Source organism: Aliarcobacter lanthieri (genome assembly GCF_013201625.1).
GTDB lineage: Bacteria > Campylobacterota > Campylobacteria > Campylobacterales > Arcobacteraceae > Aliarcobacter > Aliarcobacter lanthieri.
This window is the reverse complement of sequence record NZ_CP053839.1, coordinates 115343-576715: the sequence shown is the minus strand read 5'-3', so window position 1 is coordinate 576715 and position 461373 is coordinate 115343. Positions and strand designations below refer to the sequence as shown.

Here is a 461373-nt window from a genome sequence, read left to right as displayed (position 1 = left end):
AATCACAAATTTTTTATACAATACTCTGGAATCTCATACTTAAATTATCTCTTCCCAAATTTATAATTTGAGAAGAAAATGTAAAATATCTAATTAGAATGTATATCTAGCACTTACCCAGAAGTTTCTACCTGCTGGTTTGTTATTATATTCATCATAATAATTAGTCGTTCCAACTTGGTCATGTAATCCATATTTTAAATAATCTTTATCAAATAGATTATTAACTCTTCCTATAAGAGTAAAGTCATTACTAAATTTATATGAAGCACCTAAATTCCAAATTGAGAAATCTTTATAGTAATAATCTTTGTTATTCCCATTAGAATCTTTATATGTGCTTCTATACCTATCAATATCCCCTGATAACTGTAAATATGTATTAAGTTTAGATGTAGCCTGCCAATCTAAAGTTGTGCTATACATATGTTTTGGAGAGTTTGTTAAAGGACTTTTAGTTTCTTTATTTTCAGAATTTAGATATGTATAATTTGCTTTAATAGATAAATTATCTAAAATAAAATATTTACCAGAAACTTCTATACCTTTTATAGTAGCTTTTGCTATGTTTTCTTTCTTACTTAAAGAACCATTAGCAGCTCTTAAAGATTCCCATCTATCTCCCGCTGTTCCTTTAAAATCATTATTTGTTTGAATCTTATCTTTAAAGTTATTTTGGAATAAAGTAATATTAAAATTATGCTTATTTGCATGTTCATAGTAAGCTGCTACTTCATAATTTACAGATTTTTCTGGTTTTAAATCTGGATTTCCAATCATAGGATTTGCTCCTTGAGATCCAAACCCTGTAATTCCATCATAAAGGTCTGTTGCCTTTGGAGCTTTATATCCAGTAGATACACCACCTTTAAAAGTCCAGTTATCTGTTGCTGCATAAGCTAGATATACTCTAGGTGTTGTATAACTTCCAAAATCTTCATGCTTGTTATATCTTGCACCAATTGTTAAAGTTAAAGGATCAATTATATTCCAACTATCTTCAGCATAAAGAGCATATTGATAATATTTTTTAGCTTTACCACCATTATCTCTCTCCATACCAAATACACTATCTTTTAATTCAGAATCTTGGTATTCAGAACCAACAACTAGAAAGTGATTATTTAAAGGTACTTCATATTTTGCATTATATGTAGTATTTTTTGATTCCATTATTCTATCAGGTCTTGGTAGCATAGCAAGAAAAATTGGATCTTGCATAGCAGCAGCTAATTTTGCTTGATTTGCAGTACTATTTACATTGCTTCCACTATATAAATAACCCATATCTTTAAGATATTCTCTTTCATCAAGAGTTGGAGGTAAAGTTCTACCATTATTGTTAGTATCAACATGGTGTATCCCAACTGTACTTTTACCTACATTCCAATTAGCTTCCCAATTTAAAGAATATTGTTCTCTTTCGAATCTTAATTCATCTTTATATCCAGCTCTTTGTTGAAGTAAAGCACTATAAGTGTCATTTGTACCTAAAGGATCTCCTATTGTACCATCTCTTTTTATATAAGGTTTATTATCGTATTTTTGTTTTGCTACATCATAATCAAGCTTAATGGTATGATTTTCATTTGGAGTAAAAGTTAATCCAACTCCAGCCGTCCAATCTTCATGTTTAACATTTCCTTTTCCACTACCAAAACTATCATTCCCTTTACTAATATCATTACCATTTGAATCAAATAACTTTGCATATTCTGGATTTGATTTATCTACATCAAGAAAACTTCCACTTAATCTTAACCCTAATTTATCTTTAATAATTGGTCCCATAATAGAAAAATCTACTTTATCATCATTTCCGTAATCATTCTCTGTTTGTAAAGTTTTAGAATATCCAATGGCTCCTGTCCATTCTTTTGATATCTTTTTTGTAATTATATTAATAACACCACCAATAGCATCTGATCCATATAGTGTACTCATAGGTCCTCTAATAACCTCTATTCTTTCAACCATAGATAAAGGTGGTATACTTGCCCATTGAACACCACCAAAGCTATTAGGATATAAATCCCCATTATTATTTTGTCTTTTACCATCTATTAGTAAAAGAGTATAATCAGCTCCCATACCTCTGATACTCACTTGTCCATTGTTAGTTTTATCATTTGTTTCACCTATATCAACACCTTCAATGTCTTTTACAGCATCTAAGAGGTTATTATATGGTTTCTTTGAAAGATCTTCTTGAGTTATTACAGAAATTGATGCGGGAGCATCTGTAATTTTCTGCTCATATCCTGATGCGGATGTTACAACTTGTATCTCATCAAGTTTTGTAGTTTCGTTAGCATTTAGTAGGTTTATTCCCCCCCCACAACTAACAAAGCAGTAGCAACTGTTCTGGCCATTCGTATGTTCATTCTTCTTCCTTTTTTGTTTTTTCGATTAAAATTTCGTAAAATAGTTTAGGAGAAAACTATTTTGTTATCAATTCATTAATGTTGATACCAACTATTAATAAAAGATAAATGAATCTTAATATTTTTAACTTAAAGAAATATAAAAATAATAACAATTATTAAAAATTTATAAAAAAATCATTTTATATGTTACCTTTTATATATAAATATATCATCCCTAAATATTCATGAAAAGCAAGTTCTACTTTTTTTATATTGTTTGCATTAAAAAATGATGTAGGATAACTTGTACTATATCCTTTATGTTGAGTTGGGCTTGCTATTACATTTAATCCCTCTTTTTCAAAAAGTAACATTGCTCTTTTCATATGACTTGCACTTGTTACTAAAATCAACTTTTCATTTTCTACTATTTTTTTACTCTGTATTGCTTCTTCATATGTATCTTTTGTAGTATCAAGAGTTAGAATATCAGCTTCATCTACACCTAAAGACAGTGCTAGTCTTTTTTGCATTTGTGCATGAGAGTTTATATCATCAATACTATAACCAGAAACTATGAGTTTTACATTATTTTGATCATTTTTAAGATTTTGATAATGTCTTATTCCTTCAACTAACCTATTTATTGCCGTTTCTTTTACTTCAGAAGTTATACTTAAGTTTTCATCACTTTTATGTGCATTTCCTAAAACTAAAATATAATTTACTTTAGGCGTATCTATTAAACTAGGATAAGCATTTTCAAGTGGAGAAATAATAGCATTTGATACTATTTGATTTGATAATAAAGCAAACCATAAAAAACCAAATATTAAAAAAAATTTAGCTTTTTTATATGAATTTCTCAATAAAAAGAAAAATGCTAAAAATAGTAAAAGAATTCCTATTGGGATAGGAAGAATAAATGCAGAGATAATTTTTTTAACTATAAACATATGAAAACCTTACAAAATTGATATAGATTTAAAGTTAACTTTATAACACAAATTAACAAAAAAATTGGCAAAATTATTCAAAATTTAAGATAAAAAAAGCCTTTAAATGCTAAAACTCTATAAAATTATAAAATTGAGAGAATATGAGAAAAGTATATTTAACAGGAGCGGGACCAGGAGATATTGAACTTTTAACTTTAAAAGCCTGTAAAGTTATCAAACAAGCAGATATCATAATATATGATAAATTAGCAAATCCTGATATTTTAAAAATGGCAAAAGATGGTACAGAATTTGTATTTGTTGGTAAAGAATCAGGAAAACATATAATTCCACAAGATGAGATAAATGAAATAATATATCAAAAGAGTTTAGAATATGATGTTGTTGTAAGATTAAAAGGTGGAGATCCTTTTGTATTTGGCAGAGGAGGAGAAGAAGCTCTTTATTTAAAACAAAGAGGTATAGATTTTGAGATAATACCTGGAGTTACTTCTAGTATAAGTGTACCTGCATATGCTGGAATTCCTGTAACACATCGAGGAATCACTTGTTCTTTTAGAGTTGTAACGGGTCATGAAACTCCAGATAAAGGTGTTTGCCAAATAGAATGGGAAAGTTTTAAAACAAATGAAACTATAGTTTTTTTAATGGGGCTTCATAATATTAAACTAATAACTAATAAATTAATAGAAATTGGTAAATCCTGTAATACTCCATGTGCAGTGATATCAAATGGGACAACAAAAAACCAAAAGGTTATAACTGGAACATTAAAAGACATAGTACAAAAATCAAAAAATATGCCTACTCCTGCAATTATAATTGTTGGAGAAGTTGTACGGTTAAAAGAAGAACTAGATTGGTTTAAAATATAAAGTTAATTTTTTTTCCAAGAGTTGATGTAATCTTTTACTTTTTTATCAAAAAATTGCATTCTTTCTTTCCCTTTGGGAAGAGAAGTTCGTAAAGATTTTAACTCTTTTAAAAAATCATCTATATTATCTGGAATAATTTTTAAAAGATATTTTTTGAAATTTTTAGCAAAAGCAGGAGAACTACCACTTGTTGATATAGCAATTGTCAAATCTCCTTTTTTTATATATGAGGGAAATATAAAGTCACAATATTTTTGTAAATCTACACAATTACACAAAATATTGTAATCTCTTGATTCGAAATATATACTTTCTTGTAAATCAAAATCATCAACTGCCACTATAACCATGTCAAAATTTTTTATATCAGTTTTTTCATACTCTTTTTTAAAATAAATTAAATTATTTTCATCTATCAAAGTTTTTATTTCAGATGAATATTCTTTTGCTATTAAAGTAATATTTGAAGAAAAGTTTAGTAGATGTGATAACTTTTCAAAAGCAATATTTCCTCCACCAACAATCAAAATCTTTTTATCATGAAATTTTAAGAAAGCAGGAAAATAAGCCATAATATACTTCTTTAATTTATAATATTTTTGATAGTTTCTATAAATTCATCACTATCATTTACACATTTACAAACTTTATACTCTTTTATACCTAAATTAGTTGCAATATGTCTATATTCAATATCTAATTCAAAATCTGTTTCAGAGTTATCCACTATAAAAGATAGTGGATAGATGATTACATTTTCATCTTTAAAATTTTTTAGCATATCTTCTAAAGATGGTTCAAGCCATTTTAAAGGTCCTACTTTAGACTGATATGCAAGATTTATAGATTTAAAAAATCTATCTTTTTCTTCTAACTTTTGTTTTAAAATCTCTATATGTTCTATCATCTGCTTTTGGTATGGATCTCCATTATCTACTATTTTTTGAGGAAGCCCATGAGCTGAAAATATAAGATTGTACTCTTTTTCATTTATAACATTATTCAAAATCTCATCTACTATACAATTATTAAAGCTTTCATTTTTATAAAAATCATATATTACTCTTATTTTAAAACTATTTTTTTCATACTTTAAAAAATCTTCTAAAGATGATTTTGTAGTTGTTGTAGAGTATTGAGGATATAAAGGAAGAAGTATCACCTCATCTATTCCATCTTTTTTCATCTGTTCTATTACTGTTTTAGCAAAAGGTGGAGTATATCTCATAATTTGGTAGGTTTTAAACCCCTCTATTTTTTCATTGCATTTTTTTACAAGTTGTTCTGTAAGAGGATTTATAGGAGAGCTATCCCCTATTTTTTCATAATTTTTCCAAGCACTATCTAATCTTTTACTAACAATCATTGAAGCTACAACTTTTCTTATTAGAGCACTCTTTATTGTTAAAATATTTTCATCATTAAACATATTTGTTAAGAACATTTTTAATTCATTTTTATTTCTAGCTCCACCCATATTTAGTAAAACTATTGCTTTATTTTTTTGCATCTTCCAACCTTATAATCTTATTACTGCACCATTTTGCCATATCAATATCATGAGTTACAAGCAAAATAGCACAATTATTTAATAGTTTAATTAAAAGTTTCATCACATCATAAGCTATTATATTATCAAGTGCACTAGTTGGTTCATCTACCAAAAGCAAATCTGGTTCTTGTAAAATAGCCCTCAATATAGAGCATCTTTGAAGTTGTCCACCACTTAACTCATAACTTTTTTTATGTAAAAGTTCTAAATTTAAACTTAATTGTGGCAAAACATTATTTAGTTCTTCTTTAAAATCTTTTTTTACAACATCTTTAATTTGTTCATAAATAGTATAAGTAGGATGAAAAGAGTTAAATGGATCTTGAAATATCATTGCTATTTTTGATTTGATTATTGAACCTTTTTGTGGTTTTAAATTTCCTAAAATAAGTTCAAAAAGAGTTGTCTTTCCACTTCCACTTTTTCCAAAAATAGTTACAAGTTCCCCTTTATTCAAAGTTAGGTTAAAATCACTATAAATTGGGCTATCTTTTTTATAATAAAAAGATAGATTTTTAATATCTAAAACTGTATTTTCCAAATGAATATCCCTTCTTTTTAATCTTCACAATAATTATACAATAATAAGTAAAACTTCTAATTGTAATAGCTTGGAATATATAGTTATTAAGCAAATCAACAAGAAAAGATTGATAGAATTCTTTTCCAAAATTTAAAGGAGTTTAAAATGAAAAAAATAGTTCTAGCAACTGTAGCAATGGCTGCTTTCGCTCTTGCAGATGCACCTGCAGCGTATGCAACATGTAAAGCCTGTCACGGGGTAAAAGGTGAGATCAACATTACTACTCAAAGTAAATCTCATGTTCCTGCTAGCCAAACTAAAGCTGAAATTGAAAAAGCTTTACATGGTTATAAAGATGGATCTTATGGTGGTCCTATGAAAGCTTTAATGAAAGGTCAAGTTGCTAAATTAACTGACGCTGATATCAAAGCTTTAGCTGAATATATGGGTAAATAATTTTTATATTATTTTAAATATACTTTAGTTAAGAGAAAGGGGATTTACTCTTTCTCTTTTTTTTGTTCTTTTTTTGCTTCTTTTATAATTTTTTCTTTTTTTATTGCATCATTTAAGTCTTCAACACTATCAAAAAGTAGTCCATTTGTCATCTTTGAAGCATCATCAAATTGTCCTGATTTTGCTCCCCAAATAAAGAGCATTAACATTCCTGCAGATATTATTAATCCTACAATTAACATAAAAAATAGAGTGTCATCAATCATAATTTATTTTAATCCTTTCTTTATTCTTAGTGAATTTAAGATTACAATAAGTGAACTTAAACTCATTGATAGTGCTGCAAAAAGAGGTATCACATAACCTAATATTGCTAATGGGATTGTAACTGCATTATAACATAAAGAAAAAATCAAATTTTGTTTTATATGTTTATATGTCTTTTTAGATATTATGAAAGCATCTTTTAAAGCTTTTAGCTTTGAGTTCAATAATACAATATCAGAAACACTCAAAGAAACATCAGCAGAATTACCCATAGCAATAGAAACATCACTTGTTGCTAATGCTACACTATCATTTACCCCATCTCCTACCATTACAACAGTTTTTCCAGATTCTTTTAGCTCTTTTATATAGTTTGCTTTTGATGTTGGAGTTTGTGAAGAAAGAAATTTATCAATTTTTAAATAATTTGATACTTTTTTAGCTACAAATTGATTATCGCCTGTTAGCATAATAATTTCAATTTGTTCTTTTTTTAGATAATTTATTAATTCTTTTGCATCATCTTTTATATCATCTTCAAGTTCAAAAATGGCAATAACTTCCTTATTTATAGCAAAAATATATAAGCTACTATTTGTTTCAAATTCAAAATCAATTCCAAACTCTTTTAATAGCTCAATATTTCCACCCAAAAGCTCTAGATTTTCAAAAGAAGCAGTTATTCCTTTTGCCTCAATATTTTTTATATTTTCTAAAAATAGTTTTTTATATGTAGTATTTTTTTCTAAATACTTTTTAACACTTTGGCTAATTGGATGATTTGAACTATCTACTAAAGAAAATAATAGACTTAAATTTCTTTCATTTTTATCAATAAATGTTGCATTTACGATACTTAATGCACCTTTAGTTAAAGTTCCAGTTTTATCAAAAACTACAGTTGTAGCATTTGCAATTGTTTCTATAAATTTTGCTTCTTTAAAAAGTAATGATTTTTTAGCCAATTGTGAAATCCCTACTAGACTAGCCATAGGAGTAGCCAATGCTAAAGCACAAGGACAAGCAATAATTATTACAGATACAGCAACCATAAATGAACGTTCAAACTGATTTACATCTGCAAAATAAAACCCTAAATTAAGTCCTAAGAAATACCAAACTAAAAATGTAATAAAAGCAACTGTTAATATTGTAGCACTGAATTTTCTTGAAATCTTATTTGCTAAAGATTGTATTTTTGGTTTTGAATTTAGAGAGTCTTCAAGTAGAGTAACAATAGATGAAAAAGTTGAATTCTTAAAATCTTTTATAACTTCAAAATGCACTAAAGAGTCTAAATTTATAGTTCCACTATATAAGATATCTCCTTCTTTTTTATATACAGGTAAACTTTCACCTGTCAAACTTGACTCATCAAAACTTGCACTTCCAAAGATTATTTTACCATCAACTGGAACTTTGTCTCCAGTTTTCACTTCAATAATATCACCTATTTTTACACTATTTAAAGCAACTACTTTTTTTTCACCTTTTTCTATAATAGTTGCTTCTAAAGGAAGAGTTGATTTTATCTTATCAAGTGTATCAACTGCTGATTTTTTACCTATAACTTCAAGATATTTTCCAACTAAAACAAAGGTAATAATCATAGCAACAGAATCAAAATAACTCTCACCTTTTGTAAAATGAAATAAAACAGCCATAGAATATGTATAAGTTAAAGTTGCTCCAGTAGAAACAGCTAAATCCATAGATACAATCTTATTTTTCAATCCAAAATAAGCACTTTTATAAAATACCCATCCACTGTAAAATAACACTGGAGTTGTTAATATAAACTCTGCAAAGTGTATCATCTCTTTTACTTCATTGCTCATTCCAGTAAAAAAGCCTGTATATTTTGCAACACTTAACATCATAATATTCATAGTGCATACAACAGCAACCATCATTCTTATAAAATAATCTTGTTTTGCCCTATTTGCTTCAATATCAGCTATACTAGAATCATAAGCATAAGCGTTATATCCAATAGAACGAATTTTTAAAATAATTTGTGATAATTTGATAGTATCTTGATTAAAAACAATTTTTGCTTTATTTGTTGTAAAATTTATATTTGCTTCAATTATTCCTTTTGTATCATATAAAACTTTTTCATTCAACCAAACACAAGCAGCACAATGAATTCCTTCTAAGATTAAATCAATTTGTAAAAATCCATCTTTTGTTTGTGTTGTGTAGTTATCTAAAAAGTTTTGAGAGTCAAATTTATCTAAATCAGCATTTGAGACTTCAATAGGAGGAGCTAATTTTTTATTTCCAAGTTTCTCATAAAATGATTCTAATCCATCATTTTTTAAGATATGATAAACATTTTGGCAACCATTACAGCAAAAATTCAAATCATTCTCTTTTATCATTATTTCATCATCGAATGATAAATGACAATGATTACACTCAACTTTTGGCAAAAAACACTCCATTTTTATTAATATTAAACTTCTTATTAAAAATTTTGTGTATTATATCCTAATAATTTTCAAAGAGTGGTTTAATGAATAACGATATATCAAATCTTAAAAATATTACAGTTTTATATGTAGAGGATGAAAAAGATTTAAGAGAGATAACATCTTCAATTTTACAATCCTTTACAAAAAAACAATTTATTGCATCAAATGGACAAGAAGGTTACAACATTTTTTTAGAAAATGAATTAGAAATAGATTTAATTATAACTGATATAAATATGCCTATTTTAAATGGTCTTGATATGGTAAAGAAAATCAAAGAGATAAATAAAAAAGTTCCTATTATAGTTACAACTGCATTTTCAAATAAAGAGTATTTACTTGATGCAATTGATATTGGTGTAGATAAATATGTTTTAAAACCAGTTGATATTTCAAAATTGTTACAAGCAATGGCTCAATCACTAAATTATCATGAATTAAAAGATTTATATACAGATGCTTTAACAAATCTTTCAAATAAAAATAGATTAAGAAAAGATTTAAAAGAATCAAATTCTGAGTTAATGGCGATGTTGGATATTGATGATTTTATAGCTATAAATGATCTATTTGGAGAAGATATAGGAGACAAAATTCTAAAGGAATTTGCTCATAAAATGAGAACTTTTTTTAATCTTGATGAAAATTTATTATATAGAATTGAATCTGATAAATTTGCAGTTGTACCCAAAAATGCTATAGAAGTTGAAAAGTTTTTTAGTATTTGTAAAGAATTTTTAGAAAAAATAGAAAGTGAAATATTCTTAATAGATGATAATGAAATTGATGTAAATATAACAATTGGGATTGCAAAAGGGGAAGGTCCAAAGGCATATAAATATACAAAAAGAATTATAAGTTATGCTAGAAAAAAATGTCAAAAAATAATGCTGTATGATGATTCATATAATATTCATAAATCTTTTGAAGAAAATATCAAATGGATTAAACAGTTAAAACAAGGGTTTAAAGACGATTTATTAAAAGCATATTTTCAACCTATAGTAGATACTCAAACTAAAGAAATTGTAAAATATGAAGCACTAATAAGGTATATATCACCTGAAGGTATTGAATTTGGTCCTTATAGTTTTTTACATATTGCAAAAAAAACAAAAATGTATTCTAATATTATTAAAGTTGTTTTAAATGACTCTTTAAAACTATTTAAAGAAAAAAACAAAAGAGTATCAGTTAATATTTCTTATGATGATATTTTAAATGAGAAGACTACAAAATATATTTATAGTTTTTTAGAATCAAATAAAGACTTTGGTCCAAGCTTGGAATTTGAGATACTTGAATCAGAAGAGATTTTAGATTTTAATATTGTTTCAAAGTTTATTGAAAAAGTATCTTTTTATGGCTGTAAAGTTGGAATTGATGATTTTGGAGCAGGATACTCAAATTTTCATCTTCTTTCAACATTAAATATAAGTTTTATAAAAATTGATGGTTCTTTAATAAAAAATATTCATCAACAAAAAGATTTTGAAATTATTGTAAAAACAATTTCAAATATTGCAAAAGAGTTCAACATAAAAACTGTAGCAGAATTTGTTGCAAATGAAGATATATATAACAAAATAAAAGAATTAAATATAGATTTATCTCAAGGCTATTATTTTAATCAGCCTTTAAGTTATGAGCAAATTGACTAATTAAGCCAATTTGCTACTATTTCTTCTTTTTCAAAAAGCTTTGCTTTAGCTCTTGCAATACTTGCAATAGATAATATATCTTTTGTAGCTTTATGAAAGTTTTCATTTACTATTAAGTAATCATAATCTGTAAATGATTCTATTTCTATTTTAGCAGTTCTTAATCTCTTTTCAATCATTTCTACAGAATCCGTATCTCTACTTATTAATCTTTGCTCAAGTATTTTTAAAGTTGGTGTTGTAATAAAAACAGAAGTTATTAAAGAGTTTAATTTTTCTCTTAGTATTTTATGCCCTTGCACATCAATATCAAATATTACTAATTTACCTTCATTTAAAGCTTCAACTATTGGTTTTAACTTAGTTCCATAGTAGTTGCCATGTACTTCTGCCCATTCTAAGAAATTTCCTGCTTCGATATCTCTTTCAAATTCTTCTTTACTTACAAAAAAGTAATCAATTCCATCTTCTTCAACTTCTTCTCTTCTTTGTCTTGTTGTTGTTGAAATAGAGAAAAAATAATTTGGTATATTTTTATAAATTTCTCTAAGAAGTGTTGATTTTCCACAACCACTTGGTCCTGAAATTATTAAAATCGCACCTTTAACTTCATTTATCATTTTTACTCCTTTAAAGATATTTTTATATCAACAGTTTCGCCATGGCTTAATTTATCTATTAAATCTTGATTTAATTTTGTTAAAAGTGGTTTTATATCATCTATTTTAAATTTACTTAAAACTAAATGATATTGTTTATCTTCATTTAACTCAAACTCATACTCTTTAACTTCATCTAATGCTTCATCAATTATTTGTGAAATATCTTTCCAATCTTCTTCTTTTATACCATTTGTATTTTCATCTTTTAAAATAGTATTTATTTTAGATAATTCACTATTATCTAAAACTCCACCTCTTTGTAGTGCACTCAAACTTACTATACTTTCATCATCTTCTTCTATAGAATCTTCTTCAAAATCAAATTCTATATTATCATCCAAATCTTCATTAATAAAATCTACAATTGGATTTACGATATCTTCTTCATCTTCATGGATAAAATGTGATAAATTTATACCATCCTTTTGTTCTTCTTTTATTATTTCTATTTGTTCTTTTAATAAACTTTCAAGTTTTGTTGGAAGAAATGGACGTGGGATCAAAAAATCTCTTGGCTTATCAAAAGATAATTCTTCTGCACTTATTGCACCAATTTTTTGTGCAAATCTTTTTATTTTTATAAATTTACTATCTAAAAAAGGTTGATCAATGATTATCAAATCATATTTTGATGAAACACTATTTGTATTTTGAATAGTAAGTTCAATTTTCAATCTTTTACATACAAGTGCAAAAATATGCTCTATTATAGCTGTATTACAAATCAAAAGTAATTTCACTTTATAATCTCCCTCAAACTTAACTCTTCAAGTTTAAATACTCTATCACATCTAAAAGCTAGTTCATGTTCATGTGTAACCAAAATAAGCCCTGCATCATAATTTTTTATATATTCAAATAAAGAGTTTATTACAATATTTGCTGTATCTTTATCTAGATTTCCCGTTGGCTCATCTGCAAATATAATCTTTGGTTTTTTCATTAAAACTCTAGCAATTGATAATCTTTGTTGTTGTCCACCACTTAGTTCTCCAACACCTTGATTTATTGTATGTTCAATCTTTAAATTTTTTAATAAATCCATATCTAAACTATTTTTACTTAAAAGTGTTGCTATCTCAAGATTTTCAGCTGCACTAAATCCTCTAAATAAATAGTGTGCTTGAAAGATAATTCCAAACTCATCTCTTCTTATTTTTAGTAAATCATTTTGTTTTAATTTATAAATATCTTTACTTTGAAAAACAACATTTCCAGCAGTTGGCTTTAAAAGTGAAGATAGGATATTTAAAAGTGTTGATTTTCCACTTCCACTTGTCCCAATAATTGCAATAGATTCTTTTTTTTGTAAGTTTAAATTTATATTTTTGAAAAGCTCATAATCAAAATTATGTGATATATTTTTAGCTTCAAGCAAAGTTGATGCAAGGAGTGTATCCTTTTTGAAATTTTCACTCATTGCATACCCTTTTTATATTTTCATAGTCAAAAGAACTATGTTATTTTCCCATTTGTTTTGCAACTTCAGCTGCGAAATCTTCTTCTTTTTTCTCGATTCCTTCACCAAGTTCAAATCTTACATAACCAGTAATCTCTATAGAAGAATCAACTTCTGCAATTGCTTGTTCAACTGTTTGTTTATCATTCATTACATAAGCTTGAGATAAAAGTGCATATCTTGTATCTAATTGAGTATTATCTGTGATAAATCTTTCAATTTGTCCAGGGATAATATTTGCCCAAATTTTTTCTGGTTTTCCAGCTGCTCTTAACTCTTCTTCAAATCTAGCTTTTGCTGCTGCAATAGCTTCATCTGTTAATTGAGATTTAGAAACAAATTCTGGAATTTTTTTCAATGGTTTTTTTAATCTTACTAACTCATCATTTTCAGCTTCAATTTCAGCTCTAATAGCTTTATTTTCACTTTCAACGAACTCAGGATCTAAATCTTTATATGAAATAACTGTTGGTTTCATAGCACTTGCATGCATTGCAATATTTCTTAATAATGCAGCAGCTTTATCTTTTACACCATCAGCACATTTTGCAGATAAGATAACTCCAGTTCTTCCAGTTACGTGAACATATCCATTTACAACTTCTCCTTCTAAAGAAGTTAATTTTCTAGCAACTAAGTTTTCACCAATTGTAGCAATTTTTTCTGCTAAGAATGTTGGAAAATCTTGTCCATTGATAGATGAAGAATTTAAAGTTTCAGCATCATTAATATTATTATTTAAAGCATGAGATGTAATCTCTTTTGTTAAATTAATAAAATTTTCATTTTTAGCAACAAAGTCTGTTTGAGAGTTTAACTCTAAAATAACAGCTTTTGTATTATCAGAATTTATTTCAATAGCAACTAAACCTTCAGCAGCAACATTTCCAGCTTTTTTAGCAGCTTTTCCAAGTCCAGCTTCTCTTAAAGCTTGAACAGCTTTATCTAAATCTCCACCAGTCTCATTTAAAGCATTTTTGCAGTCCATCATCCCTGCACCAGTAAGCTCTCTTAATTCTTTAATTAATTGTGGTGTTGCTCCTGCCATTATGCTTCCTCACCTTCAAAAGCCACTTCTTCACCTTCAGCAACTGCTTCAGCTATAAGTTCATCTTTTTCTTCTTGAGAAATTGGTTCTACAAATTCTTCACCATTTGCATCAGCAAGTGCTGCTTTACCTTCATTCATAGCTGCTGCCATTTCATTGCAGAATAAATGAATAGATCTAATAGCATCATCATTACCTGGAATTGGTAAATCAACAACATCAGGATCGCAGTTTGTATCAAGTGGAGCTACAACAGTAATTCCTAATCTTCTAGCCTCAGCTATAGCAATTTTTTCTTTAACAGCATCAAGAACGAACATCATATCTGGTAATTTATTCATTTCTTTAATTCCACCAAGATATAATTCTAATTTTTCTTCTTTTCTAGTAAGCATTAAAGCTTCTTTTTTAGTTAAAAGAGCTAATTGCCCCTCTTCTCTCATTTTTTTAATAATTTCTAATTTTCTAATTGATTTTTTGATTGTTCCAAAGTTTGTTAGCATTCCACCTAACCATCTGTGGTTTACATAAGGCATACCACAACTTTCAGCAGCTTTTTTGATAGTTTCACTAGCTTGTTTTTTAGTACCAACAAAAATCATTGTTTGACCTTCAGCAGCTCTATCTCTAACAACATTGTATGTATATCTGAAATATCTTAATGTTTTTTGTAAATCTATAATATAGATATTTTTTCTAACACCGAAAATGAATTTTTTCATTTTTGGATTCCATCTTCTTGTTTGGTGTCCGAAGTGTACACCACACTCTAATAGGTCTTTCATAGTAACCATGAGTAATTCTCCTTGAATTAATTTGTTTTGTTTTTTTTATACAGGGTTTAGCCTCTGTGTCCCTTAATGCTTTTGCACAACCCGTACAAGGATTGACACATGTGAGGTTCTAATACAAAATTAGAACTGAGATTATATCTAAAGAAAATTAAGATTTGTTTAATTAATTATTGAGAATTAAGTATAGATAAAATATATAAAATTAAAAATTTTATATATTTTTTAATATTTTTAATATTTCTTCTTTATCAGAAAAATGATTTTTTTTATCTCCAATAATTTGTGTTGATTCATCACCTTTCCCAAGAACTAAAACAACACTGTTAGAGTTAGTCATTTCAATAGCTTTACTCAAAGCTTCAACACGATTTTCTTCCACTAAAACATTTGATTTATCATCTATTCCAGCCAAGATATCTTCAATTATAGCTTTTGGTTCTTCAAATCGTGGATTATCACTAGTTACAATAATATATTTTGAGTATTTTTGTGCAACTTGCCCCATAAGTGGTCGTTTTGCACTATCTCTATTTCCACCAGCACCAAATACACAAATTATCTCTTTATTAGGAAAACTTTTTAAAACTTCTTCCATTCCATCAGGAGTATGTGCAAAATCTACAATCACAAGTGGTTTTAAAGATACAACTTCAACTCTTCCACTAACACTTCCAAAGTTTTTTAATATTTTACAAATATCTTCTAAATTTCTATTAGTTAAGATGTGTACCGCACTAATTGAAGCTATAAGATTATATATATTAAAAATTCCCATCATTTTTGAAAAAAATGCATAATTCTTATTTTTGTATAAAAACTCAACTTTCATACCATCTTCAAATTTATATTTATTAACTTTATAATCAGAACTGTTTTCCAAAGAGTATGTAAATGCATTTATAGGATTATATTTTACAACTTTATCATCTATATTTACAAGTTTTTTGCTTTCATCACTTAAAAAAAGATTTTTTATTCTTATATACTCTTCTATAGTTTTATGATAATCAAGATGGTCCCTTGTGATATTTGTATGTATTTTTAAAGCAAAATCTAGTCCTTGAACTCTTTTTTGTTCTATTGCATGAGAACTTACTTCCATAATAAAAAATTCACAATCATTTTGAATGGCTTTCTGAATATTTGCAAAATTTCCAAGTTGTACTGGTGTTGTCAAAGAGTATTCTTCAACTTGAATTTCATTGATAAAAAATCCTCTTGTACCTTGTAAAGCTACTTTATATCCCAAGCTCAATAAAATATTATATATAGTTGTAGCTGTTGTTGTTTTCCCATTTGTCCCTGTTATTCCTATAACTTTTATTGAACTCATATCCATATAATTTTTTAATTCTTCTGCTAAAATAGTTTTAAATCCACCATTAATAGCAATATCTTTATATTGAGTATTTTGTTTTGATATCACAAAAATAGAATCTTTTTCAAGTTCTGCTGTATTGTCTGTAAAAAGTTTATCGTTTATGATTAGTTTCATTTTTCTTCTCTTCTAGTTTTTCATATAGCTTTAAAATCTCTTTATCATACGTAAAATATTCATTAAAACCTTCTAAATAATTATATGCCGTACTACTAAAACCATTATCTATAAGCTTTGTAATAAAATCATAAAAATCTTCTTTTGTTTCAATTGCAACTTTTGTTGAAAACATAATATCTTCAAAAGCAATTTTAAATGAACCTCTTTCTTCTACTAAATTTTTAAAATCTTCATATTTTATTGCTTCAAGTGAATCAACTGCTGAATTATTAAAATCTTTTAATAAGTTCATCATTTTCTCAATATCACCATCATAAGCATTTATCATATCTTCTACATATTTTATTGCTTCATCTAAATTATTGACTTTCATAATTGAAAAATAATCAAATAAAGCAATAGCTTTATTTTCATCTTCTAAAGCTATATCACAAAATATAGGATAAAGTTTATACTCTTTATTTTCTGGGAAATGTGAAGTTAATAAAGAGTACAAAAATAAAGCTTCGTCAAACCTTCTTTGAATAAACAAAGAGTTTGCATCATCTAATAATCTACTCTCATTTACCATTTTTTAATCCTCTAAATAATTTTCTTGTCCTATTGGGACATTTATTATTTTTAAATCTGGATGTATTGCACTTTTTAACTCTTTTTCAACAACATATTTTAAGGTACTTCCACTTGCATTACAGCCAACGCAAGCACCTTTAAGTTGAATATATACTTTTGCATTTTTTATAGCTAATAATTCTATTGCTCCACCATCAGATGCCAACATTGGAGATATTTTTTTCTCAACTATATTTTTTACAGGTTCTTTTAAATCTTCATCTGTAAATGGAAACATATTAATCTCCTTTTTTTTTCTTCTTATTTACTAAATATATACCAATAGCTGTTAGAACTAAAATAACAGCTATTGTTTGAAATATAAAGTTTACTGTAACTTCTTCTTGAAACATCTTATTCCTATTTTAATACTTCTTCACATCTTTGGCAAAGAGTTTCTTCAGCACTTGCTGTAAATTTCCAACATCTAGGACATTTATGCGCTGTTGCTTTAAAAATTTTAAACTCACTATCTTCTATTTTAAAGCTTCCTAAAATTTCAGTTACTTCTTTGTTAGATAATTTACTAACTAAGAACCAATCACTTGCTTCAACTTCATCTAAAGCTATAAACTCTTTAGAATTTGTAGATATCTCTAATTCTAAAGTAGATTTTATAACTTTTTCTTTACTTAAAGCATCTTTTATTTCTGAAAATTTCTCTTTTGCTTCTAAAAAGAATTCTTCATTTATATTTGAATCGACTTCTGGTAATTCAAACTTTTTAAAATCAAAGATATCTTTAGAATCCTCTTTTATAATTGCTGGTGCATACTCTAAAAGTTCATCCATAGTGTAAGTTAAAATACAAGCCATAGTTGAGATAAGTTTTTTAGCAATTAACGCCATAGCACTTTGACTTGCAGTTCTATGGATATCATTCTTATCATCACAATATAATCTATCTTTACAAACATCAAGATATATTCCAGATAAATCTACTACTAAAAAATTATTTAATTTATTTAAACCTTTTGAGAACTCATATGTATTAAAAGATACTTCAATCTCATCAAAAACTTTTTTAGCTTTATTTAAAATCCACTTATCTAAAATTCCCATTTCTGAAATATCAACAATTTTTTCTAAACCATCTATATTTGCTAATAAAAATCTAGCTGTATTTCTTATCTTTCTATAAAGTTCACCATTTTGCTTTAAGATATTATCAGAAATTTTTAAATCACTTTGATAATCACTCATTGCAACCCAAAGTCTTAAAATTTCACTTCCATATTCTTTTAAAACTTTATCAGGAGCAACAACATTTCCTTTAGATTTACTCATTTTCTCACCTTTTTCATCAACAGTAAAACCATGAGTTAAAATTGATTTATAAGGTGCTACTTCACTTGAAGCTAAAGTTGTTAAAAGTGAAGATTGAAACCAACCTCTATGTTGGTCACTTCCTTCAAGATACATATCAGCAGGAAAAGTTCCAGCATCATAGTTTCGACTTCTTAAAACTGCATTTTGTGTACTTCCACTATCAAACCAAACATCTAAAATATCCAAAGTTTTTTCTAAATCTTCAGGATTTAATCCACTTCCTGGATATAAAAGTTCTGAAATTTCTAAATCATACCAAGCATCACAACCTTTTTGCTCAAAAATCATAGCTGTATAATTTAGTACTTTCTCATCAAATATAATTTCATCTGTTTTTTTATTTCTAAAAAATGCTATTGGAACTCCCCAATCTCTCTGTCTTGATATACACCAGTCAGGTCTTCCCTCAAGCATTGCTTTTAACCTATTTTTTCCCCATTCTGGGTAAAATTTTATATTGTTTATAACTTCAAGTGCATTTTCTCTTAAAGTTTTGTTTTTATTCCCATATTTATCATCTATTGAGATAAACCATTGTTTTGTTGCTCTAAATATAATTGGAGTATGTGTTCTCCAGCAATGTGGATATGAGTGTCTTATATCAGTTCTTTTTAACAAAGCACTTCCAAGTTCTTCTAAAATCAATTCATTTGCTTTAAATACATGAAGCCCTAAATATTTATCTGTATCTTTAAATAATTTTTCTCTTACAATAGTTTCATCATATTTTCCAAAAGCATCAACAGGCATAATTACTTCAATACCATATTTAAGTGATACTTTATAGTCATCTTCCCCATGTCCAGGGGCTGTATGAACTGCACCACTTCCTGCACTCATTTCAACATGATCTCCAAAAATAATTATAGAATTTCTGCCATTTAGTGGATTTGTAGCCTTTGTATTTTCTAATTCTTTTATATTTATAGTTTCAACTATTTCACCTTTAATTACTTCTTGTTCTATTAAAGAATGATATAATTTCTTTGCAACTATAAATTTATCACTTGTTTTTACATATTCTTCTTCTGGATTTATTGCAATTGCTTGATTAGCGGGAAGTGTCCAAGGTGTTGTTGTCCAAATAATCAAACTAGCATCAATATTTTGATGTTTAAATGCTACATAAATAGATGGTGAAGTTTTATCTTCATACTCAACTTCTGCTTCAGCTAAAGCAGTCTGTGCCGCCCAAGACCAGTAAACTGGTTTGCTTCTTTGAACTAGTAATCCTTGTTTTGCAATAGCACAAAGTTCTCTATAAATATTTGCCTCAAATTTAAAATCCATTGTTAAGTATGGATTTTCCCAATCTCCAATAACTCCAAGTTTTTTAAACTCATCTTTTTGTATATCCACAAATTTTGTAGCATGATCTCGACATAACTGTCTAAGTTTTGATTTTGGAAGCTCTTTTTTCTTTTCACTTCCAATTTTTTCTTCAACTTTTTGCTCGATTGGAAGCCCATGACAGTCCCAACCTGGAACATATCTTATAGATTTTCCTTCAAAGTAATGAAATTTGTTAATAATGTCTTTTAAAATTTTATTTAATGCATGTCCAATATGAATATTTCCATTTGCATAAGGAGGACCATCATGAAGAGTGAATGACTCACATCCTACCCTATTATGTTTCATTTTTTCATAAACATTGTTTTCATCCCACTTAACATATCTTAGTGGCTCATTTTGTGGAAGATTCCCTCTCATTGGAAAATCTGTTTTTGGAAGCAATAAACTATCTTTGTAATCCATAATATAACACCTTACTTATTCTAAATTTCTTCTTTATTAAATCATAGATTGTATCTAAATATATTTAATATAATATTTAATAATTAACAATTAGTTTACAAATATATAAAAATTTTGGAATAATATTTATCTAAAATAAAAATATTATATGATAGAATCATCTCAAAATTTTGACAAAAAAAGATAGGATAGGAAAAATGAGTGCAAAACACTATGAAGTAATTGTTGTTGGTGGTGGAATTTCTGGTGCAGCTTTATTCTTTGAGCTAGCAAAATATTCTGATGTAAATAGTATCTGTTTATTAGAAAAGTATGATAATCTTGCAACTTTGAACTCTAAAGGAACAAGTAACTCTCAAACTATTCACGTTGGGGATATTGAGACAAACTATACTTTTGATAAAGCAAAAATAACTAAAAGAACAGCTAAAATGATTGAAAAATTCAATCTTATGTATGATTTACAAGATAAAATTATGTTTAAACACCAAAAAATGGCGTTAGGCGTTGGTGAAAAAGAAGTAGAATTTATAACAAATAGATATAACCAATTTAAAGAAATTTTCCCTTATCTAGAACTATGGGATAAAGAAGCTTTAAGAGAGAAAGAACCTCTTTTAGTGTATGCAGATAAAGAAAGAACTAAAGATAGACCAGAACCTATAGTTGCTATGGGAACAAGTGACCAATATACAACAGTTGATTTTGGAGCTATGACAAAAGAACTTGTAAAAGCTGCTCAAAATGCAAATAGTGAAAAAATAACTGATGTATATTTTAATTCTGAAGTTGATGAAGTTGAAAAAATTGGTGATAAATTTAAAGTAACAACAACAAATGGTACAGTTTATACAGCAGATTTTGTTGTTGTAAATGCTGGAGCTCACTCATTATATTTAGCTCATAAAATGGGATATGGAAAACATATGGGTTCTTTATCTATGGCTGGTTCGTTTTATATTACTAATGGTACATATTTAAATGGAAAAGTTTATATGGTACAAAATGATAAACTACCATTTGCTGCACTTCATGGAGATCCAGATATTTTATGCGAAGGTAAAACAAGATTTGGACCAACAGCACTCGCACTATTAGTATTAGAAAGATATAAAGGTGGAAAATCTTTCTTCCAATGTTTAAAAACTATGAATTTTGATGGAAATATTGTAAAAATTTTCTGGGATTTATTAAAAGATAGTGATATTAGAAACTATATATTTAAAAACTTTTTATTTGAAGTACCTGGTATAAATAAAAAATTATTTGTAAAAGATGCTCAAAAAATTGTTCCTTCTTTAAGTGTAGAAGATATTGAATATGCAAAAGGATTTGGTGGAGTAAGACCACAAGTTCTAAATAAAGAGGAGAAAAAATTAATGCTTGGAGAGGCTTCTATAAATCCAGGGAATGGAATTATTTTTAATATGACACCATCTCCAGGGGCAACTTCTTGTCTAGGAAATGCAGAAAGAGATATAAAAGAAGTTTGTAAATACTTAGGAAAAACTTTTTACCAAGACCAATTCTTATCTGACTTTACAGAACAATAATATTAAAAGGGCTTAAAGCCCTTTTTAAAGGCTTTTTATGGCAAAAATATTCTCAAAAAAAGATATGATTTTTCTACAACAACTCTTAAGAAAATCACAAAATACAATTACTGCTGCTGAATCTTGTACTGGAGGATTGGTTGCTAGTTTAATTACAAAAATATCTGGTTCTTCTGATATTTTTAATGGAAGTATTATTAGCTACTCAAATTACATTAAAGAAAAAGAGTTAGGTGTAAAATCTAAAACTTTAAATAATTTCGGAGCAGTCAGTATTGAGGTTGTTGAAGAGATGCTTTATGGTGCAATTAAGAAATTTGATGCCTCATTTGCTATTGCAATATCTGGAGTAGCAGGTCCAACAGGTGGAACAAAAAATAAACCTGTAGGTATGGTAGTTATTGGGATTTCCAACAATAAAGGCTTAAAAAAAATAAAAATTTATAACTTCAAAGGTTCAAGAGAAGAAGTACAAGAGCAAGCTGCGAAAACAGCTTTAAAACAAATTTTAAAATTTATCAAAAAAACTCTTGACAATTAAAATAAATTGCACTATAATTCCAGTCCATTTTAAGTAGAACACTTAAAAAATATTTATAATGACTCGTTAGCTCAGCCGGTAGAGCATCTCACTTTTAATGAGGAGGCCGATGGTTCGAATCCATCACGGGTCACCATTTTTTTATTGTTACATACTTGGCCCCTTCATCTAACGGTTAGGATTCATGGTTTTCATCCATGCCACAGGGGTTCGAATCCCCTAGGGGTCACCAAGGTCAAATATGTAACTTTAAATGGTCGATTAGCTCAGTTGGTAGAGCGCTACCCTTACAAGGTAGATGTCATAAGTTCGAGTCTTATATCGACCACCATTGTTTATTTAGGTGCGGCCGTAGTTTAGTTGGTTAGAATGCCTGCCTGTCACGCAGGAGGTCGCGAGTTCGAGTCTCGTCGGCCGCGCCACTTAAATATTTTTTACTTTTGACTCGTTAGCTCAGCCGGTAGAGCATCTCACTTTTAATGAGGAGGCCGATGGTTCGAATCCATCACGGGTCACCACTTTTTATTGTTGTATAACTTGGCCCCTTCATCTAACGGTTAGGATTCATGGTTTTCATCCATGCCACAGGGGTTCGAATCCCCTAGGGGTCACCAAGGTCAATTGTACAACATTAAATCCCCTTCTTTTGGTCGATTAGCTCAGTTGGTAGAGCGCTACCCTTACAAGGTAGATGTCATAAGTTCGAGTCTTATATCGACCACCATTGTTTATTTAGGTGCGGCCGTAGTTTAGTTGGTTAGAATGCCTGCCTGTCACGCAGGAGGTCGCGAGTTCGAGTCTCGTCGGCCGCGCCACTTAAATAAATTTTAACTCTTTATTATAAAAATCTAGTTATCATTACACTTTATTTACATAAGGTTGCAAATGTTAAAAGCAAAGAGTCTTTATCACTTAATTGTATATAGTATATTTTTTATAGTTATTCTTATATCATTTTTTACATTTATCATTATTAATAATGCTCATGATGAGTTACAAGAAAAAGTTCATACTTTAAAAGAGGACTATACAAACAATCAAAAAGATTTATTAATAAATTATGTAAATTATGTTTTAGAATTTATGGATTACTATTATGAAGAAAATAAATATAAAAAATCTGACAATGAGATAAAAAAAGATATTTTAAAAGCTCTAGAAAAAATATCTATAAGTAATAATCCAAATGAATATATATTTATTTATGATGTAAACGCAACTTTAATCTATAATGCAACTACTGATAAATCAAATATAGGTAAAAATTTTTCTAATTTTGAAGATTTTAATGGTAAAAAAGTTCTTTTAGAATTAATAGAAGCCTCAAAAAATGCTGATGGTGGATTTGTTGATTATTTTTGGTCAAAACCAGAAATTCATAAAGAAAGAAATAAACTTTCATTTGTAAAATCATATTCTAAATGGAATTGGATTGTAGGGAAAGGTGTATATCTGGATGAAATTGATAGATTAATAAAACAAAAAGAAGAAGAATATAATAAAAAAATTTCTAACTATACTCTACAAATAACATCATTAACAATTTTACTTATTTTATATTCAATATTTATTTATAAAAATGCAACTATTTTAATTGTAAATGATGTAAAAGAGATAGGGAAATATTTTAAAGAATCTGAGCAAAATAGTAATCCAATAAATCAAAATAGGATTATTTTTGGAGAATTTAAAGTTATAGCAAACTATGCAAATGATGCTATGACAAATATTAAACTTAAAACTACAATGCTTGAAGATTTAAATAAAAATTTAGAATTTAAAGTTAAAGAGAAAACAAAAGAACTTTCAAATTTAGTAGATTCACAAAAAAAATTTATAAAAAATTCTGTTCATGAAATAAATACTCCTTTAACAATCATAAGAACAAACATTGACTTACTTAAAATGAAAGTTCCTCCAAATAACTATATAACAAATATTGAATCTGGTTCAAAAATAATTCAATATATTTATGATGATTTATCATATTTAATAAAAAAAGATAGAGTAATATATGAAAAAGAGTATTTAAACTTTTCTGAAATTCTAAAAGGAAGATTAGAGTTTTTTGATGAAATTGTAAAATCAAACTCATTATATTTTATAAAAAATATTGAAGATGATGTATATATCAAGTTTAATGCTATTGAACTTCAAAGAGTAATAGATAACAATCTATCTAATGCTGTGAAATATTCTTTTAGTTCTTCACCAATTTTTGTAAAACTTTTCTATATAGATGATGAAGTTATAGAGTTTAGTGTAACAACTAATTCAAAAAGCATTGAAGATGTAGATAAAATTTTTGAAGACTTTTATAGAGAAAACTCTTCACGTGGAGGATTTGGATTAGGTTTAAAAATTGTAAAAGAGATTTGTGACAAGAATTTTGTTACAATATCTATTTTATCAGACAAAAAAGAGACAAAATTTACTTATAGGTTTAAAATAAATGAAAATACTGCTTCTTGAAGATGAATTAATGTTAAACAATACTATTTATGAATATTTAAAAAATATAGGTCATATGGTAGAAAGTTTTGTAGATGGACAAATTGCTTTGGACAATATATCAAATGGTTATGATTTACTTATTTTAGATGTTAATGTTCCAACTTTAGATGGATTTGAGCTTTTAAATGAATTAAATATAAGAAAAATACATATTCCAACAATATTTATATCTGCACAAGTAGATATTGAAGATATTACAAAAGCATATGAATTAGGGGCTAGAGAATATTTAAAAAAACCTTTTCATCTAGGTGAACTTGGTATTAAAATAAACCAAATATTAAAAAAAGAGCAAAATAACACTTCTCATATTAGATTTTCTGAAAATTACTCTTACTCAAAAGATAAACAAACTTTATACTTTAATGGAGAACCTCAAAACCTTACAAAAAAACAATTAGAGATTATTCATATTTTAGCTTTAAATATAAATATGATTGTAGATTTTGAACGATTTAGAGTTGACGTTTGGGATGCTGAAAATATTGATAATCCAACAATTAGAGCTGAAATTTCAAGGCTTAAAAAAGCGTTAAAAGAAGATTTTATAAAAAATATTCGTGGTCTTGGATATAAAATAGATAGATACTACTCAGTATAATATAAAACTTAGCTTTTTGCTATGTTTTTGCTACTATTCACAACTATAATTCCCTAATTTTATAAGGAGAGTTATGTATAATCAAGAAATAAGACAAGATCTATTTAAAAATAATATTATACTTATTTTAAAATTTATTATTCCATTTTTTATATTCTCTTTAGGTTTTGGAATAATTTTTATTGATTTTTTCAATCAATTAGAAATCTTTGGTACAAAACTAGGATATTTTATATCTAGTCAATTAACTATTTACATATCAATTCTTACAGTTTTTATATATAACAAAAAAATATCTCAGATTGAGACGAAATATGAGATTATTCAATAAATGGAATTACAATCTTTAATCTACTTATTTGTAGGAGTATCATTTACAATATATTTTGGTTTAGCTTTATGGACAAAGGCTAGTTCTACAAAAGATTTTTATATTGTAAAAAACTCTTTTAACCCTATTTTTGGTGGAGCTTCTATTGCAGTAGATTTTATCAGTGCTGTTACTTTTATATCTTTAAGCGGAGCTTTTTTAACATATGGATATGGGAGTATAGCCTTTATTATAGGTTTAGTTGGTGGGATTGTTATACTTTCAATAATTATTATTCCTTATTTACAAAAAACACAAAACCTATCTATTCCAAATTTTTTAGAAAAAAGGTTTTATTCAAAATATATTAAGCTAATATCTATTTTTATAGTTGTTTTAGTATCATTTATATATATTTCAGCACAATTAAAAGGTGTTGGAATAATATTCTCAAGAATTTTCCAACTTGACTTAACAACTGGTTTACTAATAGGTATGGGAATAACTTTAATTTATGCTTTTATTGGTGGTATGAGGAATATGGCTTATGCTCAAATTGCACAATATATAATTATACTATTCGCATTTATGACACCAGCTATATTTTTAACTATAGAGTTTACAACTACATTTTTACCTCAATTAGCAATTTTTTCAAAAACTTCTTTCGGAGAAGAGTTATATTTAATGCAAGCTTTTGATAGGACATTAAATGATTTAGGATTTAAACCATCATCAGATTTGGATTTAATAAATACAATATTAATAGCTATATCTTTAATGTTTGGAGTTGCTTGTTTACCACATATTGTTATAAAGTTTTTTTCAAATCCTTCAGTAAAAGATGCTAGAAAATCAGCATTATGGGCATTAGTATTTATATCTATTATTTATACTTCAATATTTTCTATTTTTGCTATTTCGACTTTGAATATTGTAAAAAATACAACTAATATAGAATACGAAGCATTCATAAATGATGAAGTAAAAACAACTCATGATACACTAAATAGTGGGAAATGGTTGAAAATATGGGAAAATATTGGTTTAGTAAAATTTAATGATTCAAATAAAAATGGAAATATTGATTTACAAAATGGTGAAAATAATTTTGGAGAATTAAATATAAATCCAGATGCATTAGCTCTTTTAAATCCTGAAATAGCAAACCTTCCAAATTGGGTTATAGCTTTATTTTTAGCAGGTGCTTTAGCAGCAACACTATCGACTATAACTGGACTTATTTTAATTATAAAAACAACTCTTTCTTATGAGTTATTTGAGCAAAGCTTTAAAAAAAATAGTATAAATAAAGTATTATTATCTAAACTATTTATAGTTGTAATCATCGTTTTAGCAACTTTATTTCATATTCCAAATTTTACAATTTTGCAAACTGTGGCTATAGCATTCACATTATGTACAGCTACTTTATTTCCTACTTTAGTTTTAGCAATATTTTATGAAAAAACAAATACTCAAGGTGCCATTATTGGGATATTAACTGCATTAATATTTACATTAATTTATGCTATTTATTTTTTATATTTCAATAATTCACAACATATAAATTTAAGAGTTGAAGGAATAGGAGTTATAGGTGCTATTTTAAATTTTATTGTTACAATAACTATATCAAATCTAACTTCAAAAATACACAAAGATGTTGATTAGTTTGTTCGTTTATTAGACTTGAAGAAACAATACACAAGGAGTAAATATGAGTATTCAAGATCAAGAGAGTTTTTTATCAAAAATACATCCATTTGAAGTTTTAACACCAAGCCAAATGGCAATGTGTGTACAACACATGGATATTGCTTATTATCCAAAAGATACAATTCTAATTAGTCCAGAAAAAATTCCAGAACATTTTTTTATAATAATCAAAGGGTCAGTATTTGAATATAATAATGATAAAGTAATAGTTATGGATTATCAAAGTGAAGATACTTTTGATTCAAATTCACTTATTTATGGTAAGTGTGAAAATAGTTTTAAAGTAAATGAAGAATTGATTTGTTATGAAATTGATAAAAAAGCATTTTTAAAATTAATAGAACAAAATCAAGAATTTAAAGATTTTTTCTTAAAAGATTTAGTAAATAAGATTCAAACTTTAAAAGATAAAGAGTACACTTCTCAACTATCCTCTTTTATGATTGCAAAAGTTGAAGATACTTTAATACATGAAGCTTGTATTGTTGATGAAGATACAAAACTAATAGATGCAATTGATAAATCAATGCAATTTAAAACTTCAACTATCATAGTTCAAAAAAAAGATGGAGAGTATGGTATCATCACAGACTCACTTTTAAAGGTAAAAGTTCTACTAAAAGGGAGAGATTTATCAATTCCTGTAAAAGATATAGCTATTTTCCCACTTCTAACTATTCGAAATGACGATTATTTATTTGAAGCTTTAACTATTTTGGTTAAAAAAAATATAAAAAGAGTTGGGGTAACAAATCATAATGGAGAAATGATAGGTATTTTAGAACAAATAGATATATTATCTCACTTTGCAAATCATACTTATGTAATTGAATCAAAAATAAAAAATGCAAAAAATATTGAAGATCTAAAAGATGCGAGTAAAGATTTCCTTGATATTATAGTAAGTTTACAAGCAAAAGGTGTAAAAATACATCATATTTCAAATCTTATAGGTCAATTAAATACAAAAGTTTATCAAAAAATATTTTCATTGATTTTACCTGAAAATCTACAAAAAGATTCATGTTTATTTGTAATGGGAAGTGAAGGTAGAAATGAACAAATTGTAAAAACTGATCAAGACAATGCTTTAGTTGTAAGAGATGGAGTTGATGTAGAACAATATCGTCCATTTATGCAAAAAATCACTGATAGTTTAATATTTCTAGGTTATCCACCATGTGATGGAAATGTAATGGTTTCAAATCCATATTGGTGTAAATCTTTTAGTGAATTTAAATCTGGTATTGTAAAATGGCTAAATAATACTCAAGATATGAAGAATTTTCTTGATTTAGCTATATTTGTAGACTCATTTGCAGTTGCTGGAGATAAAAATCTATTAATTGAATTAAAAGAATTCTTATCTTCAAAAATACAAAATGATATTTTTATGGCATATTTTGCAAAATCAACAACAGCCTTTGAAACACCTACAACAATATCAAATTTTATGGGTAAGAATAATCTTATAAATATTAAAAAAGCTGCTGTTTTCCCAATTGTTCAAGGGATAAGAAGCTTGAGTTTAAGAGAAAAAATCAAAGAAACAACAACAATAAAAAGAATAAAAATTCTTGAACAAAAGAAAATTATTGAAAAAGATAAGGCTGCTGAACTTATAGAAGCTTTTGAAATAGTAAATACTCTAAGATTAAAAAATCATATTGAACTTCTACAACAAAATAAACCTATTTCAAATGAAATAGACATAGAAGAATTAGGAAAAATTGAAAGAGATTTACTAAAAGAATCTTTTAAAATTGTAAATGAATTTAAAAGTTTTATATCTTATAGATTTAATTTAAATAAGATTTTCTAAGATGTTAAAAAGTTTAATTAAAAAGTGGCAAAGAAAAAAGCTTCTTGATAAAAAATATGATTTTTTATTTGATCAAGCGCCACAAGGGGAATATATAAGTTTAGATTGTGAGACAACTGGTTTAAATCCTAAAAAGGATGAAATATTGTCTATTGGAGCAGTTTTAATAAAAGATAATAAAATATTGATGAGAAAAACATTTAATATTTTTTTAAAACCATCAAAACACATAAATCCAGAGTCTATAAAAGTTCATTTATTAAGAGAGATTGACCTTCAAAATGCTATTGAACCAGAATATGCTATATATCAACTTCTAGAATTTATAGGTTCTAGACCAATAGTTGGATATTATATCGAGTTTGATATGGCAATAATATCTAAATACACAAAGCAGCTAATAGGTATAAAACTCCCTAACGAACCAGTTGAAGTATCTGGAATATATTATGATCTTAGAAAATCAACTGCAAACTACGGGTTTATAGATTTAAAATTTGACACAATTATGAAATTTCTTAATATACCTGTTTTAGGAAAACATGATGCTTTAAATGATGCAATTATGACTTCTATGATATTTTTAAAACTAAAAGAACTTCAAAAACAAGAAAATCTACAAAAAAAATAAGCTATACAAACACTATAAAATAGTGTTTTGTAGCTTCTCATACCTTTTTTTTTAATATTTTTTATAAATTTCTTTAAATGCTATGCTTTTGCAACTAAGATATTTTAACATTTCAATGAATCTTATTTTAGGAGAAAAAATGAACAAAGAATTAGTAGAAAGGATTAAAGCTAATCCTAAATACAAAGAACTTGTTACAAAAAGAAGTTCTTTTGCTATTAAATTAGCAGTTTTCATGCTTGTAGTTTATTATGGTTTCATTTTAACTATAGCGTTTAATAAAGAAGTTTTTGCAAATACTGTTGGAGATAGTATTATAACAATTGCTATTCCTATTGGTGCTTCTATTATTATCTTAGCATTTATAACAACAGTTATTTATGTTGTAAGAGCAAATGGTGAGTTTGAAGACTTAGAAATGTCTATAAAAAATGATGTAAAGGATATTTTATAATGTTAAAAATACTATCTTTATTAGGATTATCATCATTAGCACTATTAGCAGATGATGGAAGCGGTGTAAATATAAATGCTGTTATTATGTTCTTCGTATTTATTGCTGGAACTATGGGAATTACAAAATGGGCTGCTAGTAAAACAAAATCTGCTTCAGATTTCTATACTGCTGGAGGAGGAATCACAGGATTCCAAAATGGTTTAGCAATTGCTGGAGATTATATTTCTGCTGCTTCTTTCCTTGGTATTTCAGGAATGATTTATCTTCAAGGTTATGATGGTATTATTTATGCTATTGGATTCTTAGTTGGTTGGCCAATTATTCTTTTCTTAATGGCTGAAAGATTAAGAAACTTAGGTAAGTTTAACTTTACAGATATTGCAGCATATAGACTTGATGAGCAAAAAATCAGAATTCTTGCAGCATTTGGTTCTTTAACAGTTGTTACTTTCTACCTAATTGCACAAATGGTTGGAGCTGGAAAACTAATTGAAGTATTATTCCATATTCCTTATGGTTGGGCTGTTACTCTAGTTGGAGCATTAATGATTATATATGTAACATTTGGTGGTATGCTTGCTACTACTTGGGTACAAATTATTAAAGCTTGTTTAATTCTAGCTGGAGTTACATTTATAGCACTTATGGTTATGGCTCATTCTGGATTCTCACTTACTGCTTTAGTAACAGAGGCTACAAGTTTACATAAAAGTGGTGTTGATATTTTAAAACCAGGTCCATTCGTATCTGATCCTGTTTCTGCTATCTCTTTAGGATTAGCTTTAATGTTAGGGACAGCTGGATTACCACATATTCTTATGAGATTCTTTACAGTTGGAAATGCAAAAGAAGCTAGAAAATCTGTTGTTTATGCAACTGGATTTATTGGTTACTTCTACTTACTAATTGGTATTGTTGGTCTTGGAGCTATTGTATTTATTAATAGTGACCTTGGAAAAGAAGTATATCTTACTGCTGAAGGTAGTGTTATTGGTGGAGTAAATATGGTTGCCGTTCACTTATCACAAGCTGTTGGTGGAGATGTATTCTTAGGATTTATTGCAGCTGTTTCTTTTGCTACAATTCTAGCAGTTGTTTCAGGACTTACTCTTGCTGCATCTAACTCTATTGCACACGATTTATATGCAATTGTTATTAGAAAAGGAAATATCACTGATGCAGAAGAGATGAAAGTTTCAAAAAGAACTGTTCTTGTAATTGGTTTTGTTGCTGTTCTTCTAGGATTTGCATTCGAAAACATGAACGTTGCATTTATGGTTGGTCTAGCATTTGCTATTGCAGCATCAGCTAACTTCCCAATATTAATTTTATCAATCTATTGGTCAAAATTAACAACAAGAGGTGCATTTATTGGTGGTTTTGTAGGATTACTTACTGCTATTACACTAGTTGTATTAAGTAAAACTATTTGGGTATCTATCTTTGGATTTGAAAAAGAAATTTTCCCTTATGTTCACCCTGCATTATTCTCTGTAACTGCAGCATTTGTTGCAATTTGGTTCTTCTCAGTAACTGATAAATCAGCTAGAGCAGAACAAGATAAAGCTGGATTTGAAGCACAAAATATTAGAGCTCAAACTGGAATTGGTGCTGAAGGCGCTGTATCTCACTAAAACTTATACTAAAGAGAGTAATATCTCTTTAGTATTTTCTTAAATTTATCTTAAAAATTATAATTAAATTTAATAATTAAAATATTATTTTTTGTTACAATTCTACATAAAGAACACAAATTTATACATAATTTATACATTTTAAAATACAAAAAATCATTTATATTTGTATAATCAAACAATTTATCTTTAAATAGATAAAAATAAAAAGGTTGGAGAATAAGTATGAATGAGAAATTGGTTGATAGAATAGAAGCCAATCCAAAATATAAAGAGTTATTAAGAAAGAGAAACTCTTTAGCATTAAAATTAGGGATATTTGTGTTGGTAATGTTTTACTCTTTTATTACTATTGTTGCTTTTAATAAAGATTTATTTGCAACTAAAGTAGCAGAAGGATATGTTACAACAATAGCTTTTCCAATAGCTTTAGCTATATTGGTTATAAGTTTCTTAACAACTTTAGTTTATGTTAAAAAAGCAAATGGAGAGTTTGATGATTTAACAAATGAAATAAAAAAAGATGTAAGGGATTTATTATAATGCAAAAGATATTCACTTTATTAATTATTTTTGCTGTAAGTTTATTTGCAGCTGGGGATGCGACTTTTGAAGGGAAAAGAGATTTAAATATTGCAGCTATTGCAATGTTTCTAGTATTTATTATAGGAACATTAGGAATAACTTATTGGGCAGCTAGAAAAACAAAATCAGCAAATGATTTTTATACTGCTGGTGGTGGAATAACTGGTTTTCAAAATGGTCTTGCAATTGCTGGAGACTATATGAGTGCTGCTGCTTTTTTAGGAGTATCAGGACTTATTTATATGAATGGTTATGATGGAGTAATTTATGCTGTTTCATTTTTAGTTGGTTGGCCTGTAATTTTATTCTTTATGGCAGAGAAACTAAGAAATTTAGGAAAATTTACTTTTGCTGATATTGCTGCATATAGACTTGGACAAAAAGAGATCAGAACTTTAGCTGCTTTTGGTTCACTTTCAGTTGTTGTTTTATATCTTATAGCACAAATGGTAGGAGCAGGAAAACTTATACAAATTTTATTCGGTATGGATTATGAATATGCTGTATTTATGGTTGGAGCATTAATGATTATATATGTAACATTTGGTGGTATGCTTGCTACTACTTGGGTACAAATTATTAAAGCTGTACTTCTTTTATCAGGTGTTTCATTTATGGCTATTATGATTTTATGGCATTTTAATTTTAATTTTGAAGCATTAGCTATTCAAGCAGTTGAACATCATACAAAAGGTGAAGATATTTTGAAACCTGGTGGCTTTTTATCTGACCCTATTTCTGCTATCTCACTTGGTATGGCTTTAATGCTTGGAACTGCTGGTCTACCACATGTTTTAATGAGATTTTTTACAGTTGGAAATGCAAAAGAAGCTAGAAAATCTGTTGTTTATGCAACAGGATTTGTAGCATATTTTTGGGTTATCATATCTATTGTTGGACTTGGGGCAATAGCTTTTTTAAATACAGATGCTGGAGCAGAATATTTTACAAATGGAGTAGCATATTTACAAGGTGGGGTATTATTTGGTGGAAGTAATATGGCATCAGTTCATCTATCACATATGCTAGGTGGAAATGCTTTCTTAGGATTTATCTCTGCTGTTGCTTTTGCTACAATTTTAGCTGTTGTTTCAGGACTTACACTAGCAGGAGCAAGTGCAATTTCACATGATATTTATGCAAATGTTATAAATCCAAATGCAAGTGATGAAAAAGTTGTTAAAATTTCAAAAATAACTGTTATAATTGTAGGAATAGTTGGAGTTACACTTGGTATTGCATTTGAATCACAAAATATTGCATATATGGTGGGGCTTGCGTTTGGTATAGCAGCAAGTGCTAACTTTCCTATACTATTTTTATCAATTTACTGGAGTAACCTAACAACTAGAGGTGCATTTATTGGTGGATTTATGGGATTAATTACTGCTGTTACTCTTGTAATTTTAGGACCAAATGTTTGGGTTCAAATATTAGGAAATGAAAAAGCAATATTCCCTTACGCCCACCCTGCACTATTCTCTGTTACAGTTGCATTTATAGGAATATGGTTATTCTCTATTACAGACAACTCTAAAAGAGCACAAGAAGATAAAGCTAAATTTAGAGCACAAAATGTAAGAGCAAATACAGGAATTGGCTCTGCTGGAGCTGTTTCACACTAAACTTATCAAGAAGAATAATATTCTTCTTGATTTTGCACTACGACTTAAAAGGGGAGATTATGAGTATGCAAGAACAAAAGAAATTTATTTCTACGATACATCCATTTGACAATTTAACAAATTATGAATTAGATGATTTAGTTGAAGAACTAGATATTGTTTATTTTAAAACAAATTCTACAATACAGGCTCAAGATAGTAATCCAGAATTTTTATATTTTGTTCTAAAAGGACTTATCCAAGAAAAAAATGATGATGAAGTTTTAAGTGTTTACTCTAAAGGGGAAATATTTGATTCAGTTTCGCTTATAAAAAACTTTAGTAAAAATAGTTTTGTAGCTATTGAAGAATCAATTTGCTATACCCTTAAAAAAGATACTTTTATGAATATTTTACATTCAAATCAACAGTTAGAAAACTATTTTTTTCAATCTATATCTGATAAACTAAATAATAATATTTTACATGAAAAAAATAGAGATATGGCAAATATTATGATTGCAAAAGTAAAAGATGCAAAAATTCATAAGGCGATTATAACTGATACTAAAAAAACTATTTTTGAAGCAGCAACAATTATAAAACAGGAGAAGATACCTACTCTTCTTCTACAAGATGAACATAATGATATGTATATTGTTACTGATTCAGATTTTAGACAAAAAGTTATTTTAAATCGTATGAGTTATGATGATTTAGTTGTAAAAATTGCATCAAAAGGCTTAATTTACATAAATGAAGATGATTTTTTATTTAATGCTCAACTTCAAATGGCAAAATATGGATTAAAAAGAGTAGTTGTAAAAAATGATAATGATAAAATAATTGGAATTTTAGACCAGATATCTTTATCTTCTTTCTTTGCAACAAATACTTTTGCAGTATCAAACCAAATAATAAATGCTGAAACTTTAGAAGAATTAAAAGAAGCATCTCACTCATTTATAAAAATCATTAAATCATTAAATGCAAAAGGTGTAAAAATAGAGTTTATTTCAAAACTTATCAATCAACTAAATAAAAAACTTCTTGATAAACTATATAAATTATTAGTACCAAAAGAGCTTTTAGGCAAATCATGTTTAGTTGTAATGGGAAGTGAAGGAAGAGCAGAACAAATTTTAAGAACAGATCAAGATAATGCTTTAATAATATCTGATGATTGTAATATTGAAGAGAATGAATTAAAAAACTTTACTCATAATTTTACTGAAACTTTAGTCGATTTTGGATTTCCAAGATGTGAAGGAAATATTATGGTTTCAAATCCTTATTGGTGTAGAAGAATGAGTGATTTTAAAGAATTAATTTACAAATGGGTTAATGAGCCTAGTGGTGATCATTTTATGAATATTGCAATATTTTATGATGCACTATGTGTTTCTGGGGAGATAGAAATGATAAAAGAACTTAAAAACTATTTATTCAAAATATCTTCTCACTCACAAAGCTTTTATTCAAATTTTGCAAAAGTTATAAATAGTTTTGATGTTCCATTAGGATTTTTTGATGGTTTTATATTTAATAATAAAGATGAAAAACATAAAAATGAATTAGATATAAAAAGAGGTGGTATTTTTATACTTGTACAAGGGATAAGGTCTTTAAGTTTAGAAAATAAAATACTAAATACAAATACAACAAAAAGAATAAATGCACTAAAAGAGATAAGAGTGCTAGATGAAGAGAGTGCTAAAGAGTTAATTATGGCTTTTAATTTTCTAACTAATTTAAAACTAAAATCAAATCTTGAGAAACTCGATAGAAAAGAAAAAATGGATAATTATATAAACCCAAATAATCTTACAATTATGGAAAAAGACTTATTGAAAGATTCTTTTAAAATTGTTAATAGATTAAAGAAAAAGTTAGAATCCCATTTTAAGTTAAACTATGTTTAGAAGTATAAAGAATAGCATAAACAAAAAGAAACTAAAAGATAAAAAATACTCTTTTTTATTTGATAAAGCTCCTATAAATGAGTTTATATGTTTTGATTGTGAGACAACTGGACTTAATCCTACTATTGATGACATAGTATCTATTGGTGCAGTTATTATAAAAGACAATACTATAGTTTCTAGTAAAAAGTTTGTAAGATATGTAAAACCAAAAAATTGTAATTTAACTGAAGAATCAATTAAAGTTCATCATATAAGAGAATGTGATTTAGAAAATGCTTGTGAAATAGAAGATGTTATTTTAGATTTTATAGAGTTTATTGGCAATAGAACTTTAGTTGGATATTTTTTAAATTTTGATATCTCTATGATAAATAAATATTTAAAAGCGCAAATAGGGATAACCTTACCAAATAAAACTATTGAAGTTTCTGAAATTTATCATGATTATAAAATTGAACTTATTCCTCAAGGTTTTATAGATTTAAGATTTAAGACTATTTTACAAGAACTAAATATTCCAATATTTGGAACTCATGATTCTTTTAATGATGCTTTAATGACAGCAATGATTTTTTTAAAACTAAAAAATATTTAAGAGTATACTTATGATTTTTCAATACTTTGATCTAAAAAGTGAACAAAGTTTACTACGTATTTCTATATTTAGTACAATATTACTTGCAGTTGTAGGAATAATATTTGGATTACTAGCAAGATCTTCTACAATTATTTTTGATAGCATATATGGAATGATTGATGCTGTTATGACTACTTTAGCATTAATTGTAGCAAAATTAATTACTAATTCTACTTCAAAAGATTTTATCAATAATAAACTTGAAAAGCATTTTACAATGGGATTTTGGCATCTAGAACCAATTGTTTTAGGAGTAAATGGAATATTATTAATTGGTGCTGCAACATATGCTTTTATAAATGCTATTGATAGTTTTTTAATTGGAGGAAGAGAGATATTATTTGGATATGCAATAGTTATATCTTCAATATCAATTGTCATTGAATTAAGTTTAGGATTATTGATAAAAAAAGCCAATAAAGAGATAAAATCCGAATTTCTAAATTTAGATTCGATAAGTTGGTTGATTTCAGCTTCAATGTCATTAGGTTATCTTATTGCATTTAGTTTTGGATATATTGCACAAAATACAAATTTACAATGGATAACTCCATATATAGACCCATTAGTTTTAATTATTGTTTGTATATTTATAATACCTATGCCATTTAAGACTGTAAGACAGGCACTTGCAGATATTTTATTAGTAACGCCTAGTGAATTAAAATCTCAAGTAGATAAAGTTGCTCAACATATTGTAAATAAATATGAGTTTGAGTATTTTAGAGCTTATGTTGCAAGAGTTGGGAGGGGAAAACAAATTGAATTATATTTCATAGTTCCAAAAAGTTGGCCAGCAAAAAGACTTGAGGAATGGGATTTTTTAAGAGATGAAATTGAGAAAGAATTAGGGAAAGATGATCCTGACCTTTGGCTAACTATTGTATTTACAACTGATTCTGAATGGGCAGAGTAATCTAATATAAAATATTTAAGTTTTAATAAGATATTATTGTGGACAATTAGAATTATTTCTTAAATTTTATTTAAGCTTAAATTTACAATATAAGGAAAATAAATGTTAGTATTTGTGCTAAATGCAGGAAGTTCATCTTTAAAATATCAATTAATCAATGCAAAAACTCATGAGTTAAAAGCTAGTGGTTTAGTTGAAAGAATTGGTATTGATGGTATTTTGAAGCATGAAATTGGTGATGATAAAAAATTAACTTTTGAAACATCTATTCCCACTCATAAAGAGGCTATAGAATTAGTTTTAAGAATTCTTACAAATGATGAAACAAAAGTTATTGATTCAATAGAACAAATTGAAGCAGTTGGACATAGAGTTGTACATGGTGGAGAGCACTTTAAAGGTTCAGCTATTGTTGATAATGAAGTTATAAAAAAAATAGAAGAGCTTGTTCCTCTTGCTCCATTGCATAATCCTGCAAATCTTTTAGGTATTAAAATCTGTAAAGAATTAATGCCAAAAGTTCCAAATGTTGTTACATTTGATACAGCATTTCATCAAACAATGCCTATAGAAAACTTTTTATATGCAGTTCCTTATGCTGATTATACAGAACACCATTTGAGAAAATATGGATTTCATGGAACAAGTCATTATTATGTTTCAAATGAAGCTATCAAATTATTAAATAAAAAAGATAGTAAAGTTATTGTTTGTCATTTAGGAAATGGTTCATCTGTTTGTGCAGTTAAAGATGGAAAATCTATAAGTACTTCTATGGGATTAACTCCATTAGAAGGGTTAATTATGGGTACTAGAAGTGGAGATATTGATGCTGGGGTTATTCCATATTTAATGGAGAAAAAAGATTTAAATCACACACAAATTCTTGATTACCTAAATAAAAAATCTGGGATTTTAGGTGTTTCTGGAGTTAGCTCTGATTTAAGAGAAGTTATAAAAGCTTCAAATGATGGAGATAATAGATCAAAAGTTGCAATTACAATGCTATGTGACAGAATTAAAAAATATTTATGTTCTTATGCAGGATTAATGCATGGAGTTGATGCTATTTGTTTTACAGCAGGAATTGGAGAGAATTCTGATTTAATAAGAGAGAAAGTTTGTGAAGGTTTAGAATTTATGGGAATTGAATTGGATAAAACTAAAAATTCTACAAGAGCTAAAGGGAATAGAGAAATAAATAGTAAAAATTCAAAAACAAAAATATATGTAATTCCAACAAATGAAGAATTAGTTATAGCAACTGATACTTACAATCTAATTAAAAAATAGATTTTATTTTAATAAAAAGAGTTTTTATTGTAGAAACTACACAATAAACTCTCTTTATTATATTCTTATTATTTTACTACTTTTAGCCATTAAAAAAATACATAAAATTTGCTATTTATTGCTACTTTAATGCTATATATTTTCATTATAATTTTTCTCATATTTGAAAAGAAAGGATTAATTACGATATGGGTTTAATTGATAAAATCAAAGAAAAAGCAAAAAAACAACTTAGAACTATTGTTCTTCCAGAAGCAGAAGATGAAAGAGTTTTAAAAGCAACTCAAATAGTTTTACAAGAAAAAACTGCAAGAGTAGTTCTTATTGGTGATGCTGAGACTATAAAAGCTGATGCTTCAAAATATGGTGCAAATATAGAAGGAGCAACTATTGTTGATCCTAAAAATTTTGACAATATTGAAAAATATATTGATGAGTTAGTTGAACTTAGAAAAAGTAAGAATCTTTCAAAAGAAGAAGCAAAACAAATTATGTTAAATGAACCAAGATTTTTTGGTTGTATGATGGTGAGATTAGGCGATGCAGATGGTTTAGTTGCTGGTTCAAATTCTCCAACATCTGATGTTTTGAGAGCTGCTATTCAAGTTATAAAAACAGCTCCTGGAATAAATACAGTATCTTCAACATTTGTTATGGAAACAAAAGATGGTAAATTTGGAGATAATGGATTAATATTATTTTCTGATTGTGCGGTTATTCCAGACCCAACTGCTGAGCAATTAGCTGATATTGCAAGTGCTACTGCTGCTACTGCTAGTTCTGTTGTAGGTTTAGAGCCAAGAGTTGCTATGTTATCTTTTTCTACAAAAGGTAGTGCATCTCATCCATTAGTTGATAAAGTTACAACTGCTTGTAAAATATTAAAAGATAGAAATGTAAATTTCCCTTTTGATGGAGAGCTACAAGCTGATGCTGCTATCGTTGAATCTATTGGTGCAAAAAAAGCTCCTGATTCAAAAGTTGCTGGACGTGCAAATATTTTAGTGTTTCCTGATTTACAAGCTGGAAATATAGGATATAAACTTGTTCAAAGATTTGCTGGAGCCGAAGCTCATGGACCTATTATTCAAGGTTTAAATAAACCTGTAAATGACCTTTCAAGAGGTTGTTCAGTTGAAGACATTTCAAACTTAGTAGCTATTACAGCAACACAAATTAAATAATTTAACATAAATAAGGAGAGAAAAAATGTTAGTTTTTGTATTAAATGCAGGGAGTTCATCTTTAAAATATCAATTAATGAACCCAGTAATAAAAAAGGTTTTTGCATCTGGAATTTGTGAAAGAATAGGAATTGATGGAGTTTTGAAACACGAATATAATGATGATAAAAAACTTGTTATGAATGTTCCAATGCCAACACACAAAGAAGCTATTAGTGCTGTACTATCAACACTAACTTCAGGAGAAGGAAAAGTTATTGATTCAATCAATGATATTGAAGCTATTGGACACAGAGCTGTTCACGGGGGAGAAGAATTTGCAAGTTCAGTTTTAATTACAACTGAAGTAATTGATACTATGAAAAGATTATCACCTTTAGCACCATTACACAATCCTGCAAATATTTTAGGTATGGAAATTTGCCAAGAATTGATGCCAGGAAAACCAAATGTGGCAGTATTTGATACAGCATTCCACCAAACAATGCCTGATTACGCTTATATGTATGCTTTACCTTATGAAATGTATACAAAACATGGAATAAGAAAATATGGGTTTCATGGAACAAGTCACTACTTCGTTTCAAATGAAGCAAGAGGAATGTTAGAGAAAAAACAAAACTCAAGAATTATTGTTTGTCACTTAGGAAATGGTTCATCTGTTTCAGCTGTATTAAATGGAAAATGTATTGATACATCTATGGGACTTACTCCTATCCAAGGTTTAATGATGGGAACAAGATCTGGAGATGTTGGAGCAGGTGCTTTACAATATATGATGTCTCAAGAAAATCTTACAATTGATCAAGCTTTAGATATTATGAATAAAAAATCTGGTATTTTAGGAGTATCTGGTAAATCTTCAGATTTAAGAGAAGTTTTACAAGGTATGCAAGATGGTGATGATAGATGTAGATTAGCTGTTGATATGGTTGCATACATTATTAAAAAATATGTAGGTTCATATGTTGCTGCACTTGATGGAATTGATGCTCTTTGCTTCACAGGTGGAATTGGAGAAAATGCAGCATTAATTAGAGAAAAAGTTTGTGCAGGATTAGACTCTATGGGACTTGTAATAGATCCAGTTAAAAACAATAGAAGATCAAGTGTTGCTAGAGATATCTCTACAAATGCTTCTACTGCTAGAATATTTGTTATTCCAACTCAAGAAGAGTATGTTATAGCAAATGATACATATAATATAGTATCAATCAATAGATAAATTTAAAAGGCGAGATTCGCCTTTTAATAAGCCTTTAATCCACTAGAAAAATTCATAACTACTTTTGATATAGCTTGACTCATAAGTTTGTCCATAAATTTCTCAAATTTATCTTCTTTTTTCCAAATAGGATTTTCAATTTTTGCTAATTCCACTAAAACACTTTGTGCATAACTAATAGTTGCTACTTCATCAATTAATCCAACATTTTTTGCTTGAAAAGAAGTAAATATCTTTGCATCAGCAAACTCTGTATGTTTTTTTATATCAAGATTTCTAGCACTTGCTACATCAGAAATAAACATATTATAAGTAGCATTTATAACACTTTTAAGTTGTTCTTCTTCATAATCAAACCATTTTCGCATAGGAGTTCCACTCTCTTTGTATTTTCCAGCTTTTATAGTTTGTGTTGAAACACCTATTTTTTCCATAAGTTCACTTAACTCAAAACCTTGCATAATAACACCTATAGAACCAACCATGCTTCCAGGATTTGCAATAATTTTATCTGCCCAAATAGAAGCATAATAACTTCCACTAGCTATTACTCCACTAGCATAAACAACAACTGGCTTTAATTCCTTTAACTCTTTTATAGCATAAGCAATTTCAACGGAAGGAGCGACAGCACCACCAGGGCTATCAACTACAAGTAATACCCCTTTTATATTTTCATCTTTTTTTGCTTTATCTATATTTTCTAGAACTTTTGAAACATCTAAAATTTGCCCATTAAGTTCAATCTTTTGTAAATTTGCAACACTTCTATTTGTAGGTGATACATCATCTGTTCCACTAAAAAATACAAAATAAACAATTGTCAAAAAAACTATTGTTTTAAAATATTTTGTAATAAAATCTAAAATTGCTATTATTGGTGAAAATAGCTTTTTAAAAAATTCAAACAAATTTTCCTCCTATTATTACACTATTTACATATTTTGTATGTAAAATTACATGCATATAAATGTCTTCTATATCTTCTATATTATCAGGTAAATAAATACCTATAATATCAGCATCAAAACCACTTTCTAATCGTCCTTTATTTAATCCTAAAGCTTTTGCACCATTTACAGTTGCACTTTTTAACAAAGTTTTAGAAAATTTCACAATATCTTTTTCATAATGAATAAACAAACAAGCCCTTAACTCATCAAACATACTTAAAGAATTATTTGAACTAAGTCCATCTGTTCCAATACTAAAAGGTATTTCATCTAAACTTTCAAGATTTAATCTACTATTATTCAAAAATCTATTTGAAGTAACACAATGATTTATAGTTGCATTTAATGATTTTATCTTTTCTAACTCTTCAAAATCTGCTTCTACACAATGTGTAAAAGATATATTCTTAACTTGTTTAAAAAGATTTAAAAACTCTAGTGGTTTACTTGTAGCTTTCTCTTGATTTAAAAAGTTTTTGAAAAACTCTAAAAAGCTTCCTTCATCTTTATTTAGCCACTCTTTTTCTTCTTTTGATTCCAAAAAGTGAGAAGTTACAGCTAAATCTTGTTCTTTTGCTATATTTAAAACTTCTCTCACTAAAAATGGATGAACAGAATAAGGAGAGTGAATAGCAATTCCTACTTTAAAATTCTTGCTAATATGTTTTTGTGCATCCTTAATTCTAGCTTTAAAATCAGCAAATAAAGTATCTATCATATCTGCCTTTGAGCCTATAACCTCACAAAAAAATACTTTGTTTATAGGAGATTTTAAACAAGCTTCTAAATCAAATGAATATGAAGAAATAGCTCCAATTGTTGTAGTTCCAGTTTTTAAAAGTTTTTTTAGTTCAAGTTCAATTAAAGGAGTTTTTGCTTTTTCTATAAGTTTTTCTCTATATCTTATAACAGAATTCAACCAAGAGTAAAAGTTTGCATATTTTAAAGTTGTTTTATTTGCACTAAACTCCAAATGAATATGAGAGTTTATCAATCCAGGCATCAAAACAGAATTTTCATTTAATTTTGTATGCTCACAATCTGGATATTTTTCTAAAATATAATCAAAACTTCCTACTTCTATAACCTTTTCATCAAAAACTATAGCACCATCTTTAATGATGCTAAAATCTGTATCAAAAGTCAATACGTAAGAAGCACTTATTATTTTCATAAATTATTTATTTTCTTCTTGTGATTGTGCTTGAAGTTGTGCATTTCTAGCTTCTTGTAAAGCTTTTAATTCGTTTAACATTTGAATTAAAGAGATTAATCCTAAATGATAACCAAATCCACCAAATCCTGTAATTAATCCTGTACTTGATCCAGCAGTGATTGATTTTTGTCTAAACTCTTCTCTTTTATAAATATTTGAAATATGTACTTCAACAACTGGCATATTAACAGCAGCTAAAGCGTCTCTAATTGCAATTGAAGTATGAGAATATGCAGCTGGATTTATCATAATTCCATCAACTGTTCCTAAACATTCTTGTATTCTATCTACAATTTCACCTTCAAAATTTGATTGAAAAAACTCAATTTCAACTCCATTTTGCTCAGCTGCATTTTGAAGTTGAGTATGAATTTGCTCTAATGTAATATTTCCATAAATATGTTGTTCTCTAACTCCAAGCATATTTAGATTTGGTCCTTGAATTACCGCTATTTTCATTATTATTTTCCTTTTATAAAATTTAGGTAAGATTATAATTAAATTTTTGTTAAATCAACCATAAAAAGGCAATTTTTGATGAAGAACTTTATCTTAAAAAATGAAAATGCAATATATTATGAAACAAATTTCTCTTGTGATAACGTAATATTTTTAAGTTTGGGAAGTGAAAAATTTTTTATAACAGATGCTAGATATACTCTTGAAGCAAAAGAGTGTATAAAAGATTGTGAAGTTATAGAAAGTTCAGATTTAGTAGCATCAGCAAAAGAAATTTTAAATAAAAACAATATAAAAGAATTAGTTTTTGACCCAAATGATTTTAGTTATGCAACATATTCAAATTTAGTAAAAGATATAAAAACTATTTTTAAAGAAGAACCAAATTTTTCAAAAATAAAAAGATTAATAAAAAGTGATGATGAAATAAAATTACTTAAAAAAGCTAGTATTTTAGGAAGATTAGGCTTTGAAAACTTTGCTAAATATATTAAAAAATATGGTCTTAAAAAAAGTGAAGAGTTTTTATATTTTAAAGCTTTTGAAAATATGAGTCAAAGTGGTAAATTAAATATCTCTTTTGAACCCATAGTTGCAATAAATGAAAATGCAGCTAAACCTCACGCTTTACCTACATTAAAAAAATTAAGACAAGGTGATTTATTATTAGTTGATGCTGGAGTAAAATATCAAAGATATTGTTCAGATAGAACTTGTACAAGTTATGTTAATTTTGATAATTTTAACTTTGAAAGAGAACAAAAATTCAAAAATAAAAAACACCAAAAAATTTATGATATAGTTTATAAAGCACAAACAACTGCAATAAAAAAAGCAAGAAGTGGAATGCAAGCTAAAGAAATTGACAAAATTGCTAGGGATATAATAACAAAAGCTGGATATGGAAACTTTTTTGTACATAGTACTGGACATGGAGTTGGTCTTGATATTCATGAATTCCCAAATATTAATACTAAAAATGATTTAATAATAGAAGATAATATGGTTTTTACAATTGAACCTGGGGTTTATTTGCCAAATGAATTTGGTGTAAGAATAGAAGATACTATTGTTATGAAAAATGGTAGAGCTATAATTTTATAAAATTAAAATATAGAAAAATAAACTTGACTTATTTAGTTAGTTTTAATTTTTAGAATAAAAAAAGAGGAAAAGAGAGAAATTTGAAAAAAAAATTAAATGATAATTTAACACTTTTTTATTTTCCAAATTTCCCTAAGAAATTCAATGATATTTCTAAAAAGAAATTTATTGTAACATTAGGAATTGGGGGTAATATTGGAAATACAAAAAACATATTTGATAATTTAATCTTATGTTTAAAAAAAGATAGTAGATTTACTTTACTTATGACTTCACCATTATTACGTAATCCACCATTTGGATTTTTGGAGCAAAGTTATTTTTTAAATGGTATAATTTTACTGAAAACTAATCTTTGTGCTAATGAATTATTAAAAGTTATCCAAAGATATGAAAAGAAATTCGGAAGAAAGCGATCCTTTCAAGATGCGCCTAGAACCTTAGATATAGATATTATATTTTTTGATAATAAGAAAATAGATACTAAAAATCTTATTATCCCTCACAAAAATTGGGCAAATAGAGAGTCAGTGATTATTCCTTTAAAATATATGCAAAACAACTAAATTGTTGTGAATACAGTTCTAAAAAAGAACTTTTTAAAGGTAAAAAATGAGTAAAAATAAAAAAGTTGTGGTTGGAATGTCAGGTGGAGTTGATTCATCTGTTACTGCGTTATTGTTAAAACAACAAGGATATGACGTTGTTGGACTATTTATGCGTAACTGGGAATATGGAATCAAAGGTAGCCAATGTCCTAATCGTATAGAATTTGAAGATGCAAAAAAAGTTGGTGAATTAATAGGAATCGAAGTAAAAGGAAAAGACTTTGTTAAAGAGTACAGAGATAGAGTTTTTGATGTATTTTTAAAAGGTTTAGAACAAGGACTAACACCAAATCCAGATATTTTATGTAACAAAGAGATAAAATTTAATGTATTTTTAAATGAAGCAAAAAGTATGGGTGCAGATATGATTGCAACTGGTCATTATGCAAAAATTGCAAGGTACAAAGATCATTTTGTACTAGATACTCCAAAAGATAATACAAAAGATCAAAGTTATTTTTTACACGCATTATCAAGTGAACAATTATCTCATGCTATGTTTCCACTTGGAGATTTAACAAAAAAAGAGGTTAGAGAAATAGCAAGAACTAATAATTTACCAGTTAGTGATAAAAAAGATAGTACAGGAATTTGTTTTATTGGTAATCAAAAATTTGATGAATTTATTACACAACATTTAAAAGCTATCCCTGGAGATATTTTAGATGAAAATGGAAAAATCTTAGGACAACATAAAGGCCTAGTTTGTTATACATTGGGACAAAGAAAAGGTATTGGTCTTGGTGGTATTAAAGACAACGAAAGTGAAAACAATACACACAAACCTTGGTATGTAGCTTCTAAAGATGTAGTAAATAATACGCTAACAATTGTTCAAGATACAAATCATCCTTTACTTATGAGTAAAAATGTAGAAGCAAGCCATATGCATTGGGTACTCGAAGTTGCACCTAAAGTAGGAGATAAATTAATGGCTCAAGTTAGATATAGACAACAAAAACAATCTTGTACTGTAGTTGAATCAAGTGATGAAAAAGTAGTAGTTGAATTTGATAATCCTCAAAGAGCTGTAACACTAGGACAAAGTCTTGTTTTATATTCAGGTAATTACTGTCTTGGTGGAGGCTTTATAAGTTACTACAAGTAAAAAGGCAAAATATGAGTAAAAAAAAAGTAATGGTAGGAATGAGTGGAGGGATTGACTCATCAGTAACTGCTTATATGCTACAGAAACAGGGATTCCAAGTTGAAGGAATTTATTTAAAACTTCATAATAGAACAGATGGTTATCATGAATCAAATTTAGGTTATATTGATGGTGTTGCTAAATTCTTAGGAATCAAATATCATATTTTAGATTTAGTAGATAAATTTTCTCAAGAAGTTTATAACTATTTTGTAAACTCATATTTAGAAGGTACTACTCCAAATCCATGTGTTAAATGCAATAAACAGATAAAATTTGGTGCTATGCTTGATTTTGCAAAAGAGCAAGGTGCAAGTTTATTAGCAACTGGACATTATGCAAAGAATGATGAAAATTTTTTCTATATGGCAGATGATTTATCAAAAGACCAAAGTTACTTTTTATCTCAAGTTCCAAAAAATGCACTACCTTATATGATTTTCCCACTAAATAGCTATAAAAAAGAAGATATTGTAAAACTTGGAGCTAATCTTGATGTTACATATAAAAAGATTACAGAGAAAAATGAGTCTCAAGAAATCTGTTTTGTAGAAACAGTTTATACTGATGTTATAAAAAAACATGCAAACATTGATGTTGAAGGAGATGTTTTAGATGAAGCAGGAAATGTTGTAGGAAAACATAAAGGTTATGCTCACTATACAATAGGAAAAAGAAGAGGATTTACAGTTAAAGGTGCTCAAGAACCACACTTTGTTACAAAACTAAATCCAAAAGAGAATACTATTGTTGTTGGTAAAAAACCATCTTTAGAAGTAAATGAAGTAATTGGAAATAGCTTAAATATGTATATTGAGGATAAAGAGTTCTCATGTGGTGTAAAACTAAGATATAGAAGTAATACAACACCATGTAAAATAAAAATAGAAGATGATAAAGTTTATATATCTTTAGAAGAACCAGCTTTGGGAGTTGCTAGTGGACAACTTGCAGTTTTTTATGACAATGATAAAGTCATAGGAAGTGCATTTATAGAAAGTGCCAAATAATTAAGAAAGAGAAAATCTCTTTCTTAAAAGATTAAAAATTATATTCAACAGCAGCAATATATTTGTTATAATCAACTTCATCAAAGTTTTTATTATCAACATTTACATACATAAAGCTAACACCTAAACTATCTGTTATACCATATCCAATACTTAAATTAAGCTCTTTTGTTTTTAAATCACTTCCTATTCCATGTTTTGTAATACCATATAATGCACTTAGTTCAACTCCAGCAATAGAGTAATTTGCACCAATATACCATGTTTTAGCATCTGGATCATAAACATAATCTCCATCTTCAAATGGTGAAATAGTATCTCCAAAAGATGCTATCATATTTGCACCACCATCTTTATCTGTTTTTGCATATCCAGCGAATACTTCAAAATCTTCTATTTTAACAATACCCTCAATATGTGCTATACTTCCATCTTCAAGATCATCTAAGTAAGTATTCCCATTTTCGTCTTCAAATGTATATTGTGTATTATCTGCATTACTTTTTGCATATTGTGCTGTAATACCAAAATAATCTGCATCAAAAATAGCCTTTAAACCATAAAATCGTCCAAAATCTGGCATTTCATAATAATATGGATTAAAAGTAATAGTATCTATACTTTTATTTTGAATATCAATAAAATAAACACCTTTATCAGTTAATTCTGGTTTATGAAAATCTTCACTTAAATCTATTCCTGATTCAGCTTTTTTATTTGAATATCCTAAAGCTACCACTGTATCAGGAATTGCTAAAATTTCCGCAACTGCTCCTTGTTGATAATCAGTAAGCCATTCATATTCCCCTTCATATCTTCCTGCTTTTATAGATATGAAATTATTTAATTCATATTGTAAATATGCTTGTGTAAATAAAGCATTATTTTCAAAAGGAGCACCATCTTTGTAATCTCTTTTGTGTTTTTCCCCTAATTTTAAATTCCCTTTAGCTTCAATTTTTGCATTAAAACCATAAAAAGAATCTGTAGTATAAGCAAGTCTTAAATGCCCATTTCCATAAGCTAAGTCATTTGCAATACTATGATCTTTACTTTTAATTTTTTGACCATAAAGTGCAACTGTTCCTTCAACTTCACCATTTTTAAATGCATCATCAATAGTTATTGAATCTGAAAAAGCTGATGTATAAAGCACTAAACTTGCAACGGCTAAACTAATTTTTTTCATTTTGTCTCCTTTTGATTTGACGATACCCATTATCAATATATTAGGCAGAATATTATATTTTTTTATTTATTAATTTTTTATTAATTAATCATTAATCATTTCAAAATCTTTATTAAGCGCTTTTTTGATAAAATTTTGGATTAAAAAAATAAAAATTCAAGGAATTTTATGTCAACATTTAAACTATTTAGTGGTAGTGCAAACCCAAAATTTGCACAAAAAGTTGGTGAATATCTAGGTATGAAAGTATCTGACGCAACTTTGAATAAATTTAGTGATGGTGAAATATCTGTTCAAATAACTCAAAGTGTAAGAGGACAAGATGTATATATAATTCAACCTACATGTGCTCCTACAAATGATAATTTAATGGAATTACTTATTATGATAGATGCTTTAAAGCGTTCTAGTGCAAAAAGTATAAATGCTGTTATCCCTTATTATGGATATGCAAGACAAGATAGAAAAGCAGCTCCTAGAGTTCCAATTAGTGCAAGATTAGTTGCAGATTTACTTGAAGCTGCTGGAATTGATAGAATAGTAACTATAGATTTACATGCCGCACAAATTCAAGGTTTCTTCAATCTTCCTGCAGATAATTTATTTGGTTCAATTTTATTTATTAACTATATAAAAAGTAAAAATCTTAAAAATCCAATTATTGCAAGTCCAGATATTGGTGGAGTAGCAAGAGCTAGACAATATGCTGATAAATTAGGTTATGATTTAGTAATTGTCGATAAAAAAAGAGAAAAAGCAAATATTTCAGAAGTTATGAATATTATTGGTGATGTAAAAGGGAAAGATGTTATATTAGTAGATGATATGGTTGATACTGCTGGAACTTTAGTAAAAGCAGCAGAAGTTTTAAAACAAAAAGGTGCAACTTCTGTTATGGCTTGTTGTACACATGGAGTTTTAAGTGGACCAGCTTATGAAAGAATTGCAAATGGTGTATTGGATGAACTTGTAATTTCAGATACGATACCAACAAAAGAAAATGCAGAAAAAATTACAGTATTAACAGCTTCATCTATGATAGGAGAAGCTATAAGAAGAATCCACAATAACGAGTCAGTAAACTCTATTTTTAACAATTAATTTTAGTTTAAAAGAACATTCTATATAATTTGATAAATTATGTTTTTAGAAAGGATACAAAATGAAAAAAATTTTATTATCATCTTTAGCTTGTGCAACTTTAGTATTAGCTGCAAATAGTGATTACAAATATGAAATAACTCCATTAATTTCTGGAGCGCTTACAGAAGGTAATGCTAATCATGAAAAAAATTATGTTAATGGTGGTTTAGCTTTTGGTTTCAATCAATCAGAGGGTTCTTTTATTGACCAAGTTGAAATTGGTTTTTTAAGAACTTTAGAAGATTTAAATGGTAAAAATGGTTTCCAAAACAGAGATACAGGAATTACTAGAGTATTTACAAACTTAGTAAAAGATTACTCAATTACTGATGATTTTTCTTTATATGGGTTAATCGGAGTTGGTGTTGAATTCTTTGATCATGAATATGGAAGACATGAAAATGGTGTGTTTGGAAACTATGGGGTTGGTTTAAAATATCAACTTGCTGAAAGATTAGCACTAAAATTTGATGTTAGACACTTAATTGAAACTGACAGAGGAGATAATACATTATTATATACTTTAGGTCTTGCTGTTCCATTTGGAGAAAAAGCTGCTAAAGTTGCTCCAGTTGCTGAAACTCCAGCTCCAACTCCAGTTGCTGCTCCATTAGATAGCGATGGTGATGGTGTAATTGATGAATTAGATCAATGTCCAAATACTCCAAAAGGTGCAAAAGTTGATTCAGTTGGTTGTATTACATTAATTAACTTAAATGTTAACTTTGATACAGATAAATCTGATATTAAAGATGTATATAATACAAGAATTCACGAATTTGCTGAAGTTATGAAAACAGATAAAAAATTGAAAGCTGACATCGAAGGACATACAGATTCTGTTGGAAGAGATGCTTATAATCAAAAATTATCTGAAAGAAGAGCTGCATCTGTTGTTAAAGCTTTAGTTGAAGCTGGTGTAGAAAAAGATAGAATTAAAGCTGTTGGTTATGGTGAATCAAGACCAGTTGCTTCTAATGATACTGCTGAAGGAAGAGCTGAAAATAGAAGAGTTCAAGCTGTAATGGTTAAATAATTCTAAATAGTTCTTCTATTTAAAAAGGGTTGGAAATTTATTCCAACCCTTTTTTTATTGTTTAATTTTAAACTTTATTTTATAACTTCGTATCCTGCTTCACTTATAGCATTAACTAAAACTTGTTCATCTAAATCTTTTGACATATTTATAGTTACATCTTTAGTTGATAATTCAACTTTTACATTATCAACACCATCAATTGCATTTAATGCTTTTTCAACTCTTCCACTACAATGTCCGCAAGACATACCATCTACTTTTAAAATTTTTGTCATATTAACTCCTTTTTGATTTATATTACTTATTATATTAAATTCTTCATCTATTGTTGTCTTAAATAACTTTAATCTTAAAGCATTTAAAACAACAGAAACACTACTTAAACTCATAGCTGCACCAGCAAACATTGGATTTAATTTCCATCCTAAAACTGAATAAAATACTCCAGCTGCCAAAGGAATACCAATAATGTTATAAATAAATGCCCAAAATAAATTTTGTTTTATATTTTTAATAGTTGCACCACTTAATTGTATAGCTTTTACAGCATCAAGTAAATCATTTTTAACTAAAACAATATTTGCTGACTCTATTGCAACATCTGTTCCAGCTCCTATAGCAATCCCAACATCTGCACGTACTAATGCAGGGGCATCATTTATACCATCACCAATCATAGCAACTTTTTTACCTTCTTCTTGAAGTTTTCTTATCTCTTTTTCTTTATCTTGTGGTAAAACTTCTGATATAACTTTTGAAATATTTAATTCTTTTGCGATTGAAAGTGCTGTATTTGTGTTATCTCCAGTTAACATTATTACATCTAGTCCCATTTTTTTGAACTCTAAAATAGCACTTTTACTTGTTGGTTTAACAATATCAGCAACGGCAATAAGACCTAAAATTTCTTTATCATTAGCTATAAAAATAGGAGTTTTTCCATTACTTGATAAATCTTTAGATTTATCAATAAAATCTTCTAAAGATATATTTTTACTATCAAGGAACTTTTTGTTTCCAATATATATGATTTCATTATCTAATTTTGCTTCAATTCCCAACCCATTTATTGCTTTAAAATCACTAATATTTATAGATTCCAAATTATTTTCTTTTGCTTTTTCAACTATTGCAATCGCTAAAGGATGTTCAGAGTTTTTTTCTAAAGAAAAAGCTATTTGAAGCAAAGTATCTTCGCTAATATTCTTTTTTGTTAAAATATCTGTAACCTGAGGTTTACCTTGAGTAATAGTTCCCGTTTTATCTAATACAATGGTTTCTATTTTATGTACTGTTTCTAAAGCCTCTGCATTTTTTATTAGAATACCATTTTGAGCCCCTTTTCCAGTTCCTACCATAATTGCCGTTGGAGTAGCAAGTCCCAAGGCACAAGGACAAGATATAACTAAAATAGCAATACCAATAGATAAAGCAAATTCAAATGAGTATCCCAAAAGTAACCAAGTAATAGTTGCAATTATAGATATAGCTATAACAGTTGGTACAAAAATAGCACTTATTTTATCTGCTAGTTTTGAAATAGGAGCTTTTGAAGAGCTAGATTCTTCTACAAGATTTATAATTTGTGATAAAACTGTATCAACTCCTACTTTTGTAACTTCAAATTTTATATATCCATATTTATTAATACTAGCACCTATTACTTTATCCCCAATTTTTTTTGAAACGGGTAAACTTTCACCAGTTATCATAGATTCATCAATAGATGTATTTCCAGAAATTATTTCACCATCAGTTGGAATAATCTGTCCTGGTTTAACAATAACAATATCTTTTAATTTTAAATCATCAATTGAAATTTCTACTTCTTTATCATCTTTTAAAATTAAGGCTTTTTTTGGAGCTAAATCAATAAGTTTATTTATTGCTTCACTAGTTTTTCCTTTTGCTCGTGCTTCTAGGAATTTCCCAAATGTTATTAAAGTAAGAACAATTGCTGCACTTTCAAAATATAGATCCATAGAGTATTGAATTACTATATTTATATCATTATTTCCTAATCCATAACCAATTTTATAAATTGAAAAAACTCCATAAACCATAGCAGCACCAGTTCCAATAGCTATTAAAGAATCCATATTTGGAGAACCTTTTAATAAAGTTTTAAATCCAACTTTATAAAATTTTCTATTTATAATAACTATTGGTAAAGCTAATAAAAATTGTGTAAATGCAAAAGTTATAGCATTCTTTTCTCCATGAAAAAATGATGGCAGAGTCCAATTTAACATATGACCCATTGAGATATAAAATAGAGGAATAGCAAAAATCAAAGATACTATTAGTCTTTGTTTTAACTCATCTATTTCAATTTGTGCAATATTATCTTTTTTTGGTACATTATTTTGCTTTTTATTTTCCTGATTTACTAAACTTGCACTATACCCAGCATCTTCAACTGTTTTTATGATTTTATCATTATCAAGTATGTTATCATCATATTTTACAACCATACTATTACTTAATAAATTTACATTTACTTCTGTAATACCTTCAAGTTTTTTTACACTCCTATCTACGGCATTTGAACAAGCAGAACAAGTCATACCTGTAATATCAAATTTTTGTAATTTCATAAATAACCTTTTTTATTTATCAATAATTTTTGATAAAATTTTTGTAATTTCATCAATCTTTTGATTTGCATTACCACTATTCACAGCTTCTAAAACACAACTATTCATATGTTGCTTTAATATCAAAATGTTTGATTTTTTAACAAGAGATGATACAGCAAGAATCTGATTTGATATATCTATACAGTACCTTCCATCTTCAATCATTTTAATAATAGCTTCTATTTGTCCTTTGGCTGTTTTAAGTGCCTGTAAAGCTTTTTGTTTCTCTTCATTCACTTTCAACTCCTTATACCCTACCCTATAGGGGTAGGTATTAGAATATTACCAAAGCTTATTTTAATTCTATATAAATAATAAAATATTTAACAAAAAACTTACTAAAAATTAGATATAATCGCTAACTTTTAACAAAAAACAAACAAATATTAGGAAAAAAATTGCAAAAAAATATTAGAAATTTTAGTATTATTGCACATATTGATCATGGAAAATCAACTCTTGCAGATAGAATAATTCAAGAGTGTGGAGCAATTAGTGATCGGGAAATGACTTCTCAAGTTATGGATAATATGGATATAGAAAAAGAGCGTGGAATTACTATAAAAGCTCAAAGTGTAAGACTAAACTATACACTTAACGGAGAAAAATATATTTTGAATCTAATAGATACTCCAGGACACGTAGATTTTTCTTATGAAGTAAGTCGTTCTTTAGCTTCTTCAGAAGGTGCTCTACTTATAGTTGATTCAACTCAAGGTGTCGAAGCACAAACTATTGCAAATGTTTACATAGCTATGGATAATGACTTAGAATTACTCCCTGTTGTAAATAAAATAGATTTACCAAGTGCAGATCCTATGAGAGTTCTAGCAGAAGTAGAAGATGCTATTGGTCTTGATTGTACAGAACACAACCTAATTTCAGCTAAAACTGGTTTAGGAGTAAAAGATTTAATTGAATCAATCATCAAAAGAGTTCCTGCTCCTATTGGAGATGAAGAAGCACCTACAAAAGCACTTATTTATGATAGTTGGTTTGATAACTATTTAGGTGCTTTGGCATTGGTACGTGTTTATGATGGTAGTATCAAAAAAGGGCAAATATTAAAAATGATGAATACAAAAGTTGAACATCAAGTAATAAGCCTAATGTATCCACATCCATTAAAAAGACAAGATACAACAGAAATAAAAACAGGCGAAATAGGTATAGTTGTACTTGGACTTAAAACTCTTGATGGCATAGCTGTTGGAGATACAATGACAGATGCAAAAAACCCAACAAAAGATGTAATTGATGGATTTGAACCAGCTAAACCATTTGTTTTTGCAGGACTTTATCCAATAGAAACAGATAAATTTGAAGATTTAAGAGAAGCATTAAATAAACTAAAATTAAATGACTCATCAATATCTTTTGAGCCAGAAAGCTCACTAGCTTTAGGAAGTGGTTTTAGAACTGGTTTTTTAGGTATGCTTCATATGGAAGTTATAAAAGAAAGACTTGAAAGAGAGTTTGATTTAGACCTAATAGCAACTGCTCCAACTGTTGTTTATGAAGTCTTAAAAAAAGATGGAGAGAAAGTTATTATTCAAAATCCATCAGAACTACCTGAACCAAACTATATAGAAACTATTTTTGAACCTTATGTAAAAGCTACTATTTTGGTACCAGATGAGTTTTTAGGAAATGTTATAAAACTTCTCAATGATAAAAGAGGAATTCAGTTAAAAATGGACTATATAGGGGCTAGAGTTCTTTTAGAATATGATATTCCTATGAATGAAATTGTTATGGATTTTTATGATAAATTAAAATCAACTACAAAAGGTTATGCCTCTTTTGATTATGAGCCTGTAGGATTTAGACCTGGAAATCTAAAAAAACTTGATGTTAGAGTTGCAGGAGATATTGTAGATGCACTTTCTATCATAGTTCCAGAAGATAGATCTGTTTCAAGAGGAAGAGAGTTTGTAAAAGCCTTAAAAGAACTAATACCAAGACAACTTTTTGAAGTTGCAGTACAAGCTAGTATTGGAAGCACAATAATTGCTAGAGAGACTGTAAAATCTATGGGGAAAAATGTAACTGCAAAATGTTATGGTGGAGATATTACAAGAAAGAGAAAACTACTTGAAAAACAAAAAGCTGGTAAAAAAAGAATGAAAGCTATTGGAAAAGTAAATGTTCCACAAGAGGCTTTTATGGCAGTATTGAAAATCTAAGGAAAAATAAGTATGAAAAAACTCTTTTTATCTTCATCTTTTAGTGATGTTATAGATATTTTTATAGATTTTCAAAAAGATTTAAAAGGTAAAAGTGTAACTTTTATACCAACAGCTTCTATCATTGAAGAAGTTGATTTTTATGTAGATTTAGCAAAAAAAGATTTCCAGAAATTAGGCTTAGTTGTAAATGAGTTAGAGATTTCAACTGCTACAAATGATGAAATAGAGAGAAAATTAAGAAAAAATGATTTTATCTATATATCTGGTGGAAATACTTTTTTTCTACTACAAGAGTTAAAAAGAACTGGTGCAGATAAAATAATTATTGAAGAGGTAAATAAAGGTAAACTTTATATAGGTGAATCAGCTGGTGCTATAATTACATCTAAAAATATAGAGTATGCAAAAGAGATGGATAGTGTAGAAGAAGCTATTAATCTAAAAAATTTTGAGGCTTTAAATTTAGTCGATTTTTATATAGTTCCACACTATAAAAATTTTCCTTTTGAGAAAAGTGTAGAAAAAATTATAGAAATTTACTCTTCAAAACTCTCTTTAAAACCAATTAGTAATAATGAAGCGATATTAGTTAATAGTGATAAAATAAGTTTAAAAAAAGTATAGAATATGAAATGCACAAGTTGTGATAAGTTATCTTTTTATATTCTATGTAAAACTTGTCAAGCCACACTTCTTGAGCCAAATTTTTATAAAAAAGAGTTAGACAAAGATTTTTTTGTTTACTCTTTTTATGACTACAAAGATTTAGAAGATTTAATCCAAAGCAAGTATTATTTTTATGGAGATAGAGTTTTTAATACTTTAGCAAAACTAAGTTTTAAAAAATTTGCTTCAAATTTTACTTTTACCCACCATATTTTAGCCTTGCCAATAGATGACCACACAAGACACGATTTTTCTCAAACTGCAATTTTAACAAAACACTTAAAAAGCCAATTTATAAAACCAGTTTTTAATACCTTAAAAGCTTCAAATATTGTCAAATATGCAGGTAAAAACTTAGAATTGAGACAAAAAAATCCACGAAAATTTATATATAGTGGAGTAAAAAATTGTGATGTTATTTTAGTTGATGATGTTCTTACAACAGGCACAACTATTTTAGAAGCTAGAAAAACTTTAAAAAAATATAAAGTAAATGTACTTTTTGCTCTTACTCTATGTTCTTTTTTGCATTAAGTTTATTTATCTCTTTTTCAAGTTTTTTTCTAATCTTTTTTTCTAACTCTTTAACCATATTTAATTTATTTTTTAAATTTTCTTTATCATCATCTTTAAAATCTTCATCATTAAGTTTTTTTAAAAGCTTTAACCTTTTTTCTACAAGTTTTTCTAATGCATCTTCTAAACTACTAATCTCTTTTTTATTCTCCATAAAGAACTCTTCTATACTATTTAAAAACTTTTTAATTTTCATCTTCTTCATCCTCATCTAAAAGTAAACTATCTTCGATAAAAATAGTTGTAGTAATATTTATTAAACTTTGACACAAAAGTATAGCAAAAGATACATCCCTTATAATCTTCGTTGTTTCTATTGAATCTAATCTTTTCTGAGCAAAAAGTTCATCAACTCTTTTTGTACTTAGACTATCTAAAGAATTTAATTTTTGTTGTAAAGTTTTTGTTTTATATATTTTATCAATATCATCAATAGTCATATTTTGTGATATATTCTCAAGTTCTTTTATACATATCATAAAAAGCTCTTTTATAAATATATACTCTTTACTAATATTAGGATTTCTACTATCAACTCCTACATTTATATTTTTATGAAAAGTTTTAATTTTTTTTAGAATTTTATACATATCTTTAGTAAGTAACTTTTGGCTATCAAAAGTTTTTAAATCATTTTCATTAATATTTTTATTTGCAAATGATATAAAATCCAAAATCTCATCATGAAGTTTTTTTATTTTCTCTTTATAAATTTTATCAATCTTAGAGTTTTGTGGACTTTTTTTATCTTTATGTTTTTTATTCCAATATATATCTTCATCATTTATTAGAAGTTGGTGTTTTATAGCTTTTATAAGTTTATTATATAAAATGATATTTTCTTTCTTTAATCCTACTACTATTGATTTTGAAGATTCTAAAGATTCACTATCCAAAAACTCTAATTTTGACCAAGATTTTACTTTTGGAATAAACATTTTTTTCAATCTTTCCACTATTTTGGGTAGAAGAGGAATTACAATTAAAACAGCACTTAAGTTAAAGATAGTTACAAATATTGTAAGTTTTATTACATCACTTTCTATGCTGAAATAATTTGATATAAAATCTATAAAATAAATAATAGGATAAAAAAATATTATCCCAAAAAGAGTAGCAATTAAATTCAAAATGAATTGTGAAAAAGCAAGCCTTTTACCATTTGAATTTGAATTTAAACTACCTAAAATAGTTGTTGTTGTACTACCAATTTTGCCACCAATAACAGCTGCAATAGCATTAAAATATAGAAGTTGCCCACTAGATAATGCTACTAAGATAATCGCCGTACTTGCTGAACTTGACTGTACAATAAATGTCATAAATGCACCAATTATAAAGAATATAAATAATCCTAAAAATCCATCTAAAGAATAAACAGATAAATCAACACTCTCTTTTAACTCTTCAAAACCAACAACCATATATGAAATCCCTAGAAATATAAAACCAAGACCTAAAAGTATATTTCCAAAACCTTTTTGTTTTTGATTTTTTGAAAATCTAAAAAATATTCCAAAAGCAATTATAGGCATAGCATAGTGTGAAATTTTTATTTTTAATCCAAATAGAGCAATAATCCATGCTGTTGTAGATGAACCTAAACTAGAACCTAAAAGTACATAAATTGCACTTTCTAGTGCTATTAAAGATGCCCCTAAAAAAGATATTAATATTACACTTGTAAGAGATGAACTTTGAACAACTGATGTAATTAGAAAACCATTTAAAATTCCTTTTGGTAAAGTATTTGTAAATCTTTCTAAAATTTTTTCTAAAACCCCTCCTGAAAATAGTTTAAAACCATCTTCCATAAAATACATACCAACAAGAAATATAGCAATTCCAGCTATTATCTCTTTTGCACTTTCATAACTCAGAACAAAATAGGCTAAAACTAAAAATAATAATGGAAATAAAACTTTTTTAATCATATTATCATCCCTATCTTTGTTTTTATTCATTTTATCAAAAAAAAAATTGTTTCTCCTAAATTACATATAAATTTTAGGAGAAACAAAATTCAAAAAAGATATAATTTTTGCTTTATTAAGGAAAATTAATGCTAGGAATTATTGATTATAATATGGGAAATTTAGCAAGTGTTTATAATGCTTGTTCTAAATTTACGAAAAATGTAAAAATAGTAAAAAATGCAGATGATATAAAAGATTTATCAAGAGTTATCCTTCCAGGTGTTGGAGCTTATAAAGATGCAATGGAACACTTAAATAGTAATGATTTAAAAAATGCTATTTTAGAATTTGCAAAAAGTGGAAAACCACTTTTAGGAATTTGTCTTGGAATGCAACTTCTATTTGAAAGTTCAGAAGAATTTGGATTGACACAAGGCTTAGGACTAATAAATGGAAAAGTTATAAAATTTGATAAATCAAAAATGGATGAAGATTTAAAAATACCTCATATGGGTTGGAATAAGATAATAAATAAAAAAAACCCACTTTTTAAAGATTTAACAAATCCTTACCTATATTTTGTACACTCTTACCATGTTGTAACAAGTGAAGAAAATATAATTGGAACAACTAATTATGGGTATGATTTTACAAGTGCAGTAAATAAAGATAATATTTTTGGATTTCAACCTCATCCAGAAAAATCTCATAATAATGGGCTTAAAATTTTAGAAAATTTTATAAATATATAATTAAAGGGAAAAAATATGGATATATTACCAGCAATTGATTTAAAAGATGGAAAAGCTGTAAGACTTAGTAAAGGACTTATGGATAGTGCAAAAATCTATTCTGATGAACCTTGGCAAGTAGCAAAAAGATTTGAAGAACTTGGTAGCCGTTGGGTTCATATTGTTGATTTAAATGGAGCATTTGAAGGTAAACCAGCTAATTTGGAGCAAATTAGAAAAATAAGAGAAAACTGTAATTTGAAAATAGAACTAGGTGGGGGAATAAGAGATGAAAAAACTATTCAAATGTATCTTGAGCTTGGTGTTGATAGATTAATTTTAGGTTCAATTGCAGTTAAAAATCCACAATTTGTAAAAGATATGGCTAAAAAATATCCAATAGCTGTTGGAATAGATGCTATTGATGGGATGGTTGCAGTTGAAGGTTGGGCAGAAGTTTCTACTATGAAAGCTACAGATTTAGCAAAAGAGTTTGCAAATGCAGGTGTTCAAGCAATAATCTGTACAGATATAAGTAAAGATGGAATGCTTTGTGGAGTAAATGTAGAATTTACGCAAAGTATTGCACTTGCTTCAAATATTGACACAATAGCAAGTGGTGGAGTAAAAGATATAGAAGATATAAAAAATTGTAAAGCTAATGGTAATATTAGTGGAGTTATTGTAGGTAAAGCTTTCTATGAAGGAAAAATAAATTTAGAAGAGGCATTTAAAATTCTATAAATTTTTGGTAGAATATACATACTTATATCTACACAAGGGTTTAATATGAGTTCTAATCAAAAAATAACTTTAATTATCTTCTCTCTTATAGCACTTTTAACAACTATTATAGTTGTTTTAGTTGCTATTGGTTCAAGAGAAACTGGATACGAAAATGTTAAGAAAAAGGCTCACTTAACAGCCGATATCGTTAAAAAATCTCTTACTTCACATATGGTAAATGGAAATATGGATCAAAGAGATATTTTTTTAAATAGTATTAGTGAACTTGATGATGTAAAAGATTTATGGTTAGTTCGTTCAAAAAGTATCAGAGAACAATTTGGAGAATCTCCTTTAGCAAATGAAAATCCAAAAGATGACATTGATATAGAAGTTTTAAACAATGGTAAAGAAAAAATTGTAATAGATGAATCATTATTCAATGCAAATTTAAGAATTACTATCCCTTATACAGCATCATCATTTGATAAACCTAATTGTTTAGCCTGTCACAATTCACAAGAAGGTGAAGTTCTAGGAGCAATCTCTTTAGTATTTGATATAAATGAAGATAGAAGTTCAAATATTATAGTACTCTTATATGTAATAGCTACGATATCAATTTTCTTTGTGATTATTCTAGTGTTTCTTAGAAAAAAGATTGCACCATATACTAGCTCTTTTGATCAAATTACAGAAGTTTTAAAAAAGGTTCATGAAGGAGATTATTCAGTTCGTGCAAAAGCTGGAGTTTTAAAAGAAGATAAAGAAGCTTCAATTTGGTTAAATGAGCTAATAGATAAACTTGAAACTGTACTAACTGGAATTGAAAAAAATCTTACATCTTTTGTTCATAATCGTGCAAGTAATGTAAATCATGATAAATTAATTACTGCAAAAGATATAATTGAAGATATTAGTGAGATATATCACTATAAAAAAACTATTGAAAATGACTTAACTATTGATGATATATATTATAGATTAATAGTAGTTTTAAGAGATAGACTTTTAATAAAAAACTTTTTTATATTTGAAACAGATTTAATAAAAGATGAAAGAAAAGTTATCTATTCATCAAAAGACATTAAGCCTTGTTGTAACCTTAGTAAAAATATAAAAGAGTCTTGTAGAGCAGAAAGATTGAATAGTATCGTATCCTCAGAAAACTTCCCTAAAATTTGTAGGATTGCTTCATTTCAAGATAAAGAGCATCATATTTGTATCCCTTTTTCAGTAAATAACCAAAGAAATTTAGTAATTCATGTAGTTGTTAAAAATCAAGATGAAATGAAAGATTTAAGATATAAAATAGGTATTATAAAAAAATATCTTGAAGAAACAAAACCTATTTTAGAGAGTAAAATTTTAATGGATGTATTAAGACAAAAAAATTTAACTGATGCTTTAACTGGACTTTATAATAGAAAATATTTAGATGAATTTGTAGATAAAGAGCTTCCAGATGAGATAAAAGATGGCTCAATATATGCGATTATGTTCTTAGATATAGATTATTTTAAGATGGTAAATGATACATATGGACATGATGTTGGAGATGATATTTTAAGAAAGCTAGCTAATACTATGAAAAAATCTATAGGTAAAGAGGAGCGTATTATTAGATATGGAGGAGAAGAGTTTTTAATATTAATGAAAAATCCAACTGAAGAAACTGCAAAAGAGTTAGCTGTGAAAATAAATAATGAGTTTGCTAAAATTGTATTCAATTATAATGGAGACTCTTTTTCTAAAACAGTAAGTATTGGTTACTCTTTCTTCCCTACAGATACTGACCAATTCTGGAAATGTATTAAATATGCAGATATGTCTTTATATGAAGCAAAAGATTCTGGAAGAAATAAAGTTATAAGATTTTCTAAAAATATCTTGAGAAATGGTGAAAAAGTAGATTATTAATATTTTAAAGAATACTCTAATACAAAAGTTATTTGTAGTCTAACCTTTCTACAACTAACTTTTTATTTATAAAAGGATCAATAACTGCTTCAATCTCTTCTAGCTTATATTTTAATGGAAAACCAATTTTAGAATTTGTTGCAGTACTTTCTAAAATATAGTATCTTTTTCCATTAATGTATAAAGCTTGTCTATTTAAATTTATATCTTCAAGATTTATTATTACAAAAATATGTTCAGGAACTAATACAAAATATACTTCATAATCTTTTACTTTTAAAAGAGAGATTAATAAATTTGATTTATCATCACAATCTCCAAAATTTTGTTCTACAACTCTTTTTGGATTTTTTGCAACTCCATTATTTATTTTATATGGTATTTGTGTAACAAAATCTAACATAGATTGAACTTCACAAATTTGTTCATTTTTACAATCTTTTACAAGAAATGTACTTAGCTTTTCACTGTAATCATCTAATCTTACTTGATTTACATAAGTTGCATTTCCAATATCTATAAATTGATTTTTTACTATGAAAAAAGAACTATATATCATATATAAAAGATATATAAAAAATATTGATGAAATAAGAAGAGAGATATATTTTAAAAAATTATTGTTTATTAGCAACTAGATTCCTAAAAAACTTTTTATTCCATCAAACATTATTTGTGCTGATAATGCAGCTAAAAAAAGACCTGTAATTTTTGAAATAATCAATAATCCTTCTTTCCCTATAAACTTTTCTATTAAGCTAGACAAATATAGCATCGTTCCTATTAAAAAAATAGCACAAATTAAAGCTAAACTTCCCATAATTAATTTTGAAAAACTATCAAATTCTGCTCCTATTACAAGTAAAACTCCTATAGTTCCAGGTCCAATAGTAATTGGTAAGGCTAATGGTACAACTGCTAAATCAGATAAATTTTTATCTGTTGGTTGTTGCCCATCTTTATTCCCATATATAAGCCCAACTGCTGTTAAAAACAATAATGCTCCAGCTCCTATTTTAAAAGCTTCTAAAGTTATACCAAAAACTTTAAATATATGTTGTCCAAAAAATAGTAATACTAAAGAGATAATAACAACAGAAAAAGTAACTTTAACTGCAAGTTTTCTTTTTTCACTTGGAGTTGCTTCGTTTGTAATAGTTAAAAATACACTAAGCACAAAAAATGGTGTCATAATAAAAAACATTTTTAATAAAGTAGATATAAAAAAATCCATTGTTTTTCCTAGAATAAGATAATTTTGGCTTATTCTAGCTTTTATATTTTAAAAGAGTGTTTAATTTTTTCTAATAATATTTATGAACAATACAATAAAAATTGAAAGTATAAATCCAGTTATAAAAGAAACTACAATAGTTAAAGATTTTTTTGGTTTTATAGGATAATCATTTACTATATATTCTCCTACAAGTTTTGAATTACTAAGATTTTGTTCACTTTTTTTAAAATCTAAAGTATCTATTTTTTCATTTAGTTGTGTTATTTTTGTTTGTAATTCAATATTTATTTTATCTTCAAGCTTTCTAATAGTCTCATTTGATACATTTAATTTTTGATTTTGTAAATCCTTTATCTCTACATTTAAAATATTTGCTTTTTTATTTTCTAAATCTTTTATATTAACTAATGAAATATTTTTCTTTTTATTCTCTAAATCTTTTATTTGAATAGTAGTAATATTGTCTAGTTGATATTTAAGATTTGGTATAGTCTCATTTTGTATAATTTCAATTTGTAACTCTAAATCTTTTATTTGATTTTGTGCATTTGTAATCAGATTTTGATAATTTAACATTTGAACGGAAGCAACCATTGAAGTTGAACTACTAGACTTTTCTATATTTTTATTTAAATTATCTAGTTCTTTAATGTATTTATCCAAACTTTTTGAATAAAAAACAATTTTATCTTCTAAAGATTTAGTTTTAGAATTTATTAAAAAATTTATATGTGTTTTTAATCTTGGTATCTCTTGGTTTTCTAATAAATTTATTTCTCTATTAATATTCTCAATTTTTTGACTTTTTAATATCTCAATCTCTTTTTCAATATTTTGTATATTTTGACTTTTCAATATTTCTATTTGTCTATCAATATTTTTTAATTCTTGTTCTTTTAAGATATCTATTTGTGATTTTATATTTTTTATTTCAATATTATTTATAAAATCTATCTCTCTTTTTGTATCTAAAATACTATTATTTAAAACTATTTCATATTGTTTTATTTTCTCAATAAATAAATTTTGAATAAAACGTAAAACTTCTTTATTTTTTTCTAAAGCATTTTCATTTGAGTAACTTTCTGTTTTTATTTCTAAAAGATTTTTTACACCTTTTATCTGTTTTATAGAAGTTACTATCCCTTTTTCAAAACCATCATTTTCTCTTTTTGGTTCATCAACTGAATATATAACTTTTAATTTTTGTTCTAAAATATTTATATCTTCAAGTATTTCATTATTTATGTATCCAATTTCAATAAAAGATTTTACTTCATAAATTGGTATTTTTTTATAAACATAAACTCCAGATAAAAAAGTTATAAATAAAGTAAAAACTAAAATAAAGAATTTTCTTTTCCATATTATTTGAAATAATTCTTTTAAATCTATTTCATCTTCTTGTAAATATTTATCTTTCATTTTTATCCTAATAAATTTGTAGAGAATATAAAATATACTATTCCAGTCAATAAACCTACTGTAAAAATCATTCCATATAAATACAATTTCATATTTTTCCTTAATATATTTTCTCTTTTTTCTATATTTATTTTTATAAATTTCCAATATTATAGAATATTTCTTCTTATACAGAGATAATACATAGATTTTTTCTATATTTATAGACTTATTATATATAAAATTTCCAGAAAGGTAGAACAATGGAACTATATGAAAAAATAAATCTATTATTAATAGAAAAAAATCTAAATAAAAAGAATTTTGCATTAAAACTTATTGCTCTTGAACCAAAATTAAAAAGTACAGGAGAAATTCCTACTATTAAATCAATTTATGGCTATTTAAGTGGTGATATTGCTTTAAAAATAGAATTAATTCCATATATAGCAGAAGTTTTAGAAATACCAGAGCAAATACTTTTTGATGATAGTGCTAGAGCTAGAAAAAACTGTTTAAAATATATTTTAAAAGATATCTCTAGTGAAGAAAAAGAGCTTTTAAAGTCAAAAATATGTCCAGAACAAACTATAAAAAGAGAGATACCAAAAGATAGATTTCATAAAATAAATGATTTACTAATATATGCACCAGAGATATTTTTAGATAATTTAGAAAATACTTTAAAAAACTACAAAGACTTAACTCTAAAATTTACTAAATAGTTTTTTTATTTATCCTCTACAATAGTGTAATGTAACTCTAAACCTTTAGAAGTTGCAACAAAACCATTTACGTTGATAGTTCCATCATGTACCATTTTATGGTGTTCTTTACAAAGAGGGATAAGATTATATTTATGATTTGCATTTATATGTCCTATAAACCCATCTTTATTTGCCCTTGCCTGCTCTTTTATGTGATGAACATCATCACAAGCACGACCACAAATTACACAAGAAGAAGCGAACACGCTATTATTATATTTCGAAGTTTTTCTTTGAGTTAATCTCTCCAAAGGATTATAATCATCACTTAATCTTTTTCTTATATCATTTGCAACACTTAGAAACTCTTTATCCATATGAAGTGATTTTGCATATTCTAAACCATACATAGATGATCCACTTCCAAAGCTTAATTTTCTATCAAAGATTAGTTTATCTTCATCATCTTTATAAAAAACTGCTAAATGAAGGGGTATAATATTTCTTAAGTTTTGTATTTCCTCAATTTGTGGTAATTGATGTAGATGTGTAGCAAAAACAAATAATGATTCAAGTTTAGCCAACTTCAAAATAGCACTTGCAACAATACTTAACCCACTCATAGTTTCAGTACTATGTGAGATTTCATCTCCTAAAACAAGTGAATTTTTTGTAGCTCTATTAAAAATATTTTTAAGTTCTAACATCTCAACAGCAAAACTTGACAATCCTTTTGCAATATTATCAGCTCCACTAATCCTTGTATAAACTGCATCAAAAATAGAAAATCTCATACTTTTACAAGGTACATAAAAACCTGCTTGAGCAAGAACAACTGCAATTCCAATAGATTTCATTAGTGATGATTTTCCAGAAGAATTTATACCATATAGTAAAATTCCATGCATTTGATTATTTGTAATATTTACTGGATTTGAGTTTTTTATGATTATATTATCTTTATGCTCTTTTGAAGTAAGATTTAATTGCCCTAAAATAATATCGTTTGGTACATATATTCCTTGTTCTTCATTTGCTTCAATTATAGGATGCCTTAAATCAATAAGTTCTAAAAAGTTTTCATTATCTTTTGTCTTTACAATTTGAGGACAAGTATAATTATACTTTTTTGCTGTTTTTATATTTGATACTGTTAAATCAACTTCAGCAATAAATTGAACTAATTCTTGAAGCAATATTGCAAATCTTTTTTCAAATTCAGCAATTTTATCTTTAAATACAAGTTTATTTAGTTCTATAATTTTTCGCAAATTATGTACATATTTATCTGAAATATTCTCAGTTAATTTACAAAATATTTTTACTGAATTTGTCTGTATTCTTATATTAAAATCTTTGAATAAATATAGCTCATCATCAACAATTAAATGAGAATTCAATAACTCTTTTTTTATTAGATTAAATCTATTTTTTGTTAAAGTTATAAAAAATCCTTCTTTATCAAGTCTATTTATATTTACAAAATTTGAATCATCATTTTTCATAAAACTTAAAATATGACTTCTTAAAAGTTCCAATTTAGAATACAAAATCTCATTTTGTGCATTTAATTCATCAATTTTTGTATTTATTCCTTGACTAACCATATTAGTATCTACATCTTTTAACATAAATTTACCACTTACAGATAAATCAAAAGTTGAATCAATAGATTGAATAAACAGAGTCAAATCAGCGCTGCTACAAGGTGGAGTTATAAATTTATAGTTTTCCATAAAAGTTACAACTTCTTTTATACTCAAAAGAGAATCATACAAATAATTTAATTCAAAAGGATGAAGTCGATTTAGCTTTATTCGTCTTGTAAGCCTTTCAATATCATAAATATTTGCAAGTTCATTTTCTATTGGAGCATGATAATCATATAACTCTTTTGAAAGTGCATATCTTCTAAGTAATTCTTTACTATCTTTAACTGGATGTGTAAGTCTTTCTTTTAAAAGTCTTTTACCCATAGCTGTTGAAGTATTATTTATAAGTTTTATTAAACTAGGATTATGAGTTGTTTCTATTATATTTAGTTGTTCTAGTGCATTATTTCCAAGATAGATATATTTACTAATATCCAATTTTTGTGGATGTGATAACTTTTGCACAATATTTGAATCATGTCCTATTACAAAGTCTATTAAAACTGCCAAAGATTCTGAGGCTAATGGAACTCTCTCCATATCAAGATGTTCAATTGATGTTAGAAGAGATTCAATATTAAATACATTTTTAAATAACTCATTTTGATAAGATATTTTTGGTCTAAAATTTCCTATATGAAAAGTTTTAAGAGTAAGTTCTAAATAATCAATAACTTCTTTCTGATTTATATTTTTATCTGCAAATGTTATGATAATTTCATTTGTCTTATGCATATTCATATAGTTAAAAACTTCATCAAGTGCAAAAAACTTATCTTCACTTGTTCCATGGATTTCATTATAGTAACACTTTCCCGTAGTAACATCTATTGCACTATATCCTACAAGATATATTCCTTTTATTTGATCAATTAAAAGTGAAGTTATGTTATTTTCATCTTGGTCTATTACAAAATCAAAATTTGTTCCAGGACTTACTACAGTGTCTAAATATCTACTTACACTTGGGGGAAGACCTTTTTGCCGTATTATTGCAACTGTATATTTTTGTTCAGCAATAATTCTAGCTAAATGTTTTTCAAATGATATTGCTGGAACTCCAGCCATTATAGGGTTTTCTTTTGAATTTTCAAGGATTGCTTTATTTTTTCTCGTTAGCTGTATATTAAGAAGTTCAGCTATTTCTTTTGCTTTACCAATTTTTTCTTCATCATTATTTACTTCATAAACTTCAAAAAATGTTCCTATTTCCATTAAAACAAGAGCATTTTCTCCATATTTCTTTTCAAATAGTCTTTGAAGTTTAAAATAGGTAATTGTTAAAAGTTCTCCTCTATTTTCTAAGAGTTCAGCAACCTCTTCTCTCACTATTTTCGAACTCCTGTCCAATTTCTAATCATTTCTCTTTCTTCCTTTGTAATATCAGCATCAATATGTACCAAAGTATATGCAGGAAGAGGCATAGCGGAATAAACGCTTCTATAAATAGCTTTTAACTTTTCATTTTTCTCAATATAATTATAATCTTCCCATTTTGAAAAATTTAATGCTCTAGTTCCTTCTTTCGTATGATTAATAACTACCCATGAAAAAGGAGCAAGATTTGAATACCAAGGATAATTTATCTCATTTGAATGACAATCATAACAAGCTTTTTTTAGTATTGCTTTTATATTTTCAGGCGCTTGTATTTCTAAAGGTGAATCTTTTATATACTCAACTTTTTTTGGGCTTATAAATTGCATTACTATAAAAACTAAAAATAATATTCCTATTGCTAATTTCATATCAAAACACCATCTTATATAATCTTTCTATATCATTTTCAAACAAAGAAATACTAATATTTCTACCATATCTTTTAAACTCTTTTCCTTCAAAAAAAACTAATATCGTAGGATTTGAGAAAACTGTAAAATGTGTACTAATTTCCAAATTATCCTCAATTAAAATTGATTTCATTAAAGAAAATTTTTTTTCTAAACTATTTTGTATTTTTAGCTTTAAAACATTACAAACAGAACAACTTTTACCACTAAAGTATAGCAAAACTGCCTTACTTTCTTCTAAAGTTTTAGTTATCTTTTCTAAGTTATTTATTGTTTTCATTAAAAAAAAAGATAGGAGTTCCTATCTTTTTATACCTGATGACCACAATTTTTTGTAAGTCTATTTTTTTGAGACAAATATGAGTTTAAAGCTCCAATATATGCATTTGCAGTTGCAAGCATAGTATCAATACTTAAGCCATGTCCTACAAAAGATTGGCTATTTTCAAAGCTTACTCTTGTCGTAACTTTTGCTAGTGCATCTTTTCCTTCACTTACTGAAATTACTTTATAATCTTTTAACTCTCCACTATATCCAGTAATTCTATCTATAGTTTTAAAAATAGCATCCATAGTACCATCTCCCAAACCTGCATCTTTAATAATTTTATCTTCAAATTTTATAGATACAGCTGCTGTTGGCATACCACTTGAACAGTCACTTATTTGTAATCCAACTAATTCATATATTTTATCATGATTTAAAGCTTCATCAGTAATTAACATTCTTACATCATCATCTGTTATATCTTTTTTCTTATCAGCTAAAACTTTAAATCTTTCAAATGCATTATTTAATTCATCATCACTAACACTATCAAAACCTAATTGTGCAATTTTATCCTTAAATGCTGCTCTTCCACTATGTTTTCCTAAAATTAAAGTACTATCTTTTATAACTCCAACATCTTCAGGTCTCATAATTTCATAAGTTTCTTGATGTTTTAAAACACCATCTTGATGAATACCACTTTCATGAGCAAAAGCATTTTTTCCAACAATTGCCTTATTTTGTTGTGGTTCAACTCCTGTAATTGTAGCAACTAATCTTGAAGTCGCATATATTTCAGGTGTATTTATATTTGTATATAAATCTCCAAATACATCTTTTCGTACTTTTATAGCCATCACTGCTTCTTCTAAAGAAGAGTTACCAGCTCTTTCTCCTAATCCATTTATTGTAACTTCAATTTGTCTAGCACCATTTAAAACAGAAGCTAAAGTGTTAGCAGTTGCTAAACCTAAATCATTATGATTATGTACAGAAATTATTGCTCTATCTTTCGCATATTCACTTAATTCTTTAATCATAGCACCTAATTCTGTTGGTAATCTATATCCAACAGTATCTGGTAAGTTTATTGTTTTTGCACCTGCATTTATAACTGCATCCATAACCTCTTTTAAGAAAGATATTTCACTTCTCCCAGCATCTTCACAGCTAAATTCTACATCATCTACAAAAGTTTTAGCATATTCTACTGCTCTAACTGCTCTTTTGATAACTTCATCTGGAGTCATTTTTAATTTATATTGCATATGAATAGGGCTTGTTGCTATAAAAGTATGAATTCTATGCTTTGGAGCATGAGAAACAGCTAATCCAGCCTGTTTTATATCATTTTCTATAGCTCTACTTAATGAACAGATAGTTGAGTTTTTTATAATTTTTGCTATTTGACTAACAGCATCGAAATCACCTGGACTTGCAGCTGCAAAACCAGCTTCCATAACATCAACTCCTAATTTTTCTAACTGCAATGCAACTCTTAATTTTTCTTCTGTATTCATAGAACAACCAGGACTTTGCTCTCCATCTCTTAAAGTAGTATCAAATACAATAATTTTATTTTTATCCATAATATTTACCTTTTAATTTAACATTTGATTATATCTTTTTTTAAATAAAAAAAGAAAAACTGATTTTTTGGGAACTTAATTTAATTATAATTTTATAATTAGAGAGAATATTTAAGAATGAGTAGAGAGTTTACACTTTTAATGAAATTGCTTTTAAAAATATCAAATATTTTCATATTACTCTCCTTTTTTTATTAGACTAGAAGTATATTTATTTTTTTTATATTTGTCAAGGATAATTTTTATTATTTAGATTTTTTAGTTAATAACTATAGAAGCTAATCTAGCCTCTATAATTTTATTTTATTGATTTATCTTCTTCGTTGTTTTTTACAACTTCATCTTTTTTTTCAGTTTTAACTTCATCAATTTTTGATTCTTTTACTTTTTTTGAAGTTTCTATATCTTCATCTTTTTTTAAAGCTTCAGTATGTAAATCTTCATCTTCAAAAACAGTTCCACCATTTTCTTTAATAATTTCTCGAACTCTTTCACCAGTAATTACCTCTATATCAAGAAGCTCTGTTGTCATTTGTTCTATTGCTTCACTATTATCTTTCAATGACTGTTTTACAATTTCATATCTTTCATTTAAAACTTTTTTAACATGATCATCAAGTTCTTTTGCCATTGCATCAGAAAAATCTTTTTGAGTTTGCCCACCTAAAAATTGATTTGTTCTTCTTTCCAATACCATTAATCCAGCTATATCACTCATTCCATAAATTGTTGCCATAGATTTTATAATATTTGTAGCTCTTTCTAAATCATTTCCAGCACCAGTTGAAATTTCACCAATAAATACTTCTTCTGCTGCACGCCCACCTAAAAGAACATCTACTTCAGCTATTAATTCATGTTTTTGCATTAAATACTTATTTTCTTCTGGAGTATTCAAAGTATATCCTAATGCAGCAAGTCCTCTTGGAACAATTGATACTTTATTTACTTTTTTTGCACCTTTTGTAATTTCAGCTATTAAAGCATGCCCACTTTCATGATATGCTACTATTTTTCTCTCTTTTGGAGATATTCTTCTTGATTTTTTCTCAAGTCCAGCAATTTGTCTTTCAACTGCTTCTTTAAAATCACTAGCTTCAACTTGATTTTTTGAAGCACGACCTGCTAAAAGAGCAGCTTCATTTATAATATTTGCTAAATCAGCACCAGCAAGCCCCGCTGTCATTTTAGCAACTTCTTTTAAATCTACATCTTTAGCTAATTTTACATCTTTAATATGTACATTTAATATTTCTATTCTTCCTTCATAATCAGGTTTATCAACTAAAACTTGTCTATCAAATCTACCTGGTCTTAAAAGTGCTGGGTCTAAAACTTCTGGTCTATTTGTAGCAGCTAAAACAATAACTGGTGCTGATTCACTAGAAAATCCATCCATTTCTGCTAAAAGCTGATTTAGAGTTTGTTCTCTTTCATCATTTCCACCCATTGGTCCACCACTAGCTCTACTTTTTCCAATAGCATCAATCTCATCAATAAAAATAATTGCAGGAGCAACTTTTTTAGCTTGTTCAAATAAGTCTCTTACTCTACTTGCTCCAACTCCAACAAACATCTCTATAAATGCTGATCCTGAAACAGATAAAAATTGTACATCAGCCTCACCAGCAACTGCTTTTGCAAGTAAAGTTTTTCCAGTACCTGGAGGTCCTACTAATAAAACACCTTTTGGAATTTGAGCACCTAATCTTACATATCTATCTGGAGCTTTTAAGAAATCTACAACTTCTTGAACTTCTTCTTTAGCCTCTTTATTTCCTGCCATATCATCAAATTTTACATTTGGTTTTTCCGAATTAATCATTTTTTTAGATGAACCAATACCTAAAATTCCACCACTTCCGCCACCCATAGACTTTTGCATTCTTTTAACTAAGAACATCCAAATAGCGAAAAATAAGAAAATAGGAATTACCCAACCAAATAAAATATCTGATAATACATTCTCTTCATTTATTCCACCATATCCAATAGCATTTTTTTCTAATTCTGGAATTAGAGTTTCATCAGGAACTACACGTCTAGCTGTATAAGTAATTCTTTGTAATCCATCATTTTTACTAATTGCTCTAATTTGTGTATTACCAATTCCAACATATTCTATCTTCCCTGCACTAATTAATCTTTTCAATTCTGAGTAAGCAATAGTTTTATTTGCACTACTTCCACTAAATGCTTGATTTTGATTAGTTACCCCCATCTCATTTTCAGGCATAATTGTTTTAAAAGCAAAAATTGTAACTATTGCAAAAATTACAAATATTAATATTGGATTATTATTAAAAAAATTATTATTACTCTCGTTGTTATTATTAGGATTATTATTTTGTTGCTTATTATTCATATTTTAAGACTCCTTACTATTTTTAAGAACTATTGTTATCCACTCGTTCTTATGGATAATTTTTATATCTTTTAAATCATTAAATTTTTTTAAAACTTTATCTTTATGTTTATCTAAGATACCAGAAAGAATTAGGATACCTTGATCTTTTAAACAATTTTTTAAATCGTTTGCAATCATTACTAATATATCTGCAATTATATTTGCTACAACTACATCATATTTTTTTGTTGCTTTTGAGGCTGAACCTACCCAAAATTGATTAAATTTTTCTTGATTTAATTCAAAATTAGATTTTGTACTATCTATACAAATTTCATCAGTGTCACAAATATCTACAATAGCACCTTTTTTAGCACTTGCTATTGCTAAGATACCACTTCCTGTTCCAACATCAAGTAATGTATCATTATTTTTTACAAATTCATCTATTACTTCTATACAAGAAGATGTAGTTTCATGATGTCCTGAACCAAAAGCTAATGCTGGATCAATTATGATATCAATTTTACTATCTTTTTTATCTTCCCAAGATGGACGAATATAAAAATTACCAACTTCAACTGATTTTATAGAGTCTTGATATTTTTTAATCCAATCTATATTATCTTTCTTTTCACAAGAAATATCACATTGTGTTTGTAAAGCTTCACTAAATTTATTTATAGCATCTACAAAATCATCAAGATTATCTTCACTTCGTATTATTATAAAACCATCATTTTCCTCAATTGCATCACTTGTAAGAGATTCAACTAAGTCTAGAAAGAGTTCATAATGGTTTTGTGGTTTTATTGCTAATTCAAAATATTGTTTAGACAAAAATTTTCCTTTTCTAAATTTTTTTAAAAAGTGCAATATTTTATCTAAATAACTTTTTATCTATATTAAATTTAAAAAAAGCTATCAATTAAATCTCTCATAATATTTACATCTGAAACTTTATTTACAATATCTCTGAATTCATTTGCACCTGTATAGCCCTTTGAATAAGCATGTAAAAGTTTCCTAAATATTATTGCTCCATACTCTCCATGAAACTCTAACATTTTGTTATAATGTTCTAAAATAATCTCTTTTTTTATACTATTATCAATATCTTCTAATTCATGTTTTAATTGGTAGAAGACCCAAGGCTTTCCAATAGCGCCACGTCCTATCATAACACCATCAGCTTTTGTATATTCTAAAACTTCTTTTGCTTTTTGATAATCTTTTATATCACCATTTGCTATAACAGGTATTTTCACAGCTTCTTTTAATTGTTTTATAGCATCATAATCAACTGGTGCTTTATATTTTCCAGCTCTTGTTCTTCCATGAACTGATACAAAATCAACTCCACAAGATTCAACAGCTTTCCCTATTTCAACTGGTATCTTTTCATTTACACCAATTCTAACTTTTGCACTAGTATATTGTTTTTTAGAATATTTCTTAACTGTACTTAAAATCTCTTCAAGTTTTTTCAAATCACCAAGTAAGTTTGATCCAGAACCATGATTAAATACTTTAGGGGCAGGACATCCACAATTTAAATCAATTCCATCTATACCCTCAACATCATTTAAAATAAGAACAGCTTCTTTTACCAAATCTACATTATTTCCAGCAATTTGCACAAAATATGGATCTTCACTAGGAGATTTTTCTACCATTTTTAAAGTTCTAGCACTTTTATAAACTAAAGCATTTGAACTTATCATTTCTGAAATAGTTAAATCTGCACCAAATTTTTTTACAACACTTCTAAAAGGTAAATCTGTATAACCTGCTAGTGGGGCTAAAACCACTAGAGGCTTTGAAAAGTCAAGTTTTTTTCTCATTATTTATAAGATATTGTTTCTAGATTATAGTATTTCCCAGCATCTTTTAAATCTAAAAGTGCTTTGAATGCTAAGAAGTCTTGTTCAGAAGAGTTTGCTAATGTTTCTCTTAATTTATCAATCATCTCTAATTCACTTAAAATATATAAATTTGCAGTTGTTGCTTCATCAAATTCATTTGATAATTTTTCAAAAATATTTATTAGTCTATCAGGATTTAACTCTTTTTTATAAAGTTGTGCTAGTTTGATATAATCGTCTTTTGTAAATCCAATATTTTTTACAATTTCAATAATTTCTTCATCACTAAATCCAAAATCTTTATTCTCAATATCTTTACTCAATAATTCAAAAGCCAATTCTTTATCAAGTTTTATATTCTTATAAAGCTTTTTAACAGTTGTCATACTTTTTTCTTTTATAACATTTTTAAATGCTAGTTTTACAATATCAAAATCATAATTATCAGATTTTTTTAATACATCAATAGCAAAATCAACTTGTTCATTTATTTTATTTATCAAATTCTTCTTTGCTATATCTGAATTAGGTTCAAGCTTTACAACTTTTTCACTAACATATTTTCCACTATTTATATCTTGGATAGCATTAACAATTTTATTAAAATCCAAATTTGTTGAAGTAAAACTCTCATTTGTAACACTTAAATCAAAAGCATCAAAAAGTTCTGCTATATCTTTGAATTTTTTTGTTTTAAATACAGCTTTCTTATCTCTCCCAAGAAGTTTTGATTTTAAAATATCAATTGCTGTATCTAAATCAGCCTCAACAAATTTTTCTTTTATATATTTTATTAAACTATAAAAAATAATGTGTAAATATGTAGCTAATACCAAAATCAAAGTTGGAAAGATTATCCATACTGCAACAGGAAATGTAAAACTATTTCCAAATAATGAAATTGTATATTCTCCTAACTCTAAACTATAAGTATACCCAAACGTTACTATAAGAAATAGTATCGTAGCTACGATATAAATTTTAAGACCCATATTATTCTGTCCTTTCTTTATTTTACAAGTTTCTATTATACAAAAATATATATAAATTATTTATGATATGGATGGTTATTTTGGATACACAAGCTTCTAAATATCTGTTCTGACAACACAACATTAGCTACTTTATGTGCAAAAGTTAAATTACTAAGAGATATTACATTATCACATTTAGTTAAAAATTCTCTTTCAAATCCAAAAGCTCCACCTATAAAAAAATTTATCTCATTTTTATCTTCTATTAATTTTGAAAAAGCATAAGTATCAACTTGTTTACCTAAAACATCTAAAGCTACATTAAATCCTTTTAAAAGTGGTAAATAAGTTTTTGTATATATTTCTTGAGCCTCTTTATCACCAATAGTTTGTGCTTTTGCTATCTCTTTATTAAAGATATAATGAACTTCAACTTTTGCATATTTTGATGACATCTTGATAAATTCTTTAATGATCTTATCAAAATCATCATTTGTTGGTTTTAATATTGAATAAATATTAATTTTCATCTAAAAAAGCACTTCCTACCACATTAAATCTTATATTTTCTATAATATCTTCAACTTTTACGCCACCTATACCACAAACTGGATATTTTGATATTTTTGCTAAATATGATATTTTATTCCCTAAAATATTATTTACATCTTTCGTTGATGTATTTTTATAAGCACCTAAACCTATCATATCAATATTTAAAGAGTTTGCTTCAAGTATTTCAATCTCATTATGAGTTGAAAGCCCTAAAAGCTTATCTTTAATTTTAGCTCTTAGAAATTTTACTGCTATTTCTTTATTTTTATGTATTTCTAAAAAATCATCTTGTCCTAAATGAATACCATCTGCAAAATCTATAAGTTCAATTTTATCATTTATAATAATAGGTATATTTAAATTTGATTTTATATATATAAGATTGTTTTTCTGAACTTCTAAAGATGAAATTTTATCTCTATATTGTAAAAGTTTTACATCTCTTTTTTTACATAGATTTATAAAATTTTCTAAAGAAATATTTTTTTTTAAAAGTGTTTCATAATCACATAAAACATATAAATAGTTAAAAGCTTCGAGTTTAAAACCTAAAGCTTTTTCTAAATTTGAACTCATTTCTTAGCTAATTTTCTTTTGATTAAAAATTGTTAATAAATCACTTATAGTTTGTTTCATTTTTTGTCTATTAACAACCATATCAATAGAACCTTTTTCTAGTAAAAATTCTGCTCTTTGGAAGCCTTCTGGTAAATCTGCTCCAATAGTTTGTTTAATAACTCTTTGCCCAGCAAAACCTATTAAAGCTCCTGGTTCAGCCATGATAATATCCCCTAAAAATGCGAATGAAGCAGAAACCCCACCCATTGTTGGATCTGTTAAGATAGATATATATGGTAATTTTTCATTATCAAGTTTTTTTAAAGCTGCACTTGTTTTTGCCATTTGCATTAAAGCAAAAGTCGATTCTTGCATTCTCGCACCACCTGAAGCAGATACAATAATAAGAGCTTCTCTTTTTTCTATTGCACGATTTACTGATCTTACTATTTTTTCTCCTTCAACAGAACCTAAACTTCCACCCATAAAAGCAAAATCAAAAACTACAAGTTGAACTGGAATTTTATTAATAGTACACTCACCACTAATTACAGATGATGTTCTTCCAGTTTTTTCAAATCCTTCTTCTACTTTTTTCTTATAAGATAATTTATCAACAAACTTTAAAGGATCATTTGGTTTTAAATTAGAATCAAATTCAACAAAACTATTTTCATCTGAAAGAATTTCTATTCTTCTTTTCGCACCAATTCTCATATGAAATGAGCATTTAGGACAGACATTATCTTGATTTTCTACCTCTTTGAAAAACATCAAAGCATGACAATCTGGACACTTTACCCAGTGACTTGGTGCATCTTTTTTTGTTGCTTGTTCTTTTGATGTACTATCAAATGATATTTTGCTAAATAGATTTCTTAAATCCATAATATTCTCCTTTTAAATTAGTTCCCAAATAAAAAAGGGAACATTCTATTTAATATCTACTTTTAAAGGTAGTAAATTTAAATGGCTTTATAATAAAAGCCTAAATTATTTGATATTCTCAAATTTATCAATTTCATCAAGTTTCTCCCAAGGATAATCAGCCTGTCCTACTTGCCCACGTGCTGCAACATCAGCATAAAGGAAAGTATCACTACTTGGTTTATCTAAATTAAACTTCTGAGTTATCCATCTTGGTGTTAATGGGAAATTTTCCATAACAAATTGTGATAATTTATCATCATTATGTTTTGTATAAGTTCCCATAGTATCAACTGCAACAGAAGTTGGTCTTGCTACACCAATAGCATAAGATATTTGAACAATTGCTTTTGTAGCTAAACCAGAAGCAACTATATGTTTTGCTATCCATCGTGCCGCATAAAGTCCACTTCTATCAACTTTTGTATAATCTTTACTACTTTGAGCACCACCACCAATAGGCGCATATCCACCAAAACTATCTACAATAAGTTTTCTTCCTGTTAATCCACTATCATGAAGTGATGAGTGATTTACATATCTTCCTGTTGGATTAATATGAATAATTGTACTATCTTTATCATACAAATTAGAAGGTAATCCAGAATTATCTATTAAATTTTGGATAGTTGCTCTTACTTCTTCTATTTTTAGTCCTTCAACAGAAGGTGCTGATACAACTATTGTATGAATTTTTTTTGGTTTACAATTCTCAAAATTTTCTTTTGTTCCATAATCAATAGTAACTTGAGTTTTAATATCAACACCAAATTTATCATTGTTTTTTAGAGCATAATTGTATACAGTATCACAAAGTTTTCTAGCATAAGTAATTGCAGCTGGCATATACTCTTCTGCTTCATTTGAAGCAAATCCAAACATGATACCTTGATCACCAGCTCCTATTTCTCCAGTTGTTTGATCAACTCCTTGAGAGATATCTGGACTTTGCTGATTTAATAAAACTTGAACTTTTACTTCATCAGGATGTAGAGCTTGCTCTTTTGTAAAAGAACTTTTTCCATCATATCCAATTTTTGCTAATGCATCTTTTACTATTTTTTCATAATCACTTTGTGATAATTTTGCATTTGATTTTACTTCACCACCAATAACTATATGTTTTCCAGCTACAAACACTTCACTTGCAACTCTACTATTACTATCTTCAATTATTAATCTATCAACTATAGAGTCTGCTATTATATCAGCACATTTATCAGGGTGTCCAGGGCTTACAACTTCACTTGTAAACAGATATTGAGATTTTTTTTCCATTTTGTTTTCCATCCTTTGTTTTCCACAAGCTTTAGCTTGATTTGTTTTCCATCTTTTGTTTTCCATTTTTTATCTCTTATAAAATATTTAAGAAAATTAAAATAAAAATTTAAAGAATCAGTTTTCTCATTTTGAGAAAAAAGTTCTTAATTTTATCTAAATGTAACTTATATTTTTAAAATTATTCAACTGTTACAGATTTTGCTAAGTTTCTTGGCATATCTACATCATTTCCAAGTCTTATTGAAATTTCCATAGATAAAAGCTGTAAAACAACTAACATTTCAAAAAATTCAAGCATATAATGTTCAGTTTCATTTATTTTTATAAAATCATCTGCTAAATCAAAATCTAGTGGAGAAATTGTACAAATTGTACTATCTCTAGCACTTAATTCTTCAACATTTGATTTAATTTTATCATATAACATATTTTGTGGCATAAGAGCTATTGTAAATAGTTCTGGATCTGCAAGTGCTATAGGACCATGTTTCATCTCTCCAGCTGGATAACCTTCTGCATGTAAATATGAAATCTCTTTTAATTTTAAAGCACCTTCAAGAGCAAGTGGATAGAAAACATCTCTTCCTATAAAAAAGAAACCATGTCCATGTAAGTATCTTTTTGATAGTCTTTTTGCTTTTTCATGAATACTATCTTCTATTTTTAAAGATTTTGGAACTTCTCTTAAAGTTGAAACTTCACTTTGAAGTTTCTCTTTTGAAATACTATTTCTTATTTTTCCAAAATATAAACTCAACATCCATAAAACAACAGTTTGAGTAGAAAATGCTTTTGTAGAAGCAACCCCTTTTTCAATTCCAGCTCTTGTTAAAATAGTAAAATCTGCAACTCTTGTCATAGAAGAGTTATCAACATTACAAATTACTAAGGTTCTAAGTCCTGCAGTTTTTGCCATTTTTAAAGCTTCTAATGTATCAGCAGTTTCACCACTTTGAGAAATCACAATAAAAAGTGTATCAGTTGTTAAAAGAGGCTCTTTATATCTAAACTCACTGGCAACTTCAACAGAGCATTTTATTTTTGATAATCTTTCAAATAGATATGAAGATGTAATTCCAGCATGGTATGAAGTTCCACAAGCACAAATTTTTATCTCATTTATTCCATCTAATATTGAAGAATTTATCTCATCAAAATTTATCTCACTATCTTTTAATCTTCCAAGCATACAATCACTTACAACATCACTTTGTTCATAAATTTCTTTTTCCATAAAGAATCTAAAACCATTTTTTTGAGCAAATTGTTTTGAAGTTGGAAGTTTTGACCATAATACATTTTTATTAAAGAACTCAATAGTTGAAGCAGTTGCAACACCACCTACTCTATCCTCAAGATAAACTACATCTTTTGCTAATCCTATAAGTGCTGAATCAGAAGAAGCAAATAAAATTTCATCTTTCTCATTTCCTTTTGCTACTATCATAGGACTTCCGAGTTTATAGAAAAATATCTTTTCTGGTTCAACTTTTGTAATAAGTAAAATTGCATAAGCACCTTCAAGTCGCTCTATTGTATTTTGGAAAGCCTTTGTTGCATCATTTAGTTCATTATAAAAACTTTCAAAAAGATGTACTATAACTTCTGTATCCGTTTGAGATACAAAATGATGACCTTTTTGTATAAGTTCATCTTTTAACTCTTTATAATTTTCAATAATTCCATTATGAACAACATAAGAATACTCACCTAAGTGTGGATGTGCATTTAATTCTGTTGGTTTTCCATGAGTTGCCCATCTTGTATGTCCTATACCTAAGTAATAATCTTGCTTAGGTGCAGAATTTACTTTTTCTTCAAGATTTACAAGCTTTCCAACTGCTTTAAAAACATCAATATTATCATTTTGTAATAAAGCAATTCCTGCACTATCATACCCTCTATATTCAAGCTCTTTTAAACCATCTAATAAAATCTTTGTAGTATTTTGTTTCCCAATATATCCAACTATTCCACACATATATTTCCCTTATTTTATATATTATTTCATTTTAAAATCTAAGATTATATATAAATCTTACTAAATATCAAGTTTTGATAAAAGTTGATTGTGTATTTTGCCGTTCGTCGCAACAATATATTTATCTTCAAATAGATTATATTCTCCACCACTTATATTTGTGATTTTTCCACCAGCTTCACTTAATATCAAAACTCCAGCACTAACATCCCAAGGTTTTAAATTCATCTCATAATAACCTTCAAAAGTTCCCTTTGCAACCATACACAAATCAATAGAAGCACTTCCTAGTCTTCTTAAGTCTTGGCAATGTGGTAAAACATCTTTGATTTTTTTCAAAACATCATTTAAATCATCTTCATTTGAACCACTTGTATATGGAAATCCTGTGGCTAGAAGTGATTTTTGTAAATCTTCTTCTGTACTTACTTTTAGTTCCTTACCATTTAAAAATGCACCCTTTCCAACTTTTGCAACATAAAGTTCATCTAAAATTGGATTATAAACAACCGCTAAATATGGCTTTTTATTTTTGTAAACTCCAACAGATATAGCAGTATAAGGAACTCCATTTACAAAGTTTGTAGTTCCATCTATTGGGTCTATTATAATTGAGTTATTAAACTCTACTTTTGAGTTATCTGACTCTTCAGCGATGATATTAAACTCTTTAAAATGTTTGCTAAAATGTTTTTTTAAATAGTTTTCAACAGCAACATCATATTTTGTAACTAAATCTTTTTTTGCTTTAAAAGTTACATCTTTATTTGAATAAAAACCTTTTTTTAAGATTTTTCCAGCTTTTTTTATAATTTTTATTAGTTTCTTTTTCACTATTTTTCCTAAATTTTTTTATATTTTATCTAATTGAAACAAAATATATGTAAAATCTCGTTTATGAAAGATTTTATACCTATTTCAAATCAAGATTTCACCTTTGGAGATTGTAAGAATTGCCAAGCACAATGTTGTAGTGGCTTGTATGGAAGTATATATTCTCAAATATTAAAAGAAGAGTTTGAAACTATTTACAAAAATTTTCCTATTTTATTTATCTTTGGTTCTTTAGATTTTATAAAACCTGTAATTTTGCTATCAAATGGCTTTGATTTTTGTCCACATTTAAAAAATTTTAGATGTACAATTTATGAAAATCGTCCAAAAGTATGTAAAACTTATCCATTGAGTCCAAATTTGGATAATCAAGTCTATATAGATAGTTCTTGTCCTGAACTAAATAAAGGGACAAATAAACTAAATTTTAAAGATGAGATATTTGAAAATTATTGCGAAAAATATATCCAAACTCACTTTGAATTTGAAAATTTTAAAAGAAAAGATTTTGAACTTGTTTGTACAATAAGAAATGAAAATTTTTATAAATATATTGGAGAAGAAAAATCTCAATATTTAACTTTTCATAAACTTTCATTAAATAATTTAAAACTATTAAATTAAAATTTGCAAAAAAAAAGAGAGCGAAACATCACTCTCTTTTTTAAAGTTTTTATAATGATTTTTACATCATCCCTGGCATTCCCATTCCGCCCATACCACTCATATCTGGCATAGCAGGAGCTTTATCTTCTTTTATATCTGTAACTGTTGCTTCAGTTGTAAGAAGTAAAGAAGCTACTGAAACTGCATTTTGCATAGCAACTCTTTCTACTTTTGCAGGGTCAACAATTCCAGCTTCAAACATATCTACATATTCACCATTTGCTGCATTGAATCCTAAGTTTTCATTAGATGATTTTTCAACTTCATTTGCAACAACTCCAGCATCAAATCCAGCATTTATAGCAATTTGTTTTAATGGTGCTTTAATAGCTCTTAAAACAATATCTGCTCCAATTGATTCATCATCTGATAAATCAAGTTTTACTTTTGAAGCTGCTCTTATAAGTGCTGCCCCTCCACCAATTACTATTCCTTCTTCAACAGCAGCTCTTGTAGCACTTAAAGCATCATCAACTCTGTCTTTTTTCTCTTTCATTTCAGTTTCTGTTGCAGCTCCAACTTTGATAACAGCAACTCCACCACTTAATTTTGCAAGTCTTTCTTGAAGTTTCTCTCTATCATAATCACTAGTTGTATTAGAAATTTCTGCTCTTATTTGATTTACTCTAGAAATTACACCATCTTTATTACCACTTCCATCAACAATAGTTGTATTATCTTTATCAATTACAACTTTTGAAGCAGTACCTAATACACTAACATCACTAGTTTCAAGTTTCATTCCCATCTCTTCAGAGATAACTGTTCCACCTGTTAATACTGCAATATCTTCAAGCATAGCTTTTCTTCTATCACCAAATCCTGGAGCTTTAACAGCAGCAATTTGTAATGCTCCTCTTAATCTATTCACAACTAAAGTTGCTAATGCTTCACCATCTACATCTTCTGCAACAATTAGTAAAGGTCTTCCAGTTTTATTTACTGCTTCTAAAATAGGTAACATTTCTTTTAATGAAGATATTTTTTTATCATATAATAATATATATGGATTGTTAAACTCTGTAATCATTTTTTCAGGATTTGTAATAAAATATGGAGATAAATACCCTCTATCAAATTGCATTCCTTCAACAACATCTAGCTCGTCAGAAATACCTTTTGCTTCTTCAACAGTGATAACTCCATCTTTTCCAACTTTATCCATAGCTTCAGCTATCATTTTTCCAATAGCACTATCAGAGTTTGCTGAAATTGTAGCAACTTGTTCAATCTCAGTTTTATTTGCTACTACTTTTGAAGCTTTTTTAAGCTCAGATAAAATAGCTTCGCAAGCTTTATCCATTCCTCTTTTTAATGAAATTGGATTTGCACCAGCTGTTACATTTCTAAGACCTTCTTTAAAAATTGAATGAGCTAAAACAGTAGCTGTTGTTGTACCATCTCCTGCTTCATCTGCTGTTTTAGAAGCTACTTCTTTTACAAGTTGAGCTCCCATATTTTCTAAAGTATCTTTTAATTCAATCTCTTTTGCAACTGAAACACCATCTTTTGTAATAGTTGGAGCACCAAAAGATTTTTGTAGTAGAACATTTCTTCCTCTTGGTCCCATTGTAACTTTTACAGCATCTGCTAGTTTTTCAACACCTGCATATAATCTATTTCTTGCATTATCACTAAAAAAAATCTCTTTTGCCATATTAACTTTCCTTTTTTATTTCAATTTTGTTTTTAAACAATTTTATGTAATTTAAAATGTTGATAAACAACATATTCTTTTACATAACTCCCATAACATTTTCAATATTTAAAATAAGGTACTCTTTACCTTCAAGTTTTATTTCAGTTCCTCTGTATTGTTCAAACACAATTACATCACCAACTTTAACATCTTCTACTTTACTTCCAACAGCTACAACTTTTGCAGTTTGTGGTTTTTCTTTAGCATTATCTGGAATTATAATTCCACTTGCTGTTTTATTCTCTACTTCAGTTCTTTCTACTAGAACTCTTTCACCTAGTGGTTTAAAATTCATACGATTTCCTTTTTATTATATTTATATGTATATTTAACTTAGAATTTAGCACTTGTAAATTCCAAGTGCCAAATTTTATAAAATTTTTTTAAATTTGTCAATATCTTTGAGTCATTTTAACTAAAGTTTATGTCTATTTATATATTTTAAAAGTAATTCTTCTAAAGATCTTTTCAAATCATCTTCAAAACTATCTAAGATTTCTATACATTTTAAAGCCAATTTATCGGCACTACTTCTAGCTTCATCAAGTCCTAAAAGGTTTACAAATGAATTTTTAAATTCATCATTTTGTGTAGTTTTACCTGCAACTTCAGAACTACATGTTTCATCTATAATATCATCTTGAATTTGAAATAAAAGTCCTAAATCCAAACCAAAATTATAAAGTTTATTTTGTATGTCTTTATCATATTCACAAATTATTGCTCCCATTTGTAAACTTCCAGCAATTAATCTTGCAGTTTTATGGATATGTAAAAACTCTAATTCATTTAATGATAATTTATGCTTTTCGAAATAACAATCTATTGCTTGTCCTATTATCATACCATCTATTCCACCATTTTGGGATAAAGATTTGATAAGTTCAATTTTGATGTCATTATGAAGTGAAGAATTTGATATTAACTTAAATGCTTCTGTATTTAAAGCATCTCCAACTAAAATTGCTGTAACTTCATCATATTTTTTATGTAGAGTCTGAAATCCTCTTCTCAAAGAAGCATTATCCATAGCTGGTAAGTCATCATGAACTAAAGAATAAGTATGTAAAAATTCAACAGCTAAAGCCACACTTAGACTATTTTTTATTAGTAGAGGTTTTTTAGATTTAACAACACTAAGTAATAACATAGGACGAAATCTTTTCCCACCAGCTTTAAGCATATCACCTAAAGCATCTTCAAAATGTGGATGAATAGTTTTTGATTTTGGGAGATTTGAGAGTAAATACTCTTCAAAAGTTTCTAAAAGTTCTTGCATTTTACTTTTGTCCAAATGAACCAAGATTGCCCATCAAGTTCATTGCCATCATTTTTTTATTTTCTTCGCTTTGTTTAATAATATCATTCATACAAGAAATTAGTAAAATTTGAAGAGAATCCTTATCTTCTAAAAGTGAATCATCAATTTTTAAATCAACAACTTCTGAATTTCCATTTATAGAAATTTCAACCATTCCACCTCCAGCTTTTGAAGTAAAAATTTTCGAAGCATTTTCACTTTGAGCATTTTGTGCCATATCTTGAAATTTATTTATCATATCTCCAAGATTTAAGTTTTTTAAATCAATTCCATCAAACATATTTACCACCTTCAAGTTTGTTTGTTATTAAATCAATATTATTTTTATCATCTACTAAAACAACTGTTGGTTTATAATTTTCAAGTTCTTGTTCATTATATGTTGCATACGCAATAACAATGATTTTATCACCAATTTCAACTTTTCTTGCTGCTGCTCCATTTAAACACATATCTTTTGAACCAGCTTTTCCTTTTATAATATAAGTTTGAAATCTTTCACCATTATTGATATTTACAATATCAACTTTTTGTCCAACTTTTAATTGTGCAGCATTCATTAAATCTTCATCAATTGTAATAGAACCAACATAGTTTAAATTTGCATCTGTAACTGTTGCTCTATGAATTTTGCTGTATAACATTTCAAATGTCATATCAAGAATCCTTAACTTTTTATTTTTTTTTAAAGCTAATATACTATACTAATTTCATATAAAATCATATTAAAAGGATAGACAATTATGAGAAAAATATTATTATTTCTTTTCTCTTTAACACTATTTGTATTTGCAAATAATTTAGAAAAAAATCCAGTTGCTGTTTTTGAAACATCAAAAGGTATTATAAAAGTTGAACTTAGACCAAATATTGCTCCAAAAGCTGTTGAGAATTTTATAACTCACTCAAAAAATGGTTATTATGATGGTCAGATATTTCATAGAGTTATAAAAGGGTTTATGATTCAAGGTGGTGATCCAACAGGAACAGGAATGGGTGGTGAATCTATTTGGAATAAAGATTTTGAAGATGAGTTCTCTAAAAATGCTCTTTTTGATAAACCATATATTTTAGCTATGGCAAACAAAGGTAAAAATACAAATAATAGCCAGTTTTTTATAACAACTGCTGCAACATATTGGTTAAATGGTTATCATACTATTTTTGGATATGTAATTGATGGATTTGATGTAGTAAAAGATATTGAAAATGTAAAAACAACTGGGAAATATGATGGTGATAAACCTATTGAAGATATAAAAGTTATATCAATAAAAATAGAGGATTAAAATTAATCCTCTAACTCTTCTTTACAAACAACTTTCTCAATATCCATAAGAACTAGCATTTTGCTATCATTTAATCTTACATAACCTTTTAGATATCTTGCAGGAATTCCTGAACCCATTTCAGCAACTGGAGCAAGCATATTTGTATCTATTTTTTGAACATCATCAACTAAATCAACAACAATGCCTATCATTCTTTTATCTTCTGTTATAACTGTGATTATAGAAGTATTTTCATCATAAATAGCTGGACCTGTTTTAAATTTTATTCTAATATCTAAAATAGGAACAACTTCTCCTCTTGAGTTTATCAATCCTTTTACCCACTCTGAAGTATTTGGTAATGTTGTAATATTATCTGGATATGTTAGAATCTCTTTTATCTTTGGTAACTCAATTGCATACTTCATTCTACCCAATTCAAATGTCATAAACTCTGTTATATTCGGACTAATTCCTCTATTTACACTATTATGTTCCATATTATCCCCTCTTTAAAATACAATTATAAAATTGCTCTATTTTACCTTTTGTTTACTTAAATTAATAATCTTACAATCTGCTATTACATTTACTGTTTGAAGTTCTAGATTATCTCCAATTTTCAAATCTTCTAGAGATATTATTTTATTATTTTTTGAAATTTGTACAAATCCATTCTTCTCTTTTTTTTCTGGATGATTTAATATATAATTTGATTTTAAACTATCCAAACTATGTTGGAAAATCTCTATTTTTTGTACAAAACTACTATTAAAAGATGATTTTAAAAGTTTTATTTGAGAAGCTATAAAACTAAATTTTGACTCAATAGAATTTTGCTCTAAAAGTCTTTTTGTATTGATTAACTCTTGCTCTTTTTTTGCTAAAACATTTTTTAATCTATTTTGAAATTCAACTATCATACTATCTATATATAAAAAATGTTCATTTATATCAGGTAATGCTATTTCAATAGCATTTGAAGGTGTTGCTGCTCTAACATCTGATACAAAATCACTTATTAAATAATCTATTTCATGCCCAACAGCAGAAATGATAGGTGTATTTGCTTGAAAAATTGTATCTGCTACAATTTCGCTATTAAATGCCCACAAATCTTCAATACTTCCCCCACCTCGTCCAATAATCATAATATCACAGTTCAATTTATCGGCATATTTTATTGAGTTAGCTATATCTTCAATACTTCCATTTCCTTGAACTAAAGTTGGAACTAGTATAAGTTCACATAAAGCCCATCTCTTACTAGCAACTTTTTTCATGTCTTCTATAGCTGCTCCCGTTGGACTTGTAACAATAGCTATCTTTTTGGGATACTTTGGAAGAGTTTTCTTAATACTTGGTTCAAAATATCCTTTTGCTTGAAGTTTAGTTTTTAATTGTTCAAAAGCTAAAGTAAGATTTCCAATCCCAGAAGGTTCAATTCTTGTACATAAGAGTTGATAATTTCCTCTTGGAACATAAACTGTTATACTTGCAGTTACTTGTACTTTTTGTCCATTTTCAAGTTCAAACTTTAAATATTTTGTATTTCCTTTAAACATAACACAAGATATTGTCGAATTTTCATCTTTTATAGAAAAATATATATGTCCAGAACTATGCACCGTTAAATTTGATATCTCTCCTTCAACACAAATTTGCATAAATGTTGTTTCAAGAAGAGATTTTATTTGAGTATTTAAAGTTGATACACTAATTGGATTCATTAAACTTTTTTTGCAATTATAAGTGTTGAGATATTCATAGAAAAAGCTTTTACATAGATTGGTTCTAAACCAGCATTTTTTAACTCTCGACAAAGATTTTCTGTTGTTAAGAATTCATCAATAGAATCAGGTAGATATCTATAAGCTTCTTTATTTTTTGAAATTATTTCACCAATTTTTGGTAATATTTTATCCATATAAAAAGCAGTTATATAATCTAAAGGTGTCTCTTTTTTATTTTTAGTAAACTCACTAATTACAACTAATCCATTTTTTTTCAAAACTCTAGCAAATTCTATAAATGCTTCTTGTCTTTGAACTACATTTCTAATTCCATAAGAAATAGAAATAATATCAGCACTATCATTTTCAATTGGCATTGATGTAGCATAAGCTTCAATAAACTCTACTTCAGGAAGTTTCTTTTTACCAACTTCCATCATACCAATACTAGGATCAACTCCAACAATGTTTTTTAAATCAACATTTTTTTTCTTTGCTACTTCTTTCCAAAAAAGTATCATATCACCTGTTCCACACGCAACATCTACTATTTTATCAATACTATTTTTCCCATAAAGCTCAAAAGTCTTTTTACAAGCTTTATCTCTCCATGATTTATCAATTCCCATTGACATAACTCTATTTGCTGTATCATAAGTCGGTGCTATATTATTAAACATTGATACTATTTTTTCTTGTTTTTCCATTTTTCCTAATTTCTCTTTTTAAATTTTATAATAAATATTTACCTATTAATATTCCTATAAGTAGGCCAACATTTAAAGCAACTGCAAATTTCATCATCGATAACTTTTTATCAGCATAAGGCAATCTATTTACAATATCTTCTTGTAGTTTCAAACTCTCTTCAAAACTATTAGATGCTTTTTCTAAATTATCAATAGATTTTCTAATAGCAATTTCACTAAACTCCATTCTTTCAACAAGCTCTTTTGCTTGTTTGAAACTCATTTCGCTCATTTTTTAATCTCTATCCATTTATCTAAATCACAAAATATTTTATTTAAAGTATTTAAAACATAATCTTTTGCTTCTGTTTGTATTCTTCTAAAAAATAGATATTTTCTAGCAGCTTCAAGATCTCCTAGTTCTTTTGCTTCTATGGCTTTTTTGGCAAAATCAGTATTATTATAAGCCATTTCCCAAACTGTACTTCCCAAATATCTACTCATAGTTATAATTTTGTCATTTTTTACTGGAAAGTATTTTGGATCTTTTACAAAATCACAAATTACAGAGTTTGAATCAAGATATTTATGCCCAAAAAAGTTTATAAATTGTTCATTGTAATAATCTTCTTCCATTGAAATAGATCTTGTTAATGCAAAAATTAAATTTTCTTCTGGATTTTTTTCTATTTTTTTAATTTTTTTCATTGTAGCAATAGCATTTTTCCCATCAAGTTCACCATCACCTAAAGGAATAATCCATTTAACATTTCCAAATGAACCAACTTTTTTTATTTCATCTAGAACTAATGATGATGTTTTATTACCACCAACATCTACTATAACTTCATGATTATCATCCATCAAGATTAATTCATCTAAGTCATTAATTTTATTAGTTCCAAGCATTCTTTTATCTACAATTTCAGTTCTTGTAAATGATCTTGAATCATTATTTTCGTCATCAATTTCAATGTAGGTAATTTTTTTACCATGCTTTTTATACAAATATGGTGCAATAACTTGCATAGCAACTGTAGATTTACCTACACCACCTTTTGTTTGAGGAATTATAATCATTAATTCAACCTTTTTTAAGCAAATATTCTTAGATTTTATCTAAACTATGATTAAACAATAATTGCATTGCTAATGTGAAGTTCACTACTATTACAATATTTTTTTATTTTAAAACTATTTTTTGCAGAGCCATCTTCTATGTCTATAATCATAATTTGTAAAATGGACTTACAAGAGTTTGGAACTTCAAAGTGTCCACCAACACCTAATGTTGCTCTTTGAATTGGAGCAAAACTATCCATTCCTATAACATTATCAAAACAACCTGTAAGCCCAATATCTGTTAGATAAGCAGTATTCTCAAATATTTGTAAATCATCTGTACCAACATGAGTATGAGTTCCACAAATAGCACTAACTTTTCCCTTAAACATCATAAGCATAACTCTTTTTTCACTTGTTGCTTCTCCATGAAAATCTATAAAGATATTTTTAATATTTTGTTCTTCTAAATCTTTTATTAATTTTGTTGCTAAATTAAAAGGATTATCAACTATAGGCATTGAATATTGCCCCATTAGATTTATAACTGCTAGTTTTTCTATATTTTGCCCAACTTTTACATCACAAATTTTTAAACCTGTTCCAATAACACCATCTGGATAATTAGCTGGCCTTAATACATTTCCTTCTTCAAGTAATAAATTCATATCTTTTTTCTTATCAAAACTATGATTTCCACCAGTTATTACATCTATTCCACTTTTAAAAAGTTCTTTTGCACTATCTATTGTAAGCCCAAAACCATGACTTGCATTTTCTCCATTTGCAATAATAAAATCTATTTTATATTCTTCTTTTATTTTTTCTAAACTCTCTTTTATTATTTTTCTTCCTGGACGTCCGACAATGTCTCCTATAAATCCTATTCTCATATACTCTCTTCTTCTTTATATTTTTTTAATTTCACTTCAAAAACTGCACCATTTTCATTATATGCTCTTATATCACCTTTATGCTCTTCAACAATTTTTTTAGCAATTGATAAACCTATTCCCATTCCACCAGATTCTTTAGAACTTGTAAAAGGTTCAAAAAGTTTATTTAGAATATCTTTACTTAAACCTTTTGCATTATCCTTGAATTTAACAATTATAAAATCATCTTCTTCAAAAATATTAATTCTAAGTTCTCTTTTTTCATAATCTTCAATTTTAACTAATTCATCAAGAGCATTATTTATAATTATAATCCAAATTTGCTCAACTCTTTGTTTTTGAATACAACTAAAAAAAGAAAATTTATCATTTTTAATATTATCAATACTAAATAAATCATCATTTATATATATTTTACTTATATGTTTTGCTCGGTTATGAGCCATTGTTAAAGCTGTTAGTAAAGTAGAATATATATTAAAACTACCTTTTATTTCTTCATTTGAATGTGAAATTTCTCTCATTGATTCTACAATATTTGCAATTCTATTTATACCATCTTTGATCTTCTTGCTATCATTTAGCATTCTATCTTTAATATTAGAATTTGGTAAATCTTCAATATCAAACTGCATTAACTCCAAATTACCTTTTATATAAGTCAGTGGAGTATTTATCTCATGAGTAATTCCAGCTGATAACATACCAATATAGCTCAATTTTGCACTTTTTAATTGCTCTTGATGATGAATTTTATCTTTTGCTTTACTTCTTTCTATCTCTTTTTTTATTGTATTTTCTAAATTTGCATTTAACTCTTTTAACTCTATTCTATCTTCAATTGAATTTATAATAAAAATAATTCTTTGTCTTCTTAACATTAAAATTAAAGAAAGTTCTAAATGAAGAGGTGTTCCATCTTTTTTTGTAAAAACATACTCTAATTTTGAAATATTTGTAAACTCATGAATATCTGTTAAAATTTTTGTTAGCATACCTTTAGAACTATTATTGACAATATCAAGAGGTGTCATATTTAAAAGTTCTTTTTCTTTAAAACCTAAAAGATTAGTCATTTGATTATTCAATTTTACAAACCTAAAATCTAAAGTCAAAAGAGCTATTCCACTATGAACATTTTCAAAGATTGCATCATACTCTTCAATCTTCATATTTAAATTTTTATATAAAAGATATGTTCTTTTTTTATCTGTTACATCCTGGCATATTATGTTATAAACTTTTGTTTCATCATCTAATATTTGCTCTTCAATAAGAATATCAGCCCAAAGAAACTCACCATTTTTAGTTCGTCCTTTTAAATTCTTAAGTTGGAAATTATCTTTATTAGAAATATCTTTAGCTCTTTTTCTAAAAGATTTTTGTATATCTTTATAAAAAAACAGTTTATAACTATTTCCAATTAATTCACTTCTTGAAAATCCTACAAAACTACAAAATGCTTGACTAACTTCAAGAATTGCACCTTTGTAATCAATCTGAATATACATAATATATTTATCCATAATTTTTTGATTTTTATTTAAGGCTGTATCTGTTTTATTTATGTCAAAATTTAATTTCTGATTTTCAAGTTCAATCTTTTTACTTTGTTTTATAAAGAAAAATGCCAAGATAAGTGCAAAAATATATAAAATTGCAAATATAAAGTACTTATAATCTTCTTTAAAAAAATCATTTTTATCTGTATATTTTATAGAAGAATTTGATATATTATTTAAAATATTTGTTAAATCTACTTTGAGAATATAAAAATTTATTTCTCCTCTTATTGCAAAATTTATTTGTGTTTTAGTGTCATAAAAATGATATATTTCAAATTCATTTAAAGATTGTAAATATTTAAAATACTCTTCAAAATATAAAGATCTCAATTTTTCATCTTCATTTTGACTATAATTTTTTAATTTTAATATCTCTTTTGAATCAAATCCAACTATTTTAAAATCTAATATATTTTCATCTTTAAATATACTATTTTTTATAAAAGTAGTTATATCATCTAAATTTTTCTGTTTTGAAATAATAGATTCAATAAATTTTATTTTATCATCATAAGATTTAATATAAAAAGAGAGTTCTTTTTCTTGAATTTGAGATGTAATCTCTTTTTTTAAAGAATCTTTTTTTTCAAAAAAAGACAAGTAAAAGTTATCAAAAACAAAAGTAATTAGAAGTAATAAAACAAAAGTTAGTGCTAAAAATACTCTAAAGAATTTTATATAAAGTATCTTATTCATTTCTTACTCTTTTTAAATTTTATATAATATGAAGTTTTTTCTAAACTATTATTACACCAAAAAATTGCTTGATTTTTTTCCATTAAAAGTTTTGCTAAATATAGCTTTGTATCCAAATATTTTTCATCTTCAAATTTCAATATATTATCTAGATAAACTTTTTTTCTCATATCTTTTATATTATCTTCTATTTTTAATACAATATCATCACTATCATTTTTTATACTTAACTTTATAGTAACTCTTTGAATTGAATATGTTTCTACTTGTTCTACAATACTTCTTAAAATATTGCTAATAACTTTTTTTAACTCACTTTTTGCAATATTTAACTTGATATTTTCATCTATTTCATATTTAATTTTAATATTTTCATAATTCATAGATTCTATTATCTCTTTTATTACTTCATAAAGATTCGAATTTGTACTATCTCTTAGTGTAAAAATAATCTTTATTTCATTTAACATATCTGAAAGCTCTTTTAACTGTAAATCTATATTATTTCTTATACTATTTAGTTCATCTTCTATTAAATTATCTTTTTTTAGTTTTTGTAATTCAAATGAGATTTTTGAAATTGGAATTTGCCATTGATGAGAAAGAGAATCCAAAATCTTTGACATTAAAGCAACTTTTGTAGAATTTAAAACTTTTTGGTCTTTTATTCTTAAATCATTTAACTTTACAGATAACTCATCTTTTAAAAATTTATTTATCTTTTCTAACTGCTTAGTTGCAGTAATATCTGTTTGAATAGAACTATAACCTATATGTTCATTTTTAAAATTGTATCTTGGAAAAAGTACAGCCCTTACCCAATAAGTGTTTCCAAATTTATCTTTATTTTTTACTTCACCTTGCCAATTCTTTGTAGCTTTCAAATCACTCCACATATTTCTATAAAAACTTGGACTTATGTCAGGATGTCTTAAAATATTTGTATTTTTACCAATAATTTCATCTTTTGAATATCCTGCACCTTGACATAAATAGTTTGTTGAATAAGCAATATGTCCTTTTAAATCTGTATCTAATTTTAAAACATAGTTATCTACTTGTTCAAATAATTCATCATAATTATGTTGTACCAAATCTTTTTGGAGCTTTAAAAGTTTTATCTTATAAAGAACATATATATAAAAAGCTAATAAAACAACACAAAATATAAATAACCAATCATAAAAAACATATAATTTATTAATATCTTGACTATTTTTAAGATCTTCTAATTGTAAATAAACTATATTTTTATTATTAAGTGACCTAAAAATTTCAATAAGATTTTCATTATTTTCTTTATCACTTAAAATAGTTTTTTTATAATTTAATCCTAAATTATCATTTAACTTATCTAAGATAATTTTAAAATCAAACTCTATATTTATAACTCCAACTAAATTTAATTTATCATCAATTATTGGTTTTAGAAAAACAATATAACTATCTTCTTGTCTATTTTTAAATTCAATAATATCTTTTTTTGTTGATATGACTTTATCTACTAAATTTAAAACAAAACTATCTTGAAAATTTATATCTTTAAAGTTTAAAATTTGCTCTTTCTGGTTTGAATAAAAACTTATATCAAAAAGTCCTAAAGTTTTGTAATAAGCGAAATTTGGTTCAAAGCTATCATACAATTTTCTAGAAAGTTCTTCTTTATTTTCTATATGAAATATATCAATAAGTTTTTTATCTCTTATAAATTCATTAAAATATATAAATTCTGCAGTGTTATCTAACTCTTTTAAATATATATTATAATTTTTTAAAGTTATATCTTCGTATTTTTTAATTGTATTACTAATCTTATCTTCTTTGAAGTAATCCAATACAAAAAATACAAAAATAAATAGTGTAAGAAAATATATAAAATACCTAAAAACTAGGTTTTTATTATCCATATTTAATCTTTTAAAACTTCAAGTATCTTTTTTTCTAAAGTATCAAGAGAACTAAAAGGTTTCATAACATAATTTGTAGCTCCAATTTTATGAGACTTTAAAACTTTATCTAAAGTTGAATACGCTGTCATCATAATAACTTTTTGCTCTTCATTCTTATCTTTTATTTTCTCTAAAAACTCTAAACCGTTCATTTGTGGCATCATAATATCAAGTAAAATAATATCATATTTACTATGTTCCATATTACTTAAAGCAGAAACTGGGTTTGAAAAAGATGAGATAGTAAAATTTGGATTTCTTGATAAATATCTATTTAACATATCTAAAATTTCTACTTCATCATCAATTAAAGCTATTGAATATTTAGTATTCATATTATTTTTCTCCTTCAAATAGTGTTTTTGCAGCTTCTTTCATAATTGCTTCATTTTTTTCTTCAAGAATTTTATCTAAATATATAAATACTTGTTGGCTTGCTTTTTCAACTAAATCAATCTTATCTTCAATTAACTGTTTTGAACAAGACACACTATTTCCTGAACACTCTTTTGCTAAAATATTTGCTTCGTGATGAACTGTATGGTGATATTTTTCTAAACCTTTGTAAGAAGGAACAAAACTAAATTGTTCTTTTCCTAAACCAGTATCATACCATTTACCTAATCTACAATTATGGTGATCCACTGGTTTAAAGTTATTATCATTTCCAAAGATTAACTGATATAAATTATTTTTATATATTACGTGATCAAGTTTTGCAAGATTTATAAAAATTTTATTTGATATACTCTCAACTTCATAAACTCCTCTATTTGAGTTTTTCTGGAATGTATACATCAATTTGCTTAAAGAATTAATTCTACTTTTTGTTTCATTTACAACATTTGTTACAACATCTGAACTATCTTTTATTTTTTCTGTTTCACTTTGTATAGTATTTACTACATCTTTTATCTGTTTTGCTGCATCAGCACTTCTTGAAGCCAAATTTCTTACTTCTTGAGCAACAACAGCAAAACCTTTCCCTGCTTCTCCTGCAGTTGCTGCTTCTACTGCTGCATTTAATGATAATATATTTGTTTGGAAAGCTATTTCTTGAATTATATTGATTACTTGTGCTATATCTTTACTTTTTGCAACAAGTGAATTTACAACTTCATTTTCTGTTGCTATTTCTTTATATAAATTATCTGTATCTAAAACTATTTCTTTAATTAAATGCAAGCCATCTGTTGAACCATTTGCAGTTTCTTTTGATTCTTTTTGCATATCTTGTAACTCTTCAAGAAGATCCATATATGTAGTTTGTGTATCACCTAGAGATTTTGTCATATTTTTATTATGTCTTGATAGAAGACCATCTTCTTTGTTATCATGAATTGATGTTTTTCGTAAAGATACAATATTGTAATTACCATATTTTTTTACAACAATATTTACTTCACACTCTTCTAAAACTATACTATCTTCACCACTTTTTAAAGCATTTAAAATTGGTGAAAAATCTGATAAATTTCGTCTTGTATTATCATTTACAAAAAAGACTTTATCATTTTCATCAAAAACAATTAAACCTTCTTCTTGAGATACAGAGGCTATATTTTTTAGTAACTCTATTATTTCATCTTTATTTGATGTAACCTTTTGTAACTCTAAAGAGCTGTTTTTGATATTTTCTAATTCTTGATTTTTAATATCTAACTCTTGCCTTAATTTTTCTATATCTTGTTGTAGCAATGATATCTTTTTTTCGTTATCTTTATTTCCAAAAAACATGAAAACCACCCTATATTTGTTAAAATTGACAATAGATTATCTAAAAATAACTTAATACCTGATATTATTTAACTCTCTTGCACAGATGAAAGCTTGTGAAAAAACTATTTGAAAATTAAAGCCTCCTAGTTCTCCTGTAATATCTAAACATTCTCCTAAAAAGTATAATCCAGTTTGTTTTAAACTCTCAAAAGTAATATTATTTATCTCATTTGTACAAATTCCACCTTTTGTAACTTCTGCTTTTGTAAAACCAAAATTTCCTGCTGGACTAAATTCATAATTTTTTAATAATTTTAATTTTTCTATCTCATCATTTGTTAATTTTGAAACAGATTTATCTTCTAAATTTTGAGATACTAAAAACTCTTGAATAAATCTTTTAGGAAGGCAAAGAGAAGATGAAATATTTTTATTACCTTTTAAAAACTTCTCTAGTTTTTGATTTGGTAAAAAATCTATTATAATTTTTCCTTTTTTCCAATATAATGAAGTTGTTAAAATAGCTGGTCCAGAACAACCTTTGTGAGCAAAAAGTAAACTTCCTTCAATCTCTTTATCATTTACTAAAACTTTTACATTTAGTGAAATTCCACTTAAGTTTTTAAACCAAAACTGCTCTTTTTGAACCGTAAATCCAACTAAAGCTGGTTCAGTATTATTTATACTATGTCCAAACTTTTTTGCAATATCAAAAGCAATAGGACTAGCCCCTAAACTAGAAAATGACAATCCACCACTAGCAACTACAACTTTTTTTGCTTCAATTACTCCTCTTGAAGTTTTGATTTTAAAATTTGTATCAAAATCCAAATCTAAAACTTTTGTGTCTAAATATTTTTTTATATGAGTTGTAAGAAAAGAAAACATATCTATTACATCTTGTGAAGAGTTACAAAAATATGTACCTTTAACTATCTTTTCATTTATTTTGGGAAAAACATTATTTTTATTTAAGAACTTTAATAAATCATCTTTTGAAAATTTTTCTAATATATTTTGTACAAAATTTTCATCTCCTAAATAGTTATTTCTTGTTACAAAGTCATTTGTTATATTACACTTTGCACCACCAGAAACTTTTATCTTCTCTCCTACTTTATTATTAGATTCAATCAAACAAATATTTTTGTACTTTTTTTTATCCAAGTTTGAAGCAAACATCAAACCACTTGCACCTGCTCCAATTATTGCTATATCGTAAATTTTTTATCCTTTTGCACAAATAAATTTATTTAGTCCATTTTTATATTCATATTTTAAAATATATCCATTCGCTTTTAAAATATTATTTACAATATAAAGCCCTAAACCAAAAGAATCTTTTCTACCTTGATTTGCATAAAATGGTTCTAAATATTGTGAAAATGGTTCCTTTAACTCTTCTCCATAGTTTTCAACAATAATATTTTCATCTTCATTTTTTACAATTACTTTTCTATCATTTGAATATTTTATACCATTATCTATTAGATTTTTTAGTGCAATACTAAAAAGTTTGAAATTTACATTTAGTTTTCTATTATCATATTCACAAACAACACTATCATCTTCAGGCATTAAAATATCTTTTGCATTATCAATTATATCATCTAAAAAATAGTTCTTTTTTTCTATATTATTAGTTGATGAAATAAGCTCTTCAATAGTTGCAAATTCATTTATCAAAGATTCCAATCTATCAAAAACTGATTTTAATTTTTCATTATTTTGTTCATTTTGTTCTAATTGAGTTAAAAATTTACCTTTTGTAATTGGAGTTTTAAGTTCATGCATAATATTTCGTATAAAAACATTTCTAGCTTCTTTTAAATTTTTAAGTTTTAAAGCTGATTTTTTAAACTCCATTGAAAGTTGTGAAACTTCATCTTTTGAAGATGTTTGATTAAATTCAAAATCAAAATTCTCATCTCCTAAATTTTTCACCTTATCTTGTAAAATTTTTAAAGGTATGAGTTTTTTTAAAGTCATTAAATATAAAAGTACAATCGTAATAAGTAAAATAGAAAAAACTAAAATAATATATATTTGAGCATTATTATTTGGGCTATTTTCATCTTTTATTAGAACTTCACTATCTTTTACTTTTGAATATATATAAAAAGTTTCATCCTCTTTCAATATCCTAAATATATCTCCATGTTTTGGATGAATTCTTTCATAGAATACAATTGCTTTTATATTATTTTCAAATATTTTTATATCATCTCTTTTTGTATAAACTTTATAATTCATCTCTTCAAGATTTTTTACAAATTTATCATTAAAATTAAATTCAGCTCTATTTATCATTCTTGAAACTGAAAAATATTTATCAAAAATCTGTTTTTCATGTTCTTGATAATTATTTGTAAGAAGTACAATAAAACTTATAACTACTAATAAAATAGATATTATAAAACTTACTACTATCGTAAAAAATATTGATTGTCTGTTCATTGTAAAAATTTATATCCCATTCCACGAATAGTTTGAAGATATTTAGGATCTTTTGGATTATCTTCTATTTTATTTCTAATTCTATTTATAATAACTGCTAATGAACCAGAATTTTCATAATCTTGATTTAAAATATCAGAGTTTTCAAAAATATCTTCTCTACTTACAATAAAACTCTCTCTTTTTATAAGTAACGATAGTATCTCATATTCAGCAGCAGTTAATTTTAGATAATTTTTATTTTTTGTTATCTCTCTTTTTTCTTCATCTAAAATAAAATTTTTGCTAGTTTTATCTTCATCTTCAATTTTTGAGTGATTAAATCTTCGTAAAATTGTTTTTATTCTAACTTCCAATTCTCTTGGGTCATAAGGTTTTGGTAAATAATCATCAGCTCCTAATTTTAAAGCTGTTACTTTATCTGTAATATCACTTCTTGCACTAGAAATAATAATAGGGATATCGAATTCATCAACTATTTTTTTACAAACATCTAATCCATCCATACCTGGCAAAGTTAAATCTAAAATTATCAAATCATATTTATTCATTTTCAAATCACAAAGAGCCAAAAATGGCTCTTCAAAATTTGTAACTTCGATATGAAATTGCTTTAAGTATTGACATAGAACTTCTGCTAACTCTAAATCATCTTCAATCATTGCAATTTTTATCAAAACTTATCCTTATTTCTTTTCTGCTTTTAAATCTAATAAAACTTTTAACTGCTCTTTTTGTTTTGGCGTTAATATAGCATAAGATTTTTCAAGAATTTCTACTTGTGATTTTAACATATTCTCTCTTTTTTCACTTATAATTTTACTATATTTTGCTTTATCAAAACTATCTTTTGTAAATGCTTCATTTATAAATTTATTATCTTTTCTAATATCTTCGATAATATTTTTGATTTTTTCATTTTGTTCAGCAGTTAAATTTAACTCTTTAAACATTCCAAAAAAGTGTCCATCTTTTGAATGTTTATTAAACTTATCTTTTGAAAAATGTGTTCTATCACCTTTATGTCCTTTATCTACATCACAATTTGCATATAATGCTCCACCTAATAATGTAGCTAAAATCATACTTAAAACTATTCTTTTACCTGAAATCAGGATTCCATTTTGTTTCATCATCTAATACTCCTTATTTTTTAATATTTGAAATTATTACAAGATATTTTTAATGGTTTTTAATCTAAATCTTAATGGTTTCTTAATCTCTTTTAGTTAATATTTCAAAATGATTTTAACAGTTGGTACATTTAACCTTTTTCAATTTTGTAATCCAAACTTCTCTTTTTATACTAAAAAAGATAAATTCTCCTATATTGATTGGGAAGAAAAAAAACTTTGGATAAAAGAGCAAATACTAAAAATGGACTGTGATATTATAGGTTTTCAAGAAGTCTTTTCAAGTGAAGATTTAAAGAACTTACTTCAAGATTGTGGCTTTTCATATTTTGAAATTGTCGATTCTCCAAAAATAGATAGTAAAAATGAAAAAGTATTTATTAGTACAATAGTCGCAATAGCATCAAAATTTCCAATCGTATCTATAGAAAAGGTACAAAGAAAAGATGGTTTTATTTTTTCACGAGAACCAATTAAAGCAAAAATACAATTAGAAAATAAAAAAGAGATTTATTTTTATGTAACTCATTTAAAATCAAATAGATTAAATGAATTTGAATATATTTTCACACCAAATGATACTTTAGAAGATAAGAAGAAAAGAGTTGAACTAGCTTTAAGAAATAACTATTCACTTTCGTTAAAACAAAGAATAAATGAAGCTAAAAATCTTTTCTTTGATATAAAATCTTTAAAGGCGCCAGCTATTTTAGTTTGTGATTTAAATGATAAAGAATTTTCTATAACTATTGATGCACTTACAAATTATAAATTTTATAATATAAATTTAAAAGATAATAACTATTTACTTTTTGATGCTTACAATCTTTATAAACCAAAAATCTACAACCCTCATCCAGAATTCAAAGGTATAAAAAGAGTACCTACAAGTTATTTTGTAGGCAAAGGAAATGTTTTAGACTATATTTTTGTATCAAAGGAATTAAAAAAAATAGTTTCTTATAAAGTTTTTGATGAACACTTACAAAAAAATCAAAATGGTACACTAAAACAAAGTGATCATGCACAAGTTGTTTGTGAAATAGAAATTTAATACCTTTTTTTATAAATCAAATCTAAACTTTGAGTTTTTTCTTCAAATCCTAATTCTATATTCCAAAGTTTTGTAAGTTCTCTCATCAAAATTATTTGCCCTGATTGAGATTTGTTTTTTAATACAACTTTATTTTTTTCACCTATATTTTTTCCAATACTTGTTTCTATATATTGAGTTGTTGGATCATACTGAAAATATATCATATCTACTCCTAACTCTTTTGCATAATCTTTTGAAAGTTCATTTAATAAAAATAAAGAAGCTTGAGATTGTTTACTTTGGGTATTTTTTGAATCACTTGCAAAGTTTGTTCCAAAAATTAAATATGATAAAATATCTTTTTGATTCATCATTGGATTTGAATTTAGAGTAAGTCTTGGATTTTCTAATGTTCCACTTATAAAAATAGATATTTCTATATTATCAACTTTTGTAGAAGCTTTTATATCTAAAATTGGATTTATAGCTTCTAATCCTTTAAAATTAACACTTGAATTAGATATCTGATATGTTTTACCAAGTTCACTAAAAGTTCCTTCAACACCTTGTACAGAACCAAATATTTTAACACCTTTAGTAAACTCTTTTTTTATATTTAAATTTACTTTTGCTTTTAAATCAATATTTTTAACATTATATTCTACCTCATCTGCAATTATTAAGAGATCTAATCCAATATTATCTATAAAAAAATCTTTTTCAATAATAGTATCTTTTTTTGAAACAATTACAATATCTTTATCTTTACTAATACTAAGAGCTGGAATATTATAAAAAGCTTTCAAATTATTTGCTTTTACATCACCAGAAACAAAAATTTTATTATCTTCTTCATCTATATTTATTTTTAGATTAGTATTTAAAATAAGGCTTGCATAAGAACTATGTTCTAAGAATAAATCTTTTGTAACTATATTTAAAACTATATTTTTATCTTGTTTTGAACTTTTTAATAAAATATTTTCAAATGCTATATCACCATCAAAACTAGAAATATTAAAAAAAGCTGGACGTAAAAGAGTTAATTTCTTTTGTAAATTAATATCATAAGTTTTACCTATACTAAAATCTAATCTATCAAAAACAATAGTTTCCTCTTTAAAATTTCCTTTTATACTTATTTTTTCTAAACTCTCATTTTCAAGTGATATTTTTGGGCTATTTAATTCAAAATCTATTTTATTTGAAGCTAACTGTAAATTAGCATCTATTAAACCAGAGAGATTTAAGGCTGGAATATCCAAGATTTTATTTAATTCTTTTTCAAAATTCTTAAGTTCTTTTATATTTACTTTTATATTTATTATTTCACCTAATTTTTCTATATTAGATGAAATTGAACTATTTTTTAATATTACTTCAAAATTATCTTTTTTAGTTTTAAAATTTGAATTTATACTAAAGGAATCATTCAAAACAATATCTGCATTTAAAGACAAATTTTCTTCAAAATTACCTTTTATTTTTCCATTAATTTTAGAAATATTTATACTTTTATCAAGTTCATAAAAGTTATTTGGATTTATATTTTTTATATATGTCTCAAATATAAATTTTTTAAGATTATTACTTTTAAGCGATAAATCTACTATTTTAGAGTTTAAATCTATATCTAAAATACCTTTTTTATAGCTACTTAATATTTTGATACTACCTATATTTTTTAAGTTAAATTCTTCATAATTTCTTATATTCTCTATCATAGTTGTTGAATTTATATTTAGCTTATCTATCTCGTCTATATTTAATTTTAGCTCAATTTTTGATTTTTGGTCTGCTAAATTTGTTTTTATAGTTGAATCAGCTAAAACATCTATATTTTTATCAACTATTTTTAAAATACCTTTTAAAATAGGAGAGTCTTCTATTTTTATAGAAGTTTTATCTATATTTATCTCATTTGATTCTAAATTATTTGCAAAAGTTATCTCTTTTAAATTTCCACTAAAATTTGATTTAATAAATAAATCTTTTTGTAAAGCTTCAAAAATCGTTTTTTGTATAGTTGTTTGTAAATCTATATTAAACGTTAAAGTTTCTAAGTCATTATTTAACAACTTTGCTTTTGCTTCTACATTAGAATTTATTTCACCATATTTTAAATTTGAAGTTAAGCTAGAAATTTCAAGATTTAAATCTTTTATATCATAATTCCCAACAATATTTATATTTTCAATATTTAATTGTTGTTCGATATTTTCAATATTTAATTCTTTACTATTTATTTTAAAATCAAATTTTTCTAAATTACCTTTTGCTTCAACTAACAAACTACTTAGTACATCTTTTTTTAAATCTATTTTTGATAAAAGTTTATAGTTATTTTTATCTAAATTTATGCTAGCTTCAATATCTGCAAGATTTGATTTAATAATTGTAAAGATATTTCCACTTACAGCATCTTTAAGATTTGAATTAAGATTTTTTATACTTAAATTTACCTCATCAATTTTTTGTTCTTCATAGATAAAATCATTTAAATTTGCATCAAAGTTTTTAATAATAAGAGTAAATGGTATTTCTAAACTACTATCTTGTTCTTCATCTTTAGGTTCATTTAACAATGAGAATAATTTATCTTCTAAAACAATATCTTCTATTTTTAAATCGTATATATAAATTTCTTTGATTAAAAGAGATAAAAGACTAGGTTTTATATAAAAGCTTTTTGCTCTTACCATATCATCGTAGTTTAAATCTTCTATTTTTATACCAGTGTATAAACTTCCTTCAACTTTACTATATTTTAAAGGGAGTTCTAGACTTATATAATCAAATACTTTTTGTGTCAATTGACTAGAAGTAATAACATATAAAAAGCTAATACAAAAAATAAGAGCTAATATAAAAAATAAATATTTTAGAATTTTTAATATTTTCAAAATACTTGTCCTATTCCTATGTGAAATACAAAACCACCCTCATCAACAGGAAAACCTAAATCAACTCTTAAAGGTCCAATAGGAGTATAATATCTAGCTCCAATTCCATAAGAGTTATAAAACTTATCATTAAATTTATTCTCTTCTAGGCTTAGCATTGTAGAGTCAAAAAATGTTACAAGACCTAAATCTTTATTTAAGGCATACTCAAATTCTAAGCTACTATCAATCATAGAAAGTCCACCATAAGGTTTATCTTCATAATCTTTTTTTCCTACTTTTTGATAAGAATATCCACGGTTACTGTAATCTCCACCAGCAAAGAAATGTTTAAAGATAGGTAAATCCTTACTTAATGTACCTATACTTGTTTTAAATGAACTTGTAACTTTATCAAAAGTCTTTATATATCTAAACTCACTTAGAGTTTTTATATAGTCAATTTCACTAGCTAATAATTTACTCCCATTTTCAATATAAAATGATAAGTAATACCCATTTTTAGGATTTAAAACATCATCTCTTCTATCAAAAATTGCTTCATAAAAAAATGAATTCAAAAGATAACTTCCACTTTTGTAATATTGTAAATCTGATTTTATTGTAGAGTGTTCTAATAAAATTCCAGCTGTGTTAGATAAACCAAAGAAATCTTTTGAAAAAGATAGTTTTTCTTCGATTTTCTTTTGTGAATAACTTTTATAATCCATATCTTCATATGATATATCATTATTAAAAGATATATCATCTCTTATAAAATATGGATTATAAAGGTTATTATAAATATTATATCCATCACTATTTACTTTCGTTCCAATTGTAAATTGCTTTAGATTTCCTAAAAAGTTTTCATTTTTATATTGAGCTTTAAATCTAAATTTTGTATCTGTGTCATAACCAAAACCATACATAGTTTCCCTATAATCACCTTCGATAAGTTTAACATCTACAGGAACTATATTATCATCTCTATCTATATTTGGTTCAACTGCAATATATTTATAAATACCAAAATTATATAAGTTTTCATAAGTTTTATCTATAAGATTTGAGTTATATACTTCTCCTTTATTAAATGCAATATTTTTTTCTAAAAAAGAAGTATCAATATTAGCATTATTTTCAATATAAACATCTCCAAAATATTGAATATCATTTTTTGTAATTTTATATTCAATATCAACTTTATAATCATCAATATCTACATAAGCTTTTGCATCTAAAACAGCTTTAGGATAACCTTTTTCACCTAAATATTTTAAGATATATTTTTTAGAATTTGTAAAATTAGAAGATTCAAATCCATCTCCAACTTTTAATTCTATTAAATTTTTATATTCATTATCTATTTTTATTGAAGATATTTTTATTTGTTCATTCTTTTTAATAGTAAAAGTAGCTTTATCTTCATCTATTTCATAAGTTATTAAAGAGTTATAAAATCCTATACTATGTGTATAATCTTCTAATAATTCACTACAAATAGTTATATCTTTCTCACTAAAAATAGGACTTTCTTTCCAAAACTTATAAAAACTTGGATATGAGATATCACAAACCTTTTCTAAATTTGATTTTGAAAAATCTCCCAATACTAAATCTATATCTCCATTAAAATCAATAGTTTTTATATCATTAGCAAAAGAACTTAGTGAAAATAAAATAATAATTAATAATCTATATATCATTTAAAATCTATTTTTAACTTTTTTTAAAACTAACAGTTTTAACTCATCATCTATTAAAGTTGTCCACAGTTCAGACTTTGGAAATTCAATATAAGAATCTGTACTTTTATAACCTCTTCTATTATAATATTCTATTAAATCTTTTCTACTTGATATTACTTCCATAAAAAAAATATTTTTATTCCAAAGCTTTGAAGAAGTACTTTCAGCAAACTCCAATAAATGTTTTCCTATTCCACTTGATTGCATAGATGTATCAATAGCAAAAAGACCTATATGTATAGCATCATTTTCAAGTTTAGTTTGAATAGTACCTACAATTTTATCTATATTTTTTACAATATACGTTTTTGTATTTGGTTCTTTTAAAATACCTTCTAACATTTTATCATTTAATCTTTTACCACTTAATAAATGAGATTCGCTTGTCCAAGCTTTATCAGTTTTCTCTCCTCTATAAGCTTTATTTACTATTTCGACAATAGTTTTTACATCATTTTTACTGCATTCAGAAAATTCTAAATCTAACATTTTATCTCCTTAAATACTCTAAGGTAGCATTTATAATATCGTCATCATCTTTGCTTCTTGATTTTATACTCTCTTTTGTATTATCTTCTTTTACAAAAGTAATATTCATCTCATAAGAACTTATTGTTTGTATATTTTTCTGACTTGCTAATATTTTTATTAATATAAGTTCTATAAACTGTTTTGTTGGAATATCTGGTTTAGCAAATCTATCTTCCATCTCTTCTTCAATAACATATAATTCTTCTTTAGAAGTAACCTTACTAAGCCTTCTATAAAGTTCTAACCTTACTCTATCTTCACTTATATACTCTTGGCTTATATAAGCTGAAATAGCTAGTTTTATATCCACTGTTTTTTTATCTTCAGTTTTATCACCACTCAAAGTTGCTAAGGTATCTTCAAGCATTTTTAAATATAAACCATAACCTATTTGTTTTATATGTCCACTTTGATCAACCCCTATAATATTCCCACCACCTCTAATTTCTAAATCTTGATGAGCAAGTGCAGTTCCACTTCCTAAATAAGAGTTTGATTCTAAAGCAACAAGTCTTTTTACTGCATCTTGTGTGATAGATTTTTTATCTTCAACTACATAGTAACAATACCCTTCTTTATTACTTCTTCCAACACGACCTCTAAGTTGATGTAAATCTGCAATACCAAATCTATCTGCACCATCAACAATTATAGAATTTGCATTTGGTAAGTGAATACCTGATTCTACAATAGAAGTTGCAAGTAAAATATCAAACTCTTTGTTTTCAAAAGCTTCAATTATTTTTTCAGCTTTATCTGGTTTTATTTGAGAGTGAATAATATCTACTTTAATATTTGGAATAATCTCTTCTATATCTTTTTTCTTTGCTTCAATTGAGGCTATATTATTATGAACATAAAAAAGTTGTCCACCTCTTCTTTTTTCTCTTAAAACTATCTCTTTTATAAGTTTATCGTTATACTCTTTTACATAAGTTCTAACTCCTAATCTTTCACTAGGAGGTGTTAAAAGGCTACTCATTCCTTTTAGTTTTGATAAGGCTAAATTTAATGTTCTTGGTATTGGTGTTGCACTCATAGAGAAAATATGTACATCTTCTCTTAAAGCTTTTAATTTCTCTTTTTGTTTCACTCCAAACTTATGCTCTTCATCTATGATTACAAGTGCTAAATTATCAGATTTTATATCTAGTAAAGAGTGTGTTCCTATTATCATCTTTAAACTACCATTTTCAAAAGATTTTTTTATACTATTTTTATCTTTTGAACTAGTTTTACCATCTAATTTTGCAATATTAATATCAAATTTTTCAAACCTTTTTTGAATACTATGAAAGTGTTGAGTGGCTAAAAGTGTAGTAGGACATACAAAAATTGCTTGAAAACCACTATTTATAACAGCTATTAAAGCATTCATAGCAACTTCAGTTTTCCCAAATCCAACATCTCCTGAAAGTAGCCTATCCATAACTTTTCCACTACTTAAATCAGAAAAAATCTCATTTATACTTCTAGTTTGATCTTTTGTGTAAGCAAATCCAGAACTTTTTTGAAAAGTTGATATTAAATCTTTATTTATATCTATTTTTATTCCATTTACAAGTTCACGTGCAGCTGCTAGTCTTATAATATCATTTGCTATTTTAAAAAGTTTATCTTTTACTTTCTCTTTTAATTTTGCAAAACTTCCTCGACCGAGTTTATCAACAATAGCATAAGAACTTCCATCAGCAACGTATCTATCAATAGTATCTAAGTTTTCAACAGGAATTAAAAGTTTATCTTCTCCTTGATATTGTAAAACTACAAAATCTCTTTTTGCTCCCATTACAACAACTGGTTCTATTCCTTTGTATTGACCAATTCCATGTTTTTCATGCACTACAAAATCATTGTATTGTAGTTCATCAAGGACAAGTTTTACTTTTTTCTTTCTTCTTTTTTTTATCTCTTTATTTAGAGAAATAATAACTTCATCATCACCTATTAAATTTAGTATCAAATTTTCAAAAATATAGTTTATACTTTTATCATTCAAATCCAAATCAACTGATTTTACCTTTGCTTCAGAGTTTGAAATGATAGTTATTTTTTTATCTTTATGAAAAGATATAAACTCTTTTACATTTGCAGGATTTATCTCTTGATAGTTTTTGCTACTATAAATTTGTGGAGTTAATAAAAACTTATCTTTATTTACTCTTTTTTCTTCAAAGACATAAACTTCATCAAGTTCATTTAAAGCTTCTTGTGAAACAAAAGAGTTTAGTTTTTGTGGTAAATATTCAGCCAAATCACCTAAATACCAAAAACCTAAAGAGTGAATGTCTTTTATAAAAGCATCACTTGAAATTGTTTGTACTTTTTCATTTAACTCTTCAAAAGTATCTTCATCAAGTGCTAAAAATGCTGGATTTATAGAAAAACTTTCAATCTCATCTTTTTGCGATTTTTGGTCTTCTATATCAAATTTTCTGATACTTTCAACCTCATCATCAAATAAACTTACTCTATATCCAAAATCACTTCCTAAAGGACATATATCAATGATATCACCTCTTATAGATATTTCTCCTTCACTTGTAACAATATCTACAAAATAATATCCCCAATTATAAAGTTTACTTTTAAACTCTTCAATATTTATTTTATCTGCAAAACTTATATTAAATTCATCAAAACATTTCTCTTTTGGTAAAGGAAAACTAATAGTTCTTATAGGAGAAATAAGTATTTTATTCTCTTTTTTGTATTTATAATAATCACTTAAACTTTTTGTTATCTCTTGTATTTCTTGACTAAAAGAGAGTAAATCATCTCCAAAATTTGCTCTAAAATCTGATAAAACAAAAGGTTTAAATCCTAAATATGAGACAATATCACTAGCAATTTGTGCTTGAACATCATCATTTACTATTAAAAGTTGGCACTCTTTTAATCTTTTTTCATGTTGTAAACTCTTTAAAAATTCATAAATATTTTTCACTATTTATCTTCTTTTACTAATTCAAATTCATTTGTATCTTTATCATAATAATAAGGAGGATAAGGAGTTTCATTTAATAAAAAGATTAAATTTGCACTATCAAAACCACTTTTTTGTAAACCTTTTTTAAAAACTTCTAATATATAAGCTTTTGTAGAAAAAGTTGTAGTTGTTGAACTTCCTGTGTATACAAACTCTTCATCTTCTACTTTTTTAAACCCTTCTTTCTTTACATGTTTTTCAAATATTTCTATATTTTTAAGTTCTTCAACTTCAAGCAATACCAATACATCTATTGTTACCATATTTAATCCTTTAAAAATTGAAATATTAACATATTAAAGTTTTATGCTAAATTACCATATTTTATTGTATAATATAATATTAATCTTTATTTAAAGGATTTTCTATGAATTATGAGCTTTTAAGTAAACTAGCAATGCAGGACTCTGAACGATTAAAGAGTGAAAATCTTATCTTAATAAAAAAGAATGTTATCTTAGAACAAGAGATAAAAAATCTAAAAGAATTTAATGAAATTGTTGAAAAAGAAAATAAAATGTACAAGGAAAGATTAGGTCAACTAAAAAATGATAACAATAGTTTAGTTATTGAGAAAGACCTTCTTTTAGATGAGATAGAAAAACTTGAAAAAGAAATCGAAAAATTGTCTAATAAAATACTTTTAGAACAAGAAAGAAAAAAAGTTATGGATGAACAAATCATAAAATCAAGTTTAGAAAAAAAACAAAAAGAGTTAAAAGAGCAAGATACTCCAGTTAGGAATAGAGCTACTTCTGTGGAGTTTTATTCATAAAACTTATTTTATAACTAAAACTCCAAATAAACCAAATATCCCACCAAAAACTGCTCCCCAAAGTACAAGCCAACCTAAATGTTCTTTTATCATATTATTAATTATATCTTTTACCATTTTTGGTGTTAGTTCATCAAGCCTTTTATTTACAATTAAACTTAGTTTTTCATATATATCATCACTTAAATCTTTTGATTTTAAAGCACTATTTACGATATCTTGAAAAGCTTTTGTATTTGAAATATCTACTATTGAATTATGAAGCTTATTCACAAATGGCTCTTTTAATGGTTCAAGAGCATTAACTCCACCAAACATTCCTAACATTCCTCCAAAAGGTGACTCAATAACAGAATCTTTTAAACTATCAAAAGCTGGAGTAAAATCTACCTTTTCTAAAATATCTTTAAAATTAATTGTTTGTTTTGCACTAACTATTTCTTCCTGAAAAAAACTATTTAAGTTCTCTTTTGTAAAAAATTCTTCCATAATCAATTTGTGAATAGATAATTTAAACTCTTTAAATTTATTTTCTATAACTCCACTTCCATATAAAAATGGAATTTTTTCAAAAAGCATATAAATAGCCAAAGTATTTGTAACAGCTCCACTCAAAGCAAATAGGCCAACCATAAAAATTAAATCATTATTATTTGAATAACCATAAGCCATTATAAGAACTGTTGCTAAATTTGTAATATCAGCCTTATTCATAAGTTCTCCTTTAAAAATAATAAAATTTTATCATATTTTTTTTAAAATGAATTATTTACTTCTTGTAACTAACTTGTTATTAATATTTCTTAAAATACTTTATATTAGGAGATAGAAATGGTTGATGTAAAAAAAGAGATTGAAAGAAAATTTCCTCAAATAAAAGAGAATATATTAAAGAAATCTCTATTAAAAATTGCAAAAAAAATAGTTCATGAAGATTCAATAAATAACTTTTTAGCTCAAAATTCTCATTTAAAAGGTTTTGAATTTGTAGATGCAGTATTAGATTATTTTGATTTTGACTATACAGTTTCAAGTAATGATTTACAAAATATACCAACAACAGGAAAAGTTGTAATAATTGCAAATCATCCTTTAGGTGGGCTTGATGCACTTTGTTTATTAAAACTTATAGGAAGTGTTAGAAAAGATGTAAAAATATTGGCAAATGACTTTTTAGTTGGATTTGAAGCACTAAAACCTTTAATGATTTGTATAAATAATTTTAAAAATCGACAAACAAAAGATAGTATAAAAAAAATATATGAAGCATTAAACCAAGAAGAAGCAGTTATTATTTTTCCAGCAGGAGAAGTAAGTCGAGCAACACCAAAAGGAATAAAAGACCAAGATTGGAGTAAAGGTTTTTTAAACTTTGCAAAAAATAGTAGTAGTCCAATTTTACCAATATTCTTAGATGCAAAAAATTCAAAAACATTTTATACAATCTCTATGATAAATAAAACTTTTTCTACTCTTTTATTATCAAATGAAATGTTTAAAAAGAAATCAAAGAATATTAATATAAAAGTTGGTCAAATAATTCCAAATGAAAATCTAACTCCAAAGGGATTAGATAAGAATTTTTTAGTAAATTTATATAAAAAACATCTATATAGTCTAAAAAAAGGTAAAAAATCATTCTTTGAAACTCAAAGTGCAATAGCACATCCTGTAAACAGAACTGACTTATACAATGAACTTAAAAAATCATTACTTTTAGGACAAACAAATGATAAAAAAGAGATATATCTGTATGATTATGTTGAAGATTCTATTGTTTTAAAAGAAATTGGAAGATTAAGAGAGTTATCTTTTAGAAAAGTAGGTGAAGGTGTAAATAAAAAAAGAGATACAGATAAATATGATGTTTACTACCAACATATTATTTTATATGATAAAAACGAGTTGGAAATTGTAGGTTCATATAGAATAGCAAACTCAAATTTAGTTTATAAGAAATTTGGAATAAAAGGTTTTTATTCTAATTCATTATTTCAATTCAATGATGATTTCAAACAATATTTAACAAACTCTATTGAGTTAGGAAGAAGTTTTGTTCAACCAAAATATTGGGGAACAAGAGCATTAGATTATCTTTGGTTTGGAATTGGAGCATATTTAAAAAATAATCCAAATATAAAATATATGTTTGGACCAGTATCTATTTCTGGAAATTTTCCAGCAATTGCTAAAGATTTATTAGTATTCTATTATACATATTATTTTGAAGAACCAAAAATATTAGTCGAAGCTAAAAGTCCATATTTTTATACAAATAATCTTTTTGATATAAGAGAATTTTTCAAATTTGATGATAAAAAACAAGATTTTAAAAGGCTTAAATCTGCTTTATTAAATATTGGATTATCAGTACCTCCTTTGTACAAGCAATATAGTGAATTGACAGATGATGATGGTGTAAAATTTTTAGAATTTAGTATAGATAAAGATTTTAACAATTGTGTTGATGGTTTTATTATAGTTGAAATATCTAAAATAAAAGGGCATATAAAACAAAGATATATTGGATAGAAATTAAGTTTTTTTTGTTAAAATCATTTTTTAAATTTAGGAACAAAATTGAAAATATTAAAGTTAACTAAAAATCATAAAAATGATTTTATAAATATTAATAAACTTACAAAAGAGAATCTAGAAAATCCTGATTTTTTTATAGGATTTTTTAGTAATGAAGAAATAGATAATTTTTTACAAAATGACAATCAAGCAATATTTTATGGATGTTTAGAGAACAACGATTTAGTTGCTTTATCTGGATTATTTTTTGATGTTGAAGATTTTCAAAATGAATTAAATATTCTTAATATAAATCCAAAACTTTGTGCTGAAATTGGAGCCTCAATGACTTTAAAAAATGCAAGAGGAAAAGGATACATGTTAAGTATAAATAAAGAACTAATAAAAATTGCTAAAGAAAAAAATATAAAATATCTTCTTGCTACTGCTCATCCAGATAATATTGCAAGTAATAAATCTTTAAATAATCTAGGTATGAATTTTATAAAAGAGTTTAAAAGACATAATTTTCCAAGAAATTTATATATTTTAAATCTAAACTAATCATTCTTTCCTAAAATTAGGAAAGAATAAACTATTTTTTACAATGCTCAGCATAATAATTACCAAACTTTGTTTTTGTACCTTCTTTATGTTCACCAGCAGTATATTTTGTAACAACAGGATTACATTCATCTATCCATTTATTTATCTCATAAATTTTTACAGTTGTAAATCCCATTTGTTTAAAAGCTTGTGCTTCAATAGCTGCTCTTGAAGCTGTATTGCAAACTACTATTAATTTATCTTTAACAAATTTGTCATCATCATCTAATACAATATTTTCTAAAGCTTTTTCAGGTGATTCTCGTCCAACTCTAAAACTTCCTTTGATTGCTGCTCCTGCCCATTCTTCCATTGTTCTTACATCAACAACAGCCCAATCTTTTGCGTTTAATGCATCTTTTACTTCTTGTGTTGTTGCCATCATTCCAGATTTCTTAGCTTCTTCTTTTAATTGTTTACTAAAGGCTTCATAAGTTAAAAAATCTGCACTAAAAAGTGAACTTCCTAAAAAAATAGTAAAAGCAAATATTTTTAATATTTTCATATATACTCCTTAATTAAATTAAGATTAGTGTATAAAATTATAAATTAAACTATAATAAAATATTATATAAATACTATTTATATTATTTATAATACATTTGTTTATAACCTTCAAGCCTTTTTTTATAACTTGAGTTTAACATAGCATTTTTACTATCTAGAAAATCTATAGCTAAACACTCTTGATTTCCTCTACCAATTCTTCCTAAATACTGTATCAATCTTCCATAGTATGAAATGGGTGTTGCAAATAAAATAGTATTTAGATGAGGAAAATCTATTCCTTCTCCAAAATATGAAGTAGTTGCAAGTATTAAAGAACTTTTTTTTACATTTTGCATATTTTCAACTTGTTCTTTTTTATTTTGGCTTCCATGAATGGATACAAAGTCAATATTTTCATCTACTAACATATTTTCTAATATATTTATATGTTCTATCCTATCTGTTAAAAGTAATATTTTTCTATTCAAATTATCTTTTATAGCTCGAATTATTTGTTTATTACGAGCTTCATCTAAACATAATTCATTTATTATTGTACTATAGTTATCTGAACTGCTTATAAAATCTGTTCTTACAACTAAAAGCTTATTTGTATGAGATTTTTTCTTTTTATATTCATAAGATATTTCGCCCAATTGTTGATATAAAATAGGATCTAATTCATCCTTTCTATTTGGTGTAGCACTAAGACCTAATATAAACTTTCCACTAAAACTTTTTACAACTTGTTCAAAAGTAAGAGCTGGAATGTGATGGCACTCATCAACAATAACAAATGAGTAATTTTTTATAATCTCTGGTGTATTATTCAAACTTTGCATAGTTGCAATATCTAAAGAACCATTTAACTTATTTTGCCCCTTCCCTAAATACCCAATATCTTTTTTTGTATATCCAAAATACTCTACAAAACGACTAATCCACTGATCAAGTAGCATATTTTTATTTACAATAATCAAAGTTTTACAACTTCTTTCTTCAAAAATTTTTGCACCTATTAAAGTCTTTCCAAAACCTGGTGGAGCAACACAAATAGAATAATCTTTTCTTTTTATCTCCTTTATAGCTTCTTCTTGCTCTGGACGAAGATTAAAAAGTACTTCTTTTGTAGTTATTTTTTCAAAAACTCTTTCATCTTTTATAGTAAATTTCACTCCAAAAGAGTTAAAAAAATCAAAAATTTTATCTTTTAGTCCTCTTGGAAGATATAAATATTTTTCATCTTCATCAAAACTTTTTATATATTTTGGAGTGTTATATAAAGGTTTCCTTAAAGACAAAAGAAGTTTTATTTGTGGATTTTCAAAAGTTGCAAAAGATTTTAATTTTGAAATTAATGATTTTGATAAATTAAAAGTAGGAATTTTAATCGTATTATCAATTATTATTTCAATATTATTCAAAGGTAATTCTATGTTTTTTAAATCTTTTTCTATACTTTTTATATTTGGAGTATCTGCAAAATTATAAACAATATTCTTTGAAACTTTTTTTATATTTGATAGAATATACCATTGGTCTTCAAAAATTTTATTTGTACTAATATCTAAAAAAACTGTTCTATTTTTATCTCTAAATTTAAGTTGAAGAGGTAATTCCAAACTAAAACCTAAACTTTCTTTTGTAGCGAACTCTTTATTTGGATAGAGTTTTGCACTAATATTTGCTTTCTTTTGCAAAAACAGAGCAAAATTATATGCTACTTTTGAAGATATCAAATCATCAAAGAATATCCAAGCAAATAAAGAATTATATGAACTCAAAGAGTAATAAGCTTTTATATTTAATTCATTTAAAACTCTTTGTAGTTTAAAAATATCTTCACTATTTAATTCAAAAACTATAAATTTTGACATATTTTTATTATCTATTGTATATGTTGCTAAAAATATATTTCCTCTTAGATGTTCTTCAACTTCTTTATTTGTTAAAGGAAGATAATCTTCACCTTGATAAGTAGCAGTTACTGGAAAGAATCCTTCTTTTTTCCCATCCCGACTAATCCATTTTCTTGCAAAGATATCACTTCTAGAAATAAATAACTCTTTAAAAAGCTCTATTTTTTCATCTTTTGATAATCTTTTTTTAAGAACAAGTGTTTGCTCTTTTATTTGATTTTCTAAAAGTAAAATCTCATTTTCAATTTCTGATTTTTGTAGGTATAAGTTTTCTAATCTTTGTTCAAGATTTTTCATCATAAAAATTCTTTAAAAATTTTTCAACAACTAAAAAAGAACCAAATACTAGATATTCTTCATCATCTTTTAAATCACAATTAGAATTTTGTTTTATTTTTAATTCATCAAGAACTTTCAAAAGTTTATCTTTTTGTATAATTCTCTTATCATCCAAATCTATAATAAATAATGTTTTTATAATAGGTTTTAAAATAGTTAAAACCTCTTTATAATCTTTATCTGCATAAGAATTATATATCAGATTCACTTTTTCATCTTTAAACTCTTCAACTAAAACCATAGCAGCAAGGGGATTATGTCCAACATCTATTATAATATTTTTTTCTATCCTTTGACATCGTCCAAAAAGTGGAGTATCATCAAAAAGTTTTAAATCAAGTGGTATTTTTAGTTCTTCTAAACAAGCTATAACTAAATGCAAATTTCTTTTTAAATATGTAGCAAATTTAGGATTTAATGAATATTTTTCAAAATCTAATACTTTTGAAATTTTTATATCTGTATTTCTTTCTTTTAAAATCTGCTTTTTAACATTTAGTGCAGTTTCATAAACTTCATCAAAAACCTGATAACCTATAATCATTTTTTGATCAACTGAACGCATTTTTGTAGTAGCTATTTTTTCTATACTATCTCCAAGAAATGATATATGATCAAGACCAATAGTTGTAATAAGAGATAGATTGTTTTTAACTACATTTGTAGCATCAAACTCTCCACCAAGTCCTGCTTCTAAAACTAAATAGTCAAAATTATTAGATAAATATAATGCCAATAATGTAGTATATTCAAAATATGTAAGTTTTTCTAAAAGCTTTATTTCATAAAGATTTTGTAAAAATTTATGTGCATATTCAAGTTCTTCATCACTAATATCATATCCATTTATCCAAATTCTTTCATTGAATTTTAAAATATGAGGAGAACTATAATGTAAAGTTTTATAATTTTGTTTATGTAGATAATGGGATAAAAATCTTCCTGTACTACCTTTACCATTTGTTCCAACAATATGAATAACAAAAGGAAGTTTGATTTTAGTTTCTAATATTTTCCAAGCTTTTATGACAAAACTAAAATCAATTTTGTCATAATACATAGTTTTATATTTCAAAAACTCTTCTAAATTTAAGCTTTTTATATTCATACTTATTTATTGAAAAGAAGCAACTGCAATTCTTGATAAAATTTCAGTTACAGCTTGATCACTAGCTTTTGTAATAGCTTCATATCTATGAGAGTCATTTATAGTCGCACCTTTATCAACTGCAAAGTCATACTCTCCATCAACAGTAAAAGATTTTACTTTTTGTGTTGCTTTATTTAAATATTTTACTCCTATTACAACTCTTGCTTTATACAATTTATTGTATCCATCTGCATCATATTGTAAAGTTGAAAAACTAACAGAATTTATTCTTAAATCCATTATAATATCAGCTTCAATATCACTATTTACTAAATTTGAACCAACTTTTTGTACTAAAATTTTTGTAACAGAATCTTTAACTAAAACTGAGTTTCTAGGATCTGATAAACTAACATCTAATCTTACAAAAATATCTTTTCCTAACTCTTGTTTTGCATAATAAGTTGATGGTCTATATCCACAAGATATAAGAAAAACTGATATCAAAATAGTAAAGATGGATACTTTTAAAATTTTCATACTAAGCCTTGATTACTATATTTACTAATTTATTAGGAACTACAATTTCTTTTAAAATTTGAGCTTCTCCTATCCATTTAGAAGCATTTTTCTTTGCTAGAATTAGTATCTCTTCTTTTTCAGCAGTTGGGCTTACTTCTATTTCACATCTTTTCTTTCCATTTACAGTTACTGCTAAAACTATACTATCTTTTTCAAATACTTCTTTTTTTACTTCTAAACTTTTTTCAAAATTTTTAAGTGCAAAATGTTTATTTGATATTTCCCAACAAGTATGAGGGATAACTGGTTCTAAAATATTTGTTAAAATATAGTAAGCCTCTGCCCATACTAATTCATTTTTTTGTGTTTGAAGAGCATTTAAAGCTTCCATACAAGAAGCTATTAAAGTATTAAAAGCATACGTTTTATTTAAAACTTCATTTGATTTTATTAAAGCATCATAAACTTTTTTTCTAGCTTCTTTTTCTTCTTTATTCAAAGTTGAATGATCAATTTTAAATATACCTTCAACTCCAGTTTTTGTTATATTATTTGCTCTTTCATAAAATCTTTTTATAAATTTATATGCACCTTCAACTGCACTATCATTCCATTCTAACTCTTTTGTTGGTGGTGCTGCAAATAATATAAACAATCTTGCTGTATCAGCTCCATATTTTTCAATTAACAAATCAGGATCTACAACATTTCCTTTTGATTTAGACATTTTTGCCCCATCTTTTAAAACCATCCCTTGAGTTAAAAGTCTTTTAAATGGCTCAGTAGAATTTGTATATCCTAAATCTTTTAAAACTTTTGTAAAAAATCTTGCATATAAAAGGTGTAAAATTGCATGTTCTATTCCACCAATATATTGGTCAACATCCATCCAATAATTACTATCTTCTTTTGAAATTCCTTCTTTCTGCCATTTCTTATAGTTTGTAACATATCTTAAAAAATACCAAGAAGATTGCACAAAAGTATCTAAAGTATCAGTCTCTCTTATAGCTTTCTCACCACAGTTTGGACAAGAACAATGCTTCCATGTTGGATGTTTATCAAGTGGATTTCCTTCTCCTGTAATCTCTACATCTTCTGGTAATGCAATAGGAAGATTTTCTATTTTTTCAGGAACTAAACCACATTTTGGACAATGTACAAATGGTATTGGAGCACCCCAATATCTTTGTCTTGAAACTCCCCAATCTCTTAATTTGTAATTAACTTTTTTTATACCTAAAGAGTTTTGTTCAAAATGGTAAACAATAGCTTGTTTAGCATCAATATTTGATAGCCCAGAAAAACTTTCACTATCAGTTAATATTCCTTCATCAACGAAAGCCTCTGTTTGTTTTTCAATAAGTCCATCTTTACCTATAATTACTTGTTTTATTGGTAAATTATATTTTTTTGCAAACTCAAAATCTCTTTGATCATGAGCAGGAACTGCCATAACTGCACCTTCTCCATAAGAACTTAATACAAAATTTGCTACCCAAATTGGTATTGTTTGTCCAGTTAATGGATGAACTGCTTCTATTTCTAAATCAATTCCCTCTTTTTCTAAAATTGCTCTATCTCTTTCTTGAATCTTTTGCATAGCTTTTATAGCTTTAATTTTTTTCTCTGGCAATAAATTATTTTCAACTATATATTTTACAATTGGATGTTCAGGGGCAAGAGCAGAGTATGTAACTCCATAAATAGTATCTGGTCTTGTAGTAAACACAAAATATTTTGTAAATGCTCTTTCTATTTTTGATCTTGACTCTTTCGTTAACTCAAATTTAAATTCTAAACCTTCACTTCTTCCTATCCAATTTTCTTGCATAGTTAAAACTTGTGATGGCCAATTTTCTTCTAAAAGTTTTAAATCATCAAGTAATTGCTGTGCATATTTTGTAATAGCAATATAGTAACCTGGCATCTCTTTTTGTTCAACTTGATTATCACATCGCCAACAGCAACCGTCTTCAACTTGTTCATTAGCTAAAACAGTATGACAATCTTCACACCAATTAACAATAGTTGACTTTCTATAAAGTAAGTCTTTTTCAAACATTTTGATAATAAATTCTTGTTCAAATTTTGTATAAAGTTCATCACTAGTTGCAAATTCTTGATTTTTACTAAAAGATAAACCTAAAGATTTTAACTCGTCTCTCATATAATCAATATTTTCGTAAGTCCATTTTTTTGGATGAAGTTTATTTTTTATTGCAGCATTTTCAGCAGGCATACCAAAACTATCCCATCCAATAGGATGAAGTACATTAAAACCATTTTTTCTAAAATGCCTAGCAAAAGCATCACCTATACAGTAATTTCTAACATGTCCCATATGTATTCTTCCGCTAGGATATGGAAACATACTTAAAATATATTTTTTGTCTTTTGTTAAATCTTCACTTGGTTCAAAAGAGTTATTTTCTTGCCAAAATTTTTGCCACTTACTCTCAATATTTTTTGAAATATACTCCATTAATAATCATCCTTATCTTGACTTTTTGCACTCTCAATTAAAGATAGTGCCATAGAAACAATATTTGCAATCACTGCACCTAGTGCCAAAGCAAATACTAGCTTCATATTTCCAGTAGTAACCATTACTAAAAATGCTGGTATTAAATGTAAATCTGCAACTAAAGAACTAGCTAAGAGTTCAGCTGCTAAAAGATTTTTTACACCAATTTTTAAAATTGTAGAAATAATATTAACTGCAGCTGCAATAAATAAAGCTATCGCCGTTGCTTCATATAGAAAACCTACTGTTGTAGTTAATGACATCAAAGTTAAGAAAATATAGGTTACCTTACCCCAATCCATTTTTTTCCTTTAAATTGTTTGAATTAAGGTGGCATATTATCCAAAAATTGATAAAAAACCTATTTTAATAGTTAAGTTTATCTATTTCGTAAGGTTTTACAGCATATTTTTAATTTTTTTTTGATATTATAAAAATAATTTTATTTTAGGAATACAAATGGATTTATCTGTATTAATAGGACTGATAGGATCTTTAACCTCTATTTCTGTAGGAGTTATTTTAGAGGGAGGTAACCCTGCAGGAGTTTTACATATTTCATCATTTATTATTGTTATTCCAACTGCAATTTTAGCATCTGTAACAGCTACTGAATCTCACTTTGTTAAAGCAGCTTTTAAAGAGTTTAAAACAATATTTAAAAAATCTCCAATAAATTATGAATCTAGAATTGATGAACTTGTTGAGTATGCAATAACTGTTAAGAAACAAGGTGTTTTAGCATTAGAAAAAGATGTTCAAAATATAGAGCATGCTTTTTTGAAAGAAGCATTAAGTATGGTTATAGATGGTTCAAAAGAAGAACAAATTGAAGAACAATTAGATCCAGTTATTGAAGAAACTGAACATTATTACCATGGTGCCGCACATTTTTGGTTACATGCAGGAGAAACTGCACCTACTATTGGTCTTGTAGGAGCTGTTTTTGGACTAATCCTAGCATTACAACAACTTGATAATCCAGCAGCAATGGCAGCAGGTATTGCAGGGGCATTTACAGCTACAGTTATGGGAATTGCAGGATCATATATTTTCTTAGGTCCTTGGGGAGCGAAATTAAAAGCAAAAGGTCATCTTGTTGTAAAAGAACAACAATTAATTTTAGCAGCATGTAAAGGTATGGCAAGAGGTGATGCACCTGGTGAGCTTAAATTAAGGCTAACTAAAATGATTACTCCAATGCCATTATAAAGGAAAATTTTAAATGGCTAAAAAAAAGAGTAAATGTGAATGTCCAGCTGGAGAACGATGGGCAGTTCCTTATGCAGACTTTTTAAGTCTTTTGCTAGCACTATTTATTGCTTTATATGCTTTAGCTTCAGTTAATTTAGAAAAACAACAAGCATTAAAAGAAGAGTTTGTAAAAATATATAACTTTTCTGCAGCAGATACATTAAAAGAACAAGATAATTCAGAAAAATCAATGACAGATAATCCTTCAGATCAACCAGACGAAGGTAAAAAAGTAATTATTCATACATTAGAAAATAAAGATGAGTTAGAACAAGCTAAAAATAAAGGTGCAAATTTAATAGAACTCCCTGATGGCTCACTAATGAGTGTTCCAGCACATTTAGTTTTTGAATTTGGGAAAGCTGAAATAACTTCTATTTTTGCAAATGATTTTTTAAGCAAATTAGCCGAATTAATACAAGCTATGCCTTCTGAAACTGAAATAAATGTAAAAGGTTTTGCTGAAGAAAGTGAAGTAAGAAGCTCAAGATACAAAGATGCTCTTGAACTTTCAACAGCTCGTGCTAATAATGTTATTAGAGAGTTAATTAGACATAATGTTGATCCTTCAAAACTATACTCTAGTGGATTTGGAAGTAATAAAACTACTACTTTAAAAGATAAAAGAGTTGTTTTATTTGAATTACATTCAAATGGAGATGTAATTAGTAGTGAAGATGATCAAAATTTAGAAGCTATTTTTAATAGAATGAAAGAGTAATGACAGAGAAACGATTTAGATCTCTTTGGGAAACTACTAAGAAAAAATGTTGCATAAAGAAATTCTTAGAACTTGAAAATGTAGCAAAATATGGTTCAATATCTATTTTAGTTATTGCTATTTTTAGTCAAGTTTATAATTTAATTATCTCAAAAGATTTTAATTTATCTCTCATTTCTTTATTAATTAATATTTTCTTTTTAATTATTGTTTTAATAAAGCTTAATATTATAAAACTTTTTATAAAAAAAGATTTTATAAATTATTCACTAATATTTTTAATTTTTATATTATTACTAAACTTTTTTATGTATCTTTTTGTAGATAGTTGGTTATATCAGTATGTATATGCACCTATAAATTTAATAGGTGCATACTTTATATTTTTACTTTTAAAAAAAGATTCTATTATTTAAAAGCATCTTTTAGAGCATCTCTTCTATCTTTAATAGAAGATGGCTCTTTAATTTGTTGTATTGTAGCTTCTTCTGGAGTTTTAAGAATATTATATAAAAGAACTCCAATTAAAATTAATATTAATAAAATTATAGGTACTAAAACTTTAAAAATACTTATTTCTTTCATTTCTTACACTCTTCCTTGTTCATACATAGATCTAAGTTTTTCTTTCTCTTTTCTAGAAGCTTCTTTTTGTGCTTCTTTACTTCTATAATCATCAATTTTAAATCCTAAGAATTTAATAAATGGTGAAACAACAAAAATAGATGAATATGTTCCAACAATTATCCCAACAAATAACGTTACTGAGAATGCATAAATAATTTCTCCACCAAATAGTAACATTGTTGTTACAGCAAATAATGTTGAAAGAGAAGTTAAAATTGTTCTTGATAAAGTTTTACTAACAGAATCATTTATCAAACTATCTAAATCTCTCTCTTTAGTGATTTGAATAGATTCTCTAATTCTATCATTAACAATAATTGTATCATTTATGGTATATCCAACAACCGTTAAAATTGCTGCTATCATATCAAGGTTTACATCAATTTTAAACAAACTAATTACCCCTAAAGTTATAATAACATCATGAATTAAACCAATAACAGAAGCAACAGCAAATCTCCACTCAAATCTCCAAGCTATATATATAAGCATTGCTAAAAGTGCCATTGTTAGTGCCATAATACCTTTTGTTCTAAGTTCAGCACCAACTTTTGCTCCAACCATATCAATTTTTCTAATTTCAAAATCTCCAGTTGGAATTAAAATCTTATTCATAACATCACTTATGTCATTTGTAATATCACTAGAACTACCTGTAAATCTAATAGTTACTTCATCTATTGAACCAAATTCAGTAACAGTAGAATTTTCATAAGCTGTTCCTTTTAAAACTTCTCTTATTTTTTCTAATGGTGCTTGTTGTTCATATTTTACTTGTACAACAGTTCCACCAACAAAGTCAATACCATAATTTAAACCTCTAGTTAATAATAAAACGATTGAAGCTACAATTAAAATTCCTGATATTATTAAAAAGGCTACTTTTTTACCCATAAAATCATAGGTTTTGTCATTATTAAAAATTTCCATTATTTAACTCCAAACCATTTTTTATTGTCTTTATCTTTAGCAATTTTTGGTAATATTGCTTGATAAATTCCATGAGTTCCTACAATTGCAGTTAACATTGATGTTAAAACTCCAATAGAAATTGTAACTGCAAATCCTTTTACAGGTCCACTTCCATAAGCATATAATACTACTGCAACTAAAAGTGTTGTAACATTTGCATCTATAATAGCTCTTAATGCATTTGAATATCCATCTTCTATCGCTTTTCCAACACTTGCACCTTTTCTTAAAGCTTCTCTAATTCTTTCATTGATAATAACATTTGAATCAATTGCCATTCCTATTGTAAGAATAATTCCCGCCATTCCTGGTAGAGTTAAAGTTGCACCGAATAAAGCAATTACGGCTAAAAGAATGAAAATATTTGAAATAAGTGCAATATTAGCTATAAATCCAGCTCTTCTATAATAAAATAACATAAAGAAGAAAATCAATACTGTTCCAGAAATAAGTGCAATCATTGAAGCTTGTATACTATCAGCTCCTAAAGATGGTCCAACACTTCTTTTTTCTAGTAGTGTTACACTAGCAAGTAATGCTCCACTTCTTAGAGCAATTGCAACATTTCCTGCTTCTACAACAGTAAATCCTCCACTGATTTGACCACTTCCACCACCAATTCTTTCATTAATATTTGGAGCAGAATAAACTTTTCCATCAAGTACAATAGCTAATCTTTTACCTACACTTTTACCTGTAAAATCACCAAAAATTCTAGCACCAGCAGAGTTTAGTGTAAAATTGATAATTGGTTGGTTAGATTGACTAAATCCAACTTGTGCATCAACTATTTGACTTCCATCTAAGATTGGTATCTCTTTTACTAAATACTTTTTATTTGGATCACTTATATCTTCAAGTATCAAGTTTCCATAAGCAGCTGCTTGTGAACTTGTCATATTATATACTTGATCCATTTTATCTTCATCAACTGCCATAAGTTCTAAGTTAGCTGGTTTTGATATTAAATCCCTAGCAGCTTTTTCATCTTCAGCAGTTTTAATTCCTGGTAACTGAACAACAATATCTGATTCACCTTGTCTTAAAACAGTTGGTTCAGATAATCCAAATTGATCAAGTCTATTTCGTATAGTTTCTACAGCTTGTGCAACTGAGTAATCTTTTGTTTTTGTTACTTCTTCTGCTGTTAATTTGATAGTATAATCTAAATCTTTTTTAGATATATCTAAACCACTTATTTCTTTAAGCATCTTATCCATTTTAGGCATTTCATCTTTATCTAAAACAGTAAAAAATACGCTATCCTCAAGAATTGTTAATCCATCAATCAACAATTCTTCATCATCACTAAAATATTTTATAGCAGTTGCAATTGATCTTATTTTAGATGTTACAGCTTCATGTGTATTAACACCTAAAAGCATATGTAACCCACCTTGTAAATCTAAACCTAAATTTACTTTTTTACCATAATTTGTTTGAAATAAAGATGGTATTGCAAAAATAACACCAAATATAACAGTTATTAAAAAAATTGTTAGTTTAAAATTAAAAATTTTCAATGTAATTTCCTTTTATGAAGGCTATTTAAGATATGCTTCACATATCTTAAATTTAAGTTAGTTGTTTTCTAAAAGTCTAGCTGCAAACTCTTTTACAAGTTTCATTTCAGATCCATCACTATTTTTTACTACAAAATATGTCTCTTCTACTTTTACAACTTCTACCATTAAGCCACCATTTGTTACAATTTTATCACCTTTTTTAAGATTAGCAATCATATCTTTATGAGCTTTCGCTTGTTTTTGTTGTGGTCTAATTATTAAAAAATAGAATATTGCAAATAATGCAACTAAGGGTAACAATGAAGTTATTAAATCACCTTGCATGGAATTTCCTTTTACTTAAGAGTATATTATGTTTTTATTAAAAACTGAATATTTTAACAAAATATATATAATAAAAGGCTTCATTACAGCAATTTTACTAAGTACTTTTATATATTTGGCACATTTTGGAATAGAAATAAAGATAATAAATACCATTTTAGGGCTTGTAGGAATATATTTATTACTTACTATCCCTAAAAAAGCTCTATTTTATGCAGGATTTTTTACAGGAATATTTTGGTGTTACTGGATGGCAATTTCACTCCAATACTATGGAATAGCATATGTCGCACCACTTTTAATTCTAGGCATTGGTTTAGTTTTTGGAATAATATTTTTTTTATTTGCAATTATTGATAAAATAACTTTTAGAATATTTATGGTTTTTGCTTTTTTATTTGTATCTCCTTTTGGATTTAATTGGTTAAAACTAGAGTTATTATTTGTTGATTCATATATTTCTACAACTAAAATAGCTTTTGCTTTAGTTCTTTTATCTATGTATTTTGTTATTAAATTAAAAAGAGCAAAAGCTTTAGCAATACTTCCAATTTTGTTTACACTAAACTTTGGGAGTGGTGAATTTATAGATACAACTAAAGCAAAAATATATATGCCTCAAATGGATATTCAACAAAATTTAAAATGGCAAAAAGAGAGCCTTGATGATTTAATTAAATACAATCTTCATCAAATTTTTGAAGCAATAGAGAATAAATATGATTTAGTTATTCTTCCTGAAACAGCTTTTCCAATAGCTTTAAATCGTTATCCACAAATAGATACTATGTTAAAAGAATTATCAAATGAAATAGATATAATAACTGGTGCTTTATATGTAGAAAACAATAAAATCTTTAATGCTTCATATCATTATAGTAAGGAAAAAGTACAGATCGCTCAAAAAGTTGTACTCGTACCTTTTGGAGAAAAAATACCTCTTCCTAAATTTTTTGTTGATTTAATAAATAAAGTTTTTTATAATGGTGCCCAAGATTATTCAGAAGCTGATAATCCTACTGATTTTGAAGTATTAGGTGAAAAATATAGAAATGCTATTTGTTATGAAGGAACAACGGATAAAATTTATGAAAATTTAGATGATACAAGGTATATGATTATGATTTCAAATAATGCTTGGTTTACACCATCAATAGAACCAACATTGCAACATTTACTTTTAAAATACTATTCAAAAAAATATGGTATTACTATTTTTCATACGGCTAATGGAAGTAAAAATAGGATATATAGACCTTGATTTAAAATATTAGATAATCTTAAAATTCATTAAGATTTCTTCTAATATATCTTCTTTTGTTAAATTTCTATCAATTTGTAAGTTAATTGCAAAATCTAAAATATCCCCAAATATTTGTGATGGTTTAAAGCCTAAAGCTACTAAATCTTTACCGATAACAAGAGCTTTTAAAGGAGTATTTAAAATATTTATATTCTTAGCTATTGTTTCTGCTTCTTTTGCTATATCATTTTTAAAAGCTTTATTTAAAACTATTAAGTCTTCAACTTTTAATTTTAAAGAGAGTCTTTTGATATCTTTTTCATCTTTTGTTAAAATAGATTTTTGCAATAATAAAATCTCTTTTATAAGTTTTTTATCATTTGTTAAACTATTTAAAAATTTTATCAATTCTTTATCTTCTAAGTTTTTTGTTAAACAACTATAAAATAAATATAACTTTCTAAATTCATCGAAATCTTTATCTTTTAATATTTCTGCTAAGTTATCAATAATTTCTGCATTAGTTGTAAAATCCATAATATTAAACTCTTTTAAAAGCTTTATTCCAATACTAGGTCTATTTGATTTTAAAAGTAGTTTTTTAAGTTCTTCAAAGACTCTTTCTTTTGGTAAAAATTTTAGTTCATTATTTATTACTAATTTTTTACAAAGTTTTTTTGTATTTTTATCAATTTCAAATTCAAATCTTGAAGCAAATTGTATTGCACGATAAACTCTTAAGCTATCTTCTATAAAAGTAGTATCATTTATATGTTTTATTTTCTTATTTTTTAAATCTTCTATACCATCAAATTCATCTAAAAAGATATTATTAAAATAATCATACCCAATAGCATTTATTGTAAAATCTCTTCTTTTTGAAGCTTCTTTAAAACTTAAGTTTGCATTTGTAAATACTTCAAAATCTTGATGAAAACATCCTGTTTTTTGTTCATATCTTGGTAATGAAAAGTCAAAATCATATCCATCAATTTTTAAGGTTAAAACACCAAAAGATTTCCCTACAAGTTTAACACTAGAATATTTTTCTAAACATTTTTGAATTATTTCTATATGGTTTAAATCAAAGATTTCTATATCATAATCTTTGATTTGTTTACCTAAAAAGCTATCTCTTACACAACCACCAACCAAAATTGGCTTTGCTCCAAGACTTTTTAAATCGTTGAGAATATCAACTAAGATTTTTGGAATATCAATTTTTGTTATATTGATAAACATCTTGTTTTGGATAAGGTATAGTTATTCCAACCTCATCAAAAGTTATTTTAATATCTTCTAATAGTTCAGCTTTAGTACTTCCATAATCAGAAGCTTTTACCCAAACATTGATAGTTAAGTTTACTGAACTTTCAGCTAATTCTGTAACAGCAATACCAACAGCTTTATCTTTTAAAACTTTTGAATTATCATTTATAATTTTTGTTAAAACTTCTTTTGCTTGTTTTATACTATCTTCATAAGATATACCTATTGTAATATCTATTCTTCTTGTGTCATTTGCATTTACATTTGTAATAGAAGCACTTGTAATTTTTGCATTTGGAACAATAATTTTTTGATTATCAGCTGTTAAAAAAACTGTATTAAATATAGTAACTTCTGTAATAGTTCCACTAGCTCCACCTGCAATTACACTATCTCCAACTTTAAATGGTTTAAATAAAACAATCATCACTCCAGAAGCGAAATTTCCTAAAGAATCTTTTAAAGCTAATCCAATAGCTAAACCAGCAGCTCCTAAAATTGCTAAAAATGAAGTTGTTTCAACTCCCAATTTATTTAAAGAAGCTAAAATAACAACTGTTATAAGTGCATAATAAACAATATTCTCTAGAAACTTAACCAATGTTTCATCTATATCATCTACCTTTCTTAACATTCTTCCCAAAAATTTTACTAATTTATTAACAAACCATTTCCCAATTACAAATATTAAAATTGCAATAACAAAAGAGAAAGCATAACTTATAACTATTTCAAAAATATTATCAGGAATAAAAGATTTAATATCTTTTGTAAACTGTATAACATTCTGATCTACTACTTTTTCAATATCTTTTTCAATATCCATAAGAACAACCTTTTTATTTAACTAAATTAAGAATCTTTGAAACAACTTCTTCTACTTTTACATCAGTTTTTTCTAAAGTTTTTCTATCTACTATTTCAACAAAACCTTCTTCAAGTTTTTTTCCAATAACAACTGCATAAGGGAACCCTAAAAGTTCAAAATCACCCATTTTAAATCCGAATCTAGCATTTATTCTATCATCTAAAATAACATCTACATTTGAAGCTTTTAATTCATTATAAATTGTCTCACCAATTTTTGCTTCTTCTTCTTTTTTTGAATTAGAAACAATAATATCTACCATAAATGGAGCTGTTGCTTTTGTCCAAATACAACCTTTTTCATCATGATTTTGTTCAATCACAGCTGCAACTAATCTTGAAACACCCACACCATAACAACCCATTATAAAAGGTTTTGCTTTTCCATTTTCATCTAAAAAATTTGCGTTCATAGCACTTGAATATTTTGTACCTAATTGAAAAATATGTCCAGCCTCAATACCTTTTGTATAAGATAGAGTTCCTCCACAACAATTACAAATATCACCTTCTTGAACTGCAACTAAATCAAAATATTTTACATCTTTTAAAGTTCTTAAATCTGCATTGATAAAGTGATAATTCTCTTCATTTGCGCCACAAACAAGTCCAAAACTATCTTTTAGTTCATTATCTACAACAAATGTTGCATCTAAATTTACAAATCCACAATATCCAGCAACTAATCCTGCTTCTTTTATTTCATCTTCATTTGCATCAATAAGTTCTAAAGAATTCACACTATTTAAAGCTTTTATTTCCTCAAGTTCATCACAACCTCTTATAAAGAAAACTACAATTTTAGTTTTATCTTCAAAAATTGCTTTTTTTATAACAGCTTTTACAGTTTGTTCTTTTGAAAATTTTAAGAAATTTGCAACATCTTCTATTGTTTTGCAATTTGGTGTTTCTATTTTTTCTAAAGTAGCATTTTCAAAATTATATTCTTTTACTTTTCTAATTGCTGCTTCAATATTTGCTGCATAATTACAACTATCACAAACAACAATAGTATCTTCTCCACTACTTGCTAAAACGTGAAACTCTTTTGAACCACTCCCACCAATAGCACCACTATCAGCTTGAACAACCCTAAAATTAAGACCTAATTTTGTATATATTTTTTTATAAGTCTCTTCCATAAGATTAAACTCTCGAACTAAATCATCTTCATTTGAGTGAAAAGAGTAAGCATCTTTCATCAGAAATTCTCTTCCTCTCATAAGCCCAAATCTTGGTCTTGCTTCATCTCTAAATTTTGTGTTTATTTGGTAAAGATTTAAAGGTAAATCTTTATAAGAATTTACTCTATTTTTTACCATATTTACAACTGCTTCTTCATTTGTAGGACTCAATACAAAATCACTATTTCTTCTATCTTTAAATTTCAATAATGCATTGCCCATTGTATTTGCACGACCTGATTCTTCCCATAAAGAAAGTGGTGTTACAAAACCAAGTTGAACTTCATTTGCTCCTGCATTATCCATTTCTTTTTTTACAATAGCTTTAATTTTTTCTAAAACTATTTTTCCTAAAGGCATAAAATCGTAAATTCCAGCACCAGTTTGTGCTACAAATCCACCACGAACTAAATATTGGTGTGATGGAAGTGTTGCATCATTTGGTGTTTCTTTTGTTGTGGGAATAAACAGTTTACTAAATCTCATTTTTTATCCTATTTTATTTTTTTAATATATGTTCACATTTTATATTATTTGTTTTTGTTTTACTTTCACAAAACATATTCTGTATCGTACCTACTACAATATCACATTCCATATTCTTTGAAAATCTCTTTAATTGCTTTGCTGGCTCATGTAAATACTCTGTAATAACAGTTTCACAAAGCTTTCTAATATTATCTTCATATTCTTTGGGGACATAACCTTTTTTAATAGCATTTTTTATCTTTTTATCAATAATATTATGACCTTTTATATAAATATCTTTTATAACTGGTTCTATTTCTAAACTCTTTAACCAATCAAAAAATTCTGAAGTTGTACGTCCAACAATAGCATAAGCTTCTTTTGCTTGAGTCGATCTTTGAGTCATATTTTCATTTACAATTTCTTGTAAATCATCTACAGAGTAAATTTCTAAATCAAACATTGATATATCTTCATCAATATCTCTAGGAACTGCAATATCAAACCAATATCTTGTGATGTCTGAACTTGGTGCATTTTCTTGAGTTATTATAGGATATGGAGCAGATGTCGCTGTTATCATAACAGGATAAGTTTCTAATAAAAACTCTAAATTTGTATATGGCTCAACATTTACATTTACTTCAAAAGTTGCTGCTAAGTTATTTGCTTTTTTTAAATCACGGCTAACTATTGTTACACTAAAACCAGCGGTAATTAGATGTTTAACTGCAAGTTCACTCATTTCTCCTGCACCAATAACCAATGCTCTTACACCATTTGTATTTCCAACTAATTCTTTTGCTTTAGAAACTGCAGTTGATGCAACTGAAACAGAACCAGTTCCTAAACTTGTAGCTGTTCTTACTTGTGCTGCACATTTAAAAGCATAATGCATAACTCTTGAAATACCTTGTTCACAATAGTGTTTCATTTGAGAAAATCTATATGCATCTTTTAATTGTCCTACAATTTGCGTTTCACCAATTACTAAAGAATCAAGTGCAGATGCAACTGAAAAAAGATGGTGAACAGCTACATCATTATCATAAATATCAGCTCTATCATATAAAAAATCAAAATCTAATTTTGAATAAAAAGCCAATTTTTCTATAATATTTTTAGCACTTTGCTTTATATTAGAACTTTTTGTAATAATCTCAACTCTATTACAAGTAGAAAGAAGAACTACTTCTTTTGTAGCTTCAAATTCTAAAAGTTGTTTTATAAATCTATCTTTATCTTCATCACTATTAAAAGCTAGTTTTTCTCTCATTTTTATATCAATATTTTTATGAGAGAAACTGATTACTAAATAACTCATCAAAATTCTCTTTCTATCATAGCACTCATAATTTGAATTAAATCTTCACTATTTTTTTCATCACTTATAGATTTTATTGCTTCAAGTCCTGTTTGTCTTGCTTCATTTATAGCATCTTTTAGAGCATTTGTTTGTTCTAATTGCTCTTTTATCCAAGATAATTCTTCACTATTTAACTCTTTTTTATATAAAGATTGAAGTTTTGCTTTATCTTCTATCCTTTCATAAAGATATAAATATGGTATAGTTACTTTACCTTCAACAAAATCAAGCATAGCTGGTTTTCCTAAAGTTTGACTATCAGAAGTAATATCTAAAATATCATCAATCATCTGAAAAGCAAGTCCTAAATTTTTCCCATAAATAGCATATTTTTCACTATCAAGTCCAACTAATATTGCAGCACTTCTAGCACTAGCTTCTATTAAAGAAGCTGTTTTTTTATAAATCATTGTAAGATATTTATCATAAGAAGTATTAAAAGAATTAGTCAAATCAACATCCATCATCTCACCAATACTTAACTCCGTTACAGCATTTGAAATATGATACGCAACTCTTTTATCCATTTGTGATAATTCAGTAAATGCTCTTGAATATAAAATATCTCCAAACATAATAGAAGTTTTATCACTATAAAGAGCGTTAATAGATGGTTTTCCTCTTCTTGTATCAGCTTCATCTATTACATCATCATGTAAAAGAGAAGCTGCATGTATCATTTCAACAACTGCACAAAGTTTTATACTATCTTCACTAACTCCAGCAATTTTTAATATAAGTTTACTTCTTAACATCTTTCCAGTTGCTAGCTTTTCAAGTAGCTCTAAAGCTTTTGGATAAGAACAAACTTCTATAAATCTTTTTATTTGATTCTTTACTTCAACTAATACTTCCACTTTAACTATCCAATCTACAAATAATTTCTCCAGTAAACTCGATATAAAGACCTTTTTTCATACCATTTACTCGTTCTTCATTTTCTAAAATATATTTTTTTATATGTTCATTTATATTAAATTCATCACCTTTTTCGTCAATTGTCATCAACTCTAAAACAGCAAGTTTTTCTATAATCTTATCAATCTCATCTTCAACAATATCTTTTGAAGCTTCTCTTGTTACATCAAAAAATTTTGATTTTGGACTTCCCATAAAAATATCATCTTCATCTTCTGTAAACCAATCTTTAAATATTGACATTATTTATCTTCCAATCTTAATCGTACACTTTTTGCGTGAGCAGTTAAACCTTCTGTATCAGCTAATAAGGCACAAGGTTCACCTAATTCATTTATAGCATTTTTTGAAAAACTTATTATAGAACTTTTTTTCATAAAGTTTTCCACATTTAATGGACTATAAAACTTAGCTGTTCCACCAGTTGGCAATGTATGATTTGGACCAGCTATATAATCACCTATTGGTTCAGGAGTATTTTCACCTAAGAATATAGCTCCAGCATGTTTTATATATGGTAACAATTCAAAAGGATTTTGTGTCATAACTTCCAAGTGTTCAGGAGCAATTTCATTCATAAGTTCTATTGCTTCTTCCATATTAGAAGCTACTATTATAACTCCTCTTTCTTCTATTGATTTTCTAGCTATTGTTTCTCGTTCAAGTTTTACTAAATAATTTTCTACTTCTACACTTGTTTTATTTGCTAAATCCTCACAAGTTGTAATCAAAATAGAGCTAGCCATTTCATCATGCTCTGCTTGAGACAATAAATCCATTGCTAAATAGTGTGGTTTTGCACTAGCATCTGCTAAAATACCAATTTCAGATGGTCCTGCAATCATATCAATATTTACTTCTCCAAAAACAAGTTTTTTAGCTGTTGCTACAAATATATTTCCTGGACCAGTTATAACATCAACTTTTGAAATAGTTTGTGTTCCATAAGCCATAGCTGCAATAGCACTAGCACCACCTACTTTATAAACTTTTGAAACTCCACATAAATGACATGCTGCTAAAAGAAGTTCATTTACTTCATTGTTTGGTGTAGGAGTACAAACAACTATTTCTTTAACTCCTGCAACCAATGCTGGAATAGCATTCATAAGTAAAGAACTTGGATATGCTGCTTTTCCTCCTGGAATATATAAACCTGCTCTATCAACAGGAGTTACTTTTTGTCCTAAGATAGTACCATTGCTTTCAAAATCAATCCAAGATTTTGGAAGTTGTTTTTCATGATAAGCTTTGATTCTATCATAAGCAGTATGAAGTGATTTTCTCAAATTTTCATCTATATTTTCATAAGCTTTTTTCATATCAATTTGAGAAATCAATAAATCTTCATCAGTTTTTACAGTCCATTTATCAAATTTTTCAATATGAGATTTTAAAGCTTCATTTCCATTTTCAACAATTTCATCTATAATATTTGAAACTATTTGCGAAACACCTTTTATATCACTTTTAGCTCTTTGTAAAATATTTCCAAACTCTTCTTTAAAGTTTGACTCTTTTGTATTAATTATTTTCATTTTAATTTTCCTAATATCTCTTTTACAATATCTTGTAAATCTCTATTTTCAACATCAACTATAATATTTGCAACTTTTTCATACTCTAAAGCTCTTGTATTATATAGCTTTAAAGCTTCTTTTTTATTCTGTAAAAGGGGGCGTTTTCTTAATTTATTTTTTGCATTTGGAGCTTTTTTTATTCTTTTTAAAATACCTTCAAATGATGATTTAAGATATATTACTAAACCTATATCTTGTAAATTTTCTTGTTTATAAAATCCACCACCTGTTGAGATAATAGTATTTTGAACACTACTTTCAAGCCACAAAGCAGTTTTTTTCTCTAAATTTCTAAAATATGGTTCACCATCTTGTGAAAAAATCTTTTTTATTCTTCTATTTTCCATACTTTCGATTAAATCATCAGTATCAATAGAATACATATTTGACTCTTTAACTAAAGCTCTTGCAACTGTGCCTTTTCCAACACCCATAAATCCGATAAGTATAATATTATTATTTTTCATAGTTGAGGATTATATCTAAATATTAGTAAAATTGAGATTTTAAATAGTAAGTTTATATTAGAAGTTAGATTAAATTTATAGTAAAAAACCATGGATTTATAGCAAGCAAAACTGCTCATAAATAAATAATAGGTATATAGGAGAATCTCGCTACAAATCCAATGATCTAAGCTTATATACTTAAGATATAAACTTAATTATAAATTCTATAAACTCATAATTAAATCTATAAAGAGAAAAGAATCTCTTTATAAATTAATATTAAAACTCCATTTTCATAGAAAATGCAACAGTTCTTGGATCACCTATTCCATTTGCATTTGTCCAATAAACTTTATCAGTTAAATTTTGAACATTTAAGTTAAAAGTTGTAGGATATTTATCAATTTTTGTTTTATATCTAAGCCCCGCATCATAAACTGTATAGCTTGGTATAATATCTTTGTTTTCTTGGTCTACATATTTTTTACCAGTATAATATGCTCCAGCATTTATTGATAATCCATCAATATAAGGTATTTTATATTCAGCAAAAAGTTTTGCCATTTTAGTAGCTGCTAATGTTGGTTTATTTACTTTTAAAGCTTCATCTTCAATTTTTTCTAAACTTAAGTCCATAAAAGTTAATCCACCAAAAACAGTTAAATCATCACTTATTTTTCCAGTTGCTGTTAATTCTATTCCTTGATGGATTTGTTCTCCATCTTGTGTTAATGTTGGTTTTCCTAATGTTCCCATGGTACTTTCATCAGTATAAGAATTAGCCTTTTCTAATCTAAATACAGAAGTTGTTAACAATAACTTTTCATCTAAAATACTATATTTTGCACCAATTTCATATTGTTTACTTTTATATGGGTCTAAAATTTTTCCTTCATTTGCATACCAAATTCCAACAATAGTTCCAGCTTCTAAACTCTCTATATATGTAGCATAAGTTGTAATATTTTCAAATGGTTTATATATAAGCGAAATTGTTGGAGTTAATTCCGATTTATCATATTTTGTATTTGCTAAATAGCTTTTATTGATTGCTGTTGCATAGTTTACTCCAACTAAAGCACTCCATTGTTCATTAAATACAATATCATCACCAATTAATATATTTTTATATTGAGTTTGACTAATTGGTTTTCTTGGTTGTGTTCCAAGTGTCCCAAAACTATTCCAATTTGGCTCAGATAAATTTTTATATTCATCAAAAGTAAAATTATATTGTCTAGTCGTATTGAGTTCATTATCAGATGATCTAAAAAGTTTATTTGAAGCAATAGAATAACCAGTAGTTAAAGTATGGCTTATATTTCCGATATCAAATTTTGTATCTAAATAAATATTAGCTCCATAATTCTCATTTTTATTCCAAGCAAATTTTCTATTATGAAACTCTTGAATAATATTATCTTTATAATAATGTATATATGAATAGGCTCCTCTTCCTTTTAGTTCTTCGTACATTGCGTTGGTTCTTAAAGTAAAAATATCATTTATATCCCATCTTATATTATTTGCTATATTATGTGAATTTGATTCATTAAATACCCAATCAGGAGTTGAATATTTATTTGAACTTATATCTGAACGAATTACCCCTCCATAATCACCAAATACAAGATTCCCTCCTTTAGATAAATAGTCTTTGTAAGCATATTTTATATCTGTATAAAAATTATCAGTTGGTTTCCAATCAAATACTAAACTTATTGCTTTTTGTTCTGTATTAGCTTCTGAAGGCAATCTTCCATCTTGATATAGTGCATTTACTCTATATCCAAAAGTATTATTTCCATCAAATTGTCCACCTAAATCAATATGTCCATAATATGACTCGTTTCCATAACTTCCAATAGTTACATTTCTTAAATCTTTTGTAGTTGGTTTTTTAGTTATATAATTTACTGCTCCACCAACTCTTCCGCCACCATATAAAAATCCAGTTGCTCCATTTATAACTTCAACTCTTTCTATATCTTGCATCATTACACTGTTAGCACTTCTTCCAGCATAAGAAATACCATCAACTATTGGATTTGATGAACTAAATCCTCTAATTGAGACATCTGGTAAATCATTCCCACTTTTACCAAAGGAACCCCTTTCTTGAGTAGTTGGATTCATTTTAAAAATCTGATTCATATCTTTTGCTTGAACATTTTCGATTAAATCTTTTGAGATTATACTCATTGAGTATGGAGTGTCTTGTAGTTTTCTTTCATTCCAAATACCAGCTCCTGATATTTCTTCTACTAAATATCCTGATTCAGCACTTCCACTTTTATAGCTTTCATTTACAGAAATTGTATCTATAACTGTTGTTTTTGAAAAACCATTTACTGGTTTTGGTTTATCTATTATATATATTATCCCTTCTTCTTCTACTGCTTTTAATTCTTCAGTTTCTAAGACTTTATTTAAACTATTTATTACCCTCCCCCGAAACTCATTTTGCTATCATCAACTTTCCTATCCTTCAAGCTTTTTGATTTTGAAATATAACTTACCTTATACTCTTTTACTATATTATCTACTGCCTCTTGCAAACTTATCTCTTTTGCATTTAACATTGTTCCACTTATCATCATTGATGTTACTACTGAAACAAAAACTTTATTCTTCATCATCTCTCCTTATCTTTATTTATTATGAGAATTGGTTTCTCTAATTAGTAAGACGACTGAACTATAAAAAAATGGACGTCTTTTTACAAGAAATTTTGGAATTTATTAAATATCCATCTAAAACTACCATAAATTAGTACTTCTTAAAATGAAATGTTTCTTATATTTTGATTATTTTAACTAATTTATTTTTATCTCTTTACTTTGATTTTACTTAATAGGGATATCTTAAGGCTAAATTAATAATATAGAATTATCCAAACTTAAATTTATATCTTTCTAACATAGATTTATTTCCTAGTATTCCACCTTGATGTATATATAGAAATATATAATCTTCTTTATTTTTTAAACTATTAACATAATTTTGAAATACAGTCCAACCTAAACTATCATAAAGTAAGTCAAACTCAATATTTGTTTGCTCGAAAAGTTCTTTATGAATTTCATAAAATTCTTTATATAGTTTTCCAAAGTGATACTTTTTATCTTTTTTTAAAATAATTGGATGGTTTTCTATTTCAAGAGCTGAAAACTGTTTTATTAAATAATCATCATCTCCCACACAAGAACAAGTAAGAATTTCATATGGTAAAAATTTTTGTAAATAAAGTGATGTTGTTCCAGTACCACTTGGTAAAAAGATTTTTATTTTTTTATCTTCTATTTGTTGCTCTTTTACCCAATCTTGTATCTCATTTGCAAGTATTTTTATACCAAAAGAAGCTTCTTTAACTGCTCCACCTTCAATTATAAAAAGTTCATCTTTATTAAAATTTTCAGGAATATCTCTTACTAATAAATTCATACCATTTTTTAGTGCTTCTTTATAATTTCCAACTGGATTTTCTTTTAAATATGATGGTAGATGAGAAACATAATAATCAAAATTTAATCCTTTTATTCGACTCAAAACACTAAGTGAATACATAGCATTTGATTGGCATGAACCATAAGAAATAATTTTTTTATATGCTTTTAAATCTTGATTTAAAAAATAGTGAAATTTTCTGGCTTTATTACCACTAAAATCTATATTTAATAAATCATCTCTTTTTACAAAATATTTTTGTGAATTAAAAATAACTTCATCTATTTTTGATGCTCCAAAATCCATAAAATCACCATCTTAATTAATATTCCAATATAATACAACAAAAATATATAATACTTATTTATTGAAGGAAAAGAGAAACAATGTTTGATTTTTATGGAAAACTATCTTCTGAAGTTTATGAATTAGATAAACCAATTGGTTCATCTTTTGGAGATGTAGAATATTATTTATCAAGACTCAAAGACATTAAAGGTCCAATTTTAGAACCAGCAACAGGTACAGGTAGAATTTTAATACCTTTATTAGAAGCTGGTTTAGATGTAAGTGGATTTGACTTATCAAATGAAATGTTGGATATTTGTAAAAATAACTGTAATAAAAGAAACCTAAATCCAGAATTATTCATTGATAAAATGGAAATATTTAAAACTGATAAAAAATATAATGCAATTATTGTTCCAACAGGTACATTTTTACTAATTTATGAAAGAGAAAAATCTATAAAAGCATTAAAAAACTTTTATAATCATTTGAATATAGGTGGAAAGTTAATCTTAGATATTGAAGTACAGAATAATATAAATGAATTAGAAATATCTAATAGAAGTTGGACAAATGAAAAAGATGAAATCATAAATTTATCAACCCAAGTTATGCAAATAGATTATATAAACCAATTTACTATTTATCACAATATATATGAAAAGATAAAAGAGAATAAAGTAATCCAAAATGAGTTAGAAAAATTTGTATTAAGATGGTATGGAATTGAAGAGTTTAAACTAATATTAGAAAGTTTAGGATATAAAAATATAGTTATTTCATCTGATTATAAATACAATAGCTATCCAAATAAAGCTGGACAAATTGTTACATTTGAAGCTACTAAATAATCTTAATTTAGTAGCTTCTTAATTTGTAAAAATATATAAAAGTATCATATTAATTAAATTTTTATTATAATACAACAAAAAGTTAAAGGCTATTTATGGATATTCTCGAATTTATCGATAAAGGTGGTTTTATCGTATATATTTTAATATTTTTGAATATTATTGGATTTACTATTATTTTTTGGAAATTTTTTACTCTTCCACGAAAACATCAGATTATCGCTAAAATAAAACAAAGAATAAAACCTACTTCATCTGTTTCAATGCAAATAGAGTATGAAGTTAAAAAACTTGAAACTGGTCTTACTATAATAAAAAATATAGCTATTATTTCTCCTCTTTTAGGATTACTAGGAACTGTTGTAGGAATTTATATGTCATTTGAAGATATAACAGCAAAAGGATTAGGTGATCCTACTGTATTTTCCGGTGGTATTGCTGTTGCACTTATTACAACAATTGTAGGAATTATAGTATCAATTCCACATCAAATAGCATATAATCATTTTATTTCTATTATTGATACAATAGAAATTCTAGCTAAAAAAGAACTTGTTGGAAAAGAAGAATAATGAAAAGAAGAGAGCCTTTAGGACTTGATTTAACACCAGTTATTGATGTTGTTTTCATACTTCTAATATTTTTTATTGTAACAAGTGTTTTTAAAAAAGAAGAACTTGCCCTTATGCTTGATTTACCAGCTTCTAATGCTGAAACTATACAAATAAAAGAAGAACAAGTTTTTATAGAACTAAGTGAAAATAAACTAGCAATAAAAGGGATTGAAGTATCTTTTGAATCACTAGAAGATAATCTTAAAGCTATAAAAAATAAAGAAAATTCAGTAATAGTAAGAATTGATAGAAAAGTACCTTATGAAAGAGTTGTAAAAGTTTTGGACTTACTTCAAAAATATAGTTTAAATAATTTGGCTCTTGTAACAAATGAAGAGAAAAAATAAAAGCCCTTTTTTATAAGGGCTTTTATATATTAAAAGAATCCTAAAGCTTTTGTATCAAAAGATGTTAAGATATTTTTTGTATGTCTATAAGAGTTTAACATCATCATATGTGTTTCTCTTCCAATTCCAGATTTTTTATATCCTCCAAAAGAGGCATGTGCTGGATATAAATGATAACAATTTACCCAAACTCTTCCAGCTTCAATAGCACGACTTACTCTATGAAGTTGATGTGCATCTCTTGACCAAACTCCAGACCCTAATCCATACTCTGTATCATTTGCAATAGCAATAGCTTCTTTTTCATCTTTAAATGTTGTAACAGATAAAACTGGTCCAAAAATTTCTTCTTGGAAAATTCTCATTTTATTATGCCCTTTAAAAATTGTTGGTTCTATATAGAATCCATTTGGATTTATAGAAGAGTTATAAACATTTCCTCCAATTAAGCATTCCGCACCTTCATCTTTTGCAATTTTTAAATAAGAAGATATTTTTTCTTTTTGATTAAATGAGTTTTGAGCACCCATAGTATTTTCTGTATCAAGTGGATTTCCAACTTTGATAGCTTTTACTCTTTCAATTACTCTTTTTATAAATGGCTCATAAATTGATTCTTCAATTAATGCTCTTGATGGGCAAGTGCACACTTCTCCAGAGTTAAATGCAAATAAAACTAAACCTTCTATTGCTTTATCAAAAAATTCATCATCTGCATCCATAATTGATTTAAAGAAAATATTTGGAGATTTTCCACCAAGTTCTAAAGTTGATGGGATAATATTTTCTGTTGCATATCTCATAATTTCTTGACCAGTTGTAGTTTCTCCTGTAAATGCAACTTTTTTAATATCTTTATGAGTTACAAGATATTTTCCTATTTTTCCACCTGCTCCATTGATTACATTTATAACACCTTTTGGTAACACATCTTTTATTAAATCTAAGAATAGTAGAATTGAAAGTGGTGTTGAGCTAGCAGGTTTTAGTATCACACAATTTCCAGCAGCTATTGCAGGAGCCAACTTCCAAGCAGCCATTAAAAGAGGGAAGTTCCATGGAATAATTTGTGCAATAACTCCATAAGGTTCATAAATCTCTTGAGAAATTGTATTTTCATCCAAATCAGCAACTGTACCAGATTCTGCTCTAATTACTGATGCAAAATATCTAAAATGATCTATAAATAAAGGAAGATCTGCATTTAAAGTTTCTCTTACAGCTTTACCATTATCTAATGTTTCTGCAACAGCTAGAGTTTCAAGGTTCGCTTCAACAATATCTGCAATCTTATTTAATAATGCACTTCTTTGTGCAACAGAAGTATGCTTAAATTCTTCAAAACCTTTTTTAGCAGCTTCGATTGCTAAATCTATATCTTTTTCATTTGATCTTGGAATTTTTGTAAGAGCTTTTCCATCAACAGGAGAGATATTTTCAAAATATTCACCACTAATTGGTGCTATCCATTCTCCACCTATAAAATTCTCATATTGTGCTTTGTACGTTGGTCTTGCATAAATCATCTCATATTCCTTATCTTAAAAATTTAAAGAAAAGATTTTTTCTTTATTGAGATAATTATACTACTAAATTATAGCAATAAGATAACAAAGAGATAACAGTTATTATTTTAAAAGAGTAGTTTTATATTTTAGAGAAAATTAATTCTCTAAAATATTTAGTTTTTATTAAGTGCTAATAAATCACTAAATGCAGTTTCAAGTCTAGATATCATACTTTCTTGTCCTGCTCTTAGCCATTTTCTTGGATCATAATAATTTTTATTTGGTTTATCATCACCTTCTGGATTACCTATTTGTCCTTGTAGATATCCATGGTTTTTAGCTTCATAAGCTCTTACTCCATCCCAAAAAGCCCATTGTGTATCAGTATCTATATTCATCTTAATAACACCATAAGATATTGCTTCTCTAATTTCTTCAAGTAATGAACCACTTCCACCATGAAATACAAAATCAACTGGCTTAGAAGAAGTTTTATGTTTTTCTTGGATAAATTTTTGAGAATTTTCTAAAATAACTGGACTTAATACAACATTTCCAGGTTTATAAACTCCATGAACATTCCCAAAACTTGCTGCTATTGTAAAATTTGGACTAACTTTACTCAAACTTTCATAAGCAAATGCAACTTCACTTGGCTGTGTATAAAGTAGCGAATTATCAACTCCACTATTATCAACCCCATCTTCTTCTCCACCAGTAATTCCAAGTTCAATTTCAATCATCATGTCAAGAGCATTCATTTTCTTGAAATATTCAACACAGATCTCAATATTCTCTTCAAGACTTTCTTCACTTAAATCTAACATATGTGATGTAAAAAGAGGTCGTCCAGTTTTCTCAAAATGAATAGCTCCAGATTCAAGTAATCCATCAATCCAAGGAAGAAGTTTTTTTGCAGCATGATCTGTATGTAAAATTACAGGAATTCCATAAGCTTTAGCCATAGTATGAACATGATTTGCCCCACTAATTGCACCTAATACTGCAGCATCACTAGATTTTAAACCTTTTCCAGCATAAAATCCAGCTCCACCGTTTGAAAATTGTACAATTATAGGAGATTTTACTTTACTTGCTACTTCTAATACTGCATTTACAGAATCAGTACCTACAACATTTACAGCAGGTATAGCAAAACCTTTCTCTTTTGCATAAGAGAAAAGTTTTTTTGCTTCACTTCCTGTTAAAACTCCAGCATTTACAACATCTAAAACACCCATATTAATCTCCCTTATTTAATTACGATCTTTGCGTCTTTTCTTAAACTTTGTACCAATTCATCGATTTTTTTATTAAATTTTTCAGCAATTAATATTTGATTTATATTTTCTTTTACTTCATCATAACTTAAAGATTTTCCTGCAATTTTATCTTTTACATAAATTACGTGATAACCAAATTGAGTTTTTGTAGGAGTTTTAGAATATCCACCTTTTGGTAAAGATTGAACAGCAGTTGAGAATTCTGGAACCATTTGTTCTGCTGAGAATTTACCTAAATAACCACCATTTGCTTTAGATGGATCTTTTGATTTTGATTGTGCTAATTCTTTAAATTTTGCTTCTTTATTTGAAGCTTTTTCTATCTCTTTTATTATATTTTTTGCATCAGCTTCATTTTCAACTAAAATGTGGCTTGCTTCAAAAGTCTCAGGGATTACAAATCTAGCCTTATTTTTTTCATAAAAATCTTTTTTTTCTGTATCAGAGAATTTAAGTTTTTCTATCTCTTTTGATTGCCAAACTTGTAAAGCTAAATCTTCTTTAATTTTTGAGATAGCTTCAACATATTGTGTATCTTTTTCTATACCATCTTTAATAGCTTTTTTTGCAATTAGTTTTCTATTAATTGCTCCTTCTAAGATTTGATTTTTTGCTTCTTGAGGAAGTTGATCAAAGTTTATTCTAGGATCTTGTAAAAGTACATCAATATCTTGTTTTGTAATTTTGTCTCCATCAACTGTTGCATAGAAATCTGCTGCACTTAAAGTTGAAACCAAAGCGATTGAAGCTATAAAGCTTGTAACTATTTTTTTCATTTTGTTCCTTAGAAATTAATTTGCAGTATTTTATCTATTCATAGTTAATAAATAGTTTATTTTTTATCTTTTATCTTTCTATTTTAAATCATTTTTTACAATTTTTAACATTTAACTTAAAAACTCTTTAAAAAAACAAATTTTTATGATATACTTTCGCTGAAAATTAAGATTAACTTAAATTTAAGGATTTTTATGAGAATTTTGATAATAGAAGATGAAATTACATTAAACAGAACACTACAAGAAGGATTAATAGATTTTGGGTATCAAGTTGATACAGCTGAAAATTATAAAGATGCTGAATATTTTATTGATATTAGAAATTATGATTTAGTTTTAACTGATTGGATGTTACCAGATGGAGATGGTATTGAACTTTGTAAAATTGTAAAAAATAGAAGTTCAAGAACAGCAGTTGTTATTATCTCTGCAAGAGATGATAAAGAAAGCGAAATTGAAGCATTAAAATCAGGTGCTGATGATTTTATAAAAAAACCATTCGATTTTGATATTTTACTTGCACGTATTGAAGCTAGATTAAGATTTGGTGGAACAAATATAATAGAAATTGATGATTTAGTAATAAACCCAGATGAAGAAAAAATCGAATATGCTGGAGAAGAGATTGAATTAAAAGGTAAACCTTTTGAAGTTTTAACTCACTTAGCTAGACATAGAGATCAAATTGTTTCAAAAGAACAATTATTAGATGCAATTTGGGAAGAACCAGAACTTGTAACTCCAAATGTTATAGAAGTTGCAATTAATCAAATTAGACAAAAAATGGATAAACCTTTAAATATTTCAACTATTGAAACTATTAGAAGAAGAGGATATAGATTCTGTTATCCAAACGTGGCATCTGAGGAAAAATAACCTTTAAAAATGGAGAGTAGAAGTATCTATAAACAGTTTTATATAAAACTTATTATTGCTACTTCACTTTTCATTACTACTTTATCTATAATCTTTTATGAATATGCAAAAAGTTCTTTTTATGACAATATTCAAGACAACCTTTTATCACAAGCAAAGCAAATTGAAAGAGGATATATAACATCAGATAAATTCCAAAATGTAATCTCTCAATTTCAAATTATTGAAATAATTTCAAATAAAAATATAAAAAAAGAAATTAGCTTTATAAAATTTTATAAAGATGATAAATCTTATACAAAACTCTTATTTCCTATGCATGATGATGTCTTTTTACAAATCACTAAAGATATAACTTTAGAGAAAGATTTATTATATTCAATAATATTTAAAAACTTTTTTGCATTAGCAATTCCTAGTTTTATTTTAATGCTTATTTACTCTTTAGTTGTTTCAAAATCTTTATTAAAACCAATTGTACAAATAAATAAAAAACTATCAAATATGGATGAGAATTCACTTTCACAAATTGATACAAAAGATTTACCTACTGAATTTTTAACTTTAGGAAATTCTATCAATTCTTTAACAAATCGTATAGGAACATATATTAAATTCAAAAAAGAGCTTTTTATAGGAATTGCTCATGAACTTAAAACTCCTTTAGCTGTAATGAAATTAAAAAATGAACTAATGCTAAAAAAAGATAGATCTAAAAAAGAGTATGAAGATGCTTTAAAACTTACAATTAAAGAAATAGATAATATGAACATAATGATAAGCTCTATTTTAGATATTGGAAGAACTGAGGGAGCACAATTTGAGCAACCTAAAAATATTGATTTAGTCAAATTTATACAAAATAAAGTAACTGACTATAAAATGCTATCATCTAAAAAAGATGTAGAAATAAAGTTTAGTTCAAATATCTCTCAATTTGATACTTTAATTCAAGAAACTTTATTTAATCAAATTTTACAAAATTTTGTCCAAAATGCCATAAAATTCACTCCAGACAATAAAATAATAGAAGTAAAACTAAAAAAAGTTGATGATGAAGTAACCTTAAGTGTTGTTGATGAAGGTATTGGAATAGATGAAAATATTGATGTATTTGCTCCATTTAAAAAAGTAGGAAAAGAAAATGGTGTAGGATTGGGATTATATTTAGCAAAAATAGCTTCCGATGCTCTAAATGGTCAAATATCTATAAGAAATAGACAAGACGGCAAAAATGGATGTGTTGCAAAACTTGTATTAAGCAACACACCTCATCAAGATTAAGAAAATAGTGCTTGGTGCTCTATCTTAGTACATTTATTCTGAACTACATTTAATCCAGCATTTTTAGCAATCTCTGCAGCCTCATTATTTGATAATCCAAGTTGAAACCAAACTGTTCTTATGTTTTTTTCATCTTTAATTTTTAAAACCTCATCTATAACTTTTGCTATTGCATCTGGTTTTCTAAATATATCAACTAAATCAATATTAAATGGGATTTCACTTAAACTTCTATAAACTTTTTCACCTAAAATAGTATCTTCTTTAGGATAAATTGGAATTATTTTAAATCCAGCTTTTTGTAAATATGAAGCAACTCGATATGAAGCTTTTTCAGTATCTGGAGAAAGCCCAACTATAGCTATTGTTTTTGTTTCATTAAATATTTTTATTATCTCATCTTTGTTTGAATTAATTGTAGGAAATTCGCACTCCATGTATCTCTCCTTAGTCTAGTTTATCTAGCTTATTTTGAATAAAAGTTTTTACTTCTAACAAATCTATTGTATCAACAAAATCCTCAAATTTACAACCACTTGCATTTATATGTCCACCACCATTTGCTAATTTTGAAGCTAGTTGTGAAACATCAAGTTTACCATCAGCTCTAAAAGATGTATTCCCTTTTCTATTTATATCAATAAAAAAGTCATAGTCATAATTTGCTCTTAAAAAACTATTTGCAGGAATTGAAATAGAACCTAAACAATATGTTAAAAGCCCTTTTTGTCCCTTATAAAAAACTGTTAAATCATCTTTAACTTCATCTAAACATTTAACTAAATATTTTGCACTTAAATTATCTAAAGTATCATCATTATGTTCTTTTAAAAACTCTTTTTTTAGTAAATGTACATCATTATCTAATTTTATATGCCCATTTTCTAAATCTAAATATTTTATAGCATTTTGTAATAGAAAAAATTTTAATTCTCTATCTAAAGAAGAAAAAAGTATAGAGTTTATCTCTCTTGTTTTTATTATCATTGACATTAAAACTTTACCAAATTCAAAATTCTTTTCTTCATGTTCAAGCCAAATATCAACTGCATTTATAGCATCAACTAAATTTTTAAGGTAGTGTATATCTGCATTGAATTTTTCTAGCATAAAATCATATACAATTTTTGTAGCACATCTTTTATCATCTAAAAAATACCAATCATATTTTGATGCACTTGTTTTTCCTGTAATATGATGATCTAAAAGCTGTAATGTTATATCAAAACCTTCTTCTTTTAAAGTTTTTATTTCTTTATCTAATTCATCACTTTCTTGTAAAGTTAAGTTTAAATCACTAATTATCAAAAAGAGTTTTTCATCTTTATGTTTTCTTATATCTAAAATTACTTTTTTTAAAGCTAATTTTACTTCTATACCATAATTTGCATTATAAAAATGGGTCTTTTCAAAGAATCCATTTGTGATAAGTTGACAGCCAAAACCATCTAGATCTGTGTGTGAAATGTGAAATAGTCTCATTGTGCAATATCTTTCAATGTTAATTTATCAAGGAAATCATTTATTTTAAATTGTAAATTATTTAATAATGGCCAGATTCCACAAAGTTTTGCTTTATGATTTGGACAACTTTGTATCGAATCAGAACACTCAAACACCATAGGATTTCTCTCTTCAGCAGCTACAACTATTTCTAAAATAGTTATCTCTTCTATTGATTTTTTAAGTACAAAACCACCATTTATCCCTCTATGAGAGACTACTAAATCCTGTTTTGCTAAGTTTTGCATAATTTTTGCTAAAAAAGATTTTGATATATCTAACTCTTTTGATAAAACATCTACATTTACGGGAGTATCGCTCTTTGAAATTGATATTAGTGATAGCAGTGCATATTCACTTTTTTTTGTTAATAACATATTATAATCTTTCCAATTTTTATTATTCTGTTATATTTTACAAAAACTATGATTAATATTCGTTAGAAGATATAAAAAAAGGGGCTGTAACTTTAGTTACAACCCCTTTTATAATCAAAATGTAATAAAACTATTTTGCTCTAATTCCTAAAGATGCAACTAATTCTGTAAATCTTGCATAATCAGTTCTTCTTAAGTATGCTAAAAGTTTTTTTCTTCTACCAACCATTTTTAAAAGACCTAATCTTGATGAGTGATCTTTTTTAAATACTTTTAAATGCTCTGTTAAAATTTTAATTTGCTCACTTAATAATGCTATTTGAACTTCTGCTGAACCTGTATCACCATCTTTTCTAGCATATTTTGTAATAATACTTGCTTTTACTTCCTGATCTAAAGCCATTTTGACCTCCTAATAGGTATATATTTAAATTTATTTCCAATGAAATAGGTGCGAATTTTATTAAAAATTTGCTTTATTTTTACTTATATTATCCACCAGTTTGATAAAAAGCTCTTGTAGAAACTTCATTATCTGTTTTATTACTCCATTTATTTTTTTCTGGTTTATTTTTTAGAACTTTTTTCAGAATATCTACTGCTTCATCAATTCGATTATTTCTAACGGCATCTTTTATACTCATTGCATCTTCAAAGTATAAACAAGGAATCAAATAACCTTCTGCTGTTAATCTTATTCTATTACAAGATGAACAAAAATCATCTTTATGTGGTTCAATTATACCAAATTCATAACCATCTTCAAATCTATAATATTGAGCAGGAGAACTTGTATCTCTTGGAACTTTTACAAAATTTGGATATTTTTTTGAAATAATTTCTAATATTTCATCAGAATTTAGCCCTTTTGCTTCAGCTTTAGCATGATTATTTTCCATAAATTCTATAAATCTAATAATATAACCTTTATCCCTACAAAATTCTAGAACTTCAACAATATCTATATCATTTATTCCTTTTATAGGGACACAATTTATTTTAACTTTTAATCCTACTTTTGAAGCTTCATTTATTCCTTCAAGTACTTTATCTAAAACATCTTTTTGAGCTATTTGTTTTGCTCTATCTTTATTTAAAGTATCTAAAGATATATTTATTCTTTTAAGTCCTGAATCTTTTAACTTTTTTGCAACTAAAGATAATAAAAATCCATTTGTAGTCAAAGCCAAATCTATATCATTTTTATAATCAAATACCATTTTTATAAATTTATCTAAATCTTCTCTTAAAAGTGGTTCTCCACCAGTAATTCTAACTTTTTTAATACCTTCATCAATTGATACTTTTATAAATTTAAATAAATCTTCATAAGATAATAAGTTCTCTTTTGGAACCCAAGAAAATGGTTTTTCTGGCATACAATATTGACATCTAAAGTTACATCTTTCTGTAACAGATACTCTTAGATAATCAACTTTTCTACCAAATCCATCTATTAACATTCTAAACCTTTTTTTAATTCAATCTTTGCCAAGCTTCATCTAAAGAGCTTACTCTTTTTGAAAACAATAAGTAAAGTGCAATATTGAATTTAGCAAGTTTTAAAGTACTTTCATCTGGTTTACTTACAATATCTAAACATTCTTGTAAACTAATATTCGTATAATCTTTTTTATAATCTATTCCAAAATCTTTTAAACTAAAGCTAAACTCTTTTATCTCATCATTAACTTTTTGCCAATATTTAGAGTCTTTAAAAACTTCAACTCCACCTTCAGATCCTCTAATAATTGTAATATTTTTATAGAAATCTTTAAAAATATCAAGATACTTAGCAACATAAGGTTTATGTACAACTCCTGTTATTCCATACTCACTTAAAGAAGGATTTAAAAGTTTTTCAACTGTGTTAAAAGCTGTTCTCATTACTAACTCTTTTCTCAAATTTGTTAAATTACTAAGCTCAGTTAAGTATTCTATCCTATCAAAATAGTGTACAAATTGACCTTTGTCAATATTGATAAAAACATCTTTTGTTGTAACACCATCTTTTGCTGGTTGCAAAAAATCTCCACAAATTACAAGATTTAGCCTTCTTACATCACTATTTTTTTTATAAAAATCGCTTAATATATCTTCAAATAATGGAAATAAATATGGATTGTCAGTTCTTCCATTAAAGTTATACCCTAAAATCATAGAATCTTTTATCTCTGTTTTTTTCATAAATTTATCAAGAGCAGTTACACAACCTTTTAACTCTTCATTCGTTTCAAGCCTAGTTCTCCAAGCAATTAAAAAAGCTCCAATTTGAGCTTCACTTAACTTTTTTTTCAAAATCATTTCAACAACTCTTTGAGCTTCTTCTTGAGTCAAATCTTTATTTCCTTTTGGTCCAGTTCCAACTGCTTTTATAAATTTTTTAAATTCCATTATATACCCCATTCTATAGCGTTTTAATTAATATTTTTACAAGGATAATATATACTTACTTAAACAAAACCATTCTTAAGGTTATTTATGGGTTTATTACAAGATATTCAAATGTTAGACTTTTTTAAGAACCTAAATGATGATGAGTTGGAACTTCTTAGCTCTTTTTCATCTATAAAAAAGTATACAAAAGACTCTATTTTATATTATGAAAGTGAATCACAAAAAAATATTTTATTTTTAATTAATGGATTAATAAAAATTTATAAATTTGATAAATTTGATAATGAAATATTTTTATATCATATTTATGAAAATTCAATGATTAGCGAAATAAGTTCACTTATTGCTGATGAAATTTACTGTTTCTCAAATGCTTCATTTATTGAAGATTCTACTATTTTATCTATAAATTTCGAAAAACTCCAAGAACATTTTTTATCAAAAAATATTTTAATAAAAGAGCTTATGGAAAGTCTTTTAAGAAAAACTCATCAACTTCAATGTATTGTAAACAGAGAATTAGTTTTTGATGCAACAGCAAAAGTTGCATTTATGCTATCAAATGATCTTAAAATGTTTAATAATTTAAAGAGACAAGATGTATCATTTATGTTACATATTCAACCTGAAACTCTATCAAGAGTTTTAAAAAAGTTATCAAGAGACGAAATTATAGATGTTGAAAACAATAAGGTAGTTATAAAAAATAAAGAGCTTTTAAGCTCTATTTTCAGAGGTATTGGTATATGAAGAAAAATAAAATAAGTACAAATATAAAAATAATTGGGATTTTATTTGCTATTTTAATGTTGAGTATAGTAGCTATAACTTTTTATTTAAATAATAAAAATGAAAAAGATGCTCTAATAATTAATATTGCAGGTAAACAAAGAATGCTTACTCAAAATATATCAAAAAATATATTTTACCTATCACAATTTAAAAATTCATCTTTTGATGAATTAAATAGTTCTACAGCTGAGTTTATTTACAATCTAAAAACTTTAAGAGAAGGAAATAATCTTCCAAAAATAAAAGAAGCTCCAACATCTGAGATAGCAAATCAGCTTATGAAAGTTGAAATATTGTGGAGTAGTTTTTATCAAACTGTTCTTAATTTTAAAGAGTTATTACATAAAGAAGATTCTCAAAATGAACTTCAGACTATTTTAAAATCTATACATTCATCTAATACTATTTTATTAAATGAAGTTGATAATCTAGTATCTTTATATACAGTTTATAGTGAATCAAAAATTGCAACTATTAGATATCTACAATACTTTTTTGCAATTTTAATCTTAATCTTAATTATTTATAGTTTTATTAAACTAAAATCTATGGAAGCAAATGCTATAAAATTTTTAGAAGAATCAAAAAAAGTTATGGAACAAAACTTTCAAGCACCATTAGAACCTATAAAGATTGAAGCTGAAGGTGAGATAGTTGAAGCAACAAATACTTTAAATAAGTTTATTAAAAAAATAAATTTAGTTATGGATGACTCAGCAAATGCTATAATTCAATCTAAAAATGCTTCTTTAAAGCTTGATGAACTAACAAATGAATTTAATGATATTATAGAAAATCTTACAAATTCATCTGAAATTTCAAAACATTTAAATCGTAGTGAAGATATTGTAATTCAATCCCAAGAAGATTTAATGAACTCAAATAAAAGACTTCTTGAACTTAAAAATGAGTTAGATAAAATCCTTATATCATTTGATAAAAAAGATTGATCTTTTTTTATCAAATACTTTTATTATTACAATAATAACCTACTCCTTGCATATTCTTTAAAAAATTATCAGGGAGTTTTTTTCGAAGGTTTTTAATAAAAAGTCTCATTGCATTTGGTGTTAAAACACTATCTTCAGAAATAGCATTTTCAAGTTCTTCATAAGTTATAATTCTATTTTTAGTAATTAGAAGTTTTAAAAATATAACCTCTTTTTTTGTCAATATAGCCTCAAACTCACCATTTGAAACTAATGATTTACTAGAATCAAAAAACCAAGATTCATCTAAAACATATATTTTATTTTCATCATAAGATTTAATAAATGCTTCTAAAGCTTCCATTAAATTGTCATTTGTGATAGGTTTTACTATATATTTTACTAAATAAAGCTCAGTTGCTTTTAATAAATAATCTAAATCTGTGAAAGCAGAAGTTATTATAACTCTTGTTTTGGAATCAGTTTGTCTAATACTTTTTATAAAATCGATACCTGTTTCATTGCCCATTCTTATATCTGTTATTATTAAATCTGGTTTATGCTGTAAATATAAGGAGTTAGCATCTGTAACATTTGAAGCACTATAAACTTCTTTAAAAAGATGTTTTAATATCTCTTCTATATTTTTTCTTATTCCATCTTCATCTTCAACGTATAAAACAGTAAAAGCATTTAGCTTATTTAAGAAGTTCTTTTTCATTCTTTACAAACCCATATTATAAAAGATATGCTATCATAACAAAAGATTGCTAATTAAGGGGTTATTTTGAACTATTCTATAGAAAATAATTTATCAAAAATAATTATTTCTACATCAATTATAATAATGTCAGCTATGATATTTGCAATTTCTTATTTCTATGTACAAAATACATATGATGATTTTGAACATGATATGGATAAGTTTGTAAAAGATTATTATGATGAAGAAAAAAAAGGATTAAAGAAAGAAGTAAATACAGTAATAGACATATTAAATTATAATATTGCAAAATCTAATGTAAATGATGAAATATTAAAACATGATGCTATACAACTTCTAAACAATATAAATTTTGAAACAAATAAAAGTAACTATTTTTTTGTATATGAAATAGATAATATGGAAGGAGGAGATGATTTTGCTAAAATGGTTGTAAATCCCAATAGACCAGATTTAGTAGGAACTAAAATATCAACAAATTACGAAGATGCTGACGGTAAAAAGTTTCGTGATGAATTTATGTCAAATATAAGAGAAAATGGTGAATCATATTCAATATATTCTTATAAAAAACCAGATATTACAAGTTTACAATATAAATTATCATATTTTAAATATTTTGATAGATTTAATTGGGTTATTGCTTTGGGTGTTTATACTGATGATATAGAGAGTAAAATAGCACTAAAAAAAGTTGCTTTAGAAAATAAAATCAAAAAACAAATAAACCAAAATATTGTTCTTTTTTTAATGTTTTTAACAGTTGCTATTGTAGTTTTATTTACTATTTCATATAAAATTGATGATATTTTAAAAAAATATGAAGAGAAAGTAAGAAAATATGCAAATGATTTGGAAACATTAAATGCAAATTTAGAAAAAGAAATTAAAACTCAAATAAAAGAGTCTAGGGAAAAAGAACAAATACTTATACAAAAATCAAAATTTATAGCCTTAGGAGAAATGATATCTAATATTGCTCATCAATGGAGACAACCACTTTCTGAATTGTCTTCTATTTTTATGTTTATAAAATTTAAATATGATTTAGATGCTTTAGATAAAAAAACTATGCAAATTAAGTCTAATGAAGCAACAAAAGTTTTAGAATATATGTCTCAAACTATTGATGATTTTAGGAACTTCTTTCTCCCAAAAAAAGACAAAGAAGAGTTTTACTTATACAAAGCAATAAATAGTGTTATTAGTATTGTCGCAAGTGGTTTAAGTAATAGTAATATAGTTGTAGAAATAGACATTAAAAAAGATATTTTATTAAAAACTTTTTTAAATGAATATCAACAAGTTATTTTAAATATTTTAAAAAATGCTCAAGATATTTTAATTGAAAAAGATATAAAAAATCCTATTATAAAAATATATGCAAAGGATAATGACCATAATACTATTTTATTTATTGAAGATAATGGTGGTGGAATTTTAGTAGAACCAAAGAATAAAATTTTTGAACCATATTTCACTACAAAAGATAAAAGTAATGGAACTGGTATTGGTCTTTATATGTCTAAAATTATTGTTGAGAAAAATATGAAAGGAAAATTAAAAGTTGATAATATAAGTTTTGGTGCAAGATTTTCTATTTATATTCCAAAAGAAAAAAGCAAGAGTTAAAACTCTTACTTTTGAAAAATTTTTTAATATCCAAACATTAAATTTGGAAGCCATAGAGATATAGAAGGTATATATGTTACTAAAATAAGTCCTAATAATAAAACTAAAGTCATAGGAATACTTGCTTTTGTAACTGTTCCCATGGATAATCCAGTAATACCACTACCAACAAGGATATTGAGTCCAACTGGTGGTGTAATCATACCTATTTCCATATTCACAACCATAATAACTCCAAGATGTATTGGATCAATTCCTAAAGCAACTCCAATAGGAAGTAATAAAGGAACAGTAATCATAACAACTGAACTAGGTTCCATAAATTGTCCCATAACTAGAAGTAAAATATTCACTATAATTAAGAACATTAAAGGAGTAACATTTGCATCTAGTATCATTTGAGTGATAGTTTGTGGAATTTGCTCATCTGTTAAGAAGTGTGCAAAAATCATAGCATTTGCGATAATAAAGAAAATCATTGAACTTGTTTGTGCTGAATCTAATACAATTTTATATAAATCTCTTACTTTTAAATCTTTATATATAAAGAAAGAAATAAATAAAGCATATACAACACTAATTGCTCCAGCTTCAGTTGGTGTAAAAATACCACCATAGATTCCTCCAATAACCACAACAATGATTAATAAAGCCCAAACAGACTCTTTAAATGTTCTGAACATTTCAGCAAAACTTGCTCTTTTAGTACCTTTATATCCACTTCTTACAGCTAATATATAAGTTGCTATCATCATCATAGCACCAAGCATTAATCCAGGTACAACTCCAGCCATAAATAGTTTTGCAATTGATTGCTCAGCACTTACCCCATAAACGATAAATACAATAGATGGTGGGATAAGGATACCTAATGTTCCAGCTGTTGTAATTGTACCAATAGCAAATTGATTGTTATACCCAGCTTGTTTAATAGCTCCATACATAACAGAACCAATAGCAGCAACTGTGGCAGGAGAACTTCCACTAATAGCAGCAAATATAACTGAAGCCAAAATAGCAGCAATTGGAAGACCACCAGGTAAGTGTCCTACAACACTTTTAGCAAAATTAACAATTCTAGTTGCTGCACTACCACGAGCTAATAATGAACCAGCTAAAACGAACATAGGAATTGCCATAAGTGTATATTTGTTTAAACCATCAAATATATGAGATGCAACTCCCATTAAATCATTATCTGTAAATAAAAATGCTGAAGCTAGTGTACTAATTCCAAGAGATACAGCAACTGGAACTCCTACTAACATCAATCCAAAAAGTAAACCAAAAAGTGTAGCTATAACCATAACTATTTTTCTCCTTTAATTTCATCTACAATATGTTCATGTTCGCTAAATACTTTTATGTCTTTTGAATCTGTTCTAAGTAGTTCTACTAATTTCTCAAAAACTCTATAAGCTGCAAGTAAAAATGCAATAGGTATAACTAATTGTGGTATCCACATAGGAATTTGTAAATCAACATTTATCTCTCCGAAGTCCATTAACATTAAAATTAATTGATATCCTAAATAAGAGATTAGAAGAAGATACGATATAGACAATAAATTAGCAAAAACTAAAAAAGTTTTTGTAAGAACTGGAGATAATTTCGATATTAACAATGTAATAGAAATATGAGCTCCTTGTCTAAATCCATAAGCAGCACCAAAAAGTGCAGACCAAATAAATAAATATTGAGTAAGTTCTCCTGCCCATGGAAGACTAGTTCCAAAGGCATATCTTAGTATAACATTAACAAAGGCTAATAAAACTCCTAATACCATTCCATAAACAGCTATTGTTTGGTTTATTGTACCAACTATAACATCCATAATTTTAAAAAATTTATCCATTTTTGTTCTTCAATTACTTTGTTTCAATAGCTTTTTTGATTAAGTCTTCACCGATTACATTATAGAATTTCGGATAAACTGTTTCCATAACTTTTCTCCAGTTAGCAACTTGCTCTTGCGTTAATTCATAAATCTCAAGTTTTTTTGAATCAGCAGCATATTTTCTTAATTCAGTCATAATTTTAGCATCATCTTCCTCAGTTGCTTTTCTTTCAAACTCTGTTGCTTCTTTCATAGCTTGAGAAACTTTTTCTTGTAAATCTTTTGGTAATTTATCCCAGAATTTTTGATTCATAACAACTAAATAACCTAAATATCCATGATTACTTAAAGTAAGACTAGATTGAACTTCATGGAATTTTTTTGTCCAAAGATTTGATAATGGATTTTCCGTTGCATCAACAACACCTTGTTGTAATGCTGAGTACACTTCAGAGAATGGTAAAATTTGTGGACTTCCACCAATAGCTTTAATTTGTTCTTCTAAAACTTTTGAAGATTGAATTCTAAATTTTTGACCTTTAGCATCTTCAGGATTAATAATTGCTTGTTTACTACTTGAGAAGTGTTTAAATCCAGCATCCCAGTAATCAAAAGCTTTCATTTGTTTTTTAGCATCTACATAAGATTTAAGTATTGCTCCAACTTCTCCATCCATAACTTTATATAGATGTTCTTTATCTCTAAATAAAAATGGTAAGTCAAAAAGTTGAATTTGTGGTACGATAGATGGGAATTTTGATAAACTTGGCATAATTAATTGAACATTATTCATAGCCAGAGCTTTCATCTCATCAGCATCACCATATAATTGTGAGTTAGGGAAAACTTGAACATCGATTTTTCCTTCCGTTAACTCTTCAATTCTTTTTTCTAAGAAATTAGCTGCCATACCCTTTGGAGTATTATCGCTTACAACGTGGCTGATTTTCATAACATAATCAGCTGCTAAACTTGAAGTTGCGAGCATTGCTGCTGCAATCGTTCCTAAAATTACTCTTTTCATCTAAGATTCTCCTTAAAATTTTGGTTAAGAAAAGATTATAGTTAAAAGTTATGTAACTATTATGTATAAAAATGCAATTTATTTAATTTTTTTAAGCTATATTTAATCTTGCTTAAATTTTTAAATTAATATTTTTATTTTAGTAAATTTAATATATTTACTATTAAATATTAATTATTCCTTAATTACTTAAAATACTTGATATCGATCAAAAAGAAACTCAACTCTTTCAGTTAAGATTTCTTTGTTATTAATTTATTTCAAAAAAAGGAGAAAAGATGTCACTTTCAAGAAGAGATTTTCTAAAAAGTTCAGCAGCAGCAAGTGCAGCAGCAGCGATTGGTATGAATATACCATCAAATTTACAAGCACAAGCAAATACAGCTGAAAGTGGTTGGCGTTGGGATAAAGCAGCCTGTAGGTTTTGTGGAACAGGTTGTGGAATTATGCTAGCAACAAAAGATGGAAAGATTGTTGCTGTTAAAGGAGATCCAGCTGCTCCTGTAAATAGAGGTCTTAACTGTATCAAAGGATACTTTAATGCAAAAATTATGTATGGTGCAGATAGATTAAAAACTCCTCTTTTAAGAGTAAATAAAAAAGGTGAATTTGATAAGAAAGGTGATTTTACTCCTATTTCTTGGAAAAGAGCTTTTGATGAGATGGAAAAACATATAAGAATTGCTCTAAAAGAAAAAGGCCCAGAAGGAATTGGTATTTTTGCATCAGGACAACATACAATTATGGAAGGATATGCTGCACTTAAAATGATGAAAGCTGGATTTAGATCAAATGGTATAGATCCAAATGCAAGACACTGTATGGCATCAGCTGTTGTTGGTTTTTACCAAACATTTGGTATTGATGAACCTAGTGGATGTTATGATGATATTGAACTAACGGATACTGTTGTTTGTTGGGGTTCAAATATGGCAGAAATGCACCCTATTTTATGGTCAAGAGTAACTGATCGGAAATTAAGTAATCCAGAAAAAGTAAAAGTTGTAAATATATCTACATATAGACATAGAACATCTGATATTGCAGATTTAGAGATTATCTTTACTCCAAATACAGACTTAGCTTTATGGAATTATATAGCAAGAGAGATTGTTTATAATCATCCTGAATCAATAGATTGGAACTTTGTAAAAGAACATATTATATTTGCTGCAAGTCCAGTAAATATTGGTTATGGAATGAGAAGAAGTGATGAAAAATCTATAAAAGATGGTAAATATTCAAAAGAAGAAATGGAAATAATCTCTAAAGAGATGGAAAAAATAGTATCTGAAACTGAAGCTCCAGCACTTGCTCCTTATGGATATAAAGCTGGTGATAAAATGACAAATAAAAATACAGGACTTGCTCACTGGGAAATATCTTTTGAAGAGTATAAAAAATTCCTTGAACCATATACTTTAGATTATGTTGCCAAAATTTCTAAAGGAAATCCAGATGAAGATATTGAAGAGTTTAAAAATAAACTTCAACAATTAGCAAATTGGTATATTGAACAAGATAGAAAAGTAGTAAGTTTCTGGACTATGGGTATGAATCAACATACACGTGGAACTTGGGTAAATACTTTAGCTTATAATGTTCACTTTTTACTAAATAAACAAGCTAAACCAGGAAGTGGAGCATTCTCACTTACAGGACAACCAAGTGCTTGTGGAACAGCAAGAGAAGTTGGAACATTTACTCATAGACTTCCAGCAGATATGATGGTTGAAAATCCTAAACATAGAGAAATCACTGAAAAAGCTTGGAATATTCCAAATGGAGTTTTAAATCCAAAAGGTATTCATCATATTATGAAAATTCATAGAGATATAGAAGATGGAAATATAAAATTTGCTTGGGTAAATGTTTGTAATCCATACCAAGATACTGCAAGTGCAACTCATTGGGTAAAAGCGGCAAGAGAAATGGATAATTTTATAGTTACAAGTGATGGTTATCCTGGAATTTCAGCAAAAGTATCAGATTTGATTCTACCATCAGCCATGATTTATGAAAAATGGGGTGGATATGGAAATGCAGAAAGAAGAACACAACTTTGGAGACAACAAGTAGTTCCAGTTGGAGATGCGATGAGTGATACTTGGCAATGGGTTGAATTATCTAAAAGATTTACAGTTAAAGATTTATGGGGAGAACAACCACTTTTAAGTTCAAAAGGAGAAGTAAAACTTCCAGATATGATTGAAGCAGCTAATGCAATGGGATATGATGAAAATACAACAATGTATGAGATTTTATTTGCAAATGATAGAGCAAAATCATATAAAGCAGATAAAAATGATCCAATCCAAACTGGTTTTGATAACACTGAAGCATTTGGAGACAATAGGAAAGTTTTAGGAAGTGATGGAAAACCATGGGAAGGATATGGATTCTTCATACAAAAGTACCTTTTTGAAGAGTATGCAGATTTTGGAAGAGGACACGCTCACGATTTAGCAGACTTTGATACATATCACAAAGTAAGAGGACTTAAATGGCCAGTTGTTGATGGGAAAGAAACATCATGGAGATTTAATACAAAATATGATCCTTATGCAAAAAAAGCAAATCCAAATAGTGATTTTGCATTCTATGGAACTTTAGCAAAAGAGTTAGCACAAGGTGATTTATTGGGTATCAAAGATGAAACAAAAAAATCACTTAAAAATAAAGCAAAAATCTTTGCAAGACCATATATGGATCCACCTGAAGTACCAAATGAAGAATATCCAGTTTGGCTTAGTACTGGAAGAGTTTTAGAACATTGGCATAGTGGTACTATGACTATGAGAGTTCCAGAATTGTACCGTGCTGTTCCAGAAGCTCTTTGTTATATACACCCTGAAGACGCTATCAAATATGGTGTAAAACAAGGTGAGTTAGCTTGGGTAGAAAGCCGAAGAGGAAAAGTAAAAGCAAGAGTTGAAACAAGAGGAAGAAATAGACCATCAAGAGGACTTGTATATGTTCCTTGGTTCGATGAAAAAGTATTTATAAATAAAGTTTGTTTAGATGCAACTTGTCCTCAATCAGGACAAACGGACTTTAAAAAATGTGCAGTTAAAGTCTACAAAGCATAAAGGTAAATTATGGATATTTTAAATAAACCCAAAGAAGATAGAAGAAAATTCCTTCTTTCTAGTGCTAGAGCCATTGGGCTAGCTATTCTTGGGGGTTTAACTTGGAGTGCCTACTTAAGTGAAGTAAAAGCTACTTCCTTAATTTTACGTCCACCAGCAGCTTTAGACGAAAATGATTTTATAAAAGCCTGTATTAAGTGTGGATTATGTGTAGAAGCCTGTCCTTTTGATACGTTAAGGTTAGCAAAACCAGGTGATAATATGCCTTTAGGAACTCCATATTTTGTTCCAAGAGAGATACCTTGTTATATGTGTGTTGATATTCCTTGTGTGCCTATTTGTCCTACAAATGCACTTGATGAAAAATTAGTAAAAAATAACAACAATGAGTTTGAGATAAGACAAATGCAAATGGGAGTTGCTATTGTAGATGAAAAATCTTGTGTAGCTTTTTGGGGTATACAATGTGATGCTTGTTATAGAGCCTGTCCACTTTTAGGAGAAGCAATAAATATTGTTTACGAAAAAAATGAAAGAACAGGAAAACATGCATTTTTAAAACCAGTAGTTGATAGTGATATTTGTACAGGTTGTGGTCTTTGCGAAAAAGCTTGTATTACTGAAAAACCAGCAATTTTTGTACTTCCAAGAGAAATTGCTTTAGGGAAAGTAGGCAACCACTATATCAAAGGCTGGGATGAGAATGATGAACAAAGAGTAAAAAATGCAACTATAAATACAAATGAAAGAACAATAAATCAAAAAAATGCAATAGACTCTTTAAATAGTGACTTGAAGGATTTATTAGAATGAAAAAATATAGATTTTTAATAGCAAGAAGAATTACTCAGATATCTATAATGTCTTTATATATTTTAGCAAATGTATATGGAATAAATATTTTAATGGGTAATTTAAGTTCTTCATTAGTTTTACAAACTATTCCATTAAGTGATCCATTTGCCGCTTTACAAATGTTTTTTGCTGGAGCAATTATATCTTTTGATATTTTATTAGGAGCAACAATAGTAGCTTTGTTTTACTTTCTTATTGGAGGAAGAGCCTTTTGTTCTTGGGTTTGTCCAGTAAATATTATAACTGATAGTGCAAACTATCTAAGAAGAAAATTTGGTTTTAATCAAGTTGAAAAGAAACAACCAGCTTCAAGAAATATTAGATATTGGGTAATAGCATTAAGTTTTATATTATCGTATTTGATGGGAGTTGCAGCTTTTGAACTAATTTCACCAGTATCTATGGTACATAGAGGATTGATATTTGGATTGGGATTTGGCTTTGCAACAATTCTTGTAATATTTTTATTTGATCTGTTTGTTTTAAAAAATGGCTGGTGTGGACATATTTGCCCACTTGGTGGATTTTATTCACTAATTGGAAGATTTAGTCTAATAAGAGTCCATCATAACCACAATAATTGTACTGCTTGTATGAAATGTAAAGTTGTTTGTCCTGAAAGTCAGGTTTTACATATGATTACAAAAGCTAGTGAACCAGTACTAAAAGAGTGTACAAATTGTGGACGATGTGTTGAAGTGTGTGATGATGATGCACTTAATTTTTCAATAAAAAATTATATAAAGGATAAAAAATGAATTTATCAAAATTAACTTTAAGTATTCTAACTATTTCATCTTTATTTGCTGTATCTGTAAATGCTGCAAATAGTATCAAAGAAGACTCTTTAGGACTAAGACATGAGAGTTTACTAAAAGAGGATAAAGTTATATCAGATGAAACAAAATATGGTACAGATCCAGCAGGAACAAGTACAAAAATAAAAAGAGCTTTTGAAAATGCTCCACCAATGATTCCTCATGATACAGAAGGACTTTTACCTATTACTATAGATAATAATATGTGTACATCTTGTCATGATCCATTAGTAGCTGAAAGTATGGGAGCAACACCTATTCCAAAATCTCACTTTACAAATTTTAGAGAATATGTTTCTCTAAATAAAGATGGACAATTAGAAAGAGATGGAAAAATTGTTGAAAATAGTAGTGATTTAAAAACTATTACAAAACCACTTGATATGTTATCAAATGCTAGATTTAATTGTTCAGCTTGTCATGCTCCACAATCAGACAGTGAAAATATCCCAAAAAATAATTTCACTCCAGAGTTTAGAAGTGTAGACTTAAATGATAAATCAAATTTACTAGATGTAATTACTGAAGGTGTTAAATAAATGAAAAGAAGAGAGCTATTTAGCTCTCTTGCTAAAACTTTTAAGCAAAAGCAAGAGAATATAATTCGTCCACCATATTTTAAAGATGAAAATCTTTTTTTTATAAACTGTACAAAATGTATTGAGAAACCTTGTAGTACAGTTTGCGAAGAGAATATTATTGTTATTCAAGAAGATTTAACACCTAAAATAGATTTTACAAACTCTGGATGTACTTATTGTGATTTGTGTGCAAAAGCTTGTAATAACGGTGTACTAGACTTAGAATATAAGAAAAATATAAATACAAAAATACAAATAGATATTCACTCTTGTCTTGCTTGGAATAAAACAATGTGTTTTTCATGTAAAGATCCTTGTTTAGATGATGCTATAAATTTTTTAGCTATGTTTAAACCAACTATAAATCAAAATTGTACAAGTTGTGGATTTTGTATAAAAGTTTGTCCAACAAATGCAATAAAGGTAGTTTAATGTTGAGGATTATATTTTTTACTCTATTTTGTTTAATTTTAAATGCAAAAGAAATAAGTCCAGAGTTTTCTTTAAAAACTTCTGGAGCTGTTACAGATTTTATAGTAGAAAACAATATTTTGTATATTGGAACAACTGCTAGTAGTATTGATATATTTTCTTTAGAAAAGAAAGAAAGAATTAATTCTATAAAAGTACCTAAAATAAAAGATTTTCTAGGTGATATAATAGATGCAAAAATATTTAGTGTAGATAAAATCAATAATAAAATTTTAATATTATCTCAAGGTGAAAATGGTGGACGAAATATTTTTATATATGAAGATAATAAACTACAAAATATCATAAATGCGAAAGATAGGCTATTTATTGCCCAAGCAAAATTTTTAGATGACAACCATATTCTATACGCTCTTTTATCAAATCAAATTTTTATATATGATATAAAAAATTCTAAAATTATCAATGAAATTCAAGTTTCACAATCTTCATTCTCTCATTTTGTATTAAGTGATGATAAAAAAACAATTTTAGTTACAGATGAAAGCGGAGTAATAAACCAATATGATACAAAAGATTTAAAAAAACTTAACACTTTTAAAGGACAAAATGTAGATAGAGTTTTTCAAGTAGATATAAAAAAAGATACGATTTTAGCATCAGGTCAAGATAGAAGAGCAGCTATTTACTTTACAAATGGAAAAGTACCTTTTTACAAATCTTTTGATTTTTTAGTTTATGCTGGTGCTTTAAGTCCATCATCAAATCTTGCTTGTGTTTCAAGTGATGAAAATAATAATGCTTTAGTATTTGATATAAATAAAAATGAAGATAAATATTTACTTACACAAAATAAAGCTATTTTAACAAAAATTCTATTTTTAGATGAAGACAATATAGCTATTTCAAGTGATGATCAAAATATAAACTTTTACAATCTCAAAATAAAGGAATAAAAATGAATATCTCAAGTATTGTAGTGCAAACTTTGCCAAAAAATTTGAAAAATGTTATTGAGGACTTAAAAAAGTCTGAAATATGCGACTATCACATGCATGATGAAATAGGAAGAATTATAGTAACTATTGAAGGTAAAAATGTCGAAGAAGAACTAAAAAAGCTCAAAGTTATTGAAGCAATCCCAAATGTAATTAGTGCTGATATGCAGATGAGTTATAGTGAAGAAGAATTAAGTTCTCATTTAGAAGTTTTAAAAAATGCTGATGCTGTACCAAAGGTTTTAAATAATAAAGATATAAAAGTTGAAGATATTATTTATAATGGTGATTTAAAAAGAAAAGATTTAATAGGTTTTGCAAAAGATTTTGATAATACAGGAAAATAAAATGGAATTTTTATCTGGAAATTTTTTAATTGAAACAATAGTTCCAAAGAATGAACTCATAGTCTCAAGAACTGATTTAAAAGGGATTATCACTTATGCAAATGAAACTTTTACAAAAATTTCAGGATATAGTGATAATGAACTTATTGGAAAACCACATAATATTGTAAGACATCCTGATATGCCAAAATCTATTTTTAAGGAACTTTGGATTGATTTACAGACAAAAGGAAGATGGAGTGGTATTGTAAAAAATCTTAGAAAAGATGAAGGTTTTTATTGGGTTTATGCAGAGATTTCACAAGTATTAAAAAATGAAAAGTTAATAGAATATAAATCAATTAGAACTCCTATATCTTTTGAAGAAAAGATAAAATATCAACTTTTATATGATGAAATAAGAGAAAAAAATAATGAAATTAAAAGAGTTATTAGCTATATTTAAAATTAATAATACTATAAAATCAGCATTTAGCTATACTCTTTTTGATAAGAAAATTTATTATTAGAATAGTAAAATACTTTTTACTATTCTACCTTCACATACCATAAAATGGCACTTTATTAAGATTAATCAAATGTTAACTATTATATAATGAATCATATCTATTAGATAAGGATATACGATGGAAAAAAATAAAAAAATAATAATCTATGGAGCAATTATAAGTACACTAATTGCTACTGGATTATTTATTTACACAGTGTATGCTTCTTCTATGTTATCATATCTTTCTAGTGACCCAAAAGCCTGTATCAACTGTCATGTTATGCATTCAGCTTATAAAACATGGGATAATAGCTCACATAAAAATGTAGCTAAATGTGTAGATTGTCATCTTCCTGTAGGTGACGAGTTAGCTAAGTACACAGCTAAAGCAATAGATGGATGGAACCATTCAGTTGCTTTTACACTAAATACTTACAAAAACAATATTAGAATAAGTGATAATGCAGCAGAACGTGTACAGGCAAACTGTATTAGATGTCATAGTAGTGTGAGTGAAACTGTGGAAAAGAATTCAAGTTTTTATCACAATAGTAATAACTTTGATAATAGTAGAAAATGTTGGAATTGCCACAAATATGTCCCTCATGGAAAAGTTAGAAGTTTAACTTCAACTCCATATAACTTGGGGATAAAAGAACACTTAAAATAATAAGTAGGAGGACAATTATGAAAAAGTATAAATTTTTATTTGCAATTTCAATTATTGCAATAGGATTAATGTCAGTATTACTGGCTTCAATTAATGAGAAAAAAGCTGAAAAAGAACAACTTTTAGCAGTTCCACAAATTGAAAAAAAATGGGAAACAAAAAGTGAAGAATTTAGAAAATACTATCCAAGAGAAACTGATTCATGGAAACAAACAAAAAACTCTGATCAAATTGATGATATGTTAAAAGCTCATCCTGAAATGGTTGTTTTATGGGCTGGTTATCCATTCTCAAAAGATTATAATGCTCCAAGAGGGCATTTTTATGCTATTGATGATGTAAGTAACTCTTTAAGAACAGCTGCACCAGTAGATAAAGAAAGTGGTCCACTACCAAGCGCCTGTTGGACATGTAAATCTCCTGATGTTCCAAGAATTATGGATGAGCAAGGTAATTTAGAGTATTTTACTGGAAAATGGGCAAAATATGGGGCAGATATTGTAAATCCTGTTGGTTGTGTAGATTGTCACAATCCTAAAACTATGGAACTTCAAATTGGAAGAAGCTACTTAAATGATGCATTAAAAGCTGAAGGTAAAAGCCCTACTTTTGAAACTGCAACGCAACAAGATATGAGAACTTTAGTTTGTGCACAATGTCACGTTGAATATTATTTCAAAAAAACTCCTTTAGAAAATGGTAAGTTTGCAATGGCTGTAACACTTCCTTGGGCAGAGGGAACTACTGTTGAAGATATGGAAAAGTATTATGATAATATTGAATTTAGTGATTGGGTACATCAAGTTTCTAAAACTCCAATGCTAAAAGCTCAACATCCAGAATATGAAACATGGAAAACAGGTGCTCATGGGAGAAACAATGTATCATGTGCAGATTGTCACATGCCATATACACAAGAAGGTGGTATAAAATATACTGATCATAAAATCGGTAATCCTTTAGAAAATATGGACAAAACTTGTATGAATTGTCATAGAGTTAGTGAAAAATCATTATTAGCAAATATTCAAGATAAAAAAATAAGAAAAGATGATCTAAACCAAAGAGCTTTAGAACAACTTGTGGCAGCTCACTTAGAAGCTGGAAAAGCTTGGGAATTAGGTGCAAAACCAGAAGAGATGAAAGATATATTAACTGATATTAGACATGCTCAATGGAGATGGGATTTTGTAGCTGCTTCACACTCAGCATTTTTCCATGCACCAGAAGAAACTTTAAAAACATTAGGAACTGCTATTGAAAAAGCAGCAAATGCTAGAATAAAACTAGCTAAAGTTCTAGCTAAATATGGAGCAACTGATTATGTAGCACCTAAGATAACTGATAAAAAACAAGCTCAAGAGTTGATTGGTTTACCAATGGAAAAATTAATTGAAGAGAAAAAAGAGTTTACAAATACAATTTTACAAGAATGGAAAAAAGAAGCTGAAGAAAAAGGGCTTTTAAATCCAAAAAGTAGAGAAGGTATAGAAACTAAAACTTCATATTAAAAATTAAGAGAAGAAAAATCTTCTCTTGATTTCTTTAAAGAGAATAAATGACTAATTTTTTAAAAAATCTTTTTGCTATGCCAATGATGATAACTTTTTTAATATTTATGGCATTAGCCTTAGCTGTTGCTACTTTTGTTGAAAATGATTTTGGAGTATTAGGTGCAAAATCATTTGTATATGGACAAACTTGGTTTGAACTTATCATGCTTATTTTAACTATTGGCATTGTAATCCATATCATCATTTTTAAAATGTATAAAAAAGATAAATTTTTTACTTTTTTTATACACATTTCTATAATTTTTATTTTTATAGGTTCTGCAATGACTAGATATCTTGGATATGAAGCTGTTATGACAATTGATGAAGGAACTATAGAAAATAAAGTTTATTCAACAGATGAATATATACAAATAAAAATTAGTAATGAAACAAATGAAGAGTATTTTGAACAAATAGTTATGATGACTCCTTTAAATCAAACAGATTTTAAATATAAAACAACAATAAATGATAAACCTTTAAATATAAAATATAATAGTTTTATTAGTAATGCAGTTGAAAAATTGACTCCTCACAATGATGGAAAAATATTAATGGATATTATTTTATCTGAAGTTATGGGTACTAAAAATATAATTTTAGAAGATAAAGAACAACTAAATACAACATTCCTAAATTTTACACTAAATAATAAAATAGAAAATTCAAATAAACCAACAATAAACTTTGAAACAATAAATAATCACTTCTTTTTAAATTCAAATCTACCAATAACAATTTATTCAAATGATTTAGAAAGTCAAAAAACTATTGAAGCAAATAAACAAACATTAATTGAAAAGAATAAAATATATAAAATTGGACAAACACAATTTAAAATATATGATGCTTTAACCAATGGAAAAATACAAGTTATTCAAAATGACAATTTCTTAGATAAAGAGTTTCAAATTAGTGCTGTTATTGTAGATTTAGAATTTGATAATAAAATATCACAAATTCCACTTTATAAAAAATCAAATTCTTCAAATGGAGTTCCTCAAGTATTAAATATTGAAAATAAAAAAATTGAAATTTTATGGGGTGCAAAAGAGATAACATTACCTTTTTCTATTTTATTAAATGACTTTGTACTTGAAAGATACCCTGGTTCTAACTCTCCATCAACATATTCAAGTCATATAAAAGTCTATGATAAAGAAGAAAATAGTTCATTTGAATATACAATTTTTATGAATAATGTTTTAGATTATAAAGGCTATAGATTTTTTCAATCTTCATATAAAATGGATGAAAGTGGAACAATATTATCAGTAAATAAAGACCCAGGCAAAATACCAACATACATTGGCTACTCTTTACTTTTCTTTGGGCTTATTCTTACATTATTTATAAAAAATAGTAGATTTTCAAAACTTATAAATAAGAAATATTCTTTAGAGGAGATTAAAAGTCTATATAAAATGAAACAGAATATATCTATATTTATACTTTGCTTATTTATATTTTTACCAAGAAATGTTTTAAGTGCAGATATAGAAAAGATTTATAATATTGATAAAAATCATAGTAAAAATTTATCTTCTCTTTTAGTTCAAGATTATCAAGGGCGGATAAAACCAATTAGCTCCTTAGCAATTGAAATTTTAAATAAAACTACAAATAAAAATCAAATAAAAAATCTAAATGAAACACAATTTTTTATAAGTATGATGATGTATCCTGAAATTTGGAGAAAAGTTAAAATATTTAAAGTAAAAGATATATCTATTAAAAAACTTTTAGATATACCAGAAGAAGAATTTTTATTCTCTTTTGATGATGTTTATACAAAATATGGAACTTATAAACTAGCCTATGAAATAGAAAATAGCAATAATAAAACTAATTCAAATAGAACAAATTATGATAAAGAACTTATAAAAATCGATGAAGCAATCAATATATCTTATGCTCTTTTTAATGGAGATTTTTTTAAAGTATTTCCACAAAAAAATAGTTTAAATAACAAATGGTTAAATATACAAGAAGCAACATCTTATGATAATGAACAAGCTATCGAAATAAATAGTCTAATAAAGAATTACTATTTTTCATTACTTTCTAATAATTGGGATAAAGCAAACAATTATCTTCTTGAGATAAAAGACTATCAAAGAGGTATAGCTTCAAATATTATTCCAAGTGAATTAAAAATAGAAGTAGAATTACTTTTAAATTATCTTGATATATTCGAAAGATTAATGCCTATTTATCTCATTTTAGGACTGCTTCTTCTTTGCATCGTCTTTATAAATATAATAAATAGCAATATAAATATAGGAAAAATAACAAAGATAATTTTCTTTATTTTAATTATTTCTTTTATTTTACATACTTTTGGTTTATCTTTAAGATGGTATGTAGCTGGTCATGCTCCATGGACAAATGGTTATGAATCAATGATATATATTTCATGGGCTATTTTAATATCTGGTATAATATTTTCAAAACAATCTAATTTAGCTCTTAGTTGTACAGCTATTTTAAGTGGAATTACACTTTTTGTTGCACATTTAAGTTGGTTAGAACCTCAAATTACTACTTTACAACCTGTTTTAAAATCATATTGGCTTACAATCCATGTAAGTGTCATAACAGCTAGTTATGGTTTTTTAGCACTTAGTGCTTTACTTGGTTTTTTCACATTGATTCTATATATTTGTGCAAATCCAAAATATGAAAATGAAAAGTTTTTTAGAATTTTACTTAGTATAAAAGAGTCTTCAAAAATAAATGAAATATCTATTTTAATTGGAATCATCCTTTTAGTTATTGGAAACTTTTTAGGTGGAATTTGGGCAAATGAGTCATGGGGAAGATATTGGGCTTGGGATCCAAAAGAAACATGGACACTTATTTCTATAATTGTTTATGTAATAATAATTCATTTAAAATATATTAAAAATGCAATAGATGATTATATTTTAAGTGTTTTATCTGTAATTGCATACCTTAGTATAATTATGACTTATTTTGGTGTAAACTATTTTTTAAGTGGTAAACACTCTTATGCAGCAGGAGATCCAATAATAATTCCAAACTTTGTATATATAGTATTAATAATTATAGGGCTAGTAATAATCTTATCATTTAAAAATAGAAGAATTTTGTAAGTTTTCTATTTGTTTGATTTGTTATAATGTTTACTTATTTTCAATACAAGGTAATATTATATGAATAAAATTAGCTTAAAACCGAAAACTCTTCTAAAACTCATTTCGAAAAACTCACCTGATATGCTATGGATTAAAGATTTAAAGGGGAGATATCTTTATGCAAATAGTGCTGTATGTAGAGATTTACTTATGACTACTCCAAAGGAAGTTATAGGAAAGACTGATATGTTTTTTGCTAATAGGGAAAGAGAAAAACATAGAGATAAAATGGATTGGCACACTTTTGGGGAATTGTGTAAAAATACAGATAAAGAAACTCTACAAACAATGAAACCAACAAAGTTTTTAGAGTATGGTAATATAAAAGGTAAAATGACTTATCTTCAAGTCAATAAAGCTCCTTTTTTTGATAAAAATAATAAATTAGTCGGAGTTATAGGTAGTGCAAGAGATATTACTGAGGAGACTTTGCTAAAAGAAAAGAACAATCATCTTATGTATTTTGATCAATTAACATCTCTTCCAAATAGACATAAAATAATTATTGATATTTTAGAAAAAAAACCAACTTCTTGTTTAGTTTTTAATATTGATGATTTTAAAGAGGTAAATGACTTTTTTGGTACAAATAATGCTGATGAAATATTAAAAGATATTGCTTCAAGATTTATAAAACAAAAATATAATACTTATAGAATAGATGGTGATGAATTTGCTATTTTATTTTTTGATGAAAAATCAATAGAAGATTTACAAAATGAAGCAAAAAATATATTAAATTTACTTGATGATGAACCTTTTTATATAGAAGATAAATCAATTTTAATAAGTTTCTCAGTAGGAATTGCAAAAAGTAATGACAATCTTCTAACAAAAGCTGATATTGCGGTGAATAATGCAAAATCTTCAGATAATCATATATGTGTTTATGATGAAAGCCATAATATTGAAGAAAGATATAAAGAAAATATAGAGTTAGCAGCACAAATAAAAGATGCAATTTTAGAGGATAGAATTGTTTGTTATTATCAACCCTTATTAAATATTGAGAATGGTGAAATTTATGCTTATGAATCTCTTGTTAGAATGATTGATAGTGAAGGTAATTTAATACCTCCATTTAAATTCCTAAAATTTTCTAAGAAAATAAGACTTTATTCTAGTATTACTAAAAAAGTTGTACAAGAAGCTTGTAAAACTTTCCAAAATCGAGATGAAAATTTTTCAATAAATCTTAGTATAGATGATATAAAAGATACTAGTACTGTTGAATTTATATTAAAAACTATTCAAGATACAAATACAGCTTCAAGAGTTACTTTTGAAATATTAGAATCAGAAGGTATTGAGAACTATAATGAAGTTATAAATTTTATTAATCAAATAAAATCTTTAGATGCAAAAATAGCAATAGATGACTTTGGAACAGGTTATTCAAATTTTGAACATATTTTACGACTAGATGTTGATTATATAAAAATAGATGGTTCTTTAATAAAAAATATAGTTCAAGATGAAAAACATAGAATTATTGTAGAAACAATAGTAAGCTTTGCTAGAAGAATTGGTATAAAAACTGTTGCTGAATTTGTTTCAGATGATCAAATACTTGAAACAATTAAAAATATTGGAATTACTTGCGCACAAGGTTTCCATATAGGAAAACCTGAATCTTTATAATATGAAAAGATATCTCTTTGTTCTTCTACTTGTAAGTTCAGTATTAGCAAATAGTGAAATTCAAAAAGCTTTTCTAGTAGCACTATTTACAAGTGATGGCAAAGGTGAAAATGTACAACATAAAATCAATACAAATTTTAGCTATATAAATAAAGGTGAGATAATTTCAAAAGTTGCTATTATTGGAAATTACACAAAAAATACAAAAGTTAGTACAAAACTAAGTGGAATTGAAGGTAAATTAGTTGATGAATATATTTTATATAATAACTTAAATAAAAAAGCTTTTGGAATAGAATTAACTTTCAAACATGAAAATATACCAAATAAAGGTTATTTTGAAGTTTTTGTAGATGGAAAATTATTCGATACAAAGGTTTTTGTAAAGTAAATTTTACTAAATTTCACTTTTTTCTTAGAAAAGTAGCAATAACATAGCAAATTTTAAGTTTAGAAGTTGTAAGATTTCATTGATCAAGAGATTTTACCCATAACTTATCTCTCCTTAGTTAAAAAATGTAGCAATTTGGTAAAATCTCTTTCAAAGGTCGTTCTGTTCAATATTAGGTTTATGTATAAAACTTATATTTTTTTAAGACCTAATATAAAAGGAAGATAGCTCTCCTGTCTTCCTTCCCCCCCCCAAAAAAAAATTTCAATTTTATTTCATGATTTATTTTAAACTATTATATTGAGATAAAAATCTCAATATTTACATATATTTTTTTAGAACTTCTGGAATAGTAACGCTTCCATCTTCATTTTGATAGTTTTCCATGATAGCCACTAGTGTTCTTCCTACAGCTAAACTTGAGCCATTTAAAGTATGTGCTAAAATATTTTTTTTATCATCTTTATATCTTATTTTTGCTCGTCTTGCTTGAAAATCTCTTGTATTTGAAATACTTGAAATCTCTCTAAACTTATTTTGTCCAGGTAACCAAACTTCTAAATCAATAGTTACTGCTGCACTAAATCCTAAATCTCCACTACAAAGTTGTACCTTTTGATGACAAAGTCCAAGACTAGATAATAAATCACTTGCGCACTGTACCATTTTTTCAAAAATTTCATCTGATTGTTCTTGTGAAGTAATAGCAACCATCTCTACTTTATCAAATTGATGTTGTCTTATAAGTCCTCTTGTATCTCGCCCTGCACTTCCTGCTTCTTTTCTAAAACAAGGAGTATATGATGTAAGTAAAAGTGGTAACTCATCTTTTGATATTATCTCATCATTATAAAGATTTGTAAGGCTAACTTCAGCAGTTGGAATAAGATATAAATCTTCACCTTCAATTTTAAATAAATCATCTGAAAATTTTGGTAATTGTCCCGTTCCTAAAAGAGCATTAGAATTTGCCATAAAAGGGACATACCACTCATTAAACCCTCTTTGTCTATTAAAATCAAGCATATAATTTATCAAAGCTCTTTCTAATCTTGCACCATCACTTTTAAGTGCTGTAAATCTTGATTTTGCTAGTTTTACACCTCTTTGAAAATCCAACCAATCACACTCTAAATCCCAATGTTCTTTAGGAGTAAAAGAGAAATTTGGCTTTTGTCCAACAACTTCTAAAATAACATTTTCATTTTCATCAGCTCCAAAAGGAACACTATCATCTGGTAAATTTGGAACTCCTAAAATAATAGCATTAAGTTCTTCTTCTAAAACTTTAACCTCATCTTCAAGTTCTTGTTTTTTAGTTTTTAAACTATTGATTTTTTCTTGAAGTTCTCTAATATCAATATTTTCTTTTTTATATCTTCCAAACTCTTTTGATAAGATATTTTGCTCTGCTGTAACCTCTTCCATAGTTTGTCTTTTATCTTTTGTATTTTGTGCCAAAGTATTTAAACTATTTAAAAGTTCATTATCAACACCTTTCTTCTTTAAAGATGTTACTACATAATCAAAATCTTTTTGAAGTAATTTTATATCTATCATATTTGCTCTTTATATAAATTTTTGCCGATTATATCAAAAAAACTTACCAATAAAACTGAAATCTTTAAGATGCAACTAAGTTGCAATTAAATACTATTTCATTTTTGCAACTTAGTTGCATAATATTTTATTATAAAAGGTAAATTATGAAAATTAATGATAAGAACAAAATTATCCTAACAACTTTTTTCCTTCCTAGCTTACTTTTAGCACAAACAACTATACTTGATGAGATAATAGTTGAAGAGAAAAAAGAGTTAAAAACAAACTCTATGAATATAGATTTGGAAAAAATAGAACAAAATCAAGCAAACTCTTTTTTTGATTTGTTTGAAAAAAATTCTTCAACTGATACTGGTGGTGGAGCAAAAAATGCACAAAGAGTATATTTAAGAGGATTAGAAAGTTCAAATTTCAACATCTCTTTAGATGGGGCTAAACAGGGTAAAAATATGTTTCAACACAGAGGAAATGAGTTAGGAGTAAATCCAGATTTATTAAAAGTTGTAAATATAAAAACTTCTCCTGATGCTTCAAAAGGTTCTGCTTTGGGTGGAAGTATACAGATGACTACAAAAGATGCACAGGATTTTATACAAGGAGATAGAAAATATGGTACTGTTTTTAAAGCTGGTTACAACACAAATGCTGAACAAAAAATAGGAAGTGCAACTGCATATTCAGTTTTTAATGAAAGCTTAGGAGCAATCTTAAGTATTAGTGGAGTAAATAGTGAAAACTATAAAAATGGTGCAGGAGAAAAAGTTTTAGCAACTGCCTATAAAGATAGAGATTATCTATTCAAATTAAGTTTACTTAATGCAAAAAATAATGATTTAAGAGTAACTCTTAGCCAAAATGAAAACAATGGGATTTATCAATGGGGAAGAGCAGGAAGTGATGTTGCTTTAGCTACAGATCCATCACTACTTGAACATATTATTATGACTACAACAAACTATGCTTTAAATCATAATTATAATCCAAATAATTTGATAAATTTGGAAACAAACTTAAACTTTAGTGAAGTAAAAATAGATAGAAAAACAAATGACAAAGAGTATAAAAATGATACTTTTGGACTAAAAGTACAAAATCACTTTGATTTTGATATAGCTTCTACAAAAAATAGAGTTTCTCTTGGAGTTGATTACTCAAAAGAAGATGGAAAGGGTAGTTTTGATCCGCATAATTTGGATATTGCTATCACAAAATACTCTCCAGTAAAAACTCAAAACAAAGCTTTATTTATTCAAAATAGAACTCAAATTGGCTCTTTGGGAGTTGATTATGGTTTAAGATTTGATGATTATGAGTTTGAAACTGGACTTGGAAAAACAAGTGATGATAGTTTTTCACCAAATATTGGACTTGATTATGAAATTACTCCTAACTCTTTAATTTATGCAAATTATGGAAAAGCAAGTAGGATGGGTGGAATTATACCATTCACATGGCTAACACAAATACATAAAGATAGAACATATTCAGATGATTTAAAAGCTGAGAAATCTACAAGATATGAAGCTGGATATAAATATGATAAAAATGGAATTTTCGCAACTGATGATTATATATCTTTTAATGCAAATATTTTTAAAACAAAAATAAAAGATTTAATCATTGCAGAAGCTACAAATGGTGGAAGTGGAGAAGGTGGAAGAACTATACAAAATATCTTCAATAGTTCAAGCGAATTTGAATCAAAAGGTTATGAACTAAAACTATCTTATGCTTATAATATTTTTCAAACATATTTAGGATTTACAAAAATCAAAACAAATACGATTAAAGATGATTCAGGTTTAGTTGCAGGAGTTGATGAGTCAATCACTTTAAGAAGGGTTGGTGCTTATGATAGTGAGAAATTTGTTTGGAATATTGGAGTTGAACCTATAAATAATCTTTTTATTGATTATACTTTAAATGCCGTTTCAGGAATAAATGACCCAATTATAAGAAGTGGTTACACAACACACGATATAAATGCAAAATATAAGGTTCTAAATAACCTAATACTTTTTGCAAGTATTAATAACCTAACAAATAAAGATTATGGAAAACATACAACACTTTCAAATGCAACAAATCAATTTAGGCATGAAATGGGAAGAGATTATAGATTTGCTTTAAAATATGAGTTTTAATTTAGTATAAATAAGGGTTTAAACCCTTATTTACCATTCAAACTGAAAAGTGGTATGAACTATTTTAAATTTATTTTTTAGATTATGATTTATTTTATGTAAAATATCTTCATAATTTTCCAAATCTTTTTTATCTATTTTTACATGTGCAGTCATATTATACATATCTTGAGTTATCTCCCAAATATGTATATCGTGAAGTTCTAAAACTTTATCATTTTTTTCTATAAAATTTTTCACTTCATTAATATCAACTGGTGAGCTCTCAAGTAAAGTATTTATAGAATTTTTTAATATATCAATAGCCCACTTTAAAATAACAACAGCAACTATAACAGCTAAAATAATATCTATAAAATACCAAGAAGTATAATAAATAATAACATATCCTATAATAATTGCAACAGAAGATAAAGCATCACTTAACATATGAACAAATGCTGATTTTAAATTTATATTATTTTTATCTCCTTGCATCAAAATAATACCTGTAATAATATTTATAATAAGACCAATAATTGCCACTATCATAGCCATTTTTATATCTATTATTTGTGGTTCAATAAATCTTTCGTATGCTTCATAAACTATCCAAATTATTGATAAAATTATTGTGATTCCATTTATAAAAGCAGCTAAAACTTCTATTCTATAATATCCAAATGTTTTAGAAATTGGTGCAACTTTACTAGCAATTATTATAGCAACAAGAGAAATAATCAAAGCAAAAGAGTGTGTAAACATATGTATTGCATCTGAAACAAGCGCTAAAGAATTTGATAAAAATCCATAAAAAAACTCTAAAAACATTGTTATTAAAGTTATTCCTAAAGCCCATTTCAAAACTTTTTTATCTGTTCCTCTATGATCATGAGAATGACCGTGTTCATGATGATGCCCATCACAATGACTATGTTTCTCATGAGAATGTTCATGATGGTGATGTTCATGATGATGGTTATGATTTACCTCTTTAACTAAAAACGGTTTATGGTCATTTAAACCAAAATTACAATTTGCCATATTTTTTCCTATTTTCCATATACTTTTATAATTTCAAGTAAATTATCTATTTGGGCTTCTGCATCAGCTTGACTTCCATTTTTTATTTGTTCAATCATATGTCCTTTTGCATAATGCTCTACATAAGAAGCAATCATTCCAGTAACTGCTCCTTTTATTGCTGTTAGCTGTCGAATTGTCTCATAAGGATCTGAATCTAAATGAAACTTTTCATCATTGAATTTATTTTTTAGGGAATGAATTTGCCCATGAATCCTATTTATTCTATTTTGTAGTTTTTTTCTTTCTACATCACAACAATATGCCATTTTAATCCTTTTTAGTATTTTATATACCATAGGGGGTATAGTATAATATTAAAACTTAAAAAAAAATTCTATCTATAATATAAATTTTTTATTTATATATTAGTAGTAATATCTATTTATTTTCATAATATATTTTGGATTAAACCCAAAATATTTTGTAAATGTAGCAGTAAAACTTTGTTGATATTTATATCCAAGTATATTTGAAACTTCATTGATATTATAATCTCCTCTTTCAAGCAACTCTTTTGCTTTTAGCATTTTTTGTTCAATTAGCAAGTTTCCAGGGCTTGTATTAAAATATTTTTTAAATCCTGTTTTTAATTTAAATTCATTAAGTGCAACTTTTTTAGATAAAGTTGATATAGTATAATCTTCTCCTAAAGATAAAATCAACTCTTTTGCCTTATATAAAGCTTGGATATCCTTTTCATCAAATTTTACAATATTATTTTTAACTACTTTTTCATCTTTAAACAACTCTGAGAATTCATAGTAAAGTAATTCTAAAGCTTTTGATTGTAAAAAAATATCTCCTAAATTTCCATCATACATATCACAATTATAAAGTTGATTTAAAATCTTATTTGTTAAAAAATTTGTAGATTTACTTTTTAGAAGCTCTTGACAACTATTTTTTTCTAAAGAATTTAATATATATTCACTTTTCTTATTTAATGGTAAGTTATTAGATAAAAAATCTTTTTTTACAATCAATGATATTTTATTTACTTCCCCTTTTTTTGCTTTTGATTCTGTATTTTCTTCTTTTATTAGTTCTATATCAGTTTTGTTATTAGTTGTTGAAAATCCATAATTATGTATTTTTGATTTATAACTTACATTTCCTATAAGATTAAAATCTAATAATATTCCATCAACCTTTGAACTTGATTGCACAATAACATCATCTTGTAAATATAAATTTGCTTTTATAAAATAGACTGAATCAACTACTTTTTTATTATAAATATTTGTTTCAATTTTATCTAATGGAAAAATCATTTTACTTTGATTATCACAAAATTGAAAAATTGTTTCATTTGAAGACATATATATCCTTTAAAATACTACTAGAATAAAAACTAATACTAATAAATTAAAAAAATCGTTGTTAATAATACTAAGTATTGATTATAATATTTTTTAAATAAAAGTTAGGAAGTAAAAATGTATAAAACATTATCAAAATTTACAGTTATTTCACTTATTGCTAGTCAAATATGTTTAGCAAATGATTCAAAAACTACTACTTTAGATGAGATAAAAGTAAGTGCAAATAAAATAGAAGAGAATATCCAAGATGTTCCACAAAGTATAAGTGTTGTTAGTGAAAATGATATTGAGGAAAATAGTATAAAAAGTATTCCTGATATTATTGAAAAAATACCAAATCTATCTTCAACATATATGTATTCTGAAAGAGTTAATTTTAGAGGTATAAATACTTCTGTTTTTACAAATAATAATCCAGTTGTTATTTATATAGATGGTGTTCCACATAGTAGTGTTTATGGTTTTGATGTATCTTTACAAAATGCACAGCAAGTTGAGATTTTACGAGGACCTCAAGGTGCATTATATGGAAAAGATAGTATTGGTGGAGTTATAAATATCATCACAAAAAAACATAAAAATGAGTTAAATGGACATATTGGAGCAGAATATGGTACAGATAACTTTATGCAAACAACTTTTAATGCAAATGGAGCAGTAATTGCTGATAAACTTTTTCTAGGAATAAATGGAAAAATTGGGAAAGATGATGGTTGGCAAACAAATCATAATCCAAATCAAAACAAAGATTCTACAAGAAAAGAGTTTCATCAGTTAAATGCAAACTTAACTTTTAAAGCCACAGATAATTTTACTATGGCTTTAAATATTTTTAATGACAAAGATTATAAATATGGTTTTGAAGGTGGAGCTGTTAATCAAACACAAAACATAAACGATTTTAAAAGAAAAGATTTTAAAGATGTAAATTACGAAACTGATACTTATATAAAAAATAAATCAAATGCCCAATCACTAAAAATGGAATACTCTTTTGATGATAATAACTCTTTGACATCAATAACAGCAAATAAAAATATGGACATAGATGGAACATGGGATGTTGATTTAGGAAATAATCCAAATTATGATGGGATGTCTATGTTTCAAGATGCAAAATCTAAAAATTTTTCTCAAGAAATCAGACTAACTGGTGAGAATAATCTATTTAAATACATTACTGGAATATATTTTGAAAAAGATAGTTTTGATTTTGACAATTATGGTAATGAATATCCAGGGTATTTATTAGGAGATCCATTTGGTGCTGGAGTTGGAGTAAAATTTAACTCTGTATCACAAGCAGATAGTTCTACTTATGCAGCTTTTGGGCAAGTAATTATCCCTTTTTGGGAAAGTTATGAATTAACTCTAGGTGGAAGATACCAAAAAATAAAAAAAGAGATGAACTTAGATTATTATTACAATCCTATAAATGTATCAACCAATCCGATTTTCCAATTTGATGAAGAACACACTTGGAATAGTTTTTTACCAAAAGTTGCTATTTCAAAAAAATTTGATAATAAACTAACAACTTATATGACTGCTTCAAAAGGTTATCTTCCAGGAGGTTATAATAATTATGCTTCTTCTGGAAGTGAAGAAGATAATAGATTTGATGCTCAAACATCAATGAACTATGAAGTAGGATTTAAAGGTTCATTTTTAGATGATAAACTTGTATTAGCTACTTCTTTATTTTATTTAGATATAAAAGATATTCATGTTTATAGCACTGATAAAACAACTGGTATGATGTACACTTCAAATGCTGGAAAAGCTGATTCTAAAGGAGTAGAATTGGAACTAGCTTACAATATAAATAATAATTGGAGAGTAGACACTTCTATTGGTATAATGAAAGCAACTTACTCAAATTTTATTGATGCAAGTGACAATAACAATAAAAACAATAAAATAGAAAGAACGCCTTCTCATTCAGCAAATTTTGGAGTTTCATATTATGGTGATAATGGATTTTATGGTAGATTTGATATAAGAAATCAAGGTGAAATGTATTTTAATGCACAAAATAGTTTAAAACAAGACTCTTATACTATTGCAAATGCAAAAATTGGTTATTTATTTGATGATTTTGATGTATATACTTATGTTAAAAATATTACAGATGAAAGCTACATTGTTGCTCTTGAAGAGATGGCTGAATTTAGACAACTAACTTATGGAAAAGGAAGGTTTATAGGCGTTGGATTAAAATACTCTTTTTAAAAAGATATTTTAATAGTAATAGTTTCTCTTTTTCATAATATCTTTGGGGCGAATACCAAAAAACTGAAAAAATGCATTTGAAAAACTTTGCTGATATTTATAGCCTACATAAAAAGCAACTTCGGAAACAGAATATTCACTAGTTTCTAGAAGTTGTTTTGCATAAATCATTTTTCTTTCTAAAATCATTTGTCCAACTGTTGTATTAAAGAGTTTTCTAAATCCAAATTTTAATTTAAATTCATTAATAGCAACTCTTCTTGCAAGTGATGGTAAATCTGGAAAATCATGAGTTAAAAGTATTATATCTCTTGCTTTATATAAAGCTTCTATATCATCATTTGATAGTTTTATTTTCTCACAACTACATTCATTTTTACAAATACAATTTTTTATTTCATTAAATTCATTATAAATTATCTCTAAAACTTTACTTTGTAGATATATATTATGTAATTCATTTGTAAATGGAGAATTAAAAAGTTCATTTGCTAATTTTATATTTATATTTGTTTCTGTTTTATGAATAAAATTTGAGTAACTATTATTTTTAGGATTTTTAAATTCTTCAATTAAAAACTTATAAGATGAAAGATGTTTTTCTAAAAAACTATTTTTTATAAATATGCCTAATCCTTTAGAGAAATCATCTTTATCTAAAGATGTTTTAGAACAACTTTCATCAAGATATTGAATATATGTGTCATTTGTTTTAAAAATCCCTACTTTATCAAAATAATCTGTTTGATATTTAATCTTTCCTTCAAGTATTATATTTATTAGTAAACTATCAACTTTTTTAGTTTCATGTTCAATTGAAAAATTTTTATTTGCTTGGGCTTTTGTTTTAAATATACATATATCTTCATTGATAATCTCTTTATTACAACTCATTGAACCAAAATTATCTGGTAAATTAATTTTAAAATCTTCATTTGTTGAAGAATAATTTATGAATTCACTAATATCTTTTAAATTAAAGTTTTGCGACATTTTTATCCTTTTATATTTTAAAAGAATCCAAAAATATTATATTTTTTCTTGAACTCAATAATACTTATCATTATAATTCAATATAAATTAAATTATATTAAAAGGGTTAAAGATGTTAAAAAAGAGAAAAATTATCTTTGTGTCTTTATTTGCAAGTTCATTGATACTATTTGCAAATGATACTCAAACAACAAAACTAGATGAAGTAACAGTTAGTGCAAATAAAATGGAAGAAAATATCCAAGATGTTCCTCAAAGTATTTCTGTTATTGATGAAGAAACAATTGAGCAAAAAGGTATTAGAAAAATACAAGAGATAATCAAAGAAGTTCCAAATATGAATATTATGGGAAATACTGGAATGGGAAACAATGTTTCATTTAGAGGATTAAATGCTTCTGTTTTTACAAATAGTAATCCAGTTGTTGTATATATAGATGGAGTTCCCTATTATGATAGATATGATTATGATCCAAGTTTAGTAGATGTGGAACAAGTAGAAGTACTAAGAGGACCTCAAGGTACACTTTATGGAAAAGATGCAATAGGTGCTGTTATAAATATAGTTACAAAAAATCCTAAAAATGATTGGTCTGGAACTTTAGGTGCAGAATATGGAAATGACAATACATACCATACTAGACTAAATACAAGTGGAGCAATAATAGATAATAAATTATTTGCAGGAATTAATGGTTCATTTGATCATAGTGATGGTTGGATTACAAATCATTATCCTAATATGAAAAAACATGCTAATGAAAAAAACAATAGAAAATCAAGTGCATTTTTACTATATAAACCAACCGACGAATTATCTACAAGATTAACTGTTACAGATAACTATTCAAAAAACTATTTTATGGATGGATTTAGTAGTGATCCTAACCTTGATATAAATAGTTTAAAAAGAAATGATGCAAAAAATGTAAGTTTTGATGTACCAACTTTTACTAAATCAAAAGCAAAATCACAAGCCTTACAACTATTTTATGAACTTGATAAATTTAAAATTGATTCGACTACAACTCATAAAAAATTTGATTTAGCATCAGAGTTTGATGCCGATAATAGATCAAATAATTTAAATGATGGTTTAAAACAATTCAACTACACAAATACAGATACTTGGACTCAAGAGTTAAAATTATCTAGTAAGAATCAAGATATCAAATGGGTAACAGGGCTATATTTGGATAAAGAAAAAAGGGATCAAGGTCCTTATGGAGGGCAACAATGGTCTGATATGACTAGCAGCGGGATGGGAGCTGGTGTATTTATGGGAAATGCTTATTCTACAATGAATAGTAATACTTATGCTATATTTGGGCAAACAATGATTCCTTTAGGTAATGATTTTGAATTAACTTTAGGAGGAAGATATCAAAAAGTTAAAAAAGATATTGATACACTAGCTAAATCAAGCTTTGCAGGTATGCAATTCCCTGATATACATTATGTTGATAAAAAATCTTGGAATACTTTTCTTCCAAAAGCTGCTCTGTCATATAAAGTCAATGATAATTTAAAAACTTATATCTCTATTTCAAAAGGATATATGCCTGGAGGATTTAACTACTATCCATCAAGTGATAAAAGTTCAGAAAATAGTTTTGAACCTCAAAAATCATTAAATTATGAAATTGGAGCAAAATATATAGGTGATAGTTTTGCTTTAAATACAAGTATTTTTAGAATGAATATAGAAGATATTCATGTTTATAAACAATTAATGGGAAGTAATATATTTGCTACTGGGAATGCAAAAAAAGCTCATTCACAAGGAATAGAGATAGATGGAACATACTTCTTCTCTGATAACTTAAGTATTTTTGGAAGTTTAGGGATAATAAAAGCAAAATATGATGAATATGATAATGGAAATAGAACATATAATGGAGAAAATATAGAATATTCTCCTCAATATACAGCAAATTTTGGAATTTCATATTTAGCTAATAGTGGAATTTATGGTAGAGTTGATTTAAATGCGATAGGTAAAACAACTTTTATAGATGGTGCAAATAATGACAGATTAATTCAAGCAGATGGTGGAATAACAGCAAATGCTAAAATAGGATATAAAATAGGAACATGGGATTTATATGGTTATATAACAAATATTACAAATGAAGATTATATAACTTCATATCTATCAAAAAATGGTTCATCTTGGGTTGCATTTAATGAACCAAGAAGATTTGGAATTGGGGCAATTTATAAGTTTTAATACTTATTAAATAAAAAATAATCCTTTTAAAGTAAAGTAGCTATTGATAAATCTTATCAATAGCTATAAACTTCTATCTTAAAACCCTATAGGAATTTTATTATGAAACAAAACAAACCAAAGTTTGGACTATGGACTATTATGTCCCCTATTAAATTTAAAATTAGAGTAGCTATGTTTTTAGCAAGTATAGGAGCAATAAGCTTGATTTCAAGTCTATTGCTCCTATCTTTTGCTCTAACAAATATCTTGCTTAATACTCCATTAGTGATTTTAGGAATGGAATTAAATTTAATCAATACTATATTTTTATTAGCACTTTTAATTATCATTGCGTTTATATCAAGATCTGGAGCATTTACGGTATCACATTTAGGTGCTTTTCATTTAGAACAAATATTACGAACTAACTTATCTCAACATTTAGCAACAGTTCCATTAGGATATATTATATCAAATGGTTCAGGTGCTCTAAAAAAAGTTATGCAAGATGATGTAAAAACTTTACATGTTTTTGTTGCAGATAGTACCCCTATGATTGCAAAAAGTATTATTGCTCCTATTATAACTTTAGTAATCCTTTTAATAATTGATTATAGATTTGCACTAGCAACACTTTGTGTATTTATTCTAGGTTGGATAACTATGGCATTTGCTATGAGAGATTCAAAAGTTTTAAGACAAAAATATGAACAAAGCCAAAGTGATATAAATAAAGCTGTTATTGAATTTGCACAAGCAATGCCAGTTGTAAGAACTTTTGATGATGGAACAACTTCTTTTAAAAGATATAATAGTGCTTTATTAAACTACAAAGAGAATCTTAATCATTGGATGGAAGTAAGTGCTTTTAGTGCAAAACTAGGAATGATTATATTAAGTCCATTACCTACTTTAATTGCAGTCATTATCACAGGAATATATCTTTTAAATTATTCTTCAGTTGAGTTATTTGCATTTATAAGTGCTTTATTCTTAAGTACAGGTATGGCAGATGCTATGATGCCTCTTATGTGGATAAATAATTTTATCAAAAAATCTCAAGCTTCAGCTATAAGAATTCAAGAAATTTTAAATATACAATCACTTGAAATAACAAAAGAACCAAAAACTATAAATAATTTTGATATAGCGTTTGAAAATGTATCATTTAAATATGATAATGTTGAAAACTATGCTTTAAAAGATATAAATTTTAAAGTAATTCAAGGAAGTGTTACTGCACTTGTAGGACCTAGTGGAGCAGGAAAAAGTACAGTAGCAAAACTAATCCCTAGATTTTGGGATGTTAATAGTGGTACTATAAAAATAGGTGGAGTTAATATAAAAGAACTTACCAATAAGACTTTGATGGATACTGTATCTTTTGTATTTCAAGATACTTTTTTATTTCAAGATACAATTTATAATAATATAAAAATGGCAAATTTAAATGCAACAAAAGAAGATATTATAAAAGCTGCAAAAGCTGCACAAATTCATGATTTTATTTTAAGTTTACCAAAGGCTTACGAAACACTAGCAGGTGATAGAGGTACAAATTTATCAGGAGGACAAAAACAAAGAATTACTATTGCAAGAGCCATTTTAAGAAATACTCCAATTATTGTTTTAGATGAAGCAACAGCTTTTGCTGATCCAGAGAATGAAGAAGAAATAGTAAAAGCTTTAGCAAATCTAACTGTAAATAAAACTGTTATTATGATAGCTCATAGACTTTCAACTATTAAAAATTCAGATCAAATCATAGTTTTTGATAATGGAAAAATAAATGAAATTGGAATCCATAATGAACTTTTAGAAAAAGAAGGAGTTTATAGCAAACTTTGGAGTAATTATGAAAAAGCTAGTTCTTGGAATTTAGAAAAAGGAGAATACAATGACTAAAGAAAAACTATCTTCATTTTGGGATTCTTATAAAATAACATTAGAGATTACAAAAGATAAAAAAAATTTAATAAAGAAAAGCTATTTTTATTTTATTATATCTTTTATTTTTCAAGGTTTGGCATTTGCATTCTTTTATCCTTTACTAAATATAATTTTTTCTGATAATTTTAATTTAGATAATGCTTTATTTTGGTTTACTACTATTTTAATTCTAAGTTGTATATCTTTTATTTTTAAATGGAAAGCAAGTAATTTTAACTATTCAGGAGATTTAGTAGAAACTACTCATAATCTAAGATTAGAATTGGGTGAAAAAATAAAAGCTATGCCTTTACAAAAATTATATAAGTATAGAACTGGTGAGTTAAACTCTATTTTAGCTAGTGATGTTGATTCTTCTGTTTTACATATGGGAATAATCGCAGGGATGTTTTTTGAAGTTGTTATAGTACCTATTGTTATAATAATCGCAACTTTTTTCATAGATCCAATACTTGCCATTGTACTTTTAGTTGCTATACCTTTATCTTATCCTATTTATAAGTGGAGTAGAAAAGGAACAAAATGGGAAAAAACTCAAGTAGCAAAAGCAAACTCTATATTAGAAGCAGATACAGTTGAATATATTCAAGGACTTCCAGTATTAAGAGCTATTAACCAAATTGGAGAGAATGCAAAACAACTTCAAAATTCTATATTAAATGTAAGAGAAGTACAAAAAAAAGGTCTATTTGGTTCAGCTATTCCTATGGTTCTGATGAATACTTTGATAGAATTTTTATTTTTGACTATTTTAACGATTGGAACACTTTTTATTTTAAAAGGCGAATTAACTCTCGCTACATTACTAGCACTTTTGATTATTTTAGCAAGACTTAATGAACCATTTTCTAATTTTTTAGCACTTGCAAGTGTTCTTGATACTATGGAAGTAGCTTTTAAAAATATCAAAAAAATACTTGATACAAAAGAGTTAGAAGTATTAAAACCATTAGGAAAACCTAAAAACTTTAATATAGATTTCAATAATGTATCTTTTAACTATGATAGCAATAAACAACAAGTTTTAAAAGATATCTCTATAAATATCAAAGAAAAATCTTTAACTGCTATAGTAGGTGCTTCTGGAAGTGGAAAAACTACTCTTACAAAACTTATTATGAGATATGATGATCCATCTAATGGAACAATAAAAATAGGTGATGTAGATATAAGAAATATGGAACAACAAACATTGATGAGTTATATTTCTGTTGTTTTTCAAGATGTTTATTTGTTTGATGATACTATTTTAAACAATATAAGAATGGGTAAACCTAGTGCTAATGATGATGAAGTTTTAAAAGCTTCAAAAGCAGCTTATGCACATGAATTTATATCAAAACTACCAAAAGGATATGATACAAAAGTTGGAGACATAGGTGGAAGTTTAAGTGGAGGAGAAAGACAAAGAATTAGTATAGCAAGAGCTATTTTAAAAGATTCTCCAATAGTAATACTTGATGAACCAACTAGTGCTCTTGATACACAAAGTGAAGTATCAGTACAAAATGCTTTAGATGAACTAATAAAAGATAAAACTGTAATAGTAATTGCTCATAGACTAACAACAATTTCTCATGCAAATAATATTTTAGTAATAGAAGATGGAAAATTAAAAGAGCAAGGAACACATCATCAATTAGTCTCATTAAAAGGCAAATATTATTCTATGTTTGAAGCTCAACAAAGAATAAAAGAGTGGAATATAAATAATAAAGGTACTGTATGAAAAAAAAATTAACTTGGTCTAATATAATTGTACTATTTAGTTTATATACTACTCAATTCTTAGGTTTAGGATTTTTCTTAGAAGCTTTTATAGGTATTCTACGACAAAATGGTGTATCTTTAGAACATCTTGGTTTTATCTATATGCTTGGACTTTTTTGGGTATTTAGATTTTTATGGGCTCCATTTATAGATAGAATTCATTTTAAAATAGGTCATTATAGGATTTGGATTATTATTTTTCAATCTTTAATGGTAATATCTATATTTTTAATATCTATTCTAAATATAAATCAACACTTACCTATAATTTTATTTTTAGCAATATGTTTTGCTTTCTTTGCATCTTCTCAAAATGTTGCATTAGATGCTTTCGCATTTAAAATTACATTTAAACGAGAACGATCTTTAATAAATGCTATTAAAACAGCTGGTGGTCTTATAGGTATGGTTTTAGGTGGTGGTGTAGGACTTATTTTATATGCAAAATATAATTGGAATATTACACTTCTTATTATGACTATAGTTACAGCTATATCATTAATACAAATAATTTTTATTTCTGAACCAAATATAAAAAATCAAATCTATATAGATAAAATTGATTATAAACAGTTTTTAACTTTTTGGAAAACAAAACAAAAAAAACTTTGGTTTATTTTATTATTTTTATATCCAGCTACTATTAGTGCAGCTTTTGGACTTACAACTCCAATATTAGTTGATTTAGGTTGGGATTTAGACAAAATTGGTTTTGCAGTTTATATTATAGGTTATGGAATAGGTTTTTTAGCATCATTTGGAGCTTCTTATGTTATAAAACAATTTGGTAAGAAAAATATTTTAATAGTTGCTGCTATTTTACAAGTTATCGGAATATTAATGATGTTATTACTATTTAATTATCATCATAATGATATTTTAGTTATGTTCGTAATAGGAATTATATTTATGTCTTATACTCCATCTCAAGTTTTAATGACAACACTTATGATGGATTTATCTTCATATAAATCTCCAGCTTCACAATTTGCAGTACAACATAGTATTTATATGTTTTCAGGTATATTCTTTAGTTCAATATCGGTATCATTATCAGGAAAGTTAGGATATGAAACAATGATATTAATTTGCTCTTTTATAGGAATTTTATCAATATTTTTATCTACAAAAATAGAATATATAATAAAAAAGGAAAAGAATGAAGGAAATTAAACCTTTAATGGTTATAACAATTTTATGTGTATCTTCAATGATGGCTTTTTTAGCTGTTGTTGGACCAATTATAAGAAAGTTGAATTTAGAAGAATGGCATGCAGGTCTTATGGTTGCTTTAGGAGGAGTTGCTTGGATATTTTTATCAAGATTCTGGGGTAAAAAAAGTGATATTCACGGAAGAAAGAATATATTAATTCTTGCAATTTCTGGATTCTTTATCTCTTACTTAATTTTAGCAATATTTGTAAATTATGCAGTTATTACGCCTCCATTAATTATAATTTCTCTTTTAGTTTTAATAGCAACAAGACTCTTAATCGGGGTATTTTATTCAGCTATTCCACCTGTTTCTAATGCTTTAATTGCAGATAAAGTTGAACCTTCTAAAAGAACATCATATATGGCAAGTATTGGAGCTTCAAATGGTTTAGGAATGATTTTAGGACCAATTGTTGGTGGAGCATTAGCTAGCTTCGGTCTTGCAACTCCACTTTATGCAGCTGCAATTCTACCTTTAATTGCAATTTTTATAGTATTTACTTTTTTAGAAAAAGATAAAAAAATAGAAAAAACACAAGATATGCATTTACGTTTCTTTGATAAAAGATTAAGATTACCAATGATAGCTTCTTTTATTACTATGTTTAGTATAGTTACTTCTCAAGTTTGTTTAGGTTTTTTTATATTAGATAAATTTCAAATGAATGAAATAGATACAGCAAAAACAACTGGTTATATCTTAGCAATAATTGGTGTTGTATTTATAGCTACTCAAATTGTTGTATCAAAACTAAAAAATGTAAAATCTATAACTTGGCTTATTTTAGGTTCAATTTTTGCAACAATAGGATATTTTTTAATTAGTTTAATTTCAACAAAAATAGAATTAACTCTTGCTTTTGCAGTAGGAACTATTGGATTAGGTATGATAATGCCCGCATTTATGGCAATAACTTCAAATAGTGTAGAAGCAAATGAACAAGGCGTTGCAGCTGGAACAGTATCTTCAGCACAAGGCTTTGGAATAATAGTTGGTCCTCTACTAAGTACAGTTTTATATAAAATCTCTCCAGAATTTCCATTTTTATTTGCAAGCTTTATTTTTGCTATTTTAGTTATAATTTCGGCTTTATATAATAAAAAAGGAATTATATGTTAGAAGTTTTGATATTGGCATTTGCTTTAAGTATGGATGCATTTGCCGTTTCAATTGGGCTTGGTATAAGAAATAAACAAAATATAAAAATTATGGCTTTAAAAGCTGGAATATTTTTTGGTATTTTTCAAGCCTTAATGCCATTTATTGGTTTTTTGGGTGGAATTGGATTAAGAGAATATATTCAAGGTTATGACAAAATTGTTGCTTTTCTATTACTATTAGCTATTGGTGGAAAGATGTTATATGAAGCTTTTAATGAAAATGTAGAAGAAGAGATAATTCAAGTAACAAATAAGATTTTATTAACTCTTGCTATTGCTACAAGTTTAGATGCAATGGCAGCTGGATATAGTTTACATCTTTTTAGTGTTAATATCTATTTATCTCTATTTATTATAGGATTTACTACATTCATTATAAGTTATGTTGGTGTTTATGTAGGAAATCATGGTGGAGAAAAATATGAGAAAAAAGCTGAAATCTTAGGTGGAATTGTTTTAATATTAATTGGGTTTAAAATTTTACTTTTTTAAAATATCTTTAGGTCTGATTTTAAATTCTTTAAAAAAAGCATTTGTAAAGTTATTTGCAAATTTATAACCAACTTTTAAAGCTATCTCATTGATATTATACTCTCCACTTTGAAGTAGATTTTTTGCTATATTCATTTTGTGAGTTAGTAATAATTGATATGGAGAAGTTTTATATAGTTGTTTAAAACCTTTTTTCAACTTCACTTCACTTAAATGTACCATTTTTGCTAAAGTAACTATTGAAGGTGGATTTTGTAAATTATCCAATAAAATCTCTTTAGCTTTCAAAATTGCATTTTTATCATAATCATCAAGAAATATAATCTCTTTATTTTTTTCAAGTTTAGAGATTTCTAAAGATAATAGTTCAAATATCTTACCTTGCTTATATATTGTTTCTAACTCTCCAACTAATTTACAATTTAATATATCATTTATTAAAAATTGGGATTGAATTGAAGTTAAACTAAAATCTAGTAATTGTAAATTTTGTTTATTAAAAAAATATTTTTCAACTAAACTTTTTTGAAAATTTCTTAATAAAAAATCTTCACTTAATATCAATCTAACTTGATTTATCTGTTTATCTTTGAATTCTCTAAATCCTTGAGTATCTTCAAATAAACATATTGTAGTAAATCCCTCTTTAAATGGAATTATCTTTTTATCAATATTTATATAATTTGTATTTCCTCTTAAAGAAATAGTTATAACAAATTTTCGCTCATTTTGTTTTTGTGCTTCTAAATATATAGGTTTTATTAAATTGTAATCTATTTTTGAAAAAAGTAGTCCATTTTGTATATGAATTTTTTCCATATAATCCCTTCCAATTGTAGAAGGCAAGCTATTTTTTATAATATTTTGTTTGCTATGCATATTTAAACTTATTAAATCTTTTAAATAATACTTTGTCATTTTTACCTTTTAGAATAGGAATAAAACCTTTTAGAATATTTTTAATATTTACTATCAATATTTTAAAGTATATACTAAGGAAAATAAATTTTAAATTAAAGGAAACATTATGTTTAAATCTAAAACTGTGAAGTTTTCTTTTTTAGCTTCTATATTATTATCAAATAATTTAATGGCAAAAGATGAAACTACAACTTTAGAAAGTATTACAGTAACTGCACAAAAGAAAGAGGAAAATGTACAAAAGGTTCCTATATCAATCTCTGCTTTTGATGATATTTCAATAGAAGACAAATCTATTTCATCTTTAGAAGATATTGCAAAATATACACCCAATTTAATGCTTTATAATACTGGGCAAGAAGGTTTAATAGTTCCTTCAATTAGAGGTATTAGTGGAAATGTTTTATCTTTTTCTACTCCAGTTGGACTTTATGTTGATGGAGTTTCAACTACTAGTGCTTTTGGCTTTGATGATTCTTTAGGCGATATAGAAAGAATTGAGGTTTTAAGAGGACCTCAAGGAACACTTTATGGTAAGAATAGTGAAGCTGGAGTTATAAATATCATCACTAAACAACCAGATAATGAACTACGAACTAAACTTTTTTCAACAATAGGAAATGATGGAAGAAGAGATTTTGGATTAAATATTTCAACGCCTATTGTAAAAGATAAATTTTATGTAGGTATAGCGTATAAACATCAACAAAAAGATGGTTTTATAAAGAATACTCTTACAAATAACTATGAAAATGACAAAAAAAGTGATTATGGTAAATTAATCCTTAGAACAACTCCTACTGATAATCTTGATATATCTTTCATATCATCAATTCATAAAGAGGACAATGGTTCACATAATTGGGTTAGTTCAACAACTAATAAAAAGGAAGTCAGTTCAAATTTAAAAGGTTCTTCAACACCAAAAGACACAACTTTTGCTTTGAATATTAATTATAATTTAGATGAGAAATCAAGAATTAAATCTATAACAACAAAAAAAGAGTACAAGGATAAAGCTATAGTAGATGCAGATTTTACTCCTTTAACTTTAAGACATATCTATAAACAAAACAAACTAGATACAATTTCTCAAGAGTTTAGATATGAAACTATATTTAATAAAACTGAATTTATATCTGGAATTTATTTAGATAAACAAGATAACGATTTATACACAAGAGTATTTGCACCTTTTAATCCTACTGGTTTTGCAAATCCACAAGATATGAGTTCAAAAAGTATTGGAGTTTTTGCTAATATTATTCATCCTTTAAGTGATAGTTGGACTTTAAATAGTGGTATTCGATACGACAAAGAAAAAAAGGAAATGAAAGTTAAAAATACTCCTACAAATTTAGAAGAGGATTTTTCTAGTATATCTCCTAAAATAGCAATTCAATATGATATAAACCAAAATCAAATGACATATTTAACTATTGCAAAAGGATATAGAAGTGGTGGATTTAATCCCTTAGCACCAACAAATAACTTACAATCTTACAAAGAAGAAAATTTAATCTCTTATGAATTAGGTTATAAATCTATGTTTTTTGATAATCGTTTAAAAATCAATACAAATATCTATTTTATGGATATCAAAGATATGCAAGTTGAAGAAACTGTAATGGTTGGTACAGTTTTTACAACAAACTCTGCAAATGCAACTTCAAAAGGAGTAGAGTTAGAAATTGAAGGTTTAGTAACAAATGAATTAAGTTTATTTGCAAATGGAGGTTTCAATAAAACAACTTTTGATAAATTTAGTGATATAGCAGGAGATTATAGTGGAAACTACAACCCTCTTGCTCCAAAATATAACTTTAATTTAGGAGCTCAATATAGAGCTAATAATGGTTTATATGCAAGAATTGATTTTAATGGATATGGAAAAACTTATTTTGATAAAGCAAATAAATACTCACAAAAAGCTTATACTTTAGCAAATACAAAAATAGGTTATGAAGCCAAAAACTTTGATATTTATTTTTATGCAAATAATATTTTTGATAAAAAACATGATGCAATAGGTGCATATTTTAATGGCACAACAACTATTTTAAGAGAAGAACCAGAATTTGGTATAAAGTTAGCTTATAGATTTTAAGGACTAAAAGTGATAAATAAAAAATATGAGAAATATGCTTTTGCTATTGTTATGAGTGCCATAATGAGCTTTATTATGAGCTTTGTTGTAACTTTTATAAATTTAGGATTTATTAATGATTTTTTTATAAAGTGGATTGAAGCATGGATAAAAGCATTTATTATTGCTGTGCCTATTATCAGCATTGTTGTACCATTGGTACGAAAAATTGTTTCTAAAATAATAAAAGGATAAAAATGCAAAACATAAATAAATATCTAAATATGTTATTAGTACAACAAAAAACTGAAGTTTTAGAAATAGCCTTAAATTTTAAACTTTTTAAACTAATTGAAGAAGGTATAGATACGATTTCTATGCTAGCTTCAAAAATAAAATTAGATGAATATAAAACTAAAATATTATTAGATAGTTTAGTTTTTATAGAACTACTTGAAATAAATAAAGATAAATACTTTAATACAAAATTTGCTAAACAATCTTTTATTTATGGTCGTTCTTCATATTGTGGAGATATCTTTTTACATAGAAAACAGTTAATAACTTATGGAAAAGATATGATTAAATCTATTTTAGAAGATGATATACAATTAGAAAACAATAAAACAGAAAAACTTTGGGCAAATGCTTCAAAACTTTTTTTAAAACAAGAACAAAAAAATTTAATATCTCCAATAGCACTAAATATTATAAAAAATCTAAAAGGGTTTTCTAGCTTTGATAAAATGCTAGATTTAGGTTGTGCATCAGGGATTATTGGTTTAGAAATTACTAAAAATCATCCTACACTAAAAACAACTTTGTTTGATTATGAAAAAGTTACAAATATAACAAAGGAACATATCAAAGAGTATAAATTAGAAGATAGAGTTACAGTTTTAAGCGGTGATATTGAAAAAAATGATATTGGTAAAAACTATGATTTGATTTGGTGTAGCAATATTTTTTATTTTTTAAAAGATAAAAAAGAGGTGATAAAAAAGATTTACGATGCTTTAAATCCAAACGGCATCTTAGTAAGTTGTCATGTTGAAATAGATACAAAAAATAGCCTTGATGAAAATAGTTTTTTTTATTTTTTATCTTTAAATTTACAAGGTAAAGATATATTAGAACCTATGGAACTATCTAATATATTTGAAGAGATTGGCTTTAAATCTATAAACTCATATACAAGTTTTGATACACCTATGACACCTAGTCAAATCCATATTTGTAGGAAATAAAATGAATCAATTAACAAAAAAAAATATCCTATTTTCAGTTTTATTTACAGCCATTTTAACCCCTATGATTTTTTTTGTGATGGGACTTCCTATGATACTTCAAATAAAAGGCTTTGACGCTTCATTGATTGGGCTTTTTCAATTAGCAGGATTACCTATGGTATTTAAGTTTTTAATGTCCCCACCAATAGATAAAATAGTATTTGAGAAAAAACATTATAAAAAGTGGACATTTTATATAGGGATAGCATATATTATTCTTCTACTTATAGTTAGCTTTTTATCTTTAGAAGAAAATATTTATTATGTTTTTATAGCTATCTTACTAACTGCTTTTATTTCAACTTTTATGGATATTCCACTAAATGCTTTAGCTATAAAAACTTTTAAAAAAGAGGAAAGAATTAGTGCTGGAAGTTATAAAATAAGTGCTTATAGTATGGCATCTTTGTTAGGTGGAGGAATTTTTTTATTAATTTTTAATCATCTTGGATGGAATTTAACATTTATTTTAATGGCTAGTTTTATTATTTTTTCACTATTTGCTTTATATTTTATAGAAGAAAATGATGAAATAATTGACTCTCAAAAAATATCTTTAAAAAATATTATCACTTTTTTTAAACAAAAAGATATAGGTATTTGGGTTTTTATTTTAAGTTTTTATTTTGTTCCAATAAGTGCTTTATGGGTATTTATGAAACCATATTTAATAAGCAAAGGGATAAAACCTGATGATGTGGCTATTTATGTAGGAGTATATGGAAGTTTCATAGCTATTTTAGGAGGGGCTTTAAGTAACTATATTGGACAAAATTTTTCAAAAAAAAGTCTACTTATGATTTTTATGTTTTTTAATATATTTAGTACAAGCCTTCTAATTTTTATTGAATTCTATAATCTAACATTTTATTATTTGCTTATATGTGTTACTTTTGTGGCTTTAGCTATTGCTTTATCTTCTGCGATAGTTTTTTCTATGATTATGGACTATTCAAGAAAAGAATCACGAGCAATAGACTACTCTATTCAATCAAGTATATTTTCATTTACAAGAATCATTTCAGCTATTATTGCAGGGATAATTGTTTCAAATTTTGGCTTTGAAAAAATGTTTATTTTTGAGCTCTTTTGTATTATTTCAATAACTTTTGTTATATATTTGAAATATTCCCAAAAATATTAAATTTAATTGGATTTAATAACTTTTAAATCCAATTAATACTTTTTAATTTTAAAAGAAAAATATCCTATCAAAACATTATTTATCTTAAGGTGCAACTAAGTTGCATTTAATTATATTTCGATTTACATTTTTATGCAACTTAGTTGCATATTTATTGAAAGAATATAAAGGATAAAAATGATCTTATTTAAAAATAAATTTAGTTTATCTGTTTGTTTATCTATTGGTTTATTATCTCAAACTTTTGCTCAAGATACAACAATTATTGATGAAATAACAGTTTTGGAAAGTGGAAATTATTTAAGTGAAAATAATGCTTACTACAAAACAAGAACTCAATCTGCTACAAAAACAGATACTCCAATAAGAGAAACAGCTCAATCAGTTTCTGTTATTACAAATCAAACACTTGAAGATTTAAATTTTGTTAAACTTGATGATGCTTTAGATTATGTAAGTGGTCTTTCAAGACAAAATAATTTTGGTGGATTATATGATAATTATTCAGTTAGAGGTTTTCAAGGACATGAAAATACAGGTTTAAGTACACTTAAAAATGGTTTTTCTGATAATCGTGGATATAATGCTCCACGAGATACAGTAAATATAGAAAATATAGAATTTTTAAAAGGACCTTCTGGCTCTTTATATGGAAATAGTGAACCAGGTGGAACATTAAATGTTGTTACAAAACAACCAAATTTTGACAATAAACACTCTATTAAAACAGATATTGGAAGTTATGATTTTTATAGAGTATCTCTTGATTCAACTGCACCTATAAATAAATCTTTCGCGTATAGATTAACAACCGCACTTGAAAAAAAAGGAAGTTTTAGAGATTATGTAGATAGTCAAAGATATATTGTAGCTCCATCTTTAATTTACTCTATCAGTGATGATACTTTTATAACTTATGTTGGAGAATTTATAGAACAAAAAGCACCTATGGATAGAGGAATAGCTTTAGTCAATGGGCAAAATATTATGAACCATAAAACATTTCTTGGAAATCCAGATGATGGGGATATAACTTCAAAAAATCAAACTCACCAATTAAAACTTGATCACTATTTTTCTGATAATTTAAGTAGTAGAACTGGAATTGCCTATAAAAAGAATAGCTTAAAAGGTAAAGCTACAGAAATTGTTCCATCTAGAATTATTACAGGGAATGGTGATTTATTAAGAGTTAGAAATAGAGATATTAGTTCGGATGATATTCAATTTCAAGCCGATTTAAAGGCTATTCAAGAAATAGGAGATATTAAAAACACTCTTTTACTCGGGCTAGAAACTTACAGATTTGAACAAGATTTTACAATGTATGCAAATAATAATGCAGTAAGAGTAGATAATATCCTTTCAAGACCAACTTACACAGTTTTAAACTCAGGCTTAGGAAATAAAACTACAGATAGTAATGAGAAACAAAAGGGAGTAGCTTTATTTGTACAAGATGAGTTATCTTATAAAGATTTTAGATTTCTTGCAGGATTTAGATATGATGAAGTTAAAATGGATAACTTAAATCATCTAAATAATAATTTTATAAAACAAAATGATTATGCTATTTCTCCACGAGTTGGAATTACATATTTGATAAATGATATGTGGTCTGTATATACAACATCTGGAACATCTTTTAGACCAAATTCTGGTACAGATAAGAATGGAAATACTTTTGAAGCTGAAGAAGGAATTTCTATTGAAGCTGGTTTAAAATTTGAATCAGAAGATAAAAGATTTGGGAGTACACTATCTATTTATCAAATTGAGAAAAAAAATGTTTTAACAAAAGACCCAGATGATGACCAATACTCTATTGCTGCAGGCAAAGTAAAAAGTAAAGGAGTTGAACTTGATTTGAATGGTAATATAACAAATAACTTGAGAGTTAATGCCAATTATAGCTACACCAATGCAAAAGTTACAAAAGACAATACTTATCGAGGTAAAGAACTTTTAAATGTTCCTAAAAACAGTGCTTCTATTCTTTTAATGTGGGAAGATTCTTTAGGAGAAGGTAGTTCTTATGGAATAGGTGCAGGGGCAACTTATATGAGTAAGAAAGCAGGAAACTATATGAATGATTTTTATTTACCAAGTTACACAACAGCAAAATTAGTTTCATATTATAAAGTAAATAAAAACTTAGATTTTAGATTAAATATAGATAATCTATTTGATAAAGAGTATATAGCAAGTAGTTATGATATATCATGGCTTACAGTTGGCAGTCCAAGAACAGCAACTTTAAGTATGACTTATAAATTTTAATAAAGGATAAAAAATTATTAGAAGACTAGCTATAATTTTATTAATAAGTATAACTTTTAGTATTCAGATTTTTGCCCACGATTTTTGGGTTGATGGATATAATAGCTCAACATTTAAAGCAGTTTTAGGATATGGGCATAATTTTACTCCTGAAAAAATAGCTGAAGATAGAGTTTCAATATTTGAACCATTGGTTCTAATAGATAAAGATTTACAAAGTGTAACTTTGAAAAATGAAGGAGAAAATTATCATTATATTTCACAAAAAGCATTAGATGATGGAACTTATATTTTAAAAAGTACTTACAAACCAACTTTTTGGACAAAAACAGTAGATAACAAATGGAATATTGGAAAAACAAAAAAAGATTTTGAAAATGCACAATATTGCCAACAAACATCAATGTTTGCAAAAAATATTGTAAATATAGGAAATGATAAAAGTGATTTTGTAACAAAACCTATTGGACAAAATCTTGAAATTATACCTTTAGATAATCCATCTAATTTCAAAGTAGGCATTCCTTTTAAAGTTAAAATTTTACTAAATGAAAAACCTGCAAAAATGACTGTTGTAAAAGGTACCTTTAAAGGTTTTGAAAAGGATAGTTTTGCTTTTTATGGAACAACTGATTTAAAAGGTGAAGTAGAGGTTACTGCTTTAAGCAGTGGAAAATGGGTTTTAATAACAAATATTAAACAATCATATGAAGATAAAACTTGTGATGAAGTATCTTATACTTCAACTTTAACTTTTCAAATTCAATAAAAATATAAGTATACGAAGAAACACACGATTTGTATACTTAAAATTTTTAGCAACTTTTGATATAATCTAAACAAAAAAGATTGGAGAATTTGATTTTGAGAATTTTATCAGGTATTCAACCCTCAGGAACTATTCATATAGGAAACTATTTTGGTATGATAAAAAAGATGATAGAATCACAAAATGATGGTGAACTATTTGCTTTTATTGCTTCATATCATGCTCTAACATCAGTAAAAGATAAAGAGAGTTTGGAAAAAAACTCTTATGAAGCAGCTATAAACTTTTTGGCACTTGGAATGGATCCAGAAAAATCAACTTTCTGGATACAACATGATGTAAAAGAGGTTTTAGAACTTTACTGGATATTATCAAATCACACTTCTATGGGACTACTTGAACGTGCACATTCATATAAAGATAAAACTTCAAGAGGAATAAGTGCAAATCATGGTCTTTTCTCATACCCAGTTTTAATGGCTGCTGATATTTTATTATTTAATTCAAATATAGTACCTGTAGGAAAAGATCAAATTCAACATGTTGAAATGACAAGAGATATTGCAAATAGCTTTAACAACCATTATGGTAAAGAAATATTCCTTTTGCCTACTGCAAAAGTTGATGAAGTTGTAGCAACAGTTCCAGGAACTGATGGAGCAAAAATGTCAAAATCATACAATAACACAATTGATATGTTTACAACATCAAAACAAAGAAAAAAACAAGTTATGGGAATAGTTACAGATTCAAAAGAATTAGATGAAGTAAAAGAATGGGAAAGCTGTAATATATATTCTATATCTAAACTATTTATGAATGATGATGAATTAGCAAATTTAAGACAAAGATATGCTACTCCTGGAGAAGGTTATGGTCATTTTAAATTAACACTACTTGAGAAAATTGAAGAATATTTTAAACCTTATGAAGAAAAAAGAGAATATTTTCTAAATCATAAAAAAGAAGTAAGAGAAATATTAGAATTTGGAGCTAGCAAAGCTAAAAAAATTGCTAGTGAGAAGATTAGAGAAATAAGAGATACGATAGGTCTAATTTAAGGCCTTAGTTCTCTTTATACTTAAAAATAAGTTTGGTTCACCAACAATGTATATATCCCCATTTTTATCTTTTGTTATACCCTCTGGTGCTGTCATTCCTGAAGATATCTCATTATCTGATAAGTCTAAATATTTACTAAAGTTTTTCTTATCATCAACTCTTCCTAAAAGAGCTGATTCTTCACTCAAAATATATATATTTTTACTAATATCATCAAAATATATAGCTGAGAAATCTCCTAAATAATCATTATCTTCTACAATTTCAAATTTTTCTTTGATTATTATAGGAGTGTCATTTATAAATCCTTTTACAGTTATTATTTTTTTAGGGTTTCTTTCATTTACCAAATAAAGAATATCTTTATTTTTATTATAACTTATACCTTCTAAGCCAAAATTCTCAAGTGTTCTAACATTAATCATAAATTTTTTATTACTATCTCTTATATCTATAACTTTTGTATTATTATTTATATTTACAATAAAAGCCCCACTTAGTTCTTCATCAACAATTGCAAACATATCATCTTTTATATAAGTGATATCTTCAGTATCACGAAATCCTTCTAAATCAATTTTTCTTAATACTTCTCCACTTTTATTTAATTCATATATATCTCTTGGAGAGTTAGTAATTGCAAACAAAGTATCCGTTTTAGGGCTATATGTAATTCCAGAAAGATTTTGTTTTATTTCTTTTATTTCTTTTAATTTATAAGTATGTTGTTCTGTTTCTAACATAGTATCATTTTCTGAAGCAAAAAGATTAAAAAGTAATTTATCATCTAAATCTATGTAGTGTATCAGCACAAAAGTGCTGATTATAAAAGATAATATTAATACCTTTTTATTTGTTATTAAACTCTTTTTCATTTACATCCTCAATAATTAATTTTGCTATTTTATCATTTGTTAGAGCAATTTCTTTAGTTTCTGATGTAACTTGTGCATTTTGTTGTGTTTTTTGATCTAATACAGATACTGCATTGTTTATTTGTTCTATTCCTAAAAGTTGTTCTTTACTTGCATTTTCAAACTCTTTTATTAACTCAATAGTATTAATAATATCATTATTTAATTCTGTATATCCGCTAATCATTTGTGAAGCTACAACTTTTCCATCATTCGCTTTTGTAGTAGCTTTTTCAACTATATCTTTAATCTCTCTCGCTGCTTCAGCACTTCTATTTGCAAGATTACGTACTTCTCCTGCAACAACAGCAAAGCCTTTTCCTGCTTCACCAGCAGTCGCTGCTTCTACTGCTGCATTTAAAGATAATATATTTGTTTGGAAAGCTATATTATCAATTACTGCAATAGCTTCATTTATAGAAGTTACTTGATTATTTATCTCTTCCATAGCATTCATTGTTTGATTTGCTAAACTTTCTCCACTTTTTGCTTTATCTGTAACATTTGATGCTATTTTTGACATTTTTTGCATATTTTCAGTACTATTTCTTAAATTTGAAGTCATCTCTTCAAGTGAAGCAGAAGTTTCCTCAAGATTAGCAGCTGTGCTTGTAGAGCTATCATTTAATTTTTCTACATTTACTAAAAGTGTATGTGAACTAGAAGCTAGAGTTTCTCCATTTTTCTTATTTTCAACTAACATTTTAGTAATAGAATCACCTAAATTATTTACTCCTTTTGCAAGTTGTAAAATATGATTTTCAAACTTTGTTATATCTACTTTATTTAGGTATTTATAACTACTATATTCATCAATTATTTTTAAAACATTAACAATATTTTGTTCCAATTCTTGAGCCATTTTATTCATAACTGATTTTAATTTAACTAAATTTGGACTTTGAACTTCAATATTTAATCGTTGAGATAAATCACCATTTTGGAATTTACCTAAAATTTCAATTGTATTATCTATAAAAATATTGTTGTCATCTATATCTTTTCTAGCTTTTTCAATATTTCTATCAAGTGTTTTAGACATTTGCCCTATTTCATCTTTTGAATAATTCTTTATTCTATGAACTTCTTGTGTTTCACCATTTAGATATTTAAAAAACTCTTCTAAAGTATTTTGAAAAATACTTAAAGGTTTTATTATAATTTTATTTACAGCTGGAATTATAATAAAAATTAAAACTATACAAAGAGCTATTGTAACAGTAATAGCAATAACAAAAAGTGTGTTTATATCTTTATCTATGGTAGTTTTTAATTCATTTATACCTTTTTGAATGTCATCTGCATAAATTCCTGTTACTAAAACCCAATTAAACTCAGGAATATATATAGAAGATGCCATTTTAAGAATAACTTCTTTTGTAGCTGGATTCTCATAATAATAATTTACATACTTTTGTTGTTTTGCATATTTAATCAAATCTTCTCTAAAAGCATATCCTTTTACATCAGGTGCTTTTATATCAGTTTTTTTATTATTTAAAGATGGATTTGCAGGATGAAATCCAAAATAATAGCCATCATCTCTTTGCTCATAAGCAAAAAAATATCCACTTTTATCTTCTAAATATCTAACTCCACTTAGAAGTTCTATAACCTTCTCCTTTGCAACTTGTAGATCTTGTTCTTTTGCGATTATAGTATCAATCAAACTTTTTGCTACTTCAAATTCATGTCTAATTAATGCTTCTTTTTCTTTTGTTATTGCAATCTCAAAATTACTTAAAGTATTATTTAAAGTACTTTGAGTCTTTTCAAAATTTATACCAGAAAGAACAAAAATACCTATAATAACAGGTATTAATGTAATTACTAAAATCTTTATTTTTAACGAATTTATATTCAAGTTTATCCCTCCCCAAACTTATATTTATTATAAAGTATATTTATTATAGTTTTTAGATTATTTTTTAGGGATTAAAGTAGTATTAGTTAATAATTATTATTAAGCCATGTGTAAAAAATACACATTCTTAAGAAATTATTTTATTTTTTTGCAAATAAATATCAATTTGTCTGGATTATCATCAGTATGAAGGAAAAATTCTTTTATTTCTATAATCTCAAAATTTATTTTTATAAGCTTTTCTAACTCATCTTTTGAATGATATTCTTGAATTATACTATCTTGTTCTTTTATAAATTTTCCACTTTCATCTTTTTCAAAAAGTGTAATATCTGTTTGAAGTTTATTGTCTTCAAAATTAGCATCAATTGCAATAAATCTATCTTCATTATCTATTGTTATAGTTCCTTGTGCAACCTCATCAAATCCAAAATATGTATTTATGTCAAAGATAAAATAAGCATTTTCATTTAATACATTACTAACTTCATTTATAAATAAAGGAAGTTCATTTTTAGGAATATAGTTAAGCACATCAAAAATTGCAGTTGCACAATCAAATTTATCTTTAACTTCACATAAAGGCATAGCTTTTGCATTTAAATTCTTCTCTTCACAAATCCTTATTTGTTCCTTACTCAAATCTATTCCAAAAGCTCTTTTTTTATTTATCTTTAGATTTTCTAAAAAATATCCTTGACCACAACCAATATCTATAATATTGTCTATATCATTTACAATTATAAATTTTAAAAACTCTTTATGAAGAGTATAAATCTCCTCTTCAAAATCTAAAAATCCTTCTATTTTTGCATATAAATCTAAACCCATTATAAAAACTTCTCTAATTTATCTTTTAAGTCAAATATCAAATCTTTTTTTGCATAAAAGGAGTTTTTATTTGCTATTAAATGTGCAGTCGTTTCCATGATAGTAGGTCCCACTTCAAGTCCATTTTGTTTCATAGTTTCGCCAGTTTCAACAATATCAACAATACAGTCACAAAGCCCAACCAAAGGAGCTAATTCGATAGAACCATAAAGCTTTATAATCTCAACTGCCATAGCTTTTTGCTCAAAATATTTTTTAGCTATTTTCTCGTGTTTTGTAGCTATTGTAATTTTACTTTTATCAAAATTTAATTTCTCACCTGCTCTTAAACCAAAAGCAACTTTGCAACGACCAAGTTTTAAATCCAAAAGTTTTATCAAGTCGTACTCTTTTTCCTCTAAAACATCAAGTCCAACAACACCCAAATCAGCAGCTCCATGCATAACATAAGTTGGAACATCTTGATTTCTTACATTTAAAAATTTAAATCCAGCCTTTTCCATAATAAGTTTTCTATCTTCAAAAATAAACTTCTCTCCAAAAGCTTTTTCAAATCTATCTAGAGTTTCATCTGCAATTCTTCCCTTAGGCAATGCAATTGTTAGCATCTATTATCCTTTTCATATTTTCAAATATTAAATCTTTTTTATATTGGCTATTTTCAAAAAATTGGCTTAAAAATTCTCCATCTCCACCAGTAAAAATTATATTTTTATTTAAACTTACTTCTTTGATAGGTAAAATGATGGATTTCGTTAAAGCATACAAAATAGCATCTTTTGTTTGAAGTGGAATTTTATCTAAATTAATATTTTTTTCAAAATCTACCTTTAGTTTTTTTGATATTTTTTCATAACTTTTTAAAAAACTATATACTCCTAAAAGTATAAATCCACCTTTATGAATTTTATTTTCTATAATATCAACTGTTATTGCACTTCCTGCATCAACAACTATAGTATTTTCTTGATATATCGAAGCAACAATTCTATCTATACCCATTCCTTTATATGTTGTATCAAATTTTATAATATTTGATAAATTTTTTGCTTGTGGATTTTTTTTAAGTAACTTTTTTGTAGCTTTTTCATTAACACTTATATAAAAAATCTCATCTTTAAACTTTGGTATTTTTTCATCTAAAAAATATTTTTTATGTTTTCCATCTATTAAAAAATGAAAAGTCGTATTTCCAATATCACATAAAATCAACTCTTACACTCCAACCACTATTTTTTAAATACTCTTTTGCTTTTGAACAAAGTGGACTACTAATAAATAGTTCTTTGACTTTAAAATTGTGAGCCAAATAAGAGCTTAAAGTATTTGTTAAAGATATTAATTCATCTGCATTCTTTCGTATAAATCTGCTTTTACTATCCACTACAAATATCGCATAAAATTTCAAATCTATTGTAGTTCCGACATAAATCTGTATCTTTTTTCTACTATTTAACTCTTTTGGTAAAACTTCTTTAAAGTCTTTAAATAATATATTTTTTTTTAGAAAAAATTCTGTTATTGTTTTCATTCTTATCCTTAAAACCTTTATTATAACAAAATTTGTATAATTTCATAAATTCAAAATGAAAAGAAAACAATGGAAAATTTATCTCACGAAGATCAATCAATCATAACAAGAGGTATTATAAAAGCAGCTGTTTTAATGAGTGAATATGGAGCAGAAAGTATTTTAATAGAACAAACAGCCCAAAGACTTGGTAAAGCATTAGGTGCAAATTCTGTTGAAATTTCACTTATTCCATCAGCAATTGTTTTAACAACTTTATATCATGGAAGATCAGTAACTACAACTAGAAGAGTACACCATAAACCTATCAATATGAGTATTGTTTGTGAAATTCAAAAAATAGTTTTACAAATGGAAAGAAATGACCATGATATACACTATTTGTATACTATTTTAAAAAATATTGAACCAAACTATTATAATAGATGGTTAGTTATTTTTATGGTAGGACTTGCTTGCTCTAGCTTTGCATATTTACAAGGTGGAGATATCATGGCTCTTACAATTACTTTTATAGCTTCTAGTATTGCAATGTTTACAAGACAAGAGCTAGCAAAAAGAAGATTTGTGATGATTATAAGTTTTGGAATAACTGCTTTTGTTGCTACAATAATTGCTGGCCTTTCAAAAGTATATGGTTTTAGTGAAACTCCAAATATAGCGATGGCAGCCAGTGTTTTACTTCTAGCTCCTGGATTTGCTTTTGTAAACTCTATATTGGATTCATTTAAAGGATATATGATGATGGGATGGGGTAGATGGATGGATGGAATGATTCTTACTTTATCCACTTGTATAGGTATTATTTTAGCATTTACAATTTTAGGATTCAAAGGATAAATATGGATCTAATTTTTAAACTTTTAATTGAAGCTATATTTGCTGCTTGTGCATCTATTGGATTTGGAATGGTTTTTAATGTTCCAAAACATACTTTAAAATATTGTGCATTAGGAGGAGCAATAGTTTATGATTTAAGAACTATCTTTTTAGCTTTAGATTTTGGTATTGAGTTAGCTACATTTTTAGCTTCAGCAATTATAGGTATCATCGCTCTTTATTGGTCACGAAAATATAAAATACCACGTCCTGTATATACTGTTGCATCAATTATTCCAATATTACCAGGAACTTATGCTTTTAGCGCAATGATAAACTTAATTGACATAAATAGATTTGGAGCAACAATTGAGTTAATAGAACTTTTTGTCCATAATGGTTTAAAAGCAATAGCTATCTTAATAGCTATAACTTTTGGTTTAGTTCTTCCATCATTATATTTTTTAAGATTAAATAGACCAGTTATCTAATATAACTGGTACTTTTTAATAAATTCATCATCTATATCAATAATTTTTCTTTCTCTTAAACTATCAATTACACTTTTTGTACAATCTACATCATCTGGCCATCTTCTTGTAAATCCATCAAGTGAATTCTTATTTGTTCCATCTAAACATAAAGTTTGTCCATCAATATATAAATCTCTATTTGAGTCAATATTATTTACAACTCTCCAAATTAACATATAAGTATTTTCCAAATCATTTGATTTATTATCAACAATCACTAAAATTTTTATATGAGAAAATAGTGGTTTTAAGTCTTCAAAAAGATATTTCTGGCTTCTAGTTTTGTCTACAGTTATAATACAAATAGGATTTTTAGTATCTTTGTAATACTGTTTCAATCCTCTTATATCTTCACTTATATGTTGCATTTTACTTAGCAATTCACTATCTTCTAAAAGTGTAATCCCCAGTTCTTCTATTTCATTTCCAGTACAATCAATACCTAACTTTCCACCAATAGCAAATTTTGGACTAGAGTGATCAAGATGATCAACAACCCCTTTTGAAATTAAAATATCCTCTATATTTATTCTATTTAATATATGTTTTGTTATAGCATCATGATTTGTAAGCTCTGGAGCATCAGAATTTACAAAAATAGCATGTTTTACAAAACTCATCTGCCCTACTCCCCAAAATGCATGCATCATTTGACTTGCATGTCCAGGATAGAAGCTATTTATCTTTGCAATTATTAAGTTATGAAATACACCATTTTCAGGCATATAATAATCAACTAAATCTGGAGCAGTTGTTTTTAGTAGTGGTAAGAAAATTCTTTCAGTAGCAAACCCCATATATTTATCTTCTAGGGGTGGTTTACCTACAACTGTTGCTAAAAATGTTGGATTCTTTTTACTTGTAATAGCACTTACTTCCATGAAAGGAAATTCTTCTTCAAGTGTATAATATCCAGTATGGTCGCCAAAAGGTCCCTCTATTTTAAATTTACTTGTATCCACAAATCCTTCAATAACAAAATCATTATCAGAAGGTATCCAAATATCATTAGTAATAGATTTTACAAGTTTTGCAGGAGTATTTTTTACAAATCCATATAACATGAGTTCAAAAACTCCTATTGGAAGAGGTGCTTGTCCACACCAAATATACATAGGATCTCCACCAATTCCAATAGTAACTGGCATATTTTTACCAGCTTTTTTATATTCATGGAAGAAGTGGTTAGAATCTTTATGAATTTGCCAATGCATACCTAAAGTATTATCCTCATAAACTTGAAGTCTATACATCCCAAGGTTTTTTAATTCTCCATTTAAACTTTGTGTATAAACTTGACCCATTGTAATAAATGGTCCTCCATCTTGTTCCCAAGTTGTTATAATAGGTAAATCACTAAGTTTTGCTTCATTTCCTAATTTTATAATTTCTTGACATTCTCCTTTAGCTTTTAACTTTTTTGGGATAGTATTTTTTAAAGCAAATAATTTTGTAAAAGTTGAAATCTTTTCACTAAAAGTTACAGGTGGTTTAAGTTTAAGTAAACTCTCTATTTCAGAACCAATTTTATCACCATCACCAATAAATAATTTTACAGCTTCTTCATTACAAAATACATTCATTAAAACTGGAATATCAAACTTTTTTTCATTTTTTCTATCCACTACATTTGTAAATAATATAGCTTTTGATTCCTCTTTCTTTACCTCTATATAGGCAACATGAGGAACTTCTAAATAAATATCTAGTTCATCATCTATAATTTTTAGAAGATTATTTTTTTTTAATAATTCTATAGCTTTTTGCATTTCATTCCCTAAAATTGATTTATTCATTTAATAATAAAATTGACTTTATCATTTTATTTATTAAAATTATATAATTAGTTTTTAGATGTTTCTTTTTGTAGCATAATTCATAATATGTTACAAATTTAAAAATCTATTAAATATTATCTACAAAATATAAAATAATATATTTTTAAGATAAGTATTACATTTTTTCACACTCTATTTTATAATTAACAACAAAGAGTTAAATTAAATTGTTAAGTTTGATAAATTTGTGTACAATCAGAATTGATTAAAATTTTTGAAAATTAGGAAAAAAGATGTCAACTGAATTAATCTTAGCATCTGTAATTTTTATTGCTATTGGTTTAATTCTTGTAGGTGTATTTATGCTTACAAGATTTATAGGACCTCAAAATAAAGATTCAGAATATAAAAATAAAGTTTATGAAAGTGGGATTACGAATCCTATTGGGACTACAAACATAAGATTTTCTATAAAATTTTACTTAGTTGCAATCTCATTCTTACTATTTGATGTAGAGGTAATTTTTATGTTTCCTTGGGCTATAAATGTAGTAGAATTAGGAGTTGCTGGACTATTTAAAATGTTCATCTTTATGGGATTACTATTTATTGGTTTAATCTATATCTATAAGAAAAAGGCTTTATCATGGGATTAGGAGTTGAAGCAAATTTAGGTGATTCTATAATCACTACTAAGCTTGATGCTGCAGTTAATTGGGGAAGATCGTTTTCTCTTTGGCCGATGGCTTTTGGAACAGCCTGTTGTGGGATTGAATTTATGGCTGTTGCAGCTGCAAAATATGATGTTTCAAGATTTGGAGCAGAAGTTGTAAGATTTTCTCCAAGACAAGCTGATTTATTAATAGTAGCTGGAACTATTTCATATAAACAAGCACCTATTTTAAAAAAAATATATGAGCAAATGTGTGAACCAAAATGGGTTATTTCTATGGGAGCATGTGCCTGTTCTGGTGGTTTTTATGATAATTATGCAACAGTTCAAGGAATAGATGAAATTATTCCTGTTGATGAATATGTTGCTGGTTGTCCTCCAAGACCTGAAGCTGTTCTTGATGCAATTATGAGAATTCAAGAGAAATCAAAAAATGAATCAATTTTGAAAGATAGAGTAAAAGAATACAAAGGATTTTTAGATGCTTAAGTGTGATTTATTGATTGATTCAAAAGATATAAGAAGTACTATTCTTAAACTTAAAAATGAAGAAAGCTATACTCTTTTATTAGATATTACAGCGATTGATTATCTAAAATTTCCAGATACCACTCCTTCGAGATTTGCAGTTGTTTATGTACTAAGAAGTAATAACTTTAAAAAAGAAATTACTGTTAAAGCTTTTGTAGATGACAATACTTTATCAGTAGATTCTATTTTTGATATTTATGGTTCTGCTGATTGGGCGGAAAGAGAAGCTTTTGATCAATATGGAATAAAATTTATTGGTCATCCAAATTTAAAAAGAGTTTTAAATCATCACCAATTTACTGGTCATCCTTTAAGAAAAGATTATCAAATTACAAAAGGACAAATTTGTACTGAAACTGAAGATTTAATGGATGAAATGTTACCTTTACTTAAATCAAAAGGTTATAGTGATATAGAAATAGATGATTTAATGCTTTTAAATGTTGGTCCATCTCACCCCGCATCTCATGGTACTATTAGGAACTTTGTTGCAATGGAAGGTGAAACAATAGCTGCATGTGTAACTGAAATTGGATACTTACATAGAGGATTTGAAAAAGCATGTGAAAACCATACATATTCTCAAGTTATCCCATATACAGATAGATTAAATTATTGTAGTGCTATATTAAATAACATTGGTTGGGCAAAAGCAATTGAAGATATGCTAAATATAGATATAACTCCTAGAGCTAAAATGATAAGAGTTGTAATAGGAGAATTAAGTAGAATTATTGATCATATTGTTTGTAATGCTGCAAATATGGTTGATTTAGGTGGGCTTACAAGTCTTTGGTATTTATTCTCTGCAAGAGATCAAGCTTATGATTTATTATCAAAATTAACAGGAGCTAGACTGACAAATACTTATACAAGAATTGGTGGTTTAGAATTTGATTTATATGATGGTTTTGAAGATGATTTAGAAGCTGTTTTAAAAACTACAGAAACAAGTATTAGTGATACATTATCTTTAATTGCTCACAATAGAATTTATCAAGATAGGACTCAAGATGTAGGTATTATAAAAGCTGATTTTGCTATAAAATATGGTATTTCTGGTCCAAATTTAAGAGCTGCTGGAGTTGCTCATGATTTGAGAAAAGATAAACCATATTATGGATATGAGAACTTTGATTTTGATGTAGTTATCGGAAGTCATGGTGATGTTTACGATAGAATGATGTGTAGATTTGAAGAGATGACTCAATCTATAAGAATTATTAGACAAGCTATGAAAAATATGCCAGATGGTGCTATAAATATATATGCTCCAAATGCTGTTTTACCACTTAAACAAGATGTTTATGGAAATATTGAAGGATTAATGAATCAATTTAAACTAACTTTTGAAGGAATAAAAGTTCCAAAAGGTGAATATTATAGCTCAACAGAAGCTACAAATGGAGAATTAGGATTTTTCATTGTAAGTGATGGAAGTGGAAGACCATATAAAGTAAAATGTAGACCACCATGTTTTTATTCACTTGCAGCTTTTTCAAAAATAGTTGAAGGTACAATGCTTGCTGACTCTGTTATAACAATGGCTAGTTTGAATTTTATTGCTGGGGAGTTTGATAGATAATGAGTAATTTTAGTTATACACCACAAAATGAAGCAAAATTTCAAGAGTATGTATCAAGATACCCAAAATTAGACTCTTGTATGCTACCTGCACTTTGGATAGTTCAAGAACAAGAAGGTTGGGTAAGTCCAGAAGCTATGGTTTATGTAGCTTCAAGAGTTAATAAAAGTCCAATGCAAGTATATGAAGTAGCAACTTTTTATACAATGTTTAATCTTAAACCAATTGGAAAATATCATATTGAATTATGTAAAACTGTATCTTGTATGCTTATGGGAGCAAGAGAACTTAAATCTTTTATAAAAGATACTTTAGGTTTAGAGCCTGGTCAAACAAGTGCAGATGGGCTATTCACTTTTAATGAAGTTGAATGTCAAGGTGCTTGTGGAGATGCTCCAATGATAGCTTTAAACAATGTTTATCATGGAAAATTAACAAAAGAGAAGTTAGAGAAAATAATTTGGGAGTGCAAAAATGGTAACTAGAATAGTAAGTAAAAATTTTGATATTCCAAACTCTCATAAACTTGAAGTTGCTTTAGCAAATGGAAGATATTCTTCTATTGATAAACTTTTTACTATGAAACCAGAAGAAGTTACTTCTGAAGTTACAAAATCTGGACTTAGAGGAAAAGGTGGTGGTGGAGCAGCCTGTGGACCAAAATGGGAGCTTATGCCACCAGTTGATGAGCGTCCACGATATCTAATTGTTAATGGTGATGAAAGTGAACCAGGAACTTTTAAAGATAGACAAATTTTTCAATATGATCCACATCTTTTAATAGAAGGTATTATTTGTACTTGTTGGGCAATACAAGCAAATCACGCGTATATATATATTAGAGGTGAATATAAATTCTTTATTGATAGATTGAATGAAGCAATACAAGAAGCGTATAAAGCTAAAATTATTGGTGATAAAATAATGGACAAATATAACTTTAAAGTTGATATTACAGTTCATAGAGGTGGAGGAGCTTATATTTGTGGAGAAAAATCTGCACTTATTGAATCATTAGAAGGTAAAAGAGGACATCCAAGACTTAAACCACATGGTAAAGAGTGTGAATGGTTCTATGGACAACCAGCAACTGTAAATAATGTAGAAACAATTTCATCTGTTCCAAATATTGTAGAAAATGGAGCGCAAGGATATACAAAATACGGTACAGAGAAATCTCCAGGGACTATGCTTTTTGCTATTTCTGGACCAGTTAAAAATCCTGGTGTATATGAAATGGAATATGGAAACAAAATGATTGATTTCCTAAACGTTCTAGGTGGTGGTATGCTTGAAGGTAAAAAACTAAAAGCTATTATTCCAGGTGGAACATCATGTCCAATATTAACAGCGCAAGAAGTAGAAAAAGCTGTATTGGATTATGAATCAATGTGGGATATAGGATCAACTTTAGGTACTGGAGGAATGATTGTTATTGATGAAAGTGCTTCAATGGTTGATGTTGCAAAAAATATTATAGAGTTCTATCATCATGAATCATGCGGTCAATGTACTCCTTGTAGAGAAGGTTGTGGTTGGATTGATAAAATTTTAAGAGATGTATTAGATGGAAAAGCAACTTCTGATGATTTACAAACAATATTTGATGTGTGTGATACTATGAATGGAAAAACTGTTTGTGTTTTTGCACCAGCAGTAAAAGATATTATAGCTAGTATTGTTAAAAAATTTAGAAGTGAATTTGAAGAATATTTAAAAAATTAATTTTAATTAAGGAGAACAAAATGGCAAAGAATACAATGACTTTTACAGACAATAGAAATGGTAAGACTTACGAATATAACATCGTAGATGGTACAAGAGGACCTAGCGTAGTTGATATTTCAAGTTTTTATAAAGATTCAGGAATGTTTACTTATGATCCTGGTTATACATCAACTGCATCTTGCGAATCAAAAATTACATTTATTGATGGAGAAAACTCTGAATTAAGATATAGAGGTTATGATATAGCTGATCTTGCTGGTAAACACTCTTTTTTAGATGTTGCTCACCTTTTAATGAATGCAAGATTACCAAGTGAACAAGAATCAAAAGATTTTGATTTAGAAATAAGACATAGATCATTCTTAAATGAAGGGATTATAAGACTTTTTGATGCTTTACCAGATGGTGCACACCCAATGGCTACTATGGGAGCAGCTACTATGGCCCTTGCAGCATTTTATAAAGATCATTTACATTTAGAAGATGAAGATGCTTTTAAAACAATGAGAAGAAGAATTTTAGCTAAAATGCCTACTATTGCAGCTATGGCATATAGAAATTCTATTGGAACTCCACTAATTTATCCAGATGTAAATAGATATTTCACTGAAAACTTCTTATATATGTTAAGAGCTTATCCAGGTGGAAGAATGAAATATCTAGGAAATGGTAAAAATGATGAAATTACTCAAATTGAAGTTGACGCACTTGATGCAATTTTAACTCTACATGCAGACCACGAACAAAATGCTTCTACAACAACTGTAAGAAATGTTGGTTCAACAGAAGCTCACCCTTATGTTGCTATTGCTTCTGGTATTTCTGCACTTTGGGGTTCTGCTCATGGTGGAGCAAATGAAAAAGTTATGGATCAATTAAAATTAATTGGTGATATTAAAAATGTTCCTTCATATATTGCAAAAGCAAAAGACAAAAATGATCCATTTAGATTAATGGGATTCGGGCATAGAGTATATAAAAATAGAGATCCAAGAGCTGAAACTTTAAAAAGCTTACAAGATCAATTAAGAGAAAAATTAAATCTTGATTCTAAACTTCTTGATATTGCTGCTGCTGTTGAAGATGCCGCATTAAGTGATGACTACTTTAAAGAAAGAGGTTTATACCCAAATATTGATTTCTATTCAGGTGTAATTTTAACTGCTCTTAAAATTCCTGTAGAGATGTTTACTCCAATTTTTGTTATAGGAAGAACTCCAGGATGGTTAGCACAATGGTCTGAATTAAAACAAGATCCAAAACATAAAATTGCAAGACCAAGACAGTTATATACAGGTAATTAATAAAATAAAAAAAAGGTTAAAGGGATATAATTTATGGCTGAAACAGTTAGTATAACAATTAATGGTATTGAAATGCAGGCTACGAAAGGTAGCTTGCTGATTGATAAATTATTAGATGAAAATATTCATATCCCTCACTTTTGTTATCATCAAGCGTTGGGAAAAGATGGAAATTGTAGAATGTGCATGGTTGAGATTGAGGGACAAAAAAGACCTCAAATCGCCTGTGACACACCTATAAAAGATGGAATGATTGTAAGAACAAAAGGTGAGAAGATTGAAAAAGTAAGACGAGACATTCTTGAACTTGAACTTATAAATCACCCAATTGACTGTCCTACATGTGATCAAGCTGGAGAGTGTAAACTACAAGATTACTATATGGAATCTGGGTTCTACTCTTCAAGATTTGCGCTTGATGATAAAAATAATGCAGAAAAAAGAGTTGATTTAGGGTCTAATGTAATGCTAGATCAAGAAAGATGTGTTCTTTGTCTTAGATGTGTAAGATTCTGTAAAGATATCACAAAAACTGCTGAACTTGGAGTTATAAGTAGAACAGACCATTCTGTAATAGGCACATTCCCTGGTCGTCCTTTAAATAATCCTTATGCAATGAATGTTGTAGATTTATGCCCAGTTGGAGCATTAACAAGTAAAGATTTTAGATTTAAACAAAGAGTTTGGTTCTTACAAAGTTTTGAAGCTATTTGTAATGGTTGTTCAAAAGGGTGTAATATACATGTAGATCATAGAAAAGAAAAATATAAAGATGACATGATTTATAGATTTAGACCAAGAGTAAACAAAGCTGTAAATGGTTGGTTTATATGTGATAAGGGAAGATTATCTTATCATAATGAAGCAACAAATAGATTTGAAATAGCTTTAATTGATAAAAATGAAACAAATACGTCAAATGCTATTGCAAATATTTTCAAAGAGTTATCTACTTCAAAAAATATATTAATGCTTTTAAGTCCTAGTTTATCATATGAAGAGATGCTAAACTGTAAAAACTTAAGTGAAAAGCTAAATATTAAATTAAGCGGTTACTCTCCAAATACTTATGATGAAGAACAAAGTGATGATTGGTTAAGACAAAAAGACAAAACTGCAAATAGAGCATCTTTTAAAGAGTTAAATATTGATGAAACAAAAGAATTTTTTGAGAATTCATTAAATGAAGCAAAAACTGTTATTATCGTTGAGAATAGTTATTTTGAAAATAATCTAAATCTTTTAGAAAATAAAAAAGTAATATCACTTTTTTCTCACCACTGTTTAACAATTGGTGTATCAAATATTGCTTTAGGTGTTGCATCATTTTATGAGAAAAGTGGTTCATACATAAATTGTGATGGAATTAGACAAAAGGTTGTTTCACAAATGAATAGAAATAATCCTATGAAAACTATTACTACAATTATAGAGGACATAAAATCTATGATAGAAAAGGGAACTTTATGAGTAGTGTTATTGTAATTATTGTAAATATACTTCTTGCAGTAGTTCTTGCAGTTGGACTTACTCCACTTTGGGTTTGGTGGGAAAGAAGAATTGCAGGATTTATCCAAGATAGAAGTGGTCCAAATAGATGTAACATTGGATTTATAAGATTAGGTGGACTTGTTCAAGCAGTTGCTGATATGTTAAAACTTATTTTTAAAGAAGATTTTACTCCTGCTCATGTAAAACATAAATTTTTCTTTACAATTGCTCCTGCACTTGTATTTTTATGTTCTTTCTTAACTTTTGCAGTTATTCCTTATGCTGATGTTTTAACTATTGATGGTAAAGCTCATATAATGCAAGCTATCCCAACTGAATTAGGGATATTATGGTTTTTAGCATTTGCAGGATTAACAGTTTATGGAATTATTCTTGGAGGATATTCTTCTTCAAATAAATATGGTCTTTTAGGTTCAATTAGAGCTTCAGCTCAAGTAATATCTTATGAAGCAGCAATGGGATTATCACTAATTTCAATCATAATATCTTATGGCTCAATTCACTTAACAGATATGGTAAATGCTCAAGCTGGAACATATTTAGGTGTAATTCCTATGTGGGGAATTTTTATTCAACCATTAGCAGCTATTATTTTTATTGTTTGTTCATTTGCAGAAACAAATAGAGCACCTTTTGACTTAGCTGAAGGAGAAAGCGAAATTGTTGCAGGATATCATACAGAATATAGTGCTATGAAGTTTGGACTTTTCCAAGTTGGTGAATATGCTGCTATGAGTGCTTCGAGTGCATTGATTGTTACTCTATTTTTTGGTGGTTATCAAATTCCTTGGATGGATACAGCTACAATTCAATCTAATATAAACTATGTAATTTTAGCTATTATTGTTTTACTTCCAATTCAAATTTTTATATTTACAAGATGGATGAAGAAAAATAATAAAGCTGTTGGGAAAGACACTTCTAGAGAAAAAGAGACAAAAGTTTTAACTGCTATATTCTGGACAATTTGCATAGCAATAGTAGCACTTTTAATATCATTTTTAGTAACTGGACTTGGAACAAATGGAGTTAATATTATAACTGCTATTTTACAAGTAGCAACATTTATGGTTAAGTTTTTTATGATGGCTTTTGTTTATATGTGGGTTAGATGGACTGTTTTAAGATTTAGATATGACCAACTTCAAATGTTAGGTTGGAAAGTTCTAATTCCATTAGCTCTTTTAAATATCGTTGTAACAGCAATAATTGTTGTGATAGGAAATTAATATGGCAATAAAAGTAGTACCAAGATATGGAAATTCTCTAAAAGACAAACTATACTTACCTGGAATTGCAGGTGGGATGAAAACAACTTTTAGACACTTTTTTAAAAATTTAAGAGATGTTGAAGGGGTAAATACTCTTCAATATCCAGAAGTTCAACCAACAGATATAACTCCAAGATATAGAGGTGTTCATAGACTTACAAAGCATGATGATGGATCTGAAAAATGTGTTGCATGTTTTATGTGTGCAACTGCTTGTCCAGCAGAATGTATTTTTATTGAAGCTGAAGAGAGATTTGATGGAGTTGATGAAAAAAGACCAAAAGAGTTTAAAATTGACCTTTTAGAATGTGTATTCTGTGGATATTGTGTTGAAGCTTGTCCTTGTGATGCGATAAGAATGGATACAGGAATTTTTTCTTTCACAGCTTCAAAAAGGGAAGATTTTATGTTAAATAAAAAAGCTTTAATGGCAAATGAAAGATCAAAGGATTTTGAATAATGGCTGATATAATATTTATTGCTTTAGCATTTTTTGCAATAACTGGTGCTGTTGCTATGCTCGTATATAAAAGTCCGATGTTTAGTGCACTAGGATTATTAATTACAATGCTTAGTGTTGCTGGAATGTTTGCACTTTTAAATGCGACTTTGCTATTTATGGTTCAAATTATTGTTTATGCTGGTGCTATTATGGCTTTAATTTTATTCATTTTAATGTTCTTAAATATTAGAGATGAAGATTTACCAAAAGAGCCAAAGAAATATCAATTGATAGCTTTTGGAGTACTTTTAATGATTCCATTAAATGTATTAGTTTTAAAAGCTGTATCAAATCTTCCAGCAAAAGATTTATCACCAATAGAGAGTGATTTTGGAAAAATAAAACCAGTTGGATTAGAGTTATACAATAACTGGATTGTAGCTTTTGAATTAATATCTATTCTTCTTCTAATCGCCTTAGTTGGTTCTGTTGTTCTTGCAAAAAGAAGAAAATCTAAAATAACTTCACAGGAGGACTAAGAATGATAACACTAACTTCTTATGCAGTTGTATCTATGATATTATTCTCAATTGGAGCAATTGGAGTAATTGCAAGAAGAAATATCTTTGTAATTTATATGTCAATAGAACTTATGTTAAATGCCATAAATTTATTCTTAGTAACTTTTGCAAGATATCATTTTAATATTGATCCACAAATTATAACAATCATGGTTATATCAATTGCTGCTGCAGAAGCTGCAATATTCTTATCAGTTATAATTTTATTATTTAGATCAAAAAGATCTTTAGATACAGATCTATTTACATCTCTTTCACAAGGAGAGAATAAATGAGTACAAATTTATTAATTTGGATTATCTTAGCACCACTTTTAGGTGCTATTTTAAATGGTGCTTTATATTTTTACAATATCAAAAAGAAAAAAATATGTGAAAACTATTTTGCAATTATTGGAACATTAACTCCATTAATATCTTTTTTGATAACTTTAAGCTTATTTTTAAGAATGCTTGAAGAAAAAATAGTATTTAAACAACACCTATTCACTTGGTTAAATGTTTCAAATCTTAATATAGACATGGCATTTTTAGGAGACAACCTATCTATTTTTATGTCAATGTTTGTAACATTTGTTGGTTGGCTAATTCATATTTATGCTGTTGGATATATGAAGGGAGATGAAGGATTTGGTAAATTCTTTGCTTATTTTAATTTATTCTTAGCTTCTATGTTAATATTAGTTCTTGCAGATAATCCAATTATTCTTTTTATTGGTTGGGAAGGAGTTGGAGTTTGTTCTTACTTATTAATTAAATTCTACTATGGGCAAAAAGAGAATGTTATTGCAGCAAATAAAGCATTTATTGTAAATAGAGTTGGAGATTTTGGTTTCTTACTAGGAGTTGCAACACTATTTTTTGCTTTAGGACAAGTTGATCTATCTTTTTCATCTATTGAAGAAAATTTAGGAAATACAACAAATGGTTGGTTATTACTTGCTGGTTTCTTACTTTTTGTAGGAGCAATGGGAAAATCAGCACAAATTCCACTTTATACTTGGCTTCCAGATGCAATGGCTGGACCAACACCAATTTCTGCTTTAATTCACGCAGCAACAATGGTTACTGCTGGGGTTTATATGGTAGCAAGATTTCACTTTTTATATAGTGGAATTGAAGAAATAGGAATATTTATAGCATATATTGGTGCATTTTCAGCCCTTCTTGCAGCTATTATTGCGACAAGACAAACGGATATTAAAAAAATTCTTGCTTATTCAACTATGAGTCAACTAGGATATATGTTTATTGCTGTTGGATTAGGTTTTTATTCAAGTGGTTTATTTCATGTTTTTACTCACGCATTCTTTAAAGCTATGTTGTTTATGGGAGCAGGAGGAATTATAATAGCACTTCACCACGAACAAAATATCTTTAAAATTGCACAACATAGAGCCTCTTTACCTATTATTGGATTAACTTTCTTAATTGGAGTTATTGCAATTTCAGGAATACCACCATTTTCTGGGTTCTTCTCAAAAGATGCTATTTTGACTGCTGCTTTCCAAGAAGGACAATATTTAATCTATGCTATTGCATTATTTACAGCATTTTTAACAGCATTCTATATGTTTAGATTATATTTTATAGTTTTTGTTGCACCAAATCATCATAGAAAAGATTATGTATATACATCAAAGACTATTACTATTCCACTTTTAATTTTAGCTATTGGAGCAGTTGGAGCAGGTTTCTTAAACTTCCCTTCAATTTTTGGTGGAAATCATTTAGTTGATTCTTGGCTTGGTCAATTAAACTCGAAAGTAATAACTCTTTCTCATAGTACAGAGTATATTTTAATGGTATTATCAGTAGTTGTTGCAGCAACTGGTATTTTTGTAGCTTATAAGAAATATGCAAACTTTGATGTATCAAAACCAGAGTTAGAAACAGGATTTATTGGTAAAAAACTTTATGTAGATGAACTTTATGATTTATTATTTGTTAAATCAACAAAAGCTATCTCTAAATTCATTGATAAAGTTATTGACGATAAGGTAATTGATGCCTTTATTATGAAATCTTCAACAAATTTTGTTGAAATTGGTAAAAAAGTTGCATTAATTCAAAATGCAAATGTACGATTCTACGCAGCATTTATGCTAGTGGGAATGGCTTGTATATTTGTATATTTATATATTTCATTAGGGTTATAATATGAGTGCAGATATTCTTTCGTTTATTATATTTTTACCAGCAGTTGTAGCACTTGGTTTACTAATTACTACAAAAGATGTTAATACAATTAGAAATATTGCTTTTCTAACAACAACAGTTATCTTAGCATTAGTATTAAAAGTTTATATAGAGTTTGAACCAAGTTCAAGTATGCAATTTGTTACAAATGTTGCATGGATAGAAACATATGGTATAAATTATTATTTAGGACTAGATGGATTTTCTCTTACAATATTAATGATGATTGCTATATTAATCCCTACTTCTTATCTTCTTTTATGGGAAGGTAAAACTAAAGGTTATTGGATAAATATGCTTTTAGTTCAAAGTGGAGTTACTGGAACACTTTTATCTTTAGATGTTGTACTTTTCTATTTCTTCTGGGAAGTTATGCTTTTACCAGTTTTCTTATTAATTGGACAATATGGATTTGGGAACAAAGTATTCACAACTATTAAAGTTACAGTTTATACAATGGCCGGTTCACTTCTCATGCTTGTAGCAATACTTTATTTAGGGGTTGCTTATCATAATGAATTTGGAGTTTGGTCTTTTGCTTATGATAAATTAATGACTATTTCAATTATTGGTTATTCTGAAAAAGTATGGTTATTTTTAGCATTCTTAGCAGCATTTGCTATTAAAATTCCTCTATTTCCACTTCATACTTGGATTATGGAAACATATAAAAATGCTCCTACAGGTGCTGTATTTATACTATCATCTATAATGGCAAAATTAGGAGTTTATGCAGTTGTAAGATTTATGATTCCATTATTTCCGGAAGTTTATGTAGATTTTGCAACATGGTTTGTTATTATTGGTCTATTTGGGCTTGTTTACTTTGGAATTGCTGCACTTATGCAAGATGATATTAAAAGAATGTTTGCATATTCATCAGCTTCACACCTTAGCTTTATAGCAGCTGGTATTTTCTCATTAAACTCTTATGGTATTAATGGAGCATTATATTTAATAATTGCTCATGCAATAGCAACTGGAGCATTGTTCTTATTAGTTGGTTTAATGCAAGAACAAACAGGTTTTAAAACTATAAAAGATTTAGGTGGAATAGCTAAAAAAGCTCCAATCTTTACATTTATTTTTGCAATTATGCTATTTGCAAATGTTGGACTTCCAGGAACAAATGGTTTCGTATCTGAACTTTTAATTATTTTTGGAGTATTTAATTACAACATTTATTTAGGTGTTATTGCTGGATTATCTGTAATAATTGGAGCTTCTTATATGCTTTGGATGTTTCAAAGAGCAATACTTCAAGATAGACCGGAAGGTTCAGCTGAACTTAATATGAGAGATTTAAAAATAAAAGAGATAGTTGGACTTATTCCATGGGTTATATTAGTATTTGTTATGGGATTTTATCCAGAAGTATTCATAGACAAATTTGAACCAACAGTTACACATTATTTACAAGATATTCTACAAATTGGAGCAACAAAATGAGTCAATTTATATACCTAATACCAACTTTGTTGGTTTTAGCAGGGGCTATTACTCTACTATTTATGAGTATGTATGAAAAAGTTACTGTAAAAAGTCATATTGTTGTATCTTCAATATTTTTAATTTTAGCATTGATTTTTGCATTATTGAATGTAAATACTTTATATTCAATTCAACCTTATGAGAGTTTTTTAAATAACGTATTAACATTTGATACTTTTTCAAACTTTTTTAATATTTTACTAATTCTTGGAACTTTATTGACTCTTTTAATTGGTGAGCATTACTTACAGCATAGAAGCTATTTTAAAGGTGAATTTTTTGCAATCTTACTTTTTGCTTTATTTGGAATGATGATTTTAGCACAAGCGAATGAATTAATTACAGCATTTATTGCTTTAGAAATTGCTTCATTTAGTGTTTATATTATGGTTGGATACAATAGTGATGATTCAAAAAGAGTTGAAGCTATTTTTAAATATCTAGTTCTTGGGTCATTTATTGGGGCATTCTATTTACTTGGGATGGTTTTAGTTTATGGAGCAACAGCTAGTACAAATTTAGCTGATATTTATACTTTTATATCAAATGGTTCAAATGATTTAACTCTTATTTATATAGGATTAACTCTTATTTTCTTTGTATTTTTATTTAAAATTGCAGCATTTCCATTCCAATCTTGGGTACTTGATATTTATAGAGGTGCTCCAATGGTTATTACAGCATATATGGCATCTACATTTAAAATTGCTATATTCTCATTCTTCTTAAGAGTTATATTAGAATATGCTGCACCAATTATAGATTTTTGGGATGGAATTTTACAAATTGTAATTATTTTAACTTTAATTTTTGGAACTTGGCTTGCTATTACTCAACAAATTGTAAAAAGAATGTTAGCAGCATCTTCAATAGTTCATACAGGATATTTACTTTTAGCATTTATTGCTCTAACTTCTCAAGGAGGAAGTATCGTAAATATTGAAGCTGCTTATTCTATAATGTTCTATTTAATAGCATATTTAGTATCAGCTTTAGGTGCATTTGGATTAGCTTCTCATATTATTTCAGAAACAAATGTAAAAGTTACTTTTAATGATTTTAAAGGCTTAGCAAAACAAAGACCATTTTTAGCCGCAATGATGACAATATTTATGCTTTCACTTGCTGGAATTCCTGGAACTATTGGATTTATAGGTAAAGTTTATGTATTTACTGAAACTATTAAAGCTGGTTATACTGCTTTATCTGTATTAGCAATACTTGCAACTATTGTTTCAGTTTATTATTATTTAAGACTTATTGCTGTGATGTATTTTTATCCTCCACAAGATTCTTGTAAAAATGAAGATTTTGATGATAAAAGAGTATCAACATATGCGATACTTTTCGTAGCAATATTAACAGTAATTGGAGGAATAGGTTCTGCTGTTGTATTCTTTATCCCAGCATTAAATATTGATACATTGATAAACTTTGCTCAATTAGCAGTTAAATCTTTATTTATAAATTAGTGTGTTAATTATAGTAACACTATAAAATCTACTTTATATTTTAGCCCCTTAAGAATGGGAAGGGGCTAAATGTAACTTTTCTACAATCTCACCTAAACAAAATACAAAAATTATATATTCTCTGAAGTAATCTTAAACCATTATTTCGATATCATTTTTCTGAAATCTAAAATCGTAAGAAAGGATAGCAAATGAGTGACCTAATAGAGGGTTATTTGGGAAAAACAACAGAAGGGAAAAAGAGTAGATTACCTGCAAAACTTGACTTCATTCAAAGTTTCACAGGTGGATTCTTAGCTTTATTTATGTGGGCACATATGATGCTTGTTGCATCTATTTTAGTGTCAAAAGACTTTATGTATCAAGTTACAAAATTACTTGAAGGAAGCTTTATATTTGAAGGTGGAAATCCACTCTTGGTATCAATTGTTGCTTTAGTTATTTTTGTAATATTTATTACGCATGCAGCTTTAGGTATGAGAAAGTTACCAGGTAACTTTAAACAATATCAAGTAATTAAAGCTCACTCAAAAAGTATGAATCATGATGATACAAAATTATGGTTTATTCAAGCATTTACTGGTTTTGCAATGTTCTTCTTAGGTTCAGTGCATATTTATGTAATAATGACTCATCCAGATCAAATAGGTCCTTATGAAAGTAGTGCTAGAGTATGGGAAGAATACATGTGGCCACTATACATTCTTCTATTATTAGCTGTTGAATTCCATGGAACAATTGGTTTATATAGACTCTGTGTTAAGTGGGGATGGTTTGATGGTGATAATCCAAAAGCAACTAGAAAAGCACTTAAAAAAGTTAAATGGGCTTTAACAGTATTCTTCTTAGTTTTAGGATTTGCAACACTTGCAGCATATATGAAAATCGGTTACGAAAACTCTAAAAACAATATTCCTAGAGATTCATTTAAACCATCAACTGCACAAATTATGAATTATGAATTAAAAACTAAAAGTGTTGGAGGAATCGCATAATGAAAATTAATTACTGTGATGCATTAGTTATAGGTGGTGGACTTGCAGGTTTAAGAGCTGCTGTTGCTGCACAAAAAAAAGGTTTAAGTACAATAGTTTTATCTTTAGTTCCTGTTAAAAGATCTCACTCTGCTGCTGCTCAAGGTGGTATGCAAGCAAGTTTAGGTAACTCTAAAATGTCTGATGGAGATAACGAAGATTTGCACTTTGCAGATACTGTAAAAGGTTCTGACTGGGGATGTGATCAAGAAGTTGCTAGAATGTTTGTTCATACTGCACCAAAAGCTATTAGAGAATTAGCAGCTTGGGGGGTACCTTGGTCAAGAGTTAAAGCTGGTACAAGAGAAGCTGTTATCAATGCTAAAAAAACAACTATTACTGAAGATGAAGATAGACACGGACTTATTACTTCAAGAGACTTTGGTGGTACTAAAAAATGGAGAACATGCTATACAGCTGATGCAACTGGACACACAATGTTATTTGGTGTTGCAAATGAAGCTTTAAAACATAATGTTGATATTAGAGATAGAAAAGAAGCTTTAAGCTTAATCCATGAGAACAATAGATGTTATGGAGCAATTGTAAGAGATTTAATAACTGGTGAGTTAGAAGCTTATGTTGCAAAAGGAACATGTATAGCAACTGGTGGATATGGAAGAATCTTCAAACAAACTACAAATGCAGTTATTTGTGAAGGAACAGGTGCAGCAATTGCTCTTGAAACTGGAATTGCAACTTTAGGGAATATGGAAGCAGTTCAATTTCACCCAACACCAATTGTACCATCAGGAATTTTATTAACTGAAGGTTGTAGAGGTGATGGTGGTATTTTAAGAGATGTTGATGGACATAGATTTATGCCTGATTACGAACCAGAGAAAAAAGAACTTGCTTCAAGAGACGTTGTTTCAAGAAGAATGATTGAACACATTAGAAATGGTAAAGGTGTACCATCTCCTTATGGATATCACGTTTGGTTAGATATTTCTATTTTAGGAAGAGAACACATTGAGAAGAACTTAAGAGATGTTCAAGAGATTTGTCAAATATTTAATGGTATTGACCCAGCAGATGAAGGTCCAAAAGGTTGGGCTCCAGTTCTTCCAATGCAACACTACTCAATGGGTGGTATTAGAACAAAACCAACTGGTGAATCTCAAAAATTAGCAGGTTTATTTGCTTGTGGAGAAGCTTCTTGTTGGGATATGCATGGATTTAATAGACTTGGAGGAAACTCTGTTTCTGAAACAGTTGTTGCTGGTATGATTATTGGTAACTATTTTGCTGATTATTGTTTAGCAAATGATGTAACAATTCCTACTGCAACTGTTCAAAGATTTTTAGATGAGCAAGAAGCTTATTTAGATGAAATTCTATCTTATAATGGAACTGAAGATATTTTCAAAATTAAAAATAGAATGAAAGAATTAATGGATGAAAAAGTAGGTATCTTTAGAAGTGGTGAACCATTAGCTGAAGCTGTTGAAGAGCTAAAAGAGTTATTACAAAAAACTAAACAAATAAATATTAAATCTAAAGAAAAATCAGGGAATCCAGAACTTGAAGAAGCATATAGAGTTCCAAAAATGTTAAAAGTAGCTCTTTGTGTTGCTAAAGGTGCAAGAGATAGAACAGAATCAAGAGGAGCACACTATAGAGAAGATTATCTAAAAAGAGATGATGCAAATTGGTTAAGTAGAACTCTTACTTCTTGGCCATCAAAAGATGCATTAGAACCAGAAATAACTTATGAACCACTTGATATTATGACAATGGAAATGCCTCCAGCATTTAGAGGTTATGGGGCTAAAGGTATGATCATTGAAAATGAATTATCAGCAGTGAGACAAGCTCAAGTTGATGAAACAACTGAACAAATGCAAGCTGAAGGAAAAGATAGACATGAAATTCAACATGCATTAATGCCTTTTGATTTACCAATGAACTATAAAGAGAAAAATGAAAGAGCAGGAGATAAATAATGAGCGCACAAAAAGGTAGAGAAATTACAATATCAGTTCTAAAATTTAATCCAAGAAGTAAGGTTTCTAAACCTCACTTTGTTGAATATAAATTAGAAGAAACTCCAGGTATGACTCTTTTTATTGCTTTAACACAAATCAGAGAGAACTATGATCCAGATTTATCTTTTGACTTTGTTTGTAGAGCTGGAATTTGTGGAAGTTGTGGTATGGTTGTAAATGGGAAACCATCTCTTGCTTGTAGAACACTTGTTTCAAACTATCCTTCAGGTAAACTACAATTAATGCCTATGCCTGCATTTGAACTTATTAAAGATTTATCAGTAAATACTGGTAAATGGATGGATGGTATGAGTAAAAGAGTTGAATCTTGGGTTCATAATGACCATGAAGTTGATATTTCTAAACTAGAAGATAGAATTGACCCAGATGTAGCAAATGACACTTTTGAATTAGATAGATGTATTGAATGTGGTATTTGTGTTGCTTCTTGTGGAACTGCATTAATGAGACCAAACTTTGTTGGACCAGTTGGATTAAACAGAGTTGCTAGATTTGATATTGACCCACATGATAAAAGAACTGCTGATGATTTTTATGAACTAATTGGTGATGATGATGGAATTTTTGGTTGTATGTCTTTAATGGCTTGTGAAGACCATTGTCCAAAACACTTACCATTACAAAATAAGATTGCTTACTTAAGAAGAAAATTAGTAGCACTAAGATAATAATTTATGAGAGTTTCCTCTCATAAATTTAAATAATAGAAAAAGTTAAATATCATATATCTATATGTATTTAACTTTTTTTATTTAGGAGAGATGATGAGTTTAGCAAGTGATTATTTTTTATTATACCATGGTATTTCATTTGAAAAGAATTTGGATATTGAACCTCTAAATACAATTTTAGATGAAAATAACTTTACTATTTTTGCATTAATTATTAGTGCTAATAGAAAAAACTATGATAAATATATAAATCTAACCTCATTTAGAACTTTATGTCAAAACATAAATATAAAAACTCCTTCAAATATAAATGAACTTCATCATATTCAAAATGATATTGTAGAGATAATCTTAAATAATAAAACAAAAAAATACATCAATACTATTCATTCAACATTTGAATACTTAAAAGATGAAAATATATTAAATAATGAAAACTACTCAAAACTAATCTCTTTATTTGATGATAAAGAGTTAGAAAATTCAAATGATGAATTAAATACAAACTTAATTAAAATAGATGATGATCATAAAAGTTCATTTAAAGAATTAAAAACTTCTATTGAAAATATTATCCTTGAACTTAAAAATGAACTTTCAAATAAAGAGATATTATTAGAACTTGAAAATACTAATAAATATATAAATAATCAAAAATTTTCTATAGGGATTACTGGTGTTATGAATGCTGGTAAATCAACTATGCTAAATGCACTAATGGGAAAAGAAATACTAGGAAGTGCAGTTGTTCCTGAAACTGCAAATTTAACAATAGTAAAACATAATCCTAGCAATAATGCTAAAGTTTTCTATTGGAATACAAAAGAATGGGAAAAGATAGAAAATTCAGCAAAACAACTTGAAAGTATGAAAGATTTTGTAAATGAAACAAATAAAGTTTTTCAAGATAGTTTAAAAGACTACATAAAACCTAATTCAAGATTTGATGAAGTTGATATAAATGACTTAGCTTCTTACACTTCAGCTGAACATAGTGGAAAAAAATGTAATTTAGTAAAATATGTAGAATTAGGTTCTAATCTTCCATTTTTACAAGATGGGATAGAAATAGTAGATACTCCAGGTCTTGATGATCCTGTTATACAAAGAGAAGAAATTACAAAAGAGTATATTAGCAAATGTGATATGATGCTACATCTAATGAATGTATCCCAAAGTGCAACTTTAAAAGATGTTGAATTCATTATTGATGCCGTTTTATATCAAAATATTTCAAAGCTTTTAGTTGTTATTACAAGAGCAGATACTGTTAGTAAAGCAAATCTTGAAGAAGTTATAAACTATACAAAAAATTCAATTCAAAAACAACTAAAAGCTCAAAATAAAGACTCTCAATTGGATCATATTTTAAAAACAATTAAATTTGTTCCAATATCTGGATATATGGCACTATTACATAGAACTGGACGAGAAGAGCAAGCACTTGAAGCTGGATTTACTTTAGAAGATACTGGTATTTTAGAAATTGAAAACTACCTAATGGATACTTTATTTGGAACATCTTCACAAAAAGGTGATTTAGTAATACAATCTACAAAAACTCAAATAAGTAGATTAATAGAAAAACAAATAGGATTCAACAACTATGAGTTAACTCTTTTAAGTAAATCAAAAGATGAATTAGAAAAAGAGCTTAATGAATTTAATAAGAAAAAAGAGTTAAATAAAAGATTTTTATCTTCAATGACAGAAGATATAAATTATTATAAAAATGATGCAAAATCATACATAAATTCTCTTGAAACATTTTTACAAAGTGAATTAATAGAACTTCAAAATGTTATAAGACAAAGAGTAGTAAATGATGTACGATACTCTTTAGAAAAAAATAAAAAGCGTCCAGAAAATTCAAGAGTAAAAGTTATAGTTGAAACTGCGGTAAAAGATGGAATTATTGATGTAATTAGAGATTATAGATATAAGTTTATAAAGAAATCTCAAACAATTGGTGAGCAATGTGAACAAAAATATCATGATTTAGGTTTTGCAATAGGACATAAAAATGACAATTTCGATGCTCGTGGATTTTTTCAAGATGATTTTAAATCAGGTTTTTTAACTTCAAATAATGACATTTTAGTAAATCAAATAATCCAAGCTGTATCAAATGCAAAAGATGGGAAAATAAATGAATTAGATAGAATTTTAACAGATATTATCAAGAATGAATTTAAAGCAATTGAAGAAGATATTAAAGCTAAAGCAAAAAAAGTTAGTTCTCTTTTGATAGATACTTTCTTTACAACTTTAAATGCTCCATTAAAAGCCTTTGAACAAAGACTTCAAAATGAAGAACAAAGTTTACAAAATCAGTTATCTTCTTTTGAAGAAAATGATAAAAATAGAGCCGAATTATCTATAAATATTCATAAAAATATTAAAAAATTAGAAAATATCTTGCTTACAATAAAAGGACTACACTAATGAGTGCAAATATAAATATTTTAAAAAGTTTTGTAAATGAGTATAAAGAACAATCTATTCAAAATGAAATTATTTATGAAGATGGATTAGTTGGTGATATAAAAAAAACTATAGATAAACTTCTTGATGAAAAGTTCCATCCATCATTACAACTAAAAACTATTTTAAATAAACAAATTAGACGTGCTAGATATCCAATGGAAGTTGCTATAACTGGTCAATTTAGTGCAGGAAAATCAACATTCTTAAATGCTCTACTTTCAAGAAATATTTTACCAACGGGTATTACTCCTGTTACCTCTAAAGTAAATTTTATAAACTATGGAGAAGAATATAAATTAAAAATTACTTATTATTCTGGTGTTCAAGAGTATGCTCCAATTGAAAGTATTGCTGATTTTACAGATCAAAGAGAAGATCAAATGAAAGATATAAAATATCTTACTTTGTATGCACCTATGCCTATTTTAAAAGATATATCTTTTGTTGATACTCCAGGTCTTAACTCACAATCTCAAAGTGATACAGATATTACAAGAAAAGTTTTAAGAGATGTTGGTGGAATTATATGGTTAACTTTAATAGATAATGCAGGAAAACTATCTGAAGCTGAAGTTTTAGAAGAGTATATGCAACACTTTAAGAATAAATCTTTATGTGTACTAAACCAAAAAGATAAATTAACTGAAGAGCAAATTAAAACAACTACAAAATATGTAAGTGAAAAGTTTGCAAAATATTTTGCTAAAGTTGTACCTATCTCAGCAATAAAAGCTCTTGAAGGAAGAGCAAGTCATAAAGATATTCTAATAGAAGATGAAAAAAATATTATTTTAAATACTTTCAAAGAATATCTAGCAAAAGATAGTAGTTTAGATCTCTTTGAAAAAGAATTTGATAAATATATAAGTAAAATAGAGAATATTAAAATAAGTGATAATACTGATAATACAAAACTTTTAGAAGATTCTAATATCCAAGAAGTTTTAAACTTTATTGATACAACAATTCGTCCACAAGCAGCTGAAGCAAAAGAGTTTGCTATTAAAAAAGATTTAAAAGGTTTTTGTGATATTTTAGTATCAGAATATGAAACAATTATAAAAGTGTATGATGCTTTAATTGAAATACTAGACTCATGTGAACCAAGAGTTGTAGAAGCATTTGATAATATTCATAAAAAATATTCTAAAGAATTATTTAGTATTTATAACTCTTTAGAAGATATTATGGAAAAAATTGCTCAAGAGACATTTAAAAATATTAAAAGAAAAAAAGCTTCAAGATTTGAGGAGTCTAAATCTCTTTTTGGTGGTAAAATTGAGAAATTTGAATATGAATCATTTTGGATTGACTCAGATGCTGTTTATAAAGCATTATTTTATGATGATCAAACAATAGATAAAATGTTTAAACGCTCAATTAAGCTTCTAAAGAATATTGAATTAGATGCTGATGAAGCATTTAGAGATGTTTTTAGAATTGTAAAAAATGACATAGCAAAATGGCAAGAACATTATGAACTATTAAGAAAACAAAGAGAAATAGCTTCTGATATTGAATTTTCTAACACTAGACATTTTGCAGCAAAAGTTTATGAAAATGTTATAAGGGAATTTTATAAAGCAATTTTAGAAAATATTTCTGCTCTAAGAAAAAAATTTGCTTATTTTAATGGTGCTTTATCTTATTCATATATTCAAGTTACTCAAGCAACTATAGCTCACTTTGAACAACAAATTATTGAAAGTGAAGAACTTTATAAAAAAGAGCCTTCAAGATTTTCAATAAATTGCCCAAGAGAAGATGAAATTGTTGCAAAACTTAAAGCAAATTTTGGTTTTGAAAAAATCGAGGATTTCTTGACTTCAAAAAGAAATTACTTATTCAAGATTATAAAATACTCAAAAGAACAATATTTAGATATAAATAAAGCTAGAGTAGAATTTGTACAAGATAAAAAAAGAGAATATCTCGAAAAAATAGATGATATTATAAAAATTAAAGATGATATATAAAGGATCTTATTTTGTTAAAAACTATTATTGAAGATTATAATTTTAAAGAATTAGCACAAAATCATGTAAAAGATATCATTAATCATATTATTAGTAAAAATATTGAATTTAGTTTAGTTGTAAATATTGAATCAGTTATTTTTGAACCAGATTTACCAAAAGATATTAAAAAGAAATTAAATAAATTCTCACTATTTACGCTAGCTGGATATACTTTTACAACAGTAAGAATCGATGGCAATTTTCTATTCTTTGAAGCAGGTTTTGGTGAAGAGAATTTTGGTAGTGTTCTAAAAATACCACTTTTTTCTATATTACAAATTATTGTTAATGATAATATTATTTATATAAATTTAACTGCAACTGTTGAAAAATTTAATAAAAAAGATTTAAAAGATAATTCATTTAATATATTTAAGAATAATCCAAATAATAAGAAATTTAATTAAAATAAGATAGGTAAGTTATTACCTATTTATTTTTGGGAGCAAATTTAAATAGTGCTGAACCCCAAGTAAGACCACCACCAAAAGCATCAAAAAGTATAGTATCTCCAGCTTTTATTTTTCCTTCTTCAAAAGCAAAATTCATAGCCATAGGAATAGAAGCTGCTGAAGTATTACCATATTTATCAACTGTAACAACTGTTTGTTCTTCACTCAAGTTTAAGGCTTCGCCAACAGCTTTTATAATTCTAAAATTTGCTTGATGTGGAATAAAATGTGTTATATCTGAATTTGAAAGATTATGCCTTTTTAACATCTCTTTAACATCAGAAGTAAGAGTTTTAACAGCTAACTTGAAAGTTTCATTTCCTTTCATACTGATACATGCCATTTTATTATCTAAAACCTCTTGTGAACATGGGTGTTTACTTCCACCACCAGCAGTTTTTATTAAATCTTCATATGCTCCATCACTAGAACAATGTACATCAATAATAGCTTCTTCTTTATTAGTTGTTGCACTAATAATTGCTGCTCCTGCTCCATCACCAAATATAAAACATGTTGTTCTATCTTCATAGTTTAATATTGAACTGTATTTTTCCGCTCCAACAATTAAAACATTTTTTTTCATTCCAGATTCAATAAAAGCTTTTGCAATATTTAATGCATATACAAAACCTGTACAAGCTGCACTTACATCAAAAGCCATAACATTTTCTAATTCAAGCTTTGAAGAGATTAAACAAGCAGTTGAAGGCATACATAAAAAATCTGGTGTTACAGTTGCACAAATAACTAAATCAATTTCATTTTTGTTGATATTTGCTCTCTGAATAGCTTGTTGTGCTGCACGATAACCTAAATCTGAAGAAGCTTCATTACTCTCAGCTATTCTTCTTTCTTTAATTCCAGTTCTTTTTGTAATCCACTCATCACTTGTATCAATTATCTTTTCAAAATCTTGATTTGTCATAATTTTTGGTGGAATATAAGCACCAATTGATCTAAATGCTGCATAGGTCATTTTAATAATCCTTAAATTTCTTTACTATTATCTTCTTTAGTTGCATATTGCACTAATCTTTGCTCAATAATAGCATCTAAATTTGAACTAGCTGATTGTATTGCTTGAAATATTGCATTTTTAATTGCTTTTGGATTTGATTTTCCATGAGAGATAATAACAGGAGCTTTAACTCCAAGAAGTGGTGCCCCACCATATTCAGCATAATCTACTCTAACCTTTAAGTTTTTAAAAACTTTTCTCATCAATACTGCTCCAGTAATTGAAATAAGAGATCTTTTTAAATTCTTTTTAATTATTTTACCAATTGTATCTGCAACACCTTCAGCTGTTTTAAGTAATATATTACCAACAAAACCATCACAAACAACAACATCAACTGTACCTTTAAAAATATCACTACCTTCAACATTCCCAGCAAAGTTTGGAACTTTTGAGATTAACTTATAAGCTTCTTTAGTTACCTCATTACCTTTACTTTCTTCTTCACCATTACTTAAAAGTCCTACAATTGGTTCATCAATTCTAAGTACACTTTGAACATATGCTTGTCCCATAACGGCAAATTCAAATAAATTTTTTGCATCACTATCAACATTTGCACCAACATCTAAAACTAATGTATTTTGATTTTCACTTGTAGGCATCAAAGTTGCTATTGCAGGTCTTGATACCCCTTTAATTCTTCCAATTTTCAAAGTTGCTAAAGACATACTAGCTCCAGAATGTCCAGCAGAAACGATTGCATCAGCTTTTCCTTCTTTAACTAATTCTATTGCTTTATAAATTGTTGATTCTTTTCTTTTGAGAGCGTCAGTTGCACTATCGTGCATACTAATAACATCTTTTGTATCAAGTATTTCTATTCTATTAAGAAATGTTGGTGGGATAAGTCTTAAAAGTTGTTCTTTATCTCCTACAGCTATTGCTGTAAAATTATTATTATTTCTAATAGCTAATATTAATCCCTCTATTATAGGTTCAGGACCAAAGTCCCCACCCATTGCATCTATAGCTATTTTTAACATTAGTTTTTATATTCACCAGTGTTTGGATTAACCATATGAGGCATTTTCCAAGATCCATCAGTATCTTTTACTGGTCTTTTTAATTCGATTTTGTAATGAGTTCTTCTTTTTGCTGATCTTGTATGAGACACTCTTCTTTTTGGTACTGCCATAATTATTCTCCTTTAAAATTCTTGTTCAACGAGTTCATCTTTTTGTAAACAATTGTTACAAATGTGATAATCGCTTTTTATACTATTTAATTCACTTTCGATTATTTCATCGAAGTCAATTAAACTATTTTCAACTTCTATTACTAAAAATTCATCTTTCTCTTCACCTTTAAAAAGGCCATCACTTAAAATTAATTTAAGCTCTTCATTTAAAGTTAAAGTTTCAAGTTCTGCACATCTTGAACAATCTACTTTTATATTGCCACTAAGTTTTGCTTCAATTTTTACTAATGATGATGAAATTCTACAAAAAGTACCTTCAATTTTAACTGAATTAAATTCTGTTTTTAATTCTTTTAAATCATTTGGTACTTTTTTAAACTCTATTTTCATTTAAATTAACAAATTTCTCTTTGTGCAAAAAAGAAATTAATTTCAATTTCTGCATTTTCTAAAGAATCTGATCCATGAACTGCATTTGCATCAATTGAATCTGCAAAATCTGCTCTAATAGTTCCAGCTGCTGCTTCTTTTGGATTTGTTGCACCCATTAGTTCTCTATTTTTTGACATTGCATTTTCACCTTCTAAAACTGAAACTACAACTGGTCCAGAGATCATAAAATCAACTAAATCTTTAAAGAAAGGTCTACTTGCATGAACTGCATAAAACGCTTCTGCATCAGCTTTACTTAATTGTACTTTTTTTGTTGCTGCAATTTTTAATCCAGCAGATTCAAATCTATCTAAGATTTTCCCAACAACATTTTTTGCTACTGCATCAGGTTTAATAATTGATAATGTTCTTTCCATATCTATTCCTCTATAAATTTTTAAGTCGCGGATTATATCTGAAAAAATAAAAAAAGGCAAGTAGTATAAACTACTTACCAATTATTTAAATTTTTATTCAACAACAGGTGTTCCTACAACACCTCTATCCTCTTTTTCAATTTTACTAGAACCAACTTCATCCCATACTATACAGCCTTCAGTTGGACAGGCATCAGCACAGGCTGGTTCATCATTATGTCCTACACATTCAACACATTTATCTTTATATACAAAATATATGTCTTCACCTGTCGGATTATCATCATTATCTACAATAGCACCAACTGGGCACTCATCTAAACAAGCATCGCAGCTAATACAAATATCAGTAATTTTTACTGCCATAAATATTCTCCGTAATAAATTTTCTAAACTCTATCATAGGAAAAATAAATTTATTATTAAAGATAAAAATTATTAAATAAAAAATATTTTTCTATTTAAGCTAAGTATAAAAAAAAATAGATACAATTTCAACATTAAATTTCAAAATTATAAAAAAGGATTTAAAATGTTAGTAACTAAAAAAGCTCCAGATTTTACAGCAACAGCTGTACTTGCGGATGGTCAAATTGTAGAAGATTTTAACTTATATAAAAATATTGGGGAGAAAGGTGCAATATTATTCTTTTGGCCTTTAGATTTTACTTTTGTTTGCCCATCAGAAATCATTGCATTTTCAAAAAGAACTGATGAATTCAAAGCTAGAGGAATTAATGTAATTGGTTGTTCAGTTGATTCACAGTTTTCTCACTTTGCATGGAGAGAAACAGCTGTTGAAAATGGTGGAATTGGAAGAGTAAAATTTCCAATGGTAGCTGACTTAAATAAACAAATTTCTAAAGATTATGATGTATTATTTGGAGAATCAGTTGCATTAAGAGGGTCTTTCTTAATTGATAAAGATGGAACAATAAGACATGCAGTTATAAATGATTTACCATTAGGTAGAAATGTTGATGAAATGATTAGAATGGTAGATGCTATGCTATTTACTAATGAATATGGTGAAGTTTGTCCAGCAGGATGGCAAAAAGGTGATGAGGGTATGAAAGCAGATAAAGATGGTGTTGCTAATTACCTAGCTAAAAATGAAGGTAAATTATAATACCAGATTACATAAAAGAGTATCAATTTGATACTCTTTTTTAATTTATATTGACAATTTTAAAAATAAATACTAAAATTACACTTCACTTTAAAACTACAAAAACTACATAAACTACATATTATATTATGTAAAATCAAAGGCAATTATACTTATGGAAGAATCTAAAGAAGAAATAAAAACAAAAACTACAAAAAAGACAAGAACACATATCCCTGTTGAAGGTTATAAGATTGAGCAATTAAGAGAGCTTCCTTTAGAAACTCTATTAGATATTGCAAATGAACTTGAAGTTGAAAATCCACAAGAATTAAAAAGACAAGACTTAATGTTTATGATACTTGCTTCTCAAATTGATGCTGGTGGATTTATTTTATTCACTGGTATTTTAGAGATAAAAGAAGGTGGATTTGGATTTTTAAGAGCAATTGATGGAAATTTTTCTGATACATCAAATGATTCTTATGTAAGTGCAACTCAAATTAGAAAATTTGCACTTAGAACAGGAGATATTGTAACTGGACAGGTTCGTCCACCAAATAAGGATAGTGAAAAATACAATGCTTTATTAAAAATTGAAGCTATAAATTATCTGCCAGTAAAAGATTCAAAAAATCGTCCACTTTTTGATAACTTAACTCCACTATATTCAACTACAAAATTTAAATTTGAATATGATTCACAAAAACTAACAGGACGTGTATTAGATCTATTTGCTCCAATGGGTAAAGGACAAAGAAGTTTAATAGTTGCTCCACCAAAAACTGGGAAGACAGAACTTTTAAAAGAATTAGCACATGCAATTTCAAGGAATCATCCAGAAGTTACTTTAATGGTATTATTAATTGATGAAAGACCAGAAGAAGTAACAGATATGCAAAGAAGTGTAAAAGGCGAGGTTTATAGTTCAACATTTGATTTACCTGCTCATAACCATGTTAGAGTTGCTGAAATAGTTATTGAAAAAGCTAAAAGACTTGTTGAAATGAAAAAAGATGTTGTTATTTTACTTGATTCAATCACAAGATTAGCTCGTGCATATAATACAGTAACTCCTAGTTCAGGAAAAGTTCTTTCTGGTGGAGTTGATGCAAACGCTTTACATAAGCCAAAAAGATTTTTTGGAGCTGCACGTAATATTGAAGAAGGTGGAAGTTTAACTATTATATCAACAGCTTTAATTGATACTGGTTCAAAAATGGATGAAGTTATATTTGAAGAATTCAAAGGAACTGGGAATAGTGAAGTTGTATTAAGTAGAAATGCTGCAAATAAAAGAGTATATCCTGCTATTGATATTACAAAATCTGGTACAAGAAAAGAAGAACTTTTACTTAGTGCTGATACTTTACAAAAAACATGGATTTTAAGAAATGCAATGAGTGAAATGGATGAAGTTGATGTTCTTAAATTCTTATATCCAAAAATGCAAAAAACAAAGAATAATGATGATTTTTTTGCTTCTATGAATGAATAAATACTTAAAATATGCTTAATTTTATAAAAAAAGGTAGTTAATTTATAAATTTGTAAATTTTCTACCTACTTTTTCAGCTAAATAAAATAAAATCTCTGGTATCATTGCTACCCGAAATTTGAAAAAAGGAAGGAAAAATGGCAAATATAGACGAACTTTTAGATTACCTAAAAAGAACAAGTCCTGGACAAGATGAGTTTCATCAAGCAGCGGAAGAGGTTTTACACTCTTTAAAACCTTTATTTGAAAAATACCCAAAGTATGCAGAAAATAAAGTGTTAGACAGATTAGTTGAGCCTGAGAGACAGATTTTATTTCGAGTGACTTGGGTTGATGATAAAGGAGAAATCCAAATTAACAAAGGTTATAGAATACAATTTAGTTCGACTTTAGGCCCATATAAAGGTGGATTAAGATTTCACCCTAGCGTAAACACTGGAATTATCAAATTCTTAGGATTTGAACAAATTTTCAAAAACGCACTAACTGGACTTCAAATTGGTGGTGGAAAAGGTGGAAGTGACTTTGACCCAAAAGGTAAAAGTGATAATGAAATAATGAGATTCTGCCAAGCATTTATGACAGAACTTTATAGACATATCGGTGCAACTACAGATGTTCCTGCAGGAGATATCGGAGTTGGTGGAAGAGAAATTGGATACTTATTTGGTATGTATAAAAAACTTGCAAATACTTATGATGGAACTTTAACAGGGAAATCATTAAAATGGGGTGGATCTCTAGTAAGAACAGAAGCAACTGGTTATGGTTGTGTATATTTTGCAAAGAATATGCTAGAAGCTAGAGGAGAGACTTTAAAAGGTAAAAAATGTACAGTTTCTGGTTCTGGAAATGTTGCAATTTACACTATTGAAAAACTTTATCATCTTGGAGCATTACCAATTACTTGTAGTGATTCAAAAGGTATGATTTTAGATGAAGAAGGTATTGATTTAGATCTATTAAAAGATTTAAAAGAAAACCAAAGAGTAAGATTAACTGAATATGTAAAATATAGAAAAAATGCTAAATATATTCCAGTTGAAGATTATCCACAAGGAAGAAATGCAGTTTGGTCTGTACCTTGTTTTGCAGCATTCCCAAGTGCAACTCAAAATGAGTTAAATCTTGAAGACGCAAAAGAATTAATTAAAAATGGTTGTATATGTGTAAGTGAAGGAGCTAATATGCCTTCAACTAATGAAGCAGTTGATTTCTTTGTTGAACAAAAAATAGCATATGGTCCTGGAAAAGCGGCTAATGCTGGTGGAGTTGCAACAAGCCAATTAGAAATGGCTCAAAATGCAGCTATGATTTCATGGACATTTGAAGAAGTTGATGCAAAATTAGCACAAATAATGAAACATATTTTTGATACAGCAAGTGCTACTGCTAAAGAATTTGGGCAACCAACGAACCTTGTTTTAGGAGCGAATATTGCTGGATTTAGAAGAGTAGCTGATGCTATGATTGAGCAAGGAATAGCTTGATCAAATAATAAACTTAAGGACTTCCCTTAAGTTTTAAACTTTACCACCTCACACCTATTTATATTATAAATCATTTTAAAAGCTAAAATTCAAATTATTTTCCTTCCTAATTAAAAATTTTAGCTTTTAAATGTAATTGCTCTTTTATATTCATCAACTCTAAAATCAAAAGTTGTATAAGTTTTATCCATTAATTTTCTATTTTTATAAATCAAAGATGCTCCAATAGATTTATTTGCTGTATTTGATGGTGAAATTAAAGAAATTGCTGTAAAAATTCTATTATCAAATTCAAATTTATGAACTCGTAAAAAATCATTTTTTATTAATAGAAAATCTATCTCTTGTTCTTTTAATACTTTTCGGAAAAAATACTCTGGACTATTTTTTGAATATTTTCCTGTAAAAAATATAGTATCAATATTTTTATATTCTAATAAATATTTTAAAATATCTTTTAATTTTATATCAAGCATAGAGTTATCACTTGCATCAAGTTTTTCTCTATTACAAGATTCTACTATATCACAAATTCCAATTTTACTATCTTTTAAAAATTTCTTTCGTTGTTCTATAGCTTGTTTAGTATTTTCAAAGATTAAATTTAAAGAAAAAATTTTATTAAATATTTGCCACAATAAATTATCTTTAGAACCATAACAAAAATCTACATCTGAATTTTTTAACTCTTTTGTACAAAATCTTGGTGGAGGAAGTGTTCCTACAATGATAATTTTAGTATCAGTATTTATATAAGACGTATATGGATGATAGTGAAAAAACAAAGATATCCTTTATATCAAATTCAAATTTTAATTTAGATATAATTTTGCCAAAATTTCAATAAGGATATATTTGAAAGTAGGAGTTTTTGATTCAGGAATTGGTGGATTAACTATATTAAGCGCAATTGCAAAAAGTGTAGAAAATACAGAATATGTTTATATAGCAGATACATTATTTGCACCTTATGGTGAAAAAGATACAAATGAAATTTTACAAAGATGTGATAATATTACAAACTATTTAATAAAAAATTATAATATAGATATTTTGGTTGTTGCTTGTAATACAGCAACTTCAATTTCAATAAAATTTTTAAGAGAGAAATATAGAAATTTACCTATAATTGGAGTAGAACCTGCTTTAAAACCTGCAATTTTAACTTCAAGAACAAAGAATATAGCAGTTTTAGCAACTCCAACAACAATAAATGGTAGAAAATATAAAGAACTTGTAGAAAAACTATCAACTAATCAAGAGTTAAACTTATATCATATTCCTTGTAGTGGATTAGCAAAAAAAATTGAAGAAGCTGATATTGAAACAAAGAGTTTACAAGAGTTTTTAAAAAAATATTTAAAAGATTTAAAAAATAAAAATATTGATAGTGTAGTATTAGGTTGTACTCACTATCCAATTATAAAAGATGAAATAAAAAAATTTTTTGATGATAATGTTATTCTATATGAATCAGCAAATGCTATTGCAAAAAGATTACAAGATTTAAGTGAAAATAAAAATAGTATAAATAAAGAACAAAAAATAACTATTTTATATAGTGGTAAGATAAGTTTTGATATGGTAAATACAGTTTTAAAAAATATAAATTTTGAGATAGGAAAGTGTGAAATATGATTGAAAATAGTTTAAAAGATAGAGTTTTAGCTTTAAAGTATAGACCCAAAAGATTTGAAGATTTAATAGGACAAACTACAATTTCTCAAACTCTAAGCCTTGCTTTAGATTCTTCAAGACTATCTCATGCTTATTTATTCTCAGGACTTAGAGGAAGTGGGAAAACTAGTACTGCAAGAATAATGGCAAAAGCACTTTTATGTTCAAATGGACCAACATCAAAACCATGTGAAGTCTGTGATAATTGCCTTAGTGCAAATAATGGTAAACATCTTGATATTATAGAAATGGATGCTGCAAGTAATAGAGGAATTGATGATATAAAAGAGTTAATTGAACATACAAAATATAAACCAAGCTCTGCAAAATTCAAAGTTTTTATCATTGATGAAGTTCATATGCTTACAACTCAAGCTTTTAATGCTTTATTAAAAACTCTTGAAGAGCCACCAAACTTTGTAAAATTTATACTTGCAACAACTGATGCATTAAAACTCCCAGCTACAATTTTAAGTAGAACTCAACATTTTAGATTTAACAAAATATCACAACATGATGTAGTTAATCACTTAATACATATTTTAAATATTGAAAATATAGAATTTGAAAAAGAAGCTTTAGAAATACTTGCAAGAAGTGGACAAGGAAGTTTAAGAGATACATTAACATTACTTGACCAAGCAATAATATTTTCAAGAGGGAAAGTCTCAACTTCTAGTATTGTTGATATGTTAGGACTTATAGATCCATCTTTAATGGAAAATATTTTTAAGATTATTTTAAATAAGGGTGATATTAATACTCTTCTTCCAGAACTTCAAAACTATGAAGTTTCTCAAATTTGTGATGAAATATCTATATATTTAAAAGATAAGATGATTTCAAAGGATATTAGATTTGACATATCTTTATTTGATAGATTTTTTAGAATTTTAAGTGAAGCAAAACAACTATTAGCACTAAATAGTGACGATACATTTGTTTTAATTCTTACATTAATGAAACTTGTAGAAGCTACAAACTTAAAATCAATTGATGAAATCATTGAACAAATTGATAAAATGCCAGTAAGAAATGAACCTTTAAAAATAGAAAAAAACCATATAGTTGAAACAAAAATTATTGAAGAGAAGTTAATTGAAATAAAAACTGAAGAACCAAAATTAGTGGAACAACCTATTAAATCTATAAATACTCAATTATCAGATCCAACTCCATTTGATGAAGAACTAATTATAGAAGAATCTGATAAAAATGAAATTATAAAAACTGAAGAGATAGAATACATACCTTTTGAAGAGGAAAATGATAAATATAATGATTTATATCAACATTTAATAGAAAAAGTATATGATAGAGACTATACATTAGGGGAGTGTTTTGAAAAAAACTTTATTTTTGATGGCTTTAGTGAAAATAAACTACATATAATATCTTATGCAAAAGATGAAGATAGAAAACTTTTATTTAAATATTTTGGGCTTATTAAGACTTTTGCACAAGATATTTTTGGCTCGAATGTTGAGCTAGATTTTAAAAAGGAAGAAGCCACCTTACTAGAAACTCCTAAAGAAATTCAACAAAGTGAGCAGGTACTAAGTGAAGAAATAGGTTCTATGGTAGAAGATATTGAATTTAGCTCTAGTTGTGTAGCTGGTGCTATAAAAAGTGAAGATACACAACTATCTTCAAAAGAGTTACAAATAAATGATATATTAAATTCAAAAATGTTAAATAAAGCAAAAGAGTTATTTGATATTAAAAGAATTACTGTAAAATCACGAAGTTAAAATAAATTTATAAAAGGATAGGATATGATTAAGATTACAAAATTATTGGTTTTAAGTGCATTTGCAAGTGTTACATTATTAGCAAATGATAATTCAGTTATAGATTTTGAGAAAAAAAGAGTTGCTCAAAATCCAAATGTTAAAGTTAAAAATATAAAAGTTTTTTATAAAAAAGAACTTGAACTAAAAGATTGGAATGGTTATATTTTAGAATTAGATGCAACTATTCAAGATAAAAATATGAAAGTAAAAGATATTCTTTTTAGTGATGGGAAAGTTATAGCTACTGATTTATATGATATTACAACTGGAAAATCTTTAAAAGACACTGTAACTCCTACATTATCAGATAAGTACTACCAAAAATCAAAACTAATTGCTGGAAATGAAAAAGCAAAAAATAAAATTGTAGTTTTCTCAGATCCACTTTGCCCATTTTGTACACAATATATTCCTGAAGTTATAGACTTTGTAAATAAAAATAGTGATCAAATTGCACTTTATTACTACTCTTTTCCATTAACACATATACATCAAGCTTCAGTTCCATTATCAAAACTTATTGATATTGCAAAAGTAAAAAATGGAAATGATATATTGATGAAAGTATATACAACTGATTGGGCAAAATATTTTGAACCAAATTTAACAGATGAAACAATTATTTTAGAAGCATTTAATAAAGAGTTAGGCTTAGATATAAAAATTGAAGAATTAAATAAAAAAGAGATAAATAGTATTATTGAGAAAGATATTGCTATGGGAGAAGATGTATTAGTAAGTGGTACTCCAACAATTTATGTTAATGGTGAGAAAGATACAACTAGAGAAAAATATAAATCTTTAGGTAAAAAATAAAGAGTAAATAATGAAAAAACTTGTAATTGCAACTAGAAGAAGTCAACTTGCACTTTGGCAAAGTGAGTATATAAAGGCTGAACTTCAAAAACACTATCCTGATATGCAAATTGAACTTCAAGAATTTGTAACAAAAGGAGATAAAATTCTTGATGTCCCATTAGCAAAAATTGGTGGTAAAGGTCTTTTTACAAAAGAGTTAGAAGTTGCTATGATTGAAGGTTCTGCACATTTAGCTGTTCATTCATTAAAAGATGTTCCTACTCAATTTGAAGATGGTTTAACGTTAGCTGCTGTTTCAAAAAGGTTTAATCCTCAAGATGCTCTATTAAGTAATAAATATAGTTCTTTAGAAGATTTACCAAAAGGTGCAGTTGTGGGAACTACAAGTCTGCGAAGAAGAATGGCTATAAAAATCTTAAGACCAGATATAGAACTAAAAGATTTAAGAGGGAATATAAATACAAGAATAGCAAAATTAAATGCTGGTGAGTACGATGCAATTATACTTGCAGCAACTGGAATTGAAAAATTAAATCTACAAAATGAAGTGAAATATTTTAATCCCATTTCTACTGATGTTATGATACCTTCTATGGGACAAGCAACTTTAGGAATTGAAACAACAACTAATCCAGAGATTATAGAAATAGTAAAAGTTTTAAATGATAAAAATGCTGAAATAGAGTCAAAAATTGAAAGAGGTTTTGTAGATACTCTTCAAGGTGGTTGCCAAGTTCCAATAGGTGTAAAAGCTACAATTTTAGATGAAAAGAGTGTAAAAATATCTGCAATAGTTGGACTTCCTGATGGGACAGAATATATAAAAGATGAAAAAATAGTAAATATTAACTCTTATGAAATTGCTGGAAAAGATTTTGCAAATGAATTTATACAAAAAGGTGCAAAAGAACTTTTAGCAAGAGCTGAGACTATGGCTTTTAAATAAATTAAACTGGTGTAGGACACATTATGAATATAACAAACATTATTTTAGATTTTTTTAAAAAACTATTTAGTTCTGCACTAGAGTATAAACTTTCATCATTCTTTATATTTATATTCTCTATTTCTTCTATTATATTAGTAAGTAATTATTTGGACTATAAATCTAAAGAATATATATATCTTATAAATATCATTTATACTTCTTCAATTGGATTTTTTCTAACATTAGTAGCATATTTTTCTAATAGAAAAAAAGTTTTTCTATTTATTGCTTTATTACTAACCACTTTATATTATTATTATTTACCTTTTGAAAATGATTACTCAATTATTATTTTATTTACAAAACATTTTTGCATAATAACTATATCTATGATTTTACTTTTATATATTCCCTTTCAAAATCAAGAAAGAGATAATCAAAGATTTTTAAATTGGGCTATAAATATTGTAGAATCAATAATCATTAGTTTAATATTTGGAGTTATTTTATTTATATCTTTATACCTTGCAATAACTTCTATTGTTATGCTATTTGATTTAAATATAAAAAAATATACATATGGAGAATATTTAGCCATTGTTGTTTTTGGTGTTTTTTGTACACACTACTTTTTATTATCACTTAATAAAAATCCAAATGATTTACAATCTAACTTAGTTTTTTATAATAGAATTGTAAACTTTTTTAGCAAATATATTTTGACAACAATCGTTGTAGTGTACTCTTTAATCTTATTAGGATATATTATTAAAATATTATTTTTGAAAGAATGGCCAAATGGAGTAGTTGTATGGTTATCAATCACATTTGCTATTTTTTCTCTTATTACTTATATATTTTGGACTCCTTATAAAAATAGATATAAAAAGATTCTAATATTCATAGCTCTAATTCAGCTATCTTTACTATTTACTGCTATTTCTATGAGAATAACTCAATATGGTTGGAGTACAAATAGATATATGATTGTAATGACTGGAGTTTGGCTAATAGGAGCATTTTTGTATATATTATTATACAAAAAATATAGATATGAATATATTTTCTTAGCTTTTGCAATACTCCTAATCTTTAGTCAGTATGGATACAAAATAAATAGTTATTATGTAAATGATGTAGCTCAATTAAATAAATTAAAAGAATTACTTTCACAAAATAGTAATTTATCTAATAAAACTAATAAAAATATCAGATGTAATATTTCTAGTTCTATTAATTCATTATATCAACACAGAAATATAGAATTTTTAAATGAAGCCATTCCAACTATTTATGATAAATATAAATCCACAGAAAATATAAACTTTCCTTATTTTGCTACAGAAAGTTTAGGTTTCAATTACTTATCAAAGTGGGTTTGTGGAGAAAACCAAGATACATATCAAAATGATAATATATATCTCTATTCTAATAATTCAACAAATATTATAGATATATCAGGATACGATATAATGGATAATAATACACTTTCAATTTTATACCATGACAATAAATATATAATTAAAATTCCTACAAAAGATAATATTAATTTTAGTGAATTTGATATAACAGAATTTATAAATAAGTTTAAAACTAATATTAGTAAAGCCTCTGTTCAGTATACTAATGATGAAATGACATTTATAACAGAGGATAAAAATATGAAAATAAAAATATTTTTTTATTCAATGTCTATTAATGAACTATCTGGAGATATTATACTTCCAAATACATATCTTTTAATTAAATACCTCAAATAAGTTGAAATACAGAGATTTTATGTAAATATTATCTTTGTATTTGAAAATTAAGGAGAGATAATGAGAATAAAATTAGAAGATTCTTTATTTTGTTTAGTTGATGTGCAAGAAAAACTTTTCCCACATATTGGAAATAAGGATGAGTTGGAGAGAACTCTTCCTATTTTAGTACGTGGAATGAAAGTTTTAAATGTACCAATTATAGTAAATGAACAATATAAAAAAGGTATTGGTGAAACTATCCCTGCTTTAAAAGAACTTGTAGAAGAATATTCATCTTATGAAAAAACTACATTTTCTGGTTGTCAAACAAATGATATTTTAGAAGCATTTAAAAAAAGTGATAAGAAAAATATTATTGTTGCAGGAATAGAAACTCATGTTTGTGTACTTCAAACTTGTATAGATTTAATTGAAAATGGATTTAATGTAATTTTGGTTACAAATTGTAGTGGAAGTAGAACAAAACTTGACCATAAAATGGCTATAAAAAGGCTTGTTCAAGCTGGAGTAATTCCTACAACTTATGAATCAATTTTATTTGAACTAACTGTTGATGCAAAAAATCCAAACTTCAAAGCTATTTCATCTTTAATAAAATAAAAAAAGAAGATAGAAAATCTATCTTCTTTAATATTTAAGAAGTTTTAATTACCCTAAAATTTCTGCAGGTGCGTAAACTTCACCCTTCATAATTATTCTTGCACTTCGACTCATAGTAGCTTTATCAACAACATATTTACCATTTTCGCATTTTATTACAGCACCAACCTTTAAAGTTCCAGATGGATGTCCAAACTCAACAGCAGTTTTTTCTCCACCACCAGCAGCAATATTTACCAAAGTTCCTTCAATACAAGCAGCAACACCAATAGCTACTGAAGCTGTTCCCATCATAGCATGATGAAGTTTTTGCATAGATAAAGCTCGTACGTGTAAATCAATCTCATCTGCTTTTACTTCTTTACCACTTGAAGTTGTAAAGTCTGATTTTGGAGCAACAAAAGCAATTTTTGGAGTATGTTGTCTTGTTTCTGCTTCTTTTAAATCAGAAATTAGTCCCATTTTTAAAGCACCATAACTTCTTATTTTTTCAAATCTAGTAAGAGCTTCGGCATCACTATTTATATCAGCTTGAAGTTCAGTTCCTTTATATCCAATATCACTAGCATTTAAGAAAATTGTAGGAATACCTGCTGTTATCATAGTAGCTTTAAATGTTCCAATTCCTGGAACTTCCAAATCATCTACTAAATTTCCAGTTGGAAATAACTCTTCACTCGGATCAACAGGTTCTGCAAACTCTAATAAAATCTCTTCAGCAGGAAAAGCAACACCATCAATATAATAATCACCCATTTCTTTTACTTGTCCATCAACCATAGTAACATAGCAAAGAATAGTTTTTTTGATATTTGCTTGCCAAATTCTTACACAACAAACACCATTTTGTGGAACATTATCAACAAGACCTTCATGAATAGCAAAAGGTCCAACAGCAGAACTTAAATTCCCACAATTTCCACTCCAATCCATAAAATCTTTATCAATAGCAACTTGACCAAAGTAGTAATCTACATCATGATTTGGAACTGTTGATTTTCCTACAAGTATAGCTTTTGATGTACTAGATGTTGCTCCACCCATACCATCCATTTGTTGTTTATAAATATCTGGACTTCCTACTATTCTTTGAAGAAGTTTATTTTTAATATCTTGATTATCTTGTGCTTCTTTTGGAAGATCTGCTATATTAAAAAATGTTCCTTTTGAAGTTCCACCTCTCATATATGTTGCTTTTACTCTAATTTGTGGTTTATATGCCATATTTTCTCCTAAAATTTAAAACTTTTTAAAAAGACAAGAAAATCTCTTTAAAAAATTTTAAGAGAGTAAAACTCTCTTAAAACCTATTTACTAGCTGCAATCACATCTTTAGCAAATTTTTGTAAAATTCCACCATTTTTATAAACTTCAACTTCAGCAGAAGTATCTAATCTACAAAGAACTTTAAATTCTACTTTTTCACCATTTGCTCTAGTCATAGAAACTGTTAAATCACATCTTGGAGTAATATCTCCTAAAATATCAAAAGTTTCTGTTCCATCTATAGCATAAGTATGTCTTGTTTCACCATCTTTAAATTGAAGTGGTAAAACACCCATACCTACAAGATTTGTTCTATGTATTCTTTCAATACTTTCAGCAATTACAACTTCAACACCTGCAAGTCTTACACCTTTAGCTGCCCAGTCTCTAGAACTTCCTTGTCCATAGTTTGTTCCAGCAACAATAATTAATGGTTGTTTTCTTCCCATATAAGTTTCTATTGCTTCCCACATTCTTGACTCAACACCTTCTGGCATAATTTTTGTCAAACTTCCTTGTTTTACATTACCTTGCTCATCTTTAACCATTTCATTATATAGTTTTGGATTTGCTAAAGTTGCTCTCAATGCAGTATTATGATCACCTCTATGTGTTGCATAAGAGTTTAAATCTTCTAAAGGTAATCCCATTTTTAAACAATACTCTCCAGAAGCACTTTTTGCTTGAATAGCATTTGATGGAGATAAGTGGTCTGTTGTAATATCATTTGGGAAAACTCCAAGTGGTCTTAAATTTTTAAGAGCTGGCATAGTCATAAATTCATCTTCCCAATATGGTGGTTTTTGAATATATGTAGATTTTGCATCCCATTTATAGAATGGTTCAGCTGCCTCTTTTACACCTTTAGCAAACATTGGATCATAGATTTTTGCAAACATCTCAGGTTTTACTGATTTGTAAACTATTGCATCTATTTCTTCATCACTTGGCCAAATATCTTTTAATTTGATGTCATTTCCATTTTTATCTTTACCTAAAACATCTGTTTCAATATTAAATCTAATACTTCCAGCAAGTGCATAAGCAACAACAAGTGGAGGTGAAGCTAAGAATGCTTCTTTAATAAATGGGTGAATTCTTCCATCAAAGTTTCTGTTTCCAGATAAAACTGCTGTTGTGTAAACTCCACTATCAGCTGCTTCTTTCTCAAGTTTTGGATCTAAAGCTCCACTCATACCATTACAAGTTGTACAAGCAAATCCTACAATTCCAAATCCTAATTTTTCTAACTCGGCTAAAAGACCAGAATCTTTTAAATATAGTTCAGAAACTTTAGAACCTGGTGCTAGTGAAGATTTTACCCATCTTTTTCTTGTAAGTCCTAGTTCATTTGCTTTTTTAGCTACAAGTCCAGCTGCAACAACATTTCTAGGATTTGAAGTATTTGTACATGAAGTAATGGCTGCAATTAAAACTGCACCATCTGGGATAACCTCATCTTTAATCTCAATCTTTTTAGTGATACCTTCAGAATCTAAAGTTGAAGTAGGTACTAATTTATGAGGTTTAGAAGGTCCTGCTAAACTTCTTGTAACTGTTGTTAAATCAAATTCAATAGTTCTAGAGTAAGTAGCTTCACTTAAACTATCTGCCCATAAACCATTTGCTTTAGCATAAGTTTCAACTAATTTAACTTGTTCTGGACTTCTTCCTGTAATTTTTAAATAATCAATAGTTCTATCATCAATAGCAAACATAGCAGCACTTGCACCATATTCTGGTGTCATATTAGATATAGTTGCTCTATCTCCTAAATCTAAATATTTAATTCCACTTCCAAAGAACTCTAAATAAGCAGAGATTACATTGTTTTGTCTTAAAAATGATGTTAAAGAAAGTGCAATATCAGTTGCAGTTATTCCTGCTGCTCTTGTACCTTTTATCTCAACTCCGATTATTTCTGGAACTCTCATATAAGAAGGATTTCCAAGCATAACATTTTCAGCTTCAAGTCCACCAACACCAACTGCTATAACTCCTAAAGCATCAACGTGAGGAGTGTGTGAATCTGTACCAACTAATGTATCAGGACTAGCAATTCCATCGATATTATGAACAACTGGAGACATTTTTTCAAGGTTGATTTGGTGCATAATTCCATTTCCTGGAGGAATAACATCAACATTATCAAATGCTTTTTTTGTCCAATTTATAAAATCAAATCTATCTGCATTTCTTCTATCTTCAATATCTCTATTTTTTTGGAAAGCATCGCTATCATATCCACCACATTCAACGGCTAACGAGTGATCTACTATCAATTGTGTTGGAACAACTGGATTGATTTTTTGTGGATCTACACCTTGTGAAGCAACTGCTTCTCTAAGACCTGCTAAATCAACAAAAGCTGTAAGTCCTAGAATATCATGACAGATTACTCTACTTGGATACCAAGGAAAATCTTTATCTGTTCTTTTTTCTATCAATTGAATTAGTGAATCTTTTAAATCTTCACTAGGACATTTTCTAATTAAGTTTTCTGCTAATACTCTTGAAGTGTAATTAAGTTTTGCAAAAGAACCAGGAGTGATATCTTCAACTGCACTTTTTACATCATAATATTTAACATCTAAACCATCTAATTGTTTAAGATATTTTTCATTTGTCATTTTATTTTCCATTTTTTTGAAATTTATTGTAAAAAAATTTAGGCTAAATTTAGCCTAAATTAAAGAATTATTTTCTATCTTCTAGAGGTATATAAGCTCTTGGCTCTGGACCAGTATAGTTAGCTGATGGTCTTATTATTTTCCCATCTTCTCTTTGTTCAATAACGTGTGCACCCCATCCTGTAACTCTTGCAATAATAAAAATAGGAGTAAACATATCTGTTGGAATCCCCATTTGATTATATGAAACAGCAGAGAACCAGTCAAGATTTGGGAACATTTTCTTTTGATCCCACATAACCTCTTCAAGTCTTGCAGCTACATCATACATTAACATATTTTTATTTTCTTCAGATAGTTCTTTTGCAACTTTTTTGATAACAACATTTCTTGGATCTCTTGTCGCATAAACAGGGTGTCCAAATCCAATAATTATCTCTTTTTTAGCAATTCGTTCTTTGATATCTTTTTCTGCTTCATCAGCTGAAGAGTATCTTTCTTGAATTCTAAATGCAACTTCATTTGCTCCACCATGTTTTGGACCTCTTAATGCTCCAATAGACCCAGTAATACAAGAATACATATCTGAATTTGTACCAGCAATTACTCTTGAAGTAAAAGTTGAAGCATTAAATTCATGTTCTGCATAAAGAATTAAAGACACATGCATAGCTTTAACCCAAGATTCTCTTGGTTTTTCACCATGTAATAAGTGTAAAAAATGTCCACCAATTGTATCATCATCAGTTACAACATCAATTCTTTTTCCATTATATGCAAAATGGTACCAGTATAAAAGCATAGAACCAAAAGATGCCATTAATTTATTGATAATATCTTGTGCAGCAGCTTTTGGATGAGATTCATCTTCTTGATTTAATGCTCCAAGAACTGAACATCCTGTTCTCATAACATCCATTGGGTGACAGTTTTTTGGCAATTGCTCTAATGCAATTTTTACACCTTGTGGAATATCTCTAAAAGATTTAAGTTTTGCTTTATAAGCTTTTAACTCTTCTTTATTAGGTAGCTCTCCATGAACTATTAAATATGCAATTTCTTCAAATTCAGCTTTTTCAGCAAATTCTAAAATATCATATCCTCTATAATATAAATCATTCCCCGTATTTCCAACTGTACATAATGCTGTACTTCCAGCTGCTACACCTGAAAGTGCAACAGATTTTTTTGGTTTAAACTCTGTATTTGTAGTACTCATAATTCTCTCCTTAGTTTGATTTAATTTTAAATAAAATATGAAAAGCTAATTATCTAGCTTTTCCTTTTGAAAATAATTCGTCCATTTTTTGCTCATAAGAGTGATAATTTAACATATCGTATAATTCCATTCTTGTTTGCATTGTGTCAATAACTGCTTCTTGAGTTCCTTTATCTTTTAATTCTTGGTATACATTTAATGCAGCTTTATTCATAGCTCTAAATGCTGATAATGGATAAAGTACCATATCAATACCAACAGAAGACAATTCTTCAGTTGTAAACATTGGTGTAGCTCCAAATTCTGTAATATTTGCTAATACAGGAATGTTTACTGCATCTGTAAACTCTTTATACTCTTTTAAAGTATGAATTGCTTCAGCAAAAATTGCATCTGCTCCAGCAGCAACATAAGCTTTCGCTCTATCAATTGCAGCTTGTTGTCCTTCACTTGCATGTGCATCAGTTCTTGCAATGATATAGAAATCTGGATCTAATTCTTTTTTTGCATCTACTGCTGCTCTAATTCTATCACACATTTCTTCAGTAGATACTAACTCTTTGTTTGGTCTATGTCCACATCTTTTTGCAGCAACTTGATCTTCAATATGTAACCCAGCAGCACCATATCTGATAAATTCTTTTACAGTTCTAGCTATATTAAATGCATGTCCCCAACCAGTATCAGCATCCACTATTAATGGCGTATCACAAATAGAAGTAATTCTTCTAATATCGATACAAACATCTTCTAACATTGTCATACCTAAATCTGGTAATCCATAAGAAGCATTTGCAATACCTCCACCTGATAAATAAATAGCTTTATGTCCTACTTTTGTAGCTTGTAATGCTTGGTAAGCATTAATAGTTCCTACGATTTGTAATGGAGCCTCTTGTTTTAGAGCTTCTCTGAATCTTTTTCCTGCACTTGTCATACTTATTCCTTTAAAAAAATGATTAGATTCCATTATACCTATTTTGTTTTCTTTTGATTGTATTATTTATAATTAAGATTTACAACTTTTATACATATATTTTTAAATGCTCTTAATTTGTCTTTTTTGTGTAATTATTGTACAATATATAAAAGTATTGTTAAAGGAAGCTTATGAATTTTAAATCTTCATTAGATAAATTTATAGAAATTTTTAATCGTTCAAATTTAAGTATATCAAAGTTTGCATCAATGATAAATAAAGACAGAAGAACTGTAACTTCGTGGATAGACAAAATAACTGAAGTTGATATAAACAAAGATATTCAAGATAAAATATGTCAAATATTTAGGTATCCAAATTATATTTGGGAAGATGCATGTAGTGGTGATGAATTTATAAAATCTATTACTCAAATTCCTCAAAAAGAAGTTAGGATAATAGATGAAGACTATAAAGGAAGATTAAAATATATAATTGAGCATGAAAAAAATAGACGATTTGTAATTCAAGCACAATTTCCAGGACCAATGTATAGAGACTCTGCTGTACGAAAAGTGTACAAAAGTTCTACAAGTATTGATATAGAAGAATTAAAACAAGAAAGAATAGATCAAATGCTAAGATATGATTATGATACAACAGAATGGTATTCAATAAAATCAATTTTAAGTTTTTGTTTTGCTAGTATTGGAAACTTTTTTACTAAAGATGAAAAAATGAAAATTTTAGAACTTATGTATGAACTTTTTAATAATAACTATAATAAAAAACTATTTTTATTCGACTCATTTTCAAGAAAAATATATGGAATGGAAACAACTTATATATCTATAAATGTAAAAAAGAAAATCCTATTTTTCAAATCTCCTATTGAATCAGTATTTATAGAAATAAGAAATAAAAACTTAGTTGAAAGAATGCACAAATATTATAGTTCACCAATAGAAGCACCATCACATGTAAATTTTTTAGAATCTGTTAAAATTCTAAAAATACTTCACGAAGCACTAAAATACAATAATACTATTACACAAGCATATGAAACTATAAATAGAGAAACAAATTATGGAGAACTTTTTTACAATAATTTAAGTATAGATTTACAAAAAATTGTATCTTCTCCTAAAACAGGACAAAAAAGAAATTAGTTATTCTTTTTAATATTAACTAATACAAAAAATAAAGTATAACCTATACTTAAGTATGTATTGAGTAGTATGACCCATCTTCACCGATATTTAGGAATAAAAATATCATAAAGAAGGTATGTTTATAAGTTTTTATAAACAAAAATATTATAAAGGACAAAAGATGAAAACATCAAAAGCAGTTAAAGAGTTAAACAAAATTTCAAAAGGGAAAAGTACTAAAAATAGTAAAAAAGTAAAAAAACTTATAGGTACTCTTAAAACTAAAAGAGCAAAATTAAAATCTGAGCTAAAAAAAGTAGCAAAAGGTGATAAAAAGAAATCAAAAAACTTAAATCAAAAATTAAGTTCTATAAAAAAAGCTATAAAAATAAGTAGCAAATAGTTTCAAGGGTGCACTTTGCACCCTATTTTAAAAAATACTTAACAATTAAAAATCATATTTATACTATTTTATCTTTTATGTTATAATCAGAATTTAAATAAGGATAGAATATGAACATAGTAATTTTAGATAGAGCAAGTTTAGGATTTGATATAGATGTATCAATTTTTAATAAATTTGGGAATGTAAAAGCTTATGATACTACAAAAGAATCTGAAACAAAAGAAAGAATAAAAGACGCAGATATTGTTCTTACAAATAAAGTAATTATTGGTAAAAATGAAATTGATAACTCAAAAGTAAAACTTATTTGTATAACTGCAACTGGTATGAATAATGTAGATTTAGAATATTCTAAACAAAAAAATATAGTTGTAAAAAATGTTGCGGGGTATTCAACTTCAAGTGTTGTTCAAGTAGGTTTTTCTATGATTTTTTATTTTGTACAAAAACTTAATTATTATAAAAATTATGTAGATGAAGGAAACTGGCAAAAAAGTAATCTTTTCACACATATAGATAAGCCTTTTTATGAATTAGATAAAAAAAGAGTAGGTATTATTGGACTTGGTGAAATAGGAAGAAATTTTGCTAATAAAGCTAAAGCTTTTGATTGTGAAGTTGTATATTATTCAACAAGTGGTAAAAATAGCAACAATGAATATAAAAGTGTAAGTTTAGATGAACTTCTTAAAACAAGTGATATTATCTCTATTCATGCTCCATTAAATGAACAAACAGCAAACCTTTTAAATTATGAAAATATGAAAAATTTAAAAAATGGTGCAATTTTACTAAATCTAGGACGTGGTGGAATTATAAATGAAACAGATTTAGCAAAAATTATAGATGAAAAAGAAATTTTTTGTGGAATTGATGTTGTAAGTAAAGAACCAATACTAGAATCAAATCCTCTTCTAAAAGTAAAAAATAAAGAGAGATTAGTCTTAACTCCACATATTGGTTGGGCAAGTATAGAAGCTAGAACTAGGCTTGTTCAAATGGTAGCAAAAAATATAGAAGAGTTTTTAAAATAATTTAACTCTTCTTTTTAAATAAAAACCTAAATATCTTTTGAAAGATATTTAGTTGTTTTTCCACTACTTTTTCTTTTATCTGTTTTGATAAATCTTGAAGATTCTTAGGCTCATATAAAGGTTTTCTACTATTTATTCTCATTTTGTTTATCCAAATAGTTTTGTATCTCTTTTATAGCTTCTTCATTTTTAATAGTAAATTTAATCTCTATTCTTCTTGATGCATCTTTATCTTCAACGTTATTTTTATCTAAAATCAAATCAGCTGAACTTCTTCCACTAGAGTTTACAAAAGTGCTTAAAAGTTTTTTATCTACAATATTTGATTCATATAAAAACTGCATAACACTCATTGCTCTTTGTTGAGATAATAAAAGATTTGATAGATATGTACCATCACTATTTGTATGACCTTCAATAGTAATATTTTCTATATATTTTGATATATCTTTATCTTCAAATAAAACTGATAGGTAATTTTTTAAAACTGTACTTAATTCTTTTTTTGATTCCTCTTTTAAAACATAAGAATTTTGATCAAATAAAATATTTGAAGAAAACTTTATAGCTCCACTTTTTTCATCAACATTGATAGAGTTGCCAAGTTTTTCTTTTAGTTTCGCTATAACATTTAATTTTATTCCTGTTAAAGTTTTGATTTTTAATTTTGCTATATCAAAATCTTCTACCATTTTTTGATGGATTTGAGTTTGAACTAAAAGTTTATCTGCTAAAAGTTTTAGTTCTTCATCTTTTAAACTAATTTGATTTGTACTATCACCTAGAGCTAAATTTAAATTCTCATTTTTATCTTTTTCATCTTTTATTGTTAACTCATATTCAAGTAATAGTGATTTCAATTTTTCTATCTCATTTGAACTTAAAATTATTCTTTTATTTGCATCATCCAGTTTTGATTGACTCTCTTGATAAAGATTCTTAGCTTTTGCTAATTCATAAAATAGTTTTGATTTAGCATCTTCACTATCTTCAAGACTATGTTGAGTATAGATATATTTAATAACTATTGAAGCAATTACTAGAATAAATACAAAAAGTAAACCAGCCATCAAATCAGCATAAGATATCCAAAAGTTTTCTTCTTGATTTTTTTCTTTTTTATACATAATGTACTACTTTGATAAATCTTTAAAGATACTCAAATCTTTTACTATATTTGAAGTTTGCTCATCTATTTGTCTTAAAGATTCTTTTAAACCTTCTTCAAACTTCCACTCTATTTTTTCCATATCACTTTTCATAGTTTCAATACTTTTTACAATATTTGAATATATTGCTTTTAGATTTTCACTACTTAGATTATCCATATGAGAATTTAACTTTTCAATATTATAATTTAAACTTTTTGAAGTTTCTAAGAAAATATTATTTTGATTATCTATTTGTTGTCCTAAACTCTCAACAGTTCTAGCTAGTTTTTCACAATTTGTGATATTTTCATCTATTCTTAAAGATAAAATATACTCTTTTTGTAAAATCTCTTCAACTGCTTCATATCGTTTTTTTATAGAACTATTAATACTTTCTAAAATATCACTAGATGTTAATTGTTTAAATATATCACTCATACTTGAGAAGTTGTCAATATTACTTTTTATATGAATTGACTCAATATCTATTCTTGTCCAAAAGAAGTTTTTAGTGCTTTCTTTGATAACAAATCTATCATGGTCAAATCTACTCATTCCAAATTTTTCAAAAAATATCCACCAAATAGATAAAAATATCCCATATATTGAAACATAAAATGCTGTTGCAACTCCACTTAAAAGTTTTGTTATTTCTCCATCAAGTGCAAAAGTATTTGTAGACGTAAAATCAGGCATTGAAATTGCAATAGATATAAATGTTCCTAAAATACCTAAAGTTGGGAAAATTCCACTTGCAATACTTGAAAAATTGTTATTTCTTAAATTACTTGTATAATCTTGTAAGAAATCATCAACACTACCATTTGCTTTTGAAGTTTCACCAATAGTAAGTAAATTGTTATTTATATAATCTTGTAGTGATATTTGAAGTTCACTATATAATGTTTTAAATTTACAAGATACATAATAAGCATTGTGTCTTATAAAAAATAGGTAAATTAAAAATATCAAACCTATTAAAATAACACTATGAATTTCAACTTTTAATGGTAAAACACCTAAATAACATAATATTACCAATGCAAAAAGTATTGCTGGAACACTAAAAAGTGTAAATACTCTTGAAAAAGGCTTACAAGTTGTATGAAATCTTGAATTTAATTCTAAAAAATCTTCTTCTTTAAACATAATTCATTCCTTAATCTTTTAAATAACCTATATTTTATCAAAATTTAGTAAAATAGCAGAAATTTTAAAAGGATTTTATATTATGAACAAATTTTTAGCTATATTTTTTTTATTCTCAACAATTTTATTTGCACAAGAAAAATATACAATTGCAGTTTGTGCAACTTCAACTTTAGAATATGCTTTAGTATGTAAAAAAAGAATCTATGACAATATGAGAGGAGAAGTTTTTATTGTAAAACAACAAAATAAATACTTTACAAATTTAAATGTTTATGATGATAAAGAAATAGCAAAAGTTACTCTAAAACATGCTTCAAAATATGTGCTTGAACAAAAACCATATATAAAAGAGATTGATGAAAATATTGTAAAAAAAATTGATAAAAGAAAACTTTTTATTGATATGAATGAAGTTATTAAACCTACTCAAGAAATTGAAATAAAAGAACAAAATAAAGTTGAAGAAATATCAATAAATAATGATGAAATAATAAATACAACAAATCCAATAAACCAAGAATCTATTATCCCTTTAGTTTCAGCTATTCCTGATAATTTAGAAATTATAGGTCTTTTACCTTATAGTGAAGAACCTGAAATATCACAAAAAGACGATAAACAAAAAGATATTGTAAAAAATAATTTAGAATTAAAAAGTGAAGTAGATTTTGGTAATTTACATGATAATAATATTTCACCAGAAGATGAAGATGAACTATTACATATAAGTATGGAAGAATATGATGCTCAAAATAATCAGCAAATAAAAACTGTTTATGAGAAAAAAAGCATTCCGAAAAATACTTTAAAACAAGAGAACAAAAACTCACTTAATAACTATGAAAATTTAATAATAAAAGTAGATTCTAAAACAAATATTATGGAAGTTTTTGCCAAAATCGGTGATAAAGAAGAAAAAATCAAAAGTTATATTGTATCTACTGGTAAAAATGATATTAAAAAACCTTTAGGTATTGGAAAAATATCTCAAATATCACTAAATCCAGTTTGGTATCCAACAGAAGATACAAAAAAGAGTTTTGCAAAAAAAGGTATAATCTTACCTAATGTTGTACCAGCTAATCATAAATATAATTATATGGGTGCTGCAAAGTTAAATCTTACTCATGAAGTTGATGGGAAAACTACATATAGAATACATGGAACTTTAAATGAAAAAACTCTAGGTAGAAATGAAAGTGCTGGTTGTATTAGAATGAAAAATATAGATGTTTTAGAATTAACAAAACTTATTGAAGAGTTTTCAAATATAAAAAGTTTAAATAGAGTAAAAGTAATTTTAATATAAAACTTTCACTCTTTTCTTCTTCTTTTTAAAGATTTTCTTTTATATCTTTGATAATGTCTTTTTAAATAGTTTTTAAAACTTTCTGGATAAGCTCTATTTTTTGGTATATTATTGACAAAAACTGCTATTAAAAATAAAATTATAGCTCCACTAAAAACTGGAACTAATACATATAAAAATCCAAGTTCATGAATTTGTTCACTTCCAATTACTGCTATTAATGCTGTTGCTCCACCAGGAGGATGTAAAGTTAGAGTTATCTGCATAAAAAATATTGCTGTTGAAACAGCTATTGCTGAAGCTAAAATAATATTTGAAGAAAATAGTTTATAAGCTATTACTCCAACTATTGCTGATACTATATGTCCACCTATTAAGTTTCTTGGTTGTGCTAAAGGAGAGTTTACTGCTCCATAAATTAAAACTGCACTTGCTCCAAATGAACCAACAACTAAAGTTAAATCTGTATCATCTAAAAAATCTGTATGAAAATAAGTAATCGCAATTATCCCTAAGAATGAACCAATCCATGACCATAATAAATTTGATTTATCAAAATTTTCTGAGTTTATTTTTTTAAATTGTTTAAAAAAAAAGTGCATTCATATTCCTTAAAATAAAAGTTTATATTAATAAAAATTATCCTTAATTTTTATGATTTACATCAATAAAAGTCTATTTTGCTATAATTCCAAATATTTAATATTAGGAAAAATTATGGGTATTTTTGAAGATTTATCAGCTAGAAGCAACTCATCTTGTGAACTTTGTAAAAGTCAAGAAGATTTAAGTATTTATGAAGTTGCTCCTAGTAATTCAACTATTGATGATAGTGTACTTTTATGCTGCACTTGTAAAAATCAATTTGAAGAAAATTGTGAACTAGATCCAAATCACTGGTACTGTCTAAGTGAAGCTATGTGGAGTACAGTTCCTGCCGTACAAGTTTTATCATATAGAATGTTAAAAAAGATTGGGAATCAAGAACTCTTAGATATGATTTATCTAGATGATGAGACTTTAGAATGGGCAAATAAAGGTTTAGAAACATTTGATGAAAATATAATACATAAAGATTGCAATGGAGTAGTTTTAAATGCTGGCGATACAGTTACAATAATAAAAGATTTAGAAGTAAAAGGAGCTGGATTTACTGCAAAACGAGGAACTGCTGTAAGAAATATATCACTTACATCAAATCCAGAGCAAATAGAAGGAAGAGTAAACGGAGTAAAAATAGTAATTCTTACTCAATTCATAAAGAAAAACTAAAGAATTATCTTTGGTTTTTCTATTATTTCAAATCCTATCATAGCATTCATAATAGCAATTTCTGAACTATCCAGAAGCATATCTAAACTTATATCTTTTTCTATTATTTGTTTTCTTTCTAATAATCTCTCTCTTGTTGTACCTTTTAAAAGTGGAGTTTTAGGAGTTATCCAATATCCATCTTCAAAAATAGCTATATTTGCAATAGTTGTATCTGTTATAAAACCATTTTTTACAATAATTATCTCATCACAAGTATCTTTTTTAAAAAAAAGTTTATCTAAGTTTTCTCTATTGAAATATTTCTTTGAATAATCTATTTCATCATCAAAAACTATTTTAAAACTTTTTATTTCTCTTTTATTATATGGAAAATATTGTACATCAATAACATCATTGTCATTATATATAAGTTTACATCTTAAAAGTTCACCTGATATTGGATTTATATATTCTTGCAAGTTTAAATTTAGACCAATAGTATTAGAAACTCTTTTATTATGAAAGTCTAAATTAAAAACTTCAAAATCTTCACATTTTATTGTTTCAAAATATCTTATACTTTCCACATTATTTTCCTAATATATTTTTTTCTAAATTTAACTTATATCCTATTCCTGAATAATTCTTTAGAATAGTTTTATAAGTTTTTTTTCTAAAATCTCTAATCAAAGATTTCAGTGCTGCTTGAGTTGATTCCCCATTCCAAATATGATATTCTAACTCTTCATAAGTAATTACTCTATTTGGATTTTGAATAAAAAGATTTATCAAAATACTCTCTTTTTTATTCAAAATAATAATTTCTCCATCATTTATTATACTTTGAGTTTGAAAGTTAAAAAAAATATTGTCTTTTAGTTTTACATTACTATAAATCCTACTTTCAATCACATCCAAACATTTTAATAAAGAAAAATATAAAATTTCTTCTTTGCAAGGAGAGATAATATATTTTGTGATATACAACTCCATTAATTCCAAACTATATGAATTTGTTTTATTATTTGTCAAAATAACAAATGCTGTTTTAATATCAATTTTTCTAATTTCTTGTAAATAATCTACCATTTTTCTATCTTTAAAACTGTCTTCAATTATTATAATACAAGGTGAATATTTTTTATAACTATTTTGTGCTTCTTTTAAATTAGCTGCTAAAAAGACTTTTTTAAACTCTTTATTTAATAGTGTCACTATTTCTTCATCTACTTTTTTATCGTAGACATAAAGAACGAGTAAATTACTTAATTTCAATATTTTATAATCCTTCTAAAATTTCTGATGTTGTTTTAATTCTTGCATAAGCAAACTCTAATGCTGCCATAAAAGATGCGTGAACATATTTAGCTGGAACTACTATATCACCAAATAGTAAATCTCTTGTTACAGTTGCATCACTTAAAACTGTACATTCATACCCAAAATCTTTTGCTGCTCTTGTTGTAGCATCTATACACATATGAGACATTGCTCCTACAATAATAAGTGATTTTATATTTATTTCATCTAAAATCTCTTTTAAATTTGTATCTTTAAATGAATTTGGAAAGTTTTTTGTTATTACGACTTCATTGTTTTGTGGTTGTACACTTCTATGAATTTCTGCTCCTTGCGTTCCTATTTCAAAAAAAGCTGCACCTTTTGGAGATTCATGTTTAACATGAATAATATTCCCTTGACTTTTTCTAAAAAATTCTAATATTTTTGAAGCATTATTTGAAGCATTTTCTGTTTTTTCTAATTCAAATTTTGCACCTTCAAATGTACTAAAATAGTCATTTTGAAAATCTACTATGAGTAAAGCAGTTTGTTTCATAATTTATCCTTTTTTTATTTTTAAAATTTTAATATTAATAAAAAGGAAAAAAGTAGGATAAACTAAAATGGTAAATAAATTTTATCAAGAAGTTCCTCATATTCTAAAGAGGCATCACTATCACAAGTTATCCCTCCACCACTTTTATAAAATAGTTCACCATATTTTTCTTCAATAAATCTTATTAAAACATAACTATCAAAAGTATCCCCATCAAATATTCCAAAAATTCCTGTATAAAAGTCTCTATCATATCCCTCTATATTTTCCAGAATCTCAACTGTTTTTTTCTTTGGAGTTCCAGTTATACTTCCTGCTGGTAAAAGAGAAACTATAATATCACCTAAATTATTTACCCAATCATTTTTTAATTTTGCACTAATTTTAGAACTAACTTGATATAGCTCTTGCATTCCAGCATTCACTTTTTCAATATATCTAAATTCATCTACTTTTACATCAAGTCCAACTATACCTAAATCATTCCTTAGTAAATCTACAACCATAGTATGTTCTGCTAATTCTTTATTATTTGATAGTATTATCTCTTTAGCATTTTTAATATCTGCTTTTATTGTTCCTTTCATAGGATATGTGAATATTTGATTATTATTTATTTGTACAAATCTTTCAGGACTAAAACATATAAAATTATCATCATTTATATTTACTCTTAGCTTGAAATCGCTATTTATATTATCATAAATAGTATCCAAACTTAAATCAGTTCTTATTTTTGTTTTTGCTGTAAGGTTTAAAAGATAGCTATTCCCTTTTCTTATCTCTTCTTGTATAAAATCAAACTTATTTTTATAATCTTTAAAAGATAATGGAAACTTTTTTAAATCTATTTTTTTTAATTTTTGAGTAGTTTTTATAGAGTTTATCTCATATTTTATATTAGATAAACTATCTAGCTTTTGTATATATAATTTACTTAAATCATAAGAAATAATAAATAAAAAAGGCTCTTTTTCAGAACCAAATTTATTAATTTCTATTCTTATATCTTCTTTATTCACTTTTTATTTAGAATCAACTTCTTTAAAATTGCTGCTCTGATTGCAACACCATTTGTAACTTGTTCTAAAACTTTACATCTAGGATCTTTTAGCACATCATCGCTAATATCAATATTTCTATTAACTGGACCTGGATGAAGTAGTAAGAAATCTCTTCCTTCCATTAATTCAGTAGTTATACAAAAGTCTTTTGCATACTCTTGAAGTGATTCAAAATATGTAATATTGTGTCTTTCTAATTGACTTCTTAAACTCATAACAATATCCATATCATCAATAATTTCAGCTATTGTATTAAATTGCTTAAATTCATTTCCTTCATATTTAAAACAATCAGGAGCAACTAAATTCACATCTATTCCAAATCGTGGAAGAAGTCTTCTATTACTTCCAGCAACTCTTGAGTTTCTTACATCTCCAACTATAGCTATTCTTTTACCATCTGTTTCACCTTTAAAATGTTCATAAATAGTAAATAAATCAAGTAGTGCTTGAGTTGGATGAGAATGTCTACCATCTCCAGCATTTATAATAGGACAATCAACATAACCTATTAAACTTTCAGGTAATCCACATTCACTATGTCTAATAATAATAGCATCTGGTTTCATTGCATTGATATTTGCAACAGTATCGTACATTGTTTCACCCTTTTTTGTAGAAGATGTCCCAACGTCAAGATTTACAACCTCAGCTCCTAATCTTTTTGCTGCTATTTCAAAAGAACTTCTCGTTCTTGTAGAGTTTTCAAAAAATAAAGTTACAATTATCTTGCCTTTTAAAATATCACAAGGCTTAAAACTTAAAAACTCTCTTGCATCGCTAAAAATATCTAAAATTTCCTCTTTTGTAAAATCAGAAGTTCTAATAAGATGTTGCATTTCTTTCCTTTTATTTTAGTTTGAGATTTTAGCAAAAAGCACTTTAAAAATAAACTTTTACTATAATGTATATATAATTTATATAAGGGACAAAATGAAATTTCAATTATTTATCTTAATTTTACTATCTTCTATATTTTTTGGCTGTTCTTCAAAACCTTTAGATCCAGTTGAATTTCAAAAAATAGATAAAGATATATCTTTTGAAAAAGATATCAAACCAATTTTAGATTCAAGATGTGTATCTTGTCACTCATGTTATAACTCACCTTGCCAACTTAATCTAGGTTCTTTTGATGGTCTTGATAGAGGAAGCTCAAAAGATTCTGTTTATGCTACAAGATTAAGTGCTGCGAATCCTACTAGGCTTTTTGTAGATGCTTTAAACACAAATGATTGGAGAAAAAAAGGATTTTCTTCTATGACTGATAAAATGGAAGAATCAAATGCTTCTATTATGATGCAATATCTTTTTGAAAAAGATAGGAATCCAGTAAATATAGGTGAATACTCACCTGAAACAGATAAACTATCTTGTGTTAAAAATAAAGAAGAGTTAGAAGACTTTTTAGATGATAATCCACATAAAGCTATGCCTTATGGTTTTCCAGCATTATCTAAAGATGAATATAATCTTCTTATGACTTGGCTTGATAATGGTGCAATTGATGATACGAAAAAATCTTTTTCAACAGATTTTGAAAAACAACAAATAAAAAAATTTGAAGATTTTTTAAATAAGGATGAAATAAAACATAAAGTAACTGCAAGATATATATATGAACATCTATTTTTGTCTCATATATACTTTGATGAAAATAGTGAAAACTTTTTTGAACTTATTCGTTCAAGTACACCAACAGGACAAAAACCAAATATAATAGCAACAAGATTTCCTTATGATGAAATAAAAGAACCATTTTATTATAGATTACAAAAAGTTGAAGGAACTATAGTACATAAAACTCATATGGTTTATAAAATTGATGATAATAAATTAAAATTTTATAATGATATTTTTATAAAACCTCTTTGGATGAAAGAGCCTTATATGCCATCTTATGATATGAAAATTGCTCCAAATGCTTTAGAAGTTTTTGAACAAATTCCAGCAAATAGTAGATATAAATTTTTACTAGAAGATATATACTTTTTTGTAAATACTTTTATTAAAGGTCCTGTTTGTAAAGGTCAGATAGCACTAAATGTTATTCAAGATCATTTTTGGGTTATGTTTTTAGATCCAAAATATGATTTAAGTGTAATTGATAGAAACTTTTTAAAAAATAATTTTGAATACTTGAAAGTACCAAATCAATTGGGAGAAGATCCGTCTTTATATCAAACATTTAAAAACTTAGGGCATGAAAAAGAAACAAAAAAATATCAAGAAGATAGGGCAAATATATATCAAAAGTATTATCCAGAGGGAATGAAACTAGAATATATCAGAAAAAGTGAAAAGAATGATTCTATTTTAACTATTTATAGGCATTTTGATTCAGCATCACTTCACTATGGAGCATTAGGTGGAGTTCCTAAAACATTATGGGTTATTGACTTTCCTCTTTTAGAGAGAATTTACTACTCACTTGTTGCAGGCTTTGATGTATTTGGAAATACGGCTCATCAATTATTAGTACGTACTCATATGGATAGATTAAGAGTTGAAGGAGAAAGTAATTTCTTAGAATTTTTACCAAAAAAATCAAGAATTGATTATTTTAATAGCTGGTACATTGGATGGTTAGCACAATATTTAACTATTTATAAACCATCTAATAATGAAACAGGAATAAAATATTATTCAAATGATTACAAATATGAATTTACAAATATGGTACTTGATTATACAAATACAAAAAGAGATAAAATAAATTTTATAGAAAAATGGTACACACCAACGCCCATAGAAGATTCTTATAGTACAAAAGAGGATATTGAAAAAGCTTTAAAAGCTCTTGCTATGCCAAGTAGTGTTGCTATTACAAAATACTTTACAGATAGAGATGCAAATGTTATTTTGATTAGGATTATTTTAGATAATGGAGAAAATCTTATTTATTCAATGGTTATAAATAGATGGCATGATAATGTTGCATTAATGTTTGATGAAGAATCAAGACTCAATCCAGCTAAAGATGATATAGATTTTGTTGAAGGATTTGTAAGTTCATATCCTAGTATTTTTGTAGTTTTAAAGCAAGAAGATTTAAAAGATTTTTTTGACTTAATAAAAAACTATGACAATAAAATAGAACAAAAAAAAGAAATTAAAGATTATGCAATTAATAGAGCCAATCCAGATTTTTGGAAACACTTTGATTGGTTTAGTAATGAGTTTAAAAAATCAAATCCTTTAGAATATGGTTTATTTGATTTAAATAGATACTACTCAACAGCTATAAATGAAGAAATTGACTAAATATTTAACCATTTATAGCTATAATTTGCAAAAATTTTATAGGAAATAAAATGAATGAAATTGAAAAATTAGATAAAGAGTATGTACTGCATACTTATGCACGAAATTACGTACATTTTAAAAAAGGAATCAATGCAACTTTATTTGATAAAGATGACAAAGATTATATAGATTTCACTTCAGGAATTGGAGTGACAAGTGTAGGTCATGGAAATAAAAAAGTTGCACAAAGAATTTTTGAACAAGCTTCTAACTTATTACATACATCAAATATTTATGCAATAGAACCTCAAGCACTTTTAGCAAAAAAAGTAAATGAGCTAAGTGGATATGATGTAAGAACATTTTTTGCAAACAGTGGAGCAGAAGCAAATGAAGGTGCAATTAAAATAGCTAGAACTTATGGTGAAACACAATTTAAAAATAAAAAATATAAAATAATCACTTTAGAAAACTCTTTTCATGGAAGAACTATAACAACAGTAAAAGCAACAGGACAAAGTGCTTTTCAACAAAGTAAATTTGCACCTTATCCAGAAGGTTTTTCTTTTAATGCGATTGATGATGTTTATAATGCAATTGATGATGAAACAGTTGCAGTTATGATAGAACTTGTTCAAGGAGAAGGAGGAGTTTTCCCATTTCCAAAAGACAAAATTCAAGAATTAGCTAAATTTTTGAAAAAGAACAATATTTTACTTATAGTTGATGAAGTTCAAACAGGAGTTTTTAGAACAGGAGAGTTTTTAGCTTCGAACCTTTATGAAATTGAACCAGATATTATAACTTTAGCTAAAGGTTTAGGTGGAGGAGTACCAATAGGTGCTGTAATTACAACATTAAAAGACATTTGGGGTGCTGGTGATCATGGAAGTACTTTTGGTGGGAATTATCTTGTAACTGCTACAGGTTTAGAAGTTTTAGATATTTTAGAGGAATTAAAAGATAGTGGAAAATTAGATGAAACAATTATCTATTTTACTAAAAAGCTAGATGAACTCTTTGAACAAAATAAAGATATATTTGTAACTCATGTTGGTTTAGGACTTATGAGAGGATTAAGAGTAAAAGATAGTGATACTTTAGCTAATTTAATTAAAGCGGCATTTGATTCTGGAGTTATGGTATTAAAATCTGGAAATAACACTCTAAGATTTTTACCAGCTTTAACTATTTCAAAAGCTGAAATAGATGAAGGATTTGAAAGACTTCAAAAAGCAGTTGAAAAGATAAAGTGAAAACACTTTATCTTTTTAAACAACTTATTTTTTCTATATCTTTTCCCATATCTATTTTATTACTTATAAAACTTACATACAGTTACAGTTGTTATTTCTTATTAATACCTATTTTTATTACTTTATTTTTAACTTACAGTTTCTTTCAAAAACGAATGAGAGAAAAACATTGCTTCAAAAACTGTTATTTTAAAGACAATACTTTTTTAGCCAACATAGTAATAAGTCCATATCTAACTTTCATTTTTTATATATTGTTATCGTGTATTTATACTATTACTATAATTTATAGCGTATTATCATTTAAATGGTATTTTTATATTTTTTTAGTAATTTTTATAATATTTTTATTTTTTCTATACAATAAATTAAGTTCATTATTTTCAAATATTGTAAAAGAAGAATATTTAGATATATTTATAAAAGAAATAACAATAAAAATATCATCTTTTATTCTGTTTATAATATTTTTATTTTATACTCTCAATAGTTTTGAACCAAGTTATCTAAGTAATAACTTAGAAGAGAGTTTACAACTAGCAACAAATACTCTAGCTTCAAATTGTCAATATTTAGATTTTATTCTCAGATTAAAAATAGAACTGGATACATACTTTTGGTATTTTACAAAGTATGGTTCACAAATCATAGATAACTCTTATTTAAAAACTACTATTTGGATTTTATTTATATTTATAAATACTTTATCTATCATAGGAATAAACCGATTTTTTGTACAGATAATAAGTTTTAGCAAAAAGATAAAGGAATAAGTATGAGTAAATACTTTTGGAATACAATAATAGTTTTAGCTTTTATTAGTTTAGTAATTCTTATATTTGCTTTGATAAATCAAGAAAAAACTAAAAAAAACTTTATTCAAAAAACTCCTATTACAGAAAGATTTCAAGAAATTCTAACTGATACAATAAAACAAAATATTGAAAAATATCAAAATGAAATTTTAGAAAATCTTGAAATAATAAAAGTTAATATAGATGAAAATATTGATAAAAATATAAATAGAGTTTTTGATAACCTAATAGAAAATAATTTAGATAAATATTTAGATTTTCATTATAGTATTCTAGGAGAATACACACAACTTTTTGCCTTTGCTTTTGGTGATATAAATAAAATTATAAATGAAAAGCTTTTAGGTAAAGATTTTGAAAAGAATATAAATCAACTTTCAATTGATATAGTAAATAGTTCTTATTTAAAAATAGAGGAGCATTTAAAGAATACACAAAAACTTGCAACAAAAGACATAGATTTAGAATTAAATAAAAATAGCTTAGATAATCTAAAATTAAATATAGAAAATAACCTAAAAACAAATCTTATAGATATGAAAGCAACAGTTATAGCTGGTGCAATAGCTACTAAATTAACAATTGCAATAACATCAAAAATATCAGCAAAAATTGCACTAAAATCTGCTGGTAAAACAGCTGCTAAACTAACAACTAGTACAACAGCTGCAAGTGGAGGAATAGCTTGTGGATTTGCAGCACCAATTTGTGGTATTGCTTTTGGAACAATTGCTTGGTTTGGAACAGATGCTATTGTTATAAATGTTGATGAATATATAAATAAAGAAGATTTTAAAGAAGAAATTATAGAAGCTTTAAATGAAGCTAAGCTAGAGTTAAAAGAACAATATAAGCCAATAATTGATGAACTTTACAAAATATCTAATGAATATCAAGAAAAATTAAAAACTACTCAAACTTTAGAAAAAAAAAGAATTATAGATAATTTCTAAAATATTTTAAGTTAGAGCTAAAAAGAGAATATACTCTTTTTAACTTCCATTTTAATTAAATGAATATAGAATGAGGTTAGCCTTCTAAATTAATAAAAACTATATTTATAATTTTATCCAATTCTGATCATCATCTTCTTCAAACTCTTCATCAATATGATCATTAAGAAAAGTTTTAACCCCTAACACTAGCCCCTGATAAGATGATACTCGTACTATAAAAACACTATTTAAAACTTTTGAATTATTCACTAGCTTTCCTTGTCATGTTCTTATTAACCTATTGGCTAAAAGAATTATACAAAATGAAAATGTCAATGGAATGGCAAAAAATAATTTTTTTTATATTTTAGATATTTTAAGTATTTTTTGCCTAAAATCTCTTTTTTTAGGAGAAGAATTGGAAATAAGACTACCAAAATCATCAACAATTTTATTTATTAATATTTTTATTCTTTTAATATTTACAATCTTTGTATATGTTTTATTATATAAAAATATAAGTCTTAATAAATCAAAAAACCAAGAAGTTGTATTTTATCAAATCAAAGAGAAAAGTAGTGTATTACTAACTCAAGTATTGTATAAATACTCTTTGATAAAAGATACTATTTTAGAAAAAAATTCACTTGCTATAGAACTTATAAAAAGTGGTTTTAGTTTAGATACAATTCATTATGAATTAAATAAAGAATTTAAAGATAAACCTTTTGATTTACATATTTTAAATGAAAATATGATGGTTGAAAATAGTTCAATATCTTCTGATATTTGTTTAGATTTAAGTTACTTAAAAAATATTTATAAAACTTTTCCATTGGAAGTTTCAGTTCCAGAGTATATGGATAAATTTCAAAAATTTGCAAGTTACATTAATACCTATATTCCAAATTCAAATAAAATTCTACAACTTTCATTTAGTTATAATGATGTAGGAGAAGAATTAAAAGAACTTCAAAATTTTCTAAACAGTAATTCAAATATTCAAGCTTATGAATCTTTTATATACTTTGATGATTATATTGGGAATTTTACATTTAAAGGAACAAAATCATCTGAATCCAATAATGATGATATGAAAATAAAATTCCAAAAAGCAGAAAGAATGCTAAATATTTTACAAGATTATACGTACCAATCTTATGATGAAAAAGCTGGTAAAGATTATCTTCATATGATTTATTCTATACAAAATAGTCCTATATTTGATAAAGTAAAATTAATATTTGGAATAACCTTTAATGAAAATGCATACCAAAGAGATATCCTAAGTATTCGATTATTATCTATATTTATGTTTATAATTGGAGCATTAACAATATTTTTAATATATAAATTAAGAACTATTGAGCTTTTATTAAATTATAAAGATAAATTTATTGCACATTCAATCCATGAAATAAAAACTCCCCTCTCAATAATAAGTATAAATACTCAACTAAGAGAAAAATTATTTGGAAGTGATAAATTTACAAATAAAATAGAAGGGGCAATAAGAACTTTAGAAAATTCTTATGAAGATATGACTTTCTTACATACTAAAGATAAAATTGAATATGAAATAATAGATATTAATCTAAAAAAAGCTTTAGAAAATCGTGTTAAATATTTTGATACCATTGCACAAACACAAAATAGAATTATAAAATTAGATATTGCGAATAATTATTTTGTGAAAATGGGAAAAATTGAATTAAATAGATTAGTAGATAACAATATATCAAATGCTATAAAATATTCATATATAGGTTCAACAATAAATATTGTATTAAAAGATAATATTTTAGAATTTCATTCAAATGGGCAAAAAATACATAATCCTAAAGGAATTTTCAAAAGATATAAAAGAGAAGACAAGAATACTGGTGGTCATGGTTTAGGACTCGCAATAGTTAGTGATATTTGTAAAAAATATAACTTTCAAATTGAAGTTGAAAGCCAAAACTCAATCAATACATTTAGATATATATTATCTTAATTTCATTTTAATATAGGGGATTTTTATGAAAATATTTTTACTTGAAGATGATTTTGCTCTAAATGAGTCTATTAAAGATATGCTAGAAACAGAAGATTTTGATGTAGATTCTTTTTATGATGGGAAAGTTGCACTTGAAAATATTATAAATGGTTATGACCTTTTTATATTAGATATATTTGTACCAAATCTAAATGGTATTTTACTTTTAGAAAAAATAAAAAAAGTAAATCCAGAATCAATTGTGATAATAATGAGTGCAAATATAGATATTTCTACAATTAAAGATGCTTATTTAAAAGGTTGTGATGACTATATTAAAAAACCTTTTAATATACAAGAATTACTTTTTAAACTTACAAAATTTAAAAAAGATAGTGATATTTTTAAATTTGATGAAGATATTATATTTGATAAAAAATTTAAAAAACTCTTATGTAAAAATAAAGAGATCAAACTTACAAAAAATGAAAAAAACTTTTTATTGCTTCTTATAAATAACTGTGGTAAAACTGTTGATTATAGTCTAATAGAAAATTTTGTTTATGATGGAGAATGTACAAGTTTAGATGCTATTAGAAGTCTAATAAAAAGGCTAAGAAAAAAACTTCCAAAAGAACTTATTTTTAATAATACAGATGAAGGATATTTTATAAAATAAGAGAGTTTTAAACTCTCTTTTTTATTCTTCTTTAGCATTTGTTGCTTTTTTTTCTTTTTTATATTTTTCTCTATTTTCTTTAAAATTCATATAGTATTCTATTTCACCAGAAGTTAAAATTTTAATAGTATTTGTACTTCCAGGTATTCCAACTGGATAACCAACTGTTGCTATATAAAGTCCCTCTTTTTTTAAAACTTCTTTTTTTTCTAGCATTCTTAACATTTTTTGTATCATTTTAGAAGCTTGTGCTTCTTTTAGTGTACCTACAGGTTCAACTCCCCAAAGTGCAGTTAAAGAATTTAGTGTTGCTTTATCATGAGTAAATGTATATATAGGAGTTTTTGGTCTATATCTTGACATTTTTCTAGCTGAAGTTCCACTACTTGTAAGAGATAAAATTCCATCTGCTCCTAAATCATCAGCTAATTTTGTAACTGTTGCTTGAATTACATCAAACTCATCTAAATATGAAAAATTATACCTTTTATCATGATTATATATTTTTTCAGTTTGTGAAATAATATTATGCATTGTTTCAACAACATTTTCTGGATTTTCTCCAACTGCACTTTCTTCACTTAACATTACAATATCAGTTCCATCTAAAACAGCATTTGCAACATCAGAAATCTCTGCTCTTGTTGCTCTTTCATTTTGTGTCATTGATAGAAGCATTTGAGTTGCAGTGATTACTGGTATTCCTTTTGCATTTGACTTTTTAATAAGCATTTTTTGAATTGTTGGAACATCATAATAAGGAACCTCTATTCCTAAATCTCCTCTTGCTACCATTATTCCATCACTTGCATCTATGATTTCATCAATATTTGATACTGCATCAAACTTCTCTATCTTTGCAATTAATTTCCCTTTATAATCTCCTAGAAGTTTTCTAGCTCTTAGCATATCTTTTGCATTTTGTACAAATGATATTGCAAAATAATCAACTTTATTTTCCACACCCCAAGCAATATCAACTTCATCTTTTTTTGTAATAACTTCAATATCAATAACAGTATTTGGAAAATTAACACCTTTTCTACTAGAAAGTGTTCCATTATTTTCAATTTGTGCTTTTACTTTTGGTTTTGTTTCTATTACTCTAGCTCTTATTGTTCCATCATAAAGATATATATATTCATCAACTTTTATTTTTCCTAAAATATCTGGATAGTTTATACTTACAACATATTCTTTATCAGCTTTTTTATATCCTATTATTTCACTTTTTTCAAAAATTACAATATCGTCTTTTTCTAGTAGAAATGGCTCTTTTAAATCTCCTACTCTTACCTTTGGTCCAGAAATATCTTGTAAAATACCAACTGCTCTTTTTTTATTTTTCATAGCTTGTCTAATATTATTTAAAGTTTCTAAGTGATATTCATGACTTCCATGAGAGAAGTTTAATCTAAACATATTTGCCCCAGCATCAATTAACTTTTCAATCATTTCTAAACTATTACTTGCTGGCCCTAAAGTTGCTAAAATTTTTGTCTTTTTTTCCATAAAGTCTCCTTTTTTACTATTTTAAAATTATATTACATTATTGATTACTTTATAATTACATATAAAATGACTATTACTTAATTAAAATATATAAAAAATTGATTATAAAACCAATACTAAGTAAAATAAGGCAAGTCTTTGTATAATTTAGACTTTTAAAATATATTAAAGGTTAGTTTATGAAACTTATTATAAATGGTCAATCAAAAGAGTTTATAGAAAATTTGACACTACAAGAAATTATTGATAATTTACAAATTACAGATAAAGTTATGGCAGCTGCAGTTAATATGGATATTGTAAAAAAAGACAATTGGAATACATTTAAACCAAAAGAAAATGATGCTATAGAGCTTTTAAATTTTGTTGGTGGGGGATGAATATGAGTAAATTAAAAGGAGATAAAGCTGAAAAAGAAGCTATTCTCTTTTTAAAGAATAATAAATTTGAAATAATAGAAACAAATTTTTATGCAAAGAAAATGGGTGAAATAGATATTATTTCAATTAAAGATGATATTTATTACTTCTTTGAAGTAAAATCTGCTTTAGACTTCGAAACTGCAATATTAAACTTAACAAAACAAAAACTATCAAGAATAAAAAAAAGTGTTGAATATTATATACAAATAAAAAATATTAATTATGCTTTTTGTATTAATGCTATCATAGTAACAGAAAATAAAATAAATATGATTGAAAATATAACTATATAGAATAACCAAAGGTGAAGGTCGCAATAAACACCTTTGGTCTCTCTCCCTAACTATTTTTAATTAGTAGATAAGAATTATAATTTATTTTAATAGCAACAATCTAGCATTTTTCTAAAATTTTAAAATTCTTTATTTAATCTTCCTAATATTAGTTTTTAGATAACATTATAACTTTATCTAAGGAATATTTTTGTACGAAAAAGAGTTAGAATCTATAGAAAAATCAAATCGTCTAAGAAATAGAATAGTTTTTGAAAATAATTTGATTGATTTAGCATCAAATGACTATTTAGGACTTTCTACAAATAAAAAGCTTTTTAAAAAAGCTTATAAAAGAGTTCTAAATAATCATTATTTTAGTCCAAAAGCATCAATGCTTGTAAATGGATACTCCAAAATACATAAAGAGTTTGAAAACAAATTATCTTTATTTAATAATTTTGAAGATGCAATAATAGTAGGAAGTGGATTTTTAGCAAATATTTCTATGATTGAAGCATTAACACGAAAAAGTGATACACTCTTTATTGATGAAGAATATCATGCAAGTGGTATCTTAGCTACAAAACTTTTACATCATTCTCAAGTTATTATTTTTAATCATAATGATGAAAAAGATTTAGAAGAAAAAATCAATACTTGTACAAGGACTGGAAGAAAAATAATAGCCATAGAAGGTGTTTACTCTATGGGTGGAGATTTAGCAAAAAAAGAAATTTTTGATATTGCAGATAAATATAATACTCTTTTAATAGTTGATGAAGCTCATAGCTCTGGAGTTTTAGGTAAAAATCTTTTAGGTATCTTTGATTATTATAATATAAAACCAACAAATAATCATATTAAAATGGGAACTTTAGGAAAAGCTTATGGTTCTTATGGAGCTTATATTCTTGCTTCAAAAAATATTATAAAATTCTTACAAAATAGAGCAAAACCCATTATATATTCAACAGCCCCATCACTTTTTGATACGGCATTAGGACTTGAAAGTCTAAAATATATTCAAAAAAATAAAAAACAATTAAGTCAAAAAATTAAACAAAAATTAACTATAATTCAAAGCTATTTAGGAATAAACTCAAAATCACTAATTATTCCAATTTTAGTAAATGACAATAAAAAAGTGTTGGAGATACAAAAATCTTTAAAACAAAAAGGCTTTTTAGTTGGAGCAATTAGGCAACCAACAGTAAAAAATGCAATAATTAGACTTATAGCAAAAATTGATGTGTCAAATAGTGACTTAATTCAAGTATGCAATGCAATAAAGGAACTCAATGCAAATAAATGATTTAATAAAAGGAAATAAGAAATTTAGAGAAGCAAGATTTTCAGAATATGAAACAGATTTAAAACAATTAGTAAAAACTGGTCAAAAACCAGAAGTTTTATTTATAGGTTGTAGTGATAGTAGAGTAACTCCAGATTTAATGTTAGATACAAAACCAGGAGATTTATTTATATTAAGAAATGTTGGAAATTTTGTACCTCCATACAACCCTGACAATGACTACCATGGAACTTCAGCTGCTATTGAATATGCTGTAAATGTTTTGAATGTAAAACATATAATAGTATGTGGGCATTCACATTGCGGAGCTTGTAAAAGTTTATATCAAGATTTAGAAAATTCTCCTGAACTAACAAATGTAAAAAAATGGTTAGAACTAGGTAAAAAAGCAAAAGAATATACTTTGTTAGCAGCACCAAATAAAGAAGATAAAGAACATATTTATAGAACAACTGAAAAAGTATCGATTGTATATCAAATGGAAAATCTTTTGAGTTTTCCTTATATTGTAGAAAAAATTAAAAATAGTGAGCTTCAAATTCATGGTTGGTATTACAAAATTGAAGATGGAACAATAGATTATTATGATGGTATTGACTGTACATTTAAACCTTTAGAAGATTATAAAAAATGAATTATGAAGTAAGAAAATTACCTAAAAAGACAGTTGTTATAATCTCTATTATTATAATTTTATCATTTGGAATATTTTTTATTTTACAAACATTAAAAACACAAAAGATGAGTGAGATTTTAGTTACTTTAGGACATAAAAATATAGAAAATTTAAAAGTTGTAAATAAACTAAATGTAGAAGATATTCAGACAAGAATAAAAAGTAGTGTATACAAAATAGTTTTTTATGACAAAGATATGCAAAAAAAGTGTATGGGATTTGTTCATCATGAAAAAGATAACTCATATACAAAAGATTTTGATTGTAAGTAGGAAGGTATGGATATTTTAAATAAACTTGAAAGTAATGAACGATTATCTTATGAAGATGGTATAAAACTTTATGATTTTGATCTAATAACTTTGGGTAAATATGCAAATAGAATTAGAGAAGAGAAACATCAAAAGAAAACATACTTTAATATAAACCGCCATATAAATCCAACAAATATCTGTAAAGATGTTTGCCAATTTTGTGCATATAGTGCAAGTAGAAAAAATCCAAATCAATATACTTTGACTCATGAAGAGATTTTAGATATTGTAAAAAACTCTTCAAAAAATGATATAAAAGAAGTTCATATAGTATCTGCACATAATCCACACACTGGACTTCAATGGTATATGGAAATTTTTCAAAAAATAAAAACAAATTTTCCTCATATTCATATAAAGGCTCTAACAGCTGCTGAGATTCATTTTTTAAGTAAACAATATAATTTGAACTATGAAGATATCATAAATACAATGATTAACTATGGTGTAGATTCAATGCCAGGTGGTGGAGCTGAAATATTTGATGAAAAAGTAAGAAAAAGAATTTGTGGAGGGAAAGTTAGTTCTGATCAATGGATAGAAATTCATAAGCTTTGGCATGAAAAAGGAAAAAAAAGTAATGCAACGATGCTTTTTGGTCATATTGAAACAAGAGAACATAGAATTGATCATATGTTAAGACTTAGAAATTTACAAGATATTACAAATGGATTTAATGCTTTTATTCCACTTGTCTTTCAAACTCAAAATAATTATTTAAAAGTAAAAGAACCTGTAACTGCTCATGAGATATTAAAAACTTATGCAATAGCAAGAATTATGCTTGATAATATTCCAAATATAAAAGCATATTGGGCAACTTCAACGGTAAAACTAGCTTTAATTGCTCAAGAATTTGGAGCAAATGATGTAGATGGAACAATAGAAAAAGAATCTATTCAAAGTGCCGCTGGAGCTGCTAGTTCTAAAGGAATTATGCAAAATGAGTTTATAGAGCTTATAAGAAACTCTGGATTTATTCCAGTTGAAAGAGATAGTATTTATAATGAACTAAAAGTTTGGTAAAACTTTTAGTTTTTTAGCTGATTAAACTCTAAAACAAACTCTACTTCTATTCCTAAATCTGTATTTTTCATAACTATTGGATTTGCTAAAGTTATAGAATATAACTCACTATTTATTGCTGTTAATAAATCAAAAAAATCTTTAGGTTCTTTTATTATTGTATTTACACTAAAAGCAAAAACATAAACTTTTGAAGCATCATATCTATCAATAATTTTTATTATTGAGTGTTCTGGAAGTAGTATTTTGAGCTGTTCATTTATACTTTCAACATCAAATTCTTCATCTTGTAAATAGTCTTTTGTAAATACTTTATATGTAACATCTTTTAATTCTAATTCATTCTTAGCAATAACAACTGCTTCAAAATCATTTTGTTGTTTTTCATCAACTTTTTTTGAATCTACGTTTGCATATATAGAATTTAAAGCTAAGTTTAAAAGCTTTAAGCTTTCATCATCTTTTGCAAGAACTTTTAACTCTAAATCATTTGAGTTCAAAGTAAGTTTATTTATCATCAAATTATTTGGAATTGATTTAAAAATAGATTCTATTCTCAACTCTTTCTTACTATTATTTAAAATATGATCAGGAAGTTTGTCTAAAATTATCTCTTTTTTTGCCTCAATCAAATTTAGTTTTAAAGCAATATTTTTAAAATCAATCATACTATATATTTTATATGCACCAAAAAATAATAATGCAAATAAAATTACTAAAAATATATATCTAGGATCTCTTCTTTTTTTCTTTTTTCTAGGTTTTATAAAACTTTTTTGATTTAAATTATCTTGTGAAAGTTTAAATAACTCTTCATCTATATCAATAGTATAATCATCAACTTTTAACATTAATTCTTGACTAATACTAGATAACTGCTCTTTTGTTAGATTACGTAAATTAAAAAGTATTGATACTTTTTGTACAAAAACATCCTTATGTTTTTGATGAAAATCTTTTAATATTTTTTGTAAGAGTTCAATGAGTTCTAAATAATAAAGTTCATCATAAAGCTTTTGCCCTTCTAAATCATCTTGATAAAAATGGCTTCTTCTCACAGCATCAAAAGTTAGTAAATCAACAACTTCATTATAAACTATAACACTATTTTTATCTACAATTAAAATATATGCTCTATTATGATATATAAAAAACAATAGCTCATTTTTAGATTTATGCTTTTGTATATGTAAATTTATAATATGAAAAGCTGAATAAATAAAATCTATTCCCGTTTTAGCAAAATAATTTTGAGTTTCAAATAATGTTGTTTTTAAAACAGCAATATCATATAAATCATTAAAATTTACAATTTCACAATCTTTTATTTTAGAAGACACTGCCTTAGGAACAAGTTTAGTAGTATCACTTAAAAGAATTGTTGAAATATAACTAAAATCATTATCTCTTTGCCAAGTATTTAATTTTTGAACAATATTATCAGGTAATATATCTCCTTCAATTAAAAAAGTAGAATTATCACTACTTTGTTCTTTTGAATTTAAGTATTTTTTGTATTCAATTTTTAGCTGATTATTTTGCTTTACAGCATTGATAAAAAAAGTCTCTTTTTTAAACATAAGCATCCCTAATTATTTTAAAGAATGAACTAACATTCTTTGCTTGATTACATTTTTTGCCTCTTCTACTTCTAAACCTTCTACACTAAAAGATTCACTTACATAGAAATCTATTTTACCAAATGGTTTTGGTAAAACAAATTTATCCCAAGATTTAAACTGCCAGTATTTTGTAGGAATGGCATTAAAACATCTTATATCTTTTCCACTCTTTTGTGAAATTAATACAACTCCATCTGCAATACTATATCTTGGACCTCGTGGACCATCTGGAGTTATTGCTACATCATTACCCAATTTCAACTCTTTCAAAGCATTTATAAACACTTTTGTAGCACCTTTAGAACTAGAACCTCTAATAGCCCCACAATTAAATAAAGATGCTATTTTAGCAATTATTTCTCCATCTCTATTTTCACTAATCATTGCTCTTACATTACCATAGTTTCTAAATTGATGGTAATTAAAAATTTGTGAAAGTAAATCTCCATGCCACATACAAAGTACAAAAGGTTCGTTATTATCTTTTGGATGGTGATAAGTTTTTTTATTTGTAGCATATATAATTTTTACTACCAAATAAAGTAAATATGGTGCAAACTTCTTTTTAAATGATTTCCACATTATTCTACAACTTCGCCTTTTAATGCTGTTCTTGTTGCACTTGTAATTTTAATATCTACAAATTTACCTAATAACTCATCACTACCTTTTGCAAAAACTTGGTAATAATTATCTGTATAACCTGTTACTTCGCCATTTGGTTTAAGACTCTCTACTAAAACATTAAGTGTTTGTCCAACAAGTTTTGGCATTGACTCTTCCAAATATCTCTTATGAATATCTATAAGTTGCGTTAATCTTGAACTTCCAATTTCATCATCTATCTCTTTATCTTTAAACTCTAAAGCTTTTGTACCTGGTCTTGGAGAATATTTAAAATTAAAAATTTGATCAAATTTAACTTGATTTACAACATCTAAAGTATCAAGAAAATCCTCTTGAGTTTCTCCTGGAAAAGCAACAATAATATCTGTTGTAATTCTTAAATCTGGGACTAAATTTCTAAGTTTAGATGCTCTATTTAAAAACCATTCTTTAGTATAACCTCTTCTCATAGCTTTTAAAATGGTAGTAGAGCCACTTTGAAGTGGCATATGAATACATTTTGATATTTTATCATTTCTAGCAAATTCTTCAATGAATTCATCATCCATATGAAGTGGATGAGGAGATGTAAATCTTATTCTTTTTAAACCATCAATTTTTGATATATCTTGTAAAAGTTTAGTGAAACTATATTTTCCTCGCTTATCACTAAACCTTCTTCCATAAGAGTTTACATTTTGTCCTAAAAGCATTACTTCAACAGCACCTTGATTAACTGCTTTTTTTATTTGAGAAACTATCATTTCAGGAGGAATTGATATTTCTTCTCCTCTAGTGCTTGGAACAATGCAGTATGTACACTCTTTATCACAGCCAACTGATATATTAACACTTGTTCTATATTGATTTGACTTTGCAGTTGCAAACTCATATTGTGAATCATCATTTGTTATAGCAACTTCAACTGAACCTTTTATATCAACAACATCTTTTATTTTTGAGATATTTCTAGCTCCTAAAACAAAATCAACGTAAGGTGCTCTTTTTATAATATCTTGTCCTAAATGTGAAGCTGTACATCCACAAACTCCAATTTTTGCACCATCTTTTTTCTTTTTATTAAATTGCCCTATTTCAGAAAATAGTTTTTGAACAGGTTTTTCTCTTACTGAGCAAGTATTTATAATAATTAAATCTGCATCTTCTAGTTTATCAGTTTTTATATAGCCTTTATGTTTTTCAAGTTCTGCTTGAATATGTTGACTATCTGTGTCATTCATCTGACAACCCAAAGTCTGTATAAATAGTTTTTTACTCATATTTTTTAACACTTAATAATTAAAGTGCATGAACCTCATACATATACTCGTCATCAGCTAAACCATATTTTATTTCTCTAAAATAGATGTTGTATCCCTCTTTTTCTAATGCCTCAACCAATGCCATCATATCTTTATGAGAGTTATCTTTATCAAAATAGAAAATTTTTTGCTTATCTTTAGCTAATTCCTCTTTTATCTTCTCTAACTGTACTTTTTTTGGTTTTTCATTTAACTCATTTCTAGCAAGTAATAATTCCATTTATTAAACCTTTTTATTGATAATTAATCGGACATTTTATTCAAAAATTGCTTTAATTTGTATAAAAGGTATTTTTGATATACTATTGTCATAAACTCGCATTGAAAAATCACAATTATCATTTCAATGTTAAAAAAGGGAAAATTATTATGGATAAAATAATAGATATTTTAGACTCTATTGCTTATGAAAAAGGGCTTAAAATTACTGATGTTGAAAATGCATTAAAAGAAGCTTTAATAAAAACTGCACAAAAGATGGTTGACTATTCTTTAATATTTGATGCAACTATTGATAGAACAAATAAAAAGCTAATTCTTCTTCAAAAAATTGAAGTTGTATCAAATGATGATATTAGATTAAATGAAGATACAAAAGATAAAGAAGGTAATCTTATAAATAAAGAAAATTTCATAAATATTGATGATGCAAAAAATATAAATGCTGATTTAGATATAGGTGATTTTGTAAGTTATGAATTAGAGTTTGAAAATATGGGAAGAAATGCTGCAACTATTTTATCTAGCAACTTTGAATATAGACTTCAAAGATTTGTTGAAGAAAATGTTTTATCAAAATATAAAGAAAAAATAGGGAAAACTGTTTCAGGAGTTGTAACAAGAATTGATAAAAATGATAGTACATATATTGAAATTGGTGAAATTAAAGGTGTATTGCAAAGAAAAAATAGAATTAAAGGTGAAAACTTTAAAGTTGGAGATACTTTAAATGCAGTTGTAAAATCTGTAAATATAGATAAAACTTTAGGACTTATTGTTGAATTATCAAGAACAAGTCCTAAATTTTTAGAAAACCTTTTAACATTAGAAGTTCCAGAATTAAAAGATGAAAAAATCATTATTGAAGCAAGTGCTAGAATACCAGGAACTAGATCAAAAATTGCTCTTACGACTACAAGTCCTCAAATAGATGCAATTGGAGCAATTGTAGGAGTAAAAGGAGTAAGAATAAACTCTGTTTCAAGCCAATTAAATAATGAAAGCATAGATTGTATTGAATATTCAAGTATTCCAGAAATGTTTATAGCAAGAGCATTATCTCCAGCAATAGTAAATAGTGTAAAAATAGAATTTGCCCCAAAAGGAAATGATAAAGGAAAAGCTGTTGTTACAATATTTAGTGATCAAAAATCAAAAGCTATAGGAAAAGCTGGGCTTAATATTAGACTTGCTTCTATGCTTACAAAATATGATATAGAGTTAATTGAAATTGAATCTAAAAAAGATATTTCAAATGTAAATAATATTGAGAATGAAGTAAAATCAAGTGATGCTTCATCATTAGAGGCACTATTTAAGTAAAATGAAAAAGATTTATATTTATGATTCATCAAAAAAAGAAAAAGTAGAATTTCATTCAATAAAACCTAATATTGCAAAAATATATGTTTGTGGACCAACTGTTTATGATGATTCACACTTAGGACATGCAAGAAGTGCTATTGCTTTTGATTTACTTCACAGAGTTTTAAAAGCAAACTCTTATGAAGTTATTATGACAAAAAATTTTACTGATATTGATGATAAAATTATAAAAAAAATGAATGAAAGTGGTAAAACATTAAAAGAAATTACAAACTTTTATATAAATGCTTATAAAAATGATATGAACTCTTTAAATATTTTACCAAATTCTATAGAACCAAAAGCAACTGAAAATCTTGAAGCTATGAAAGAGATGATAGAAAATTTACTTTCAAAAGATATTGCATATAAAACAAGTGATAGTATTTATTTTGATATCTCAAAAGATAAAGAGTATGGAACTTTATCAAAAAAAGTAAATGATGAAAATACAATTGCAAGAGTTGAAATAAACAAAGAAAAAAGGAATAATGCTGATTTTGCTCTATGGAAATTTGAAAAGATAGATGATGTAAGTTTTGATTCAAATTTTGGAAGAGGTCGTCCAGGATGGCATATTGAATGTAGTGCGATGATTGATAAACATTTAGCTTATAAGAATGAAACTTTTCAAATAGACATTCATGCTGGTGGAGCTGATTTACTATTTCCTCATCATGAGAATGAAGCTAGTCAAACAAGATGTGCAACAAAACAACATTTAGCAAAATATTGGATGCATAATGGTTTTGTAAATATAAATGGTGAAAAAATGAGTAAATCATTGGGAAACTCATTTTTTTTAAAAGATGTTTTAAATTCTTATAGTGGTGAAGTTATAAGATTTTATCTACTTTCTACTCACTATCGAGCAAATTTAAACTTTAATGAAGAAGATTTGATAGCTTCAAAAAAAAGACTTGATAAGCTTTATAGACTAAAAAAAAGAGTTTATGCCATTGATGGTTCAAATATAAATAAAGATTTTGAATCAAACATCTTAAATGCTTTAAATGATGACTTAAATACTTCTATTGTACTTTCTTTAATTGATGAAATGATAAACAATGGAAATGATAAATTAGATTTAAATCAAAAAGATAAAAACTTAAAAAAAGAATTAGTTTCAAATATAGAGTTTATTGAATATGTTTTAGGAGTTGGTGGAAGTGATGCTTACTCATATTTTCAATTTGGAATAGATGACAAAACTAAAACTAATATAGAAGAGTTGATTATTCAAAGAGATGAAGCTAAAAAACAAAGAGATTTTATAAAAGCAGATAGCATTAGAAATGAGTTGTCAAAACTTGGGATTTCTTTAATGGATACAATTAATGGAACAGTTTGGGAAAAACTATAGTTTTTCTTTAAACTCTTCTAGAAGTAATTTTGGCATTATCTTAGCAATATCTTTAAAATCATATTCAAAACTTTTTACTACTACTTTATATAATTTATGATATTTATACTTTTTATGCCAACTTTCTTCTTTATCTTCATATATATTATAGTATTCAAAACGCAATTTTAAAGCCGTTGTCAGTTTGTCTTTCAATATTAAACCTATTTAAATGAAAAAAGGGAAGAAGATTAAATCTTCTTCCCTTTATATATCCTTATAAATTATTATAAGAATGTTCTTGCGTAAGCAGTATCTGTGATATTTTTTGTATCAACAATATATGGAACTAATGCCATATGTCTTGCTCTTTTAATAGCTTTTTCTACCATCTCTTGAGCATTTTTAGAATTTCCAGTAAGTCTTCTAGGCATAATTTTACCTCTTTCACTCATTGAAATTTTTAATAATTCAGTATTTTTATAGTCAATAAACTCAACTTTCATCTCTGTATATTTACAAGATTTTTTTCCGTATTTTCTTCTTTCTGCCATAATTATCTCCCTTTATTTCTAAAACGGTATTTCGTCATCGATATCAATTTCAGGAATATTTTGCACAACTCTTGGTTTTTGTTGTTCTCTTCCTGCACCATTATATTCATTGTTATATGAAGGATTAGGTTCATTGTACTGATTTTGCATAGGTTGATTATAACTACTTCCTTGCTCTGATGTACCTTTTGAATCAAGCATTTTCATCTCATCAACTCTCAAAGAGTGTCTACTTCTTGTAGTTCCATCTTGTGCAGTCCATTGCTCAAATACAAGTCTTCCTTCTAATAAAACTTTAGAACCTTTTTTTAAGTATTGATTAGCAACCTCAGCTGCTCTTCCAAACATATTAAAATCTAAAAAACAAACTTCTTCTTTTTGTTCACCAGTTTGTGATTTAAATCTAAAAGATGTTGCAATAGCACTTTTCGCTAAAGCTGAACCAGATGGTAAATATCTCAATTCTATATCTCTAGTTAAGTTTCCAACCATAATTACTTTATTATACATTTAAAGGCTCCTTATTAAAGTGTTACTTTGCAGCTTTTTTTAAAGCCTCATCACTCATTTTTGTCCAAGAAGCAATCTCTTTTTTAGTTTCATATTTAATGAAAATAAATCTGATTAATTCTTCATTATTTCTATAATTTCTTTCAATTTCAGCAATTGAAGCTGCTGGTGCTTTAAAATAGATTACATAATAGTAACCTCTTTTACATCTTTCAATTTCGTATGCTAACTCTCTAATTCCAATATTATCAGTTGCAACAATTTCAGCTCCATTTTTTTCAAATAGTGCTTTAACACCTTCAAGTTGTGCTACAGTTTCTTCTTCAGTTAATGTAGGCTTTAAAATAAACATTGTTTCATAATGTTTTAATTTAGACATTCGTTCTCCTTATAGATTGTGCCGATTTTCTTTACATTTCCTAGACCTATCAGCAAGGATTAATTTTTTTGTAAAGTTTGTGATTTTATCTAAATAAAACTATAAATTTTCTTAAACTTGCTTGTAAATATAGATTAATATTATCTATTTTTGAAGTTTTCATCTCTAATTCTAAATTTAAAATAAACTCTAACATCTTTAAAAACTGTTTTGGTTTTATGTTTATTGCTAGTTTTGATTTAGCTTCCCAAATATGTTTTGGTGGATTATAACCCAAAATTTCAACTGGATTTACAACAGCATAAAGTCTTGCATTAGAACTAATCATAAATAGTTGTTGAATAAAAGATGCAATTTGATTTAAAATAAAAATCTCATTCATTCCCTCTTCTAGTAGTCTTGCTATATCTTCACTAATATCTTTGAAACTAAGTAAATTTTGTAAAAACTCATCAAAATTTACACTTCCAACACCAAAACAATGCAAATCAACAGTTTTTATAGTAATCTTTTCATCAAGAATAGCTAATTTATTTAAATCATTTGCACTTAAACTTAAATCTTGTCTATGCATAAAATATAAATGACTTAAAGCTCCTTCTTCATAATCTACTTTCAATCTTCTTGCTTCATTTTGTAAAAAACCTATAGCTTCACTATTATTTAATGCAAAAAATCTAATAGAACAAGCATTGTTTTTTAAACTAAAACTACTCTCCATAGATTTAAATTCACTATCTCCCATACAAGCAAGAATTAAAGTACTATCTTTATTTGTATTACAAGCTTCAACTAATGAATCAAGCTCTTTTTTTGGTATTTTTTTATCTATTTTTATTAATAATACATTATTTGTAGTAAATAGTGATGATTGTAACAATCTATCTTTTGAATATTTAAAATTATACTCTTCGAAATATAATTTTTCTATCTCATCACCATTAGCAACAAGTTGTGCAACTAAAGATGAGTATTGTTCAATTAGAAATGTAGATTGCCCATAAAACATATATGCATCAAATTTTTTATTTTGTTTTAGATATTTATCAAATTCATTTTTATACATAAATAAAATATTATCCTAAGTTTTCTTTTATTATAATTTTATTATTTTTAATTAAGGGGTTTTTATGTACAAAATAGTTCTTCCTATCTTAGGTTTTGAAAATGTTTCAAGCTTAGAAGTTGAAAAAGTTGATGAGTTTTTCTCATTTTTAAAATTAGATGGAAACACGAAGATATCTATCATAAATATTAAAGCTTTAAATAAAGTATCATTTGATTTTATTATAGATCAATCTAGTTTAGAAAAATTAAAAATAAGTTCAAAAGATGATTTTGACACTTATTTTATAGTTGTTTCTCAAGACCCAGTAGAACATTCAATTGTAAACTTAGTTGCTCCAATTTTTATAAATGAAAAAGAAAAACTAGTTGGACAATATGTTACAAGTGAACAAGTTGAGCCATATTTAGCTTCTTTAAATAAATGCGTACATTTATAAAATAGTTGCAACAATCACTTTAGTTGCAATATTAGCAGAAATTATTTTCACCTTTATTTTTGAAAATAGTTTCTGTGCTTTATAATTTTCTAAAACTACTTTTAGCCCAACCATTTTGTCATAACAAACTGCTTTAGCTCTTTGTGTATCTACTATTTTTACTTTTAGCTCTATTCCAATATTATTATTTGCCCATCTTGCATATTTTCTATCCTCAAAATCCCAAACTATTTGATCTATTTTTCTCTCTTGATTAGAAATATGTAAACATATATCATCTATATCTTTTGGAATTTGTTTTGACTTTAATATACGATGAAGAACTAAATCAGAATACCTTCGGATAGGACTTGTGAAATGAGCATATGAAGAAAATCCTAAACCAAAATGTCCTAAATTCTTTGAAGAATATTTTGCTTGAGTTAAACTTTGGATTATAAGTTCATCTACTTCATTACTCAAAAGTACTTTTTTTGCCTCTTCTTGAATATGTAAAATTGTGCTATTAACACTATCTTGAAGTTTTGCTTTCACCCCTAAAATATTTACATCATCAACTAATTTTGAAATATTTTTAAAAGATGGTTCTTCATGAATTCTAAAAATTCCAATATTTCCAACTTTTCTACTAGCTTCAATATTTGCTTGTAACATACATTCCTCTACTAATTGATGAGAAGCGGTTGAAGTTTCAACTTCTACACTTTGTAGAAGATGGTTTTTAAGTTTTAACCTATTCTCTTGTGTTCTAAAATCAAAACCTTTTTTTAATCTTTTTTGTCTAAATGTTTTGGTAACCTCATAAAGTGGTAATAAATAATCAAAAATCTCTTTTTCTAAATTTGTATAAGTATCAAAGTATCCATCAATAACTCTATCAATTCTTCCATAGGAGAAATTTCTATGAGATTTTATAATAGCTTCAAAAAGTTCGGATTTTTTAACACTTAAATTTTTTAAATCTAATACTAATTTAAAAACAAAAGCATATCTAGTTTCTTGTTCTTTCAGTGAACAAAGATTTTCACTTAAAATTGGAGGTAACATTGGTAAAGTTCTCGAAGCTAAATATATAGTTGAAGATTTTCTATATGCTAATTTATCTAAATCACTATTTTCTTTTACAAAAAATGAAACATCAGCTATTGCTACATATAAAGTTGCATTTTCAACATCATAATATATTGCATCATCATGATCTTTTGCACTATTTGGATCAATAGTACAAAATGGTAAAGTTGTTAAATCTACTCTTTGTTTTTCATCATTCATAAAAGCTTCTGGTTCAATTTTTATTTCATCTCTGTAATTCTCACCATTTAAATATAAAGAGATAAATTCATCTATTTTAGGCTCATCTAAATTCCCAATAAATTTAATTTCTTCAAACTCTTTATTATCTATTATTACTACATCATTATCTTTGTAATTTATTGCTTTATTACTTTTTAATTCTATATGCTCTTTTAGTGTATAAAAATTTTTATTTGATACATAAACTAAAATTTCAGTTTTTTTACCTTCAAGAATTTTTACTATTTTTGCTTTTGTTTTACTTCTTGGATTAAAAATCCTTTTTGCTAAAACCAAATCGTTATCAAATGCCCCATTTAGCTTATTTAATTCAATTTTTACATTCTTTAATGGGCTTATTAAATCTTCTAAAACAGCAAAGTTTTTTTCAATTTTTAAAGTTGCTATTTTATATTTAGAGTTTATTTCATAATGTTCATCTACTTTTATTACAATTTCATCTTTTATAAATTTTTCTAACTCTTTTTTTTCATTATTTGAAAAATTACTAATATTTGTTTGTATTTTTATAAATAAATCTTTTAACAATTTTATATCCTTTTTATATTTGTTTATATTGTAGTAGTTTAAATCTTATATTTAGTTAGCTTTTTGTATAATCTTTTTAAATTTTTCAAAAAATAGAGGATAAGATATGGCAATAAATGTATTCTATGACAAAGATTGTAATGTAGAGTTAATCAAATCAAAAAAAGTTGCAATGATTGGTTTTGGTTCTCAAGGACACGCACATGCTGAAAATTTAAGAGATAGTGGTGTTGAAGTTGTTGTTGGATTAAGAAAAGATGGTTCTTCTTGGAAAAAAGCAGAAGCTAAAGGTTTTAAAGTTTTAACTGTTTCTGAAGCTACAAAACTTGCTGATTTAGTTATGATACTTTTACCAGATGAAAATCAAGCTGAAATCTATGAAAATGAAATTAAACCAAATTTAAAAGAAGGTGCTTACTTGGCATTTGGTCATGGATTTAACATTCACTATAAAAGAATTATTCCTTGTTCAAAAACAAATGTTTTAATGATTGCACCAAAAGCTCCAGGACATACTGTAAGAAATGAGTTTACAAAAGGTGGAGGAATTCCAGATTTAATTGCTGTTCACCAAGACCCAAGTGGTGATACAAAACAAGTTGCTTTAGCATATGCAAGTGCAATTGGTGGAGGAAGAACAGGAATCATTGAAACAACTTTCAAAAATGAAACTGAAACAGATTTATTTGGAGAGCAAGCTGTATTATGTGGTGGAGCAACTGCATTAGTTCAAGCTGGATTTGAAACTTTAGTTGAAGCTGGTTATGAACCAGAAATGGCTTATTTTGAATGTTTACATGAATTAAAATTAATTGTTGATTTAATGTATGAAGGTGGAATAGCTGATATGAGATATTCTATTTCTAATACTGCTGAATATGGAGATTATGTATCAGGACCTAGAGTTATCAATGATGAATCAAGACAAGCAATGAAACAAATCTTAAAAGAGATTCAAAATGGAGTATTTGCAAAAGACTTTATCCTTGAAGGACAAGCTGGATACCCAAGAATGAATGCTGAAAGAGCATTAACTAAAGCTTCACTATTAGAGCAAACAGGTGCTAAATTAAGAAAAATGATGCCTTGGATTGCAGCTAAAAAAATAGTAAATCAAGAAACTAACTAAATATTTTAAGAGCCTTTGCTCTTAAAATGTACTTTTAATTTATGACTAAAAAAATTAGAAAAAAAAGAAAGATATCCCCAATAAGAAGAGTTCTTAGAAAAAAGAACTTAGCTAAAAACTTTATCATTATACTACTATTCGTTTTATCATTTTTAGCTGTTGGTTATTTCTTTTTTGATAAAGATATGAAAGAAATAAGAATTGAAAAAAATGACAATATATTAAAAGAACAAAAAACATATTCAAATCAAGAGGTGATGGAAGAAGTTTTATCAAATATAAACCTACCTAAAAAACAAGTTTTAATAGATACTATAAAAAAATTAGATGAAAAAGAAGAATATGAAGAAAACTTAAAAAAAGATATAAAAGATGATATATTCAAAAAAGTTGAAGAAATAGAAAAAAAAGAATCTAAAGAACAACAAAAATATATAGAAACTCAAGAAGAACCTAATCCTGAAATTAAAGAAGAAATAATCAAAGAAAATAATCAAAAAAAAGAAATTAATACAACAATTACAACAAAAAAAGATAAATATAAACACAATTTAAATGATAAACCAAAACTTGTAATTATTATAGATGATGTAGTAACAAAAACTCAAAAAGAAAAAATATTAAATATAGGATACCCTATAACAATGTCTTTATTACCTCCTACAAAAGGGCATCCTAATTCTGCAAAAATTGCACAAAATTTACCTTTATATATGATACATTTTCCATTACAAGCTTCAAGTGGATTTAAAAATTTTGAAGATAATACTTTAAATATTACAGATTCTTATGAAGTAATAGAAAAAAGAGTAAAACAACTTCGAGAGTGGTATCCAAAAGCAATTTATACAAATAATCATACAGGTTCAGTATTTACTGAAAATTATAAAGCAATGGATAATCTTTTTAAAGCTTTAAAAAAATATAATTTTATTTTTGTAGATAGTAAAACTTCTGTAAATTCAGTAGCAAAAGAACTAACAGTAAAATATGAAATCCCATATATAGTAAGAGATACTTTTTTAGATAATGATAGAAATTTTGCTTCTATTCAAAATCAATTAAAATCAGCTGTAAAAATAGCAAAAAAACAAGGATATGCAATAGCTATTGGGCATCCTTATGAGATTACATTTAAAGTTCTAAAAGAGTCAAAACATCTATTAAATGATATTGAACCAATATTTATAAATCAGCTTCCCTATCTTTAGGAAATCTTATGATAAATCATATTGACTTTAAAATTAAAGAACTAGAACAAATGAGTCAATACCCAAAGAATTTATATTATATAGGGAACCTTGAACTATTAAAAAAGAAGAAAATAGGAGTTATTGGAAGCCGTCATCCATCACAATATTCTATAAATGTGACTCAAAGGATTGTAAACTTATTATCCGAAGCTAATAATATAATTGTAAGTGGAGGAGCAATAGGGATAGATACAATTGCACATAAATCAGCAGGTTATTCAAATACTATTATGATTTGTCATTTACAATAATAAACTTAAATATACAACAATAAATTTAAATATACTAGTGTAATCAAAATATAAAAAAGAAAAATATCATATGGAAGTCATTCATAATGAAACAAAAACTTTTAATATAATCTCTAAATATAAACAAAAACTATACCAAATAAAAAATATCTTATTAGAAAATGAAATTTATAAAATTAAAGATCTTGATAAAGATGAATGGGCATATGTTTTTATTTATAGCAATTGTAGATTAATTATACCTTGCAAATTTATTATTAAACACTTTTATTTAAAAAATAAAACTCTAGAAAAAGCTCTACTTAGTGGAAATATAAATCACCTTTTTTATAATTCTTCATTTGAGTCATCTAATATGGTAATAGATAATGTGAGACAATGTTCTAGTATTTCTGCATTATTTGTAGCAAGAATACTTTTTGACAAGCGTATTGAGAACATATTCTATTATCATTTTTTTCAACTTTCTACTACAAAGAGTCAAAACTTAAATAAAATTAGGAGTTTCTTCCCTACATTTGGTAATATAGAAATTGATGGAAGTTTCACAAAAATTATTGATAAATTAAAAAAAGACACTTATGTTCTTGAATCATTTTCACCTTATACAAACTTAAAAGGACCATTCGATGATGTAATATATTTTGACTATATAAAAAATCAAAAAATCAAAAAGGAATTCTCAGCTTTAATTGATATTAATATAGATCCTAATAGAATTTATTATAAATCAGATGAAACCTATTTCTTATATAAATCATATTTTAATACTATATATCTATCATTAAATACTTATTTAACTAATTTGGGGTGTAAAATTACATATTTAAGTTCAATTAAATATCTACATGAATATGTTGATAATTTTAATAATTATGATAAATCAACTATTTATAACTATTGTTTTTACTATTTAGCATTTAATTTTAAATTTAAAAATTATTTACTTATTTTTTTTGATAAAAATGAATTAAATCATATTTGGTTATTTGAGAACTTTCATAAAGATATTTTTAATATTGATAAATTTTTAAAAAATATTTTTAATTATATTTACATGTCAATAGAAAAAATAAATATTAATTTATTTTGTAAAAAGTATCGTTTAAATTTTCAATTAATAAATAAATACGAGGCTTTTCCAAAAATTAATACTAAAAAATATGAAAATCTAAATATAAAAGAAATTATAGAAATAGCACTTTTTAATTTAGTTGCATATTACAACAAACAATTTGATAATAAATATCTAAAAATAAATCAACGAAAACGAACAACTAGAAATATGCGTAGAATGATGAAACTTAATAATGAACCAGTTAGGTATTTTATATAAACTATCATTTACATTAAAATCTTTACATTGTCTCTTAGTTACTAATTTCTTAAAAAAAGTATGATTAACCTATATGGAATGCCCCATATCACACTAAAAAATATCTTATTTTAATTATCTTTAAATCTTCTGAACCCTTATAATTCTTCAATATTAAAATACTGTTCTAAAATATTTCTTTTATCACTACTTACTGCAGGAATAGAAATAAATAAATTATTTTTTGCTCTACTAATTGCAACATAATTAATTCTATGTTCTTCATCATCACTTAAATTGGGGTTGAGAAGAAACTCTAAATCATTCTCTTCCCTTAACACTAATAATACATTATCAAATTCATCACCTTTTGACTTATGTATAGTCTTATGCAAACTTTTATCTTCAGGAATAGATACACATAGGCTTAATTCTTCAAAAGTGTGTGTTTCATAGAAACTTTTAGCTGTTCCTTCCCTAAAATTTGATAAATCATTAACTAAATTATCTCTTACAAATTGCGTAAAACATATAAGATTTAAATCTTTATATACTTCATAATGTTTTAAGAGAAATGAAATATAACATAAAGATTTTCTCTTACCTTTTTCTTTATCTTTAAAGCTAAAAAATTTTTCTAGTTCTTTAATAGCATCTCCAAATTTTTTTTCTCTTGCATATGATACAGTTTTAATACAAGAAGAGATTAGTTTACTTCTATATTTATTGCTCGAAGAAGGTTTATCAATTATTATAATCTCTTCTAATAGCTTATTATTTAGGCACGAACCATTTATTTCAGCTTTCATAGCATTTGAAGTAATATTATTTCTTGAAAGTGTATGAACTAGCTCTCCTGAACATATTTCTTTTGCTTTCTGCAAAGCATTAACCATATTTCCAATAAATATTGTAGGTTTCTCATTAGAAATATTTCTTACTTTAATTTGAGAAATATCACATCTAACCATATTTAATACATCTATAATTTCATTACAGCTTCTATGATTCTCTAAAAGACAATACTCTTTTATATTTCTTAAATCAAATAGTCTAAATTGACTGGGATCAGCACCTTGAAACTTATAAATAGACTGAGAAATATCTCCTATAATACCTATTGTTGATTCTTCATTTCCTAATATTTTGAATATCTTAACCTGAATAGGGTTGCTATCCTGAAATTCATCAATAAAAATATAGGGAAATTTTGAAACTAAAAGTTTTCCTAAAAAAGGCTTACTTTTCAAAATCTCATAACTAAAAAAAAGAACATCATCGTGATGAAGTAAACCTTTTTCCCAAGTCATTTTTTTATATTCTATATAAGAATCGTTTTTAATTATATATCCATCTGCTCTAAAAGGATAATCTGTTTTTACTTTTAACTCACCATTATCAAATTTCCATTTAAGATTTTTAAATGCTTGAATTACTGCATTATCATCTCTGATTCTTCGCTGGCCTGTTCTTATTTTCCATTCATTCATAAAGCTGTAATTAGATAACACAATGTCATCATGCCCATTCATTTCTTTTACATTGAAGTTGTATTCCTGTGCAATTGTCGATAAATAAGGTTTAACAATATTTTTATATAAAAAACTATGAATTGTTTGAACCTCTACTCTATCTATTGATGTTCCTAACCTTTTTAGAATAGTTTCTGTTGCGGTATTTGTATAAGTGATACAAGCTATTTTTTTCGTTTTATATAGTTTCTCTGAATTATGAAGTACATTTTTTATATGATTTGTTAACCAGTATGTTTTCCCTGCTCCTGGACCAGCAAGTATTTTAAAATGACTTTCTATATCAGGAATAATATCACTAGAATTTATTGTTATTACTGACATAATTTATCTATCGCTTCTTTAATATAACTTGGTACAATGAAATCTTTGTACTCAGCTGTTCCTTTTTTATTTAAATTCTCTTGCAAAACATATGAAAGTTCAAGTGCATTTTCACCTTTTCCAACAGAGTTTAGATATCTTGAAGCAATTATGGACTTTTTCTTTTCTTCTTCATTTAATGTACTACAATTAAGACCATCTTTAATTCTTTGGTTCTCAGCACTTGTACTTAATCTACTTAGTAAATCTTGATATGTTTTGCCACTTTCATTATATAAGTCCATTAAATCTTCTAATTCTTCTTTATTACTAATTGAGTCCGTTAGTAAAATTTTTAATGTTGGATTTGCAAGTAAAAGTTCATATTCAAATGTTTTTCCATATTCAATAGGTTGACTAAAAAAAGTAATATTAGGATGTTCGTCTTCAAGATATTTACCAGCATGTACATTTGTTCTATATTCATAATTAGCTAAATCAATATTATATTCAAAGGGATAACACTTTTTAAATTTTCCATTAGGCTTCTCTTTTCTTTCAGGATCTCTATCTGTTAAACAAACTATTTTTTTGTTGATGGTAAAAGGTTTTGTTGAATCAAATAAATATAAGAAATGATCAAAAAATCTGCCTCCTACATTGATTATAGCAACATGGTTATCTTCTAATGATTTATCTAGATAATTTGCAAAAATTGACATTAAAAGTTGTTCTGCAATACCTTCCACAAATAAAACCTTTTGTGCAAAAAGCATATCTGACTTTGTTGAATCAAGAAACCTTTGTATGTACTTTTTACTTTTTTCCTCTCTGTCTGAAAATACTTTTTTTGGATAAGCAATTTTACTTATGCCATTTTCATTATGTAAACAAATTATTTCATCTAAAGAAACAGCAGAAGTAATATGTGTTGAATGTGTTGAAACAAATACTTGACGAACTTTTTTTTCTTTTCTATTCTCATTTAGAAACTTTAAAAATTTATATTGCATAGCAGGATGAAGATGTGCTTCAGGTTCTTCAATTACTAATGTAGTAAAAACTTTTGCATTATTATCTAGATAGTTTACATCTGCATTCACTTGCATTTTAGCAAGAAGTAAAGACATAAATATTAGATTATTGTAACCCAATCCATTGTGTGTTGCAGGTATCTTAATACCTGATTCATATTCTACAATTAATTTTAATACAGAATACATTTCTGTTTCTGAAAAAGTACCCTCAAAGTTAGGGTTTGCTTTATTAAAAGAAGCTCCAGTATTTTTTGCATAAGATAGAATTTCTTCTTTCCCTGATGCAATTCTAGCAGTAAGCTCTTGTATTAGGATATCAGCCTTCTCTGAAAATTCCATTTGTCTATCTTTTATTTCGGAAAACTTTGTTTCAGGTGATTTTGTTTCATCTATTTTTATTTCATAGTCCATAAAAAAATCAAAAACTTCTCTTAATAGTGTATTTCTTCCTGTTAACATATCCCTTTCTACATCTCTAATTGCATCTAGAAATTGGAAATCTATTTTTTTTAATGATTCAGAATCTGCTTGAGCTTGATTTATCAAATCTCCACCCCAGATTTTATATGTATAGAATCTTAAAAAATCATTTTTTACAATTTTCCATGTTTTTTCAGTTCTATCATCTCCTTCAGGTAATGAAGTTATTGTACTTATATATTCTTCATGTTTTTTTTCAGGTAAAAAAAACTCATATGTTAACATCGATTCATATGAAGCATCAAGCTTTGTTAACCAATTTGAAATTGTGGGAAGGTCATCTGGGGTTTCATCTTTCCCCTTACTAATTGATACAGAAATGGTTATCTTTGGTGGATTATCTTTTAAATCATTAAAAGTCAATGATTTATTAAAATCATCTATATCAAGTCGTTTAATTCTTTCACCATCTAATACTAAAGATAATGCTTTAATTAAGTTTGATTTCCCTGCATTATTTTGTCCAATAATGACATTAATTCCATCATTGAATAATATTTCTTCACTTTTGAAATTCCTAAAATTAGTTATTTTAACTTTTGATATATACATAATAGACCTACTTATAAATTATGTTGTATTATATTATAATATAATTAAGTAGAGCAATTATTTTAAATTCATAAAAAGAATAAGTATGGGAACAGAAATATCTTTAAACATAGGTGAATTATCAGTTAGTTGGAGTAAAAATTCAATGGGCATAGACCATGGTGTAATTTTCCAAGAAGAAAACAGAATACCTGTAAAATCAGATTATATTAATTACGACTACGATAAAGAACAAAATCAAAATCTAACTTCTATAGAAATGGCATTTTCTATAGAACTAAAAACTATTGTCCCTAGATTAGAACTTTTAGGGTTTACTTTAAAATCTATAAAAAAAGAATATAATGACTTAGTAAAAAATTGGAAAGAAGAATACCAGTTTCTTGAAGAAGAAGGTCGAAAATTAAATGTTATGAGCTTTGATGAATTTTGTTTATTTATTAAGAAGTATCCAATTAAAAATTTAGATAATACATATACATCTTATGATTATAATGATATAAAAAAAATTAGAAAAAGATTTGAATATATCCCAACTATAAAATGTTTACCATATGAAGATTTTATTGAAAAAGATGCATATTCAGAGTTAAATTACTTTGAGGGTCTAATTTCTTTTCTTCATCCTTATTCTCTTCTACGTATACTTGCTGAATGTTCTTCAAACTTATCTGAAAAAGTTATATGGCAATATGGTCCTTTAGTAGAAGCAGGATGGGCAAAAGAAGAAGATTTTAAGGCAAATGTAAAACGTGAACATCGTTTTTTAATTGCTACAGAAGGAAGTTCAGATGTACATATTCTAAAACATGCTTTTTCAATATTAAAACCAGAAATAGAAGATTTTTTTTACTTTATTGACGTAACAGAAAGACACCCTTTTTCGGGTACTGGAAGTTTAGTAAAATTTGCAGAAGGACTTATAAAAATTGATACTCTAAATAACATATTATTTGTATTTGATAATGATGCAGAAGGTATTGAAGCATTTAATAAAGTTAATTCTTTAAATATACCTTCAAATATGCAAGTTATTGTATTACCTGACTTAGAAGAGTTTAATAATTTTCAAACTCAAGGTCCAGAAGGATTATTTTCCGCAAATATTAATGGTCGTGCTGCAGCAATTGAATGTTATCTTGATTTAAATGTCAAAAACTATCCTTCTCCAAAAATAATTTGGACTAATTATAAAGAAAAAATAAAAACATATCATGGTGTTCTAGAGTATAAAGAATCTTATCAAAAAGAATTTTTTAAACAAACAAGAAAAACAATTCTTAATGGATCTTATTCTGTTGATAAGTTACAATCAGTGATTAATTGTATTATAAAAAATTGTGTTAGTATAGCTGAGAGAAAATAATTTTATCACAGTTAAAATTTTATAGGAATAAAAATGCCATCAAGATATACAATTACTGCAAAATAATATAGATCAATTAAAGAAATTATGGGAGAAATTAAATTGTAATGACGATAAACAATTTAAGAAATACTTAGAGGTAGTTCCAGTCAATTTCTAGAAAGAAATGGAAAAGAATATCAAATTTTAAAATTAGAATAAAAAAATAGTTTAGAAAATTATTGTAAAACTTCCCAATACTTAATATAATCTTAATAGTGTTCGCAATTAGCTTAAATCTAACAATGATTATTTTTAGATACTTAAAGATGAATTTTTAACAAAATTATAGATTTAAACTTAAATTAAATATTATTTTAACTCGTTAAGATACGCTATTCTTTAATAATTAACGACACATAGTGTATTATTTATATCTTTAAATATTAAAAGACTCTTAACACATTTTATTAATAGTCAAATGTTAAAATTTTTCAAGTAGTATTCAGATTAATAATTTATTTTCTAAAAAATATAACATAAAAGAAGAAAAGTAAAAAACATTCTGATATATATCAGAAAAAGCAGTACTCAAGGAATCATCATCGATAAAACGAGAGAGGCAATCCCTATTCAGAGTGAACATAGAGCTTATTAGTCTAATAATATGAAAAAGTTCCTTATTAAAAGATAAAGTTTTGAACTTATATAAATAAAAAGTTTGACATTGTTTAATATCTATTTAAGAATAAATATAACTTTTAGATTAAAATCTTTATATAGTTTCTTACTAAAATATTCTAATTAAATTAAATATATTATTTTAATTAGTAAAGAATACTCTATTCCCTTATATTCATTATAAGATAATACCTAAACCAATTTTAGGAGAAAATATGAAAATAGACAAGTTACTACAAGATTTTTTATTTCATTGCAAATTTGAGAAAAATCTAAATCCAAAAACAATTGTTGCTTATACTATGGATATAGAGCAATTTAAAACATTTAAAGATATTCAATCTATGTGTATTAATGAAGTTGATAAAGATATATTGAAAGAATATATTCAGCATTTATATACTTTAGAACTAAAACCAAAATCAATTAAAAGAAAATTAGCCACATTAAAAGCTTTTTTTACCCATCTTGAATTTGAAGAAATTATTACTATAAGCCCATTTAGAAAAATGAGAATTTCAATAAAAGAGCATAAAATACTACCAAAAATAATTGAAATTCAAAATATAAGAAAGCTTTTTAAATATGTTTATAAAATAAAATCAGACTTTAACAAGATAGAAAAATATTCATATAAAGCACTGACAAGAGATATTGCCATATTGGAACTATTATTTGCAACAGGACTTAGAGTATCAGAAGTAAGTAATATCAAATATCACGATATTAATTTAAGTACTGGAAACATAAAAGTTTTAGGTAAAGGTGGGAAAGAAAGAACTATTCAAATTTGTGATCAAGAAGTTAAAATAGCCTTAAAAGAATACTTATCACTATTTAAAGATGAGATACTTAAAAAAGAGTGGTTTTTTATCAATAGATTAAGTAATAAATTTACAGAATATTCTATTGCAAATATGATAAAAAAATATCAAACAAAAGCAAATATACAACAACATTTAACTCCACATATGTTTCGACACAGTTTTGCAACTATGCTTCTTGAAGAAGGCGTTGACATTAGATATATTCAAGGAATGCTAGGTCATGCATCAATTTCTACAACTCAAATTTATACTCAAGTAAATATGAAGCAACAAAGAAAACTTTTATCAACAAAACATCCAAGAAGAAACTTTCAGTTTCTCTCTTAACAGAAAATATCCTATTAAAATAAATATATAATAATAGGATATTATATTGCAAAAGAAATGGAATAATTTATCAGGACAACCACTAAGTTCATCGGATTGGTTATATGAGCATCATATTGCAAAATTGCCAGAAAGAACTAATTTTATTAAAAATCTTTTCTCTAATTTTAAACCAAATAGAATTGTTGATATTGGTTGTGGTACGGGTTTATGGTTAGAATTAATAAATAACACAATTGATTTTGATTGTGAACTTATTGGTATTGATTCAGATAAACTTGCACTTGAAGAAGCCCAAAAAAGATCTGCTAAATGGAATAAAAAAGTCACTTATATTGAAAGTGATTTTATGAATATTCAAGATTTACCAGAAGCTGATTTATACTTGGCATTTAATGTTTTTTCATATATGAGATCCCCTTCATGTTTTATAGATGGTATAAAAGATAAATTATCTCAAAATGGCAAATTAGTTATAAGACAATATGATGGTGCGGCAATCAGATTTGGTCCTATGAGTCATGAATTAAGAATAAATATTGAAAATGTACTTTTTAATTCTGTAAATTATAGTCAATCTTTTAAACATTATGATTTAGATAGGGTTTTTGAAGGGATTGAAAATTCAACTTTTGAGCATAAAGAAATAAATTTTGAACTTTTTAAAAGAAATTCTCCATATCCTCAAGATTTTTATAAATACTATAGCAATACTATTAAATGGACTATAAATTATCTAAATGAGAATATGTCAAAAGAGTTAAAGCATTGGTATAATAAGCATTTAATTGAAAATAACTCATCATATTTTTATGAAGTTGATTTAATTTCTATTCTTTCTCGCTAGTTGTATCGTAGTCAGGAGAAGCACTTTCCCACAAATTGTTAAAATGAATATAAAACATTTCTATTATCTTATCGTCTCGTGATAATAGCACAATAGGGTCTTGTCCTAATCCTCTAAAATCCCAATTAAATAAGACCTCTTTTTTACCATCTTTATATTCTAAAATTATGAAATTTATTTGAGGTTCTGAATGAGATATTAATCTATATTTATATTTATCACTTTTTTTAGTTAAGTTAAAAGTATTTCTAAATCTTTGTAATGCATGTTTATCTCCAATTTCCTTACACAATAAAGGTTTAGCAATATATCTAGCTATTTCTTTTTGAAATTTATTATACTCTTCCATTGAATAAAATTTTTCATTTGATCGTTCAATTTCTTGAATCGTGTTAAATGAAGTATTTTTTATTTCACCAAGGGTAGAAATTCTAGTGTTGATATATTCCATAGCTTTTTCAGGTGAACCAATTCTTATTACATGCAAATAATTCTTTACGGCATCATAAACTCTATCAGACAAATCAGAAGATTTCTTAGCTTCTTTACTTACAATTCTTCCATGCTCTATAAACAAAATAATAATAGAAAACAAAAAGGCAGGTATAGCTGTTGCAACTTGCTTTGGTCCATATCCCAAAGGATCGAGCCAATACGTAAATAAAAACACTACGATAGCTATCACTGGACCAAAAGAATAGTCAAACCATTTAGAGTAATCAGTTTTTTTCATAAACTATAATATCCTATTATCCATTATTAATTAATTTATTCGATTATGCCTAAATTTACTTTAAACTTAAAATTTCTTTCTAATACATGATAATAAAGAATTATATAGAGTACTTTTCTAAAATATTTTCTAAATTCTTTTTTATTTGTATCAATTTATGATACTCTGAATATATTTTATTTTGAATTGCTAAATCAATCTCACCATTATCATCAACTGGAATATAAACTTCTATATTAGCCATTTGTTCTTCATATAACATACCTTGAGCATCTTTTGCTATTACCTGATTATAAAGTATTGGTTGTATTTGTTGTCTTACCCATTCCAAATTCAATTCAAACTTTGGAATTAAAACTCCACAATGGTCATTGGGATAAAACTCATAATCTCTATAAAATATAGTTCCACATTTAGCCCCATCTTTAGTCCAGGTTAAACATTCCTTACTAACATAAACTTTTTTTGAATTTTTTTCTATGCTTGTAAGCCATTTTCTATCTCCATACCAAGCTATACCTTCATTCTTTGTTTGAGAAGTTACAGCTGGAAAATCACCAGAATTATTGTATATATCATTTTGTGTAATTCTACGACCAGATGTAATATCAAATAGTTCTTTCATTAAAAAGATTTTACTTTTTGAAATAATTTTTTTACTAATTTGATTATTAAGTTTTTTTAGAATACTAATTAATAAATTAAGTTTATTTATTCTTATATCAAATTCTTTAACTAGTTTGTTTTGTAAATTTATATTAATAATATTAACTTCAATATTATCAACTTGTTCTTTCATTAATTTAGAATTTCCACCTTTAGAAGTAACATATTTTTTAGATTCTAAATTAAGATATAAAGCCAACCATTGAGGAGAAATAATTCTTTGATATTTCTTCTTTATTATAATTTTTCCACATACATTAGTGAAAAGAAAAGGCTCATGTCTTAAAATAAAATTACCAGCATTACCATCCGTAGTCCATGTTATTTCACCTGCTTCTCCTTTTGCATTAGAGTCATTGTAAAATGACATATTTACAGTTCCAATCAATCCTTGGTTTTTTGTATTCGATGAATACACAGGAATTCCATTTTTATTATAATTATAATAAATATTTTCTTCTGAAATAACCTCTCCTCTAACTGTATAAGCTATTTCACTTAGTAAAGCTTTCATACTATTCTCCAAATAACTTTTTAATCTCTAAAATTAATTCTTTATTTTCTTTCTCAAAGTCTTCAAGAATTAAAGATTGTGTTTTAGCTTCTCTAAAATATTTTTCTGGAGTACATATCAATGTTTTTCTAATTATAGGATTTAATTTATCGATAAAACTACTCCTAAAAGAATCATATTCTAAACCATAATTTTCAATTTGTTCAATGTAAGATTCTTTTATTTCTTTTTCTTCTAAATCAATAATGTCTTCTATCGAGTTTAATAAATAAATTTTTTGAAAAATTTTTTTAATTTTAGTAGATTGTTGAACTGAAGTTAATGGTTTAAAATTCTCTTCAATTTTTAGCCAGTATTTAGGATTCTTATTGTTAAAGTTATAATTTATTCCAGCAATTTCTAAAATCTGTGCATAACATTTCTTTAAAGTATACTTTCCCTCTTTATTTATTGTTAGATCTTTTGGGTGCTTGATTTTTAGATTTTTACTAGGTATATTGTTATTTACAATTTCAACTATATCTTTAACAGTTAAAGCTTTTGGTTCAATAGTTTTCGTATTATCTCTAAAAATTCCTTTTTTACTATCAAATATTAGTTCATGATCTTTTTGTAGAATTTCAAATATTTTTTCTTTTGCTCTAATTTCTTCATCATTTAAAGTATCAATATTTTCAATAATCTTTTCTATATTAATTTTCTCTTCAACTTCTCTATTCAGTCTTCTTAAAACTTCTTCTACAGATACAGTTTGATAAGTAATAAATTCATCTTTTAAGATTTCTTTTAATGAGATATACCCATACTTTAATCCTTCAATTTTTTCCTCCCATTCGTTGTAAAATTCTTCACCTTTTAATTGAGTTTTTCTTTTATATCTTTCAATTATTAAAGAATCATTTGTACTTCCGTCGATTCCTCTCCACTGACTAAACTCGTCATGTAAATATTTACCATTTTCATCCATTCTATCTGTTCTAAATCTTTTATCAGAATTTGCGAAACCGTCATTATCTACAATATAACTCCAAATATCAGGGTCATTTTCTATTTGATTAATATCTTTCAAGGGAATCAATCTTTTTTCAAAGAATATTGCATATGTTTTCTCATGTGTGTATGGTGCGAAAGCATGTTTAGGAAGACTTACTATCTTTTCAATTTTACAGTATTTTAACAACCAAACTCTTAATGGTGATAACGTTGTAGCTTCTAATATCCCATCAGGGATAATAGCCATAGCTCTTCCTTTTGGTAATAACATATCAACTATTTTTACAAGAAAATTGACTTCTAACCTTTGATTATTTATTACAGGCTTTATTACAGTTTCAGTTCCTTCTTGAAAAGAATAATTTACAGTATATGTTCCTTTCCCATAAGGTGGATTTGTAATTATATAATTAAATTTATTGTTATTTATATTTTTATCCTGTAAAGTATCTGCCTTTCTAATTTCTGAAAATCCATCTCCAGATAAATACATATTGATCTTTGTTCTCGTAACATTTGCCGTATATATATCGTATCCATAGAAAGAGCTTGAAGCTAATTTTGATAAATCTATAGTTTTATAGTTTTTATGCTTTTGAGCTTCATCTTTAATATATTTAAAAAATTCTGTTAGGAAACCACCTGTACCACAAGCAGGATCGCAAATATTTTTAGGAGATTTTGGCTTAGATACTACTTGTTTATTTTCTACTCCTTCATATAATTCTCCAATAAAATCATAAGCATTTATTTCCATTAGTTCTATTAAAGTTTTAATAATATGTCGTCTTGTAAAAAATTGTCCAAAAGATTTCCTAAAATCTTTTTCTCCTAATGATTCATATACTTCACCAAATAGATCAATTTTTGAGTCGTGCAAATCATGCAATTTAGTTATTTCAGTATAAATTTTTCTTAGACTTAATAAATGATAGTCCGTTTGAAATGTTTCAAGTGTTCTTTTAAAATTGAAAGTTTCTGTATTTTCACTATCTTTTATTATAAATAGATCTGTATAGTCTTCGGAAATATCCTTTGTTAACATTTTTTCAAATATTTTATCAATGGTAGATGTTAAATTATCTCTTAAGTCTTCATCATCTTCTGAATTATTATCTTTCGGATTATTTTTGTTATTTAGGCTATTCCAATTTTTAAGACCTCTAATACCCTGGTCTTTATATTTTTCTAGTATTGATTTCAAACCAATAAAAGCAATTGTAAAGTCAATAGTTTTTTGATTATCATTTTGGAGATCAGTAGTCCGATAAATATTTTTTAAACTGTATATTATATCTCTAATATTTATATCTTCTTTAATATTCTCAACTATAAATCCATGAATATCTTTTTGAGAATATATTATATTTAAAATATATTTTCCAGGAAATGCTTTTAACTCTTGACCATTAATATAAAATGGAACCCATCTATTAGATGTATGGTCTAATACTCTCAAAAGTATATCTATTCCTGTAAATCCAATAACTATCCTTATGTCTTCACCTTTTGAATTTAAGCCATCTGCATAAATAATTGCTTCACTTAACGCAAGTTCTACTGATTCTTTGGGTTCTTTATCTTCTATAATTATTTTTAACTTATCATTTATAAATATTCCACAATCAATTTCACCTGTTCCGCTTGCTAGTTTAGTCTTACTTGGAATTTTAATTTCACTATTTCTAAGTTTAGTTACTGCAAGTTCTGCTTCTTTCGAAGTATAAGATAATTTATTTTTTAGAATTGAATGAACATAAGAATCAACATTTTTCTCATTTATATTAATATCTTCTATATAACTTACAAAATAATCAGTTAAATATTTGATTGATTCCTGTTCTGTTATAACTGCTAATTTATTTATTATTTTCATTTAATTGTATATCCCATAATTCTTTATTATTTAATATTGAAGTATACCATAATCATTTTATCAAATGTAGAATACCTGACGGAAGCTAAATATTTTTTTATAAAATAAATCAGTAATAAAAGTTACAAATATACAAGATGAAATATGAATAATAGATATAAAATTTTGTATAATTTAGAATTTAATAAATAATCTTGATATAATAATTTTAGTATTAAAAATATAATTTATTTTAGGTTGATATATGTATAGAATGGCTTTTTTTAAAAATAACTACCCTGAAATAATAATTAGAAAAACATTATATCAATTTTCAAGATTTACCGAGTGGAGGCTTGAAGAAGATATTGAGAATTGGATTATTTATATAATAAACGATGAAAATTTAGAAAAAAATAAAAATATTTTTAATAGATATTTAAATGACAATTTATTGAGATATGAAATTGATAAAAATACTCTTTTTTTAAGGGAGCAAATTATAAAAAAATCTTTAGAAAAGATTTATAGTGAATTATAAATATTTTCCATTTAATTTTAGACAATTACCTTCTCAAAAATATATTTTAACTAATAGTACAGGTAGCTTTGGAATTATCAATTCAAGAGATGATTTAAAAAATTTAATTTATCATAAATATGAAAATTTAGAAGAAAAGCTATTGAATAACCTTGAAGCAAATAATTTTATCTATATTGAAAAAGATTATAAAATAAAATTAAATATATATTTGACAAATTTATCTACAAAAATTTACTCTAATTTAAATAAACCAAGTTTATTTTTAATAATTCCTACATTAAGATGTGATTTAGATTGTAATTATTGTCAAGTAAGTAGAGTAAATATAAATAAACAAGGTTATGATTTAGATATTAAATATATAGATGAAATTATAAAAGTTATAAATCTTGTTTCAGATAAAAGCTTTAAAATTGAGTTTCAAGGTGGTGAACCATTATTAAATTTTAATTTTATAGAAACTTTTGTCAAAAAAATAAAAGAAGTAATTACTAATAAAAATATTTCATTTGTAATTTGTAGTACTTTGAATAATATAAATGATGAAATTTTAAATTTTTGTAAGAATAACAATATTTTTTTATCAACTTCTTTGGATGGTAACAAAGATATACATAATTCTAATAGGCCTTCTAGATACTATAACAGTTATGATAGATTTACTGCTAAATTAAAAGAATCAAGGAAAATATTAGGTAAAAATAATATAAGTGCACTCTCAACTGTTACAAAAGAAACTTTAAAAGATTATAAAAAATTTATTCAAGGTTATTTAGATAATGAATTTACAACTATTTCTATAAGACCTTTGACGTTTTTAGGATATGCATTTAATGATAATAAAATTTATTCTGCTGAAGATTTTTTTGAGTTTTATAAAAACTGTTTAGAATATATTTTTGATATTAATAAAGAAAAAGTTTTTATTGAAGAAAATTTACTTATTTATTTATCAAAAATATTTTCTCCTTTTGAAAATAATTATTTAGATTTGCAATCTCCATCTTCATATATGATGGGAGCATTAGTATTTAACTATGATGGAAAAATATTTGGTTCTGATGAAGCAAGAATGTTATGGAAAATGACTAAATTTAAAGAACTAGAATTGGGTGATATTACTACTAAAGAATATAATTTTTTAGATAAGAATAATATTACTGTATTGAGTAATTCATTTATTGAAACAATGCCAGGATGTGAAGATTGTAGCTATAAAGAATATTGTGGCGTAGATGTTTTTCATCATTTATCAACTCAAGGAGATATAATAGGTGATAAATCAATTTCTTTTTTTTGTAAATTACATACTATGATTTTTGATTATATATTTGACTCATTAATTAATAGAAAAGATATTATGGAGATATATTTAAAGTGGAAAAACCAATAAGAATAGATACATTTAATTATAAATCTGATAATTTAATTAACGGTATGTTTATTTTTAATAAAAAATCTATACAAACATATGATAATTTATCAGAAATATCTTATATTGGAAATAATCAATATAGTATACAATTTAATGATGAGAAAATACTATTTTCGAGTGATAATCTAAGAGAAAATGTTGTTGATGGAGATATATTGATTTTTCATCAAAACAATAAAAAAATATCTACTTATTTAACAAATTTTTCAAATGAAAATACCATCTTAGTTACTGAAAGATGTAACAGCAAATGTTTATTTTGTTGCCAACCCCCTAAAACAAAAAATGATGAATATTTATTTGATGAAGCATATAAGGCAATTATAAATTTTGAAACAAATAAATTTATTGGAATTTCAGGTGGAGAACCAACTTATAATAAGGAAGTATTTCATGAATTTTTAAATAAATTAAATTGTAGTGGGAATACTAACTCTTTGCATATTTTAACTAATGGAAAATCATTTGAAGATTATGAGTTTACAAAGAAAATTTGTAAAGAATCTTTAAGAGATTTAGTTTGGGCTATTCCACTATATGGATTTAATTCAAAAATTCATGATACAATAGTTGGCAGTAAAAATTCTTTTAATAAAACAACAAAAGGGATAATTAATTTATTAGAATTTGGACAAAATATTGAAATTAGAATTATTCCAAATAAGTTAAATATTAAATATTTAGAAAATATCATAGATTATATTTTTTCTACTTTTAAAATGATTAATAGTATTTCTATAATGAATATAGAACCAATAGGTTATGCAAGAAAAAATTATGATAAATTATATTTAAAAGTTAAAGAACAAAATAAATATATAGAAAGAGCTATCTATAAAGCTAGATTATATAATTTTAAAATATTTTTATATAATTATCCATTATGTTTATTATCTGAAGAAATAAGAGATTTTTCAATAAAATCTATTTCAGATTGGAAGAATTATTATTTAGAAGATTGTAAATTTTGTAGTAGAAGAAATGATTGTTGTGGGTTTTTTACTTCTGCAACAGATAAATATATAGAAAAGGTAAATATAATATGAAACAAAATTTAAAAGCTTTAGCTGGATTACTTGGAATATCTTTTAGTGCACAAGCCTCTTATCAATCAAATATAACTGATGATATATCAAATGCAAATTTTATGTTGAATTCTTTAGACAATAATACAGAAAAAGCATCTATTTTAAATTCACATGTTTCAGATATTTTAGCTGCTCATAGAAGCCATAGTTCTCATAGAAGTCATAGCTCTCATAGATCTTCTTCAAGTGGGGGATATTCAAATTATTCATATGGTACAAGTAAGAACTCATCGACATACACACCATATCAAGCACCTAAATTGATTGACAATACTACCTCTATTAAAAAGCAAACTACTACTAATAGATCTACAGAAATAAAAAGTGATAATACTGTTGATAAAGATAAAAGAGAAAAAATAGTAAGACAGGTTCAAACCGTTTTATTATTAGAAGGATTATATAATGGTCCAATAGATGGTATTATTGGAGATTCTACAAGAAAAGCTATAGATAGTTTTAAAAAAATACATAATATAAAAAGTGAAAGTTATTTAGGAATTGATACTTTAAATGCTTTAGGAATAAAAGGGTTTTAGTATTAAATCATTTTAAAAAATTTATTATACAAACGTGAATTTTGTGAAAAAGGTAAATTTTATTTTTATAAACTTGTTAATTTAAAAAAGTAACTATAAGTACCAAATAATCTTTGTAAATTTGCTTTTATAATATCCATATCATTTTTTTTTAAATATTTTTTAGCATTTTCAATCTCTTCATTTGTAATCATATCTCCAAATGCTAAATATCTAGGAGATACATCATTAACTAAATTGTCATACCAAAATGATAAATATTTGATTTCTTTTACCATATCCCAATAAGTTAATTGATTTTTCTTCATAAAATTTCTAAAATTATTAGGATAATTATCAAAAATATATACTATGAGTCCAAACAAAGAAAAAAGTTCTTGAACATTTAATCGATTAAAAACTGGTGGTGATAGTTTAATATGTTCAGCTAACTTATCTTTTAACATCTTAAATAACGGATTTTGGTTTATAAAATATGTATGTTTTCTTAAAAATATTAATTTTGTGATTTGTATTATGGTTATAAAAAATACGAAAGGGTATAACCATTTATCTTTAAATCGAATATATCCTTTTTTTAAAATATACATTAATTTTTCTTGAGCTTTAATTCCATAGATTACATTTGCTTTTATAGTTTGTTTTTTTGATTTTCTTAAATCAAGTCCACATTTATGACAATATATATAACTTTTTGAATCTTGATACATTTTAATAATGGAGATTTTACTATTACATTTAGGGCATGCATCATATAAATAACAATTGTGTTTAACACAAGTAGTAATAAAAATGAATTTCCAATATTGTCTAAAATAAGGGATATTGTCTTTTCCGAGACATATTGGGCAAAATTTCATATTTGAAATAAAAACTTTATTATTAGCATTCATTATTTCATCTTCATATAAATACCCTGTATATTTTTTTAATGTTAAAGATAAAATATCAACTTTATTTTTTGTTTTTTTAGTAAATATTTTTATAAATTTATCACTTAATGCAACATCTAAATCACGTTTTAATATATCTCTATTTTCTAATCCGAAATGAGTATTTAAAAATGTTTGAGGATGTGTATAATGAATATATGATGTTCTTGCAAACCATGATAAAAAACTTTCATCTTCAAGAGGTTTTAAAATAATTAAAAATAGTTTGTTTTTTAAATTTCCTGGTTTTAAATTTTTAGTAATCATTCTCTAAATAATTTACTATCTTTTTCTGATTGATTCATAGATCTAAATCTGCAGTTCTTTATTTCAGATAATGTTATCCTTTCACTTTTAGTTTTTATTGCATAAATAGCTGATTCTTTTAATAAATCTGCCATATCACCTATGTAACCTTGTGAGATATTTAAAATTTCTTGAGCTAACTCTTGAGTTATAATATTCTCTTGTTTTAACGGAAAAGATGCAATAAAAGTTGATATTAAAGAAACATATTCCTTATCCATTTTCCATTTAGGTAAAAAAACTGGCCTAAATCTACTCATAATTTGTGAATCTGTACTAATAGTTCTTAATGCATCTTTTATCCCAGATAATACAATTGGAATTTTAAGTGTATTACTTAAATTTTTAATTGCATTCATTATTTGTTTTTGTCTTGAAACAGATCCACTTAATACATTATGTATTTCATCTATAATTAACATTTCCACATGGAGTACCTTTAAATAATGCTCTACTAAGTATTGCTTTTTAGAAAGGGACATACTTTCATTAAATGGTGCACTAAGCGTATGTAATATTTGGCTATATAACCTTGTTTCACTAGGTTCAGAAGGAGCAATTATATAAAGAATTGGTATACCCATAGTATAATAATCATTTAAAAATTCCTCTGAAATGTTTTGATCAGTTTTTACAAAGTTATCATATGGAGGATATTTGTTAATAAATTCTTCTAATAGAGATGTTTTACCATTAGTTGATGCACCAACTAATAAAATACTTGAAATTCTACTTTTATCTTTTTCATATTTCTTTAAATCTTCTAAAATATTGAATATATCCTGTGCCTTTGGATAATTTATCCATCTTTTTTTTGTAATATATTTTATTCTTTCATTATCATTTTCTGTCAAAAAAGATTCAGCTTCTATTGTTAAAGTTATTCTAGCCATTTTTTTTCTTATCTGTTTTTACATCAAAAATTTCAATATTTTCAAATAATCCATCAAAATGTTCAGGATTTACTTCAGTATAATTATCATAAAGTTTTTCTCTTTTTTCTGCAACTGTTTCCTTTATTTTTACTGTTCTTTTTCTTTGATCTTTAACATATGTTTTGTGTTTTTTCTCAATTTCAGATTCAATTTCATACAATTTTTCATAAGCTTTGAAAATATCATCTTCATTATAATTCTTAATTTTTTGATTTTTCAAATATTTTTTTACTGCATATAAATCCCATAAAGTCATTGCTGGTGCTGAAAGTTTTCTGTATGGTATCTCAAAATATTCTTTTAATTCTGGATCATAAAAATAAATCATCTGTATATTTAAAGGGTCTCTTTTTATTTTATGATTCACCCTTTTATTTTTATCATCTTTTATTCCTATCCAATGTCTTAAAACATCAGAATAATATGTTACCCCATCTATTGTTATTCCATCTTTTTGTATTGTTCTAATTTCAGTCGGTAATAAAGATATTCTTACATTATCAATATTATCTAAAACGGGAGCTAAGCCAACTCCTGGATTTTCATCATTACCCATAACCCCTTCTAGATATTTTTGTTCAGGAGTCATAAATATTTCACTATGATACTTTTTATGATAAATATTTACAATATATTGCAATAACCAAGTTGTAAATTCTTCTATTGTATATGTTGCATTTTTATTAGAATTGTAGTCACCTTTTTCGACAATATCTCCAAATGTAGTTCCTGGAAGATTATGAATACTTTCATTATGAGTTTTAAATGCTCTTTCTATATGTGGTCCAAATTGAGGTCTTGCAACAGGTCTTTTTTGAAGAGATATTCCATATTCATCGCATACTCTTTGCATATCCTCACAGACTAAATCGGGACCATTATCTACACCAATTATACGTGGAATTCCATATGCATTCCACTCTCCTTCAACACCATATTTTTTTAATAAATTATCTTTTTTATTAAAAATACTGAACATACACTGAGATACATTATAAAAAGCTGGACCAAGAAAAGATACATATATACCAACGATCATTCGAGAATAAACATCTATTGCCATTGTTAAAATTGGTCTTCCTAGTGCTTTACGATATACACTATCAACTAATATTATATCCAATGGTGTATGATCTATTTGAATAAAATCAAAAGGGAACTTCCCTTCAGGAAATTTCCCATCAGCATTATCAAATTCTTCTTTTGCTCTTTTATAACCATATCTTCGTTTTATTACTTTTTTAGGTTCTATTTGTGATATTCTATATCTAATAGTATTTCTGTGTGGAATTTTTAGACTTTCATGTTTGCAAGCAAGATAAATCTTATTATATACTCTATTGAAACTATATCTTTGTTTATTTAAATAAATATTTTCTATAATATCACTAATAATTTCATTAACTCTTGAATCTAACCTATTTCCTTTTTTCCCCCTTTTTGAAGTTGCTGGTACAAGAGAACTAATTTCTCCAGTTTTTTCATAAAGTTTAATCCAATTATATAAAGTAACATAGCTATATCCATGCTCTTTTGCTACTAATTCAACATCATACTTTGTTCTACTTACAAAAACCAAATCCTTAATAATTTCTTCTCTCCTTAATGCCTCTGCCCATTCTTCAGTAGAATAACTATCAATATGTCTACTTTTATGATTATTTATATTATTTGATTGTAAATCATCTAATAAAATAGTTACTATTTCATTAGACAATAAATTTTGAATTTCTAGATTTTTAATATTTATTGTTTTTAATATTCTCCATTGTTCTCCCATGTAATTAATGATTGTTCCTGGTTTTAAATTTATTTTTCCCATATATCACTTCCAATTTTAATTACAGTCTTATTGGTTAATTTATCATAAAGCTTTATAAGATGTGTGTTATTAAATATATAATTCCATACATAAGGTAGATAAAGTAACTGTTCTCTTTTGTTATTAGCTAATTTTTCTAATAATTGCTCAACAGTAATAACATCATTTAGTTTTTTAAGTGTATTTTCTATAAATAAAAACTTTTCTCTATCTTCTTTAAGGTATGCAAAATTATATAAAAATTTTAAATTATCTAAAGTTCCATTATAAATATTTTCATTAGTTACTACTTCTAACTCTATATGTACGTACTTAGGGAAATATATAATCAAAAAGTCAAGTTTTTCTTTTAGTTCAGTTCCTTTTTTATATCACTTAAATATTTAACTTCAAAATATTTTTGTATATTATTCTGGTAAGTCACCAAACAATCAGGAGTATATCTATAACGAATTCCATCCTTATATTCATAATAAATTCTTAAAGGTTGCTCTTCATAGCTCAGAACATTACTATTAAATTCCAATGTCATATAGAAATCTCTTTCAAGAATTGATTCATACGCAATTTGTTTATCGTTCTTAAAACTCTTAAAATATCCAGTCGATGAAATATAACTTTTTTTAATTTTTCTAACACTCATGTAAACATTATACATCTCTTTTTTAAATTATTCAAGATATAAATGTATTTAAGTTTATTTTTGTATTTATAAATATATTTAAGTTAATTCTTGACCATATTTAAATTTATTATTATACTAATATTAATCGAAATATCGTTTTTATAGAAAATTCATTTAATTTTTTTATTGTAAATTACATGATTAGTGGAACAGGGCTTGATATTCGATATCCTGCAATAAATAAAAATATGATTTTGGAGATTGAACAACAAGGATTAGTTTTAAGCCAATTTGCTCCAAATACTCCATCATTACCGAGAAATTTTGCTATTAGAAATGAAATCATAGTTGCGTTATCTGATATTTTGATAGTTGCCTATGCAGATTTAAAATCAGGAAGTATGAGAAGTATAGAATATGCACTTAAAATGAATAAAGATATTTATGTTTTACCTCATAGACTAGGAGAAAGTGATGGAACTAATCAACTTTTAGTAAAAAGTAAAGCAAAAGCTATTTATGATATTGATGCGTTTGTATCAAACTTTGGAACCCAAGTTATGAAAAATAATAAAGATGAATTTTTAGAATATTGTAAAAATAATCCTTTATATAATGAAGCTGTTTTTAAATATGGAGATAAAGTTTTTGAATATGAACTATTAGGAAAGATAGAGATAAAAAATGGAAGAATAGTAATAAAATAAAATTTACTACTATTATATTAAAATCTCAACTGATAAGTTATATCTCCAGCACCTACTCCTAAAAAGATACCTTCTTCATAAGTTTTTATGATTTTATCATCTTTAATTAGTTCTATTTTACCTTTATAAGCTACAACTCTATCGGCAAATATTGGGTTATAACTAGCAAACTCTTTTTCAAAATCTATTTCTATTTTCTTTTCTCCAGCAACTGTCCATATAGGTAGGATGATAAGTTCATCACATCTTTTAAAACACTTTTTAAATCCTTCAAGATTATCACTTGTTCTTGAGTATTTATGTGGTTGCCAAAGAACTATTCTATTATTAAAATTTGTAAGATTATCATATAATTCTATAGATTTCATAGTTGCTTCAATCTCTGTTGGATGATGTGCATAGTCATCAATTACTACAAATTTCTCATTTGATTGAACAATATCAAATCTCTTTTTTATTCCTTTATAGTTTAAAAGATTTTTTCTAATAGTTTCAATATCAAGCTCATTTAAAGCTGCAAGTATTGCCAAAGAAGCATTTGTAGCTATATGAAAACCAAAACCCCAAACTTCAAAAGTTCCAAAATCTTTTAAATCAAATTTTGTACAAGGTTGCCCTTCTTTTGTTGTGTAACAAAGGTTTTTTATATCTTTTGATGGATAAAGATAAGTTGCATCTTCAATATCAAGTTTTTGAATATCTTTATCTTCTGCATTTACTACTCTTTTTTTTGCTAAACTTAAAAAAGTTTCATAAGATTCATAAAATTTATTGTAATCATAATGATAATATTCCATATGTTCAGGCTCTGCATTTGTAACTATTGCACAATATGGATTTGAAAGTAAAAAAGAAGCATCACTTTCATCTGCTTCAAAAGCTACAATTTTATCTATATATCTAAAATTTGATCCAAATTCTTTTGAAATAGCACCTATTAATGCACTACTTTGTAAAATAGTAGCTAAAATAGCTGTTGTTGTAGATTTTCCATGTGCTCCAGCAACACAGTAATTTTTCTTATCTCCTAAAATTATAGGTAAAGCTTCTTTTCTACTTAAAGTTCTAATTTGTTTAAGTCTTGCTTCTATTAATTCTGGATTTTCATCAGTAACTGCAGCTGAATATATAACTAAATCTAAATCTTCATTGATATTCGAAGCTTCTTGAGGGCAAGATATTTTTATCCCTTCTCTTTCTAAATCTTTTGTTATTGAAGAGCTTTTCATATCAGAACCACTTACATTATGTCCATCAAAATTTAAAAATCTAGCTAATGCTGAAAGACCTATCCCACCTATTCCTATAAAATGAACTCTCACTATTTTCTCTCCATTATCAGATGTTGTAAATTTTTATATTCTTCTTCTAAAATATCTTTATTCTGTTTTAAAAAATTATCTATATCAAAATTAAAGTTTGTAATAAAGTAACCATATTTTTCATCTTCTATTTTACTATCACTAAATATATATTTATCGTAGAAAGTATCAAAGTCTAAATTTTTTAATAAAAAAACCAATAAAACTTTCAAAGACTTTTTTAAAATTTCATCATCTAAAATATTTTCTATTACAAAAATCAACTCTTTAGCACCAGATATATTTTCATTTGTCCACTTTTCAATTGAATGTTCATACAATGCTCTAACATAAAAAAGATTTTCATTTTCTAAATTTAGTTTTTCTTTTTTTTCAATTATTTTTTCTACATTATCAAATGCTGTTTTTAATATCTCTTGATAAAGTTCATTTATTTTATCTTCATCTAAATCTAAAACTAACATAGAATCAAGTGTTTCATACATTAAAGCTATATTTCTTACCTTAATTGAATTTACTCTTGCTTCTTCTAAATATTTTAAAAAATCAGGATTTGTTCTAGCTTGAAAAAGCTCTTCATTTGTCATAAAATTCCTTTTTAATCTTCAGATACTGGAATTAAAATTTGATTAAATTTATTTAAATCAAATGCTACTAAATCACTATTTGTATAGAAAAATTTGATAAAAGATCTATTTTTAAACATTTTTTGTTTCAATGGTAAGAGTTGTAATATATCTTTTTGTTTTTTTAATTCTCTTATAGGATTTTCACTACCTCTTATAATTTCTAATTTTTCATTAAAAATTTTTGCAAGACTCTCAAAATGATTTATAAGATTTGTTTGTCCTTCTTTTTCACCTATTGGATCAAAATCTAATATTTTTGTTTTTATTTTTAATTGTGTAGAAACATCAAAAACAATAGGAGAAATTTGTTCATAAGATCCACTTTCGTTTAAAAGTACACTTACACTTTTTACTGCTTTTAAACTCTCTTTACCAAATTTAAAAATAGGTATCTTCAAATCAAGTAAAAATCTTAAGTTATCTCTATTTTTAAACATAGCTAAAGTAAGCATCAAAAGACCAATATTATATTTTCTTCTATCTTCTTTTATAATTTGTTGAAAACTTTTATTTGCATAATCAATTTCTAGAATAATTGTAGGAAAATATTTTACTTCTTCTTTTATTTGATCCATTATTTTTACTGTTGTTGGACGTGTAACTTTTATAATAAGTAAAGAATTTTTTAATTTATTATTCATAAATTTAGCTTCATCAATAGCTTTTTTTACACTCTTTTCATTTTCTAAATATAAATCTAAATATAAATATATTTTACTTCCAAATGGCATAGGAAACTGTCCTGTTGTTTTTCCTATTGCATTGTAAATATTCATCAAAATACTAGGTTTACCAATAACTAAAATTAAATCATTTGGTTTCAAAACTAAAAATGGCTTTATATCTATCATTTTTTGGTTTCTATAAACTCCAAATATTCTCCATTGTTTTTGTTCTATTGAAGCAATTGAACGATAAGCATATGAACTTCCAAATGGAATTTTTATTTCCATTATTTCACCTTGTTTAAGCCCAATATTTTGTGCTAAAACTGGAACATTTGGTAATCTTTCTACCATTCCATTTGCTAATACTTCAATCCCTTTATAGATATTTAAATAAGGATCTTCAATATTTATTCCCCAATAGTCTAAAATAGTAATTTGAAGATTTTTTTTATATTCTCTAAGGTTTTTTATAACACTTAATGTCTCATCTTTTGAGTTAAGTGCCATTAAAACTTCTATATGTATATTTTTTTTCAAAACCATAGATAATTTTGAATTTGAAGTTGGATCAAACTTATAAAAAGTAAAATTTGAAGGCATTTGTGATGGTAAAATAACATCATTCATATAAACTACATCGTAACTATTATCGCCTGTATTTGCTTCAACAATTCTTTGTAATAACTTCTTTGCAATAATTCCATCTAGTATAATTAATATTTTTTTCATAGCGGAAATTATATCTTAAAAAGTTTAATAGTAGATTTTAGATAAACTACAATCTTATTTTAAAAAAGGTTTATATTATACTATGGAATTTCAAATTGACGCAACTTCAAATGGTGCTAGAGCATGTACAATAAAAACAGCTCATAGTACTATATTAACTCCTGTTTTTATGCCTGTTGGTACTCAAGGGACAGTAAAAGCTCTTGATGCAAATGATATGCTTGAACTTGGAGCAAAAATTATTTTAGGAAATACTTATCATTTGTATTTAAGACCTGGAAGTAAACTAATAAAAAAATTTGGTGGGCTTCACGGATTTTCTAAATTTCCAAACTCATTTTTAACAGATAGTGGAGGATTTCAAGCTTTTTCATTAAATTCTAATTCTAAACCAGATGAAAATGGAATAATGTTTAAATCACACATAGATGGAAGTAAACACTATTTTACTCCCAAAAGTGTTTTAGATACTCAATATGACTTAAATAGTGATATTATGATGATTTTAGATGATTTAGTAGCTCTTCCAAATACAGATGAAAGAATAAAAAAGTCTATTGAACGAACTACAAAATGGGCACAAGAAGCTATAGAATATCATATGGAACAAAAAACAAAAGGTATAGGAAGAAATCAAAATATATTTGCCATAATACAAGGAGGGACTTCTAAAGAATTTAGGAAATTAAGTGCCCAACAACTTTGTGCAATGACTGATTTTGATGGTTTTGCAATTGGTGGACTTAGTGTTGGAGAACCAAACAAAGAAATGTACGAAACGGTAGAGTGGACTACACAATTTATGCCAAAAGATAAACCAAGATACCTTATGGGAGTAGGAACACCAGAAGATTTAGTAGAAAATATTGAACGTGGTGTTGATATGTTCGATTGTGTTATGCCAACAAGAAATGCTAGAAATGGTACACTTTTTACAAACTTTGGAAAATTAAATATTAAAAAAGCTGAATTTAAAGATGATGAAAATCCAATAGATAATACTTGTGAATGTTATACTTGTAAAAACTTTAGTAGAGCATATTTAAATCACTTATTTAGAGCAGCAGAAATTACATATTTTAGACTAGCATCCATTCATAATATTCATTACTATCTAAATTTAATGAGTGAAGCTAGAAATGCTATTTTAAAAGATAATTGGTCTGAATTTAAAAAAGAATTTTATTCTAAAAGAAGCAAATAATCTCTTTTTTGATAAAATAAAAAACTAAAATTTTAAGGAAATTTGAAAATGACAGTAGTTGATGATAAACTAATTGCAAAATTAGAAAAACTTTCTAGTTTAAAACTTGATGATTCAAAAAAAGAAAAAATGAAATCTGATATAGCTCAAATGTTAGACTTTGTTGAAAATTTAAATGATATTGATGTATCAAATATTGAAGCGACATTTAGTACTGTAAGTGGTGGAACACCTTTAAGAGAAGATATATCAGCTCAAAATTTAGAACTTTCAAATCATATTCTAAATCATGCTCCAAAAAGTGAAAATGGTTACTTTATAGTTCCAAAAATTATAGAATAAGGTTTTACTATGATTATAGTTTATGGTATAAAAACTTGTGGAAGTGTAAGAAATGCACTAAAATTCTTTAAAGACAATAATATTGAAGTTGAATTTTTTGATTTTAAACAAAAATCTCCAACAGCTGAAAGAATCAAAGATTGGACAAAAAAAGCTGATGTAAATATACTTTTTAATAGTAAAGGTACAAAGTATAAAACTTTAAATTTGAAAGAGTTAAATCTTGATGAAAATGGTAAATATGAGTGGCTTTGTAAAGAACCTATGCTTTTTAAAAGACCAGTTATTGAATATGGTGATAAGCTTATAGTTGCTTGGGATGAAGAAGAGTATAAAAATATTTTTTTAAAATAAAAGGAGTTTTTATCTCCTTTTATTTTCTAGCTTCTTTTAAAGTATCAGCTATCATAAATGATAATTCTAAAGCTTGATCAGCGTTTAATCTTGGATCACATTGAGTATGATATCTATCCGCTAAACCAGCTTGAGTAATAGCAGCTGATTTACTTCCTGTACACTCTGTAACATTTTGTCCTGTCATCTCTAAATGTATTCCACCAGCATAAGAACCTTGTGCTTTATGTATTTGGAAAAATTGTTTTACTTCACTTAAAATTGCTTCAAAATCTCTAGTTTTATAACCATTTTCTGCTTTAATTGTATTTCCATGCATTGGATCACTTGACCAAAGTACTTTTTTACCTTCTTTTTCAACTTTTTCTAAAAGTTTTGGAAAATGTTCAGCTATTTTCTCTGCTCCCATTCTAACAATTAAGTTCAATCTTCCAGCTTCATTTTCAGGATTTAGTGCATCTATTAATCTAATTAATTCATCTTCTTTCATTGAAGGTCCAACTTTACAACCAATAGGATTTTTTATACCTCTAAAATATTCTAAATGTGCTCCATCTAAATCTCTAGTTCTATCACCAATCCAAAGCATATGTGCAGAACAGTTAAACCAATCTCCTGTAATTGAGTCCCTTCTAGTAAGAGATTCTTCATAATTCAATAAAAGAGCCTCATGAGAAGTAAACAATGTAGTTTGATTTAATTGTGGAGTATTTTCACTTGTTATTCCACATGCTTTCATAAATGCTAAACTTTGAGAAATTTTATCTGCAAGTTCTTCATATTTTGAACCTAAAGTATTATCTTTAACAAAATCTAAATTCCATAAATGTACTTGATTTAAATCAGCCATACCACCTCTTGCAAATGCTCTTAAAAGGTTCATTGTAGCTGCACTTTGATTATATGCTTTTATAAGTTTATAGGCATCTGGTTCTCTTGCATCAACTGTAAAATCAATATCATTTATAATATCTCCTCTATATGATGGAAGACTTATACCATTTATCTCTTCAAAATCAGAACTTCTTGGTTTTGCAAATTGTCCAGCAACACGACCTACTTTTACAATAGGACAACCTCCAGAGAAAGTAAGTACTACTGCCATTTGCATAATAACTTTAAATAAATCTTTTATATTTGTAGCATTAAAAGCATTGAAACTTTCTGCACAGTCACCACCTTGAAGTAAAAAGGCTTCACCATTTACAACTTTTACAAGTTGTTTTTTTAAATTTAAAGCCTCTCCTGCAAAAATCAATGGAGGATATGAAGCTATCTCTTTTTCTACTTGTTTTAAAGCTTCTAGATTATTATATGTTGGTTGTTGTTTTATTGGAAAATTTCTCCAGCTATTTGGTGTCCAATTATTCATATTCTCTACCTTTTTAATATTTTATTATTGGATAAATTTTATCCAATATATCTTAATTAGTGTTTAAGTTTTGACAATAAATCTCTAAAAGAGATTTTAAATGCTTCTAAACCATCTTGTAAAAGTTTTTCATAAACTTTTTTCATATCAATATTTTGTTTAATTAAAGTGTCAAAATACTTATCACATTCTATTTCAGTTACAATTTGAGATGGTTCTTTTTTACCATCTTTTAACCAATCTTCAATAGTAGCTAAAGGAGCAGTATTTACAGAATTTGGATATATCAAACTGTCTATGTAATAACTTGGATTTAATTCATTTCCTTTTACTCCAGTACTTGCAAAAAGTGTTCTTATATTAGAATTTTCAAACTTATTTACTTCATGATAGCACTTAATAGCATTCATAATTCCTAATTTTGAAGTTTGTAAACCCTTTTGGCTTAACTCTTTATCCATTAATCTATCAAATCTTGAAACAAATACAGAAATTACTGCTTTTGTATCTTTATTTGAATCTTTTATTCCCTCATCTAAAGCTTTTGCACAGTTTATTGCTTGTTTTGGAGAAAAAATCAAAGTTGCATTTATATGAATTCCTCTTGAACTAAGTTCTCGCATAGCAATATATCCAGCTTGTGTTGCTGGAACTTTTATCATAACATTATCGGCATTTATAGACTTATATAATCTAATTCCTTCCTCAATAGTAGCTGAAGCGTCATCACACAAAAGTGGATCAACTTCAATAGATATAAATCCGTCATCACTATTCTTTTTATTTAAATTATCTAATAAAAAAGCTGCTCTTTTTATATCTGTTAAAGCTAATTCTTCATAAATTGTTTTTTCATTATTTGCTTGGAGCATATCAAGCTGTTGTTTGTATGCAACAGAACTTGTTATTGATGACTCAAAAATAGCTGGATTTGAAGTTGCACCATGAATAATTCCATTTTTTATTATCTCTTGAAATCTATTCTCTAAAAAATCTCTTTCAATAAAATCACACCAAAGTGAATAATTTATATCTTCTTTCAAATTCATTTTAAGCCTTTATATAATCTAAAATTTTTGTTAAGTCTTTTGTATCAACTACAATATTTGCCTCTTTTTTTAAAACTTCTTTTGCACAAAAAGCCACTCTTGTATCAGCTTTTGCAAACATAGATAAATCATTTGCACCATCACCACAAACTAAAGTATCAACTTTGCTTATTTGTAAAAGAGATTGTAATCTTTCTATCATATCTCCTTTAGAATAAGAGAACATCATATCACCACCAACAAGTCCTGTTAAAAAACCATCTTTTTCATGTAAGATATTTGAAAAATCAGCATCAAGTCCTAATTTTACTTTTGCAGGAGTTGTTCCAAGTCTAAATCCACCACTAAAACAAACTACTTTATAGTTCATTTTTTTTAGTTCATTTATTAACTCTTTTGCACCATTCATCAAAGGTAGATTGTTACAAATCTCTACAACTTTATTGTAAGGCATACCTTTTAATAAAGAAACTCTTGTTGTAAGAGATTCAAAAAAATCAAGCCTTCCACTCATAGCTTCTTCTGTTATCTTTTTTACTTCATCTCCAATATTATAGGCATCTGCAAGAAAATCTATAGTCTCTCCATCCATAAGTGTTGAATCAAAATCAAAAACTGCTAATTTCATAAATTTTCCCTAATTTTAGTCTTTAAAAGATATAATAATATCTAAATTTAACTAAATAGTTTAAAAGGAAGATATTTTAAAATGTTTGAAACACTTATTTCTAAACTTCAAGATGATAAATATTTAACACTTGAAACAACACCTCAACATGAACCATCAATGAACAGTATTATTGATAAAATCAAAAAATTTAAAATAGATACAAAAGTAGATGGTTTTACTTGTACTGACAACCCTTTAGCGAAACTAAAATATAACTCTCTTTTTGCTGCACTTAAAATTCAAAATGAATTTAAAAAACCTGTAATTGCAACAATGACTATGAGAGATAAAAATAAAATAGCTTTACAATCTGATCTTTTAGGTGCAAATGATTTTGATATAAGAGCAATCTTAGCTTTAACAGGAGATCCTGCTAAAATGAGTGATCAACCAAATACAAAAGGTGTTTTTGAAGCAAATTCTTTAATGCTTTTAAAAATGATAAAATCTTTCAACTATGGTATGGATTTTTCTGGTCGTCCTTTTAAAATAGAACCAAAACATATTTTTCCATTTGCAGTAGTGAATGCTTATGCTAAAAACTTTGGAAGTTTAGAGAAAAAAATGCACTTAAAAATTCAAAATGGTGCTGTTGGAGTTATAACTCAACCTGTTTTTGATATTGAAAATGTAAAAAAACTTCTTGAAAGTTTTGAAGTTGCAAAAGAAAATGTTGAAGGGGATAAAAAGAAAGCTCAATTAATTTTAGGACTTTTTCCAATAACAAAACTTAGAACAGCACTTTTTTTATCAGCACAAGTTCCTGGGATTCATGTACCACAATTTTGGATAGATGAACTTGAAAAAGCTCATAGTATAAGTGAAGATGAAGAATATAAAGTAGGAATGAAATTAAGTAAAAATTTATTTGATGAAATAAATAAAATTCATCCCAAAATACACTTAATGACAGCAAACAATAAATTTGAAGTTGCAAGTGAGATTATAGGTTGAAATTAGCTTCTATTGATATTGGATTAAAAAGAATAGGAATTGCTATTTGTCTTACTAGTGATATTATAACTCCACAAAATGCAATTATTAGGAAAAATAGAAATCAAGCAGCAAATGAAGTAAATAGTTTTTTAAAAGAATGGGAAATAGAAAAGCTCATTATTGGAATACCTAGCTCAAATGAAGATACACAAAATAGGATAAAACACTTTACAAATTTGTTAGAATTAGAAATTCCTTATGAATTTCAAGAAGAGAATATGAGCTCTATTGAAGCTGAAGACTTAATGAAAGGCGAAATCAAATATAAAAGAGATGGAAGAATTGATTCAATAGCTGCAAAAATTATTCTTGAAAGATATTTACTAAAAAATAAAAAGGATAAAATATGAATCTAGTATTTAATAGTTATTATACTTTAATAGCTGCCGTTATAGTCTTACTTATAGGTAAATTCCTAGTAAATAAAATAGAATTCTTAAGAAAATATAATATTCCAGAACCTGTTGCAGGTGGGCTTCTAGCTGCTATATGTACAACTATAGCTTATAATGTGTGGGGATTTAGTATAACAACTAGTTTAGAATTACAAACGAGTTTTATGCTCATCTTTTTTGCATCTATTGGACTAAGTGCTAACTTTTATAAACTAAAAGAAGGTGGAATTAGCCTTATAATTTTTCTATTAGTTGTATCTACTTTTATCGTCGTTCAAAATTTTGTTGGGATATCTCTTGCTACAATTTTAGGTATTGATCCATTAATAGGATTAATTGCTGGTTCTATTACTCTTACTGGTGGACATGGAACAGCTGGTGCATGGGGAGAAATACTTGAAACAAAATACGCAATAGAAGGAGCTACAGCTCTTGGTATGGCAGGCGCAACTTTTGGTCTTGTAATGGGAGGAATTATTGGTGGACCTCTTGCAAAATTTTTAATTAATAGATATAAACTTAAAAATACAAGTATTGAAAAAACTCAAAATAATACAAAAGATGAAAAAGTTATCGATGAATTTGTTCCTTTTGAATACCCAAAAGCAGTAAGACTAATAACTACAAATAGTGCAATTACTACTTTGGGACTTTTTGCAGCGTGTTTAGCTTTTGCTGATTTTATGACAGGATTCACAAAAAGCTCACCATTTGAATTACCTACGTTTGTTTGGGCATTAGCAGGAGGAGTTATTTTAAGAAATTTCCTAGAAAATATTCTCAAAATTGAGATTTTTGATAGGGCAATAGATGTATTTGGAAATGCTTCTCTATCTTTATATTTAGCTATGGCTTTACTATCATTAAAACTTTGGCAACTTTCAAATCTAGCTGGAGCTTTAACTATAATTTTAGTTTCTCAAGTAGTTGTTATGATTTTATATGCATATTTTGTAACATTTAGAGTTATGGGTAAAAACTATGATGCAAGTGTTTTATCTGCTGGTCATTGTGGTTTTGGACTGGGAGCTACTCCAACAGCAGTTGCAAATATGCAAGCTATTACTAATATGTATGGTCCTTCACATAAAGCATTTCTTATAGTTCCTCTTTGTGGAGCATTTTTTGTTGATTTAATAAATGCATCTATTATTCAAACTATTTTAAAATTTTTTGCTTAATATTAATAAAGGAGTATTTTTACTCCTTTATTTAATCTTATTTATAAAAATATAATAAACCTAATAGTTTTAAAATTCTTGACCACTTTCCATAGGAAAATTAGTTCTAGAATATTCTACCATTGAACCATCATATACTTTTATGTCCTCTATATTTGCTATGAAGTTAGCAGCAAACCAAAGACCTTTTGCTTTTGCTCCAGTATTACAATATACAATCAATGGTTTATCTAATTCAATTCCAAAACCAGCATTATTTAATAATTTTCTTGAATCTTTTTCATCTATGAAAATATAATAATTATTCTCTTTCTTTACCTGTCTCATCATAGGTGTAAGTTTAGCAGTAGGAATTCTTCCATGTCTTACTAAATCTTCTCTATCATCTTCTCCTAAATAAAATTTTGAATCTCTTGCATCTGCTAGTTGTATATTTTCATCATATATTGCTTCAACAACATCATTTATAGTAGCAACTTCATTTACAAATTTAGATATTTTAAAATTTGAATCTTTAGAGTTAGGGATATTTTGTGTTACCTCTTTTTTCTCACTTATCCATTTTTCAAAACCACCATTTAAAATTACACTATTGTTAAAACCATATATGTATAAACTCCAAACTCCTATTGCTGCAAATTCATAATCTGATTCTGTATTACCAGAGCTATAAAAAACAATTATTGAATCTTTTGTAACACCTGCTTTACTCATCATATCTTCAATTTGTCCTGGAGTATTATAAAGCTTAGGTATCTTTATTGTTGTTCCTCTCTGCCAGTCATCTTTTGAATAGTTATATGCATTTTTTATATGCCCTTTTTTATATTCAGCTTCAGTTCTTGTATCAATAACAACTATATTTTTATTATCTTGATTTTTTTCTAGCCAATCGGTAGAAACTATATGATTTTTTGGAATATCAGCTCCAAAACCAAATATTATAAATAAAGACGAAAGTAGTAGCTTTTTCATCATATCAACTCCTTAAAATATTAAATTAATGATGATACTAGCTAAATATTAATTAAGCTTTCAATAAATATTTATAAGATTTATTTATGTTAAATATATAATAAAATATAATTTAAGTCTTTAAGAATATCTTTATAAAATATACTCTAATTATAAATACTTTATAACTTTATCTTTGTGTATAAGTAAAATCTCTGAAACTCTTTTTTGCCAAGCTCTACCAAAAGTTTCAAGTTCATCTTTTGTTGCTATTCCTTGAAGTCCTTTTTGCATTAAACTTCCATCAAATCCACTTAAGTAAATATCTGATAAATCATAAATCACTTCAATACTTTTTCCATTATCAATCCTAGTAAATCGCATATCACCTTTTATTGGAACTTCATATTTAAGTAAATCATTCCTAAAATATTTACCTTGTAAACCTTTAAATCCATCTTCTTCTTTTGCTCCAGTTATAAAAGAAGCAACATTTGCTATAACTCCAGTTGTTCCTAAAGATTTTTTATCTCTTAATTCAACTTTTATATTTCCACGAATAGGTATTTCATTTTTATATAATTTTTTTAAAGAGGCTAAAGTCATAAGATATGCACCTGCAACAGTAGGACAAGAGTGCCCACTTAGTTTTACAACATCTTCAAAACTAAAAGTATAAGATTTATCAACACCTAAAAACTCTCCAAGAGGATCTTTTAAAACTATTTTCTCAACATCTTTAAAAAAATCTGTATTTAGCATAAGAAACCTTTCATAATTTACCAAGATGGATATGTGTTAGGAGAGGTCAGGGGTTATCCAACTTGGTAATCTCTTTTTATAGAGTAAGTAAGTTTAGTAAATATTTTTTAACTTTTCATTGATTTATATCAAATTATCTATTTTTTTGTTTATTTACAACAACAGCTATTGCAAATCCACCATCATGAGTAATACTAAGAGATGATTTCTTAACTTTAAACTTTTTTCTTAAACTTTTGCTATATTTTATTTTAGGAGCATTGTTTTTATCCTTTTTTATTTTTATATCATAAAAAGAGCAAACTTCTCCAATTCCTGTTCCTATTGCTTTACTTGCAGCTTCTTTTGCTGCCCAAAATCCTGCTGCTGTTTGAGTAGATTTTACAAAATCTTGTTCATTCTTATCTAAAAATCTATCGTAGAACTTATCTCCGAACTTTTCATATAACTTTTTTATTCTATCTATACTTACTATATCTATACCTATCATTTAAACCTATCTTTTGTATAATTTCGCCTATGAATATCTTTGTAAAAAAACTATTATACATTATTGTTATGCTATTTATTATTAGCTTAATATCTTTTTTTGCTATAAATTTAGCTCCAAACTCATTTTTTGCAAGTGGAGAACTAAATCCAAATATTACACCAGAGGCAATAGAGCAACTAAAAGCTATATATGGACTTGATAAACCTTTATATGTACAGTTCTTTTCATGGCTTATAAATATTTTACAGCTTGATTTTGGAATATCATTTGCAAGTGGATCAACAGTAAAAGAGGAAATATTAAGTAGAATTCCTATAACTTTAACTATAAACATTATTTCAATGGTATTAATATTCATCGTTTCATTATATTTTGGTATAAAATCAGCTATGAAGAAAAATAGTTTTTTTGACAAATTTACAAATCAACTTTCACTTTTAAGTTTTTCAATGCCATCTTTTTATTTGGCTCTTATTTTAGTTTTAATTTTCTCTATAAAATTTGAACTTTTCCCAATAGCTGGACTTCATTCTGTACCAAATGATGGAAGTTTTACTTACTATTTAGATTTTGCTTGGCATTTATGTTTACCAATATTTATAATAGTTTTTGCTGGAATTGGAAGTTTAATTTTATATATCAGAGCTTTAACAATAGAAATTTTAAAAAGTGATTATATATTCTTTGCTCATGCTAGAGGATTAAGCAAAAAAACAATTTTAAGATACTACATTCTACCAAATTTATATCCACCAGTTATAACTCTATTAGGTCTTTCTTTACCTGGAGTTATTGGTGGTTCTGTAATACTTGAAACAATATTTTCAATAGATGGTATGGGATTACTATTTTATCAAAGTGCTTTAAGCCATGACTATCCAGTAATTATGGGGATATTAATAATTGGAGCATTCTTAACTTTAATAGGGAATATATTTGCAGATTTAATTTTATTAAAATTAAATCCAAATTATGAAGAGAAATAAATTTTAATAAGGAAAAAAATTGGAAGTTATAAAAACAATCGAAGAGTTACAAAATATTAGAAAGAATATCAATAAAAGTGTTGGTTTTGTACCAACAATGGGTGCTTTACACAATGGACATATATCTTTAATAAAAAAAGCAAAAGAAGAAAACGAAGTAGTAATAGTATCTGTTTTTGTAAATCCAACCCAATTTTTACCAAATGAAGATTTAAGTAAATATCCTAGACGAGAAGAAGCAGATATAAGAATTTGTCAAATGTGTAAAGTTGATTATCTTTTTATGCCTGAAGTATCTACAATGTACACAGACGAAGAAGTTTTAATAAAAGCTCCACAAAATAGCTATATTTTAGAAGGCTTTACAAGACCAGGGCATTTTGATGGAGTTTTACAAATTGTACTAAAACTATTTAATCTTACTCTTCCAACAAATGCATACTTTGGAAAAAAAGATGCTCAACAACTAGTTCTTATTCAACAAATGGTAAAAAATTTATTCTTACCAATAAACATTGTTCCTTGCGATATTGTAAGAGAAGTTGATGGTTTAGCTCTTAGTTCAAGAAATGTATATTTAGATACAACTCAAAGAGAAAATGCTTTGCTTATATCAAAATCACTTTATATGGCTGGTTCACTAATTGCTAGTGGAGAAAGAAACATAAAAGCAGTAAAAGATAAAATCTATAAAATTATGAACTCTTTAGATATAGAATATGTTGCTATTGTAGATAGAAATTTTAATCAACTTGAAATTATAGAACCATCAAATACAATAATTTTAGTTGTTGTAAGATTTGGAAATGTAAGACTTCTTGATAATATTTGGTTGTAAAAGAGTAGTTAAAAACTACTCTTTTACAAATTTAGCTATTTCATTATTATTTTTATCAAAAAGTCTTAAAGTTTTACCATTTATCTCATAACTTTTCACAGTACTAATTACATTTAAGAAGTTATGTTCAGTTGTCATATCAGAACACATCATCATTGTACTTCCAGCTTGTGCTAAAGTTAATTTACCATTATCTTCTTTAAAGCTAGAGAAGAAATTATTACATCCTAAGTTTCCAAATACTCTTCCATCTTCTTCAAAATTAATATTTGCAACTTTAATATTATTATTTACTTCTACATTATTTAAAACTAAAGCTTTCCATTTTGTATTTTTTAAAGTTTTCATATCTTCTAATTCATTTTGTTTTGTACTACAAGCAGTTAAAAATATAGTTGAAATAACTGTAATTAAAAATATATTTAAAAATGATTTTTTTATCATAATTATACTCCTTAAATTTAAAAAAATATACAAGAATATTATCTAATTTTGTATTAATTTACAAAAATCATCTATTATGCTAAAATTCGCAAAAAATATAAAAATAAAGTAGATTAATGAAATTTTCAACAAAAAAACCAAAGAAAAAACTACATATGGTAAGCCTTGGCTGTACAAAAAACTTAGTAGATAGTGAAGTTATGTTAGGAAAATTAAGTGATTATGAACTAACAGATGATACACAAAATGCTGATGTTATTATCGTGAATACATGTGGATTTATAGATAGTGCAAAACAAGAGAGTATAAATACAATATTAAACCTTCATGAAGATAGAAAAAAAGAGTCAGTTTTAGTAATGGCTGGCTGTTTAAGTGAAAGATATAAAGAAGAACTTCAAGGTGAACTTCCTGAAATTGATGTTTTTACGGGAGTTGGAGATTATGATAAAATAGATTTACTTGTAAATGAAAAAAGAAGTAACTTTACAAATGAAGTATTTTTAGCAAGTGAAAATAATGAAAGAGTAATAACTGGTTCATCTTATCATGCATATGTTAAACTAAGTGAAGGCTGTAATCAGACTTGTTCATTTTGTGCAATTCCATCATTTAAAGGAAAACTACACTCAAGAACTTTAAGTTCACTTGTAAAAGAGGTAAAGCATTTGGTTTCAAAAGGTTATATTGATTTTTCATTTGTATCTCAAGATTCTTCTTCTTTTTTAAGAGATTTAGGAGAGAAGAATGGGCTTGAACTTTTAATAGACGAGATTGAAAAGATAGATGGTATAAAAACAGCTAGAATCTTATATCTGTATCCATCAACTACAACTTTAGGTTTGGTAGATAAAATAGCAAACTCTAAAGTTTTTGTAAACTATTTTGATATGCCACTTCAGCATATAACACAAAATATGCTTAAAATCATGAAAAGAGGAAAAGGAGTAGAACAATTAAATGAACTTATGAATTATATGAAAAGTAAACCAAACTCTTTTGTAAGAACTACTTTTATTGCTGGACATCCAGGAGAGAGTGAAGCAGATTTTGAAGAACTTTGTAATTATGTAGAAGAATTTAGTTTTGATAGAGCAAATGTTTTTTCATATTCAGATGAAGAAGGAACATCTGCAACTTTAAGAGAAGATAAAATAAAACAAGAGTTAATAGATGAAAGAGCAGATATTCTGGGTAGTATAATAGCTGAGACTACTCAAAAATCATTAGAAGATGAAGTAGGAAAAACTTTTGAAGTTTATATTGATGGAGAGAGTGAAGAACACGAATATCTACTTAGTGCTAGAAAAACTATTTGGGCACCAGATATTGATGGTGAAATTTATATCAATGACAATGAAAGTGAGCAAGAGTTAAAATTTGGACAAGTTTATACTGTAAAAGTAACTGAACTTGCTGGAGATAAACTACTTGCAACAGTTATAAAATAATGAACTTAGATTTTAGTGTAGTTAAAAATTCAAAAAATCTTCTAGCATTTTCAGGAGGTGTTGATTCTACTGCACTATTCTTCTTACTTTTAGAAAACAATATACCTTTTGATATAGCAATAGTAAACTATAATATCAGAGAACAATCAAAAAATGAGGTTTCATATGCTTTAAATTTAGCAAAAGAATATAATAAAAAAATATTTATAAAAAATGTAGAAATAAAGAATCTATCAAATTTTGAAAAAATAGCAAGAGATATAAGGTATGATTTTTTTGAAGAAATCATACAAAATAATTATTATGAAGTTTTAATCACTGCACATCAGCTAAATGATAAATTAGAGTGGTTTTTTATGCAATTATCAAAAGGTGCAGGACTTATAGAACTATTAGGTTTAACTGAAATAAAATATACAAATAATTATAAAACATATAAACCTTTACTAAACATATCAAAAGATGAATTAGAAGAATTTTTACAAAAAAACAATATAAAATATTTTATAGATAAATCAAATTTTGATGAAAAATATAAAAGAAATTATTTTCGACATAATTTTTCAGATAAATTTCTAAATGAATTTAAAAATGGAATAATAAACTCATTTATTTATTTAGAAAATGATTTAAACTCTTTAAATTTAGAGCTAAATCCAATTAAGAATATAGAAGAGTTAGAAATATTTAAAAATCAAAATGATGATAATTTAAATATTAGAATAATCGATAAATCTTTAAAGAGAAGAGGAATTTTACTAAGCTTCTTTCAAAGAGAAGAAATATTAAAACAAAAAGAAATTACGATTTCTCATAAAATAAATATTTCTATTACAAATAATTTTATTTATGTTGCACCAAAAGTTATTAGTATAATGCCAAAAAAATTTAAAGAAGAATGTAGAGTGAAGAAAATTCCAATAAATATGAGAGAATATATTTTTATTAATAAGATTAGTATAAAAGAATTAATTCTTTAAAAAACTTTTCATTTTCTTTATTTTATTCAATTCAAGTCTTACTGTTTCTTGATGTTGCTTTAAAAATTGGATATTTCTAAAAAACAGTTCTTCTAATCTTAATAAATCTGAAAGTTCTAAATCTAAATCTTCTATCTTATTATTTGTAAAATGATCATTATACCAGATAACTAAAGCATCTGCTTTATCGAATGAATCTAATGAATCAATATAATTTAATTCATTTAAAATTTTTAAAGATTTATTTCTTCTTTCCATGCGTCAATTAATCCTTGTGTAACTTTCATAACTTGATTGATAGAATTTATATTATCATCAATTCCTGCACTAAAAAGTGTTTCAATTTGATATAAATACAATCCATCTAAATAATAAGCAACTTCTCCACCATCAAAATCTAATACATTTCTAAGTTCATCAAAAATTGCAATTGCTTTATTTATATATGTAAATTTTTTTTCTACATCTCCATCTTGCATAGCACTTTTTACAAACGATAGATATTTTATAATCCCCTCATAAAGTTTTAAAACTAATGCATAAGGATCATCTGATATTGCATTTTGTTGATTATATAATTCAATCCCCATAAATCTTTAACTCCAAATTATAATTTTTTTGAGTATATAATATATTAGCTTAAATGCAAGGTGATTAAATCACCTTGCTATTTAGAAGCTGTTGATTGTTGAATCATCATTTTTAATCCAGAAAATGATGCTTCCATTTGGTTAATGATTACTCCATAAGAAGCAAATTGTTGAGCCATTAATGCATATTTATTATCTAAAGTAGTTTGAGCTGTTTCTTTTTCTTTTTTCATAGCTTCTTCTCTACTTAGCATATTTAATTCATAATCAATTAAACCTTTTTTAACTCCATTAATACTTATAGTTTCATCAAGTAAAGTTGCTATTCCTTTTTTTTCAGGAACACCAGCAAATAAATTTTCTAAATCTTTTGTACCATTTTTGATAGATTCTTCGAAATCTTTTGTACTAAAATTTAGATTTCCACTCTTTTCATCAAATGAAAATCCAAAACTGAATAATGATTTATCACTATTTCCAGTACTAAATAAATTTCCTTTTATTTGAGATAACATATCTCTTAAAGCACTTTTATCATAAACAGTTGATTCACTAGAATAAATTTCATTCTCTATTTCAGCTCTTAAATCATTATATGCAGTAGCAAAGTCTTGCATCTGTTTTGCTAAAGTTGTAGTATCATTTTCTATATTAATAGTAGATTCACCACCAGTTTTTGTAGCTGTTATTTTTAATCCATCTATTGTAACTGTATTTGTGCTATTTGAATACTCAATTCCATCTACTTTCATTTTCATATCTTGTGCTACAAGTACATGATAATTCTTTAAAACTTCAGGATCAGTTTCATTTACTTTAAATAATTCATTTGCAGCATTACCTGATAAGTTTAATGCATTCGCTGAACCAGTTTCTGTACTTTTAATTGATAATCTAAATCCACCACTAGAACTATCTACAAGTGAAGCTTGAATTCCATCTATTTTATTTATTTCTTCTGCTAGCTTACTATATGTCATACCATCAGTATTGATAGTTTTACCATTTATTACTAAATCACCTTTATTTACTAAATCACTTTTAGATCCACTTACAACATCTGTTTGCCAAGCATCTTTTTGTGCTAATTGTTCTACTTTTACACTCAAGCTTCCTGTTTTTAAAGCGCTTAAGTCATCTGAATCAAAAACTACACCATCTCCCATAACATTAGCACTCTTTTGGTTAAATGAATTTACACCACTTGATTGATTTAAAGAAAATACCTCAACTGCTTTTAAAAAATTATCTACTTTAGTACCAATATTTGAAATAACCTCTTTTTCTGTAGAAAAATTTTCTAATTTTTTTTCTAATGGATCAACCGTAGCTTTCTTCTCTGCTGCTTTTAATTTGTCTATTAAATCATTATTTAGTGACGCTGCTTGTCCAGAACCAAGCCCTAAAACTCCATCTGCCATTTGCTACTCCTTTTATAAAATTTATCTCTTCATTCCAAGAAGAGTTTGAATCATTTGATCAACTGTCGTAATAACTTGAGCACTTGCACTAAATGCTGCTTGAAATTTCATTAAATCTAACATCTCATCATCTGATTTAACCTTAACTACATCATTATAAGATGTTCCTAAATTTTGTGCAATACTATCTTGAACTTCAAAAGCATAGTTTGATTCTTCTTTATCCGTAGATATATTTACTCTTAAATTTCTAAAATATTCAGTCAAAGATGTAGTATTTTTTGCATTTGGATCTTGTGCTTTTCCATCGAAAGACAAATCATTCTTCCATTGAATTGACGCAAGATAATCAAGATTTTCTTGATTCAAATCATTAACTGCATTTTTATCAAATTTTAACGTTTTTATACTAGAACCACTAAATAGATTTAGTTCTACAATATCTCCTCCATTTGGAGGAAAAGGTGCGGTATTATGTGCATCTACTCCATTTTGTCCATAAATATAATCATTTTGTCCAACTCTAATATATGAAGAACTAATATCTGCTAAAGTTTGTGCAAAGTTATCTAACTGATCAAGATATGATTGAAATTTATTATTTGGATTTGATGTAGATAAATTTTCTACTTGTGCTTTAATAGTTCCACTTTTTAAATCTAAGTTCTCTTCCCAAATTTTTAAAACTACATCACTTTGTGCAACTTTACTCTCTTTGTCATTTTTATAAATAGTTTCTCTACTATCTACATTTGTCCCTGTCTTTCTTGTAACACTAAAGTTTCCTATAAAATCATTTTCCTTACCAGGGTCATTTGATTCTATTCTTAAATAATTATCTGAATTTGGATACATTGGTACTTTATTTCCATTGGTATCAGTTGTATATTCACCATTGTAAGCAGTTACTAATTTACTCATATTTGAATCAGAATTTATTTTAACCATAAATGCTCTTGTTAAATTGTCATTATCAACAACCATTGTGGATATAGTACCATCACCATTCCAATCACCTGTAATAGTTTCTCCTATTTGTACACTAACAGAATATTCATTATTTAATTTATAAGTTATAATATCATCTGTATCATAAGGTGCTTTTGCTGTAAAATCAGAATTGTATTTTAAAGAATCAAAGGCAGTTGTTGAGCCATCAGAATTACTTCTTATATGATTATATTTATCTACTTGATTAGTTTTTACATCATGAATCTCTATTTCTCTTTCAAATGTATTATTACTTAAAGCTACAACTCCACCAATTTTTATTTCATAAAAACCTTGATCTCTATTAATATCAACATCAACATATTTTGATAATTCTAGTTCTAATAAATCTCTTTTATCTAATAAATCATTTGTAGATGTACCATATTTTTCTATTTTTGCATTTGTATCTGCTATATCTTTAAGTATAGAATTTACTTTATTTACATCTGTTTTTAATTCTACTCTTTCTGTTTGTTGTTGTTTTTGTACACTTGAATATAGATTTTGTAATGATTCAACAATAACTGCACCTTGACTTTGTAAAGCACTTCTATATACTTGTGAACTTGGATTTGTTCTTAAATTTTCTACAGATTGAAAATATCTATTTAAGTCAACAGAAAAACCACTACTATCTGTCTCCTTAAAAATAGTTTCAACTCCACCTAACATATTTGTCAATTTATCATAGTAGTTAGCTTTTGTACTTTCCTGTATAAATTTATCATACATATATTGTGAAGTTATTCTAGATACACCATCATAACTAACACCTTGTCCATTTATGTGAACCCCATATTGAGAAATTTCACTTAAATCAGCAACTCTTTTTTTATATCCTGGAGTATTGGCATTTGCTTGATTATTACCAACATTTTCTATTGCATATCTTGCAGTTTTTAACCCTGTTTGGGAAACGCTTAATGTAGAAAACATATTAACTCCTTTTTATAATCTTTAAAATTATAAGATTACATTTCTTAAATTTAGTTTAAAATGGCCATATTGCTCTAAGTATTCTTGTTCCCCATGGAACTTGTAAAATATCAGATTCAACTCCATCTTTTTTATATAACAATTTTAAATTAGCAATTTGAGAAGAATTTATAGAATTATCAGAAGATATATCATAAGGACGTATAACCCCTGTTATAATAATCTCTTGTTTTTGACCATCTAATATAACTTCTTTATTCCCCTTTATAAAATAGTTTCCATTTTGGTAAGTTTCTTCTATTACAGCAGAAATTTTTGTATCAAAATTTTCTTTTACTTCTGTTTTTACTTTCCCCTTATCACTATCACTACTTTTTGTATTAAAATTAACTCCTAAATTTGAATTAAATTTATCTGTTGCACTTCCAACTGCTCCACTTAAATTATTACCACCCATAGAAGCAAACATTCCCCCACCAAATTCATTTTTTCTATCACTTGTAAGTTCTCTTTTATTATCACTTTTTTGCGTAAGTCCTTCATTTATCTCAATTTGGATGATATCTCCAATTTGTAAATCTTTTTTATCTGCAAAAAGTGATGCTCCCTGAACAGAATATAAAGATCCTTTATTCTTTTTTGCAACAGGAACTTCTTTTGGTACTTGCTGTTCTGGTTTTGAAAAATTTATTTCAGGCTCTGATATTGCCCCACAAGCTGTAAATAATAGCGTTAAACTAGTTAATGTTATAATTTGTTTTATCATTTCAACCTACTTTTCAAAATATGTTCTATATCAATAACTACTACTACTTCATTAAAAGTTCTTTTAACTAAAGCCATAGCACCATACCTAATTGTAATAGCATCAATATTAGTATTTGGTTTAAAAATATACACTATCTTGTTTTTTACTATTTTCACATCTTCAATATACTCTTGTCCAATTAAATCTACAACTTTTTCGGCCTCAATTAAAATAATTCTTTGAGCATCTTGTTGTTCTTTTTCTTTTTTTTCTTTTTCAATTTTTACAAGTTTTAATTCTTCTTCTTGAGCTTTTTGTAGTTCTAATTTTATAGTATTTTTTTGTTCATTTAAATAAATTAAATATACTATACCAAAACAGAGTAAGACAATAAATAATAGTTTTAATATACTATTGTTTTTTTTTCTTTTTTTAACTGCTACTATCATCTATTTTATTACAAATGTAGTAAATAAAATATTACTTACTACATTACTGTTAGTTCTTGTAACATAGTTTATAATATTATTTATTTCACTTATTAATTCATCTTTTAATTGATTTTTACCACCTACAGTCAAAAGTTCTTCAGAGCTTCTTGAACTAACTTGAGTAATTACAACATCAGTAATCTCAGCTAAATAATCTTGAACTATTTTTTCAATAGTAGGATCACTACTTCTTATAGAAAAAGATAATTTCATAATCTTTTCTCTACCTCTTGAATCTGTAAGATTTAAAACTAATTCATTTACATCTGCTTTGAATTTTGCATCAACTCCAGCTCCAGATGATGAATTATTGTTAGTTACTAATTCTTCTTTTGTTTGCTCACTATTTGAACTACTATTAGAGATTTTATCTAATAAAAAATATGTACCACCAGCAACAACCATTATTAAAACAATCACAAGTACTAATAAAACTATTAATATACCTTTACCATCTGATGGTTTTTTTACTACTTCATTCTCATCTGCCATTTTTAGTCCCTTTTGTCTTTATTATATCTTTCAAGTTTTTGAGTTAGAATAGACGCATTTTCCAAACTTAAAAATTTCATAATATTAGAAATATTTGCTTCCTTTAATCTAATGATTATATCAAAAACATCTTCAAGTTTTCCTTCTAGTATCATCTGATCGAAAATTTCTGCTGCTACTTTTGCTTTCATAAGTTCAAAAACTCTAATCGATTTTTTTTGAATTTCAGCTCTTATATCTTTTAAAATTTGTTCATTTTTATCATGTAATCTTTTTATTTCAGCTTTTTCTTGCTCTATTTTGGTAAGTATTTCTTCTAACTCTTTTTTATTTAATTGATACTCTTTTTCTTTTTCTGTATAAAAATTGTTTAACTCATTTTTTAACTCTAACACTTCCATTTTTTGTCTAGTTAAAGAACTACTTGTTTCTATATTTGCATTTAAAGTTATCGCAAAAAAAAGTATAATAAAAAATTTATAAATCAAAATTAAGCCCTTATATATTTACTTTGTATAAACTCTTCTGATTCTAAAGCCTGCATATCCATAAGAATTTTATTTTTTTCTTTTTTTTCTTCTTCTAAAATATATTTATACTGCTCACTCTCTTTTTGAAGTTCTATAATTTCATATAAAAGTCCTTCTATTTTTTTTAATAAAGTATTTTTCTTTACTAAAAGTTCTTGCATATAAAATCTCAAACTATCTTTATGCATGGCTAATATCATAAAATCAGAGATAGAACCAAATTTATCTACAGTTGCAGTATTTATTCTATGTTGTATACTATCAACTTCTTCATTTATTCTATCAACTTCATGCTCTAAAGTTGATTTCTCAATCAATTTTTGTTCAGTTTGATTTTTCTTTAAGTTATATAATTTATCTATCAAAATTTAATTCCCAAAAACTAGAATTATATTCCAAAGTTCAGTTGCAAAAGTTTGCATATGTTCACCAACCCAAGGTAAAGTAATCAAAATAAAAATAGAAACAATTATCATCTTAGGAACAAAAGACAATGAAGCATCGTTTACTTGTGTAACTGCTGAAAATATAGATATAATCAACCCTATAATCATACTAACAATCAAAGAGGGAAGCCCTATTAATAATATTAATTTAACAGTATTTTGTGAGATTGCTAGTAAATCCATATTTAATCTTTAATTTTAATAGTGATCTCTAAAGTTTTATTATTTAATAAATTAGAAATCAAATTAGCTATATCTTGAACATTTGTACTATTAAGTTCAACAGTTCCACTATTTTTTTCTATAACTTTTTCATTTTTAGGTTCACTAATACTACTTGGAATGTCTTCCAATGCAGCTATTAAATCTTGCTCATTTAAGCTATCTAGTTCTAAAAACTCATCACCCATACTATTATCTCCTTGAATATTATCATCTTCATAAATATCTCTAATAATTATTTCTTTTTTTTCATCATTAAAATCTTCTAAGTTATTAATTATATCTTTATTTTCATTTATTATAAGCTCATTATTATTTTCAAAAACTAGACTTTCATCTGGACTGATTATTCCATCTTCTAAATTTTCCACTTTACTATCATGAATAAAATCATTTATAAATTCTTTTTCTTCTAAAATAGGTTTTTGAGGAAAAATTTCATCTAAAAAATTTACATCTTCAAATGTTTCAGTTACATAATCTAAATCTTCTTCATCTAAAATACTTGAATTTAAGATATCTGCTAAAATATCTTCATCGCTTTTTGTACTATCATTATAAATTGAATCATCATCATAGTCATAAGATACATTATTTAATCCAAAATCTTCACTAAAATCTTCTAAAAAGGAGAACTCGTTATCTTTTTTATCTTCTATTTTAATACTTTCATCTTCAATCAAATTATCAAGTTCTTTTATATTTAGTCCTATAGGTTCTTCATTAATATGTTCATTCTCACTATTTAAAAGTCCAGATAATTCACTATCTAAAATTAAAGAATCTTCGTTTAAATCTAAATTATCATTTTGAGTTAAATTTTGTCTATTATATTTCCTTACAATATAATGAGGAAGTTCATCTAAAGAGTCTATTGATAAATCATCTACTCCACATTCAAGTAAAAATTCTTCTTCAATACCATCTTTAGGTCTTAGAAATTTAAATTTATTTTTTTTCCTAATTATTTTATCATCATCTATTAAATATACATCATTTGGATTTGAAGATATATTTTCTTTTAATGTTTTAATTTCATTTATTTCAACTATTTTTAAATCATCTAATTCTTCATTTATTTTTGAATCTTGTAAAATTTTATGTATATCTTTTTTAAAACTCTGATTTCCATAGATAAAAATATTCAATATTTTCCTTAATAAAATAAAATATTGCTTAGATTATACCTTTTTTTATTAAATTTTCGATAAAATATTTGTTAAAAATATATGAAGGATTTTTTTGAAAATTTTTATTATTATTTCTTTATTAATAACTTCTTTATTTTCTCAAACTATAAAAGATATTTCAAATGTTATAGGAATAAGAGATAATCAACTTATTGGTTATGGACTTATTGTTGGGCTTGCAGGAACTGGAGATAAATCTAAATTTACAATGCAAAGTTTACAGAACTTACTTACAAACTCTTATATTAAAATACCTGCTGGTTCTATTAATTCAAAAAATATAGCCGCTGTTATGGTAACTGCTGATTTACCTCCATTTTCAAGACAAGGGGATAAAATAAAAGTTACAGTTTCAACTATTGGAGATTCAACATCAATAGATTATGGAGAGCTTTTACTAACTCAACTAAAAGGCGTTGATGGAAATGTTTATGCTGTAGCCCAAGGAACAGTAACTGCAAATACAAATAATAAAACAACTGGTTTTATATACGAAGGTGCTACTGTTGAAAATGAATTAGAGTATGAATTACAAAATGAAAAATCTATTCAATTAAGTTTAATAAAAAGTTCTGCAAAGAATGCAGATTTAATAGAGAAAAAAATAAATGAAACTTTTGGTCAAAGATTAGCAACTGCAATTGATACAAGAACTATTGAAGTTATAAAACCAAATAACATGTCAATAGTTAGTTTTATATCTAAGGTTGAAAATATTGAACTTGATTCAACATTTAGAAAAAAATTAATTATAGATGTAAATAGAGAATCTATAATAACAGGAGGAGATGTCGTGATATCTCCTATTACTATAGCAAGAGATACTTTTACAATCAGGATTAATAAATCTGATTTATCTGAAGAAAATTGGAACAATCCTTCTGTAAATAAAGGTGAAGATATTGGTGATGATGTAAGAATTGCAAATAAACCTGTAATTGATATAAATAATGCGATGATAAATACAAAAAAAGATCCTACAATATCAGATCTTGTTCGCTCTATGAAAGTTATGAAAGTTCCAATGAATGAGATAATAGACACTATAAAAATGATAAAAGAAATGGGTGCTATTGATGTTGATATTGAGTTAAGAGGTTAATATGGCAGAATTTTTAAGTCAAGATGAAATTGATGCTCTTTTAGATATTGCTGAACAAGGTGATGATTTTGATGGTACTAATCCTCTTGATAAATTTACAGCAAAAGAGAAAAACTACTCTATTTATGATTTTAAAAAACCAAATAGAGTAACTCTTGATCAATTAAAAGCTCTTACAACAATGCATGATAAAATGTTAAGAGAATTTACAAATGATTTATCTTCTATGCTTAGAAAAGTTGTAGATGTAAAACTTACATCTATTGAGCAGATGACTTATGGAGAGTTTATTTTATCAATTCCACAAGTGACTTCACTTAGTACACTATCTATGAAACCACTTGATGGGAAAATAGTAATAGAGTGTAACCCTACAATTTCTCATAAAGTTATTGCTGATTTACTTGGAAGTGGGGCAGTAAATACTATGGATAATTTAGATAGAGAACTTACAGAAATTGAGATAAAAGTTCTTGAACATTTTTATAAAATGTTTATTAAGATTTTATATAAAACATGGAGTGATGTCTCTAGTTTAAATTTTAGAATAGAATCTAGTGATACAAATGCAAATGCTATTCAAATTGTTTCAGACCACGATATAGTTCTACTAGTTGTATTTGAAATAACTATAGACGAAGACTCTGGATTCTTGTCTATTTGTTACCCTATTTCTTACATAGAACCTCTTTTAAATAAAATTGTTGATAAAATTTTTAGTGAAGGTAAAAATAAAAAACTTAGCCGTAAACAAGATATTAAAACTCTAATTTCTGGATCAAGAATGAAAATAGAACCAATTATGGCTGAAACTGAGATGACAACTCTAGAAATTTTAAATTTAAAAGAGGGAGATGTAATAGTATTTAACAAAAATGCAACTTCTAATGATGCTATAGTTTATGTAAATAAAAAAGAAAAATTTTCAGCTGCTTGTGGAATATCAAACAATAGAAAAGCTATAGAATTAAAATCAAATCTTGATAAAGAGCAACAAGAGACACTTGAATCTCTTAGAATCATGAGAGAAGAACGAGAACAAAAAGCAAAAGAGAATGCTGAAAATATTAAAAAACTTCTAAGTGAAAGAAAATCCAGTTCTATTCCTATAGGATAATTTTAACTCAATTTGTTCTCAATATTTTTTATCGAGAACAAATTTTATTTTTAGTCTTCTAAACTCCAAGAGAGTATTTCTCCTGCATACATAGGAACAACTACCTCATCTTTGTATCTATACTCATTTGGAACATTAAAATCTTTTTTTACTAGATTTATAGTTTTTGATTTTAAATCTAAATTATAGATTTTTTTAGCATTATTTGATACAAAATTATTCAAATTCTCTAAAGCATTATGTTTTTCAAAAAGTTCAACTAATACTTGAAGAGCAATAGGAGATGTGAAAACACCAGCAGCACAACCACAGCACTCTTTTTTATGTTTTGGGTGAGGAGCACTATCACTTCCAAACATAAGTTTTGGGTGTGCTTTTAGTGCTGCATTTAAAAGTGCAGTTCTATCAACTGGTGTTTTTGCTATTGGTTTACAAAATAGATGCGGAGCCAACATACCACCAGCGACATCATCTAAAGTTATTAGTAAATGGTGTAAAGTTACAGTTGCAAAAAGATTATCATATTTATCTAATAGTTCAACTGCATCTTTTGTAGTAATATGCTCCATAATAATTTTTAAATTTGGGAAAGCTTGAGCAATAGATTCATATATTGGCATAAACTCTTTTTCTCTATCCATTACAAAACCATTTGTTTCACCATGAATACATAGTGGAATTCCTAATTTACTCATAGATTCTAATGTTGTTCTTAAAACTTCAATATCCATAGATGAAACTCCTGTTTCAGAGTTTGTAGTAATTCCTGCTGGATATAATTTTATTCCTATTATCTCATCTTTTATATCTTCTAAAAATTCAAAACTATAGTTGTTTTGGAAAAATAAAGTCATAAAAGGAATAAAATTATCTCCATTACATGAATCAAGTATTCTATTTTTATATGATATCAAAGCTTCTTTAGTTGTAATTGGAGGAACTAGATTTGGCATAACTAAAGCACCACTAAAAGTTTTAGAAGTAAGAGGAGCGACAAGCCTAAGCATGTCGTTATCTCTTAAATGTAAGTGCATATCTAATGGTTCATTTAAAATAAATGTTTTCGCCATTAAATAGCCTCCTCATCTTGTTCACCAGTTCTTATTCTGATAACTTTCTCTATTGGAGAAACAAATATTTTTCCATCTCCAATTTTTCCAGTTTTAGCTGCTTCAGTAATTACTGAAATTGTAGAATCAACATCTTCATCTGAAACTATTAACTCAATTTTAATTTTTGGTAGAAAATCAACAACATACTCAGCACCTCTATAAAGCTCACTATGCCCTTGTTGTCTTCCATATCCTTTCACATCAGACACAGTCATTCCTGCAACTCCAATTTGAACTAGTGCTTCTTTAACTTCTTCAAATTTGAAGGGTTTTACTATTGCTTCTATTTTTTTCAAGATCAATCCTTTCTTTAGTTCAATTATTTTAACAAAAGTTTATTAAACTAATATTATATTAGAATGCTCGTTTAAACTCTGGATAAGCTTCTAATCCGCACTCTCCAACATCTAAGCCTTGTAATTCATCATCTTTTTTCGTTCTTATAGGTATAATTTTATTTAAAATAAATAATAGTACAAAAGATATTACAAAGACAAAAACTCCAACGAATACAACACCTTTTAATTGAGCTAAAAATGAGATATCACTAACAAAAATCCCAACAGCTAATGTTCCCCATATTCCATTTATTAAGTGTACAGATAAAGCTCCAACAGGATCATCTATTCTTAACTTATCAAACATAAATACTCCAAGTACAACTAACACCCCACCAATTGCACCTACTAAAATTGGAGAATAAACACCCATTACATCTGCACCTGCTGTAATAGATACTAATCCACCTAATCCACCATTTAATATCATAGTGATATCAAATTTTCTGTACATTACATACATCATGATTGCTACTGCTATTGCTCCTGCAAAACCAGCTGTGTTTGTATTTAAAATTACTAATGATACTAAATGTGCATCTTCTTTAGTTGCCATAGTTCCTACACTTCCACCATTAAATCCAAACCAACCAATCCATAATAATAAAGCACCTAAAGTTACTAAAGGTATATTTGAAGCTGGTATTACTCTAATTCCACCATCTTTAGTATATCTTCCTGTTCTTGCACCAATTATTAATAAAGCAGCGAGTAAAGCCCAACCACCAGTACTATGAATAATTGTTGATCCAGCTAAATCATGCATAGATGATATATCTAAGATAGTATCTTTTAAGAAGTTTGTTCCCCATGTTAAATTAACTACTAATGGATATAAAATTGTCCCCATAATTAGTGTAAATATTGCTAGAGGTACAACCCTAGCTCTTTCACTAATACCACCACTCATAACATTCATTGCTTTTCCAACGAAAGCCATTTGAAATAAAACAGTTGCATAATTTATAGTTTGATCATTTAAACCTTCGCCAAAAGCTACTGTATAACCAACTAATACAAAACCCAATGATGCAATTGCAAAAATAAGAATATTTATAACTAAGACAGCAGTAACATTTTTTGTTCTAACAATTCCCGCTTCTAACATAGCAAAGCCAGGATACATAAAAACAACTAAAGTCATTGCAAACAGTACGTAGAGTGTGTCAATAATATATGACATATCAGACATTGTTTCCATAAAGTAGTCCTTTTAGAGATTAAAGTCTCCAGCGCTGGACGCAAAAATTATATCAAAAAAAAATTAAATAAAGTTAAAATTATTCTTATCTTATGCTTAAATTGTTAAATTTAATATTTTATGATATTTTATTGAGTAAATAAGTAACATTAATTGATTGTATCTTTTAATTAACATAAAAATTATTTAGTTTATTATATAATATTTTATAATTTAATTTAAAGTAGAAGTAAAGATGTTAGGATTGTTAACTAGTTTCAATAAATATTCAAATGAAGACCTAATAAAAGAGCTAATAAATCCTCAATTTAATATAGAATATATAAATAAAATCTATACAAAATCTAATATAGATTTAAACTCTTTAACTTATAATAATGAACCAATACTAATTTCTTGCTGTAAAAAAGACTTATATAATTCTTGTTTATGGTTGTTAGAAAATAAAATTAATTTGGAACTTGAAAATAACTTAAAAGAAAGTGCAATTTTTTATGCAATCTATTCAAGAGATACTAAGATTTTAGAAACACTAATAGACTTTGGAGCTAATCTAAATCATCTAAATAATAAAAATAGAACCGTTCTCCAAGAATCAATTCATAACTCAAATAATACAGTTATTAGATTTCTAATACAAAAATCTACTATGCTTACTAATTGTGATAACAATGGGAACAATGTCTTATTTGATGCAATTATAAATGGAAATATAAATATAATTAAAAAGATAATCTCTTTAAAAAAGATTGATATAAACCATAAGAATAGCAATGGTGATACTATTTTACATTTAGGAAATTCTTTAAAAAATATTGATTTAGCTTTATATTTATTAAACCAAGGTGCTGATCCAACTATAGTAAATGGGTCTCAACAAAGTTACCTATTTTATATTATTACAAGAGGTATTTCTGGAATTAACTTTATCAAAAGAGCAAGTGAACTAAATTTTAATTTAAATATAAAAAATAGTGAAAATAAAAATATTTTAATGAAAGCAGTTGAACACTTTTTACAGATTTGCAATACTTCAAAAAGAGACTCTCAAGCTGAACTTATAAAAGAATTAGTTCATCTAAATATAAATGTTCAAGCAATAGATAATAAAAATGAAACTATATTTTTTAATATTACAAGAAGTTTTGATAGAGATTTAATACATTATCTATTAAATAATTTAGAAAAATTAAATTTAAACAGGCAAAATATCGATGGTCTTACAGTATTATCGATTTTAGTTTTAAGTGGAATAGAAAACTATGATTTAATTAAGCTATATATTGAAAAAGGTGCTAAACTAGATTATAAAAATAAACAAGGAAAATCAGTAATTGAAGTTTTAATAGATATAATTTTACATATTGACAACAATTTATTTTTAGAAGATATCTATAAAGATAGTTTAGTATCAACTGCTCAATATAAAGATATTTTAGAGTTATTAATAAAAAACTATACTATAAACATTAATAGTTTGAATTCAAAAGATGAACCACTATTTTTTCCACCTTTATTAAATTTCAATATATCTTTATTTAAAATTTTAAGAACAAAAAATATAAATTTAAACTCAAAAGATATAAGTGGTGATAATATTGTTTTTAGACTTTTAGAACAAGATTTAATAAAAAAGTATGAGGATAGAAGAGTTCTATTAGTTACTTTAAAAAATCTTATAAATGCGGGAGTGGATGTAAATAGTCGAAATGATAAAGGGATGACTACTCTAGAGTTTTCAATATTAAATGATAAAGAAGATATAGTAAAACTTCTTCTTAATCTTAGAGTTGACTGTACTTTTGTAGATGAAAAAGGTAGAAATATCATACATACAATGATTTTTAAAGATAAAGAACAGTTTATAAAACTTATTGCTACATATAATGGTGAAATATTAAACCAAGCAGATTCTTTTGGTGTAAAACCTATAAATTATGCTGCATTTATGGGTAAAAGAAGTGTCGTTTTAGAGATGATTGAATTAGGTGCTTCTATAAATAACCCATACAAGAAGTCACCAAATATTTTAAATTTTTTACAAAGATATCATAAAAACATTTTAAATATATCTTTTGATGTACAAAATAAAAGTGACAAATCAAATTTAGATAGACTAGCAGAAAATATGATTTCTGAGTTTGATATAGAGATTTCAAAAAAATGATTAAAAATTTTCACTTAAATGATTTTAGTGAAAATAGCTTCGATACTTCAAAAATATTTAAAAAAACTTATCTGGATTACTTAAAAAGTGCAAATACTGATGATAGTAGACTATTTTTTAAAAAACATACAAAAAATATTGATAAATTTTTGTTTCAAATATTTTCTTATATAAGTTCTAATATTACAATAAATCGTTTTGTAAGTTTTATTGCTTTAGGCTCTTATGCTAGAGTTGAATTATGTTTACATTCCGATATAGATATTATGATTTTATATAAAAATAGTAACTCTTATGATATTGCGCAGATTATAGAAAAGTTTGTTGCTTTTGCATGGGATTGTGGTTTAAAATTGGGTTTAAGAGTTGTAAATATTAGTGAGATAGAAGAACTTTATGACTTAGCAGCAGATGATATCACAATCAAAACTTCTCTTTTAGAATCAAGACATATTTTTGGCTCAAAAAGAATTTATCAAGATTTTGAACTTTTTGTAAGCAATCTTAGGCAAATAGATAAAAAGAAATTTATTCTAGAACAGCTTACAACTCATACAAAAAGATTAAAAAAATACCCTTTAGATATGCAAGTTAATTTAAAAGAAGGATATGGTGGGATAAGAGAAGCAAATATGCTTTTTTGGATATTAAATGTAGTTTATGATGTACAAAAAGCAAAAGAATTAGTAGGGATTAAATTTAATTTAAATGAATATAAAAAATTTACACAAGCCTTGGATTTTATATTTCAAGCACGTAATACATTACATACAATTAATAAAAAGAAGGTTGATACTATAACTTTTGATATTCTTCCTGAATTTAGCAAAAAACTTAATTTTAAAAATGAATTTGAGTGTATGTATAAAATATTTTTATCTCTTCATATAGTTCACAATTTTCACTCAAATATGAGTTCAAAATTTGTAAAATCTATCTTTTTTGAAAAAGAAAATTTAAAAAATTTAAAAAGTAATAGATATAAAAAAGGTATCTATATCATAGAAAGTAGACTTTATTGTTCTTTTAATAGAAAGGCTATAAAACTATCAAGTTTATTGAAAGAGATTTTAAGTTTTCCACAAAGTGTAAATGGATTTGATAGATCCTATGTATACTTTGCTAGTCAAACAAAAATACCAAAAAAAATTAATCAATCAATTAAAAAAGATATAAAGAATATACTATCAAATGAAAATTTATATGCTATATTAAAACTTTTTTATAATAGTGAACTTATCAATATTTTAATCCCAAATTTTAAAAGAATCCTAAATTTAGCACAATTTGATGGATATCATAGACATCCTGTTGATATTCATTCCTTACAAACTTTAAAATTTGTTTCACAAATAGAAGATGAATTCATCAAAGATATTTATATTAATTTAAATAAAGATGAAAAAATAATAACAAGACTTGTAGCATTATTTCATGATTTTGGTAAAGGAAGAAGAAAAGATCATCATATTATTGGAGAAAATATTTTTAAAAATATTATGAAAAATTTTGGCTTTGAAGAAGAACTTATAAAAACTGGTGCAAATATTATAAGATATCATGATCAAATGTCACGAATATCAATGAATGAAGATATATACTCTCAAAAAACTATTTTAAATTTCATAGGACTTTTTAAAAATATTAATGAAATAAAGATTTTATATATTCTTACATATTGTGATATTTGTGCAGTTAATAAATATCTTTTTAATAATTCAACATCAGAACTTCTAAAAGTTTTATATAAAAAAAGTATTCTAGCTTTTAAAGATCCAGAACTTATACGTGCAAGTATTACACGAGTATCAAAATTGAATCGTATAAAAACTTTAACAAATTATCAAGATCTACCAAACACTTTAAAAAGAAAAATATCACAAATATCTTCAACTCAAATATTTTTAAGGCTTAAAAGTAGTGATATCTTAGATATAGCAATTAAAGCAAAAGATGTATCAACTTATACCTTTGAAATTATTAATGAAAGCTATTTAAAAATTAGAATTACTAGAAAGATACCATTAAATTTAGGATATTTACTAGGAAAACTTAAATATCTAGATATGAATAGTATGAATATCTTCAAGTTATATGATGAGAAAAAGATATTTGAAATATCTTTTTCAAAAAAAGCCTTAGATGAAGAATTATATTTAATAGAAGAGATTATAAATGAATCTTTTGATATGAGTAAAACTATAACACTAAAAAAACCGATTATTCATAGACAAAATATAAAAATAGATTGTGATCATAGTGAAGGTATAGCTTCTATGAAAATAAAAACAAAAGTTCAACAAGGTTTATTTGCTTATATTGCAAAAGTTTTTGATGATTTTGGGATAGAAGTAGAAAGTTCAACACTAACTACTTCAAAAGGGGTTGCTAGAGATTTACTTTTAATAGAAAAAAATGGTAATTTTTGCAAAAATCAAGAAAAAATTTTGAATTTAATTTGTATATAAAAATCAAACTAAATTTTTTGCACAATTTCCCATAAAATCTTCATGTTCTAAATTTGCTCCATTGCTTATTAAAAATTTTATACTATTTTGTTTTTTATATAAAAGTGCATATATAAGTGGAGTTGAATTAATTTCATCTATCATATCTATATTTAAACCACAATTTTTTAAACATCTTAAAACTTTAACATTATCAAGATAAACTGCAAAATTCATTGCTAATAAATTTGGACTTACATAAAGGTTTATTCTTAAATCAACTAAAGCTTTTATTACATCAGTTTTATTCTGTAATATTGCCCAATATAAAGCATTTCTACCATTAAAATCTCTACTATTTATATCTAAAATGTTTAAGGAAAACATCTTAATAAGAATATCCCAACTATTACTTTCAATAAGATTTGTAAAAATTTCTTGTGAACTTTTCTGATTTAACCTATTCCCTAAAATTATATTACTACACATCTCCCACCCCTTTATATTAATAATGAATATCGTAATATATAAATCTTTAAAGTTTGTTTAAATTCTAATATTTTTATAATATTTTGATAAAATAAAATAAAAAAAGGATGAGAAATGGAATTTGGACTATTTTTAAATTTTCTAGGATTTTTCTTTACTGCCGTTTTACTAGTAATAGCTTTTCTTTATTTATATGCAATTGTTACTCCATATGATGATTACAATTTAATATTCGAAGAAAATAATATAGCAGCAGCTTTAGGTTTTGGTGGTGCAATTATAGGAGTTTCAATACCTCTTTATAGTGCATTAGAACACTCTGTATCTTATATAGATTTTACTATATGGGGAATTGTTGCTATTATTATTCAACTTGTATTTGCATTTATTGTTACAAGAATTGGGGGAAAATTGTCTTTTAATGAAAAAATAAATAAAGGTGTAATTTCTGTAGGTATTTTAATGGCATTTTTATCAATATCTATTGGATTACTAAATGCTGGTTCAATGAGTTATTAAACTCATTGAATTTTATAAAAACTCTTTAGCTTTTACATAATCTTTTTTACCACTTCCTAACTTTGGTATTTCAGATACTATTTTTATACTTTCTGGGATTGCTAATTTATTATCAAATTCTTTAATCATTTTTTCTTTTAAATTTATTATAAAATCTTCATCTACATTAGAAATAAGTAAGATTATTTTTTCTCCTTTTTTTTCATCGCTTGTAGAAAGAGCAATAAAATCTAAATTACTATCTTCTACTATTTTAGAAATCTTTTCCTCAACTAATCCCAAACTTATCATCTCTCCACCAATTTTAGCAAATCTTGAATATCTATCAACAATAGTTAAAAAACCATCATTATCAAGTTTACCTTTATCTCCAGTGATATAATAAGTTCTCCCTTTTATAGTTCTTAAAACTTTTTTTGTCTTTTCTTCATCATTTAAATAACCTTTCATAACCTGAATCCCAGAGATTAAAATCATTCCTTCTTCATTTGCTTTTAACTCTTCAAAGCTATCAGGATCAACTATTTTTATATCAGTTCCGGGAATTGCCATACCAACAGTACCTAATTTTTGCCCTACTTGTACTTCAAAAGTTTCTGAAATTTTATCAGGAAGATTACAACAAGCAACAGGAGAAGTTTCTGTTGTACCATAACCTTCTAAAATATCTTTTCCAAACTTCTTTTTAAATTCAAAACGTACATCTTCTCTTAATTTTTCTGCACCTGCAATAACAATTCTTAAGCTATCAAACATTAAAGGATGAATTTTTGTATTTCTTGTATAAAGTCTAAAAAATGTTGATGTTCCACACATAAAAGTTGCTTTATGAATACTAGCCATTTTTGCTACACCTAAACCATCAGTTGGATCAGCAACTGCAACACATTTTATTCCTTCAATTAATGGTAAATACGTAGTTACTACTATTCCGAAAGCATGAAAAAGAGGAAGAGAGCCTAATATTACATCATCTTCATTTACATTTAGAATATTTGCAATTTGTTCTGAATTTCCTAAAATATTATCCCCACTTAATTTAACACCTTTTGGAGTTCCTTCACTTCCTGATGAAAAAAGTATTATAGATGTATCATCTTTTTTAGTTTTTGTTAGATAAAGCATTTTTAAAATAGCTACTGGTAATAAATTAATACTAAAATATATTGCTAAAGCTTTTAATTTATTGATTTTCTCTCTTTCTTCTTCAAGTAATATAAGTTCAGTATCTTCAAAAATTTCTAATATTCTTATACCTTTTGATTCAAGTCTATCTAGAAATTTCTTTGAGCTTATTATATTTTTTATTCCTGCTGTTTTTATAGAAATTTTTAAACTTTCAATTGATGATGTATAATTTAAATTAACTGCTGTTTTACCCATCAATAAAACCATATAATTTATAAATGCACCTGCACTACTTGTAGGTAAAAGTATTCCAATATTATGCGATTTTATCTGTTTCTTTAATAATTTCTTAAATAAGATAGACGCTGTTAGAAATCTAGTTCCACTTAATGTAGCTCCTGTATTATCAGAAAATATAGTATCATTTGAAACTTCTTTTAATCTTTCAAAAACAACTTCATTTAAAGGTTTCATAGATTTTATATGCTCACTCCAAGCTTGATTTGATAATGTAAACACTTCATTTTTTATACTTATTGTATTAGCATCATTTTTATTCATCATTCTAGAAAAAGAAACTGTTACTCTATTCATTTTTTTTGAATCTTTAAATTTCTTATTTGCTCTACTAAACATAGATTCCCACAATCCTCTAATATAAAAAGGGATAACTTTTATATCTTCATTTGTAGTAAATTCTAATATTTTTTCAAAACCTTTTTTGAATTCTCCTAAATGTCCATTTCTAGTAATTGCACCTTCTGGAAAGAGTACTACCATATTTCCATCATCTAGTTCTTTTGCAATAGTTTGCATAGCTGATTTACTAGATATATTTGAGATTGGTATTGCTTTAAAAATTTTTAAAAGCCAATTTATATACCATTTTTCATATATTGTTTTATCCATTACAAATTTTACTTCTCTTGGTACTGCCATCAAAATAATAGCCCAATCAATCCAAGAGATATGATTTCCTAAAAGTAAAACTCCTCCATGAGAAGGAATATTCTTTATTCCATTTACTTCAAGTTTATATTTTAAACCAACAATAGATTTTAAAAATAATAAAAGTAAAGATTGTGGCAATTTATATATTGTATAAATTGAACCAATTACAATAATAAAAAAAATCAAATAGATAGTATTAAGTGGATCTAACTCATAAAAAGAAACTATTGTAGTAATACACAGCATTAAAAACATAAATAAAGATTGGAACCAATTATTTCCAGCTAAAATTGTTCCTAGAAGCTTTTTCTTTGCATTAAATTGTATTAATGAATTTAAAGGAACAACTAACATTCCTCCAAATATACCAAATACTAAAAAAGTAATTACTAATACAAATGGTGTTTGTACAATTGTTGATAAATAAATCATCAATGCCATTCCTAGAAAAGATAAAGGAATAGTTCCAATCTCAATATAAAATTTTGATAATCTTGAGTAAATTATTGCTCCAATAGCTATCCCTACTCCTGAAGTTGCTATAATTCCATTTATTATAAAAACATCTGTAATATGTAAATACATTTTTGCAAAAGATGGAAAAACTGCAATCATACCTTGAGAAACTCCGAAAAATACAGATAATCCAATTACAGATAAAAATATAACATTTTGTGAATATATATTTTTTATATTTTTTATTAATAACTTACCTCTAAAAAAATCCTGCTTATCTAAAGTTAATGTTTCACTTTTTACATAATTTGTACTAACTCTTCTCAAAAATGAAAAAGATACAATCATCTCAAGAAATGCTATTGGCAAAATATAATAAGCTAATGGCAATAAAGCATTTAGTAATTCATCTTTTGAATTAATGCTCCCAAGATTATTAGAATTATAAAAACCCTCAAATACAAAAGAAGTAACTCCAATAGCAAATAATATCGCTATTATTGATATAGTCTGAATAGCAGCATTTCCTCTTGATAGATTTTTTTTACCATAAATATCAAGTATAATTCCTAGTTTTGCTGGACCATAAATAGCACTTTGAATTGCTAATAAAAATAATCCTAACATTGCAAAGTAGAAATTACCACTTATATATGCAACTATCATTAAAATTGATAATAAAAAAGAAGATAATGCTCCATATACTAAGATATCTTTTTTATTATATTTATCAGATAAATATCCACTAAATGTAAACAATAATAAAAAAGGAATAATCAATAATGCATTTATTATAGATACCCAAATAACTTGAGTTGAACCATCAAAAATTTTAAAAGCTATATTTTGAAGAAGAACTTTATGTGATACGTCAACAACAGCATTACAAAAAACTACAAATAAAAATGCCGTTTTTATCATTATTAAACTTTTTATTTCCTTCATTATATACCTTTTTAAGCAATTTGTTTTAAATTTATTTCAAAAAATTCTTTTAATGTTTCATTTAATATTTGAGAGTTTTCAGGAATATCCATAGGATTACCTATTATAACTTGACAATTAAAAGGGACAAATAAAGCTTCTCCTTTTGGTAAAGCATTTCCTAAACCTTGCATAGCAATAGGAGTAATGGTAATATCTTGTTTATCCTTTAATAAATAATATAATCCTTTTTTCAATCTTGCCATCTGTTCTGGTTTTCCTCTACTCCCTTCAGGAAATAGAATTAAAATTTCTCCATTATCCAATGCTTTATGAGGTTCTTTAAATAAATCTTCTTGCAAACTAGAACCACTTCTATCCAAAGGAATAATCCCTATACAATAAGTAGAAATCCATGACATAAATCTATTTTTCATAAAATAATCAGATGCTGCAATAGGACGAACTTTTTCTATTATATTTAATGGATATAAACTCATGATTACTAAAGTATCTAAATGACTATTATGATTAGGAGCGATAACTGCTCCACCGATTTTTGGTAGATTTTCTCTACCTCTAATATTTAATCCTAAAACTACAAAAACTACTGGTTTTATAATTAGAGCAAAGAATAAAATTTTAACAATTCTTTTCATTTTAGTAACTCACATAATATAAAAAATGAAAGAATACAGGCGCAGTATACATCAAACTATCAATTCTATCTAAAATACCACCATGACCAGGTATAAATGTTCCAGTATCTTTTATACCAATATCTCTTTTAACACTTGAGATTACAACATCACCAAAAAATCCTATAAAAGATATAATAAATCCTGCCATAAAACCATAGGACATATCTAAAGGTGTTAAATATGGAGCTACTATCCCTGAAATTAAAGTTACTGTAAAAACTCCTCCTAAAAATCCTTCCCAAGTTTTATTAGGACTAACTTTTGGAATTATTTTATGCTTTCCAAAAAGTTTTCCAAATACATATTGTGAAACATCATTAAATTGTGTCATTATTAATAAAAATAGTACTGGTCCTATACTTCCTGCTAAAGTATTATGTACAGGTAAAGCCATCAAGTAAGCAATATGACTTACACTAAATACTGTTAACATAGTTGCCCATTGAATAATACTAGCTGATTTTATAAAACCACTTGTTTCTCCAATCAAAACTAACCTTATAGGTATAAATAAGAATAAGTAAACCGGAATAAATATAATAAACATTCCATACCAACCAATACTAATCCAATAATATTGTAGAGGAATTGATAAATAAGCCCAAAAGATAGCTCTTCTATCTACATATCTAACTGAAACTATTGATAAAAACTCTTTTAGTGCTAAAAAAGATAAAAATGCAAAAAATACTAAAGCAGATTTTAAACTAATACTTAATGCTAAAAAAACAATAGCAATCATCCACCACCAAGATTTTATTCTTAATCCCAATTCATTAAAATCTCTATTTGGATTATTTACTTTTTTATACTTATATATTAATGTAGCTATAACTAAAATAATAATTGTACAAATCATAGCATATAATGAATGTTGAGCAATATTAAACATTATTTTCCTTCTAATGTATTATAAATAGTTTTTATCCTATTAATTATTGTCAAAAAAGAACCAATTACAATTATAAATAAAGTAAATGTTAAAATATAATCTGTTCCAAAAAACTTAAATTCAAATGGGGTACAAATAAGAGATATTGTTAATACAGCCATTCTATGTTGTTTTGCCATAGGACCTTTAAAACAACTTCCAGCATTTATACTAGTTCCTAAAACTCTTACATAAGCTGTTAATGCTGCAAATAATGCTGCTATATATCCAAGTTCGATTGCAAAAGATATACTAGAAACACTATATCCCAAAGCTATAAAAAGTAAACTATCAGAAATCCTATCTGGAATATCATTAAATAATTCTCCTGACTTTGTACTTTTTCCACCTTCAAGAGCAACCATTCCATCAAATAAGTTACATAATAATCGAATTTGAATAAATAATGCACCCAAAATAGGAAATATCCAAATAGTAAAAAAATTATCATTTGAAATAAATAATATTAATATAGACGCTATTAAAGAAGCAACTATACTAGCAATAGAAATTTGATTTGGTGTAATATCTTTTTTACTTAAATAACTTGCAAATCTTTGACTTAAAATATTTCCTCTTACTTTCAAAGGTCTTCTATTATCTTCCATTATTTTCCTTTATTTGTGATTCTTTATATCTTTTTGCAATAAAAATAGAGAATATAAAAGCTACAATAATAGTAGGGGAAATAGTATAAAATATATTTTGAGTATTTATTATTAAATGCCCAATATAAACTATACTTGATGTTACCATAACTGTTAAAGTTGCTATTGTATAAATTGAACTATTCTCAAATATTTTATTGAAAACAATTATTAATTGTACCATAAAAATTGTTATTAAAAAGCTTGCTAATCCTTGGAAAAATGATGATATATACCTATTATCATATTCATAATTTACAAAATATGTCCAACTACTCCATAAAATAAAAGCCAAAATTGCTGATAAATATTTCTCTTTTTTTATCACTCTCTTCCTTTATAAATTTGATAAGTTTTTATAAATAATTAAATATATTTACTTACATAAAAAATATTTAGTTATAGTTAAGTTCAAATTATGTTGATTAAAGTCAAATTTTTTTAACTACTTTTTGATACAATTGATATCTAATTTTTATTATAAGGTTGCAAATTTTGGAAAGTAGTGTCAAAAAAAGAGACTGGACTTATTATACAATAAAAAGTTTAGCCTTTTGGGTTATCGTTGGTATTATTGCTGGTATTGTTGTAGGGTATGTTAATCCTGCGTTAGGAGTAGAAGCAAAGCCTGGTATTGATTGGTTTATAAGAATTTTAAAATGGCTTGTTGGACCAATTATTTTCTTAACTATTATTTATGGAATAGTTAGCCTTGAAAATTTAAAAGAACTTGGTTCTTTAGGATTTAAAGCTTTCATTTATTTTGAAATAGTTAGTACATTTGCTTTAGCAATTGGTGTTCTTTTTGGTAATTTATTAAAACCAGGAGATGGAATGGATCTTGATGTTTCACATCTTGATACAAAAGGTGTAGAGCAATATACTAGTGTAGATCCAGACAAAGTTGGAGATATTTGGGAAATACTTAAGAATGCCATTCCAACAGATCCAATAACTCCATTTTTAACAGGTCAAACACTTCAAGTTTTAGTTATGGCTTTAAGTTTAGCTATATTAATTTCTCTTTTTGGAGGAAAACACAAACCTAAAATTTTAAAACCTGTTGAAGTTGCTCAAAACTTTTTCTTTAAAATTTTAGTTATTATTATGTGGTTTTCTCCAATTGCTAGTTTTAGTGCTATGGCATTTTTAATTGGTAAATTTGGTATTGATACTTTAATAAATATGGCTAGTCTTTTAGGTGTTATGCTTATTTCTGTTCTTGCATTTATTTTTATTGTTTTAGGTATTATTATGGCTTTCTTTAAAGTTAATATCTTTAAATTTATGAGATATATACAAAAAGAAGTACTTATAGTATTTGCTACAAGTTCAAGTGAATCAGCACTTGCTCCACTTATGAGAAGATTAGAAGCTGCTGGAGTAAATAAATCTGTTACAGGATTGATTTTACCTACAGGATATTCATTTAATCTTGATTGTACAAATATATACCTTGCTTTATCAATCATTTTCTTATCACAAGCATTTAATATTCCTCTAACATTAGAACAACAACTATTTATAATTATTATTTTGATGGTTACATCAAAAGGAGCAGTTGGAGTTACAGGTTCTGGATTTATTGTACTTGCAGGTACACTTGGTGCTATGGGAGGAGCTATTCCTATGGTTACTGTTGCAGTGTTACTTGGTGTTGATAAATTTATGTCTGAAATGAGAGCTGTTGGAAATCTATGTGGAAATGCTGTTGCTTCAGTTGTAGTTGGAGCATGGGATAAAAAGATAGATATGAAACAATTCAAATATGCTTTAGATAATCCAGATAAAATAGAAAGTACTATTTGATATAATTAAATAGGTAAGACAAAGTCTTATCTATTTTTTATTTATAAACTAAGTAATACAATAAATAATACTGGAATTGTAACTAAGAATCCAAATTTACTATATTGTAAGAAACTTATTTTCACCCCTTTTTTAGTTAAAACATAAAGCCAAAGAAGTGTCGCTAAACTTCCAAATGGTGTCATTTTTGGTCCTAGATTACAACCAATAATATTTGCATAAATCATAGCACTATTTCCAATATCTTTTAATGCTATATCCATAATCATAATAGTTGGTAAATTATTCATAAAAGCACTTAAAAATGCTGCTATAAATCCTGTTCCTACAACTGCAATAGTATCACCTTTTAGTGCTAAATAGTGCAATATTTTTGCTAGTTCATCTGTTAATCCAGCATTTTTTAGTCCATAAACAACAATATAAAGCCCTATACTAAACCAAACAATTTGCCAAGGTGCTTCTTTTATTATCTTTTTTGGCTCTACAGATTTTGAAAAACTTGCTATTATTAAAAATATTATTGCTCCACCTAAAGCAAAAAATGAGATAGGAATATTATAACTATCACTTAAAACATAGGAACTTAGTAAAAATAGTAAAAAGATCCATGAAAAATAGAAAAGTTTTATATTTTTTATTACACTTTTTGGCTCTTTTAAAAGTCTAATGTCAACTTTTTTCGGAATATCTTTTCTTAAAACTAACCATAAAACTAAAATTGAAATAAAAACACTTACAATAAATGGAATAATCATATTAAAAAAATACTCAACAAAGCCTATATTAAAGTAGTTTGCAGTTACTATATTTGTAAGATTTGAAAATACAAAAAGAAGCGATGCACTATCACTTATAAACCCACCTGCAAGTAAAAAAGCTATTATAGTTTTGTTGCTTAATTGTAAAATTTGCATTTTTGCTAGTAAAATTGGAGTTAAAATAAGTGCTGCTCCATCATTTGCAAAAAGAGCTGAAACCAAAGCACCAAGTAAAATAGAGTAGATGAACATTTTTAGTCCACTTCCATTTGAAAACTTTGCCATTTTCAAAGCACACCACTCAAAAAATCCTATCTCATCTAAAACCAAAGATAGTATAACTATTCCAATGAAAGCTAAAGTTGCATCCCAAACTATATTTGTAACATCTAGAACATCATTGAAATTTACAACCCCAAAGACTAAAGCAACAATTGCTCCAATAATCGCACTTGTTCCTATTTGAATATTTTTTGGTTGGATTATTATAAATAAAAGAGTTATTATGAATATAGAGATTGATAAAATCATATTTTATCTTCATACATTTCCATTATTTCATCTTTTAATGTATAAATATATGTTTCTATCTCTACTTCATCATATCTTTCTACAATTATAGGAGTTCTAATAAACTCTTCTCCTTCAAAAATATCAAGATTCTCCCAATTATTTATCAAATTATCAGAATAAAATAAAAACCCATGAATAGTATCATCTCCCATTTCAAGCCTAATACCTGGATAACCCATACTAGCACTCCAACCAGCATCTATCAACTTCCCTTTGACAGTGGCAGGAACAAATTTTCCTACAATATTTTCTAAAACATAAGCATTTGGACAGTTTGGCATAAGTGTCCCATAAACAAAAAGTGATTCTTTCAAGAATTTTCCTTAAGGATAAGAAGAGATAAAATGAGATTTTCTCATTTTATCTTTATTTTGAGTTTTTAAAATCAGTTACAATTTTTTCTTTTAGTTTATCAACTGTAAATCCAAACTCTTCAAAAAGTTCAGAAGCTGGTCCACTAGCTCCAAATGTATCCATTCCAAATACAACATCAGCATATTTGTAATATTCAAGTGCACGCGCTGCTTCAACTGCATAAACTCTTGTATTTTTACATATGATTTTTTCTATATATTCTTTATCTTGTTCTAAAAGTAAATCAAAGCAAGGAACAGATACGACATTTGCAATTATTCCTTCTTCTTCAAGATTACAAGCAGTTTGTAAAGCTAAGGTTACTTCACTACCACTTGCCATAATTGTAATATTTGCATTATCTCTTTGTTTTAAAAGATATCCACCATTTACTACATTTCCATAAGCTTTTTCATCTTTTAAAACTTTTAAACCTTGTCTTGAACAAACAAATGCCGTAGGAGCTCTCATTTTTAAAGCTATTTTCCAAGATTCAATATTCTCTGTTGCATCTGCTGGTCTAAATGTATAAAAATTTGGTAACGCCCTAAATTGACTTAAATGCTCTATTGGTTGGTGAGTTGGTCCATCTTCTCCAACTCCAATACTATCATGTGTCCAAATAAAATGTTGAGGAATACCTGCAAGCGCTGCAATTCTAGCACTTGGTTTTAAATAATCACTGAATACAAAAAATGTAGCACTATAAACTCTAAATAAACCATATAAATTCATAGCATTTGTAATAGCTGCCATTGCATGTTCTTTGATACCAAAATGTATATTTCTTCCATTTGGAAAATCACCTAGATCTTTTAATTCTGTTTTATTTGATGGTGCTAAATCTGCACTTCCACCTAAAAAACTAGGAATAGATGCAGCTATTGCATTTAAAATTTTATGGTTTGAATCTCTTGTAGCTACACTACTTCCTTCTTCAAAAGTTGGATAAACAATACTATCAAATTGTGGATTTTGTAATTCATCTATTTTTGATCTTGTCTCTTTAGATAAACTTTCATTCCAACTATTTTGTAAAGTTGAACCAACAATTAATTTATCAAAAGCTCCTTTTACATCTGCACTTACTGCAAATTCTTCATCAGGATTAAATCCAGCTTTAATTTTTGCTTGTTTTATCTCTTCAACTCCTAATGGAGCACCATGAGAATGATGACTTCCTTCTAATGTAACTGCACCTTTTGCTATAACAGTTTTTGCAATAATTAAAACCGGAGTTTTTGCAGTTTTTGCTTGAGTTAAAGCTTTATCAATTTGATCAAAATTATGTCCATCTATTTCTATCACTTCAAAATCAATAGCTTGAAATCTTTTCTTTACATTTTCACTCCAAGCGATACTAGTATCACCTTCAATAGTTATAGAATTTGAATCATAAATAATAACAAGGTTATCCAATTTTAAATGTCCAGCAGTTGCACATGCTTCATAAGATATACCTTCTTGTAAGTCTCCATCTCCACAAAGGCAATAAACTTTATGATTTATTACATCTTTACTTAAAATATTTTGTGCATAAACTCCAGCCATTGCAAAACCAACAGCATTCGCTATACCTTGTCCTAAAGGACCAGTTGTTATCTCTATTCCATGAGTATGTCCGTATTCTGGATGACCTGGTGTTTTTGAACCAGATTGTCTAAAATTTTTCATATCATTTATAGATACATCAAATCCCCATAAATGTAATAAAGAATAAACCAACCCAGTAGCATGTCCTCCTGAAAAAACTAATCTATCTCTATTTAGCCATTTTTCATCTGCTGGATTTATATTTAAATGTTTACTTAAAACTGTTGCAATATCTGCTAATCCCATGGGAGCACCAGGATGTCCAGAATTTGCTCTTTGTACCATATCTGCAGCTAAAAATCTAATTGTATCTGCTTGTTTTTGTAGTAGTTGTTTTGACATGATTATCCTAATTCGTGAGTGTTTTTTGAAATTTTACAATGATTATATCCAAACTATGTTTAATATTTTTTAGTTTCAAATAAGAATTTTAATTTTATAATTGCTAAAAAAGAATCAAAATGACAAACTCTCAAAATAAAACAATTTGGATTTTAATTATATCTTCATCACTTATTTTAGCAATTACTATGGGAGTTAGACAAAGCTTAGGGCTTTTTATTGCACCAATTAACTCTTCAACTTCGCTTGATATTGTATCTATAAGTTTAGCTCTTGCTATTGGGCAACTTATTTGGGGAGTAGTTCAACCAGTTTTTGGAGCAGTTGCAGATAAAAAAGGCTCTTTTGGAGTTTTAGTTTTTGGTGCATTACTAATGTTTTTTGGTTTAGTTCTAACTCCTTTTATATCTTCAGAATTTTCACTAATTCTTACTTTAGGATTTTTGGTAGCAGCAGGTGCTGGTGCAGGAAGTTTCTCAATACTTATAGGAGCAACAGCAAAAAATCTCCCAAGCGATAAACGCTCTTTTGCAGGAGGTTTTATAAATGCAGGAGGTTCATTTGGACAATTTATTTTTGCTCCTATTACCCAAGCTATTATAAATGGTTTTGGTTGGATTTACTCTATGTTAGCTCTTGCTTTTTCTACACTATTAACAATTCCTTTGGCAAAATTTTTGACAAATCAAGAAAAAAAAAAGAAAGTAAACACTGTACAAGAAAATGATACAAGACTTAAACAGCAGTTAATAGTAGCTTTAAAAGATAGAAGTTATATCTATTTGCATTTAGGTTTTTTTACTTGTGGTTTTCATGTTGCTTTTTTGGTTACTCATCTACCACATGAAGTAGCTCTTTGTGGACATAGTGCGAATGTTTCAGCTTACTCGTTAGCTTTAATTGGACTTTTTAATATATTTGGAAGTTTATATGCTGGCTATTTAGGTACAAAATATAAAATGAAATATATTTTATTCTTTATATATACAAGTAGAGCTTTGATGATTATTACATATTTGCTCTCACCTAAAACTGAACTAACCTTTTATATTTTTTCTATTGCTATTGGTTTTACTTGGCTTGCAACTGTTCCACCAACAGCTGGAATTGTAGGAAAACTTTTTGGTACAAAATATTTAGCAACTCTTTTTGGATTAACTTTATTATCTCATCAAATTGGTGGATTTTTTGGTGCATATTTAGGTGGATTATTTATAAACAATTATGGTAATTTTACTTTTATGTGGTACTTAGATATAGCTTTAGCATTATTTGCTGGACTTATTAATTTACCTATAAAAGAAAAGTATATAAAAATATAAAATTATTATTTTATAAAATAATATAATTTTTATATTTAACTACAAAAAGGAACATTATCATAAGCAATTACCACTTTAAAGCTTCTAAAATAGTAAAATTAATACCTTATTAATAATTTTTTATTATAATAATGCATTTTATACACAAAGGGAAAAGATGTCTGTTAAAAGAAGATTACAAATTTTATCATTAGTTTTTATATTAGGATTAATAGTTATTGGATTAGTATCATTTAATAGTGCAAGAAGCATATCAAATGATTTAGATAGTATAGCAAGTGAAAGGATCCCTGCTTTATTAAGTTTATCAGATTTAAATACAGAAAGAATGTCTATTAGATCACAAACATTAGATGTTTTAACATTGGATTATAATAGTAACAATAAAGATAGACTGATTGAAATAGCAAATCAAAGAAAGAATAGTTGGGAAACAATAGACAAAAATTGGGCTGTTTTTCAAAGTATCCCTAGAAATACTGAAGCAGGTAAAAAAGCTGCAGCTTCACTTCAAAAAGCTTATGAAGATTGGAGAACAATCTATATTACGCTAGATGGTATAATTGCAAAATTAACTTCAAATACAAATTTAGAGACTCAACTAGAATTATATAAAGAGTATGAAGCTGTTGTAGAAAAAATGATTCCTATATCAAATAATTTTGGAAAACTTATGTCAGAACAAAAGAATAGAACATTTAACTTTTCATTAGAAATGGTTTCTGACTCTACTAAAAAAGCTAATAGCTCAGTTATACAAATTGCTATTATATTTATAATTGTAACTATTGTGGGGATGATTTTTACAATTTTAACTATAAATATGATAAATAACTCTTTAAAAAAAGTAAGAGATGGAGTTCTTGGTTTCTTTTCATTTGTAAATGAAGATACAAAATCAGCAACTTTAATTAATTTAAATAGTAATGATGAATTTGGTGAAATTGCTAAAGTTATTAATACTAATATAGAAAAAACTCAAATTTCAATTTTAAAAGATGATGAATTTATTCAAAATGTTGAAGAGTTTATAAAAGAGTTATCAAATGGGAATATGATAGCTAAAATTGAAAAAGAACCTGATACTACAAATTTAAAAACATTAAAAGTTTTATTAGTAAATCTTCAAAACTATTTAGAACATACAATAGCAAGAGATATAAACGTACTTTTAAGAGTTATTGATAGCTTTAAACAACATAATTTTACAGATAGATTTCCAAATCCATATGCAAAGGTATCTGTTGCTATGAATGAATTAGGAAATATTATTTCAGAGCTTTTAAAACAATCATATTCAACTGGATTAATGCTTCAAAATAGTTCAAATGAGTTATTAGATAATGTAAATACTTTAAACCAAAGTTCAAATGCAGCTGCAGCTAGTTTAGAAGAAACAGCTGCTGCTTTAGAAGAAATCACTTCAACTGTTGTAAGTAATTCAAACAATGTATCACAAATGGCAAGATACTCAAAAGAAGTTAGTGATTCAGCTAAAAAAGGTCAAAATTTGGCAAATCAAACAACGACTGCAATGGATGAAATAAATAATCAAGTAAATCTAATAAATGAAGCAATATCTGTAATAGATAATATAGCATTCCAAACAAATATACTTTCATTAAATGCAGCTGTAGAAGCAGCAACAGCAGGAGAAGCAGGAAAAGGTTTCGCAGTTGTAGCACAAGAAGTAAGAAATCTAGCAGCAAGAAGTGCAGAAGCAGCAAAACAAATAAAAGATATTGTTGAAAGTGCTACTTCAAAAGCGAATGAAGGAAAAGATATCAGTTTTGAAATGATAAAAGGATATACAGAACTCTTAGAAAATATTGAAAAGCAAACTCAAACAATCAATGAAATAGCAACAGCTTCAAAAGAGCAAGAAGCTGGAATAACTCAAATAAATGATGCTGTAACTGGACTTGATCAACAAACACAAAAAAATGCTAGTATTGCAGCGGATACAAAAGATATAGCAATAAAAGCTGATGAAATTGCTAGAAAAATAGTTGAAGAGTCTTCTTCTCAAGAATTTATAGGGAAAGAAGAAGTTGAAAATATTTATAAAAGCTCTTCAGTTCAAAAAAAAGTAGAAATAAAAAAAACAATTAAAGAAGTTGTTTCAAAGCCTAATAAAGAAATAAAACAATCATCAAAAGAAGATGAAGAATGGGAGAATTTTTAAAATAGGATTTTTCCTATTTTAAAAAAATATGAGTCAAGATTTTTTATACCTTATAAACAAAGAAGATTTAACACATGAAAATCTTTTTGAAAGTATATATCCAAATAAAACTATAAACTACTATTTGAGTGATGATTTTTCAGAAGAATTTTATATACAGCTTTGTTTTTTTGGATTTATTTCAACATCTGTAAATATAGAAGAACAAATATATTTACTCCCTGAAATTCAGTTTGAATACGCAGTTTTAGATTTTCATAATCTTCACATTAGTAAAAAAGTAAAAAAACTTATAAATAAAAATAACTTTAAATTCTTTATAAATAATAATATAGAAGCTGTCATATCAAAAATTAAAAGTTATCATAAAGATTCATGGATTGAAGAAAATTATGAGAATTTACTTTTAAGCTTAAAAAATCATAAAAAAACTAATTTTAATTTTGAACTTTTTTGTGTAGAATTATATGATCTTGAAGGCAACTTAATAGCAGGAGAAATAGGATATAAAATAAACAAAACATATACTTCTCTTACAGGATTTTCATCAAAGAATAAAAGCTATAAAGATTGGGGTAAGCTTCAAATGGTTTTACTAGGATTATATCTAAAAAATGAAAATTTCATTTTTTGGAATTTAGGACATCCATATATGCAATATAAGTTTGATCTAGGAGCAAAATTATACTCAAGAGAAGAGTTTTTAAATAGATGGTTAAAAGCTGTTCTCTAAAAATTTATTGATACATAAAAACTAAATTCAAATTCATTATGTCCATCACTAAAATCTAGTTTATCATATATAGCATAAGATGGTTTTGTAGTTGTTTCATATTCACTTTGAGGTAACCACTCATGATAAACCCATTGAATAAAAGGTAATAAATCTTCAGATCTTCCTTTCAAATCAAACTTTGCATATACACCTTCAGCTATCTTAAATTTTGGTAACCTATCACTTTGAACATTTTCATCATCATCTACAATAATACAAGCAATATATTGACAATCACTAAGTGGTGTAATAGTAGGATTATCATGAAAAAGTGCAGCTCTTTTATAAGAAGTTATATTATTTGTCAAAACCCAAGTTTGTAATTTTTGCCATGTTGCTTCTATATTTCTATTATATCCTTGATTCCTAATATAATAACTCTCTATAAAAGGTCGTTTTACTATTGTTGGTACAATATTATGAAAATCTGCTGTTGATTGCATAGCAAATCTTGATGTGCTAATAATTTTATTTGAGTAATCCTTATATCCACCATTTTTCCACTCTTTTGGACTCATTCCAAATCTATCTTTAAATATTTTTATAAATGATGACTGTGAAGAGTAACCACAAGAATTTACAATATTTGAGATAGTTGAATATTTATTTGTTAAAAGTAAATTTGAAGCTTTTTGTAGCCTTATTGATTTTATACTTTCATAAATATTTCTTCCAAAAATTTCTTTAAATATCCTATGCATATGAAATTTACTAACACCCAAATCTATACTTAATTCTTCTATATCAATGTTTGTATCGATATGTGTATAAATATAATACATTATATCATTTGCAATTTTTGTTCTTTTTTCTAAGGTCTCTTTTTTCATAAAGCTATTTTAGCTAATTCTAGCTAAAATTAGCAATATCTAACAATTTATAAAGCACTTAAAAAGAAGAAGAATTTATAAAATTTTCATAGAATAAGCCTTTAAATAAATTGTTACAACTTAACAAACAAAAGGATATAAGTGGAAAGTCTAATTCAAGCTATTACTAGCTTTTTTATAGTAATGGGTGTAGTTTCTACAATTTTACTAATTGTTGGATTTATTCTGAAAGCAAAAGGGGTATCTTTTGTTGAGTTTTTCCCTGAGAAAGAAAAACTAGAGATACCTGCTCCTAATATCATATATAATACTATTACAAACCCTAGTATTTCAAATAGTTCAATAGATGCAAAAAAAGTAGCTGCTATAATGGCAGCAATTGAGCATCATAACAAAGTTAAAGGATAGAAGTATGGCTAAAAAATATATTGATATTATGGATACAACTTTTAGAGATGGTTTCCAATCAGTCTTTGGAGGAAGAGTATTAATGAATGACTTTTTTCCAGCTGTTGAAGCTGCAAAAGAGGCAGGAATAACTCACTTTGAATTTGGTGGAGGAGCAAGATTCCAAAGTTTATTCTTCTATTTACAAGAAAATGCATTTGATATGATGGATAGATTTAGGCAAATTGTTGGTCCAGATGCAAATTTACAAACTCTAGCTCGTGGAATCAATACTGTTATGCTAGATACAGGAAGCAGAGAATTGATAGACTTACATGCAAAACTTTTTGCAAAACATGGAACTACTACTATTAGAAATTTTGATGCTTTAAATGATGTTCAAAATTTAGAATATTCTGCACAATGTATCAAAAATCATGGTTTAAAACATGAAGTTGTTGTGACTTTGATGGACTTACCACCAAACTGTACTGGTGCTCATGATGTACCATTTTATGAAAAAACTCTAAGAGATATACTAAATAGTGGATTACCTTTTGATTCTATTTGTTTTAAAGATGCAAGTGGTACTTCAAGTCCTCAAAAAGTTTATGATACTATAAAAATGGCTAGAAAGCTTTTAGGTGATAAAATACATATTAGATTACACACTCATGAAACTGCTGGAGTTTCAGTTGCTTGTTATTTGGCAGCTTTAGATGCAGGTGCAGATGGTATTGATTTAGCAGCAAGCCCAGTTAGTGGAGGGACATCTCAACCTGATATTCTAACACTTCTTCATGCAACAAAAGGGATGAATTATGATTTAGGTGGTTTACAAATAGATAAAATCCTTCAATATGAAGAAGTTTTAGCTGATTGTTTAAAAGATTACTTCTTACCACCAGAAGCTACTCAAGTATCTCCACTTATTCCATTCTCTCCAATGCCTGGTGGTGCTTTAACTGCAAATACGCAGATGATGAGAGATAATGGAACTTTAGATAAATTCCCAGATGTAATAAAAGCTATGCAAGAAGTAGTTATAAAAGGTGGATTTGGAACAAGTGTTACACCTGTTTCACAATTTTATTGGCAACAAGCTTATGCAAATGTTATGTTTGGCCCATGGAAACAAATAGCACCTGGGTATGGAAGAATGGTTTTAGGTTACTTTGGTAAAACACCAGTTCCAGCGGATAAAGATATTATAAAATTAGCAAGTGAGAAGTTAAAACTTGAACCAACTACAAAGAATCCTTTAGATTTAGCAGATGCTGATCCAAAGAAAAAAATTGATGTTTGGAAACAAAGATTAGAACTAGAGGGAATAGAAGCAACAGAAGAAAATATTTTTATAGCTGCTGCTTGTGATGAAAAAGGTATTGCATTTTTAAAAGGTGAAGCCCCTTTAAATGTAAGAAAAAATGAAACTAAAAATTGTACTAATAAAAAAGGAGAAAAGAAAATGGCAAATGGGAATTACACAGTAATAGTAGATGGACAAAGATTTAATGTAACAGTAGCAGATGGAATAGTAGACAATATTCAAGTAGCACAGCCAGTAGTGCAACCTCAGGTTGTACAACAAGCAGTTCAAGCAACGCCAGTTCAACAAGTACCTACAAAACCAGTATATAATGGGACAGAAGTACCAGCAGCAGTAAATGGTAATGTATGGAAAATACTTGTAAAAGAAGGGGATAAAGTAGAAAAAGACCAACAAATAATGATCTTAGAAGCTATGAAAATGGAGATAGATATTACAGCACCAGTTTCAGGAACAATAACTAAAATTCTTGTTGAACCTTCTAAAGCAGTTGAAGAAGGTCAAACTCTAGCTGTTATTGCTTAATGCCTAAATTAGATAGAGTAATATTCTCTATCTAATACTTTTTAAATCAAATCTTCACTAAACTATCATAATTAAATCTAAAGAGAATATATGAAGAACATAATATATATAATTTTATTAACTACAATCTTGTTTCTTTTTAATGGTTGTTTTGCTGGTGCACATATAAATAGTAGTGGACAAGTTGGAATGAATGTTGGAGGAAAAGTTTTTTAACTTATTTAAAATGGTACTCCCAGTACGATTCGAACGTACGGCCTACGCCTTAGAAGGGCGTTGCTCTATCCAGCTGAGCTATGGAAGCACAAAGAGAAATAAAAAAAGCCTTATATAAAAAGTTGTTTACTCTTTACATAAGGCTTTAGTGGAGCGGGAGACGAGACTCGAACTCGCGACAGTCTGCTTGGAAGGCAGAAGCTCTAGCCAACTGAGCTACTCCCGCTTAAAGTGGTGCGGATGGAGAGACTCGAACTCTCACACCGTGAGGCACCAGATCCTAAGTCTGGCGTGTATACCAATTTCACCACATCCGCAAAGTGGTACTCCCAGTACGATTCGAACGTACGGCCTACGCCTTAGAAGGGCGTTGCTCTATCCAGCTGAGCTATGGAAGCATAAAAATAAATGGGGTAGATAATGGGGCTCGAACCCACGACCCTCGGAACCACAACCCGATGCTCTAACCAACTGAGCTATATCTACCATAAAATATAAATGGTCGGGGCGAGAGGATTCGAACCTCCGGCCCCCTGGTCCCAAACCAGGTGCGCTAACCAGACTGCGCTACGCCCCGACAAACAACTTTCTATTACAAAAAGTGGACGGAATTATATTATATATTTTAAGATTTGTCAAGAGAAATTAAAGAAAATTATGAATTTCTCTTAATTTCTCTAATAATCACTAAAATTGAATTAATCCATCAAGTGGAGAACTAGCACTAGCATAAGGCTTTTTAGCTATTCTTCCTGCTTTATACCCTATTCTTCCTGCAACTACTGCATGTTTCATAGCTTGTGCCATTAAAATTGGGTCATTCGCACAAGCAATTGCTGTATTTGTTAAAACTCCATCAGCTCCAAGTTCCATACAAATAGTTGCATCACTTGCACAACCAACTCCAGCATCAACAATAACTGGAACCTTTACTGCATCTTTTATAAAAGCTACATTATATCTATTTTGAACTCCTAAGCCACTTCCAATAGGTGCTGCCAAAGGCATAATAGCATCTGCTCCAGCATCTTCTAGTCTTTTAGCAACAATTAAATCATCACTTGTATATGCCATAACTGTAAAACCATCTTTTTTAAGTATTTCACAAGCTTTTAAAGTTTCAATTACATCAGGATATAAAGTTTTACTAAAATCACCAATAATCTCAAGTTTTATCAAATCTATTCCTGTTGCTTCTCTCATAAGCCTAAAAGTTGTAACAGCTTCATCTGAATTTTTACACCCTGCACTATTTGGTAAAAATTTAATATTTGTATCTTTAAAATAATCTAATAAATTCTCTTCATTTGGATTTGTAATATTTACTCTTCTTATGGCAACAGTTATAAGCTCACTTCCACTTGCAAGTGTTGCTTCTCTTGTTGTGGTAAAATCTTTATATTTTCCACTTCCAACAATTAATCTACTATTTAACTCATATTTCCCAATTTTTAATATATCATTCATATTGTATTTTCCTTTATAAATTTTAAATAATCTTCATTAATATTTGAAATATCTAACTCAATAATTTCTGGTACATCATAACTATGAAGCTCTAAGATTTTGCTTTTGACTTTAGAAAAAAGCTCTTTTTTGGTTTTTATATTTAAAAGTGTTTCATTATCACAACATAGTTTATAATCCCAACTATATATTGACTCAATTTCCATTAGTTGAATACAAGCTGCTAATTTCTCTTCTACTAAAACTTTAGCTATGTTCTTCGCTTCATTTTTTGAAGAACAAGTTGTTTGGATAAGTACACAATTCATAAATCTCTTATCTCTTCTATTAAATCTTCTGGACTTAAAGAATAATTGTTTTTAGAGTAATTATTTGATGCCTTTGTATGTGCTAAACTAGCAGTTATGCAAGCTTCTAATCTATTATAACCTTGTGATAAAAGAGAAGCTATTAAACCACTTAATACATCTCCACTTCCACCTTTACTTAAAACTGAATTCCCAAAACTATTGATATATATTTTATCTTTTTGTGCAATTATTACATTTGTACCTTTTAATAAAAGTACTATTTTAGGATATTTTTTACAAAACTTTTCTACATATAAAAATCTATTCTTTTGTAACTCTTCAATAGAGACATCAGCAATTTTTGAAAGATTTAAAAGAGAAATAAACTCTTTTGGATGTGGAGTTAATACAACTTTTTCATCTAAATATTTTAAAATTAATTTTTCGTAAAACAAATCTGCATCTATTACTTTTAAAATATCTGTTCTTAAAATATCTTCAATATCATCTTTTTTATAATCAAATAACCCCATTCCAATAGCAATAGCTGTACAATTTTGACTAATTTTTTTATCTTGCATAATATGATATGGTAAATTTAACTCTTCTTTTGAAATAGCCGTTACCAATCCAGATCCAAATGCAAAAGCTGAGCTACTAGAAATAATTCCTGCACCTTTTTTTGAACCAACTATAATATTTGTATGGCCAAAAGTTCCTTTATGTGAATTGTTTTTATCTCTAAATGGAAGTTTCATATCACTTTCTTCAAGTAAAAATTTATCTGCTTCTACTTCATAAACTTCTCTTTGTATTCCTAAATCACAAACTTTTATTTGACCTACAAAATCTTTTACCATATCACCAAAAAGTGAAAGTTTTAAAGCCCCCATAGTTAAAGTTAAATCAGCTTTGAATACAACACTTTCAATTTGTCCTAAATTATTTATACCACTTGGGATATCACAAGCTATTTTAAAAGAGTTAAAACTATTTAGTTTTGATATTAAAGATTTATTATTATCATCTAAAACTTTATTTAATCCAGTCCCAAATATACAATCAACTAAAATATCTGCTTCAAATAGTTCATCAATTATAGTAATATCTAAACTTTTTACTCTTTGGTATTGAATTTTTGCCATAGAAGATTTTGGATTATTTGCTAAATATATTTTTACATTATATTTTTTGTATAAAAGTCTTGCTAGAGCCAAACCATCTGCTCCATTGTTTCCACTTCCACAAATGATTAAAACTGTACTATTTTCTTTAAAGTTATCTCTTATATAAGTATAAATAGAGAAAGCTGCATGTTCCATCAAAATATCCTCACTTAAAAGAAACTTTTCGTAAGCTCTTTTATCTAGGCTATTTACCTCATCAAATATTTTTTGCATGAGCTTTCTCCTTTTAATTTTTAGTTTTTAAATTTCCAACCATTATCAACTAAAATTATTCTAATTTTATCTTTTAATTCACCTTGAATTTCTATATTCTCGCCTTTTATTGAACCACCACATGCAAGTTGAGTTCTAAGTAATTTTAAAATATCTTTTCTTTTTTCATCTTCAATTTGAAATCTTCCAACTATTGTAACTGGTTTTCCATTTCTTTTTTCAAAAGAAAAAACTAATTGATGTTGATTTTTCGATAAAAGAATTTTCTCTTCTTTTTTAGGATTTTTTTTATCTTCTTTTTTTGTATCAAAATTATTACCATCAAGCTTTGCACCAAGCCCCAAAGCTAATTTACTTGATAAACTCATTTATAGCTCCTTTACTCTTGTTTTTATATCTATTTCATTTATTTTTATAAAATCTTTTTCTTTATATTGTTCAACAGCAACTCTTCCAATCATAGCTGCATTATCTGAACAATATTTTAATTCACTTAAATATAATTTTACACCAAAATCTAAACAAAGCTTTTCAATTTGACTTCTTAAATATATATTTGCACTTGCTCCACCAACTATTGCAAAATTTTTAGGAGCTCTTTGTTTAAATAGTTTTTTTAATTTTTGCAAGATATGATTTGAAGCTGTTTTTTGAAAACTTGCACAAATATCATATTTATCTTGCTCAATTAAATTGGTGCGTTCAAGATCTTCGATTTTTAATCTTACTGCATTTTTAAGCCCAGAATAACTAAACTCTATTTTTGGACTTTGAGATAGTGGTACTGGTAAATCAAATCTATCACTATTTCCTTTTTGTGCATATTTTTCTACTACTGGTCCACCTGGATAACCAAGATTTAGCATTTTCGAAACTTTATCAAAACTCTCTCCAAAACTATCATCTATTGTAGTTGCTATTACTTTCATATCATTTAAGCTATTTGCTTCTATTATCTGTGTGTGTCCACCAGATACTAGCAAAACTGTTATTGGTAAAATTTCTTCCTTTTCTATAAAAAGTGAATAAATGTGCCCTTTTAAATGATTTACAGCAATTAATGGAAGGTTTAAAGAAATACTCAAAGCCTTTGCCATAGCAACACCTTCTGTTAAAGTTACACTAAGACCAGGAGAATTTGTAACTGCAATAGCTTTTAATTGTGAAAAATAATCTTTACACTCTTCAAGGATTTTAGGTAGTGCTTCAATATGCAATCTTGCTGCAAGTTCAGGAACAACACCTCCATAAATACTATGTTGTAGTTCTTGTGATATTTTTTTATGAAAAATCAGTTCTAAAGTATCTATTTTTGTAATAGAAATAGAACTATCATCACATGAACTTTCAATCGCTAATATCATAAATTATCCTTGTTTTTCACAAATATCTTCTCTTTTTATCCAATCTAGTGCACAATCAAGTTTTCCAAATCCAGCAGATGGATTAATATGTCCAGCATTTTCCATAATTTTCATACCTATATTTAACTTACTTTGTAAAGTTATTGCTTCTTCTAAACTCATATATGGATCATTTGTAGAACAAGCCATTATAATCTCTTTTGCTCTTAAATTCTTTGACTCAGGATAAGGGAAAAAAGTTTTTGCTTCTTTTAACTCTTCATTTCTTACAGGAGCAACTAACATAAGTTTATCAAGTTCTATATCAAGTTCATCACAAATATGAAACCATAAAATATTTGCTAAAGAATGACAAACTACAATATCTGGACTAAAATGTTTTATCTCATTCTTTACAAAATCTTTCCATTCTTGTAAATCTGGACTATTTTTATTTGGAAGTTCAGGAAAAGATACAATATAATTTTCTTTCATCAAATCTTGTGCTAGATGAGCTTGCCAATGTGGATATGCACTTCCACTAAGCCCATGAAGAATTAATACTTTTTTACTCATTTTCTATTCCTTACAAATAATATCAAATTTTCCTCTTCTTAGTCTATCTTCTATACTTTTATCAATTAATTCAATACTTATTTTGTAATCTTCTTTAAAAACTAATCCAACAAACTCTTTATGAGATTTAACTTCATTTGTTGTTGGATTTTGTTCTTTCCACTCTTCAAATTTTTTATCATATAGATTTACAATATCTTTTTCAAATTTTGTTCTAGTATAAATTAAATATATTACTAAAACTATTAAAATTCCAAAAGGTATAAGTAAATCAACCTCCACAATAATTTCTCACTTCTTTATCAATTTGAAAAATATCATCTATTGAATTTATTTTTATATTATTGAATTTTTCTAAAGCTTTCATTGATATTTCTGAAACATCTAGAAATCCTATTTGTCCACTTAAAAACTTTCCAACAGCTACTTCATTAGAAGCATTTAAAACAACACCCAAATCAAGATTATTTATAATTTCATCTTTATATTGCCAAATTGGATATCTATCTTTTTCTATTTTTTGGAATTCTAATATACCAACTTCTAATAAATCAACTGGTTTTAAAATCTCTTCTTCTACTTTACCTAAAATTGCATAAGCAATAGGAAGTTGCATAGAAGCATTTGCAATATGAGCTGTTGTACTTCCATCTTTAAAATTTACTAATGCATGAATTAATGATTTTCTCTCTATTATTGCATCAAGTCTTTTTGTACTAAAAAGCCAAGCTGCTTCTATTAATTCAAATATTTTATTTGTCATTGTTGCACTATCTATTGTTATTTTATTCCCCATTTTCCAGTTTGGATGATTTAGGGCTTCTTTTATTGATACATTTTTTAAAGATTCAAGAGGATAATCTCTAAAAGAACCTCCACTTGCAGTTATTGTCATTGATTCAATTTTTTTATCTTGAAGCAGATACCAAAGCCCAAAATGTTCACTATCAATTGGACTTAAATTAGACTGGTCTATAAACTTTCCTGCAACAACTAATGATTCTTTATTTGCTAAAGCTACTTTTTTCCCACATTCTATAGCTTTTAAAGTTGGCTTTAATCCTAAAAACCCAACTAAAGCATTTACAACAGTTTTTGAAGAACTATTTTCAATTACTTCTAAAATAGCTTCTTCTCCAAATGTTACATTTTTATGATTTACAAGTTTTATATCACTTTCAAAACCAACTACAACTTTCTTAGGCTTAAACTCTTTTATTTGTTTATTTAATAGCTCTATATTTTTTCCAGCTACTAAAACTTCAATATTCAAACTATATTTTTTTGCTATTGCTAAAGTATTAACTCCTATTGAGCCTGTACTTCCAAGAAGTATCAAATAATTATCCTTAATAATACAAGCATTACTATTGCACCAAATAAATATCCATCAACTCTATCTAAAACTCCACCATGTCCTGGTAAAATATTCCCACTATCTTTTACTCCAGCTTCTCTTTTTAAATAACTCTCATATAAATCTCCAAAAATTGAAGATAAAGATACAATAGCTGAAACTATAATAGCACCTAATATTCCTATATCATTTATAGAAGTTAAAGTTCCTAAAATAACTGCAAATATCATTCCACCAATAACACCCTCTAAAGTTTTATTTGGACTTGTTTCACAAAATTGAGTTTTACCAAAAGTTCTTCCTACAAAGTAGGCCCCAATATCAGTAGCTGCAACAATAATTAATAACCAAAATAATACCATAACTCCAAATTCACTATAAAGTGCCATCAAAAATACAAATGATGCTGTTGGATAAAATAGAGGTAGGAACATTTTTTTATCAAGTTTTCTCTTATATGCAAGTTGTGAAGCATATCCTAATGCTACAATGAATATTAAATCTACTGGCATTGGATAAAAGTATACAGCTAACCAAAGTAAAGAAATGTAAATATATATACTATTTCCTTCTAATTTATATAAATTCTTTGCTTCTGAAACTGAAATCATAAGTATGATTCCAAATACTAACCAAAAGATAAAATATGAATCTATGTAACCAATTAATAACATTACTATTATTAAAACAATACCTGTTTTAACTCGTGTTGATAATCCACCCAAAATTTCTAGCATATCTAATAAACCTTAAATTGAAAATTACATTATTCTACTAAAATTTGGCTTTTAATTATATTTATTATTAATTTTTAAGAGGGGGAAAATTACACTCAAAATAAAATTTTGAGTATAATTTATTAAAATAATCCAGAAATTTGATTTGAAATTTGTTTTTCTAAAATTGGAGTTGCTTCGTCTAAAGTTAAATTCATTTTTGTAGCTTCAGCAAACATCATTGTTTTGTGTTCAATATAGTCAGCTTCAAAACTTTGTGTTTGTGCATTTGCCATATTTGAATTCAATTGACCCGTAGCATTTACATCTTTTGCTTTTCCACCAAAGCTATTAATAAAACCTGATTTATTACCATCTTTAACACTTGATTGTCCAGCAACATTTGAATTTGAAGCATAAACAGGGCCTTTAGCTTTTTCTCTAATTACAATATCAACTTGCATTTGATAAATTGTATCTTCTGTTGCTTTTGCAAGTAAACCACCTATTAATGCGGCACCTAAACCAGCAGCTATCGTACCACCTGCACCACTATTGTTATATCCTGCAACTCCAGCACCAACTGCACCAGCACCTAAAGCACCAGCACCAGCATTATTCTCTTGCTTTTTATCACAATATAAAACATTTGTTAATAAAACATAAGTTGCTGCATCTGGATCATCAACAACTTTATATCCTTTTGCTTGAAGCTCAGATATAATAGTATTTTCAAGATTTATTTTTTGCCCACTTGTATTTTTTGTAGATATAAATACAGTTCTTAACTCTTTCTTAACTGGATTTATAAAAACACTTTGTGTCATTTTTGCATTAGTTTGAAGTTCTGTTGTAGCACAACCTGTAAATAATATAGTTGCTGCAACAATGCTTAAACCTAAACCTTTAAATTTAATCATTTTATCTCCTTTTTTAATAAAACGTTATTCTATCTTAATGAAACTAAAAATCAATAATTTCTATATTTTTATTGATATTGTTTCATAAGGATTGTATAAAACATTTGCACCAAATTGTATTTTTATATTCCTTCTTTGTGTATAATCAACCTCATAATTGCCTCCAAAATCTACGCTAAACTTAGCACATAATATTGCAGCTTTTTCTATAATAGACTTTGGTAACTCTTTTTTACTATTTTGTACTATAACATGGCAAGATGGCCTATCTTTTAAATGAAACCAAAAATCACTAGCTTTTGAATTCTCAAGTAAATATATATTTTCTCTTTCATTGCTTCCCATCATTATTTTATACCCTTCAAAAAAGAAACTCTCATAATTTTTCTCTTTTTTTGTTTTGATCTGATTTTTTTCTTTTTTAGGATATAAGAATTCACACTCTTCAATTGAATTTGAATTTTTTAAATTTATATTTAATCTTTTTAGATACTCTAATTTTTCTTTTAAATTATCTTCTTCAATACAAATATTTTGAGCCTTTTGTTTTATTCTCTTTGCTTTTTTAAAAAGTTCATTTGTGTATCTTGATGGATTTTGCATATTATCTAAATCTATTTTTATAAAATTCCCATCATAATCTTCAATTTCCAATGATTTTTGGTATGCAGATATATTATGTAAATTTGCTAGAATAAGATTTGATTTAGTATAAAGTTCATTTGATTCTCTTTCTAAATCTTCTTTTTTAGGTAAAGATTTTAATATATTTTCTAATTTATTTATATTTTTATCTATTATTTGAATTTTTTGTTTTTTAACAAGTTCTAAATTCTCTTTCTCTTTTTCTTCATAAACTCTATATAAATAATCTTCAATATTATCTATCTTTTCAATTTTAGGAATAAACTCTTTTTTAGGTATTTCTTGTAACTTAACTCCAACTTTTACAACCCTAAAAGATGAATATTCATCAATATGCCTTAAAGCCTCTAAAATAACCCTATCTTCATCTAAAATAATAATATTTGTATATTTTCCTGTAAATTCTAATTGTAAGATAGTATTCTGTTTTTTATATGAAGAGGAAGAAGATACTTTGATATTTATGATTTTATCCTCATTATAAAGTTCAATATCTTCTATTTTTGCATTATAAAATCTTTTTTGTAGAACTACATCAAAAGGAGCATTAAAATCTCTTTTAGATGATATTATATCTTTTGATTTAAAAATGGTAGCATTTGTTTTAGATAAATCAAAATATATAATATTTTTATTATTAAATTCTATTATAATTATATTATTATCAATTCGCCTTATAACTTTGATAATTTCGGCTTTATCTTTTAAATAATTGACTATTTCTTTTAGTATAAAATACTTCATATTTTTCTCTTTATTTTTAATTTTAACTATATATTTCAGATGATTTTTATATCTAGTAGTTATAATTGTACCTGAAATAAATTTAGGAGTGTCATATGAAATTATTAAAAATATTAGCAGCAAGTAGTTTGATATTAGGTCTATCTTCAACTTCTCTATTTGCAGACTCTGCAAAAGGACAAAAGGCTTTTATTAAATTTTTAAAAGAACCTTGTGGAATGGATGGAGCAAAATTTGCATTAAAACATACGCAAGAAGAGTGGAGAGAAATCAAAGCTGATGGAAAAGGTGAAGCTGAGATTATTAAAATTTGTCCAAATGTAAAAGCTGGTGATGTAAAAGAAAGCTTAATTGAGCATATTATGGATTTTTCTATAGAGTTTGCTAAAGATTCAGGAAATGTACCTTCTTGCTAATTTATAAAAGGTTTAAAACCTTTTATAAAGATACACTATCATATTTATACACTATTTTTTCTGCTAAATCTATCATTTTTATATTTATACTTTTATATTGAATATCTTTAACTTTTACTAAGAATTTATCATATATATTTGAATATGGATATAAAGTAAAATATATAAATTCTTTACTATTACTCTCTTTATTTAATTCTTTAAACCAAAGAGCAAGGAAAGAAAAATATAACATTGAAGGATTAAACTCTTCATTTTCTTTTAAATTTTTACTCAATTCATTACTTAAAAAACTATAACATTTTAAAATAGCTTTAATTTTAAAATTCTTTTGATTATTCAAATAATATTTTGAATCATTTGTGAGAAACGAAAGCTGTACTAATATCTCATTATTTATTTTTTTAAACTCTTCATGTAATATTTTATCAGTATTTGAAGCTGGTTCAATATCTTTATAAGAGTTTATCAAATCTTTACAAAACAGTAATAAGGCTTCTGTTTTTATTTTTGAAATATTTAAAATCATTCCAAATTGTAACTTATTTTTACTAAATTAGAGTATATTTTAAATAAATTAAGTGATTTTGAGATAGAATATTCGCAACTTTAAACAAAATTAGAAAAGGAAATTATTGGAACCTATTGGAGTATTAAAAGATGGTCAAATATATGACCTTCAGACTGCAGAGGCTTTAAATATTAGTGGAGATACAATTAAAGCCGATGATTCGAAAGAATCTTTAGAAATATTAAGACACTCAACAGCTCACTTAATGGCACAAGCTATAAAAGAACTTTATCCAGAAGCAAAATTTTTTGTTGGTCCAGTTGTAAATGAAGGATTTTATTACGATTTTAAAGTAGATAATAAGATTTCAGATGAAGACTTAACAAAAATTGAAAAAAAGATGAAAGAACTTGCAGATAGAAAACTTCCTATAACTAGACATGAAACAACTAGAGAAGAATTTTATGAAGAGTTTAAAAATGATGAGCTAAAACAAGCTGTTTTAAAAAATATTAAAGATGAAGTTATAACTGTTTATAAACAAGGTGATTTTAAAGACTTATGTAGAGGTCCACACTTACCAAATACTAGAATGATTAGAAGTTTTAAACTTACAAGAGTTGCAGGAGCATATCTTGGTGGTGATGAAAAAAATGAAATGATAACGAGAATTTATGGTATCTCATTTTTTGATAAGAAAGCTTTAAATGACTATGTAACAATGATTGAAGAAGCAAAAAAAAGAGACCATAGAAAATTAGGAACTGAACTAGAACTATTTACATTTAATGATGATGTAGGAGCTGGACTTCCTATGTGGCTACCAAATGGAGCAAGACTTAGAAGTAAACTAGAACATATTTTATATAAAGCCCATAGAATAAGAGGCTATGAACCAGTTCGTGGTCCTGAAATTTTAAAATCAGAAATGTGGAAAATATCTGGACACTATGCAAACTACAAAGAGAATATGTATTTCACAACTATTGATGAACAAGAATATGGTATCAAACCTATGAACTGTGTTGGTCATATTCAAATATTTAAAAATAGTCTTGTTTCATACAAAGAGTTACCAAAAAAACTTTTTGAATATGGTGTTGTTCATAGACATGAAATGAGTGGAGCAATGCATGGATTATTTAGAGTAAGAGAATTCACTCAAGATGATTCACATATTTTCTGTACACAAAATCAAATTAAAGAAGTAATTTTTGAAGTTTTAGAATTTGTTGATAGCTTACTAAAATTATTTGATTTCAAATATGAAATAGAAGTTTCTACAAAACCTGAAAAAGCTATAGGAGATGATACTTTCTGGGAAAAATCTACAAAAGGTATCATGAATGCACTTGATGAAAAAAATATAAAATATGGTATTGACGAAGGTGGTGGAGCTTTCTATGGACCAAAAATAGATATCAAAATTCTTGATGCTATTGGAAGAAAATGGCAATGTGGAACTGTTCAAGTCGATATGAATTTACCTTCAAGATTTAATGTTGAATTTATAAATGATAAAGGGGAAAAAGAACAGCCAGTTATGATACATAGAGCTATTCTTGGTTCTTTTGAAAGATTTATAGGTATTTTAACAGAACACTGTGCTGGTGAGTTTCCATTTGCTATTGCTCCCACACAAGTTATTTTTGTTCCAATTGCTGAACCTCATGTGGCTTATGCAAAAGAGTTACAAAAAGAACTTTTAGAAAATAGTATAGATTCTGAAATTTTTGATATGAATGAAAGTCTAAACAAAAGAATTAGAATGGCAGAAAAACAAAGAGTTCCAATGATAGTTGTAATTGGTGATGATGAAGTAGCAAACCAAACTATTGCTTTAAGAGATAGAAGAAAAAGAGAACAATCTAACCTAAGTAAAGTTGAGTTTATAAAACTTTTAAATGAAATAATGAAGGGGAGTAGAATTTGAGTAAAGACAAAAGAAAAGATGATGTAATCATGAATGAAATGATTACAGCAAAAGAAGTTCGGTGTACAAGTGATGATGGAACAAATCATGGAATAATTCCAACAAGCGAAGCTTTAGCTTTAGCTGAAGATGCTGGACTTGATTTAGTTTTAATAGCTCCAGATGGGAAACCTCCTGTTGCTAAAATTATGGATTATGGTAAATTTAGATATCAACAAGAAAAAAAGAAAAAAGAAGCAAAGAAAAATCAAAAAGTTATTGTTATAAAAGAAATAAAACTATCTGTTAAAATTGCTGAAAATGATGTTAGCTATAAAGTTAAACATGCAAGAGAATTTCTTGAAGAAGGAAATCATGTTAAATTTAGAGTATTCTTGAAGGGAAGAGAAATGGCAAATCCAGAAGCTGGAGTTGAAGTTTTAAATAAAATTTGGACTATGGTTGAAGATATAGCTGTTATGGATAAAGAACCAAAATTAGAAGGAAGATATGTTAATCTTCTTGTAACACCTAAAAAAGATTAATCTACTCAAAAGAAGAGAAATAATATCTCTTCTTTTACCAATGAATAAAACAATTTAATTTATTACTAAACTTTTTTTCAGTATAATCCAAAACTTTTTCATGAAATTAATGAAAATGCAAATTTATTTGAAAGGATTTCTTTATGCCAAAAATGAAAAGCATCAAAGGTGCGGTTAAAAGATTTAAAGTAAAGAAAAATGGAACTATCAAAAGAGGTTCTGCTTTTAGAAGCCACATCTTAACTAAAAAAACGCAAAAAAGAAAAAGAAACTTAAGAGGACCACAAACTGTACATAGTACAAATGTAAATGGTATTCTTTCATCATTGTGTAAAGCGTAATTACTTAAAATATCAAGTAATTTTGTCCCTCCATTTTAAATGGACAAGTTCAGCTAAGCTGACACCTTATTAAAAATAACGGTAAAGAAAGGAAAAATATGCCTAGAGTAAAAACTGGTGTTGTAAGAAGAAGAAGACACAAAAAACTATTAAAATTAGCAAGAGGTTTTTATAGCGGAAGAAGAAAACACTTCAGAAAAGCTAAAGAACAATTAGAAAGAAGCCTTGTTTATGCTTATAGAGATAGAAGACAGAAAAAAAGAGATATCAGAAAACTATGGATTATAAGAATCAATGCAGCTTGTAGACTAAATGATATTAACTATTCAAGATTTATAAATGGATTAAGATTAGCTAATATTGAATTAGACAGAAAAATTTTAGCTGATTTTGCTATGAATGATTCTGCTGCATTTGCATCTTTAGTAGCTACTGCTAAAGCAGCACTTAAATAATAAATTTGCAAACAATAAAAAAGGGGAAGGTTTTAAACCTTCCCCTTTTTTTATTATATTAAAATAAGTATCTATTCCAAAGGCTCGTTTACATCAATTTTACATTTATTACCTTCACAAATAATATTTGCATCGAAGTAAAATATTTCTGATAAATCATATTTCTCTTTTTGTAATTTCATATAAGTTTCTAAAGATCTTGCCCCTGCACTACAATGAAAGATTATAGTCTTATTTTTTGGTAATTTCTCAAATATATCTTTTGCACTTAATTTATCTGCTTCAATATTTATACTACCTTTAATATTACCTTTATCAAAATCTTTTTTAGGAAGTACATTTACAATTTGAACATATTCTGGAACTTTCTCATCTAATATCAATTTTTTTAACCATTCTCCATCAATAGTACCTTCATCACTTCCTAATTTTGCACCATTTTCACTAAATTCTTTTTTAAGTTCTTTAGATTTATCATCAGTTTTTTTACCACCTATTGTTGTAGGAAGTCCAGCTTTTTTCCATTCAGGAACTCCTCCTGCATAAACTGATACATTTGTATATCCTAATTCTATAAGTTTATTTGCTACAATATTTGATTTCTCACAAGAATAACCAGAACAAAAAGTTACTATTCTTTCATTTTTATTTATAGGAAATCTTCCACCTAATTTGTCAATTTCAGTATCTGGAATAGATATACTACCTAATATAGTCTCTTGCATATATTTAGCATTAGGTCTTGCATCTATAAGTAAAGCACTATTGTTTTCTTGATATGTTTTAATAACTACTGTTCCTACTTCTAGATAACTTTTTGTTGCCCATTCAGGTTCTCCTGCACTATAAACTTTTACATTTTTATGCCCTTTTTTCTTTAAAAGTTCAGCAACTATTGGACTTTTCTCACAACCATATCCACCACAAAAAACAATTAACTCTTTATCTTTTGCTAAATCTTCAATTTGTTTGTATCCTTCTTCAAAAGCACTATCTGTTATATTTAAACTTGAAGGAATAGTACCTTTTATATATTTCCCTTCTGGTCTTGCATCAATTAGTATTGCTTCTGTTGAACCTCTATTTCCAATTCCAACTTTTTTCTTAACATATTCAAAATTAACTTGTTCTAATTTATATTTATTTATTAACTCTAAAACAGACTGTGTAGGTTTTGTTAAATTAGGTAACTCATTTGCATAAGTCACACCTAAACTTAAAACTGATGCTACAATTAAACTACTAACTATCTTTTTCATTTTATCTCCTTTATTTTAAGCTCTACCGCTTAACATTCCATACATTGTCATAGGTTTTAACAAGTAAACTTTTAATATCCACCAAATCCATCTCTCTTTTGTTGGATCAAGAGGTATCATAGGAGTTGGTTTTGTAGTCCAATCAAATTCTGCAAGCATAACTTTTCCAATATCAGTTATAAGAGGACAAACTGTATATCCACCAAATTTAGCTGTTGGCTCTCTACCTTCCATAACAGCTACTAAATTTTCAACTAATACTTTATATTGTTTTCTAACAGTTCCACCTGTTTTTCCTAATGGTACTGCTGCAATATCACCTAAAGCAAATATATTTTTATATTTTACATGTTGTAGAGTTTCTTTATGTACAGGAACCCATCCTTTATCTGATCCAATTTCAGATTTTCCTATTTCATCAGGGGCTTTTTGAGGAGGAGTAATATGTAAAAGATCAAATGGAATTGAAATCTTTTCATTCTTTTTGATAATATCATACTCTTCTAAATCTTTATCATATTCTCCTTGTTCTTCCCAAAATTTATTAAAAATTGCGATTTTATTTGCTATATCAACCTCAACTAAATTATGATTAAAGTTCCATTTCATATCTCTTGCAAGGAATTGTTTTTCAATAGCATCTGCATATTCTTTAACTCCAAAAAGTTTATCTGAGTTGTCATATAAAGTAAGGTTAGCATGTTCTCTTGCTTTTGCTTCATTTAATCTAGCATTAACTAAGTACATTACTTTTTTTGGTGCTCCTCCACATTTTATTGCTGTATTTGGAGAAGTAAATATTCCTTTAACCTTATTTCCATCTTTTGCTTTTTGAATAAATTTCTGAGTTTGCTCCCACATATGAGCGGAACTATCAATATTATAAACAGAAGTTAAACCTGTATTTCCAAAAACTTTTAATATTTTTGAAGCATCACCAGCACTATATGCATCTCCAATTTCTTCTAAGCCTTTAATAGCACCGAAATCTAGAGTTATACCAGCAGCTACTATTAGAAAATCATATGCTAAAACATCCCCTGATTCTAGTGTTACTTTATTTTCTTCAGGATTAAAATCAACAGCTTTATCTTTTATTAAAGTTACACCTTTTGGTAAATAATCTTTTGTATCGAAAATCAATTCATCTTTTGATTTATAAACTCCAGATGCTACAAGTGTAGTTCCTGGCTGATAAGATACAGATTTTGGATTTGGTTCAACTATTGTAATATCAGGATCAGACAATGTATTTACCAATTTAGCTGCCGTTGAGATACCAGCTAAACCTCCACCAATAATAAGAATTTTCCCTTTTGCTTCACTAGCTTTTGCTACTGTTGCAGCTTCTGCTTGAGTTCCACCTGCTAAAAATGCTGCACTTCCAAGACCTGCTAATTTAAAAGCATCTCTTCTTGAAATTCCAGCCTTCTTTAGTTCAGAATCAACAATTTCAAGTGCTTTTTTTAACTCATCTTTATTCATCTTTGCCCCTTTTTTAATATGAAGTATCTTATAAAAAATATTATAATAATATACTTAATCTTTATAAGCTTATGTTTTTAATTAATTATTAGTTTAAGTTATTAATTTCAATGCTTTACAGTAATCATCTTTTGAATTTAAGTTCAAGAACTCATCTTCATTTTGAAACTCTAATATCTTATAATTTGTTGATTTTATAAGATGATTTATTCTATGAATATCATCTTTTATCATAGCTTTTATAACATTTAATATATCTTTTGAGAAAACTCCACAAAGATTATGAATTCTTGAAGTTTGTGCAATAGTTATATCAAACTCTTGGCTTTCATTTATCAACTTGCTTATTGTTTCAATTTTTATAAAAGGTGTATCGACTGTTATAATAAAAACTTTTTTATTTTCTAGTGTCTCTAAAATTGTTTGTAAAGCTAAAATTGGTGAGTAGATTTCTTGGTTATCATCTAATATTAAATTATTAGTATTTAAAAAATTAAATTTGTCAGTTTTGCTTGAGATATAAATATTCTTAAAATATGGTTTCAATCTTTTATATTGATACTCTATTAAAGAATTTTCAAAACCAAATGGAAGAAGAGATTTATCTTCTTTCATTCGTGAGCTTTTACCACCACTTAAAATAATACAAGGTATTTTAAATGGCTTAAAATTCATTATAGACTTCTAGGATCAGTTATATATCCAGAAATTGCTGAAGCTGCTGCAACAGCACTATTTGCTAAATAAATTTTTGAACTTCTGCTTCCCATTCTTCCAACAAAGTTTCTATTTGTTGTAGAGATACAAACTTCATCATCACCTAATATTCCCATATAGCCACCTAAACAGGCCCCACATGTAGGATTTGATACAACTGCCCCTGCATCTACTAAAGTATCAATATATCCAAGTTTTGTAGCTTCTCTTAATATCTTTTGAGTTCCAGGAGTTAAGATAAGTCTTACATGTCGAGCTACTTTTTTATCTTTTAAAATTTCAGCTGCAACTTTAAAATCGCTTAATCTTCCATTAGTACAACTTCCTATAAAAACTTGATCTACTTTAATATTATCACTAACGGCTTGTGAAACACTATGACCATTTGAAGGTAAATATGGATAAGCAATAACTGGTTCAAGTTTTTCTACATCAATTTCTATTATTTGACAATATGTAGCATCTTCATCAGAATAGTGAATTTTTGGTTCATCTCTTAATCCACCATTATCTTTTGATACTCTTTCTAAAAATTCTTTTGTAATTTCATCATAAGCTACAATTCCATTTTTAGCTCCAGCCTCAATAGCCATATTACATAAACTAAATCTATCATCCATTGATAAATATTTTATTGTATCTCCAGTAAATTCTAAAGCTTTATATAAAGCTCCATCAACTCCTAGGATTCTAATAATTTCTAATATTAAATCTTTTCCAGTCACATAAGCTGAAGGCTTACCTTTAAATATAACTTTAATTGATTCTGGAACTTTAAACCAATTTCCACCAGTAATCATCCCAAAAGAGATATCTGTACTTCCCATACCAGTTGAAAATGCTCCTAAAGCTCCGTGTGTACATGTATGAGAATCTGCACCAATAATTACATCTCCAGGAATAACTAAACCTTTCTCAGGTAAAAGTGCATGCTCTATTCCCATATCTTTTTCATCAAAAAAGTTTTTTAAGTTATGTTTCATAGCAAAATCTCTTGATATTTTTGCTTGATTTGCTGAAGCTATATCTTTTGCAGGAATAAAGTGATCTAAAACAATTGCAAAACCATCTGGATTTGCTAATTTTTCAAAACCGCCTTCTTCAAATGCTCTAATTGAGATAGGTGTTGTAATATCATTTCCAATAACCATATCAATTGGACTTCTTACAATCTCTCCAGCATAAACTTTTTTTCCAACATGTTCACTAAATATTTTTTCTGTAATTGTTTGACCCATATTTTTTCCTAAACTAAATTAATTTTGAGAATTTTGTCAAGATTATAGCCAAAAAACTCTTTTAAGCTACAAAGAAATTTTTTCCTCTGCCTCTTTTGCTTTTTTTTCTCTTCTATTATCTCGTATTTGAATAAAGATTATAATAGCTACCGCAAAATTTATCATAACATCTGCAAAATTGAAAATTGCAAATTCAAATCCATAATGCCAATAAAAATAATCAACAACAGCTCCATAAGTAAATCTATCTAAAATATTTGACAATCCACCTGCATACAAAAAACCTATTGCTATATAATATTCTTTAAATAAATACTTATTCTTAAATAAATAAAGTGTTCCTAAAACTACTATAAAAAGCTGAATATATTTTAAATATTCATTAAAAAAAGAGAACATTGAAAAAGCAACTCCATAATTATATGCAAGTTTTAGACTCATCACTGGACCATCTACGTCCCAATCCAAATTTGCAAAACCATATTTTACAACTTGATCAATGATAAAAATAGTTACAAAAATAGTAACTGCTAATTTAAACTCTTTTTTCATAAAGCTTTTTTAAAAAACGAGATTAAAGTTTCTATACCAGATTCAACATCTTTTCTATTCTTTCCTTCGAGTAAAAGTCTTATTTTATTCTCTGTTCCAGAATATCTTATCAAATCTCTCATCCCTTTATCCCTTAGAGGTTTTAATACTTCATCTAAACCTTTTATTTCTTCTAGTGGTATTTTCTCATTTACTTTCATATTATGTAGAATTTGAGGATAAAGAACAAACGGGTTTAGTACTTCACTTGCTTTTTTCTTACTTCTAATAATCATAGCTAGAACTTGTAAGGCTGAAGCCAAACCATCTCCCGTTTTTGCTACATCAGAGAATATAATATGTCCACTTTGTTCTCCACCAAAATTAATATCTTTTTCTTTCATTAGTTCAAGAACATATTTATCTCCAACATTACTTCTTAAAAGTTTTATCTTACTTTTTGACAAATAATCTTCTAAAGCTTTATTTGACATCACTGTAGCGACACAAGTATCACCTCTTAGTAAATTTTCTTGTTTTAAGTATATTGTTAAAGCTCCAAGAAGTTTATCTCCATCAACGATTTCACCTTTTTCATCAACAACAACCAATCTATCAGCATCACCATCAAGAGCTAAACCAATATCCGCTCTATACTCACGTACAAGTTTTGATACATTTTCTGGATGCATTGCACCACAATTATCATTAATATTAAAACCATTTGGCTTATTGTTTATAGTAATAACATCTGCTCCAAGTTCTTCTAAAACTGTAGGAGCAACTTTATATGCTGCACCATTTGCACAATCAAGTATTATTCGTAAACCTTTTAAAGTTAAATCTTTTGGAAATGAACTTTTTATAACTACTATGTATCTTCCAATAACATCATCAATCCTTTTTGATGCCCCAATATCCATACCAGTTACTTGTTCACTTTGCAATAAATCATTATCAAAAAAAATCTTTTCAATCTCTTTTTCATCTTCGACACTCAATTTATTCCCATGATTATCAAAAAACTTGATTCCATTATCTTCAAAAGGGTTATGTGAAGCACTTATCATGATACCAGCATCACATCTCATACTTTCTGTTAAGTATGCTATTGCAGGAGTTGGCATAGGACCTATTTGAATTACATCATATCCAACTGATGTAAGTCCACTAACAAGTGCATTTTCTATCATATATCCACTTCTTCTAGTATCTTTTCCAACTAAAATTTTATTTGTAGTTGAATATTTTCTAAAATGAACACCAGCAGCTTGTGCAAGTTTTATCACAGTAAAAGCATCTAAAAATGCTCCAGCCTTTCCTCTAACTCCATCGGTACCAAATAGTTTCATTAAATCTTCCTAAAATTAAACTCTCTTTAAGTTATTTTGGATAGTATTCTATCCTTTAAAATTTTATAAAGAGGTTAAAAAAATGGCAAATCACAAATCTTCTGAAAAGAGAGCTAGACAAACTTTAGTTAAGACTGAAAGAAACAGATTCTACAAAACTAGAATTAAAAACATTACAAAAGATGTAGTTTCAGCAGTAACAGCTGGAGACAAAGAAAAAGCTGTTGAAGCAATGAAAGTTGCAAATAAATATTTCCACCACTGCGTTTCTAAAGGTGTTTTACCAAAAGGTACTGCAGCTAGAAAAGTAAGTAGATTACAATTAAAAGTAAATGCTATATAAGTAATTTATGCTAAAAAATAGACTTCAACCATTTATTACTAGATATGAGGAAATAACTCAATCATTGATGAGTCCTGATATCACAAGTGATATAAAAAGAATGACATCTTTATCAAAAGAGCAATCAAATATAGAGCCAATAGTTAACAAAGCTAAAGAGTATATAAAAGTTCTTGAAGATATTGAAGAAAATAAGCTTATACTTGATGATCCTGAATTAGGTGATTTAGCAAAAGAAGAATTAAAAGAATTAGAAGCTTCTAAACCAATTTTAGAAGATGAAATAAAAGTTTTAATGATTCCTAAAGATCCAAATGACGATAGAAATATTTACTTGGAGCTAAGAGCTGGAACAGGTGGAGATGAAGCTGCACTATTTGTAGGTGATTTATTTAGAGGTTACTTAAGATATGCAGAAAACAATGGTTGGAAAGTAGAGATCATGAGTTCAAGTGATAGTGAAGCGGGTGGTTACAAAGAAATAGTAATCTTAGTAAAAGGTGACCATGTGTATTCAAAACTAAAATTTGAAGGTGGAACTCATAGAGTTCAAAGAGTTCCAGCAACAGAATCTCAAGGTAGAGTTCATACATCAGCTATTACAGTTGCAGTTATGCCTGAAGTTGATGATGTTGAAGTTGAAATAAATGAAAATGATCTAAAAATTGATGTTATGAGAGCTAGTGGAAATGGTGGACAATCTGTAAATACTACAGATTCGGCTGTAAGAATCACACATATTCCTTCTGGTATTGTTGTAACAAATCAAGATCAAAAATCTCAACATAAAAATAAAGAAAGAGCTATGAAAGTTTTAAAAGCTAAACTTTATGAAATTGAGATGGAAAAAAAGATGGAAGCTGAAGGTGCAAACCGAAAAGAGCAAGTAGGAACTGGGGATAGAAGTGGAAGAATCAGAACTTATAATTTCCCACAAAATCGTATCAGTGATCATAGAATAAACTTGACTCTTTACAGACTTGAAAATATCTTAAATGATGGGCTGTTTGATGAAGTGATTGATCCTCTTATTGCTGATCATCAATCTAGACTTATCGAAGCAAATGGGCTATAAAAAGCCTTTTTTGTTTTTCTTTTTTAAATACTAATAACAAAATAAAAATACTTTTATAATTTTTAAAAATCAATCTTATATTCATTGCTTTTGCTTTAAATAAATAAAAGAATACAAATCGTGACAAGTTTTTGTTATAATTTTATATTAAAATGATAATTGATTTTAAAGTAAGTTTTTAATATCATTTTTTAATAGGGTTTAGAATATTAAAATTATACAAGGAAACAAGTGAAAACTTTTAGAAAATTAAAATCTTTAGATACTGTACTTATAAGTTTTAGCTGTATACTTAGATATATAACTAATGCAACTTGCTTTTTTAAATCAAAAAATATAAAAACAATACATTGTATAAATTCAATAAATTATGATAATTCTTTAAAAAATATTTTATATTTGGAATTAAAAGAAGTAAGGTTATAAGCAAAATGGTTAAACAATTAGTTAGAAAAATATTTCAAATAAAAAATATAAAACTAAGAATTTTTATATTAGTAACTCTTTTTATAGGTTTATTAGCTATTTTTCAATATGAAATCCAAACAAAAACAATAAAAGATATGTTTCAACCACAATTATCTTCAAATCCAGAAGCAACAGAACATTTTATAAATGCTATGGGAGTAGCATCTTATATTGAAAGATTACATAATTTTGTGAATTATGATAATTTTTTGATGAAGCCATTGCTATATAAAATGAATAAGGATTATGAAAAAGGAAAATCTTTACTTCCTGAAAATTCAGCAGAAGATGTATTTTGGTATGTGTTACTTTATAGAGGTATATATGGAATAGGTGTTATTACATCAAATAATGATATTTCATTAGATTATGAGAAAAATTTTAAATCTGAAGAAGAATATAAAAAATATTATGAAGATATCTTAAATAAAATTACAAGATTAGGAACACTTGACTTTAAATATAATGCACCTCTTATAATAGATAATAAATTGATAATGATGAATAGTTTGCTTGAAGAATATTTAAATTTAGTCTATAAATTTATGTATGATTATTTGATAGAAAAAAAATCTAATTTAATACTAGAACGAAAATATTTAGATGATATAAACAGTGTTTATAATTTGTATAAACATTATTTAATAAACAATGATGATAAACGACTAATTGATAATAAATATTTTGAGATAAGGATATTGTCATATTTATTGAGTATAGATATGAATCAAACTTTGAAAGTAGATTGTCAAAACCCAAAATATAAAGAATTATTTAAAAATATAAGGGATATTGAAAATTTTCGCACAAATTTACAAGTCAAACATGATAATAAAGGCTTATCGTATGTATTTAGCAAAACTTCATGGTTGAAAAATTTAGTGAAATCATTAAGCAATTGTGATAGTTTAAAAGAAGAAGTATCCAAAGTTCTTAAAATTTTAAATAAAGAATAAGTAAGGAGTATAAAATATCAACTGATACACAACATATTCAATTAGAAGAAATAATAAAATATTTAAGAAAGTTTCATAAAAATAATTAAACTTTAAGGATAACGTTACAATGTATTTAATAATAGTACTTGCTTTAGTGATTTTTTATTATGTAATAGGGATAATAATTGTTTCATTTTTTGATAATGATTATGAAATTGGAATTTTTATGGCTTTATTAATAATAATTTTTGGATATTTTTGGAATTGGTGGTATCCTAAAATGGTAAGAAGTTATGATGCTGATGATAATGACAAAAATTCTTATGATAGTTATATTAAAAATATTATAAATAAAAAGCATTCAGGACAAAGAATTAGATTTATTGATAGTTTTTACCTCATGATAGAAAGTAAAAATATAATTAAAATTTGTAATTTATTTGGATTACTATTATTCATAGTTAGTATAGTGTTACTATTAAAATAAAAGGTAAAAAATGGAAAAGAATCAAACAAATCTAGATAAATTAGATGAAATAACATCAACAATAAGCACTATATCACAGATAGCTCCTGAAAAACTAGCTCCTTATATTGTAAGGAAAAAATAAATGAAACCTTTTAAAGAATATATAGGAGATATATTAGTTTATTTACTAATAGCTTTTTGGTTATGGATGCTATATTTTTGGTTTAGATTAATATTTATATTTATAAAAGAAGAAGATTACAAAACATTAATTTTTTTCTTAATATTATCTGGAATAGCCATTATAGTAGTTGGATATATTTCTAAGTCGTATGTTTATAACCGCAGTATAGCAGGAGCATATATAATAGAGTATTTTCAAGAACTAAGAAAAAAACAAGAATTAAAAGAAAGAATAAGTTTAAATGATAAACTAGATTTATGGGCATTAGATGGATATGGTGTAAAAATTGGGAATAGAATAGGTATTACATTAATATCTATTGGTGCAATAATATATATAGTTAAGTACATTTTATAAGGAGTGGAATTTATTAAACAAATATCTATAATTTTAATAAATATTTACCGATAATTGCAAGAGATAAAGTCTTGAATTTTATAGAAGAGTTAAGCAACTATCAAGATAGAAATTTTGTTTTTTTGTAAAAAGTACTTTTAGTAAAAATTGGAATTGTAAATTAGAAACTTCCAAGCACTAGAGGAACTAATTATAGACAATATTGTTCATAAATTAAATATGAAAAGTAACCAAACTGTAATCAAGGCTTATTAGAATTCTTCCGTAAATAAAATTTATCGGAGAAAAAATGAATTTAAAAAAATCATCTATGGCATTGATAGCGAGTGCCTTATTAGTGTCAAGTTTAAGTGCAAGAGACCAAATTAAAATTGTTGGTTCATCAACAGTTTATCCTTTTTCATCTTCAGTTGCTGAAGAATTTGGAGCTACTACATCATACCCAACTCCAGTTGTAGAATCAACAGGAACTGGTGGTGGATTAAAATTATTTTGTACTGGAGCTGATATAAATACACCAGATATTGCAAATGCTTCAAGAAAAATGAAAGCAAGTGAACTAAAAATGTGTCAAGATAATGGTGTTACAGATATAACTGAAGCTTTAATTGGATTTGATGGTATTGCGATAGCTCAAAGCTCAAAAGTACAAAGTTTTAATGTAACAAAAGAACAATTAGCATTGGCAGTTGCAAAAGAAGTTCCTTCAAAAGATGGTAAATCATTAGTAGCAAATCCATACAAAAAATGGTCAGATATTAGTAATAATTTACCAAATAGAGAAATCATTGTTTATGGACCACCAAAATCATCTGGAACTAGAGATTCTTTTGAAGAGTTAGTATTACAAACAGTATTTGAAAAAATGTCAGTTTATACAGATTTATTCAAACAAGATGAAAAAGCAAATAAAAAATATAAAGCTTATTCAGAACTTAGAACAGATGGAGTTTATGTAGAATCTGGTGAAAATGATAACTTAATTGTTCAAAGACTTACAAAGAATGAAGCAGCAATTGGTATTTTTGGGTACTCATTTTTAGCTGAAAACAAAGATAAAGTTGTTGGACTTAGTATAGATAATATTTCACCAACAGTTGATACTATTGCAAATGCTACATATCCGATTGCTCGATCTATGTATTTTTATATCAAAAATCAACATTCAAAAGATGTTCCATCTTTAAAAGAGTTTACAAAACTTTTTGTATCTGAAAAAATGCTTGGAACAGATGGAATTTTAACTGAAATTGGACTTATTCCATTAACTGATGATGTAAGAACAAAAGCTAGAGCAAAAGTTTTAAATAGTGAAAAACTAACAGAAGCTGATTTAAAACACTAATATTAAAGGGTAGAGGAATCTCTACTTTTTAATACCTCTTTAAAATACCATATAGGAAATCTATGCCAAATTGGACTGAAATAATAGCTAAGCTTGATTATGCTTTTCAACCAATAATCTATTCTCATAGCGGTAAAATATACGCAGTTGAAGCACTTTTAAGAAATGTTCAAGAGATACCAAATCTTACAAATATTGATGATTTATTTGATTTAGCCTTCAATAATGACTATTTATATGAACTTGATTTACAGTTAAGAGAAAAAGCTATAAGTAAATTTACAAGAATAAATCAAACAAATCTCAAGTTATTTTATAATTTGGATAATAGAATAATCTATAATAAAAGTTATTCAAAAGGTAATACAGAAAGAATCCTAAAAAAGTATAATCTAAACAAAGATAGAATATTTTTTGAATTAAGTGAGAAAGGTACATCAATAGAACAAAATGCTCTTTCTCCTATGCTTCAAAGATATAAACAAAGTGGTTACTCTATTGCAATAGATGATTTTGGTATAGGAGTTTCAGGACTTAAGCTACTATATTTTAGTGAAGCAAATATAATAAAAATTGATAGATTTTTTATATCAAATATAAACCAAGATTCAAAGAAAAAACTATTTTGTTCTTCTATTATTGATATGGCTCATATTATGGGAATGCAAGTTATAGCAGAAGGTGTAGAAACAATAGAAGAATTTTATACTTGTAAAGATATAGGTGCTGATTTTATACAAGGCTATTTGGTGCAAAAACCTACAAAAAATATTGATGAAATAGAAGTTTTATACCATGATATAGTAGATTTAATAGCAAAAGATAAAAGAAATAATAGTAGTAGATTTATAGATAATAAGTTTATAGAAGAGATTGTACCACTAGATGTTAATACTTCTTTATATGATTTATTTATACACTTTAAGAAGAATCATAAAAATAACTTTGTACCAATTGTAGATGAATTTGGATATTTTTTAGGAGTTATTTATGAAAGTGATATAAAGAAAATATCTTATTCTCAATATGGATTGTCTTTAGCTCAAAATAAAACATATTCATCAACTTTATTAAAATATATAAAACCAGCATTAAGTGTAGAAATATCTTGGGGAATTGATAAAATACTCGAAATGTATAATTTAAAATTTAATGATTCTTTAGGGATTTTTATAACAAATTCAGATAAATATAAAGGTTTTATAAATCTAAATTCTCTTTTAACTTTATCATATAAAAGAAATATAGAAATAGCAACAAATCAAAACCCTCTTACTAAACTTCCAGGTAATAGCCAAATAGAAAAATTTATAGATACCTCTTTTAAAAATATTCAATTCAATACAACTCATATAATCTATTTTGATTTTAATGATTTTAAACCTTTTAACGATATCTATGGTTTTAGACAAGGAGATAGAGCAATACTTATATTCTCTGAACTTTTACAAAAAAGATACCCTAAAAATAGTTTTATAGCTCATATTGGAGGAGATGATTTTTTTATAGGATTAACAAATCTTAATTTTGATGATGTTTTTAAATTAACTTTTGATATTCAAGATGAATTTAAAAATAGTGTAAAAAATCTATATTCAAAGGAAGATAAAAAGAATAATTTTATAATTGGGAAAGATAGATTTGGAACAACAAGAAAATTTAATTTATTATCGGTTTCAAGTGCTATTGTAGAAATAAATTCACAATCTAACATATCAAATTTTGATAATACTTTAAATTTAGTCAAAAAAGAGTCAAAAAACTCAAAAGAACCAATTTATAAAATTTTGTAAATGTAACTCAAATGTAATAAATCTTTTTTAGAATTCCATAAATTCAATACAAAGGCGTATTTTGTTGAGTAGTTTTCAATCACAAAAAAAACGAAGAGAACTAAATGAAAAGCTTATAAAATCTGCTTTGATTTTTGCAGCTGCTATCTCTATTTTAACAACTTTTGGGATTTTATTTTCAATTTTGTTTGAAGCAGTAGAGTTCTTTAAATTAAGAAGCTTTTGGTACTTTTTAACTGGAACAGAATGGACTCCAGGAACTGCCAATAGTAAATTCGGTGCATTACCTATTTTTGCAGGAACATTTGTAATTACAATTATAGCATTGCTAGTTGCTATCCCTATTGGACTTGGGAGTGCTATTTATATGAGTGAATATGCAAGTCCTAGATTAAGAGATTATTTAAAACCTATTTTGGAAGTTCTTGCAGGAATTCCAACAGTAGTTTATGGTTTCTTTGCAGCTATTACAGTAGCTCCATTTGTTGTAAAAGCAGCAAACTTTTTTGGACTTGATGCGACATTTAATAGTGCATTAGCTTCAGGAGTAGTTATGGGTATTATGATAATTCCTTTAGTTTCATCACTTTCTGATGATGTTATCCGAGCTGTTCCAGATAGTCAAAGAAAAGCAGCATTTGGTTTAGGTATGACACATGGAGAAACTATCAAAAATATAGTTTTGCCATCAGCTATGCCAGGGATTATTTCTGCATGTCTTTTAGCTTTATCAAGAGCTTTAGGAGAAACAATGATTGTTGTTATGGCAGCAGGTCTTAGACCAAATTTATCTATCAATCCACTTGAAGACATGACAACTGTTACCGTTACAATTGTTAACTCTTTAGTTGGAGATTTTGAGTTTAACTCACCAGAAACACTTTCAGCCTTTGCTTTAGGTTTGGTGCTATTTATCGTAACTTTGATTTTAAATATGATTTCATTGTCATTGATAAGAAAATTTAAAGAAAAATATAAAGTGAATACATTATGATAAAAAGAAATAAGAAAAATAAACAGAACAATCCATTTTATGACCCAACTTTAAGAAGAAGACATGCAAGTGCAAGAAGATTCAAAAAGTTTACTATAACTTCTTTAATATTTTCCGTAGCATTTTTGGCATTTTTCCTTTTTGATATGATAAATAAAGGACTTCCAGCATTTAATATAGCTTTTGTAAAAGTTGATGTAACTTTCAATGAACAAACATTAGATGATACAAGATTAGCAGTTCCAAGTGAATTTAGAACTATAGTTTCTAGAGCAGCTTTAAGAGATTTACCAAAATTATTGGAAAAAAATCCACAATATAAAGATACAACTCAAAATCTTTGGATTTTAACAAACCACCAAGTTGACCAATATATCAAAAATCACAACCATAATTTGAAAGATAAAGATATAGCGATTGTTGATGAACTTTATGCAAAAGGACTAATAGAAAAAAGATTTAACTCTTTATTCTTTTTAAATGGGGATTCAAAAATTCCTGAATATGCTGGTATTTTCTCATCAGTTGTTGGTTCTATCTTAACATTAATTATAACAATGCTAGTGGCATTTCCAATAGGTGTTATGACTGCAATATATCTTGAAGAGTTTGCTGGAGATAATAAATTTACAAGATTTATAGAGATAAACATCAATAACCTTGCAGCAATTCCATCTATTTTATTTGGACTTTTAGGTCTTGCTATATTTATAAATCTTTTTGGAATGCCAAGAAGTTCTCCACTTGTAGGAGGATTAACTTTAGCTCTTATGACTTTACCAATTATAATTGTTAGTTCAAGGGCAGCATTAAGAGCAGTTCCAGATAGTATTAGACAAGCTGGATATGGTTTAGGATTAAATAAAATTCAAGTAACGCGAGACCATGTATTACCATTAGCCTTTCCAGGGATATTAACTGGTTCAATTATAGGTTTAGCACAAGCTATGGGAGAAACTGCTCCACTTATTATTATAGGAATGATTGCATTTATTCCAGATGCTCCATCTATGGTTACACAAGCTGCAACAGTTATGCCAGCACAACTATTTACTTGGGCTGGAATGCCAGAGGGTATGTATATAGAAAAAACTGCAGCAGGTATTTTGGTGTTATTAACAATATTAATCTCATTAAATGCAATTGCAATTTATTTGAGAAAAAAACTAGAAGTAAAATGGTAAAAGGAAAAATATGAGTACACAAATAAAATCAAAAATAGATGTAAAAGATTTAAATCTATTTTATGGTTCAAATCAAGCTTTATTTGATATAAATGTAGATTTATATGAAAATAAAATTACAGCTTTAATAGGACCTTCTGGTTGTGGTAAATCAACATTTTTAAGATGTATAAACAGAATGAATGACTTAATTCCAATAGTTAAGATAGATGGACAAATTATTATAGATAAAAAAAATATTTATGATAAAGATGTAGATGAAGTAAGTGTTAGAAAAAGAGTTGGAATGGTTTTTCAACAACCAAATCCTTTTCCAAAATCAATTTATGATAATGTTGCTTATGCACCATTAAAACATGGACTTGTAAAAAAAGGAAAAGAGTGTGATGCATTAGTTGAAACTTCTTTAATAAAATCTGGACTTTGGAATGAAGTAAAAGATAAATTACAACAACCAGGAACTTCACTTTCAGGTGGTCAGCAACAAAGACTTTGTATAGCAAGAACAATTGCTATCAAGCCAGAAATTATTCTAATGGACGAACCAACAAGTGCATTAGACCCTATTTCAACAGAAAAAATTGAAGCTTTAATGCTTGAATTAAAACAAGATTATACAATCATTACAGTAACTCACAATATGCAACAAGCGGCACGTGTTGCTGATTATACGGCATTTTTCCATTTAGGAAAATTAATAGAATACGATATAACAGAAACTATTTTTGTTAATCCACACAATAAAAAAACAGAAGATTATATAACAGGGAGATTTGGATAATGTTAAAACCATATGAAATAAAACTAGCAACAGTAAAAGAAGAAGTAAAACAGATAGGATTTTCTGTAATTGAGGCTTTAGAGGTTTGTTTAAAAGCATTGAATGATAGAAAAATTGAAGATTTAAGTAATGTAGAAATTAGTGAGAAAAAAACTCTTATAAAATCAAATGAAATAGACAATATTATTGTTGGAACAATGGCTTTATATACACCTGAAGCAAAAGATTTAAGAAGATTAGTATCTTTTTTAAAAATCACAAATGAGTTAGCAAGAACTGCTGCAAATACAAAAGATTTTGCAAAAATGTTTAAAAAATCATACTCAAGTGATTTAGATACAAATATTATATTAGAGTACACTATTCCTCTATTAAAATCCGCTTTATTATCTTTGCAAACTGCAACTTCTATTATAGATGAGAAAGATGAAAAACAAATAGAAGAGAAATATCATAGAGTTGTTGTTGAAGAGAGTAAAACAGATGATTTATATCTTATGATAGAAAAAAATATTTTAAAACTTATCTCAAAAAAACTTGATTTATCAAAAGAGTATTTTGATATTTTAAGTAGTTTAAGAAGATTAGAAAAAATAGCTGATAGAGCAGTATCTATTGCAAGATTGCTACAATTTGCACAAGTTGGTGGAGATATTGAACAGTCATAATTCTGAAATTTTTTATATTAGACATTTTAAAAAAGCCATCAAAAAGATCTCAAAATATTTTAGCTCCAATTTTGAAGTTTTAGTTGCAACAATTATCTTTTTTACGATACTTGTTGCAGGACACGACTTCTATAAAGCAATAATTTTAATGTTAGAATTTATTGTGATTATGGAAGTTGTAAAGATGATTTCCGACTTTATCAAAAAAGAAACTTTAAGACTTAGATATGTAATTGATATTTTTATCATTTTTTTAATAAGAGAAGTTATAATTCTAGCTACAAATAAGAATCGAGAGTATTTTGATATTGTTTTTTTACTTTTAGTTATATTTATATTCTTTATTTTTAGAATATTAGCTATCAAATTCTCTCCATTAAATGAAAAAAAAACAGATGAGATACAATGAACAGTAAACTAATTTTGATAATAGAAGATGAAGAAGATATGTTAGAACTTCTTGAATATACATTACAAAAAGAAGGATATGAAACAATAGGTTTTTTATCTATAAATGATAATGTAAAAAAAGTTTTAGAAGAAGAAACTATTGATTTAATATTAATGGATAGAAATCTAAGTGGAATAGAAGGAACTAGCTTTATAAATAATATAAAAAAAGATGGTTACTCTACACCAGTTATTTATGTAACTGCAAAAGACAAAGATGAAGATATTATTGATGGTTTCAATTCTTATGCAGATGATTATATTACAAAACCTTTTAATCTAAAAGAACTTTGTGCAAGAGTAAAAGCTGTATTAAAAAGAACTTCAAAAGAGATAGAAGTTTTAAAAGTAAGAGATATTTTATACAATTTTGCTAACAAACAGTTTTATATAAATAATAAAGAGATAGAACTAACTCAACTTGAATCAAATTTGTTATTAGAGTTTATAAAGAATAAAGATATTCTACTTTCAAGAGAGTATTTATTAGAAAAAGTTTGGGAAGACTCGTTAGATAAAAAAGAAAAAACTGTAAATGTTGCTATCAAACGATTAAAAACAAAAATTGATCCAAAAAGTGAAAAAAAATATATAAAATCTGTTAGAGGTGAAGGTTATATATTTTGCTAAAAATTCATCAACTATTCTTACGAACATACCTTACAATATTTGTAGCTATCTTAATAACTGTAACGTTACTTACATATTTTTGGGCAAGAACTTTATATTTAAATCAAATAGAAAAAAATCTTATCCAGAATATTGATACCTTAATTGTTGTAATAGAAAACTCACAAAATATTGATACTATAAGAAATATAGTAAAAGATTTAAGTGAAAAACTAAGTTTAAGAATATCTTTAATTGATGAAGATGGTTATGTTATTGCAGAAAGTCATAAGAATTTAGATGGAATAAATAATCATATAACTAGAACAGAGATAATAGAAGCAAAAAATATAGGAATTGGAAGGGATACTAGAAAATCTGAAACTTTAGATAAAGAACTTTTGTATGTCGCGAAAACAACTACAATAAATGATAAAATATTTTATATAAGAATGGCTGATTATACTCATAAAATTACTGATAATTTTATGAAATTAACTTTAGAAATCTTTGCTTATATAACTATATTTCTTTTTATTGCATTTTTATCCACATATTTTATAAGTATTAAAATAAAAAAAGAAACAGATTTAATCCTAAACTTCTTAAAAGAATTATCAAAAAAAAGAAAACCTATTTTTTTAAGATCAAACTATACTTTTGAATTTTATAAGATTGCAAAACTTCTAAATAAAGTAGCTATAAAACTATATAAAAAAGAGAAGGCAAAAGCTAAACATACAGCAAAACTAACTATTGCAAATAGACAAAAAGATGATATTATTTCTGCTATTTCACATGAGTTTAAAAATCCAATTGCAATTATTTCTGGATATAGTCAAACTTTAATGAATGATAAAGATATGCCAAAAGATATGAAACTAAAATTTTTAAATAAGATTTTCTCAAACTCAAATAAAATGTCTCAAATTATAGATAAATTAAGACTTACTTTAAAATTACAAGAACAAAAACAAGAACTTGTTTTAACTTCAAACTCTATAAAAAAGATTTTAGAAAATTGTATAAGTGATTTAAAAGTTAAGTATAAAGACAGAGAAATAAAAGTAATTGGTAATGATATTTCTTTAAAAGTTGATGAAACATTATTTTCTATAGCAATATCAAACTTAATAGAAAATGCTTTAAAATACTCTAATGAAGATATCTTAGTTGAGATTTCAGAAAATTATATTGCAATAATTGATAAAGGTATTGGTATAAGCAAAGAAGACTTAGAAAAAATTAAAAAGAAATTTTATAGAGTTTCAAACAATGAATGGAATAACTCTTTAGGATTAGGGTTGTTTATCGTTCAATCTATTATAAAATTACATAATTTTAAACTGGAAATAGAATCTCAATCAGATATTGGATCAAAATTTATAATTTATCATTAAAACTTACTTAATTTAAGCTATATAAAAGGAATAGTTAAATATTATTCCAACTCATTAAAGAAAGGGAGTTAATAAATGAAATTTACTCAAATGGCTAAAGCCAACGAAATCGAAAGATCTTGGGTTGTAGTAGATGCAGAAGGTAAAGTATTCGGAAGAGTTATTACTGAAGTTGCTACAATATTAAGAGGAAAAAATAAACCTTGTTTTACACCAAACGTTGATTGTGGAGATTATGTAATAATCATCAATGCAAGTAAAGCTAAATTTACTGGTGCTAAATTAGAAGAGAAAAACTACTATACACACTCAGGTTATTTTGGAAGTACAAAAACTCACAAAATGTCAGATATGATTGAAAAAAACCCTGAAAAACTGTATAAATTAGCTACTAGAGGTATGCTTCCAAAAACTACTCTTGGTAAAGCTATGTTAAAAAAATTAAAAGTATATGCAGGAAGTGAACACCCTCATACTGCTCAAATTAAAGGATAATAGTAATGGCAAAAGTATATGCAACTGGAAGAAGAAAAACTGCAATAGCAAAAGTATGGTTAGAGTCAGGAAATGGACAATTAACAGTTAATGGACAAACTCTAGACGCTTGGTTAGGTGGTCATGAGTCTATCAAAAAAAGAGTTTTACAACCATTACAAGTAGCAAAACAAGAAGCATCAGTAAATGTTATTGTTAAAACATTAGGTGGTGGATACTCTGCTCAAGCAGACGCTGCAAGACACGGAATTTCAAGAGCTTTAGTTGCTTTTGATGAGCAATTTAGAACTATTTTAAAACCTCATGGTTTATTAACTAGAGATGCTAGAAGTGTTGAAAGAAAAAAATACGGAAAGAAAAAAGCAAGAAAATCTTCTCAATTCTCAAAAAGATAATTGGTATTTTTCTTTATTTTCCCCGAAGGAGTGGTTTTTATCACTCCTTTTTTTATGCCTCATTTACTAAGGTTATATGACATCTCTTTTTTATATGCCATATCCCAAAACATATATTCAAACTCAACACTAGAGATAAAAATATCTTCAATTTTTTCCTTCTCTTCTTGTGATTTATTTTCAACTAATTTATCAACTGCATCAAAAAACCACTCAAATGATTGTTCAAAAGCTTCTCCAGAATACATATCTATCCAAGATTTATAAAAGTTGTTTTCTAAAATATCTTTATATTGTTTTTTTAATCTCTTTCCATAATCACTATATGTCCATGCACAAGGAAATACTGTAGCTAAAGTTTCTACTAAGTCACCTTTTTGTGCTACTGCTAACATATTTGCAGTATAAGCTCTATTAAATAAAGAAGCTTTTACATTTTCTACTTCCTCTTTAGTAATTCCAAACTCTTGCATATATTTCCTATGAACTTGCATTTCATCTACAAGTGTACTATGTAGGATAGAACTAAGTCTTGCTAACATTTCTTCATCTTCAGATTTTATCATTGCAGCAGCAAAAACTTTTGAATATTCTAAAAGGTAAACATAATCTTGTAATAAATAAAATTTGAATTTTTCTTTATCTAATGTTCCTTTTCCTAATTCTTGAACAAAAGGATGGTTATAACCATCTTCCCAAACTTTTTTTGCTTTATTTTTTAAATTTCTTGAAAATGACATTTTAAATCCTTATTTTTAAATTTTGATATATTCTATCATAATTAAAAGTTTAAAGCCAATTTATGGGATTTTTTGCAAAAATAATATAAAATACTATATGAAATTTTTACTTTTTAATCTACTATTTTTAATATATTTAAACGCTTCAACTCTTACTTTAGCTATGAGTTCAAGTCCAAGTAGGCTGAATCCTATTTTATCAAATGATACAGCTAGTTCAGAAATATCTGATTGGCTTTTTAATGGTCTTTTTAAGTATGATAAAAATGGAAATATAACAACTGAAATAGCATCTTCATATTATTTTGAAACTCCAACAAAATTAATTATAAAGTTAAAAGATAATGTTTTATGGCATGACAAAGTAAAAGTTACTTCACAAGATGTAATCTTTACTTATGAACAAATAATTAACCCAAAAGTTTTTAACTCTATAAAATCAAATTTTACAGAAGTTGAGAGTGTAAAAGCAATTGATAATTTAACTGTGGAAATAAATTATAAAAAACCTTATTTTAAGGCTCTTGAGATTTGGATGTTTGGACTTCTACCTTATCATATTTTAAAAGATGAAAAAGATTTAATGACTAGCTCTTTTAATAAAAATCCAATAGGAACTGGTTCATATAAGCTAAAAGAATTTAAAACAGCTTCAGATATAGAACTTATAGCAAATGAAGACTTTTTTGAAGGTCGTCCAAAAATTGATAGAATTTTATATAAATTCTTACCAGATTTAAATACCTCTTTTTTATATTTAAAACAAAATAAGCTTGATATTGGAGCATTAACACCTATACAGGTTTCAAAACAAATCGATGATAATTTTAAAGATAATTTTAATATCTTGAGTAAAGCAAGTTTTAGTTTTTCTTATTTAGGCTTCAATCTTGAAAATCCTAAATTTAAAGATAAAAAAGTAAGACAAGCATTATCTTTAGCTATAAATAGGCAAGAATTAGTAGATATTTTATTCTTTGGTTATGGAGAAGTTTGTAATGGACCATTTATGCCAAACTCTTTTGCTTATAATGATGAAGTAAAAGAAACAAAACAAAATTTAGAAAAAGCAAAAAAACTTTTAGAAGAAGCAGGATACGATGAAAAAAATCCTTTAGTCTTTGAAGTTATTACAAATACAGGAAATGATATAAGAATAAATGCTGCACAAATTCTACAGTATCAACTAGCAAAAGTTGGTGTGACTATGAAAATAAGAGTTATGGAGTGGCAAGCTTTTTTAAATACAATTGTTCATCCTAGAAATTTTGAAACTATTCTTTTAGGATGGTCTTTAGCACTTATGCCTGATGCTTATCCATTATGGCATAGTAAAAGTGCAAAACTTGGTGGGTTTAATCTGGTAAATTATAAAAACCCTAAAATAGATGAACTAATAGAAAAAGGTAGTGGAACAATAAATAAAGATGATTTAAGTATCATTTATAAAGAAATTTTTAAAATTATATCTGATGATTTACCATATCTATTTTTATATATTCCAGATGGAATTACTGCAATAAATAAAAAAATAAAAAATATTGATCCAGCCTTTATAGGTATTATGCATAACCAAAAAGATTGGGAAATTGAAGAATAAGGAATTTTGATGAAACAAAATAAAACTCAGCATTGTGTAGATAAAAAAGAGATGATTATTTTATTTGATTTAGATGGAACTTTAATAGATTCAACAGATGCTATCACAGATACATTTTTACATGCTTTTTCTAAACATAAGTTCGATTTTAAAGGAAGTGTTGAAGATATAAAAAAACAAATTGGTTATCCCCTTGATATAATGTTTGAGAAATTAGGTGTATCTAAAAGTAAAGTATGGGATTTTGTAGATAGTTATAAAACTAGATATAAAGACATTTCAGTTGCACAAACAACTTTATTAGAAAATGCTTTTGAAGCTGTAAATCTGGCTTCAAGTTTTGCAAAACTTGGTATAGTTACAACAAAAACTAGAATCTATTCAACTCCAATTTTAGATAACTTTGATATTACTAAACATTTTGAAGTAATTATTGGAAGAGAAGATGTTGAAAATCCTAAACCTCATCAAGAACCTATTTTAAAAGCTTTACAAAGTTTAAATTATGATAGTTCAAAACAACAAGCTTTTATGATAGGAGATACAAAACTTGATTTGATATCTGCGCAAAATGCCTCTATAAGTTCTATTGGTGTTTTATGTGGTTACTCAAAAGAAGATGAACTTTTAAAATATACAAATATTGTAAAAAAAGACTCTTTAGAAGCTATAAAATATTTATCTAATTTATGATAATAAATATTTATAAGATGCTATTGTCCTTATTTATAGGGTTTTGTGGCTCACTGATTTTTATATTTTTAAATCTTCCTTTACCATGGTTACTAGGCAGTATTTTTGCCACAAGTTTAGCTATAAGATTTAATAATATCCCTATATCAAGCCCAAAGATCTTCTCTCCACCAGCTAGGATTTTAATAGGACTTACCATAGGAAGTGCTTTTACTCCAGAAATATTAAAATATATTCCAAACTATACAGCTAGTTTACTACTGGTTATTCCATTCACCATATTAGTAATATTTTTTGGAACATATTACTATTACAAAGTTTTAAAATATGATTTAAAAACTTCATATTTAGGAAGTATGCCTGGTGGGGTTATAGAAATGGTGATAATAGGACAAGAGTTAAAAGCAGACACTTCAAAAATAACTTTAATGCAAAGTTCAAGGTTATTTTTTGTTATTATTTCACTACCATTTATAATTCAATATATCTTTCAAATAGACATTCGTGGTAACCAACTACTAACAATTCCTATAAAAGATATTGATTTATTTGAATTTTCATATATATTCATTTTTGGAATATTAGGAGCAATTATTGCAAAAAAACTACGCCTTGCTGCTGCATACTTAATAGGACCTATGATTGTAAGTATAGTTCTATACTCTAGTGGATTTGTGCATACACATATTCCTGATGAATTATTAAAATCTATTCAAATTATCTTTGGAACTATCATTGGTTTTACTTTTAAAAATGTTGATTTAAAAACTATTTTTAAAACTTTAGTGGCTACTTTAGGACATTTTATAATTTTGCTTATTTTATGTACTATTTTTATTTTTATTATCTATCATTTTATGGATTTTGAAGCTTTAGATATTTTGCTTGCCTTTGGACCAGGTGGGCAAACAGAGATAAACTTGATAGCAATTTTAGTTGGTGCAAATCTACCTTATATAACTTTACACCATATTGTAAGACTTTTTATTGTTATGAATATTGCACCAGTTATTGCTAAAAGGTTAAATACAAATTAATTTTTAATTTGTATTTATTAAGTCATTTAAAAGATTATTGATACTATCTTCAAAACCATTATTTACAGCCTTCACAAAACCATAAGCATCATTTGATTTACATACAATTTTTTTATCGAAAGTAAAAGATTTTAAAACTTTATTATCTTTTATTAAATTAAATTTAAATTTTAAAATAGCATAAGATTTATTATCTTCAAAAATTTGATATAATTTTATAACTTCAGTTTTTAGTAAATATTCATAATCTATTTTTTTATCTCGTAAAACTATATTTTCAAAAATATTACTTGTTATAAAAGAGTCTATTAGTTGATTATGAATCATATTGCTTGGAAAATCTATCCATTTATTTTTTGCATACTCTTCAAAAGAATATTGTTTTGTACTATAAAACATTGATGTTAAATTAAAACTTCTATTTACATTTGGTTCTTCTATAAAAATTGAGCTAAGTTTTGGTGCTTCTAACTTTTTATTTGATTTAAAATCTATTGAATAATGATTTATATCTATTATTGTTTGTTGTTTTAAACTACATCCTGTAAATACTAAAAAGAGTATTAAAAATATAATCTTATTCTTCATCTTTTTCTCCTGGTCCATATTTTATATTTTTTTGTTTAAATAGTAAATCACTTGGGCTTTCATTTATATTTTTTACTAAATCTTGAGTTTGATTTAAAGTATGATCTAAATTTCTTAAAACTACTTCTAAATTATCAAGAGAATCTTGAGTTAATCCTTTTATATCAAAAGTTCCTTTATCAAACTCTTCTTTCATTTTAGTTGTTAAATCTTTAAAATTATCAGCAGAGGTCTTTACACTTTTAAAAGATGAACTTCCAATATTGACAAAACCTTTTACACTATCTAAGAGTTTATTGATATTATTCTGATTCTCTATGACATAAGATGAGAATGCCTCTACATTTGCCATACTCTTTTGACTATTTTCTAAAAGTAGTGATAAATTTTTTAAATTTTCTTCATTTAAAACTTTTCTAATAGAATGAAGTAATAAAGTTATCTCTTTTGTAATATCTTCAGTTGAATCAACTAAAGAATTTAAAGCTGATTTTTTTGAATTTATAACTTTTTCTCCATTTTGATTCTCTTTTAAAAGTTTCGCATCATTACTTCCACCTTTTAATTCAATATATTTTAATCCTGTAATACCAAGATTTCCTAGAATTCCATAGTTATCTTCTTTTATTGGAGTTCCTTTTTGAATTTGTAATTCTACTTTGATTTGCTCAGAATTTTGTGGATTTATTTTTATATCTCTTACGACTCCTACATCAAATCCCATATATTTTATTGAAGATCCTATATTTAATCCAGAGATTGATTCATTAAAATGTATAATATATTCATCATACTTCTTATCTTCTAAACCATATTTTCCCAACCAAAATATTGCAATAATTAGTAAAGAAGATACTATACTTACAAATAGTCCTATTCTAAAAAAATTAATTCTTGTATCCATTAATTAGCCTTTTTATATGATAAAAAATCTTGTATAAACGTATCTTTAGAACTTAAAGCTTCATTTATATTACCATCAAATATTTTTTCTCTTCGTATTATTATAAACCTGTCTAGAACAGTTTTAATTGTTTCTAAATCATGAGTTATTATAACAGTTGTAATATCTAAATTATTTTTTAAATATAATAATAATTCATTTATTTGTTGTGTACTTGCGGGATCAAGTCCACTCGTAGGTTCATCTAAAAATAAAATCTTTGGCTGCATAGCAAGGCTTCTAGCAAAAGCTACTCTTTTTTTCATACCACCACTAAGCTCGCTAGGATATAGTTTTGCAACTGATTTAGGAAGCCCTACAATATCTAAATTTGTATAAGCTATCTTTTCTATTATATAAGATGGTAGATTTGTATACTCTTTTAACATAACAGAAATATTCTCAATTACATTCAAGAATGAATATAAAGCTCCAAATTGAAATAAGTATGAAAATTGTAACTTCATTTTTTCCATTTCATTAATAGATAATTTTGAAATATCCTTATTAAAAATTTTTATGGTGCCTCTTTGAATTTGATTTAGCATAACTATCTGTTTTACTAATACACTCTTTCCTGAACCACTTCCACCTAAAACACCAAATATTTCACCCTCTTTTACATCAAAAGATATATCATTGTGAACTACATTCTTTCCAAAAGCTGTATGAAGATTTGAAACTTGTATAATTTCCATTTTATATCCCCATTTGAGTAAAGATTACAGAGAAAACTGCATCTAATAAAATAACCACAAAAATAGCATTTACAACACTAATAGTTGTATATTTTCCTATACTAGTAGTATTATTTTGAACTTGAAAACCTCTAAAACATCCAATAATTGCTATACAAAATCCAAAAAAGACTGATTTAAAAACCCCTATTATTAGATGTTTTACTGCTACTTCATTATGAAGTCTATTTATAAATTCTGTAAATGTTACATCTAAATGCGTATATGATATTACCATTCCTCCAAAAACTCCAATAATATCTGCAAAAAAAACTAATAGTGGTAAAGATATACTCAAAGCAAAAATTCTAGGAAGAGTTAAAAAAAGTATTGGTTCAAAGTTCATAGTTCTCATAGCATCTACTTCTTCTGTTATTTTCATAGCACCTATTTCTGCTGTATATGAACTTGCACTTCTACCAGCTATTACAATAGCAGTTACAAGAGGAGCAATTTCTCTAAACATAGTTATACTTATCATCTCAACTATAAATATATTTGCTCCAACTTTTTCAAGTTGAACTGCACCTTGATATGCAATAACAATACCAACCAGAAAAGAACTTACAACAACTATCAAAATAGCATTTACTGCTGAAGTTTCAATATATTTTAGCATCGCCTTAAATCTAATCTTTTTGGGATGAAAAAGAGAATATATGAAAAAATAGAAAACTTTTCCTACAAAATCTAAAAATAATTTTGATGAATTAAAAATTTCATAAGTTTTTTGTCCTATTTTTTCAAAAACTCTATTTATCTTTTTTTTATCCTCTAAAATTTCATCTTGATAATGTTTTTTATAAAAATTAAAAGTTTGTTCATATTTATCAAAATTTATAAAAGAAAGATTATTTTCCTTAAAATTTTTTAAGAGTGTAATTATATATATTGTAGCTATACTATCTAATTCTTTTAACTCTTTAAAATCTATAAATAACTTTTTATTTATATCAATATTTAACTTTTTAATTTTTTCTATAATAATAGGAAGTGTATTTTTATTCCAATTATTTAGGAGTATAAGTTTATAGCTATTTTCGAGTTTTTCAAGTAAAATATATTCTATACCATTATTCATAATAATTTTTCTTTCATTAAAAATAAAATACTTTATAGTATCTAAAGTTTATAAAAAAGATAGAATACAACTCTATTTTTAAGCTTTTATAGAACTTGCAAAATCCATTTCTAACTCTTTTGAATTTATTTTTAACATTGAGTATATATTTTTTGAAAAGTCATCTGGGAAAACTTCAAAAGTTTTATTTTTTAAAGCTTCAAAAGCTTTTTCTACAATTTGTTTAGGAGAAGCTTTAGGCATTTGTAAATTTTTTGCCATATCTGTATCAATTGGTCCTGGAAAAACTTCATATACTTGTATTTGTTTATTTTGTAACTCTGCACGAAAAGCTTGCATTATAGAATGTAAAGCACTCTTTGAAGCACAATATAAAGCCATTGTAGGAAGATTTATAAAAGCAAGAATTGAATTTATAGTGATAATTGCCCCATCTGGTTTGATTTTTGAACTTAAAGTTTTTGTAACATTTAAAGTTCCAAAAGTATTTACTTCAAAATCATTTGAGAATGTTTCAAATATTCTTTTTTCACTATTAAATCCTGCATTATTTATTAAAAGATCTATCGAATTTATAGAATTAGCTACATTATCAATATCTGATTGTTTTGTAATATCTAAAGTAAGTATTTTAACTCTTTTATTAGAACCATACAATTTTTCTAAACTATCTATATTTCTAGCACAACAATATATCTTTTTTACATTTTGTTCTAAACAATAATTTATAAAAGTTTGTCCTAACCCACCATTTGCACCAGTTATTAAAATCTCTTTATCTGTAATATTCATATATTATCCTTTTCTAAGTTTTTATAAACTCTATTAAGTAAGTTTATTAATTGTTTCTTTTCATCTTTTGAAAAATCTTTTGTTAATTCTTTATTGAAGTTTAGTGAACATAAAGCAATATCATCTACTATATCTATAGCTTTTTTTGTTGGATAAATATTGCTTATTCTCCTATCAGTTTTATTTGGCTGTCTTTGAAGAAAGCCTTTTTCTTCTAATCTATCAATCATTCTAGTGATATTTGCTTGATCTTTATATGTTGAATCAGAAATCTCTTTTTGTGTTAAACCTTCTGCTTCAACTACTCTAAAAATAATCGACCACTGTTCTGGAGTAATATCAAATTCTTTAATTTTTTTAGCGAATATTGTTTTTGACATTAAAGCTGTTTTATTTAAAATAAATCCTAATGATATATTCATATCAAACTTCAAATTTACTCCTTATACCAATAAATTGAAGTATATTTAAAAATAAAATACTTGTCAAGACAATTATTATTTTATCAATAGAATCAATAAAAGCCTAAAATAAAAACTCTTTAGTTATAATTTCTATAATTTTAAAAAAGGATTTTTAATGCCATTATTAGATAGTTTTAGAGTTGATCATACTATTATGCCAGCGCCTGCAGTACGAGTTGCAAAGGTTATGCAAACTCCAAAAGGTGATAATATTACAGTTTTTGATTTAAGATTTTGCGTACCAAATAAAGATATGATGAGTGAAAAAGGAACTCATACTTTAGAACATTTATTTGCTGGATTTATAAGAAATCATCTAAATTCACCTACAGTTGAAATAATTGATGTTTCTCCTATGGGTTGTAGAACTGGATTTTATATGAGTTTAATAGGAACTCCAAGCGAAAAAGAAGTTGCATCTGCTTGGAAAAAAGCTATGGAAGATGTCTTAAATGTTGAGAAACAAGATGATATTCCAGAACTAAATATTTTTCAGTGTGGAACTTGTGCTATGCACTCACTTGATGAAGCAAAAGATATTGCAAAAAATATTTTAAAATCTGAAATTGGTGTAATGTCAAATGAAAAACTATTTTTAAGTGAAGAAAAACTTAGTAGTTTAGGAAACTAAAAAGTGCAAGAAAAACTAGAACTTTTTAAAGGTTTATTTAGTGATTATACAAATATTTCCATTTTACATATAGATAATAATTTAGGTTTAGTAAACTCTACTTTAGAAGAGATAAAAGAAAAAAACCAAGGCAAGATAAAATATATTCCTTTTGTAGATGAAAGTAGTGCAAAATTAATAACTGCAAGAGCATATGAATATATAGTTTTGAGTAATATTTTATCTTCTTGTAAAAACCAAGAAGAGATTTTAAAATCACATTACAAAGCCTTAGAAAATTCTGGGAATATCATAATTTTAGAAAAGATTTCAAATGATAATAAATATGAAATTTTAGATTTGTTAGAAAATATTGGATTTCAAGCACCAAATACAATAGAACTTTTTGATGAAGTACTAATTTTTACTGCAAAAAAAATGCACCATTGGGGATATGGTTTATAAATGAAAGATGATATTTTAGTAACCACATCAGATGGTTCAAATACACTTTTTTCTTTCAAATATAAACAACATTTTCATAACACTGAAGATGGTGGACTTAGTGAAGCTTTAAATAAACATATTATCCCTGCTTTTACATATCATAAATATAAAAAAGAGTTAAATATTTTAGATATTTGTTATGGTATAGGATACAACACAATGGCTACTATTTACTATATTTATAAAAATAATTTAGATATAAAGATAAATATATATTCTGTTGAATTGGATTTTGATTTAATAAAATCTTTAAAAAGTTTTACTTATCCAAAAGAATTTGAAGCTTTTACAAATATTATAAATGAAATATCAATAAATCAAATATATCAAGATGAAAATATAAAAATTGAAGTTAAAATTTTAGATGCAAGAGAATATATAAAAAAATTTCCAGAAAAATTCTTTGACATAGTTTATCAAGATGCATTTTCAAGTGAAGTAAATTTTGAACTTTGGACAAAAGAGTACTTTGATGATATTTATAAAATTTGTAAAAACAATGCTATTTTAACAACTTATGCAATAGCAACTCCTATAAGGTTATCTATGTATGAAGCAGGATTTTTTATATATGAAACAAAACCAACAAAAAGAAAAATAACTATAGCTTTAAAGACAAAAGAAAATATTAATGCAAATTATATAGATATGGAATTAAAAAAAATTCGTAATCCAAATGCAATTGCTTTATATGATATTTAATCACTTTCTATTATAATTTTGCAAATTTATCGCACAAGGAAAAAAATGCGACTATCTAAAATCTTCCTCACACTTATTCTAACTTCTATTTTTGCTTTTTCTTATAATGATAAAATGGTTTTTCAAAAAATTGAAAAAGATTTAGATTCAATAATAGTAAAAGATTTAAATAAAAAACAACTAATTTATCAAAAAGATGCAAATCAAAAATTAAGCCCTGCAAGTCTTACAAAAATTATGACTTCTATTATTGCAATAGAAAGTGGTAAGATGGATAAAGTTGTAACAATTACAAAAGAGATGAAAAATGTTGAACCAACTATTATGAATTTTAAAGTTGGAGAAAAATTTTATCTAAAAGATTTAGTAAATGCAGCTATGATAAAATCAGCAAATGATGCAGCAAACGCAATAGCAATATATTTAGGAAATGGTAATAAACAAACTTTTGTAAATATGATGAATGCTAAAGCAAAAAAAATTGGTATGCTAAATACAAATTTTCAAAATCCATGTGGATTTGATGCTCCAAAGCATAAAAGTACTGCTAATGATTTACTAAAACTTACAGAATATGCTATAAAAAATAAAACATTTAATGCTATTGTAAAAAAGGAAAACTATAGTTTTCAAGCAATAAATACAAAAAGAACATATAAAATACATACAAGTAATAAACTTCTTCCAAAAGAAAAATATATGATTGGTGTAAAAACAGGTTATACAAGTAAGGCTGGACCTTGTCTGATTGCAAGAGCAAAAGAAGGTAAAAAGGATATTTTATTGGTTATGTTAAACTCTCAAAATAGATGGGAAAACACAAAACTAGCATTAGATACTGTTTTAAAAAATAGATAAATTTTCTACTTATAAAGTAGAAACTCTATCTAAAATATATTTTTGTAAATCTCTTTTTGGAATCTCTTCTCTCATAGCTTGTTCAAAAATTTCATTTACTTTTTTACTATATTCTTCATAAGCGAAATATGGGAAATGAACTCTCCAAGCTTTTTTTATAACTTCTTTTGTCATCATTTCTTTTATCTTATCTCTAAAGAAATTAAATCCTATAAAAATCAATGCTGTTACTATCATACCACCTAAAATAGATATATGTGGATCAATAATAGCTAAAGTTTTATGTGTCAATAAAGATATTGGTATAATTACTGCCAAAATAAGAAGTATATAGACAAAATATGCTCTAGCTAATCTTAATCTAAAACCTAATCTTCCTGCATCAACTTCCATTCCATTATTAAATTGTCTAGAAGCAACTAGTAAGTCTTTTAAAAGTATTGGTTGCTTTGATGTATTATAAACAAAGTTTAAAACTCTATTTAAAATATTTTTATCTTGTAACATTTTTCTCCCTAATTTTTAATGGTAATTTTATCTTAAACATTATAATAATTAGCTTCTTTATTGTGAACAACCAATGCACAAGTTGTCTGTTCTGGGTGCATTTGGAAGGTTTCACTAAGCTCTATTCCAAATTGCTCTGGATTTAATAAATCAAAAATATCTCTATTCTGACTCAATTCTGGACAAGCAGCATAACCTGGAGAATATCTACAACCAACATATTGTTTCATTTGAACATCACTTAATTTATATCCTTCATTTGGAACAATATCCCAATCTAATCTGATTTGTTTATGTAAAACCTCAGCTAAAGCCTCAGCCAATTCAACTCCAAGACCATGAATTTGATAATATTTTGTAAATTCACCTTTATCATAGAATTCTCTTTCATAATCACTTATTTTAAGTCCTGCACTTGCAAGTGTAAATCCTACAACATCAAGTTTATCTGAACTAAAGAAATCAGCTATACATCTAAAAGGTTTTCTTCTTTGTCTTGGAAACTCCATAACTTTTATGGCTTCACTTAAAGGTGGTATATTTTTTGCTTCTTCAAGATTATTAAAAATATATTTTTTATCAAATATATAAAGTTTATTATCATTTGAAATGCAAGGGAAATATTCATATATAGCTATTGGCTCAAAAATATTTTTAGAAATCAACTCTAATTTTAAATCTTCATATAAAGGTTCAACTACATCTTTTTCATATTTTTGGAAAGCTTCGGGAGTTTGTTTCCCTCTTTTATATCCCCATCTTTGTCTAAATAAAACTCTATGATTTATCCATTTAAAAATCAAATCTTTATCTATACCATCTCCAATTTTTACAATTCTATCCCAATGAGGAGGAATTATAAAAGTTCTTTTTGGCATATCTATTTCTTCATATGGGGGAATTTCAATAACTTCTTTTTCAACTCTATCACTTGTATCAATTCTTTCTATTAAATCAGCAGCAAGGGCTGTATTATTTTCATCACCCTTTTCAATTCTTTGCATAGAAATAACTCCATCAAAAGCATCTCTACAATAAAAGATTGGACCATCATAAAATGGTCTACAATACTCATCTACAAAGTTTTTAGTTAAAGCTGCCCCACCAAGAAGAACAGGGATTTTTATTCCAAGCTTTTGTAATTCTTCAAGATTTTCTTTCATAACAGCTGTACTTTTTACTAATAACCCACTCATTCCAATTGCATGGGCATTATGTTCTTTTAACTTTTCAATAAATTGTGATATATCAGCTTTAATTCCAATATTGACAACTTTAAACCCATTATTACTTAAAATAATATCTACTAGATTTTTACCAACATCATGAACATCACCTTTTACTGTTCCAATAATAAGTGTAGTTTCACTAGCTTTCTCCTGTTTTGGTAAATATGGATTTAGAGTATCTACAGTTGCTTTCATAGTTTCTGCACTTTGGAGTACAAAAGGAAGTTGCATTTGTCCACTTCCAAAAAGTTCTCCAATTATTTTCATACCATCAATTAACCACTCATTTACAATAAGTTCAGGAGCTATTTTATCTTTTAATTCCATTACAAGAGGAATCATTCTCTCTTTATCCCCATCAAGTAAAAGTTTTTGAACTTTTTCTATTGGAGAAAGTTTTTGATACTCTTCATCACTTTGTTCTTCTTGCCCTACTGCATTTGAAAAATGTTCAATAAATTTAAATAAAGGATCACCTTGTGTTTGGTTATTGAAAATCAAATCATCACAAGCTTTTTTATCTTCTTCACTTATTTTGTTTAGAGGAATGATATGCTTTACATTTACAATAGCACTTGTTAATCCAGCTTTTACGCAGTGATATAAATATATAGAATTTAAATAAATCCTAGCATTTGCACTAAGTCCAAAAGATATATTTGATAATCCCAAAGTAGTTCCAACTTCTGGATGGCTTATTTGAAACTCTTTTATAGCTTCTAAAGTTTCAATTCCAGCTGTTCTATATTCATCATCTCCAGAACCAATAGTAAAAGTAAGCATATCAAAGACTAAATCACTTCCATCAAATCCATGTCTATTAACACATAAATCATATATTCTCTCAGCAATTTCTAATTTTCTTTCTTTTGTTTTTGCCATTCCAACTTCATCGATAACTAAACAAACAAGTGCTGCTCCAAATTTTTTTGCTAATTTACAAACAATATCAAACTTCTCTTCACCATCTTCAAGATTTACAGAATTTATAATACATCTTCCACCAATTTGTTTTAAAGCAGTTTCTAAAGCTTTTACTTGTGTAGAGTCAGGCATAAGAGGAAGAGGTATTTTTTGAGAGTATAGCGCAACTACTTTATCCATATCTTGTGTTTCATCACGACCAGCAAATCCAACTGAAACATCTATTACGTGTGCTCCTGCTCTAACTTGTTGTTGTGCAACACTAAGAGTTCCTTCATAATCATTTGCTTTTAGTAACTCTCTGAAAGCTTTACTCCCTGTAGCATTACTTCTTTCTCCTATTAAAAGAGGTGCTGGTTCTTGCTTTAATGGAACTACATTGAATAATGAAGCTAAAGAAGCTTTTAAAAATCCACAAGGTTTAAGAGGAATTATACCTTTTACAGCTTCTGTTAAAGCCTTAATATGCTCTGGTGTTGTTCCACAACAACCACCTAAAAAAGAAACCCCATTGATATTTAAAAACTCTTTTTGTAATTTTGAAAACTCATCTGCTTGCATTGGATAAAAAGTTTTTCCACCTTTATTTTGTGGTAATCCAGCATTTGCATGAACAGAAATAGGAAACTTACAAACTTCACTTAAAGATTTAACATGTTTTTGAACTTGTATTGGTCCAGTTCCACAATTAAAACCTAAAGATAGAATGTTAAAAGGAGATAAAATTGCTGCTATTGTCATAGCATCTGTTCCTATTAGCATAGTACCACTTAATTCAATGGTTACTGAGACCATAATTGGAATATTTGGTGCAATATCATTTAAAGCATGAAGTGCAGCTTTTATTTGAAGTGGATCTTGACAAGTTTCAAGTAAAAATACATCTGTACCTCCATCAACTAAACCTTTAGCCATTATTTTATAACCTTCATACATATTATCATAAGTAATATGTCCTAAAGATGGAAGTTTAGTTCCTGGACCTATAGAAGCCAAGACAAATTTTTTATTATCTTTTGTACTATATTTTTCACAAGATTTTTTTACAAGTTCAGCTCCCAATTTGGATAACTCATAACTCAAATGCCCTATTCCATATTCATCTAAAACCCAAGGCATAGAACCAAATGTATTTGTACTTATTAGATCAGCACCAGATAAAGCATATTCATCATGTATTTTTTCTAATATATGTGGAGCAGTTAAATTTAAAAGTTCATTACACCCTTCTAAATTTTCATTTTCAAAAATCCACTCATGATATTTGATATCAGCCAATTGAAGCTGTGTTCCCATAGCACCATCAATAATTAAAACTCTTTCTTTAATTAACTCTTCTATTATATTTTTCATTTTCTCTTCTATTAGAATTTCTTTTTTATTAGATAAGTATATATTATATTTTAAATTTACTAAAAAACTACTCTAAATCTAAATTAGAGCAGTCAGTTTTTACATTATCAATTAAGGTTATATAATATTTGTCTTCAATTTTTGTTAAGTAAAAGATAATATTATATGTGACAATAACCTCTACACTATTTTCTAAAATCTTTTTAATAAAATCTTGTTTTTCTAAATGTTGTTCACTAATATAATCAGATAGATATTGTTCAGTATTAGTTGAAATAAAAACTCCATCTTGAGTCCAACCATATAAGGCATCATTATATGGACTACAATAAAAATTTACATCTTCATTCTTGTTGATATCAAAAGAACCTATGTAATCATCAATATCTTCTAATACTAATTTATTAGATATTACTATTTTTCTATCTTCAACATTAACTTCATAAAAACCATATTTATGATTTATATATAAATTATTTAAAGTTTGTAAATCATTTTTACCAATAAGATATAAAATATATTTTATATGACTCAAAAGAGTATCATTAATTTCTATTTTTTTTGGTTCTTTTAAATACTGTTGATTTATAGAACAACCTCCAAAGAGTATGACTATTAGTAAAATAAAGATATTTTTTAACATTTTGTAATCCATTTTTTTAACTTCATTTATATTACATTTTTTATTCTTAGAACTTATTTTAATTATCTTTTAGATAATATTATTGATTAAAAAATTCAAATTAGGATACAAATTAAAATGACTGAAGCAAAATATATTTGGATGGATGGAGAGTTTACTCCTTGGAATGATGCGAAAGTTCACGTTTTAAGTCACACTTTACATTATGGAAATGGTGCAATAGAAGGAACAAAAGCATATAAAACAGTTGATGGAAGATGTGCAATTTTTAAATTAACTGAACATACACAAAGACTTTTAAATTCATCAAAAATGACTTTAATGAGTGTTCCATTTTCACTTGAAGAATTAAATAAAGCTCAAGTTGAGCTTTTACAAAAAAATGACCTTACAAATGGTGCTTATTTAAGACCTTTAGTTTATTTAGGTTATGGAGTTATGGGACTTTATCATAAAGATGCCCCTGTAAAAGTGAGTATTTCTGCTTGGGAATGGGGAGCATATCTAGGAGAAGAAGGTCTAAAAAAAGGGGTAAGAGTTAAAATATCTTCATTTACAAGAACTCCTAATACTTCTGGTATGGGAAAAGCAAAAGCTGTTGCAAATTACTTAAACTCTCAAATGGCAAAATATGAAGCTGTTGAAGCTGGATATGATGAAGCACTTTTAAGAGATGATCAAGGATATATAGCAGAAGCTAGTGGGGCTTGTTTCTTTATAGTTAAAGATGGAAAACTTATAACTCCACCAAATGACAACTCTTTAGAATCAATTACTCAAGCAACTGCAATAGAATTAGCAAATGATTTAGGAATAGAAGTTGTAAGAAGAAGAATTACAAGAGAAGAAATTTACGTAGCTGATGAAGCATTTTTTACAGGGACTGCGGCAGAAATTACTCCGATTAGAGAAGTTGATGCAAGAGTTATAGGTTGTGGTTCAAGAGGACCAATTACAGAAAAAATCCAATCTGCATATTTTGATGTAGTTACTGGTAAAAACCCAAAATATACAAAGTATTTAACATATATTAACTAATATAAATTATTATATATGACAAAATCTAAAATGAAGGAATGATATGCCAATAGACAACGACTATTTTAAAAACAGGCAACAACAGAATAATAATAAAGGTGGAAATGGTGGAGGTGGAAACTTTCAACCACCTTTCGAAACTCCAGAGTTTTTTAAAAACTTTGGTAAAAAAGCAGGTATGCTTTACCTTGTTATTATCATAATTGGAGCCTTATTTTTATTTAAGCCTTTTGTTATTATTGAATCAGGGCAAGTTGGTATTAAAGCAACAACAGGAAAATATGATAAAGAACCTTTAAATCCAGGTTTTCACTTTTATATTCCTGTAATTCAAAAAGTTATTGTAGTTGATACAAAAGTTAGACTTTTAACATATATGAATAGTCAAAATATAGGTTCTTTTGACCAAAGTATCAAAAATAATCCTGCTATTAATGTTCTGGATTCAAGAGGTTTACCAATTTCAATTGAATTAACTGTTCAATACAATATTATTGCAGATGGTGTTCCTCAAACTATTGCAACTTGGGGACCATCTTGGGAAGATAAAATTGTAAATCAAGTTGTTGGAGAAGTTGCAAGAAGTGTTCTTGGAGGATACAATGCAGAAGTTCTACCAATGAAAAGAAATGATGTTGCTGAAAGTCTTGATAGATTAATTAAAGAAAAAGTAACAGAAAGATCAAAACAAGCAGTTATTGTTGAATCTGTACAATTAAAAGAAATTGTATTACCAGAAAAAATTAAAGAGCAAATAGAAAAAGTACAAATAGCAAATCAAGAAGCTGAGAGAGTTAGATACGAAGTACAAAGAGCAAAACAAGAAGCTGAAAAAAGAGCTGCTTTAGCAACAGGAGAAGCAGAAGCTAGAAGAATTGAAGCTCAAGGTAGAGCTGATGCTGTTACTATTGAAGCAAAAGCACAAGCTGAAGCTAATAAAGAAATAGCACAATCTTTAACTCAAAATTTACTTCAAATGCAACAAATTGAAGTTCAAGGTAAATTTAATGAAGCTTTAAGAGAAAATAAAGATGCAAAGATTTTCTTAACTCCAGGTGGAGCAACTCCAAATATTTGGGTTGATACAAAAGATAAATCACGAGATACAGTAGTAAATCAAAAATAAGTGAGAGTTTAAAAAACTCTCATTTATAAAAAAGAGCATTCAATGAGATTTTATTTAATACTTTTTATTAATATTTTACTTTTTAGCTCTTTATATGCACAAAACATAGAATCTGTTCTTAAACTAAAACCTCCAATTAAATATGATTTAAATTTAAAATATGATGAAATTTTTAAATTTAATGATTTAGAATTAGAAGAAATAAAAGAAGAAAAATATAATTTTGGTCTAGATATAGATATAAATAAAGAACTTATGACTATTGATAAATTAAAATTTGATATAGGTACAAAATTTAAAGGTATAAACTAATGAAAGAGCTTGAAATCATAGATTGGAAAAAGATGAATAATCTGATCCCTGTTATTACACAAGATGAAAAAACGAATGAAGTTTTAATGCTAGGATATATGAATCAAGAAGCATTAGAATTAACTTTAAAAACAAAGTATGCACACTATTTTAGTAGAAGTAAAAATAGAATTTGGAAAAAAGGTGAAAGCTCAAATCATACTCAAAAAGTTATTGATATTTTTGTAGATTGTGATAATGACACTATTTTATTAAAAGTTATTCAAGAAGGAGTTGCTTGCCATACAGGAAGAAAATCTTGTTTCTTTACAAAACTTGATACAAAGGAGATAGTTCAAAATGTTAAAATTAATACTTCTTCTAGCTATGGAGTTATTGATACTTTATATCATACAATCCAAAGTAGAAAAAATGATGATATAGAAAAATCATATACAGCAAAACTTTTAAAAGGTTCACAAAATTCTATGCTAAAAAAGATAGTTGAAGAAGCAGGAGAATTATGTTTTGCAATAAAAGATGATAATGAAAATGAAGCCATATATGAAGCAGCTGATATTACATATCATATTTTAGTTGCACTTGCTAGTAAAAACATAAGCCCTGATAGAGTAAAACAAGAGTTAGCTAGAAGATTTGGAATTTCTGGAATAGAAGAGAAAAATTCAAGAAAAGTTTAATAAATTATTAAAATTCCTTATGCAAATAAGTTGCATTTAATAATCACTTGTTATAATGCACCAATTAAAAACTTGCTTTAAAGGAGTTAAAATGACAAATAGTTGTCAATACTGCTCTAAGAAAATACCAATTTCAAAGGTTTTCTGCTCTCCGACTTGCAAAGAAAACTTCTTTCAAAAGATTGCAATATCGGTACCAAAGCCTTTTGTGAAAAAATTGTACTTCTTTTGTACAAAAGAAGAAAAAGAGTATGAAATCAAAACATTTGCTCAAAGACATAATTGGCATGAAGAACTTGTACTTGAGAAAGTAGAAGAGTTATTTCAAGAGTATTATAAGTGTGGATAACTCCCACACTTTTTTAAATAAAAAACTATCATTTAAATAAACTCAAAAAATATAACTTAATTATAAATATTGAATAGTTGAATACTATCTATATATGAAATATTATATTTTAAGAATTACTTATGGATTTAATAAAAGTTATATAATATTAACTATACTTTATTAATGATGATTTACTGTATAAATTAGAAATTAATAAAACTGGATTTATAAAAACCCAGTTTAAAAAAGATTAGTGGCAACCACAACCAGTTCCACACCCTGTATTATTTTTTTTAGCTTCATGTTCAGCTTTTATTTTTTGCCCTTCACTTGAACATGCACTTACACCAGCTGGCATAATAGGTTGTATAGCTTCATTTGAAACCTCATCTTGATTATCTAAAATAGAAATTAGCTTATCAGCAGCCATCATATATCTTTTTGCAGTAATTGATTCTGGTTCAAAATAAACAATAGGTTTTCCACTATCTCCACCTTTTCTAATAGCTGGTTCAATCGGAAGATTCCCTAAAACTTGTGTATTATACTCTTTTGCCAAATCTTCACAAGTTCCCATACCAAAAATATCACTTTCCGTATTACAATTTGGGCATATAAATCCACTCATATTTTCAACTATTCCAGCAACAGGAATATGAAGTTTTTGGAACATATCTAAACTTCTTCTACTATCATCAAGAGCTACATGTTGAGGAGTTGTTACATTTATTCCAGCACTAACAGGTACACTTTGGGCTAAAGTTAATTGTGCATCACCAGTTCCTGGAGGCATATCAATAAATAAAATATCTAACTCTTCCCATAATATATCTGTTAAAAGTTGCTGAATTGCTTTCATTATCATAGCACCACGCCAAATAACAGCTTCACCCTCTTTCATTAAAACACCCATTGACATTACATCAACTCCATAAGCATTTAGTGGTTTTGCTTTATTCCCTACAACTTCAACTTCAACTCCATTTACGCCCATCATTCTTGGAATGTTTGGTCCATAAATATCAGCATCTAAAATTCCAACTTTTTTACCTTGCATAGCACTAGCTACTGCTAAGTTTACAGTTGTAGTTGATTTTCCAACTCCACCTTTTCCACTACTTACCATAACAATTTTTTTAATTTGAGGAGCAATATTTTTACCACTTACACTATTACTTTGTTGAGCTTGTTCTTTTGGTTTATTAAAATTTAATATTAAATTTAATCCAAAAGAATTCAAACAGGCAAAAATATTTTCTCTTAATTCTTGTTCAACTTCTTTAGAAGTTGATGTAATATCTAATAAAATAGTACAATTTTTATCATCAAGCTTAATATCTTTTACAAATCCAAATTCAACAATTGACTTCGAAAAATTAGGATATTTCACGTTTTCTAATGCTTTTTTAATATCTTCTATATTCATTTGCATATCCTTTTTATATTTAATAAAGGAATTATATTTTAATTAGGATAATTTTTGTCTTAAATTATCCTACCATATTTTCTATTGCTTCTCCATGTGTTTTTACAATTTTCTGTGTAATTTTATATGAACAAAACTTTGGTCCACACATAGAACAAAATTCCGCTTCTTTAAATACATCTTGAGGTAAAGTCTCATCATGAAACTCTTTTGCTCTATCAGGATCTAAAGCTAATTCAAATTGTTTATTCCAATCAAAAGCGTATCGAGCATCACTCATAGCATCATCTATATCTCGAGCTCCTTTTCTACCTCTAGCAATATCAGCACTGTGAGCAGCTATTTTATATGCAATAATTCCATTTCTTACATCTTCTGCATTTGGTAATCCTAAATGCTCTTTTGGAGTAACATAACAAAGCATACTTGCTCCATGCCACCCACCAACTGCGGCTCCAATTGCACTACTTATATGATCATATCCAGCTCCAATATCAGTTGTAAGTGGACCTAAAATATAAAATGGTGCTTCATGACAATACTCTTTTTCAAGTTTCATATTTCTTTCAATTTGATTTAAAGGTACATGTCCTGGACCTTCTATCATAACTTGAACATCCTTTTCCCATGCTCTTAAAGTTAATTCTCCAAGAACTTTTAGCTCTCTTAATTGTGCTTCATCACTTGCATCAGCTAAACAACCAGGTCTTAAACTATCCCCTAAAGATAATGATACATCATATTTCCTACAAATATCTAAAATCTCATCAAAAGCTTCATAAAATGGATTTTCTCTATGATAGTGCATCATCCAAGCAGCCATTAGTGAACCACCTCTACTTACAATACCCATTTTTCTTTTTGCAATATGAGGCATAAATTCTAGCAAAAATCCTGCATGAATTGTAAAGTATGAAACACCTTGTTGTGCTTGTTTTTCTATAACTTCAAGCATCTTTTCTATACTTAAATCCTCTATTTTATCTTTTACATCATGCAAGATTTGGTAAATAGGTACTGTTCCAATAGGTACTGTTGAGTGTTCAATTACAGCTCTTCTAATTTTATCTAAATCTCCACCAGTACTTAAATCCATAATAGTATCTGCTCCATATTTTAAGCAAACATCAACTTTTTCTATCTCTTTACTTACATCACTTGCTAATGCTGAACTTCCTATATTTGCATTTATCTTACAAGATGATGCAATACCTATCGCCATAGGAGTTAAATGTTTATGATTTATATTTGCTGGAATTATAAGTCTTCCTCTTGCTATTTCACTTCTTACTAATTCTGGTTCAAGTTTTTCAATCTTTGCAACATATTCCATATCAGGTGTTATAATTCCCTGTTTTGCATAGTACATTTGAGTTCGTACAGTATCATTTTTGTGATTATCTAACCAAGTTCTCATATCTTTTCCTTTATCTTTTTGCTATACCAGTTAATTCTTTGTGTTCCTTTGCAGGAAATACAAAAGATGCCATATGAATTTCAGCAGAGTAATACTCTAAATCATCTAATAAATCTGCTCTTTGTAAGTTTATATCAGCTGTTGGATGATATTTTTTTGAAGCTATTATAGAAGTGTTATGTCCAAATCTAAATGGCACAGCTATCCAAAATTTATCTCCTACAAGTTTTAAATCAGAAATTAATCTATCTTTGTCTTTTGAAAAAGCTTTTGTAGCAAAAGTAATAACTGCATCATTTTTTAAAACTCTTGAAATATTTGCTAAACTTTTTAAATCAAGTTTTATATCTGTAAATATAATAACATCGATTGATTTATCCTCTTTAGTATCTACAAAAGACAAATCTCCATACTCAATATTTGAAACTTTAGAGTGTTTATTTGCCTCTTTTTTTATATCTTCATCAACTGCCCCAATAATCAAAACATTTTTAGCTTCTTGATGTGTACAAAGTGATATATGTACCATCATTTCAGCAAAAACATTACTATCTTTCATTGTTAAATCCTTTTTTGATTGTTATGTTTTTTTATTGTTAGCTGGATTTTGAGTAAAAAAAAAGGTACTTTCATAAAGAAAGCACCTTTTTATATATTAAATTTATTATTAAGTTTATTAAATTTAATTTTAAAATCGCTTCCTACTCTGGTCTTAACCAACAGGTTCAAAGGGTCAGGTTTTAACCTTCTCAACGCAATAAGCGTCCCCCCGCAATAAAAAAGGTATTCTATCATAAACAATGTTTAAAAGTATAGTTTTTTTAAATATAAGTTACAATTGCATATAATATTTACTATTTCACCCATAGGATTTTTATTTAAGATGATAAAAAGTTTAACAAAGTATATTCATAATATTCCAAAACTTCCAGATATTATTATAGAACTAGATAGTTTTAGAAAGTCTCAAAATAAAAACTCTAAACAACTAACAATGATTATAAAAAAAGATAAAAATCTGCATCAAGATATTCTTAAAGTTATGGATTTTAATATTTTTGATTTTGATACAAAACCAAAAAATATTACAAACTTTATTGCTTTTACAAATCTAGAGTTTGTTACTACTTTAGCAACTGCTCTTATAATTACAAAGAGTATAAACTTAAATTTATTCTCTTATGCAGTTACAACAGATGATTTCTTATATTCAAATACATTAGCAATGAGAATTACAGATATTTGGATAAATAAAATTGATAAAAAATTAAAAAATGAACTTCTACTTCCAGCCTTTTTACAAGGACTTTCAAAGCCAATAATCTCTTTAGCAATTAGTGAAAATAAATTAACTGAAAGATTTTTAAATGATATTTCAACTAGTAAGAGTTTAAATTTAAGTGAAGAAAAATTTACTGGTTATAAAACAGGAAGAATAACAGCAAATATTCTAAAGAATTGGGGTTTAAGCTACAACATCATACTTCCTATTGCATTTACACATGACTTAGTAAACTGTCCGAAAGAATTTAGATTAAAATCTATTATTTTAAATATTATAGATAATATTTGTAATTTAAGAGAACCATTATCAGATAAAAATATTCATATTGCATTAGAAGATTTAGCATTATTTGATTTTGATATTGAACTATTTTTAACTTCAATAGATGAGATAAAAAATATTATTAAAAAAGATTATTAATAGGACAATTTAACTCTTCTATAAGTAACATTTAGGTAATATCTGTAACTTTTTTACTCAAAGGAATAGTATTGATAGATGTTACCTTAGTAATTTTATGTGCTGGAAATTCTACAAGATTTGAAAGAATGTGTAAAAAACAGTGGTTACGAATAGAGAATGAACCATTGTGGTTAAATGTTACAAAAAGATTAAGTGGTTACTCAAATTTCTCTAAAATAATTATTGTTTCACATAAAGATGAGCTAAGATATATGCAAAATTTTATAGATGACTATATTTTTATTGAAGGTGGAGATACTAGACAGAATTCTATAAACAATGCTTTAAAACAAGTTGATACTGAATATGTAATGATAAGTGATGTAGCGAGAGCTTGTATTAAAGAAAGTATAGTTTTAGATCTATTAAACAATAAAAATAAAGCTTCTTGTATCGTTCCTGTTTTAGATGTTAGTGATACAGTTGTATTTGAACAAAATACTATAAATCGTGATCAAGTAAAACTTATACAAACTCCCCAATTATCAAATACTGAAATTTTAAAAAAAGCTCTAAAAACTTCTAAAGAATTTACTGATGAAAGCACTGCTATAAAAGAACTTGGTGAGCAAGTACTATATATCAAAGGTAGCATTGATAGTAAAAAGATTACTTTTGGTGATGAGATTAAAGAGATTCCTTGTTTAGCAAAACCAGTAAACAATTTTTTTACAGGAACTGGTTTTGATATTCATGCTTTTGAAGAAAACAAAGAAATGTTTTTAGGAGGAATAAAACTTCCATATGAATTTGGATTTAAAGCTCATAGTGATGGAGATGTTTTGATACATTCTGTTATAGATGCTATTTTAGGTGCTATTGGTGCTGGAGATATTGGAGAATTTTTTCCAGATACAGATGACCGATATAAAAATATAGATTCAAAAGTACTTTTAGAGCATATTATAAATTTTGTTTATAATGTTGGGTATGAAATTGTAAATATTGATGTAACAATAATTGCTCAAAAACCAAAGATAAATCCATTTAAAATGGAAATTAAATCATCTATGGCAAAACTTTTGAGACTTGAAAAGCAATTTGTAAATATAAAAGCAACAACTGCTGAGAAACTTGGCTTTATAGGGAGAGCAGAAGGAGTTGCAGTACAAAGTATTGCTACACTAAAATATTATGATTGGACACAAAGATGAATATATTAATTATTGAAAATGAAATTTATTTAGCACAAAAGATTGTATCAAGATTACTTGATGATGGACATAGCTGTGATTATGTTGAACAAGTAAATATTGAAAATCTTACAAAAGATTATGATATTGTTTTACTATCAACTTCACTTCCAAGTGCAATTACAAAAAGTATTATAAAAAGATATGCTTCTAATTCAATTATACTTCTCCTAGTATCTTATATCTCAGATGAAACAGTAACAAATCCCATTAAAGATGGTGCAAAAGATTATATGATGAAACCATTTTTAATGGATGAACTTTTAAGAAAAATCTATCATTATAAAGATTGTAGAAGTATGAGAAGAGAACTTCAAGTTTTAAGAGACTATTATAATTTTACAATGAGTAGTATAGATACAAGTGATGTTTTACTGCCTTTATCTTTTCCTCTTCTAATAGAAACAAATTTCCAAACTTACGCAGACAAACTTGTTTTTGAAATGTCAAATAAACTAGATTTACCTATAAAATTTATTTCTTTGAACTCTTCTACATGGCAAAAACAACTTTCAACAATCAATGATAAATCTATAATATATCTTACAGATTATCATGTTCTAAAAAAGAATATAAAAGATCAACTTTTAAAGCAAATAGCAGATAGAAATTGTGTAATATGTACATTAGAACCAGATGAAGATTTTATATATAAAAAATTAGTGTTTAACAATGACAATAAAACTCTTGATAATACTCAAATAATGTCTATTAATGATTATGTTAAAATGATGGTAACCACTTATCAAAACAGGTATCCAGATACTGAATTATCTAAAAGATTAGGTATATCAAGAAAGTCTCTTTGGGAAAAGAGAAAAAAACTAGATATTGATAAAAAGAAGTAATTATGAACTTTAGAAGATTTTTTTTAACTGTCGGATATAGTGGACTTAGTCCAAAAGCACCAGGAACTGTTGGAAGTTTTGTTTCTCTTATATTAGGTGTATTTTTACTAGATTTTTTGCATAGTTCATCATTATTTTTACTATCTTTACTTATAACAGTTATTGCTATAAAACAAATTGATATTTATGAAAAAGAGATAGGAATTCATGATAGTAGTGAAATAGTTATAGATGAACTTGCTGGAATGTGGATAGCTTTATCTATTTGTGGAATAAATAGTGAGAATATATTTATTTTAGCACCACTTGCATTTATATTTTTTAGAATTTTTGATATTTGGAAACCTTCAATTATTGGAAAAATTGATAAAGATGTAAAAGGTGGTTTAGGTGTAATGGGAGATGATGTTATTGCAGGAATTTTTGCAGGAATCTGTACAGCAGGAGTTTGGCAACTAATGGATAAGATGATTCTTTAATGCATTTATCTTACTTTATTGACCTAGGAATACTTAATATTATAATTTTTTCTTTTATAGTAATTATTTTTGGATTAATTCCTGCATATTTTTATATAAAAAACTATGATAAAAATATGCAAAGATATAGAGAATATAAAGCTAGACAAAAAGCTCAAGGATTGAGTAAATATATAAAATTTATTATATTAATGGATATTATTTTAATAATATTTACAATATCTATTGTATATTATCTAAATAAAGATTTAGAATTATATGTTATTGTACCAATAGTATTCATTATTTTTACATCTACATTAGACTTAAAAATCATCATACATTTTATTTTAATATTTTATTTATTTGTATTGTGGAATGATAAATTAGTATTAGAATTTATTTTAAAAGTTTCCTAATTTATAATAAGGTTTATTTTTAATATTTTTACTAATTATTTTATAAAATTATTATAGTTAATAAACATTCACAATATTTAAATCAATCTAAATCTTTTTATAGAGAAAATAAAAGTTACTATAAATATTGTAAAACTATTAATGAAATACACAAGAAATACTATATATTATTTAAATTGTATAAATTTAATTATGATAAGTTTTTAGGTTAAGGATTTTTTATCCTTAGCCTTTTAGATTTATTTTACAGAATTTGCAAACTCTTTATAGATTGGAGAGTTTGATACTGGAGTAAATTCACTACTTAAAATATCTTTATTTTTATATTTTAAAGCTACTAAACTATCATCAAATACTTTTGTATATGTCACATCTGCTATATTTTTTATGCTATCATCTATTTTAAAATCAGTATTTATACCATATATTTCAACAGTTCTTTCACCTTTTATAGGGTGACTTCCATATTTTATAGAGTTAATTTTTTCTACTTTTATACCATTTGCAAGTGCTACAATATAATGTCCTAAACCAACAGCAAAAATAGGAATATTAGCATCAATTATTTTTTTGATTTCATTTACTAATGTAGTTAAAATATTTGGGTTTCCTGCACCACTACTTAGTACAACTCCACCTATTTCATTATTTTTAAATCTAGCTATAATATCATCTGCTTTTGTAGAGTAAGGAACTACTTCCACTTCAAGTTCAGCTTCTACAAGTTCATTTAAAAATGATTTTTTAGCACCTAAATCTAAAACTAAAACTTTTTTATCACTCATACTTGCTTTATTATATTCTTGTGTATCAGGATTCCATGCACCAGATTTATGTATATAACTCTCTTTTACAGAGTTTTCACTTACAAAATCTATTTCATCATATTTTTTTGCTTCACTTAATTTTTTTGCCAATTCATCTTTATTAGAAATTAAAGTTGAAGCAATCATCATCATACTTCCTTCATCTCTAATAATTTTTGTTAAATATCTTGTATCAATATCACAAATACCTATAACACCTTGCTCTTTTAAAAAATCTCCTAAACTTTGCTCTGCTCTATAATTTGAATACTCACTATGGTAAGTTCTTACAAGTATCCCTTTCGCATAAGCTTTTGTACTTTCAAAATCAGCACTATTTGCTCCTACGTTTCCTACTTCTACAGGTGTAAAGTTGATAAATAAACCTGTGTTTGATGGATCAGTAATTATTTCTTGATGTCCAAAAGTTGCATTATTGTAAACTAATTTTCCAATTGCAGTCGTATCTGCACCAAAAGATTTTGCCTCTAAAAATATTCCATTTTCTAAATAAATATATACTTTTTGCATTAAATTAATCCTCTTTTTATTAACTCTTCTTCATAAAGTCTATGATATACCAAATCATAATCTTCTGTTCCAGGAATTAGTTTTCTTTTATAGTTTTTAAGCTTAGCTAAAACCTCACTGTCTGCTTTTTCAAATCCTTTTATAAAATCGTCCATCGAACCAAATATAACATTTTTAATTTGATTATCTGAACATCTAAAGTGTATATAGTCCTCCTCCCATAGATAATCTAATATTTTGTGAGAAATATCAGAAAATCTATCCTCGTTGTTTAAGATTACTCCAAAATCATTTGCAAGCCTTTTTTTAGTCATCCAAAAAAGTTGCCGTCTATCTGCATTTAGATACTCAATTTCTTCTTCTTGTGCATCTAAAATTTCTTGTACTTTTTCATCTAAAGCCTGTTCTTTCTCTATATCTTCATCTAAAATTCTTTCGATTTCAGCTTCAATACTATTTTTTTCTTTTCTTACTTCTACAAAATCACAAGTTAGCAAATCTCTTGTAATTCTTCTTGCTAGATAAGGCGTGTGATGTAATCTTAATCTCATAGTACTATCCTCTTATTATTGTGTCTGCTCTTTCTGGTGAAGTTGAAACTATGCCAACTTTTACAGAAGTTATCTCTTCAATTTTCTCTATATATTTTTTTGCATTTATTGGTAGATCTTCATATTTTCTAACTCCAACTACACTATCCCAACCATCAATCTCTTCATAAATTGCAGTTACATTTTCCATATCTGATGGCATATAATCTATTCTTTCTCCATTAAGTTCATAAGCTACACAAACTTTGATTTTTTGAAATCCATCTAAAACATCAAGTTTCATTAATGCTAACTTATCACAACCATTCAATCTACTTGCATATCTTACAGCAACTGCATCAAACCAACCACATCTTCTTTTTCTTCCAGTTATTGTTCCAAATTCTTTACCAACTTCACCCAATCTTATACCATCTTGAGTAAAATCTTCTGTAGGAAATGGTCCATTACCAACTCTTGTACAATAAGCTTTTACAATCCCAATAACTTCTCCAATATCTTTTGGATTAAGTCCTAAACCAGTACAAGCACCAGCACTAACAGTACTTGAACTTGTAACATAAGGGTATGTTCCATGATCAATATCTAATAATGTTCCTTGAGCACCTTCAAGTAAAACTCTTTTATTTTCTTCAAGAGCTTTCCAAACCATATTTGTTGTATTTGTAATATACGGTTTTAATTTTACACTATACTCTTCAATCTCTTTTAGAAGGTCATCTTTTTTAGGAGTTTTCATTTCTAAAACATCAAAAATTTCTTTATTTTGTGCAAAATAATCCAAAATATCATCACAAAGCTTTGTTGGATTTAAAAGTTCTCCAACCCTGAATCCACTTCTACTAATTTTTTCAGCATAAGTAGGACCTATTCCTTTTCCTGTTGTTCCAATAGCTCTATCACCTTTTAATCTCTCTTTTGCTTGATCAATTAAAGCATGAAATTGTAAGTTCAAATGTGCTTTATCAGAGATATATATTCTTCCTTCTAAGCTGTCAAATTGACTCATCTCTCTTAAAATACTTTCAGGAGATACAACAACTCCATTTCCAATAATATTTATAGCCTTTGGATTTAAAATCCCTGAAGGAATTAATTGTAGTGCATATCTTACTCCATCAACCCAAATAGTATGTCCAGCATTATGTCCACCTTGACTTCGACAAACCATATCATACTTTTGAGCAAGCATATCAACTATCTTACCTTTTCCTTCATCTCCCCATTGAATTCCAACTATTACATCTGCTTTCATTTTAACCCTCTAACATTTTTAATAAATTATCTGTATATAATGCAAACCCTAAAGAACTAATACCATCTGTAGAGTACATACCACCTTTACATAAAACTAAATTTTTTTCTATTACTCTATAATAAATATCATCATAATATTTTAGTGTTCCATAATATAGTGGTGCAATTATAATATTTGAGTAGTGTACTTCTTTTGCTTTTGTAAGAAGTTTTTCTAACTCTTTTTTTAAACTATTTGGTACTACATCTATAGTAGATTCTAAACTTTTTATATCTTTTACTCTTAGAAGAGTATTCAACCAATTACAGTTCAATTTTAAAAGTTCTGAAATCTCTCCATTTTTAAGTAGTTCAATATTAATATTCAGTTCTTGGCTAACCAATCTTGGTATATTTATATTTGATATTTGTAAAATTGGTTCTATTTTTAAAGACTTTAAAATATCAGCTGTTAAATTCATAATATCAGTAATATTTGTGTGTTCTATCCATTCACAACCAATTTGATAATCCTCTTTTGATGGATAAGAAAATATAGGTTGTATATAAAACCATTTCCTGTGTTTTGTAGTTCTCCCTAATCTTTTTGTTATAATTCTTACAACATCTAAAGTAGAATCCGCTCTAAGTGAAACTTGCTCATTCTCTTCATCTGAAAATTTTATCAATTTTTTATCATTTGCAATTGATTGGTGTTGTGAATATGAAAAGTTTGGAGTTAAAATCTCTTCAAAACCGTTACTTTCTAAGATTTCACAAACACTATTTTCTAGAACTCTTTTAGCTTTAGCAAGTTTTCCAAAATAAAGACGGCTTCCTTTTGGGATTTCGTGTTCAAATATCATTAAATTAATTTCCTTTAAACATTGTCATTGCAAAAACTTTATTTGCAGTTCCATCAAATGTTCTAATTCCTAACTCATCCATAACCAACTCTATCGCATTTACAGCCCATGAGGCTTCAAAATCTTCAACTAATCCCATATGATTTATTCTAAAAATCTTGCCATTTAAATGATCTTGTCCACCAGCTATATCTACACTATATTTTGTTTTTAGAATTTTTCTAATCTCATTTGATTGATCTGTATAAACAGTTGTCATCGCATTTGCTGGTATTTTTGGATATATTTCAAATCCAATAGCTTTTAAAGCTTCTCTTGTTGCTTTTGCTCTTAAAGCTGTTTGTGTATATAAGTTATCAAATCCCACTTCTTTAAATTTTTCTAAAATAACTTCTAAACCCATAATCAAAGTAGTTGCTGCGGTATAAGCTGTTGTGTTTTTTCTTTGATTTTTAAGTTCATTTGCTAAATTAAAATAATATCCAGCTGGTTGTTCTTCTATTTTAGAAACTGCTTTAGCTGATAATCCAATCATAGCAAGTCCAGGAGGTAACATAAATGCTTTTTGACTTCCAGTAATAACTGCATCAAGATTTGTAACATCAATTTTTTCAACACCAATAGCTGTAATCCCATCTGCTACTATCATAATATCTGGATTAATTTTTTTAACTTCTTTTGCAATTTCTTCAACAGGATGTCTTAAACCACCTGCACTTTCACAAAGTTGAATAAATATAGCATCAATTTTATCATCATTTTTTATCGTATTTACAACTTCTTCAATACTAGTTGGGGTATTCCACTCATTTTTTATCTCTGTAAAATCTATATCAAATGCTTTACAAATTTTTCCAAATCTCTCACCAAATTTTCCAGAATTAACTGTAAGAGCTTTTTTTCTTGTTAAATTTGTGATACAAGCTTCCATAGCTCCAGTTCCACTTGAAGCTAGCATTAAAACTTCTGGCATTCCATATAATTCAATAAGTAAATCTCTAGTTTTTCCAAAAATTGCTTCAAATTCTTTAGTTCTATGGTGTATTGTGATATCAGACATTGCTTTTCTAGCAAACTCTGGTACAGGAGTTGGGCCTGGTGTCAATAACATATTCTTTATCCTTAATAAAATTTTTTATTCAGTAAAACAGAACATTTTAGCTAAAAAAACATTATTAAATGGTTAAAAATATGTTTAATTAGTTATAATTCCAACATTAATTTTATGAAGGAAAAAAATGAATCTTTTAAAAATAGCGCTTAGTACACTACTTTTAACAGGAAGTTTATTTGCAAAAGAGTATAGAGTAAATACAAATTTATCTAATGTAGATTTTCAAATTACTTATCAAAAATCGACATTAATAGAGGGATCGTTTAAAGAGCTTTATGGAAAAATTGATTACGATGAAAATAGTAATCTTATAAAATCTATAAATGGAGAGATTGAAGTAGATTCAGTACAATCAATTAATAAAGAGTTAGATAACTTAATTTCAAGTAAAAAGATTTTAAATGCAGAAGATTTTCCAACTATCTCATTTATTACAACAAAAATTGAAGAGAATAAAATTTCTGGTGATCTCAAAATTAAAGATGTTGTTAGAAATATTGAATTTGAACTAGAAAATAGTGGTGTATTTTTAGATACTTTATATTTAACTTTAACAACAACTATAAAAAGAAGTTTCTTTGATTTAAGTTGGGATGAGCTTACAGATATAGGAAGTAGTGCAACTTCAAACGATATTAAAATAAAAATAAATATTGAAGCAAATTTAGTTGATAAATTTTATTTTAAAGATAAAAAATAAAAGTAATTTTACATTAACTTTTTTAAAGTATAATTGATACTCTTTATTATAAAACAAAGGAAAACAATGAAAAAAACAACATTAGGATTAATATCAGTAATTCTTGCATCTTCACTATTCGCTGGAGAATACAAAGTTGATGCAACAAATTCAAATGCAGGTTTTACAGTAAAACATATGATGGTTTCAAATGTACATGGAAAATTTAAAGATATTTCTGGAACTTTTGAATTTGATGATAAAACAAACTCTTTAGTTTCTTTAAATGGTGAGATTATTGTAGCATCTGTTGATACTGCTGATGAAAAAAGAGACAATCATTTAAAAGCAGATGATATATTTGATGCACAGAAATTCCCAAAAATTAGTTTCAAATCAACAAAAGTTGAAAAAGATGCAGTTTATGGTGATTTAACTATGAAAGGTGTTACAAAAAATATTAAACTTGATTTAGAAAATGGTGGGGCGTTAGGTAAAAAAGCTGGATTTACATTAGCTGGTAAAATAAATAGGAGTGATTTTGGAGTTACTTGGAATAAAGTTTTAGAAACTGGTGGAGTAGCTGTTAGTGATGAAGTAAAACTAAATATTGATATTCAAGGAAACCTTCAATAATACAAAAGGGTTACTCTAAACTGAAGTAACCCTTTTTAACAATAATTTTTTAAATTTACTTATTTTACTCTTGACATTACTACTAATTAGTAATATAATTCGGGAATGGAGAATGTTATGAAAAATAAATCGTTAAAAACTTATGGAAAAAGAACTGATAAATCTATGAAAACAGCTGTTAGATTAGAAAAAGCTAGTTTAAAAATTGTAAATTTAACAATTAACTATTTATCACAACATAATCTTACGTTTAATCAATTTAAAGTATTAGAAGTTTTATATCATCTAGGAGATTTAAATATAGGTTCAATTACAAAATTGACTATGAGTACTCCAGGTAATATTACGGTTGTTGTAAAAAATTTAAAAAGAGATGGTTGGATAACTTCTATAAAAGATCCAAATGATAGTAGAGCTTCAATATTATCTATTACTCAAAAAGGTAAAGATATTATGGAAATTGTATTTCCAAATCATGCAAAAAATTTAACTCAAGCAATGAAAGTTTTAAATGATGAAGAACTTGATACTTTATATGATTTGTTGAATAAAGTTTATAAAGCAAATTAATTTTTTTGTTTTATTGGTACTAATTAGTAATATATTAAAAAAAGGATAAAAAATGAAATTTTTAAAATTAACGTTAGCTTCAATAGTAGCTTCAAGTGCATTATTTGCAGGAACATATGATGTGGATTCAAGTCATTCAAATGTTGAATTTAAAGTAAAACACTTGATGATATCAAATGTAAGTGGGAAATTTAATAATTTTAATGGAAAATTTGAATACGATGAAAAAATAAAAAAATTAAAAAGCTTAGAAGGTAATGTTAATGTATCTTCAATTAATACTGATGATGAAAAAAGAGATGCACATCTAAAATCTGCTGATTTCTTTGATGAAATAAATCACCCTACTTTAACTTTTACATTAGATAAAGTTGATGGAAATTATGCTTATGGAAAATTAACTATAAGAGGAATTACTAAAGATATTAAACTTAATTTAGAAGATAATGGAACAGCAATTGATCCTTGGGGAAATACAAGAGTTGCATTAGCATTATCAGGTAAAATAAATAGAAAAGATTTTGGACTTAATTGGAATAAAGCTTTAGAAACTGGTGGTGTACTTGTTGATGAAACTGTAAAAATAGATGTTGAAATACAAGGAATTTTAGCTAAATAATTTAGCTAAAATATAAAACTATGTACCCTACACTATTTATTTCACATGGAGCTCCAAATATAATTTTAAGTGATTCTAAATCAAAAAGAAATTTCCAAGAATTTGGGCTTGGTTTAGAATTACCAAAATATATAATAATAGTTTCAGCTCACTATATTACAAAAGATTTAAAAATTATAAGTCCTGAAGCTAATAAAATAATGTATGATTTTTATGGTTTTGAAGATGAATTATATGAAGTTAAATATGAAATAAATAGTGATAAAAATTTAACATATAATTTAATAGAGAAATTAAGAAAAGAAAATATAAATATATCAATTGATGAAAATAGAAAAAGTTATGACCATGGAGTTTGGAATGTTTTAGCATTATTATATAAAAAATTAAATATCCCTGTGTTACAACTAAGTATTCCTTCCTCTTATAATAAAAATGAATTGATAAATTTAGGTGAAAAATTAAAACCTTTTAAAAATGAAGCATTAATTATTTTTAGTGGTGGGATTACTCATAATTTAGGTGATATGAGTTTTAGCTCAATAATAAAACCTTATGCAAAAGAATTTAATGAAAAAATAAAAGCTATTATAGAAACTGGTAATAAAGAGGAATTAATAAGTATAAGTGAAGATATAAATTTTTATAAGAACCATCCATCAAAAGAACATTTTTTACCTTTATATATAGCTTTTGGAAATGCTATATATAAAAAAGGGAAATCTTTTAATAGTGAAATGTTGTACTCAAATATTTCCATGGAGAGTTTTATATTTGACCAAAAGGAGTTTTAAATGTTAAAAAAGTTATCAAAACAGAATATGGGAAAATCTAATCTAGGTTGGTTAGAGAGTCGTTTTCATTTTAGTTTTGCAGAGTATAGAAACCCTGTAAATATACAATTTGGAGTTTTAAGAGTTTTAAATGATGATATAGTTTATCCACATAGTGGTTTTGATATGCACCCTCATGAAAATATGGAAATAATATCATATATTGTAGATGGTGAAATAACACATAAAGATTCTATGGGAAATAGTGAAATTCTAAAAAGAGGAGAAGTTCAATATCTTAGTGCTGGTGATGGAATTTACCATAGTGAAAAGAATGAAAGTAATAAAGATTTAAGACTTCTTCAAATTTGGGTTTTTCCACCTAAAAAAGGACTTCCAAGACTTTATGGTTCTCATAAATACAAACTTGAAGAAAGAGAGAATAGACTATTAAATATTGTATCATCTCAAAATGGAGAAAGTTCAATAAAAATATATCAAGATATAAATATTTATGTTAGTGAATTAGATAAGTCTTTAGAATTCAATATAGATGAAAATAGACAGATTTATTTTGTACAAATAGAAGGAACAGCAACAATAAATGGTATTTTATTAGAAAATGGAGATGCTATGGAATTAGTAGATGAAAAACAATTAATAATAAATCCTATTTCAAAGAGTCATATACTATTTATAGAAATGAAGAAATAATATATTTTTAACTATACTTTCAGAAAATAAATAATGAAAGAAGTTTATGAAATTGAAAGTTTTAATAAATGGTGCAGGAAGAATAGGAAAAGCTGTTTTAAAACAGCTTTTAAATATAGAAGATTTTGAAATTGTTTCAATAAATGATATAAACCCATATATAGAAAATATTGTTTATTCTATAAACTATGACTCAACTTATGGAAAATTTGATGATAAGTTTAAAATAATTGATAATAATTTTATACAAAATTCTAAAGCAAAAATCAAAATCTTAAATCATAATTCTTTAATAGATATTGACTTAAAAGATATTGATATTATTATTGATGCCAGTGGTAAAAAAGAAGATATTAAACTTTTAGAAAAATTACCTGTAAAAGCTATATTTTTAACTCATCCAAATAGAAATGCACATATAAACTTAGTTTTAGGAGTAAATGAAAATAAAATAAATCCAAATATTCATAAAATTATCTCAACAAGTTCATGTAATGCAACTTCACTTCTTCCAGCTTTAAAAATAATAGATGATAGTAAAGAGATACTTTGTGGAGATATAGTAACCATTCACCCACTTTTAAATCATCAAAGAGTGCTCGATGGAAACTATGTAGGAAGTGCTACTAGAGATGTTGATTTAAACTTTGAATTTGGAAGAAGCTCAACTCAAAATATAATACCAAGTCACACAACAACTATTAAAGCTTGTTCTTATGTACTTCCTAAATTCAATAGTGAATTAATTTCTTCAAATTCCTTAAGAGTTCCAACTGATACGGTTGGAGCAATAAATGTGACACTTTTTACAAAACAAGCTTCAAATAAAGATGAAATAATAGATATATTTATGAATTTTGAAAAAAATCAAAAGTTTCCAATAGTCTTAAATAATTTTGAGCCTTTAGTATCAAGTGATTTTAAAAAAGAAAAATATACAACTATAATTGATCATAGATATTTAGAAGTAAAAAATAACATGATAAAACTTTTACTTTGGTATGATAATGAATGGGGATATGCTTCAAAAGTTGTAGAAACTTTAAGATATTATAAGAGTATTTGTTCTCAAATATAAAATTTGAGAACAAAACTTTTTTAAAGCTGTCTTCCTATACCTTTAGTTAAATTAAGCATAAAACTCAATCCTTTTAAAGTTTCTTCATCTTTCATTAATTTCAAAAGACCAAAAAGTGTTTGTTTAGAATTTTTTGCATTCTCTCTTTTTGCATAACGAACAGCATTTTCAACTATAAATCCAGCTGTTGCAAGATTATCAACTGTACCTATCATTTTTTCAACCATTGGTTGTGTTGTCATTTCGATATTATCTGATACAACTGCTAGAAGATCTATAAGATTATCAATTCTTCCTGTTTTAACTAACATTGTGATTTTCTCTTCTAATTCTTGCATCTCTTTAGTTTTTAAAACTTCTACTTTTTCACTCATATTATTCTCCTATATCATTCCACGAGCAGCAGCCCAATAAATACCTTTGTTAAAACCTTTTCTTACAAAGCTACCAAGTTTACTACAAGGTGTAGGTTTTACATCTTCTTCATAATCATACCAAAGTGGCATTCCACAAGTTAATCCCATTTGTGCAATGGCTATAACAAGACCATCATAGCTTTCTGTTGGGTAACCATGTCTTAATTCAGAAGCAATATTATTAGCAACAACATCTGTTTGGTTATGAATTGTTCCACCAGCTTTAGAAACTGGTAAATCAACAGTATCACCAAGAGTATAAATATTGTTGTATCCTTTTACTTTTAGAGTTTTTTTATCAGTAGGAAGCCATCCTTCATTATCCAAAGCTTGTGACAATCCTGATTCTCTAATAAATTTAACAGCTACAAATGGTGGTGTTGACATAAGAATATCAAACTCTAATTCTTCACCCTCTTGAGAATATGCTACTTTTTTGTCTACATCAACTTTATTTAATGTAAAACCTGTCTTATGCTTTACACCAATTCCATCAAAAATATCTGGAAGAACTTTTGAAGTAGGTTCTTGCAAGAATAACCCATTTTGTACACTTTGTGCTTCTGTTGGATATGTATATATAATCTCAATATTATCTCTAACACCTCTTTCAACCAAGAAGTCATGTAACATAATTGTTGTTTCAACTGGTGCTATACCACATTGATGAGGGATATTTGGAGTTTTAGGAAAATTAACTGTAATTAATACTCGACCCTTTTCTATCTTATGAAACTTTTCAGCAAGTTTCATTGCACCTTCATAAGTATAGAATAAATCTCCACCCTCTTTTAATCCAGGAATTCTATCTGGAGCAGCTTCACAACCTGTTGCTAAAACTAAAAAATCATAGTCAAATTTTTTACCACTTTTTGATTTAACAAAATTGTTTTTTGTATCTATTTCAACTGCTTCTTCTACTTCAAATTTTATTTCACTCATAAGTAAAGAACGTTGTTCTCTTACAAATTCATATCCTTCCGATTTTCCAAATGCAACATACATAGCACCTGGTCTATAATAGTGGTTTTTTGAATTAGATATTAATGTGATTTCTACCTCATCTTTATCTATTTCAGGCATCATTTTCTTTGCAAGATTATTTGCAGTCATTGTACCTGCTGTTCCACCACCTACTATAAGAATTTTTTTCTTCATCTTATTTCTCCTATATATTAGATAGAAGAAAACATTAGCTAAATTTTATAAGTTATTTATAAGATAATTATAAGTTTTATATAAGAATTTAGTCTATATCTACTTTATATCCTATTCCTTTTATATTTTTTATCAATGTAGAATATGTTTTTTTTCTTAGATTTGTAACTACCATTCTAATAGCATCTGCTCTTACAGGTTCTTTCCATACATTGTTTTCTATTTCTTCTATACTAACAATATTCCCATTTTTATGTAATAAAAATTCTAAAAGAGAAACTTCTTTCTTTGTTAGAGAAATACTTCTTTCATCGTTTTTTATAATCTTTTTATCTGAATAGTATAAATAATTATTACCTAAAAATACTACTTTATCTTTTAAGATATTTTTTGAAGTAAATGTTGATATAGCCACTAATAATTCATCTATATCTATTGGTTTTTTAAAATAAAAATGAACATCAGATTCTATTGCTCTATTTATATATTCAGAAGTATTGAAAGCTGTCATTACAATTCTCATTGTTTTTGGTGATAATAATGCTATTTTTTGTAAAAGGTGTAATCCATCAACTTGTGGCATTTCTATATCTGATATCACTATATCAAATGATTTTTCTTTAAAAACTTCAAAAGCATTTATAGCATCTTTTGCAATATTTACTTCATTAAAATATATTGATAATACTCTACTCAACCATTTTAATGTACTCTCATCATCTTCAACAATTAAAAGATTTAATAAGTGTAATTTTTTATGAATAATTTGCAAATTAATCCTTTGATAGCATAATACTAAAGACAACTCCGCCTTTTATATTTTTTACCTTTAAAATACCATTCATATGGTTTTCTATTATTACCTTAGACATATAAAGACCTATTCCATTACCTTTTTCTTTTGTAGAGAAATACGGATCAAATATTTTTGGTATATTTTCATCTTCTATTCCTCCTCCATTATCAATCACATTTATTTGTAAGTGTTCTTTATATTCTTTGATATTTATTATTATTTTACCTTTTTCTATATTATTAGTTACTATTGCTACCATAGAATTATGTATTAAATTTAAAATAACTTGCCTAAATTCATTTAGAAATCCTGTAACTTTTAAATTTGAATTTAACTTATTTTCTATTTCTATCTCTATGTTATTACTTTTTAACTGTACATCAATAAGCCTTATTGCATTTTTAATACTATCCAATATATCAAATTTCTCTTCTTCTTTTGTAATTCTAAAAAATGTACTAAAATCATCTATTGTCTGTGACATATAGTTTAATTTTTCCATAATATCTGACTCTATCTCTTTTAAAACATCTATATTAATTACATTCGAAGAGATAATATGTCTTAAACTTTGAACAATAATACCTAAACTATTTAATGGTTGTCTCCATTGATGAGCAATGGCATTTATCATTTCGCCCATGGCAGCAAGTCTTGATTGCTGAAATAATATCTCATACTGTTCAGCTCTTTTTGAAACTTCTATTTCTATTTGCTTTCTAAGATTATCCTGATACTCTATTTCTTCAGTAATATCTGATGTAATCATAACTATCTCATCTTGATTTTTTAAATAAGCTAAAGACATACTAGCATTTATATGTGTTCCAGATTTTGTTACACAAACCTTTTTAAACTTTTTAACACTTCCATATTTAATAGCTTGTTCCACTGCTGTTTGTGAAGGTTTAGAGTATTCAGTGGATGATAGAGAGATACAAGATTCATTATATAACTCTTCCATACTATACTCCATCATATTTTGGAAGAATTTATTTGCATATAAAAATTTTCCATTTCTATCAAGTATAGATATACCATTTGCAGCAAGATCAAATACAGCTTGTAATTCTTCTTTTTTAGAAGTAAGTTCATTTAGACTTTTATTTAATTTTGATTGTATTTTACAGTAAGAAGTTATATCATAAAAATAAAAATTATTATTTCTAAAATAAACCTCATATTTTCTTCTTTTCCATTTTATAATAGTAAGATTATTAACTCTTTTGGTAAGTTTTTTAAGTTTATTATATATCTTATTTTTAAAAATTGATTTTAGTTTTTGTCCACATAATAAATGCAAACCTTCTCTTCCATAAGTTTTTACAACAACTTTATGTTCAACTTCTAAAATAAAGAATTTTGATTTGTCTTTAAAAGTATTTATTTTTTTCATAAATACAATGGTATCAAAGTTATGTTGAAGAAGAAAGGTATTTTATTTAGAAAGTAAAGTTATATAAACTCTACTTCTTTTTTTCCATTTTTTAATTCCCCAATTATATATCCATCAGTATTAGATAGAATAGCATCCACATTTGAAGGATTTACTACAAGTATCATTCCAACACCCATATTAAATGTTCTATACATCTCTTCTAATTCTACATGTTTACTCATAAATTCAAATATTGGTAGAACTTTAATTTTATTTCTTTCAACTACTGCTGTTAAATTTTCAGGTAAAACTCTTGGTAGATTTTCAGTAATTCCTCCACCAGTAATATGGGCTAAAGCATTGATTTTATCTTTATTTGATTTGAATTCTTTTACATAAATTCTTGTTGGTTCAAGTAAAACATCTTTTAATTTTTTTCCTTGAAAATCATCTTCTAAACTCATACCTAATTTTTCAAGTAGTAGTTTTCGTACAAGTGAGAAACCATTTGAATGAACGCCAGAACTAGGAAGTGCTATTAAAATATCTCCAGCTTGTACTTTTGAAACTCTATCTAATTCATCTTTTTCAGCTATTCCTACACAAAACCCAGCTAAATCAAAATCACCTTCTTTATACATTCCAGGCATTTCAGCTGTCTCACCACCAATTAACGCACACTCACTTCTTATACAACCTTCAGCAATTCCACTTACCACTTGTGTAGCTTCTTCAACTTCAAGCTTTGCTGTTGCATAATAATCAAGGAAAAATAAAGGCTCTCCAAAGTTACAAAGTAAGTCATTTGTACACATAGCAACTAAATCTATTCCAACTGTATCAAATTTCTTTGCATCAATCGCAAGTTTTAATTTTGTACCAACACCATCTGTTCCAGCTAAGATAACAGGTTTTTTATATCCACTTGGTAGCTCAAAAGCTCCAGCAAAAGAGCCAATACCACCTAGAACACCAGGAATCATAGTAGACTTAACATAAGGTTTTATATTTTCTACAAACTGATTCCCTGCATCTATATCAACTCCTGCATCTTTGTAACTAACTGTTGCCATTATTCACCTTTTAATATTTTTCTTTTTATATTTAGGCAATATTATAGCAAATGGTTTATAAATTTTTATGTTATACTTACTAAATGAATGAGAATATATTTAAAAATGCAATAGCACTAACAGGTGGAATTTCAACTGGGAAAAGTACAGTTTGTAACCTTTTAAACCTCCATGGATTTTTGATAATTGATGCTGATAAAATAGCACATAAGTTATTAGATGAAAATAGTTCTAAAATAAAAGAGCTTTTTGGTGAACAATATGTACAAGATGGCAAAGTTTTAAGAAAAGAATTAGGAAAAATAATTTTTTCAAATGAATCCAATAAATTAAAACTAGAAGCACTACTTCACCCACTAATTAAAGAAGAAATTATAAAAGAATCAAAAGTCTTTGAAGAACAAAATAAACCATATATTATAGATATTCCACTATTTTTTGAGAAAATGAATTATCCAATTCCTAAATCTTTAGTTATTTATACTCCAAAAGATTTACAGATTCAAAGACTTATGAAAAGAGATAATATAGATGAGAATGAAGCTAAGCTAAAAATATCAAATCAAATGGATATAGAAGAAAAGAAAAAACTATCTGATTTTATAATAGATAATTCAAAAGACTTAAAACATTTACAAAATGAAGTTGAAAATTTTGTAGATAAAATATTAAATTAAATGTAGACAGATTACTCTGCTACATTTATATCAATTCCTTGTTTTATTAATTCATCTTGCCTAACTTTCAAATAATCCAAATAACTATTAGGATACTGAATATAATGTTTTCCACTAACATATCTTAGAACTTCTTTAAAATGAAATGGAAACAATAAAGCATCTATTGTAGATATTAGTTTACTATTATCATACAATAAAACTGCTGGACGATAATCAAGATTTATCTTGTCTACAAAAGCTTTAGGAGATATTTTTTCACCATCTGGTAAAACTATTTTTTTTGTACTATTTGCATCTAATCTTATAACTGTATATTTTGAGAACTCTTCTTGAACTTCTTCATTTGTCAAAATTTTATTATGAAAATGCTCACATTGAACACAACTATTATCTTCTATTATAATTGCAATAGGAGTATTAATTTTTGATAAATCATCTAAAGATTTAAACATTTTATTATCTTTAAAACTATAAATATCTTTTTTATCAATTTTACTTAAATATGTTGTTAAGTCTATTTTATTATAACTTTTTGTTTGTACATATTCTAAAATATTTTGAAAGTCAACTGGATTTCTATACCCGTTTACTCTAGCTACTATTTCTTTATTTTCTCCAAAAATTAAAACTGTTGGACTATATTGAATTTTTAATTTCTCTGTTAGCTCTTTTTCTGCTAATACATCACCATCAATCCAAGTAATTTCTTTACTACCTTTTACATTAAGTTCAATCACATCAAAGTTATCTTTGATAAATTTACTAGTTTGATTATCTTCAATAAAATTCTCCTTTAACATTTTTTCACAATATGGACATCCTTCAAAATCTAAAAATATTATGAAATGTTTATTACTATCTTTTGCCTCTTCAATATCTTCTGATATATCTAAAAAACTATCTTTGAACCATCTTGGTATCTCATGATTTGATGCACCTATAATTTTACCCTCTTTTGCACTTAAACTTGTAATTAAAAATGCTATTGAAAAAAGTAAAATAATAATGCTTTTTAATATACTTTTCATAAGTAATCCTTATCTATAAAATTTTATATATTTTATATAAGAAATGATAAGGATAACCATAAATAGGCTTCTTATTATAATATTTTTCTCAAAATTAAGCTTTTTCTACACATATTTAAGAAATAAATATAATTTGTAGGAGTATAATAGAAAAAATGTCGCGAAGGATAAAATCATGAAAGAAAAAAATGAGTTTTTAGATAAAACTCCTTATAGATATAGAAGATATATCGGTTATATCAGTGCAACTATATTTGCTTTAGTTATACCATTTATTCAAATAAATGGGAATCAACTATTTTTATTGTCTTTTGATAAAAAACAGCTTCACCTTTTAGGAACTGCTTTTGATATGCAAGAGTTGTATTTGATGCCATTTTTATTGATGCTACTATTTTTAGGGATCTTTGCTGTTACTTCTATTGGAGGAAGAGCATGGTGTGGATGGGCATGTCCACAAACTATATTTAGAGTAATTTATAGAGATTTAATTGAATCAAAACTTTTAGGTTTAAGAAGAATAAAAAATAAACAAAAAAACCCTGACTTAAGTAAAACAGAAAATAAAGTTAAAAAAGTTATTGGTATTCTAATATGGGCTGCATTAGCTCTTGTTGCTGCTTCTAACTTTATGTGGTATTTTGTACCTCCACAAGATTTCTTTGCTTATTTACAAAATCCTACAGAGCATTTATTTTTAATTGGTATTGTTGCAAGTATTGCAGCTTTTTTAGTATATGATGTAATTATGTTAAAAGAGGATTTTTGTATATATATCTGTCCTTATTCAAGAGTTCAAAGTGTTCTATATGATAATAATACATATCAAGCAATTTATTCTACAAATAGAGGTGGTAATATCTATAATGAGAGTAAAGAAAAAATTGTATTTAAAATAAAAGATTTACCTGATCCTACAAATGAATGTACAGCATGTGAATCTTGTGTTACTGTTTGTCCAACACATATTGATATTAGAAAAGGCTTACAATTAGAGTGTATAAATTGTCTTGAATGTGTTGATGCTTGTACACAAGTTATGGGTAAACTAGGAAAACCTTCTCTTGTTCAATGGTCAAGCACAAATCAAGTAAAACTAAATACTCCAACAAAAGTAATAAGAAAAACAACAGTTATGTACTTTGTAGCATTATCACTTGTAATTGGCTTACTATTTGTGATGAGTGGAGAAAAAGAGTATATGCTTTTAAATGTAAATAAAGATACAGAACTTTATAAAATTAAAGATAATAATGTAGTTGCTAATAACTATTTATTACTTTTCCAAAATACAGAGTCAGTACCTTTAACTTATCACTTAGAAGTTGATAATCCTGATTTAAAAATTACAAGATTTGAACCATTTACATTAAGTCCTGGGAAAATGGCTAAAAAAGTTGTTATTCTTGAAACAGATAAACTTTTAGTAAATGACAATACAAAAGATACACCTATAAAAGTTACATTTAAATCTTATGCTAAAGAGAACCCAGAAAAAGTTAAAGTATTTAGAACTGCTACTTTCTTCTTCCCTAGAGCAGATAAACTTCAAAAATAAATATAAAGTGCAAAAGCACTTTATATTTAAATTGCTTATCAACTAAATTTAGATAAAATCACAGCTTATATATTTTAAAAATTTATTATTATCTTGGAGTATTTGTAATGACAAAATTCATTTTTGTAACGGGTGGTGTTTTAAGCTCTTTAGGAAAAGGTATCACTTCTGCTTCTATTGCAGCAATATTAAAACAGTCTGGATTTAAAGTAAGTATGTTAAAAATTGACCCGTACTTAAATGTTGATCCAGGAACTATGAGCCCACTTGAACACGGAGAAGTTTTTGTTACTGCTGATGGAGCAGAAACAGATTTAGACTTAGGAAATTATGAGAGATTTATAGATAAAACTTTAACAAAGAAAAACAGTTTTACAACTGGGCAAGTTTATCAAAGTGTAATCAAAAGAGAAAGAGAAGGTGGATACTTAGGTAAAACTATTCAAGTAATTCCACATGTTGTTGATGAAATAAAAGATAGAGTTTTTGCAGCTGCTGATGATAATGACTTTTTAATCATAGAAATTGGTGGAACAGTTGGAGATATTGAAAGTTTACCATTTTTAGAAGCTATTCGTTCAATTAGACATGAACTTCCAAAATCAAATACTATGAATATTCATGTAAGTTTAATTCCTTTTATAAAAGCAGCTGGAGAACTTAAAACAAAACCAACACAGCACTCTGTTCAAGAGTTAAGAAGAATTGGTATTACACCTCATATGCTAGTTTGTAGAACAGAAAAAGAGCTTCCAAAAGCACTAAAAGATAAATTAGCTTTATCTTGTGATATAGATAGAAATGCAGTAATTGAAGCTGGTGATGCACAATCAATTTATCAAGTTCCTCTTCATTTTATAAAAGAGGGAATTTTAAATCCTCTTTCAAACCATTTTAATATTAAAATAAAACCAAATATGGAAAAATGGGATATGCTAGTTAAAAATATCTTAGTTCCACAAGATGAAGTGACAATTGCATTTGTTGGAAAATATTTAGGATTAAAAGAGTCTTATAAATCTCTTATTGAAGCATTAATTCATGCTGGTGCACACTTAAATACAAAGATCAATATTCATTGGTGTGATAGTGAAAATATAGAAGATTTAGGAGCTTATGAAGTAATTGGTAATGTTGATGCTATCTTAGTTGCTGGTGGTTTTGGGCAAAGAGGTGTTGAAGGTAAATTAAAAGCTATTCAATATGCAAGAGAAAACAATATCACATTTTTAGGAATTTGTCTTGGAATGCAATTATCAATAATAGAATTTGCAAGAAATGTTTTAGGAATAGAAGATGCAAACTCTATCGAATTTGATGAAAATACAAAAAATCCTATGATTTATTTAATAGATGAATTTATAGATCAAAGTGGTCACAAACAACTAAGAACTCATGAATCACCTATGGGTGGAACTATGAGATTAGGGGAATATCCATTTGAGCCATTAAAAGGATCAAAACTTCAAAAAGCTTATGGAAATGAAAAAGAGTATTTAGAAAGACATAGACATAGATATGAAGCTAATCCAAAATATAAAGAAGCTTTAGAGAAAGCTGGAATGATAATTTCTGGACAATCAAACGGACTTATTGAAGCAGTTGAGTTAAAAGATCATCCTTGGTTTGTAGGAGTACAATTCCATCCAGAATTTACTTCACATTTAGAAACTCCAAACCCAATTATTTTAGACTTCATTAAGCAGGCAAATACTCCTAAATAATGCCTAAAATTACAAAGCAAAAACTTTTTGAGATATTAAGTGCAAGACATTTGAATAATCCTTATTCAAAGCTTGCCAATCTTCCTTCTCCATCTAATTTTAAAGATATTGATATTGCTATAAAAAGAGTAAAACTTGCAATACAAAACAATGAAAAAATAACAATAGTAGGTGATTACGATGTTGATGGAGTTGTTTCTACAACTATCACTCTTGATTTTTTTAATAAAATTGGTATAAAAGTAGATTATATAATTCCAAATAGATTTGAGCATGGATATGGTTTATCTCCTAAAATTGTAGATTTAATAGATAGTGGATTAGTAATTACAGTTGATAATGGTATTTCTGCTTATGAAGCTAGTTTAAAATTAAAAGAGAAAAATATAGATTTAATCATAACTGATCACCATACAGTTGGAGATAAAATACCACAAGCACTAGCAATAATTAATCCAAAACAACAAGACTGTAATTTTGAATTTAAAGATATTTGTGGAGCACAAGTTGCATGGTATTTTTGTGCTGCAATAAAAAAAGAATTAAATGTAAATGTTGATATGTCATCTTATTTAGATCTTTTAACCTTAGCAATAATTGCTGATATTATGCCTATGAGAAGTCTTAATTATACGATGGTTAAACAAGGTCTTAAAAGAATCAAAACATCTTCTAGAGAAGCATTTAAACTTTTAAATCAAATAATTTCAAAAGACAATTTAGTATCTGATGATATTGGATTTACAATTGCTCCAAAATTAAATAGTGCAGGAAGAATTGATGATGCTTCTATAGCATTGGAATTTTTACTAGCAAAAAATCAATCAAATGCTTATGAAACTTTAGCAATTTTAGATGAACTAAATAACTATAGAAAAACTTTACAAGAAGATATAACAAAACAAGCACAAAACCAAATATCACAAGAAGAGAAAGCAGTTATAGTATGGGGAGAGAGTTGGCATGAAGGAGTAATAGGAATAGTTGCTTCAAAACTCTCGAATTCTCAAAAAAAACCAGCTTTTATATTTTCTATTCAAAATGGAATAGCAAAAGGTAGTGCTAGAGCAAATTCAAATATTAATCTTTATGAATTAATAGAAAAAGCTTCTCCAATATTAATAGGATTTGGTGGACATAAAAATGCAGCTGGATTATCCTTAGAAGCTTCAAAATTAGAAGAGTTTAAAAATATTATAAATAATGAACTTGAAACATTTGAAGATAGTTTACATAATGACTTTATAACTTTAGGTGAACTTGATGTATCTAGTGTAGATTTAGACTTTATATCTATTATTGAAGAATTTGAACCTTATGGACTTGAAAATGATAGACCAATTTTTAAAATATCAAATGCAATGATTATAAAATCTGAACTTATTGGCAGAGATAAAAATCATTTAAAACTAACTTTAAATAGTGATGGATTTATATTTGAAGCTTTAAAGTTTTATGATTCAAATACAAATTTATCAAAAAATTTAGATTTAATAGTATCTATATCGAAAAATGAGTTTAGAGGAGTGGTTACTCCTACCTTTTTAATTCAAGAGATTTTATAAAACCAAAGGCTTATTAATCTTTTGTTTTAGTTTTTCTCTTTTATCTCTTGCTTCATCTTGACCTTCAAGAGCTAATATTTCATCATCAAGATCTGTTCTAGCAAAAGATGAACTTAATATATTTCCATTATTTATATCTATTAATTTTATAAAAAGATTTAAACTTTTATTTGAAATTGAATAAGTTCCAACTAAAGCATATCTTGATTGTACTTGATTTGATAAAATTTTCCCATATTCTCTTGTAAGAAGATTAAATCCAGAAGCTCCAAATTCAAACTCTTTTCCAAGTTCTATTTCTCTTATTATGATATCTAAAGAAGATATTCTATCTTTTAAAATATTTGATAATAAAAAACCTAATTGTGATCTATTTTCTAAATTATCTAAATTTACAAAATCTGATACTAAGACAACTTCACCTAAGCGAATATTTCCTTTGATTTTTGGTGCAGACTTATCAACCATATCAGAAATCATTGAATGAAAATTTGTAACTTTTGTAATAGGATTTTTATACGAGCATGAAGCAAAAATAAGGCTTAAGAGAGTTAAACTAAAAATTAGTTTTAAAACTCTTAAATTTATAAAAGACATAAATCTATTTCTCTTTTACTATTTTTATTGTTCTCATTGGTGGACAATCACCAAACATCATACAATCATGAGCTAAATCGTGCTTATAAGTAGATCTTGCACTAGTTATAACTTTACCAGTAATATTATCTATAACCCTAGCATTTAAAATAACTCTTCCTGGTTGTCGTGAGTAAGTTCCTACTACAACATAAGTACTTGGAACTTCTTTTTTTATCTCATGAGGTTTTCTTGATAAAAAGTATTCACCTTTTTCATTGATTGAAATAGCCATTTGTCCTCTAAATTCAATTAGATTAAAACCTCTATTTGATAGTTCATCAATTAAACTCTCTCCAACAACTCTACCAAATTCTGAAGTTGTTTTAAACTGATCCAATCTTACAAAAGAAGTTACAATAAGAGGTTTTGTTGTATCAAGCTTTTTATTAATCATCATTTGTGTAGCAAGTGAAGCAATAGTAGCCTCTAAACTATTTTGAACCGTAACATTCTCTTGTTTATAGTTAGCAACACTCATACCATCTGACATTCTTGTAACTTTGTCATGTTCAGTTTGAACTTCTTTATCTTTATAAGAACAACCAGTTATCAACCCTAAAGAAATAGTTGTCAAAATAGCTAATTTTATGAACCCTTTAGACATTTATAAATCCTCTTTTTAAATTCTTAAGATTTTATTTAAAAATTACTTACATATCCTTTATATAAGTTTAAATAAACCAATCTAATATATAATTTCATAAAAAAGGAGATTTTATGGCAAAAATATTAGTAGCTATTGCAAATGGCTTTGAAGAAATAGAAGCAGTAAGTATAATTGATATTGCTAGAAGAGCAGATATTGAAGTTGTTATTGCTGGAGTTGAAGACATAAATCTTATTGGAGCTCATAATATACAAATAAAAGCTGATGTAAAAATAGAAGAGGTATCAACAGAAAGTTTTGATATGATAGTGTTACCAGGTGGTTTACCAAATGCGTTTACTCTAGCAGAAGATGATAATGTACAAAGACTTCTAAAAGAGTTTAAAGAAAAAAATAAAAAGATTGGTGCTATTTGTGCAGCTCCTTATGCTTTACATAAAGCTGATGTTTTGGAAGGAAACTACACTTGTTATCCATCTTTTGAAAAAAAGATAAAAGATGATGGCTACCAAACAGAACAAAATGTGGTTACAGATAACAATGTAATAACATCAAAAGGACCAGCAACTTCTATATTCTTTGCTTTAGAGATAGTTAAAACATTAAAAGGTGAAGAAGTTTATAAAGCTATAAAAAATGGACTTTTAGCTTAAAAAGTAGATTTTAAAAATCTACTTTTTTAATAAGCCTACAATTAAACTTTAGCTACACTATAAATTAAAAAAATTTATAAAGATTTTAGAATATGTCACAAATACCACAATTTACACATCTACATCTACATACAGAGTATTCATTACTTGATGGTGCAAATAAGATAAAACCTTTAGCAAAAAAAATAAAAGCACTTGGAATGACAAGCGTAGCAATGACCGACCATGGAAATATGTTTGGTGCAATAGATTTCTATAATGCTATGAGAGCTGAAGGAATAAAACCTATTATTGGAATGGAAGCTTATATCCACAATAGTGAAGAAATAAGTGATAAAACAAATAGACAGAGATTTCACTTATGCTTATATGCAAAAAATGAAGTAGGGTACAAAAATCTTATGTATCTTAGTTCAAAAGCTTATATGGAAGGTTTTTATTACTATCCAAGAATAAACAAGAAACTATTAAAAGAAAACTCTGAAGGACTTATTTGTAGTGCTGCTTGTCTTCAAGGTGAAGTAAATTGGCATTTAAATACACAAAATGAAAGAAATTTAAAGTTTGGTGCAAAAGGGTATGAAGAAGCAAAAAAAATAGCTCTTGAGTATAAAGAGATTTTTGGAGATGATTTTTACCTTGAGATTATGAGACATGGAATAGGTGATCAACATTTTATTGATGATCAAATATTAAAAATTGCATATGAAACTGGTATAAAAGTAGTTGCAACAAATGATACACACTATTTAGAACAAAAAGATGCTGATGCGCATGAAGCTTTTATGTGTATAGCTATGAATAAACTTTATGATGATCCAAATAGATTAAGACATAGTGTTCATGAATTTTATTTAAAATCACCAGAACAAATAGCAAAACTTTATGCAGATATTCCAGAAGCGATAGAAAATACTCAAGAAATAGCAGATAAATGTAATTTAACTATAAAATTAGGAAATCCAACACCACCAAATTTTAAATTTACAAGAGATAAATTAAAAGAGATAAATTTAGATATCCCTGAACCAGAAAATGAATACTCTTTAGAAAATGATAAAGTTTTGTTTTGTTTTGAATGTAGAAAAGGACTTGAAGATAGATTAAAACTTGTTCCATCTGAAAAACATGAAGAATATAAAGAACGACTAGAAGTTGAAATAAATATTATCAATAATATGAAATTCCCAGGATATATGCTAATAGTTTGGGATTTCGTAAGAGTTGCAAAAGAGATGGGGATTCCTGTTGGTCCTGGAAGAGGAAGTGCTGCTGGAAGTTTAGTTGCATATAGTTTAAAGATTACAGATATTGACCCAATTCCTTATGGTCTACTTTTTGAAAGGTTTTTAAATCCAGAAAGGGTAAGTATGCCCGATATTGATATGGACTTTTGTCAAAGTAGAAGAGGAGAAATTATAGACTATGTTGTAAAACAATATGGACGAGCCAATGTTGCCCAAATTATTACTTTTGGTAAACTTTTAGCAAAAGGGGTAATTCGAGATGTTGCTAGAGTTTTAGATATGCCTTATGCAAAAGCTGATGCTATGGCAAAGCTTATACCTGATGATTTAGGTATAAACCTTACACAATCTTGGGAAAAAGAATCAAAGATAAAAGAACTTTGTGAAGCTGATCCACAAGCAGCAAGAGTTTGGGAATATGCTTTAGCTTTAGAAGGATTAAATAGAAATGCAGGAACACATGCTGCTGGAGTAGTTATTTCAAATGAACCACTTTGGAATAAAACACCACTTTTTAAACCAAGTGGACTTGATACAATAGCCACTCAATATAACGGAAAATATATAGAAGATGTTGATTTAATCAAATTTGACTTTTTAGGACTTAAAACTTTAACTGTTATTGATGAAGCTATCAAGCTTATTGAACAACGACATAATAAAAGAATTGACTTTAGAACAATTGATGTAAATGATAAAGGTGTTTATGACCTAATCCAAACTGGAGATACTTTAGGACTATTCCAAATAGAATCAGATGGTATGCAAGATTTATGTAAAAGATTAAAGCCTTCAAATTTTGAGGATATTGTTGCCGTTCTTGCACTATATCGTCCAGGACCAATGGAATCTGGAATGCTTGATGATTTTATCGAAAGAAAACATGGTCGTGCAAAAATTGATTATTTCCATGATGAATTGGAATCTGCACTAAAACCTATTTTAGAAAATACTTATGGAGTTATTGTTTATCAAGAGCAAGTTATGCAAATTGTTCAAAGTGTTGGTGGATTTTCACTAGGTGGTGCTGACTTAGTGCGAAGAGCAATGGGTAAAAAAATTAAAGAGGAAATGGATAAATTAAAAGGGCAGTTTGCAGATGGAGCAGAACAAAAAGGATATACAAGAGCCTATGCAGAAGAACTTTTTGATTTGATTGTAAAGTTTGCTGGATATGGTTTTAACAAATCTCACTCAGCTGCTTATGCTCTTATTACTTTTTATACTTCTTATTTAAAATGCTACTATTCATCAGAATTTATGGCAGCACTTTTAACACTAGAAAAAGACAATACTGATAAAGTTGTAAGATATGTAGATGAAGTAAAAAGACTAGGGTTAGAACTTTTCCCACCAGACATAAATAAATCTGATCTTGTATTTTCAGCAAAAAAAGTAGATGGTAAAGAAGTTGTAATGTTTGGAATGGGTGCAATCAAAGGTGCTGGAGATGTAGCTATTAACTCTATTTTAAAAACAAGAGAAGATGGTTACTTTACAGATTTTGCAGATTTTATTTCAAGAATTGATGGAAGTAAAGTAAACAAAAGAGTTATAGAATCTTTAGCAAAAGCAGGAGTTTTTGATAGCTTTGGATACACAAGAAAATCTATTTTAAATCAAATTGAAAAAATTATGGATAGTGTTGCAAAAGCATCAACTGCAAAGAAAATGGCTACTGGTTCACTATTTGGTGATAGTGAAGAACTTACAAAAATTGATGTTGAATTAGACCATCTTGATGAATTCTCATCAAAAGAACTTTTGGAACTTGAAAAAGCTAGTTTAGGATTTTATGTATCAGGACATCCACTTGATGAATATAAAGATAAACTAGAAAAAATAAACTATACTCTTTCTTCTCAAATTGATGAATTAGCAGATGGAAGTCAAATATTAATCGTTGGGAAAGTAGAAACAATATCAGAGAAAATATCAAAAAAAGGTTCTAAATTTGGTATTGTTTCAATTCTTGATTATCATGGAACAGTTGAATTTATGCTATTTGAAGATAAATTAAAAGATCTTAGAGATAGTTTTGATTTAGAAGAACCGATAGCTTTTAAAGTTCGTATTTCAAAAACAGAGCAATTTACAAGAATGAGTGTTTTGAAAATAGAAACTATTTTTGATGCACAAAAAGAAAAAGTAAAAATCAAGCAAAAAGAGGTAATCGAACCACCTATAACTATTTCAATTCCATTTAGTGAAGATGAAAACTTAATGCATGATTTATTTGATCTTGTAGCAAATAATCAAGGGAAAAGAGAACTAAAAATACTAATAAAATCAAAATTAGCAGATTTAGAAATAGAAACAGGGTTTAAAGTAAATTCAGAAATTGAGAAATTAATACATAATATAAAAGGAGCATATATTGAAGATGTTTCAGATACTTCTAACAAATGATGATGGATATCACGCAGTAGGATTAAAAGCTTTAATTGAAGCATTAAGTCCAATAGCTAGAGTTACAGTTGTAGCTCCAGCAAAAAATAAATCAGCTTGTGGGCATTCATTGACTTTAGATAGACCACTTAGAATGATTTGTGTTCAAGATGATTTTTATAAAATAGATGATGCAACACCAACAGATTGTATATATATCTCTTTAGGTAACCTTTTTAAAGATGGTTATAAACCAGATTTGGTAATCAGTGGTATAAATATTGGTGCAAATATGGGAGAAGACATCACATATAGTGGAACAGCTAGTGCTGCTATGGAGGCAGTTTTACATGGAATTCCTGCTATTGCAATATCTCAAGTATGTAAAAATATGTGTCAAGGGATAGATGAAGGATGGGATTTTGAACTAGCAAAACAAACTATTGTTAAGTTAGCAAAGAAAATCTTAGAAGGCTCTTTTCCATTAGATGAAAGAAAGTTTTTAAATGTTAATATTCCGCCAATTAAAGCAAAAGATTGCCAAGGTATTAAAATCACAAAAGCAGGCTATAGAGAGTATGGAAATGATGCAGATAGACATACAAATCCAAGAGGAGAAGAGTTCTATTGGATTGGGCTTCATCCACTTATCTGGAAACCAAGCATTGATAAATCTTGTGATTTTGAAGCGATAAAAGAAAACTATGTATCAATCTCTCCTATCAAACTTGATATGACATCACATAGTGATATAAAAAATTTAGAAAATTGGCTAAACAATTAAAAAGGAAAAACATTGGATTTTACAAAATCAATAACAAAACATATAGTAAAACTTGTAGGAACTCTAAAAGATGAAGAAGAACTACAAGAAGTTTTAAAAAGAAAATTTACAAGAAGAGAGTACAAAACTTTTATAGCTTTTGAAGAAGGTAAATCAATAGATGAAATAAAAGCTATTTTAAGAGAAGAAGATATTGAAGAAGTAGAAAAACTATATCAAACTGCTATAAAAAAATTAAATCAAGAGATTTTCAAAAGGGAATTAGTAGATTTTTAATCTACTAAAGAACCATTTTTATATCACTATGTTCACCTAAGAGTCTAAAAAGTTCTTTTCTATCATCTTCATTGTGAACTAACATTTCCAAAGTATAGCTTTTAAACTTACCTTTTGAACTAGTTTTTGATGGTTTTAGATTATGTTCTCTTTCTAAAATTACCTCTTTTACACATTTTTTTATATTACAATCTTCTAAAACAACTAATTTATATTCCCAACTACAAGGATAATCTAATTCTAGTTTTTTATCATTCAAATTTATCATCTTTTAAAATCTCCACTTTTCCCACCACATTTACTCTCTAATTGAATATCAGAGATAACCATTGATTTATCGATAGCTTTAACCATATCATAAATAGTAAGAAGTCCTATACTAACACCTGTTAAAGCTTCCATCTCAACACCTGTTTGACCATTTAACTTTGCTGTAACAAAAAGCTTAAAACTATTTTCTGCTTCATTTTCTTCAATATCACAGTTTATACCACTTAATAGTAAAGGATGACACATAGGTATCAATTCATGAGTTTTCTTTGTTCCCATAATAGAAGCAATAACAGCTGTCTGTAAAACTGGACCTTTTTTAACACTATTTGATATTATTGCTTCATAAGCTTCTTTTGACATAGTTATTTTACCACTTGCAACAGCAACTCTTTTTGTTTCATTTTTATCTGAAACATCTACCATTTTTGGACGATTATTTTCATCAAGATGTGTTAAATTCAAAATATCACCTTTTTTATTTTATAAATTATTCTATTAAAATTTGGGTTAAATTGGAATTAAGAATTTTTTAAATATAATCCAACCCTAAATTTAAAAAGAAAGAGGGTGATTTTAGTGCCAGGCATTAAAGTTAAAGATAATGAATCTTTTGACGAAGCGTATAGAAGATTTAAAAAGCAATGCGACAGAAACCTAATCGTTACTGAAACTAGAGCTAGAAGATATTTTGAACCAATGACTGAAATCAGAAAAAAACAAAAAATTTCTGCTAGAAAGAAAATGCTTAAAAAATTATATATGCTTAGAAGATACGAATCAAGATTGTAAGAGATTTGTTATTTCCAAGAAAAAGCCCAGTTCGTTTGAATTGGGCTTTTTTTATTTCTAAAAAAAGGTAAATTATGGAAATATTTATATTTTTATCAGTATTAATACTTGCTTTAGTTGTTTTTATATTTATAATCTATACTCTTATAGATGTAGTAAGAAATGAATTTGAAACAAATACTATCAAAATTATATGGGTACTTATCATAATACTTTTTGCTCCACCACTTGGTAGTATATTATATTTTTTAGTAGGAAGACAACAAAAAATAAAAAAAGATTTTTAATATTTTATATAAACTTAAGTATGAGTTCCAAAGTAAAAAGTAAAGTATAAAATCAATCTATCGAAATTTTAATCAAAACAAGAGAAAATAAAACTACCTTGAAACTCACACT

456 protein-coding genes, 14 tRNA genes and 1 riboswitch are annotated in these 461373 nt (G+C 26.7%); of the genes, 229 read left to right on the top strand and 241 right to left on the bottom strand.

Annotation, left to right across the window (positions count from 1 at the left end):
* Positions 1–93: 93 nt before the first annotated feature.
* Positions 94–2328: a TonB-dependent receptor domain-containing protein gene (locus tag ALANTH_RS02865; RefSeq protein ID WP_371317625.1), complete on the bottom strand. Its 2235-nt coding sequence runs from the start codon at positions 2326–2328 to the stop codon at positions 94–96.
* A gap of 238 nt (positions 2329–2566) precedes the next feature.
* A complete protein-coding gene (locus ALANTH_RS02860) occupies positions 2567–3322 on the bottom strand; it encodes a YdcF family protein (RefSeq protein WP_026807433.1) in 756 nt (251 codons plus the stop codon).
* A 143-nt stretch (positions 3323–3465) separates the two neighbouring features.
* Here ALANTH_RS02860 and cobA point away from each other — a divergent pair, with 143 nt between their 5' ends.
* A complete protein-coding gene (gene cobA, locus ALANTH_RS02855; protein ID WP_026807432.1) occupies positions 3466–4200 on the top strand; it encodes a uroporphyrinogen-III C-methyltransferase in 735 nt (244 codons plus the stop codon).
* A gap of 2 nt (positions 4201–4202) precedes the next feature.
* On the opposite strand, the gene ALANTH_RS02850 is transcribed toward cobA, so the two are convergent.
* From ALANTH_RS02850 to ALANTH_RS02840, 3 genes are read right to left on the bottom strand one after another with little or no spacing between them, the layout of a single operon-like run.
* Positions 4203–4772: a precorrin-2 dehydrogenase/sirohydrochlorin ferrochelatase family protein gene (locus tag ALANTH_RS02850; protein ID WP_026807431.1), complete on the bottom strand. Its 570-nt coding sequence runs from the start codon at positions 4770–4772 to the stop codon at positions 4203–4205.
* Between the two features lie 11 nt (positions 4773–4783).
* Positions 4784–5710, bottom strand: a complete 927-nt coding sequence (gene hemH, locus ALANTH_RS02845) for a ferrochelatase (protein ID WP_026807430.1) — start codon at positions 5708–5710, stop codon at positions 4784–4786.
* Positions 5697–6293, bottom strand: a complete 597-nt coding sequence (locus ALANTH_RS02840) for an ATP-binding cassette domain-containing protein (RefSeq protein WP_026807429.1) — start codon at positions 6291–6293, stop codon at positions 5697–5699. Before ALANTH_RS02840 ends, hemH begins: the two co-directional genes overlap by 14 nt.
* A 147-nt stretch (positions 6294–6440) precedes the next feature.
* On the opposite strand from ALANTH_RS02840, the gene ALANTH_RS02835 reads away from it, so the two are divergent.
* Positions 6441–6731 carry a c-type cytochrome gene (locus ALANTH_RS02835; protein WP_026803342.1) on the top strand — a complete coding sequence of 97 codons (291 nt, stop codon included), beginning with the start codon at positions 6441–6443 and terminating at the stop codon, positions 6729–6731.
* Between the two features lie 44 nt (positions 6732–6775).
* Here the strand turns inward: ALANTH_RS02835 and ccoS are convergent, their stop codons facing one another.
* Positions 6776–6997 (bottom strand): cbb3-type cytochrome oxidase assembly protein CcoS, encoded by a 222-nt coding sequence (ccoS, locus tag ALANTH_RS02830; RefSeq protein WP_026803341.1) that lies wholly within the window; start codon positions 6995–6997, stop codon positions 6776–6778.
* Between the two features lie 3 nt (positions 6998–7000).
* Entirely contained in the window at positions 7001–9433 is a 2433-nt protein-coding gene (locus ALANTH_RS02825) for a heavy metal translocating P-type ATPase (RefSeq protein WP_026807428.1), read from the bottom strand.
* Positions 9434–9516: 83 nt separating this feature from the next.
* On the opposite strand from ALANTH_RS02825, the gene ALANTH_RS02820 reads away from it, so the two are divergent.
* A complete protein-coding gene (locus ALANTH_RS02820; RefSeq protein WP_026803339.1) occupies positions 9517–11136 on the top strand; it encodes an EAL domain-containing response regulator in 1620 nt (539 codons plus the stop codon).
* On the opposite strand, the gene gmk is transcribed toward ALANTH_RS02820, so the two are convergent.
* The 9 genes from gmk to ileS all read right to left on the bottom strand — a co-directional run bounded on the left by gmk (position 11133) and on the right by ileS (position 20296).
* Positions 11133–11756: a guanylate kinase gene (gene gmk, locus ALANTH_RS02815; protein WP_029888286.1), complete on the bottom strand. Its 624-nt coding sequence runs from the start codon at positions 11754–11756 to the stop codon at positions 11133–11135. The two genes, ALANTH_RS02820 and gmk, sit on opposite strands and share 4 nt — an antisense overlap.
* A 2-nt stretch (positions 11757–11758) precedes the next feature.
* A complete protein-coding gene (locus ALANTH_RS02810; protein ID WP_026807426.1) occupies positions 11759–12538 on the bottom strand; it encodes a hypothetical protein in 780 nt (259 codons plus the stop codon).
* Positions 12535–13218 (bottom strand): ABC transporter ATP-binding protein, encoded by a 684-nt coding sequence (locus ALANTH_RS02805; RefSeq protein WP_051583576.1) that lies wholly within the window; start codon positions 13216–13218, stop codon positions 12535–12537. The genes ALANTH_RS02810 and ALANTH_RS02805 overlap by 4 nt, the downstream gene beginning before the upstream one ends.
* Positions 13219–13258: 40 nt before the next feature.
* Positions 13259–14305 carry a translation elongation factor Ts gene (gene tsf / locus ALANTH_RS02800; protein WP_026807424.1) on the bottom strand — a complete coding sequence of 349 codons (1047 nt, stop codon included), beginning with the start codon at positions 14303–14305 and terminating at the stop codon, positions 13259–13261.
* Positions 14305–15099, bottom strand: coding sequence for a 30S ribosomal protein S2 (rpsB, locus tag ALANTH_RS02795; protein ID WP_026803334.1), 795 nt, complete (start codon positions 15097–15099; stop codon positions 14305–14307). Before rpsB ends, tsf begins: the two co-directional genes overlap by 1 nt.
* 211 nt (positions 15100–15310) lie before the next feature.
* Positions 15311–16594: a UDP-N-acetylmuramoyl-L-alanyl-D-glutamate--2,6-diaminopimelate ligase gene (locus ALANTH_RS02790; RefSeq protein ID WP_026807423.1), complete on the bottom strand. Its 1284-nt coding sequence runs from the start codon at positions 16592–16594 to the stop codon at positions 15311–15313.
* Entirely contained in the window at positions 16572–17168 is a 597-nt protein-coding gene (locus ALANTH_RS02785; protein ID WP_026807422.1) for a hypothetical protein, read from the bottom strand. The genes ALANTH_RS02790 and ALANTH_RS02785 overlap by 23 nt, the downstream gene beginning before the upstream one ends.
* Before the next feature lie 3 nt (positions 17169–17171).
* A complete protein-coding gene (locus ALANTH_RS02780; protein WP_026807421.1) occupies positions 17172–17447 on the bottom strand; it encodes a NifU family protein in 276 nt (91 codons plus the stop codon).
* Positions 17448–17569: 122 nt separating this feature from the next.
* Positions 17570–20296 (bottom strand): isoleucine--tRNA ligase, encoded by a 2727-nt coding sequence (ileS, locus tag ALANTH_RS02775; protein WP_026807420.1) that lies wholly within the window; start codon positions 20294–20296, stop codon positions 17570–17572.
* A gap of 197 nt (positions 20297–20493) precedes the next feature.
* Between ileS and ALANTH_RS02770 the strand changes: the two genes are divergently transcribed.
* From ALANTH_RS02770 to ALANTH_RS02645, 26 genes are all read left to right on the top strand, one after another.
* Positions 20494–21849, top strand: a complete 1356-nt coding sequence (locus ALANTH_RS02770) for an FAD-dependent oxidoreductase (RefSeq protein WP_026807419.1) — start codon at positions 20494–20496, stop codon at positions 21847–21849.
* 37 nt (positions 21850–21886) lie between these two features.
* Complete coding sequence (locus ALANTH_RS02765; protein ID WP_029888285.1) at positions 21887–22390, top strand: CinA family protein; 504 nt, start codon at positions 21887–21889, stop codon at positions 22388–22390.
* Between the two features lie 60 nt (positions 22391–22450).
* Positions 22451–22526, top strand: a tRNA-Lys gene (locus ALANTH_RS02760).
* A gap of 21 nt (positions 22527–22547) precedes the next feature.
* Positions 22548–22622 (top strand) — tRNA-Glu (locus ALANTH_RS02755).
* Positions 22623–22645: 23 nt separating this feature from the next.
* Positions 22646–22721, top strand: a tRNA-Val gene (locus ALANTH_RS02750).
* Positions 22722–22735: 14 nt separating this feature from the next.
* Positions 22736–22812: transfer RNA gene (locus ALANTH_RS02745), tRNA-Asp, on the top strand.
* A gap of 20 nt (positions 22813–22832) precedes the next feature.
* Positions 22833–22908: transfer RNA gene (locus ALANTH_RS02740), tRNA-Lys, on the top strand.
* 21 nt (positions 22909–22929) lie between these two features.
* Positions 22930–23004, top strand: a tRNA-Glu gene (locus tag ALANTH_RS02735).
* A gap of 34 nt (positions 23005–23038) precedes the next feature.
* Positions 23039–23114: transfer RNA gene (locus tag ALANTH_RS02730), tRNA-Val, on the top strand.
* A gap of 14 nt (positions 23115–23128) precedes the next feature.
* Positions 23129–23205 (top strand) — tRNA-Asp (locus ALANTH_RS02725).
* Between the two features lie 70 nt (positions 23206–23275).
* The gene (locus ALANTH_RS02720; protein ID WP_026803327.1) at positions 23276–24862 is read left to right on the top strand and encodes a sensor histidine kinase; all 1587 of its coding nucleotides are present in this window, start codon (positions 23276–23278) and stop codon (positions 24860–24862) included.
* The gene (locus ALANTH_RS02715; RefSeq protein ID WP_026807417.1) at positions 24843–25505 is read left to right on the top strand and encodes a response regulator transcription factor; all 663 of its coding nucleotides are present in this window, start codon (positions 24843–24845) and stop codon (positions 25503–25505) included. Before ALANTH_RS02720 ends, ALANTH_RS02715 begins: the two co-directional genes overlap by 20 nt.
* Positions 25506–25578: 73 nt before the next feature.
* Entirely contained in the window at positions 25579–25836 is a 258-nt protein-coding gene (locus ALANTH_RS02710; protein WP_029888284.1) for a DUF4212 domain-containing protein, read from the top strand.
* A complete protein-coding gene (locus ALANTH_RS02705; RefSeq protein ID WP_063353219.1) occupies positions 25837–27489 on the top strand; it encodes a VC_2705 family sodium/solute symporter in 1653 nt (550 codons plus the stop codon).
* Positions 27490–27535: 46 nt separating this feature from the next.
* Positions 27536–29356, top strand: a complete 1821-nt coding sequence (locus tag ALANTH_RS02700; RefSeq protein WP_026803324.1) for a DUF294 nucleotidyltransferase-like domain-containing protein — start codon at positions 27536–27538, stop codon at positions 29354–29356.
* A 1-nt stretch (position 29357) separates the two neighbouring features.
* The gene (locus tag ALANTH_RS02695) at positions 29358–29987 is read left to right on the top strand and encodes a 3'-5' exonuclease (protein WP_026803323.1); all 630 of its coding nucleotides are present in this window, start codon (positions 29358–29360) and stop codon (positions 29985–29987) included.
* 139 nt (positions 29988–30126) lie between these two features.
* On the top strand, positions 30127–30441 hold the full coding sequence (locus ALANTH_RS02690; protein WP_026803322.1) for a DUF485 domain-containing protein: 315 nt from the start codon (positions 30127–30129) through the stop codon (positions 30439–30441).
* Positions 30441–32078: a cation acetate symporter gene (locus ALANTH_RS02685; RefSeq protein WP_026803321.1), complete on the top strand. Its 1638-nt coding sequence runs from the start codon at positions 30441–30443 to the stop codon at positions 32076–32078. The genes ALANTH_RS02690 and ALANTH_RS02685 overlap by 1 nt, the downstream gene beginning before the upstream one ends.
* A 225-nt stretch (positions 32079–32303) precedes the next feature.
* Positions 32304–32621 carry a DUF485 domain-containing protein gene (locus tag ALANTH_RS02680; RefSeq protein WP_026803320.1) on the top strand — a complete coding sequence of 106 codons (318 nt, stop codon included), beginning with the start codon at positions 32304–32306 and terminating at the stop codon, positions 32619–32621.
* Complete coding sequence (locus ALANTH_RS02675; protein ID WP_026807416.1) at positions 32621–34288, top strand: cation acetate symporter; 1668 nt, start codon at positions 32621–32623, stop codon at positions 34286–34288. The genes ALANTH_RS02680 and ALANTH_RS02675 overlap by 1 nt, the downstream gene beginning before the upstream one ends.
* Positions 34289–34347: 59 nt before the next feature.
* On the top strand, positions 34348–36189 hold the full coding sequence (locus tag ALANTH_RS02670; protein ID WP_026807415.1) for a putative nucleotidyltransferase substrate binding domain-containing protein: 1842 nt from the start codon (positions 34348–34350) through the stop codon (positions 36187–36189).
* Positions 36182–36787, top strand: coding sequence for a 3'-5' exonuclease (locus ALANTH_RS02665; protein ID WP_026807414.1), 606 nt, complete (start codon positions 36182–36184; stop codon positions 36785–36787). Before ALANTH_RS02670 ends, ALANTH_RS02665 begins: the two co-directional genes overlap by 8 nt.
* Before the next feature lie 10 nt (positions 36788–36797).
* Positions 36798–37745 carry a cation diffusion facilitator family transporter gene (locus ALANTH_RS02660; RefSeq protein ID WP_026803316.1) on the top strand — a complete coding sequence of 316 codons (948 nt, stop codon included), beginning with the start codon at positions 36798–36800 and terminating at the stop codon, positions 37743–37745.
* Between the two features lie 102 nt (positions 37746–37847).
* The gene (locus ALANTH_RS02655) at positions 37848–39038 is read left to right on the top strand and encodes an acetate/propionate family kinase (protein ID WP_026803315.1); all 1191 of its coding nucleotides are present in this window, start codon (positions 37848–37850) and stop codon (positions 39036–39038) included.
* 188 nt (positions 39039–39226) lie between these two features.
* Positions 39227–40222 (top strand): phosphate acetyltransferase, encoded by a 996-nt coding sequence (pta, locus tag ALANTH_RS02650; protein WP_026807413.1) that lies wholly within the window; start codon positions 39227–39229, stop codon positions 40220–40222.
* 25 nt (positions 40223–40247) lie between these two features.
* Positions 40248–41447, top strand: a complete 1200-nt coding sequence (locus tag ALANTH_RS02645) for an acetate/propionate family kinase (protein WP_026803313.1) — start codon at positions 40248–40250, stop codon at positions 41445–41447.
* A 23-nt stretch (positions 41448–41470) separates the two neighbouring features.
* On the opposite strand, the gene sppA is transcribed toward ALANTH_RS02645, so the two are convergent.
* From sppA to aroQ, 3 genes are read right to left on the bottom strand one after another with little or no spacing between them, the layout of a single operon-like run.
* Positions 41471–42358 (bottom strand): signal peptide peptidase SppA, encoded by an 888-nt coding sequence (sppA, locus tag ALANTH_RS02640; protein ID WP_026807412.1) that lies wholly within the window; start codon positions 42356–42358, stop codon positions 41471–41473.
* A complete protein-coding gene (mqnF, locus tag ALANTH_RS02635) occupies positions 42351–43574 on the bottom strand; it encodes an aminofutalosine deaminase family hydrolase (protein ID WP_026807411.1) in 1224 nt (407 codons plus the stop codon). Before mqnF ends, sppA begins: the two co-directional genes overlap by 8 nt.
* A gap of 3 nt (positions 43575–43577) precedes the next feature.
* Complete coding sequence (gene aroQ / locus ALANTH_RS02630; RefSeq protein ID WP_026803310.1) at positions 43578–44075, bottom strand: type II 3-dehydroquinate dehydratase; 498 nt, start codon at positions 44073–44075, stop codon at positions 43578–43580.
* A gap of 78 nt (positions 44076–44153) precedes the next feature.
* Between aroQ and ALANTH_RS02625 the strand changes: the two genes are divergently transcribed.
* From ALANTH_RS02625 to mnmA (ALANTH_RS02610), 4 genes are all read left to right on the top strand, one after another.
* A complete protein-coding gene (locus tag ALANTH_RS02625; protein WP_026807410.1) occupies positions 44154–45179 on the top strand; it encodes a M24 family metallopeptidase in 1026 nt (341 codons plus the stop codon).
* 80 nt (positions 45180–45259) lie between these two features.
* Entirely contained in the window at positions 45260–45745 is a 486-nt protein-coding gene (gene folK / locus ALANTH_RS02620; RefSeq protein WP_026807409.1) for a 2-amino-4-hydroxy-6-hydroxymethyldihydropteridine diphosphokinase, read from the top strand.
* Positions 45746–45791: 46 nt separating this feature from the next.
* Entirely contained in the window at positions 45792–46895 is a 1104-nt protein-coding gene (gene mnmA / locus ALANTH_RS02615; RefSeq protein WP_026807408.1) for a tRNA 2-thiouridine(34) synthase MnmA, read from the top strand.
* A gap of 11 nt (positions 46896–46906) precedes the next feature.
* Entirely contained in the window at positions 46907–47944 is a 1038-nt protein-coding gene (gene mnmA / locus ALANTH_RS02610) for a tRNA 2-thiouridine(34) synthase MnmA (protein ID WP_026807407.1), read from the top strand.
* Between the two features lie 31 nt (positions 47945–47975).
* Here the strand turns inward: mnmA (ALANTH_RS02610) and ALANTH_RS02605 are convergent, their stop codons facing one another.
* A complete protein-coding gene (locus ALANTH_RS02605; RefSeq protein ID WP_026807406.1) occupies positions 47976–49133 on the bottom strand; it encodes an Opr family porin in 1158 nt (385 codons plus the stop codon).
* Positions 49134–49301: 168 nt separating this feature from the next.
* Between ALANTH_RS02605 and ALANTH_RS02600 the strand changes: the two genes are divergently transcribed.
* Together ALANTH_RS02600 and ALANTH_RS02595 are read left to right on the top strand one after the other, a co-directional pair.
* Positions 49302–50234, top strand: coding sequence for a ribose-phosphate pyrophosphokinase (locus ALANTH_RS02600; protein ID WP_026807405.1), 933 nt, complete (start codon positions 49302–49304; stop codon positions 50232–50234).
* A gap of 61 nt (positions 50235–50295) precedes the next feature.
* The gene (locus tag ALANTH_RS02595) at positions 50296–51312 is read left to right on the top strand and encodes an OmpA family protein (protein ID WP_026807404.1); all 1017 of its coding nucleotides are present in this window, start codon (positions 50296–50298) and stop codon (positions 51310–51312) included.
* A 74-nt stretch (positions 51313–51386) separates the two neighbouring features.
* On the opposite strand, the gene ALANTH_RS02590 is transcribed toward ALANTH_RS02595, so the two are convergent.
* Together ALANTH_RS02590 and ALANTH_RS02585 are read right to left on the bottom strand one after the other, a co-directional pair.
* Positions 51387–53912, bottom strand: a complete 2526-nt coding sequence (locus tag ALANTH_RS02590; RefSeq protein ID WP_026807403.1) for a heavy metal translocating P-type ATPase — start codon at positions 53910–53912, stop codon at positions 51387–51389.
* A 12-nt stretch (positions 53913–53924) separates the two neighbouring features.
* Complete coding sequence (locus ALANTH_RS02585; protein WP_026803301.1) at positions 53925–54191, bottom strand: metal-sensing transcriptional repressor; 267 nt, start codon at positions 54189–54191, stop codon at positions 53925–53927.
* Between the two features lie 161 nt (positions 54192–54352).
* On the opposite strand from ALANTH_RS02585, the gene lepA reads away from it, so the two are divergent.
* Genes lepA through ALANTH_RS02570 form a run of 3 tightly spaced genes read left to right on the top strand, consistent with a single transcriptional unit; the run spans position 54353 to position 57343 of the window.
* A complete protein-coding gene (gene lepA / locus ALANTH_RS02580; protein WP_026803300.1) occupies positions 54353–56140 on the top strand; it encodes a translation elongation factor 4 in 1788 nt (595 codons plus the stop codon).
* Positions 56141–56152: 12 nt separating this feature from the next.
* Complete coding sequence (locus tag ALANTH_RS02575; RefSeq protein ID WP_026807402.1) at positions 56153–56767, top strand: peptidase E; 615 nt, start codon at positions 56153–56155, stop codon at positions 56765–56767.
* A 3-nt stretch (positions 56768–56770) separates the two neighbouring features.
* The gene (locus tag ALANTH_RS02570; protein ID WP_026807401.1) at positions 56771–57343 is read left to right on the top strand and encodes a ComF family protein; all 573 of its coding nucleotides are present in this window, start codon (positions 56771–56773) and stop codon (positions 57341–57343) included.
* Here the strand turns inward: ALANTH_RS02570 and ALANTH_RS02565 are convergent.
* Together ALANTH_RS02565 and ALANTH_RS02560 are read right to left on the bottom strand one after the other, a co-directional pair.
* A complete protein-coding gene (locus tag ALANTH_RS02565; protein WP_026807400.1) occupies positions 57318–57581 on the bottom strand; it encodes a hypothetical protein in 264 nt (87 codons plus the stop codon). The two genes, ALANTH_RS02570 and ALANTH_RS02565, sit on opposite strands and share 26 nt — an antisense overlap.
* Positions 57571–59349: a Na/Pi cotransporter family protein gene (locus tag ALANTH_RS02560; RefSeq protein WP_051583574.1), complete on the bottom strand. Its 1779-nt coding sequence runs from the start codon at positions 59347–59349 to the stop codon at positions 57571–57573. The genes ALANTH_RS02565 and ALANTH_RS02560 overlap by 11 nt, the downstream gene beginning before the upstream one ends.
* Before the next feature lie 98 nt (positions 59350–59447).
* On the opposite strand from ALANTH_RS02560, the gene hisH reads away from it, so the two are divergent.
* The 3 genes from hisH to ALANTH_RS02545 are packed head-to-tail and all read left to right on the top strand — an operon-like array spanning position 59448 to position 62678.
* Entirely contained in the window at positions 59448–60053 is a 606-nt protein-coding gene (gene hisH / locus ALANTH_RS02555; protein ID WP_026807398.1) for an imidazole glycerol phosphate synthase subunit HisH, read from the top strand.
* Positions 60054–60068: 15 nt separating this feature from the next.
* Positions 60069–60776: a 1-(5-phosphoribosyl)-5-[(5-phosphoribosylamino)methylideneamino]imidazole-4-carboxamide isomerase gene (gene hisA, locus ALANTH_RS02550; RefSeq protein ID WP_026807397.1), complete on the top strand. Its 708-nt coding sequence runs from the start codon at positions 60069–60071 to the stop codon at positions 60774–60776.
* A gap of 45 nt (positions 60777–60821) precedes the next feature.
* Positions 60822–62678: a GGDEF domain-containing protein gene (locus tag ALANTH_RS02545; RefSeq protein WP_026807396.1), complete on the top strand. Its 1857-nt coding sequence runs from the start codon at positions 60822–60824 to the stop codon at positions 62676–62678.
* Between the two features lie 28 nt (positions 62679–62706).
* On the opposite strand, the gene ALANTH_RS02540 is transcribed toward ALANTH_RS02545, so the two are convergent.
* The 3 genes from ALANTH_RS02540 to ALANTH_RS02530 are packed head-to-tail and all read right to left on the bottom strand — an operon-like array spanning position 62707 to position 65340.
* A complete protein-coding gene (locus tag ALANTH_RS02540) occupies positions 62707–63312 on the bottom strand; it encodes a hypothetical protein (protein WP_026803292.1) in 606 nt (201 codons plus the stop codon).
* Positions 63313–63912, bottom strand: a complete 600-nt coding sequence (locus ALANTH_RS02535) for a MarC family protein (protein WP_026803291.1) — start codon at positions 63910–63912, stop codon at positions 63313–63315.
* Positions 63913–63972: 60 nt separating this feature from the next.
* Positions 63973–65340, bottom strand: a complete 1368-nt coding sequence (locus ALANTH_RS02530) for a Wzz/FepE/Etk N-terminal domain-containing protein (RefSeq protein ID WP_026807395.1) — start codon at positions 65338–65340, stop codon at positions 63973–63975.
* Between the two features lie 242 nt (positions 65341–65582).
* Here ALANTH_RS02530 and ALANTH_RS02525 point away from each other — a divergent pair, with 242 nt between their 5' ends.
* On the top strand, positions 65583–66044 hold the full coding sequence (locus tag ALANTH_RS02525; protein ID WP_026803289.1) for a hypothetical protein: 462 nt from the start codon (positions 65583–65585) through the stop codon (positions 66042–66044).
* A gap of 5 nt (positions 66045–66049) precedes the next feature.
* Here ALANTH_RS02525 and ALANTH_RS02520 read toward each other — a convergent pair whose 3' ends face one another.
* The 14 genes from ALANTH_RS02520 to ALANTH_RS02455 form a co-directional block, all read right to left on the bottom strand.
* A complete protein-coding gene (locus tag ALANTH_RS02520; protein ID WP_026807394.1) occupies positions 66050–69007 on the bottom strand; it encodes a MutS-related protein in 2958 nt (985 codons plus the stop codon).
* Positions 69007–69426: a heme-binding domain-containing protein gene (locus ALANTH_RS02515; protein ID WP_026803287.1), complete on the bottom strand. Its 420-nt coding sequence runs from the start codon at positions 69424–69426 to the stop codon at positions 69007–69009. Before ALANTH_RS02515 ends, ALANTH_RS02520 begins: the two co-directional genes overlap by 1 nt.
* A 1-nt stretch (position 69427) precedes the next feature.
* Positions 69428–69748 carry a thioredoxin family protein gene (locus ALANTH_RS02510; RefSeq protein WP_026803286.1) on the bottom strand — a complete coding sequence of 107 codons (321 nt, stop codon included), beginning with the start codon at positions 69746–69748 and terminating at the stop codon, positions 69428–69430.
* Positions 69749–69777: 29 nt separating this feature from the next.
* Positions 69778–71328: a 2-isopropylmalate synthase gene (locus ALANTH_RS02505; protein ID WP_026803285.1), complete on the bottom strand. Its 1551-nt coding sequence runs from the start codon at positions 71326–71328 to the stop codon at positions 69778–69780.
* Between the two features lie 298 nt (positions 71329–71626).
* A complete protein-coding gene (gene ftsH / locus ALANTH_RS02500; protein ID WP_026807393.1) occupies positions 71627–73693 on the bottom strand; it encodes an ATP-dependent zinc metalloprotease FtsH in 2067 nt (688 codons plus the stop codon).
* A gap of 3 nt (positions 73694–73696) precedes the next feature.
* Positions 73697–74515, bottom strand: a complete 819-nt coding sequence (locus ALANTH_RS02495) for a 50S ribosomal protein L11 methyltransferase (RefSeq protein ID WP_026803283.1) — start codon at positions 74513–74515, stop codon at positions 73697–73699.
* A gap of 71 nt (positions 74516–74586) precedes the next feature.
* Positions 74587–75519, bottom strand: a complete 933-nt coding sequence (locus tag ALANTH_RS02490) for a tRNA dihydrouridine synthase (protein WP_026803282.1) — start codon at positions 75517–75519, stop codon at positions 74587–74589.
* Complete coding sequence (locus tag ALANTH_RS02485) at positions 75519–76532, bottom strand: hypothetical protein (protein ID WP_026807392.1); 1014 nt, start codon at positions 76530–76532, stop codon at positions 75519–75521. Before ALANTH_RS02485 ends, ALANTH_RS02490 begins: the two co-directional genes overlap by 1 nt.
* Positions 76533–76588: 56 nt before the next feature.
* Positions 76589–77044: a 23S rRNA (pseudouridine(1915)-N(3))-methyltransferase RlmH gene (locus ALANTH_RS02480; protein WP_026803280.1), complete on the bottom strand. Its 456-nt coding sequence runs from the start codon at positions 77042–77044 to the stop codon at positions 76589–76591.
* Positions 77034–77645: a thiamine phosphate synthase gene (locus tag ALANTH_RS02475; protein ID WP_026807391.1), complete on the bottom strand. Its 612-nt coding sequence runs from the start codon at positions 77643–77645 to the stop codon at positions 77034–77036. Before ALANTH_RS02475 ends, ALANTH_RS02480 begins: the two co-directional genes overlap by 11 nt.
* A gap of 3 nt (positions 77646–77648) precedes the next feature.
* The gene (gene accD / locus ALANTH_RS02470; protein WP_026807390.1) at positions 77649–78515 is read right to left on the bottom strand and encodes an acetyl-CoA carboxylase, carboxyltransferase subunit beta; all 867 of its coding nucleotides are present in this window, start codon (positions 78513–78515) and stop codon (positions 77649–77651) included.
* A 105-nt stretch (positions 78516–78620) separates the two neighbouring features.
* Positions 78621–79832 carry a methionine adenosyltransferase gene (gene metK, locus ALANTH_RS02465; RefSeq protein ID WP_026807389.1) on the bottom strand — a complete coding sequence of 404 codons (1212 nt, stop codon included), beginning with the start codon at positions 79830–79832 and terminating at the stop codon, positions 78621–78623.
* A gap of 181 nt (positions 79833–80013) precedes the next feature.
* Entirely contained in the window at positions 80014–81816 is a 1803-nt protein-coding gene (gene glmS, locus ALANTH_RS02460; RefSeq protein ID WP_026807388.1) for a glutamine--fructose-6-phosphate transaminase (isomerizing), read from the bottom strand.
* Between the two features lie 60 nt (positions 81817–81876).
* Complete coding sequence (locus ALANTH_RS02455; RefSeq protein ID WP_026807387.1) at positions 81877–82650, bottom strand: inositol monophosphatase family protein; 774 nt, start codon at positions 82648–82650, stop codon at positions 81877–81879.
* A gap of 63 nt (positions 82651–82713) precedes the next feature.
* Here ALANTH_RS02455 and ALANTH_RS02450 point away from each other — a divergent pair, with 63 nt between their 5' ends.
* Complete coding sequence (locus ALANTH_RS02450) at positions 82714–83274, top strand: YkgJ family cysteine cluster protein (RefSeq protein ID WP_026807386.1); 561 nt, start codon at positions 82714–82716, stop codon at positions 83272–83274.
* A 61-nt stretch (positions 83275–83335) separates the two neighbouring features.
* Here the strand turns inward: ALANTH_RS02450 and groL are convergent, their stop codons facing one another.
* The 5 genes from groL to panD all read right to left on the bottom strand — a co-directional run bounded on the left by groL (position 83336) and on the right by panD (position 86992).
* The gene (gene groL, locus ALANTH_RS02445; protein ID WP_026807385.1) at positions 83336–84973 is read right to left on the bottom strand and encodes a chaperonin GroEL; all 1638 of its coding nucleotides are present in this window, start codon (positions 84971–84973) and stop codon (positions 83336–83338) included.
* Positions 84974–85052: 79 nt separating this feature from the next.
* The gene (groES, locus tag ALANTH_RS02440; RefSeq protein ID WP_026803272.1) at positions 85053–85310 is read right to left on the bottom strand and encodes a co-chaperone GroES; all 258 of its coding nucleotides are present in this window, start codon (positions 85308–85310) and stop codon (positions 85053–85055) included.
* A 120-nt stretch (positions 85311–85430) separates the two neighbouring features.
* A complete protein-coding gene (locus ALANTH_RS02435; RefSeq protein ID WP_026803271.1) occupies positions 85431–86294 on the bottom strand; it encodes a polyprenyl synthetase family protein in 864 nt (287 codons plus the stop codon).
* A gap of 1 nt (position 86295) precedes the next feature.
* The gene (locus ALANTH_RS02430) at positions 86296–86616 is read right to left on the bottom strand and encodes a YbaB/EbfC family nucleoid-associated protein (protein ID WP_026803270.1); all 321 of its coding nucleotides are present in this window, start codon (positions 86614–86616) and stop codon (positions 86296–86298) included.
* A complete protein-coding gene (gene panD / locus ALANTH_RS02425; protein ID WP_026803269.1) occupies positions 86609–86992 on the bottom strand; it encodes an aspartate 1-decarboxylase in 384 nt (127 codons plus the stop codon). The genes ALANTH_RS02430 and panD overlap by 8 nt, the downstream gene beginning before the upstream one ends.
* 87 nt (positions 86993–87079) lie before the next feature.
* Here panD and ALANTH_RS02420 point away from each other — a divergent pair, with 87 nt between their 5' ends.
* Complete coding sequence (locus ALANTH_RS02420) at positions 87080–87625, top strand: peptidylprolyl isomerase (protein WP_026803268.1); 546 nt, start codon at positions 87080–87082, stop codon at positions 87623–87625.
* A gap of 2 nt (positions 87626–87627) precedes the next feature.
* Here ALANTH_RS02420 and ALANTH_RS02415 read toward each other — a convergent pair whose 3' ends face one another.
* From ALANTH_RS02415 to ALANTH_RS02350, 14 genes are read right to left on the bottom strand one after another with little or no spacing between them, the layout of a single operon-like run.
* Entirely contained in the window at positions 87628–88107 is a 480-nt protein-coding gene (locus ALANTH_RS02415) for a chemotaxis protein CheW (RefSeq protein ID WP_026803267.1), read from the bottom strand.
* Positions 88108–88143: 36 nt separating this feature from the next.
* Positions 88144–89337, bottom strand: coding sequence for an exodeoxyribonuclease VII large subunit (gene xseA / locus ALANTH_RS02410; RefSeq protein WP_026807384.1), 1194 nt, complete (start codon positions 89335–89337; stop codon positions 88144–88146).
* A complete protein-coding gene (gene ubiE / locus ALANTH_RS02405) occupies positions 89337–90047 on the bottom strand; it encodes a bifunctional demethylmenaquinone methyltransferase/2-methoxy-6-polyprenyl-1,4-benzoquinol methylase UbiE (RefSeq protein WP_026807383.1) in 711 nt (236 codons plus the stop codon). The genes xseA and ubiE overlap by 1 nt, the downstream gene beginning before the upstream one ends.
* Before the next feature lie 25 nt (positions 90048–90072).
* Positions 90073–90321 (bottom strand): hypothetical protein, encoded by a 249-nt coding sequence (locus tag ALANTH_RS02400; protein ID WP_026803264.1) that lies wholly within the window; start codon positions 90319–90321, stop codon positions 90073–90075.
* On the bottom strand, positions 90318–91109 hold the full coding sequence (locus ALANTH_RS02395; RefSeq protein ID WP_026803263.1) for a P-loop NTPase family protein: 792 nt from the start codon (positions 91107–91109) through the stop codon (positions 90318–90320). The genes ALANTH_RS02400 and ALANTH_RS02395 overlap by 4 nt, the downstream gene beginning before the upstream one ends.
* A gap of 50 nt (positions 91110–91159) precedes the next feature.
* Positions 91160–91984, bottom strand: coding sequence for a TIGR00282 family metallophosphoesterase (locus ALANTH_RS02390; RefSeq protein WP_026807382.1), 825 nt, complete (start codon positions 91982–91984; stop codon positions 91160–91162).
* A complete protein-coding gene (locus ALANTH_RS02385) occupies positions 91981–94248 on the bottom strand; it encodes a PAS domain-containing sensor histidine kinase (protein WP_026807381.1) in 2268 nt (755 codons plus the stop codon). The genes ALANTH_RS02390 and ALANTH_RS02385 overlap by 4 nt, the downstream gene beginning before the upstream one ends.
* Complete coding sequence (locus ALANTH_RS02380; protein WP_026807380.1) at positions 94245–96155, bottom strand: PAS domain-containing protein; 1911 nt, start codon at positions 96153–96155, stop codon at positions 94245–94247. Before ALANTH_RS02380 ends, ALANTH_RS02385 begins: the two co-directional genes overlap by 4 nt.
* 2 nt (positions 96156–96157) lie before the next feature.
* The gene (locus ALANTH_RS02375) at positions 96158–96532 is read right to left on the bottom strand and encodes a response regulator (protein ID WP_026803259.1); all 375 of its coding nucleotides are present in this window, start codon (positions 96530–96532) and stop codon (positions 96158–96160) included.
* A 1-nt stretch (position 96533) separates the two neighbouring features.
* The gene (locus ALANTH_RS02370; protein ID WP_026807379.1) at positions 96534–97934 is read right to left on the bottom strand and encodes a methyl-accepting chemotaxis protein; all 1401 of its coding nucleotides are present in this window, start codon (positions 97932–97934) and stop codon (positions 96534–96536) included.
* Positions 97935–97985: 51 nt separating this feature from the next.
* Positions 97986–99122 (bottom strand): BaiN/RdsA family NAD(P)/FAD-dependent oxidoreductase, encoded by a 1137-nt coding sequence (locus tag ALANTH_RS02365; protein WP_228133184.1) that lies wholly within the window; start codon positions 99120–99122, stop codon positions 97986–97988.
* 21 nt (positions 99123–99143) lie between these two features.
* A complete protein-coding gene (locus ALANTH_RS02360) occupies positions 99144–100373 on the bottom strand; it encodes an ArsS family sensor histidine kinase (protein WP_026807377.1) in 1230 nt (409 codons plus the stop codon).
* The gene (locus ALANTH_RS02355; RefSeq protein ID WP_026807376.1) at positions 100370–101050 is read right to left on the bottom strand and encodes a response regulator transcription factor; all 681 of its coding nucleotides are present in this window, start codon (positions 101048–101050) and stop codon (positions 100370–100372) included. Before ALANTH_RS02355 ends, ALANTH_RS02360 begins: the two co-directional genes overlap by 4 nt.
* A 9-nt stretch (positions 101051–101059) precedes the next feature.
* Entirely contained in the window at positions 101060–101509 is a 450-nt protein-coding gene (locus tag ALANTH_RS02350; protein WP_172658488.1) for a Spy/CpxP family protein refolding chaperone, read from the bottom strand.
* A gap of 106 nt (positions 101510–101615) precedes the next feature.
* Between ALANTH_RS02350 and ALANTH_RS02345 the strand changes: the two genes are divergently transcribed.
* Positions 101616–102560, top strand: coding sequence for an endonuclease/exonuclease/phosphatase family protein (locus tag ALANTH_RS02345; protein ID WP_026807374.1), 945 nt, complete (start codon positions 101616–101618; stop codon positions 102558–102560).
* Here ALANTH_RS02345 and ALANTH_RS02340 read toward each other — a convergent pair.
* The 5 genes from ALANTH_RS02340 to ALANTH_RS02320 are packed head-to-tail and all read right to left on the bottom strand — an operon-like array spanning position 102557 to position 110958.
* Positions 102557–105445 (bottom strand): translocation/assembly module TamB domain-containing protein, encoded by a 2889-nt coding sequence (locus ALANTH_RS02340; protein WP_026807373.1) that lies wholly within the window; start codon positions 105443–105445, stop codon positions 102557–102559. The two genes, ALANTH_RS02345 and ALANTH_RS02340, sit on opposite strands and share 4 nt — an antisense overlap.
* Positions 105442–107133: an autotransporter assembly complex protein TamA gene (locus tag ALANTH_RS02335; RefSeq protein ID WP_026807372.1), complete on the bottom strand. Its 1692-nt coding sequence runs from the start codon at positions 107131–107133 to the stop codon at positions 105442–105444. The genes ALANTH_RS02340 and ALANTH_RS02335 overlap by 4 nt, the downstream gene beginning before the upstream one ends.
* Positions 107134–107664 (bottom strand): GNAT family N-acetyltransferase, encoded by a 531-nt coding sequence (locus ALANTH_RS02330; protein WP_026807371.1) that lies wholly within the window; start codon positions 107662–107664, stop codon positions 107134–107136.
* A gap of 1 nt (position 107665) precedes the next feature.
* Entirely contained in the window at positions 107666–110653 is a 2988-nt protein-coding gene (mfd, locus tag ALANTH_RS02325; protein ID WP_026807370.1) for a transcription-repair coupling factor, read from the bottom strand.
* On the bottom strand, positions 110653–110958 hold the full coding sequence (locus tag ALANTH_RS02320; RefSeq protein WP_026803248.1) for a hypothetical protein: 306 nt from the start codon (positions 110956–110958) through the stop codon (positions 110653–110655). The genes mfd and ALANTH_RS02320 overlap by 1 nt, the downstream gene beginning before the upstream one ends.
* Positions 110959–111062: 104 nt before the next feature.
* Between ALANTH_RS02320 and ALANTH_RS02315 the strand changes: the two genes are divergently transcribed.
* Entirely contained in the window at positions 111063–111470 is a 408-nt protein-coding gene (locus ALANTH_RS02315; RefSeq protein WP_026803247.1) for a hypothetical protein, read from the top strand.
* Positions 111471–111473: 3 nt separating this feature from the next.
* On the opposite strand, the gene ALANTH_RS02310 is transcribed toward ALANTH_RS02315, so the two are convergent.
* Positions 111474–112184, bottom strand: coding sequence for a DUF445 domain-containing protein (locus ALANTH_RS02310; RefSeq protein WP_026807369.1), 711 nt, complete (start codon positions 112182–112184; stop codon positions 111474–111476).
* A 117-nt stretch (positions 112185–112301) separates the two neighbouring features.
* Here ALANTH_RS02310 and olsF point away from each other — a divergent pair, with 117 nt between their 5' ends.
* Both olsF and ALANTH_RS02300 read left to right on the top strand, forming a co-directional pair.
* Complete coding sequence (olsF, locus tag ALANTH_RS02305; RefSeq protein ID WP_026807368.1) at positions 112302–114002, top strand: bifunctional ornithine lipid synthase OlsF; 1701 nt, start codon at positions 112302–112304, stop codon at positions 114000–114002.
* Positions 114003–114050: 48 nt separating this feature from the next.
* Positions 114051–114551, top strand: a complete 501-nt coding sequence (locus ALANTH_RS02300; RefSeq protein ID WP_026803244.1) for a GNAT family N-acetyltransferase — start codon at positions 114051–114053, stop codon at positions 114549–114551.
* A 31-nt stretch (positions 114552–114582) separates the two neighbouring features.
* On the opposite strand, the gene ALANTH_RS02295 is transcribed toward ALANTH_RS02300, so the two are convergent.
* The 6 genes from ALANTH_RS02295 to ALANTH_RS02270 all read right to left on the bottom strand — a co-directional run bounded on the left by ALANTH_RS02295 (position 114583) and on the right by ALANTH_RS02270 (position 121781).
* Positions 114583–115098 (bottom strand): rhodanese-like domain-containing protein, encoded by a 516-nt coding sequence (locus ALANTH_RS02295; RefSeq protein ID WP_026807367.1) that lies wholly within the window; start codon positions 115096–115098, stop codon positions 114583–114585.
* Between the two features lie 82 nt (positions 115099–115180).
* Entirely contained in the window at positions 115181–117301 is a 2121-nt protein-coding gene (locus tag ALANTH_RS02290; RefSeq protein WP_228133181.1) for a DEAD/DEAH box helicase, read from the bottom strand.
* Positions 117285–118448, bottom strand: coding sequence for a Mur ligase family protein (locus ALANTH_RS02285; RefSeq protein WP_228133180.1), 1164 nt, complete (start codon positions 118446–118448; stop codon positions 117285–117287). The genes ALANTH_RS02290 and ALANTH_RS02285 overlap by 17 nt, the downstream gene beginning before the upstream one ends.
* 6 nt (positions 118449–118454) lie before the next feature.
* Positions 118455–118970 carry an LPS assembly lipoprotein LptE gene (gene lptE, locus ALANTH_RS02280; protein ID WP_026807364.1) on the bottom strand — a complete coding sequence of 172 codons (516 nt, stop codon included), beginning with the start codon at positions 118968–118970 and terminating at the stop codon, positions 118455–118457.
* 1 nt (position 118971) lies between these two features.
* A complete protein-coding gene (gene leuS / locus ALANTH_RS02275; RefSeq protein WP_026807363.1) occupies positions 118972–121437 on the bottom strand; it encodes a leucine--tRNA ligase in 2466 nt (821 codons plus the stop codon).
* Positions 121437–121781: a DUF6394 family protein gene (locus ALANTH_RS02270; protein WP_026803238.1), complete on the bottom strand. Its 345-nt coding sequence runs from the start codon at positions 121779–121781 to the stop codon at positions 121437–121439. Before ALANTH_RS02270 ends, leuS begins: the two co-directional genes overlap by 1 nt.
* Positions 121782–121938: 157 nt before the next feature.
* Here ALANTH_RS02270 and motA point away from each other — a divergent pair, with 157 nt between their 5' ends.
* The 3 genes from motA to ALANTH_RS02255 are packed head-to-tail and all read left to right on the top strand — an operon-like array spanning position 121939 to position 123870.
* Positions 121939–122691 carry a flagellar motor stator protein MotA gene (motA, locus tag ALANTH_RS02265; RefSeq protein WP_026803237.1) on the top strand — a complete coding sequence of 251 codons (753 nt, stop codon included), beginning with the start codon at positions 121939–121941 and terminating at the stop codon, positions 122689–122691.
* A gap of 13 nt (positions 122692–122704) precedes the next feature.
* Positions 122705–123454, top strand: coding sequence for a flagellar motor protein MotB (gene motB, locus ALANTH_RS02260; RefSeq protein ID WP_026803236.1), 750 nt, complete (start codon positions 122705–122707; stop codon positions 123452–123454).
* Positions 123454–123870, top strand: coding sequence for a hypothetical protein (locus ALANTH_RS02255; RefSeq protein WP_026807362.1), 417 nt, complete (start codon positions 123454–123456; stop codon positions 123868–123870). The genes motB and ALANTH_RS02255 overlap by 1 nt, the downstream gene beginning before the upstream one ends.
* Here the strand turns inward: ALANTH_RS02255 and ALANTH_RS02250 are convergent.
* From ALANTH_RS02250 to yajC, 4 genes are read right to left on the bottom strand one after another with little or no spacing between them, the layout of a single operon-like run.
* Positions 123863–124039, bottom strand: coding sequence for a hypothetical protein (locus ALANTH_RS02250; RefSeq protein WP_155522207.1), 177 nt, complete (start codon positions 124037–124039; stop codon positions 123863–123865). The genes ALANTH_RS02255 and ALANTH_RS02250 overlap by 8 nt on opposite strands.
* A 3-nt stretch (positions 124040–124042) precedes the next feature.
* Positions 124043–125011 (bottom strand): protein translocase subunit SecF, encoded by a 969-nt coding sequence (gene secF, locus ALANTH_RS02245; protein WP_026803234.1) that lies wholly within the window; start codon positions 125009–125011, stop codon positions 124043–124045.
* The gene (secD, locus tag ALANTH_RS02240; RefSeq protein ID WP_026803233.1) at positions 125011–126576 is read right to left on the bottom strand and encodes a protein translocase subunit SecD; all 1566 of its coding nucleotides are present in this window, start codon (positions 126574–126576) and stop codon (positions 125011–125013) included. Before secD ends, secF begins: the two co-directional genes overlap by 1 nt.
* A 57-nt stretch (positions 126577–126633) precedes the next feature.
* Complete coding sequence (yajC, locus tag ALANTH_RS02235) at positions 126634–126903, bottom strand: preprotein translocase subunit YajC (protein WP_026803232.1); 270 nt, start codon at positions 126901–126903, stop codon at positions 126634–126636.
* 28 nt (positions 126904–126931) lie between these two features.
* On the opposite strand from yajC, the gene ALANTH_RS02230 reads away from it, so the two are divergent.
* The gene (locus tag ALANTH_RS02230) at positions 126932–128164 is read left to right on the top strand and encodes an apolipoprotein N-acyltransferase (protein WP_026807361.1); all 1233 of its coding nucleotides are present in this window, start codon (positions 126932–126934) and stop codon (positions 128162–128164) included.
* A 9-nt stretch (positions 128165–128173) separates the two neighbouring features.
* On the opposite strand, the gene ALANTH_RS02225 is transcribed toward ALANTH_RS02230, so the two are convergent.
* The 11 genes from ALANTH_RS02225 to ALANTH_RS02175 form a co-directional block, all read right to left on the bottom strand.
* The gene (locus tag ALANTH_RS02225) at positions 128174–129388 is read right to left on the bottom strand and encodes a CCA tRNA nucleotidyltransferase (protein ID WP_081801306.1); all 1215 of its coding nucleotides are present in this window, start codon (positions 129386–129388) and stop codon (positions 128174–128176) included.
* Complete coding sequence (locus ALANTH_RS02220; protein WP_026807359.1) at positions 129363–130241, bottom strand: mechanosensitive ion channel family protein; 879 nt, start codon at positions 130239–130241, stop codon at positions 129363–129365. The genes ALANTH_RS02225 and ALANTH_RS02220 overlap by 26 nt, the downstream gene beginning before the upstream one ends.
* A gap of 13 nt (positions 130242–130254) precedes the next feature.
* Positions 130255–131952, bottom strand: coding sequence for a proline--tRNA ligase (locus tag ALANTH_RS02215; protein WP_026807358.1), 1698 nt, complete (start codon positions 131950–131952; stop codon positions 130255–130257).
* Positions 131953–131965: 13 nt separating this feature from the next.
* On the bottom strand, positions 131966–133258 hold the full coding sequence (gene hemA, locus ALANTH_RS02210; protein WP_026803227.1) for a glutamyl-tRNA reductase: 1293 nt from the start codon (positions 133256–133258) through the stop codon (positions 131966–131968).
* Positions 133258–134157, bottom strand: coding sequence for a polyprenyl synthetase family protein (locus tag ALANTH_RS02205; protein ID WP_026807357.1), 900 nt, complete (start codon positions 134155–134157; stop codon positions 133258–133260). Before ALANTH_RS02205 ends, hemA begins: the two co-directional genes overlap by 1 nt.
* Position 134158: 1 nt before the next feature.
* Positions 134159–134461, bottom strand: coding sequence for a DUF2018 family protein (locus ALANTH_RS02200; protein WP_026803225.1), 303 nt, complete (start codon positions 134459–134461; stop codon positions 134159–134161).
* Positions 134461–135756: a histidinol dehydrogenase gene (hisD, locus tag ALANTH_RS02195; RefSeq protein ID WP_026807356.1), complete on the bottom strand. Its 1296-nt coding sequence runs from the start codon at positions 135754–135756 to the stop codon at positions 134461–134463. Before hisD ends, ALANTH_RS02200 begins: the two co-directional genes overlap by 1 nt.
* Positions 135753–136265, bottom strand: coding sequence for a shikimate kinase (locus tag ALANTH_RS02190; RefSeq protein ID WP_026803223.1), 513 nt, complete (start codon positions 136263–136265; stop codon positions 135753–135755). Before ALANTH_RS02190 ends, hisD begins: the two co-directional genes overlap by 4 nt.
* Before the next feature lie 261 nt (positions 136266–136526).
* Entirely contained in the window at positions 136527–138449 is a 1923-nt protein-coding gene (locus ALANTH_RS02185; protein WP_051678403.1) for a TonB-dependent siderophore receptor, read from the bottom strand.
* Between the two features lie 239 nt (positions 138450–138688).
* Positions 138689–138883, bottom strand: coding sequence for a hypothetical protein (locus ALANTH_RS02180; protein WP_029888280.1), 195 nt, complete (start codon positions 138881–138883; stop codon positions 138689–138691).
* A gap of 253 nt (positions 138884–139136) precedes the next feature.
* Complete coding sequence (locus ALANTH_RS02175; protein WP_026807354.1) at positions 139137–140000, bottom strand: 1-aminocyclopropane-1-carboxylate deaminase; 864 nt, start codon at positions 139998–140000, stop codon at positions 139137–139139.
* Positions 140001–140080: 80 nt separating this feature from the next.
* Here ALANTH_RS02175 and ALANTH_RS02170 point away from each other — a divergent pair, with 80 nt between their 5' ends.
* The 3 genes from ALANTH_RS02170 (at position 140081) to ALANTH_RS02160 (ending at position 141794) form a co-directional block, all read left to right on the top strand.
* Positions 140081–140833 (top strand): class I SAM-dependent methyltransferase, encoded by a 753-nt coding sequence (locus tag ALANTH_RS02170; RefSeq protein WP_026807353.1) that lies wholly within the window; start codon positions 140081–140083, stop codon positions 140831–140833.
* 95 nt (positions 140834–140928) lie between these two features.
* Positions 140929–141405 (top strand): MotA/TolQ/ExbB proton channel family protein, encoded by a 477-nt coding sequence (locus ALANTH_RS02165; protein ID WP_026803220.1) that lies wholly within the window; start codon positions 140929–140931, stop codon positions 141403–141405.
* On the top strand, positions 141405–141794 hold the full coding sequence (locus ALANTH_RS02160; protein WP_026803219.1) for an ExbD/TolR family protein: 390 nt from the start codon (positions 141405–141407) through the stop codon (positions 141792–141794). Before ALANTH_RS02165 ends, ALANTH_RS02160 begins: the two co-directional genes overlap by 1 nt.
* 29 nt (positions 141795–141823) lie before the next feature.
* Here ALANTH_RS02160 and ALANTH_RS02155 read toward each other — a convergent pair whose 3' ends face one another.
* From ALANTH_RS02155 to ALANTH_RS02145, 3 genes are all read right to left on the bottom strand, one after another.
* Positions 141824–143320 (bottom strand): aldehyde dehydrogenase family protein, encoded by a 1497-nt coding sequence (locus ALANTH_RS02155; protein ID WP_026803218.1) that lies wholly within the window; start codon positions 143318–143320, stop codon positions 141824–141826.
* A gap of 155 nt (positions 143321–143475) precedes the next feature.
* Positions 143476–144543: a class II fructose-bisphosphate aldolase gene (gene fbaA / locus ALANTH_RS02150; protein WP_026807352.1), complete on the bottom strand. Its 1068-nt coding sequence runs from the start codon at positions 144541–144543 to the stop codon at positions 143476–143478.
* An 11-nt stretch (positions 144544–144554) separates the two neighbouring features.
* A complete protein-coding gene (locus tag ALANTH_RS02145) occupies positions 144555–145361 on the bottom strand; it encodes a peptidylprolyl isomerase (protein ID WP_026807351.1) in 807 nt (268 codons plus the stop codon).
* 195 nt (positions 145362–145556) lie between these two features.
* Between ALANTH_RS02145 and hsrA the strand changes: the two genes are divergently transcribed.
* Both hsrA and ALANTH_RS02135 read left to right on the top strand, forming a co-directional pair.
* The gene (gene hsrA / locus ALANTH_RS02140; protein ID WP_026803215.1) at positions 145557–146240 is read left to right on the top strand and encodes a homeostatic response regulator transcription factor HsrA; all 684 of its coding nucleotides are present in this window, start codon (positions 145557–145559) and stop codon (positions 146238–146240) included.
* A 9-nt stretch (positions 146241–146249) separates the two neighbouring features.
* Positions 146250–147524, top strand: a complete 1275-nt coding sequence (locus tag ALANTH_RS02135; RefSeq protein ID WP_026803214.1) for an ATP-binding protein — start codon at positions 146250–146252, stop codon at positions 147522–147524.
* Here ALANTH_RS02135 and ALANTH_RS02130 read toward each other — a convergent pair.
* The 6 genes from ALANTH_RS02130 to ALANTH_RS02105 form a co-directional block, all read right to left on the bottom strand.
* Entirely contained in the window at positions 147521–147961 is a 441-nt protein-coding gene (locus ALANTH_RS02130) for a CoA-binding protein (protein ID WP_026803213.1), read from the bottom strand. The genes ALANTH_RS02135 and ALANTH_RS02130 overlap by 4 nt on opposite strands.
* Positions 147962–147971: 10 nt before the next feature.
* Positions 147972–149006, bottom strand: coding sequence for a DHH family phosphoesterase (locus ALANTH_RS02125; protein ID WP_026803212.1), 1035 nt, complete (start codon positions 149004–149006; stop codon positions 147972–147974).
* Complete coding sequence (locus ALANTH_RS02120; RefSeq protein WP_026807350.1) at positions 149003–149404, bottom strand: RrF2 family transcriptional regulator; 402 nt, start codon at positions 149402–149404, stop codon at positions 149003–149005. The genes ALANTH_RS02125 and ALANTH_RS02120 overlap by 4 nt, the downstream gene beginning before the upstream one ends.
* Before the next feature lie 130 nt (positions 149405–149534).
* Positions 149535–149807 (bottom strand): 30S ribosomal protein S15, encoded by a 273-nt coding sequence (gene rpsO / locus ALANTH_RS02115; RefSeq protein ID WP_026803210.1) that lies wholly within the window; start codon positions 149805–149807, stop codon positions 149535–149537.
* Between the two features lie 88 nt (positions 149808–149895).
* Positions 149896–150867 carry a GTP 3',8-cyclase MoaA gene (gene moaA, locus ALANTH_RS02110; protein WP_026807349.1) on the bottom strand — a complete coding sequence of 324 codons (972 nt, stop codon included), beginning with the start codon at positions 150865–150867 and terminating at the stop codon, positions 149896–149898.
* A gap of 13 nt (positions 150868–150880) precedes the next feature.
* Positions 150881–151798: a glycosyl transferase gene (locus tag ALANTH_RS02105; protein WP_026807348.1), complete on the bottom strand. Its 918-nt coding sequence runs from the start codon at positions 151796–151798 to the stop codon at positions 150881–150883.
* Positions 151799–151885: 87 nt separating this feature from the next.
* On the opposite strand from ALANTH_RS02105, the gene ALANTH_RS02100 reads away from it, so the two are divergent.
* Complete coding sequence (locus ALANTH_RS02100; RefSeq protein WP_026807347.1) at positions 151886–152551, top strand: Crp/Fnr family transcriptional regulator; 666 nt, start codon at positions 151886–151888, stop codon at positions 152549–152551.
* The gene (locus ALANTH_RS02095; protein WP_026803206.1) at positions 152548–153543 is read left to right on the top strand and encodes a type IV pili methyl-accepting chemotaxis transducer N-terminal domain-containing protein; all 996 of its coding nucleotides are present in this window, start codon (positions 152548–152550) and stop codon (positions 153541–153543) included. Before ALANTH_RS02100 ends, ALANTH_RS02095 begins: the two co-directional genes overlap by 4 nt.
* 10 nt (positions 153544–153553) lie before the next feature.
* Here ALANTH_RS02095 and ALANTH_RS02090 read toward each other — a convergent pair whose 3' ends face one another.
* Entirely contained in the window at positions 153554–154243 is a 690-nt protein-coding gene (locus ALANTH_RS02090) for a response regulator transcription factor (RefSeq protein WP_026803205.1), read from the bottom strand.
* Positions 154244–154309: 66 nt separating this feature from the next.
* Here ALANTH_RS02090 and ALANTH_RS02085 point away from each other — a divergent pair, with 66 nt between their 5' ends.
* Positions 154310–155878, top strand: a complete 1569-nt coding sequence (locus ALANTH_RS02085) for a cache domain-containing protein (protein WP_026807346.1) — start codon at positions 154310–154312, stop codon at positions 155876–155878.
* A 23-nt stretch (positions 155879–155901) separates the two neighbouring features.
* Here ALANTH_RS02085 and ALANTH_RS02080 read toward each other — a convergent pair whose 3' ends face one another.
* Genes ALANTH_RS02080 through ALANTH_RS02070 form a run of 3 tightly spaced genes read right to left on the bottom strand, consistent with a single transcriptional unit; the run spans position 155902 to position 158739 of the window.
* Positions 155902–157185: a TRAP transporter large permease gene (locus ALANTH_RS02080; RefSeq protein ID WP_026803203.1), complete on the bottom strand. Its 1284-nt coding sequence runs from the start codon at positions 157183–157185 to the stop codon at positions 155902–155904.
* A 2-nt stretch (positions 157186–157187) separates the two neighbouring features.
* The gene (locus ALANTH_RS02075; RefSeq protein WP_026807345.1) at positions 157188–157733 is read right to left on the bottom strand and encodes a TRAP transporter small permease; all 546 of its coding nucleotides are present in this window, start codon (positions 157731–157733) and stop codon (positions 157188–157190) included.
* Positions 157734–157746: 13 nt separating this feature from the next.
* Entirely contained in the window at positions 157747–158739 is a 993-nt protein-coding gene (locus ALANTH_RS02070) for a DctP family TRAP transporter solute-binding subunit (RefSeq protein ID WP_026803201.1), read from the bottom strand.
* Between the two features lie 278 nt (positions 158740–159017).
* Here ALANTH_RS02070 and napA point away from each other — a divergent pair, with 278 nt between their 5' ends.
* The 13 genes from napA to ALANTH_RS02005 all read left to right on the top strand — a co-directional run bounded on the left by napA (position 159018) and on the right by ALANTH_RS02005 (position 173765).
* A complete protein-coding gene (napA, locus tag ALANTH_RS02065; protein WP_026807344.1) occupies positions 159018–161828 on the top strand; it encodes a nitrate reductase catalytic subunit NapA in 2811 nt (936 codons plus the stop codon).
* 9 nt (positions 161829–161837) lie between these two features.
* Entirely contained in the window at positions 161838–162641 is an 804-nt protein-coding gene (gene napG / locus ALANTH_RS02060) for a ferredoxin-type protein NapG (protein WP_026803199.1), read from the top strand.
* Positions 162638–163441, top strand: a complete 804-nt coding sequence (napH, locus tag ALANTH_RS02055; RefSeq protein WP_026807343.1) for a quinol dehydrogenase ferredoxin subunit NapH — start codon at positions 162638–162640, stop codon at positions 163439–163441. The genes napG and napH overlap by 4 nt, the downstream gene beginning before the upstream one ends.
* Positions 163438–164040, top strand: a complete 603-nt coding sequence (locus ALANTH_RS02050; RefSeq protein ID WP_026807342.1) for a nitrate reductase cytochrome c-type subunit — start codon at positions 163438–163440, stop codon at positions 164038–164040. Before napH ends, ALANTH_RS02050 begins: the two co-directional genes overlap by 4 nt.
* A complete protein-coding gene (locus tag ALANTH_RS02045) occupies positions 164041–164514 on the top strand; it encodes a ferredoxin-type protein NapF (protein ID WP_026807341.1) in 474 nt (157 codons plus the stop codon).
* Positions 164514–165470, top strand: a complete 957-nt coding sequence (locus ALANTH_RS02040; protein ID WP_026807340.1) for a WD40 repeat domain-containing protein — start codon at positions 164514–164516, stop codon at positions 165468–165470. The genes ALANTH_RS02045 and ALANTH_RS02040 overlap by 1 nt, the downstream gene beginning before the upstream one ends.
* A 2-nt stretch (positions 165471–165472) precedes the next feature.
* The gene (locus tag ALANTH_RS02035) at positions 165473–165859 is read left to right on the top strand and encodes a chaperone NapD (RefSeq protein ID WP_026807339.1); all 387 of its coding nucleotides are present in this window, start codon (positions 165473–165475) and stop codon (positions 165857–165859) included.
* Between the two features lies 1 nt (position 165860).
* A complete protein-coding gene (locus ALANTH_RS02030; RefSeq protein WP_026803193.1) occupies positions 165861–166304 on the top strand; it encodes a PAS domain-containing protein in 444 nt (147 codons plus the stop codon).
* Between the two features lie 181 nt (positions 166305–166485).
* On the top strand, positions 166486–167019 hold the full coding sequence (gene nrfH / locus ALANTH_RS02025) for a cytochrome c nitrite reductase small subunit (protein ID WP_026807338.1): 534 nt from the start codon (positions 166486–166488) through the stop codon (positions 167017–167019).
* A 17-nt stretch (positions 167020–167036) separates the two neighbouring features.
* Positions 167037–168530: an ammonia-forming cytochrome c nitrite reductase gene (nrfA, locus tag ALANTH_RS02020; RefSeq protein WP_026807337.1), complete on the top strand. Its 1494-nt coding sequence runs from the start codon at positions 167037–167039 to the stop codon at positions 168528–168530.
* 47 nt (positions 168531–168577) lie between these two features.
* Positions 168578–171691: a cytochrome c biogenesis protein gene (locus tag ALANTH_RS02015; protein WP_029888279.1), complete on the top strand. Its 3114-nt coding sequence runs from the start codon at positions 168578–168580 to the stop codon at positions 171689–171691.
* 60 nt (positions 171692–171751) lie between these two features.
* Positions 171752–173374, top strand: coding sequence for a sensor domain-containing protein (locus ALANTH_RS02010; RefSeq protein WP_026807335.1), 1623 nt, complete (start codon positions 171752–171754; stop codon positions 173372–173374).
* Position 173375: 1 nt separating this feature from the next.
* Positions 173376–173765, top strand: coding sequence for a hypothetical protein (locus tag ALANTH_RS02005; RefSeq protein WP_026807334.1), 390 nt, complete (start codon positions 173376–173378; stop codon positions 173763–173765).
* Positions 173766–174086: 321 nt separating this feature from the next.
* Here ALANTH_RS02005 and serS read toward each other — a convergent pair whose 3' ends face one another.
* Positions 174087–175325: a serine--tRNA ligase gene (serS, locus tag ALANTH_RS02000; protein ID WP_026807333.1), complete on the bottom strand. Its 1239-nt coding sequence runs from the start codon at positions 175323–175325 to the stop codon at positions 174087–174089.
* Between the two features lie 146 nt (positions 175326–175471).
* Here serS and ALANTH_RS01995 point away from each other — a divergent pair, with 146 nt between their 5' ends.
* On the top strand, positions 175472–177472 hold the full coding sequence (locus ALANTH_RS01995) for a TonB-dependent receptor domain-containing protein (protein ID WP_026807332.1): 2001 nt from the start codon (positions 175472–175474) through the stop codon (positions 177470–177472).
* A 30-nt stretch (positions 177473–177502) separates the two neighbouring features.
* On the opposite strand, the gene ALANTH_RS01990 is transcribed toward ALANTH_RS01995, so the two are convergent.
* The 3 genes from ALANTH_RS01990 to ALANTH_RS01980 all read right to left on the bottom strand — a co-directional run bounded on the left by ALANTH_RS01990 (position 177503) and on the right by ALANTH_RS01980 (position 179856).
* The gene (locus ALANTH_RS01990) at positions 177503–178495 is read right to left on the bottom strand and encodes a cation diffusion facilitator family transporter (protein ID WP_026807331.1); all 993 of its coding nucleotides are present in this window, start codon (positions 178493–178495) and stop codon (positions 177503–177505) included.
* Positions 178496–178503: 8 nt separating this feature from the next.
* A complete protein-coding gene (locus ALANTH_RS01985) occupies positions 178504–178803 on the bottom strand; it encodes a metal/formaldehyde-sensitive transcriptional repressor (protein WP_026803184.1) in 300 nt (99 codons plus the stop codon).
* A gap of 99 nt (positions 178804–178902) precedes the next feature.
* On the bottom strand, positions 178903–179856 hold the full coding sequence (locus ALANTH_RS01980; protein ID WP_026807330.1) for a helix-turn-helix transcriptional regulator: 954 nt from the start codon (positions 179854–179856) through the stop codon (positions 178903–178905).
* Positions 179857–179973: 117 nt separating this feature from the next.
* Here ALANTH_RS01980 and ALANTH_RS01975 point away from each other — a divergent pair, with 117 nt between their 5' ends.
* Entirely contained in the window at positions 179974–182091 is a 2118-nt protein-coding gene (locus tag ALANTH_RS01975; RefSeq protein ID WP_026807329.1) for a TonB-dependent receptor, read from the top strand.
* 9 nt (positions 182092–182100) lie between these two features.
* Here the strand turns inward: ALANTH_RS01975 and ALANTH_RS01970 are convergent, their stop codons facing one another.
* Positions 182101–183084: a helix-turn-helix domain-containing protein gene (locus ALANTH_RS01970; protein WP_026803181.1), complete on the bottom strand. Its 984-nt coding sequence runs from the start codon at positions 183082–183084 to the stop codon at positions 182101–182103.
* Positions 183085–183196: 112 nt separating this feature from the next.
* Here ALANTH_RS01970 and ALANTH_RS01965 point away from each other — a divergent pair, with 112 nt between their 5' ends.
* The 6 genes from ALANTH_RS01965 (at position 183197) to ALANTH_RS01940 (ending at position 191884) form a co-directional block, all read left to right on the top strand.
* Positions 183197–185314, top strand: a complete 2118-nt coding sequence (locus tag ALANTH_RS01965) for a TonB-dependent receptor (RefSeq protein ID WP_026807328.1) — start codon at positions 183197–183199, stop codon at positions 185312–185314.
* Between the two features lie 102 nt (positions 185315–185416).
* Positions 185417–187201 carry an ABC transporter ATP-binding protein gene (locus tag ALANTH_RS01960; protein ID WP_029888278.1) on the top strand — a complete coding sequence of 595 codons (1785 nt, stop codon included), beginning with the start codon at positions 185417–185419 and terminating at the stop codon, positions 187199–187201.
* The gene (locus tag ALANTH_RS01955) at positions 187194–188975 is read left to right on the top strand and encodes an ABC transporter ATP-binding protein (protein WP_026807326.1); all 1782 of its coding nucleotides are present in this window, start codon (positions 187194–187196) and stop codon (positions 188973–188975) included. The genes ALANTH_RS01960 and ALANTH_RS01955 overlap by 8 nt, the downstream gene beginning before the upstream one ends.
* Entirely contained in the window at positions 188972–190189 is a 1218-nt protein-coding gene (locus ALANTH_RS01950) for an MFS transporter (RefSeq protein WP_026803177.1), read from the top strand. The genes ALANTH_RS01955 and ALANTH_RS01950 overlap by 4 nt, the downstream gene beginning before the upstream one ends.
* Complete coding sequence (locus ALANTH_RS01945) at positions 190176–191351, top strand: MFS transporter (RefSeq protein WP_026807325.1); 1176 nt, start codon at positions 190176–190178, stop codon at positions 191349–191351. The genes ALANTH_RS01950 and ALANTH_RS01945 overlap by 14 nt, the downstream gene beginning before the upstream one ends.
* The gene (locus ALANTH_RS01940; RefSeq protein WP_026807324.1) at positions 191345–191884 is read left to right on the top strand and encodes a manganese efflux pump MntP; all 540 of its coding nucleotides are present in this window, start codon (positions 191345–191347) and stop codon (positions 191882–191884) included. The genes ALANTH_RS01945 and ALANTH_RS01940 overlap by 7 nt, the downstream gene beginning before the upstream one ends.
* On the opposite strand, the gene ALANTH_RS01935 is transcribed toward ALANTH_RS01940, so the two are convergent.
* On the bottom strand, positions 191873–192703 hold the full coding sequence (locus tag ALANTH_RS01935; protein ID WP_228131099.1) for a helix-turn-helix domain-containing protein: 831 nt from the start codon (positions 192701–192703) through the stop codon (positions 191873–191875). The genes ALANTH_RS01940 and ALANTH_RS01935 overlap by 12 nt on opposite strands.
* A gap of 208 nt (positions 192704–192911) precedes the next feature.
* Here ALANTH_RS01935 and ALANTH_RS01930 point away from each other — a divergent pair, with 208 nt between their 5' ends.
* The 7 genes from ALANTH_RS01930 (at position 192912) to trpS (ending at position 201434) form a co-directional block, all read left to right on the top strand.
* Positions 192912–194912, top strand: coding sequence for a TonB-dependent receptor (locus ALANTH_RS01930; RefSeq protein ID WP_026807323.1), 2001 nt, complete (start codon positions 192912–192914; stop codon positions 194910–194912).
* Positions 194913–194921: 9 nt separating this feature from the next.
* The gene (locus ALANTH_RS01925; RefSeq protein ID WP_026807322.1) at positions 194922–195146 is read left to right on the top strand and encodes a DUF2798 domain-containing protein; all 225 of its coding nucleotides are present in this window, start codon (positions 194922–194924) and stop codon (positions 195144–195146) included.
* Positions 195147–195148: 2 nt separating this feature from the next.
* Positions 195149–196138, top strand: a complete 990-nt coding sequence (locus tag ALANTH_RS01920) for a class I SAM-dependent methyltransferase (protein ID WP_026807321.1) — start codon at positions 195149–195151, stop codon at positions 196136–196138.
* Between the two features lies 1 nt (position 196139).
* A complete protein-coding gene (locus tag ALANTH_RS01915; RefSeq protein ID WP_026807320.1) occupies positions 196140–197324 on the top strand; it encodes an MFS transporter in 1185 nt (394 codons plus the stop codon).
* Between the two features lie 177 nt (positions 197325–197501).
* Complete coding sequence (locus ALANTH_RS01910) at positions 197502–199604, top strand: TonB-dependent siderophore receptor (RefSeq protein ID WP_026807319.1); 2103 nt, start codon at positions 197502–197504, stop codon at positions 199602–199604.
* Between the two features lie 13 nt (positions 199605–199617).
* On the top strand, positions 199618–200373 hold the full coding sequence (locus tag ALANTH_RS01905) for a DUF4198 domain-containing protein (protein ID WP_081801305.1): 756 nt from the start codon (positions 199618–199620) through the stop codon (positions 200371–200373).
* A gap of 95 nt (positions 200374–200468) precedes the next feature.
* Positions 200469–201434 carry a tryptophan--tRNA ligase gene (gene trpS / locus ALANTH_RS01900; protein ID WP_026807317.1) on the top strand — a complete coding sequence of 322 codons (966 nt, stop codon included), beginning with the start codon at positions 200469–200471 and terminating at the stop codon, positions 201432–201434.
* On the opposite strand, the gene ALANTH_RS01895 is transcribed toward trpS, so the two are convergent.
* The 6 genes from ALANTH_RS01895 to ALANTH_RS01870 all read right to left on the bottom strand — a co-directional run bounded on the left by ALANTH_RS01895 (position 201426) and on the right by ALANTH_RS01870 (position 206575).
* A complete protein-coding gene (locus ALANTH_RS01895) occupies positions 201426–202247 on the bottom strand; it encodes an SdiA-regulated domain-containing protein (protein ID WP_228282874.1) in 822 nt (273 codons plus the stop codon). The genes trpS and ALANTH_RS01895 overlap by 9 nt on opposite strands.
* Before the next feature lie 37 nt (positions 202248–202284).
* Positions 202285–204213, bottom strand: coding sequence for a methyl-accepting chemotaxis protein (locus tag ALANTH_RS01890; RefSeq protein WP_026807315.1), 1929 nt, complete (start codon positions 204211–204213; stop codon positions 202285–202287).
* A 135-nt stretch (positions 204214–204348) separates the two neighbouring features.
* On the bottom strand, positions 204349–205044 hold the full coding sequence (locus tag ALANTH_RS01885) for a methyltransferase domain-containing protein (RefSeq protein ID WP_026807314.1): 696 nt from the start codon (positions 205042–205044) through the stop codon (positions 204349–204351).
* On the bottom strand, positions 205044–205652 hold the full coding sequence (gene hisG, locus ALANTH_RS01880) for an ATP phosphoribosyltransferase (protein ID WP_026807313.1): 609 nt from the start codon (positions 205650–205652) through the stop codon (positions 205044–205046). Before hisG ends, ALANTH_RS01885 begins: the two co-directional genes overlap by 1 nt.
* Complete coding sequence (locus ALANTH_RS01875) at positions 205630–206256, bottom strand: type III pantothenate kinase (protein WP_026807312.1); 627 nt, start codon at positions 206254–206256, stop codon at positions 205630–205632. The genes hisG and ALANTH_RS01875 overlap by 23 nt, the downstream gene beginning before the upstream one ends.
* On the bottom strand, positions 206243–206575 hold the full coding sequence (locus ALANTH_RS01870) for a hypothetical protein (protein WP_026803161.1): 333 nt from the start codon (positions 206573–206575) through the stop codon (positions 206243–206245). Before ALANTH_RS01870 ends, ALANTH_RS01875 begins: the two co-directional genes overlap by 14 nt.
* 69 nt (positions 206576–206644) lie before the next feature.
* On the opposite strand from ALANTH_RS01870, the gene ALANTH_RS01865 reads away from it, so the two are divergent.
* Together ALANTH_RS01865 and ALANTH_RS01860 are read left to right on the top strand one after the other, a co-directional pair.
* The gene (locus tag ALANTH_RS01865; protein ID WP_026807311.1) at positions 206645–207415 is read left to right on the top strand and encodes a threonine/serine exporter family protein; all 771 of its coding nucleotides are present in this window, start codon (positions 206645–206647) and stop codon (positions 207413–207415) included.
* A 2-nt stretch (positions 207416–207417) separates the two neighbouring features.
* Positions 207418–207885, top strand: coding sequence for a threonine/serine exporter family protein (locus tag ALANTH_RS01860; RefSeq protein ID WP_026807310.1), 468 nt, complete (start codon positions 207418–207420; stop codon positions 207883–207885).
* On the opposite strand, the gene ALANTH_RS01855 is transcribed toward ALANTH_RS01860, so the two are convergent.
* The gene (locus ALANTH_RS01855; protein ID WP_026807309.1) at positions 207882–209696 is read right to left on the bottom strand and encodes a menaquinone biosynthesis decarboxylase; all 1815 of its coding nucleotides are present in this window, start codon (positions 209694–209696) and stop codon (positions 207882–207884) included. The genes ALANTH_RS01860 and ALANTH_RS01855 overlap by 4 nt on opposite strands.
* A 302-nt stretch (positions 209697–209998) precedes the next feature.
* Between ALANTH_RS01855 and ALANTH_RS01850 the strand changes: the two genes are divergently transcribed.
* The 20 genes from ALANTH_RS01850 to ALANTH_RS01755 all read left to right on the top strand — a co-directional run bounded on the left by ALANTH_RS01850 (position 209999) and on the right by ALANTH_RS01755 (position 233119).
* Positions 209999–210361 carry an NADH-quinone oxidoreductase subunit A gene (locus ALANTH_RS01850; protein ID WP_026803157.1) on the top strand — a complete coding sequence of 121 codons (363 nt, stop codon included), beginning with the start codon at positions 209999–210001 and terminating at the stop codon, positions 210359–210361.
* Positions 210352–210867 (top strand): NADH-quinone oxidoreductase subunit B, encoded by a 516-nt coding sequence (locus tag ALANTH_RS01845; RefSeq protein ID WP_026803156.1) that lies wholly within the window; start codon positions 210352–210354, stop codon positions 210865–210867. Before ALANTH_RS01850 ends, ALANTH_RS01845 begins: the two co-directional genes overlap by 10 nt.
* Positions 210860–212494 carry an NADH-quinone oxidoreductase subunit D gene (locus ALANTH_RS01840; RefSeq protein ID WP_026807308.1) on the top strand — a complete coding sequence of 545 codons (1635 nt, stop codon included), beginning with the start codon at positions 210860–210862 and terminating at the stop codon, positions 212492–212494. Before ALANTH_RS01845 ends, ALANTH_RS01840 begins: the two co-directional genes overlap by 8 nt.
* Entirely contained in the window at positions 212494–212979 is a 486-nt protein-coding gene (locus tag ALANTH_RS01835; protein ID WP_026803154.1) for an NADH-quinone oxidoreductase subunit NuoE family protein, read from the top strand. Before ALANTH_RS01840 ends, ALANTH_RS01835 begins: the two co-directional genes overlap by 1 nt.
* Positions 212969–214219 carry an NADH-quinone oxidoreductase subunit NuoF gene (nuoF, locus tag ALANTH_RS01830; protein ID WP_026807307.1) on the top strand — a complete coding sequence of 417 codons (1251 nt, stop codon included), beginning with the start codon at positions 212969–212971 and terminating at the stop codon, positions 214217–214219. Before ALANTH_RS01835 ends, nuoF begins: the two co-directional genes overlap by 11 nt.
* 20 nt (positions 214220–214239) lie before the next feature.
* The gene (locus ALANTH_RS01825) at positions 214240–215526 is read left to right on the top strand and encodes a citrate synthase (protein WP_026803152.1); all 1287 of its coding nucleotides are present in this window, start codon (positions 214240–214242) and stop codon (positions 215524–215526) included.
* A gap of 33 nt (positions 215527–215559) precedes the next feature.
* Entirely contained in the window at positions 215560–216996 is a 1437-nt protein-coding gene (locus tag ALANTH_RS01820; RefSeq protein WP_026803151.1) for an NADH-quinone oxidoreductase subunit G, read from the top strand.
* Complete coding sequence (locus tag ALANTH_RS01815; RefSeq protein WP_026803150.1) at positions 216993–218267, top strand: complex I subunit 1/NuoH family protein; 1275 nt, start codon at positions 216993–216995, stop codon at positions 218265–218267. Before ALANTH_RS01820 ends, ALANTH_RS01815 begins: the two co-directional genes overlap by 4 nt.
* Position 218268: 1 nt before the next feature.
* Positions 218269–218769: a NuoI/complex I 23 kDa subunit family protein gene (locus tag ALANTH_RS01810; protein ID WP_026807306.1), complete on the top strand. Its 501-nt coding sequence runs from the start codon at positions 218269–218271 to the stop codon at positions 218767–218769.
* The gene (locus tag ALANTH_RS01805; RefSeq protein ID WP_026807305.1) at positions 218769–219290 is read left to right on the top strand and encodes an NADH-quinone oxidoreductase subunit J family protein; all 522 of its coding nucleotides are present in this window, start codon (positions 218769–218771) and stop codon (positions 219288–219290) included. Before ALANTH_RS01810 ends, ALANTH_RS01805 begins: the two co-directional genes overlap by 1 nt.
* A 2-nt stretch (positions 219291–219292) precedes the next feature.
* Complete coding sequence (gene nuoK, locus ALANTH_RS01800) at positions 219293–219607, top strand: NADH-quinone oxidoreductase subunit NuoK (RefSeq protein ID WP_026803147.1); 315 nt, start codon at positions 219293–219295, stop codon at positions 219605–219607.
* Entirely contained in the window at positions 219604–221490 is a 1887-nt protein-coding gene (gene nuoL, locus ALANTH_RS01795) for an NADH-quinone oxidoreductase subunit L (protein WP_026807304.1), read from the top strand. The genes nuoK and nuoL overlap by 4 nt, the downstream gene beginning before the upstream one ends.
* A 1-nt stretch (position 221491) precedes the next feature.
* Positions 221492–222979: a complex I subunit 4 family protein gene (locus tag ALANTH_RS01790; protein WP_026803145.1), complete on the top strand. Its 1488-nt coding sequence runs from the start codon at positions 221492–221494 to the stop codon at positions 222977–222979.
* Complete coding sequence (locus ALANTH_RS01785; protein WP_026803144.1) at positions 222976–224493, top strand: NADH-quinone oxidoreductase subunit N; 1518 nt, start codon at positions 222976–222978, stop codon at positions 224491–224493. The genes ALANTH_RS01790 and ALANTH_RS01785 overlap by 4 nt, the downstream gene beginning before the upstream one ends.
* A gap of 191 nt (positions 224494–224684) precedes the next feature.
* Complete coding sequence (locus ALANTH_RS01780) at positions 224685–225488, top strand: fumarate reductase cytochrome b subunit (protein ID WP_026803143.1); 804 nt, start codon at positions 224685–224687, stop codon at positions 225486–225488.
* Complete coding sequence (locus ALANTH_RS01775; protein WP_026803142.1) at positions 225488–227473, top strand: fumarate reductase flavoprotein subunit; 1986 nt, start codon at positions 225488–225490, stop codon at positions 227471–227473. The genes ALANTH_RS01780 and ALANTH_RS01775 overlap by 1 nt, the downstream gene beginning before the upstream one ends.
* Complete coding sequence (locus tag ALANTH_RS01770; protein WP_026803141.1) at positions 227473–228204, top strand: fumarate reductase iron-sulfur subunit; 732 nt, start codon at positions 227473–227475, stop codon at positions 228202–228204. Before ALANTH_RS01775 ends, ALANTH_RS01770 begins: the two co-directional genes overlap by 1 nt.
* Before the next feature lie 96 nt (positions 228205–228300).
* A complete protein-coding gene (locus ALANTH_RS01765; RefSeq protein WP_026803140.1) occupies positions 228301–230652 on the top strand; it encodes a dynamin family protein in 2352 nt (783 codons plus the stop codon).
* Positions 230652–232670, top strand: a complete 2019-nt coding sequence (locus tag ALANTH_RS01760) for a dynamin family protein (RefSeq protein WP_026807303.1) — start codon at positions 230652–230654, stop codon at positions 232668–232670. Before ALANTH_RS01765 ends, ALANTH_RS01760 begins: the two co-directional genes overlap by 1 nt.
* An 11-nt stretch (positions 232671–232681) precedes the next feature.
* On the top strand, positions 232682–233119 hold the full coding sequence (locus ALANTH_RS01755; protein ID WP_026807302.1) for a hypothetical protein: 438 nt from the start codon (positions 232682–232684) through the stop codon (positions 233117–233119).
* Positions 233120–233141: 22 nt separating this feature from the next.
* On the opposite strand, the gene ALANTH_RS01750 is transcribed toward ALANTH_RS01755, so the two are convergent.
* The 6 genes from ALANTH_RS01750 to ALANTH_RS01725 form a co-directional block, all read right to left on the bottom strand.
* Positions 233142–234143 carry a beta-ketoacyl-ACP synthase III gene (locus tag ALANTH_RS01750; protein ID WP_026807301.1) on the bottom strand — a complete coding sequence of 334 codons (1002 nt, stop codon included), beginning with the start codon at positions 234141–234143 and terminating at the stop codon, positions 233142–233144.
* An 11-nt stretch (positions 234144–234154) separates the two neighbouring features.
* Complete coding sequence (gene plsX, locus ALANTH_RS01745; protein WP_026803136.1) at positions 234155–235171, bottom strand: phosphate acyltransferase PlsX; 1017 nt, start codon at positions 235169–235171, stop codon at positions 234155–234157.
* On the bottom strand, positions 235171–235323 hold the full coding sequence (rpmF, locus tag ALANTH_RS01740) for a 50S ribosomal protein L32 (protein WP_026803135.1): 153 nt from the start codon (positions 235321–235323) through the stop codon (positions 235171–235173). The genes plsX and rpmF overlap by 1 nt, the downstream gene beginning before the upstream one ends.
* 12 nt (positions 235324–235335) lie before the next feature.
* Entirely contained in the window at positions 235336–235716 is a 381-nt protein-coding gene (locus ALANTH_RS01735; RefSeq protein ID WP_026807300.1) for a DUF177 domain-containing protein, read from the bottom strand.
* A gap of 5 nt (positions 235717–235721) precedes the next feature.
* A complete protein-coding gene (ndk, locus tag ALANTH_RS01730) occupies positions 235722–236135 on the bottom strand; it encodes a nucleoside-diphosphate kinase (RefSeq protein ID WP_026807299.1) in 414 nt (137 codons plus the stop codon).
* Between the two features lie 93 nt (positions 236136–236228).
* Positions 236229–236501: a DUF362 domain-containing protein gene (locus ALANTH_RS01725; RefSeq protein ID WP_026803132.1), complete on the bottom strand. Its 273-nt coding sequence runs from the start codon at positions 236499–236501 to the stop codon at positions 236229–236231.
* 166 nt (positions 236502–236667) lie between these two features.
* On the opposite strand from ALANTH_RS01725, the gene ALANTH_RS01720 reads away from it, so the two are divergent.
* The 3 genes from ALANTH_RS01720 to gdhA all read left to right on the top strand — a co-directional run bounded on the left by ALANTH_RS01720 (position 236668) and on the right by gdhA (position 240231).
* Positions 236668–237264 carry a peroxiredoxin gene (locus ALANTH_RS01720; RefSeq protein ID WP_026803131.1) on the top strand — a complete coding sequence of 199 codons (597 nt, stop codon included), beginning with the start codon at positions 236668–236670 and terminating at the stop codon, positions 237262–237264.
* A gap of 154 nt (positions 237265–237418) precedes the next feature.
* Positions 237419–238741 (top strand): transcription termination factor Rho, encoded by a 1323-nt coding sequence (gene rho, locus ALANTH_RS01715; protein WP_026803130.1) that lies wholly within the window; start codon positions 237419–237421, stop codon positions 238739–238741.
* A 137-nt stretch (positions 238742–238878) separates the two neighbouring features.
* Entirely contained in the window at positions 238879–240231 is a 1353-nt protein-coding gene (gene gdhA, locus ALANTH_RS01710; protein WP_026803129.1) for an NADP-specific glutamate dehydrogenase, read from the top strand.
* 119 nt (positions 240232–240350) lie between these two features.
* Here gdhA and ALANTH_RS01705 read toward each other — a convergent pair whose 3' ends face one another.
* A complete protein-coding gene (locus ALANTH_RS01705) occupies positions 240351–241016 on the bottom strand; it encodes a uracil-DNA glycosylase family protein (RefSeq protein ID WP_034236662.1) in 666 nt (221 codons plus the stop codon).
* Between the two features lie 70 nt (positions 241017–241086).
* On the opposite strand from ALANTH_RS01705, the gene murI reads away from it, so the two are divergent.
* From murI to ALANTH_RS01675, 6 genes are read left to right on the top strand one after another with little or no spacing between them, the layout of a single operon-like run.
* Complete coding sequence (murI, locus tag ALANTH_RS01700; protein WP_026807297.1) at positions 241087–241869, top strand: glutamate racemase; 783 nt, start codon at positions 241087–241089, stop codon at positions 241867–241869.
* A complete protein-coding gene (locus tag ALANTH_RS01695) occupies positions 241866–243659 on the top strand; it encodes a DNA polymerase III subunit gamma/tau (RefSeq protein WP_026807296.1) in 1794 nt (597 codons plus the stop codon). Before murI ends, ALANTH_RS01695 begins: the two co-directional genes overlap by 4 nt.
* 24 nt (positions 243660–243683) lie before the next feature.
* Positions 243684–244517: a DsbA family protein gene (locus tag ALANTH_RS01690; protein ID WP_026807295.1), complete on the top strand. Its 834-nt coding sequence runs from the start codon at positions 243684–243686 to the stop codon at positions 244515–244517.
* Positions 244518–244527: 10 nt separating this feature from the next.
* Positions 244528–245466 carry a hydroxymethylbilane synthase gene (gene hemC, locus ALANTH_RS01685; protein ID WP_026803124.1) on the top strand — a complete coding sequence of 313 codons (939 nt, stop codon included), beginning with the start codon at positions 244528–244530 and terminating at the stop codon, positions 245464–245466.
* A gap of 23 nt (positions 245467–245489) precedes the next feature.
* Positions 245490–247208, top strand: coding sequence for a DUF4153 domain-containing protein (locus tag ALANTH_RS01680; protein ID WP_026807294.1), 1719 nt, complete (start codon positions 245490–245492; stop codon positions 247206–247208).
* Between the two features lie 60 nt (positions 247209–247268).
* The gene (locus tag ALANTH_RS01675) at positions 247269–247811 is read left to right on the top strand and encodes a hydrolase (RefSeq protein WP_026803122.1); all 543 of its coding nucleotides are present in this window, start codon (positions 247269–247271) and stop codon (positions 247809–247811) included.
* A gap of 48 nt (positions 247812–247859) precedes the next feature.
* On the opposite strand, the gene prpF is transcribed toward ALANTH_RS01675, so the two are convergent.
* The 4 genes from prpF to prpB form a co-directional block, all read right to left on the bottom strand.
* Positions 247860–249035 carry a 2-methylaconitate cis-trans isomerase PrpF gene (gene prpF / locus ALANTH_RS01670; RefSeq protein WP_026807293.1) on the bottom strand — a complete coding sequence of 392 codons (1176 nt, stop codon included), beginning with the start codon at positions 249033–249035 and terminating at the stop codon, positions 247860–247862.
* A gap of 83 nt (positions 249036–249118) precedes the next feature.
* The gene (gene acnD / locus ALANTH_RS01665) at positions 249119–251707 is read right to left on the bottom strand and encodes a Fe/S-dependent 2-methylisocitrate dehydratase AcnD (RefSeq protein ID WP_026807292.1); all 2589 of its coding nucleotides are present in this window, start codon (positions 251705–251707) and stop codon (positions 249119–249121) included.
* 67 nt (positions 251708–251774) lie between these two features.
* Positions 251775–252926 (bottom strand): bifunctional 2-methylcitrate synthase/citrate synthase, encoded by a 1152-nt coding sequence (gene prpC, locus ALANTH_RS01660; protein ID WP_026803119.1) that lies wholly within the window; start codon positions 252924–252926, stop codon positions 251775–251777.
* A 49-nt stretch (positions 252927–252975) separates the two neighbouring features.
* Positions 252976–253863: a methylisocitrate lyase gene (prpB, locus tag ALANTH_RS01655; RefSeq protein ID WP_026803118.1), complete on the bottom strand. Its 888-nt coding sequence runs from the start codon at positions 253861–253863 to the stop codon at positions 252976–252978.
* Between the two features lie 173 nt (positions 253864–254036).
* Here prpB and ALANTH_RS01650 point away from each other — a divergent pair, with 173 nt between their 5' ends.
* The 3 genes from ALANTH_RS01650 to ALANTH_RS01640 all read left to right on the top strand — a co-directional run bounded on the left by ALANTH_RS01650 (position 254037) and on the right by ALANTH_RS01640 (position 256436).
* On the top strand, positions 254037–255014 hold the full coding sequence (locus ALANTH_RS01650) for a hypothetical protein (RefSeq protein ID WP_026803117.1): 978 nt from the start codon (positions 254037–254039) through the stop codon (positions 255012–255014).
* A 163-nt stretch (positions 255015–255177) separates the two neighbouring features.
* Complete coding sequence (locus tag ALANTH_RS01645; RefSeq protein WP_026803116.1) at positions 255178–255399, top strand: hypothetical protein; 222 nt, start codon at positions 255178–255180, stop codon at positions 255397–255399.
* 110 nt (positions 255400–255509) lie between these two features.
* Positions 255510–256436 (top strand): D-2-hydroxyacid dehydrogenase, encoded by a 927-nt coding sequence (locus ALANTH_RS01640; RefSeq protein WP_026803115.1) that lies wholly within the window; start codon positions 255510–255512, stop codon positions 256434–256436.
* Between the two features lies 1 nt (position 256437).
* On the opposite strand, the gene ALANTH_RS01635 is transcribed toward ALANTH_RS01640, so the two are convergent.
* The 3 genes from ALANTH_RS01635 to ALANTH_RS01625 are packed head-to-tail and all read right to left on the bottom strand — an operon-like array spanning position 256438 to position 258736.
* On the bottom strand, positions 256438–256578 hold the full coding sequence (locus ALANTH_RS01635; RefSeq protein WP_162830424.1) for a hypothetical protein: 141 nt from the start codon (positions 256576–256578) through the stop codon (positions 256438–256440).
* The gene (locus ALANTH_RS01630) at positions 256565–257563 is read right to left on the bottom strand and encodes an OmpA family protein (protein ID WP_026807290.1); all 999 of its coding nucleotides are present in this window, start codon (positions 257561–257563) and stop codon (positions 256565–256567) included. The genes ALANTH_RS01635 and ALANTH_RS01630 overlap by 14 nt, the downstream gene beginning before the upstream one ends.
* Positions 257564–257569: 6 nt before the next feature.
* A complete protein-coding gene (locus tag ALANTH_RS01625) occupies positions 257570–258736 on the bottom strand; it encodes a MotA/TolQ/ExbB proton channel family protein (RefSeq protein ID WP_026803113.1) in 1167 nt (388 codons plus the stop codon).
* 82 nt (positions 258737–258818) lie between these two features.
* Here ALANTH_RS01625 and ALANTH_RS01620 point away from each other — a divergent pair, with 82 nt between their 5' ends.
* Entirely contained in the window at positions 258819–260048 is a 1230-nt protein-coding gene (locus tag ALANTH_RS01620; RefSeq protein ID WP_081801304.1) for a L,D-transpeptidase, read from the top strand.
* 5 nt (positions 260049–260053) lie between these two features.
* Here ALANTH_RS01620 and ALANTH_RS01615 read toward each other — a convergent pair whose 3' ends face one another.
* The gene (locus ALANTH_RS01615) at positions 260054–260650 is read right to left on the bottom strand and encodes an HPP family protein (RefSeq protein WP_026807288.1); all 597 of its coding nucleotides are present in this window, start codon (positions 260648–260650) and stop codon (positions 260054–260056) included.
* A 115-nt stretch (positions 260651–260765) separates the two neighbouring features.
* On the opposite strand from ALANTH_RS01615, the gene ALANTH_RS01610 reads away from it, so the two are divergent.
* On the top strand, positions 260766–261320 hold the full coding sequence (locus ALANTH_RS01610) for a PhnA domain-containing protein (protein ID WP_026807287.1): 555 nt from the start codon (positions 260766–260768) through the stop codon (positions 261318–261320).
* On the opposite strand, the gene ALANTH_RS01605 is transcribed toward ALANTH_RS01610, so the two are convergent.
* The 5 genes from ALANTH_RS01605 to ALANTH_RS01585 form a co-directional block, all read right to left on the bottom strand.
* Complete coding sequence (locus ALANTH_RS01605) at positions 261317–261889, bottom strand: aminotransferase class IV family protein (RefSeq protein ID WP_026807286.1); 573 nt, start codon at positions 261887–261889, stop codon at positions 261317–261319. The two genes, ALANTH_RS01610 and ALANTH_RS01605, sit on opposite strands and share 4 nt — an antisense overlap.
* 1 nt (position 261890) lies before the next feature.
* The gene (locus tag ALANTH_RS01600; RefSeq protein ID WP_026807285.1) at positions 261891–262577 is read right to left on the bottom strand and encodes a response regulator transcription factor; all 687 of its coding nucleotides are present in this window, start codon (positions 262575–262577) and stop codon (positions 261891–261893) included.
* Between the two features lie 4 nt (positions 262578–262581).
* A complete protein-coding gene (locus ALANTH_RS01595; protein ID WP_026807284.1) occupies positions 262582–263139 on the bottom strand; it encodes a cysteine hydrolase family protein in 558 nt (185 codons plus the stop codon).
* Between the two features lie 62 nt (positions 263140–263201).
* The gene (locus ALANTH_RS01590) at positions 263202–264161 is read right to left on the bottom strand and encodes an aminodeoxychorismate synthase component I (RefSeq protein WP_026807283.1); all 960 of its coding nucleotides are present in this window, start codon (positions 264159–264161) and stop codon (positions 263202–263204) included.
* Positions 264158–265042 (bottom strand): aspartate carbamoyltransferase catalytic subunit, encoded by an 885-nt coding sequence (locus tag ALANTH_RS01585; protein WP_026807282.1) that lies wholly within the window; start codon positions 265040–265042, stop codon positions 264158–264160. The genes ALANTH_RS01590 and ALANTH_RS01585 overlap by 4 nt, the downstream gene beginning before the upstream one ends.
* A 94-nt stretch (positions 265043–265136) precedes the next feature.
* On the opposite strand from ALANTH_RS01585, the gene ALANTH_RS01580 reads away from it, so the two are divergent.
* The 4 genes from ALANTH_RS01580 (at position 265137) to ALANTH_RS01565 (ending at position 270473) form a co-directional block, all read left to right on the top strand.
* Positions 265137–267467: a fatty acid cis/trans isomerase gene (locus ALANTH_RS01580; RefSeq protein ID WP_026807281.1), complete on the top strand. Its 2331-nt coding sequence runs from the start codon at positions 265137–265139 to the stop codon at positions 267465–267467.
* 50 nt (positions 267468–267517) lie between these two features.
* Entirely contained in the window at positions 267518–268705 is a 1188-nt protein-coding gene (locus ALANTH_RS01575; RefSeq protein ID WP_026803103.1) for an aspartate aminotransferase family protein, read from the top strand.
* A 254-nt stretch (positions 268706–268959) separates the two neighbouring features.
* Positions 268960–269478, top strand: coding sequence for a hypothetical protein (locus ALANTH_RS01570; protein WP_172658487.1), 519 nt, complete (start codon positions 268960–268962; stop codon positions 269476–269478).
* A 2-nt stretch (positions 269479–269480) separates the two neighbouring features.
* Entirely contained in the window at positions 269481–270473 is a 993-nt protein-coding gene (locus tag ALANTH_RS01565; protein ID WP_026807279.1) for a hypothetical protein, read from the top strand.
* Between the two features lie 105 nt (positions 270474–270578).
* Here the strand turns inward: ALANTH_RS01565 and ALANTH_RS01560 are convergent, their stop codons facing one another.
* Complete coding sequence (locus ALANTH_RS01560; protein ID WP_155522206.1) at positions 270579–270725, bottom strand: hypothetical protein; 147 nt, start codon at positions 270723–270725, stop codon at positions 270579–270581.
* Between the two features lie 148 nt (positions 270726–270873).
* On the opposite strand from ALANTH_RS01560, the gene ALANTH_RS01555 reads away from it, so the two are divergent.
* Positions 270874–272451 carry a sensor histidine kinase gene (locus tag ALANTH_RS01555; protein ID WP_157833591.1) on the top strand — a complete coding sequence of 526 codons (1578 nt, stop codon included), beginning with the start codon at positions 270874–270876 and terminating at the stop codon, positions 272449–272451.
* Positions 272452–272476: 25 nt separating this feature from the next.
* Entirely contained in the window at positions 272477–273112 is a 636-nt protein-coding gene (locus ALANTH_RS01550) for a response regulator transcription factor (protein WP_026803099.1), read from the top strand.
* 21 nt (positions 273113–273133) lie between these two features.
* Here ALANTH_RS01550 and pyk read toward each other — a convergent pair whose 3' ends face one another.
* Positions 273134–274624, bottom strand: coding sequence for a pyruvate kinase (gene pyk / locus ALANTH_RS01545; protein ID WP_026807278.1), 1491 nt, complete (start codon positions 274622–274624; stop codon positions 273134–273136).
* A gap of 179 nt (positions 274625–274803) precedes the next feature.
* Between pyk and thiS the strand changes: the two genes are divergently transcribed.
* From thiS to mqnE, 6 genes are all read left to right on the top strand, one after another.
* Positions 274804–275004 carry a sulfur carrier protein ThiS gene (gene thiS, locus ALANTH_RS01540; RefSeq protein WP_026803097.1) on the top strand — a complete coding sequence of 67 codons (201 nt, stop codon included), beginning with the start codon at positions 274804–274806 and terminating at the stop codon, positions 275002–275004.
* Positions 275005–275006: 2 nt separating this feature from the next.
* Positions 275007–275339, top strand: coding sequence for a YraN family protein (locus ALANTH_RS01535; RefSeq protein WP_026807277.1), 333 nt, complete (start codon positions 275007–275009; stop codon positions 275337–275339).
* 190 nt (positions 275340–275529) lie between these two features.
* On the top strand, positions 275530–276633 hold the full coding sequence (locus ALANTH_RS01530) for an aminotransferase class I/II-fold pyridoxal phosphate-dependent enzyme (protein WP_026807276.1): 1104 nt from the start codon (positions 275530–275532) through the stop codon (positions 276631–276633).
* Positions 276620–277267: a carbonic anhydrase gene (locus tag ALANTH_RS01525; RefSeq protein WP_026803094.1), complete on the top strand. Its 648-nt coding sequence runs from the start codon at positions 276620–276622 to the stop codon at positions 277265–277267. Before ALANTH_RS01530 ends, ALANTH_RS01525 begins: the two co-directional genes overlap by 14 nt.
* The gene (locus ALANTH_RS01520) at positions 277264–277581 is read left to right on the top strand and encodes a hypothetical protein (protein WP_026803093.1); all 318 of its coding nucleotides are present in this window, start codon (positions 277264–277266) and stop codon (positions 277579–277581) included. The genes ALANTH_RS01525 and ALANTH_RS01520 overlap by 4 nt, the downstream gene beginning before the upstream one ends.
* 6 nt (positions 277582–277587) lie before the next feature.
* Positions 277588–278649 carry an aminofutalosine synthase MqnE gene (gene mqnE, locus ALANTH_RS01515; protein ID WP_026807275.1) on the top strand — a complete coding sequence of 354 codons (1062 nt, stop codon included), beginning with the start codon at positions 277588–277590 and terminating at the stop codon, positions 278647–278649.
* 5 nt (positions 278650–278654) lie between these two features.
* Here mqnE and ALANTH_RS01510 read toward each other — a convergent pair whose 3' ends face one another.
* From ALANTH_RS01510 to ALANTH_RS01495, 4 genes are read right to left on the bottom strand one after another with little or no spacing between them, the layout of a single operon-like run.
* Positions 278655–280229, bottom strand: a complete 1575-nt coding sequence (locus ALANTH_RS01510) for a hypothetical protein (RefSeq protein WP_026803091.1) — start codon at positions 280227–280229, stop codon at positions 278655–278657.
* 12 nt (positions 280230–280241) lie between these two features.
* The gene (locus tag ALANTH_RS01505; protein ID WP_026803090.1) at positions 280242–280853 is read right to left on the bottom strand and encodes a lysophospholipid acyltransferase family protein; all 612 of its coding nucleotides are present in this window, start codon (positions 280851–280853) and stop codon (positions 280242–280244) included.
* Entirely contained in the window at positions 280853–282157 is a 1305-nt protein-coding gene (gene miaB / locus ALANTH_RS01500) for a tRNA (N6-isopentenyl adenosine(37)-C2)-methylthiotransferase MiaB (RefSeq protein ID WP_026803089.1), read from the bottom strand. The genes ALANTH_RS01505 and miaB overlap by 1 nt, the downstream gene beginning before the upstream one ends.
* A 19-nt stretch (positions 282158–282176) precedes the next feature.
* Positions 282177–282419, bottom strand: a complete 243-nt coding sequence (locus ALANTH_RS01495; protein WP_026803088.1) for an HP0268 family nuclease — start codon at positions 282417–282419, stop codon at positions 282177–282179.
* 149 nt (positions 282420–282568) lie between these two features.
* On the opposite strand from ALANTH_RS01495, the gene nusA reads away from it, so the two are divergent.
* Both nusA and cysS read left to right on the top strand, forming a co-directional pair.
* Positions 282569–283741 (top strand): transcription termination factor NusA, encoded by a 1173-nt coding sequence (gene nusA / locus ALANTH_RS01490; RefSeq protein ID WP_026803087.1) that lies wholly within the window; start codon positions 282569–282571, stop codon positions 283739–283741.
* Position 283742: 1 nt separating this feature from the next.
* Positions 283743–285146, top strand: coding sequence for a cysteine--tRNA ligase (gene cysS, locus ALANTH_RS01485; protein ID WP_029888276.1), 1404 nt, complete (start codon positions 283743–283745; stop codon positions 285144–285146).
* Here the strand turns inward: cysS and ALANTH_RS01480 are convergent.
* From ALANTH_RS01480 to holA, 5 genes are all read right to left on the bottom strand, one after another.
* Complete coding sequence (locus tag ALANTH_RS01480) at positions 285141–285311, bottom strand: hypothetical protein (RefSeq protein ID WP_228282873.1); 171 nt, start codon at positions 285309–285311, stop codon at positions 285141–285143. The genes cysS and ALANTH_RS01480 overlap by 6 nt on opposite strands.
* A gap of 101 nt (positions 285312–285412) precedes the next feature.
* On the bottom strand, positions 285413–285679 hold the full coding sequence (gene rpsR, locus ALANTH_RS01475; RefSeq protein ID WP_026803084.1) for a 30S ribosomal protein S18: 267 nt from the start codon (positions 285677–285679) through the stop codon (positions 285413–285415).
* A gap of 18 nt (positions 285680–285697) precedes the next feature.
* Positions 285698–286189, bottom strand: a complete 492-nt coding sequence (ssb, locus tag ALANTH_RS01470; RefSeq protein WP_026807272.1) for a single-stranded DNA-binding protein — start codon at positions 286187–286189, stop codon at positions 285698–285700.
* Between the two features lie 22 nt (positions 286190–286211).
* Entirely contained in the window at positions 286212–286568 is a 357-nt protein-coding gene (gene rpsF / locus ALANTH_RS01465; protein WP_026803082.1) for a 30S ribosomal protein S6, read from the bottom strand.
* Between the two features lie 85 nt (positions 286569–286653).
* Positions 286654–287634: a DNA polymerase III subunit delta gene (holA, locus tag ALANTH_RS01460; protein WP_026807271.1), complete on the bottom strand. Its 981-nt coding sequence runs from the start codon at positions 287632–287634 to the stop codon at positions 286654–286656.
* A 64-nt stretch (positions 287635–287698) separates the two neighbouring features.
* On the opposite strand from holA, the gene fliW reads away from it, so the two are divergent.
* Positions 287699–288073, top strand: coding sequence for a flagellar assembly protein FliW (gene fliW, locus ALANTH_RS01455; protein WP_026803080.1), 375 nt, complete (start codon positions 287699–287701; stop codon positions 288071–288073).
* On the opposite strand, the gene ALANTH_RS01450 is transcribed toward fliW, so the two are convergent.
* Positions 288068–289915, bottom strand: coding sequence for an RNB domain-containing ribonuclease (locus tag ALANTH_RS01450; RefSeq protein ID WP_026807270.1), 1848 nt, complete (start codon positions 289913–289915; stop codon positions 288068–288070). The two genes, fliW and ALANTH_RS01450, sit on opposite strands and share 6 nt — an antisense overlap.
* A gap of 106 nt (positions 289916–290021) precedes the next feature.
* Between ALANTH_RS01450 and ilvC the strand changes: the two genes are divergently transcribed.
* The 4 genes from ilvC (at position 290022) to ALANTH_RS01430 (ending at position 293884) form a co-directional block, all read left to right on the top strand.
* Positions 290022–291044 (top strand): ketol-acid reductoisomerase, encoded by a 1023-nt coding sequence (gene ilvC / locus ALANTH_RS01445; protein ID WP_026803078.1) that lies wholly within the window; start codon positions 290022–290024, stop codon positions 291042–291044.
* 41 nt (positions 291045–291085) lie between these two features.
* Positions 291086–292255, top strand: a complete 1170-nt coding sequence (locus tag ALANTH_RS01440; RefSeq protein WP_026807269.1) for a divergent polysaccharide deacetylase family protein — start codon at positions 291086–291088, stop codon at positions 292253–292255.
* An 8-nt stretch (positions 292256–292263) separates the two neighbouring features.
* Entirely contained in the window at positions 292264–292548 is a 285-nt protein-coding gene (locus ALANTH_RS01435) for a DNA-processing protein DprA (protein ID WP_026807268.1), read from the top strand.
* Positions 292549–292618: 70 nt separating this feature from the next.
* Positions 292619–293884, top strand: coding sequence for a hypothetical protein (locus tag ALANTH_RS01430; protein ID WP_026807267.1), 1266 nt, complete (start codon positions 292619–292621; stop codon positions 293882–293884).
* A gap of 137 nt (positions 293885–294021) precedes the next feature.
* Here ALANTH_RS01430 and ALANTH_RS01425 read toward each other — a convergent pair whose 3' ends face one another.
* Positions 294022–295719 (bottom strand): UvrD-helicase domain-containing protein, encoded by a 1698-nt coding sequence (locus tag ALANTH_RS01425; RefSeq protein ID WP_026807266.1) that lies wholly within the window; start codon positions 295717–295719, stop codon positions 294022–294024.
* Positions 295710–297767, bottom strand: a complete 2058-nt coding sequence (locus tag ALANTH_RS01420; RefSeq protein WP_026807265.1) for an ATP-dependent nuclease — start codon at positions 297765–297767, stop codon at positions 295710–295712. The genes ALANTH_RS01425 and ALANTH_RS01420 overlap by 10 nt, the downstream gene beginning before the upstream one ends.
* Before the next feature lie 85 nt (positions 297768–297852).
* On the opposite strand from ALANTH_RS01420, the gene ALANTH_RS01415 reads away from it, so the two are divergent.
* The 3 genes from ALANTH_RS01415 (at position 297853) to ALANTH_RS01405 (ending at position 301794) form a co-directional block, all read left to right on the top strand.
* Entirely contained in the window at positions 297853–299133 is a 1281-nt protein-coding gene (locus tag ALANTH_RS01415) for a HEPN/Toprim-associated domain-containing protein (protein WP_026807264.1), read from the top strand.
* Positions 299134–300008: 875 nt separating this feature from the next.
* Positions 300009–300947, top strand: a complete 939-nt coding sequence (locus tag ALANTH_RS01410) for a tyrosine-type recombinase/integrase (RefSeq protein WP_026807263.1) — start codon at positions 300009–300011, stop codon at positions 300945–300947.
* Positions 300948–300993: 46 nt separating this feature from the next.
* Positions 300994–301794: a class I SAM-dependent methyltransferase gene (locus ALANTH_RS01405; protein WP_026807262.1), complete on the top strand. Its 801-nt coding sequence runs from the start codon at positions 300994–300996 to the stop codon at positions 301792–301794.
* Here ALANTH_RS01405 and ALANTH_RS01400 read toward each other — a convergent pair.
* The 3 genes from ALANTH_RS01400 to ALANTH_RS01390 form a co-directional block, all read right to left on the bottom strand.
* Positions 301778–302527 carry a hypothetical protein gene (locus ALANTH_RS01400; protein ID WP_026807261.1) on the bottom strand — a complete coding sequence of 250 codons (750 nt, stop codon included), beginning with the start codon at positions 302525–302527 and terminating at the stop codon, positions 301778–301780. The genes ALANTH_RS01405 and ALANTH_RS01400 overlap by 17 nt on opposite strands.
* Before the next feature lie 100 nt (positions 302528–302627).
* Positions 302628–303707 (bottom strand): restriction endonuclease subunit S, encoded by a 1080-nt coding sequence (locus tag ALANTH_RS01395; protein ID WP_026807259.1) that lies wholly within the window; start codon positions 303705–303707, stop codon positions 302628–302630.
* Position 303708: 1 nt separating this feature from the next.
* Positions 303709–306576, bottom strand: a complete 2868-nt coding sequence (locus tag ALANTH_RS01390; RefSeq protein WP_026807260.1) for an HsdM family class I SAM-dependent methyltransferase — start codon at positions 306574–306576, stop codon at positions 303709–303711.
* Positions 306577–306820: 244 nt separating this feature from the next.
* On the opposite strand from ALANTH_RS01390, the gene ALANTH_RS01385 reads away from it, so the two are divergent.
* The 4 genes from ALANTH_RS01385 to hxsA are packed head-to-tail and all read left to right on the top strand — an operon-like array spanning position 306821 to position 310161.
* Positions 306821–307096 carry a hypothetical protein gene (locus ALANTH_RS01385; RefSeq protein WP_026807258.1) on the top strand — a complete coding sequence of 92 codons (276 nt, stop codon included), beginning with the start codon at positions 306821–306823 and terminating at the stop codon, positions 307094–307096.
* Entirely contained in the window at positions 307086–308492 is a 1407-nt protein-coding gene (gene hxsB, locus ALANTH_RS01380) for a His-Xaa-Ser system radical SAM maturase HxsB (protein WP_026807257.1), read from the top strand. The genes ALANTH_RS01385 and hxsB overlap by 11 nt, the downstream gene beginning before the upstream one ends.
* Complete coding sequence (gene hxsC / locus ALANTH_RS01375; RefSeq protein WP_051583564.1) at positions 308477–309580, top strand: His-Xaa-Ser system radical SAM maturase HxsC; 1104 nt, start codon at positions 308477–308479, stop codon at positions 309578–309580. The genes hxsB and hxsC overlap by 16 nt, the downstream gene beginning before the upstream one ends.
* Entirely contained in the window at positions 309577–310161 is a 585-nt protein-coding gene (hxsA, locus tag ALANTH_RS01370) for a His-Xaa-Ser repeat protein HxsA (RefSeq protein ID WP_026807256.1), read from the top strand. Before hxsC ends, hxsA begins: the two co-directional genes overlap by 4 nt.
* 65 nt (positions 310162–310226) lie before the next feature.
* Here hxsA and ALANTH_RS01365 read toward each other — a convergent pair whose 3' ends face one another.
* The 5 genes from ALANTH_RS01365 to ALANTH_RS01345 are packed head-to-tail and all read right to left on the bottom strand — an operon-like array spanning position 310227 to position 314814.
* Positions 310227–311360, bottom strand: a complete 1134-nt coding sequence (locus ALANTH_RS01365; protein WP_026807255.1) for a TniQ family protein — start codon at positions 311358–311360, stop codon at positions 310227–310229.
* Positions 311357–312292, bottom strand: coding sequence for a TniB family NTP-binding protein (locus ALANTH_RS01360; RefSeq protein WP_026807254.1), 936 nt, complete (start codon positions 312290–312292; stop codon positions 311357–311359). The genes ALANTH_RS01365 and ALANTH_RS01360 overlap by 4 nt, the downstream gene beginning before the upstream one ends.
* A complete protein-coding gene (locus ALANTH_RS01355; RefSeq protein ID WP_051583559.1) occupies positions 312285–314156 on the bottom strand; it encodes a Mu transposase C-terminal domain-containing protein in 1872 nt (623 codons plus the stop codon). The genes ALANTH_RS01360 and ALANTH_RS01355 overlap by 8 nt, the downstream gene beginning before the upstream one ends.
* Positions 314144–314488, bottom strand: coding sequence for a hypothetical protein (locus tag ALANTH_RS01350; RefSeq protein WP_026807253.1), 345 nt, complete (start codon positions 314486–314488; stop codon positions 314144–314146). Before ALANTH_RS01350 ends, ALANTH_RS01355 begins: the two co-directional genes overlap by 13 nt.
* A gap of 17 nt (positions 314489–314505) precedes the next feature.
* The gene (locus ALANTH_RS01345) at positions 314506–314814 is read right to left on the bottom strand and encodes a TnsA endonuclease N-terminal domain-containing protein (protein WP_081801301.1); all 309 of its coding nucleotides are present in this window, start codon (positions 314812–314814) and stop codon (positions 314506–314508) included.
* A gap of 164 nt (positions 314815–314978) precedes the next feature.
* Between ALANTH_RS01345 and ALANTH_RS01340 the strand changes: the two genes are divergently transcribed.
* A complete protein-coding gene (locus ALANTH_RS01340; protein WP_029888273.1) occupies positions 314979–315488 on the top strand; it encodes a DNA-processing protein DprA in 510 nt (169 codons plus the stop codon).
* A 17-nt stretch (positions 315489–315505) separates the two neighbouring features.
* On the opposite strand, the gene murC is transcribed toward ALANTH_RS01340, so the two are convergent.
* Genes murC through ALANTH_RS01325 form a run of 3 tightly spaced genes read right to left on the bottom strand, consistent with a single transcriptional unit; the run spans position 315506 to position 318836 of the window.
* Positions 315506–316810, bottom strand: a complete 1305-nt coding sequence (gene murC, locus ALANTH_RS01335; protein ID WP_026807251.1) for a UDP-N-acetylmuramate--L-alanine ligase — start codon at positions 316808–316810, stop codon at positions 315506–315508.
* The gene (locus tag ALANTH_RS01330; RefSeq protein WP_026807250.1) at positions 316810–317397 is read right to left on the bottom strand and encodes a hypothetical protein; all 588 of its coding nucleotides are present in this window, start codon (positions 317395–317397) and stop codon (positions 316810–316812) included. Before ALANTH_RS01330 ends, murC begins: the two co-directional genes overlap by 1 nt.
* A gap of 11 nt (positions 317398–317408) precedes the next feature.
* The gene (locus tag ALANTH_RS01325; protein WP_026807249.1) at positions 317409–318836 is read right to left on the bottom strand and encodes a COG3400 family protein; all 1428 of its coding nucleotides are present in this window, start codon (positions 318834–318836) and stop codon (positions 317409–317411) included.
* A gap of 82 nt (positions 318837–318918) precedes the next feature.
* Between ALANTH_RS01325 and tgt the strand changes: the two genes are divergently transcribed.
* From tgt to ALANTH_RS01310, 3 genes are read left to right on the top strand one after another with little or no spacing between them, the layout of a single operon-like run.
* Positions 318919–320040, top strand: a complete 1122-nt coding sequence (gene tgt, locus ALANTH_RS01320; protein ID WP_026807248.1) for a tRNA guanosine(34) transglycosylase Tgt — start codon at positions 318919–318921, stop codon at positions 320038–320040.
* Between the two features lie 48 nt (positions 320041–320088).
* Positions 320089–320382, top strand: coding sequence for an Asp-tRNA(Asn)/Glu-tRNA(Gln) amidotransferase subunit GatC (gene gatC / locus ALANTH_RS01315; protein ID WP_029888272.1), 294 nt, complete (start codon positions 320089–320091; stop codon positions 320380–320382).
* A gap of 9 nt (positions 320383–320391) precedes the next feature.
* Complete coding sequence (locus ALANTH_RS01310; protein ID WP_026807247.1) at positions 320392–320736, top strand: arsenate reductase family protein; 345 nt, start codon at positions 320392–320394, stop codon at positions 320734–320736.
* A gap of 19 nt (positions 320737–320755) precedes the next feature.
* Here the strand turns inward: ALANTH_RS01310 and ALANTH_RS01305 are convergent, their stop codons facing one another.
* Genes ALANTH_RS01305 through serB form a run of 3 tightly spaced genes read right to left on the bottom strand, consistent with a single transcriptional unit; the run spans position 320756 to position 323785 of the window.
* Positions 320756–322108, bottom strand: coding sequence for a class II 3-deoxy-7-phosphoheptulonate synthase (locus tag ALANTH_RS01305; RefSeq protein WP_026807246.1), 1353 nt, complete (start codon positions 322106–322108; stop codon positions 320756–320758).
* Positions 322109–322164: 56 nt separating this feature from the next.
* On the bottom strand, positions 322165–323157 hold the full coding sequence (locus tag ALANTH_RS01300; protein ID WP_026807245.1) for a transaldolase: 993 nt from the start codon (positions 323155–323157) through the stop codon (positions 322165–322167).
* 1 nt (position 323158) lies between these two features.
* A complete protein-coding gene (gene serB / locus ALANTH_RS01295) occupies positions 323159–323785 on the bottom strand; it encodes a phosphoserine phosphatase SerB (protein WP_026807244.1) in 627 nt (208 codons plus the stop codon).
* A gap of 81 nt (positions 323786–323866) precedes the next feature.
* Between serB and ALANTH_RS01290 the strand changes: the two genes are divergently transcribed.
* From ALANTH_RS01290 to gltS, 3 genes are read left to right on the top strand one after another with little or no spacing between them, the layout of a single operon-like run.
* The gene (locus ALANTH_RS01290; protein ID WP_026803066.1) at positions 323867–324781 is read left to right on the top strand and encodes a methylenetetrahydrofolate reductase; all 915 of its coding nucleotides are present in this window, start codon (positions 323867–323869) and stop codon (positions 324779–324781) included.
* The gene (ruvX, locus tag ALANTH_RS01285; protein WP_026803065.1) at positions 324778–325173 is read left to right on the top strand and encodes a Holliday junction resolvase RuvX; all 396 of its coding nucleotides are present in this window, start codon (positions 324778–324780) and stop codon (positions 325171–325173) included. Before ALANTH_RS01290 ends, ruvX begins: the two co-directional genes overlap by 4 nt.
* On the top strand, positions 325170–326399 hold the full coding sequence (gltS, locus tag ALANTH_RS01280) for a sodium/glutamate symporter (RefSeq protein ID WP_026803064.1): 1230 nt from the start codon (positions 325170–325172) through the stop codon (positions 326397–326399). Before ruvX ends, gltS begins: the two co-directional genes overlap by 4 nt.
* 69 nt (positions 326400–326468) lie before the next feature.
* Here gltS and ALANTH_RS01275 read toward each other — a convergent pair whose 3' ends face one another.
* The 3 genes from ALANTH_RS01275 to acpS form a co-directional block, all read right to left on the bottom strand.
* Positions 326469–327377 carry a sulfurtransferase gene (locus ALANTH_RS01275; protein ID WP_026807243.1) on the bottom strand — a complete coding sequence of 303 codons (909 nt, stop codon included), beginning with the start codon at positions 327375–327377 and terminating at the stop codon, positions 326469–326471.
* Between the two features lie 147 nt (positions 327378–327524).
* Positions 327525–328115, bottom strand: coding sequence for a hypothetical protein (locus tag ALANTH_RS01270; protein WP_026807242.1), 591 nt, complete (start codon positions 328113–328115; stop codon positions 327525–327527).
* A 133-nt stretch (positions 328116–328248) separates the two neighbouring features.
* A complete protein-coding gene (gene acpS, locus ALANTH_RS01265; protein WP_026803061.1) occupies positions 328249–328605 on the bottom strand; it encodes a holo-ACP synthase in 357 nt (118 codons plus the stop codon).
* Positions 328606–328634: 29 nt separating this feature from the next.
* Between acpS and ALANTH_RS01260 the strand changes: the two genes are divergently transcribed.
* Together ALANTH_RS01260 and panC are read left to right on the top strand one after the other, a co-directional pair.
* A complete protein-coding gene (locus ALANTH_RS01260) occupies positions 328635–329594 on the top strand; it encodes an ABC transporter permease (RefSeq protein WP_026807241.1) in 960 nt (319 codons plus the stop codon).
* 19 nt (positions 329595–329613) lie between these two features.
* Positions 329614–330432, top strand: a complete 819-nt coding sequence (panC, locus tag ALANTH_RS01255; protein WP_026807240.1) for a pantoate--beta-alanine ligase — start codon at positions 329614–329616, stop codon at positions 330430–330432.
* Between the two features lie 15 nt (positions 330433–330447).
* Here the strand turns inward: panC and ALANTH_RS01250 are convergent, their stop codons facing one another.
* A complete protein-coding gene (locus ALANTH_RS01250; protein WP_026807239.1) occupies positions 330448–330876 on the bottom strand; it encodes an META domain-containing protein in 429 nt (142 codons plus the stop codon).
* A gap of 116 nt (positions 330877–330992) precedes the next feature.
* Here ALANTH_RS01250 and rimO point away from each other — a divergent pair, with 116 nt between their 5' ends.
* Entirely contained in the window at positions 330993–332327 is a 1335-nt protein-coding gene (gene rimO / locus ALANTH_RS01245) for a 30S ribosomal protein S12 methylthiotransferase RimO (protein WP_026807238.1), read from the top strand.
* A complete protein-coding gene (gene tilS / locus ALANTH_RS01240) occupies positions 332327–333307 on the top strand; it encodes a tRNA lysidine(34) synthetase TilS (protein WP_026807237.1) in 981 nt (326 codons plus the stop codon). Before rimO ends, tilS begins: the two co-directional genes overlap by 1 nt.
* On the opposite strand, the gene ALANTH_RS01235 is transcribed toward tilS, so the two are convergent.
* The 11 genes from ALANTH_RS01235 to ALANTH_RS01185 form a co-directional block, all read right to left on the bottom strand.
* On the bottom strand, positions 333296–333565 hold the full coding sequence (locus tag ALANTH_RS01235) for a hypothetical protein (protein ID WP_026803055.1): 270 nt from the start codon (positions 333563–333565) through the stop codon (positions 333296–333298). The two genes, tilS and ALANTH_RS01235, sit on opposite strands and share 12 nt — an antisense overlap.
* On the bottom strand, positions 333541–333897 hold the full coding sequence (fliS, locus tag ALANTH_RS01230) for a flagellar export chaperone FliS (RefSeq protein ID WP_026807236.1): 357 nt from the start codon (positions 333895–333897) through the stop codon (positions 333541–333543). Before fliS ends, ALANTH_RS01235 begins: the two co-directional genes overlap by 25 nt.
* A 77-nt stretch (positions 333898–333974) precedes the next feature.
* A complete protein-coding gene (gene fliD / locus ALANTH_RS01225) occupies positions 333975–335318 on the bottom strand; it encodes a flagellar filament capping protein FliD (protein ID WP_026803053.1) in 1344 nt (447 codons plus the stop codon).
* 21 nt (positions 335319–335339) lie between these two features.
* Positions 335340–337247 (bottom strand): flagellar hook-associated protein FlgK, encoded by a 1908-nt coding sequence (locus ALANTH_RS01220; RefSeq protein WP_026807235.1) that lies wholly within the window; start codon positions 337245–337247, stop codon positions 335340–335342.
* A 55-nt stretch (positions 337248–337302) separates the two neighbouring features.
* Positions 337303–338013: a flagellar basal body L-ring protein FlgH gene (locus ALANTH_RS01215; RefSeq protein WP_228131097.1), complete on the bottom strand. Its 711-nt coding sequence runs from the start codon at positions 338011–338013 to the stop codon at positions 337303–337305.
* On the bottom strand, positions 338010–338444 hold the full coding sequence (locus ALANTH_RS01210) for a hypothetical protein (protein ID WP_026807234.1): 435 nt from the start codon (positions 338442–338444) through the stop codon (positions 338010–338012). The genes ALANTH_RS01215 and ALANTH_RS01210 overlap by 4 nt, the downstream gene beginning before the upstream one ends.
* Positions 338445–338978, bottom strand: a complete 534-nt coding sequence (locus ALANTH_RS01205) for a flagellar basal body-associated FliL family protein (RefSeq protein WP_026803049.1) — start codon at positions 338976–338978, stop codon at positions 338445–338447.
* Between the two features lie 2 nt (positions 338979–338980).
* A complete protein-coding gene (locus ALANTH_RS01200; RefSeq protein ID WP_026803048.1) occupies positions 338981–339466 on the bottom strand; it encodes a MotE family protein in 486 nt (161 codons plus the stop codon).
* 2 nt (positions 339467–339468) lie between these two features.
* On the bottom strand, positions 339469–339873 hold the full coding sequence (locus tag ALANTH_RS01195) for a hypothetical protein (RefSeq protein WP_026807233.1): 405 nt from the start codon (positions 339871–339873) through the stop codon (positions 339469–339471).
* Between the two features lie 3 nt (positions 339874–339876).
* Positions 339877–340137, bottom strand: coding sequence for a flagellar biosynthetic protein FliQ (locus ALANTH_RS01190; protein WP_026803046.1), 261 nt, complete (start codon positions 340135–340137; stop codon positions 339877–339879).
* Positions 340138–340139: 2 nt separating this feature from the next.
* Positions 340140–341324: a hypothetical protein gene (locus tag ALANTH_RS01185; RefSeq protein WP_026807232.1), complete on the bottom strand. Its 1185-nt coding sequence runs from the start codon at positions 341322–341324 to the stop codon at positions 340140–340142.
* 94 nt (positions 341325–341418) lie between these two features.
* Between ALANTH_RS01185 and ALANTH_RS01180 the strand changes: the two genes are divergently transcribed.
* Positions 341419–342468, top strand: coding sequence for a flagellar basal body P-ring protein FlgI (locus tag ALANTH_RS01180; protein ID WP_026807231.1), 1050 nt, complete (start codon positions 341419–341421; stop codon positions 342466–342468).
* A 1-nt stretch (position 342469) separates the two neighbouring features.
* Positions 342470–343585, top strand: a complete 1116-nt coding sequence (gene fliM, locus ALANTH_RS01175; RefSeq protein WP_026803043.1) for a flagellar motor switch protein FliM — start codon at positions 342470–342472, stop codon at positions 343583–343585.
* Between the two features lie 50 nt (positions 343586–343635).
* Here the strand turns inward: fliM and pyrC are convergent, their stop codons facing one another.
* From pyrC to ALANTH_RS01160, 3 genes are read right to left on the bottom strand one after another with little or no spacing between them, the layout of a single operon-like run.
* The gene (gene pyrC, locus ALANTH_RS01170; protein WP_026807230.1) at positions 343636–344655 is read right to left on the bottom strand and encodes a dihydroorotase; all 1020 of its coding nucleotides are present in this window, start codon (positions 344653–344655) and stop codon (positions 343636–343638) included.
* The gene (locus ALANTH_RS01165; RefSeq protein WP_026803041.1) at positions 344655–344993 is read right to left on the bottom strand and encodes a P-II family nitrogen regulator; all 339 of its coding nucleotides are present in this window, start codon (positions 344991–344993) and stop codon (positions 344655–344657) included. Before ALANTH_RS01165 ends, pyrC begins: the two co-directional genes overlap by 1 nt.
* Positions 344994–345051: 58 nt before the next feature.
* A complete protein-coding gene (locus ALANTH_RS01160; protein WP_026807229.1) occupies positions 345052–346236 on the bottom strand; it encodes an ammonium transporter in 1185 nt (394 codons plus the stop codon).
* Between the two features lie 235 nt (positions 346237–346471).
* Here ALANTH_RS01160 and ALANTH_RS01155 point away from each other — a divergent pair, with 235 nt between their 5' ends.
* Positions 346472–348403, top strand: a complete 1932-nt coding sequence (locus ALANTH_RS01155) for an ankyrin repeat domain-containing protein (RefSeq protein WP_026807228.1) — start codon at positions 346472–346474, stop codon at positions 348401–348403.
* A complete protein-coding gene (locus ALANTH_RS01150; RefSeq protein ID WP_026807227.1) occupies positions 348400–350871 on the top strand; it encodes a [protein-PII] uridylyltransferase family protein in 2472 nt (823 codons plus the stop codon). The genes ALANTH_RS01155 and ALANTH_RS01150 overlap by 4 nt, the downstream gene beginning before the upstream one ends.
* Positions 350872–350874: 3 nt before the next feature.
* Here the strand turns inward: ALANTH_RS01150 and ALANTH_RS01145 are convergent, their stop codons facing one another.
* Entirely contained in the window at positions 350875–351339 is a 465-nt protein-coding gene (locus ALANTH_RS01145) for an ankyrin repeat domain-containing protein (protein WP_026803037.1), read from the bottom strand.
* Between the two features lie 114 nt (positions 351340–351453).
* On the opposite strand from ALANTH_RS01145, the gene ALANTH_RS01140 reads away from it, so the two are divergent.
* Positions 351454–351858, top strand: coding sequence for a DUF350 domain-containing protein (locus ALANTH_RS01140; RefSeq protein WP_026807226.1), 405 nt, complete (start codon positions 351454–351456; stop codon positions 351856–351858).
* Positions 351859–351870: 12 nt separating this feature from the next.
* On the opposite strand, the gene ALANTH_RS01135 is transcribed toward ALANTH_RS01140, so the two are convergent.
* Genes ALANTH_RS01135 through ALANTH_RS01115 form a run of 5 tightly spaced genes read right to left on the bottom strand, consistent with a single transcriptional unit; the run spans position 351871 to position 357924 of the window.
* Positions 351871–355338 carry an acyl-[ACP]--phospholipid O-acyltransferase gene (locus ALANTH_RS01135; protein WP_026807225.1) on the bottom strand — a complete coding sequence of 1156 codons (3468 nt, stop codon included), beginning with the start codon at positions 355336–355338 and terminating at the stop codon, positions 351871–351873.
* 11 nt (positions 355339–355349) lie between these two features.
* A complete protein-coding gene (locus ALANTH_RS01130; protein WP_026807224.1) occupies positions 355350–355976 on the bottom strand; it encodes a lysophospholipid acyltransferase family protein in 627 nt (208 codons plus the stop codon).
* 1 nt (position 355977) lies between these two features.
* Positions 355978–356910, bottom strand: coding sequence for a phosphatidate cytidylyltransferase (locus ALANTH_RS01125; protein ID WP_026807223.1), 933 nt, complete (start codon positions 356908–356910; stop codon positions 355978–355980).
* Entirely contained in the window at positions 356910–357557 is a 648-nt protein-coding gene (locus tag ALANTH_RS01120) for a CDP-alcohol phosphatidyltransferase family protein (protein WP_228131096.1), read from the bottom strand. The genes ALANTH_RS01125 and ALANTH_RS01120 overlap by 1 nt, the downstream gene beginning before the upstream one ends.
* Entirely contained in the window at positions 357547–357924 is a 378-nt protein-coding gene (locus tag ALANTH_RS01115; RefSeq protein ID WP_228133175.1) for a hypothetical protein, read from the bottom strand. Before ALANTH_RS01115 ends, ALANTH_RS01120 begins: the two co-directional genes overlap by 11 nt.
* Before the next feature lie 164 nt (positions 357925–358088).
* Between ALANTH_RS01115 and ALANTH_RS01110 the strand changes: the two genes are divergently transcribed.
* Positions 358089–359405: a cation:dicarboxylate symporter family transporter gene (locus tag ALANTH_RS01110; RefSeq protein WP_029888271.1), complete on the top strand. Its 1317-nt coding sequence runs from the start codon at positions 358089–358091 to the stop codon at positions 359403–359405.
* Positions 359406–359446: 41 nt separating this feature from the next.
* On the opposite strand, the gene ALANTH_RS01105 is transcribed toward ALANTH_RS01110, so the two are convergent.
* The 3 genes from ALANTH_RS01105 to tkt are packed head-to-tail and all read right to left on the bottom strand — an operon-like array spanning position 359447 to position 363028.
* A complete protein-coding gene (locus tag ALANTH_RS01105; RefSeq protein ID WP_026807220.1) occupies positions 359447–360697 on the bottom strand; it encodes an arsenic transporter in 1251 nt (416 codons plus the stop codon).
* Entirely contained in the window at positions 360694–361053 is a 360-nt protein-coding gene (locus ALANTH_RS01100; protein ID WP_026807219.1) for a gamma-glutamylcyclotransferase family protein, read from the bottom strand. Before ALANTH_RS01100 ends, ALANTH_RS01105 begins: the two co-directional genes overlap by 4 nt.
* A gap of 52 nt (positions 361054–361105) precedes the next feature.
* The gene (gene tkt / locus ALANTH_RS01095) at positions 361106–363028 is read right to left on the bottom strand and encodes a transketolase (RefSeq protein WP_026807218.1); all 1923 of its coding nucleotides are present in this window, start codon (positions 363026–363028) and stop codon (positions 361106–361108) included.
* 119 nt (positions 363029–363147) lie between these two features.
* Here tkt and ALANTH_RS01090 point away from each other — a divergent pair, with 119 nt between their 5' ends.
* From ALANTH_RS01090 to ALANTH_RS01080, 3 genes are all read left to right on the top strand, one after another.
* Positions 363148–364350, top strand: a complete 1203-nt coding sequence (locus tag ALANTH_RS01090; RefSeq protein WP_172658485.1) for an MFS transporter — start codon at positions 363148–363150, stop codon at positions 364348–364350.
* A 157-nt stretch (positions 364351–364507) separates the two neighbouring features.
* Positions 364508–366535 (top strand): HAMP domain-containing methyl-accepting chemotaxis protein, encoded by a 2028-nt coding sequence (locus ALANTH_RS01085; RefSeq protein WP_026807216.1) that lies wholly within the window; start codon positions 364508–364510, stop codon positions 366533–366535.
* 28 nt (positions 366536–366563) lie between these two features.
* The gene (locus ALANTH_RS01080; RefSeq protein WP_029888270.1) at positions 366564–367268 is read left to right on the top strand and encodes a hypothetical protein; all 705 of its coding nucleotides are present in this window, start codon (positions 366564–366566) and stop codon (positions 367266–367268) included.
* Here the strand turns inward: ALANTH_RS01080 and ALANTH_RS01075 are convergent.
* Entirely contained in the window at positions 367265–368140 is an 876-nt protein-coding gene (locus ALANTH_RS01075; protein WP_026803023.1) for an AraC family transcriptional regulator, read from the bottom strand. The genes ALANTH_RS01080 and ALANTH_RS01075 overlap by 4 nt on opposite strands.
* Positions 368141–368281: 141 nt before the next feature.
* Here ALANTH_RS01075 and ALANTH_RS01070 point away from each other — a divergent pair, with 141 nt between their 5' ends.
* From ALANTH_RS01070 to ALANTH_RS11455, 3 genes are all read left to right on the top strand, one after another.
* The gene (locus ALANTH_RS01070) at positions 368282–368548 is read left to right on the top strand and encodes an OadG family protein (RefSeq protein ID WP_026807214.1); all 267 of its coding nucleotides are present in this window, start codon (positions 368282–368284) and stop codon (positions 368546–368548) included.
* 4 nt (positions 368549–368552) lie between these two features.
* Positions 368553–370382, top strand: a complete 1830-nt coding sequence (locus tag ALANTH_RS01065) for a biotin/lipoyl-containing protein (RefSeq protein ID WP_026807213.1) — start codon at positions 368553–368555, stop codon at positions 370380–370382.
* A 90-nt stretch (positions 370383–370472) separates the two neighbouring features.
* Positions 370473–370598, top strand: a complete 126-nt coding sequence (locus ALANTH_RS11455; RefSeq protein WP_257119459.1) for a hypothetical protein — start codon at positions 370473–370475, stop codon at positions 370596–370598.
* A gap of 11 nt (positions 370599–370609) precedes the next feature.
* On the opposite strand, the gene ALANTH_RS01060 is transcribed toward ALANTH_RS11455, so the two are convergent.
* From ALANTH_RS01060 to ALANTH_RS00980, 17 genes are all read right to left on the bottom strand, one after another.
* Positions 370610–370686: transfer RNA gene (locus ALANTH_RS01060), tRNA-Arg, on the bottom strand.
* Positions 370687–370747: 61 nt separating this feature from the next.
* Positions 370748–370824 (bottom strand) — tRNA-Gly (locus ALANTH_RS01055).
* 6 nt (positions 370825–370830) lie between these two features.
* Positions 370831–370915: transfer RNA gene (locus tag ALANTH_RS01050), tRNA-Leu, on the bottom strand.
* 4 nt (positions 370916–370919) lie between these two features.
* Positions 370920–370996 (bottom strand) — tRNA-Arg (locus ALANTH_RS01045).
* 11 nt (positions 370997–371007) lie between these two features.
* Positions 371008–371084, bottom strand: a tRNA-His gene (locus ALANTH_RS01040).
* Positions 371085–371097: 13 nt separating this feature from the next.
* Positions 371098–371175, bottom strand: a tRNA-Pro gene (locus ALANTH_RS01035).
* A gap of 110 nt (positions 371176–371285) precedes the next feature.
* Positions 371286–372065: a thiazole synthase gene (locus ALANTH_RS01030; RefSeq protein WP_026807212.1), complete on the bottom strand. Its 780-nt coding sequence runs from the start codon at positions 372063–372065 to the stop codon at positions 371286–371288.
* A complete protein-coding gene (gene cutA / locus ALANTH_RS01025) occupies positions 372062–372373 on the bottom strand; it encodes a divalent-cation tolerance protein CutA (protein ID WP_026803019.1) in 312 nt (103 codons plus the stop codon). Before cutA ends, ALANTH_RS01030 begins: the two co-directional genes overlap by 4 nt.
* The gene (locus ALANTH_RS01020; protein ID WP_026803018.1) at positions 372370–373755 is read right to left on the bottom strand and encodes an NAD(P)H-hydrate dehydratase; all 1386 of its coding nucleotides are present in this window, start codon (positions 373753–373755) and stop codon (positions 372370–372372) included. The genes cutA and ALANTH_RS01020 overlap by 4 nt, the downstream gene beginning before the upstream one ends.
* A gap of 20 nt (positions 373756–373775) precedes the next feature.
* On the bottom strand, positions 373776–374123 hold the full coding sequence (locus ALANTH_RS01015) for a translation initiation factor (RefSeq protein WP_026807211.1): 348 nt from the start codon (positions 374121–374123) through the stop codon (positions 373776–373778).
* Complete coding sequence (gene tsaD / locus ALANTH_RS01010) at positions 374124–375119, bottom strand: tRNA (adenosine(37)-N6)-threonylcarbamoyltransferase complex transferase subunit TsaD (protein WP_026807210.1); 996 nt, start codon at positions 375117–375119, stop codon at positions 374124–374126.
* A 3-nt stretch (positions 375120–375122) separates the two neighbouring features.
* Complete coding sequence (locus ALANTH_RS01005) at positions 375123–375674, bottom strand: RBBP9/YdeN family alpha/beta hydrolase (protein WP_026807209.1); 552 nt, start codon at positions 375672–375674, stop codon at positions 375123–375125.
* A gap of 3 nt (positions 375675–375677) precedes the next feature.
* On the bottom strand, positions 375678–375956 hold the full coding sequence (locus ALANTH_RS01000; protein ID WP_026807208.1) for a hypothetical protein: 279 nt from the start codon (positions 375954–375956) through the stop codon (positions 375678–375680).
* Positions 375946–377013: a 1-deoxy-D-xylulose-5-phosphate reductoisomerase gene (gene dxr, locus ALANTH_RS00995; RefSeq protein WP_026807207.1), complete on the bottom strand. Its 1068-nt coding sequence runs from the start codon at positions 377011–377013 to the stop codon at positions 375946–375948. The genes ALANTH_RS01000 and dxr overlap by 11 nt, the downstream gene beginning before the upstream one ends.
* Positions 377010–377768: a phosphatidate cytidylyltransferase gene (locus ALANTH_RS00990; RefSeq protein ID WP_026807206.1), complete on the bottom strand. Its 759-nt coding sequence runs from the start codon at positions 377766–377768 to the stop codon at positions 377010–377012. The genes dxr and ALANTH_RS00990 overlap by 4 nt, the downstream gene beginning before the upstream one ends.
* Positions 377769–377890: 122 nt before the next feature.
* A complete protein-coding gene (locus tag ALANTH_RS00985) occupies positions 377891–378667 on the bottom strand; it encodes a complement resistance protein TraT (protein WP_026807205.1) in 777 nt (258 codons plus the stop codon).
* Between the two features lie 60 nt (positions 378668–378727).
* Positions 378728–380056, bottom strand: coding sequence for an NFACT RNA binding domain-containing protein (locus ALANTH_RS00980; protein ID WP_026807204.1), 1329 nt, complete (start codon positions 380054–380056; stop codon positions 378728–378730).
* A gap of 95 nt (positions 380057–380151) precedes the next feature.
* Here ALANTH_RS00980 and ALANTH_RS00975 point away from each other — a divergent pair, with 95 nt between their 5' ends.
* On the top strand, positions 380152–380472 hold the full coding sequence (locus ALANTH_RS00975; protein ID WP_026807203.1) for a hypothetical protein: 321 nt from the start codon (positions 380152–380154) through the stop codon (positions 380470–380472).
* Positions 380473–380494: 22 nt separating this feature from the next.
* On the opposite strand, the gene ALANTH_RS00970 is transcribed toward ALANTH_RS00975, so the two are convergent.
* A complete protein-coding gene (locus ALANTH_RS00970; RefSeq protein ID WP_026802993.1) occupies positions 380495–381001 on the bottom strand; it encodes a hypothetical protein in 507 nt (168 codons plus the stop codon).
* A gap of 106 nt (positions 381002–381107) precedes the next feature.
* Here ALANTH_RS00970 and thrS point away from each other — a divergent pair, with 106 nt between their 5' ends.
* From thrS to rplT, 4 genes are all read left to right on the top strand, one after another.
* Entirely contained in the window at positions 381108–382916 is a 1809-nt protein-coding gene (thrS, locus tag ALANTH_RS00965) for a threonine--tRNA ligase (protein WP_026807202.1), read from the top strand.
* A 29-nt stretch (positions 382917–382945) separates the two neighbouring features.
* Positions 382946–383440: a translation initiation factor IF-3 gene (gene infC, locus ALANTH_RS00960; protein WP_202961021.1), complete on the top strand. Its 495-nt coding sequence runs from the start codon at positions 382946–382948 to the stop codon at positions 383438–383440.
* Positions 383441–383583: 143 nt separating this feature from the next.
* Positions 383584–383781 (top strand): 50S ribosomal protein L35, encoded by a 198-nt coding sequence (gene rpmI / locus ALANTH_RS00955; RefSeq protein WP_026802990.1) that lies wholly within the window; start codon positions 383584–383586, stop codon positions 383779–383781.
* Positions 383782–383879: 98 nt separating this feature from the next.
* Positions 383880–384236, top strand: a complete 357-nt coding sequence (gene rplT / locus ALANTH_RS00950; protein WP_026802989.1) for a 50S ribosomal protein L20 — start codon at positions 383880–383882, stop codon at positions 384234–384236.
* 71 nt (positions 384237–384307) lie between these two features.
* Here rplT and ALANTH_RS00945 read toward each other — a convergent pair whose 3' ends face one another.
* From ALANTH_RS00945 to glmM, 6 genes are all read right to left on the bottom strand, one after another.
* On the bottom strand, positions 384308–385495 hold the full coding sequence (locus ALANTH_RS00945; protein ID WP_026807201.1) for a rhodanese-like domain-containing protein: 1188 nt from the start codon (positions 385493–385495) through the stop codon (positions 384308–384310).
* Positions 385496–385510: 15 nt separating this feature from the next.
* The gene (locus ALANTH_RS00940; RefSeq protein WP_026807200.1) at positions 385511–386980 is read right to left on the bottom strand and encodes an NAD(P)/FAD-dependent oxidoreductase; all 1470 of its coding nucleotides are present in this window, start codon (positions 386978–386980) and stop codon (positions 385511–385513) included.
* 93 nt (positions 386981–387073) lie between these two features.
* Positions 387074–387655 carry a molybdenum cofactor guanylyltransferase MobA gene (mobA, locus tag ALANTH_RS00935; protein WP_026807199.1) on the bottom strand — a complete coding sequence of 194 codons (582 nt, stop codon included), beginning with the start codon at positions 387653–387655 and terminating at the stop codon, positions 387074–387076.
* Entirely contained in the window at positions 387655–388935 is a 1281-nt protein-coding gene (leuC, locus tag ALANTH_RS00930; protein WP_026807198.1) for a 3-isopropylmalate dehydratase large subunit, read from the bottom strand. Before leuC ends, mobA begins: the two co-directional genes overlap by 1 nt.
* A 66-nt stretch (positions 388936–389001) precedes the next feature.
* Complete coding sequence (gene lspA / locus ALANTH_RS00925) at positions 389002–389487, bottom strand: signal peptidase II (RefSeq protein WP_026807197.1); 486 nt, start codon at positions 389485–389487, stop codon at positions 389002–389004.
* Complete coding sequence (gene glmM, locus ALANTH_RS00920) at positions 389484–390818, bottom strand: phosphoglucosamine mutase (protein WP_026807196.1); 1335 nt, start codon at positions 390816–390818, stop codon at positions 389484–389486. The genes lspA and glmM overlap by 4 nt, the downstream gene beginning before the upstream one ends.
* Before the next feature lie 82 nt (positions 390819–390900).
* Between glmM and rpsT the strand changes: the two genes are divergently transcribed.
* The 17 genes from rpsT to rpsI all read left to right on the top strand — a co-directional run bounded on the left by rpsT (position 390901) and on the right by rpsI (position 404766).
* A complete protein-coding gene (gene rpsT / locus ALANTH_RS00915) occupies positions 390901–391161 on the top strand; it encodes a 30S ribosomal protein S20 (protein WP_026802982.1) in 261 nt (86 codons plus the stop codon).
* Between the two features lie 7 nt (positions 391162–391168).
* Positions 391169–392236: a peptide chain release factor 1 gene (prfA, locus tag ALANTH_RS00910; RefSeq protein ID WP_026807195.1), complete on the top strand. Its 1068-nt coding sequence runs from the start codon at positions 391169–391171 to the stop codon at positions 392234–392236.
* A 231-nt stretch (positions 392237–392467) separates the two neighbouring features.
* A complete protein-coding gene (locus tag ALANTH_RS00905; protein ID WP_026807194.1) occupies positions 392468–392662 on the top strand; it encodes a hypothetical protein in 195 nt (64 codons plus the stop codon).
* Between the two features lie 5 nt (positions 392663–392667).
* Complete coding sequence (locus tag ALANTH_RS00900; RefSeq protein ID WP_026807193.1) at positions 392668–393660, top strand: hypothetical protein; 993 nt, start codon at positions 392668–392670, stop codon at positions 393658–393660.
* 109 nt (positions 393661–393769) lie between these two features.
* Complete coding sequence (locus ALANTH_RS00895) at positions 393770–394129, top strand: hypothetical protein (RefSeq protein ID WP_026807192.1); 360 nt, start codon at positions 393770–393772, stop codon at positions 394127–394129.
* Positions 394130–394253: 124 nt separating this feature from the next.
* On the top strand, positions 394254–394652 hold the full coding sequence (locus ALANTH_RS00890) for a hypothetical protein (protein ID WP_020847442.1): 399 nt from the start codon (positions 394254–394256) through the stop codon (positions 394650–394652).
* 289 nt (positions 394653–394941) lie between these two features.
* The gene (locus tag ALANTH_RS00885; protein ID WP_026807191.1) at positions 394942–395997 is read left to right on the top strand and encodes a substrate-binding domain-containing protein; all 1056 of its coding nucleotides are present in this window, start codon (positions 394942–394944) and stop codon (positions 395995–395997) included.
* Between the two features lie 62 nt (positions 395998–396059).
* Positions 396060–397790 (top strand): GGDEF domain-containing protein, encoded by a 1731-nt coding sequence (locus ALANTH_RS00880; RefSeq protein ID WP_026807190.1) that lies wholly within the window; start codon positions 396060–396062, stop codon positions 397788–397790.
* Positions 397791–397854: 64 nt separating this feature from the next.
* Entirely contained in the window at positions 397855–398784 is a 930-nt protein-coding gene (gene pstC, locus ALANTH_RS00875; RefSeq protein ID WP_026802977.1) for a phosphate ABC transporter permease subunit PstC, read from the top strand.
* Positions 398781–399968 carry a phosphate ABC transporter permease PstA gene (pstA, locus tag ALANTH_RS00870; protein ID WP_029888269.1) on the top strand — a complete coding sequence of 396 codons (1188 nt, stop codon included), beginning with the start codon at positions 398781–398783 and terminating at the stop codon, positions 399966–399968. The genes pstC and pstA overlap by 4 nt, the downstream gene beginning before the upstream one ends.
* 10 nt (positions 399969–399978) lie before the next feature.
* Entirely contained in the window at positions 399979–400749 is a 771-nt protein-coding gene (pstB, locus tag ALANTH_RS00865) for a phosphate ABC transporter ATP-binding protein PstB (protein ID WP_026802975.1), read from the top strand.
* Positions 400749–401417 (top strand): phosphate signaling complex PhoU family protein, encoded by a 669-nt coding sequence (locus ALANTH_RS00860; protein WP_026802974.1) that lies wholly within the window; start codon positions 400749–400751, stop codon positions 401415–401417. The genes pstB and ALANTH_RS00860 overlap by 1 nt, the downstream gene beginning before the upstream one ends.
* Positions 401404–401826: a phosphate-starvation-inducible PsiE family protein gene (locus ALANTH_RS00855; protein WP_228131094.1), complete on the top strand. Its 423-nt coding sequence runs from the start codon at positions 401404–401406 to the stop codon at positions 401824–401826. The genes ALANTH_RS00860 and ALANTH_RS00855 overlap by 14 nt, the downstream gene beginning before the upstream one ends.
* Positions 401823–402497 carry a response regulator transcription factor gene (locus tag ALANTH_RS00850; RefSeq protein WP_026802972.1) on the top strand — a complete coding sequence of 225 codons (675 nt, stop codon included), beginning with the start codon at positions 401823–401825 and terminating at the stop codon, positions 402495–402497. The genes ALANTH_RS00855 and ALANTH_RS00850 overlap by 4 nt, the downstream gene beginning before the upstream one ends.
* Positions 402491–403876, top strand: a complete 1386-nt coding sequence (locus tag ALANTH_RS00845; RefSeq protein WP_026807189.1) for a sensor histidine kinase — start codon at positions 402491–402493, stop codon at positions 403874–403876. The genes ALANTH_RS00850 and ALANTH_RS00845 overlap by 7 nt, the downstream gene beginning before the upstream one ends.
* 75 nt (positions 403877–403951) lie before the next feature.
* On the top strand, positions 403952–404371 hold the full coding sequence (gene rplM / locus ALANTH_RS00840) for a 50S ribosomal protein L13 (RefSeq protein ID WP_026802970.1): 420 nt from the start codon (positions 403952–403954) through the stop codon (positions 404369–404371).
* A gap of 5 nt (positions 404372–404376) precedes the next feature.
* Positions 404377–404766 carry a 30S ribosomal protein S9 gene (gene rpsI / locus ALANTH_RS00835; protein ID WP_026802969.1) on the top strand — a complete coding sequence of 130 codons (390 nt, stop codon included), beginning with the start codon at positions 404377–404379 and terminating at the stop codon, positions 404764–404766.
* Positions 404767–404825: 59 nt separating this feature from the next.
* Here rpsI and tenA read toward each other — a convergent pair whose 3' ends face one another.
* Positions 404826–405506: a thiaminase II gene (tenA, locus tag ALANTH_RS00830; protein WP_026807188.1), complete on the bottom strand. Its 681-nt coding sequence runs from the start codon at positions 405504–405506 to the stop codon at positions 404826–404828.
* A gap of 97 nt (positions 405507–405603) precedes the next feature.
* Here tenA and ALANTH_RS00825 point away from each other — a divergent pair, with 97 nt between their 5' ends.
* The 3 genes from ALANTH_RS00825 to ALANTH_RS00815 are packed head-to-tail and all read left to right on the top strand — an operon-like array spanning position 405604 to position 408836.
* Positions 405604–407106: a peptide-binding protein gene (locus ALANTH_RS00825; protein ID WP_026807187.1), complete on the top strand. Its 1503-nt coding sequence runs from the start codon at positions 405604–405606 to the stop codon at positions 407104–407106.
* 9 nt (positions 407107–407115) lie between these two features.
* Positions 407116–407799 (top strand): HAD family hydrolase, encoded by a 684-nt coding sequence (locus ALANTH_RS00820; RefSeq protein ID WP_228133174.1) that lies wholly within the window; start codon positions 407116–407118, stop codon positions 407797–407799.
* The gene (locus ALANTH_RS00815) at positions 407796–408836 is read left to right on the top strand and encodes an AbrB family transcriptional regulator (protein ID WP_228131092.1); all 1041 of its coding nucleotides are present in this window, start codon (positions 407796–407798) and stop codon (positions 408834–408836) included. Before ALANTH_RS00820 ends, ALANTH_RS00815 begins: the two co-directional genes overlap by 4 nt.
* A gap of 3 nt (positions 408837–408839) precedes the next feature.
* Here ALANTH_RS00815 and ALANTH_RS00810 read toward each other — a convergent pair whose 3' ends face one another.
* From ALANTH_RS00810 to ALANTH_RS00785, 6 genes are all read right to left on the bottom strand, one after another.
* The gene (locus ALANTH_RS00810; RefSeq protein WP_026807185.1) at positions 408840–409424 is read right to left on the bottom strand and encodes an ABC-type transport auxiliary lipoprotein family protein; all 585 of its coding nucleotides are present in this window, start codon (positions 409422–409424) and stop codon (positions 408840–408842) included.
* Positions 409414–410328 carry an MlaD family protein gene (locus ALANTH_RS00805; RefSeq protein WP_026802963.1) on the bottom strand — a complete coding sequence of 305 codons (915 nt, stop codon included), beginning with the start codon at positions 410326–410328 and terminating at the stop codon, positions 409414–409416. Before ALANTH_RS00805 ends, ALANTH_RS00810 begins: the two co-directional genes overlap by 11 nt.
* The gene (locus tag ALANTH_RS00800; protein WP_026807184.1) at positions 410328–411065 is read right to left on the bottom strand and encodes an ABC transporter ATP-binding protein; all 738 of its coding nucleotides are present in this window, start codon (positions 411063–411065) and stop codon (positions 410328–410330) included. Before ALANTH_RS00800 ends, ALANTH_RS00805 begins: the two co-directional genes overlap by 1 nt.
* A gap of 1 nt (position 411066) precedes the next feature.
* Positions 411067–412185: an MlaE family ABC transporter permease gene (locus tag ALANTH_RS00795; protein ID WP_026802961.1), complete on the bottom strand. Its 1119-nt coding sequence runs from the start codon at positions 412183–412185 to the stop codon at positions 411067–411069.
* Between the two features lie 78 nt (positions 412186–412263).
* Entirely contained in the window at positions 412264–412977 is a 714-nt protein-coding gene (locus ALANTH_RS00790) for an SDR family NAD(P)-dependent oxidoreductase (RefSeq protein ID WP_026807183.1), read from the bottom strand.
* On the bottom strand, positions 412974–413411 hold the full coding sequence (locus ALANTH_RS00785) for a MarR family winged helix-turn-helix transcriptional regulator (RefSeq protein WP_026807182.1): 438 nt from the start codon (positions 413409–413411) through the stop codon (positions 412974–412976). The genes ALANTH_RS00790 and ALANTH_RS00785 overlap by 4 nt, the downstream gene beginning before the upstream one ends.
* A gap of 145 nt (positions 413412–413556) precedes the next feature.
* On the opposite strand from ALANTH_RS00785, the gene luxS reads away from it, so the two are divergent.
* Genes luxS through ALANTH_RS00765 form a run of 4 tightly spaced genes read left to right on the top strand, consistent with a single transcriptional unit; the run spans position 413557 to position 416118 of the window.
* The gene (gene luxS, locus ALANTH_RS00780; RefSeq protein WP_026807181.1) at positions 413557–414072 is read left to right on the top strand and encodes an S-ribosylhomocysteine lyase; all 516 of its coding nucleotides are present in this window, start codon (positions 413557–413559) and stop codon (positions 414070–414072) included.
* A 3-nt stretch (positions 414073–414075) separates the two neighbouring features.
* Positions 414076–414516, top strand: coding sequence for a hypothetical protein (locus tag ALANTH_RS00775; protein WP_026802957.1), 441 nt, complete (start codon positions 414076–414078; stop codon positions 414514–414516).
* Positions 414517–415260: a tRNA (5-methylaminomethyl-2-thiouridine)(34)-methyltransferase MnmD gene (locus tag ALANTH_RS00770; protein WP_026807180.1), complete on the top strand. Its 744-nt coding sequence runs from the start codon at positions 414517–414519 to the stop codon at positions 415258–415260.
* Positions 415261–415305: 45 nt separating this feature from the next.
* On the top strand, positions 415306–416118 hold the full coding sequence (locus ALANTH_RS00765; RefSeq protein ID WP_026802955.1) for a D-alanyl-D-alanine carboxypeptidase family protein: 813 nt from the start codon (positions 415306–415308) through the stop codon (positions 416116–416118).
* 9 nt (positions 416119–416127) lie between these two features.
* On the opposite strand, the gene ALANTH_RS00760 is transcribed toward ALANTH_RS00765, so the two are convergent.
* From ALANTH_RS00760 to ALANTH_RS00750, 3 genes are all read right to left on the bottom strand, one after another.
* On the bottom strand, positions 416128–416625 hold the full coding sequence (locus ALANTH_RS00760; RefSeq protein ID WP_026807179.1) for a hypothetical protein: 498 nt from the start codon (positions 416623–416625) through the stop codon (positions 416128–416130).
* A 32-nt stretch (positions 416626–416657) separates the two neighbouring features.
* Positions 416658–420131: a methionine synthase gene (metH, locus tag ALANTH_RS00755; protein ID WP_026807178.1), complete on the bottom strand. Its 3474-nt coding sequence runs from the start codon at positions 420129–420131 to the stop codon at positions 416658–416660.
* A gap of 67 nt (positions 420132–420198) precedes the next feature.
* Positions 420199–420774: a hypothetical protein gene (locus ALANTH_RS00750; RefSeq protein ID WP_026807177.1), complete on the bottom strand. Its 576-nt coding sequence runs from the start codon at positions 420772–420774 to the stop codon at positions 420199–420201.
* Between the two features lie 117 nt (positions 420775–420891).
* Here ALANTH_RS00750 and ALANTH_RS00745 point away from each other — a divergent pair, with 117 nt between their 5' ends.
* The 5 genes from ALANTH_RS00745 to ALANTH_RS00725 all read left to right on the top strand — a co-directional run bounded on the left by ALANTH_RS00745 (position 420892) and on the right by ALANTH_RS00725 (position 424279).
* The gene (locus tag ALANTH_RS00745; RefSeq protein WP_026802951.1) at positions 420892–421812 is read left to right on the top strand and encodes a branched-chain amino acid transaminase; all 921 of its coding nucleotides are present in this window, start codon (positions 420892–420894) and stop codon (positions 421810–421812) included.
* 43 nt (positions 421813–421855) lie between these two features.
* On the top strand, positions 421856–422938 hold the full coding sequence (locus ALANTH_RS00740; protein WP_026802950.1) for an SPFH domain-containing protein: 1083 nt from the start codon (positions 421856–421858) through the stop codon (positions 422936–422938).
* 42 nt (positions 422939–422980) lie between these two features.
* Complete coding sequence (locus tag ALANTH_RS00735; RefSeq protein ID WP_026802949.1) at positions 422981–423250, top strand: hypothetical protein; 270 nt, start codon at positions 422981–422983, stop codon at positions 423248–423250.
* Positions 423250–423930: a bifunctional phosphoribosyl-AMP cyclohydrolase/phosphoribosyl-ATP diphosphatase HisIE gene (gene hisIE, locus ALANTH_RS00730; protein WP_026807176.1), complete on the top strand. Its 681-nt coding sequence runs from the start codon at positions 423250–423252 to the stop codon at positions 423928–423930. Before ALANTH_RS00735 ends, hisIE begins: the two co-directional genes overlap by 1 nt.
* 91 nt (positions 423931–424021) lie before the next feature.
* Positions 424022–424279 carry a DUF2116 family Zn-ribbon domain-containing protein gene (locus tag ALANTH_RS00725; RefSeq protein ID WP_026802947.1) on the top strand — a complete coding sequence of 86 codons (258 nt, stop codon included), beginning with the start codon at positions 424022–424024 and terminating at the stop codon, positions 424277–424279.
* Between the two features lie 232 nt (positions 424280–424511).
* Here ALANTH_RS00725 and ALANTH_RS00720 read toward each other — a convergent pair whose 3' ends face one another.
* The 3 genes from ALANTH_RS00720 to ALANTH_RS00710 form a co-directional block, all read right to left on the bottom strand.
* Positions 424512–425687 carry an Mrp/NBP35 family ATP-binding protein gene (locus ALANTH_RS00720; protein WP_026807175.1) on the bottom strand — a complete coding sequence of 392 codons (1176 nt, stop codon included), beginning with the start codon at positions 425685–425687 and terminating at the stop codon, positions 424512–424514.
* A gap of 64 nt (positions 425688–425751) precedes the next feature.
* Complete coding sequence (thiC, locus tag ALANTH_RS00715; protein ID WP_026807174.1) at positions 425752–427104, bottom strand: phosphomethylpyrimidine synthase ThiC; 1353 nt, start codon at positions 427102–427104, stop codon at positions 425752–425754.
* A gap of 10 nt (positions 427105–427114) precedes the next feature.
* Positions 427115–427663 carry a spermine/spermidine synthase domain-containing protein gene (locus tag ALANTH_RS00710; RefSeq protein ID WP_026807173.1) on the bottom strand — a complete coding sequence of 183 codons (549 nt, stop codon included), beginning with the start codon at positions 427661–427663 and terminating at the stop codon, positions 427115–427117.
* Positions 427664–427785: 122 nt separating this feature from the next.
* Positions 427786–427885: riboswitch (TPP riboswitch) on the bottom strand.
* Between the two features lie 102 nt (positions 427886–427987).
* On the opposite strand from ALANTH_RS00710, the gene ALANTH_RS00705 reads away from it, so the two are divergent.
* The 5 genes from ALANTH_RS00705 (at position 427988) to ALANTH_RS00685 (ending at position 431769) form a co-directional block, all read left to right on the top strand.
* On the top strand, positions 427988–428809 hold the full coding sequence (locus ALANTH_RS00705) for an HDOD domain-containing protein (RefSeq protein WP_026802943.1): 822 nt from the start codon (positions 427988–427990) through the stop codon (positions 428807–428809).
* A gap of 71 nt (positions 428810–428880) precedes the next feature.
* A complete protein-coding gene (locus ALANTH_RS00700) occupies positions 428881–430005 on the top strand; it encodes a bifunctional 2-C-methyl-D-erythritol 4-phosphate cytidylyltransferase/2-C-methyl-D-erythritol 2,4-cyclodiphosphate synthase (RefSeq protein WP_026807172.1) in 1125 nt (374 codons plus the stop codon).
* Entirely contained in the window at positions 430002–430892 is an 891-nt protein-coding gene (locus ALANTH_RS00695; protein WP_026802941.1) for a response regulator, read from the top strand. Before ALANTH_RS00700 ends, ALANTH_RS00695 begins: the two co-directional genes overlap by 4 nt.
* A 2-nt stretch (positions 430893–430894) precedes the next feature.
* The gene (locus ALANTH_RS00690) at positions 430895–431371 is read left to right on the top strand and encodes a phosphatidylglycerophosphatase A family protein (protein WP_026807171.1); all 477 of its coding nucleotides are present in this window, start codon (positions 430895–430897) and stop codon (positions 431369–431371) included.
* Positions 431372–431487: 116 nt separating this feature from the next.
* A complete protein-coding gene (locus ALANTH_RS00685) occupies positions 431488–431769 on the top strand; it encodes a hypothetical protein (protein ID WP_148299443.1) in 282 nt (93 codons plus the stop codon).
* Positions 431770–432008: 239 nt separating this feature from the next.
* Here the strand turns inward: ALANTH_RS00685 and ALANTH_RS00680 are convergent, their stop codons facing one another.
* The 5 genes from ALANTH_RS00680 to ALANTH_RS00660 are packed head-to-tail and all read right to left on the bottom strand — an operon-like array spanning position 432009 to position 436870.
* Positions 432009–433106, bottom strand: coding sequence for a carbamoyl phosphate synthase small subunit (locus ALANTH_RS00680; protein ID WP_026807169.1), 1098 nt, complete (start codon positions 433104–433106; stop codon positions 432009–432011).
* On the bottom strand, positions 433106–433657 hold the full coding sequence (locus ALANTH_RS00675; protein ID WP_026802938.1) for a DUF507 family protein: 552 nt from the start codon (positions 433655–433657) through the stop codon (positions 433106–433108). The genes ALANTH_RS00680 and ALANTH_RS00675 overlap by 1 nt, the downstream gene beginning before the upstream one ends.
* Positions 433658–433661: 4 nt before the next feature.
* Positions 433662–434912: an adenylosuccinate synthase gene (locus tag ALANTH_RS00670; protein WP_026802937.1), complete on the bottom strand. Its 1251-nt coding sequence runs from the start codon at positions 434910–434912 to the stop codon at positions 433662–433664.
* A gap of 1 nt (position 434913) precedes the next feature.
* Positions 434914–435759, bottom strand: a complete 846-nt coding sequence (locus ALANTH_RS00665; RefSeq protein WP_026802936.1) for an ATP phosphoribosyltransferase regulatory subunit — start codon at positions 435757–435759, stop codon at positions 434914–434916.
* A 4-nt stretch (positions 435760–435763) separates the two neighbouring features.
* Positions 435764–436870, bottom strand: a complete 1107-nt coding sequence (locus ALANTH_RS00660) for a pyridoxal-phosphate-dependent aminotransferase family protein (RefSeq protein ID WP_026807168.1) — start codon at positions 436868–436870, stop codon at positions 435764–435766.
* A gap of 127 nt (positions 436871–436997) precedes the next feature.
* Between ALANTH_RS00660 and ALANTH_RS00655 the strand changes: the two genes are divergently transcribed.
* The 7 genes from ALANTH_RS00655 (at position 436998) to ALANTH_RS00625 (ending at position 441942) form a co-directional block, all read left to right on the top strand.
* Complete coding sequence (locus tag ALANTH_RS00655; protein ID WP_051583557.1) at positions 436998–437573, top strand: YceI family protein; 576 nt, start codon at positions 436998–437000, stop codon at positions 437571–437573.
* A 66-nt stretch (positions 437574–437639) separates the two neighbouring features.
* Positions 437640–438188, top strand: a complete 549-nt coding sequence (locus tag ALANTH_RS00650; protein ID WP_026802934.1) for a YceI family protein — start codon at positions 437640–437642, stop codon at positions 438186–438188.
* Between the two features lie 117 nt (positions 438189–438305).
* On the top strand, positions 438306–438758 hold the full coding sequence (locus ALANTH_RS00645) for a MarR family winged helix-turn-helix transcriptional regulator (protein WP_026802933.1): 453 nt from the start codon (positions 438306–438308) through the stop codon (positions 438756–438758).
* 52 nt (positions 438759–438810) lie between these two features.
* Positions 438811–439377, top strand: coding sequence for a YceI family protein (locus ALANTH_RS00640; RefSeq protein ID WP_026807167.1), 567 nt, complete (start codon positions 438811–438813; stop codon positions 439375–439377).
* Positions 439378–439397: 20 nt separating this feature from the next.
* Entirely contained in the window at positions 439398–440171 is a 774-nt protein-coding gene (locus ALANTH_RS00635) for a DODA-type extradiol aromatic ring-opening family dioxygenase (RefSeq protein ID WP_026807166.1), read from the top strand.
* Complete coding sequence (locus ALANTH_RS00630; protein ID WP_026807165.1) at positions 440172–440864, top strand: pirin family protein; 693 nt, start codon at positions 440172–440174, stop codon at positions 440862–440864.
* 46 nt (positions 440865–440910) lie between these two features.
* Positions 440911–441942 carry a glyceraldehyde 3-phosphate dehydrogenase NAD-binding domain-containing protein gene (locus ALANTH_RS00625; protein WP_026807164.1) on the top strand — a complete coding sequence of 344 codons (1032 nt, stop codon included), beginning with the start codon at positions 440911–440913 and terminating at the stop codon, positions 441940–441942.
* Positions 441943–441962: 20 nt separating this feature from the next.
* Here ALANTH_RS00625 and ALANTH_RS00620 read toward each other — a convergent pair whose 3' ends face one another.
* The 5 genes from ALANTH_RS00620 to purM all read right to left on the bottom strand — a co-directional run bounded on the left by ALANTH_RS00620 (position 441963) and on the right by purM (position 446763).
* Positions 441963–442316, bottom strand: a complete 354-nt coding sequence (locus ALANTH_RS00620; protein ID WP_026802928.1) for a DUF1641 domain-containing protein — start codon at positions 442314–442316, stop codon at positions 441963–441965.
* A 9-nt stretch (positions 442317–442325) separates the two neighbouring features.
* A complete protein-coding gene (locus ALANTH_RS00615) occupies positions 442326–443516 on the bottom strand; it encodes an NAD(P)/FAD-dependent oxidoreductase (RefSeq protein ID WP_026807163.1) in 1191 nt (396 codons plus the stop codon).
* An 88-nt stretch (positions 443517–443604) separates the two neighbouring features.
* The gene (locus ALANTH_RS00610; RefSeq protein WP_026807162.1) at positions 443605–444288 is read right to left on the bottom strand and encodes a response regulator transcription factor; all 684 of its coding nucleotides are present in this window, start codon (positions 444286–444288) and stop codon (positions 443605–443607) included.
* A gap of 1 nt (position 444289) precedes the next feature.
* Entirely contained in the window at positions 444290–445708 is a 1419-nt protein-coding gene (locus ALANTH_RS00605) for a PAS domain-containing sensor histidine kinase (RefSeq protein WP_029888266.1), read from the bottom strand.
* Between the two features lie 59 nt (positions 445709–445767).
* Positions 445768–446763: a phosphoribosylformylglycinamidine cyclo-ligase gene (purM, locus tag ALANTH_RS00600; protein ID WP_026807160.1), complete on the bottom strand. Its 996-nt coding sequence runs from the start codon at positions 446761–446763 to the stop codon at positions 445768–445770.
* 83 nt (positions 446764–446846) lie between these two features.
* Here purM and coaE point away from each other — a divergent pair, with 83 nt between their 5' ends.
* Positions 446847–447440 (top strand): dephospho-CoA kinase, encoded by a 594-nt coding sequence (gene coaE, locus ALANTH_RS00595; RefSeq protein WP_026807159.1) that lies wholly within the window; start codon positions 446847–446849, stop codon positions 447438–447440.
* Positions 447441–447451: 11 nt separating this feature from the next.
* Here the strand turns inward: coaE and ALANTH_RS00590 are convergent, their stop codons facing one another.
* Complete coding sequence (locus ALANTH_RS00590) at positions 447452–448471, bottom strand: thioredoxin family protein (RefSeq protein ID WP_026807158.1); 1020 nt, start codon at positions 448469–448471, stop codon at positions 447452–447454.
* Between the two features lie 175 nt (positions 448472–448646).
* On the opposite strand from ALANTH_RS00590, the gene ccoG reads away from it, so the two are divergent.
* From ccoG to recJ, 3 genes are all read left to right on the top strand, one after another.
* Positions 448647–450029 (top strand): cytochrome c oxidase accessory protein CcoG, encoded by a 1383-nt coding sequence (gene ccoG / locus ALANTH_RS00585; RefSeq protein WP_026802921.1) that lies wholly within the window; start codon positions 448647–448649, stop codon positions 450027–450029.
* A 107-nt stretch (positions 450030–450136) separates the two neighbouring features.
* Positions 450137–451753 (top strand): CTP synthase, encoded by a 1617-nt coding sequence (locus ALANTH_RS00580; protein WP_026802920.1) that lies wholly within the window; start codon positions 450137–450139, stop codon positions 451751–451753.
* The gene (gene recJ / locus ALANTH_RS00575) at positions 451753–453318 is read left to right on the top strand and encodes a single-stranded-DNA-specific exonuclease RecJ (protein WP_026802919.1); all 1566 of its coding nucleotides are present in this window, start codon (positions 451753–451755) and stop codon (positions 453316–453318) included. The genes ALANTH_RS00580 and recJ overlap by 1 nt, the downstream gene beginning before the upstream one ends.
* Here recJ and ALANTH_RS00570 read toward each other — a convergent pair.
* On the bottom strand, positions 453313–453915 hold the full coding sequence (locus ALANTH_RS00570) for a FlgO family outer membrane protein (RefSeq protein ID WP_026802918.1): 603 nt from the start codon (positions 453913–453915) through the stop codon (positions 453313–453315). The genes recJ and ALANTH_RS00570 overlap by 6 nt on opposite strands.
* A gap of 4 nt (positions 453916–453919) precedes the next feature.
* A complete protein-coding gene (locus ALANTH_RS00565) occupies positions 453920–454561 on the bottom strand; it encodes a FlgO family outer membrane protein (RefSeq protein WP_051488673.1) in 642 nt (213 codons plus the stop codon).
* 113 nt (positions 454562–454674) lie between these two features.
* Here ALANTH_RS00565 and ALANTH_RS00560 point away from each other — a divergent pair, with 113 nt between their 5' ends.
* From ALANTH_RS00560 to ALANTH_RS00545, 4 genes are all read left to right on the top strand, one after another.
* On the top strand, positions 454675–455217 hold the full coding sequence (locus ALANTH_RS00560; RefSeq protein ID WP_026802916.1) for a DJ-1 family glyoxalase III: 543 nt from the start codon (positions 454675–454677) through the stop codon (positions 455215–455217).
* Positions 455218–455309: 92 nt separating this feature from the next.
* Entirely contained in the window at positions 455310–458873 is a 3564-nt protein-coding gene (dnaE, locus tag ALANTH_RS00555) for a DNA polymerase III subunit alpha (RefSeq protein ID WP_026807157.1), read from the top strand.
* Positions 458848–459636 carry a 5'/3'-nucleotidase SurE gene (surE, locus tag ALANTH_RS00550; protein ID WP_026802914.1) on the top strand — a complete coding sequence of 263 codons (789 nt, stop codon included), beginning with the start codon at positions 458848–458850 and terminating at the stop codon, positions 459634–459636. Before dnaE ends, surE begins: the two co-directional genes overlap by 26 nt.
* A 12-nt stretch (positions 459637–459648) precedes the next feature.
* Positions 459649–459912, top strand: a complete 264-nt coding sequence (locus ALANTH_RS00545; protein ID WP_026802913.1) for a hypothetical protein — start codon at positions 459649–459651, stop codon at positions 459910–459912.
* Between the two features lie 4 nt (positions 459913–459916).
* Here the strand turns inward: ALANTH_RS00545 and ALANTH_RS00540 are convergent, their stop codons facing one another.
* Both ALANTH_RS00540 and moaC read right to left on the bottom strand, forming a co-directional pair.
* The gene (locus ALANTH_RS00540; RefSeq protein ID WP_026807156.1) at positions 459917–460180 is read right to left on the bottom strand and encodes an HP0495 family protein; all 264 of its coding nucleotides are present in this window, start codon (positions 460178–460180) and stop codon (positions 459917–459919) included.
* On the bottom strand, positions 460177–460647 hold the full coding sequence (gene moaC / locus ALANTH_RS00535) for a cyclic pyranopterin monophosphate synthase MoaC (RefSeq protein WP_026807155.1): 471 nt from the start codon (positions 460645–460647) through the stop codon (positions 460177–460179). Before moaC ends, ALANTH_RS00540 begins: the two co-directional genes overlap by 4 nt.
* A 114-nt stretch (positions 460648–460761) precedes the next feature.
* Here moaC and rpsU point away from each other — a divergent pair, with 114 nt between their 5' ends.
* Positions 460762–460974 (top strand): 30S ribosomal protein S21, encoded by a 213-nt coding sequence (rpsU, locus tag ALANTH_RS00530; protein ID WP_004511155.1) that lies wholly within the window; start codon positions 460762–460764, stop codon positions 460972–460974.
* 74 nt (positions 460975–461048) lie between these two features.
* Positions 461049–461261, top strand: coding sequence for a PLDc N-terminal domain-containing protein (locus ALANTH_RS00525; protein ID WP_026802910.1), 213 nt, complete (start codon positions 461049–461051; stop codon positions 461259–461261).
* Positions 461262–461373 lie beyond the last annotated feature (112 nt).

Bases quoted from the DNA above. Each gene is read 5' to 3' on its own strand.
- ALANTH_RS02860 (WP_026807433.1), bottom strand. From the start codon at position 3,322: ATGTTTATAGTTAAAAAAATTATCTCTGCATTTATTCTTCCTATCCCA.
- cobA (WP_026807432.1), top strand. From the start codon at position 3,466: ATGAGAAAAGTATATTTAACAGGAGCGGGACCAGGAGATATTGAACTT.
- ALANTH_RS02850 (WP_026807431.1), bottom strand. From the start codon at position 4,772: ATGGCTTATTTTCCTGCTTTCTTAAAATTTCATGATAAAAAGATTTTG.
- hemH (WP_026807430.1), bottom strand. From the start codon at position 5,710: ATGCAAAAAAATAAAGCAATAGTTTTACTAAATATGGGTGGAGCTAGA.
- ALANTH_RS02835 (WP_026803342.1), top strand. From the start codon at position 6,441: ATGAAAAAAATAGTTCTAGCAACTGTAGCAATGGCTGCTTTCGCTCTT.
- ccoS (WP_026803341.1), bottom strand. From the start codon at position 6,997: ATGATTGATGACACTCTATTTTTTATGTTAATTGTAGGATTAATAATA.
- ALANTH_RS02820 (WP_026803339.1), top strand. From the start codon at position 9,517: ATGAATAACGATATATCAAATCTTAAAAATATTACAGTTTTATATGTA.
- gmk (WP_029888286.1), bottom strand. From the start codon at position 11,756: ATGATAAATGAAGTTAAAGGTGCGATTTTAATAATTTCAGGACCAAGT.
- ALANTH_RS02805 (WP_051583576.1), bottom strand. From the start codon at position 13,218: ATGAGTGAAAATTTCAAAAAGGATACACTCCTTGCATCAACTTTGCTT.
- tsf (WP_026807424.1), bottom strand. From the start codon at position 14,305: ATGGCAGGAGCAACACCACAATTAATTAAAGAATTAAGAGAGCTTACT.
- rpsB (WP_026803334.1), bottom strand. From the start codon at position 15,099: ATGGTTACTATGAAAGACCTATTAGAGTGTGGTGTACACTTCGGACAC.
- ALANTH_RS02790 (WP_026807423.1), bottom strand. From the start codon at position 16,594: ATGAAACTAATCATAAACGATAAACTTTTTACAGACAATACAGCAGAA.
- ALANTH_RS02785 (WP_026807422.1), bottom strand. From the start codon at position 17,168: ATGGTAAATGAGAGTAGATTATTAGATGATGCAAACTCTTTGTTTATT.
- ALANTH_RS02780 (WP_026807421.1), bottom strand. From the start codon at position 17,447: ATGTTTCCATTTACAGATGAAGATTTAAAAGAACCTGTAAAAAATATA.
- ileS (WP_026807420.1), bottom strand. From the start codon at position 20,296: ATGGATTACAAAGATAGTTTATTGCTTCCAAAAACAGATTTTCCAATG.
- ALANTH_RS02770 (WP_026807419.1), top strand. From the start codon at position 20,494: ATGAGTGCAAAACACTATGAAGTAATTGTTGTTGGTGGTGGAATTTCT.
- ALANTH_RS02765 (WP_029888285.1), top strand. From the start codon at position 21,887: ATGGCAAAAATATTCTCAAAAAAAGATATGATTTTTCTACAACAACTC.
- ALANTH_RS02720 (WP_026803327.1), top strand. From the start codon at position 23,276: ATGTTAAAAGCAAAGAGTCTTTATCACTTAATTGTATATAGTATATTT.
- ALANTH_RS02715 (WP_026807417.1), top strand. From the start codon at position 24,843: ATGAAAATACTGCTTCTTGAAGATGAATTAATGTTAAACAATACTATT.
- ALANTH_RS02710 (WP_029888284.1), top strand. From the start codon at position 25,579: ATGTATAATCAAGAAATAAGACAAGATCTATTTAAAAATAATATTATA.
- ALANTH_RS02705 (WP_063353219.1), top strand. From the start codon at position 25,837: ATGGAATTACAATCTTTAATCTACTTATTTGTAGGAGTATCATTTACA.
- ALANTH_RS02700 (WP_026803324.1), top strand. From the start codon at position 27,536: ATGAGTATTCAAGATCAAGAGAGTTTTTTATCAAAAATACATCCATTT.
- ALANTH_RS02695 (WP_026803323.1), top strand. From the start codon at position 29,358: ATGTTAAAAAGTTTAATTAAAAAGTGGCAAAGAAAAAAGCTTCTTGAT.
- ALANTH_RS02690 (WP_026803322.1), top strand. From the start codon at position 30,127: ATGAACAAAGAATTAGTAGAAAGGATTAAAGCTAATCCTAAATACAAA.
- ALANTH_RS02685 (WP_026803321.1), top strand. From the start codon at position 30,441: ATGTTAAAAATACTATCTTTATTAGGATTATCATCATTAGCACTATTA.
- ALANTH_RS02680 (WP_026803320.1), top strand. From the start codon at position 32,304: ATGAATGAGAAATTGGTTGATAGAATAGAAGCCAATCCAAAATATAAA.
- ALANTH_RS02675 (WP_026807416.1), top strand. From the start codon at position 32,621: ATGCAAAAGATATTCACTTTATTAATTATTTTTGCTGTAAGTTTATTT.
- ALANTH_RS02670 (WP_026807415.1), top strand. From the start codon at position 34,348: ATGAGTATGCAAGAACAAAAGAAATTTATTTCTACGATACATCCATTT.
- ALANTH_RS02665 (WP_026807414.1), top strand. From the start codon at position 36,182: ATGTTTAGAAGTATAAAGAATAGCATAAACAAAAAGAAACTAAAAGAT.
- ALANTH_RS02660 (WP_026803316.1), top strand. From the start codon at position 36,798: ATGATTTTTCAATACTTTGATCTAAAAAGTGAACAAAGTTTACTACGT.
- ALANTH_RS02655 (WP_026803315.1), top strand. From the start codon at position 37,848: ATGTTAGTATTTGTGCTAAATGCAGGAAGTTCATCTTTAAAATATCAA.
- pta (WP_026807413.1), top strand. From the start codon at position 39,227: ATGGGTTTAATTGATAAAATCAAAGAAAAAGCAAAAAAACAACTTAGA.
- ALANTH_RS02645 (WP_026803313.1), top strand. From the start codon at position 40,248: ATGTTAGTTTTTGTATTAAATGCAGGGAGTTCATCTTTAAAATATCAA.
- mqnF (WP_026807411.1), bottom strand. From the start codon at position 43,574: ATGAAAATAATAAGTGCTTCTTACGTATTGACTTTTGATACAGATTTT.
- aroQ (WP_026803310.1), bottom strand. From the start codon at position 44,075: ATGAAAATAGCGGTAATTCAAGGACCAAATCTAAATATGCTTGGAGTT.
- ALANTH_RS02625 (WP_026807410.1), top strand. From the start codon at position 44,154: ATGAAGAACTTTATCTTAAAAAATGAAAATGCAATATATTATGAAACA.
- mnmA (WP_026807408.1), top strand. From the start codon at position 45,792: ATGAGTAAAAATAAAAAAGTTGTGGTTGGAATGTCAGGTGGAGTTGAT.
- mnmA (WP_026807407.1), top strand. From the start codon at position 46,907: ATGAGTAAAAAAAAAGTAATGGTAGGAATGAGTGGAGGGATTGACTCA.
- ALANTH_RS02605 (WP_026807406.1), bottom strand. From the start codon at position 49,133: ATGAAAAAAATTAGTTTAGCCGTTGCAAGTTTAGTGCTTTATACATCA.
- ALANTH_RS02600 (WP_026807405.1), top strand. From the start codon at position 49,302: ATGTCAACATTTAAACTATTTAGTGGTAGTGCAAACCCAAAATTTGCA.
- ALANTH_RS02595 (WP_026807404.1), top strand. From the start codon at position 50,296: ATGAAAAAAATTTTATTATCATCTTTAGCTTGTGCAACTTTAGTATTA.
- ALANTH_RS02590 (WP_026807403.1), bottom strand. From the start codon at position 53,912: ATGAAATTACAAAAATTTGATATTACAGGTATGACTTGTTCTGCTTGT.
- ALANTH_RS02575 (WP_026807402.1), top strand. From the start codon at position 56,153: ATGAAAAAACTCTTTTTATCTTCATCTTTTAGTGATGTTATAGATATT.
- ALANTH_RS02570 (WP_026807401.1), top strand. From the start codon at position 56,771: ATGAAATGCACAAGTTGTGATAAGTTATCTTTTTATATTCTATGTAAA.
- ALANTH_RS02565 (WP_026807400.1), bottom strand. From the start codon at position 57,581: ATGAAAATTAAAAAGTTTTTAAATAGTATAGAAGAGTTCTTTATGGAG.
- ALANTH_RS02560 (WP_051583574.1), bottom strand. From the start codon at position 59,349: ATGAATAAAAACAAAGATAGGGATGATAATATGATTAAAAAAGTTTTA.
- hisH (WP_026807398.1), top strand. From the start codon at position 59,448: ATGCTAGGAATTATTGATTATAATATGGGAAATTTAGCAAGTGTTTAT.
- hisA (WP_026807397.1), top strand. From the start codon at position 60,069: ATGGATATATTACCAGCAATTGATTTAAAAGATGGAAAAGCTGTAAGA.
- ALANTH_RS02545 (WP_026807396.1), top strand. From the start codon at position 60,822: ATGAGTTCTAATCAAAAAATAACTTTAATTATCTTCTCTCTTATAGCA.
- ALANTH_RS02535 (WP_026803291.1), bottom strand. From the start codon at position 63,912: ATGGATTTTTTTATATCTACTTTATTAAAAATGTTTTTTATTATGACA.
- ALANTH_RS02530 (WP_026807395.1), bottom strand. From the start codon at position 65,340: ATGAAAGATAAATATTTACAAGAAGATGAAATAGATTTAAAAGAATTA.
- ALANTH_RS02525 (WP_026803289.1), top strand. From the start codon at position 65,583: ATGGAACTATATGAAAAAATAAATCTATTATTAATAGAAAAAAATCTA.
- ALANTH_RS02515 (WP_026803287.1), bottom strand. From the start codon at position 69,426: ATGAAATTAGCAATAGGAATATTATTTTTAGTTTTTATAGTAATGCAA.
- ALANTH_RS02510 (WP_026803286.1), bottom strand. From the start codon at position 69,748: ATGAAAACAATAAATAACTTAGAAAAGATAACTAAAACTTTAGAAGAA.
- ALANTH_RS02505 (WP_026803285.1), bottom strand. From the start codon at position 71,328: ATGGATAAAAATAAAATTATTGTATTTGATACTACTTTAAGAGATGGA.
- ftsH (WP_026807393.1), bottom strand. From the start codon at position 73,693: ATGAATAATAAGCAACAAAATAATAATCCTAATAATAACAACGAGAGT.
- ALANTH_RS02490 (WP_026803282.1), bottom strand. From the start codon at position 75,519: ATGAGAAAAAAACTTGACTTTTCAAAGCCTCTAGTGGTTTTAGCCCCA.
- ALANTH_RS02485 (WP_026807392.1), bottom strand. From the start codon at position 76,532: ATGGGTCTTAAAATTTATATCGTAGCTACGATACTATTTCTTATAGTA.
- ALANTH_RS02480 (WP_026803280.1), bottom strand. From the start codon at position 77,044: ATGAAAATTAATATTTATTCAATATTAAAACCAACAAATGATGATTTT.
- ALANTH_RS02475 (WP_026807391.1), bottom strand. From the start codon at position 77,645: ATGAGTTCAAATTTAGAAAAAGCTTTAGGTTTTAAACTCGAAGCTTTT.
- accD (WP_026807390.1), bottom strand. From the start codon at position 78,515: ATGGATTTAAGAAATCTATTTAGCAAAATATCATTTGATAGTACATCA.
- metK (WP_026807389.1), bottom strand. From the start codon at position 79,832: ATGGAAAAAAAATCTCAATATCTGTTTACAAGTGAAGTTGTAAGCCCT.
- glmS (WP_026807388.1), bottom strand. From the start codon at position 81,816: ATGTGTGGAATAGTTGGATATATTGGGAAACAAAATACTACAAAGATT.
- ALANTH_RS02450 (WP_026807386.1), top strand. From the start codon at position 82,714: ATGAAAGATTTTATACCTATTTCAAATCAAGATTTCACCTTTGGAGAT.
- groL (WP_026807385.1), bottom strand. From the start codon at position 84,973: ATGGCAAAAGAGATTTTTTTTAGTGATAATGCAAGAAATAGATTATAT.
- groES (WP_026803272.1), bottom strand. From the start codon at position 85,310: ATGAATTTTAAACCACTAGGTGAAAGAGTTCTAGTAGAAAGAACTGAA.
- ALANTH_RS02435 (WP_026803271.1), bottom strand. From the start codon at position 86,294: ATGCAAGAACTTTTAGAAACTTTTGAAGAGTATTTACTCTCAAATCTC.
- ALANTH_RS02430 (WP_026803270.1), bottom strand. From the start codon at position 86,616: ATGTTTGATGGAATTGATTTAAAAAACTTAAATCTTGGAGATATGATA.
- panD (WP_026803269.1), bottom strand. From the start codon at position 86,992: ATGACATTTGAAATGTTATACAGCAAAATTCATAGAGCAACAGTTACA.
- ALANTH_RS02420 (WP_026803268.1), top strand. From the start codon at position 87,080: ATGAGAAAAATATTATTATTTCTTTTCTCTTTAACACTATTTGTATTT.
- ALANTH_RS02415 (WP_026803267.1), bottom strand. From the start codon at position 88,107: ATGGAACATAATAGTGTAAATAGAGGAATTAGTCCGAATATAACAGAG.
- xseA (WP_026807384.1), bottom strand. From the start codon at position 89,337: ATGAATCCAATTAGTGTATCAACTTTAAATACTCAAATAAAATCTCTT.
- ubiE (WP_026807383.1), bottom strand. From the start codon at position 90,047: ATGGAAAAACAAGAAAAAATAGTATCAATGTTTAATAATATAGCACCG.
- ALANTH_RS02400 (WP_026803264.1), bottom strand. From the start codon at position 90,321: ATGAGCGAAATGAGTTTCAAACAAGCAAAAGAGCTTGTTGAAAGAATG.
- ALANTH_RS02395 (WP_026803263.1), bottom strand. From the start codon at position 91,109: ATGATTATAATTCCTCAAACAAAAGGTGGTGTAGGTAAATCTACAGTT.
- ALANTH_RS02390 (WP_026807382.1), bottom strand. From the start codon at position 91,984: ATGAGAATAGGATTTATAGGAGACATTGTCGGACGTCCAGGAAGAAAA.
- ALANTH_RS02385 (WP_026807381.1), bottom strand. From the start codon at position 94,248: ATGAATAAGATACTTTATATAAAATTCTTTAGAGTATTTTTAGCACTA.
- ALANTH_RS02380 (WP_026807380.1), bottom strand. From the start codon at position 96,155: ATGGATAATAAAAACCTAGTTTTTAGGTATTTTATATATTTTCTTACA.
- ALANTH_RS02375 (WP_026803259.1), bottom strand. From the start codon at position 96,532: ATGAATACTAAATATTCAATAGCTTTAATTGATGATGAAGTAGAAATT.
- ALANTH_RS02370 (WP_026807379.1), bottom strand. From the start codon at position 97,934: ATGTTTTTTGGAAATAAAGATAACGAAAAAAAGATATCATTGCTACAA.
- ALANTH_RS02360 (WP_026807377.1), bottom strand. From the start codon at position 100,373: ATGAACAGACAATCAATATTTTTTACGATAGTAGTAAGTTTTATAATA.
- ALANTH_RS02350 (WP_172658488.1), bottom strand. From the start codon at position 101,509: ATGATGAAACAAAATGGAATCCTGATTTCAGGTAAAAGAATAGTTTTA.
- ALANTH_RS02345 (WP_026807374.1), top strand. From the start codon at position 101,616: ATGATTTTAACAGTTGGTACATTTAACCTTTTTCAATTTTGTAATCCA.
- ALANTH_RS02335 (WP_026807372.1), bottom strand. From the start codon at position 107,133: ATGATATATAGATTATTAATTATTATTTTATTTTCACTAAGTTCTTTT.
- ALANTH_RS02330 (WP_026807371.1), bottom strand. From the start codon at position 107,664: ATGTTAGATTTAGAATTTTCTGAATGCAGTAAAAATGATGTAAAAACT.
- ALANTH_RS02320 (WP_026803248.1), bottom strand. From the start codon at position 110,958: ATGGTAACAATAGATGTATTGGTATTGCTTGAAGTTGAAGAACTTAAA.
- ALANTH_RS02315 (WP_026803247.1), top strand. From the start codon at position 111,063: ATGAATTATGAGCTTTTAAGTAAACTAGCAATGCAGGACTCTGAACGA.
- ALANTH_RS02310 (WP_026807369.1), bottom strand. From the start codon at position 112,184: ATGAATAAGGCTGATATTACAAATTTAGCAACAGTTCTTATAATGGCT.
- olsF (WP_026807368.1), top strand. From the start codon at position 112,302: ATGGTTGATGTAAAAAAAGAGATTGAAAGAAAATTTCCTCAAATAAAA.
- ALANTH_RS02295 (WP_026807367.1), bottom strand. From the start codon at position 115,098: ATGAAAATATTAAAAATATTTGCTTTTACTATTTTTTTAGGAAGTTCA.
- ALANTH_RS02290 (WP_228133181.1), bottom strand. From the start codon at position 117,301: ATGATGAAAAATCTTGAACAAAGATTAGAAAACTTATACCTACAAAAA.
- ALANTH_RS02285 (WP_228133180.1), bottom strand. From the start codon at position 118,448: ATGAATATAAAAAGCTTAAATTTAGAAGAGTTTTTGAAATATAAAACT.
- lptE (WP_026807364.1), bottom strand. From the start codon at position 118,970: ATGAAAATTTTAAAAGTATCCATCTTTACTATTTTGATATCAGTTTTT.
- leuS (WP_026807363.1), bottom strand. From the start codon at position 121,437: ATGGAGTATATTTCAAAAAATATTGAGAGTAAGTGGCAAAAATTTTGG.
- ALANTH_RS02270 (WP_026803238.1), bottom strand. From the start codon at position 121,781: ATGGATTGGGGTAAGGTAACCTATATTTTCTTAACTTTGATGTCATTA.
- motA (WP_026803237.1), top strand. From the start codon at position 121,939: ATGGATTTATCTGTATTAATAGGACTGATAGGATCTTTAACCTCTATT.
- motB (WP_026803236.1), top strand. From the start codon at position 122,705: ATGGCTAAAAAAAAGAGTAAATGTGAATGTCCAGCTGGAGAACGATGG.
- ALANTH_RS02255 (WP_026807362.1), top strand. From the start codon at position 123,454: ATGACAGAGAAACGATTTAGATCTCTTTGGGAAACTACTAAGAAAAAA.
- ALANTH_RS02250 (WP_155522207.1), bottom strand. From the start codon at position 124,039: ATGAAAGAAATAAGTATTTTTAAAGTTTTAGTACCTATAATTTTATTA.
- secF (WP_026803234.1), bottom strand. From the start codon at position 125,011: ATGGAAATTTTTAATAATGACAAAACCTATGATTTTATGGGTAAAAAA.
- yajC (WP_026803232.1), bottom strand. From the start codon at position 126,903: ATGCAAGGTGATTTAATAACTTCATTGTTACCCTTAGTTGCATTATTT.
- ALANTH_RS02230 (WP_026807361.1), top strand. From the start codon at position 126,932: ATGTTTTTATTAAAAACTGAATATTTTAACAAAATATATATAATAAAA.
- ALANTH_RS02225 (WP_081801306.1), bottom strand. From the start codon at position 129,388: ATGTTTATCAATATAACAAAAATTGATATTCCAAAAATCTTAGTTGAT.
- ALANTH_RS02220 (WP_026807359.1), bottom strand. From the start codon at position 130,241: ATGGATATTGAAAAAGATATTGAAAAAGTAGTAGATCAGAATGTTATA.
- ALANTH_RS02215 (WP_026807358.1), bottom strand. From the start codon at position 131,952: ATGAGATTTAGTAAACTGTTTATTCCCACAACAAAAGAAACACCAAAT.
- hemA (WP_026803227.1), bottom strand. From the start codon at position 133,258: ATGAGTTATTTAGTAATCAGTTTCTCTCATAAAAATATTGATATAAAA.
- ALANTH_RS02200 (WP_026803225.1), bottom strand. From the start codon at position 134,461: ATGTCAATATTTAAAGATTGGTTTACAGAAGATGAAGATGATATTTTT.
- hisD (WP_026807356.1), bottom strand. From the start codon at position 135,756: ATGAAAATAATTAATACAAAAGAGTCAAACTTTAAAGAAGAGTTTGGA.
- ALANTH_RS02190 (WP_026803223.1), bottom strand. From the start codon at position 136,265: ATGAAAAATAATAATATTATACTTATCGGATTTATGGGTGTTGGAAAA.
- ALANTH_RS02185 (WP_051678403.1), bottom strand. From the start codon at position 138,449: ATGAGTATAATCTCAAAAGATTTAATCGAAAATGTTCAAGCAAAAGAT.
- ALANTH_RS02180 (WP_029888280.1), bottom strand. From the start codon at position 138,883: ATGAAGAATAAAGTTTTTGTTTCAGTAGTAACATCAATGATGATAAGT.
- ALANTH_RS02175 (WP_026807354.1), bottom strand. From the start codon at position 140,000: ATGGATTTTGGAGCATCAAAAATAGATGAAGTTATTTTTAATTCACAA.
- ALANTH_RS02170 (WP_026807353.1), top strand. From the start codon at position 140,081: ATGTTTGATTTTTATGGAAAACTATCTTCTGAAGTTTATGAATTAGAT.
- ALANTH_RS02165 (WP_026803220.1), top strand. From the start codon at position 140,929: ATGGATATTCTCGAATTTATCGATAAAGGTGGTTTTATCGTATATATT.
- ALANTH_RS02160 (WP_026803219.1), top strand. From the start codon at position 141,405: ATGAAAAGAAGAGAGCCTTTAGGACTTGATTTAACACCAGTTATTGAT.
- ALANTH_RS02155 (WP_026803218.1), bottom strand. From the start codon at position 143,320: ATGATTTATGCAAGACCAACGTACAAAGCACAATATGAGAATTTTATA.
- fbaA (WP_026807352.1), bottom strand. From the start codon at position 144,543: ATGGGTGTTTTAGATGTTGTAAATGCTGGAGTTTTAACAGGAAGTGAA.
- ALANTH_RS02145 (WP_026807351.1), bottom strand. From the start codon at position 145,361: ATGAAAAAAATAGTTACAAGCTTTATAGCTTCAATCGCTTTGGTTTCA.
- hsrA (WP_026803215.1), top strand. From the start codon at position 145,557: ATGAGAATTTTGATAATAGAAGATGAAATTACATTAAACAGAACACTA.
- ALANTH_RS02135 (WP_026803214.1), top strand. From the start codon at position 146,250: ATGGAGAGTAGAAGTATCTATAAACAGTTTTATATAAAACTTATTATT.
- ALANTH_RS02130 (WP_026803213.1), bottom strand. From the start codon at position 147,961: ATGGAGTGCGAATTTCCTACAATTAATTCAAACAAAGATGAGATAATA.
- ALANTH_RS02125 (WP_026803212.1), bottom strand. From the start codon at position 149,006: ATGAGACTATTTCACATTTCACACACAGATCTAGATGGTTTTGGCTGT.
- ALANTH_RS02120 (WP_026807350.1), bottom strand. From the start codon at position 149,404: ATGTTATTAACAAAAAAAAGTGAATATGCACTGCTATCACTAATATCA.
- rpsO (WP_026803210.1), bottom strand. From the start codon at position 149,807: ATGGCTTTAGATCAGGAAGTAAAAGCAAGTATTATTACAAAATATGCT.
- moaA (WP_026807349.1), bottom strand. From the start codon at position 150,867: ATGTTAATAGATGGATTTGGTAGAAAAGTTGATTATCTAAGAGTATCT.
- ALANTH_RS02105 (WP_026807348.1), bottom strand. From the start codon at position 151,798: ATGGAATTTAAAAAATTTATAAAAGCAGTTGGAACTGGACCAAAAGGA.
- ALANTH_RS02100 (WP_026807347.1), top strand. From the start codon at position 151,886: ATGGGTTTATTACAAGATATTCAAATGTTAGACTTTTTTAAGAACCTA.
- ALANTH_RS02095 (WP_026803206.1), top strand. From the start codon at position 152,548: ATGAAGAAAAATAAAATAAGTACAAATATAAAAATAATTGGGATTTTA.
- ALANTH_RS02090 (WP_026803205.1), bottom strand. From the start codon at position 154,243: ATGAAAAAGAACTTCTTAAATAAGCTAAATGCTTTTACTGTTTTATAC.
- ALANTH_RS02080 (WP_026803203.1), bottom strand. From the start codon at position 157,185: ATGGTTATAGCTACACTTTTTGGTTTACTTTTTGGATTGATGTTAGTA.
- ALANTH_RS02075 (WP_026807345.1), bottom strand. From the start codon at position 157,733: ATGGATAAATTTTTTAAAATTATGGATGTTATAGTTGGTACAATAAAC.
- ALANTH_RS02070 (WP_026803201.1), bottom strand. From the start codon at position 158,739: ATGAAAAGAGTAATTTTAGGAACGATTGCAGCAGCAATGCTCGCAACT.
- napA (WP_026807344.1), top strand. From the start codon at position 159,018: ATGTCACTTTCAAGAAGAGATTTTCTAAAAAGTTCAGCAGCAGCAAGT.
- napG (WP_026803199.1), top strand. From the start codon at position 161,838: ATGGATATTTTAAATAAACCCAAAGAAGATAGAAGAAAATTCCTTCTT.
- napH (WP_026807343.1), top strand. From the start codon at position 162,638: ATGAAAAAATATAGATTTTTAATAGCAAGAAGAATTACTCAGATATCT.
- ALANTH_RS02050 (WP_026807342.1), top strand. From the start codon at position 163,438: ATGAATTTATCAAAATTAACTTTAAGTATTCTAACTATTTCATCTTTA.
- ALANTH_RS02045 (WP_026807341.1), top strand. From the start codon at position 164,041: ATGAAAAGAAGAGAGCTATTTAGCTCTCTTGCTAAAACTTTTAAGCAA.
- ALANTH_RS02040 (WP_026807340.1), top strand. From the start codon at position 164,514: ATGTTGAGGATTATATTTTTTACTCTATTTTGTTTAATTTTAAATGCA.
- ALANTH_RS02035 (WP_026807339.1), top strand. From the start codon at position 165,473: ATGAATATCTCAAGTATTGTAGTGCAAACTTTGCCAAAAAATTTGAAA.
- ALANTH_RS02030 (WP_026803193.1), top strand. From the start codon at position 165,861: ATGGAATTTTTATCTGGAAATTTTTTAATTGAAACAATAGTTCCAAAG.
- nrfH (WP_026807338.1), top strand. From the start codon at position 166,486: ATGGAAAAAAATAAAAAAATAATAATCTATGGAGCAATTATAAGTACA.
- nrfA (WP_026807337.1), top strand. From the start codon at position 167,037: ATGAAAAAGTATAAATTTTTATTTGCAATTTCAATTATTGCAATAGGA.
- ALANTH_RS02015 (WP_029888279.1), top strand. From the start codon at position 168,578: ATGACTAATTTTTTAAAAAATCTTTTTGCTATGCCAATGATGATAACT.
- ALANTH_RS02010 (WP_026807335.1), top strand. From the start codon at position 171,752: ATGAATAAAATTAGCTTAAAACCGAAAACTCTTCTAAAACTCATTTCG.
- ALANTH_RS02005 (WP_026807334.1), top strand. From the start codon at position 173,376: ATGAAAAGATATCTCTTTGTTCTTCTACTTGTAAGTTCAGTATTAGCA.
- serS (WP_026807333.1), bottom strand. From the start codon at position 175,325: ATGATAGATATAAAATTACTTCAAAAAGATTTTGATTATGTAGTAACA.
- ALANTH_RS01995 (WP_026807332.1), top strand. From the start codon at position 175,472: ATGAAAATTAATGATAAGAACAAAATTATCCTAACAACTTTTTTCCTT.
- ALANTH_RS01990 (WP_026807331.1), bottom strand. From the start codon at position 178,495: ATGGCAAATTGTAATTTTGGTTTAAATGACCATAAACCGTTTTTAGTT.
- ALANTH_RS01985 (WP_026803184.1), bottom strand. From the start codon at position 178,803: ATGGCATATTGTTGTGATGTAGAAAGAAAAAAACTACAAAATAGAATA.
- ALANTH_RS01980 (WP_026807330.1), bottom strand. From the start codon at position 179,856: ATGTCTTCAAATGAAACAATTTTTCAATTTTGTGATAATCAAAGTAAA.
- ALANTH_RS01975 (WP_026807329.1), top strand. From the start codon at position 179,974: ATGTATAAAACATTATCAAAATTTACAGTTATTTCACTTATTGCTAGT.
- ALANTH_RS01970 (WP_026803181.1), bottom strand. From the start codon at position 183,084: ATGTCGCAAAACTTTAATTTAAAAGATATTAGTGAATTCATAAATTAT.
- ALANTH_RS01965 (WP_026807328.1), top strand. From the start codon at position 183,197: ATGTTAAAAAAGAGAAAAATTATCTTTGTGTCTTTATTTGCAAGTTCA.
- ALANTH_RS01960 (WP_029888278.1), top strand. From the start codon at position 185,417: ATGAAACAAAACAAACCAAAGTTTGGACTATGGACTATTATGTCCCCT.
- ALANTH_RS01955 (WP_026807326.1), top strand. From the start codon at position 187,194: ATGACTAAAGAAAAACTATCTTCATTTTGGGATTCTTATAAAATAACA.
- ALANTH_RS01950 (WP_026803177.1), top strand. From the start codon at position 188,972: ATGAAAAAAAAATTAACTTGGTCTAATATAATTGTACTATTTAGTTTA.
- ALANTH_RS01945 (WP_026807325.1), top strand. From the start codon at position 190,176: ATGAAGGAAATTAAACCTTTAATGGTTATAACAATTTTATGTGTATCT.
- ALANTH_RS01940 (WP_026807324.1), top strand. From the start codon at position 191,345: ATGTTAGAAGTTTTGATATTGGCATTTGCTTTAAGTATGGATGCATTT.
- ALANTH_RS01935 (WP_228131099.1), bottom strand. From the start codon at position 192,703: ATGGAAAAAATTCATATACAAAATGGACTACTTTTTTCAAAAATAGAT.
- ALANTH_RS01930 (WP_026807323.1), top strand. From the start codon at position 192,912: ATGTTTAAATCTAAAACTGTGAAGTTTTCTTTTTTAGCTTCTATATTA.
- ALANTH_RS01920 (WP_026807321.1), top strand. From the start codon at position 195,149: ATGCAAAACATAAATAAATATCTAAATATGTTATTAGTACAACAAAAA.
- ALANTH_RS01915 (WP_026807320.1), top strand. From the start codon at position 196,140: ATGAATCAATTAACAAAAAAAAATATCCTATTTTCAGTTTTATTTACA.
- ALANTH_RS01910 (WP_026807319.1), top strand. From the start codon at position 197,502: ATGATCTTATTTAAAAATAAATTTAGTTTATCTGTTTGTTTATCTATT.
- ALANTH_RS01885 (WP_026807314.1), bottom strand. From the start codon at position 205,044: ATGGGTTTAGATTTATATGCAAAAATAGAAGGATTTTTAGATTTTGAA.
- hisG (WP_026807313.1), bottom strand. From the start codon at position 205,652: ATGCTAACAATTGCATTGCCTAAGGGAAGAATTGCAGATGAAACTCTA.
- ALANTH_RS01870 (WP_026803161.1), bottom strand. From the start codon at position 206,575: ATGAAAACAATAACAGAATTTTTTCTAAAAAAAAATATATTATTTAAA.
- ALANTH_RS01865 (WP_026807311.1), top strand. From the start codon at position 206,645: ATGGAAAATTTATCTCACGAAGATCAATCAATCATAACAAGAGGTATT.
- ALANTH_RS01860 (WP_026807310.1), top strand. From the start codon at position 207,418: ATGGATCTAATTTTTAAACTTTTAATTGAAGCTATATTTGCTGCTTGT.
- ALANTH_RS01855 (WP_026807309.1), bottom strand. From the start codon at position 209,696: ATGCAAAAAGCTATAGAATTATTAAAAAAAAATAATCTTCTAAAAATT.
- ALANTH_RS01850 (WP_026803157.1), top strand. From the start codon at position 209,999: ATGTCAACTGAATTAATCTTAGCATCTGTAATTTTTATTGCTATTGGT.
- ALANTH_RS01845 (WP_026803156.1), top strand. From the start codon at position 210,352: ATGGGATTAGGAGTTGAAGCAAATTTAGGTGATTCTATAATCACTACT.
- ALANTH_RS01840 (WP_026807308.1), top strand. From the start codon at position 210,860: ATGCTTAAGTGTGATTTATTGATTGATTCAAAAGATATAAGAAGTACT.
- ALANTH_RS01835 (WP_026803154.1), top strand. From the start codon at position 212,494: ATGAGTAATTTTAGTTATACACCACAAAATGAAGCAAAATTTCAAGAG.
- nuoF (WP_026807307.1), top strand. From the start codon at position 212,969: ATGGTAACTAGAATAGTAAGTAAAAATTTTGATATTCCAAACTCTCAT.
- ALANTH_RS01825 (WP_026803152.1), top strand. From the start codon at position 214,240: ATGGCAAAGAATACAATGACTTTTACAGACAATAGAAATGGTAAGACT.
- ALANTH_RS01820 (WP_026803151.1), top strand. From the start codon at position 215,560: ATGGCTGAAACAGTTAGTATAACAATTAATGGTATTGAAATGCAGGCT.
- ALANTH_RS01815 (WP_026803150.1), top strand. From the start codon at position 216,993: ATGAGTAGTGTTATTGTAATTATTGTAAATATACTTCTTGCAGTAGTT.
- ALANTH_RS01810 (WP_026807306.1), top strand. From the start codon at position 218,269: ATGGCAATAAAAGTAGTACCAAGATATGGAAATTCTCTAAAAGACAAA.
- ALANTH_RS01805 (WP_026807305.1), top strand. From the start codon at position 218,769: ATGGCTGATATAATATTTATTGCTTTAGCATTTTTTGCAATAACTGGT.
- nuoK (WP_026803147.1), top strand. From the start codon at position 219,293: ATGATAACACTAACTTCTTATGCAGTTGTATCTATGATATTATTCTCA.
- nuoL (WP_026807304.1), top strand. From the start codon at position 219,604: ATGAGTACAAATTTATTAATTTGGATTATCTTAGCACCACTTTTAGGT.
- ALANTH_RS01790 (WP_026803145.1), top strand. From the start codon at position 221,492: ATGAGTGCAGATATTCTTTCGTTTATTATATTTTTACCAGCAGTTGTA.
- ALANTH_RS01785 (WP_026803144.1), top strand. From the start codon at position 222,976: ATGAGTCAATTTATATACCTAATACCAACTTTGTTGGTTTTAGCAGGG.
- ALANTH_RS01780 (WP_026803143.1), top strand. From the start codon at position 224,685: ATGAGTGACCTAATAGAGGGTTATTTGGGAAAAACAACAGAAGGGAAA.
- ALANTH_RS01775 (WP_026803142.1), top strand. From the start codon at position 225,488: ATGAAAATTAATTACTGTGATGCATTAGTTATAGGTGGTGGACTTGCA.
- ALANTH_RS01770 (WP_026803141.1), top strand. From the start codon at position 227,473: ATGAGCGCACAAAAAGGTAGAGAAATTACAATATCAGTTCTAAAATTT.
- ALANTH_RS01765 (WP_026803140.1), top strand. From the start codon at position 228,301: ATGAGTTTAGCAAGTGATTATTTTTTATTATACCATGGTATTTCATTT.
- ALANTH_RS01760 (WP_026807303.1), top strand. From the start codon at position 230,652: ATGAGTGCAAATATAAATATTTTAAAAAGTTTTGTAAATGAGTATAAA.
- ALANTH_RS01750 (WP_026807301.1), bottom strand. From the start codon at position 234,143: ATGACCTATGCAGCATTTAGATCAATTGGTGCTTATATTCCACCAAAA.
- plsX (WP_026803136.1), bottom strand. From the start codon at position 235,171: ATGTTAAAAATAGCTATAGATGCAATGGGTGGGGACTTTGGTCCTGAA.
- rpmF (WP_026803135.1), bottom strand. From the start codon at position 235,323: ATGGCAGTACCAAAAAGAAGAGTGTCTCATACAAGATCAGCAAAAAGA.
- ALANTH_RS01735 (WP_026807300.1), bottom strand. From the start codon at position 235,716: ATGAAAATAGAGTTTAAAAAAGTACCAAATGATTTAAAAGAATTAAAA.
- ndk (WP_026807299.1), bottom strand. From the start codon at position 236,135: ATGGAAAGAACATTATCAATTATTAAACCTGATGCAGTAGCAAAAAAT.
- ALANTH_RS01725 (WP_026803132.1), bottom strand. From the start codon at position 236,501: ATGGCAGTAAAAATTACTGATATTTGTATTAGCTGCGATGCTTGTTTA.
- ALANTH_RS01720 (WP_026803131.1), top strand. From the start codon at position 236,668: ATGTTAGTAACTAAAAAAGCTCCAGATTTTACAGCAACAGCTGTACTT.
- rho (WP_026803130.1), top strand. From the start codon at position 237,419: ATGGAAGAATCTAAAGAAGAAATAAAAACAAAAACTACAAAAAAGACA.
- gdhA (WP_026803129.1), top strand. From the start codon at position 238,879: ATGGCAAATATAGACGAACTTTTAGATTACCTAAAAAGAACAAGTCCT.
- ALANTH_RS01695 (WP_026807296.1), top strand. From the start codon at position 241,866: ATGATTGAAAATAGTTTAAAAGATAGAGTTTTAGCTTTAAAGTATAGA.
- ALANTH_RS01690 (WP_026807295.1), top strand. From the start codon at position 243,684: ATGATTAAGATTACAAAATTATTGGTTTTAAGTGCATTTGCAAGTGTT.
- hemC (WP_026803124.1), top strand. From the start codon at position 244,528: ATGAAAAAACTTGTAATTGCAACTAGAAGAAGTCAACTTGCACTTTGG.
- ALANTH_RS01680 (WP_026807294.1), top strand. From the start codon at position 245,490: ATGAATATAACAAACATTATTTTAGATTTTTTTAAAAAACTATTTAGT.
- ALANTH_RS01675 (WP_026803122.1), top strand. From the start codon at position 247,269: ATGAGAATAAAATTAGAAGATTCTTTATTTTGTTTAGTTGATGTGCAA.
- prpF (WP_026807293.1), bottom strand. From the start codon at position 249,035: ATGGCATATAAACCACAAATTAGAGTAAAAGCAACATATATGAGAGGT.
- acnD (WP_026807292.1), bottom strand. From the start codon at position 251,707: ATGACAAATGAAAAATATCTTAAACAATTAGATGGTTTAGATGTTAAA.
- prpC (WP_026803119.1), bottom strand. From the start codon at position 252,926: ATGAGTACTACAAATACAGAGTTTAAACCAAAAAAATCTGTTGCACTT.
- prpB (WP_026803118.1), bottom strand. From the start codon at position 253,863: ATGACAAGTGCAGGAAAAAGATTCAGAGAAGCTCTAAAACAAGAGGCT.
- ALANTH_RS01650 (WP_026803117.1), top strand. From the start codon at position 254,037: ATGAATTTTAAATCTTCATTAGATAAATTTATAGAAATTTTTAATCGT.
- ALANTH_RS01645 (WP_026803116.1), top strand. From the start codon at position 255,178: ATGAAAACATCAAAAGCAGTTAAAGAGTTAAACAAAATTTCAAAAGGG.
- ALANTH_RS01640 (WP_026803115.1), top strand. From the start codon at position 255,510: ATGAACATAGTAATTTTAGATAGAGCAAGTTTAGGATTTGATATAGAT.
- ALANTH_RS01635 (WP_162830424.1), bottom strand. From the start codon at position 256,578: ATGAGAATAAATAGTAGAAAACCTTTATATGAGCCTAAGAATCTTCAA.
- ALANTH_RS01630 (WP_026807290.1), bottom strand. From the start codon at position 257,563: ATGTATAAAAAAGAAAAAAATCAAGAAGAAAACTTTTGGATATCTTAT.
- ALANTH_RS01625 (WP_026803113.1), bottom strand. From the start codon at position 258,736: ATGTTTAAAGAAGAAGATTTTTTAGAATTAAATTCAAGATTTCATACA.
- ALANTH_RS01620 (WP_081801304.1), top strand. From the start codon at position 258,819: ATGAACAAATTTTTAGCTATATTTTTTTTATTCTCAACAATTTTATTT.
- ALANTH_RS01615 (WP_026807288.1), bottom strand. From the start codon at position 260,650: ATGCACTTTTTTTTTAAACAATTTAAAAAAATAAACTCAGAAAATTTT.
- ALANTH_RS01610 (WP_026807287.1), top strand. From the start codon at position 260,766: ATGGGTATTTTTGAAGATTTATCAGCTAGAAGCAACTCATCTTGTGAA.
- ALANTH_RS01595 (WP_026807284.1), bottom strand. From the start codon at position 263,139: ATGAAACAAACTGCTTTACTCATAGTAGATTTTCAAAATGACTATTTT.
- ALANTH_RS01585 (WP_026807282.1), bottom strand. From the start codon at position 265,042: ATGCAACATCTTATTAGAACTTCTGATTTTACAAAAGAGGAAATTTTA.
- ALANTH_RS01580 (WP_026807281.1), top strand. From the start codon at position 265,137: ATGAAATTTCAATTATTTATCTTAATTTTACTATCTTCTATATTTTTT.
- ALANTH_RS01575 (WP_026803103.1), top strand. From the start codon at position 267,518: ATGAATGAAATTGAAAAATTAGATAAAGAGTATGTACTGCATACTTAT.
- ALANTH_RS01565 (WP_026807279.1), top strand. From the start codon at position 269,481: ATGAGTAAATACTTTTGGAATACAATAATAGTTTTAGCTTTTATTAGT.
- ALANTH_RS01550 (WP_026803099.1), top strand. From the start codon at position 272,477: ATGAAAATATTTTTACTTGAAGATGATTTTGCTCTAAATGAGTCTATT.
- pyk (WP_026807278.1), bottom strand. From the start codon at position 274,624: ATGGAAAAAAAGACAAAAATTTTAGCAACTTTAGGGCCAGCAAGTAAT.
- thiS (WP_026803097.1), top strand. From the start codon at position 274,804: ATGAAACTTATTATAAATGGTCAATCAAAAGAGTTTATAGAAAATTTG.
- ALANTH_RS01535 (WP_026807277.1), top strand. From the start codon at position 275,007: ATGAGTAAATTAAAAGGAGATAAAGCTGAAAAAGAAGCTATTCTCTTT.
- ALANTH_RS01525 (WP_026803094.1), top strand. From the start codon at position 276,620: ATGCAAATAAATGATTTAATAAAAGGAAATAAGAAATTTAGAGAAGCA.
- ALANTH_RS01520 (WP_026803093.1), top strand. From the start codon at position 277,264: ATGAATTATGAAGTAAGAAAATTACCTAAAAAGACAGTTGTTATAATC.
- mqnE (WP_026807275.1), top strand. From the start codon at position 277,588: ATGGATATTTTAAATAAACTTGAAAGTAATGAACGATTATCTTATGAA.
- ALANTH_RS01510 (WP_026803091.1), bottom strand. From the start codon at position 280,229: ATGTTTAAAAAAGAGACTTTTTTTATCAATGCTGTAAAGCAAAATAAT.
- ALANTH_RS01505 (WP_026803090.1), bottom strand. From the start codon at position 280,853: ATGTGGAAATCATTTAAAAAGAAGTTTGCACCATATTTACTTTATTTG.
- miaB (WP_026803089.1), bottom strand. From the start codon at position 282,157: ATGAGTAAAAAACTATTTATACAGACTTTGGGTTGTCAGATGAATGAC.
- ALANTH_RS01495 (WP_026803088.1), bottom strand. From the start codon at position 282,419: ATGGAATTATTACTTGCTAGAAATGAGTTAAATGAAAAACCAAAAAAA.
- nusA (WP_026803087.1), top strand. From the start codon at position 282,569: ATGGATAAAATAATAGATATTTTAGACTCTATTGCTTATGAAAAAGGG.
- cysS (WP_029888276.1), top strand. From the start codon at position 283,743: ATGAAAAAGATTTATATTTATGATTCATCAAAAAAAGAAAAAGTAGAA.
- rpsR (WP_026803084.1), bottom strand. From the start codon at position 285,679: ATGGCAGAAAGAAGAAAATACGGAAAAAAATCTTGTAAATATACAGAG.
- ssb (WP_026807272.1), bottom strand. From the start codon at position 286,189: ATGTATAATAAAGTAATTATGGTTGGAAACTTAACTAGAGATATAGAA.
- rpsF (WP_026803082.1), bottom strand. From the start codon at position 286,568: ATGTCTAAATTAAAACATTATGAAACAATGTTTATTTTAAAGCCTACA.
- holA (WP_026807271.1), bottom strand. From the start codon at position 287,634: ATGTATAAAAATGAATTTGATAAATATCTAAAACAAAATAAAAAATTT.
- fliW (WP_026803080.1), top strand. From the start codon at position 287,699: ATGTACAAAATAGTTCTTCCTATCTTAGGTTTTGAAAATGTTTCAAGC.
- ilvC (WP_026803078.1), top strand. From the start codon at position 290,022: ATGGCAATAAATGTATTCTATGACAAAGATTGTAATGTAGAGTTAATC.
- ALANTH_RS01440 (WP_026807269.1), top strand. From the start codon at position 291,086: ATGACTAAAAAAATTAGAAAAAAAAGAAAGATATCCCCAATAAGAAGA.
- ALANTH_RS01435 (WP_026807268.1), top strand. From the start codon at position 292,264: ATGATAAATCATATTGACTTTAAAATTAAAGAACTAGAACAAATGAGT.
- ALANTH_RS01430 (WP_026807267.1), top strand. From the start codon at position 292,619: ATGGAAGTCATTCATAATGAAACAAAAACTTTTAATATAATCTCTAAA.
- ALANTH_RS01425 (WP_026807266.1), bottom strand. From the start codon at position 295,719: ATGTCAGTAATAACAATAAATTCTAGTGATATTATTCCTGATATAGAA.
- ALANTH_RS01420 (WP_026807265.1), bottom strand. From the start codon at position 297,767: ATGTATATATCAAAAGTTAAAATAACTAATTTTAGGAATTTCAAAAGT.
- ALANTH_RS01415 (WP_026807264.1), top strand. From the start codon at position 297,853: ATGGGAACAGAAATATCTTTAAACATAGGTGAATTATCAGTTAGTTGG.
- ALANTH_RS01410 (WP_026807263.1), top strand. From the start codon at position 300,009: ATGAAAATAGACAAGTTACTACAAGATTTTTTATTTCATTGCAAATTT.
- ALANTH_RS01400 (WP_026807261.1), bottom strand. From the start codon at position 302,527: ATGAAAAAAACTGATTACTCTAAATGGTTTGACTATTCTTTTGGTCCA.
- ALANTH_RS01395 (WP_026807259.1), bottom strand. From the start codon at position 303,707: ATGAAAGCTTTACTAAGTGAAATAGCTTATACAGTTAGAGGAGAGGTT.
- ALANTH_RS01390 (WP_026807260.1), bottom strand. From the start codon at position 306,576: ATGAAAATAATAAATAAATTAGCAGTTATAACAGAACAGGAATCAATC.
- ALANTH_RS01385 (WP_026807258.1), top strand. From the start codon at position 306,821: ATGTATAGAATGGCTTTTTTTAAAAATAACTACCCTGAAATAATAATT.
- hxsA (WP_026807256.1), top strand. From the start codon at position 309,577: ATGAAACAAAATTTAAAAGCTTTAGCTGGATTACTTGGAATATCTTTT.
- ALANTH_RS01365 (WP_026807255.1), bottom strand. From the start codon at position 311,360: ATGATTACTAAAAATTTAAAACCAGGAAATTTAAAAAACAAACTATTT.
- ALANTH_RS01360 (WP_026807254.1), bottom strand. From the start codon at position 312,292: ATGGCTAGAATAACTTTAACAATAGAAGCTGAATCTTTTTTGACAGAA.
- ALANTH_RS01355 (WP_051583559.1), bottom strand. From the start codon at position 314,156: ATGGGAAAAATAAATTTAAAACCAGGAACAATCATTAATTACATGGGA.
- ALANTH_RS01345 (WP_081801301.1), bottom strand. From the start codon at position 314,814: ATGTATAATGTTTACATGAGTGTTAGAAAAATTAAAAAAAGTTATATT.
- ALANTH_RS01340 (WP_029888273.1), top strand. From the start codon at position 314,979: ATGATTAGTGGAACAGGGCTTGATATTCGATATCCTGCAATAAATAAA.
- ALANTH_RS01330 (WP_026807250.1), bottom strand. From the start codon at position 317,397: ATGACAAATGAAGAGCTTTTTCAAGCTAGAACAAATCCTGATTTTTTA.
- ALANTH_RS01325 (WP_026807249.1), bottom strand. From the start codon at position 318,836: ATGAAAAAAATATTAATTATACTAGATGGAATTATTGCAAAGAAGTTA.
- tgt (WP_026807248.1), top strand. From the start codon at position 318,919: ATGGAATTTCAAATTGACGCAACTTCAAATGGTGCTAGAGCATGTACA.
- gatC (WP_029888272.1), top strand. From the start codon at position 320,089: ATGACAGTAGTTGATGATAAACTAATTGCAAAATTAGAAAAACTTTCT.
- ALANTH_RS01310 (WP_026807247.1), top strand. From the start codon at position 320,392: ATGATTATAGTTTATGGTATAAAAACTTGTGGAAGTGTAAGAAATGCA.
- ALANTH_RS01305 (WP_026807246.1), bottom strand. From the start codon at position 322,108: ATGAATAATTGGACACCAAATAGCTGGAGAAATTTTCCAATAAAACAA.
- ALANTH_RS01300 (WP_026807245.1), bottom strand. From the start codon at position 323,157: ATGAATTTGAAAGAAGATATAAATTATTCACTTTGGTGTGATTTTATT.
- serB (WP_026807244.1), bottom strand. From the start codon at position 323,785: ATGAAATTAGCAGTTTTTGATTTTGATTCAACACTTATGGATGGAGAG.
- ALANTH_RS01290 (WP_026803066.1), top strand. From the start codon at position 323,867: ATGTTTGAAACACTTATTTCTAAACTTCAAGATGATAAATATTTAACA.
- gltS (WP_026803064.1), top strand. From the start codon at position 325,170: ATGAATCTAGTATTTAATAGTTATTATACTTTAATAGCTGCCGTTATA.
- ALANTH_RS01275 (WP_026807243.1), bottom strand. From the start codon at position 327,377: ATGATGAAAAAGCTACTACTTTCGTCTTTATTTATAATATTTGGTTTT.
- ALANTH_RS01270 (WP_026807242.1), bottom strand. From the start codon at position 328,115: ATGCTAAATACAGATTTTTTTAAAGATGTTGAGAAAATAGTTTTAAAA.
- acpS (WP_026803061.1), bottom strand. From the start codon at position 328,605: ATGATAGGTATAGATATAGTAAGTATAGATAGAATAAAAAAGTTATAT.
- ALANTH_RS01260 (WP_026807241.1), top strand. From the start codon at position 328,635: ATGAATATCTTTGTAAAAAAACTATTATACATTATTGTTATGCTATTT.
- ALANTH_RS01250 (WP_026807239.1), bottom strand. From the start codon at position 330,876: ATGATAAAAAAATCATTTTTAAATATATTTTTAATTACAGTTATTTCA.
- rimO (WP_026807238.1), top strand. From the start codon at position 330,993: ATGAAATTTTCAACAAAAAAACCAAAGAAAAAACTACATATGGTAAGC.
- tilS (WP_026807237.1), top strand. From the start codon at position 332,327: ATGAACTTAGATTTTAGTGTAGTTAAAAATTCAAAAAATCTTCTAGCA.
- ALANTH_RS01235 (WP_026803055.1), bottom strand. From the start codon at position 333,565: ATGGAAAGAAGAAATAAATCTTTAAAAATTTTAAATGAATTAAATTAT.
- fliS (WP_026807236.1), bottom strand. From the start codon at position 333,897: ATGGGGATTGAATTATATAATCAACAAAATGCAATATCAGATGATCCT.
- fliD (WP_026803053.1), bottom strand. From the start codon at position 335,318: ATGGCAGATGGAGTTTTAGGGCTTGGTTCTGGACAAGCAGCGTCACTA.
- ALANTH_RS01220 (WP_026807235.1), bottom strand. From the start codon at position 337,247: ATGTTTTCTACATTAAGCGTTTCCCAAACAGGGTTAAAAACTGCAAGA.
- ALANTH_RS01215 (WP_228131097.1), bottom strand. From the start codon at position 338,013: ATGATAAAACAAATTATAACATTAACTAGTTTAACGCTATTATTTACA.
- ALANTH_RS01210 (WP_026807234.1), bottom strand. From the start codon at position 338,444: ATGATAGTAGCAGTTAAAAAAAGAAAAAAAAACAATAGTATATTAAAA.
- ALANTH_RS01205 (WP_026803049.1), bottom strand. From the start codon at position 338,978: ATGGCAGATGAGAATGAAGTAGTAAAAAAACCATCAGATGGTAAAGGT.
- ALANTH_RS01190 (WP_026803046.1), bottom strand. From the start codon at position 340,137: ATGGATTTACTAGCAATCTCACAAAATACTGTTAAATTAATATTATTA.
- fliM (WP_026803043.1), top strand. From the start codon at position 342,470: ATGGCAGAATTTTTAAGTCAAGATGAAATTGATGCTCTTTTAGATATT.
- pyrC (WP_026807230.1), bottom strand. From the start codon at position 344,655: ATGGCGAAAACATTTATTTTAAATGAACCATTAGATATGCACTTACAT.
- ALANTH_RS01160 (WP_026807229.1), bottom strand. From the start codon at position 346,236: ATGGAAACAATGTCTGATATGTCATATATTATTGACACACTCTACGTA.
- ALANTH_RS01155 (WP_026807228.1), top strand. From the start codon at position 346,472: ATGTTAGGATTGTTAACTAGTTTCAATAAATATTCAAATGAAGACCTA.
- ALANTH_RS01150 (WP_026807227.1), top strand. From the start codon at position 348,400: ATGATTAAAAATTTTCACTTAAATGATTTTAGTGAAAATAGCTTCGAT.
- ALANTH_RS01145 (WP_026803037.1), bottom strand. From the start codon at position 351,339: ATGTGTAGTAATATAATTTTAGGGAATAGGTTAAATCAGAAAAGTTCA.
- ALANTH_RS01140 (WP_026807226.1), top strand. From the start codon at position 351,454: ATGGAATTTGGACTATTTTTAAATTTTCTAGGATTTTTCTTTACTGCC.
- ALANTH_RS01135 (WP_026807225.1), bottom strand. From the start codon at position 355,338: ATGAAGGAAATAAAAAGTTTAATAATGATAAAAACGGCATTTTTATTT.
- ALANTH_RS01130 (WP_026807224.1), bottom strand. From the start codon at position 355,976: ATGAAAAGAATTGTTAAAATTTTATTCTTTGCTCTAATTATAAAACCA.
- ALANTH_RS01125 (WP_026807223.1), bottom strand. From the start codon at position 356,910: ATGTTTAATATTGCTCAACATTCATTATATGCTATGATTTGTACAATT.
- ALANTH_RS01120 (WP_228131096.1), bottom strand. From the start codon at position 357,557: ATGGAAGATAATAGAAGACCTTTGAAAGTAAGAGGAAATATTTTAAGT.
- ALANTH_RS01105 (WP_026807220.1), bottom strand. From the start codon at position 360,697: ATGATTTTATCAATCTCTATATTCATAATAACTCTTTTATTTATAATA.
- tkt (WP_026807218.1), bottom strand. From the start codon at position 363,028: ATGTCAAAACAACTACTACAAAAACAAGCAGATACAATTAGATTTTTA.
- ALANTH_RS01090 (WP_172658485.1), top strand. From the start codon at position 363,148: ATGACAAACTCTCAAAATAAAACAATTTGGATTTTAATTATATCTTCA.
- ALANTH_RS01085 (WP_026807216.1), top strand. From the start codon at position 364,508: ATGTCTGTTAAAAGAAGATTACAAATTTTATCATTAGTTTTTATATTA.
- ALANTH_RS01080 (WP_029888270.1), top strand. From the start codon at position 366,564: ATGAGTCAAGATTTTTTATACCTTATAAACAAAGAAGATTTAACACAT.
- ALANTH_RS01075 (WP_026803023.1), bottom strand. From the start codon at position 368,140: ATGAAAAAAGAGACCTTAGAAAAAAGAACAAAAATTGCAAATGATATA.
- ALANTH_RS01065 (WP_026807213.1), top strand. From the start codon at position 368,553: ATGGCTAAAAAATATATTGATATTATGGATACAACTTTTAGAGATGGT.
- ALANTH_RS11455 (WP_257119459.1), top strand. From the start codon at position 370,473: ATGAAGAACATAATATATATAATTTTATTAACTACAATCTTGTTTCTT.
- ALANTH_RS01030 (WP_026807212.1), bottom strand. From the start codon at position 372,065: ATGAATGATATATTAAAAATTGGGAAATATGAGTTAAATAGTAGATTA.
- cutA (WP_026803019.1), bottom strand. From the start codon at position 372,373: ATGAATTGTGTACTTATCCAAACAACTTGTTCTTCAAAAAATGAAGCG.
- ALANTH_RS01020 (WP_026803018.1), bottom strand. From the start codon at position 373,755: ATGCAAAAAATATTTGATGAGGTAAATAGCCTAGATAAAAGAGCTTAC.
- ALANTH_RS01015 (WP_026807211.1), bottom strand. From the start codon at position 374,123: ATGAGTTTATCAAGTAAATTAGCTTTGGGGCTTGGTGCAAAGCTTGAT.
- tsaD (WP_026807210.1), bottom strand. From the start codon at position 375,119: ATGATATTAGCGATTGAAAGTTCATGTGATGATAGTTCTATTTCTATT.
- ALANTH_RS01005 (WP_026807209.1), bottom strand. From the start codon at position 375,674: ATGAGTAAAAAAGTATTAATTCTTCATGGGCTTAGTGGAAGTGCATAT.
- ALANTH_RS00990 (WP_026807206.1), bottom strand. From the start codon at position 377,768: ATGCTAGAAATTTTGGGTGGATTATCAACACGAGTTAAAACAGGTATT.
- ALANTH_RS00985 (WP_026807205.1), bottom strand. From the start codon at position 378,667: ATGATTAAATTTAAAGGTTTAGGTTTAAGCATTGTTGCAGCAACTATA.
- ALANTH_RS00980 (WP_026807204.1), bottom strand. From the start codon at position 380,056: ATGAAGTATTTTATACTAAAAGAAATAGTCAATTATTTAAAAGATAAA.
- ALANTH_RS00975 (WP_026807203.1), top strand. From the start codon at position 380,152: ATGAAATTATTAAAAATATTAGCAGCAAGTAGTTTGATATTAGGTCTA.
- ALANTH_RS00970 (WP_026802993.1), bottom strand. From the start codon at position 381,001: ATGATTTTAAATATTTCAAAAATAAAAACAGAAGCCTTATTACTGTTT.
- infC (WP_202961021.1), top strand. From the start codon at position 382,946: ATGAATGAAATGATTACAGCAAAAGAAGTTCGGTGTACAAGTGATGAT.
- rpmI (WP_026802990.1), top strand. From the start codon at position 383,584: ATGCCAAAAATGAAAAGCATCAAAGGTGCGGTTAAAAGATTTAAAGTA.
- rplT (WP_026802989.1), top strand. From the start codon at position 383,880: ATGCCTAGAGTAAAAACTGGTGTTGTAAGAAGAAGAAGACACAAAAAA.
- ALANTH_RS00945 (WP_026807201.1), bottom strand. From the start codon at position 385,495: ATGAAAAAGATAGTTAGTAGTTTAATTGTAGCATCAGTTTTAAGTTTA.
- ALANTH_RS00940 (WP_026807200.1), bottom strand. From the start codon at position 386,980: ATGAATAAAGATGAGTTAAAAAAAGCACTTGAAATTGTTGATTCTGAA.
- mobA (WP_026807199.1), bottom strand. From the start codon at position 387,655: ATGAATTTTAAGCCATTTAAAATACCTTGTATTATTTTAAGTGGTGGT.
- leuC (WP_026807198.1), bottom strand. From the start codon at position 388,935: ATGGGTCAAACAATTACAGAAAAAATATTTAGTGAACATGTTGGAAAA.
- lspA (WP_026807197.1), bottom strand. From the start codon at position 389,487: ATGAAAAAAGAGTTTAAATTAGCAGTTACTATTTTTGTAACTATTTTT.
- glmM (WP_026807196.1), bottom strand. From the start codon at position 390,818: ATGAAACTATTTGGTACCGATGGAGTTAGAGGAAAGGCTGGAGCATTT.
- rpsT (WP_026802982.1), top strand. From the start codon at position 390,901: ATGGCAAATCACAAATCTTCTGAAAAGAGAGCTAGACAAACTTTAGTT.
- prfA (WP_026807195.1), top strand. From the start codon at position 391,169: ATGCTAAAAAATAGACTTCAACCATTTATTACTAGATATGAGGAAATA.
- ALANTH_RS00900 (WP_026807193.1), top strand. From the start codon at position 392,668: ATGGTTAAACAATTAGTTAGAAAAATATTTCAAATAAAAAATATAAAA.
- ALANTH_RS00895 (WP_026807192.1), top strand. From the start codon at position 393,770: ATGTATTTAATAATAGTACTTGCTTTAGTGATTTTTTATTATGTAATA.
- ALANTH_RS00890 (WP_020847442.1), top strand. From the start codon at position 394,254: ATGAAACCTTTTAAAGAATATATAGGAGATATATTAGTTTATTTACTA.
- ALANTH_RS00885 (WP_026807191.1), top strand. From the start codon at position 394,942: ATGAATTTAAAAAAATCATCTATGGCATTGATAGCGAGTGCCTTATTA.
- ALANTH_RS00880 (WP_026807190.1), top strand. From the start codon at position 396,060: ATGCCAAATTGGACTGAAATAATAGCTAAGCTTGATTATGCTTTTCAA.
- pstA (WP_029888269.1), top strand. From the start codon at position 398,781: ATGATAAAAAGAAATAAGAAAAATAAACAGAACAATCCATTTTATGAC.
- pstB (WP_026802975.1), top strand. From the start codon at position 399,979: ATGAGTACACAAATAAAATCAAAAATAGATGTAAAAGATTTAAATCTA.
- ALANTH_RS00860 (WP_026802974.1), top strand. From the start codon at position 400,749: ATGTTAAAACCATATGAAATAAAACTAGCAACAGTAAAAGAAGAAGTA.
- ALANTH_RS00850 (WP_026802972.1), top strand. From the start codon at position 401,823: ATGAACAGTAAACTAATTTTGATAATAGAAGATGAAGAAGATATGTTA.
- rplM (WP_026802970.1), top strand. From the start codon at position 403,952: ATGAAATTTACTCAAATGGCTAAAGCCAACGAAATCGAAAGATCTTGG.
- rpsI (WP_026802969.1), top strand. From the start codon at position 404,377: ATGGCAAAAGTATATGCAACTGGAAGAAGAAAAACTGCAATAGCAAAA.
- tenA (WP_026807188.1), bottom strand. From the start codon at position 405,506: ATGTCATTTTCAAGAAATTTAAAAAATAAAGCAAAAAAAGTTTGGGAA.
- ALANTH_RS00825 (WP_026807187.1), top strand. From the start codon at position 405,604: ATGAAATTTTTACTTTTTAATCTACTATTTTTAATATATTTAAACGCT.
- ALANTH_RS00820 (WP_228133174.1), top strand. From the start codon at position 407,116: ATGAAACAAAATAAAACTCAGCATTGTGTAGATAAAAAAGAGATGATT.
- ALANTH_RS00815 (WP_228131092.1), top strand. From the start codon at position 407,796: ATGATAATAAATATTTATAAGATGCTATTGTCCTTATTTATAGGGTTT.
- ALANTH_RS00810 (WP_026807185.1), bottom strand. From the start codon at position 409,424: ATGAAGAATAAGATTATATTTTTAATACTCTTTTTAGTATTTACAGGA.
- ALANTH_RS00805 (WP_026802963.1), bottom strand. From the start codon at position 410,328: ATGGATACAAGAATTAATTTTTTTAGAATAGGACTATTTGTAAGTATA.
- ALANTH_RS00800 (WP_026807184.1), bottom strand. From the start codon at position 411,065: ATGGAAATTATACAAGTTTCAAATCTTCATACAGCTTTTGGAAAGAAT.
- ALANTH_RS00795 (WP_026802961.1), bottom strand. From the start codon at position 412,185: ATGAATAATGGTATAGAATATATTTTACTTGAAAAACTCGAAAATAGC.
- ALANTH_RS00790 (WP_026807183.1), bottom strand. From the start codon at position 412,977: ATGAATATTACAGATAAAGAGATTTTAATAACTGGTGCAAATGGTGGG.
- luxS (WP_026807181.1), top strand. From the start codon at position 413,557: ATGCCATTATTAGATAGTTTTAGAGTTGATCATACTATTATGCCAGCG.
- ALANTH_RS00770 (WP_026807180.1), top strand. From the start codon at position 414,517: ATGAAAGATGATATTTTAGTAACCACATCAGATGGTTCAAATACACTT.
- ALANTH_RS00765 (WP_026802955.1), top strand. From the start codon at position 415,306: ATGCGACTATCTAAAATCTTCCTCACACTTATTCTAACTTCTATTTTT.
- ALANTH_RS00760 (WP_026807179.1), bottom strand. From the start codon at position 416,625: ATGTTACAAGATAAAAATATTTTAAATAGAGTTTTAAACTTTGTTTAT.
- metH (WP_026807178.1), bottom strand. From the start codon at position 420,131: ATGAAAAATATAATAGAAGAGTTAATTAAAGAAAGAGTTTTAATTATT.
- ALANTH_RS00750 (WP_026807177.1), bottom strand. From the start codon at position 420,774: ATGTTAAAAAATATCTTTATTTTACTAATAGTCATACTCTTTGGAGGT.
- ALANTH_RS00745 (WP_026802951.1), top strand. From the start codon at position 420,892: ATGACTGAAGCAAAATATATTTGGATGGATGGAGAGTTTACTCCTTGG.
- ALANTH_RS00740 (WP_026802950.1), top strand. From the start codon at position 421,856: ATGCCAATAGACAACGACTATTTTAAAAACAGGCAACAACAGAATAAT.
- ALANTH_RS00735 (WP_026802949.1), top strand. From the start codon at position 422,981: ATGAGATTTTATTTAATACTTTTTATTAATATTTTACTTTTTAGCTCT.
- hisIE (WP_026807176.1), top strand. From the start codon at position 423,250: ATGAAAGAGCTTGAAATCATAGATTGGAAAAAGATGAATAATCTGATC.
- ALANTH_RS00725 (WP_026802947.1), top strand. From the start codon at position 424,022: ATGACAAATAGTTGTCAATACTGCTCTAAGAAAATACCAATTTCAAAG.
- ALANTH_RS00720 (WP_026807175.1), bottom strand. From the start codon at position 425,687: ATGAATATAGAAGATATTAAAAAAGCATTAGAAAACGTGAAATATCCT.
- thiC (WP_026807174.1), bottom strand. From the start codon at position 427,104: ATGAGAACTTGGTTAGATAATCACAAAAATGATACTGTACGAACTCAA.
- ALANTH_RS00710 (WP_026807173.1), bottom strand. From the start codon at position 427,663: ATGAAAGATAGTAATGTTTTTGCTGAAATGATGGTACATATATCACTT.
- ALANTH_RS00705 (WP_026802943.1), top strand. From the start codon at position 427,988: ATGATAAAAAGTTTAACAAAGTATATTCATAATATTCCAAAACTTCCA.
- ALANTH_RS00695 (WP_026802941.1), top strand. From the start codon at position 430,002: ATGAATATATTAATTATTGAAAATGAAATTTATTTAGCACAAAAGATT.
- ALANTH_RS00690 (WP_026807171.1), top strand. From the start codon at position 430,895: ATGAACTTTAGAAGATTTTTTTTAACTGTCGGATATAGTGGACTTAGT.
- ALANTH_RS00685 (WP_148299443.1), top strand. From the start codon at position 431,488: ATGCAAAGATATAGAGAATATAAAGCTAGACAAAAAGCTCAAGGATTG.
- ALANTH_RS00680 (WP_026807169.1), bottom strand. From the start codon at position 433,106: ATGCAAAAAGTATATATTTATTTAGAAAATGGAATATTTTTAGAGGCA.
- ALANTH_RS00675 (WP_026802938.1), bottom strand. From the start codon at position 433,657: ATGAGATTAAGATTACATCACACGCCTTATCTAGCAAGAAGAATTACA.
- ALANTH_RS00670 (WP_026802937.1), bottom strand. From the start codon at position 434,912: ATGAAAGCAGATGTAATAGTTGGAATTCAATGGGGAGATGAAGGAAAA.
- ALANTH_RS00665 (WP_026802936.1), bottom strand. From the start codon at position 435,759: ATGATATTTGAACACGAAATCCCAAAAGGAAGCCGTCTTTATTTTGGA.
- ALANTH_RS00660 (WP_026807168.1), bottom strand. From the start codon at position 436,870: ATGTTATTGACACCAGGCCCAACTCCTGTACCAGAGTTTGCTAGAAAA.
- ALANTH_RS00655 (WP_051583557.1), top strand. From the start codon at position 436,998: ATGAATCTTTTAAAAATAGCGCTTAGTACACTACTTTTAACAGGAAGT.
- ALANTH_RS00650 (WP_026802934.1), top strand. From the start codon at position 437,640: ATGAAAAAAACAACATTAGGATTAATATCAGTAATTCTTGCATCTTCA.
- ALANTH_RS00645 (WP_026802933.1), top strand. From the start codon at position 438,306: ATGAAAAATAAATCGTTAAAAACTTATGGAAAAAGAACTGATAAATCT.
- ALANTH_RS00640 (WP_026807167.1), top strand. From the start codon at position 438,811: ATGAAATTTTTAAAATTAACGTTAGCTTCAATAGTAGCTTCAAGTGCA.
- ALANTH_RS00635 (WP_026807166.1), top strand. From the start codon at position 439,398: ATGTACCCTACACTATTTATTTCACATGGAGCTCCAAATATAATTTTA.
- ALANTH_RS00630 (WP_026807165.1), top strand. From the start codon at position 440,172: ATGTTAAAAAAGTTATCAAAACAGAATATGGGAAAATCTAATCTAGGT.
- ALANTH_RS00625 (WP_026807164.1), top strand. From the start codon at position 440,911: ATGAAATTGAAAGTTTTAATAAATGGTGCAGGAAGAATAGGAAAAGCT.
- ALANTH_RS00620 (WP_026802928.1), bottom strand. From the start codon at position 442,316: ATGAGTGAAAAAGTAGAAGTTTTAAAAACTAAAGAGATGCAAGAATTA.
- ALANTH_RS00615 (WP_026807163.1), bottom strand. From the start codon at position 443,516: ATGAAGAAAAAAATTCTTATAGTAGGTGGTGGAACAGCAGGTACAATG.
- ALANTH_RS00605 (WP_029888266.1), bottom strand. From the start codon at position 445,708: ATGAAAAAAATAAATACTTTTAAAGACAAATCAAAATTCTTTATTTTA.
- purM (WP_026807160.1), bottom strand. From the start codon at position 446,763: ATGGCAACAGTTAGTTACAAAGATGCAGGAGTTGATATAGATGCAGGG.
- coaE (WP_026807159.1), top strand. From the start codon at position 446,847: ATGAATGAGAATATATTTAAAAATGCAATAGCACTAACAGGTGGAATT.
- ALANTH_RS00590 (WP_026807158.1), bottom strand. From the start codon at position 448,471: ATGAAAAGTATATTAAAAAGCATTATTATTTTACTTTTTTCAATAGCA.
- ccoG (WP_026802921.1), top strand. From the start codon at position 448,647: ATGAAAGAAAAAAATGAGTTTTTAGATAAAACTCCTTATAGATATAGA.
- ALANTH_RS00580 (WP_026802920.1), top strand. From the start codon at position 450,137: ATGACAAAATTCATTTTTGTAACGGGTGGTGTTTTAAGCTCTTTAGGA.
- recJ (WP_026802919.1), top strand. From the start codon at position 451,753: ATGCCTAAAATTACAAAGCAAAAACTTTTTGAGATATTAAGTGCAAGA.
- ALANTH_RS00570 (WP_026802918.1), bottom strand. From the start codon at position 453,915: ATGTCTTTTATAAATTTAAGAGTTTTAAAACTAATTTTTAGTTTAACT.
- ALANTH_RS00565 (WP_051488673.1), bottom strand. From the start codon at position 454,561: ATGTCTAAAGGGTTCATAAAATTAGCTATTTTGACAACTATTTCTTTA.
- ALANTH_RS00560 (WP_026802916.1), top strand. From the start codon at position 454,675: ATGGCAAAAATATTAGTAGCTATTGCAAATGGCTTTGAAGAAATAGAA.
- dnaE (WP_026807157.1), top strand. From the start codon at position 455,310: ATGTCACAAATACCACAATTTACACATCTACATCTACATACAGAGTAT.
- surE (WP_026802914.1), top strand. From the start codon at position 458,848: ATGTTTCAGATACTTCTAACAAATGATGATGGATATCACGCAGTAGGA.
- ALANTH_RS00540 (WP_026807156.1), bottom strand. From the start codon at position 460,180: ATGATAAATTTGAATGATAAAAAACTAGAATTAGATTATCCTTGTAGT.
- ALANTH_RS00525 (WP_026802910.1), top strand. From the start codon at position 461,049: ATGGAAATATTTATATTTTTATCAGTATTAATACTTGCTTTAGTTGTT.